This is a genomic window from Bradyrhizobium sp. WU425 (assembly GCF_021052305.1).
Classification (GTDB): Bacteria; Pseudomonadota; Alphaproteobacteria; order Rhizobiales; family Xanthobacteraceae; genus Bradyrhizobium; species Bradyrhizobium canariense_D.
In genome coordinates this window covers 2583937-3037976 of sequence record NZ_CP088089.1, presented here as the reverse complement: position 1 = coordinate 3037976, position 454040 = coordinate 2583937, and the positions used below count along the sequence as shown (strand labels likewise).

Here is a 454040-nt window from a genome sequence, read left to right as displayed (position 1 = left end):
ACACCGCCCTTCCGAGCGATCTCGACGCCCCAGTGCATGTGGTCGAGCTCGGGGATCGAGTGCGCGTCCGGATTGATGCTCATCAAGCAGCCGAACTCAAGGGCGGCCTGGTGCCAGCGCCAATCCAGGTCGAGGCGCCATGGATGGGCGTTGATCTCCACCACGACGTCATGCTTGGCACAGGCGCGCAGCACCTTGTCGACATCGATCTCGTAGCCTGGTCGCCGCTGCAGCTGGCGCCCGGTCATGTGGCCGATGATGGTGGTGTGAGGATCGGAGATGGCCCGAAGCAGGCGCTGCGTCTGCGCCTTGCGGTCGAGTTTGAAATGGCCGTGGATGCTCGCGACCACAAAGTCGAAGCGCTGCAGCACGTCGTCTGCATAGTCCAGCGAGCCGTCGGCCAGAATGTCGGACTCGATGCCTTTCAGGATCCGGAAATCCTTGCCGAAGCGCTTGTTCAACCGGTCCGCGTCCCGGTGCTGCTGCGCGATCTTTTCCTCCGAGAGACCGCCGGCGTAGTGCGCGGACTTGGAGTGGTCGGCGACCCCGAAATACTCGAAGCCGCGCTGGCGCGTCGCCTTGGCCATCGTCTCCAAGGTCTCCGTGCCGTCGGAGGCATCGGTGTGGCAGTGAAGGATTCCGCGCAGGTCCTTGTCAGTGACGAGCTTCGGCAACTTGCCCTTCAGCGCCAGCTCGACCTCGCCGCGGCCCTCACGGAGTTCAGGATCGATGAACGGCAGGCCGAGGGCACTATAGATCTGGGCCTCGTCGCCGGCGATCAGGGTGCGACCCTTGTGCAGCCCGTCGCTCTCCAGCCGCATTCCTTTCTCCGCGGCCAAAGCCTGGAGCCTCTCGATGTGAGCGGCTGAGCCGGTGCCGAAAAGAAGGGCGGCGCCGAAGCGATTGCGGTCGGACAAGCGGATTTGCAGTCCGTCCGCCGCCGACGGCTTCGGTTCCTTGGCGGCCTCCGGTGCTTCCGCAACGATGGTGAGATCGCCGACGAGTTCGCAGCCGCGACGGAAGTCGCCGGCGATCGTGACGCGCTTGAGCTCGGGCTGGGACTTTCTGATCGAATCCTTGGCATGTGCCAGCAGGACGGCGGCACGGTGCAGGTGGAGCCGACCTTCTCCGCTTTTCGCGATGGCCAGGTTCTGGAGGATCTTGGTCTGCAGCGCGGCGCCCAGTCCCTTGGCCTTCTTGATGCGATCGTCCTTGGCGGCGGCCTCCAACTCGGCGAGCGAGGTGATACCGAGATCCTTGTAAAGCCGCAGCACCTTCTCGGGGCGGAGACCGGGCACAGAAAGCATCTCGAGCACGCCCTCGGGTATCTCCTTCCGGAGCTTTTCCAGGGTCGGATGAGAGCCCGTCTTGTGAAGCTTGGCGATAATGTCGGCGATCGCCTCGCCGACGCCGGGGATTTCCTTGAGCCGGTCTTCAGCGATCAGCACATGCAGAGGGACGGCAAGGGCTGCCAGGCTGTCGGCGGCCCGGGAATAGGCTTTTGCCCGGTAGGGGTTGCCGCCGCGCAAGGCGGTGCGCTGCGCATATTCCCGCAGCAGGTTTGCTACACCACGGGTGTCGAGGGAAGGCATTCAACAAGCCTCCCGTCCCGCGTCCTGCGACCTCGGCGGACTAAAGCAAGTCCCAGCGCCCGAGCCTTGGCCAGGCGGACGGTCGAGAGACCTCTCCAGCCTCTGGGCTGCCCGGAAGTCTTCAAGGTGCTGCGCATTCGGGCCGTAAGCGGCCTCTTTCTTGAGAAGATTATAGATCCGCCCGGCCAGCAGCTGCAGATGCTTCATCCTGCCGTGCGGCATGGATCGGGCCTTGCATAGAGCTCGGACAGCGTAAGCCCGAAAGTAGTCGAAAGCGTCTGACATAATGTCGATAACGCTCGGTCTCCCCTATGGTTCGGTTACTGGCCTGGCCCTGCTGGAAGGGCGCCCCAAAGCATCGGCTCGACCCAACGCCTAGGAACGAAACGCAGCAGCGTGGCTTCTTCGCTAAAGGAGTCGCGCAATGAAACGCTTTGGCATTGCAGTTGTCTTAGCTCTCGTCATCCCTTGTGCAGCATTTGCGCAAGGTGGGGGTGGCGGAGGCGGCGGCGGTGGTGCCGGCGGATCTGCCGGTGGAAGCGCTGGCGGTGCGTCGTCGTCTGCAGGTGCAGGGGGTTCGACTGCAGCATCTCCGTCTGGTACAGGAGGCGCAGGCGCCGCGAACTCGGGCGGGACGGCAAGCCCGTCGGCTACTGTCCCGAATGCAAATACCAATCCAACCACCGGCACCACCAATGCGATAACCGGTATCGCCAATGGTACTCCTGCTCCTCAATCCGGGCTCAATCAGGGAGCGGTCAATGGAAACAGCGCGAATGCCGCAAGCCCCGGCACCAATGCTGCCGGAACCGCAGCTTCATCCGGAACGCCTGCTGCCAATAACCAAGGGGCCGCCGCGGGCGGCATCGGTCGGCCGACGACGACTGATCAACACGATAGTGACGCCAAGATCGATCAGGAGAACAGCAAAGTCGACCAGACCGTGAAAAAGATATGCAAAAATTGCTAAAGTTTGGACGACAGAGGTGATGGGCCGCAGAACCTTCGGCGTCAGGCGCGGCAAAGCGAGGAGGCCCCAGGCCTGTTCGGGTGCATTAAGGGGTCTAACCCAAAAGGGTCAGCTTCCATCCACTCGCGCGCTGGCACACTAAGCCGGAGCTCAGCCTACCGACGGCGGTGAAAAGTGATGCGAAGCAGCAGCAACATTGGTTCGCGACCGCCCGGCTCCGAACGGTCAGACCTCACGTTTTCGGACTTGGCTGCGGCGCGGGCGCGGCTTGAGGAGGTGTCGGATTGCTCTGCTGCTGAGGCGGCGTGGGTCGCCGCTGGCATGAGGAACGCGCGTACCGATATTGCTGAGCAGCCGTTTGGCCTGAAGGTCGCGCCTTTGAGTATTCGCGCCGTCGCTCGATGTTGGCTGCGGCCCATCGGTCCCAGGCCTCGAAAGCGTCCGTTCGCATCTGCTCCTCGGCGGCAAGGCAATCGGCGAACTTGTCGAAAACCAGGTTGGTGTTGACCGGGGTCATGCCTCCTACCAGGGACAACGAGCATCCATTTCATCGTGCCGATCGCCTTTCGCGCCGGGCGAATTCTCCGCTAACGCGAAGAGTTCCGTTCGTTGGTTAGATGGCCCGGCGGCTGCGACCGGCCACAAAACCGTAGACGAGAAGCACGATGATGGCGCCTACCACTGCCCCCACTAGTCCTGCGCCTTCTCCGGGCCGATACCAGCCCAGTGATTGGCCAAGATAGGTCGCAACGAACGCACCCACTATCCCCAGGATCGCAGTTAGGATGAAACCCGAGGGCTCGTTGTCGCCAGGCATGATGAACTTCGCGATAACGCCTGCGATGAAACCGATGATGATCGTCCAGATGATGCTCATGTCTCTCCCTCGATCGCTGTGGTGTTATCCCGCCGATTGCGCCGGGAGACGTCCGTCAGGCGTGTACTTGTCCACGGCCGTCGGAAGTTCGCGCGACAATCGGTCGAGGATCTCCTGCTGAGACAGGCCGGTCTGCTGCTCCAGTTTTTGAAGAACGTCCGGACCGATAGCCTGCTGGAGCTCGGGCGGAGTGACTTCGCGGTTTGGCCCCTGATTGATCCAGGATTGAGCCGCGTCGCCCTGTCCGTTCTGCTTGAAGTGCTCGAGCAACTCGCCGATCCCGCCATTCAGCAGCGAACCGACGCCACCGCCTCCCACAAGGCCACCAAGATTGCCGAGCATGCCGCTCAGGGAATCCTTGGCACCCGCCGGCTGACCGGAGGTGGCATTGCGAAACATGTCGGCGAGCTTGTCCCGATTTTGATAACCGGCGATTGCGAGCATACCCAAGAGGGCGGTCATCGATGGCATTCCGCGGCTCATTTTCGGCTCCTGAGTTCGATAATGGGTAATCCTGCGCAAGAAATGGCGGCCCGCCTGGTGTGCGGGCCGCGGTTATTCATCGCATTCGGGTGCCGTAGAGTTGGCGTTCTCTGCGGACCTCCTCCGCCCCGTAAGGTTTGGCGGAGGGATCGTAGCTCTTCCACCCGGCCTTCTGCCAGGCAGCGCTTCGGTCGCGCAGATTGACGGCGGACTGGTTCAGGATCGCTTCGTATCGCGCGCGGTCCGCATCCGGCACACGAGCCGAAACCAGCGTGCCGCCGCGCCTCACACCTTCGGCGTAGAGTGGTGCTTCCTCGTCGGATACGCCAGCCTGCGTCAACGCCCCGACGACTCCGCCCGTCGCGCCGCCGGCAACGGCTCCGAGCGCGGTGGACGCGAGCCATCCGGCCGCCACTACCGGACCGAGGCCGGGGATAGCCAACAAACCAAGGCCCGCGAGCAAGCCGGCCGCGCCACCAAGACCTGCGCCGAGGCCCGCTCCCGTAGCCGCGCCTTCCGCCCGATCGTCAACCCCATCGCGATCGCGATCGACCTTCTTGTCGGTGCTGTACCAGTTGTCCGAATTGTTCGCGACGATGCTCAAATCCGAATGCGGCACGCCCGCAGACTCCAGGCTCGTTACCGCGCGTTGCGCATCGGAATAGTTGTCGTAGAGACGTGAAATCGTTACGGTCATCTTGAATCCCTCTCAATTTTGGTGCGCAGGTTATTTCGCCGCATTCACGTTGCCTGGAAATCCAGGCTCACATTGGATGAAGCGCCGCCTTTACTGGCCTTTCCGCGCCAAACGCCGTTGTCATCCTTCTTCAGCGATGTGACGTTCGTGTAGCCCGCGTCCTCGATCTTGGATTTGGCCTGGCCCTCGGTGAAGCTGTTGGCGCCTGCAACCGGCTTGCTGGAATTGTTCTGGCCAGAACTGTTGACCGCATTATTGTTGGGCCGATCGGCAGCCGGCGGCTTTTGCGCAAACGACGGGCCGGCGAGTAGCGAGGCCGCCGTCAGCAGAAGAAGAAATTTATTGTTCATGTCGTCCTCCAATAGTGGCACGGCACAACAGGTGCTGGTCCGAGAAGTTCCAAGTTTGCCCGGTCCCGTCGGCTTGGGTGGAGGGGTCCTCAGGGCAACTACAAGATGGCAGCTGGCGCCGTCGCGTACTGCGCGAGGTCTGCGTCCTCGCCTCATGATGCCGAACAGTGCTGCCTCTTGACGACATCATTCGTTTGGTTCGGCTTGGCGCGACCACTCTTGGAAAGCATCGAAGCAGCCGCGACAGGAGGGGCTAGATACACCTGTCGAGTTACGCCGATGCAGGCCGGTCCATCCCGGTTGCCGCCCGCCGTCGCGCTCGGATAGAGGGACCGTTCCGGAACCTGCGAATCCTTACAACGTTGCATTGCCATTAGATTCGCAGAAGGAGGACTTGATGGCAGCCGCGAAGAAGAAGACTGCGCGAGGACGTAAGCAGGACCGGGCGCGCGTCGCGGGCGGGCAGAAGCACGAAGTCGGCTATGAGGCGAAGAAGACCGGACGGTCCGCGCCCGCGGTCAAGAAGGCGGTCAAGAAAGTAGGCAATTCCCGTAAGCGGGTCGAGAAGCGTCTCGGGCGCTGATGCGCAGGCGGCGGCTTCTTCCCGAGCTGCCGACCTCAGATCCGGCTGGAGAAGCGCGTGAAAGCGGTCAGCGTCTGCAGCCGCGGCTCCACGTCGCGGAGATAGATCTCTGACCGGAGAAATGCGAGCTCCGCGTCGAGCGCGGACTCGCAGACGTCGACATACCAGGACTTTGGCCGACCGTCCGTGCCGTCGCTCCAGCGATAGCCGCGCCGCTTCAGCGAATCCTTGAGTTCGAACGGCGACTGTTCGGCCCAGATCCGGATGGTCTTCTGTCGTGCGGTCTCGAGCAGGACGGCGAGCGCGGGCGCGCCGGTCGTTGGTAGGTCGAAGTCCAAGATCTCGAGCAGCGCGTGACAGTCGTCAACCGCGCGGTGCGCCTGGTGAAAATAGCCGGCGCCATTCAGAAGGTAGCCGAGCTTCGCTCCATCGAAGCCGTGCTGCCGCCACTGGACCTCGGTCGCGGAACATGCCCACGCCTTGCGCTCGAAGACGGGCCAGTAGCGTTCGGAAAACTTCCGATCGAATCCACTGTTGTGCGCGATGACCAGGACCACGGAATCATCGACGAAGGCGTTCACGGCGGCCTCGTCGATGCTGTGGCCGGCCACCATTTCGTCGGTGATGCCGGTAAGCGCCGTGATCTCGGCCGGGATCGGCTTGGACGGCTCATTGAAGGCGGAGAACGTGTCCCTGACATCAATGATGCGCCCGTCCGGCGTGTAGGCGAACTTGACCATGCCGAGCTCGATGACTTCGTCTTTGCGGTGGTCGAGGCCGGTGGTTTCGGTGTCGAGCAGGATGCCGATTCTCGTTTCCTGTCCGGAGGCCGGCATCGACCTTGGCCGTGGTACCAGGCGCCGCAGCACCCGGTAGTCGCTCGATCGGCCTAGTACCTCGGCCATCGCGGCCAGATCCGATGCGTCTTGAAACATCTCTTCTCGTGGTGAGCCGTTGAGGTAGTCCCGTCAGGCCCCACAATATCGGGACCGCTCGGCGTGAGATATCTGAAAGACAAGCAATTCACGAGCTTTTCGGGAGTGTCGGTGCAGTTGAGTCGTCTTGCAGGGGCGCTCGCGCAGCGGCTGCCGAGCGCGAGCGCTACGAATGTGGCGCAGCCAGGCCCCTGCCAAGGCGCCACCGCTGAGCCATCTTCGCCGCTTGTTTAGCGCTGAAGGCTGGTCGAACTACGGCTCGTTAACGCTGTGACGTGTAGGTTTGAGGGGCCATGCAATACACAGACGGTTCTTTCGCCGATGTGAAGTCCATCAGTCAGCAGGCCATGTGCCGGTTTTGGGCACGCACGGCCGGCAATCTGCGCTTCCCTTCTCTAGATCAGTTCAGGCCGGAAGCGCGGCTGCATGACCCAAAACAACTGATCATCTGGAGTGTTGAGCGCCGGGCAGACGGGCACACGTTTCGAGCGCTTTACCAAGGCGCCAGCGTAGGAGAGGTCTTCAATTCGAGCTGGGCCGGAAAATCGATGGAAGAGGTTCTGCCACCGGCGTTGAAGGAGTTCGGTCTAGCTGCCGCCGAACAATGCGTGTCCAGCGGCTGCGCCATCTACAACGTGTTTTCGACCTACAACAGCGGGGGCCATACGATCGATTGTGAGCGCTTGCTCCTGCCTTTGGGACGAGCGGACCGGGTCGAGCAAATGGTTGGCTCGCTTCAACTGATCAGCATGGCGGGATCGTTCAACCGCGAGACCGTCATCCGACACTTCGAATGGAAAACGGACGTATCCTGCGCAATCGCATCTACGCTTCAGGCGGTCTGCGGCAATCATGACATTGACGAGCGAGGAGCGGGAGCGCATCGCACTTCTTAGGATGCGGGGCTAAGGAATGGGGCACATCGGGCGGGGTATCGGACGGCTACACAGTCCCGGCGTATGGTGCCGACCCCGGATTGCTACGGTCCCACTGGTGCGTGATCGTTTACGATCTGCAGCTATATTTGGGTACATGGAATCCTCGTACGACTCCGAGCGCGAGGCCGTCGCGGCAATGAAGCTTGCCGCCGAAGCCGATGGGCTAGAACGGCAGAGATGGATCACCGCCGCCCTGGCGTGGTCGGAGCTCACGCGCCTACGCGGGAAAGCCGAGGACAACCTGCCGGAAGGTTGCCCTACGCGGTAGCTCGTTCCCGTGCAAAGGGGGGCGCCTCTCCACACCCCGTCCAAGCCGCTAGGATTGCGTTCAGGGGGAAACGCGATGCCGCACCCGCTCACGGCATCAAATCCTCGCAGGTGAGGCCAGGACCACCGGCTGGGTAGCCGAGCTTGGTCCTGGGGAAGCGTCCGTCGGCAGATCCCTTCGCGCACTGCAGGACGGCCGCCAGGCTCTATCGAGTGCGCGGTGCGGCACCATCAAGAACGACACGGGTGTGGGCGTCACGCCTCGCCGGGCCCAGAGAAAGTCGCTGCAGGCGGCGTCATGCGAGGCGTCGGCAGCGGCCGCGGGTCGGTCCGGATACCGAGGGCTGACCGCCCCTGCTGTCATACCGTTTGGCGAGATCTAGGAGACGACGCCGGGTGAACGGATCGGCTTCCTCCGCCATACCTCGGACCCTTTCGGCCAGACCTCGGTAGAACTCCTGCTCCATGACACACCCCTCAACATCACTGCCCAGAGTTGAGTGCTGTGCCGCGACGGAGTCAAGACGGCGCGCAACAGTGCGTGAACCCGACCTAATTTTTATCGGCCAGCTTGAGCTCGCGATCTCGGCTGAATTAGAGTGCCATCGCAGGGGAAAACAGATGGCCATGCTCCATCCGGTCCGGAAGGCGTGCCCGGGGTGCGGCAAGCCGATGAAAGCTGTGTCCGACGAAGCTTCGGAACGGCGACCGCGGTACGTGTGCACCAATTGCAACGATGACCCGCTACACGACCCGGATGCCCGCAAGTGGGCGGATGGCCCGCTGCGGCCTCCGGAGCCCTAGGTCCTTCGCTGCGCGCGGACTTTACCTCAGGCAGTGGAACGGGCTCGGCCGGATGCCGTTGGTGTGGCGGGTCCGCGCGAATGCACGGCCTGCGTGGCTCCGCCCTGTAGCCCCCCAGCCCCCCAAATGGCGGTGCCACGCTCAATTCGCAGTCATTCCGCAGATTTCTTCGTTGGCCGCAACTTGCGTGTCCCCGGCCGGGCGGTTTCAGGCAGAATGCTGCTTTCGCTGGGGAGACCTCCAATGTTGGATACTGAAACCACCGCGCTTTTGCGCGCGGTCCTCCACGAGGTGTGCGAAAGCGTGTCACGCTACGAGAGCTCTGCCCGCACCCACGTGGCCTTCCATGATCCTCGAAGCTGCCAGCAAGGGCGAGACGTCGGTTGACGGGCTGAAGCAGATCGGCAGGAGCGCACTTCGCCAGGCCCCGATAGTGCGGAATTGATCTGCTCTGAAGCGGAGCAGCGCGGCCAGAGCTGCGCGGCTCTACTAAGGTGCGTACGCATTCAGCGGCTTTGCCGTCAGCATCTGCCCAAGAGCGGATCGCCTCCGAGCTCGCAGACGGACCGGAAGCTGACCAACTTAGCAACAGAAAGGACGGATCAAGGAATTCGGGCGGCGCGCCTGCAAGATGCCGGCCACGTTTTCATGGCCTCGCTTCCAGCACCATATTGAAGGGACCCTGTGTGGCGCGACGGACCTGACGGAAGCCACCTTCCTTCAGCACCTCAGTGAGCTTTGCCTCTCCAGCCTGCGCGCCGAGTGCTTCGCCGACTTCTTGGGCCATCGAGGTCGGTACGCAAATCATCGTCGATGCATTATAGTAGAGACGGCTGACCGGATTGCCGACATTGTCGACCGGATCATCCGCGGCAATCGGCTCTACGATCATCCAGGAACCACCGGGCTTAAGCAGGGCCCGCACATGCCTTGCGCAGCCGCGGGGATCACCCATGTCGTGCAGGCAGTCGAACATGGTGACGAGATCGAAGTCTCGCTCAGCGATGTCCTTGGCGCGCGCGGTCACGAAGCGGACGCGGTCGGCGAGACCGTGCGCCATGGCGTGTGCGTTGGCCTGCTCAATGGACGGCGCATGGAAATCGTAGCCGACGAATATGCTCTGCGGGAACGCCTTCGCCATCAGCAAGGTTGAAAAGCCGACCCCGCATCCGATGTCAGCTACCTTGATACCCTCGGAGAGCTTCTTGGGCATGCCGTCCAGCGCCGGTAGCCAAGACTGCACGATGTTGTTGACATAACCCGGACGAAAGAAGGAGCCAACAGCACAGAACAGGCAGCCGGAGCTTTCACCCCAAGCAACGCCGTTCCCGTTTCTGAATGCGGATTCGACCATCGGTCGCCCTTCCACCATCGCGGCCGCAAGGTCGAAAGCGCCTTCCAAGTAGACGGGACTGTCCTTTACGGCAAAGATCATTGCCTGTTCAGGTGTCAGGCTGAACCGCTGGTCTGTCTTGTCGAGGGTGATGTAGCCGTTCGCGGCCTGTGCAAAGGCCCATTCACGGACGCACCTTTCGGTCAGGCCGGTTCGCTGTGCGAGTTCAGAAGCAGTCGCGGGGCCGTCGCGGTGCAATGCGTCGAACAGGCCGAGACGGAAGCCGATCCCAGCGGTCGGCACACTAAAGGCCCCGCCCAAGTCCCCCAGCATCTTTCCGACGAGGGCGCCAAGTCTGTCATTGTCTACTGCGCGCATGACTCAGTCCTTCTCTGGCTTTCGAGTTGAACAACAGTCAGATCTAAAATTCGGTCGGTCGGCCGAATTATGCGCGCGATGATGCGCGGAGTCAAGCAGGCCGTCTCTTGTTGACTGTGACCACGGCGCGCCCGATATTCGGCCGATCGACCGAATATCACATGCTGTAGTCAAGGAAGCTGGGGACACGGATGCCGCGAAACGGCGTGAAGGCAGACACCAGGACGGTAGTGCTGGAGTCGGCAAAGAAGGTGCTTAGGCAAAAAGGATACGCCAAGCTGTCCACCCGCGATGTTGCTGCGGCGGCTGGTGTCCCACTCAGCCAGATCCATTATCATTTCGGTTCCAAACAAGGGATGATGCTGGCGCTGTTCGAGTACCTCAACTCGCAGCTGCTCGACCGCCAGAACGCACTGTTTCGAGATTCCGCGCTAAAGCTGTCCGAGCAGTGGGACCGTGCCTGCGACTATCTCGACGAGGACATAGCCTCGGGATACGTTCGCGTGCTGCAGGAGCTAATGGCTGCCAGCTGGGGTGACGGCCCCGTGGCAAAAGTGGTCCAGGCCGGCATCATGGGCTGGATCAAGCTAATCACAGACCTCGCCCGCCGCGCCGAGCGCGAATTCGGTGGTCTCGGCCCCTTCACGGCCGAGGAGGTCGCCGCGTTGGTCGCCCACGCCTTTATCGGCGCGGAGAGCCACTACCTGCTCGGACTGGAAAAGAAAGGCGTTCCTGTCCGGCCGGCTCTTCGGCGCTTTGGAGATCTTATTCGGATCGTCGAGAGCGCTCACCGAAAATGAGGTGCTGACATGCGCGCCAAGCTTCCAGCTTTCGAAGGAATAGTTGAACGTAACGGTGTGAAGCTTCACTACGATATCTACGGTAGCGGCCCGGAAACTATCATCTTCGTGCCACCGTGGAGCATCGTTCATTCCCGGGTTTACAAAGCGCAATTGCCCTGGTTCAGCGAGCGCTTCCGCTGCGTCACTTATGACAGCCGAGGCAATGGCCGATCCGATCGGCCGGACGAAGTGGCGGCCTATACGCTGGACAACTACGTCGCAGATGCACTTGCCGTCATGGATGCGGCACGAGCTGGCACTGCCATTCTTGTCGGCCTCTCGCTCGGCGGGATGATCGCATCTGTGATCGCGGCTCACCATGCGGAACGCGTCAAGGCCGCGATCCTGGTCGGTACATCGGCCAGCGTAGGGCCCGCCTATCCTTACATGACGCCGGACCACTTTCAGGCCAGGCGCGCAGAGTTCAAGGACTGGGACAAATACAACAACGCCTACTGGCTCTCGAACTATCAGGATTTCGCGGCTTACTTCGTCGGCTCCATCTTCTCCGAGCCACATTCGACTAAGCAAATCGAGGATGCCGTTGGCTGGGCCAGCGAGACTACGGGATCCATCCTCGCCAGGACGGTGAACGCGCGGACGATACCGCCGGCCTTTGATGCGAGCGAGGCCATGTATCGCAAAATCAGCTGCCCGGTCCTGATGATCCATGGCAACGACGATCGAATCCAGCCACATGCGCGAGCTCAAATCGTGGCCGACCTGACAGGTGCGGAGTTAACGACCATCAAGGGAGGAGGCCACAATCCACTCGGTCGCTTTCCGGCGAAGTGCAACACCCTGATTGCAGAATTTCTCCAGCGCCGGCTCGGCCTGAGTGCCCGACCTAAACGGCCTCCTGTGCGAACAGGACCAGGGCCGAAGCGCGTCCTCTACCTATCCTCCCCTATCGGGCTCGGCCACGCCCGGCGGGACATCGCCATCACGCGGGAGTTGCGTAACGTGCTTCCTGATCTGCAGGTCGACTGGCTGGCACAGGATCCGGTCACCCGGTTGCTCGAAGCGAGTGGCGAGACCGTTCATCCGCTCAGCGGTCGCCTGGCCAGTGAAACCCGCCATATCGAAATGGAATCCGGCGAACATGAACTGCATGCCTTTCAAGCGATTCGCCGAATGGACGAAGTGCTGATCGCCAACTTCATGACACTTCAGGATGCCGTCGAGGAGTTGCGTTATGACCTCGTGATCGCCGACGAGGCGTGGGACATCGATCACTACTGGCACGAGCATCCCGAACTGAAACGGGCACCGCTGGTGTGGTTCACTGACTTCGTCGGGTTCGTTCCGATGCCCTCAGGTGGCGAACACGAGGCATTCCTGACAACCGACTACAATGCCGAGATGATCGAGCATGTCGAACGGCATCCCGGCGTGCGTGATCGCGCGATCTTTGTCGGAAACGCGGACGACGTCATTCCTCGGTCGTTCGGTAGGGATCTTCCCGAAATGCCGAACTGGGTGCCTAAGCACTTCGAGTTCGCGGGTTACATTCTCGGTGAACACCCGCAGACATTCGGGCCGCGCTCCGAGCTTCGACGACGGCTCGGCTACCGAGACGGGGAGCGCGTCTGCATCGTCACGGTGGGCGGTTCAGGCGTCGGTGCGCCGCTCATCCGGCGCGTTTTGGAGAGTTATCCGCTGGTACGGTCCAGGATACCGGAGTTGCGCATGATCGTGATCGCCGGTCCCCGGATTGATCCGGCGACATTGAGCGCTCCGGCCGGCGTTGAAGTTCGATCATTCGTGGCCGATCTTGACCGACATCTCGCAGCCTGCGACCTGGCCATCGTGCAGGGCGGACTTACGACATGCATGGAGCTGACAGCGGCCGGCACCCCCTTCATCTATTTCCCGCTGCAGAATCATTTCGAGCAGACCTACCATGTGGCATATCGACTGGATCGCTATAGCGCCGGCCGGCGTATGAACTATGCGGACTCAACCCCCGAGATGATTGCTGAAGCGACTATCCGAGCTCTGACCGAGCCGACGTTCTCTAAACCGGTCGAAAGCGGCGGCGCAGCACGCGCGGCGCACATGCTTGCGGAACTGCTCTGATGCCGCGGCCGGCCGCAGTGTCGATCCGTGCTTGAAGCTGCTGTAGGTCAGGCCGAACTACTAGTTCGTGTTGCCGGCCACATGGCGGCGCGACCGCTCCGCATCGAGCGAGAAATCGACACAGATGTTCGCCCCTGCCTTCGGACAATCTGGAACGGATGTTCGATTGGTCGGTATGAGAGTTCTCTACGAAAGCAGCAACAGTGACGTCTGGGCGCTGACGCGAGATCCGCGGACGAATACGCCCGTCGTGAAGCACCAGCCCAAGGGGGCCAAGCCTCCTATACGGATATCGGCCAATTCCTGCGTAGTAGCGCCGGGGTCCAGAGCGCCAGCAATTGCTGAAGCTGATCGACACGCTGCTGGAGGACTGAGAGAAGGCGCTCAGGCCGACCATTTGTCCTCCTCACGGCGCGCTTCGTCGTCGTTGATGCGCTCGGCCAGGTCGGCAGCGGTTTCATGATCCTCCGTAGTGGCGATGGGCTCGCCATCTTGCTTCTTGATCTTTTGTCCTTCGGCGGTCACCGGAAAATCATCGGGCGCTAATCGCTTCTTGGAAGTGGACATGTGTCTTCCTCCTGTAGCCGCGATGATAGCACGCCGCCCAATGAGCCCTCAGTTGTTTCAGAAGGTTAGATCTGACGGCCGGACGAAGGGTCCGTCCTACCCTGGGAACGTTCGCGAAACGGCAGCGGATCCGGTCCCGAAAGCGCGGCGGGAGATGTTTGCCTGCCGCCTTGAATCTATCCCGTGAATGTCTATTTACCATCCGTGCGCCATCCGGTTGGATGGAAAAATGGATGTAACCGATGACCAACAATGTACGCGAACTGCGACCCCGGACCCCGGATACGGAGAAGATCACAGTCAACCTGGGCTATGTGGACCTCGGCCAGGTCGATCTCATGGTGCAGGAAGGGTTTTATTCGAACCGCACCGATTTCATCCGGACGGCGATCCGCAACCAGCTCGAGCGGCACGCGGATGTGGTCAAGCAATCGACGGCCCGTAAAAGTCTGGACCTGGGGCTGCGTAATTATGCCCGCGTCGATCTCGAGAGGGCGCGGCGCGACGGCGAGATGCTGCACATCAACGTCCTCGGCCTGGCGACCATCGATCAAGACGTCACGCCCGAGCTGGCCCGCGCCACAATCGCCTCGGTTTCGGTGCTCGGCGCCCTTCATGCCAGCCCCGCGGTCAAGGCCGCTCTCGCCGACCGAACGAGGTGAAACGATGCTGAATCCAGACATGGTCCGCGAAGCGACTCGCCTCACACGTGCCGGCCAACTGGTCGAAGCCACTGCACTACTGCAGCGAATGCTGCGCGGCCATGGCGGCCCCGCAGCGACAAGGGGAAATGCTGTGCCTGTCGAGCGTGCGAGACTCGAGCCGCCGACACTCGAACTGAAGGCCAATGTCGTCGAGCAGAGGGAGAGCGGGCCGTCCACGCAAGCCAGGCCTGCCAATCGACACAAAGGCCCCCCGCCCTTCGCCGGCATTAAAGATCTTTCCGGTTTCGGCATGCCAGGTCCAGTCGGGCGCGCTCCACTGTCCAAGGCGGATATTGCACCGGACGGCACAAGGTTCGTCGCTGCCACCTTCAGCAACGCGGCGGGAAGTCGGACCTACAAGCTGTTCATCCCCAGCCGCATTGATGGAGGACCGCGTCCCCTCATCGTCATGCTTCATGGCTGCACCCAGTCACCGGACGATTTCGCCGCCGGCACCCGGATGAATTTTCTGGCGGACGAGCGGAATTGCTTCGTTGTCTATCCGGAGCAGCCACGCGGAGCCAACCATGCGAAATGCTGGAACTGGTTTCGCACCGGGGACCAGCGGCGGGATGGCGGGGAGCCTTCGCTGATCGCCGGCATTACCCGCCAGATCATGCGGGAGCATCCTATCGATCCCAAGCGCGTCTACGTCGCAGGCCTGTCGGCGGGCGGGGCCGCCGCGGCCATTATGGGTGCGACGTATCCCGACCTATACGCCGCCGTCGGCGTTCACTCCGGGTTGGCCTGCGGGGCTGCCAGCGACCTTCCGTCCGCACTGGCCGCTATGCGGCACGGCAGCGCTGGACCGATCGGGACGGCTGGCGTGCCGGTGCCCACCATCGTCTTCCATGGCGATCACGATACCACGGTGCATCCGAGCAATGCTGTCCGGATTCTCCGGGGGCCGGGCGGAGATGCGAGCCTGAGGACGAAGATTCTTCGCGGGCAAGTACCTGAGGGGCACGCATATACCCGCACCATCCTCACCGATGGAGGTGGCTTGGACATGTCCGAGCACTGGAGCGTCCACGGGGCCGCCCATGCCTGGTCGGGAGGTAGTCCTGCCGGGTCCTACACGGATCCGCGCGGGCCGGACGCGACCAGGGAGATGCTGCGTTTCTTCCTCGAGCATTCGCTGGCAAGCTTCACGCGGAGATAGGGCGCTGCCTGAATTCACAATCGCCGCATCCGGTTTGACTGAACGCGACGGAGCAACCCGCCGGTGGGGGTAGTCGGTCCTCGACCGGTCCGGAGAAAATGGAACCCGCCGGTGTGCTGCGCGGAAGCGGCAGTGGTCGTTCGGTTCACCTCGCCGGCTCCGCAGCGACGTGCTCAGAAACGATCGCGCATTGCAAACAGGACGGATCCAGGCATCCAGACGCGGATTTGGGGTGTGCGCAGACACCCGATCGCCGAAGCGCTCCTTTAGCGGAGGAAGCACAGTGTCACAGCTTAGGTGCCTCTCGCCTCTTGAAATCGCCTCAGCACTTCTGCCTCTTTCGATAGAAAACCCTATCGATTGCCGTTGTCCGTGAACGAATCCGTGCTGATGATAGTTTAGCCCATTGCGCTTCCCTACCTCGGCTCATACTAGGGAGTGGACGACGGATGACCTACGTGACAGACCGCTCGAGCCCCTTGGACGAGACGATCACCATCGCGGACCTCATTCGCGATCCCTATCCGATCTACAAGCGCTTGAGGCGCCAAGCGCCCGTGTTGCGGGTCGCATCAGTGGGCCGCACGTTTCTCACCAAGGCCGCTGACACTAGGTACGTCAAAGACAATCCAACCTTGTTCAGCTCCAATGATCCGAACACGCCCATGAAGCGCGCCTTTCTTGCGCATACGCTGATGCGGAAGGACCACGAGGAGCACCGGAGCGAACGCATGGCTATGATGCCCGCCTTGATGCCGAAGACAATTGAATCTGTCTGGGCGGCGCTATATGCGGACCTCGCGGAGAGGTATCTCGACCGTTTGCCGCGCGGCGACGTTGTTGATCTGTTTCCAGCGCTCGCGGGGCCCCTTGCTGCACGGATTCTGGCGCATGCGATGGGCGTTCCGGATGCGAGCGATGAGGACATGCAGCGGTGGTCGCAGATGCTGATTGACGGTGCCGGCAATTTCGGCTGGACGCCCGGCCCCTTCCAAGCAACCGACATTGCCAACGCGGAGATGGATAGATGCATCCGGGCCAATGCCGAACGGGTGCGAGCCGAGCCGGACTCCTCCGCCCTTTCCTTCATGGTGAATGCAAAGAAACCGATTCCGGAAAGCCAGATGATCGCCAACGTGAAAATCGCGATTGGCGGCGGCATCAACGAGCCGCGCGACGCTCTGCTGACGGTCCTCTACGGCCTTTTGACCAACCTCGATCAGCTTGAGGCCGTGCGCGCAGAGGGCAAATGGCGCGCAGCCTTCGAGGAAGGAATCCGATGGGTGGCGCCGATCCAGGCCAGTTCACGGCTTGTAATGGAGGACACGGAAATTCGCGACTACTTCATCCCGAAGGGCGAAACCGTTATGACAATCCAGGCCTCCGCCAACCGGGACGAGGAGGTCTTCCAAGACGGTGAAAACTATAACGCCCTTCGCGAACCCAACCCTCACCAGGCGTTTGGGAATGGCCCGCATCATTGCGCGGGCGCGCACCTTTCGCGGCGAACTGTGGGGGACGTCCTCCTACCGCTGCTGTTCGATCGCTTCCCTAAAATGACCTTGCCTGATCCAGTGAGTGTGCGTTGGCACGGATTCGGTTTCCGCGGCCCGCTCAATCTGCCGGTTCTGCTGCAGTAGCCTCCGAGCCGCCTGCAGCCGCATTCGACACAGATAAAGCCGACAAAGCTCTTAGTGGGACACTTCGCCGGGTTTTGTCAGAAGATAGATAGATGGCTCCCGGGCAAGCTCCCGAGCTAACTCGCGGGACCGCTAGGTACCAATTGGAGCCCGCGCAGCACGAAGTTCGAGATCAGCGGCCTCCAATTACGCCGCCCGAAATAGCTGAACGTGTTCGGCATACGTAGTAATCGATCTAGGGAAATCGCGGTCTCCTGAAGCGCGACGGCAGCGCCGGGGCAAGAGCCGGGAGCCATCACCAAATCTCAGGAGGCTGTCTAGAGCTTTACTCGCTTATAGATCGCCGCCCCCCGGCCTCTGAACGGAAAGCCCGCCGACAGATTGCATTAACCGGCGCGGCCAGTCCGGATTAGAGATGAAGAGACGACCAAAGGCGACGGCGTCTCCGATGCCGTCTTCGATCTCGGCCTGAGCTCGGGCGGGATCGAAATCGGAGTTGAGAATTACCGGTCCCTTGCAGGCGGGACGGATCTGGGCCGCGAGCGGATCAAGATAGCCGACGCCGAGACATTGTCGTGTATCGGCATCGCACATCTGGAATTGCGCGAGCCGCCGCGCGATGGCACTTGCAGCAATGAACAGTGCAAGTGGGTCGCTGTCGCGCACTCCCTGCGTCTCCCCGTTCGGCGAGCCGCTCTACGACGAAGCGGGCATGCCGCGGTTCTTCAAGTTCAGGAGCTATTGGACCATCTGACAGACGGACGGGTGCCAACCGAAGGATTGGTCCCCTTGATTAAGGAACTGAGAGGGTCGAATTCCAGGGCAACTGGTACTGAAGATCGACGTCCCGCAGCTGTTGATGGTCCCATCGATTTCCCTGCTCGCGCGCGCGACGTAATTCATTCTTAGCAAAACGTTCTTTTGCGCGCGCCGAAGCGAGCGCGAGTGAGAGCGTTTTTCTGCCCGCACGCCGACTGTCGGTTGTAGATGTGCCTTGGCACCAACCGACTCGTTCTTATTGCGCCTCCGACTCGTTCTTTCGGTGGCGGCATATCAAAAAACAAAGAGCCGCATCGCTGCGGCTCGGACTCTATTCGTCGCGATAGACCTTCTCGCGTTTCTCGTGGCGCTCCTGCGCCTCCACCGAAAGCGTCGCGATGGGACGGGCCTCGAGCCGCTTTAACGAGATCGGCTCGCCGGTGTCCTCGCAATAGCCGTAGGTGTTGTCCTCGATACGCTGGAGCGCGGCGTCGATCTTGGCGATCAACTTGCGCTGGCGGTCGCGGGCACGGAGTTCGATGGCGCGATCGGTTTCGGACGATGCCCGATCGGCGAGATCGGGGTGGTTCACATTCTCCTCCTGCAGGGCTTGCAGGGTGAGCTTGGACTCTTTGAGGATCTCATCCTTCCAGGCGAGGAGCTTCAGGCGGAAGTACTCCTTCTGCCTGTCGTTCATGAAAGGCTCTTTTTCGGTCGGTCGGTAGTTTTTCAACTTTTCCAAGGGCGGCCTATCTGTCTAAGCAACGACTCGTACACGGAACGGGGTCCGCTGAGCGGGGCGTTATATAGCGGCCTCCTGTGACAGACAATGTTTCCCTGATCGCCCGACCGGCGCCCCCAAGCCCTTGCACAGGAAGGTTTATCCTGGAGGGCCCGGGAGCGGCCGACGGCCTAGTAGCCGACTGTGAAACGCTGGCTCTCATGGGCCGGCCGCTCGATCTCGTCGGCGAGCGCGATGGCGTAATCCGCGAAGGTGATCCAGCTCTTTCCGTTCGCATCTGCGAGAAGCTGATCCGTCCCAAGCCGGAATTTGCCGGTGCGCTCTCCCTCGATGAACAGGGCCGACGGCGAGATGAAGGTCCAGTTCAGCTCCTTTTCCTGCCGCAGCAGGTCGAGAAAGGCTGAACCCGCCTCCGCCTCAGCCTTGTACTGAGCCGGAAAACCGGGAGTTGTCACCAGCTTGACGCCCGGAGCGACCTCCAGACTGCCGGCCCCGCCGACGACGAGGTAACGGCCGACCTTGGAGTCCTTGGCCGCGCCGATCAGCTTGAGCGCGTCGCTGGCCAGGAAGTGCACGGAACTCACGGCGACGTCGTGCCCGGCCCACAACTTGGCAAGGGCTGGCTGGTCGAGCACATCCCCCTTGGTCGGCGTGACGTTCGGCAGGACCGCGATCTTCTCCGGGTTGCGGGCGATGGCCGTAACCGCGTGGCCGCGGCGGGACAGTTCCTTGGTGATCTCCGACCCGGCCCGGCCCGAGGCGCCGGCAACTGCGATTTTCATGAAGGGCTCCTTTGCTCGTAGTAACCAACGGTGACTAAATATCGCAAAGAGCGCTGGTGTTAAGAGAGCACTTTGTGCTTACCTGATTACACCGGAGTAACCGGCGGCGGCCGGCAAATCAGCGGAATGGATCGTGAGGACCCTACGATGAAGCCAGACGTCTATGCAGCGAACTGCCCCACGCGACAGATCCTCGACCGCGTCGGTGACAAATGGGCGGTACTGATCCTGCTGCTGCTGCGCGAGGATCCGATGCGCTTCAATCAATTGCGCCGCACGATCGAAGGCATTTCGCAGAAGATGCTGAGCCAGGTTCTCAAGTCGCTCGAGCGCGACGGATTGATCAAGCGTCACGCCATCGCAACCGTGCCGGTGACCGTGGAATATTCGATCACGCAGCTCGGCGTGACGCTCGCCGCCGCCGTCGATCCGCTGCGCGATTGGGCCGAACAGAATCTGAAAGACGTGCTCGCCGCCCAGCGCCGCTATGACGCGCAGTTGAAGGATGAAGCGGCGTAAGCCGCTACGTCTGCCCGGCCTTGGCGAGCTCGACCTCGACGCGCAGCTCGATCTCGGACAGCACCGAATCCAGGCCGGAATCGCCGGAGGACGATTTCAGGTTCGCCGCAGCGTCACGCAGCCGCATCACGGTCAAGGCGTCGAGCTTGCCGGAGAGGAGCCCCATCTTGAGATCGTCGAGCACGTCGAGCGCGGTCTTTCCGCGCACGACCGAGCGCTTGCGACGTTCGACCGGATCCTCCTCGATGCCTTGCAGCGCCAGCAGCCCGTCGATGTTGGCGGCCGCCTTCGGTGCGGCGGCGCCTCGCGTCTCCGGCGCCGACGAGGTGTCGGGCAGCACGAAGCTGCCGGAGCTCGTCCGCCTGGTCTGGCTGGCCGGCGTTCCAAGCGTGGTGCCGTTCGGTCCGTAGATGCGCATCGGAAGCAATCCGGGTGATCGATGCGCCACATTCGCCGTTTTATGGTTAACGGCCCGTAAACAGCTCGGCAAAATCTGCCGACAGGCGGCAGTTTCGCTCCTCAGGGACAACGCAGGCTGAGGTCGCTCGAAACAGATTTATTCAACCTATTCAGCGACCTACCCCCGCTGCCCCGAGTTGGCACAGTGCTCGCAAGGACAGCGTCGGACCAGCTCGTCATGGGAGTGTCGTGACGGTCCTTTGATTTGAGGAGCCTCGGGGAGCAGAGGATGCCAAGCGTTCGTTGGGTGAGACTTGTGGGGGTGGCCTGCGCCGCGCTGTCAGCGCTGGCGCTCTCGGTCAATTCTGCAAGCGCGACATCGCGCATCAAGGATCTCGCCAACATCGAAGGCGTGCGGCAGAACCAGCTCATCGGCTACGGGCTCGTCGTGGGTCTCAACGGCACCGGCGACACCCTGAACAACATCCCCTTCACCAAGCAGTCGCTGCAAGCGATGCTCGAGCGCATGGGCGTCAACATCCGCGGCGCCACCATCCGCACCGGCAACGTCGCCGCCGTGATGGTAACAGGCAATCTGCCGGCCTTCGCCACCCAGGGCACGCGCATGGACGTCACCGTCTCCGCGCTCGGCGACGCCAAGAATCTCCAGGGCGGCACCCTGCTCGTCACCCCACTCCTCGGCGCCGACGGCAACGTCTATTCGGTCGCACAGGGCTCGCTCGCGATCTCCGGCTTCCAAGCCGAGGGCGAGGCGGCGAAAATCGTGCGTGGCGTGCCGACGGTCGGACGCATTGTCAACGGTGCCATCATCGAGCGCGAGATCGAGTTCGCGCTCAATCGCCTGCCGAACGTCCGGCTTGCGCTGCGCAATGCCGACTTCACCACGGCCAAGCGGATCGCCGCCGCGATCAACGACTATCTCGGCGTCAAGACCGCCGAGCCGATCGACCCGTCGACCGTGCAGCTTGCGATCCCCCCGGAGTTCAAGGGCAACGTCGTCGCCTTTCTCACCGAGATCGAGCAGCTCCAGGTCGATCCGGATCTCGCCGCCAAGATCATCATCGACGAACGCAGCGGCATCATCGTGATGGGTCGCGACGTCCGCGTCGCCACCGTTGCGGTCGCACAGGGCAACCTCACCGTCACGATCTCCGAGAGCCCGCAGGTCAGCCAGCCCAACCCGCTGTCGCGGGGGCGGACCGTGGTCGCACCACGCAGCAGCGTCAGCGTCACCGAGGACGGCAAGAAGTTCGCCGTCGTCAAGGACGGCGTCTCGCTTCAGCAGCTCGTCGACGGCCTCAACGGTCTCGGCATCGGCCCGCGCGATCTCATCAGCATCCTGCAGGCGATCAAGGCCGCCGGTGCGATCGAAGCCGACATCGAGGTGATGTGATGCAGACCGGCATGGTCAACACCGCACGCGTCGCCAGCTCCGCCTTCTCGGTGGAGAGCCGCAATGGCCGGCCGGACTTCGATCTCGCCGCGGCACTGCAAAAGGTCTCGCCGAAGCAGCAGGCCAAGGCGCAGAAGATCGCCACCGACTTCGAGGCGATGTTCCTCAACAGCATGTTCTCGCAGATGACCTCGGGCCTGAAGGGCGAAGGCCCGTTCGGCGACACGCCTGGTACCGGCGTGTGGCGCTCGATGCTGACCGAGCAATATTCCAAGAACTTCGCCAACGCCGGCGGCGTCGGCATCGCAAGCGACGTATATCGCACCCTGATCATGCAGCAGGCAAAAACGATCCGCACGGCATAAGGTCAAACGAGATGAACCATTTCAACGCCTCGCGTCAGCCCGTGCAAGCGCAGCGCCCGAACACCGCACCCGGCAGCGCCGAGGCGCGCAAGATCGCCGAGCAGTTGATGGATGCGATGAGCGCCCTGCTCGGTCTGATCGAGCGCGAGACCGAGCTCGTGCGCGCCGGCCAAGTCCGCGAGGCGATGACCCTCGAGAGCAAGAAGCAGGAGCTGTCGCGAAACTATGTCGGCGCGGTCACCCAGTTGAAGGCGAACCAAGCCCAGCTCGCCAAATCCGCGCCCGAGCTGCTCTCGACGCTGCATCGGCACCACGATGCATTCCGCGCGATGCTCCAGGTCAACCTCACCGTGCTAGCAACCGCTCACGCCGTGTCGGAGAGCGTCGTGCGCGGCGTCAACGCCGAGATCCAGAAGCGCAACGTGCCGAACACCTATACGGCCGCGGGACGACGCGCCACGCCGGGCCCGCGCCACATCACGCCGCTCGCGGTCAGCCGCTCGCTCTGAGCGCGCGCAACAACAAGCGACAATTTTATGAAAAACCGCGCGGCAACATCGTCGCGCGGTTAGGCACGTTTCCTTACCGGATGTTCAATCCCGGTGTTCCATGGTTGCGTATTGAGAGGGGTTGGGATTTGACTCACGTGAGGCAACCAGGAGGCTGCCATGAGTACAGATTTCAGCATCAGGCCGGTGGGGATACCGGTTGCCGTGCAGATCGTAGCGACGTCGAATGCGGCGGCGAACGAGGCCGTACAAACCGATCTGCCCGTGAGCCAGACAGTGGCCGCTGGCGAGGCGAGCGCGCCTGCACGCAATGATTTGCGAAGCAACGAGAACGTCTCACGCCAGGTCGTGTTCGACCAGGCGGCGGCGTCGTTCGTCTTCCAGGTCGTCAACGACAGGACCGACGCGGTGGTCAACCAGTTCCCCGACGAAGCAATGCTGCGCCGGCGGGCCTATTTCCATGCGCAGGATTTGAAATCCGAGCCCTCGCGTCCGGCCAGCACGGACCGCAGCGCCTGACCATCAGGCGTCGAGCGTCGCAACGGCAACATCGAGATCGCTCGCACCGGTCGCGGGACCGGTGACGACGTTCCTGATCTGCGTCTTGTCGGTATTCGTCAGCATAATTTGGTGTTGAAGGAACGAGCCGTGCTCGATCACGGACGGCCGGACAGACCGGCGGCGATATTGCGGTTGATCTCGATCAGCGGACGGAAGTGATCGAACTGCGGGCTCATCTGCAGCGCGGCGGTCTGGCTCAGCACGAACACGCTGATGTTGGCGATCTTCTGCCGGACGTCGATCGGCTGCGGATTGTTCTCGCGCATGGCCTCGCTCAGGAAAATCGTCCAGAGCTTGCGATTGAACATCAGGGCCTGCGTGGTCTGCTCGCTGAACGGCTCGGCGCTGTTGATCGCATCCTGAAGCTTGTTCGCGGCCTTGAGCAGGGTCTGCGCTTCGATGTCGCGAGGAGATGCGGTGGTCGTTGCAACACGCGCGTAGGCCGAGGCAGCGGAATTCGACATCAATCACACCCTGGAGGTTACCTAGCCCGTTGAACGCGCTTAAGGATTTCTTTCCCGACCCTAGGCAGCACCGCTTAAGATTTGCTTACATGTGTGCTTGGAAGCACTCCGGATTATTACGGGTCTCGGAGTTCTTCGTCATTGTGAAGCTAGGCGCGCACGTACACGCTGTAAACACGTCACGCGTGGTGCGCGTCGATCTCAGCTAATCCTGCCTTAGCGATCTCCGTAAAATGAACGGCGGAGCGTTAGGCCCCGCCGCGAAATCGATGAGTGATCTTGCGCCGCGAAATTAGCGGAGCAGCTGTAGCACGCTCTGTTGCGACTGGTTGGCCAGCGACAGCGCGGAGACCGCGATCGACTGGCGGGTCGACAGCGCCTGGCTGTTCGCGGCTTCCTCGTTGGTGTCGGCCAGGGTCAGGTTGGCCGAGCCGGTCTGCAGAACGTTGATCAGGTTCTTGGAGAAGTCCTGACGCACCTGCACGATCGACAGATTCGAACCGAGCGAAGAACCCTCGGAGCGCAGCGTGCTCGAGGCCGCATTCAGGCTGGCCAGCACCTTGTTGGTGGCACCGTTGTCGATGAAGTCCGTGCCCGGAACGAGATTGCTGAGACCGAGACCGGCCGCGTTGAACACGACGCCGTTGATGCCGAGCGTCGAACTGCCGTTCTCGTTGAAGACCAGCTTCAGCGTGTCGCCGTTGAGCAGGTTGACGCCGTTGAAGGACGAGTCCTGCGAGGTCGTGTCGATCTGCGCCAGGATGTTGTTGAACTGACTGACCAGGCCGGAGCGCGCGGTCTGCGCGACGGGATCCTGAATCGGGGGCTGCGCGGTGGTAAAGGCCAGCACGCCGGTGAGCGTACCGCCGACCGTTCCGCCAGCGGTACTCGAGCCGAGGGTCGAGGATGCGTACTCGTTGACGGTGGTGACCGTCAGCACGCCGTTGGCGTCGATCGTCGCCGTCAGGTGGTTGGCCTGAAGCTGCACATTGAGCTGGTCGAGCGTCTTGACCGTGCCGTTGGTGCCGTCGCCGAAGGTGACGTTGACCGGCGTGCCGCCGTTGAAGGAGGTGAAGGTCAGCGTCTTGCCACTAACACCGCCGACGCCGGAGTTGCGCGCCGCGGCGAAAGCGGTCGCCGTTCCCGTATTGCCGCTGAGACCGAATGCGTTGAGCGCATTGCCGGTGCCGGTGATCGACAGGTCGGCGTTGATGCCGGTGGAGAGCGCCAGCTGACCGCTGCTGTTGACCGACGAGGGGATCTGGCCCGCGGTGGTCGACAGCGTCGCCGCGCCGTTGAAGATACTGGCGGTCTTGACGCCGGTGGCGAGGTCGATCGAGTTGAGCAGATCGTTGAGAGTCGCGCTCTGGAGGTAGACGGTCGAATTGCCGTTGCCGTCGGTGACGATGTTGCCGTTGACGCCGCCGGAGGTCACGCTCAACGCCGACTGGGGCGACTGGGCGTTCTTGAACGTGATGGTGTGGCCGTCGATGTTCAGCGTCGAGCCGTCCTGAACAAGAGAGCCGAGCGAGCCCGCGGTGGTCGATCGGGCCGCCGTCACGCTCGCATTGCCTGCGCCGGTCGCCGTGGTCAGACCGAGCTTGTTGAGGAAGTCGGCCTTGCCCGTCAGGCTCAGATCGGCGCCGGTCGAGCTCTTCAGCGTGACCTGGCCGCCCGTGACGGAGGACGCCACCTGCAGCGTGCCGATCGGACCGGTCGAGCCGCTGACCGTAATGGTTGCCGCGCCTGCACTGATTGCCGCGGTCTTGACGCCGCTGGCGAGGTCGATCGCGCTGAGGACATCGTCGACAGTCGCGCCGGGCGCAGTCGGCGTTCCCTCGTAGACGATCGAATTGCCGTTACCATCCGTGGCGATGTGCCCGCTCGGGTTGAGGCCCCAGCCGGTCGGCTGCGTCGTCGGTGCGATACCGGTGCGGAAGGTGATGGTCTTGCCGTTGACCGTGATGGTGTCGCCGTCCGCGGGCGGCGCGCCGAAGGTGGTGGATGTCGTGGTGCCGACCAGCGTGGTGGTACCGGAGAGTGCAGTCGTGCCGTCGGCCGCGGTCGCGGCAAACCCGACATGCGTGCCGGCGTTCGAGCCCAGCGAGGCGCCGAGCGCGGCGGTTCCCGTGACCGGGGTCACGCCACCGGCTGCGCCGGTATAGAGCACGTTGCTCTTGGCGGTCGCGCTCGCATAGGAGGTCGTGCCGCGGAGGTCGGCGGGCGTCGCACCGGGAATCGTGGTGGAGACGTTCGACTTGGTGGAATAGCCGACCGTGGTCTGCAGCGCCTGGTTGGCGATCGACTTGGCACTGTCGATCAGCTTCTGCAGCGAGGTGATGCCGGTGTTGGCCGCCTGCAGCACCTGCACACCGTTGTTGATGCCATCCAGCAGGTTGCCGATGTCGCTCGCCCGGTTGTCCAACCCCTGCGCTGTGAAGAAGTTGGTGGGATTGTCGAGCGCCGTGTTGACCTTCTTACCGGTCGACAGCCGCTCCTGCGTCGTGGCCAGCAAGTCGGCCGTCGACTGCAGCGACAACAGGTTCTGGCGAACGGACGCCGAGAGAACGATGTTGGACATTGGCGAGTCTTCCTCTTGAACCTGGTACGAATCGGCCGCCCGGTCTTGAAAGCGGCCTTTTGTCCAGTCTTAGGGGGTCTCCTTTAAAGTATGGTTAACGCCGGTTTAAGGGATAGGGTTAATGGCTGGTGAACCTCCCTGCCCGCCTCCGGACGCAAAAAAGCGGCGGGACAAATGGCCCGCCGCCATGATTTTATTTAGCGATACCAGCTACTTAGCGGAGCAACTGGAGCACGCTCTGCTGCGAAGTGTTGGCCAGCGACAGCGCGGAGACCGCGATCGACTGGCGGGTCGACAGCGCCTGGCTGTTGGCCGCCTCGACGTTGGTATCGGCCAGCGTCAGGTTGGACGAACCGGTCTGCAGCACGTTGATCAGGTTCTTGTTGAAGTCCTGACGCACCTGCACCACCGAGAGGTTTGAACCGAGCGCTGAGGCTTCCGAGCGCAGCGTGCTCGACGCGGCGTTCAGGTTGGTCAGCACGCGGTTGGACGCGGCGTTGTCGATGAAGTCGACACCGACGGTCAAGGCAGCGAGGCCGAGACCCTTGGAGTTGTAGGTCACGCCGGTGATGTTGAGGCTCGACTTGCCGGTCTCGTCGAACACCAGCTTGAGCTGGTCGCCGTTCAGCAAATTGACGCCGTTGAACGAGGAGTCCTGCGAGGTCGTGTCGATCTGGTTCAGGATGTTGTTGTACTGAGACACGAGGTTCGCGCGGGCCGTCTGTGCAACCGCATCCTGGACGGGGCTGGAAGCCGTCGAGAAGGTCAGCGCCGAAGTCAGCGTGCCGCCGATGCCGCCGCCTGCGACGGTCGATCCGATCGTCGAGGACGCGTAGTCGTTCGACGCCGTGATGGTCAGCCGGCCGTTGGCGTCGATCGTGGCAGCCAGGTTGTTGGCCAGAAGCTGCGTGTTGAGCTGATCGAGCGTCTTGACCGTGCCGTTGGTGCCATCGCCGAAGGTGACATTGACCGCCGTGCCGCCGTTGAAGGAGGCGAAGGTCAAGGTCTTGCCGGCAATGCCGCCAACCCCGGAGGTGCGCGCCGCAGTGAACGCCGACGCGCTGCCGGTGTTGCCGGCCAGCCCGAATACATTCAGTGCATTGCCGCTGCCCGTGATCGAGAGGTCGGCGTTGATGCCGGTCGAGAGCTTGAGCTGACCGGACGTATTGATCGTCGAATTAGACTGGCCTGTGGCGGTCGCAAGCGTCGCGGTGCCGTTGGCGTTGATCGTCGCGGTCTGCACGCCGGTGGCAAGGTCGATGGCCTTCAGCACATCGTTGACCGTGCCGGCCTGCAGATAGACCGTCGAGTTGCCATTGCCGTCGGTGAGGATGTTACCGCTGGCACCGAAGCCGCTCGGAACGCTCGGAGCACCCGTCGAGCCCGGGATCGGCGCGTTCTTGAAGGTGATGGTGTGACCATCGACGTTGAGCGACGAACCGTCCGTAAGGGTTGCACCCAGCGAGGCCGCGCTCGTGGTCCGTGCGACGTTGACGGTGGCGTTGCCTGCACCCGTAGACGTCGTCAGGCCGAGAGCCTTGAGCAGGTCGGCCTTGCCGGTGACGCTGAGATCCGCACCCGTCGAGCTCTTCAGCGTGACGGCGCCGCCGACGGCGGTCGAGACGGCAGCACCTGGCTGGCTGGCGCTCGTGGAGATCGTCGCAGCACCCGCGGTGATGGATACGGTCTTGACGCCGCTGGCCAGATCGATCGCGGACAAGAGATCGTTGACGGTCGCGGTGGCGAGATAGACGGTGGTGTTGCCGCTGCCGTCGGTGACGAGGTTGCCGCTGACGCCCGAACCGCTCGGAACGGCGGTCGACGCCGGAGCCGCGCCGCTGCGGAACGTGATGGTCTTGCCGTTCACGGTCACCGTGTCGCCATCGGCAGGCTGGGCGTTGCCGGCCAGGCCGGTCGCGGTCGTGCCGTTGGTGGCGATCAGGGTGATGGCGCCGGTCAGGGCCGTGGTGCCGTCACCGGCCGTCGCGCCCGTGCTTGCAAAGGAGCCGATGGTAGCGCCGAGCGTCGTCGTGCCGGTCGCCGCCGTGGTGCCGCCGGCCGTGCCGTTGTAGAGCACATTGCTGCTCGCGGTCGCGCTGGCGAAGCTCGTTGTGCCGCGCAAATCGGCCGCCGTCGCACCGGAGATCGTGGTGGAAACGTTGGACTTGGTGGAGTAGCCGACGGTGGTCTGCAGCGCCTGGTTGGCGATCGACTTCGCAGAGTCGATCAGCTTCTGCAGCGAGGTCAGGCCAGTGTTGGCGGCCTGCAGCACCTGCACGCCGTTGGCGATGCCGTCGAGCAGATTGTTGATGTCGCTGGCGCGGTTGTCGAGCGACTGTGCGGTGAAGAAGTTGGTGGGATTGTCCAGGGCCGAGTTGACGCTCTTGCCGGTCGACAGACGGTTCTGTGTGGTAGCGAGAAGATCGGCGGTGGACTGGAGAGACAGCAGGTTCTGACGAACCGACGCAGAGAGAACAATACCGGACATGACTCTTACCCTTCTGGTTTACGCGTCTTCGTTCGATCGCTTCGGATCGAGTGACGGGGACAGCGTGCCGCGACATGGCTAACAAAGGGTGAAACAGCACGCGCCCGCATTAAGCGCGGGTTCACCATAAGCGCGGGAAGGCGTGGTCCGGGCCGGCAATCAGGCTGAAATCATTGGCTTTTATCCGCGCTTACTCTCCATTAACCATAACCGCTGGTTACTTTTCGGAGCGTCGCACGGCTGCTCGAATGACAAATGACGCGCAAAAAAAAGCGGCGGGGCCGAAGCCCCGCCGCCGTAGTCGTCTTGCGATGTCTTCCGCTTGTTAGCGGAGCAGCTGCAGCACGCTCTGCTGCGACTGGTTGGCCAGCGACAGCGCGGAGACCGCGATCGACTGGCGGGTCGACAGCGCCTGGCTGTTGGCCGCCTCGACGTTGGTGTCGGCCAGCGTCAGGTTGGACGAACCAGTCTGCAGCACGTTGATCAGGTTCTTGTTGAAGTCCTGACGCACCTGCACGATCGTGAGGTTTGAACCAAGGCTCGACGCTTCCGAACGCAGCGTGCTCGACGCCGAGTTCAAATTGGTCAGCACCTTGTTGGTGGCGGCGTTGTCGATGAAATCGACACCGCTGGTCAGCGAGGCCAGGCCGAGACCCTTGGAGTTGTAGGTCACGCCGGTGATGCTCAGGTTCGACTTGCCGGTCTCGTCGAACACCAGCTTGAGCTGGTCGCCGTTCAAGAGATTGACGCCGTTGAACGAGGAATCCTGCGAAGTCGAGTCGATCTGCGCAAGGATGTTGTTGTACTGGCCGACCAGGTTCGAACGCGAGGTCTGGGCAACCGTGTCCTGGACGGGGCTGGAAGCCGTCGAGAACGTCAGGGAGGAGGTCAGCGTGCCGCCGATCGCACCACCCGCGGCGCTCGAACCGATGGTCGAGGACGCGTAATCGTTGGTGGTCGAGACCGTCAGCAGGCCGTTGGCGTCGATCGTCGCCGTCAGGTTGTTGGCCTGAAGCTTCGTGTTCAGCTGATCGAGCGTCTTGACCGTGCCGTTGGTGCCGTCGCCGAAGGTGACGTTGACCGCCGTGCCACCGTTGAAGGAGGAGAAGGTCAAGGTCTTCCCGGTAAGGCCGCCGACGCCGGAGGTGCGCGCCGCGGTGAACGCGCTCGAGGTCCCGGTGTTGCCGGCGAAGCCAAGCGCATTCAGCGCGTTGCCGGTGCCGGTGATCGAGAGGTCGGCATTGACGCCGGTCGAGATCTTGAGCTGGCCGGAGGCATTGATCGACGAGTTGGTCTGGCCGGCCGCAGTCGCAACCGTCGCGGTGCCGTTGGCGTTGACCGTCGCGGTCTGGACGCCACTGGCAAGGTCGATGGCCTTGAGCACGTCGTTGATCGTGCCGGCCTGCAGATAGACCGTCGAGTTGCCATTGCCGTCGGTGAGGACGTTACCGCTCGTACCAAAACCGCTCGGAACGCTCGGAGCACCGGTCGAGCCCGGGATCGGCGCGTTCTTGAAGGTGATGACGTGACCGTCGACGTTCAGCGTCGAACCGTCGGCGATCGTCGCACCCAGCGAGGCCGAGCTCGTGGTCCGGTTGACGTTGACGGTGGCGTTGCCGCCGCCCACGGCCGTGGTCAGGCCGAGAGCCTTGAGCAGGTCGGCCTTGCCGGTAACGCTGAGATCCGCACCCGTCGAGCTCTTCAGCGTGACGGCGCCGCCGACGGCGGTCGAGACGGCAGCACCTGGCTGGCTGGCGCTCGTGGCGATCGTCGCAGCACCCGCGGTGATGGATACGGTCTTGACGCCGCTGGCCAGATCGATCGCGGACAAGAGATCGTTGACGGTCGCGGTGGCGAGATAGACGGTGGTGTTGCCACTGCCGTCGGTGACGAGGTTGCCGCTGACGCCCGAACCGCTCGGAACGGCGGTCGACGCCGGAGCCGCGCCGCTGCGGAACGTGATGGTCTTGCCGTTCACGGTCACCGTGTCGCCATCGGCAGGCTGGGCGTTGCCGGCCAGGCCAGTCGCGGTCGTGCCGTTGGTGGCGATCAGGGTGATGGCGCCGGTCAGGGCCGTGGTGCCGTCACCAGCCGTCGCGCCCGTGCTTGCAAAGGAGCCGATGGTGGCGCCGAGCGTCGTCGTGCCGGTCGCCGCCGTGGTGCCGCCGGCCGTGCCGTTATACACGACGTTGCTGCTTGCGGTCGCGCTGGCGAAGCTCGTGGTGCCGCGCAGGTCGGCCGACGTCGCACCCGCGATCGTGGTGGAGACGTTGGACTTGGTGGAGTAGCCGACGGTGGTCTGCAGCGCCTGGTTGGCGATCGACTTCGCAGAGTCGATCAGCTTCTGCAGCGAGGTGATGCCGGTGTTGGCGGCCTGCAGCACCTGCACGCCGTTGGCGATGCCGTCGAGCAGATTGTTGATGTCGCTGGCGCGGTTGTCGAGCGACTGTGCGGTGAAGAAGTTGGTGGGATTGTCCAGGGCCGAGTTGACGCTCTTGCCGGTCGACAGACGGCTCTGGGTGGTGGCGAGGAGGTCGGCGGTGGACTGGAGGGAGAGCAGGTTCTGACGAACCGACGAGGAGAGAACAATACCGGACATTGAGTGTTACCCTTCTGGTACGCAACGCAACAAACTTCGATTAGGATTAATCGATGCCGGGACGGTGAATGTAGACGGCTAACAAAGCATGAAGCGTGTCGCGCCAGTCCTTGCGCGGATTCACCATATGAGCAATCGGAGCCATCTCAAGCTCGACCATATCGTCATGATAGCATGATGCTTTTTCGCGCAACGACCCGGCGTTTGCGACTTGTCAACCATAACTCAGAGTAAGCAATCGGCTGCATCCGAATGCATCGTTGCACTTCGTCGAACGGCACTCTGATGCCGCCCTAAAAAGAAAGCGGCGGAGCCGAAGCCCCGCCGCCGGATCTTGCTTGCGATGTCGTCCGCTTGTTAGCGGAGCAGCTGCAGCACGCTCTGCTGCGACTGGTTGGCCAGCGACAGCGCGGAGACCGCGATCGACTGGCGGGTCGACAGCGCCTGGCTGTTGGCCGCTTCGGTGTTGGTGTCGGCCAGCGTCAGGTTGGACGAACCGGTCTGCAGCACGTTGATCAGGCTCTTGTTGAAGTCCTGACGAACCTGCACCACCGAGAGGTTCGAACCGAGGCTCGACGCTTCCGAACGCAGCGTGCTCGACGCGGCGTTCAGGTTCGACAGCACCTTGTTGGTCGCGGAGTTGTCGATGAAGTCGACACCGCTGGTCAGCGCTGCGAGGCCGAGACCCTTGGAGTTGTAGGTCACGCCGGTGATGCTGAGGTTCGACTTGCCGGTCTCGTCGAACACCAGCTTGAGCTGGTCGCCGTTCAAGAGGTTGACGCCGTTGAACGAAGAGTCCTGCGAGGTCGTGTCGATCTGGTTCAGGATGTTGTTGTACTGAGACACCAGGTTCGAACGCGAGGTCTGGGCAACCGTGTCCTGGACGGGGCTGGAAGCCGTCGAGAACGTCAGCGCCGAAGTGAGCGTGCCGCCGATCGAACCACCCGCGGCGCTCGAACCGATGGTCGAGGACGCGTAATCGTTGGTGGTCGAGACCGTCAGCAGGCCGTTGGCGTCGATCGTCGCCGTCAGGTTGTTGGCCTGAAGTTTCGTGTTCAGCTGATCGAGCGTCTTGACCGTGCCGCTGGTGCCGTCGCCGAAGGTGACGTTGACCGCCGTACCGCCGTTGAAGGAGGAGAAGGTCAAGGTCTTGCCGCTGAGGCCACCGACGCCGGAGGTGCGGGCCGCGGTGAACGCGGTCGAGGTCCCGGTGTTGCCGGCGAAGCCAAGCGCATTCAGCGCGTTGCCGGTACCGGTGATCGAGAGGTCGGCATTGACGCCGGTCGAGAGCTTGAGCTGGCCGGAGGCGTTGATCGACGAGTTGGTCTGGCCCGTGGCGGTCGCAAGCGTCGCGGTGCCGTTGGCGTTGACCGTCGCGGTCTGCACGCCGGTGGCAAGGTCGATGGCCTTGAGCACATCGTTGACCGTGCCGGCCTGCAGATAGACCGTCGAGTTGCCATTGCCGTCGGTGAGGACGTTACCGCTCGTACCAAAACCGCTCGGAACGCTCGGAGCACCGGTCGAGCCCGGGATCGGCGCGTTCTTGAAGGTGATGACGTGACCGTCGACGTTCAGCGTCGAACCGTCGGCGATCGTCGCACCCAGCGAGGCCGAGCTCGTGGTCCGGTTGACGTTGACGGTGGCGTTGCCGCCGCCCACGGCGGTCGTCAGGCCGAGAGCCTTGAGCAGGTCGGCCTTGCCGGTGACGCTGAGATCCGCACCCGTCGAGCTCTTCAGCGTGACGGCACCGCCGACAGCGGTCGAGACGGCAGCACCTGGCTGGCTGGCGCTCGTGGCGATCGTCGCAGCACCCGCGGTGATGGATACGGTCTTGACGCCGCTGGCCAGATCGATCGCGGACAAGAGATCGTTGACGGTCGCGGTGGCGAGATAGACGGTGGTGTTGCCACTGCCGTCGGTGACGAGGTTGCCGCTGACGCCCGAACCGCTCGGAACGGCGGTCGACGCCGGAGCCGCGCCGCTGCGGAACGTGATGGTCTTGCCGTTCACGGTCACCGTGTCGCCATCGGCAGGCTGGGCGTTGCCGGCCAGGCCGGTCGCGGTCGTGCCGTTGGTGGCGATCAGGGTGATGGCGCCGGTCAGGGCCGTGGTGCCGTCACCGGCCGTCGCGCCCGTGCTTGCAAAGGAGCCGATGGTGGCGCCGAGCGTCGTGGTGCCGGTCGCCGCCGTGGTACCGCCCGCTGCGCCGCTAAACACGACGTTGCTGCTTGCGGTCGCGCTGGCGAAGCTCGTGGTGCCGCGCAGGTCGGCCGCCGTCGCACCCGCGATCGTGGCGGAGACGTTGGACTTGGTGGAGTAGCCGACGGTGGTCTGCAGCGCCTGGTTGGCGATCGACTTCGCAGAGTCGATCAGCTTCTGCAGCGAGGTGATGCCGGTGTTGGCGGCCTGCAGAACCTGCACGCCGTTGGCGATGCCGTCGAGCAGATTGTTGATGTCGCTGGCGCGGTTGTCGAGCGACTGGGCCGTGAAGAAGTTGGTGGGATTGTCCAGGGCCGAGTTGACGCTCTTGCCGGTCGACAGACGGTTCTGCGTGGTGGCGAGAAGATCAGCGGTGGACTGGAGGGAGAGGAGGTTCTGACGAACCGAGGAGGAGAGAACGATACCGGACATTGGGTGTTACCTTTCTGGTAAACGACGCTTACTGTTACGCGTCTGCATGGATCGAGTGACCCAGCGACCGGCGGACCGTGGGGCGGAGTCCTCTAACGAAACATGAAATGAAATGCGCGCTTTCACTGAGTCGGCGCGCGATTCGGCCCATTTGCACACTGGCCAGGTCACGCAGCCGGGCGATTTCAACATTGAAATGATTGAGTTTTTCCGCGGCATCGGCCGGGATTTACAACTCGTTAACTAGTCTTGATGGAGTATTGTGCCCTGACCCGCCGCAACACACGCTCGGTTACGAAAGCGTTGATGGAGAACAGGCATGGCCCTCAAGGTTGAGCTCAGACCGCACGAACGCATCATCGTCGGCAACTGCGTGATAACTAACACCGACCAGCGCGCCCGCCTTCTGATCGACGGCGACAACGTGCCGATCCTGCGCGAGCGCGACATCCTCACGCCGGAGACCGCCGACTCGCCCGCCAAGCTCGTCTATCTGGCAGTCCAGCTCATGTACATCTCGCCGGATCCGCAGACCCAGCACGGCACCTATTTCAACCTGGTGCGAGACATCGTCACCGCGGTGCCGAGCTCCTGGCCGATCATCGAAGGCATCAACAACAACATCCTCAACGGCGACCTCTATCGCGCCCTGAAAGACGCCCGCAAGTTGATCGCCTATGAAGAGAAGTTGCGGGGCCAATTCGAGGCCACCCATCCCAAGGCCGAAGCGAGCCAGGACCACGTCAGCACCGCCGCCTGATCCCACGCGTTCGCGCGACCAGCCAACACGACCGACAACGGCCCCGGATCGTCTCCGGGGCCGTTGTCGTTTCAGACCCGCATCGAGCTAGTGTGCCGCGAGCGGCGGCGCATCGACCTCGATCACAGCGTCTCGGCTGCGACGCCCGCCGAATTCCAGCACGGCCGCGACCAGCGCGTCGATGTCGCTCTCGTCGGTACGGTGATTGACGATAGCGGCGCGGATCGCAAACCTGCCGTCGAGCGTCGTGCTTGAGGGCGCCGCGATACCGGACTCCTGGATGTCGGCAACGATCTCGCGGTTGACCTCGTCGGCAGCGCGGTAACGAAAGCAGACGATGTTGAGATTGACCGGCGCCAGCAATTCCAGCCGCGGCTCGGCGAGAACGCGCGTCTCCAGATATTTCGCCAGCGCACAGCTTCGCGCGATCATCGCACCGAGCCGATTTGTGCCGAACGTCTTCAACGTGAACCACGTCTTCAACGCACGGAAGCCGCGCGACAGATCGGGGCCGAGATCGCAGGGCCAGATTGCGCCGGCCGCAAGCCCCCTCGCCTCGCGACGCAGATAGGCCGCGGGCTGCGCAAAGGCTTGCCGATGTTGCTCGCCGTCGCGCACCAGCAGGAAGCCGGCGTCATAAGGCACCTGTCCCCATTTGTGAAAGTCGAGCGCAATGGAATCCGCAAGCTCGATGCCGCCGAGCAGCGGCGCAAGCTCGGGCGACAGGATCGCGAGCGCACCGAAAGCGCCGTCGATGTGAAACCAGATCCCCTCCTCACGACACAGCTGCGCGATCGCCTTGAGATCGTCGACCGCGCCGATATCGACTGTACCGGCGGATGCGACGACCAGGAACGGTTTGCAGCCGACCTCGCGATCGATCGCGATCTGCGCACGTAGCGCTGCAACGTCCATGCGATGATCGGCATCGACGCCGATCTTGCGAAGCGCATCGGTGCCGAGCCCGGCGATGTCCATCGCCCTCGAGACGCAGCCATGCGCGGCCTGCGATGTATAGGCGGCGAGAAGCGCACCGTCATTGCCGATGCCGTACTGCCGCGCCAGCGTGCCGAGCGCGCTCGTACGTGCCACCAGCACCGCCATCAGATTCGCCATCGACGTGCCCGTGACGAAGATGCCGCTCGCGCTTTCCGGGAAGGCGAACAGGCTGCGCATCCAGTCGACGATCTGGCGCTCGACCTCGATCGGCATATGGTCGCGGCCGCCGAGATTGGCGTTAAGGCCTGCCGCGAGCATTTCCGCGACCATGCCGACCGCGGTCCCGCCGCCATGCACCCAGCCCATGAAACTGGGATGGACGTTCCCGGTCGCATAGGGCGCGACGTGTTCGGAGAAGTCGCGATAGACGTCGGCGAGATCGTTCGCCTCGCGCGGCACATCGGCCTTGAACGCCGCACGAACGCCGTCGGGGATCGGCTGCCACACCGGACGCGCGCGAACGTTGGCGATGCCGTCGATCGTCTCGTCAAGCATGCGATGAGCGAGCGCGCGAAACTCGCTCCAGTCCTGCGGATCGAGCGAAGTGTGCGTGACGGAGCTTTGCGTGTTGCGGATGATCTCGTTCATGCTGCACTCTCCTCACCCGCTCTTGCATGCCGCGACAGCATCGCCGTGAATGCCGCAAAGATCTTGCGCATCTGCGGCGGCTTGTACGGAAATACGGCCGGCGGATCCATGTTGTGCACAACGGCGGTATTGTCGGCTTCGAAGACCAGCAGTTCGCGGTTCTGGTTCTCGGCGCAATCGACGATGAAGTAATCGAGGCCGACGCGCCTGCTCATCTCGTCGAGCGCGATTTTGTGGCGCGCGGCGAAAGCATGGTCGAAGTCGAGCATGAAGACGGCTTCCTCGGCCCGCTTCTCCTCGCTGAACGCCATGAAGGCGTTGAGATACCAGATGTCCCAGCGATCGGCGATTGCCATGTGGCACGCATAGGCTTTGCCGTCGACCATCGCGAGACGATATTTGCGGTAGAGCCCGTCCGGACTCGCATAGTCGACGAAACGTGCGACGAAGAAGTCCTGCTCTTGTCGCTCGGAGAGATAGGCCGCGAGCGCTCCAGCATCGTCGAGTTTCGCGAGACCGACGCCGGCATGCGTACCGCGCGGCCGCACGATCATTGGAAAGCGCAGTTCGCCCGTGATCTCCTCGCAAACGATCCTGCCTCGCGAAAGCTCCGACAATTGCGCACGCGTCGTGGGGGCGGTCACGGGAATGTCGAGGCCGGGCACGCCCGTCAGCAGACGATACAGCTTGTCGCGATCGAGATTGCCAACGAGATCGGGACGATTGAGCAGCGGCTTCGGCCAGTGCGGCGCGGCCTTCTCGATCAGCGCGAGCGCCTCCCGGCACTCCTCGGAATCGGATGCGATCACGATGGCGACGTCGTGCTCGGGCAGAGTCTCCGGCAGGCCGACGCCCTTGACAACGTAGAGCGTCAACAGCTCGATGTCGGAATCTTCAAGCAGGAAGTCGATCGGCGTGTTGCCGCCCATGTCGATATCGGCGGCGAGCGCGAGCACGCGCAGGCGGGGTTTTGGAGCCGCGCAAGGCGTACGAAACAATTGGTGGAAGGAGAGCACCTCGGTCTGGATCACCAGCCCAGCCTCCTTCTCGCCGAGAAGCTGGGCAATCAGCGAGAGATCGAGGCCTTCGCCGGCCTCCGCCGTTCCCTCCTCGATCCGCGCCAGCAGCCGCTCGCGCAACGGATGCAGGTCACCGCCCTCGAAGGCGCGGCGCGTCAACTGCGCAAAGCCGATGCGGTCGGCATAGGTCGGCGCGGTCACGCCGCTCGGCGCGGAAACTGGATGTTGCATCTCACACCTCGAACGCGGACTTTGCCGGCACGGCCGCAACCGCGCCACGGTCAAGCAGCAGCTCGATCTTCACCAGCACATGGGCGATGCGATCAAGAACGTGCTGCACATTGCGTTGCGCCTGCATTGTATCCGGCGACCATGCCTCGGTCACCAATCGTGCGCCGACGCAGAGGCGCAACACGGCCTGCGGCGCACCGTCCTGCCGCTCCAGTCGGACCGGCTGGCCGATGAGACAGCGCTGGGCGGCCACTTGCCGGTCTGCCACGCTGCCGCTGATCTCCTCGGCCATGTCGCACGCCAGCGCCCGATGCACGGCGCTGGTCTCGGCGAGCGAGACCGGCTTGCCGCCGCGCAGCAGCGTGAACGGAAAGATCGTGGTTTGCGCGAACTCCTCGTCGTCCGCGCCGGACTTCTCGATCGCGGTGGGAACGGCACGAAGCGACGGCGACAACGCGATCATGCTGTCGATGCCGGCTGCAAGCTCGGCCAGCATCCTGGCGCGGAAAGCCCCGGGCACGGCGTAGTAGCTGCCGATCTCGGCCAGCGCGGCCTCCCAGCGCAGCCATTGACCGAAATTCGGCCGGCGCTCGAACCGCGAGCGCAGCATCGTCCACGCCACCGGCCAGTCGCAGCGGCCGGCATAATCGAAGATGCCAGGCGCGATCCCGCCCATCCGGTCGATCGACCGCGACAGGCCTTTCGGCAGCAGCAGCGCACCGCTGAAGGCCGGTCCGCCGAAAAATTTCGAGCCGGTGATCAGCACCATGTAACCACGGTCGAGATAGGCGCGCAGCCGCCGGCGACCGAGCCGCGCCTGACAGGCATCGACGACAATTTGAACCTTGCGCGGCCAGCGCCGCGCGATCTCGTCGAGACACGCCTCGCTTGGGGCACGCCAACCGAGTTTTGACGAATCCATGATCTGCAACAAAACGCGCCGGCCTTGCGCGAGGCTGGTCTCGACCGCATGCAGCACCGCGGCATCGGCATCGGTGCGCATCGCAATGCCGGCCGTCATGTCGATCAGCGGCACCGCGATGCTGTCGCCGGCCAGCCCCGTCACCGCGCCGTCCTTGCGCACGGCCATGCCGCCTGCCGTCATCGTGCTGAAATGGTGGCCGCGTGCAGTATGCGGCGTCCCGCTTCCGGTCTGGTCGGCGCCGACCACGATCGTCACCGGCGCCGCGCCGAGCACCGCGCGCGCTACGAACAGGGCGTGAAGCTGGGAGTCCGTGCCGGACGGCGAGAACACGACGTCGATCCGCGACGAGAGCGCAAGGTGGCCGCGCAGCTCCTCGCGCATGTCCTCGCAGCGGGCGTCGAAGGCGATTTCGACCTCGTCCAACAGGCACTTGTGCATCAGCTCTTCGCGCGCCAGCGCGGCGCGGTCGTAGGCCATCTGCGAGATCGTCGATGCGGTCGCGGAGGCGAAATTCCAGAGCTCCGGCTCCGGCGAAGCCGCGCAGCCGTAGGCGTTGACACGGTCGTTCGGATCGAGCGCCAGCCGCGGATCTCCGCCGGAGGCAAGCAGCGTATCCAATGGTGTGAACAGATCGCGCAGGCGATAGCGCGAGCCGCCGTCGGACGAGCGCTCGCTGGCTGACAGACGGGATGCGCCGGCGCTCATCCCGAAAGGCTCACGCCGCATCGGCCGCCGCCGCGGGCGCCGGTGCGAATTGCGAGGTGATGTCGCCGTGGAAAACCGACGGCCCGACGTGATCGAGCGAGCTCTCGATGTCGGCCCATATCTCGCCGCCGATGTCAGTCCAGCGCTTGCAGAAGGCGAAGTCCTCGGACAGATAGGTGCCGGTCGCCGCATCGATCATGCATTCGAACAAGGCAAACCGGTTGTGGCTCGCCGCCAGCGTATCGTGCGAATGCTCGTGGAAGAATTGCAGGGCCGCGTAGTCCGGATGGCGGCACATCGCCTCCAGCACGGAGCGCCGGATCATCAGGAAGCCGGTGCCGGCGTAGCGCACGCGGGTGAAGCCGTTCACTACCACGATGCGGTCGGGGTCCTCGATCTCGAGCACGTAGTCGAGCGATGCGGCCGGCACGTCGGCGCGGCCGGACTGGATCGCCCGCGCGGCCTTGTCCCAGTTGATCCGCTTGATTGGATAACAGCCGGCGACGACGTCCGCGCCGCACTCGATCAGCCGGAACACCTGCTCCGGCTTGAATCCGATGTCGGCATCGATGAAGAGGAAGTGCGTCGCTTCGGGATCGTCCAGGAACATCGCGGCCAGATTGGCCCGCGCGCGGGTGATCAGCGCATCGCCGTCGCGCAGCAGCACCTTGAGCTCGAGATTGGCCATGCCGTGCACGGCGCGCTGGAGCGCGAAGATCGAGCTCGCATAGATGCTCGTCACCTGCCCGCCGAAACATGGCGTGGCCACCACCAGTTTCATCTTCTCCGACATCGTCAGCTCCGCCCCGCTGCAATCCTCACCAAGAGGTAAAGAGGCATGGTTAACGGCGCCTTAACGCCCGCTTACAGGAACTTGACGAGCGAGAGCTGCGCGAGGTTCGAGGTCACCTGGTAGGACGCCTGGAGCGCATTCTGGAGCGACAGGATCTCGCTCGCGACCTGGTCCGGCGAGGCTGATTCCGCCTGGTCGATGATGGTCTGGAGCTGCGCCTTGGCCTGGGTCTGGCGCGTGCCTGCGTCCTTCATGGTGTTCTGGGCCATCGCGATGTCGGTCTGGATGTCCTCGATGCGCTGCTCGCCTGGCTGCTTCGTCAGGGCCTGTGTCACCCGCAGACTCAGCGCGGCGACCTGCCCGCCCGAATACTGCCCGGTCGGTGAGGTCGAGAACGTCCCGAACACGGCGACCGCCTGCAGCTCCTTGCGGATCGCGTCCTCGTTCGCCTGCGCGCCATACTGCACCGTGACGGAATCGTCGACCCGGGCCATCGCGGTGGAGCGCGGCGAGCCGGGGCCGTCATTGCCCAGGTACCATTGCACGGTGGTGGCCGAGCCGTTCACCAGCGTCGTCGCCGAGCCGAGGGGCGACGAGCCGACGCGCAGCGGAGCCTTTGCCGCCGTGACCGGGGAGGTCGTGAAGCCGAGCGCCGCGAACGCCGTGCTGTTCGAGCTCGTGATATTGAGGCTCCCGGGATCGTCCGTGTTGATCGTGATCACGCCGCCATGGATCGTCGACGGCTTCGTGGTGCCGGTGATCTGATCGATTTTGCCAAGCAGAGTTGTGATGTTGTCGGTGATGTTGATCTGGTTTGGGCCGCTGGCGCCCGACGCGACAAAAGTCAGCGTCTGACCGTTCACCGTGATCGTATCGGGATTAACGGCAGGCGGACCCGCCGACCCCGCCTGGAACGCCGCTGAGAGGACTTCCGGGCCGCCCGTAGTCGCAATGCCGCTCAGCACAGTTGAACCGGTGATCTGAGGCGTCGACGCCACGCTGCCGCGCGTCACGCTGCTGAGACCGAGCGCCGTGGCCGCCGCGCCGCCGGTGACCGCCACGTCCGTGCCGGTGCCGGTCGCGATCTGGATATTGCCGCCGGCGCTCAGAGTTACGTTGGCGGCGGGGATGCCGGCCGCCGTCGCGATCGCATTCAAGATATCAGACACCTTCGCGGCGCTGCCCGAAGCCAATCCGATAGTGGTATTGCCGCTGGCCGTCGTGGTGACGGTAGTGACGGTAGGGTCGAAGGTGATCGTGTGGGCGCCGCTCGCGCCGGTGATGGTCAGGGTGGTACCGGTCGGAGCGTTGGCGAGCGCGTTGAGAATGGTCCCGTTGAGATGGGGTGTCGCCGACGAATCGAGCGACGTGGTCGTAGACGCAATCGCCAATGCGCTGTCCTGCAACGCGACCGAGCCCGTCCCGGTCGTGGAGGTAAAGGAGCGCAGATTGCCGGTGGCCGCCACATTCGCGGTGGCGGATCCCGCCGTATTGAAGAAATTGTCACCGGCCGTGATAGCGGACGCCGCCACCAGCGAGGTGCCGGCGAGCTTCTTGATCGCGGTATTCAGCGCAGTGTTGAGGTTCGTCGCCGTGATGTTCGGGTCCGGAGGAACGACCGGAACGACATTGGGATTACCGGGGTCGATCGCAAAGCTGCCGACAGGTGTCGGCGTCGCGGTGGACGCCGTCAGGTCGATCTGCTCGGTCGAGCCATCGGGCAGCGTGAACTGCACGCTGAGCTTGTCGCCATTTTTCGGATTGACGCCGTTGAGGTCGACCGAGAACGACACCGGCGAGCCGCTCGGGCCGGTGACCGTCGCGCCGGTCAGCGTCGAGGAGACCGCGGCGATCTTCAGGCCGAATGGCGATGCCGCGAAGTCCTCGGACACCTTCACCGAGCTCGGCGTCGGCTGTGGCGTCGTCAGCACCAGCCGGCCCATGCCGTTGGCGCCGAGGTCGGCGGCCTGACGCTCCGCCATGACGGTCTTGAAGCCCGCCTGCGTCGTGGTGCCGTTGATGATGTCGCCGGCATTCGCGACCGACGGCGTGTTGAAGGCGGTTCCAGAGAACAGATAGCGGTTGCCAGACTGCGTGTTGAGAACGCCGACCATCGAGCCGAATTGCGCAGCCGCAGTGTTCTGCGCAACCGTCTGGCCGTTGACGTTGAGATCCTGCGCGGTGTTGGCCGAGCCCGTCTGCACCGTGTTGCGGATCGTGGTCAGCGACTGCAACGCGGTATTGGCGAGGTTGATGCTGACGTTGACGTTGGTCATCGTGTCGGTATAGGCGGCAATGTTGGAGAGCTGCGCGCGCCCGGCGATCGCAAAGCCCTCGTTGGTGCCCATCCCGGAATAGTTCTGCGACAGCTTGCCGGTCGAGAGCTGCGTCGACAGGTCGGTGAGCTGCTGGTTGATGTTGCGGATCTGGGAGCCGAGAACCGACGAGGAGTAGTTGATGCTGCTGATCGACATGTTTCAGAGCCCTGTTACTTGTTACACTTGAGCCTGGAGCAACGTATTCATCATGCTCTGCACCACCGACATGACATGGGCGTTGGCGGCATAGGCATTCTGGAGCTGGATCAGGTTCGACATCTCCGAGTCCAGGTTGACGCTGGCGGTCGAGTTGAACTTGGCCTGCAGAGTCGAGACCACGACGCTCTGGCCCTGCTGGAGCTGGGTCGCCTGGGTCGCGGCATTGCCCTGAACGCTCAGGAACTGCTGGAGGTAGTTCGAGACGCTGCCGGTGAAGGGCTGGCTCGCCGAGCCCAGACCGGATTGCGGCGAATAGGAGAACACCGCCGAGGTGAGCTGCGAATAGAGATAGTCCGAGCGCGTGGTGTCGCCGGTGGGCGTCACCGGCGAGGTGTTGTAGACCGACAGCCTGGTCGGGTCGGTGGTGAGCTGCGTGTTCACGGCGATGCGTCCGGCAAGGCCGGTCATCTGCGAGCCCGATGCCGTGATCGCACCGGTGTAGAGCGCCTGCCCGCCATCGGTGAACAGCGGCAGTTGCGGATTGCCCGAGGTCAGCGACGAGATCGTCTTGGTGATCGAGGCCGAATTGACCTTGGCGAGGCCGCTGTTGTCGTCGGTAACCCGCAATGTGGTCGCCGTTGCCGGCGACGGGGCGGCGGCGAACGACAGATGCGAGCCGTTAAGCGCGGTGTTGAGCGCCGAGGCGATCGCGCCCATGCCGCCGGAGAAGTTCACCCCGATCTGCATCGGATTGGCGTTGGTGGGGTTCTGGAGCGGCAGCGCCGCCGGATCGGTCACGTTGACCAGCGTGACCTGCCGCTTGGTATTGGTGGTCGTGTCGGTGTAGGTGAAGTTGACGCTGTTGCCCGGCGCCGCCCCGGCAAGGTCGAGATCGAAGCCGGCCGGCGGGCCGGTGACCGTGCTGCCGGCCGTGGTCTTGTCCGACAACGCGCTCGACATCGTCGCGGCGAACTGGTCGATCTGGTTCTGCGCCTGCACCAGCGTCTGGTCGCGCAGCTTCAGATCGGCCGCGATCTGGCCCGAAGACACCACGTTGTTGGCGATGACGTCGACCGAGGATCCGTTCGGGAGCTTGATGTTGAACGCGCCGACGCCGGATTTGGCCGGATCGATGTTGTAGAGCGAAGTCGCCGACAGCGCGCCGGCGGACGCAAAGGTGAATTGCGACGCCAGCCCGGCGCCGACCAGCTGGATGCCGGTGGTCGTGTAGATGTTGGCCTGATTGGACCCGTCGGTGGTGACGTGGACGTCGACATATTTCGACAGCGTGTTGATGGCCTGGTCGCGCTGGTCCATCAGTGTCGCAGCAGAGGGGTCGTGTTCCGACAGGCCCTGGAGCCGGGAGTTGATGTCGGCGACCTGCTGCATCGCCGCGTTGGCAGCTAGCGCCGAGGTGCTGAGATCCTGCTCGACGTTGGAGCGCAGCGACTGGATGCCCTTGGTGGTGAGGTTGAGCTGCTGCGCCAGCGTCTGCGCGGCGCCGAGCGCAACCGTTTGCGCCGACGACGAGCCCGCGTTGGTCGACAGCGCCTGCAGCGCCGTGGTGAAACTGTTCAGCGCGGTTTCGAGCGTACCGCTGTTGCCGGGCGTGCCATAGACATTCTGAAGCTGCTTCAGGATGTTGGCCATCTGGTCGGCGTAGCCGCTGCCGCCGGTCTCGGTGCGCAGCTGTTTCTGCACATAGGTGTCGAGCTCGCGGCTGACGCCGGTCGTCGTCACCGTCGAGCCGAAGTCGCCGGTGGTGACCTCGATCTGGTTCGGCGTCTGGACGACGTAACCCGGCGTCTGCGAGTTGGCGACGTTCGACGAAACGATCGAGAGCGCAGCCTGATTGGCACGCAGACCGCTCATCGCACTGGCCAGGGCTGAACTCAAACCCATGTTGACTTGCCGCCTTTGGTTACGTCACGCCCCAATCAGCGCAACACGTTCAAAAGATCCTGAACCATCGTATTCGCCGTCGTGATCACCTTGGTGTTGGCCGAATAGGCCTGTTGGGTCACGATCAGTTTGGTGAATTCGTCGGCGATGTCGGTGTTCGAGCCTTCCAGCGACGAGCCGCTGATCGAACCGGAAGCACCGTCGATGGCAGGGCCCGACTGTTCAGTCGCGGCGTAGGCGCCGCCGTCCTGCGCCTTCAGGTAGTTGGTGCCGTTGAAGTGCGACAACGAGACCTGTGCGAGGTCGAGGTTCTGACCGTTGGAGAAGGTTCCGACCACGAGGCCGTTGTTGTTGACGGCGACCGATCGAAGCTGACCGGCGGCGTAGCCGTTCTGGGTGATGGTGTTGATGGTGACCGCGCCGCTGGTGCTGGCATATTGGGTCAGTCCGCCCGAGGAGATGTTGAAGGAGACCGAGCCCAGCGACTGGCCGCTGACGCTGACATTGTTGATGGTGATACCCGAACCGCTCGGCGAGGTCAGCGAGCCGTCGGCGGCAAAGGTGAATGCCTGGCCGGTATTGACCCAGCCCACCGTCGTGCCGGTCGCATTCGGATCGGTCTGGTAGAACATGTTCCAGGTATCGGCATGGCCGGCGCCGAGCGAGGCACTGTCGGTCTTGGCCCAGCGCAATTGCAGGTTCACCGGCGTGCCGGCCGCGTTGTAGGCGGTCACCGCGCCACCGCTGATCGATTCCTTGGTGAAGGTCGCGATGTCATTGCCGATCACGCCGCCGGTGCCGGCAACGCCACCGCCGTCACGATTCTTGGTGATGGTCGAGGTGAACCCAAGCGCGGCGAAGGCGGCGCTGTTGGAGCTCGCCACCGAAAGGTTGGAAGCTGTGCCGGTGTTCAGCGTGATCACGCCGCCACTGCTGACCGACGACCCCGTTGCACCGGAGAGAGCGTCGATCTTGCCGAGCAGCATCGTGATGTTGTCGGTGACGTTGATTTGGTTCGGGCCTGACGCGCCGGCGGCCACGAAGGTCAGCGGCTGACCATTGACCGTGATGACGTCGCCGGCGGAGAAGCCCGATGTGATCACCTCGGCCCCGCCGGCCGCTGCTGCGCCGCTCAGCACCGTGGCGCCCGAGATCGCGGGCGAGGACAGCACGTTGCCGCCGCGCGTCACGCTGCTGATGCCGAGCGCCGTGGCCGCCTGGCCGCTACCAACCGGTACGTCGGTGCTCGTGCCGCTGGAGATCACGATGTTGCCGCTGGCGCTGAGCGATGCGGTAACGCCGGCGCCGCCGGCGGTCTGGATCGCGCTCAGGATGCTGGCCACGGTGGCCGTCGTGCCCGCGCCGAGACCGATCGTGGTGTTGCTGCCGACCGTCGTGACGGTGGTGCCGCCGTTGAACGTGACCGTGTTGCCGTTGATGTTGAGCACCTGGCCGCTCAGCGCGGTGAGGGTGGTGGAGGCGAGATGCGTACCCAGGGCGTTGTCGAGCGAAGTGGTGGTCGATGCGACCGCCGCAGAGTTGTTCTGGAGCGCCGTTGTGCCGGTCGCCGTGGTCGACGAGTACGGCGAGCGGACATTGCCGGTCGCGGCAGCGCCGGACGTCGTGGCGTTTGCATAGGGCGGAGGCGGCGTGCCGACCGGCAGCGGGTTGGCGGCGAAGTCCGACGGGTTCAGTCCGCCGGCGGCCAGCAGCGTCTTGGTTGCCGCGGTCGTGCTCGCCACGGTGTTCGGCTGGGTCGGCAAGTTCGCCGCGTATTGGATCGAGGTCGTCGCCTGCGCCGGGATAAAGTTGTTTTGGAATTTCAGGACCGTCGCAACGTTGCCTTGCGGGTTGCCGGTCTTCGGGTCGACTGTGACACCCATCAAATAGTAGCCGGCGCCGTTGACCAGATTGCCGTTGGCATTGAGCTGGAAGTCGCCGCGCCGCGTGTAATAGGTGACGCCGCTGAACACCGGCGCATTGTCGACGACGCCCGTCGCCTTCTGGATCGAGAAGAAGCCGTCACCGGTGATCGCCATGTTGGTGGCGACGCTGGAGCCCGAGATTGTGCCCTGCGTGGTGATGGTGGCCTTGGCGTTGGCGGTCACGCCGCCCGCGACCTGCTTGCTCGGGACCGAGGAGTCGGGAATGAGATCGACGAAGCTGGTGCCGATGCCCTTGTAAGCGGTGGTGGATGAGTTCGCGATGTTGCCGGAAATGTTCTGCAGCGCGTAGGACTGCGCCTGCAGGCCACCCACCGAGGTGTTCATTGCATCGAAGATACCCATAACTTTGTCTCCAGATCCGATCTCGGCGGCCGGTCGACCATGGCCGCAGTCGGAGGAGACTGTCGCAAGGGCTATGCCAATGCGGGTTTTATCATAAAATCAATGACTTAACGAAAAAGCCCCGGCCTGATGACCGGGGCACAATTGCCGGGACCGGCAACAATTGCCGGGACGAAAGCTAGGTTGCGGACGCCGCCGCGGGATGGAAGACCAGCCCGAAACCGTCGATGCAGTAGCGCAATCCGGTCGGCTTCGGACCGTCGTCGAAGACGTGGCCGAGATGGCCGCCGCAGCGCCGGCAATGCACCTCGGTGCGGAGCATGCCGTAGGTGCGGTCCTCGGTCTTGCCGACATTGCCCTCGATCGGCTGGTAGAAGCTCGGCCAGCCCGTGCCGCTCTCGAATTTGGTGTCGGAGGCGAACAGCGGCAGGTCGCAGCCGGCGCAGGCGAAGACGCCCTTGCGGTGCTCCTTGAGCAGCGGGCTGGAGCCCGGCCGCTCGGTACCCTCCTTGCGAAGGATCTCATATTGCTGCGGCGTGAGCTGGGCACGCCATTCGGCGTCGGTCTTCTCGATCTCGAATTTTTGCGCGGCTTTCTCTCCAGCCTCAGCCGGCGATGCTCTGAGCCAGCGAAAGGCCGCAAGGCCGAACAGGCCGGCGACGGTCGTCAACAGGATGCGGCGGTCAAACATCTCATTCTCCATGCGGGAGCGTCTACGCCCTGAGATACGGGCTCTAACCGTCGACGTTACACTTCCGGGCGGAGTTTTTCTCACCTTATCGCGAGGCGCTGTCGTCCTGCGGGACTGGTTCCACGGCCTCCGCCACAGGCTTCGGCGGCCGAACCCCGGGCGGCGGACGGCGCGGACCGGTCCCGGCGGCCCGGTTGGCTTCGGCCAGCCGCGCCTCGCGTTCCCGGTCCTTGACCCTGGCACGCTCGCGATAGCGGGCAAGCGAGCCTGCGGCGGCGGAACTCGCCCTGCCCCAGATTCCGACCAGTTGCCCGGCAACCCGCCCGGTCGTTCCCCCCGCCCAGACCAGCTCGAACGGCGAGAACAGCTTCCAGCGCTCGTCGCCCCACAGGATGCTGCGGGCGATCATCTGCCCGGCCATGGCCGAGGTGTTCATGCCTTGGCGGCCGAAGCCGCTTGCGACCCAGAGGCCTTTGCGCAACTGGCCGATCTGCGGCATGCCATGCACGGTCTGGCCGGTGGCGCCGCCGAACATGTCGGTGATCTCGACATTGCCGAGCTGGGGAAAGATCGACCGGATCCGCCGCCTGACGCTGCCTGCAAAGCGCTGCGGCCGTGCGGCCCAGGTGGTCTCCGGACTTTCCCACATCAGCCGGTCGCCATCGACGATCCGGAAATGATCGACGCCGTCGGAATCCATCACCGATCCCTTGAAGGCGATGATCTCGTGCACGCGCTCGCCGAGCGGCGCGGTGATGCCGGCATAGCGCCAGACCGGCAGCAGCGTCTCCGACAGGCGCCGCAACGGCGCGCCGAGATGGATGTTGCCGGCGAGCACGATATGGGTGGCGCGCAGCCGCGCCGAGGGCGTGACGATGCGCTTGCGGATGCCGGAATGATCGATGCTGACGACCGGCGTGTCCTCGAAGATGCGGGCGCCTGCGCGCCGCGCCAGCGCCGCGAGGCCGTGCACATATTTGCGCCCGTCGACCTGGAACGCCTTCGGATAATGCACGCCGTGGAAGTAGCGATCGGTCTTGAGTGCGGCGCGGACGCGATCGACCTGCCAGCCCTCGGCCTCGGTGTCGAAATCCTCGTTCAGCATCTGCAACCGGCTGATCAGCCGGTCGCCGGCATCGACGTTGGAGACCTCGAGCACGCCGTCGGTCGGGCCGATCCCGGGCATGTTCTCTTCGGTGGCGTTGGCCCGGACGAACTCGGCGCCCTCTTTCGACAGTGTCCACAATTCCCGCGCATCCTCGAAGCCGATGCGCTCGATCAGCTCGGCGAGCGGCAGCGCGAAGCCCGGCATCACGGTGCCGAGTTGATTGCCGGAAGCGTTCCAGCCGATGTGGCGGCCCTCGAGCACCGCGACGCTGGCCCCCAGCCGGGCCGCCTCGAGCGCAATGGAGAGCCCTGCAAGCCCCGCCCCGATCACGCAGATGTCGGCGTCGAGATCAAACGACAGTCGCGCGCGTTCACGAAAGCCGGCTTCTTCCTGGGACACGCTTGTGAAAGTCTCGCTCATGCCGTTTCTTAGAGCATGATCCGGAAAAGTGTGCAGCGGTTTTCGGAAAAGATCATGCTCAAAACAAAAATTTAAAGCGCGATGGGGATTGTCCTAATCTCATCGCGCTTTAGAGGACTGTGCAGGCCCTTGTCACCTTGCCCTCAACCGGCACCTGTAGATTATTCTGGAACGCGTAACGATTCGAGAGTGCCATGCGCCGTTTGATGCTGCTGCGTCACGCCAAGACCGAGACTGACGCGCCGAGCGGCCGTGACCAGGACCGCCGGCTCGACGACCGCGGCCACAGGGATGCCGCCGAGATCGGCGACTGGATGGCCGCCCATCCCCCCTTTCCCGAGGCCGTACTGGTATCGCATGCCGTCCGGGCGCGGCAGACCTGGGACATTGCCTGGGAGACCATGAAGGACCGCGTCGCCGCGCCGCAGGTCGAGGTCCTGCCGGAACTCTACGCCGCCGATCCCGCCCAGATCCTGGAATCCATTCGCACTGCAACCATTCCGGCTGATCCGAGGCAATTGCTGCTGGTCGGCCACAATCCCGGCATGCACGAGATCGCCCTGATGCTGACGGGCGGCGGTGATCCGGCCGCCGCCAAGGAGCTCGCTGACAACCTGCCCACGTCGGGGCTTGCGATCTTCGATTTTGACGTCAAGGATTGGGGTGACGTGGCTTACCGCCGCGGCAGGCTGGTGCTGTTCGTCAGTCCAAGGCTGCTTCGAAGCTAAGGCTGCTTCGATCGGGTTGATCGCGCGACGTGCCGGCAAAACGTCCTGACTGGAAGATTCGGAGGCGCAGATGTTCAAGTCCATCCTCGTGCCCATCGACCTCGCCGACACAGACCTCGCCAAGCCGGCGATCGCGACCGCGGCAACGCTGTCGCAGACCTGGAGCGGCGTGGTGCGCTTGCTCAACGTGCTGCCGATGACGCCGGTGATGCTGGCCGAATACGTGCCGGCCGATTTCGACGAGCAGCAGCGCCAGACCTCGGAAGAAGCCCTCGCCATCGTCGCACGCGAGTCCGGCATCGAGCCTTCCCGCATCTCCAGCGTGGTGCGCCAGGGCGGCATCTATCACGAGATCCTGGAGGAAGCCGTTCACATGAAGGCCGAGCTGATCGTGATGACCTCGCACCGGCCGGCGATGCGCACCTATTTCCTGGGCTCCAATGCCGGGCATGTCGTGCGCTACGCAAAGTGCTCGGTGCTGGTGGTGAGGCACTGAGCGTTGCGGCGAAACTCGCAATTGCGAGCTGCCAGCTCGTAGCCCGGGTGAGCGAAGCGATACCCGGGGCAGCTCGTGGTGGGAATCCCGGATGTCGCTTCGCTCATCCGGGCTACAAGCCCTTGCGTTGAGCGACGGGCAAAACACCTAAACGACAGGTCAATCCGCTCGCGCAAAAATATTCTACTTTGCCGAAATTCGGAAATCACGTATGTGTCGCCGCAACCCGGCCCAAGAAAGAGGGGCGTATCGCGATCGTCACGAACGCGGGCCGGACAGCGGCGGACGCTGGGCCACACCGGCGCGAATGGTTTCGCAGGGCGGGCAACCGTGAGCGAAGGCGTCGCGCACACGACCGGTGCTGACAGCGTACGGCAAAACCGTGTCGTCCTGACGCCCGGGGTCTGTGCGTCAAGTCTTGTGGTGATGTGGCGGCCCGACCGGGTTCGCGCATCAGCCATCCATGAGGCGACGGGGGCAATAGTGCATCGCTCCCCGGGGAGAGCACGGCATAAGCCGTAAAACCGCTGCGCAGGGAAGGCCGGACGTTTTGGCTTCACCTGTATGCCGCTGTGCAGATTTTTTACTGCAACTTCGCACAGTGGACCGCGGGTGCCAGCCGGCGCCCGGTCTTCCCTGCGCCCTCTTTCATTCGAGGGTGAGGCGATCAAGCAAAGCTCGGGCGAACAAGCCGCGAGAGGGCGAAGGTGTGTCTGCAATGAAAGCGCGAGCTAAAGGAGCGACAGTGCTATCCACAAACGCCGTCATTGCGAGCGCAGCGAAGCAATCCAGGGTCTTTCCGCGGAGGGATTTCTGGATTGCTTCGCTGCGCTCGCAATGACGATGTTGAAGCAGGCGTGCCCGAAACGCCAGTCTCGTGCCCCGGACGCAGCGCAGCAGCCTCAGAACGCTGCTGCGCGTCCGGGACAAGGGCGAAAGCGTCCTACAGATACCGCGTTAGCTCTGCTTTCGCCTGACCGTAGACCGCGTCCTCGATCTGGCTGCGCGTGATGCCGATGTCGCGCAAGGCGCGGTCATCGAGGTCGTTCAGCGTCTTGACGGCGGAGCGGCGCTCCAGACTGTCGAACAGCGCATAGGCGCCGTTGGCCAGCTTGCGGAAAAATCCGTTTGACGAGGATGAGCGTAAACTCCGCCCGGCGGTCTGCGAGATCGTGGTCATTGTCCTTCTCCGGCCTGTTGTCCACGCGGCGAAGCGGATGCCGTTGGCGCAAGCGCCTGAACGCATGCACCTCATTTGCCGTCGGATTGCTCTCGCTCTCCTCGGCTCAATCGTGAAGCTTGATGGAACTTAAATGCTCCAGTACACTACTCGGAGCAAGTGAAACATTGCTCTCGGTGCAATAATGTCCAAGTTCGAGTACGTGAAGCTTGCCGATGCCATTGCCTCGGATATCTCTAACGGCACGTTAAGGCCCGGCGACCGGCTGCCGCCGCAGCGCAATTTTGCCTATGACCGCGGCATCGCGGTCTCGACCGCGAGCCGGGTTTATACGGAGTTGCTCCGCCGCGGCCTCGTCGTCGGCGAAGTCGGCCGTGGCACCTTCATCTCCGGCGACATCAGGCGCGAGGTCGAGGCGCTGAGCGAGCCGCGCGACGCGCGGATCGATTTCGAGGTCAATTACCCGCTGCTGCCGCAGCAATGGGCAATGATCGCCAAAAGCCTTGCGGGCCTCGAGCGTGTCGACGCGCTCGAATCCGCATTGCGCGTCTCCACCAGCACCGGGACCAAGAGCGCGCGCAATGCGGCCGCCGCCTATCTCGCGCGCAAGGATTTTGCGCCGCAGGCCGAACAGATCGTCTTCACCGCGAACGGCAAGCAGTCGCTCGCGGCCGCCCTCGCAGCCCTCGTTCCCACCGGCGGTCGCTGCGGCGTCGAGGCGCTGACCTATCCTTACGTCAAGAGCATCGCCGCGCGGCTCGGCGTGACGCTGGTCCCGATACCGATCGACGAATTTGGCGCGCGCCCCGACGCGATCCAGAAGGCGCATCGCGAGGCGCATCTGTCGGCATTGTATCTTCAGCCCATCATCCAGAACCCGCTCGGCGTCACCATGAACGCGACGCGGCGCGCCGACATCATGCGCGTCGCCGAGAAGCTCGATCTCACCATCATCGAGGACGCCGTCTACGGCTTCCTGGCCGATGACACGCCGCTGGCCGCGCTCGGCCCCGACCGCTGCATCGTGATCGACAGCCTGTCCAAGAAGGTCGCCCCTGGCCTCGCGCTCGGCATCCTGGTCGCGCCGCCGCGATTGCGCGAGAACGTGATGAGCGCGGTCCGCACCGGCGGCTGGATCGCGTCCGGTCATGCGCTGGCATCCGGACAGCGACTGATGGCAGACGGCACCGTCGCCGAGCTGACGCGGTTGAAACGCATCGACGCCGCGCGCCGCCAGCAGACCGCGGCAAGGCTGCTCGCCGGCTACCAGCTCGCCGCGGATCCGCGCTCCTATCATCTCTGGCTCACGCTGCCGGCGCACTGGCGCTCGCAGACCTTCGTCGCCGCGGCAGCCCGGCGCGGCATCGCGCTGACACCGTCCTCGACCTTCGCGATCGCCCATGGCCACGCACCGAACGCAGTGCGGCTCGCCCTCGCTCCGCCTTCGTTCGAGCAGCTCGATTCCGGCCTGCGCACGCTCGTGTCGTTGCTCGGCACCAAGGAAGAGGATTTCGACTCGACGGAGTAGCGCGCGCTTGCCCCAAGCTCAGGCCGCCGGCCATTCCGCGATGAAGCCCCTCGCCTTGTAAGGCTCGATCTTGTCCCATTCATGCAGCATGCGGCGGCAAAATTCGGGATCGGTGTGCCAGAGCGCGCGTGACGTCGCAAAGCTGTCGACCGTGAGCAGCATTTTCTCGACCTCCGGCCAGTGCCGGTGCAGCGTCATCGGATAACGCCGCGCGGTCCAGGTGTTGCCGAGGCAGATCACGCGGCGGACATTGTGCAGCCCGAGCGCCGCGTCGATGATCGGCAGCGAGAGGATCACGTTCTCGCCGGTGTTTAGGGCACGATGCTCCTCGAGGATTCGGTCGGCCGGAATGCCCGCCGCGACCATCGCCGCCTTGATGATCGTGCACTCGGATTGCTCCGAGCCCGCCGTCACGCCGCCGCTGACAATCGACCAGCGAAAATAGCCGTGGCGCCACAGTCGCCCCGCCGTATCGGCCCGCAGCGCCACGTCCTCTCGGGTGCCGAACATGAACAGGAGGTCCGCCGGCTGCAGCGGCGTCTCGATGAGATGGGCGCGGTTGATCTCGGAGATCTCATCCGCCGAAGGCCTCCGCGTGCTGCGATCCAGGGTTGACATGGCAGCACGATGCGACACCGCCGCAACGGCGCGAAGTCACGTTTGATTGCGGCCCATTGCACCAAAGGCAAGGCATTTAGGGCAGCAACGCTCTCGGCAGGCGATCGAAGCTGTAGCTCCGCGGCTGGTTACGCCGGACGAAACCGCCGATCTGCCAGGCGAACAGCGCGGCAAAACCGATGATGAACAGCGCGCCGGCGAATTCGCCGATCGCGAGCGCGCGGACCAGGAGCCCCGTCATCGCCACCGCAAGCACCGCAAGAAAAGCCAGTATTGTCGCGTAGGTCCTGCGGCCAAGGCCCGCGGTCAATTCGGCGCGGCTGCCGGCCTGCGCCATGCGCGCGTGCAGCGCGACGATGAAGTTGCGAAAGCCATTGTCCTGCGGCGCCATCAGGGCCGCGGTCTGCCAGCTCGTCGACAGGATCGCGATGCGGCTGCCACTGGCATGGCTGACATCGGCGCGAAAGCGGTGCTGCTGCATCGACACCGGGCGGAACGACAGCCGGATTGCACTGATCTCGCCATAACGCCACAGGCCCGAACGGCTGCCGATGTGCCAGGACAGCCCCTCCTCCGTCAGCTCGAAGCGATGCGCCGAGCCGATCAGCGACGCCTTGTAGGCATAGCTCGCACCCGCAGCCATCTCAGCTCCCGAATCCCGCATCTTCACAATCGATCCTATCCGGGCGATCCACTCTGCGATCCGCTTGCGTGAGCGCCCTGCCCCATCCTACAAGCGAGCCATGGCTGAGACGATTTTTTTTCCGCGCCGCCTGATTCTCGGCGCCGCCGTGATCTCCGGCGTGCTGCTCGCGCTCGCCGTGCACATGCTGGGCGCGCGCTACGGGCTCGACCTCGGCGGCCTCTGGCACTCGGACACGCACGAGTTCATACCGGCGGGCGCGGCGATCGCCTGGTGGCTGATCGCCTCCGTCGGCTTCTCCGGCGGCTATTTCACGGCGACATTGATGCAGAGCGCCGTCTCGGGCCAGATCCCGCAACGGATGCGACAATTCCTGATCGCGGTCGGCGTGCTGCTGCTTGCGGGTGCTGGCCAGGTGGCCTCGGCGCCGAGCCCGGTGCCGACGGTCTCGGGCGTGCTGGCCGGAATTGCCGCGCTGGGCCTCGGTGCTGTGATGGCGTTCTGCGGCGCGCATTTCGCACTGCGCCGCGGCTAACCTCAGGCGGTTGCGCGCAACGGCGGTCGGTCCAGCATGATCGCGACATCGGAAGCCGGCCGCGGCTTGCTGAACAAATAGCCCTGCGCCTGGGTGCAGCCTTCGCGCCGGAGCAGCTCGAGTTGCCCGTCGTTCTCGACCCCCTCTGCCGTGGTGACAATGCCGAGGCTGCGGCCGAGGCCAGTCACGGCACGGATGATCGCCATGGAATCCTCGCGCGTCGCGAGTTCCGACACGAAGGAGCGGTCGATCTTGATCTTGTCGAACGGGAAGCTGCGCAGATAACTCAGGGACGAATAGCCGGTGCCGAAATCGTCGAGCGAGATGCGCACGCCCATTGCGCGCAGCTCGTGCAGGGTGGTCAGCGTCGCCTCACTGTTCTGCAGCAGCACGGATTCGGTGATCTCGAGTTCGAGACGGCGCGCGTCGAGGCCCGACAACGCCAACGCCTCGGTCACGGATGCGATCAGATTTGGGTTCCTGAACTGCACGGGCGACAGGTTGACCGCGACGTCGACATCGTCAGGCCAGGTCGCGGCGTCGGTGCAGGCGGAGCGTAGCACGAAATCGCCGAGCTGGATGATGAGGCCGGTCTCCTCGGCCAATGGAATGAAGCTGAGGGGCGCGATCAGGCCGCGCTGCGGATGATTCCAGCGCAGCAGCGCCTCGAACGCGACGACGCGACCGCTGGCGACGTCGCGGATCGGCTGGTAGTACGGCTGGAACTCGTCACGTTGCAGCGCCGCGCGCATATCCATCTCTAGCAGACGCCGTGCTTGTGCGCGCGCATCCATGCCGGTCTCGAAGAAGCGATAGGTGCCGCGACCATCCGCCTTGGCGCGGTACAGCGCGAGGTCGGCGTTCTTCAGCAGTTCATCGGGATTGTCGCCGTCCTGCGGGGACAGCGAGATGCCGATGGAGACACCGATGATGATCTGATGGTCGTCGATCTCGTAAGGCGCCGAGATCACCTCGACCAGGCGGCCGGCAAGGGACCTTGCCGCGGCTTCCTCGGAACGTCCGATCTGGACCACGGCGAATTCGTCGCCACCGAGCCGCGCCACGGTGTCGCTCTCGCCGACGGTGACCTTCAGCCTGCGCCCGACCTCCTTGAGCAGCGCATCGCCGATGGGGTGGCCGAGCGAGTCGTTGATGTCCTTGAAGTGATCGAGATCGAGACAAAGCACGGCGAGCTGGTCGCCCGATCCGGTCCGGCGCAGTCCCTGCACGAGCTGCTCGTGGAACAGCACGCGGTTCGGCAAACTGGTCAGCGCGTCATGGCGGGCCATGTGCGAGATCTTGGCCTGGGCCTCCAGCCATTCGGTGATATCCTCGAAGGTCGCGACCCAGCCGCCACCCTGCATCGGCTGGTTGACGACCCGGATGGAGCGGCCGAACCTGGTCACGATGTCGGTCGTGGTGCGGCTCTCGCGCGCGTCGGCGACGAGGCGCGCGAAGAATTCGCCGGCATCGCCCTGCCACTGACCCTTCGCCTGCTCCTCCCGCAGCACGTCGACCAGCAGTCGGCCGGTGAGCAGGATGTCGGTGCGGCCAAGCATCGCAGCATAACGCTCGTTGAACAGGATGATCTTGCCGTCCGCATCGAACATGCACAGTCCCTGCGACATGTTCTCGAGCGCGGTATCCAGCACGACCTGCTGGCGGCCCAGTTCGCCCTTGGCGCGGCGATCGAGCAGCGCGGCCACCAGCGCAATCGCGATGATCGCAACTGCGGCACCCGCGGTAAGAAAGGACAACGAGGCCGGCGGGATCGATAACCCGCTGATCGCGAGCGTCGGATCCGGCGTCAGAACGACAGCGCCCATTGCGGTGAAATGATGTGCGACGATGGCGACCGTCAGCAGTGTGCTTGCGGTCAGCGCGTGGAAGAGGTCGTCGCGCCGCGCAGCGACGAACAGCGCGAGCGCCGCGAAAACAATTCCGAACAGTACCGAGGCGGCAACCGTGCTCCCGATCCAGTCGACCCGTGCCGGCATCTCCAGCGCCGCCATTCCGGTATAATGCATCGTCGCGACCGCGGCGCCGACGATGGCGCCGCCGAGCACGATCCACGGCGCGCGCACGGAAGATGCCGCAAGACTCAACCCCACGAAGGTTAAGGAGATCGCGAAGATCAGGGAAAGGATCGTCACCGGGATGTTGTAGGCGCCGGCACCGCCCGGCCCGTAGGCGAGCATCGCAATGAAATGCGTCGCCCAGATGCCGCATCCGCTGACGGCGGCATCCAGGGCGATCCAGACCAGACGCCCGGAGCCGTGCGTCGCGCGCGCCCGGTGAAACAGGCTGATCGCCGCCGCGCTTGCGAGCAGGCACACCGCGCCGCCAAGCGCGACGAGCCGCCAGTCGTGCTCCTCGGTGAGACAGTAGAGAACTTGATGCATTGCGGGCCCCTATCGACCCACACTTGAACCGACAGAGATGGACAGTCGGTAACCGGCTACGTGCCTGTTTCGGGGATGGTGAACGGAAGCTGTGTTCAATCGCTCGGATTGTTCATCCGCGCGAAGGCGCGCCGAGGCCGATCACGGCGGCGGCGAGCAGCAGCACGGCCGCCGACACGACCAGCGACAGGTGCAGGCCGGTCACAAACGCGCCTTCCGAGGCCACCAGCGAACCGAACAGCGCAACGCCGAGCACGCTGCCTGTCTGCCGCGTCGCGTTCAGGACGCCCGCCGCGATGCCGGAGCGTGCCTTCTCGACGCTGCCCAGCAAGGTCGAGGTCAGCGGCGGCACCAGCAGCCCAAGTCCGCTGCTGATCGCGATCATCTGCGCAAAGATCGCCCAATAGCTTGTGCCGGCCTCGATCCACAGCAGGCCGAGACAGCCGAGCGCCGAGACGCAGGCTCCGACGACGATGGTCGGGCACGGGCCGATACGCTCGGCGAGGCGCGGGGCCAGCAGATTGACCGGCAGCACCACCGCCATCATCGGCACGAAGGCGAGACCGGTCCACCACGCCGACAGGCCGTTGATCCTCTGGAAGTAAAGGCTGAGCACGAAGATCAACCCGTAAATCGCGACGTTCACGAGCAGGCCGACGAGCGCGGTCAGGCTGAACAGCCGGTGATCGAACAGGGACAGGGGCAGCATCGGCTGCGTCGCGCGGCTCTCGCGCCAGACGAACAGCACCGCCAGGAGAGCGGCTGAAGCGAACGCCGCGAGCACAGCCGGATGCTGCCAGCCAAGCGCGCCCCCCTCGATGATCGCGCCGGCGAGCGCCCCCAGCGCACCAATTGCCGCGAGCTGGCCGGGCAGATCGATCTCGCGTGAGGGCGCGCGCGTGGTCTCGGTCGCATAGCGCCAACTCAGCCAAAGGCCGATGAGGCCGATCGGAAGGTTGACGAGAAAGATCGCGCGCCAGCCGACCAGCGTGATCAGCGCGCCGCCGACGAAGGGGCCCGCGGTGAGCGCGAGGCTCGCACCGGCCGCCCAGATCGCGACGGCGCGGCCGCGCTCGCGGTCGTCCGGATAGGCATGATTGAGCAGGGCAAGAGAATTCGGCACCAGGATCGCCGCCGCCAGGCCCTGGACCAGCCGCGCCCCAATCAGCACGGTCGCATTGGGCGACAGCGCACAGGCGAGCGAGGCCGCGGTGAAGATTGCGAAGCCCGCCATGAAGACGCGCTTGGCGCCGATGCGGTCGCCGAGCGCGCCGGCCGTCAGGATGAAGGCGGCAAACGCAATGGTGTAGGCGCTGACAACCCATTGCAGCTCAGCGACGCCGCCGCCGAGCGTCCTGCCCATCGCGTCGAGCGCGGTGTTGACAATGGTGACGTCAAGTTGCACCACGCCATAACCAAGGCTCATCGCGGCAAGGGTGAGGGACGTTGCAAGCCGGGAGCCGGAATGCGGCACGCCGGCTTCGAAGGCTTCGTATCTTGCGGTGCTTACTCGCATGCTGCCATCTCGGTTGCAGCCCCATGCGAACGATACGCTTCCAGCCCCTCGTCATGTTACGACAAGGATCGAATGATGGATGCGTGACGGATGCGTCATGTTCGAGCGTCGCGCGGATGGCCGCGCGACGCTCTGTTCTGGCTACGCCTGGCCTCAGCTCGCAGCGCGCAGATTCACCTTGCTCTCGGCGATCGTGGTCAGCTTCTTGTCGGTGGCCTTCTCCTCCTCGAGCGTCTTGGCGAGCACGCTGGCGCAGTCGTTGCGGCCGAGTTGCTTGGCCCAGGCGATCAGGCTGCCGTAGCGGACGATCTCGTAATGCTCCGCCGCCTGTGCCGCGTTGATCAGCGCGGCGTCGAGCACCGCCTTGTCGGCGACTTCGCCGGCGGTCTCGTCGGCTTCCTCGATGATGCCGTCGATCGCAGGGCAATCAACCGCCTTCACCTGCGCACCGTGCATCTTGAACACTTCCTCGAGGCGCTTGACGTGCTCCCTGGTTTCTTCGAGGTGCGTCAAAAAGCCCTGCTTCAGCTGCGGATCGGTCGCCTTATCCGCCATTTTCGGCAGAGCCTTGGTGAGCTGCTGCTCGGCGTAATAGATGTCCTGGAGCTGATGCACGAACAGGTCGTTCATGGTTTTGATGTCTTTTGTGAACAATCCCATCGGTCCGATCCTCTCGGGTTGTGGGAACACGGAGGCACCGGCTTGCAGGAGAAGCCGGTTATTCCGCCATGTTCGATTGCTGATGCGGCACTAACCAGCGCACGGCATCGTCGTTCCAAAAAAGCCCTCATCTCTTGCGCTGGAACAATACCGGCCATGCAGGATCTGAGACTATGTCACGGACGGACGCGACCGATCCCCCGACTCATATGCTTAACGCGCGTCCGATGTGAACCGCGTATGACAAAGTGGCTGGTCCAAGGCAGAACCTATCCTTGTCAAGGGCTGCACAAGTCACTGTTTTTGCCTTAAATGAGCTACATCATGCCTAGCGATCCAAGCCCACATCGGGCACTGATCGCATCCGACCGGCCAATGTCTGGCCTGGTCGGTCTTGCCCCCCGCCGGGAGGATGAATGCACGGACTGCTGACCGCGCTGAAGCGCGGCTTCAAGAGATGGATCGGCTGGCGGCGACTCGGCGTTGCGGCGAGCGTCTTCATCATCGCGTTCGCGATCACCACGCTGGTGCGGACGCTCAAGGGCATCGACACCGGGGTCATCCTGACCGCGTTGACCGAGATCCCCCGCGGCAATATCGGGCTGGCGGCGATCTGCGTATGCTTCGCGTTCTGTACGCTGACCTTCTACGACTTTTTTGCACTGCGAACGATCGGCAAGAAGCACGTGCCCTATCGCATTGCAGCGCTCTCCAGCTTCACGTCCTATTCGATCGGCCACAACATCGGCGCCACCGTCTTCACCGGCGGCGCGATCCGCTTCCGTATCTATTCGGATTACGGGCTGAATGCGATCGACGTCGCAAAAATCTGCTTCCTGTCGGGCCTGACCTTTTGGCTCGGTAACATCTTCGTGCTCTCGATCGGCATGGCCATCCATCCGGATGCCGCCTCCTACATGGATCAGCTGCCGTCGTCGATCAACCGGCTGATTGCGATCGGCGGCCTCGCCTCGATCGGCGCCTATCTGGTCTGGCTGTGCATGGGCGAGAAGCGCCGCGAGCTTGGCCAGAAAGGCTGGAAGGTGGTGCTGCCCTCAGCGCCGCTGACGCTGGTGCAGATCCTGATCGGTGTCGTCGATCTCGGATTCTGCGCGCTGGCGATGTACCTTCTGGTGCCGGCCACTCCGCAGATCGACTTCCTGTCGCTCTCCGTGGTGTTCATTTTGGCGACTTTGCTCGGCTTCGCCAGCCACGCCCCCGGCTCGCTCGGCGTGTTCGACGCCGCCATGCTGGTGGCGCTGCCCGAATTCGGCCGCGAGCAGCTTCTGGCCACGCTCCTCGTCTTCCGCATCCTCTATTTCGTGATCCCGTTCGGTCTTGCCATCTCCATCATGGGCGCACGCGAGCTCTGGATGAATGTGGTGGAGCCCTGGCAGGAGCGCCGCCGGCTGGCGGAGGCCTGCGCGCAGGCCAACCTGCCCAAGCAGGTGGCAGCGATGGAGCGCGAGCGGTCGCTGCGGCAGGCCAGCAAACGCTGAGCGTGATCCGGAGAAGTGCGAAGCGGTTTTCCGAAAAGATCATGCGCCCACGATAGTCCGCTGGACGCCGGCCCGCAAAACCGTCAGACCAATGTTGCAGGCGGAGAGCAGCTCTCTTATTTCCGCCTCAACTTTGCCGTTGAAGACGCGGGCCATGATCCCTTTCTTCCATCGCCGTTTCCTCGCCGGTGCCCTGCTGCTCGCCGGGCTCCTCACCGCCTTCCCGCCGGAGCGGACGGCCGCGCAGGACGCGGGCGCCATGCAGATCAGCTGGGAGGTGCGCAACCGCTTCCGGCTGTTCCGCGAGGAGCGCGACTTCCTGCTCCATGTCGAGAACGCGCGTAACCGCAGCATCCTCGCCGCCGAGCAATCGCTGGAGCTCCAGAGCGAGGGCCGCGGCTGGGCCCGCAACATGGTCAACCGGCTCTGCATCGACCTCCAGGGCCGGGTCAACCAGCCCTGCACCCGCGACAACACGAAGGAAAACTACCTCACCCCCATCGACCATCCCGTCACCGTGCGCCTCGCCGGCCCGGTGCCGGTCGGCGCCACCTGCGCCTGGTCGTTCGACGACGGCGACGGGCCGCAGCAATCCACCTTCGACTGCGCCGAGCCGATCAATCTGCGGGTCCGCTACGGCAAGCAGACGGTCGCGAGCGTCGATGTCTCCTCCGGCTCCGATCCGACCCAGCGGGTCCAGACCGAGATCCAGGTCCGCGACATCTTCGTCGCTGGCCTCGGAGACAGCATCGCCTCGGGCGAAGGCAATCCGGACCGGCCGCTGGCGCTGTCGGACGAAGGTTTTTGCTTCCGCTCCTATCTCGGCACCGCCGGCGCGCAGTTTTACCGGCCGAGCCGAGCCGGCTTCAAAGGCGGCCGCGCCTGCGAAGCGCCGGATACGCTTGCCAACTGGCAGCGCTACAGCGCCCTCTGGTTCAACTCGCCTTGCCACCGATCGCTCTACAGCTACCAGGCCCGCACCGCGCTGGCGCTTGCGGTACGCTACACCCACGTCGCGGTGACCTTTCTGCCGCTCGCCTGCACCGGCGCCAGCATCAGCGACGGGCTGCTCGGCTCGCAACGCGCCCGCGAATGCCCGCCCGGCAAGACCGGCGTCTGCAACATCAGCGTGAACGCGCAGGTCGCCGAGCTGCGCGAGGCGCTGACCGCCGCCAGGAAACGCCAGCCCGAGCGCACGCTCGACCTCGTGCTGCTCTCGGTCGGCGCGAACGACGTCTATTTCTCCGGCCTCGTCGCCGACGTGATCGTCGAGACCGCAACCGAGCGCGCGATATTCCGCCGCTCCGGCGTGATGGCGAGCGTCGATGATTCCCGCGATGCGCTGGCGCGCGAACTGCCGCAGAATTTCGTCAAGCTGCGCGAGGCGCTGAAGCCGCTGGTCGGCGGCGACCTCTCGCATGTGGTCTACGTCTCCTACGCCAACCCGGCGCTCGCCGATGGCGGCGTGCCCTGCCGCGGCGGCCGCGCCGGCTTCGACATCCATCCGTCCTTCAACGCCGATCCGCAGCGCCTGGCCCGCGTCTCGACTTTCGTCGACACTGAATTCCTGCCGCAACTCAAGGGGCTCGCCACCTGCACCCGTGGCGCGCTGTGCCGCGATCCCGAGGCCGACCGCATGACGTTCGTGGATTCGCATCAGGCGGCGTTCGCCGATCACGGCTTCTGCGCGCATTCGGGCAACGATCCCGAATTCGACCGCACCTGCTTTGCCGAGAACGGCCAGAGCTTCAATCCTGATATCGTGAGTGCGGCGAGCCAGCCGATGCTGTGCGGCCGCGGCGCCTCCGAATTCCGCGCCTATTTGCCGCGCGCGCGGTGGATCCGCGACGCCAACGACAGCTATTTCGCCGCGATGACCTATCCGCAAGGCTTGCCGGCGGCGAGCCAGCCGACCGACATTCATGACGCGACCTGGGGCGTGCTCTCCGCCGTCTATGGCGGCGCCGTGCATCCGAGCGCCGAAGGCCACGCCGCGATGGCGGACGCGGCACTGCCGGCGGCAAGCGCCGTGCTGGGTCTGGATGCGGCACCGCCGGGCGTGACACGCGGGCTGCTCGCGCCGCTGCTGCCGGCCGCGCGGCAGTAGACGCGCGCAGCCTCTACCCGCACACTGTCATCGCCCGCAGGCGGGCGATCCAGTACTCCGTGACAGACGTGATTGAATCGAGACGTCGCGGCGTACTGGATTCCCCGCCTTCGCGGGGAATGACAACGGCGCGCGTGGTGCGATCGGGTTCGCCGTCACCTCGATCGTTCCTCCCACCTGCCGTTCCATCAATCCAAAAGCAGCATCGATCGATACTGCCTTGAACTTGGACACTTTGCCGCGCGCACCTCTAGGAGTCGCAGTGGGGAAACGTTTCGAGTTCTAAGGAGGCGCGTCATGAGCGCAGTGATGTCCGCAGCGGATGTGAGAAGGTCTCGCGTCAGGCTGTTCATCGTGACCATGTTGTTCCTGGTCACGACCGTCAATTATGCCGACCGCGCCACGTTGTCGATCGCGGGACCCGCGCTCTCCAAGGAGCTGCACCTCGATCCCGTCGCGATGGGCTACATCTTCTCGGCGTTCAGATGGTCCTATGTGATCGCGCAGGTGCCGGGCGGTTGGCTGCTCGACCGCTACGGCTCCCGGCTTGTCTATGCCTTCAGCATCATCGTCTGGTCGCTGTTCACGACGATGCAGGGCTGGGTCGGCTTCTTCAGCGCCGGCACCGCGATCACCGTGCTGTTCGGCCTGCGCTTCCTTGTCGGCATCGCCGAAGCGCCCTCGTTCCCCGCCAATGCTCGCATCGTCGCGGCCTGGTTTCCGAGCAACGAGCGAGGGACCGCGTCCGCGTTCTTTAATTCCGGGCAGTATTTCGCAACAGTGATCTTCGCGCCGCTGATGGGCTGGATCGCGCACGACTACGGCTGGCGCTATGTGTTCTTCGTGATGGGCGCGCTCGGAATCGTCATGGGCCTGGTCTGGATCAAGACCGTCTACGGGCCGAAAGAGCACCCCGGCGTCAACGAGGCTGAATTCGATTACATCAAGGCAGGTGGTGCGCTGGTCGACCTCGACGCTCCCAAGGAAGAGCGCGCGCCCGAGCCCGGCTCCGGATGGGACCATATCCACCAGCTGCTTTCCAACCGCATGATGCTCGGCGTCTATCTCGGCCAGTACTGCATCAACACGCTGACCTATTTTTTCCTGACCTGGTTCCCGGTCTACCTCGTCAAGGAGCGCGGCCTCTCGATCCTGCAAGCCGGCTTCGTCGCGACACTGCCGGCGCTGTGCGGCTTCATCGGCGGCGTGCTCGGCGGCGTCATCTCCGACGCGATCCTGCGCAAGACCGGCTCGTTGACGATGGCGCGCAAGATCCCGATCGTCGGCGGCATGCTGCTGTCGATGTCAATCATCGCCTGCAACTATGTCGACGGCCAGGCGCTGGTGGTCGGCTTCATGGCGCTCGCCTTCTTCGGCAAGGGCATCGGCGCGCTCGGCTGGGCTGTCGTCTCCGACACCTCGCCGAAGGAAGCCGGCGGCGTCTCGGGCGGCCTGTTCAACACCTTCGGAAATCTCTCCTCGATCAGCACTCCGATCGTGATCGGCTACATCCTGGCCGCGACCGGCTCCTTCAACGGTGCGCTGATATTCGTCGGCGCCAATGCGCTGGTGGCCGCATTCGCCTATCTCGTGGTTGTCGGCAAGATCGAGCGCGTGGTGCTCAAACGTTCCTCCTGAGGGCTCCCCATGGAGCTTGACCAGGCAACTTAACGGCGGCTTCACGGCCGCCGTCTTTGTTTTGGGAGTAATCGATGCTAGAAGCGCCGGGGAAACGCCTTATCCATCTAAGGCATGTATCGATGTTCGACCTCAACCAGCTCCGCTGTTTCGTCACGGTAGCGGAGGAATTGCATTTCGGCCGCGCCGCCGCACGGCTGAACATGACCCAGCCGCCGCTGTCCCGGCAGATCCAGGTGCTCGAGCACATCATCGATGCGCCGCTGCTGGAGCGTACCAGCCGCTCGGTGCGCCTGACGCCTGCCGGGCGCAGCTTCCTGCCGGAAGCGCGGCGCATCCTGAAGCTTGCGGAAAGCGCCTCGCAGGTCGCCCGCCGTATCGCGCTCGGCAAGTCCGGCTCGCTGAAGATCGGCTTCACCGCGGCCGCCGCCTACGGCTTCCTCCCCGAACTCGTCGCCGCCTGCCGCGCCAAGCTGCCCGAGGTGGACTTCTCGCTGAAGGAGATGGTGTCGGGCGACCAGTTCGAGGCGTTGACCTCGGGCCAGATCGATGCCGGCCTGCTCAGGCCCCCGATCGCGCGCCCCGAAATCGCCAGCCGCCGCGTCGTCGCCGAGCCCCTGCTCGCCGCGATCCCGAAAAAGCATCCGCTGGCGAATGCCGAGACCATCACGATCAAGGATTTCGACAACCAGCCCTTCGTGATGTATTCGCCCTATGAGAGCCGCTACTTCCACGACGTGCTGGTGGCGCTATTCACCCGCGCCGACATCCTGCCGCGCTATGTCCAGCACCTGAGCCAGATCCACTCCATCCTCGCCATGGTGCGCGCCGGCCTCGGCCTCGCCATCGTGCCGGCGGCGGCCGCGAGCCTGAAGATCGCGGACGTCCGCCTGCGGCCGCTGAAGCTGCGCACCCGCGTCCCGGTCGAGTTGTTCATGGTCTGGCGCCGCGACGACGAGAATCCGCTGCTCTCGGCGCTCGTCAAGATCGCGAGCGAATTGTCCTCGGCGGAGGTGATGGAAGATTGATGCTGATTTCGCATTGGTCGATATAGGCTTTGGCTTGGACCCGCATCGAACGGTCTCCTAAACCACGGCGCATGGACGCGCAGCCTTTGCGTCCTCCACAACACGAGACCAGGGAGCAGCGCCCATGAGCAAGATGACCCCGCAGGAAATGGCCCAGAAGATCGGATCCGGCCTCCTCTCCTTCCCCGTCACGCCGTTCAAGGCGGACTACTCCTTCGACGAGACGACCTACCGCGCCAACATGGACTGGCTCTGCGGCTATGACGTCGCAGGCCTGTTCGCCGCAGGCGGCACCGGCGAGTTCTTCTCGCTGACGGCGGCCGAGGTTCCGCAGGTCGTCAAGATCGCCGTGGATGAGACCAAGGGCCGCGTGCCCGTGCTCGCCGGCACCGGCTACGGCACCGCCACCGCGCGCGAGATCGCGATCGGCGCGGAGAAGGCGGGCGCCGACGGCTTGTTGCTGCTGCCGCCCTATCTCACCCATGCCGAGCAGGACGGCCTTGCTGCCCATGTGGAAGCGATCTGCGCCTCCGTGAAGATCGGCGTCATCGTCTACAACCGCGACAACGCCATCCTCCAGCCCGATACGCTCGCCCGCCTCGCCGAACGCTGCCCGAACCTCGTCGGCTACAAGGACGGCATCGGCGACATCGAGCTGATGACCCGCGTCTACACCAAGCTCGGCGACCGCCTGACCTATATCGGCGGCCTGCCGACGGCTGAGACCTTCGCGCTGCCCTATCTCGACATGGGCGTGACCACCTACTCTTCGGCCGTATTCAACTTCGTTCCGGAATTCGCCACCAACTTCTACGCCGCCGTGCGCAAGCGCGACCACGCGACGATCCACGCCGGCCTGAAGGATTTCATCCTGCCGCTGATCGCGATCCGCAACCGCAAGAAGGGCTATGCGGTCTCGATCATCAAGGCCGGCATGAAGGTGATCGGCCGCGATTCCGGCCCCGTCCGCCCGCCGCTGACCGATCTCACCGAGCAGGAGATCGCGGAGGTCACGGCGCTGGTGAAGAATCTGCCCGCCATCCGATCGTCACAACAGGCTGCAGAATAACAAACGACACAGGGAGGAGCCTGCGATGGCCAACACCGAGATCACTGGCGCACCGGTCGTCACCGCGATGCAGGTGATCCCGGTCGCAGGCCGTGACAGCATGCTCCTCAATTTGAGCGGCGCGCATGCGCCGTTCTTCACCCGCAACATCGTCATCCTCACCGACAATGCCGGTCACACCGGCGTCGGCGAGGTGCCTGGCGGGCAGAAGATCTGGCAGACACTGCAGGAAGCCCGTGATCTCGTGATCGGCAAGACCGTCGGCGCGATGAACAACATCCTCGCCGATATCAGGACCGCCTTCGCCGATCGCGATGCCGGCGGCCGCGGCAAGCAGACTTTTGATCTCCGCGTCATGATCCACGCCGTCACGGCCGTGGAGTCCGCGCTGCTCGATTTGCTCGGCCAGCATCTCAACCTGCCGGTCGCAGCCCTGCTCGGCGAGGGCCAGCAGCGCACCAGCGTCGAGACGCTGGGCTATCTCTTCTTCGTCGGCGACGGCCGCAAATCCAAGCTCGACTATGTCGGCGGCGAGACCGGCAAGGCGGAATGGTTCAACCTCCGGCATCAGGAGGGGATGACGCCGGAGACCGTGGTGCGGCTCGCGGAAGCCACCCACGACCATTACGGCTTCGCCGATTTCAAGCTCAAGGGCGGCGTGCTGCGCGGCGAGCAGGAGATCGAGGCCGTCACCGCGATCGCCAAGCGCTTTCCGAATGCGCGCGTGACTCTGGATCCGAACGGCGCATGGTCGCTCGACGAGGCCATCAGCCTCTGCAAGGACATGCACGGCATCCTCGCCTATGCCGAGGACCCCTGCGGCGCCGAAGGCGGCTTCTCCGGCCGTGAGATCATGGCCGAGTTCCGCCGCGCAACGGGCCTGCCCACCGCGACCAACATGATCGCGACCGATTGGCGGCAATTGTCCCATGCGCTGCGCCTCGGCGCGGTGGACATTCCGCTGGCCGATCCCCATTTCTGGACCATGCAAGGCTCGGTGCGCGTGGCCCAGACCTGCCGCGACAACGGCCTGACCTGGGGTTCGCACTCCAACAACCATTTCGACATCTCACTCGCCATGTTCACCCATGTCGGCGCCGCCGCCCCCGGCAAGGTCACCGCGATCGACACACACTGGATCTGGCAGGACGGTCAGGCCCTGACGAAGGAGCCGCTCCAGATCAAGGCCGGCAAGATCGCGGTGCCGGATAGGCCGGGCCTGGGTATCGAAATCGACAGGGCCGCCATCGACGCCGCGCATGACCTCTACAAGCAGCATGGACTCGGCGCCCGCGATGACGCTATTGCCATGCAGGACCTGATCCCCGGCTGGACCTTCGACGACAAGCGTCCTTGCCTGGTTCGTTAAAAACTCTGGAGGAAGCTATGACTGCGATCCTGAAGAACTTCATCGGCGGCGAATGGGTCGATGGCTCCGCCGTCACCAAGAACATCAACCCCTCCAACACCAACGACGTCGTCGGCGAATACGCCAAGGCCGACAAGGCCCAGACCGAGAAGGCGATCGCAGCCGCCAAGGCCGCCTTCCCCGCTTGGGCGCAGTCGACACCGCAGGCGCGTTATGACGCGCTGAACAAGATCTCTCTCGAAATCATCGCCCGTAAGGAAGAGCTCGGCCGCCTGCTCGCCCGCGAGGAAGGCAAGACGCTGCCGGAAGGAATTGGCGAGGTCGCGCGCGCCGGCCAGATCTTCGCATTCTTCGCCGGCGAGGCGCTGCGCATGATCGGCGAGAAGGGCGCTTCCGTCCGTCCCGGCATCGACGTCGAGCTCACCCGTGAGCCGATGGGCGTCGTCGGCATGATCACGCCCTGGAATTTCCCGATCGCGATCCCGGCCTGGAAGATCGCGCCGGCGCTCTGCTACGGCAACACCGTGGTGTTCAAACCTGCCGAACTGGTGCCGGGCTCGGCGCATGCGCTGTCCGAGATCATCACCCGCTCCGGCATCCCGGCCGGCGTGTTCAACCTCGTTGTCGGCTCGGGCTCCGTGGTCGGCCAGACCCTGATCGAGCATCCCGACGTCGCCGCGATCACTTTCACCGGCTCGGTGCAGACCGGCCGCAAAATCGCGCAGGCCTGCGTGACCTCGAGCAACATGAAGAAATTCCAGCTCGAGATGGGCGGCAAGAACCCGCTGGTCGTGCTCGACGACGCCGATCTCAAGACCGCCGTCGAAGTCGCCGTCAACGGCGCCTATTTCTCCACCGGCCAGCGCTGCACGGCGTCCTCGCGCCTGATCGTCACCGAAGGTATTCACGACCGTTTCGTTGCGGCGGTGACCGAGCGCCTGAAGGGCCTCACGGTGGACGACGCGCTCAAGGCCGGCGTGCATATCGGCCCGGTGGTCGACCAGAGCCAGCTCGACCAGGACCTGCGCTACATCAAGATCGGCCAGGACGAGGGTGCCAAGCTCGCCTGGGGCGGCGAGTTGCTCAAGCGCGAAACGCCCGGCCACTACCTCCAGCCGGCGCTGTTCACCGAGGCCAACAACAACATGCGCATTTCGCGCGAGGAGGTCTTCGGCCCGGTCGCCGCCGTCATTCGCGCCAAGAACTACGAGGAGGCGCTCGCGATCTCCAACGACACCGAGTTCGGCCTCGCCTCCGGCATCTGCACCAGCAGCCTGAAATACGCCTCGCACTACAAGCGCAACAGCGAGTCCGGCATGGTGATGGTCAATCTGCCGACGGCCGGCGTCGACTATCACGTGCCGTTCGGTGGCCGGAAGGGTTCGAGCTACGGCGCCCGCGAACAGGGCTCCTACGCCCGCGAGTTCTACACGACGGTGAAGACCGCCTATACCTATCCCGGCTAACCACGGGCAAGATATCGTAGGGTGGGCAAAGCGAAGCGCGCCCACCGCTTACGTTCGGCACGAAGCATGGTGGGCACGGCGCTTTGCGCCTTTGCCCACCCTACGACTTGAGTTTCCGAGGTAAAGCAGATGGACCAGTCAGTCGCAGCGAAAGAGCAGCCTCGCTACATCAAGCTCAACGAGCGCGACAACGTCGCGATCGTTGTCAATGATTTCGGGCTTCCCGCCGGCTCCCGCTTCGCGAGCGGGCTGACGCTGCGCGCCTTCGTGCCGCAGGGACACAAGACGGCGCTGGTCGACATCCCGCAGGACGCCCCGATCATCCGCTATGGCGAGGTAATCGGCCATGCGCTCGCGCCGATCCTGGCCGGCGAATGGGTGGACGAAGCGCGCATCCGTATGCCGGAGGCCCCTGCCCTCGACAAGCTGGAAATCTCCACCGCCGTTCCCGCGCCGCTGCCGCCGCTCGAAGGTTTCACGTTCGAAGGCTTTCGCAATTCCGACGGCTCGGTCGGCACCAAGAACATCCTCGGCATCTCCTCCTCGGTGCAATGCGTCAAGGGCACGATGGAATATGCGGTGAAGCGCATCCGCGCCGAGCTGCTGCCGAAATATCCGAATGTCGACGACGTCGTGCCGCTGACGCATGCCTATGGCTGTGGCGTCGCCATCAACGCGCCTGATGCCGTGATTCCGATCCGCACGCTGCAAAACATCGCACAGAACCCGAATTTCGGCGGCGAGATCCTGGTCATCAGCCTCGGCTGCGAGAAGCTTGCGCCCGAGCGTCTGGTGCCGGAAGGCGTCAGCAATGCCATCGTGCGCATGCAGGACGAAGCCTTCGACGGCTTTGGCGCCATCGTCGAGGCAATCATGACCCAGGCAGAGGCCCGCCTCAAGACCCTCAACAAGCGCACCCGCGAGACCTGCCCGGCCGCCGATCTCGTCATCGGCCTGCAATGCGGTGGCAGCGACGCGTTCTCCGGCGTCACCGCGAACCTTGCGGTCGGCTTCGCCGCCGACCTGCTGGTGCGCGCCGGCGCCACCGTGATGTTCTCGGAAGTCACCGAAGTGCGCGACGCGATCCAGTTGCTCACGCGGCGCGCCATCAACGAGGACGTCGGCCGCGCGCTGGTCCGCGAGATGGCCTGGTACGATTCCTATCTGGCCCGTGGCGGCGCGGACCGCAGCGCCAATACCACGCCCGGCAACAAGAAGGGCGGCCTCGCCAACATCGTCGAGAAGTCGCTCGGCTCGATCGTCAAGTCCGGATCAAGCGCGATCACCGGCGTCCTCTCGCCCGGCGAGAAGGCGACGCAGAAGGGCATGCTGTTTGCGGCAACGCCGGCGTCCGACTTCATCTGCGGCACGCTCCAGCTCGCCTCCGGCATGACGCTGCAGGTGTTCACAACGGGCCGCGGCACGCCTTACGGCCTTGCGGCTGCGCCCGTGATCAAGGTCGCGACTCGAAGCGAGCTGGCGCGACGCTGGAAGGACCTGATCGATTTCGATGCCGGCGGGATCGCCACCGGCGAGAAGACCATCGAGGAGACCGGCTGGGACATGTTCCGCCTGATCCTCGACGTCGCCAGCGGCCGCACCAAGCCCTGGTCGGATCGTTGGGGCATCCACAACGATTTGACGCTGTTCAATCCGGCGCCAGTGACCTGAGCGCCGCGCGCGGACGCTGCCTCGCCGCGTGGATGCATTGGTGCCGTTTCGGGACGTGGGGCACCGACGCGTCACCGCGCGACCACTCCCGCGAAACCGTCCGGAAACATTGGCGCGGAAAACTTCCTTCGCGCTTCGTCGCTCGACATCACGCAATCAAATAGATCAGCGACCGCGATCTAATGGTCGCATACGAGCGAACCTGTTGCGGCATCGCCGCGACCTAACCTCCGATTGCCACTTCTCACGGAGATTTTCCAATGCGCGTTCTTTCGATGATTGCCGTTGCCGCAGCGATGATTGCCAACTCGTCAGGCGCGTTCGCCGGCGAGCTTCCCTCTTACGAAGTGACGTCGTTTCCAATCTCGGCGACGCAAGTCCAGGTGCTCGGCGGCGCGGGCGTCGAGGAGCAGTCGACTGCGCCCGCGATGATCGTCGCCGGCATGCCCGCCTCGCCCGCGCAGATGTCGGTGCTGTCGCCACGCGTGAAGCGGCTTGCGAACGTCAGCGCGAACAACGAGGCGCGCTAAGCCTCGACGCCATTCCGGGTTCGACGCTGCGCGGCGCCCGGGATGACGTTTCACTCTAGGTCATGCTGCCCGGCATGAAGCAGCGCACCCGCGGATGGCCGTCGATATAGTGCTTCCACACCATGGTGCGGCCGATCTTGTTCGGCTCGGTGATGACGGCGCCGTCGGGCACGATCACCCATTCGCCGTCGAGATGCACCCGATAACGGCCCTTGTCGGATTCCCAGTCCACGTCGGCGACCATATAGCCATCGGCATCCGAGCAGCATTGGCCGTATTCGCTGTGCAGGCTCTCGAACCAGGGTTTTAATGGCGAGTTGGCGTAGCGCCCGTCGTCGCGCGCCATCATCGGGACCGTCAGCAGCACCGTCAGGACCAGCAGCATGGCGGCACACGATATTGCACGTCTCATGTCGTCTCCGCGGGTCGAGATCATCGCCGCGGGGCGATAGCTGCCGTCCGCCTTCCGCGACTCGGCGAAGGCGTCAAGGACGGCGACTCATCCCCCAACAGCTTTGCGGATAGCTATGCAAATCCGGCGCCACCGCGCATTCCGGGGAACTACTGGCGCGCGTCCGGCACGCATTGGTCATTCGACGGGTATGACCGCTGCTCGCGCGCCAAGTTCTCCGCTGTCTCGGCCGGCCGCATGCGCGATTGCGCACGGGGTCCACGGACACCGCGCAAGAACACCGAGAGGCTGCGGCGTACTGGAGTCCCGCCTTCGCGGGCAATGACGGCGGTGTGTGGAGCTACGGAAGTTCAGGCGGCACAGCGCGTGACGTAGACCCTACTGCTTCGGCACCGGCGCCATCATCGCGCCGCCCTTCTTCGCCGCGGGCACGGGCACGGGCTTGGTCGCGGCGGTTGCTTGCGCCGGGAGATATTTGGCGACGATGGCGGGATCGACCTGCGCGATGTTGGCGTCGGGAAGACGCGTCCAGGTCTCGTCCTTGCCGAACAGGGAGATGCCGAGGAAACCGCGCATCGTCAGCGTCTGCCCATCCGGGCTGACAGTCATCTTGGCCTTCCAGATGTTGCCGTCGCGAGGATTGACCACGTTGCCGCCGTCATACTTCAGGCCGTCGCGCTTCATGTCGCGGATGAAGGAGAGCCCAAGCACCGGCGCGTTCTTGCGATCGTCCGTGCATTTCGCGCAGACCTCGTTCGGGTCGTCGCCGGGCCGCGGGAAGGTTTTTGCGATGACGCCTTCGAACACACCGTTGTGGTCGATGAAGAGAAACCATCCCACCGTCTTGCCGTCTTCGACCTTCTGCCAGAGGCCTGCGGCGGTCGGCTGCTGCACTTGCGCCACAACCGGGCTCACCGCACCGAGCGTCATCGCGAGCGCGAGGAGCGAGAACAGCCGAAAGCTGGAAAAGAGAGTCCGCATTATCATCACCTTGCTGAGCCAATCGCCTTGCTAAGCCGCCAACTGCAATGGCCGCAGACTACGGCGATTTCGCGAACTGTTCCAGCACCAGAAACATGGGGCATCGCCCGCCGCCATCAGTTGACGCCGAGCTTCTTTTGCAGGCTGGAGGACGACGTCGTGTACTGGAACACGAGCCGCTTCTCCGGATAGACGTAGCGATGGGCTTTTTGCGACATCAGCGCGCCCTCGTGGAAGCCGCACAGGATCAGCTTGATCTTGCCGGGATAGGTGTTGATGTCGCCGATCGCGAAGATGCCTGGCACGTTGGTCTCGAACGCGGATGTCTCGACCGGCACCAGATTGTTCTCCAGCGCGATGCCCCAGTTCGCGACCGGACCGAGTTTCATGGTCAGCCCGAAGAACGGCAGCATGGTGTCGCAGGTGATTTCGTTCACGCTGTTGTCGTTGCCCTTCACGGTGGCGCCGCTCAGCTTGCCCTCGTTGCCTGACAGCGCGGTGACCTGGCCGAGCCGCAGATCCATCTTGCCGGCAGCGACCAGCGCGCGCATCTGCTCGACGCTGTGGGGGGCGGCGCGAAAATCGTCGCGACGGTGCAAGAGCGTGATGCGCTTGGCGATCGGATGCAGATTGAGCGTCCAATCGAGCGCGGAATCGCCGCCGCCCACGATCAGCACGTTCTTGTCGCGGAACGTCTCCATCTTGCGCACGGCGTAGTGCACCGAGCTTCCTTCATAGGCTTCGATCCCCGGCACCGGTGGACGCTTGGGCTGGAACGAGCCGCCGCCGGCAGCGATCACCAGCACCTTGCATTCGAACACCTTGCCGGCGTCCGTGGTGCAGCGGAACAGCGGATCGCCGATTTTCTCGACGGTCTCGATCATCTCGCCGAGATGGAAGGTCGGATGGAACGGCTTGATCTGCTCCATCAGCGCGTCGGTGAGGCCCTGCCCCGAAACCTGCGGAATGCCGGGAATGTCGTAGATCGGCTTTTCCGGATAGAGTTCTGCGCACTGGCCGCCGACCTTGTCGAGGATGTCGACGAAATGCGTCTTCATGTCGAGAAGGCCCAGCTCGAAGGCGGCGAACAGACCGCAGGGGCCGGCACCAATAATCAGCACATCGGTTTTGATCGCGTCGCTCATGTCGTCTCTTTATCGGTCGTCGGTGGGACGGCGCCCTTCGGGCCGAGGTGACCCTGCCTGTCTAGCCAACGGGGATGGATCAGGGAAGGCATAAAAGCGGGAGCGCCCCGCGGCCGCGCCCACTTGCCGGGTCAGGATAACTGGGCTGTAACCAGCAACGATATGACGGAGATCAATCGGTGAACGCACCAAGTCGCCTCGATACGACGCCGCGCCTGGAGGACTACCCTTTTCGGCTCAGCGACAATGTCCGCTTCGGCGATCTCGACCCTAACCAGCACGTCAACAACGCGGTCTACGCCACCTATTTCGAGACCGGCCGTGTCACGCTGATGAAGCTCCCGGAATACGGCCTGACGCCGCCCGGACTTGCCTGGATCATGGTGCGGCTCGACATCCATTTTCGCGCGGAGCTGCATTGGCCGAACACGATCGAGCTCGGTCTCGGCGTCGTGAAGCTGGGACGAACGTCGGTAACGTTCGAGCAGGTGGTGTTTTCGGAAGGGAAGTGCATTGCATCGGCGACATCGGTCGCCGTGATGATCGACGAAGCGTCGCGCCGGCCGACGCCACTGATCGCGGAAGTGCTTGAGAAGCTCAGCCCCTGGCACAAGCGCGGCATCCAGGTCGCGCCGCCGAGCACATGATAGCTAAGAGAGTTAGGCCTGCCGTTCCGGCGTCGCCACCACCAGACCGTCGAGCTCGTCGGAGACCTTGATCTGGCAGGACAGGCGCGAGTTCGGGCGCACGTCGAAGCCGAAGTCGAGCATGTCCTCTTCCATCGGCGTCGGGCTGCCGACCTTCTCGCGCCACGCTTCGTCGACATAGACATGGCAGGTGGCGCAGGCGCAGGCGCCGCCGCATTCGGCCTCGATGCCGGGAATGCTGTTGCGGATGGCGGCTTCCATCACAGTCGCGCCGTTCTCGACGTCCACCGTACGGGTTTCGCCCTTGTGATCGACAAAGTGGATTTTGGCCATGTGTGCTCGTGCTGCCGCGATCTAGGGAATGAAGGAGGGTCCGGGCTGTCCTATAACGGGTCGGTCAGCCCGGCGCCATAGCGTTTTGATGAAGTCGCGAATACCGCTTCGCGGGAAGAAGACCCGTCAAAACAAAAGACTAGGCTACAGGTCTGGTGTTATCGCCTAAGGGTTGAGGATCGCCTCGATGGCGGCGCGCGCCTCGGTCACCGCCTCTTTCAGCGCGGCGAAGGCGTGAGGCCGGCCCTGCCCGGTCTGGATCGCGGTCTCCAGGCTGGCTGCGGCGTCCGCCACCGCAAAGGCGCCGATCCCGCGCGCCGATCCCTTGAGCTTGTGGGCGAGCGCGCCGGCCTCGGCCGGGAGCGCTGCCATCGCCGCGATCAGGCGCACCGCCTGCTCGGCAAACATCGCCAGCACTTCCTGTTTCAGCTCGGAATCGCCGAGCGTCATGCGGGAGAGATGATCGAGGTCGAGCGGGCTGTCGATGGGTGCAAGCGGGGGCGAGGGCATCCAGTCCATCCGTTGCAGTTCAGGTATCATGGCGCAGGCCCCGGCATCGCGCGATGTCCGCCGGTCCGGCGGTCAAGTTCCCTCCACCCAAGCACGGAAATGGTTAACGAAATGTTCCGCCCGTTTTGCGCAAATCTGCCCGTTTATTGACGAAAAGTTGCCGCAATCCGGCGAGTTCCGTGGAGAATTCCATTTATTGCTAAGGCCTTACGGCACGATCCTGTTAACGATGATTAAGAATGTCTTAATCGCGGGCATTTCATTCGCGACGCTCTGCCAATAGGATGTTGGAGAAATTGGCGGACAAGCCGTCCGGGTGGGGATGGCTCGGAGATCCGCGCAAGCGGCATGATCCGGACTGTGGGCTTGCGTAGCGCGCAGAGCTCGCGGGGGGACGCGTACAAGTAACGAGGGCTCGGACTGAACATGGCAAACACTCCGAAAAAGGTCAAAGACCCCACAGAAGATGCGCTTTCTGCAATCCAGGAAGCCCTGAACATCAGCGACACGGCCGCGGACACCAGCCGCAACGCCTCGATGCGCAGCGAAACGTCGCCCCCGGTCGCGCCACCAGCTCCCCCGATGTTCGACGAACCGAGCTTCGACGCGCGCCCTGCCGCGAACGAACGCGCGGTGTTCGACCAGATCGAGGAGCCGCGCTCCTCGCGCCGCGCCGCCAATGACGACCGTGCGACCATCGGCCAGCTCTTGCAGACGTTGCAGACGAGTCGCCCGACCCGCAACATCTACACGGGCGCGACAATCTTCACCGTCATCTGGCTCGCCGCCTGCGCCGCACTGACGGTCGGCTTCTTGCCTTCGATCCAGGCGGCGATGGGCCAGAGCGGCGGCGTCTTGGCCATTGCCGGCCTCGTCACGATGTTCTTCGCGCCGATCATGCTGTTCTTCTTCCTGGCGAGCCTCGTCTGGCGCGGCCAGCAAATGAGCTCGGTCGCGCAGGCTATGGCCCAGGTTGCGATCCGCTTCTCCGAGCCGGAAGGCTCGGCTTCGGATTCCATGGTGACCGTCGGCCAGGCCATCCGCCGCGAGGTTGCGGCGATGGGCGACGGCATCGAGCGCGCCATCGCGCGCGCCGGCGAGCTCGAGACGTTGGTCGCCAACGAGGTCGCGGCGCTCGAACGCGCCTATTCCGACAACGAAGTGCGCATCCGCGCCCTGCTTCAGGACATCGCGCATCAGCGCGACAATCTGGTCGGCCAGGCCGAGCAGGTCCGCAGCGCCATCTCCGGCGTGCAGATCGATTTGCGCCATGACATCGCGCTGATCTCGGACGCGATTGCCTCGCGCGTCGACGAGGTCGCCAAGTCCATCACCGGCGCGCTCGAAGAGCGCGGCGCCCACATCACCGGTGCGCTCAGCAACGCCGGCGACAACATGATCCTCGCGCTCGGCGAGCGCGGCGGCGACCTGCTCGACCGCCTCGAGGAGGCCAGCAACGAGACCACGCGCGCCGTGCTCGACGCCAGCGAGCGGCTGACCACCAGCCTCAATTTCAAGACCGGCCACGTTCACGACGAGTTCGTCGATCTCGCCGACCGCGTCCACGAAATGCTCAACGAGCGCATCGACCGCATCACCGGCGAGTTCGAGCAGCGCTCCGCCGCGATCGTCGACGGCATCTCCGAGCGCACCGAGCAGGTGCACGACAGCCTGAAGAATTCTTCGGACTCGCTGCTGCTCGAGCTCGAGCTGCGCTCCAACGACCTCTCCGCCAAGATCGACGACGCCGGCAACCGCCTCGCCGGCCAGATCATGACCTCCGGCGACAAGGCGAGCGAAGCACTCGACGCCACCGTCAACACGCTGGTCGCCAAGGTCGTCAGCCAGACCGAGACCGCGCACGACTCGCTGTCGCTCCAGATGAGCGCCTTCGACGAGCTGGTGAAGAACCAGGGCACCGAGCTGGTCGAGAAGTTCGCCCGCGACTCCGGCACGCTGGGCGCGCTGATCACCCGCCACATCTCCGAGTTCGACCGCACCGTGAAGACCTTCGGCGGCGAGATCGTCGATCGGATGGGCCAGCGCACGCAGGACATCCATGAATCGCTGAAGACCTATGTCGATAATTTCGACACTCGCTTCACCGCCAATGGCGGCGCGATCACCGCCGTGCTCGACCAGCGCCTGGTGCAGTTCGAGACCACGATCGGCGAACGTGTCAGCAACCTCGATGCCTCGCTGAACGGCAAGATCTCGAGCCTCGACTCCACGATCGACGGTCACATCAAGACCTTCGACGAGCAGCTCGTCGGCCGCGTCGCCGCGCTCGAACAGTCGTTCGATACCCGTGCGAAGTCGGTTACCGAGACCATCGACGGACGGCTCAACACCCTCGCCTCGTCGCTGACCGACGGCGCCGCGCAGGCGATCCAGTCGATCGACTCCCGCCTCACCCACCTCACGACGTCGCTGACCGACGGCGCGTCTCAGGCTGTCGAGACCATCGACAACCGCCTCAACCACCTCGCGACCTCGCTGACCGATGGCGCGTCGCAGACCATCCAGACGATCGACACGCGCCTCACGCATCTGACGACCACCCTCACCGGCGGCGCGTCGCAGGCGCTCGAATCCATCGACACGCGCCTCACCTACCTGACCAGCGCGGTGACGAACGGCGCCTCGCAGGCCGTGCAGTCGATCGATTCCCGCCTCACCCTGCTGACCTCGACACTCACGGACGGCACCGCGCAGGCGATCGAGGCGGTCGATCGACGCATCACCGGCGTCGCCGAGATCATCGATGGCCGCAGCATGCACCTGACCGACACGGTCACGGCGCGCTTCCAGGACATCCAGCAGGCCATCGAGACCAAGGTCGGTGCGGTCGCCAGCGACATCGACGTGCGCGTGGCGCAGTTCGAGGACCTGCTCGGCTCGCGCGTCGAGGCCGTCGCCGGCCGCATCGAGAGCAGCGGACGCCAGGCCAGCGACGACATGATGTCCCGCGCCGAGATGATCTCGACCGCGATTCGCTCGCATGTCGAGGACGCCGAGCGCTCGCTCACCAACCTCGTGGTCAACACCAGCGAGACCATCCAGACCGGTGCGCGCACCGCGCAGCAGTCGCTGATGACGGTCTCCTCCGACGTCAACGCCCAGCTCAAGATGACCTCCGCCGAGGTCGAGCGTGCGCTGACCGCCGTCGGCACCGGTGCCGCGAACTCGATCCTGACCAGCGCCCGCGAAGCCCAGTCGACCCTGGTCGCCGCGTCGGGCGATGCCTCCAACCAGATCAAGGGGCTCGCGGCCGACGTCGAACGCACGCTGTCGTCGGCAGGCTCGGCGACCGCCGCCTCGATCCTGGCCGGTGCCCGCGAGGTGCAGACCACGCTCGTGACGGCGTCCTCGGATGCGGCCAACCACGTCAAGTCTCTCACCGCCGACGTCGAACGCACGCTGTCGTCGGCAGGCTCGGCGACCGCCGCCTCGATCCTGGCCGGTGCCCGCGAGGTACAGACCACGCTCGTCACGGCGTCCTCGGACGCCGCCAACCACGTCAAGACCCTCACCGCCGACGTGCAGCGCTCGCTGTCGATGGCCGGCACCACCACGGCGGAATCGATCACCGCCGGCGCCCGCGATGCGCAGAGCGCGCTGATCGCGGCCTCGAGCGAGACCGCCAACCAGATCAAGGCGCTGTCCTCGGACGTGCAGCGCTCGCTCTCGATGGCGGGCACCGCGACGGCAGAGACCATCATGACCGGCGCCCGCGAAGCCCAGAGCACGCTCGTCAACGCGTCCTCGGATGCGGCGAGCCAGGTCAAGTCTCTCGCCGCCGAAGTGCATCGCTCGCTCTCGCAGGTCGGCCAGTCGACCGCCGAGACGATCACGACCAGCGCCCGCGATGCCCAGAGCACCCTGCTGGCGGTCTCCGCCGAACAGACCGGCCAGGTTCGTTCGCTGGCGGCCGAGATGCAGCGCGCGCTGGCGACCGCCGGCGGCGCCACCATCGAGGCGCTCACCAGCGGCGTACGCGAGGCCCAGGGCACGCTGATCTCTGCCTCGACGGACGCTGCGAGCCAGATCAAGTCGCTGACCACGGACATCGAGCGCACGCTGACCTCGGTCGGCGCCGACACCGCCTCGACCATCCTCAACAGCGCGCGTGAGGCGCAGACCTCGCTGACCTCGACCTCGGCGGATGCCGCAAGCCAGATCCGCACGATCTCGAGCGAGATCGAGCGTACGCTGAGCACCGCCACCGCGAACGCGACCAACGACATCCAGACCAGCGCGCTCAACGCCCAGAACGCGTTGATCAACGCCTCCAACGAGGCGAGCTCGCGGGTCAAGTCGAGTTCGGCCGACGTCGAGCGGTCGGTGCTCGCCGCCAGCAGCAGCTTCGGCCAGGCCATGACCGGCAAGACCGACGAGATCGTCACCTACGTGCAGCAGCAGTCCGACCGTCTCGCCAACATGATCGACGCCAAGCGCGGCTCGCTCGTGGACGCGATCGGCTCGAAGACCAGCCAGCTCACGCTCGACATCGACCGCGTCACGTCCGACGCGCTGAAGTCGATCGAGACGCGCGGCCATGCGTTCTCGCAGACCATGATGGGCAACGGCTCCGAGGTGGCGCGGACCATCAACTCGGCGAGCGAGATGGCGACCGGTGCCGTCAACAAGTCGCTCAAGGACCTCGAGCAGGCCTCGCGCGCGGCGATCGACCAGTCGCGCCAGGTCTCGATCGCGGCCGTCACCGAGATGCAGGAGACCAGCAAGATCCTGCGCACCGACACGGTCGCCCTGTTCGAGCGCCTGCGCGAAGGCAACATCCTGCTCCAGGAGGTGCTGACCGGTGCGCACGACAACCTCAACTCGCTCGAGCGGGCGCTGGTGACGCGCGTCGCCGACTTCGTCTCGGCGATGAACGACGTCACCTCGCGCAACGGCGCTGCGACGCAGAACCTGGAAGACCAGCTCAACGTCTTCAACAGCAAGACCACGCGGGCGCTCCAGGATCTCGGCGAGCTGTCGACCCAGTTCGACGCGCACGGCAAGGCACTGGTCGAGGCCGCGCAGGTGGTGGAACAGAGCAACAAGAACACCACCGCCTCGCTCGCCGAACGCAAGGAGGCGCTGGAATCGCTCGTCACCACGATTGACCTGCGCACGGCCGATCTCGACCAGCGCCTGTCGCGCTTCACCGGCCTGCTCGATGAATCGCTGGCGGCTGCCGAAGAGCGTGCCCGCGACATCGCCCGCGTCGTCGCGGAGACCGCCGGCGCCGGTTCCGCCGCGATCACCCGCCAGTTCGAGGCGGTGCGGTCGGCCTCCGAAGAGGAGCACCGGCAGACCGTCGAGGCCATGCACGACATCTACCGCCAGACCACCGACGAGGCGGATGCGATGTTCAAGCAGTCGACCGAGAAGTTCACCAATCTCGTCTCCAGCATGAAGCAGATGGCCTTCGAGATGCACAACGAGCTCGAAGCCACCCGAAACGAGCTGCGCCGCGGCGTGCTCGAGATGCCCCAGGAGGCCGCCGAGAGCACTGCGCAGATGCGCAAGGTGATCGTCGACCAGATCGAGGCCCTCGCCGAGCTCAACCGCATCGTGGCCCAGCACGGCCGCGGCCTCGACGTCTCCACGACGGGCCGCGCCAGCGTGCAACGCCAGGAAGAGCCGATGCTGGCGGCCGTCGGCGCGCGCAGCACCGAGACGCGCATGCGCGAGAGCGCCAGCGCCTCGACGCTGCCGCCGCCGGACCTCGGCATGCCGGCCTCCTCGCGCCGCACCGAAGCCCCGCCGGTGGCGCCGGCCGGCAATGACCAGGGCCGTGACGGCTGGCTGTCCGACCTGCTGAGCCGCACGGACGCCAACCAGGGCGCGCCCAGCGGACGTGAGCCCCAGCGCGGCCGCCAGGCTGCACCGGCTCCGCAGCCGCAGGCTCCGCAAGGTGGCGGCAATCCGCTGGAATCCTTGTCGCTCGACATCGGCCGGCTGATGGACCGCAACCTCGCCTCCGAGATGTGGGACCGCTACCAGCGCGGCGAGAACAAGGCCTTCACCAAGCGCCTCTACACGCCCGCCGGCCAGAAGGCCTTTGACGAGGTCGCCCGCAAGTATCGCTCCGACCGCAACTTCAAGGCCACGGTCGACCGCTATGTCGCCGAGTTCGAACGCCTGCTCGACGAAGTCGCCCGCGACGGACGCGGCCCGCAGGAGCTGCGCAACCACCTGACCTCGGAGACGGGCCTGGTGTACACGCTACTCGCGCACGCAGCGGGCCGGCTGGGATAAGCGGTTCGCAGCGATAGCGAAGAGCGAATGAAAAACGGAGCCCCCGCGGGCTCCGTTTTGTTTTGGGTGTCATTAGGACCGAAGCGATCGACCAAACACTCGATGTCGTCCTGGCCTAGTGCGCAATTGCGCACGGGAGCCAGGACCATTACCCCAGGGAGGAGTTTGGCGAAGATCAGTCGTTCGGTACTCCCATCGATCGCAATCGATGGACCTCGCGGTATGGGTCCTGGCTTTCGCCAGGACGACATCGGGGACCCTTACTGCCGCCTCGGCGTCGCCGCAGGCTTCGGCGGCTCGGGCGGCGGTGGCGGCGCGGCTGGCGGCGCGTTGTTGCTGGCGCCGAACAGGACGCGGGTCGGGTTGCGGTCGAAATTGTTGACGGCGCGGCTGATGTCGCCGAGCGTGCGGCGGCCGTCGGTCATCAATGCGCCGGAGCGCTTGTCGAAATCGTCGGCCAGTTCGCGGATCGACTTCACCGCCTGGAACAGCTCGCCGCCGTCCTTGCCGCCGGCGAGCGTGTTGAGGCCGAGCATGAGGCTATCGGCCTTGAGCATCACGCCGTCGACCTTGGCCATCACGCCGTCGATCTTCTCGGAGTTGCGGGCGAGCGAGTTGGTGAAGGTCTCGAGGTTCTTCAGCGAGTTCTTCACCGACTCCTGATTGTCGGCGACGATCTTGTTGATGTTCTGGAGCGTCCCGCGGATCGCCTCGGTGACGTCCTGGAGCTTGTTGGGATCGGCCGTCAGCGTCGGAATGCCGTCCTCGTCGAGCGGCGGCGCAGGCGCTGCCTCCTCGCCGCCCTTGAGCGAGATCGCGGCAACGCCGGTCAGGCCCTGGAATTCGAGGCCGACCAGGGTGTCCTTGCGGATCGGGGCGTTGTTCTCGACCATGGCGAGTGCGACAACCCGCCGCGGGTTGTCGAGCTTCACCGAGACCACCTCGCCCACCCGGATACCGTTGAAATTGACGCTGCCGCCGTTGCGCAGGCCCGCGGCCGGGCCCTCGAACACGACGCGCAGGGGGCTGCGCTGCTTGGTGGTGTGCAGCGACTGAAACCACAGCACGAAGCCGATCGCGGCGGCGATCACCGCCAGCGTGAACGACCCAATTAGCACGTAATTTGCGCGCGTTTCCATCAGCTACTCCGGCACCTCAGCCCATCACCGCGCGAGCGCGCTTGCCATGGAAATATTGCCTCAGCCAGGGATGCTGCGAGGCCTGCATGTCGGCGATCGACCCTGCCGCAATGATCTTACCGTTGCCTAAAACGGCGATGCGGTCACATGCTGTGTAAAGGCTATCGAGGTCGTGGGTTACCATGAAAACGGTCAGCCCCAAAGTACGCTGCAGAGTTCTGACCAGTTCGTCGAAGTCGCCGGCGCCGATCGGGTCCAGGCCCGAGGTCGGCTCGTCCAGGAAGACGAGATCCGGGTCGAGCGACAGCGCGCGCGCCAGCGCCACGCGCTTGATCATGCCGCCCGACAGTTCCGAGGGAAAGCGATCGGCGACCTCAGGCTTCAGACCCACCATGGTGAGCTTGGCGATCGTGATCTCGTCCATCAGCCGCTGCGACACCCGCAGATATTCGCGCATCGGAAACTGGATGTTTTGCCGCACCGTGAGCGAGGAGAACAGCGCGCCCTGCTGAAACAGCACGCCCCAGCGACGCTCCACGTTGCGACGCTGCGACGTATTGGAGGCATCCAGGTCGACGCCGAACACCTCGATGCTTCCTGCGACCTTAGGCACGAGGCCGATGATCGTGCGTGTGAGCACGGACTTGCCCGCGCCGGAAGGGCCGACGAAGCCCAAAATCTCGCCGCGCCTGACGTCGAGGTCGAGCCCGTCGAGCACGCGCGTCGCGCCGAACTGCACGGTGATGTCTCGGACGCGAATGATCGGGTTCTGAATTTCGGGAGCCATCGTCACATCCCGATCGCGGCGAAGAAGATGGCGAACACGCCGTCCATGACAATGACGAAAAAAATGCCTTTCACGACAGACGACGTCGTGTGCTGCCCGAGCGATTCCGCGCTGCCCTGCACCGCGAGCCCCTCGACGCAGGCGACGATGCCGATCACCGCGGCCATGACAGGTGCCTTGACGATGCCAACGATGAAATGGTCGATCGAGATAGCGTCGCGCAGCCGCAGCAGGAAAGCCTCCGGCTGCACGCCCCCATAGAGCCAGGCGACGAGGCCGCCGCCATAGAGCGCGGCCATCGCGCCGAGGAAGGCCAGGATCGGCAGCGCGAGAACGAGCGCGAGCATGCGCGGCAGCACCAGCACCTCGATCGGGTCGAAACCCATGGTGCGCAGCGCGTCGATCTCCTCGCGCATCTTCATCGAGCCGAGTTCGGCGGTGTAGGCGCTGCCCGAGCGGCCCGCGACCATGATCGCGACCAGCAGCACGCCGATCTCGCGGAGCACCAGCACGCCGAGCATGTCAACGACGAACAGGTCGGCGCCGAACCTGCGGAAATGGAAGATGCCCTGCTGGGCGATGATGCAGCCGATCAGGAAGGTGATCAGCACCACGATCGGCACCGCGCGCCAGCAGACCTGCTCCAGATGATGCACGGTCGAGGTCAGGCGGAACGAGCGCGGATGAATCAGGGTGCGCGCGACCGCCGCGAGCACCGCGCCGAGCATGTCGACCAGGCCTGCGACCGTGCCGGCAACACCGGCCACGGCCCGGCCGATCTGCTCCAGCATGCCGGTGATGGTGATCGTGCTGGCGTCGATGACGGGCGTCGCCCTGACCCGCCGCACCTCGTCCACGAGGCTTGAATAATTGGCGGAGAGGCCGGCGATCTGCGCCTCGACGGCGCCCTGCGTCAGGCTGCGGCGCAGCCGCTCGATCAGCCAGGCACCAAAGGTGTCGAGCTTGGAGACCTCGGAAACGTCGATGAAGATGCTTTGCGGGCCGCCGGCGAGCTTCTCGGCGTCAGCCACCATCCGCTCCAGGACCGGCGCGAAGCTCGCGGTCCAGGTTCCGGTGGCGCAGAGTGCCAGCGCATTGCCCTTTGCAATCCGTTCCAGCTTCGGATCGCCGTTCAAGATGTCCGCTCCCGTGCCGGGGCGCGAGAAACGGTTGAAATCAGATGGTTGCGCACGCGCCCTTACCCGGAGAAGGTATCCCCAACTGGTTAACCTTAGTTGCTAGAGGTAACCAGCAGGTTCAGATTTCGCCAGAGTTCAAAATGACTTCCAGCAAAGTTCCTGCCCTCGCTGCGCGAATCGAGCGCTTTCCCATCGCCGGCAGTTTCACCATCAGCCGGGGCGCCAAGACCGAGGCCGTCACCGTTGTGGCCGAGGTCCGCCGGAAGGGCCTGACCGGCCGCGGCGAATGCGTGCCCTATCCCCGCTATGGCGAGACGCCGGAGGCGACCCTTGCCGCCATCAAGGCCATGCAGGACGCCGTGGCCGGCGGCCTCACCCGCCAGGCCCTGCAAGCCGCCATGCCGCCCGGGGCGGCCCGCAATGCCCTGGATTGTGCCCTGATCGATCTGGAAGCCAAGGCGGCCGGATTGCGGGCCTGGAGCGTGCTCGACCGCCCGGCGCCGGGCGAACGCACCACGGCTTACACGATCTCGCTGGACACGCCCGAGGCCATGGCGGCGGCGACTGCCAAGGCGGCGCACCGGCCGCTGCTCAAGATCAAGCTCGGCGGCGACGGCGACGGGGAGCGGATCGCCGCGGTGCGCAACGCCGCACCCGAATCCGAGCTGATCGTGGATGCCAACGAGGCCTGGACCGAAGCCAATCTGGAGCAGAATCTTGCGGCCTGCGAGGCCGTCGGCGTCACCTTGGTCGAGCAGCCGCTGCCCGCGGGCCAAGACGACGCGCTGGCGCGGATCAAGCGGCCGCTGGTGGTTTGCGCCGACGAGAGCGTGCACGACCGCACTTCGCTGGCGTCGCTCCGCGAGCGCTACGACGCCGTGAACATCAAGCTCGACAAGACCGGCGGCCTCACCGAGGCGCTGGCGATGGCCGATGCCGCGCAGGCGCTCGGCTTCGAGATCATGATCGGCTGCATGGTCGCGACCTCGCTGTCGATGGCGCCTGCGATGCTGGTGACGCCGCAGGCGCGCTTCGTCGATCTCGACGGCCCGCTGCTGCTGACGCGCGACCGCGATCATGGCCTGCGTTATGATGACAGCCTGGTCTACCCGCCGGACTCGTCGCTCTGGGGATGAGCTTTCAGCCGGTGCCGCGCCGACCAGATCACAAGCGCGCCGGCAGCGGCCATTGCCGCCATCACATAATAGAGGCCGTCGCCGATGCGAGCGTAGATCGCGCCTGACGCGATCGAGGTGGTCGCACCCAGCAGCCCGTTGCACGCCGCGTAATAACCCTGCCCCCGCGCGATCTGATGCGACGGCACGCGCTGCACCAGCAGACTCATGGTGCCGAGGATCGTCATCCCGAAGGTCAGGCCGTGGCCGAGTTGCACGACCGCGAGCAGCGCGAGCGGCGGATCGTACGCGGTGACGACCCAGCGCACGACCGCGCTCGCGCCCCCGATCGCCATGAGCGAGGACGGATGCGGCGAGAAGCGCGGCGACAGCGCGAACACGACGATCTCGGCGATCACCCCTAACGTCCAGAGGCCCGCGATCGTCAGCCCGCCGAGGCCGTGGGCCTGCCAGTTGATGGCCGAGAACGTATAGTACGCGACGTGACTGCCCTGGATCAGCGCGGCCGAAACGATGATGGCCCAGAAGCCGGCATCGCGCAGCAGCGCCTTGCCGGCGTGCACCGTTGTCGTCCGTCGCCTAACGTCGTCGAGCGGCTGAAGCAGCATGCCGGCGGCGACCGCAACCCCGGCCCAGGCGACGATGACCCAGATCAGATCGCGCGCCGCGATGTGGTCTACGAGATAGCCGCAGGCGAGCGAGCCGGCCGCGAACGCTGCCGAACCCCACAGCCGCACCGGCCCGTAATCGAGCCCGTAGCGGGCGACGCCACGCAGCGCATAGGCGTCGGTCAGCGGCATGGTCGGCGTCCACATCATGCAGGTCAGCGCATAGATCAGGAACAGCGCCAGCGGCTGCTGCTGCAAGCCGACCGCCGTGAACCCAATCGCCGTCGCCAGCACCGACACCATCATGCCGGCGCGAATCGCATGTCTCTTTTCAGCAAAGGCGGTGATCTGCGGCAGCGTGGTGAAGCGCGTGATCGCGGGCAGCGCGTTGATGAGGCCGATCCAGGCCGCGTCGATGCCGATCGCCTTCAGCCAGACCGGAAAGAACGGCAGATGCGTTCCCGACACCGCGAACACGGCCGAATAGAACAGCGCGAGGCTCACGGCGAATCGCCGCTTCTGAGATGCTGCGATGGGGATTTGTGATTCGGGTGCCATCAAACCAATTGCGATTCGGTCGATATCGTGATGATCGTTACTGTAACGCGCGGTGATTTGCGCGACGAGATTGACATGGCCAACGAAGCATTCGCCCTCTCGCCTATGTCTGCCCGTGCGGCCGAGCCGAACGAGCAGGATTACGACGCGATCCGCGAAGCCTTCATGGAGACCGCGCGCGGCCGCTGGTTCCTCGGCGAATACGCCAAGCGCAACCGCAATGCCGATACCCGCATGGTGCTCGACGCGGTCGCGAAAATCGAAGAAGCCCTTGCGGCACAGCGCCAACCCGTCGTCGAGGACCGCCTCCCCGAAGCCTTGGTCGCCATCCGGCACGCGATTCGTGAAGCCGAGACGATCGCAATCGCGGCGTTCGATCCTGCTGCGATCGAGGCGAGCCTCGCACCGATCCCGCGCGGCCTGCGCATCATCAAGGAGATCTCCTGGCGCTGGCGCGAGATCGGTGCCGACGGCCGAATCTGCGACCTGATTGATTCGCAGCTCGCCTCGATCGAGGCGGCCTGCGCGCAGGTTTCGACCATCGACCCCCGCGCCGACCTCAAGGCCGCATTCGATCTGCTCAAGGACCGGATCGACCAAACCGACGCTGACGCAACACCGCAGGCCGCGCGCCCCTCGCCGGCTCCGGTGCAGGAGGCACCGTCGTCCGCTGCGGAAGCTCCGCTGGCGGAGGCCGCGCCCGCGGCGATGGCCAGCGAAGCACCCGTGGCTTTTACGGAGGCGCCGCAAGACATCGCAGAGGCGATCGAGCCCGAAGCCGCCGTGGAAGCGGCCGGAATCGTCTCCGAGGCCTTCTCCGTTGCCGAGCAGGCGACGGACGCCGCGCTCGAGCCGGAGACCGTCGCCGAGAGCCGGATCGCGCCTGAAGACATCGCTTTTGAAGAGCCGGCCACTGAGGCTTTCGCGGAGGTGACGGACGAATTTTCGCTCGATGCCGCCGCCGAAGCCGAGGACGAAGCCATCCTCGAGGCCATCGCGCTGGAGATGGCCGCGCCCGACCCCGAATTCGACGAGATCATCGAACCGGTCGAGATGGAAGCGACCGTTCCGGAACCGGTGGTTGCGGAGGCTGCAGCGCCCATCGCAGCGGAGATACCGGAGCCGGCCGCAGCCGAGCCAGTCGCCGCCGCAGCGGTGGTGGAGGAGCCCGTAGAGGAAGCGCCGATCGCGATGGAATCGCTGGCGCGCCTCACCAACGCCATTGCGGAAGCCGCCGCCGAAGTGATGGAGCAGCCGGCGCCCGTCATGGCAGCATCCGCGACATTCGGCGCGGCGCAGGCCACGACGCTCCCGATGACGTCGCCGGTTCCGGAAGCTTCGCTTGGCGCCACCATCCTCGCCAGCGGCATCCTGCAAAAGCCCCGCGCCGCCGCCAACGATCCCATGGCGCCAATCCGCCGCATGACCCAGGCCGAGAAGATCGCGTTCTTCTCGTAAGGGGATGCGGCCTCCTCCGTCTCGTGTCCCGGACAAGCGAAGCACAGATCCGGAACCCACGAGCCACAGCTTCCGTCGCCACATGGCCCCGGCTCTGCAGCGCACCGTCGAAGAGACGCCAGGCTGCGTCCGCCGCACGAGAGCGGAATGAGGAAAACACTCTCTCCTCAACGTCATTGCGAGCGCAGCGCGCTCCGCTCGCAATGACGGATGCTCAGCCGATCACCCGCAATTCCACACCGCACCGATCGGCGTCCGCGTCCAGCACGGCCCAAAACTGCCGCCATTGTAGCGGCCGCCGCCGAAGCCGGGCCGGCCGAAATAGCGCCACTCGCCGTCCCAGCCGTAATATTGGGGGACCGGATCGATATACCAATGGCGCCGGTCGCTAGGCGACATCCGCCGCATCGCTTCCTTCTGCTTGTAGAGCGGAATGCTGTTGCTCAGCGGCTGGCGATAGCCCGGCAGGAAGCCGTAACCATGCCAAGCTTGCTTGGGACGCTTTTGGATCGAAGCAGCCGGCGCGACAGCCGGCAGCAGCGATAGGACGATAGCGACAGATAGACATAAAAAGCGTGACATGGATGGACGATAGACGGCCGCTTGCGGAATGACCATTCAATTTCGAGTGCCAAGTAACAAAGCCCTCACGAAACCGAATAGCAGATCGAGCGGCAGGAATCCTATTGATTAAGGGCAAGGAAACATGATTGGCGAAGTGATTGTCATTGGCGATCTGCAATTGCGTGACGGCGCCTCTGTCGACGAGCACGACCGGCTCGGCGCGCGCATGTACGACATCGTCAGTCGTCTTCCCGGCTTTGTATCGGTCAAGTCGTTCAAGGCCGACGACGGCGAGGAGCTCACCGTGTTCCGTTTTGCCTCTGAGGAAGCGCTCGAAGCCTGGCGCACCCATCCCGAACATGTCGAGACGATGAAGCGAGGACATGCCGAATTCTACGCCAGCGGCTTCCTGCAGATCTGCAAGGTGATCCGCGAGGTCGGACCATTCGAGCACGCGTGACGCCGTCCCGCATCGTTCGATCGTGCGCTGCTAGCTGATCACACCCTTCCTGATCAGGAAGCATCCGTAACTGCTGCTGTCGCCGACCTGCACGACGCCAAAGCTCGCCGCCGCCGCGCGATAAAAATCCGGCCGGGAGAGTTTTCCGGGCGTGACGGGCCGGCCGGCGGCGCGTTCGATCTCGGCGAGCACCGCGCGCTGCACGTCGGGGACGCGGTCGGGATCGTCGACCGGCATCATCACGCGGACCGGATCGGGATCGAAATCGTCGAGCGGATAGACCGACATGATGGCGCGAATCGCGGTCTCCATGCTCATGCCTGGCAACTGGATCAAGCGCTGCGAATGCGTGCTCTGCGCGATGCGCGCCGAGGGGTGATTGGCATCGACGAAAGCGAGATCGTCGCCATGGCCCATGGAAGCCAGCAGCCAAAGCAGGTCGGGCGTGAGGATCGGATCGATCGATTTCAGCATGTGACGGACTGTCCTCCCATTGGGCGCCCACCTCGGCAGGTCCAAGCGTGATTCAGATCACGCAGCCTACCATGGTGATGAGAATCACGGACATGAAACTCGAACGCGGCCAAGTTTGCCGGCAACCAATCTCGTATCGAGATCAGTGCCAAAGGAGCACGCCATGTTCCGCCTAAAACCTTTCCTGATGACGGCTAGCCTGCTGGGGAGCCTGTTCGGCTTTGCCTGCGGCCCAGTTTCCGCGCAAGTCGCCCCGGTCGAGCCGGCCCCCACCGCGCTGCAAGGCCCGGAACAGCGTGTCGCGCTGGTGATCGGCAATTCGAACTATCAGAACGCGCCGCAGCTCGCCAATCCGGACAACGACGCGGAGTCCATGGCGAAGTTCCTGAACTCCGCCGGCTTCGAAGTGGTCGCCGCGACCGACCTGACCCAGAACGACATGCTCCGCGTCGTCCAGGACTTCTCCGCCAAAGTGTCGGCGCGTGGTCCGAACACGGTGGCGATGGTCTACTATGCCGGTCACGGCGTGCAACTCGCCGGCGAGAACTACCTCGTTCCGGTCGACGCCAAGGTCTCGAGCCAGACCGAACTCGTCAACAACTCCGTCCGCCTGGTCGACGTGATGTCGACGCTGGAGACGATCCCGAGCCGTATGCGCATCGTCATCCTCGATGCCTGCCGCAATAACCCGTTCCCGAACGTGAACGATGCCGGCCGCGGCCTGGCCATCGTCGATGCCCCGAACGGCTCGATCGTCGGCTACTCGACCGCGCCGGGCGCCGAAGCGCAGGACGGCACCGGCGGCCACAGCCCCTACACGCAGGCCTTCCTGAACGTCGCGCGCGAGCCCAACGTGCCGATCGAGCAGCTGTTCAAGCGCGTGCGCCTCGAAGTGAACCAGACCACCAGCGGCGCGCAGATCCCGTGGGAGAGCTCGTCGCTCACGTCCGACTTCACCTTCTTCGGCGACACCGCGGTTGCCGCCAGCCGCGCACCGGTGAATGCGCCTGTGGTGCAGATGGCCTCCAATCTGCCGAGCCGCTCGACGCGCCAAGCCTATGACTACGTCGTGTCCGAAGCACGGCCGGAGTACTATCAGGAATTCATCACGATGTATCCGCACGACCCGCTGTGCGATCACGTCCGCTGGCTGCTCAACAACCTGCTGCTCACGCAGGCCTGGCACAAGGCGGTGCTCGCGAACTCGCCGCTCGGCTACAAGAACTTCTACGACAGCTACGGCAACACGCCCTATGCGCAGGTCGCGCTGAAGCTCCAGATGCAGCCGAAGCAGATCCCCTTGATGCAGGCGACTAAGTTCCTGGCGCCGCAGAATATCGCCCCGACCTTCAAGATCGGCAATCTCGGCCAGCCCAAATACATGCCGCTGCAGCAGGGTAATGGCGGCGCGCAAGTGAACGGCAATTTGCCGATCGTGCAGAAGTCGGGCGACAATAACGGCATCGGCAAGCTCGGCAATGGCGGCCAGATCGTCAACCTGCTCGCGGGCAACAACCAGCCCAACCAGCAGAACGGCACGCCGTCGCAGACCCCGGGCAAGATCGTGACCCTGCCTGCGCCGACCAACACCACCAACAACAATGGCGGCATCGGCAAGATCGTGACGCTGCCTGCGACCAACAAGACGCCGAATGGTACTGCCAACGGCACAACCAGTGGCAATCCTGGCAAGATCGTGAGCATGCCGGTCAATGTCGGCAAGGGCGGCACGACCATCGATACGAAGCCCGTCAACGTTCAGACGCAGAACAACCCGATCCGCATCAACAACGGGGCGAAGATCAGCAACAACCCCGTGAACAAGGTGCAGGTGCAGAACAACAACCACCCGCAGTTCAATGAGACCAACCGGATCGTCAACAACGGCAGCAACAACTTCCGGCAGTCGATGAACCAGAGCCAGGGTGGCAACGGCGGCAACAACCACCGCGGCTTCATGCACTGATCGCGGTCGGCCACACACGACAAAGGGCAGAGCGGTGACGCTCTGCCCTTCTTGATGTCAGAAGATTGATTATCAGGCCACCAGCTCGGCAAACAGATCAGCGTCGACATTGCCGCCGGAGAGCACGATGACGACATTCTTGCCGGCAACATCAAGTCGTCCCGCAAGCAGCGCCGCCAGGCCGACCGCTCCGCCCGGTTCGACCACGAGCTTCAGCTCGCGATAGGCAAAGGCGACGGCCGCGCCGACTTCCTTGTCCGAGGCGGTCACGCCGCGCGCGAGCAGCTTGCTGTTGATCGCAAAGGTCATCTCGCCGGGGATCAGGGCCATCAGCGCATCGCAGATGGTGCGGCCGGCGGGTGCGTGCGGCTCGCGGTGGCCCGCGGTCAGCGACAGGCCGTGATCGTCGAACGCGTCGGGCTCGGCCACCACGATCTCGGCCAGCGGAAAACGCGCCTTCACAGCCGTTGCAACGCCGGCGATCAGGCCGCCGCCGGAGGCCGGGGCGACCACGATGTCGGGGCTGAAACCGAGCGCCGCCATGTCCTCGGCGATCTCGCGGCCGGCGGTGCCTTGACCGGCGATCACGAAGGGATCGTCATAGGGCCTGACCAGAGTCGCGCCGCGCTTCTCGGCGATGCCGCGCGAGATCGCCTCGCGGTCGTCGCGGTCGCGGTCGTACAGCACGACCTCCGCACCGTAGGATTTGGTTCGCTCGCGCTTCGACAACGGCGCATCCGCGGGCATCACGATGGTCGCCTGCATGTCGAGGATCTTTGCCGCCGCTGCCACGCCCTGGGCATGGTTGCCGGAGGAGAACGCGACCACGCCGCCGGCGCGCTTGTCCTGCGGGATCGAGGCGACCTTGTTGAAGGCACCGCGAAACTTGAACGACCCGGTGCGCTGGAGCATCTCCGGCTTGAGATAGACCTTTGCACCGACACGCTCGTTGAGCACGGGAAAGGACAACAGCGGGGTGCGGACGGCGAAGGGTGCGATCACGCGTGCTGCGGCGTCGATATCGGCAGGGCCGATCGGAAGAAGCTGTTCTGTCATGCCTGATGTTATCGCGCCGGATGAGGCGCGGGCAAGGCATCTCCGGGCGAGGGCTTCTTCCCCTCAGGCGACGAATCGCGCCGGTTCTGCCCCGTTCCGGCCGGGCATCACGGCGCCGACGGCCAAAATGCTGTCGACAAAAGCCCGGGCCGAGGCCTCCCAGGTGTAGTTGGCGGCGAATTCCACGCAGTCCTGCCGGCAGATATCCAGCGCGGCGAAGCAGGCGCTGCGCAGATCGTGATCGAGCGCGCCGACCGGCGCATCGCCGATCATGTCGCGGGGCCCCTTCACCGGAAACGCCGCGACAGGCAGGCCGCTCGCCAAGGCTTCGAGCAGAACGAGGCCGAACGTGTCGGTCTTGCTCGGAAACACGAAGACATCGGCGGCCGCGTAGATGTCCGCCAGCTCCTCGCCATGCTTTTCGCCGAGGAAGATCGCGTCCGGATAGGCCTCCTCCAGCGCGACACGCGCCGGGCCGTCACCGACGATCACCTTGGTGCCGGGCAGCTCGAGGTCGAGGAACGCCTCGAGATTCTTCTCCACCGCGACCCGACCGACCGAGAGGAACACCGGCGCCGGCAGGCAGAGATCGATCGCGCGGGGATGGAACAGATGGGGGTCGACGCCGCGCGGCCACAGCACGACATTGTCGAAGCCGCGCTCGGTCAGCTCACTGGCGAGCGCCGGCGTCGCCGCCATCACGGCGCGGCTGGGGCTATGGAATCGGCGCAGCGCCCGCCAGATCAGCGAGCCCGGCACCGGCACGCGGGCGCGGACATATTCGGGAAAGCGGGTGTGGAAGCTGGTCGTGAAGGGCAGCTTGCGCTGCCGGCAATAGCGGCGGACCATCAGGCCGATCGGCCCCTCCGTCGCGATGTGGATGCTGTCCGGGCGCGCCTCTTCGATCAGCTTCGCGATTCTGCCCGGGCGCGGCATGGCCACCCGCACGTCCCGATAGCTCGGCATCGCAAAGGTGCGGAACCATTGCGGCGTCAGGAACGAGAATTCGACGTCGAGACTTTTGGCGGCGTCGGCAAGCTTGGTCAGCGTCCGAACCACACCGTTGACTTGCGGGTGCCAGGCGTCGGTCGCGACCAGGATGCGCATCAGGCTGCCCTTGTCATGCGGCTTTGGCTGCGATCTGCGGGACCTGTGCCGGCTTCTCGGCCTGGTTCGCCCAGGTGATGATCTCGAAATGGCCCTCGTCGTGCTCGACCAGTGCCGTGCAGCTCTCGACCCAGTCGCCGCAATTCATGTAGCGGATGCCGCCCTCGTCGCGGATCACCGCGTAGTGGATGTGGCCGCAGATCACGCCGTCGGCGTCGTGGCGCCGCGCTTCGGCGGCGAGCGCCTGCTCGAACGCGCCGATATAGTTGACCGCGTTCTTGACCTTCTGCTTGGCCCATTGCGACAGCGACCAATAGGGCACCTTGAACATGCGCCTAAAGAAGTTGACGAAGCGATTGAGCTGGATCGCGAAGTCGTAGGCCTTGTCGCCGAGATGGGCGAGCCAGCGTGCGTTCTGCACCACGAGGTCGAAGATGTCGCCGTGGATGACGAGATAGCGCTTGCCGTCCGCGCCGGTGTGGACGGTGTTCTCGACCACGTCGATGCCGCCGAAATGCGTGCCGTAATAGTTGCGCAGGAACTCGTCGTGATTGCCGGGGATGTAGATGACCTTGGCGCCCTTGCGCGCCTTGCGCAAAAGCTTCTGGACGAGGTCGTTATGCGATTGCGGCCAATGCCAGCTCGATTTCAGCGCCCAGCCGTCGACGATATCGCCGACGAGATAGATCGTGTCGGCATCATGGAAACGCAGGAAATCGAGCAGAAGATCGGCTTGAGAACCGCGGGCTCCGAGATGAACGTCGGAGATGAACAACGTGCGAAAGCGCCGCTCCGGGCTCTCGTCACTCACATCGTAACTTCCCATGCGCCAGCCTGTAACAATGTCCCGTGACAGGGGGATGACCAATTGAACCTTTGAGGCACCTTAGGATACGAATCGCGCTTGCCTCGCCCACCCGCGAATATCAGTCGCATGCGACAATCAGGCGACATGGCGTCGCAGCGCCCTCCGCAAGAACCCGGAGCTGCATGGCGGGAGGGACTAGCGGTGGCGCGCTCGCGACCGGCGGTCAGTAAAATTTATGGAAATGATGGATCGGGCCGTGTCCGTGGCCGACGCTGAAGCGGTCGGCGGCGGCGATCGCCGCGCTGATCCAGGTCTTGGCGTTGCGCACGGCGCGCTCGAGATCCTCGCCTCTGGCGAGCCCTGCGGCGACCGCCGAGGACAGCGAGCAGCCGGTGCCATGGGTGTTGCTTGTGGCAACGCGCGGCGCGGCGAGCGCGATCGTGGTGCTGGCATCGACGAGATAATCGATACTCTCGGCGCCCTCGCCGTGGCCGCCCTTGATCAGGACCGCACGACAGCCGAGCGCCAGCAGCCGGCGCCCCTGGCTTTCGATCTCGGCCTCGCTGGCCGCGACCGGCTCGTCGAGCAGAGCCGCGGCCTCGGGCAGATTGGGTGTGATCACCGAGGCCAGCGGCATCAGCTTGATGCGCAGGGCATCGACGGCATCGGACGCGAGCAGGCGATCGCCCGACGTCGCCACCATCACGGGATCGAGCACGATACGCCCGGGCGCCCAGCGCGACAGCGCGGCCGCGATCGCATCGATGCTGGCGGCTTGCGCCACCATGCCGATCTTGACCGCGCCGACCTCGAGATCGGAAAACACCGCGTCGATCTGCGCGGTGACGAATTCGGCGGGCACGGCGTGAATGCCGGTGACGCCGCGGGTGTTCTGCGCCGTCAGCGCCGTGATGGCAGAAGCGCCAAAAACGCCGAGCGCGGCAAAGGTCTTCAGGTCGGCCTGGATGCCGGCGCCGCCGCTCGAATCGGAGCCGGCAATGGTCAGCGCTACGGGTGTCGTCATGGGGCGCTCTTCAGCGTTTTCGAAGCCATGGCCCGTCCTAGCGCGCCTCTCCCAGCCCAGCAAGTTCGCTTGCTAAATCCGGCCGGGTTTGGCCTATTAGCCGTCAGATATGCTTTCGGAGTGACCGCGATGGTTCCCTTTTTCGTCCAGATCAAATGCAAGCTCGGCCAATCCTATGTGGTCGCCAATGCGCTTGCCGAAGCCGAGATCGCCTCCGAGATCTATTCCACGGCCGGGCAATACGACCTGCTGGTGAAGTTTTACGTCGACAACGACACCGATATCGGCCACTTCGTCAACGAGAAGGTGCAGGTGCTGCCCGGCATCCAGGACACCCTCACCATCATCACCTTCAAGGCGTTTGGCGCGAGTTGACCGTCCGAAAAAGGGCAGGCCCGATCAGGTGCCGCCCTCCTTGCGCTTGGGACGCGGCGGACCGTCCACCGGCGGCAGCGACTTGAGATAGTCCGCCATCGCCGCGAGATCGTCGTCCGGCAGTTGCGAGGTGTTCTTGATCACCCGCGTCATCGCGCCGCCGACGCTGTCGCCGTCGGGCAATTCGCCGGTCTTCAGGAAATAGGCAATATCCTTCGCGCTCCACTCGCCAAGGCCCTTCTGGGTGATGTTGGGCACCCATCCCTCGCCTTCCGGATTGGGGCCTCCAGCGAAGCGTTGTGCGGCGGTGATGCCGCCAAGCGCGTTGCGCGGGCTGTGGCATTCCGCGCAATGGCCAAAACTGTTGACGAGATAGGCGCCGCGATTCCACTGCGGTGACTTCGCGCTGTCGGGGACGAAGGGCTTGTCGTCCAGAAATAAGAATTTCCAAATGCCGACGTTACGCCGGATGTTGAACGGAAAGCGCACATCGTGGTCGCGCACCTTGCCTGCGACGGCCGGCAGCGTTTTCAGGTACGCAAAGAGATCGAGCACGTCCTCGCGCCTGGCGTGCTGATAGGACGTATAGGGAAAGGCCGGAAAATAATGCCCTCCGTCCGGCGAGACCCCGTGCATCACCGCATTGACGAATTCGGCATCGTTCCATTTGCCGATGCCATCGGTCGGATCGGACGAGATGTTCGGCGCGTAGAACGTTCCGAACGGCGACTTGATCGCGACGCCGCCGCCGAGCCTGAGACGATCGGGCTGGTCGGGGACGGCATGGCATGAGGCGCAGCCGCCGGCGTTGAACATCACCTGGCCATTGGCAAGATCAGGGACGCGGGCAGGCGCGGTGCCGACGGCCGCCTCCACCGGCGCGCTGAGCCACCAATAGACGCCGGCTGTGGCGAGTGCGGCGAGCAGCGCCACGGAGATTGTTCGTCGCAACATGCGGTCCTTTCGTCATCGCGGCGAAGCTTATGACCGATGTCCTCGCGGCTCCAGCCACGAAGAATTTAGCCCACCGCGGCCTGAAACGGGAATAAACTGCAATGCCGGCTGTTGGAAGTTTGGCAGCCCAAACGGGTTCAGCAGGGAGAAAAATCATGAACAAGATCGTCATCGCCATGTCAGTGCTTGGCGCCGTTGCTTTTGCGGGTTCGGCCAGCGCGGAAAAGCTGAAAGCAACGCTCGACGCCAAGTCGGAGGTCCCCGCAACGACCAGCAGCGGCACCGGAACGGCCGATCTGGATTACGACGCCGCCAGCAAGAAGCTGTCCTGGAAGGTCACCTATTCCGGCCTGTCCGGCCCTGCCACCGCCGCGCATTTCCACGGACCTGCCGAGCCCGGCAAGAACGCCGGCGTTGCGATCCCGATCCCAGGCGCTGCGACCAGCCCGGCCGAGGGCTCGGCGACGCTGACCGACGCGCAGGCCGCCGATCTGCTCGGCGGCAAACTCTACGTCAACATCCACACCGCGGCCAATCCGGGGGGCGAGATCCGTGGTCAGGTGACGAAGTAAGCTTCGCACAGACCAACAAAAGGGGCGGCTGCTTGCGCAACCGCCCTTTTCGATTCCGCGTAGCGCTGGCGCAGGCGTCACACCTCAGGTTCGGCTGCGTTCAGCGCCTGCGCGAGGTCGGCGATCAAATCCGACGGGTGCTCGATGCCGATCGACAGCCGGATCGTGGAATCGAGCACGCCGATCTTCCGGCGGATGTCGGCGGGGACGCCGGAGTGGGTCATGGTGGCAGGCAGGCTCGCAAGCGACTCCGTTCCACCAAGGCTCACCGCCAGCTTGAGGATTTGCAGCGCGTTGAGGAATTTCATGGCGGCGGCCTTGCCCCCGACGATGTCGAACGAGAACGTGGACCCTGCCCCCGAGCATTGCCGCGCAAACACAAGTCCGTCCGGCGACGCCGCGTCGTGATGACCGAGATAGTGCACCTTGGCCACTTTGGGATGATCGCGCAGATAGTCCGCCACGAGGCGCGCATTCGCATCCGCCTTTTCCATGCGCAGGCTCAGCGTCTCGAGCGAGCGGTTGATCATCCAGCAGGAATGCGGATCGAGCTGGGTGCCGATGGCGCCCCGCAGCGCCTTGATGCCTTTCACCACCGCCTTCGCGCCGAGCGCGGCGCCCGCGATCAGATCTGAATGACCGCCGACATATTTCGTGAGCGAGTACAGGGAAATATCGGCGCCGTGCTCGATCGGTCGCTGAAACACCGGCCCGAGCAGCGTATTGTCGCAGGCGATGATCGGAACGTGTCCTTGGGTCTTTCCGATGCTCTCAGCGACACGCCGCATCATCGCGATGTCGACCAGCCCGTTGGTCGGGTTGGCCGGGGTCTCGATCAGGATCATCGAAATCCGGCCCTTGCGCATGGCCTCCTCCGCGGCTTGGCTGACCACGGCTTCATCGACGCCATCGGCGAAGCCGACGGCGCCGATCGACAGACGCGCAAGCGTATTCGTCAGCAGCGTTTCGGTGCCGCCGTAAAGCGGCTGGGAGTGCAGAATGACGTCGCCGGGGCGGACGAACGCCAGGATCGTGGTCGCGATGGCCGCCATGCCGGATGAGAACAGCGCACAGCTCTCGGTGCGCTCGTAGATCGCGAGCCTGTCCTCGACGATTTCGCTGTTGGGGTGATTGAAGCGCGAATAGACCAGGCCCGCGCCCATTCCTTCCGGCGGCTCGCGCCGGCCGGAGACGAAATCGAAGAAGTCCTGCCCGTCCTCGGCCGTCTTGAACACGAAGGTCGAGGTCAGGAACACCGGCGGCTTGACGGCGCCTTCCGACAATTGCGGATCATAGCCATAGGTCAGCATCAGCGTTTCCGGATGCAGCATATGGTTGCCGATGTGCGTCTTAGACGGGAACGGTTTTACCATGGCTTGTCTCGCTGTTGCTGATTGAGGCGCTCGCCGCGGGTTGGAACTCCTGATGTCGTGACGCAGTCAGGAGCGAGATGCGTCAGCGTCAAAAGCTCACGCCAATGCCGCGGCGGCTGGAGCAAAGATAGCTGCTCCGGTAGCGATCCGTCAGGCCTTGCGGATAGAATTTCCAGCAGCGCTGCGCGCCGACATGAAAAAAGCGGCTGCTTTCGCAACCGCTTTTTCCCGATTCCCAGTAGCCCGGATGGAGCGAAGCGCAATCCGGGCTACGAATCTTTTTCTTCCGTCAACCGTTCTTCACACGAAACGTCTCGTGGCAGCCGCCGCATTCCTTGCCGACCGCGGGGAAATTCGCCTTGAGCGAGTCGAGATCCTTGATCTTGCCCTTGGCCTCGCCGACGACCTTGGCGAAGCTCGCGACCTTCGCATCGAACCCGGCCTTGTCCTCCCAGATCTTCGGCGAGGCGCTGTAGTCGCCCTCGGGCTTCATACCCTTTGCGCTCGCCGGAAACAGGTGCGGCAGCTTCTTGGCGGTGTCCTCGAACTGCGCCAGCGCGCTGTCCACAGTGGCCTGATCATAGGGCTTCTCGCCCTTGACCATGGCCGCCACTGCGCCGGCGTTCTTGCCGTTGCCCTTCATGAGAGTCTGCACTTCCTTGACGGAATCCTGTTGTGCCCAAACCGCGCCCATACCGAGCAGGAGCGCGCCCCCAACCACCAACACTCGCTTCATTCGCAAAATCCCTTTCCTTGATGCAGGATCGTGCTGACCCCTCAATGGGCCAACACCGCTCGGCAGATTTCATTCCCGTGGAAGATTGTCACAGGCTGTGACGGCGATGGTGCTCGTTGATGGCGATCCACACCCGTTCCGGGGTCGCCGGCATGTCGATGTGGTCGATCTTGTATTCGCGCCAGAGCCCGTCGACGATGGCGTTGACGACCGCCGGGCAGGACCCGATCGCACCGGCCTCGCCCGCGCCCTTCACCCCCAGCGGATTGGTCTTGCAGGGAACGTTGGCGGTCTCGAACACGAAGGCCGGCCCGTCCGCCGCGCGCGGCAGCGCGTAGTCCATGAAGGTCGCGGTGACGAGCTGGCCATCGCCCGCGCCATAGACCACCTGCTCCATCAACGCCTGGCCGATGCCCTGCATGGCGCCGCCATGGACCTGGCCGGCCAGCAGCAGCGGATTGAGCGTCATGCCGAAATCGTCGACGATCACGTAGTTGACGATTTTGATGATGCCGGTGGCCGGATCGATCTCGACCTCGGCGACATGGGTGCCGTTGGGATAGGTGCCGTCGGCGCTGGCGAAGGTCGCGCTCGCGTTCAGCTTCGAGGGATCCGCGCCGGGCCGCTTGGCGAGATCAGTGAACGAGATCGAGCGGTCGGTGCCGGCGATGCGCACGATGCCGTCGGTGATCTCGAGGTCGCCGGCGCTGGCTTCCAGCGCCTGGGCCGCGATTTCCTTCAGCTTCTGCCCGAGCTCGCGGGTCGCGCGCTCGACGCTGACACCGCCCGACGGGATCGAAGCCGAGCCGCCGGTGCCGAGGCCCGTGGCGATCATGTCGGTGTCGCCCTGGTGGACGTGCACGCGCTCGGGCGCCACGCCGAACTGCTCGGCAACGATCTGCGCATAGGCGGTCTGGTGGCCCTGCCCGCTCGACTGGGTGCCGATCAGGACCGTGATATCGCCATTGGGGTCCATCCGCACATTGGCGGTCTCCTCGCCCATGGTGCCGCAGACCTCGACATAGCTCGCAAGTCCGATGCCGCGGATCAGGCCGTTCTTCTTGGCCGCCTTGGCGCGCTTGCCAAACTCCTTCCAATCGGCGATCTCCATCGCGCGCTTCAGATGCGCGGCGAAGTCGCCGGAATCGTAGACTTTGCCGGTCGCGGTCTTGTAGGGCAGCGCCTTCGGCTGGATGAAATTCTTGCGGCGGATGGCATCCACCGTCATGTCGAGCTTTCGCGCGCAGGCGTCCACGAGACGTTCGATGACGTAAGCAGCCTCGGGCCGCCCGGCGCCGCGATAGGCATCGACCGGCACGCTGTTGGTGAAGATGGTGCGCACCCGGCAGTGGAACGCCTGGATGTCGTAGAGGCCCGGCAGCATGCCGGCGCCGCCATGCGGGATATAGGGCCCGAAGGTCGACAGATACGCGCCCATGTCGCCCATCAGGTCGCAATCCATCGCCAGGAACTTGCCGTCCTCGGCCAGCGCCATCTTCGCGGTGGTGACGTTGTCGCGGCCCTGCGCGTCGCCCATGAAATGCTCGGTACGGTCGGCGGCCCATTTCACCGCCTTCTTCAGCTTTCGCGCGGCGACTGCCAACAGGGCGTATTCCCGATAGGGAAACAGCTTGGTGCCGAAGCCGCCGCCGACGTCGGGGCAGATCACCCGCATCTTGTCGGTCGGAATGTTGAGCACGTTCTGGCAGAGGATATCGCGCAGGCGATGGCTGCCCTGGCTGCCGACCGTCAGCGTCAGATGGTCGCGCTTGGCGTCGTATTCGCACACCGCCGCGCGCGTCTCCATGAAGTTCGCGACCACGCGCGGATTGACGATCGAGATCTCGGCCACCGCATGCGCTTTGGCAAACGCCGCTTCGGTCGCTTTCTTGTCACCGATCGAGACGTCGAACAGCACGTTGCCGGGCTTGTCCGGCCAGACCTGCGGCGCGCCCTTCTTCACGGCATTGACGACACCGGTCACCGCCGGCAGCGGGCTCCATTTGACCTCGATCGCCTCGATCGCGTCGCGGGCCTGGTCGATGGTCTCGGCGACCACGAAGGCGATGGAATCGCCGACATGGCGCACTTCGTCCTTGGCGAGGATCGGGTAAGGCGGCCCGGTGAAGGGATCGGTCTCGAGATTGAACAGGCAGGGCAGATTGCCGAGATCCCCAACGTCATCGGCGGTCAGGATCAGCGCGACGCCGGGAAGGGTGCGGGCGCGGCTCGCATCGATGGTGTATTTGGCATGCGCATGCGGCGAGCGCAGCATCAGGGCGTGAAGCACGGCCTGCGGCGCATAATCGTCGGTATAGCGGCCCTTGCCGCGGATGAGCGCGTCATCCTCCTTGCGCAACACGCTTTGGCCAACGCCAAACTTGATGGGAGCCGCCATTTTTCTCGTCCCGTTTCTCATGGTTGTTTTGCCGGCATATTGCCGTGGAAAAACTGGCAAGGCAAACGGGTTTAGCCATGCGAAAACCGTCCAGCGCCCTCACCTGTCAGAGCAGGATGGAACGGGAGCGCCGCAACTCGGTCATTTCGCCGTGAGGAACGGTCCGCTTGATGGCATGATAGTTGCCGAACCCGCCCGCAGTGCACGCCTGAGAACAAGCAGCCGTGCTGACGGCTGCTTGCTCGCAAAGCGCATCTCCGCTTCGGATGGCTCATCAGTTACATCCCCCCGCGGCTCCATAGATCTCTGGCGTGATCCCTCAGCCTATCGATAGCCCGTTCCGGCGAGATGTAGTCGATCTCGCCGCGCGTCAGGCCGATATCCATCAGCTCCCGGTCACTCAGGTCCCGCAAGGCGATTTGTGGGCCCTGCCGCCAGCGCCAGTCCTGGAGCGCACGCCAGTATCGCGCGAGCAAGCCTGGGATGCTCCACGTCGAGGCAAGCTCGAGGGGGAGCCTCTCCGGCTCGGATGTCATGATCGTCTGTTGGGGTGGCATGGGACGCTCCTGCTGTTGTGCCGGCAGGGAAGCGTGGCCAAACAAAAGGCCCCGTCCGATGCCGGCGGGGCCTGGTGAAAAGATGTCGTCGTCGAATTTCTAGCGCGCGACTCCTTCCACGGCCCGGCCGAAGCGGGTCATGTGGTTGCGGTTGAGTTTGCGCACTGATTTGATCATGCGCTGCGATTACCATAGCAATCGCGCAAAATCAAGAGATGTGTGGAGGTCGGTTGCACCCTGGAAGCGAGCCCCTTACTCTGGCGCTTTCTTGCCCCTACACACGCCTCAGGACTTCGTCTGCTTCGCTTCCACGTATCGTGCGAAGTTGTCGAGGATTGCCTGCCAACCGCCTTGCTGCTGCTCGACCGAGTGCGTCGATTCGCCATCGAAGACCACGCGAACCAGAATGCCCTTCGGGCCGGGCACAAACTCGACTTCGGCATTTCGCTCGCCGAACGCGTATTCGATACGCTTGTGCTCGACGATTTTCGTGTAGGTACCGGCGAAGTCAAAGCCCATGCTGCCGTCCTTGGCCTCCATGCGCGATGAGAAGACACCGCCTTCTCGCAGGTCGACGGTCGCCTTGGTCGTATGCCAGTCGTCGGACGCGGCGTTCCACTTCATGATGTCGGCAGGCGTCGTATAAGCGCGCCAGACCTGATCGATAGGGGCTGCTACGTTGGTTTCGACGGTGATCCTCATAAACAGTGCTCCTGGTTCGAATTTTGCCGGCTCGAGGTGACGGCATCACGTCAATTGTGCAGGGTCCATCCGCCGCACTTCCGAGATGTGTCCATCCAAGGACCATCGAGACTGGCCCGTGCCGACAAGCTCGAGCCGTCAATGCGTTGAAAATATGAAAAAGTTAACCCCGCACCAGTGAGACCAGCCAGCGGCGCCCGAACAGCGCAAGGATGGCGAGCGCATAGACGATCGTACCTCCGACGGCCAGCAGAAGCAGCGTCAATTCGTCCCGGAAGTGCATCGAGCCCAACGAAGGACTGCTGAAGCGCGCGATGAGCCAGAAGGCGGCGGCCAGGATGAGCCCGGTCAGCAGGAATTTGGCGAGCGACAACAGCCAGGCGCGGTCCGGCACGAGAAAGCCTCGCCGCACCGCGAAGAACAGCACCAGTAGCAGGTTGGTCCAGACGCCGACGGCAGTGGCCAGCGCAAGCCCGATCTGGGCCAGCGATCCCATCAAGGCAATTTTCAAGGCGACGTTGACCGCGATGCCGGTCAGCGACGCCCGCACCGGCGTCGCCGTGTCCTTGCGCGCGTAGAAGGTCGCGACCGCGCTGCGGATCAGTACGAAGGGGATCAGGCCGATGGCATAGGCCGCGAGCGTGGCGCCGGCAGCGGCGGCATCGGCTTTCGAGAACGCACCACGGGCGAACAGCGCGCGCATGATCGCGTCGGGCACGGTGAGGAAGGCGGCCACGAACGGCACCGAGAACAGCAGCGTGAAATCGAACGCGCGGCGCTGCGCCTTCATCGCACCGTCTTGGTCGTTGGCCGTGATCCGCCGCGACATCTCCGGCAGCAGCACCGTGCCGATGGCAATGCCGATCACGCCGATCGGGAGCTGGTTGAGACGGTCGGCGTAATACAGCGCCGACAGCGCGCCCGCCGGCAGGAAAGTCGCGATGATGGTGTCGGCAAACAGCGCGAGCTGCGTGCCCATCGAGCCCAGCGTCGCCGGCCCGAGTGCTTTAAAGAATGCGCGGACGTCTTCGTCGAGCTTGAGCGGCGCAAAGCGCGGCAGGCCGCCATGGCGGGCGAGATCGCCGGCGAGCAGGAAATACTGCAAAAAACCCGAGATCAGGACACCCCAGGCGGCAGCGTGGCCCGCGCCGGGAAACCATGCGGCGAGCGCCAGCGTCATCATCATCGAGATGTTGAGTAAGATCGACGCGGCTGCGGCGCTCGCAAAGCGCTGCATCACGTTGAGCATGCCGCCATAGAGCGTCACCAGCGTGATCAGCAGTAGATAGGGAAAGGTGATCCGGGTCAGCTCGATCGCGAGCTTGCGCTGCTCGGCGTCCTCGGAAAAGCCGGGCGCCAAAATGCTCATGGCCTGCGGCATGAACACCCAGGCGACGATCAGCAGCACCACCTGCGAGGCCAGCAGCAGCGTGAAGATGCGGTCGGCGAACAATCTTGCCGCCCCCTCCCCGCGCTCACCGTGCACGTGCGCATAGGCCGGCACCCAGGCGGCGTTGAAGGCGCCCTCGGCGAAGATCGCACGGAAATGGTTGGGCAGCCGCAGCGCCACGAAAAAGGCGTCGGCCACGGGGCCGGCGCCGAGAATCGCCGCAAGCATGATGTCGCGGGCAAATCCCGTCAGCCGCGAGAGCAGCGTGTAGCCACCAACCGTGAAGATACGTCCGAGCATCGTTCCCTTCTAAAGGAAGAGCTCGCGCAGCAAAACGGGGAAATCAGGCTGAAAGCGCGCCGCGCACGGGCGCGATGATTCGCTCCTGATCGGCTTCGGTCAAATAGGCATGCATCGGCAGGCTGATGACGTCCTGCGACAGGCTCTCGCAGCCCGGCAGGCCGCCCTCGGCGACCGGGTACTGCTTGTAGGCCGTCTGCTGATGCATCGACTTGCCGTAGTAGATCGCCGTCGGCACGCCCTGGGCCTTCAGCGCGGCGGCAAAGCCGTCGCGGTCGGTACCCTCAGGGAGGCGGATCGTGTACTGCGCCCAGACCGACGTATTGCCGGGCGCCACGCGCGGCACCGTGACCACATTACCGAGACCGCGCGCGTAGCGCTCCGCGACCTTGTTGCGGGCGGCGATCTCGTCGTCGAAGATCTTCAGCTTCTCGATCAGGATCGCGGCCTGCATGGTGTCGAGCCGGCCGGTCAGGCCGAGGCGGACGTTGTCGTATTTGTCGACGCCCTGCCCGTGCACGCGGATGCTGCGCAGCGTCGCCGCGAGCTCGTCGTCATCGGTGAAGATCGCGCCGCCGTCACCGAAGCAGCCGAGCGGCTTCGCGGGAAAGAAGCTGGTCGCAGTGGCGAGCCCAAAGGTGCCGAGCTTGCGGCCCTTGTAGCTCGCGCCAAAGCCTTGGGCTGCGTCATCGAGCACGAACAGGCCTTCGGCCTTGGCGATCTCCGCGATGGCGTCGTGATCGGCCGGCTGGCCGAACAAATCGACCGGAATCACCGCGACCGGCTTGAGGCCGGCCTTGCGGGCGGTCGCGATGCCGCGCTTGAGCGATTCCGGGCTCATGTTGAAGGTGGTCTCGTCGACGTCGACATAAACCGGCGTCGCGCCGGTCCGGGCCACGGGCGAAGCCGTCGCGATGAAGGTGAAGGACGGACACAGCACGGCGTCGCCCGGCCCGACATTCTTCGCCATCATCACCATCAGGATCGCATCGGTGCCGCTGGCGCAGCCGATGACGTGCTTGGCGCCGCAATAGGCCGCAAGCTGCTTCTCGAGCTCGGCGACTTCAGGGCCGTTGACGAACTGACAATGATCGAGAACGCGCTTCACGGCTGCATCGAGCGAGTCGCCGAGCCGGCGGCGCTGCGAGGCGACGTCGATGAAGGGAATGGGTTCGGAACGCAGATGCTGGTTCATGGCGCCTTGCGGGTTTTGATCGGTCAACATGGAATGGGATCAGCCGGCGACGCGGCGCGGGCCCGTGAGGGCGGACGACTTGGCGGCGGGCCGCGACGGCGTTTCCAGGCACTGCGTCGCGATCTCGAGGCTGGCGACGCCTTCGTCACCGGTGACCGCCGGCGTCTCGCGGTTGCGCACGGCCTTGAGGAACGCGATCAGTTCGGCGCGGAGCGGCTCGTCATGGCCGACCGGAAGATGCCGCATCGAATAGCTGCCGTCAGGCTTGAAGCCGAAACATTCGGTGACCTGGCGCGTCAGGAGATCGCCCATCACGTATTTGCCGCGGGTCGCGACCGTGACGCTGCGCGCCTTGAACGGCGTCAGCCAGTTGGTGTTGATGTGCGCGAGCACGCCGTTGGCGGTGCGGAACTGCAAGAGCGCGATGTCCTCGCGCTCGGCGACCGCACTCGACAATTGCGGCTGCACCTCGACGATGTCGGATTCGGTGAACCAGCGGATCAGATCGATGTCGTGCACGGCAAGATCGATGACGACGCCGACATTGGACATGCGCGGCGGGAATGGGCCGACGCGCGTGATCGCGATCGACAGAATATCCTCGCCCGCGATCGCCTGCTTGACGGCGGCAACGGCTGGATTGAAGCGCTCGACATGGCCGACCATCAGCGTCACGCCGGCCTTTTGCGCAGCCGTGACGATCTCGCGGCCTTCCGCGACCGTGGACGCAATCGGCTTCTCGACCATCACGTGGATGTTCTTGGCGATGCAGGCGAGCGAGACCTCGTGATGCAGATGAGTCGGCGCCGCAATGGTGACGGCATCGACGCCTTCGGCCAAGAGCTGGTCGAGCGTCTCGAAGCTCGCGCAATTGGCAAGCTCCATCGCCCGCGTGCGATGTGCCGGCGAAGGATCGACGACGCCGACGAGGCTGACACCGGGAAGACCCGCGAGCACGCGCGCGTGGTTGCTGCCCATCACGCCGGCGCCAATGACGCCGACGCGCAAGCCGGCCTTTGCCGGTGCAGATCCTGTGGAACTCATGTGAGCAAACCCCGATTCAACCCAAATCCCCGGGGCGCTTCTAGCACGGACGCCACATTTGTGGCGAATGCGGAGCTAGCGGTCCGGACACGATTTGATTCAAAAAGTTACACGTTTCCCTGGCCTTAAGCCTCTGGAAGAGACCACTCTTTTGGCCCGGGTCGCGTGATTCGGAGTGTGCTGGTTACGACCTTTGATAGTCGTCTTCAATCCGGATGATGTCGTCTTCCCCGAGATAGCTTCCAGTCTGGACCTCGATCAGCTCCAGCATGATTTTACCGGGGTTCTCCATCCGGTGTACCGCGCCCATCGGGATGTAGATGGACTCGTTCTCGTGCACACTTTTGACGGTCTCGTTGACGGTGACGCGGGCTGTGCCGCGGACCACGATCCAGTGCTCGGCGCGATGATGGTGCTTCTGCAGCGACAGACGCCCGCCCGGCTTCACCACGATGCGCTTGACCTGGTGGCGCTCGCCATTGTCGACCGACTGGTAACTGCCCCAGGGCCGATGCACCTTGAGGTGCTCCTCGGTGACCTTCGGCGCGACCGCCTTGAGTTTCGTGACCAGCCGCTTCAGCCCGTTGGCATCCTTCTGACGCGAGACCAGCACCGCGTCCGCGGTCGCGACCACGATGAGATCGTCAACGCCTTCGAGTGCGACCAGCGCAGAGTCGGTGGTGACGTTGCAGTTGCGGCTATCCTCGAACACGGCACTGCCATGCGAAGCATTGCCTTGCGCGTCCTTGTCCGACAATTCCCACACTGCGTGCCAGGAGCCGACGTCGGACCAGCCGCACGACACCGGCACCACCGCGGCGCGCGCGGTCTTTTCCATCACCGCATAGTCGATCGAGATCGCCTTGGCCGCGCCGAACGCCTCGGGCTCCAGCGTCACGAAGCCGAGATCGCGACCGGCATTGGTCACGGCATTGGAGATGGTCTCCACGCTCGCCGCATCGACCTTGCGGTATTCGTCGAGCAGGACGCTGGCCGGAAACATGAAGTTGCCGCTGTTCCAGAGATAGCCGGAATTGAGGTAGTCGGCCGCCTTCACCGCATCCGGCTTCTCGACGAAGCGCGCGACCGCGTGCACCTCACCGGAGATGACCTCGCCCGGGCTGATATAGCCGTATTCGGTGGCCGGCCGCTCCGGCTTGACGCCGAACGTGACGATTCGCCCGGCGCTCGCGGCGGTGAGGCCCTGGCGGCACGCCGCGACGAACGCGGCATTGTCCTGCACCACGTGGTCGGCGGCGAGCGCGAGCACGATCGCCTCACTCGAGCGGTTCTGCGCAAACACCGCCCCGGCTGCGATCGCAGGACCGGAATCGCGCCGCATCGGCTCGAGGATCACGTCGGCCTCGATGCCGATTTCGGCGAGCTGCTCCAGCACCATGAAGCGATAGGAGGCATTGGTGATGACGATCGGGCGATCGAACAGCGAGGCCTCGGAGACGCGCAACAGCGTGTCCTGGAAGGTCGAGCGCGTGCCGAACAGCGGCAGGAACTGCTTGGGGCGCACCTCGCGCGAAGCCGGCCACAGCCGCGTTCCGGCACCGCCGCACATGATCAGGGGGATAATGCGTTTGTCCATCGTCATTTCAAACCTTGAGGTCGTTCCGATACCAGGTGACAAAGATTACGAATTCCGTGCGCGATCGGCGTTGACGGTGCAAAGCCGCTATCGCGCATCAGATCCTCGACATCCGCGAACGTTTCCAAAAGGTCTCTCGGCAGCAATTCTTTGATCGCCGTCCGACCCAGCTCCGGCTCCAGAACTCCGACGACGTGCATCAGCTCTTCCGGGTGGTGGTTGCCGACATTGTAGACCTTAGACGGCGCATTTGCGGCAGCCGGACGATCTGCGGTGATCCCTCATCCTGTTCCCAAGGACCGCTTCGCCCGATCTTTCGCCCGCGGCGCCTCTTTAGCCTTCGCATCGACGGGGCCGCAATAGCCGGCCGCCCTGCATGCGGGCTCCTGATCACCGCTATTGCAAGATCGACGCCAAAACCATACCAAAGCGGCCGAATTCGGCGCCTTGCGTCGGGTTGCTTCAAAACCCTTGTTTATGCGGGCGAAATGCGCCGAATCCTGCTGTCGACGGCCAAGATCCTGATTTCCGGAGCGCTGCTGTACCTGGCGCTGCGCAAGGTCGATCTGTCCGAACTGTTTTCGCGCTTCACCCTGACCAGCCTGTTCTGGATCGGCTTGGCGATCGCCGTCACGTTCCTGCAAATCTTCGTCGGCGTGTTGCGTTGGCGAGAGATCAGCGCCGCATGCGGCGCCCCGCTCGAGCTCGGCCGGGCCATGCGCTACAACGTGATCGGATCGTTCTTCAACCAGACCCTGCCCTCGGCGATCGGCGGCGATGCGGTCCGGCTGTGGCTCGTCGCGCGCGCCGGCGCCGGCTGGCGCGCTGCGACCTACTCGATCTTCGTCGACCGCGCGATCGGTTTGATCGCGCTCGCGATCATGATCGTCGCGAGCCTGCCCTGGAGCTACGGCCTCATCGCCGATCCGCACGGGCGCTCGGCGCTGCTGCTCGTCGACCTCGCGGCGCTCGCGGGTGGCCTAGGCTTCCTGGTCTTCGGCGCGCTGAAATGGCACTGGCTGAAAACCTGGTGGGCCACGCATCACATCCACGCCTGTGCCGTGATCGCCAACCGCGTGATCTTCAGCCGCTCGCGCGGACCGGCCGTCGTGATCCTGTCGCTCGCCGTGCATGTGCTGGCCGTCGTGGTCGCCTGGTGCGTCGTGCAGTCGATCGCCGCGCCGGTCGGATTCAGCGACGTCTTTATGCTGGTGCCACCGGTGATGCTGATCACGATGATGCCGATCTCGATCGCCGGCTGGGGCGTGCGGGAAGCCACCATGGGCCTCGCGTTCGGCTTCGCGGGCCTGGCCGCAAACGAGGGCGTCAACGTCTCGCTGCTGTTCGGCGCCGTGTACTTCATCGTCGGCGCGATCGGCGGTCTGGTCTGGATCCTCAGCGCCGAGAAAGCCGCGCAGGGATCGGCGCCGCTCGGAGTGCCGGAGTGAGCGCGGCCATCGATGCGCTCGGCGCCGTCCCCTCGCTGCTTGCCGTTGCGATTGCCGCGCTGGTGTCGGGCGTCATCACCTGGACCAGCCGCCCCCTGCTCCAGCGTTACGCATTGGCGCGGCCCAACGCGCGGTCCTCTCATCGCATCCCGACCCCGCAGGGTGCGGGCATTGCCGTGATATCAGCGACGCTGCTGGTCGCATCAGCCTGGGCAGTCTGGGCGAACGTCGCGATTCCGCCGGCGCTGATCGCTGCGACAGTCTTGATCGCCGTGGTCGGATTTGCCGACGACATCAAGTCGCTGCCGGTGCTGGTACGGCTCGTGCTGCAGGCCGCAGCCGTCGGTGCCGTCGTGTTCACCACGCCCGAGACCGCGCGCATCGTGCCGGCGCTGCCGCTCGCCCTGGAGCGCGGACTGATCCTGCTGGCGGGCGTGTGGTTCGTTAACCTCGTCAACTTCATGGACGGGCTCGACCTGATGACGGTGGCGGAAGTGGTGCCGGTCACCGCGGCGCTGCTGCTGCTGGGACTGCTCGGCGATCTGTCGTGGCCGGCCGCGCTGATCGCCGCGGCGCTGTGCGGCGCCATGCTCGGCTTTGCGCCGTTCAACAAGCCGGTCGCAAAAGTCTTCCTGGGCGATGTTGGCAGCCTGCCGATCGGCCTTTTGCTCGGCTGGTGCCTGCTCGAGCTCGCTTGGCGCGGGCAGCCCGCCGCGGCGCTGTTGCTGCCGGCCTATTACCTCGTGGATTCCACCATCACGCTGTTCCGGCGCATCGCCAGGCGCGAGCAGTTCTGGTCGGCGCATCGCTCGCATTTCTACCAGCGCGCCACCGACCACGGCTTCACGGTCTCCCGCGTGATCGGCGAGGTGTTCGCGCTCAATCTCGTGCTCGCGGGGCTTGCCATCGCCACCGCTCGCGCCGGCTCGGTGACGATCACGTTGATCGCGCTGCTGGCGGGCGCTATCGCGATCGGCGTTGTGCTGCGGCGGTTCTCCCGTCCTCAGGCGTCCTGAGCCGCCAGCGCCAGCCGCAGCCCCTCGTCGAGAGACACCGGCGGCTGCCACCCGGTCGCAATCGCCTTGGACAGGTTGAGCTCGAGCGAACCGATCAGGCTGTCCTGCGTATCCGGCCGGCCCATCACTCTCAGCAGCGTCCCGAGCAGGTCCGGCGGCATGCCGAACAGCCGCGAGTTCTTGCCGGCAGCCTTGGCCAGGCGCGCGACGAACTCGGACGTCGAGACCTGCTCCCTGTCGGCCACCAGGAAGATCTCGAAATTGCTCGCGGGATCTGGGTGAGAGAGCCGTTGCAGGATGAACGACGACAGGTTCTGCACGGCAAGGAAGGCGCGGTGATTGCGGATCGCGGCAAAGGGCAGCGGCAGCCCGAGATTCACTGCGCGCGTCAACAGCGCGAAATTGCCTTTGGCGCCCGCACCATAGACCAGCGGCGGCCTGATCACCGAGATCTTCATGGCGCTGTCGCGCGCCAGCGTCTTCAAGCCCGCTTCGGCCGCGGCCTTGGACATGCCGTAGAGACCGCGCGGCGTCAGGACATCGTCCTCGCTGAACGGCGCGCGACCGTCATTGCTGCGACCGTGCACGAGAACGGTGCTGATGAAGATGAACTGGCGCACGCCGGCCGTCGCCGCGCTGTGCGCCAGCTGCAGCGTGCCGGCAATGTTGACGTTGCGGTAGAGCTGGACCGCATGCTCTTCGTGCTTGTGATGCACCCGCGCGGCGAGATGAACGACGGCGTCGACGCCTTGAAGCGCGGCCTGCCAGTCGGTTTCGGGGCCGATCGTTTCGATCACGACCTCGTCGTCCATGCCTTCCGGCCTGCGCACCGCGGGGCGGACCGACCACCCCTCGCGCGCAAGTGCGGGCACGACATGACGGCCGACGAAACCGCTCGCACCCGTCACCAACACGACTGGCTTGTGCTCGTTCATCGTCGCTCCGCCAGTTCGGGGTTGCGCAGCAATTCGTCGATCAGCCCGGCATAGGCGTTCATCGCGGTGACGCGATCGAACTTCGCCGCCGCCTTGACCGCGCGCTCCGCCATCGCGACTGCGTCGGAGCGAGACGCCGCGCGGATCGCCTCGGCCAGCTGATCGGCACGGCCGGGCGTCACGACCCAGCCTAGCCCGTTCTCCACCACGGTCAACGCGGCCTCGGCCTCCGGTTCGGAGACCAGCACCACGGGACGGCCGACGGCCAGAAGATTGTAGAACCGGCTCGGCACCGACACCCCCGCAACGTCCTTTCGGTACGGAATGATCCACAGATTGGCCGCCGCCAGGAAGGCCTCGAGCTCGGCATCCTCAACCCGCCCCACGAAGGAGACATTGGGCAAGGTCGCTTCGGCCTGCAACTGCTTCAACCGCTCGAAGCCGATGCCCCAGCCGGAGAGCAGGAAATGGATGCCAGGCTCGGCCCTCAAAAGGCGCGCCGCCTCGAACACGATCTCCGGATCATGGGTGAAGCCGAGATTGCCCGACAGGCCGACAACGAAATCTGCCGAGAGCGCTTTGCGGAACGGATTATCCGCCGTCACCGGCCGGGGTGCGGCCACGAGCGTCGCCCAGTTCGGGATGAAGCGGATCTTGTTCCGCGTCATGCCGGAATAGCTCAGCAGCGGCCGTTCCGCATCGCGGCCGATGGTGATGACGGCATTGAGCGCGCGGAACATCAGGCCGTTGGCGGCGCGCATCGTCATGGCCACGATCGAACCGGGCTTCAGCAGGCCCGCCATCACCAGCACGTCGGGAAAGAGGTCATGCATGATCAGCGCCGAGCGCGCGCCCTTCAGCCTTGCCGCCGCCGCGACCGCGTAAGGCAGCATGAACGGTGCGGTGACGGTGAGCACGACGTCACCTCGCCTCAGCTCCCGTGTCAACGCCAGGAACGTGCGCGCCGCGAACAGCAGCTCGGAGGCGCCGCGCCGCAGCAGCGCCGCCTTGCCGGTCATGCGGTTCTTGATGGCGACGACCCGCGGCTTGCCCGGGCCGGTCTGCGAGGCCGGCAACGCGCCCGGTGAGCCCGACAGCACCACGACCTGGTGCTCCCCGGCGATGCGGCAGGCGACCTCGGCCATGATCGCCGCGGTCGTGCTGGGATCCGGCGGGTAATGCTGGCTCGCGACGACGATCTTGCCTCGAGGCTGCATGGTCAGGCCGCGGTCGACCCGAATTCCGGGACCGCGTCCTTCAGGATGGTCCTGATCGTGGCCCGGTCGTCGCGCGCGATCGCCTGCTCCAGCGCCGCGATCCATTTGCGCAGCGTCTGCATCGGCGGCTCGTTCGGCTGCGCGGCCATGATGCCGGCGACGCCGATCTCGCGGGTCGGCTCCTCGGAGGCGAACAGGATTTCGTGCAGGCGTTCGCCGGGCCGCATGCCCGTGAACACGATTTCGATGTCGTAGCCGGGTTGCAGGCCCGAGAGACGGATCATGCGCTCGGCGAGATCGACGATCTTCACCGGCTGGCCCATGTTGAGCACGTAGACGGACACGTCCGAGCGCTGCGTTCCGAGCGCATGCGTTGCCGCCGTGATGACGAGATCGCAGGCCTCGCGGATGGTCATGAAGTAGCGGACCATGTCGGGGTGCGTGACCGTCACGGGACCGCCGGCATCGATCTGGGCCTTGAACTTCGGCACCACCGAGCCGTTCGACGCGAGTACGTTACCGAACCGGACCGAGATCAGCCGCATCGACCGCCTGGCGCCGCCGTGACCCGCCGCAAGATCATGGTCGAGCGCCTGGCAATACATCTCGGCGAAGCGCTTGGTCAGGCCGAGCATCGACACCGGCTCGATCGCCTTGTCGGTCGAGATCATCACCATGGCTTCGGCGCCGGCGCTGTGCGCGGCATCGGCAACGTTGATCGAGCCGAAGATGTTGGTCTTGACGCCCTCGCTCCAGTCGCGCTCGAGGATCGGCACGTGCTTGAGCGCGGCGGCATGGAACACGATGTCCGGCTTGAACTCGGCCATCAGGCGCATGATGCGCTCACGGTCGCGGATGTCGGCGATCCGCCCTTCGATCGAAGCAGCAGTGCCGAGCGCCGCGAGCGTCTCCGTGATCGCGTAGAGCGCCGGCTCGGAATTTTCCACGATCAGAAGGCGCGCGGCGCCGAACGCGACGACACGCTCGCAGATCTCGGAACCGATCGAGCCGCCTCCACCGGTGACGATCACCGCCTTGCCCTCGATCAGGGCCTCGAGCCGCGCATAGTCGATCTTTTCGCTCGGCCGCAGCAGCAGGTCCTCGACGGCGACGGCCGTGAGCCGTGGGGTATCGCCGCTCTCGAGCGAGGGCATGCGGCTCACGATCACGCCGAGCTTGCGCGCCCGCATCAGGATCGATTCGGGATGGGCCTCCGGCTCGAATGCCGTTGGCGTCATCACGACGCGCGCGATCCCCTTGCCGCGCTTCGTGAAGTCGGCGATGACATCCTCGATGTCGTCGACGCCGCCCAGAACCGGGACGTTGCGGATGAACTGGCCGCGATCGGAACTCGACGGCGACAGCACGCCGACCGGCCAGATGCGCTTGATCGCCCCGCTCTCGATTCCGCGCAACAGCACCTCGGCATCCGCGGCGCGGCCGATCAGCAGCGTCGGCGCGGCATCTCCGGTGCGGGCGTGACGCCGAACCCGCGTATAGCGGAAATAGCGGTAGGCCATGCGCAACGCGCTGAGGAAGGAGATCTCGAGGAACCAATAGAGGACGATGGTCACCTTGCCGAGGAAGAAGGCGCCACGGACGTTTGGGGCGACGAAGATGTAGTCGAGCGCCAGGAGCGCAACCGTCAGCACGGTCGCGACGCGGATGATGTTCAGCGCGTCGGGCAGCGAGATGAAGCGCCATTTCGTCGTGGTCAAGTTGAAGACGAAGAACACGACCACGCTGAAGGCGAGAAAATAGGGCAGGATCTGAATCAACAGCGGCAGGCGGTCGAAGAAGCCGTCGCCGCCCTCGAAGCGCAGATAGAAGGCGGCGAACAGCGCCGCCGTGGTCGCCAGCAGGTCGTGGAGCGCGATCATGAAATTGCGCAAGGTGAGATGCGAAAGACGCGTCATCCGCTGACCGAAAATCCAGTTAGATGCAACCTGATCGCGCTGATAACCCATCTCGGCCGGACATGCCAGTCAAGGCTTGTCAGTCAAGGTTTGCCATCCGGCCGGCCGTTCAGGAACCTGCTTCCGCCGCTTTCGCCCCGGCCTGCTGGGCCCGGATCACCATGCCGCCGGCAACGCCGACACCGATGACGTACATCCAGCCCTCGTGGAAGTCGAACAGATGGGAGTTGAACAGCGAGGTGAAGACGTTCTGGACCACGACCAGGAGGCCGACCCAGTTTGCGAGCCCGTCGCCGCGAAACAACAGCAGATGCAGGATCCAGATGGCGTAGAGAACGGCGACCCCGATGATGCCCCATTGCACGGCCACGTTCAGCGTCTGGTTATGCGGGTTGCCGATCACCTCGGCGGACGCCTGATACTGAGCATCCCCCGGCGTCGCGGCACGTTCGAACAATCCGCGCGTCGAGCCCGTGCCGTGCCCCTTGACCGGCGCCTCCGCGAAGAAGCCGAGGGATTTTCGCCAGAATTCGAGCCGCAAGCCGGCCGAGGTCGGCGCGCCTTTTTCGACATAGCGCGTGTAGTCGCTGGCAAAGCTGTCGGCGGTCTTGCGCAATTGCGGCGAGGCCTGCCAGGCAAGAACCGCGCCCGCGAGCAGGGCGGCGGAGATGATCGCGATGCTGCGCCATCTCAGATGAAGCAACGCAAACACACCGAACAGGATCGGAATGGTGAGCAGCGCGGTGCGCGATACCACCACGAACACCATGTTGACGAAGAAGGCGAGCGCAAGCGCCGTGAGCAGCGCGGCGATCCAGTAGCGCTTCTGGCGCAGCAACTGCACGATCGGATAGGCGAGCGCGACCGCGCACAGCGTGAACTCCTGGCTCTGGTCAATGTAGTTCTTGACGAAGATGCCGCGCTCGACGCGGTCGGATTTGAGCGCGAGGTCTGGGTAGAAGGCGACGAGCCAGGACATCACCGACAACAGCGCGCAGGACATTAGGAAGGCGACAAACACCCAATGTCCGCGCGGCGAGCGCGCAAAATGATAGAACAGGATCGGCAGCACCAGCAGCTTGACGGTCGGATTGACTGCGTAGAAGCGCGCCCCCCAGGCCGCGTCCGACCACAGCGTCCCGACCAGCGCGAGCAGGACCAGCGCAATCGGCGCCACACAGATCGGACGCTTGACCGATTGCAGGAACTCACGGACGTCGAGGAACGGCACCATGCAGAGCAGCATCAGGACATTGAATATCGCCGCAAGCGACGTCGACCATGGTAGCGAGGCCGCAGTCAGGATCGCAAACAGATCGACCGTCTCGGACCAGGCCGCCGGACTGCGCAGACGCCGCCACAGCACCTGGCCGGTCGTCGCCCCGGCGAGCGTCGTCACTTGCCCTCTCCCCGCGCGCGATGAACCAGCGCCGTCGTGCTGAAGCCTTGGAGAATGTCGACCAGCACCACGGTCCCGCCCGCGGCCTCGACGACCTCATGGCCGACCACCTGCTCGCGGGTGTAATCGCCCCCTTTGATCAGCGCGCTCGGCTTGATGCGGGTGATCAGGTCGATCGGCGTATCCTCATCGAAAATAACGACGAGATCGACGGCTTCGAGCGCCGCCAGCACTTCCGCACGCGCTCGCTCGTCCTGAACGGGGCGGTCGGCGCCCTTCAGCCGCCGTACCGAGGCGTCGCTGTTCAGCCCCACGATCAGGCGGTCGCAGGCGGAGCGCGCCGCTGTCAGCACCTTGACGTGGCCGGGATGCAGGATGTCGAAGCAGCCATTGGTGAAGCCGACGCGCTGGCCTTGCTTCTTCCATTCCGCGAGCTGCGCGTCGAGCGCGCCGGGCTCGAGCACGATCTTCTCCTCGGCCGCGAGATAGGCATGCGGCAATACTTTTCGTTTCAGCTCGGCCGCACTCACGCTGGCGGTGCCCTGCTTGCCGACGGCGACGGCGGCCGCGGCACTGGCCATGCGAAGCGCTGTGTCCCAGTCCGCGCCCGTGGCGAGCGAGACCGCGAGCGCCGCGGCAACGGTGTCGCCGGCGCCGGAGACGTCGCGCACCTTGACCGGAAACGCCGGAACGTGAACGGCCTCGCCGTTGCGCGGCACCAGCGTCATGCCGTGCTCGCCTTGGGTGACCAGGATCGCTTCGCAATCGGCGAGCCGCATTACGTCCTCGCTGGCATCGACGATGCTCTGCGGCGTGTCGGCGCGGCTTCGGGTCGCTTCCGAAAATTCCTTGCGATTGGGCGTGAGCAGCGTCGCGCCGCGATAGATCGCCCAGTTCAGGCTTTTGGGATCGACGATCACGGGCTTGCCGAGTTTTCGCGCGGCGTCGATGGTGTGGCGGATGACGCGGGCGGTGAGCACGCCCTTGGCGTAGTCGGACAGCAGCACGATGTCGGCGCGCGCGATCTGCGGCAGGATTGCTTCGATCAGCTTGGTCTCGATCGTATCGGAAGCAGGCTGTGCCTGCTCCCAATCCGCACGCAGCATATGCGTGGAAAAATGCTCGGAGACGAAACGCACTTTTCGCGTGGTCGGACGCGAGGGATCGCACACCAGCACGCTTTCGATTGCGCCCTGCTCCGCAAGCGTCGAGGCGAGCTGCCTGCCCGCCTCGTCCTCGCCGACGAGGCCGACGAAGATGCAGCGCGCGCCGAGCGCGGCGACGTTGCGCGCCACATTGCCGGCGCCGCCAATATGGATCTCGCTGCGCTGGGCCGCGATGACAGGCGCCGGCGCCTCCGGCGATATCCGCGACACCTCGCCATAGACGAACTCGTCCAGCATGATGTCGCCGATGCACAGCACCGTGCAGCCTGAGATGGCTTGCGCGAGGGCATCGAAATCGAGAATGGGCGTCGGCATGGTGCTGGACCTCAGCGGAAGCGGTCGGGCCGGTCGAGATAATCCCCGACATAGGCCTTCACCGCGTCCTCGAGCGTCGTGAAACAGCCATTGTAGCCGGCGCGGTGGAGGCGATCGACCTCGCTCTGGGTGAAGTACTGGTAGCTACCGCGGATCTGCTCGGGCATGTCGATGTATTCGATGTTGGGGCTGGCGCCGAGCGCAGCATAAGCCGCCAGCATCAGGTCCCTGAAGCTGCGTGCCTTGCCGGTGCCGACATTGAACAGCCCGGACACCGAGGGCGTTGCCAGCAGCCACATGATCACGCGCACGACGTCGTCGACATAGATGAAATCGCGGCGCTGATCGCCGTCGGCGATGCCCTCGCGATGCGACTTGAACAATTGCACGACGCGGCCCGCTTTGACGTCGTCGAAGCGGCGCGCCAGAACGCTCATCATCGAGCCCTTGTGGTATTCGTTGGGGCCGAACACGTTGAAGAATTTCAGTCCGGCCCATTGCGGCGGCAGCTTCTCGCCGTTCGCAGCGCGCTCGGCGACGGCGAGATCGAACAGGTGCTTGCTCCACCCGTAGAGATTCATCGGCCGCAGTTTCTTCAACGCAGCGACCGAGGCATCGTCGTCAAATCCTGCGTCGCCGTCGCCATAGGTCGCCGCCGAGGAGGCGTAGATCAACGGCACCGCATTCGCCGTGCACCAGTCCAGGAGGCGCATCGACAGGCGGAAATTGGTCTCGAACACCAGGTCCCCGTCGGTCGCGGTGGTCGCGGAAATCGCCCCGAGATGGATCACGGCATCGGGCTTGCGGCCTTGCAGCCAGTCCGGCAGCTCAGCTGGCGGCACGATATCCAAAAGCTGCCGCTTGGCGAGGTTGCGCCATTTGCCCTCGTTGCCAAGGAAATCGCAGACGACCACGTCGCTGCGGCCGGCCTCGTTCAGCGCGGCGACGACATTCGATCCGATAAAACCGGCCCCGCCGGTCACCAGCAACATTCCAACTTCCCTGCCAGATTCCGCCTGCCCGAAGTTTTGCGGCCCGGTTCTGCCCTAGCGCATGATCCGCCAAAGTGTAAGCGGTTTTGGGATTGCCACTCAGCCGGCTTTACCTGCCGGCCCGGAGCGGCTAACCGAACCGCCACATCAGCGCACCCCGGCCCTTTTAACGAATGAACCAAGATTCGCAATTTAGTGGGGACGCAGATCAGGGCGACACGCGCCCGATCCTGATCGTCCCCTACATGTGGATCGGCGATTTCGTCCGGAATCACACCGTCGTGCGGGTCCTCAATGAGCGCTGGCCGAACCGGCCGGTCGATCTGCTCACGACCTCCCTATGTGCGCCCTTGGTCGATTACATGCCGGGCGTGCGCGAAGCGATCGTCTGGGACCTGCCGCGCGGCCGGCTCGGCGTGGGCCGTCAGCTCGGCCTGGCGAAGCTCCTGCGCGATCGAAACTACGGCACCGCCCTGGTGCTGCCCCGGACCTGGAAGGCCGCCATTGCGCCCGCTTTGGCCGGCATTCCGGAAAGGGTCGGCTTCGTCGGCGAGTTCCGATTCGGCCTGCTCAATCGCTGGCGCTGGGGCGAAAAGAAGTTGCCCCGCTTCATCGACAAGAACGCCGCCCTCGCCCAGCCCGATGGCGCCCCGCTGCCTCCGGAATGGCCGGTGCCGCAGTTGCGGGTTCAGGCCGAGGACATCGTCCGCTGGCGGCAGGCCAACGGCCTCAGCGCCGGCGCCGCGGTGGCCCTGGCTCCCGGCTCGGTCGGCGTCTCAAAACGCTGGACCTACTATCCCGAGGCCGCCCGCTTGCTGGCCGAGCGCGGCCTTGAGGTCTGGGTTGTCGGCGGCCCCGGGGAAAAGGGCCTGGCCCAGGAGATCGTCGCGGCCGGCGGCCCGGGGGTCCGGGACCTCACCGGCAATGATCTGCGCAACGGCGTGCTGGCCATGGCTGCAGCCGGCGTCGCGATCTCCAACGATTCCGGCCTGATGCACATCGCAGCCGCCCTGGGCACGCCGACCATGGGCATCTTCGGGCCGACCAGCCCCTATCTCTGGGCCCCCCTCAACGGCCTCGCCGCGACCGTGGTGCAGGACAAGAGCGTGCTCTCCTGCCAACCCTGCCAGAGCACGATCTGCAAGATGAACGACCACCGCTGCATGCGAGATATCGCGGCAAGCGAGGTGGTGGAGATTGCGCAGCGGGTGCTGAGTGAGGTGGGGTTGCGGGCTTCGACCTGAGGGCCCTCGAGGCTACGCCGACGATGACATCATACCGGTGTTTTGCCCGACGAGTCAAATCGACTTCGTAAAATCCGCAGCTTCGGGATGCCGGCCAAGCCATTGATTTCGTTGGCCTCGACTACTGTGCATGGGGTTGTTTTCGCGATTTTTTGTTTGCTGCCCTGAAGGCGATGTCAAAGCAGCGGCCGATAGACGTCCCCGATCCGTGACGCCTCCGCATCGAGACTGAATTGCGCGAGCACCCGTGCCCGCCCGCGCTCGCCCATAGCGATCGCGGCGGCCACGTCACGCATCAGCGGTTCGACCGCTGCAGCCAGCGCGTCCGCATCACCGGTCGGGATCAGCACGCCGGTCACGCCATCCTCGACCACGAGTTCGGCCGCCCCGGCGCGCGCGGCGACCAGCGCGCTGCCGGCGGCCATCGCCTCGATCAACGTCAGGCCAAAACCTTCGTTGCGCGAGGTGAAGGCGTAGATGGTCAGCCGCTGATACCAGCGCTGCACGTCTTCGATCGGCAACTCGCCAGTGATGACGATGCGCGATTGCAGACCGGCGGCCTCGATCCGCTTCTTCAGGTCGTTTGCAAAAACGGCTTGCTCGGGTGTGACCTGGCCGACGATGATTGCGGTGAAATCCGGATAGCGCGGCAGCAAGCGGCACATCGCATCGACGAACACATCGGTGCCCTTCTGCGCGCGTACCCGGCCGAAGCAGCCGATCGCATAGCGGCCCGGCAACGCGGTTTCCGCGAAGGCAGCAGTGCGGTCGAGCGGCGGCGCATAGATTGCGGTGTCGACGCCATGCGGAATCACCGTCGCCTTCACCTTCAGGAACGAGGCCGAAAGATCTGATGTCGCGATGATCGCGTCCATGCGCCGGATCAGCCAGCGCGTGATCCAGCTATGATGGCGCTGTGCCGCCGAGGTGAAGACGAGCTTGAGCGGCCAACCGAGCGCGCGCAACAGCACACCCGCGATCATCTCGTTGTTGCGGCGCGCGTGCCAGATCAGCGGCGCCTTGCGGCGCCACAATCTCAGGAGATCGGCACCGCCCAGGCGTGCGATCCCCTCCGGCGCGTCGGAGCCGAACCACGCGGCGCGAAACAGCTTTGCCAGCCGCGGCGCCACCATCCGGTTGGTCGCGGTGACCCCGGAATAGCGCCTGTGCAGATTTGGCACGATCACTTCGAGATCGCCTGGGGAATTCGCCACGCCACGCTCCGTTTCGAAAGTCCCTATACGCAACATTAAGCATAGTGACCAGTTCAGCCGCGCCGATACCCACTCTTCACCACGTAAACGTTAGCTTGGAGCGTTGATCGAAGACGGGTGAGATCATGACTGTGCTTGTCACCGGCGGTGCCGGCTATATCGGAAGCCACACGGTTCTGGCGCTGGCGGAAGCCGGCGAGGACGTCGTCGTGATCGACGATCTCTCCACCGGTTTCTCGGCCTATCTGCCCGAAGGCGTGCCGCTGTTCATTGGCGATGCCGGCGACGAGAACCTGCTCGAAGGCGTGATCGCCCAGCACAACATCGAGAGCATCATCCATTTCGCGGGCTCGGTGGTCGTGCCGGATTCGATGCGCGATCCGCTCGGCTATTACCGCAACAATTTCACGACCGCGCGCAACCTGCTCAACGTCGCGGTCAAGCGCGGCATCGACCGCTTCATCTTCTCCTCGACCGCGGCGGTCTACGGCGATCCGGACCAGGTGCCGGTGCCCGAGCATGCGCCGACACGGCCGCTGTCGCCCTACGGTTCGTCGAAGCTGATGACCGAGATCATGCTGCACGACGTCGCCGCCGCCTACGGCATGCAGTACGTCACCCTGCGCTATTTCAACGTCGCCGGCGCCGATCCGCAGGCGCGCATTGGATTGGCCACCGTCGGCGCCACGCACCTGCTCAAGATCGCGGTGGAAGCCGCGACCGGCCAGCGCGCCAAGATCGACGTGTTCGGCACCGACTATCCGACCCAGGATGGCAGCTGCATCCGCGACTTCATCCATGTCACTGACCTGTCGCAGGCGCATCGCTCGGCGCTCGCTTATTTGCGCAACGGCGGCGCCTCGACGACGCTCAATTGCGGCTATGGCCGCGGCTACTCGGTGCTGGAGACCATCGACGCGGTGCGCCGTGTGTCGGGCCGCAGCTTCGCCGTGCAATACGCCCCGCGCCGGCCCGGCGACATCATGACCATGGTCGCCGACACCAGCCGGATCCGGGGCCTGCTCGACTGGAAGCCGCAATACGACGACCTCGAGACCATCGCCGCGCATGCGCTGGCGTGGGAGGACAAGCTGTTCCGCGAGCGCCACGGCGAGCTCCGCCAGGCCGCCTCGGCCTAGATTCCATCCGGGGGCAAGCCCTTAATTGGGCTTGAAAAGCGCTGGCTTAGCGGGCACAGAGGCCGCTCGATCCCTGACGCGCGGGCAGGCTTATTCCTGTGCCGTCAATGGACTGCGGATGGCTCAGTTTCCAAAGAAAATCACCGACGATCCCTATGCGGCAGCGGTGCTGATTCGCCGCCTGGTCACGGAACAGGGCATCATCTACTGGCGGCGCTACCTCGTCGCCTTCGCGCTGATGGCGCTTGCCGCCGGATCGACCGCGGGCGCGACCTACGTGCTCGGCCAGGTCATCAACCAGGCCTATGTCGACAAGAACATCCCGGGCATCGCGATGTTCTCGGGCATCACCGTGATCCTGCTCTTCATCAAGGGCGTGGCGACCTACGGCCACATGGTGATCCTGACCAAGATCTCCAACGCCATCCTCGCCACCAACCAGCGCCAGCTGTTCGCCAAGTTGATGCGCGAGAGCGTCGGATTCTTCTCCGAGCGGCATTCGTCGGAATTCCTGGCGCGGCTGACGGCCGGCGCGAAGTCCATCACCGATGTCCTCAGCATGCTGGTCAACGCCGTCGGGCGCGACCTCATGATGCTGCTCGCCATGATCGGCGTGATGGTGTGGCAGGATCCGGTGATGTCGTTCATCGGCCTCGTCGCCGTGCCACCGGCGATGCTGGTGCTGCGCAAGCTGGTCAAGCGCATCAAGGGGCTCGCCTACAACCAGTTCACCGGCACCGCCGACATCCTGGAGACGATGCAGGAATCGCTGCAGGGCATCCGCACGGTGAAAGCATTCACGCTCGAAGACACCATGCAGACCCGCATCGACGAGAACATCGCGATCGTCGAGCGCAACGCCAACAAGATGGCTCGCGTCGCCAACCGCTCCAATCCGCTGATGGAGATGCTCGGCGGCTTCGCGGTCGCCGGCTGTTTGCTTTACGGCGGCTATAGCGTAGTCGCCCTCAACGCCACGCCCGGCGCGTTCTTTTCCTTCATGACCGCGTTCCTGATGGCGACCGAGCCGGCCAAGCGGCTGGCGCGGCTCAACATCGACCTCAACAGCCAGCTCGTTGGCGCCCGCATGCTGCTGGAAGTCGTCGACAGCCCCGCGAGCGAGCATTCCGACGACGACAAGCCGGCGCTGAAACTGTCGACTGCGCGCATCGAGCTGCGCGACGTCAGCTTTTCCTATCGCAACGGTGAGACCGTCCTCAATCGCATGAGCTTTGTTGCCGAGCCCGGCAAGGTCACTGCGCTGGTCGGCCCCTCCGGCGGCGGCAAATCGACCGTGCTGGGGTTGCTGCTGCGCTTCTACGAGGTGACGCAAGGCGACATCGTGATCGACGGCCAGTCGATCGGCGCGGTCTCGCGAAAATCGCTGCGGGCCCAGACCGCCTATGTCGGTCAGGACGTCTATCTGTTCCGCGACACCATCCGCAGCAACATCGCGTTCGGCCGCGCGGGCGCGACCGAAGACCAGATCATCGACGCCGCCAAGGCGGCCTGCGCGCATGATTTCATCATGGGCTTCCCGCTCGGCTACGACACGCCCGTCGGCGAGCACGGCACGCAGCTGTCCGGCGGCCAACGCCAGCGCATCGCGGTTGCGCGCGCGCTGATCAAGAACGCGCCGATCATCCTGCTTGACGAAGCCACCGCCGCGCTCGATTCCGAGTCCGAGCGGCAGGTGCAGGAGGCGATCGAGCATCTCTGCCAGAACCGCACCACCATCGTGATCGCGCACCGCCTGCACACCATCATGCACGCCGATGCGATCCTGGTGGTCGAGGGCGGCGAGATCGTCGAGCAGGGCCGGCATGACGAGCTGCTCCGCCGCGGCGGCCGCTACGCGTCGTTCTTCCGCCTGCAACATCACGACGCCGGTGCTCTGGCGCCGATCAGCGCAACCGCATAGAGTTCCCTTCACCTCAAGAGCAGCGAGATCGCACCATGAACGCCGCCTCCTACGTCATCCCGCTTCCGACCCAGGCTTCGCTTCCCGTCGTCGGGGAAAGCGGCCGTTATCCCGTGCGCCGCATCTGGTGCGTCGGCCGCAACTATCTCGAGCACATCCGCGAGATGGGCAATGACGAGCGCGCCCCGCCGTTCTTCTTCGCCAAGCACGCCGACATGCTGGTGCCCGACGGCGCCACCATTCCCTATCCGCCGCTGACCAAAGATCTCCATCACGAGGTCGAGTTGATCGTCGCGATGAAGAGCGGCGGCCTCAACATTCCCGCCGACAAGGCGCTCGACCATGTCTACGGCTATGCCGTCGGCATCGACCTGACCCGCCGCGACCTGCAGATCGCCTCGCGCAAGAAGGAGCGTCCGTGGGAGGTCGGCAAGTCGTTCGACTATTCGGCGCCCTGCTCCGCGGTGCAGCCGGCATCGAAGATCGGCCACCCCGCCAAGGGCAAGATCTGGCTCACGGTCAACGGCAAGGAAGCGCAGAAGGGCGACCTCACCGAGCTGATCTGGAACGTGCCCGAGATCATCTGGCAGCTCTCGCAGCAGGTGAAGCTCGCCGCCGGCGACATCATCATGACGGGCACGCCGGCCGGCGTGTCGCAGCTCCAGCCCGGCGACAAGCTCGAATGCGGCGTCGACGGCGTCGGTACGCTCAAGGTGAGCATCGGTCAGCCGGAATAAGGCTGAGCTCGAGATCACGGGACAGCAAAGCCCCGGACCTGGCGTCCGGGGCTTTTTTGCGGATTCAAGTTCGTCGCTCGTACGCCCCCGCCGCGTTGATGTCCTTTCCCGTGTAATCGGTCATCATCGCGGTCGCCACCAGCGTCACGACCGCGCAAATCGCGGTGTAGATCGCGATCGCGGTCGCCGAGTGGAACGTGCCGTACAGCCAGGTAGCGATCAGCGGCGCGGGGCCGCCGGCGATCACGGATGCGAGCTGATAGCCTAGCGAGGAGCCGCTGTAGCGCAGGCGTCCGGTGAAGCTCTCGGCGATCAAGGCGGCTTGCGGTCCATACTGCATGTCGTGCGGAATCAGCGACAGGATGATTGCGAGGAAGATGATGGTCAGCGACCCCGTATTGAGCATGGCGAAATAGACGAAGCCGAAGATACCCGTCACGGCAGCGCCGAGCATATACATGTTCTTGCGGCCGATCTGATCGGAGATATGTCCGCACAGCGGGATCGACACGAACGACAGCACGGAGGCCGAGAGCACCGCCGTCAGCAGGAAGTCGCGCGATACGTGCAGGGTGCCGATGCCATAGGAGAACACGAAGGCCGTGAAGATGTAGAACGGCGCCTGCTCCGACATGCGCGCAAAGGCAGACAGTAGAATCTCCTTCGGGTATTCCCGGATCACCGTGAGCATCGGCGTGCGATCGACCTGGCGTTCGGCCACGAGCCTGGAGAACACCGGGGTTTCGAGAATGCCGAGCCTGATATAGAGGCCCACGCCGACCAGGATGATGCTGAGCGCGAAGGGAATACGCCAGCCCCATGCCAGGAACTGATCACCCGCCATCTGGCTGAACACCAGCACGGCAAGATTGGCGAGGAAAAGCCCGCAGGGCACACCGAACTGCGGCCATGATGCGATCAATCCACGGGATCGATCCTTGCGCGCCCATTCCATCGACATCAGTACCGAGCCGCCCCACTCACCACCGACTCCGACGCCCTGAATGAACCGCAGCACGGTCAGGATCACGGCGCCCCAGATACCGATGCTGGCATAGGTCGGCACCACGGCCACCGCAGCGGTCGCCAGTCCCATCAAGAGCAAGGTCGCGATCAGCGTGGATTTACGTCCGATGCGGTCGCCATAATGGCCAAAGATTGCCGCGCCGACGGGCCGCGCCGCGAATCCGACCGCGTAGATCGCAAACGCCTCCAGCGTGCCGACCCAAGGATCGGAGTGAGGAAAGAAGAGCTTTGCGAAAACCAGACCCGTGACGGTGCTGTAAAGAAAGAAGTCATACCACTCGATCGCAGTCCCGATTGTGGAGGCGATCACGGCGCGGCGAAGCTGGCGCTGATGCTCGGGGGCGGTAAGTCGGGTGGCGTCGAGATCAAGGGTTGCCATGGGAGCGCATCCTCAGATAGGCCCCCGCTTGCGTGGTTTCACCTGTTATTGTTGCTGAAAAAACGACATTGGGTTCCAAGGGTTCCAACCGAGCTGGAATGAGAGGGTAAAACTTTAGTCGGCCCGCAAGCCCGGCGGCACTACCAAGCCTTCACCGGCCGATTGGCGTGGCTTGTCTGCGGGACACCCCGATTGAGCGACATGTGGGAATGCACACATAGCCAAGCATCGCCGTATCCTGAAAACACCATCGTGGCCCGGCCGGGGCGTGGAAACGCGCTGCCGTCGGGATGATAGCCCGTGCTCGTCCACGGCACGACCACGGTCGCTATCGTGCCATCGGACGATGCCAGGACCGAGGCCTGGTTGATGACGAAACGGAAGTCGGACGTCTTCGGCCACACGTTGTCCCATTGCGTGGTGACCCATTGGTCGAGGCCGGGAATGACATCATTGTGCGTGCCGAAGGCCAGCACTTCCGGATGGAAAAGCGGCCGCGCCGAAGCATAATCGACCTCGCGGACATAGCCCGCGAAGGTCTCCAGCCAGTGGCGGAAGAACTGCGTGATCTCGGTATTCGCGGTCGGCAAAGAGACCATCGTCTGCTCCATGTTCGCAACTCAATCGCGGCAATCTTTGTTGCCATGAGGCGAACCGTCCAGCAAGATATGTGGAGAGCACCGGTGGAGATCGATCGACCAACCGGGCCGATTTCATGGAGCCAGACTCATGAGACGCCTTCTCCTGCTTGCAGCCACGCTTATCGTCTCGTGCAACGTTGCCAGCGCGCAGTCCGTTCAGCCCTATGCCGGTCTTGAGCATCGCCCCATCAAGGCGCTGTCGCAGCAGCAGATCGACGATCTTCGAGTCGGACGTGGCATGGGCCTGGCACTTGCCGCCGAGCTCAATGGATATCCCGGTCCGAGCCATGTTCTCGAGTTCGGTGATCGGCTTGACTTGACTGCGGATCAGCGCATCCGGGTTCAGCGCCTCTTCGATGCCATGAAGCAAGAGGCGGTCCCGCTAGGTAACAAGCTGGTCGAGCAGGAAACGGAGTTGGACCGCCTCTTCTCCGCCCGCGTCGTGACGTCGGAGTCACTCAAGGCGGCCCTCGTGGCCATTTCGGAAACCCAGGCACTGCTCCGCGAAAGCCACCTCAAATACCATCTATCGACAACCGCCCTGCTCGATCAGAGCCAAATGCAGCGATACGCGGAGCTGCGCGGTTACCAACGCCCTGATGACTCCGAACAACACAAGCACCGTCACTAAAGGCGATCACCGCAATGCCGACAGCACGATGAGACCGAGGATCAGCGCCGTCAGCGAATATTTGAGCGTGTAGTAGACGTTGCGATTCCATTCCTTGACCTTGCGGCTCGCAAGATGGATCTCATAGAGCTTGCCGAACCCCTTGTTGAGCAGGCCGACGCTCTCGCCGTCGACGTTCTGGGTTGCAGAGGCCTTGACGATGTGGTGGCTGACCCAACGGTTTATCGCGGTCATGAAGCCGTATTTCATCGGACGCTCGACGTCGCAGAACAGGATGATGCGGTTGACGTCGGTGGCATTCTCCGCACTGTGGATGAAGGTCTCGTCGAACATAAAGGCCTCGCCGTCGCGCCAGACGCATTCGACGCCGTCGACCAGGATGCGGCACTTGTTCGAGTTCGGCGTGACAAGACCGAGGTGGTAGCGCAGCGAACCGGCGAAGGGATCGCGGTGGGCGCCGAGCTTGCCGCCCGGCGGCAGCATCGCAAACATCGCACCATGCACGCTCGGAATGGAGTTGAGCAGCTCCACCGTCTTCGGGCACAGCGTGCGCGCCGAAGGCAGGAAGTCATCGTACCATTTCAGGTAAAAGCGTTTCCAGCCGCTCTTGAAGAACGAATAGAAGCCCCGATCGTTGTTCTTCGCCGCCGCGCGAATGAAGCCTTCGTCGAACAGGCGAACGGCCTCGTCGCGAATGGTCTCCCAATTTTCGCTGAGGGCTTTCAGCTCCGGAAACTGCTCCACCGGGATCACCGGCTTGTTCGGCACCGCCGAGGCCGCGTACATCAGCACATTGTAGGGCGCGAGATAGGTGGAGTGGTCGCCGAGCTGGCGCGCAAAGCGCAGCCGCTGCTTGCTGCGGAAATGAACGTAGATCGTCGATGCCGCCAGCACATAGAGAATGACGAGTTGCGGCGCAAAAAACTGTTTTAGCATCTCCCCCGTTCCCCGGTGATTCAACCGGGGACGTGATCTATCCCGACGCGACCCAAGCGGCAAGATATTCGCCGGTGGGTTGCAATCACGCTCCGGAGATCAGGGTTGGGAACTTGACGCCGAACCGAGCCGAATCAGGCCCGTGACAGCGCCTGGAGGCCCTTGAAGGTAAGGCGCTTGGGGTCGGTGACGCCGGCAAGATACAGGCGGCGGATGAACGCGATGACTGCGTCGCGGTCGCAATCGGTCAACGCGACGACGGCGTCGACCGCGATTCTCTGGGCTTCCATTGGGCTCACCTCGGCCTTGCAAGTAACCCCGGCCGAGACAGGCTAGGACTCCGCGGTTAATCCGGCGTTAACCGTTCGGGCAACATGGCCGATTCACCCGACCCGCCGTATACGCAAAACAACGCATTTCCCGTGCGCGCAGCGGCTCACCGGGCAGTGATGCCGGTCTTGAGCCGAGCAAACTGTTTCTTCAGCCGCGGCACCGCAAAGTCCGTGAAGGTCCGCACCTTCGGCACCGAGAGCCGGCCCTGCGGACAGATCAAATGCGCGGGCATCTCGGGATCCTCGTGGCCGGCCAGGACGATCTCGAGTTCGCCGCGCGCGACCTGCTCACCTACCTGGTACGAATACATTCGCGCCACACCGCGGCCGGCGACGGCCGAGGCCACCGCCGCATAGGTGCTGTTGACGGCGAGCCGCGGCGTGAACTGCACCGTGCGGGCGGCCGACGACCCGGCCTGCGGTGCAAAGGTCCAGGAATGGGGAAGGTGCGCCATCGCGACGATCTGGTGCTTGGCGAGGTCGCCGGGCTCGGTAATGCGCGGATGCTGCTTCAGATAGCGCGGTGATGCTACCACGACGCGGCTGATCTCGCCGACCCGCATCGCGACCATTGCCGAATCCGCGAGATGACCGATGCGAAGCGCGACGTCGACCCCCTCCTCGATCAGATTGACCGCGCGATCGAACAGCAGGAGTTTTGCCGAGACGGTCGGATAGGCGTCGAGAAACGCATCGAGGATCGGCCGCAGCACCATCTCACCCGACACCACGGGCGCTGTGATCGTGAGCAGGCCGCGGGGGGCCGTGCGCGGCCCGGTCGCGATGTCGTCGGCCTCCTCCAACTCGGTGAGCACGCGGCGACAGACCGCGACATAGCGCTCGCCCTCCTCGCTCAGCTTGATGGAGCGTGTGGTCCTGTGCAGCAGCTCGGCACCGACCCGCTGCTCCAGGAAAGCAATGGCGCGGCTCACCGCCGCCGGCGAACGGCCGAGCTTGCGGCCCGCGGCCGCGAGGCTGCCCTCGTCCACCGCAAGGACAAACACCTTCATCGCATCCAGACGATCCATACGTTTCCCGCCAGCCCATCGAGGTCAGATTGGAAGCTAGGCGTTCGCTCCTGCCGCGACAACCACCACCGGGAGCCCGCCCGGCATTCGTTCGCGCCGCGAAAGAGTGTCTGCCGGACAGCGCGTATTCGCAGCCGGCCCGCTGCGGCGTACCTCATCGACTAAGCCAGCCGCTGCTGGCGCAGGTTCTGAAAAGCCAACAACAGGAGCCCATCATGGGTATCGAACAGAAGGTTGCCATCATCACCGGTGCTTCGCAGGGCATCGGTGCCGCCCTGGTCCAGGGTTTCCGCGATCGCAACTATCGCGTCGTCGCGACGGCGCGCTCCATTAAGCCGTCGGGCGATGAAGATGTCCTCACCATTGCCGGCGACATCGCCGACCGGAAGACCGCCGAGCGCGTGGTCTCGCAAGCCGTCGCCCGCTTCGGCCGCGTCGACACTCTGGTCAACAACGCCGGTATCTTCGTCGCAAAGCCGTTCACGCAGTATACGGCGGAGGACTATGCAGCGGTGATGGGCACCAACGTCGCTGGTTTCTTCCACGTCACGCAGCTTGGCATCGCCGAGATGGAAAAGCAGAGGTCCGGCCACGTCGTCCAGATCACGACGACGCTGGTCGACCAGGCCAATTCGAACGTGCCCTCGGTGCTGGCCTCGCTGAGCAAGGGTGGGTTGAGCGCCGCGACGAAGTCACTGGCGATCGAATATGCCAAGCGTGGTATCCGCGTGAACGCGGTGTCGCCCGGCATCATCAAGTCGCCGATGCATCCCATCGCGACGCACGCCCAGCTCGATGCGCTGCATCCCGTCGGCCATATGGGCGAGATGTCCGACATCGTCGATGCCGTGCTCTATCTCGAGGGCGCCTCCTTCGTCACCGGCGAAATCCTGCATGTCGACGGCGGCCAGAGCGCCGGCCACTGAACGCTAGCGCCTTCGCGCACGAGGACGATATGACAGACGCAGATGCCAAGCAGCAAGTCCACCCCCGATCGCATCAGCGGTCGGGTTCGACATCACAGACTTGCTCACAGCAAACCTGGCGATATGCGGTAGCAGGATTGTCCGCATCGCTGGTCGGGCTTGGCCTCGCGCGCTTTTCCTACACGCCGCTAATCCCGGCCCTGATCGCCGCAAAATGGTTCGACCCGTCCGACGTCGTCTATCTCGGTGCAGCGAACCTGGTCGGCTATCTTGCCGGCGCGCTCGCGGCGCGGACCGTGGCCGCGCGCATCGGCGCCGTTCGCGGCTTGCGGGCGATGATGTTGCTCGCGACCCTCTCCTTTTTTGCCAGCTCGACCCCGGTGTCGTTCACCTGGTTCTTCGCCTGGCGCTTCCTGTCGGGGCTCACCGGCGGAATCATCATGGTACTGGCGGCCTCCGTCATTCTGCCTCATATCTCGGCGGCGAGGCGCGGCATCGTCGGCGGCGTGATCTTTGCGGGCGTCGGGCTCGGTGTCGCCGCATCCGGCACGCTGGTGCCGCTGTTGCTGCAGCAAGGCTTGCAACAGAGTTGGTATGGTCTTGGCGTGCTCGCGGGCACGCTCACGCTGGTGAGCTGGTGGAACTGGCCCGCTGAGGCCAAGGCCAATACCGTGTCATCGCAGCGGGCGAAGCACGCTTCGCCCGCTGCTCGCGGCTTGCTCGTCCAATACGGCCTCAACGCGGTGGCGCTGGTGCCGCACATGGTCTTCATCGTCGATTTCGTCGCGCGCGGCCTCGGCCAGGGTATTGTTGCGGGATCGCACTACTGGGTGCTCTATGGCCTTGGCGCAATCGTCGGCCCGCTGGTCACCGGTCATCTCGGGGACCGCGCTGGGTTTGGACCGGCGCTGCGCGCCGCCTTCCTGATCGAAGCGGCCGCCGTGTTGCTCCCCACCGTCAGTACCGCGCCTCTCCCGCTAATCGTATCGAGCGTGGTGGTCGGCGGCTTCACACCTGGCATCGTACCGCTCGTGCTCGGACGCATCCATGAGCTGGTCCCACATTCTGCCGAGCAGCAGCGCACGACATGGAGCCATGCCACGACCAGCTTTGCGCTGTTCCAGGCGGCCGCGGCCTACGGCTTCTCCTGGATCTACGCACAGACCGGCGGCGATTATCTCGTCTTGTTCGCGCTGGGCGGCGGCGCCGTGGTGCTCGCACTCGCAATTGATCTCGCCCTGCCGCTTGCCACGCGCAAGGCTTAGAACGCCGCGGTCGTCGCGATCAGGAATATTGCATCACGCCGTCGTCGATCCGGCCGAACCGCAAGGACACGATGTCGAGCGCGTAGTTTTGGTAGAGCCGCCACGGCCGCTTCGAGCCTTGCTTTGGCATCTTTGCGACCGAGCGCTGCACATAACCCGAGGTGAAATCGAGCGACGGCTGCGCCGTGATCGTGGGATCGTCATTATGTGGCATGCACTGCCGGAAATTGCGCCGGTCCATGTAGTTGATGAGCCGACAGACATATTCGCAGGTGAGGTCGCATTTCAGCGTCCATGATGCGTTGGTGTAGCCGAACGCAGAAGCCATGTTGGGCACGTCGGCATACATCATGCCCTTGTAGGTCAGCGTGTTGGCGAAATCCGCGGCGCGGCCGTCGACACTGATGTCAAGACCGCCGACGACCTGGAGCACCAGTCCCGTCGCGGTCACGATGATGTCCGCCGCAAGCTCGCTGCCGTCCTTCAGGCGGATACCATCGTGCGTGAACGTGTCGATCTCTTTGGTGACTACGGAGGCGCGCTGCTCGCGGATCGCCTTGAACAGGTCGCCATCCGGCACGAGGCAGAGCCGCTGGTCCCACGGATTGTAGCGCGGCGTGAAATGGGTCGCGACGTCGTAGTCGGGGCCGAGCGCCATCTGCACGCCCTTGAGAACCAGCTCCTTCACCTTCGCAGGGCGGCGCCGAATGAGCTGGAAGAAGAACATCCCCCACATCACGTTGCGCCAGCGGATCAGGTGATAGGCAAGCCGCGTCGGCAGATTGCGCCGCAATTTGTTGGCGACGGGATCCTGTGCAGGGCGCGACACCACATAGGTCGGCGAGCGCTGCAGCATGGTGACCTGCGCGGCCGTCTTGGCGAGCTCCGGCACCAGCGTCACCGCGGTCGCGCCCGAGCCAATCACGACGACGCGCTTGCCCGCGCAGTCGATGTCGTCGGTCCATTTCTGCGGATGCACGATGCGGCCGGCGAAATCCGCGAACCCCGGAAACTCCGGCGTGTAGCCCGCCTCGTATTTGTAATAGCCCGAGCACATGAACAGGAAATTGCAGGTGAAGCGCACGGTTTGTGCCACGCCCTCGCCGGTGATGCGCTCGGCCTCGACGGTCCAGCGCGCTTCACTCGTCGACCACGCCGCACGCTTGACCCGATGGTGAAAGCGAATGTGCTTCTCGGTGCCGTTCTCGGCTGCGGTTTCGCGAACGTAGCTGAGAATTTGCGCGCCGTCGGCGATCGCCTTCGGATCGGTCCAGGGCTTGAAGGAATAGCCGAGCGTGAACATGTCGCTGTCGGAGCGGACGCCGGGATAGCGAAACAGGTCCCAGGTGCCGCCGATACAGTCGCGTCCCTCAAGGATGACGTAGCTCTTGGTCGGACATTTGGTCTGAAGATGATAGCCCGCGCCGATCCCGGACAGGCCGGCACCGACGATCAGCAAGTCGAAATGGTCTTGAGCCATTGTTTCCTCTGCCAAGGATTGTCTGACCGGGATCATTGCTCGTCAACTGGCAATCGGCCTGACACAACCTCGAGGAGACGCGTGCGTCACGCTCAAGACAATAAAGCCCCGGATCGCTCCGGGGCTTTGCGTCGAAAATAGATACGATCAGCGGATCAGTAGCGGTAATGGTCCGACTTGTACGGACCTTCCTGCTTGACGCCGATGTAGTCGGCCTGGTCCTTGCGCAGCTCGGTGAGCTTGACGCCGATCTTGGCGAGGTGCAGGCGCGCGACCTTTTCGTCGAGCGACTTCGGCAGCACGTAGACTTCCTTCTTGTACTTGCCGTCCTTGTTGTTGGCGAAAAGCTCGATCTGCGCCAGCGTCTGGTTGGTGAAGGAGGCCGACATCACGAAGGACGGATGGCCCATCGCGTTGCCGAGGTTCACGAGGCGGCCTTCCGACAGCATGATGATGCGATGCTTGTCGGGGAATTCGATCTCGTCGACCTGCGGCTTGATGTTGGTCCATTTCAGGTTACGCAGACCCGCGATCTGGATCTCGTTGTCGAAGTGACCGATGTTGCAGACGATGGCGCGATCCTTCATCGCGCGCATGTGCTCGATCGTGATGATGTCCTTGTTGCCGGTCGCGGTGACGAAGATGTCGGCGCGGGGCGCGGCGTCTTCCATGGTCACGACTTCATAGCCTTCCATCGCCGCCTGCAGCGCGCAGATCGGATCGACTTCGGAGACCATGACGCGGCAGCCGGCCTGGCGCAGCGAGGCGGCCGAACCCTTGCCGACGTCGCCGAAGCCCGCGACCATCGCGACCTTGCCGGACATCATCACGTCGGTGCCGCGGCGGATGCCGTCGACCAGCGATTCACGGCAGCCGTAGAGATTGTCGAACTTCGACTTGGTGACGCTGTCGTTGACGTTGATGGCTGGCCATAGCAGCGTGCCGGCCTTTTGCATGTCATAGAGACGATGCACGCCCGTGGTGGTCTCTTCGGAAACGCCCTTGATGCTCTTGGCGATCTCGGCGAAGTAGCCCTTCGGCTTCTCCTTGAGCTGCTTCTTCAGCAGCGCGAAGAAGACTTCCTCTTCTTCCGAACCCGGCTTGTCCAGGAACTTGGTGTCGCCGTTCTCGGCGCGCAGGCCGAGATGGACGTACATGGTGGCGTCGCCGCCGTCGTCGAGGATCATGTTCGGGTGACCGCCGCCGTGCCAGTCGAACAGCTTGGCGGTGTAGTCCCAGTACTCGGTAAGGCTCTCACCCTTGACGGCGAATACCGGAATGCCGGCGGCTGCGATCGCCGCCGCGGCGTGGTCCTGCGTCGAATAGATGTTGCAGGAGACCCAGCGGATGTCGGCGCCGAGCGCGGCCAGCGTCTCGATCAGCACGCCGGTCTGGATCGTCATGTGCAGCGAGCCGGCGATACGCGCGCCCTTCAGCGGCTGCTTCGGGCCGTACTCCTCGCGGGTGGCCATCAGGCCGGGCATCTCGGTCTCGGCGAGCGAGAGCTCCTTGCGGCCGAAATCGGCGAGCGAAATGTCCTTGACGATGTAATCGGTGAAGCCGGGCTTCGCGTTCATTGCTGGCGTCCTGTTGTTGAATTGGTCATCCCGGGTCACCCTGGAGGGGCGAGCCCGGAATCTCGAGGCGATGGAAGTACCGGGTTCGCCGCTGTCGCGGCGCCCCGAAATGTCGTCGGTGATCAGACCGCGCGCTTGAGCGCTTCGACGAGATCGGTCTTCTCCCAGGAGAAGCCGCCCTCGTTGTCGGGAGTACGGCCGAAATGGCCATAGGCGGAGGTGCGCGCGTAGATCGGGCGGTTGAGATCGAGATGGCTGCGGATGCCACGCGGGGTGAGATCCATCGCCTTGGCCGCGGCCTTCTCGAGCTGATCCTCCGACACCTTACCGGTGCCGTGGGTGTCGATGTAGATCGACAGCGGACGCGCCACGCCGATGGCGTAGGCGAGCTGCAGCGTGCAGCGGTCGGCAAGACCGGCCGCGACGATGTTCTTGGCGACATAGCGGGCAGCGTAAGCCGCGGAGCGGTCGACCTTGGTCGGATCCTTGCCGGAGAACGCGCCGCCACCATGCGGAGCCGCGCCACCATAGGTGTCGACGATGATCTTGCGGCCGGTCAGGCCGGAATCGCCGTCGGGACCGCCGATGTAGAACTTGCCGGTCGGGTTGATGTGCCAGATGGTCTTCGCCGTGATCCAATCCTTCGGCAGCGCCTCACGCACATAGGGCTCGACGATGTCGCGAATCTGCTTGGACGAGATGTCCTCGACCAGATGCTGGTGCGACACCACGATCTCGCGCACGCCGACCGGCTTGCCGTTCTCGTACTGCACGGTGACCTGGCTCTTCGAGTCCGGGCCCAACACCTTCTCGCGGCCGGAGTGCCGCGCTTCCGAGATGAGGCGCAGGATCTTATGGGCGTAGAAGATCGGCGCCGGCATCAGATCGGGCGTCTCGTTGGTGGCGTAGCCGAACATGATGCCCTGGTCGCCAGCGCCCTCTTCCTTGACTTCGCCCGGCTGCAGCGCATCGACGCCCTGCGCGATGTCGGCCGACTGCGGATGCAGCAGGATCTCAATGTCCGCCTTCTCCCAGTGGAAACCTTCCTGCTCGTAGCCGATGTCCTTGATCGCGGCGCGCACGACACCTTCGATCTGCTCGTTGGTGACGGATGCGGGACCGCGGGTCTCGCCGGCGATCACGACCTTGTTGGTGGTCGCGAGCGTTTCGCAGGCGGCACGAATTTGCCAGGGATCGATGCCGGCTTTCGGTCCTTCGCGGTAGAACAGATCGACGATCTCGTCGGAGATCCGGTCGCACACCTTGTCCGGATGGCCTTCGGACACGGACTCGCTGGTGAAGAGATAGGACGCGCGCATCAGTAACCCCTTGTTCCGCCGCTAGCTGGCGGGCGTTGCGATATTTAGCTTTGAATGATGTCAATCACGCCGGCGCGAGATGACGTAGGATTCGTCGAGAAACCAGAGCCCATTGTACTTTCGCAGCACGTCCCTGGCGGCGTCCAGAGTGCGGCCGTTTTGAGTCATTTCCGTCAACCGGTCGTCCTCAATCTGAGCGACATACACCGCCGCATTCCAGGCTGCAAAGGCCGTCGAGGTTCCGATGGTGCCCGTCACCTCGTTGGGCAGCGCTTCCATATCATACCTGAAGATCGAGCGGTTATCTGCATAAGCATTAAAATTTAAGTCGCGGCCCACCGAGCCGAGCTCGTACTTCACCGCGCGCAATAGCTCATGACGGCTCACCGAGAAAGGATTTTCTCCGGGCCAGATCGCCTGGATCATCTCCATGCCCGGATCCTGGCCATGGGAGTGAATACCGATCAGGCGGCCGCCTGCCCGCAAGGCCCGCGCCAGGGGCGCTATGATCCGTTTTGCCCTGAAATTGACCGAGGACAGCGCCCGGTATGGCTGGGATGCGATAACGAGGTCGAAATTGGCCTCGGCCTGACCCGGCCGTGGAATGGTCGAATCGAGCAGAAACCGCTGATCTTCACGGTAGAGCACCAGCACGACGGGCCGCTCATAAAGCGGCATCCCCGTGCGCGGGCTGACCGCTGCGCGCCAGTTCTGCTCCAAAAACGGCTTCAACTCCGCGATTTGCGTCTCGAACTCACCGGAGGAGGCACCCCGCAGGGGAACCTCGTGCCAGACGGTCGCGGCGGCCGCCGCGGGCGATGCCGGCGTGAGCCAGGGCGCCTCCGCGTAGAGCATGTTGGTAAAAACGAACACCGAGGCCGGGTGCTCGAAAATGCGATCCGGCACCTTGTCCAGCGTCAGGCGGAGGTCCTCGAGACTGAGCTCCTTGCCGGCGACATAGAATGGCATGTGCGGAAAGCGCTGGTGCATCGAGCGCAGCACGCGCGCCAGCACCGTGCCGTCGCCAACGCCGGCATCGAACACGCGCAGCGCCGGGGGCCGGGGATGGATGCTGGCAAGCTCCAGCGCCACGCGCTCGGCGACCACCCGCTTCTCACTGCAAGTGTGGACGAACAGCAGGTATTTCTGCCGGTTCTCGAAAAAGCGGAAATTGCCGCGCGGATCGCGCTTTTCCGGGGGCACCTGAAGCCCCCGCGGCGGCGGCACGCCGCCGGCCATCGATGCAGCCATGTAGGCCTGGATCCGGTCCAGGGTATCGATCGTGATGCGTTTGCCCTCGCGCAAGCGGTGCACGAGCTTCCCATCGTTCACCGCGCGCCGGCCGAACGTCGACTCCGCCATGTCCGCCTTACGGCAGAACTCGGTGATTTGGCTCAGGATTTCGTCATTCTTCATGGAGTGGGACGCAGTGGGCAGAGGGATTGGGTACTGCCTCCTAGCAAAATCTGCCCACCGAGGGAATAGCGATAGAGCCACCCCTGTTTGCCGTTTGTACAACAGGGAGCCGTGAACCACCTTCCCCTGCCGGGTAACCAACAGACGCCTCTCCTCTACGGGACCACCGCCAATGCGTCGCCTGCTCGTCGCGCTCTGCCTGCTCGCCGCAACCCTGTGGTCGGCGCCAGCTTTTGCGCAGGCGCGCAACCAGCTTGGGCCGCTCTGCACCACCGACACCATGCCGGCAGACCAGATGATCGACGCCTGCAGCAAGATCATTTCGCTGAACGTTTTTAAAGGCGAGCAGCTCGCGACGGTCTACTTCTGGCGCGCGGTGGGCTGGAATAAGAAGGGCGATTACGCCAAGGTCATCACTGACGCCACGGAAGCGATCCGGCTCCAGCCGAGCCAGGCAGTCTACAATCTACGCGGCTCGGCGTATTACGACAGAGGCGAGTACGAGATCGCGGTCGCTGATTTCGACGATGCGCTGAAGCTCGGCCCGCCTGACGGAACCATCTTCCACAATCGCGGTAATGCCTGGCGCGGCAAAGGCGATTACGCCAAGGCGATCGCCGACTACGACATGTCGATCAAGGCCAATCCAAAATCGGCGTTCTCGTACCAGAACCGCGGCATCTCCAAGGAGGCGCTCGGCGATCTCGACGGCGCGCTGACCGACATCAACCAGGCGATCCGGCTCGACCCGACGCTGCCGCAGCCGCTGATCAACCGGACCGCGATCTGGCGTGTCAGAGGCGATTACGATCGCGCGATTGTCGACGGGAGCGAAGCGCTTCGGCTCGCGAAAGAGAAGCCGCCCGTCAACATCATGACTCCGCCGAACAGCGTGCTGATCTCAGGCTACACCCATCGCGCGCTGGCCTATGAGGCGAAAGGGGATTACGCGCACGCGAGCGACGACTACAAGGCGACGCTGGCGATCGCGGCGTCCGATGCCGGCAGCAAGGCCAATCAAGCCACCGCAAAGGTGCGGCTGTCGCTGATCACCGACGCAAGCACACCGATCCCGCGCGATGCGCCGTCACCGACCGAGCCGGCAAAGGCACCGGCTCCCCAGCAGACCGGTGCCGCGCCGCCCCCCTCGCCTGCTCCGGCCGCGCGCGGCACGCGCATGGCGCTGATCATCGGCAATGGCGCCTATTCGCATGTCAAGGCGCTCCCCAATCCGCCCAATGACGCGCGCGCCATTGCCAGGGCCTTGCGCGATATCGGCTTCACGGTATCAGAAGGCGTCGATCTCGACCGCGCGGCGATGCAGAAGATGACGCGTGACTTCTTGCGGGAAGCGGCGCGGGCGCAGGTCGTATTGGTCTACTATGCCGGCCACGGTGTGCAGGTCGACGGCCGCAACTATCTCATTCCTGTCGACGTCGAACTCAAGCCGGGCGCGAGGATGACGGACGCGATGATCGACATGGACACGATCATGGCCGGCCTCGACGACCAGGTCCGCACCAACATCTTGATCTTCGATGCCTGCCGCAATAATCCGATGGCACAGCAGGTCGCATCAGCCGGCACCAACCGCGCCATCGAAGCTGCCTCGGGCCTCGCAGCGCCACCGAGCCTGGGCGCCGGCGCGATGCTCGGCGCCGGCACGCTGATCGCTTTCGCCACTGCGCCGGGCCAGGTCGCTCTCGACGGCGAAGGCGCCAACTCGCCGTTTTCCGCTGCCCTCTCCCGCCACATCGGCACGCCCGGTCTCGAGGTGCAGCAGATGCTGACACGTGTGCGGGCGGAGGTGGTTTCGACCACGAAGAGCAAGCAGGTGCCGTGGTCGAACTCGTCGCTGCTGGGAGAGGTCTATCTGGCGGAGAAATGATGCGAATTGGCATCGTCCCGGCAAACTGCCTTTACCCTGGCGAGCGTAGCATCCGGGAACAAGCAGTCCCGCACATCGCGAGGCTCTTGCGGCCAAAGTTGCGGTTTTGATCCTGCTGACATCCCGCGCCGACGCGCCAAAATTACAACAGCGCGCGAGATAGTCGAACGCAACCTGCGGCTGCTCTTTCCCACAGCCTATCGTTGTCTTATAATGACTGCACCACCGACCAGGCGGTGGACTGGTTGCTGGGGAATTCTGTGAGAAAATTCGTTGCCGCCGCCGGCATCGTCCTGTTTGTCGTGTTCGGATTACAGCCGGTTTTCTCACAAGGCGCTCCGCCCCGCAGCTCCTCGGCGCGTGGCGATATGATCCGCATGCACCCGAGAACGTCGCCTATTACGGTGTCCCGCTCCAGACCAAGCTCGAATATGGCGGCGCCTATCTCGCGCTCGCAGCCTTGCTCGCGGTCATGACCTACGATGTCCACGAGATGCTGGGATCAATGATGCGGCAGAGGTAGCCGAAGGCCGTATTCATCATGCCGAAAACATTGCCACTGCCGGAGGCCCGGAAGCTCCTGGGATTGGAGGGCCTACGCTTCCTTGCGACCCTCGCCGTGCTGTTATGGCACTATCAGCACTTTGCCCTTGTCGCCGAGCCCGCCGTCAAGCTCACCAGAAGCGAGCTGCCGTTCTACCGCGTTCTGTTCCCTTTCTATGAGGCCGGCGAGTACGGCGTCTGGTTCTTCTGGTGCATCTCGGGCTTCATATTCTTCTGGAAGTATCGCACCATTATCGCCGATCGCACGGTCGACGGCCGAAGCTTCTTCGTGAACCGGCTGTCGCGCCTCTATCCGCTCCATATCGCAACGTTGCTGCTGGTCGCGGTGCTGCAACCGGTCTATTTCGCCCAGCATGGAGTCTACTTCGTCTATCCGAACAACGATCTCCCGCACTTCCTCGCACAGCTCTTCATGGCGAGCGACTGGCTGTTGCCGCGCAGCGAAAGCTTCAACGGGCCCATCTGGTCGGTCTCAGTCGAGATTATGGACTATGCGACCTTTTTCATGGCGTTGCGCTTTGTAACGGCATCGCCGCTGTTCAATTTGGTCGTGATCCTTGCCTCGATCACGATCGGAACGCAGGTCGGGACCAGCCTCGCCTTCTTCTATGCAGGCGGACTTGCCGCCATGGCCCGGCAGGCCGTCGTCGATTCCGGGCATCGGCGGACATTGGAAGCAACGGCCGCGTTCGCCGCCATCGCAGTCCCGGCGGCGATCTGGCTGGCGGGCATCGAGCTCGCCCCGGCCGCCGGACCGCTGCTGCTGATCTATACACCGATCCTGCTGTTCTGCTGTTCCGGCCAACTCACCTTGCCGCGGCGGGTCCAGGCACTACTCGAGATGGCCGGCAATATGACCTATTCCTGCTATCTTCTGCACTTCCCGATTCAGCTCGCCATCGCACTCGCCTGCGTGGCCATGCAGCGACCGATTCCCTACGGCGACCATCTGTTCTGGGTGGCCTTCGTGCTGCCGACACTCGTGGCCTCGCACCTTACCTATCGCTGGTTCGAGGCGCCGGCGCAGCGCCTGATCCGCAGTACCCTTCGACGCAAAAAATAAGCGGGGCGGACAAGTCCGGCCCCGCTCTGATGTCGCGGATCGAGCAGCTTTGACACAATGCGTCTCGCTTACGCAAAGACGCGGCTGCACCCGATCACTGCCCCCACACTTCCTTCGCAATCTCGACCGCGAGGCTGAGCTTGGCCCACTGCTCCTCCTCCGAGAGAATGTTGCCTTCCTCGGTTGAGGCAAAGCCGCATTGCGGGGAGAGCGCGAGCTGCTCCAGCGGGGCGAACTTGGCGGCTTCCTCGAGACGCCGCTTGATCGCGTCCTTGTTCTCGAGCTCACCGAACTTCGAGGTGATGACGCCGACCACGACGACCTTGTTGCCCTTGGGCAGGAAGCGCAGCGGCTCGAAACCACCGGCGCGGTCGCTGTCGTATTCGAGGAAATAGCCGTCGTAATTGGTGCCGGCGAGCATGGTCTCGGCAACCGGCTCGTAGCCGCCTGAAGAAATCCAGGTCGAACGGAAATTTCCGCGGCAGACATGCGTCGTCACCACCATGTCGGCGGGCTTCTCGGCCAGCGCGTAGTTGATGACGCGCGCATAGATCTGCTGGAGACCCTCGGGATTGTCGCCCCGCTCGCGCGCCTTCTGCAATTCGTCCGGCGAGCAGAGATAGGCCCACACGGTGTCGTCGAACTGGAGATAGCGGCAGCCGGCGTCGTAGAACGCCTTCACGGCCTTGCGGTAGGTCTTGCCGAGGTCTTCGTAGAAGGCATCGAGATCGGGATAGACGTCCTTGGAGATCGCCTTGCGGCCGCCACGGAAGTGCAGCACCGCCGGCGACGGGATCGTCATCTTGGCGGTGACGTGAGCCTGGTCGGCAACCTTCTTCAGGAAGCGGAAGTGATCCAGCATCGGGTGGTCATCGGGGAAATCGAGCTTGCCGATCACGCGCACCGCGTCGTGCCGGGTCTCGACGCCCGCAAACTGGATGCCGGTGTCGGGGTGAAACATTTCACAGCCGGTGAGCTTGGCCAGGAAGTCGAAATGCCACCAGGAGCGGCGGAATTCGCCGTCGGTTGCGAGCTTCAGGCCGAGCGAAGCCTGCTTATGCACGACCTTCTCGATCTCCAAATCCTCGATCTTGCGCAGATCGTCGGCCGAGATCTCGCCCTTCTCCAGCCTGGCGCGGGCTTCCTTGATCTTGGCGGGACGTAAGAGGCTGCCGACCTCGTCGGCGCGGAAGGGGGCTTTGGTTCGCTGCATTTCTTACTCCCAGTTATTTTTAGTGGGCCGCCGCCCCTGCAACGCCGAGGTGGCGCTCGAGGACCGACTGGTCGGCCTTCAGCGCGGCGCTCGGGGCGTCGTGGACGATCGTTCCGCGCTCCAATATCACAACACGGTCGGCCAGCCCCAGAATCTTTTGGGCATTCTGCTCGACGATGATCGAGCAGATGCCGCCCGCCCGCGTGATGGTCCCGATCGCCCTCAAGAGCTCCTCGACGATGATGGGGGCAAGGCCCTCGGTCGGCTCGTCCAGGAGAAGCACTTTGGGATTGAGGGTCAGCGCGCGGCCGATTGCCAGCATCTGCTGCTCACCGCCGGAGAGCTGGTTGCCAAAATTGCTCCGCCGCTCCTTCAGCCGCGGGAACATCTCGTAGACCCTTTCGACGGTCCAGGGACCGGGCTGGGCCACTGCGGACATGTTCTCCTCCACCGTGAGCGAGCGGAAGATGTTGCGCTCCTGCGGCACCCAGCCGATCCCGGAGCGCGCCCGTTGGTCGGGCCGCAAGGTCGTGACGTCGGTACCGGCGAGCCTGACAGTTCCGGAGAAGCGACGGGTGACGCCGACGATCGAGTTGATCAGCGTGGTCTTGCCGGTACCGTTGCGCCCCAACAGCGCCAGCACCTGGCCTTCGGCGAGACGCAGCGACATGTTCGGCAGCACCACGGCCTCGCCGTAGCCGGCGCGAAGCGAGTCGATCGCGAGCAGGTCAGACATTGACCGCCTCCTCGCCGAGATAGACCGCCTTGACCTGCGGGTCGCGCGCGACCTGCTCGGGCGGGCCTTCGGTGAGCAGCGCGCCGGAGACCAGGACAGAGATGCGGTCGGCGAAGGAGAACACGAGGTCCATGTCGTGCTCGATCAGTAGCACGGTAACGTCGCGCGGCAGGCTGCCGACGACGGCGAGAATGTCGTGGCGCTCGCTCTCGGGCACGCCGGCGGCGGGCTCGTCCAGCAGCAGCACGCGCGGCTTGGCGGCGATCGCGACCGCGATCTCGAGCAGGCGCTGCTTGCCGTAAGGCAGCGTCACCGTCTGTTCGTTCATGACGTCGAGCAGGTGGAAGCGCGTCAGGAGGTCGGCGATCTCGCCGTTGACGTCGCTGCGCGTGCCCATCCGCCGCCACCAGTCGCCGCCATGGCCGAGGCGCTCGGAGACAGCGAGACCGATGGTCTCGAGCGGAGTCAGGTCGGGATAGAGCTGGTTGATCTGGAAGGTGCGCGACAAGCCGCGCAACACGCGCTTGTGCACGGGCAGATCCGTGACGTCCTGGCCTTCGAGCAGGATGCGGCCCGAGTTCGGCTTGAGCACGCCGGTGAGCTGGTTGATCACCGTGGTCTTGCCGGCGCCGTTGGGGCCGATCAGCGCGTGGCGGGCGCCTTGTTCGATTTTTAGCGACAAGTCGCGGGTGACGCGCAGACCGCCGAACTGCTTTTCGAGATTCTGGGTTTCGAGCACGATGGTCATGCGTCGCTCTCCGGCACGGCGACGACGGCCTTGCGCCCCGCTATCTGCCTGATGACCAGATTGGGCACATACAGCATCCAGCGATGCAGGCGCTGGCGGCCGACCAGGACGATCACGACCAGCACGAGGCCGATCCAGAACTGCCAGTATTGCGGAGTGATGGTCGAGAACAATTCCTGCAGCATGCGAAACAGCACCGCGCCAATCAGCCCGCCGTAGAGATAGCCGGTGCCGCCGATCACGAGCACAAGCATCAGGTCCGCCGAGCGCTCGAAGGCGAACACATCGAGCGAGGCGATCGCGGTAGTCTGGGTGAACAGCGCGCCTGCGATGCCGGCATAGAACGCCGCGAGCGTGTAGATCGCAATCAAGCGGCGGTTGACGGGGATGCCGATCGCGGCCGCGCGCAGCGGATTGTTCTTGATCGCGCGCAATGACAGCCCGAACGGGGAATGCACGACCCGGCGGGCGAAAAGGAACAACAGGAACAGAACGGTGAGCGAATAGAAGAAGCCGGTCTTGCCGAACATGTCGAACGGAATCTCACCGAAGATCGGCTGCATCTCGATACCCTGCAGACCGTCGGTGCCGCCGGTGATGTTGGAGAAGCGTTCGGCCAATGCCTCAAGCAGCAAGGCGATGCCGAGCGTCACCATCAGTCGCGTCAGATCGACGCCGCGGATCACGAGGAAACTGGTAGCGAAGCCGAGCACCATCGCGACAACGCCGGCGACGACAAGCGCAAGCACGGGCTCGTTGATGATCCCGTGCAGCGCAAGAAGCCCCGCCGCGTACGCGCCGACGCCGAAGAAGGCGGCATGGCCGAGCGAGACGATGCCCGCGTAGCCGAGGATCAGATCGAGCGACATCGCAAACAGCGCGAGCCGCAGGATATCCGTCATGATCAAGTAGCGCGAGGGAAATACGAAGCCGCAGGCCAGCACGATCAGCCAGAAAGCGGCCTCGCCATAGTGCCAGCGTGCCTGGCGCTGGGCGTGATAGCCGACGTCGGAGGAGGCGCTCATCGGCGAACTCAACGCGCGGCCGTGCGGCCGAACAGACCGTTCGGGCGCCAGATCAGGATCACGATCATCATGGTGTAGATCACGAAAGGTCCCATCTTCGGCACGTAATATTTGCCGGCGACGTCGCCGATGCCGAGCAGCAGCGAGGCCAGAAACGGGCCGGTGATGGAGGATGAGCCGCCGACGGTGACCACGATCAGGAAGTAGATCATGAACTTCAGCGGAAAATACGGGTCGAGGCCGAGGATCTCGGCGCTCAGCGCGCCGCCGAGACCGGCCAGGCCGCAGCCAAAAGCAAACGTGAAGGCGAACACCTGCGGCACGTTGATGCCGAGGCCGCTCGCGGCGCGGGGATCGTCTACCGCGGCGCGCAGGCGGCTGCCGAACCGCGTCTTCGCCAGCACCATCTGGAGACCGATGGTGAGCAGCCCGCAGATCACGATGATCATCAGCCGGTAGCGGCCGATGCCGACGCCGAACAGGTCGAACTGGCCCTGTAGCGCCGCCGGCAAGTTGATGAAGACGCGCGACGAGCCCTGGATGTAGTCGACGGCCGCGACCGACATGAACGTGAGGCCGATCGTGAACAGCACCTGGTCGAGATGGCTGCGCGCATAGAGGTGTCGGTACAGCGTGCGCTCGAGCACGATGCCGATCGCAGCGGAGGAGACGAAGGCTAGCGGCAACGCAGCGAAAAATGGCCAGCCCATCCGGTTGACCAGCACCATGCAGACATAGCCGCCGGCCATGGCGAAGGCGCCATGGGCGAGGTTGACGAAATTCATCAAGCCGAGCGTGACCGCGAGCCCGCAAGCCAGCACGAACAGCAGCATGCCGTAGGCAACGCCATCGAACAGGTTGGTGAGGATTGAGGTCATCGTCTCAGCTTAGCGTTATCGTCATGGCCGGGCTTGTCCCGGCCATCCACGTTCTGTCTGGTGTTTCTTTTCCCGGCTTTGCGTGGATGCCCGGGACAAGCCGGGCATGACGCAGACACGGAGGCGAGCCCCGGAACGACGCGAGTCACTTCTTGGTCTTGCCGAGATCCTTGACGGCCTCGAAGGTCGCGAACTCGACGTTGTAGAGCTCGCCGTCGACCTTCTCGACCTTCCGGATGTAGATGTTCTGCACGATGTCGCGGGTCTCGGGGTCGATCAAGATCGGGCCGCGCGGGCTCTCCCACTTCTGGCCCTTCATCGCTTCGACCAGCTTGGTGCCGTCGGTGTCGCCATTGGTCTTCTTCAGCGCTTCGTAGATCAGGTGAATGCCGTCATAGCCACTCACCGCCATGAAGCCCGGCCGGTTTCCGTAGGCCTTCTTGTAGGCCGCGACGAAATCCTTGTTCATCTGCGAGGGATGCGCCGCGGAATAGAGGTGAGCGGTGACCGTGCCCAGCACGGCGTCGCCCATGTTGTTGAGGAGATCGTCGTCGGTCACGTCGCCCGGTCCGATCACCTTGATGCCGGCCTTGTCGAGCCCGCGTTCGGCATACTGCTTCATGAAGTTACCGCCCTGGCCGGCCGGCACGAACACGAAGATCGCGTCAGGCTTGGCATCCTTCATACGCTGGAGGAACGGTGCGAAATCGGGATTGGCAAGCGGCGTCTTCACCTCTTCGACCACCTCGCCGCCACCGGCGGTGAAGTTCTGCTTGAAGAAGTTGAGCGCGTCATTACCCGGCGCGTAGTCCGAGGTCAGCGTCGCCACCTTCTTGATGCCGTTTTTCACCGCCCAGTCGGCGATGATGGTGGAGGACTGCGCCAGCGTGAAGCTGGTGCGTACGATATAGGGCGAGCGCTCGGTGATGATGGAGGTGCCCGCCGCCATCACGACTTCCGGGATCTTGGCTTGCGTGGCCAGGGGCGCCGCCGCGAGCGCGGCCGGCGTCACGCCGAAGCCGGCGATGAAATGGACCTTGTCGTTGACAATCAGCTCCTGCGCGGCAGTCTTGGTCTTGTCGGGAATCGCAGCATCATCCTTGAGGATGATCTCGATTTTCTTGCCGGCGACGGTGTCGCCCTTCTGCTGCATGTAGAGCTTGATCGCGTTCTCGATCTGCTTGCCAGTCGAAGCCTGGCCGCCGGTCATCGGCAGGATCAGGCCGACCTTGACGCTGTCCTCGGCCTTGGCCGGAGCGACGGCCACCAGGCCCGCGATGGCGGCAGCTGCTGTGGCCCAAGCAGTCTTTTGAGACAGTTTTTTGCGTTCGAACATCAGATGTCCCTCCCCTTCATTCCTGATCTCTTGTGCGCCGGACCGAGTGCCCGATCCTTGCCTTAAGTCTAGCTCACGCACGCGTGATGCCGCGCGCAACATGGCGTCTTTCGCGCCCTTATTGTCAATCGGACGTTTGGCGACCATTCGGCGCAAGCCGAGCGTTCCGATTGCCGACGGCAGAAGCGATATCGGGTCACGTCCGGGTACCGCCGGCATCATGATTGCGCTCGCTTTCATTTGTACGATTGTACAAATGAACTGGACCTGTCAACGAAAAAGCCTCTTTGCTGATCAAGCCACTTTGTCGCGAACCCTTGCCGCAGTCTAGAAACGCTCCCAGCCGGGTGGATGGAGGATTTCGTCTTTTGTTTGCAGAATTTGAACATCGGCAAGGCTTGGGTCGGTACACTCCGGTATCAAATTACCTACCTCGAATAAGCCTATTTTACCTTGTTGAAGGCTACTCTCCCGGCGACAGCCTGACCTGGCGTCCAACACGACTGACCTCGCCTCTGTACAATGGTGCAATGCCTAGATCCTTCGGTTCCCTCCTGATCCTCCTCGCGCTCTCCGTGGGCCTGTCCGGCTGCGGCACCGTCAACGAAAAGCTCTCCTCCGGCATGGGCGACTACGTCCCGCAATGGGCCGGCGGCTTGCCGGCGGACGCCCCGCCGCGGGCGGGCACGCCGCAATACGATGCCTACATGAAGGAGCGCGAGCGTAGGCGACTGATGCCGGCAGCGGATCGCGAAAAGGAAGAGCAGGCGCAGAAGGGCGCAACGGGCTCGGCGTCCGGCACCGCGGTGCGCTAGTCGCGCCCCTCGCCGCTTGCGGCGAGAGCGTAGCAAATCAATCCACGAACACCACGGTCTTGCGGCCATTGAGGATGACGCGGTCGTTGAGATGGTAGCGGATCGCGCGCGCCAGCACGCGGCGCTCGATGTCGCGGCCCTTTCGGACGAGATCCTCAGGCGTGTCGCGATGGCTGATGCGCTCGACGTCCTGGTCGATGATCGGGCCCTCGTCGAGGTCGCGCGTGACGTAATGCGCGGTGGCGCCGATCAGCTTGACGCCACGCTCATGGGCCTGGTGATAGGGTTTTGCGCCCTTGAAACCCGGCAGGAACGAGTGGTGGATGTTGATACAGCGTCCCGACAGATTTGCCGAGAGATCGTCGGACAATATCTGCATATAACGGGCGAGCACGACGAGATCCGTCCCGGTCTTGGCGACGAGATCGAGGATCTGCGCCTCCTGCTCGCGCTTGGTCTCTTTCGTAACAGGCAGATAGTGGAACGGAACCCCGCCGAAATCGAGCCCGTCATAGACCTCGCGCGGATGATTGGAGACGATTGCGGCCAAAGTCATCGGCAGCTCGCCCGTGCGCCAGCGATAGAGGATGTCGACCAGGCAGTGATCGGACTTCGACACCAGCAGCATCACCTTGCGATGCGCAGCGCGATCGCGCATCTGCCATTCCATTCCGAAGCGCTCGGCGATCGCGGCAAAGCCGGTCTGGAGTGCCGACAGCTCCACGGCGAGATCGGCAGCGGTGAACACCACCCGCATGAAGAACTCGTTGGTCTCGGTGTCGTCGAATTGTTGGGCGTCGAGGATGTTCTGTCCGGAATTCGCCAGGAAGGTCGACACCGCCGAGACGATGCCGGGACGATCCGGACAGGACAGGGTCAGGACATATTGATGATCTGGCATGGGCCTTGATGAAGGTTTGGGCAGCGGCTGCGGAACGAGCCGCGATTTGCGCCCTGCTCTATCACCGACCCTACCTTGCGCCAATCCCGACCGTGGAGTCAGGATGAACGCACCATTGCTTTGGCTGACCGGAGTAGGCTCATGGCCGACCGCTTGAACGGCACCCGCATCCTGATCCTGGAAACGCGCGAGGAGGCTCAGTTTTCGAAGCTGCTGGCCGAGCAAGGCGCCGAGGTCGTGCAATGCCCGATGTTCACCATCCAGGATGCACCGGACCCCGCCCCGGTCGAGGCCTGGATCCGCCGCGCCATCGACAAGCCCTTCGACGATCTCGTGCTGATGACCGGCGAAGGCCTGCGGCGGATCATGAAGCTCGCGCGAACCCGTGGTCTCGACCAGGCCTTGGTTGCTTCCCTCGCCCGATCGCGAAAATTCACCCGCGGCCCGAAGCCCGGCAAGGCGCTACGCGAGATCGGGCTCGAGCAGCAGCAGATGACGGAGAAGCCGACCACCGAGGGTGTGATCGAGATGCTGAGCAAGCTCGACCTGAACGGACGTCGCCTCGGCCTCCAGCTCTATCCCGACAAGGACCACAGCGCGCTGACCGGCGCGCTCGCCGCGCAAGGTGCCGAGGTCGATACCGTGTTGCCTTACGTCTACGATCCAAAGGCTGCGGACGCCAGCATCGTCAACGCAATCGACGACATGGCGGAAGGGCGGATCGACGCCATCGCACTGACCAATCTCGGCCAAGTCCGCCGTCTCCTCGAAGCTGCGAGGGCGCATGGCAGCGAGGCGCGCCTGCGCGCAGGATTCGAGCGGACGCTGATCGCGTCAGTGGGGCCGGCCGTCTCCGGCGAGCTCGTAGCGCACGGCTTGCGCACGGACATCTCGCCGGTGGAAGACCACTATTTCATGCGCCCGCTGATCTCGGCGATGGCGGCAGCATTGGTGGACAAGCGGCCGAAGGTGGCGGAATGATCGCCAGACGCGGTGCCTAGCTTGCCATCTGCGAGGCGGCCGACATCAGCTCCTGCGGGCTCGGCGCGGCAAACATGCGATGGCCGCCTTCGGGCACCTCGGTAAAGCTCCAGCGCACAACCCCCTCGCGGTCGAGCAGAAACTGCCCGAAGAGCTGGCCCTGGCCGGTTGCCGCCATGCGCTGATCGGCTTCCGTTATCTCATAGCCGTCCTTGTTATTGAGGTACTCCGCGGCCGCGGGCCGATTCATCGGGGCGGGCAATTCGCCGGGCATGTCGACTTGCATGCTCATGACCACGTTCATGCCGACCTTGTGCGGCCACTCGGTCTCGTTCTCCGTGAACTCGAGATTGGGCAGGCCGAATGCGCGGTGCGAGAGCCGCTCGGGATCGGACGCAGCGAGCAGGTTGGGCAACGGATGGTAACGAAAATAGAGTCGCGCGCGCTCGATCGGCGTGTTGACCACCGTGAGACTTTCGACGCCTTTCTCGTGCAAGGCGGCATCAAGTTGCGCCTGTGCCGCGATATGGCGGCGGCAGAACGGGCAATGCAGCCCCCGATACAGGCCCACCAATATCGGGCTTTGTCCGCGAAAGTCTTCGAGCGCGATCTTTCCGTCGCGTGTGATCGCGTCCAGCACGACGTTCGGTGCACGATCGCCCGGTTGAAGTGGTCCCTCGACGTGACGTTCAGACATGATGGCACTCCTTCACATGATCTAGTCAAGAAACGGCAGTACGATCAGCCCTGCGGGATCAAGCCCGTGCCGCGTGCAGACGTCCTGTGCCAGCGCGAAATATCGCTCGGCCTCGGGCATGTCGCCTCGATCAAGGTTCAGCGTCGCAAGACCATCATAGCATGGAAACAGCTGCTGCGGCTCGCCGGTTTCGCTCGCCACCTCGATTGCCTCATTGTAGCAACGAGCAGCCAGATCGGGCCGGAAATGGCATTGATGGATTTGCCCGAGCACGATCAACGGCACGGAGAGATGCTCGCGCTGATCAAGCGCGCGGTCGATTTCGATCGCCTTTTCGGCGGCCGGCACCCCCTCCTCAGTACATTTGTCCGTGAAGGTGCAACAGGCAACAGCAAAATTGGCAAGAAGGCGCGCCTGGAACCCGAGATCGCCGATCCGACACGCGACATCGAGTCCGCGCCGGCAAACCTCCACGGCTTTCGCCGGGTCGACAATCGTGTAGAGCACACCGAGATTGGTGTAGCCGCGGCAGGCCACGTTGAGGAGCCCGGCGGCCTCGGCTGCTGCGACACTTTGCTCCACCTCACGCACCGCCTCCTGGTGTCGGCCAAGCCGCGCCAGTGCCACCCCCTTGGTGTTGAGCGACTCTGCAATGGCGCGCGCCGCCTCGAATCCGACTTGCCTGTCGGCGTCCGCCGGTACGCTTCGGGCGTAGCCAAGCGCCTCGTCCGCCCATCTCGCGGCGGCCACGTGATCGCCCGTGCGAAACGAAAGACGGCCGCGCTCTTGCAGGAGGTGCGCCCACTCGATGGGCGCGTCGGTCCCTCCTAGCCGTTCGGCCGCCTCGGCATAATGCGCCTCTGCCTTGATCCGCTTGCCGGCGTCCCACAACAATCGGCCAAGCTTGCGGAGAATTCGCGCTTCGCCGATGCGGTCCTCCGCATTGCGATGACCTTCCAGCGCACTCTGGTAGTGCTCCTCAGCCGTGATCCTCCGGCCGGCCGCGGCACACAGCTCCGCGATCCGCTCGCAGAGGATCAGGCGTTCGGGCTCCCATTCCCCGCCGGCCAACAACACGGCGAGAGCCTGTTGGTAGAAGCGGATGGCATCGTCATTGGCGTAGGTCGCGCGGGCGCGATCGCCGGCCGCGCGCAGATAGCGCGCACCTTTCGGCTTGCTCGCGCTCAGACTGAAATGATGTCCGAGCAGTATGAGGTCCTCGAGGCGCTCGGGCTCATTGCCATAGAGCCGCTCCAGCGCGGCACCAATCCGTCCATGGAGCTCGATCCGACGCTGCAAGAGCAGGTTTTGATAGATCACGTCCTGAAGCATGGTTTGCGTAAAGCGATAAGATCGCAGCGAGATCGAGTTCGCGCCCGCGACCTCCTCGACAATCTCGGCATCGCACAGAAGTTCGAGCCCCGCTTCCACCTTCGTCCGCTGCGATGCCATCGCACCGAGAAGAGCCGCATCGAAACGTGGGCCGATCACCGCGGCCTCCTGGGCCAAGCGGCGCACCTCATGCGGCAGCCGGTCCAGGCGCGCCAGTAACAGGGCCTGAATGCTTGCCGGTATATCGGCGGCGGCTTCATCTGACTTGATCCGCCACTGTGAGCCGTCACGCTCCAAGGCGCCAGCTTCGATGAGACCGCGGATGATTTCCTCAAAGAAGAGTGGATTGCCGCCCGCGCGCTCCAGGATTCGACTGAACAGACTTCCCGGCGGTTCACTCCAACCGTGGCTGAAGTAGGCCGCGAGCAGCTTTTGTCCGTCTGCATCACCAAGCGGAAGCAATCGAAGGGTTGTATGGCTGATCCGCCCCGAGCCGAACTGATCCAGTTCCAGCATAGGCCGATGCGTAAACAACAGCATCAGCCGCGTACGCTCCAGCCGGTCCATCAGGAACCGCAGCGCTTCAAGCGATACGGCATCGGCCCAGTGCAGATCCTCGACAATGATCAGGAGCGGCGACAGGACCAGGCGCCGTTCGAACACGGTACGAATCGCAAAGAATATCTGCCGCCGAAGCTGCTCGGGCTCGACGTGCTGCAGCGCGGCGTCCGGATCGCCGAGGCCGAGAACGTGGAAATAAAGGGGCATCAGGCGATCGGCCTCTTCGACCGCAAGGCCGAGCTCCGACAGTGCCGTCGCCAGCTTGGCCTGGGCCTCCGCCACGGTCGTCTTCTGCGCGATGCCGTAGGCGCTGCGCAGCACAGCGGCAAGGGTGCCATAGGACTGTTCGCCCAGCGGCGAGCAGACAGCGCGCCGGATCGCCACGCCGGCGAAACGGTCCTCATCGCGGGCGTGGGCAACGAATTCGTCCACCAGACGCGTTTTGCCGATGCCGGCTTCACCGACCAGCCGCACCAGCTGCGCCGCGCCGCCACACGCGAGATCAAGATTGTCGACTAGACGGGCGAGCTCGGCGTCGCGCCCAATCACCGGCGCACTCAGGCCCAGCGTATCGAGGCCGCGTGCCGCACGGGGCGTGTCGAGCGGTCCGTTCAAGCGATGGACCAGGACGCTGCCCATCTTGCCCTTCAGCGAGACCTCGCCAAGCGATTCATATGAGAATGCATGCCGCGTAAGACGGTAGGTCAGCGGCCCGACCAGCACCTCGCCCGTGGAAGCCATCGACTGCAATCGTTGAGCCGTATTCACCGTATCGCCCGTGACCGAGTAGGATTTGGCAACTCCAACACCCAGTCCGCCAGCAACCACGTGCCCGGTGTTGATGCCGACATGAAGCAGGAGCGGTGACCCGGCATACGCCTTTGCACGTTCGCTGAGTTGCGCCGTTCGGCCGATCATGTCGAGCGCGGCGCGGACGGCCCGCTCGGGGTCGTCTTCGTGCGCGGCCGGCGCTCCGAATAGCGCAAGCAGCGCGTCGCCGATGAATTTGTCCACGAAGCCGCCAAAGCTTTGCACCGCCGCCGTTAGCTCCTCGAACAATTCGTTCTGAAGCGCCTGCATGACTTCAGGATCGAGTCGCTCGCTCATCATGGTGAAGCCGCTAAGGTCGGCAAACAGCACGGTAATGGTGCGGCGGTTGGCTTCGCTGTCGATCTTGTCCGGCTGCGATCGAAACCCGTATTGGGCTTCGGCGGTCGGCGCCAGCGGTGGCGAGGACGCACTGGTCGGGACTGTCACGCGGCTGGCCCGCATTGATGCCAGCCCGCCTGACTTGGAGGCTTCACTGACGAGGGCGCCGCATTTCGGGCAGTACGCGAAATCCGGTGCGCACGCATAGCCGCAGCCGGGGCAGGCGTTCGGCTGCTTCGTGCCGCATTTCGGGCAGAAGACAAAGCCGCTCTGAACCTCGGAACCGCAACAGGAGCAGTTCATGGTCGAGACCCCGCGGGCGCCGCGATGGCGCAGCCTGCTGGACCCGGTCAGATGGCCCAGGATCTCGGCAAGGATGGGCTCGTCGTGCCGGAAGAGCAAGCGGTGGGTTGCGGCGCTCGCAGTTGCGGCCGCGAACGCTGCTTCACTCCTCCCCGTACCCCCTTAGCCGTTCGATATCCAGAATAGTCACGCCACCATACTCCAACCGGAGCAAGCCCTCTTTCTCCAGCCGGTTCAGCGCGCGGTTGGCATTCTGGCGGGACATGCCGGAAAGCGCGCCGATCTCTTCCTGGGTGATCTCCAGATGCGCGGTGGATTCCGGATAGAGGATCGGATTGAACAGCGAAGCAATGCTGCGGGCAAGCCGCGCAGTGGCATCCAACGTGCGGTTGACCTCGAGCATGCCGATGAACTGGCCGAGCCGCTCGTTGAGCTGGCGTACCAGGAAGCGGTTGAAGCCGACGCTGTTCTCGAACAGCCACATGAAGGCGCTGCGTTCCATCAGCGCGACGCGGCTGTTGCGCAGCGCGACCACGTCATAGCGGCGCGGCTCGTTCTTGAGCACGCTGCCCTCGCCGAACCAGGCCCCTGCCGTCAGCCCGGCAAGACTCGTCTCCTTGCCGTCGCGCGAGACCCCACCCATCCGGGCAAGGCCGAAGACCATGCCGGCCCAATAGTCGAACGTATCGCCGCGCATGAAGACGGTCTCGCCAGTGCCGTAGGACCGCTCCGTGATCCCCGTACGAGCGACCTCGATCTCCGCTTGCGTGAGCTCGCGCGACCAGGCAGCGACGCGCTTCAGTTGATCCTCTGAAATCATGATCCCGAAGCCAGCCGCACCGTTCGTCACTCCTGTTCTGCTGCAACGCAGCATGACCGTTTCGAACACCATCCAACGAAAGATGGATGATCCCCCCATCCAAAAAACTTTGTCGCAGAATTGTCAGGCGGGAGACATTTTAAAATAACGCTTTCCCCTATTGAGGACCACCTCGGGCGATGCGGCTTTTGATCCCAAACGGGAACGAGAGCGGCGCGGCTCCGGTCGAGACCATCTGCTGCATGGCCTCACCGGCACGGTCGTACTAGGATTGCCCGATAGAACGGACGAAGAGCGCCACTGAAAGCGCCATCACCGGGAGGGATCTGTTTGGTGGCTACCAGTCTTGAAGTGCGCGGCGTGTCCTTGCGATTCGGCGGCGTTCGTGCGCTGACCGATGTCGGCTTCGCCATCAGGGAAGGCGAGCTGTTCTCGATCATCGGCCCCAACGGCGCCGGCAAGACCTCGATCGTGAACTGTATTTCCGGCCGCTACAAGCCGACCGAAGGCCAGCTGTTCTACCAGGGCCGCGACATCACCGGCCTGACGCCCAACGCGCGCGCGTCGCTCGGCATCGGCCGCACCTTCCAGAACCTGGCGCTGTTCCACCACATGAGCGTGCTCGACAACATCATGGTCGGACGCCATCACCTCCTGAAGAACAATTTTCTCACGGGCTCGCTGTACTGGCTCACCGGCGCGCGCAAGGAAGAGCTCGAGCACCGCCGCAAGGTGGAAGAAATCATCGATTTCCTCGATCTCCAGTCGGTGCGAAAGGCGCCGGCCGGCACTCTCTCCTACGGCTTGCGCAAGCGCGTCGAGCTCGCCCGCGCCATGGCGCTGGAGCCGCGCCTCATTCTCCTCGACGAGCCGATGGCCGGCATGAACTTCGAGGAGAAGGAGGACATGGCCCGGTACATCGTCGATCTCAACGAGGAGTTCGGCATGACCGTGGTGATGATCGAGCACGACATGGGCGTGGTGATGGACATCTCCCACCGCGTCATGGTGCTGGATTTCGGCCGCAAGATCGCCGAGGGCGATCCGGCCGCCGTGCTCGCTGATCCCCACGTCAGGCGCGCCTATCTCGGCGAAGAGGATGAGGTGCTGGTCGATCCTGACGATGCGCCGCCGGCGCAGGAGAGCGCGGCATGATGGATTACGCAGGCCGCGTTGCGCAGGCCGACACCTATCCGAAGATGCTCCGGCTCAATGCGAAGGAGTACGGCAACGAAATTGCGCTGCGCGAGAAGGATCTTGGGCTATGGCGCCCGTTCACCTGGAACGACTACCAGACGCGGGTGCGCGACTTCGCGCTCGGCCTCGTCGAACTGGGCCTTGGACGCCAGGATGTCATCGGCATCATCGGCGACAACCGGCCGGACTGGGTCGCGGCGGAAATCGCCACTCATGCGGTTGGAGGCTTGAGCCTCGGGCTCTACCGCGACGTGCTCGACGAAGAAGCTTCGTATCTCCTCAATTATGGCGAGGCGCAGCTCGTTTTCGCCGAGGACGAGGAGCAGGTCGACAAGCTGCTCACCCTCGCCGACCGCGTCCCAAAGCTGAAGCACATCATCTATTCCGATCCGCGCGGCATGCGGAAATACGATGATCCGCGCTTGATGTCGGCGGAGACGTTTGCCGAACTCGGCCGGGCGCGGGCTACGCGCGAACCGGATCTTTACGATCGGCTGGTGGACGCGACCAAGGGCGAGGACGTCGCGATCCTCTGCACGACATCGGGCACCACCTCGCATCCAAAGCTCGCGATGCTCGCCGCCGGCCGCGTGCTCGGCCATTGCGCCACGTATCTCGCTTTCGACCCGAAAGGGCCGGACGACGAATACGTGTCGGTGCTGCCGCTGCCTTGGATCATGGAACAGGTCTATGTACTCGGCAAAGGCCTCTTGTGCCGGATGAAGATCAACTTCGTCGAAGAGCCCGAGACCATGATGAACGATCTGCGCGAGATCGCGCCGACGTTTATCCTGTTTGCACCGCGCGTTTGGGAATCGATCGCCGCCGATGTCCGCGCCAGGGTGATGGACGCAACGCCGTTCAAGCAGCGCCTGTTCGACATCGGCATGAAGAGCGGGCTTGCCGCGCTCGAACAGGGCGAGCGTTCCGGCTTTGCCGACGCGATCCTGTTCCGTGCATTGCGCGACCGCCTCGGCTTCACCCGCCTGCGTTCAGCCGCAACCGGCGGCGCGGCACTCGGGCCCGAGACCTTCAAGTTCTTCCAGGCCATGGGCGTGCCGCTGCGCACGCTCTATGGCCAGACCGAGCTGCTGGGGGCCTACACGCTGCATCCCGCGGGCAAGGTCGATCCCGACACGACGGGCGTGCCGATGGCCGACAGCGTCGAGATCCGCATCGACAATGCCGACGTCCACGGCGTCGGCGAGATCGTGGTGCGGCATCCCAACATGTTCCTCGGCTACTACAAGAACCCGGAGGCGAGCGTAGCCGACATCAAGGACGGCTGGATGCTGTCCGGTGACGCCGGCTATTTCAACGCGAACCGTCAGCTCGTGGTCATCGACCGCATCAAGGATCTCGCCGAGACCTCGCGCGGCGAGCGCTTCTCGCCGCAATTCATCGAGAACAAGCTGAAGTTCTCCCCCTATATCGCCGAAGCCGTGGTGCTGGGCTCGGGCCGCGACGCGCTCGCCGCAATGATCTGCATCCGCTACTCCATCATCTCGAAATGGGCGGAGAAGAACCGGCTCTCGTTTACGACCTACAGCGACCTGGCCTCGCGGCCCGAGGTTTATGCGCTACTCAAGAAGGAAGTCGAGACCGTCAACGCGACTCTGCCGCCGGCACAGCGCATCTCCCGTTTCCTGCTGCTCTACAAGGAGCTTGACGCCGACGACGGCGAACTCACCCGCACGCGGAAAGTGCGCCGCAGCGTCATCAACGAAAAGTACGAAGGCATCATCGACGCGATCTACCGCGGCCAGGCCGACATCCCCGTGGACACCGTGATCCGCTTCCAGGACGGCAGCACGCAGCGCGTACGTACAACGCTGAGGGTCGTGGACCTGGGCGGACCCGGGCACATGGCGGAGGCCGCGGAGTGAGTCTACTTCGAACCGAGAGCGCGATGCGGGTCGATGCGCCCTCTCCCCTTGCGGGAGAGGGCATCTCCGCTATTAGCCAAGACCCCACTCGGGTGAGGGGTCCTCTCTCCCCGCCCTTACTGCTGAGACAACCCCTCACCGGTCTTTGCTTCGCCAAGCCACCCTCTCCCACAAGGGGAGAGGGGAAGATCGCGCCGGATTTGTCAGCGAGCACCACTTCATGAACACCGCCTTCCTCATCCAGCTCCTGGTCAACGGCCTCGTGGTCGGCACGCTCTATGGCGTGGTCGCGATGTCCTTTGTGCTGATCTACAAGGCTAGCCAGGTGGTCAATTTCGCGCAGGGCGAGCTCTTGCTTGTCGGCGCCTGGGTGTGCTGGACCTTGCTCGCGAAATACCAGGTGCCGTTCTGGATCGGCATGCCGATGACGCTGGTGTTCATGTTCGTGTTCGGCATCGCGGTGCAGGTCCTGATCCTGCGACCGATGATCGGCGAACCCATCATCTCGGTCATCATGGTGACGATCGGCCTCTCCACCGTGCTGCAGGCGACGCTGAAATGGATATTCGGTGTCAATCCACAGCCGTTCCCGCGTGTGTTCGAGAGCCAGTCCGTCAGCCTGCTCGGGCTCCAGATCCAAACCGTCTATGTCATGAGCCTCGTCGTCTCGGTCGCGATGATGATCGGCATGGCCTGGTTCTTCCGCGCCTCGAAGTACGGACTTGCGATGCGCGCCACCGCGTTCAACCAGCAGGTGGCACAGTCGCTCGGCATCTCCGTGAAAAGCGTGTTCGCGATGGCGTGGGCGATCTCAGCGACGGTTTCCGCGGTCGCGGGCGTCGTTGTTGCCGTGGTGAACGGCGTCTCGTCCGGGTTGGCCGGCTACGGCATTAAGGTGTTTCCGGCGGCGATCCTCGGCGGACTCGATTCCGTCGGCGGCGCCGTGCTCGGCGGCATCATCATCGGCCTGCTCGAGAACATCGCGCAATATGTCGACAGCGAATACCTTCACTGGGGCAATCTCTACGAGATCGCGCCGTTCTACGTCCTCATCATCGTGCTGATGATCAAGCCCTACGGCCTGTTCGGCACCCACGACATCGAGCGGATCTGATCCATGGCCGGCCCTGTCCTCATCCCTGCTGGTGACTTCCGCACCTCCTATGCGGCCGACACCACGATCTTTCCGACCACGACCAGCCGCAATTTTGCGATCGTCGGCGTGCTGCTGCTGTGCTTCGCGCCCCAGTTCTTCAGCGGTTACTGGCTCAGTATCCTGATCCAGATCGGCATCTTCTCGATCGCGGCACTGGGGCTGAACATCCTGGTCGGCTTCACCGGCCAGATCTCGATCGGCCATGCCGCCTTCTTCCTGCTCGGCGCTTTCACCTCGGCCTACATCTCCAACAACACGCCGATCCCGGTCTTCTTCGCGATCCCGCTTGCCGGCATGATCACGGCGCTGATCGGGCTGATCTTCGGCATCCCGGCGGCGCGCCTGAAGGGGCTCTACCTAGTGATCGCGACACTGGCCGCGCAATACATCCTGCTCGACTTCTTCTCCCGCGCCGAGTGGTTCACCGGCGGCTCGGTGCCGGCGAGCGCAAGTCCGTTCTCGATCTTCGGATACACGCTGCGCGGCGACAGGCAGTATTTCTACGTTGTGCTGGCCTATGTGCTGGCGAGCTACATCCTCGTCACCAACCTGATGCGTACCCGCGATGGCCGTGCGCTGGTGGCAATCCGCGACCATTATCTCTCCGCGGAGATCATGGGCATCAATCTCACAAAGTATCGCACGCTGTCGTTCGGCCTTGCCGCGTTCTTCGCCGGCATCGCCGGCGCGCTCTATGCGCACTACCAGCTCGTGGTATCGCAAGAGGGTTTCGGCATCGAACGTTCGATCCTGTTCCTCGCCATGATCATCATCGGCGGCACCGGTTCTATCATGGGCACGCTGATGGGCACCGCGTTCGTGGTGCTGCTGCCCGAGACGATGGAGTTCCTCAGCGTCGCGCTGAAGGGCGGCGCGATCGACAAGGCGCTGTCGCTCAACAACAACATCACCTTCCTGCGCGAGATCGCAATCGGGGTGATCATCATCGCGTTCCTGATGTTCGAGCCGGACGGGCTCGCCCATCGCTGGCGACAGATCAAGGCGTACTGGAAACTCTACCCGTTCTCGCATTGAGCGCGGGCACTCGCTAACCAACAAATAAACAGGAGGAGGCAACCCATGAAGACAAAATCCCTTTTGAGCACCGCGTCGCTGGCGCTGGCGATCGCCGCATTCTCGGCAAGCGCGCAGGCGCAGATCGCGATCGGGCACCTCGCCGATTATTCCGGCGGCACCTCCGACGTCGGCACACCCTATGGCCAGGCCGTCGCCGACACCTTCGCCTGGGTCAACAAGAACGGCGGCGTCGGCGGCAAGCAGCTCAATGTCGACACCAACGATTACGGCTACCAGGTGCCGCGCGCGATCGCGCTCTACAAGAAGTGGTCGGCGCCCGACTCCAAGGTCGCGGCCATCATGGGCTGGGGCACGGCAGACACCGAGGCGCTGACCGGCTTCCTCGCCCAGGACAAGATCCCCGACATGTCCGGCTCATATGCCGCCGCGCTCACCGACCCCGAAGGTATCAGCGGCAAGGCCAAGCCCGCGCCGTACAACTTCTTCTACGGCCCGAGCTATTCGGACTCGCTCCGCGCCATGCTGATGTGGGCCGCCGAGGACTGGAAGGCCAAGGGCAAGTCCGGCAAACCGAAATTCGTCCACATGGGCGCCAACCACCCCTATCCGAACGCACCGAAGGCCGCCGGCGAAGCCATGGCGCAGGAACTCGGTTTCGAGGTGCTACCGCCGCTGGTGTTCGCGCTCGCGCCGGGTGACTACAGCGCGCAGTGCCTGAGCCTGAAATCCTCGGGCGCCAACTACGCCTATCTCGGCAACACCGCCGCGTCCAACATCTCGGTGATGAAGGCCTGCAAGACCGCCGGAGTCGACATCCAGTTCATGGGCAATGTCTGGGGCATGGACGAGAACGCCGCCAAGACCGCCGGCGATGCCGCCGACGGCGTGATCTTTCCGCTGCGCACCGCTGTGAGCTGGGGCGGCGATGCGTCCGGCATGAAGATGGTCATGGAGATCTCGAAGATGTCCGACCCGACCGGCAAGGTCTATCGGCCCGTGCACTACATCGCGGCGGTGTGCTCGGCGCTCTACATGAAGGAGGCGATCGATTGGGCCGCCAAGAACGGCGGCGCCACCGGCGAGAACGTCGCCAAGGGCTTCTACCAGAAGAAGGACTGGGTGCCGGCCGGCATGGAAGGCGTCTGCAATCCCTCGACCTGGACCGACAAGGACCACCGCGGCACGCTGAAGGTCGACCTCTACCGCACCAAGATTGCGGGCGCGACCGACGGCGACCTCAACGACCTCATGGCCAAGGGCGCGATCAAACTCGAGAAGGTCAAGACGGTCGAGCTGCCGCGCAAGCCGGAATTGCTGGGCTGGTGAGCTTAGCGCTTACCTCACACACAAATGTCATCCCCCGCGAAGGCGGGGATCCAGTACGCCGCGGCCTCTCCGTAAGTGTCAGGCGTCTCTGGAATACTGGGTCGCCCGGTCAAGCCGGGCGACGACAGCGGAGTATGAGACATGACCGAAATTCATGAAGCAGCTGCTCGTCCCTCCCCAGGCGCTGTACCCGCGCCGCCTCTCCTCGCCGTGCGCAACATCGAGGTCGTCTATGACGATGTCATCCTGGTGCTGCGCGGTCTCAGCCTCGACGTGCCCAAGGGCGCGATCGTGGCGCTGCTCGGCGCCAACGGCGCCGGCAAGTCGACGACGCTGAAGGCGATCTCCGGGCTGCTCAAGACCGAGGACGGCGAAGTCACGCGCGGCGAGATCCTGTTCGAGGGCGAGCGCATCAACGGCATCGATCCCGATAAGATCGTTCGCCGCGGCATCTTCCAGGTGATGGAGGGCAGGCGCATCGTCGCCGACATGACCTCGCTGGAAAATCTCAAGCTCGGCGCCTTCACCCGCAGGGACCGCGAGGTTGGCGCCGATCTCGACATGGTCTTCAACTATTTCCCGCGCCTGAAGGAGCGCACCGGACTGGCTGGTTATCTTTCCGGCGGCGAGCAGCAGATGCTCGCGATCGGCCGCGCGCTGATGGCGCGCCCGAAGATGATCCTGATGGACGAACCCTCGATGGGTCTGTCGCCGCTGCTGGTGAAAGAGGTGTTCTCGATCATCCACAAGATCAATCGTGACCTCGGCGTCACCATTCTCCTGGTCGAGCAGAACGCCCGCGCTGCGCTGTCGGTGGCAAGCCACGGCTACATCATGGAGCAGGGCAAGGTCGTGCTCGACGGCACCGCGGACGAATTGCGCGACAACGAGGACGTCAAGGAATTCTATCTCGGCGGCGCTGGCGACCAGCGCAAGAGCTTCAAGAACCTCAAGAGCTTCAAGCGGCGCAAGCGCTGGCTCTAACCTTCCAATACCTGTTCCGCTTCCGTAACTGCGCAGAGAACATGATAGAACGACGACGCAGGAATGGTGTCGATCAGCGATTTGCCGTCGCGCTCGAACTGGTCATACCAGCCGCCCCGCACGGGATGGCTGAGATAATGGCGTTCGAGCCGCGCCAGCGCCATGCGCGCCTCCTCCGCCGCGCCCGCCTCGCCGGATTCGGCCTGCGCGATCCACGCCTTCGCAATCTCGGTCTGTGGCCACAGCCGGCGCGTAGTGCGGCGAATGTTGCCGGCGTCGTCACCCTCGTCGATCAGGCAGCCGGTGGACTCGTCGCGATAGCGCAACGCGGTTTCCAGCAGCTCGGCGCGCCGCTGTCCGGTCGGGCAGCCCGTGATGCGTTCGAACCCCTTCAGCAACCAGACCCATTCCGCCTGGTGGCCGGGCTCGACGCTGACTGGCGCGATCTTCGACCAGTCCTCTTCGAAATATTCGCCGAGCGCGCGCGTCCGCTTGTCGTAGAGATTGGCGAGGAACAGCGCGAAGAACTCGCCGGCACGGTTCTGGAACGACAAATCGTGGGTCGCGTCGAAGCACGCGATCATCGCCTCGAACAGATGCATGTGCGGGTTCTGCCGGCGCGGCAGCGAGACCGGAAGGCCTTCGTGGACGCCGCCGTGCGGCGAGCGCAGATGGCCGTCGAGGAAGGCGAGCAGTGCGTCGATCTCGGCGCGAATTTGCGCGTCCTGGTCGAGCGCATAGACGGCCGCGAGCGCAAACAGGATGAAGGCGTGGTCGTAGGCGTCGCGCCGGCCGTCCAGCACCGCGCCCTCCGGCGTCAGCCGGTGCACGTAGCCGGGCCGGCCGTCGGGCGCCTTTGCTTTGGCGAGCAGATGCTCGAGCCCCTTCAGTGCGATGGCGCGCCCCTCAGGGTACCAGCCCATCTGCGCAGCCTTGGCGTAGCACCAGATCTGGCGGGCCTGCACGAACACCCGGCGCGGCGCGGCGCTGTCCGCCGTGCCGTCGCGGTGCAGCCGATCGATGAAACCACCCGCGCCATGGTCCCAGCCGACCGTCGACCACAGCGGCAGCGCCTCGTCGATCATGCGGCGCTTCAGGCGCGCGACGACGTCCGCCGCCTCGTCCGCCGCACTGATTCCCTCGTCCGCCATCGCGTCCTCTTCAAACCTCGCCCATGGCCGTCTGATACCCATGACGGCGGCGGCGCGCAACGGATGCCAACCCGGAAAGATGAGCCATGACCGCCCATTACGACGCCCTCGAGACGCGCGAACAAGCCGCGCGCGAGGCCGATCTGTTCTCCCGCCTGCCAGGCGTGCTGCGCTCTGGGATGACCGCGCCCGCCTATGCCGATCGGCTGAAAGGCGTCGATCCGGCCGCCGTGACCTCCAGGGCGGCCCTGGCGGGCCTGCCGGTGCTGCGCAAGTCGGAACTACCGGCCCTGCACAAGGCCTCCACGCCTTTTGGAGGGTTCGTCGCGGCGGCGCCCGGCTCGTTCGCCCGCCTCTTCACCTCCCCCGGGCCGATTTTCGAGCCGGAGGGGCTGCAGGCTGACCCCTGGCGCGGCGCACGGGCGCTGTTCGCGGCCGGGTTCCGGCCCGATGACATCGTGCTCAACACCTTCAGCTACCATCTCACCCCCGGCGGCTTCATCTTCGATGCGTCGGCCCGCGCGCTCGGTTGCGCCGTGATCCCGGCTGGTCCAGGGAATACCGAGCAGCAATTCGAGCTGATCGAGGCCTACCGTCCCGTCGGCTACAGCGGCACGCCGGACTTCCTGAAGATCTTGCTTGATGCTGCCGCAAGCTCGGGCCGCGACGTCTCCTCGATCAAGCGCGCGCTGGTCTCGGGCGCAGCCTTCCCGCCCTCGCTCCAGGCCGAGATCAAGGCGCGCGGCATCGACGTCTACCAGGCCTTCGGCACCGCCGATCTCGGCATTATCGCCTTCGAGACCAGCGCGCGCGACGGTATGGTCGTGAACGAGGATCTCATCATGGAGATCGTCAAGCCCGGTACCGGCGATCCCGTGGCGCCCGGTGACGTCGGCGAGATCGTCGTGACCTCATTCGACCCGCACCATCCCTGGATCCGGCTCGCTCTCGGCGACCTCACCGCGGCACTGCCGGGGACCAGCCCCTGCGGGCGCACCAACATGCGCATCAAGGGCTGGATGGGCCGCGCCGACCAGACCACCAAGGTCAAGGGCATGTTCGTCCGCCCCGAGCAGGTCGCCGAGATCGGCAAGCGCCATTCCGCGCTCGGAAGATTACGCCTCGTCGTCACGCGCCAAGGCGAGGCCGATGCAATGACGCTGAAAGCGGAGACGGCGGCCACGAACGATGCGTTGCGGAACGAGATTGCAGGCACCTTGCGCGCCGTGACGAAACTCGGAGGCGAGGTTGAACTGGTGAGGCCCGGCGCGCTGCCGAACGACGGCAAGGTGATCGCGGACGAGCGATGACGATGAAATCAGGCGAAGATGGCGTTGGTGCCCAAAGCCTATCCGCGACATTTCGTGACTGGGCGTTCGCACTTCAATCAAAAAACCGCAGCTGCCTTAGCCTATTGCAAGCCATGTCGCTCAAGCCAGCCGGCTCAGCGTCAGATGCGCGAAGAAGTCTGATTGCTGTATCGTTGCGATCACGGCGCGCAGCCTGTCGTCGTGGACGTGAGCCGTCGGGTCAGCGGCTTCGAGCGCATCGACGATAACGTCTACAAGCTCCCGTCTCAGGTCGCTGGTACGCGGTTCCTGAATATCCAGGAGCGGGGCAACATTATCGATGACCCAGGCCGAGACATCGGGATCCTCCATCGTGTCCCCGCGTGCGAGACGGGCTGACACTGCCTTCGCCTCCTCTGCAATCAAGCGGATCCGCACCGCTTCGGCCAGCTCGACGGCACCGATGCAACGGGACGCCAGCTGGGGCGATGACGAGAAGTCCCGACCCGCGCGGACGAGGTCCAAAAAGCCAGCCAGCTCTGTCGCAAGCGGCCCGAGCTTGCCGCCGACTTCCAAGCCTGGCAACTCGACGCCATCGATGAAGATCCGGCCGGGCTCGATGGTGAAATCAAGCTCGGCCCTGCCGCCATCGCGCAATTCGAGGCGAATCAATCGCTTGCGCGCGACAGCCCTCCGTCCGAACCGAAGCACGGCAAGCGACTGCCCCAAGCCCAGCTCCACCTCGACCGCACCTTGCGGCAACGGCCTCACCTCGCGCAATTGCGGCTCGGCGCTGTCGTCGATCAGATGCAGCATCGACCAAAGATGAGGAATGATCTCGTCGACCTTATGCGTCGTGACGTTGGACAATTTGGCCATGCCGTGCCGGATCTCCTGCTCAGCATCCAGCCACTCCAATTCGATGGCAGCGACCGCACGGCCCGCGCACAAACGCAGGAAATAACGCAAGAACGGCGCACTGAGCAGATGCAGGCCGACAAGGAGCGGGATGTTGCGCCCAGCCGCCAGATCGACCAGACGATTTGCACTGTCGACGCTCAGCGCAAGCGGCTTCTCGACCAGGGTCGGCACGTCCCTGCGCAGCAGGCTCTCGGCAGTCCCGGCGTGATCGGCGGCAGGTGTCGCGACGATGGCGGCATCGGGACGCAGAGCCAGCGCAGCGTCAAGGCTCGCGAGCGGCGTGAACCGAGGAGGCGCTCCTGTACGATCGGAGAGAAACGCATTGAGGGCTTCGCCATTGTGGCGCGACACCCACAGCACACAACCGATACGATCGGAAAGCTGTGCCAAGATGGAAGCGTGCGTACGCCCCCATCGTCCGCCACCGACCAAAGCCACCGTGAGCCCGCTCATCGAAACTTTCCTCATCTCCGCACTGAGTGAGCTGTCGGAAACGTCCGGTCAGGTCGCGTCGCAATAGTCTCGGATCTGACCGAGCGTGAAATCACGCATTGAGGAGGCCGACCGCTCCAAATCGGCCTTGTACCAGTCGACTGTCATTTTCAATGCGTCGTCAAATCCGAGCCGGGGCCGCCAGCCAAGCAGTGTTCGCGCCTTCGAGGAATCCAGCTTCAGGAAGGTCGCCTCGTGCAAGTCGTCGCTGCCCACATGCTGCCATTGCGCACCATTGCCCCAAATCGCCGCCAGCGTGTCGGCGAGGCGCGCCACCGGCTGCTCGCTTTCCGGCCCTGGGCCGAAGTTCCAGCCTTCGGCCATGGCGGCGCCTTGCCTGGACGAAGCCTCGGCCAGGAGCAGGTATCCGGCAAGCGGCTCAAGCACGTGCTGCCACGGGCGAATGGCTCGCGGGCGCCGCACCTCCAGTGCGCGTTGCATCGCAAAGGCGCGGATCGCGTCCGGCACGATGCGATCCTTCGCCCAATCGCCACCGCCGATAACATTACCTGCACGTCCCGAAGCCGCCGGCGGCTCCGCGAAGCTGCGATTATACGACGTCAGCAGCAGCTCGGCGCATCCCTTGCTCGTGCTATAGGGATCGTGGCCTCCCATCGCCTCGTTCTCGCGATAACCCCACACCCACTCGCGATTTTCATAGCACTTGTCGCTGGTGACGATGACGAACGAGCGGACGCCGTCACCCGTCCCCTCCGCCTTTGCCTTGAGATTGAACTGACGCACCGCCTCGAGCAGGTTCACCGTACCCATCACGTTGGTCGAAACAGTGCCGATCGGATCGACATAGGATTCGCGCAGGACGGATTGCGCGGCGAGGTGAAACACCACTTCAGGCCTGCTGGTCGCCAACGCATGCGACAATGCCCCGATATCCCTGATGTCGCCGCGCGTGTCATCCACGACGGCCGCGACCTCTGCCCGGTCGAACAAGGACGGCGTCGTCGGTGGCGCTAGCGAGAAACCGAAAACGCGGGCGTTCATGGCGGATAGCCACAGGCTGAGCCAGGCGCCCTTGAAACCGGTGTGTCCTGTCACCAGAACGCGCCGGCCACGCCAGAACTCCGGGTTTACGTCCACATACGCCACGGCGGGTTATTCTCCTTCCAGAGCGCCTCGAGCAAATTGCGTTCTCGCAGAGTATCCATCGACCGCCAGAACCCTTCGTGGCGAAACACACGCAGTTCGCCGCTTTGGGCCAGTTGCTCGAGCGGCTGCCGCTCCCAGGTCGTGGAGTCACCGGCAATCAGCTGGGCGATGCGAGGATTGAGCACGAAGAACCCACCATTGATCCATCCGCCGTCGCCGAGGGGTTTTTCGTTGAAACCCTTCACGACGCTGTCCTGGAGTTCGAGACTGCCGAACCTGCCTGGTGGACGCACGCCGGTAACGGTCGCAAGCTTGCCGTGCGAACGATGAAACGAGATCAGCTTCGCGATGTCGATATCGGCGACGCCATCGCCATAGGTCAGGCAAAACGCATCGTCGTCTTGCACAAAGGGGAGCGCCCTCTTGATACGGCCGCCCGTCTCGGTCTCGGCGCCGGTGTCGACCAGCGTCACGCGCCACGGCTCCGACCGGCTGGCGTGAAAGTCGATCTGGTTGTTCTTGAGATCGATCGTGACGTCGGACGTATGCAGCAGGTAGTGTGAGAAATATTCCTTGATCAGGTAGCCCTTGTACCCCAGGCATATCACGAAGTCGTTGATGCCGAACGACGAGTAGATCTTCATGATGTGCCAGAGGATCGGATGACCGCCGATCTCGACCATCGGTTTCGGTCGGACGGAGGTTTCCTCGCTGAGGCGACTGCCGAGGCCTCCCGCCAGAATCATCGCTTTCATGAGACCATTCCTACCGAGGGCGGCCCGGCGCGCCGGCTTGACGTCCGGCTCATGCTCAATCCGGAAGTATGCGGACTTCGGGCAACGGCATGACCAGTTTCGACTTCAGTCCTCTTGCCCGCAATTGTTCGGCAATCGGCTGACCATAGTGCCAGGCGAGCAGTACCACGTAGTCCGGCTGTTCGCGGATCAGGCGCTCGTTGTCGACGATCGGAATCTGCTTTCCGGGCAAATGCAGGCCGAGCTTGAGCGAGGTGGGTTGCTCGCAGATATACGGCATCAGCGTGCGATCGATGCCGACATAGTTCAGCAGCGTGCTGCAACGGCCAGGGCACGAATTGCCGACGAAGCTCAGGCCCTTCTTGTTGCAGTCGAGGGCGAGCTCGAGGAGGTCCCGCTTGACCTTTTCCGCGCGTGCACGGAAAGCCGCGTAGCATTCGGGGTTCGAGAGGCCGAAATCATCCTCGGCCTTCAGAAGTCGCGCGAGCGCAGGCTTGACCGGACGCCCCCTGCCCTTCGCCACGTACACGCGGATATTGCCGCCGTAACGGCTGACGCGCTGCGCGTCGACACAGGTGAAATCGAAGAACTCGAACAGCTTGACGATCGACTTCAGCGAGTAGGTGCGAAGGTGCTCGTGGTAAATTGTATCGAACTGCCCGCCCTCGATGACGTCGAGCAGATAATGGTTTTCGAGGATGAAGACGCCGTCAGGCGCAAGCAGGCGCTCCAGGCCGCGGATGAAGCCGCCGAGTTGGGCCACATGCGCGAAGACATTGGTGGCGGTGGCGACCTTGGCATGGCCGTGCGTCTCCACGACCTTGCGGGCAGTTTCCTCGTCGAAGAACGCCTGCAGCGTGTCGATGCCCTGTTCCTGCGCGATGCGTCCGATGTTGGTCGGCTCGATGCCGAGAACGCGCATGCCGCGTCGCTTGAATCCTGAGAGCAGTGTTCCGTCGTTGGACCCGATGTCGACAACGAGTTCGTCCGACTTAAGGCAGAGATCTGCGACCGCATCCTGCACGAACGCGTCCTGATAGACCGCGAGCTCCTTGGTGATGCCAGAGCGGTACGGATATTCGGGGTGGAATACGACTTCCGGCGGAACGACGTAGTCGATCTGTGACAGCGAGCAATCGCGGCACCACACCTGACGAAGCGGGTAGCTCGTTTCGGGACCGTCGAGCTGCGCCTTCGACGGCAGCGAGTCACAGAGCGGCTGATGTCCAAGGTCGATGACAAGCTCGAGCCGCTCGGAGCCGCAGACCTGACAGCGCGTCAGCTTCCCGGTTGGGATGTCATGATATGAGGCGTTGGGCATTCGGAACCTTAATTGCGACAACGAAATACTGCACATTTCCGGGAGGCGATCCACCCAAGCGGCGGCGCGACATCTAGCGCGCCGGGCGAGGCTTACTGGAAAGCCCCCCATTAATCAAGCATATGCCCTTCGAAATACTACGTAATTTGCCCGCGAAAGCCCGGGTGGCTTTGCGCGATGCGCCGCATCTGGTACTAGCATTTTTCAGCTGACAGCAACCCTCGACGAATAGCGATTACACGGACAGGACAACAAACGAAATGCGCGGAAAGCCCGCCGACACGGAACGCAAGCTCATTTCCATTTTGATTCCTGTCTTCAATGAGGAAGACAACATCCGCAGGGCCTACGACGCCGTTCGCCAGGTCTTCGAACAAATAAACGATCGCTATACGTTCGAAATCATCTTCACGGACAACCACAGCACCGACAAGTCGAGTGCTATTATCACCGAACTGGCGGCAGCCGATCCGCGCGTTCGCGCGGTGCGATTTGCCCGAAACTTTGGATTCCAGAGGTCCGTGCTCACGGCCTATCGTCTGGCCTCCGGAGACGCTGCCATCCAGGTCGACTGCGACCTCCAGGATCCACCGACAGTATTCCCCAAATTTCTGGAGCTGTGGGAGCAGGGTCACGACGTGGTCGTGGGTATCAGGCGCTTCCGGCAGGAAAGCAAGTTGTTGCAGTGGGCGCGACGGGTCTACTACCGGCTGCTCAAGCGCCTGTCCGACGATAATCTGATGCTCGACAGCGGCGATTTCAGGCTGATCGACCGAAGCGTGCTGGATCAGCTTCATCTGATCAACGACGTCGCGCCTTATACCCGCGGTCTAACGTCGCTGCTCGCGACCAAGCAGATCGGAGTGGCCTACGACCGACATGCGCGGCAAGCCGGCGTCAGCAAATTTCCGCTCGGAAAGCTGATATCGCTGGCGGTGGACGGGTTGATCACGCACTCGATCTTTCCGCTTCGCCTCGCCGCCTTCATTGGGCTGGGAATTTCGGTACTGACATGCCTCGCGAGTTTTTTCTACATCTTCTCGCGGCTATTCTTCGGCATCAACTGGCCGGCGGGCTTTGCCACGACAACGGTGCTGCTGCTGTTCGGGATCAGTCTCAACGCCATCTTTCTTGGTATCATCGGCGAGTATGTGGGACGGATCTACAATCAGGTACGCTCTCGACCGACCACGGTCATCGAGTTCAGCGTCAATCTGCCGGAGGGGTCCCTGGAACGCCTTGCACTACAAGCGCCGGCGGCGGCGGGCGTCCGAAGAGCACCGGCCGATATCTCCCGCCGAACCGGGACGGAGCAGTGATCATGACGGAATTCGACCGATATCGCGACGGCTATAGCGCGCAAATCGACAGCGCGATCGCCTTTAGCGGCCAGCCTCAGGATTTCTTCACGCGCGCAAAGGCGCGCTACCTCCTGAATGCGTTCTCCAAGTTCCGCTCGCAGAGCGATATTTCGTTGCGACCGCTCGACGTCCTGGATATCGGCTGTGGGCAGGGCTTGATTCATCCGCACCTGAGGCCTGCGCAATCCGGCATCAAGCTGACCGGAATCGACGTCGCCGGTACGGTCATCGAAGAAGCAAAAGCCACTAATCCAGACGTCCACTACGATGTCTATGAAGGCACGCGGCTTCCCTACCAGGATCGCAGCTTCGACATCGCCTATGCGATAGCCGTCATGCATCACGTTCCGCCCGACGATTGGGAATCCTTTCTCGTCGAAGCGGCTCGCGTGGTCCGGCCGGGAGGCCGCGTCATCATCATCGAGCACAATCCGCTCAATCCGCTGACGCAGAAGATCGTTAGGAGTTGCCCGTTCGACCAGAACGCCGTGTTGCTCCGCTCCGGTCGGCTCGCCAAGCTGTTTCGCGCCGCCGGCATGGTCGATCTGGAACGGCAGTTCATCATATTCACCCCGTTCGACACACCCTTCTTCCACAAGGTGGATGCTAGCTTTGGTTGGCTGCCGCTCGGCGCGCAATATTGCATGGCCGCTCATGTGCCCTCGTGACGCACATCAGCCGAGCGCACCACAGCAGCAGCCCGCGTCGCCCAAACTCGGAGCAAGGTGCGCGATCCGTCACCGTCTCGCCTTGCCGGTCTGAGGCTTTCGGGACGATGTCATGACATTCGCCGTGCATGAGCATCGCTACGAGGCGGTGCGGCAACGATCGGGCGCCTGGCTCGACGACGTGGCGCCGCTGCTGTCGAGCGCAGCTCTGACGTTGCTTGGCCTTCTGTTCGAAATCGCGCTTGCCAAGCGGTTGGGTACTGAACCCCGGCTGCGCAAGCAGTAAATCTTCTCGTTCTGGGGGCCGCCTTCGATAGCGAAAGCCGCTGACCAGTCCGTTATCGACCTGAACAGCATTTCCGCCTCGACATGCCAATTGGTTGCTGGTCGAGGCGAGCGACGTCGCAGGTGTCGCGCGTGTTGCAAATTCCGGCGATCTCTCAGATGAGTAGGCCTCGCCGATCCCGGCATCCCGCGCGGAGCTCTGTGCAAGGAACACCGGAATGGTCAGAATTATCGTGAGAAGCAGGGGCTAAAGTTCGCGCAGCTTACTGTTTCGAGACAGGGCAACTCATTCTCCGACCCTCGTCGGGAGCCGACAGGACCAGAATAGTATTCAGCCCGAAAATAGATGCCCTCGCGCAAAGCTGCGCGTCGCCAGCGACTTGCGAAATCGCGTCGTTTTTGTAGAGGCTGGTCGTGTAGTAGATATCCCTCCCACACTTGAATTCTGGAGGGCTGAGCCCTTTCAACATCGGCACGCCGAGGATTGCTGGAACGAAGAACGAGTCCCCTCGACAGTCGATATTGTTCGTCCAGAACGACCGATCGTTCGGCGCGACGAACACCGCGGTACGGTGCGTCTGCGCCGCACCCAATGAAAGCAACGTCTGTATAGACTGCGCTCCCGGCGTATGCCTCACGTCATCGCCAATCTCTCCGCGAACGCTACCGGCGGGCGATAGCAGCGCTGCCATCGCGCGCAAGGTCGGCAACGGCGCCACATCGCCCCTGCCGGCGAGCACATGGGCCCGCGCGCGCAATTCCTGAAACTGCCTCGTGAACTCGATGGAGCTGCGTCTCTTCTCATTCGTCGCGAGGGCGATGAAGACGATCACGAGCAGTATCATACCGGGAGTAAACGCCCGAAGCTGCAGCCTTTCGAGCATCGGAGCGCCATAGGCCGTTAAGAAGGCGATACAGACAAAGGTCCCGACATTCGCGAAATAGAACGCCGAGCCTCCCGCAATGTCGAGCAGGAGAGCTGGAACGAGGCTTCCCATCGCAAAGAGTGCAAACGCTTCTGCCAGCCGTTTCTCGTCCAACGACCCGGCGAGCCAAAGGCGCACGGCACCATAAAGCAGGACCAGATTGGCCGCGATGTTTGGAAGCGCTAGGCGGGGATACTCGCGCACAAAACTGAGCGGACTCAGCGCATGGACATAAGTGCCGGCGTCGGGGGAACTGACTACGCTGGCAAGCCCGACCAGTGGCGCAATCGGGGCCGCAACTTTGATGAAATTCAGAAGAGTCAATCCCAGTCGTCGCCACAGTAAATATCCCACGACTCCCCATAAGATCACACCGACTGAAATCTTTGCGAACAAAACCAACGTTCCCGCGATCGTCAGGGCTATCAGGGGAGGCCCGAGCGACGATCTCTCATCGGCAATCTCTGCAAGCAGCGGCATCGCAAGCAAGAGCAGAAGGAGAGAGACCAAATAGCTTTCAGAAACAAGATACGAAGTCGCCCCCCAGAGATCGGCAACCATCAAGAGCAGGAGCGGCATCAACGTGACGAGGGCACCGTTAGTCAATCCCTGTGCTGGACGCCGCAGCAGCAAGCCGGCCATGATCAAGACGAAGAACAACAACGGGATGGCTATGATTTGCGCTGCGAGATAGTAGGCCTCGAGAGTCGTGACGCCGAGCCACAGGCCGACACATGCCATCCATATGTGGGACAGCACATGGTACTTGATCGGCATGAGGCCGTCCAATCCCGTGCTTAAATGCCCGGAGTTAACGAGCATGTTGGCAATAGACGCATGAAAAAGCGTATCGAGGTGCTGCAGGCCCGTTAGTGCCTGTTCCGGCGTGAGGACAGTGGCATACCCCTTTGAGTTCACCACGAAGAAATAACCAATCCCCGCACCACAGCCGCAAACAACAGCCAGCATCGACGTGCGTCGTGCCATGTCGCGCACGACCACGATGGTGCGCTGCAGGCCCAAGAAGATCGTTCCAAGCAAAATTGGATAGACGATGATGTCGGCAAAGACGGGACCGAACCAAGCGAGGCATGGCAGAAAAATGATTGCAATGGCCGAGAGAACCACCTTGGCATGGCTCGTGCGGAGCTGATGTCGGCGATGTGAGGTCAATACCATCAGGCAGGATACTGCCGCCGCCAACAGCAGAAACGACTTCACAAACACAAACCAGTGGGGACTTCCCAATGGCAAGCGCACGATTGCGCATGCCATGGCCGATGTCGCTGACATCACGCATGTGAAGATCGCCGCGAAGCAAATGGCGGCTGCTTCAGACGAGGCCTGGCTCGCCCCGGAAGCCCGATCCAACGTTTCCTGTGGGATCTGGGGAGAAAACATGCAGGCTCGACCCTTCAACAACCGATTTGGGGAGGCGCTTATCGTGGAACGACACCGGACGCCGAATAACCAATTACGAGCACTGCGACCAGTGCCGTTTCGAAAAACACCTGGAATGTCGAGCTTGTACCACTCAGATCGGCACGGTCCCCGGCAATCATGAGTTGCGCCTGAGGGGCAACTTGCGTCGTCTGCCCACCTTGGCGTATCAAGGCCGTGGTTCAGACCTTTTCTAACGGCTCGACCGGGGATAAGGACCTGAATTACCTAAACCTTTTTGGATCCGCGACCTTGATAGACACGAGCCTCGTGATCATCGCCGAGACCGAGACGATTCAAGAAGCGTTTCGGCGCCTCAACGCCAACATGCTCGGCATCCTGTTTGCTCAGGATGCAGGCGGGCGGATCGTGGGCGCGGTGACCGACGGCGACATCCGCAGGCGCATGTTGACCGGCATCACGATCCACGACCGGGTCGCGACCTGCATCAATCGCAACTTCGCCTGGGCGCATGTCGGCGGGCCGCGCGAACAGATCCTCAAGCTGCTCGACCAGCGGGTGCACGTGGTGCCGATCCTCGATGGCGAGGGACGGCTGGTCGACGTGTTCAGCCGCGAGCTGTTTAACCTGTCGGAAGAGAGCGAAGTGTTCGCGCGCGCGCGCTCGCCGGTGCGGATCAGCTTCTCCGGCGGCGGCACCGACCTGACGCATTATTTCGTGGCAAATGACGGCGGGGCTGTCATCAACGCCACGATCAAGATGTACGCTCACGCGACGCTGCGGCGACGGAGCGATCCCAGCATCCGAATCTATTCGCACGATTTCCGCTGTACGATCGAGGTTGACGATCTCGCAGAACTTGGCTCGGGCGGCGATCTCGCCCTGATCAAGTCGGTCGTCCGGCTGATCAAGCCGACTTACGGCTTCGAACTCGAAGTGTCCGCCGACTTCCCTGTCGGCTCCGGCCTCGGTGGCTCGGCGGTGGTCTCGTCCGCCATCATCGGCTGCTTCAACGAATTTCGCGGCGATCAGTGGGACCGTCACGAGGTCGCCGAGATGGCGTTCCAGGCCGAGCGGCTGATGCTCAACATTCCCGGCGGTTGGCAGGATCAGTACGCCACCGTGTTCGGCGGCTTCAATCACATGGAGTTTTTCTCCGACCAGAACACCATCGTGCCGCTTCGTCTCGATCCCAACATCATCGCCGAACTCGAGGAGAGCCTTGTGCTCTGCTACACCGGCTCGGGCCGCGATTCCGGCGCCATCCACCGCGACCAGAAGGCGCAGCACGAGACCAGCGACGCCGTCGCTGCGGCCGCCAAGCAGAAGGAAGTGACGCGCGACATCCGGCGACATCTGCTGCGCGGCCAGCTGCTGGAATGCGGTCGGCTGATCGACGACGCCTGGCACGCCAAGCGGAAGCTGAGCTCGAAGATCTCGTCGGACGCGATCGATGCGATCTACGATTTCGCCAAACAGAACGGCGCGGTCGGCGGCAAACTACTGGGCGCCGGCGGCGGCGGTTACTTCATGTTCTTCGTGCGTCCGTTCGAGCGCTATCAGCTCATTGCCGCACTGGAACACCAGGGGCACAGCTGTTCGCGCATCATGTTCGAAGAAAACGGGCTGCGGACGTGGAAGTCGCGCTTTCCCGCGCGATTCGCCTGACGATATGAGACGAGAATGTTGATGACATCGCCCAACCAGCCTGCCCCCGTCCGCATCGGCAACCGTCTTCTGGGCGATGGCGAACCCTGCTACGTCATCGCCGAGATCGGCAACAACCACAATGGCGATTTCGATCGCGCCATTGCGCTGGTCGATGCCGCGGTCGCGGCCGGTGCCGATTGCGCCAAATTCCAGATGCGCAAGCTCGACGAGGTCTATCGCGCTTCGAGCCTGTCCGGGAAGGACGACGACCTCGCCGTCGAATATACGCTCGATCTGCTGCGCCGCTTCGAGCTCCCGCCCGCACAGCAAAAGAAAATCGCCGAGTACTGCGCAGCAAAGGGTATTCAGTATCTCTGCACGCCCTGGGACGCAAAGAGCGTCGCCGTCCTCGAAGAGTTCGGCGTGCTGGCCTACAAGGTCGCCTCCGCCGATCTCACCAATCTGCCGCTGCTGGCGTGCCTTGCCGCCACCGGCAAGACGCTGATCGTCTCGACCGGCATGAGCACGACGGACGAAATCAAGACCGCGGCGAAATTCCTCGACGACCGCGATGCGAGCTACGTGCTGCTGCACTGCCAGAGCACGTATCCGGCCGCGCTCCACAACATCCATCTGCGTTTCATGGAAACGCTGCGCGAGATCCATCCGCTCGTCGGCTATTCGGGGCACGAGCGCGGCGTCGCCGTTTCGACGGCCGCGGTGGCGCTTGGCGCCGTCGTCATCGAACGCCACATCACGCTCGACCGCGGGATGGAAGGTCCGGACCACGCCGCGAGCCTCGAGCCGGAGGAATTCAAGACGCTGGTCTCGGGCATCCGCGAGGTGGAGGCGGCGCGCGGCGAGAAACTGGCAGAGCGCGCGCTGAGCCAGGGTGAGCTGATCAACCGTGAAAACCTTGCCAAGAGCCTGGTGGCCGCGCGCGACCTTCCGGCCGGCACCGTGATCTCCGACAGCGACATCGCCGTGAAGAGCCCGGGTCAGGGCCTGTCGCCGCTGAAGATGCCGGCGCTGCTCGGCCGCAAGCTGACGCGGACGATGGCGGGCGATGATTATTTCTTCCAGAGCGACCTCGACGAAGGTACCGCAAAAGCGCGGCGCTACCGCTTCGACCGGCCCTGGGGCGTGCCGGTGCGCTATCACGACACCGAGCGCTTCCTGGAGATCTGCGAGCCAGATATCATCGAGTTCCATCTCAGCTACAGCGACATGGAACGCGATCCCGCGACGTATCTCTCCGGCACCTATGATCTCGGCTTCGTCGTGCATGCGCCGGAGCTGTTTGCCGGCTCCAAGCTGATGGACCTCGCAACCCCCGACGAGGCGCTGCGGCGATATTCGCTGGAGCAGACCCAGGCCGTGATCGACATCACCCGCGGCCTGAAGAAATTCTTTCCCAAGACGAAGCGCCCGCCCATCGTCGCCAATATCGGCGGTTTCACCATGGACGAGCCATTGCCGCCGGCGGACAAGGCCGAGCGCTACCGCATCTTCGCCCAGAGCCTGAAGGAGCTCGACATGGACGGCGTCGAGCTGACGCCGCAGACGATGGCGCCGTTCCCCTGGCATTTCGGCGGCCAGCGCCACCAGAATATTTTCATCTTCCCGGAAGAATCGGCCGCGTTTTGCGCCAAGCATGATCTGCGGATGTGCGTCGACATCTCGCACACCAAGCTCGCCGCCAACCATTTCGGCTTCGACTTCGCACAAGGCCTGGCGCAGCTCGGGCCGCACACTGCGCATCTGCATTTCGGGGACGCCAAGGGGCTCGACGGCGAAGGGCTCCAGGTCGGCGAAGGCGAGATCGATTTCGACGAGATCGGGCGGGTGCTGCGCAAGCATGCCCCGACCGCGTCCTTCATCCCCGAAATCTGGCAGGGCCACAAGAACATGGGTGAAGGCTTCTGGATCGCGCTCGAGCGTCTCGAGGGGCATATCTGATGGCGCGCAAGACACTGGCCGTGATCGCTGCGCGCGGCGGCTCCAAGGGCATTCCGCACAAGAACCTGCTCGATCTCTGCGGCAAGCCGTTGATCGCGTGGACGGTCGAGCAGGCACGCGCGGCGCGCGGCGTCGACGTCGTGGCAGTCTCTTCCGACAGCGACAGCATCATCGCCGCGGCCGAAGCCGCCGGCGCCATCGGCGTGCGGCGCCCCGAAGACATTTCGGGTGACCTCGCCTCCTCCGAATCAGCGTGGCTGCACGCACTCAATGCGATCGACGAGCGAATGGGACGGTTTGAGCGGATCGTCGCGCTCCAGGCGACGTCGCCGATCCGCCAGTCCAGCGACATCGAGGACGCGCTTTCGACCTTCGATCGCGACCATCTCGACAGCCTGCTCTCGGTCTGCGAGGTCGAGGATTATTTCAACTGGCGTATCGGCGCGAGCGGGCCGGAGCCGATCAATTACGACTATCGCAATCGGCGCATGCGGCAGCAGATCGAGAAGCGCTACCTGGAGAACGGCTCGTTTTACGTCCTGATCCCATCACTCCTGCGCGAGCAGAACAATCGTCTCGGCGGCAAGATCGGTTTTCACGTGATGGATCGTCACAAGATGTTCCAGATCGATCGTCCCGAGGACGTCAAGCTTTGCGCTGCCATCATGCGTAGTTACGGCTATGCATGACCTCAGCGCCTTTTCTCTTGCCGGCAAGATCGCGGTCGTCACCGGCGCCTCCCGCGGCATTGGCTCTGCGATCGCGACCGGCCTGAAGGATGCGGGCGCCACGGTGTTCGGCCTCAGCCGTTCCGGGACCGCACCACAGGGCGTGAGCGCGATTGCCTGCGATCTCTCCGATGACGAGGCCATCGAGAGCGCATTCCGCATCGTGACCGCTCAAGGCGGACGCATCGACGCGCTGGTCAACGCCGCCGGCATCAGCCTGCCGGCCCAAAGCGCCGGGAGCGAGCTCGCGCGCTTCCGCGCCACGGTCGCAACCGACCTCACCGGCGTCTACGCCACCATCCTTGCCGCCTATCCGCTTCTGAAGAACGCGGGCTCTGCTGCGATCATCAACGTCACCAGCATCAATTCGGTCCGCGGCTTTCCCGGAAATCCCGGTTACGTGGCGGCGAAGGCCGGTCTTGCCGGACTGACGCGTGCGCTCGCCGCCGATTATGCGCCCGACGGCATCCGCGTCAACGCACTCGCGCCCGGCTATGTCGCGACCGAGATGACCGCGAAGAGTTTTGCCGATCCCGACATGCACGAGGCGAGGCGCCGCCACACGATGCTCGGGCGTTGGGGACAGCCTGCCGACATGGTGGGAGCCGCCGTCTTCCTGGCGTCAGAAGCCTCCGCCTATGTGACCGGACAGGAACTCTTCGTCGACGGCGGCTGGACCACAAAGGGCCTTGCCATCAACTCGGACAAGCAACCGTGACCGCAACGCTCGAACGCATCGGCTTCATGCAAGGCAGGCTTTCGGCTCTCGTCGGTGGCAAGATCCAGGCATTCCCCTGGGACGAGTGGCGCGAGGAATTCTCGCGTGCGAAAGAGCTCGGCCTGACGCGGATGGAATGGACCATCGATCAGGAACGGCTGCGCGAGAATCCGCTGACGACCGAGCCGGGTCAACAGGACATTCTGGCGCTGTCACGCGAGAACGGCGTGCGGATGCCGAGCCTGACCGGCGACTGCTTCATGCAGGCGCCGTTCTGGAAGGTCGATGCCGTCGTGCGCGACGCGCTCGTCGCCGACCTCGATCTGCTGATCGCCTCCTGTAGCCGCATCGGCATCGAATTCATCGTGATCCCGCTGGTCGACAACGGCAAGATCGAGCGCGAGAGCGACAGCGATACGTTGAAGCGCGTGTTGCTCGCTCGCTCCGAGCAGCTTGCGAGACGGAACGTCAAGATCGTCTTCGAATCCGATCTGCCGCCGCGCGAGCTCGCCCGGTTCATGGAGGCATATCCAGCCCACGTCTTCGGCATCAACTACGATAGCGGCAACAGCGCCTCGCTCGGTTATGACAGCGACGAGGAGATCGGCGCCTACGCGCCGCGCATCCTCAATGTGCACGTGAAAGACCGCGTTCGCGGCGGGACGACCGTGCCGCTCGGTACCGGCGACGCAGACCTTGCCAAGACGATCCGGCTGATCGAGCGATCCGGCTACAAGGGCCAATACATCCTGCAGACAGCGCGTGCCGTCGACGGCGACCACGCCGGCGCGCTGGCAAAATACCGCGACATGACGGTTCGCTGGATCGAGGACGCGGCGCGATGAAGCTAGAGCTGGACGATCGCGTCGCTCTCGTCACCGGCGCCAGCCGCGGGATCGGGCTTGCAATCGCGACAACGCTCGCGGCAGAAGGCGCCAAGGTCGCGCTTGCGGCACGCGGCGCCGATGCGCTGAACGCCGCGCGCGCGGCCATCGGCGGGCGGAACTCTATTCACGTTGCCGACGTCACCGATCCCGCCGCCGCCACGGGCCTTGTTCAGGACGTCGAAAAGCAGTGGGGCCGGCTCGACATCCTCGTCTGCAATGTCGGCAGCGGCGCGTCCGTGCCCCCGGGGCAGGAAACCGCGGCGGAGTGGTCGCGGGTGATGGACCTCAATCTCTTCGCCACCACCAACATGATCGAGGCGGCCCGGCCGCTGATGGCGCGTGGCAGCGGCGATCGCGCCATCGTCTGCATCTCCTCGATCGCAGGCATGGCCGCACTCGGCGCGCCGGTCGCCTACTACGCCGCCAAAGCGGCACTGAATGCGACCGTGCGCGGTCTAGCGCGGCCGCTGGCGCTGGAAGGCATCCGTATCAATGCGGTCGCGCCTGGAAACATCTTGAGCCCGGACGGGACCTGGGCGCGCAAGATCGCCGAAAACAAGCAGGCGGTCGACGACATGCTCCAGCGCGAGGTGGCGTTACGCCGGCTCGGCACTCCCGAGGAGATCGCTGACGTCGTCGCCTTCCTTGCTTCGCCCCGCGCCGCCTTTATCAGCGGCAGCGTGATGGTGGCCGACGGCGGCCAGCTCAGAAGCTGAACAGGAGCCTTCATGGCAAACCCCTCCTCCCGCTACGACCTGACCGGACGGACCGCACTCGTGACCGGCGCCGGCGGCCTGTTGGGCAAGCAGCATGTTGCGGCGCTCAGCGAAGCCGGCGCGCGCGTGGTTGTCACAGATGTCGGTTTGACGCAGGCCGAAGCCGCCATCACTGCGCTGAAGCAGATCGCCGCTTCAGCCGATCTGATCGCGCTTGGGATCGACGTCACCTCGCTCGACTCGGTGCGTGCTGCGAACGAGCAGCTCGCAGGCCGCGGCATCTCCGTCGACATCCTCGTCAACAACGCCGCCATCGACCCGAAGGTGACGTCGAGTCCGGGCGTTATGCACTCCTCGCGCTTCGAGGCGTTCCCGGTGCCGCAATGGCAAACCGAGATCGCCGTCGGCCTGACCGGAGCGATGCTGTGCGCGCAGGTGTTCGGCGGCGACATGGCCAAACACGGGCGCGGCGTCATTCTCAACATCGCCTCCGATCTCGGCGTGATCGCGCCGGATCAGCGGCTCTATCGCCAGCCGCAAGTGACGCGCGAAGAAGAACAGCCGGTGAAACCCGTGACCTACTCGGTAATCAAGCACGGCTTGATCGGGCTGACGAAATATCTGGCGACCTACTGGGCCGATCACGGCGTGCGCGTCAACGCGATCTCGCCGGGCGGTGTTTTCAACAACCAGGACCCCGCCTTCGTCGATCGGCTGACGCGCCTGATCCCCATGGGGCGCATGGCCGAGGTCGACGAATACCGCTCCGCCGTGCAGTTCCTCTGCTCGGACGCATCGAGCTACATGACCGGTCAGAACCTGGTCATAGACGGCGGCAGGAGTGTGTGGTAACCACCGCCATTCCCCCATTTTCCGAAAAACCGGTCTGGCGCAAGAGCTAACATGTTCAATGATAAAGCTATTCTGATCACCGGAGGTACAGGATCGTTCGGGAAGAAGTTCGTCGGCTGCCTGTTCAAGGACTTCAAGCCGCGTCGCGTCGTGGTTTATTCGCGCGACGAGCTGAAGCAATATGAGATGCAGCAGGAATTCGATCAGCCTGAGATGCGCTACTTCATCGGCGACGTACGGGACGGCGAGCGTCTTCGCACCGCCATGAAGGGGATCGACTTCGTTGTCCATGCCGCGGCGTTGAAGCAGGTTCCCGCTGCCGAATACAACCCCATGGAGTGCATCAAGACCAACATTCATGGCGCGGAGAACGTAATCCAAGCGGCCTTGGAGTCGGACATCGAGAAGGTGATCGCGCTATCGACGGACAAGGCCGCGCAGCCGATCAATCTCTACGGCGCGACCAAGCTCGCATCGGACAAGCTGTTCATCGCCGCCAACAACATGGCCGGCGGTCACCGTACAATGTTCAGTGTCGTCCGCTACGGCAACGTCGTTGGGTCCCGTGGATCGATCGTGCCGCTCTACAACAAGCTGATCGCGGCCGGTGCCGATCATCTGCCGATCACCGATCCGCGCATGACGCGCTTTTGGATATCGCTGCAGCAAGGTGTCGACTTCGTCACCAAGAGCTTTGAGCGCATGTCGGGCGGCGAAATCTTCGTTCCGATGATCCCTTCGGTTCGCATCTCCGACCTGGCGAAAGCCATGGCCCCCGCACTTCCAACCCGGGTGATCGGCATCCGTCCGGGCGAGAAGCTCCATGAAGTCATGTGCCCGACCGACGACTCGCACCTGACCCTGAAATTCCACAATCACTTCGTGATCAAACCGACGATCAAGTTTTTCCGCCGGGATGTCGACTATCTCGCCAACGCGATCGGTGAGCGCGGCGAGGCGGTGTCTGACGGATTCGAATACAACTCCGGCAAGAACGATCACTTCCTCGACGTTGCCGAGATCAGGGAATTCAACGAGATTGCCGTGCAATGATCCCCTATGGGCGCCAGGATATCTCTGACCAGGATATCGATGCTGTCACTCAGGTGCTGAAGTCGGACTGGCTCACCCAAGGGCAGGCTGGGCCACGTTTCGAGCAGGCAATGGCCGGTTACTGCGGCGCAGAACATGCCGTCGCGGTCTCGAACGCGACTGCAGCGCTTCATATTGCCTGCCTTGCGCTTGATCTCGGTCCCGGCGACATCTTGTGGACCGTACCGAACACGTTCGTCGCCTCGGCCAACTGCGCGCTCTATTGCGGAGCCAGCGTCGATTTCGTCGACACAGATCCCCGGACCTACAACATGAGCGTCACGGCGCTCGCGGAGAAGCTCGCGCAGGCAAGCACCCAGGGACGGGTGCCAAAGATCGTCATTCCTGTGCATTTTGCCGGCCAGTCCTGCGAGATGACAGAGATCCGTTCCCTCGCGAACCGCTACGGCTTTCGCGTCATTGAAGACGCTTCGCACGCGGTGGGCGGCGAATATCTGGGACGAAAGATCGGTGCCGCCCAGCTAAGCGACATGGCGATCTTCAGCTTCCATCCGGTAAAGATCATCACGACCGGCGAAGGGGGCATGATACTCGCCAGCGATCGGGGACTGGCGGAGCGCCTTGGCTACCTGCGCACTCACGGCATCGTCCGCCCGGTGCAGCACGATCCGATCGACGCGCGGCGTTCGAACGAGGACCGCTATGGTCCCTGGATGTATGAGCAGGTCGAGCTCGGCTTTAACTACCGTATGACCGACATCCAGGCCGCACTGGGCGCCAGCCAGCTCGACCGGCTCGATGCCTTTGTTGCGCGCCGGCGCGAGCTCGCGGCGCGTTACGACTCGCTTCTCGCCAAACTGCCGGTGATCTGCCCATGGCAACATCCGGACACGAATTCGGCCTGGCACCTCTACGTGATCCGGCTGCGGCGGAACGAAATCAAGCTCAGTCGGCGCCAGGTCTTCGAGGCGTTGCGCGCCGCAGGTATCGGAGTCAACGTGCACTACATTCCGGTACACATCCAGCCGTACTATCAGCGCCTTGGATTCAGTTTCGGCATGTTCCCGGAGGCAGAGAGCTACTACCAGGACGCCATCACGCTGCCGTTGTTCTCGAAGATGACGGATGCCGAGCAAGACGCCGTCGTCGCGGCACTCACGAAGATCCTCGCGTGAAGATCGCGGTCATCCCGGCGCGAGGCGGAAGCAAGCGCATCCCGCGCAAGAACATCCGGCCGTTCTGCGGCAAGCCCATCATCGCCTATTCAATCGATGCGGCACGCGACAGCGGCCTGTTCGACGAGGTCGTCGTATCCACGGATGACGAGGAGATCGCCACCGTGGCACGCCAATTCGGCGCGACAACGCCGTTTGTCCGGCCGAAGCAGATTTCCGACGATTTTACCGGCACCAATGCTGTTGTCAAACACGCCGTCACCTGGTTCATTGAGGGAGGCAACGACATCAGCCAAGCCTGCTGCATCTATGCGACCGCGCCGTTGATTCAGCCACGTTATCTGCGCGAGGGCCACGATGCCCTCACCGGCTCGGACGCAGCCTTCGCTTTCTCAGTCACGAGCTATGCGTTTCCGATCCAGCGTGCCGTGCGCATCTCAACCTCCGGACGGGTCGATCCTTTTTATCCGGACCACCGTCTGACCCGCTCTCAGGACCTCGAGCCGGCCTACCACGATGCGGGACAATTCTACTGGGGAACGGCCGCCGCATATCGTGACGACGTGCCTTTGTTTGGCGAGCAATCCATCGGCATTATCCTGCCGCGGATATATGTCCAGGACATCGATACGCTTGAGGACTGGGAACAGGCCGAATACATGTTCCGCGCGATCAGCCGCAGCTAGGCCGCATCGTTACGAGCGCCGCCGAATGACGCACCAAATCTGATGCCGTGTGGCTTGAGGCGCGCAGGCCAAATTGCGCCAGCTCTCAAGTCGATCAGGCTGCTTCAGATCCGGCCTTCTTCAAGTGCACGACTATCAAACCAGTGACATCGCTAATCATCACGCGTCCGATATTGTCCATGAAGTTTATGTCAAGCGGAATGCCCACAGTCTCGATGCGTTCGACCCTCGGGTGACCTCGATATTCTCCAGCATAATCGCGGATCCACCTGTCACTGACGAACGAATTTCGCCAACCGCGCCAATTGTGAAGGTCGGCGGGGCTCCACGCGTTGAATTCGAGGTGCACAATTGCTTTTGTGGCGAGCGATAGAGCGGCATCCTTTGCTGCGGCGAAGATATTGTCATCGCAGTGCATTGCAGCTGCGGAACTAAATACAATATCGACTTCCGTAATATTGCGTTGCTGCATGAGAAGCTTGGCATCAGCCATGGAACCTTGAATCATCCGCGCATCTTTCGCCACCGCGTTCTCAGTTCCATACTGGATCGCACGATCGTTCAGCTCGATCCCATACAGATTAACAGAGGCGTCGAGCGCATGAATCTCGCGAAGATTGGCGCCGACATTGCATCCCAGCTCCAGAACGGATTTCGGCTGGAGATCGATGACTTGTCTTGCGAACCACTTTTTGAGCGGAGTGGATGCAGCGTACCCGCCGAACTCGTTTGCGTGCTGCTTCTCTTTCCAGTGCTTCTGCCAATAAGAGGAATCTCGTGCCTTGGCGAAGATCGGAAATGGCATTGCTCCCATGGCAGCGCGCCAAATGTGATGCTTGAGACCTGAGGACAATCGCATATACGCCAGCCGTGCTCGGTTGCTTCCTGACCTGACGTAGCATTACAACCCCGAAGGGCGCAACTAAAGCGTCATTTCAGGCGCGAGCGGCTCCCAAGGCCAACCGGACCCCTAGCGCGTTGCTAAAGAGCTGAGTAGCGGACCAAGGAACATTGCCAAATCGCCCTCTCTGTACAAGTGGCCCGGCAGCCCCGCGGCGCGCGCCGCTTCGACGTCTCGGCTGTTGTCGCCGACGAGCAAGCTCCCCTCCTTCCGGACCGGCCAGGCCTTCATACAATCGAGGATCATGCCCGGCGCAGGCTTACGCCGGTCGCTGGCGCGCCGAAATGCCTCGACTGTGCCCTCTTCGTGATACGGACAATATTGGTAGTCGTCGATGTGGGCGCCGACCACCGCGAGTTCGCCATTCATCCAGTCATGGAGCCGGTGAACGTCGTCGACGCCATAATAGCCGCGTGCAACGCCCGACTGATTGGTGACGACGAAAGCGTAGTAGCCGAGATCGTTGCAGAGCTTGATCGCCTCGCGCGCGCCGTTAGCCCATTCAAAGTCTTCGATCCGGTACACGTAGGCTTTGTCCACGTTGAGTACACCGTCCCGATCAAAAAACACCGCAGGGCGGCGCAGCCTCTCGGGGACCTCGTGTTGGGCCCACTCGAAATCCGAGGGAATGCCGATGTCGATAAAGAAGCCGTCGTAGAGATCTGCCGCGAGATGACCCTCCGCGACCAGCTTTAGAAAAACCTGCTGCTCGAGCGAGCATGGCATTTCATCGATGTACTGAAGAATTGCCCGATTGATGCAATAAATACCTGTGTTGATCGGCCCGTTGGGCTGGGCGCCGGCTGCGAGAAAACTTCTGACGCGGTTCTTCTCCAGCAGAACACGACCATAGCGATCTCCCGCCTGGTCTCGTTTGAGCGCCATATGAACAATCGCGGACGAGTCCTGCGCGCGCAGCGCGAGGTCCAGCAAGTTGAAATCGAACCAGGAGTCGCCGTTCAGAAGAAAGAAGCGATTCTGCAGCACTCCGGCAGCATGCTTCAACGCACCGCCGGTGCCGCACGGATACGGCTCGCAAACGACCGTCACCGAGGCCCCGCGCCAGCGCTTGCCATGGTAAGCCTTGACCACGGCCTCAGCGCGATAGCCGGCGAGCAACACGATCTCCTGGATCGTCGGATAACGGGTCAACTCGTCGAGCAGATAATCGATGAAAGGCCTGCCGCCAACTTCAAGTAGCGGTTTGGGAGAACACCGTGTTCGCTCGCCGAGCCGTGTCCCGAGACCACCGACCAGGATTACGGCCTGTCTCAACATGATTGCACTGCGCCCCTAATCCGCGCGGGCCGGGCCCGGCATGCGGATCATGGCGTACAGCACCATAGCCAGCAATGCAATTGCGCCGGCAAAGATCGCATGTCGGAGCGGCTGCGGTGACACCTGGACGATCACCACATCGTCGCTCAAAGACGCCGGATAGGTCTTTGTAAGCCCGATCCTCGCTGTCAGCGCGCGCTGCTCTACGGTCGCGGCGGCCAGCTTTTCTTCGTTTTTCGCCATCAAATCAAGCAGCCATACTCGCCGAAACGCCAGCGCCACGGAGTCGCCGGATGCGGAGGGCGTGATTGAATCTGTCGTCGCCAGTGATTCCCGAATCCGCATCAGACTCGCGATGTTTGTGTTTGCCAAAGTAAGCTGGCCGTTGAGTTCCGAGAGCAGAGGATCGCGCAGCTTTTCCTGATCCTGGTTCAGCTGGCGTACCGCAGCTTCCAGCGCATTGCGGGCCTGCTGCTCGCTCGCCGCCGTCGCGATGAGTGTCAATGAACTGGATGTCCCCAGCCGTGCGTAGAAACTGTCCGGGATGAGGCCCCGGCCGCGGTCGGCGCGGCCCTCCGCCAGGCCTGGGGCATCCAGAGCTCGGATCAGGAACGCCCGCAAATTCATGTGAGTGGCCGTAGCCTGCGGCGTCATCAGGTCCGCGCCGTCAACACGAGCCAGGCGAACATCGGCTGTCGCGGTGTAGGTCGTGGGCAACATTCGACTAACGAGGAATGCGATCAGCATCGCAACCAACGTGCCCGACAGAATCGCGATCAGCCGCTTCCGGACGGAACGACCGAAAAACGTGGAGAGCTCGCCAACATACTCAACGACCGATATCCGCATCTCCAACCCACTCATGCTGCCGTCCCAACTCGTTACATGCGGCACGGTCGTCGAAATCCGACGACCGTGCCGTGATCGAACTCCGTCGCCATCTGTCTTCCAGAACGTATGCGAAAACGGCAGAGGCCAACTTCACCATGAAAGTGAACTGGATAAAGGAATTGACCATTCCCGACACAAGAAAGATCGAAACCGCATACAATATCGGTGTAAGGAAAAAGCACGTGACATAGCGCTCCTCGACAATGCAGCGCGTCAGCAAGAACATGAACTCAGAAAACAATATGGCGGAAATGGCGACGAGACAAAAACCTTCGACCGGCCCTCCCAATTCGAAGAGCACTTCGGGCCAACCGCCGGTGTAGGCCGAGCCTTGCTGGAGGATGAATTGGGCGCGCTCGAGCGGAAGCCCCATTTCCATTAGGAATTGCATGGTCGAGTTACGGTTCGGATCAAACGGGGCAACGAACAGTTTGAAAACGGCTAGGCCGGAGTTCCAGTCGAAATGCACAAAGACGCGCGTATATGTCACCCACCACATTTCGCCCTGCTGCACGAGGATGCGTTGCACCAGCTTGCTCTGAATCTCAGCGACTTCGGCGCCTCGAACGACGGTGTAGGAATAGACCAGCGCAGTTCCGACCAACGCAAGAAACCCGAGGCCCGGCAGCCAGAAACTCCGCAACATCTTTAGGAAGGAGGGTTGTTCGGTCGACTGACGCCCCATCAGGACGGCTCCCAATGGGATCATGAAAAAAGAGAGATAGAGATAGAACGACGAAAAGCGATGCCCGACCGCAAACAAGTACAGCATCAGGGCACCGTGCAGCATTCCAAACCGACGATCTAGCGGCCTGCCGTGCAACGCGGGCAGCGCCAAGAGAACGCCGAGCTGAAACACGAGCATCGGGCCCCACTCCAGCAGACGTCGATGCAAAGGTCCGCCATACAATCGCGAATAGTCGAACCGCTCGAGTCCGATGAACAGAGGAATCGGCCCCCTCGCGAGCAATTCCAACCAGAGCGCAAGTACAAACAGTCCAACGACGCAAAACGCCAAGTCAGACAGATCCCATCGCCCCGCCTTGAGCAAGCCAGAGAGCCGGACGACGGATTCGGACGACAGAGCGCGCATGCGTCGCGGACGAAAAGAGAAGAGCAGCGCCGCGATTACGAGCCCCTGGGACGCTGCAAGCGGCAGGACAGCGAGACCGGGCCCGATCTCCCTTTCCAGTTGCTCGGAGAAAATCGGTCCGAACACGTCAATATAGAGAACCGAGACAAGCCGCCAGGCGAAGGCGAAAAGGAAAAAGAACACGATCAGCAAAAGGCCGGGCCGGGTTATCGCGATCCGTCCCATGGCGACAAGCATGACACCGGCAGCCATGATGCAGAGCATCGCCGGAAACAGGCCTTCCAAGCTCAACCACGAGACTTGCATCTTTCCCCCGTCAAGGCCGGCCGCCCCCAAGCCCCAGCTTGCCCCGGGCTAGCACGCATCTCTCAGCGGCTCCCAAGCATAGAGTAATCCATCATTATGCAGCGTGGGCGCGAAATTCATGCGCTCCCTTGTGATCACGCGAATGCGGCCCTTGCGCTCCAATTCGTCGAGCAGCGTCCACAACCGGGTCTGGTAATCCATGGACCGGATGTAGATTCGGCTCGCAATGTCGCGGGGATCGGAAAGCCGCAATATGTCGATCGCAGGTTCAATGTTGATGACGCGCGCAGGGCGCGCCTTCAAGATATGATCCACGACGGCCTCGACCGCGTGCGGTATCTGTTCGATGCAGAAATAGGTCAGGATCGTCGCGCCCGCGAGCTCCGAGAAAGCGGCATCGGCAGGGTCGGTCAGGTCGATGCGGCCGAAGCTGATCCGGTTATCGAGCTGAAAATGGCCTGCAATCTGCCGTCCGGCTTCGATGCCGTTCGGAGCGATATCCAGACCGCGCAGCCTGCTCCAGCGCGAGTCGAGGCCAAGCGAGAACAGATTGTATCCGAAGCCTGCGCCAAGCTCGAGGAGCGAAGTCGCTTCGCCGGCGTGCCGCGACATCAATTGCGAAAGCGCTCCCAGCCGGTATCGATAGTAGTCGCTGGTGGAAATTCGAACGATCTGGCCGTCGACCTTGGCGAGACGTGGCGCGTCGTTATGCCCGACCAGAAAATCCTCGAGCGAACCTTCGCGAAGCCACGCGCGCTCCGAGAGAATCCGGCCCCATTCCCCGGCGTTATACTCTGCGTCGACGATGTCATGGGTTCGGCGGATGTTCTTAAACGCGATCCGGCGAAGACTGCGCGCAATGTCGATGGCATAAGCCCTCGACAGCTCCAGTCGCGAAGCAAGCTTCATGGCAGGCCTGAATGTCACCGAACGCTCTTTCGGAGGCCCATTACGATATCAGGAAACCTCTCCATCACAGACCCAGGAGGAGCTTCTGGAAGTCGGTGGTGTTCGGGGTGGCGAAGAACGGCCGGTTCTTGGCGCCGGGGAACATCCGCGGGAAGGAGAAGAATGTCGCCGTGTACAGAAGCCGTCCATGCCCTGGGCCCATTCGGCTACCCATGTGCAGACATCTGGTCGTGTCCACCATGAAGGACGTCAGCCGGGGCGCCTTCATCACCTTGATGTCGCCGCGCGGGACTTTATTGAATACCTGCTCGTCAGAAAAATGGCTCCCTAGGAGGGGATAGCCGAACTTGTCCGTCGACTGCTTCGGCAGGAACGTGAACGGACCGTCGGCGTCGTCCTCGACGTCGGTCAGATAGCTGAAGAGCTTGATCACCCGGACGTCGTCATGATCGCGATGCCAGAGCTGAGATGACGCCAGATTCTCGCCGGTGTGGCGGGAATAGGATAACAGCACGTAGTCGAGCCAGGGAAGTTCACCTATTGCGGTCGAGATGACGTTGGCGACCGAACTCTGCATCGCGTACCGAACGAAGATGTTGTCTGCACTGAGCTGGCCGTTCTGCATCTCCGCATCAAGCAGGCGCACCCAGAACTTCTTCCAATTCGAACTCTGCTTCGCCTCGAGCCCCTCAATATCTCTCAACCTCATCACCCCGGCATCCGCGAACGTCTGCTGGATCGAAGGGTCCATCAACTCGGTGACGACTGCATAACCATTCCGGTTCAAGTCGTCGGCCTTGGCTTTCTCGAGGGCGGACACAGTCAGCAGTTCGGCCTGGCGTCGCCGCTTCTGCTTCTCGCCCAAGTGCCAAGCGCTGACGCCCGACTTCACCGCCCAACGGAGTGGCGATCGGTTCACGTGCCAAAGCGCCCTGGACATCAATCCCATTATGCCGTCCTCGATCTTGCCGGAAATAAGATTCGCGCTGGTCCCAATGGGGCTCAGTCAGCCGATTTGGCCTTAGCAAATCCGCCAATCGCGAGCAACCGCAGAGTGTCCGCCCGGAACTTGACGAGGCCAAGGGGCACCGGATGCTTCACCGCTGCGCCATCGCACGGGCAAACTTGCCAACCATTGCACGGTCGCTTCGTGTGAGTATGAGACTAACACTCAATAGCCACGCCGCGATGCACCAGACTGACCCGACGATGAACAGGGCCGCCAAGGTCGTCGGTGTCGCGTACATCTTATAGCCGACTGCCATTGCCGCAAGGATCGCCGCCACGACGAGCTGCCTGCCGAGCTGCTGCCAGAACAACGAAATCGGCAGGCTCATGAAAGACAGCATGCGGTGGGCGATGAGCGGCGCAAACAGGACGTAGGACACCACCCAGCCAAGGATGAAGGCGCGTTCGCCCAACCAGATCAGCGTGAGGGCGGTGACGACGTACTGCGTCAGAACCTGCAAATAGAGGAACCGGGTATTGATACGAAGGAAATCCGACCGCACCATCAACGCCGTTTGGCCCGCACCAAGCATGACGCTTACCGCAGGGATGAACAGCGACAAGGCAAGCCACGGCCATTGATCCGCATGCTGCGGGCCGACCCATACCTTCAATATCTCTTCGGAGAAAAGTGCTACGACGACGAGAATGGGGATAATGACCGCAGCGGGCAGCACCAGGCCGTTGCGCCCGAGCAGCTGGATTCGCCGGACATCGCTGCTCTCATCGAGATGGGTGGAGATCGGAAGGATCGCCGAGTAGAGAGGACTCATCGTCGTCTTTAGAAAACGTGGCAGGCGCGTAAGCAGATCGTAGACGCCGACCTCGGCGGGACCATAAAGTGCGCCAATGATCAGCGGAACGACGCTTTGCTGCAGGGAGCCTGCTATTCTGTTGTTGAACATCAACCAGCAGCGGCTTGCGATGTCTTGCCGGCTTGAGCTCGTCCAGGGGCAAAATCGCAACGGCGTGCGGTGCACCGCAAGATAGACCACCAGCGCCAGCATGAGATATTTCGCAGCTATGGTTGCGAGATATGCGTAGGCGATCCATTCAAACGAAGCGTTTCGCCAGACGGCGAGATAGATAGAGGCGACATAGAAGATACTGCCCCCGACTTCCGCCAGGCGGAGCCAGCCATACTCCTCGAAGCCCTTGAGTACGCCTTCGGCCACCAGCCCCATAAAGGCGATGGGAAGGACGAGCGCAGTGATCTGGAGGATCGATACGAATGCCTCCACCTGTTCCGGCGCGACCTTGAAGACGAGCGCAAGCCCGGTTGCCGCCAACCACAGCGTGATGCCCGAGATGACTCCGACGAAGGCTGCGATCAGAGCCAGAAGCGAAATCCTCTCGCTGGCCGCGGACCAATCGCCGAGCCGCCCACGAGCAGCCGCCTGCGTCGTAATCTCGGAGACGCCGAAATCGATCAGAGTGAGAAAGCCGCTCGGAAGAAAGCCGCGTACCAGGACGATCAAGCCGAGAACGACCAGGCCGTAAGATTTCGCAATCAGCCCGACCGCGAACAGACCCAGCACGCCGGCAATGCCGTAAGCGACGGCCGAGATTGCAGTGTTATGCAGAAAGCGGCGCAGCACGAGTTAATTCGCTTCCGCAAGCTGCAGGCTCGCGCCGCTGACCATGCGTCGCGTCCGGACGTTTGTGGCCGGTCGCGCGACAAACCGCTGGCGATCCACTGAGGCTGCATCGAGACGCTGCAATATCGCGTTAACTGTCCCGACATCGAACACCTTTCCGGCCCGACGGCGCTCGCTTTCCGTCGAGCTGTAGCTCCGGCGCAGGACCGAACTTGCCCTGTGCCCGAGCGTTCGACGAACTGCACTGGCCATTAACCCGCGCACGGACGGCGACGGCAACGCCTGCGCCCCCAATTCGCCGCGCCCGGCGGCGGCGATGGTGGCGAGGACCGCATCGGAGACGCGGGCAGAACTCGCGCCGTCCACCGCGGTATAGAGGTCGTTGATGATTTCACGGCGAAATGCTCCCGTCTCCGGGGGTAGCGGCGGCATGCGACCTTCCAGCCCCTGCCGAACCAGTTCGAGCATGTCGGCCTGTTCGGCTGCTCCGCGACTGACCCGTGTCGCCGCATCGAGGCGCAGGGCCGGTGTGTTGAACCATTCCATGCTCAGCGGCTCCACGTTCAGCATGGTGGCCTCGATCGCGGTAGAACAGTTCTGATGGACGAGCAGACGCGCGCCACTGATCCATTCGAGCGACGTTCCGCTCTGGATCACCTTTGCATTCGGCAAGGCGGCGAACGCATCGTACGAGTTGATGTTCTCGAAAGGATGCGGCCGCAGCACGAACTCCACGTCGGAAAAGTGCTTTGCGAGCTTAATAGCCATTTCCAACGTGTTCCGGTAAGCGTGGGCGCCATCGGCGATGAACTGACGGGCGAATTCGCGCGAAAAGCCTGCCTTGACCATCGACTCCTCCTCGTGAGACGAACTGCTGGAGAAGCGCGGGTTCACAGTCGGGAAATTCGTGTTGATGAGAACGTAGCCCGAGCCGACGGACGGCTTCGGCAACGCGGCGCGCCAGGGCGGCGCGCAGAAATCGTAGCGCGGACAACCGGTGGCGTGCAGGATATCCTGCGCGACCGTGCCCTCCCGGAGGAACGCTGCGTACTGTGACTGTCCCCAGACACAGTAGAGATCAACAAGATCGGGGCACCCCGCGCTCTTCACCATGCTCGCAAACTGGTCCGCGTTCTTGCCGCCGATCCCTTCCGTATCAAGGACGCCGACGAGGATTCCGGCGCGTTTGTAGGACTTGATCAGGTCGGCGTTGTTGGGACGGGTGTAGTTCACCAGCACAAGATCGGGCCGCAAGGCCGGAACGTCGAATCCCTGCTCGTACATGGGCACGAGCGTGGCACGCGCGCCGCGCGTCGACAGCTGACGCGCGAGCAGCACCATCCCCTCGAGGTCCCGAAGCGGGTTGTCGACGACCAGACAGACATGCGGCTTGTCAGCCACGAGCGCTCCTCGACATCCCTTGCGATGCTGGAACGGCATCGTCCTCGGACGAGAGAAGATCCCAACTCATGGGCGTGCCGCGGCGTATCGGCCGCCCGACGCGTTTGCCGAGCAATATCTCGAAATATTTCGGCGGCAGGCCGAGGCCAGGCCGGACAATCCGGAGGTTCTTTTCTGTCAACACGTCACCGGGGGCGAGATCCTCCGCCACATAGAGCGAGCGACGGAACACGAGCGATTTGCTCTCTTTCTCGGTCAGACCATAATACACCTGACCAAGGGCAAGCCAGGCACGCTTGGTCTCGACCACAAGGGCCGCCATCTCTTCGGGCTCCATCGAGAATGTTGAATCGACGCCGCCATCGGCACGAGCAAGCGTAAAGTGCTTCTCGATCACGGTGGCTCCGAGTGCAACGCTTGCCACCGATGCGCCGATCCCGAACGTGTGGTCAGAAAGCCCGACTTCGCAACCGAAGAGCGACCGCATGTGAGGGATCGTCAGCAAATTGGTATCGGAGGGGGTGGCCGGATAGGTGCTCGTGCATTTCAACAAGACGAGCTGCTTGCAGCCCCCCGCTCTCGCCGCCCGCACCGTCTCGTCGAGATCAGCCACCGTGGCCATACCCGTCGAGATGATCATGGGCTTGCCTGTCGCCGCAACCCTGCGAATGAGCGGCAAATCCGTGTTCTCGAACGACGCGATCTTGTAACAGTCTACGCCGAGGCCTTCGAGAAACTCGACGGCGGTGGCATCGAACGGCGTCGAAAACGGAATCATGCCGAGCGAGCGCGCGCGCTCGAAGAGCGGTCCGTGCCAGTCCCAGGGCGTATAGGCCTGTTGGTAGAGCTCGTGCAGCGAACGGCCTTTCCACAGGCTGCTTGGATCATCGATGAAGAACTCGTCGCGCGCGAGTTCGAGCGTCATCGTGTCGGCCGTATATGTCTGCAGCTTGAGAGCGTGAGCGCCTGCCTTGGCTGCCGCATCGACGATAGCCAACGCCCGATCAAGCGACTGATTGTGGTTGCCCGACATCTCCGCAATGATGAACGGCTCATGAGACTTGCCAATCGAACGCCCAGAGATGGTGATCGTGTCAGTCATCGTTTGCTCCAGCCTTTTCGATGCGCACCAGATAGCGATGACCGCGAAGCTCGAAGAACGCGGGAAAGCGCTCGGGATCGGCTACCCGGAGAAGATCGAATTGCTCGGCGAGCGGCCGACCGGGATCCAGCCTCGAGTCCTCCGGTGAACGCCGAGGGTAGTAGGTCGGCGCCCGATCATCCTGAGGCGCCGGCGCCTTTTGGCCGATGCTCGCCAAGGCGTCGCTCATGAGATCGAGTTCGATCGCAAACAGCTTCGCATTGATCTCATCATATAATTCATGGCCTTCGAGGATCATGTGGCGCTGCGCCCATAGGGCCCCTGTATCGACCTGGTCCTCGGCCTCCAAAAGAGAAACAACGATATCACTCTTCCCGTCGAGGATCTGCCAGATGTGGGGCGACCAGCCGCGCCCCTGCGGAAGATCGCTCGCATGGATCACGAGACTCGTCCCGTATTTCGCGCGATCCTGTGCCGAGATGATCTCATGACACGAGATCAGAAACAGGATGTCCCCGCCCGAGAGATCGGCCTTCTTCTGCACGAGCTCGACGTCGTGTGCTGCGCCCGTGAGCATCGCCCAATGCCGTAGATGGGGATAGATCGGGTGCAACTCGCTGGAGCAAAGGATCGAAATCTTCATGTTGAATCGACGGGCCGAACCACGAGTTTACCAAGTTTCGCCCAGCGTTTAGCACGAAAGCCCCGCCGAGCGCCAAATAGCTGTCACTTCCGCCGGGAACGTCGGCTTTTCCCGAACGGCAAGCCGTTGGGAAGGATTTTCGGCTCAGAATCAAGGGGTTATTCGCTCATGCGGGCGGCAACCCGGTTCCGCCCCTCACCATCCGCAAGCGCAAAGGCAGCCTCTGCAAGCGCCCTTGCGCGGGCCGAATCGGCCCGCAGCGAGCGAATGGCGTCGGCAAGCGTTTCTGCGGTGACAGAGGCGGCCGACCCCAGATAGAGCGCGGCACCCGCCTCGGCCAGCGCCGTCAGCGCACCAACCTGATTTGCGGCAATATCGACCACCACGGAGGGCAGGCCCAGGCAGCAGCGTTCCCAGCTCATCACACCGCCCGCCCCGATCGAAAGATCTGCCCGCCGCATCAGCTCGGCAAGGTTGTTTGCACCCCGGTGCACCTCAGCGTGCGGCAACGCGCTGCAAATTCGCATGATCGACTCTGCATGCGGATTGCTATGACCGATGACGACGTCCACAGCCATCCGTGGACTCGCAAGGCTCGCGATCGCCTGCACCGCCTTGGCCGTCTCATTGGTCGGGTCAGAGCCGCCGTAGCACACCAGAATGCGTCCGATCTCGCCGCTGCGGCCGGTCGACAAGCGACGCTGCTCGGCGAATTCAGGTCGCAGCAACGCGTATCGCGGTCCAAACAGCTGCACGCAGGCCTCCGACACCCTGTCGCGATAGCGCGTGTCCATCTGCAAGACAAGGTTCTGATCGAGCAGAATGTCGCAGTCGTGCGAGCGATCGGCCAGATCGTCAATTGCAAGAATTCTCAAACCGTCGCGGCGGCATGCGTTCTCCCAGCGGGCGTCGAGGGCGTAGTGATCGACAATGAGCCAATCGGCCGAGCCGATCTCATCCATAGCCTGGCACGTCTGCTCTGCGTCCCTTTGCCATGTCGTCGGCAGCCAATGGGCATAGCCGCTGCCGGCGCCGGTCATTTCCGCGCTGATCGCTGCCCGCGGATCAGGCAGCAGCCGTACCGCGTGTCGGTTGCCTTCAACAAGTGAGGCAAGTCCCGCGGCGTGGCCGCGCAGGAGAAAGCATGATCTTATTCCGCCTTCGGCAAGCGCGTTCGCCAGCGTGAGGCATCGTGTCAGGTGGCCCATGCCCATCTGGACCGATGCATCGACGCGAACAACGGTTTGCTGCATGCACTTCATGAACCTGGTTGACCTCTCCGTTTCCGTCGCCAAGGTACCTGACCTGGCCGCCAGCTGCCACAATTCAGCACGGGAACTCACTCCAATCCGCCCTTGAGCTATCGCGCAGGCTTCTATATGCGGACTTCGCAACCAAGCAACCCAGCCAGAAGCATGAGTTTTACAAAAACCATCCTGATCACGACGCTCGCGGAGTACCAGACCCGGTTCTGGGTTCCGGTGGCGCAACGCTTGCGCGCGACAGGTTGGGAGGTCGAGCTGCTCGCCTTCGACGATCGCAGCGCCGAGATATCGGCGGCCGCAGGCGTGCCGGTCACGAACATGTACCGCGACGGCCTCAAGACCGGCGCCTCGCCCGGCGACGCGCAGGCTTTCGACGCGCGCATCGCAAGTTACGGGCTCGACGGCAGCAATTTCCTGTTCAGCCACGAGCGCTTCACTTTCGGCATCCGCGACACGACCGCGCTGCGCCGACGTTTCACGATCTATGCCAACGCCATGGAGGCGTTGCTCGACCGGCTCGAAGCGGAAGGCAAGCGCGCGGTGGTGGTGCAGGAGCTCGGCGGCTTTCTCTCCGTGATCGCGAGCTTCTACGCCGCCAAACGCCGCGGCATCCGCAACTGGTTCATCGAGCCGTCGTTCTTCCGCGGACGGATGTATTTCACGCCGGACAGTCTTGCCGCGCCGCAGGTGATGGCCACGCCCGCCGACGCGGTCTCGCCCGAGGTGCGCGCCTATCTCGACGACACCCTCAAGCAGCAGGCCATCGTCATCCCCAAGAAGGACCAGCATCACTATTCGGCCGCCTTCAAGAAGGTGATCAACGTGCGCAACTCGCGACGCCTTGTCGAAAAGCTCTGGGATCAGTTCGCGCTCGGCAAGCACCAGGAGTTCGGGCACAATCTGCGCCACGCCCGCGTGCACGCCGCAATGGCCGTCAATGCGACACGGCTGAAAAGACTCTATCGACCGATTCCGGACACGCGCTTCGTCTACTACCCCTTCCACGTGCCGGCCGACATGGCGCTGACGCTGCGCTCGCCGGACTATCTCGATCAGGTCGCGACCGTCGACTTCCTGCTGCGCACGATTCCGGATTCGCATGTGCTCGTGGTCAAGGAACATCCCGCCCAGATCGGCGCGATCGCGGCCGACCGCTTGTTTGAGCTGTCGCGCCGCTTCGATAATTTTGTGCTGCTGCCGCCGCAGACCAACAATTACACCGTGCTGAACCGCGCCGACGCGATCATCTCCGTCAACAGCAAGTCCGGCGCGGAGGCCTTGCTGCTCGGCAAGCCGGTCGTGGTGATGGGCGATGCCTTCTACAGCTCCTGCCCTCTGATCACCGCGGCCGACCGCCTGCGCGACGTGCCGGCGCGCCTGCGCGAGGCGCTGCAAGCCGGCCCGTTCGATCCGGCCAACAGCGCGCCCTATTTCGAGGCCGCCTGGCGACGGTCGTTTCCGGGCGAGCTCTATATCAGCGACCCCAAGCTGCTCGATACCTTCGCAGCCTCGTTGCGTACGGCGGTCGTCGAGACCGCCGATACGGATTGAACGGAACACGCGATGCCCCTCGTCTCCATCATCACCCCGTCCTGGAATGTCGAGCGCTTCATCGAGGAAAGCATCGATTCGGTGCAGGCCCAGACCTTTGGCGACTGGGAGCTCCTGATCGCCGACGATTGCTCAACCGATCGCACGCCTGCGATCATTGCGGAGATCGGCGCGCGCGACCCCCGGGTCAAGCTGATCCGGATGCCTAAGAACGGCGGCCCGGCGCTGGCGCGCCAGGCCTCGATCGACCAGGCGCAGGGCCGCTATCTCGCCTTCCTCGACAGCGACGATCTCTGGTTGCCCCCCAAGCTCGAGCGTCAGCTCGCCTTTGCCCGCGAGAAGCGCGCCGCGCTGAGCTACACCGCGTTCCGCCGCATCGACGAGGCCAACACCATCTCCGGCCGATTGATCGAGGTGCCGGCACAGCTGAGCTACGCTCAACTCCTGAAGAACACCTCGATCGCAACGCTAACGGCGCTGGTCGACCGCGAGATATCCGGGCCCGTCGCCATAACCAACGAGGGCTATGACGATTTCTGCCTGTGGCTCTCCATCCTCAGGCCCGGCCGCATCGCGCACGGCCTCAACGAGGACCTCGCGAGATACCGCGTCAGGGGTTCGTCCGTCTCCAGCCGCCCGGGGCGGTCCGCCAAATGGGTCTGGAACATCTACCGCAACGTCGAGCAGCTGCCTCTGCTCAAATCGGCTTGGTGCTTCGGCCATTGGGGCGCCCGCGCCTGGCTGAAGCGGCGGGAATTCTAACGCGCCCCACAAAATGATCGACGACCATGCCAGACATAGTCAAACGAGGGTACTATAATACCGTAATCTCAGGCGGCATTTGGCTATTGGCGAGCCAAGCTGTTGTCGATACCACTCGTTGGGCCGCTCCGCCGCCGGGTAATCTGGAACCGATAATGTCGTTTGAAAGCTACAAGACCAGCCGCATCCTCGTGACGGGGGGCGCCGGCTTCATCGGATCGCACCTTTGCGAGCGACTGCTCGATGCGGGGGCCGAGGTGGTGTCCGTGGACAATTACTTCACCGGCAGCCGGCGCAATATCTCCCATCTGATCGCAAATCCCCTGTTCGAGGCGGTCCGGCACGACGTCACCTTCCCGCTCTACATCGAGGTCGATGCGATCTTCAACCTGGCCTGCCCGGCCTCGCCGATCCACTACCAGCGCGACCCCGTGCAGACCACCAAGACCTCGGTGCACGGCGCCATCAACATGCTGGGTCTTGCCAAGCGGCTGAAGGCTCGCATCTTCCAGGCCTCGACCAGCGAGGTCTATGGCGACCCGCTGATCCATCCCCAGACCGAGGACTATTGGGGCAATGTCAACCCGATCGGCATCCGCTCCTGCTACGACGAAGGCAAGCGCTGCGCCGAAACCCTGTTCTTCGACTATTGGCGCCAACACGGCCTGCCGATCAAGGTCGCGCGCATTTTCAACACCTACGGCCCGCGCATGCAGCCCAATGACGGGCGCGTGGTGTCGTCCTTCATCGTCCAGGCGCTCAAGGGCGAGCCAATCACAGTGTTCGGCGACGGCGGGCAGACCCGCTCGTTCTGCTATGTCGACGATCTCGTCGAAGCCATCATGCGGCTGATGGCGACCGGCAAGAACATCACCGGACCGATCAACATCGGCAACAATTCGGAATTCACCATCCGCGAGCTCGCCGAGAAGGTGATCAAGCTCACCGGCTCGCGCTCGCAACTGATCTTCCAGCCGCTGCCCCAGGACGATCCGCGCCAGCGCCAGCCCGACCTCACCAAGGCAAAGGCGGCACTGGACTGGGAGCCGAAGGTCGCGCTCGAGGACGGGCTCAAAGAGACGATCGCCTATTTCAAGCGTACGCTCGAGCTAGCTTGATCCAGCCCGCAACTTACGTCGGCCGCAAGCGAGCCTGTCCTCCATGAGCGCATTGTGCGACATCCAGAATGTGCGATCGCGGATGGATTCCAGGACTGCAGTAGCGATCATGCTGCTGCTGCACAGTGCCGTCACCTGCCTGTCGCTGATCAAGGTCGCAACCTTGCAGTCGTATATCCACTTCAGCGGCGAGCGTGTCTGGATGGCGGTCGGCATTGCGGCCGCCTTTTCCGTGGTCTCGCTGCTGTTCACCGCCGCCCGCTTCAGCTTCGGTTATTTCGTCGGTTTTTATTGCTACACGATGATCCTGGGCTTCCTGTGGATCGACGTCTTCTCCGAATACAGCTACGAGCGATTGCTCGCGGGATGTTCGGCAGCGTTCTCGCTGGTGCTCTTCCTGCTGCCCATTCTGTTCGTCCGGGCGCCGTTCCGCCAACTCGTCGTGCTGTCAAATACCACCTTCGAGCATCTGCTCACGGCTATTTTGGCGATCTCCATCGGCACCATTGCCGTCGCCTCGACTTATAATTTCCGTGTGGTCGCCATCGCAGAGATCTACGACTACCGCGGCGCGCTGCAATTTCCTGGAGTGGTGCGATATCTCATCGGCTGGGTCTCCAGCACGCTGCTGCCGTTCGCCTTCGCCTGCTACTGGCTGCTCGGCTATCGCTGGCGCGCCGGCCTCGTGTTGATCCTGCTCCTGTCTTTCTATCCGATCACGCTGACGAAATTCTCGTTCTTCACGTCAGCCTGGCTGATCGTGCTTGCCGTACTGTCACGATCTTTGAACGCAAGAACCTCGGCCATCACATCGCTCTTCGTTCCGATGCTGCTCGGCGTCGCCGCCTTGGTCTTGGCGGACTACGTCCTCCACGACCCTCTTGCCAAGTACTTCGATGTGGTCAACATCCGGATGATGGCCACGCCATCCAGCGCGCTCGACATCTACAACCATTTCTTCGCCAGTCATCCGCTGACCTGGTTCTGCCAGATCTCAGTGTTAAATGCGGTCATGTCTTGCGCTTACCAGGATCAGCTGTCGGTCGTGATGCAGGATACATACGGGTTCGGCATGCTCAACGCGTCCCTGTTCGCGACGGAGGGTGTCGCCTCGGTCGGACCTTATCTTGCACCGCTGACGGCGCTTGCGTCGGGTTTCATTCTGGCCCTGGGCAACCGTGCCTCGGCAGGATTGCCGCAGCGTTTAGTGTTGATCTCCAGCGGCACCCTACCGCATGTCCTGCTCAATACCCCGCTCACGGTCACCATGGTGACCCACGGCACCGCGCTACTCTTCCTGCTCTGGTACGTGGTGCCACGAAACATCTTTGAGCGGCCCGGCCTCCCTGACTAGCGAATTTCCGCGGTTTGCATCACGTCCCCAGTCAGTCGGACGAAATCCGCAACGAACGCCTTCACGCGATCCTCGAGATTCGGCAAAAGGTTCCGGATGGTCGCATGATCGGATGATTGTGCGACCTCCGTCAGGTGATCCGCCAGCGACTTGGAGTCGTGGATGCCGAAATATCGCGCGCCGCCCCCGGTCTGTTCGCGATGAACATCGATGTCGGACAGGATCATCGGGACACCAAACGCCTTCGCTTCCTCGACAGTGGTGCTCCACCCCTCGCACTCCGAAGGATTGATGAGGGCCATCGATGCGCGCAGGAGGGCGTAGACGTGATCCAGCGGGACCATTCCGAGATGCTTGAAGTTCATCTCGAGACCGCGCGACCGGACCTCCGTCATGGTCCTCTCGAAGAGACCGGATTCACGGAAGTCCGTACTGCCGGATGCCGCGACGACGACGTCCAGCCCCCGACATTTCAGCAGATTAAGCGCATCGACCACGACCTGATGATTTTTGTGCCGCCAGAACTGGTTTGGCAGATAAAAATACCGTGACGGAAGACCATAATGCGCAATCACGTCGGACGGCTGCGTGGCGAGCAAACCGGCGGGCGGCTCGGTGGCAAACCGGACGACCGAGACGCCGTTCGAATTGCCGGGATAGAACTTCTTGAAATCGCTGAGTGCCGTGGCGCTGCTCAGCATGATGTGCCGGCCCGATGCGATCTGAACCCGAAACCCGAGGTCACGCCGCCAATATGCACTCCTGGAGAACAGATGCGGGAGTAGTCGATGCTGGAAATCCGGAAACCATGCGACCGCCGGAAATGGCAGGCGCCAGCCAAAGAAGCGCGCGGATTCGAACACCATGTCGATCCTGCTGGCCTTGCACGCGACGGCGGCAGGTGCATCCAAACCAAGGACCATCGCGCGGGCGAGGTCCGTCGCGCGGGCAAGACCGGCCGCGGGGTGATCGAACACCGGCGAGCGCACGACCTCAACGCCGGGAATGCCGGCCAGCACCGCGATCTCCTCGGCTTCGTCCGCCGTTCCGGCAAACAGCACGGGTGTCACCGTCCCCGGAGAATGCCGGTTGAGCACCTCGAACAGATTGCGTTGATAGTTGTAGCCACCCGCCCATAGCCGACGTGGGATGTTGGTGAATGCAATCCGCAGCGGCGCGCGCTCAAGCACGAGCTTGGCTCCTGAACCATTCGACGTAGTCGGCCAGACCGCGCTCCAGCGGGATACGCCAATCGAAATTCATGTCGAGCACGCGCCCGTTGTCCGCCAGCAAGCTCGTCGGGTCCCCTGGCCGCGCGACGCCGGAAAAGCGCACGACCGTTTTGCTGTCCCAATGCCTGATCAGTCCCTCGGCAATATCGGCCACGCTCACGCCGCGTCCCGAACCGCCATTGATTGCGCCAAAATCATCCTGCCACTCCGCTTGCGCGACGCGCGCCAGCAAGCGAACGACGTCACGAACGTCGGTCCAATCCCTGATCTCGGCGCCCGTCCCTCCGAGGTTCAACGTTTCCACCTCACTCCCCAGCCGAGAGCAGATATCCCAGAGCAGTTGCTTGCGAAGGTCGGGACCGTAGACAGAGAACAGCCGCACGACCATGCAGTGAATGCCGAAGCTCTGGACGTAGCTTTGGCACAACTGTTCCATCACCAGCTTGTGGTGTCCATAGGGCGACATTGGCAGAAGCGCCGCGCTCTCGGGAATCGGACCTGTGTGATCGGCGCCGTAGACGGCGGCGCTCGAGACCACGATCAGCCGGCTGCTGGGCGCAAAACTTCGAAGCCATTCGAGCAGCCGCGCCGTGCTCGTCACGGTCCGCGAAAAATCCTCGAACGGGCGCGCGATCGACAGCCCGACCGACGACCCGCCCGCCAGATGGAAGACGTGCGACGGCAGGCCGTGCAAGGCGGCGAGCGCATTCAGATTGGCCGCGTCAACTTCGCCATTGATCCAGGTCTGCAAACCGAGGGCGTGTGCCTGGGCCGGATCGAGCGCACCGTGACCGACGCCATGGACCGCATGCCCGGCGCTCGCCAACTCGCGAACGAGATGACGACCTATGAATCCGTTCGCACCGGTAATCCACGTGGACATGAATGCTACCTTGACTCTTGCCAACGAGACGCTCGCTTGGCTCGCAAGCACAATATCAATACTGCCATACGCTCCCTCATCGCTCGTCCGGCGACAATTCCCTGACGGTCGTCGCAGGATTGCCTGCTACGATGGAATATGCCGGAACATCCTTGGTTACTACAGCACCAGCGGCGACAATCCCACCCTCACCAATGGTCACGCCGCGCATAATCATGGCGCAAGCACCGATCCACGCATCATCGCAAATCTTGATCGGGCGGTCGTCGAGAGAAAGCTGCCTTGGGTGACCGGTAGAGAAAATCTGCTTCGCCTGTTCGTGCCGCTCAGCAGCTCGGATCGGATGCGATAGATTATCGAAAATGTTGACGGAATGCGAGATCAGGACGCGATTACCGATGTCGATCGAGGCGCCCGACCAAATGCGCGTGCCAACTCCGACATAGCACCATTCTCCGATCGTGATCCGACCGCCGTGACCGAGGATCATCAATTCGCCCCTGACGTGCGAATGGCTACCAATGACAATATTGTCACTATTGCCGAGCGCATTCCTGATCCGCGCGCAATGGGCCAAGAATGCTCCCGGTTGCAAGCGGCAGGTCGCCCGCCCGATCAGGCGCTGAGCGATGTAGTGCAAGTTGAGGCCGTCGATGGCGCGCGCGCACCAGCGCACCAGCGTGGAAAGGCTGGACATCAGCGCATCCTCTCACGTACCAAAATCCGACGTGCCCGGATTCTCATTTGACACCTCCCACAGAACGACCGCGTGTTCAAAGGCGTCCTACGATGTTCCCGAACAGTTCCCACTGCATATCCTTGTGGTAAATGTCACGGATGCGTGCCCGACCCAGCGCTGCGATCTCGGCCGATCTCGGCCAATCCTGCAGATTCTGCGAGATCACTTCAGCAGCCTGCTCTGGGGTATCGTACGTTTCGATCGTGGTCCCAGCCTGCATGCCGTCAATATATCTTCCGGCGTCGGATACGAGCAATGCACCGCACCCCATCGACTCGAAGCAGCGCATGTTGCCGCGATCTTCGCCCGCCATATCAATCGAGCCATTAAGCGCGATCTTGGATGAACCAATCAGTTCGTAGAGCGCTCTCCCGAATACCGGCGGCCGAGCAATAGCTGCGATCGCATCGGGACGCCGGTGATTTCGCAGGGGGAGCAATCGTCCGATCGCGCTCTCGGCGAGCTTAGTCAGGCGCGATGCGTCTAGACAAAATACGACATCATGGCTGTCGGCTAGGCCCGCGACTCGCTCTAGCGTCTTTGCACGCTCCCGATGATGTCGTGAATAACCGCCGACGAAGAGGACGTCGATTGGACGTTCTCCGTGACCGTACTCGTCCATCACCGGATCATGCGCCGGGTAAAATACCTCGGCCCGGCATCCCTTCCGGCGCCACATGTCGAGCATAGAGGGAAAGTTTGCAAGCACGGCACCGTAGGCCGTAAAGTCAGCATTTCCCGACGGCGCGCCACGCCAGCACAACGTCTTCTTGACGCAACCCGGCAGCTTGGCAACGAATGCGCTCGGGTAGCGCACGGGATCGAGATTGTAGAACACCTCGGTGGCGTGATGCTCGATCTGCGCGAGCAGGATTGCCTCGAGCGTCGGCTCGCCCGACATGCCCTGCTCGCGCGCCCAGCGGCGCTGCAGGACCTCGTCATCCCCATTGGTGAAGAAGGCCTCCGGCGATCCATCGAGCACCGGTTTCAGAAAATGCATGGCACCGAAGCGATCGTTGAGAAACACCCGGCGTCGCTCTTCGAAGCTAACGGCCTTTGCCGCGAGCTGGTTCAACCGCGGCAGGTAGGATGGATAGAAACAGCTATTTTGGAACAGACGCATTGCTTATACGTACCTCGCCAACATCCATTTCATGTTCAGATACGGCCAGATCCGCCCGACCGACTCCCAATCCCAGGACTTCGACGCTGTCAAACGGCTGACCGCCGCGCGCAGACCCGCTTCATCCACCAGTTCCGCAAACGCCGGCACATTCCTGTCCAGCAGGTCAGCCGTCCAGCCGGCCAGCGGTCCGTTCAACCATTCCGGCATCGGCGAATTGAAGCCGACCTTGCGGCGCGCCGTGCGAATGGACTCCGGCATCAAATTGGCCATCGCCCGCCGTGCAACAGCCTTGGTATAGCCGTCTGCCGATTTGCTGCTTTCGGGAAGCGCCATCGTATAGGTCACCAGCCGCCAATCCATGAAGGGCATACGGACTTCGACGCCGTGCGCCATCGAAAGGCGATCGAAGTTGCGCAGGATGGTGGGCAGCACCGTGCTGTGAAACATCCGATACAGGCGCTTGTTCAAGCCACCCCATTCACGCGGCAGCACATCGTCCTCCGCTATCAACGGGAGCGGGGCGGGAAGATTGCGCAGGCCACCGCGCAGAAAATACACGCCCTTCCGCTTGAGGGCCAACGCACGCAGGACATCCACACAACGCCGGGCCAGTTTCGAACGCGACGCGAGGTCCTCTGCCGCGTTCCGTATTTGAAATGCGCGCGCTTGTCCTTCCTGCAAATAGCCGCCCATCAGCTCGTCAGCTCCGTGGCCGTCGAGTGACACCGTCACGTTGTTTTGGGTCAATCGCCGATAGAGCAGCCATATGGCGCTGGGCAACGCGATGTAGACGTCATCGAGATCGTCGAGAATCCGATCGAGGTCCGTCAGCGCATCGGCCTGTCCGATTTCGAGAAAAGTTGGCGCAACGTTGGCCCAGACGGCGGCCTCCTCGGCCATCGGCCTCTCGTCGTTCAAGGCGCCGGGGAACGTCGCAACAAAGGCGTGACGCCATGCCGCGCTGTCGCGCGACCCCATGCCTTCCTTCTCGTGCGTCGCCATGGCGCAAATCACGGCCGACGAATCGAAGCCACCCGACAGGCATGTTCCGATCGGGACATCGCTGCGCATGCGCAGCGCCACGGCATCCTGGAACAGCTCGCGAAAGCGCGCGACACGCTCGGCTTCGGTAGCCGGCACCGGCGGCAGATGATCCACGGTCCGCCACCACCGCTTGACACTGACCTTGCCCTGGCGAAGCCACATGCAGTGGCCGCCCTGCAGGCGGCGAACCTGGCGAAACAAGGTTCGCTCGCTTCCTTCGATGCCGAAGGCATCGAGCAGCAGCCGGCGTGCAACCTCCATGTCGACGGAAGTATCGATCAGTCCGCTCCGCACCAGCGCCCGTTGCTCGGAGGCGAAGATGAATCGTTCCGGCGACGCGGCATAGAGCAGCGGCTTGATACCGAAGCGGTCGCGCGCAAGAAACAGCTCGCGGGTGCTGGTGTCGAAGATCGCCAAGGCCCACATGCCGTTGAACCGGAGCAGCATGTCTTCCCGCCAGGCCTGCCAGGCGGCCAGGATCACTTCGGTATCGGATTGGCTGCGGAACACCGCGCCCTGCGCCTCGAGTTCGCGGCGAAGCTCGAGGAAGTTGTAGATCTCGCCGTTGAACACGATCACATGGCGGCCGTCCGCAGACAGCATAGGCTGATAGCCCCCCTCGCCGGGATCGATGATCGCCAGGCGGCGATGGCCGAAGGCGAGGCTTCGGTCTGCGCTGAACCAGGTCCCCTCGCCGAACGGACCACGATGCGCGATCAGGCTGGTCAGCCGCGAGATGTCGGCCGGTTCGACCGCATTGCCACCCAGATTTACGATGCCTGCGATTCCGCACATGTCCTAGACAGCCTTGAGGGGCAAGAAGCGACCGACGATCGAACGAATATCCTGCCAGCAAGCCCTTCGATACGGACCCAATTGCGACGCCGCAACCGCGATTGCGAAAATGATCGCGGCCGTCACCGATGAAACAGCGCCCACCGACCACCAGGACGGCGCGGGCTGGAATGGCGCGCGGTCGAGACCGTATCGCACCGCCAGCGCCGTCGCGATGCCGATGCCGAGCGGCATCAGCACGCAATGCACGATGCGTGACCACATGCCGGCGAGGTCAAAACTCCGGCGCAACAGGAAGACAATGGTCGCCATCTGCGCGATCATTCCGGCGCATGCGCTCCAGCCCGCGGCCTGCCATCCGAAGCGTGGCAATGCGATGGCGCTGGTTACGAGTATGACGACACCCGTGATCAAGGCGATGAGCGCGTTGGAGCGCGACCGCCCGTGCGCCAGCAAGTAAAAGCCGAAGACGTTCGCGCTCGATCCGAGGATCCCGGCAATCGATAGGACGACGAGAACCTGTGCAGCCTCGGCCGCGACCTCGGCGCCGGTCCAAACATGCAGCAGCGGACCGGCCACGGGGATCAATCCGCCGAGCGCGCTTGCGGCCAGGACGTTGAGAATCCACGACGATCGGAACAGCAGATCGACCTTGCGGTCGTCGCTCTCCCCCTGCAGCGTGCTGAAGAAGGGAAACAGGATCTCGCCGACCTTCAGGATACCGATATAGGTCGCCTCCTGCAGGCGCTGCGCAACGCCGTAGAAGCCGACAAACTGCGGTTGCAGTAGCGCGCCAAGCAGATATCGATCGGCCTGTCCCGCAAGCAGCGCACCGCTCTGTGCAGCAACCTGCCATCCGCCGAACCGAACCAGCCTGCCAAGCGCCTCGCGATGCAATGCTGGAGGTGCCAGCCACTGACGCATTTGGCCGCTACACCAGGCCAGGGCCAGCAGCAGGCCGACCGCCAACCCCAGCGCCTGGCAACCCAGGAATGTCGATGCGTATGGCGCGGCGGGGATCAGGACGAGCATCGAAAGTGTCGAGACCACGGTGCTGACGATGCCGATCGAGGCAATCCGGCGATAGTCTTGCCGCGCGGTGAACAACGAAATGAAAACCGCCGATACACATTGGCACAACCAGCCGATACCGCCCAACGCAAACGCCAGCGAAAGATCCTCGGCGGCCGGACCGGCCAGATGAAATCCGAGACGCGCGAGCGGAGTCCCGGCCACCAAAAGGAAAATGGCGATCGGCCCGCCCGCGCCGACGGCGAGCATGGCCGAGGTCGCGAACAGGCGTCGCGCGTCGTCGCGGTCGGATGACTCCAGTCGCTGTGCAAGCTCGCGCGACGTCGACAGCCCGAGCGCGTTGCTGAACACCAGTGCCGGCGCAATGCATGCGGTGACAAGACCCGCGACACCGAATGCCGCGAGGCCGAGATGGGTGATCACGAAAGGCAGGATGGCCAGGTTCAGCACCACGGCTACCACGAAGGCCATCGCATTCCAGGCGGAATTCCCCAGCAGATCTGGCGGTGTTTTTCTCAACGTCATGCCAGGCACCCCGGGGCCTTTCCCGCCAGACCCTTGCAAACGCGCGTCGATCAGGGTCCTCCCAAGTTGCGGATCGGGCTAGCAGGCAGCAGGCGGAATGTCGATAGGCGCGGACGCCGTCCCTAGGCTAATCCGGGCCATTTCGACTGCTTGCTCAAGCCGCTCGCACCCGGCGGCGAGCGGGCGCGTACGGAGGAGGCGACGGATCCGGCCAGACGGCATAGGCGAGCCGCCGCCATCCGCAGGCAGGCCTGCAGCAGGCGTTACGTCCCCCACCGTTATATGACGATAGATCGCCGAGGCACGCGAAGAAGTCTACGCATCTTCATTCCCGCACGCATCGATCAGCGCGGATTGCACTCTTCAGTAGATCAAAAAGTGTGCCAGGAGATACGCCGCTGCAGATGGCCCGTCGGCTGTGGCCCCCGCTGGCGGAACACCGATGGTACCGTCCGCATTGAGGTCTTGGTGGAAGGTGGCCTCGAGCGACTTAAACGACGCGTTCGTCCCCGACACCTCGGGAACGATATTGTCAGTATAAGTGCCGCTGACATCCACACTCCACGCCGTGTAGTGACCGGTCAGCGAGTCCTTCCAGGCCACATCATATCCGCTGGCGGTCTGCTCGGCTGCGATTGGCGCCCAAGTACCATACGCATTGGCGCTGACGGGTGAGCCGGCAATCTTCAGGACGGGCCCGCTGCCAGTACTGATATTGTCCAGGTAGAAATTGTCTCCCGTCTGCGTCAGCTTGGTGGAGCCCTGCGCCTCAATGATAGTGGTGGGAACACCGATGGTACCGTCCCCATTGAGGTCTTGGTGGAAGGTGGCCTCGAGCGACTCAAACGACGCGTTCGTCCCCGACACCTCGGGAACGATATTGTCAGTATAATTGCCGCTGACATCCACACTCCACGCCGTGTAGTGACCGGTCAGCGAGTCCTTCCAGGCCACATCATATCCGCTGGCGGTCTGCTCGGCTGCGATTGGCGCCCAAGTACCATATGCATTGGCGCTGACGGGTGAGCCGGCAATCTTCAGGACGGGCCCGCTGCCAGTACTGATATTGTCCAGGTAGAAATTGTCTCCCGTCTGCGTCAGCCTGGTGGAGCCCTGCGCCTCAATGATAGTGGTGGGAACACCGATGGTACCGTCCCCATTGAGGTCTTGGTGGAAGGTGGCCTCGAGCGACTTAAACGACGCGTTCGTCCCCGACACCTCGGGAACGATATTGTCAGTATAAGTGCCGCTGACATCCACACTCCACGCCGTGTAGTGACCGGTCAGCGAGTCCTTCCAGGCCACATCATATCCGCTGGCGGTCTGCTCGGCTGCGATTGGCGCCCAAGTACCATACGCATTGGCGCTGACGGGTGAGCCGGCAATCTTCAGGACGGGCCCGCTGCCAGTACTGATATTGTCCAGGTAGAAATTGTCTCCCGTCTGCGTCAGCTTGGTGGAGCCCTGCGCCTCAATGATAGTGGTGGGAACACCGATGGTACCGTCCCCATTGAGGTCTTGGTGGAAGGTGGCCTCGAGCGACTCAAACGACGCGTTCGTCCCCGACACCTCGGGAACGATATTGTCAGTATAATTGCCGCTGACATCCACACTCCACGCCGTGTAGTGACCGGTCAGCGAGTCCTTCCAGGCCACATCATATCCGCTGGCGGTCTGCTCGGCTGCGATTGGCGCCCAAGTACCATATGCATTGGCGCTGACGGGTGAGCCGGCAATCTTCAGGACGGGCCCGCTGCCAGTACTGATATTGTCCAGGTAGAAATTGTCTCCCGTCTGCACCAAACTGGTCGACCCGACCGCTTCGATCGTAGCGTTGATCAGGCTGGCGCTAGCAATGCTGCCGTCGGCGAACCGAAAAGATTCTGTACCCGTCACCGTGTCAGTGCCATCCGGGGTGCCGGAACGCTGATCGGCGATCGTGAAGGTCCGGGTTACCGAATTGTACGAGACGGCGTAATTCGCCTTGGTGCCCGAATACACCGCCGTATCCGTGCCCGCGCCGCCGATAATCGTGTCGTTGCCGCCGCCGCCGGTCAGCGTATCGTTGCCGGAACCGCCCGTCAGTGCGTTGGCGATGGCATTGCCGATGATCGTGTCGTTGCCGGCGCCGCCGATGGCGTTGTCGATGTAGGAACGCGCGTCGTTGTTGTAGAGATAGGCATTGTAGACGTTGCCCGCGTAATGGCCGTTGCCGAGATTGGCGAGTTGAACCGACGAGAACAGAGACGACGCACCTGGATTAAGGTTGATGCTCAAGTTCGTCGTGTAGTTTGACAGGTCGTAGGTATCGACGCCGCCACCATCCCAGATCGTCTCGTAGATGCGATTGGCCGAGCCACCGGCACCGCCATTGTCGGCCGGCTGGCCAGCGCCGTTGATGAACTCCTGCCCGGTGGTCGGGCTCCATGTATAGACGGTGGTCCCGCCCTGGGTGGTGTAGTTCGCGCCGTACATCGTCTGCAGCGCGAGAATATCGTTGGCCATATAGGTCTGCGGATACCCATAGGCTTCGTTGGTATAGCCGCTCGTTGTGGAAGCACCGACATAGCTGCGATAGCTCATGACGGTGTATTCGCTGTCGTCATGCGCGCTCGGCACCGCGACATTGGCGGGGCCGCCGGCTTCCTGACTGTGCTTCAGGCCAAGGGCGTGTCCGAGCTCGTGCAACGCAGTCGTAAAATAGTAATTGCCGAGCGCCGCCTGCGAATAGTTGTAGGCGGTTCCGAACCACACGTCGCCGCCGGGCGCGTAGTTGCCGGGGTAATAGGCGTAGGATGTCGGATTGGCCGCCGGCGACTGCGCGACCATGATGTCGGCGCCGTTCGTTCCGGCGTACTGGATGTTGGCGTTGGTGTAGCCGAGGATCAGTCCAATCGCGTAATTGATCCCGGCCTGCATCTGGCTCGGCGCCGGGGCAAAACCCGAGGTCGTCGGCTCACCGCTGCCGCCGCTATAGGGATTGGGGTAGTCGCTTGCAGCGTCCGGAAAGCTGTAGGTGATCGTGCCGGACCATTTATATCCTGACAGCAGGCCGTCGATCTCGGCGTTGTTGGTGGCACTGACGTTGACTGCTGTAGCCAAGGGGATCTCCGAAGCGGCAAACCCCGTTCGATTCGGGGCGCGGACAGGTGATTCTAGCTTGAGAGTTAAATCTTTGGTTTAATTTTGGCGAGGAGATCCTGACTCCGTCCATAACGCCGTGTTAGCCATCAGATCCCGTGTTCATACGGGCCAGGACAAGGATGTCAGTTCCAGCTCACTGCGTTTTGCGAGTGAAAAGATGAAACTAGGTCCACTCTCGGCCGGGCTGTTCGGCCTCTTGGTGGCGCTCGCCGGGCCCGGCCATCTACCCTTCGGAGGACTGCCTGTCATGGTCGGCAAAGCCAATGCGGATGAGAGCGGCAAGGAAAGCGCCAGGCAAGGCGGCACAGCGGGGCGCGCGCCTTCCGTTCCAATGGCTCGCGACCCCTCGGCTGCGGTCGCGGAGGAGTACGAATCCGCTCGTCGCAAGGGAACGCGGGAGGCGTTCGAGCTGTTCATTGCGCGCCACGGTGATGACCCGCTGGCCGAGCGGGCGCGCGCCGAGCTGAAACAGCTGGCGCGCTGATCCTTCGCGGCGCCCCTCAGGCATTGCACTTCGACAGGCGGCATCCGCGCGGCCCAGACCTGCCGCGTGATGTCTTGCCGCATGGTCTTTCGGCACTATGGTAGGCCCACAATCTGTCCCGGAGCCCATCAAGATGCCCTTTCCGCATGCCTCGGAAGCCCTGTCACGCTTTACCGTGCTCGATCTGACCCGCGTCCGGTCCGGGCCCACCTGCGTGCGGCAGCTCGCGGACTGGGGCGCCAACGTGATCAAGATCGACGCGCTCACCGAGGATGCCGGCGGCGAGCAGCCGGGCGGGCCGCGGCGGGGCTCCGACTTCCAGAACTTGCATCGCAACAAGCGGGCGATGACGCTGAACCTGAAAGACGAGCGCGGGCTCGCCGTGTTCAAGCGCCTCGCCGCCAAGGCCGACGTCGTGGTGGAGAATTTCCGCCCCGACGTGAAGAAGAAGCTCGGTATCGACTATGAGGGCCTCGCCAAGATCAATCCGCGCCTCGTCTACGGCAGCATCTCCGGCTTCGGCCAGGACGGGCCCTACCACAAGCGGCCGGGCTTCGATCAGATCGCGCAAGGCATGGGCGGGTTGATGTCGATCACCGGCGCGCCGGGCGAAGGGCCGATGCGGGTCGGCATTCCGGTCGCCGACCTCACCGCCGGTCTATTCTGTGCTATGGGCATCCTCACCGCACTGCTGGAACGCGAGGTCTCGGGCAAGGGCCAGTGGGTGCAGACCTCGCTGCTGCAGGCCCAGATCTTCATGCTCGACTTCCAGGCCGCACGCTGGCTGATGGAGAAGGAAGTGGCAAAGCAGGCCGGCAACAACCACCCGACCAGCATTCCGACCGGCGTGTTCAAGACCTCGGACGGCTACATCAACATCGCCACTACGGGCGGCCGGATCTGGGAGCGCTGCGCGCAGGCGATCGGCGCGCCCGAACTCTACAGCCATCCCGACTATCTGACCGCGCCGGCCCGCTCCAAGAACCGCGACGCGCTCAATGCAGAGATCGAGAAGCGTACCTTGACGAAGTCCACGGAGACCTGGGTCCGTGAACTCAACGAGGCCGGCGTGCCCTGCGGGCCGATCTACGCCATCGACCAGATGTTCGAAGACGAACAGGTCAAGCATCTCGGCATTGCGCAGGAGGTGCCGAATGACGAGGGTCGCGACATCCGTCTGGTCGGCCAGCCCGTGACGCTGTCGCGCACGCCGAGCAGGATGGTGGCGCGGCCGCCGGAATTCGGCGAGCAGACCGACGAAGTGCTGAAGGAGTTCGGCTTCGGCGCGGACGAGATTGCCAAGCTCAGGGACGCCAAAGTGGTGTGAGTGTTCTTTAGAGGTTGGCCAGCGAACTCGCGGAGCAATGAACAGGCAACGCGGGGTCGAATAACCAGGCCGGAAACGACAAAGCCCGGCGTGAGCCGGGCTTTGCTTCTTGTTGACGCCTCTGTTGTTCTTAGTACCGGGCGACCACCGGGCCACCGAACTGGTAGTTGATACCGGCGCGCAGGATGTGGTCGGTGAAGCGCGACGAGATGTTGGCACTGATCGTGGAGAGCGGCGCCAGCGTGAATGGACCGGAGCCGAAGCGTCCGAGGTCCATGTAGAGATATTCGAGCTTGGCGCTCCAGTTCTGGGTGATCTTGCCTTCGACGCCCACGCCAGCGGTCCAGCCGGCCCGCGTCGTCGAGTTCGAGCCGACCGAGCCGACCGCCACACCCGCGGGCGTGAAGCCGGACATCGTTCCGGTGGTCTTGATCTCTCCAAAGGCCAGACCACCCGTGCCGTAGAACAGCACCTTCGGCGTCGCCAAGATGCCGACGCGGCCGCGGACCGTACCGAACCACTGAAGATGTTGGTCGATCGTCAGCGAGGTGCCGGCAGCGGCGCCGGCGGGAAGGAAGGTAAGGCCCGGAAGACAGGCTCCTCCTGCAGGTCCGGTGGGGGCGCAATTGAAACCGGCGCTGCCCTTTTCACCCGACCATTGCAGGTCTCCCTCGATACCGTAGACCCAATTGGCGCTGTGCCAGTTGTAGCCAGCCTGGCCACCGGCGATGCCACCGTTCATGTCGAACGACGCATTGGTGATGGAGCCGGCCGGCGGCGCGATCGCAGCACCGGTTGCCGAGTTGAAGTAGGAGACGTCGGTGCGCGAGCGGCCCCAGCTGTAGCCGCCATTGGCGCCGACGTAGAATCCGGTCCAGCTCCAGACCGGATCGACAATGACCGGCGCCTTGACGTAGGGCCTTGCGGCCAGATCGGCTGCCAATGCGCCCGTCGCGAACAGCGACATCGCCGCCGCCATTCCAATCACAATCCGCTTCATGGCAATTCCTCCGCCCCAATTTGATGGTGAAAACATACGCGGAGGAGCGCCCAACGGCTGTGCCGCGCCAGCAACAACCGGAAACAATCGGGGCGTGCAACGCCCAAGCCTAGAGCGACATCACCCCTATGTATCTGAATCCAGGGGATATTCTACCTAGCTGGGCGCCTGCTTGGACCGCTGCGTCAATCCGACACGGACAAGCAAGCCGTCGATCACAGGCCAAAACAGCAGCACGATCGCCAAGGTTGTGATCGAGCCCACCAGGCCGTTCGACCAGAACACCTTGAGGTCGCCGCCGGCGCCGATCATCGACAGACGGAAGGCATCCTCGGCGCTCTTGCCGAGCACGAGCGCCAGCGTGAACGGTGCGAGCGGAATGCCGATCTTCTTGAAGACGTAGCCGACGACGCCAAAGCCCAGCATCAGCCAGATGTCGAACATCGCGTTCTGGATCGCATAGGCGCCGATCGCGCATGACACCACGATCATCGGCGCCACGGCCGCGAACGGCACCCGCAGGATCGAGGCGAAGATCGGCACCGTCGTCAGCACCAGCACGAGGCCGACGACATTGCCGAGATACATCGAGGCGATCAGGCCCCAGACGAAGTCCTTGTGCTCGACGAACAGCAGCGGTCCCGGATTGAGCCCCCACACCATCAACCCGCCGAGCAGGATCGCGGCGGTCCCGGAGCCGGGAATGCCGAGCGCCAGCATCGGCAGCAGCGCCGCGGTGCCGGAGGCATGCGCCGCCGTCTCCGGCGCGAACACACCCTCGATGCGGCCCTTGCCGAAGCTCTCGGGATCCTTGGAGAAACGCTTGGCGAGATTGTAGCCCATGAAGGAGGCCGCGATCGCGCCGCCCGGGGTAATGCCGAGCCAGCAGCCGATGAAGGAGGAGCGCAGCAGCGTCACCCAGTATTTCGGCAGGTCCTTCCACACACGCAGCACGACGCGCAACGAAATGCTCGCCGCGTGTCCGCGCAGCGCCAGGCGCTCCTCCATCGTCAGCAGGATCTCGCTGATGCCGAACAGGCCGATGACGGCGACGAGGAAGTTGATGCCGCGGAGCAACTCGGACGAGCCGAAGGTCATGCGCAGATTGCCAGACACTGTGTCCATGCCGATGCCGGCGAGCAACAGCCCCAGCGACATCGAGATGACGGTCTTGTGCTTGGCCTCGCGCCCGAGTCCGACGAAGGAGCAGAAGGTCAAAAGATACACCGCGAAAAATTCCGGCGGGCCGAACTTCAGCGCAAAGGACGAGATCATCGGGGCGAGGAAGGTGATCAGGAGCACCGCGACCAGCGAGCCGATGAAGGAGGACGTGAACGCCGCCGTCAGCGCCTCCGCCGCCCTGCCCTGCTGCGCCATCGGATAGCCGTCGAAGGTGGTCGCGACCGACCAGGCCTCGCCCGGGATGTTGAACAGGATCGAGGTGATCGCGCCGCCGAACAGCGCGCCCCAATAGATGCAGGACAGCATCACGATCGCCGAGGTCGGATCCATCGTGAAGGTGAGCGGCAACAGGATCGCGACGCCGTTGGGTCCGCCGAGTCCGGGCAAGACGCCGACGAAGATGCCGAGCACCAGCCCGACCATCATCAGCACGAGGGTCTTCCACGTCAGCAAGACCGCAAAGCCGTGAAGCAACAGGCCGAGAGCTTCCATCGCGGCTCGCCTTAGTGGCCGAAGGCCGCTTCGAGCGGCCCTTTCGGCATGATGACGTCGAAGGCGACGTCGAAGGTCACGAACATGATCGCCGTGAATACGACAGCGGTGAGCAGCGACTTCCACAGCGCGATCTTGCCGACGAGACGCATGAAGCTGGCGATCAGCAGGAAGCTCGCGACATAGAGGCCGAGAAACTGCGTCGCCAGGCAGAACAGCAACGTTGGCACGAACACGGCCATCACGCGGCGGGCTTGCGCGCGCGTGACGAAGGTTGCGGGCGCCGCGCGGTGCGCGACCAGCGCCACGATCAGGCCGTGAAGGCTGGCACCACCGAGAATGACGGAGAGATAGAACGGGAAATAGCCGGGCTCCGGCCCGGTCGAATCCCAGGAGGCGCCGGTGCGCCAATTGTCGTAGCCGAGCGTGGCGGCCAGCGCGAGCAGCAAGAGACAGACGAATATCTCGATCGTGCCGGAGGAGACGACGGAAGGCGAGTCGTGTTCGGGCGCGGTCGGATCGTCGACGACGATTTCAAGATCGGTCTGGGGCATGAGCCGTTTCGGACGGAGTAAGTTCAATTCCCCCTCTCCCCGCTTGCGGGGAGAGGTCGGGGTGAGGGGAAGTCTCGACGGGGAGGGTGAGAGTTGGACTCGCGGAGAGAGTCCTCACCCCAACCCTCCCAGCGCGAGCGAAGCTCGTCGCGCCTCCGTAAGAACGGGGCGAGCGAGAAGAGGCCGCTACTTCGCGACGAATCCGGCTTCCGTCATCAGCGACTTGTTGACTGCATCGTCCTCCTCGAGGAATTGCACCATGTCCTTGCCGGTGAGGAAGATCGGCTTCAGCGCCTGCTTTTCCATGTAGTCCTTGTATTCCGCGGTCTGCGTCACCTTGTGGAACAGCTCGACATAGAAGGCCTGCTGTTCCGCCGTGACCTTGCCGGGCAGGAACATCGCGCGCAGCATCAGATACTGCACATCGACGCCCTCCTCCTTGCAGGTCGGGATGTCGGCCCAGGACTGCGTCTCCGTCACTTTACTGGTGTAGGAGATTCGCTCTTTGTCGAACACGCAGAGCGGACGCACCTGGCCCGCGCGCCAGACCTCGAGATTTTCGGATGGATTGTTGACGTTGGATTCGGTGTGGTTGCCGACGAGCTGGATCGCGGCCTCGCCGCCGGACTTGTAGGGCAGATAGGAGAATTTCGCGCCGGTCTTCTGCTCGAGGAACACGGTCAGCACGTGATCCTCGCGCTTGGAGCCGGTGCCGCCCATCTTGAACGGCGCGCTCGCCGCCTTCGCGGCGGCGACGAACTCCTTCACCGTCTTGGGACCCGCGCTGTTGTCCCACAGCACGAACTGGTCAAGCGCGATCACCGAAATCGGAGTCAGCTCACGCCAGTTGAACGGGATCTTCGCCGATAGCGGCAGCATGTAAATCAGCGAATAGGCGATCAGCACCTTGTTGGGATCGCCCTCGCTGGACTTCATGTACATCAGTGCTTCCGCGCCGGAAGCCCCGCCCTTGAGCGAGACCACGATCGGTTGCTTCATCAGATTGTTCTTCTGGATGGCGGCCTGCATCATCCGCGCCATCTGGTCTGAGGCGCCGCCCGCGCCCGCCGCGACCACGATCTCGACCGGTTTGGCCGGCTCCCAGCCGGCAAGGGCCGGCGTGCTCGACGATAGCGCCGCTGCGACGCCAACAGCTTGGATCAGAATTCGCACGAGTTTCGTCCCCTGGTTATTGTTGGCTTTGTTTGCCAGGAATTTATCGGCGCATTGTGCGGACTAATGCGAGCGAGTTCAAGCACGCGGGCATCACGCTGCCTATGACTTTCGGCTGACGAAGCCAAGCCGGGGTCCGCGCTACTTGCCCTTCCAGTTCGGCGTGCGCTTGTTGAGGAAGGCGTCCATTCCCTCGCGGAAATCTTCGCTCATATAGGCCTTGAGGATCAGATCCTCGCCTTCTTCGCGCGACAGCGTGCGGCGGATACGGCGCACTGCCTCCTTGGTCGCTTCGAGCGTCAGCGGGGCGTGGCTCGCCACCAGCCTGGCGGTCTCGTCGGCGCGGCGCTGCAGCGTCTCGACATCAGGAACGATCTCGTTGAGGAGGCCGAGGGCCAGTGCTTCCGGTGCCTCGACGAGGCGCGCCTTGAAGATCAGATCCTTGGTGCGGGCGGGGCCGACCAGCGACACGACGCGGCTGATGTTCGACATCGACAGGCAGTTGCCGAGCGTGCGCGCGATCGGAAACCCGATGCGCGTGGTCTCAGTCCCGATGCGCAGGTCGCAGCAAGCCGCAATTCCGGCTCCGCCGCCGGTGCAGGCCCCCGCGATCGCCGCGATCACGGGCACGCGGCACTGCTCCAGCGTGCCGAGCACGCGATCGATGCGGGATTCATAGTCGAGCGCATCCTGCGCGGTCTTGAACGCACGGAATTGAGAAATGTCGGTGCCGGAGGCAAACGCCTTGTCACCGGCGCCGGTCAGAATCAGCGCCTTGATCGAGCGGTCGGCGTTGATCTCCTGGCAGATCTCCGCCATGCGCTCGTACATGGCGAAGGTCAGTGCGTTGCGCGCCTGCGGGCGGTTGAAGGTAATCCGCGCGATGCCGTCCGTGACGGAGTAGAGCAGGTCTTCGTTGGCGGTCGTCGGTGCGTTCATCGCGCGCTCTCTTTTCTCGAAGTTGGCTCAGGCAACCTGAGCCTTCAGGCAACCTGAGCCTTGGACATCGGCACCACGTCGCGTCCCTTCAGGACGTCCATGGCCGCCAACACCCCGCCGCTCCTGTGCGGGATCTTTGCAAGATCGAGCCCCATCTCGACTCCGGCGAGCGTGCCCATCAGCATCAGATCGTTGAAATGACCGATATGGCCGATGCGGAACACCTTGCCCTTGACCTTGTTCAGGCCGGTGCCGAGCGACATGTCGAAGTTTTCCAGCACCACCTTGCGGAAGGCGTCGGCATCGTGGCCATCAGGCACGCGCACGCCGGTCAGCGCCGGCGAATGCGCGGCAGGATCGGCGCACTGCGTCTCCAGGCCCCAGACCTTGATCGCGGCACGGGTCGCCGCGCTGTGGCGCTTGTGGCGCGTCCAGACGTTCTCGAGCCCCTCCTCTTCCAGCATCTTGATCGCCTCGCGCAGGCCGTACAGTAAATTGGTCGCGGGCGTATAGGGGAAGGTGCCGAGCTTGTTGAAGCCGATGACCTCCTGCCAATCCCAATAAGAGCGCATGCCGGGGTTGGCCTTGGCCACCGCGAGCGCCTTCTCCGAGACGGCGTTGAAGCCGAGGCCCGGCGGCAGCATCAGGCCTTTCTGGGAGCCCGCGACCGAGACGTCGATGCCCCAGGCATCGTGCTCGTACTCCATCGAGCCGAGGCCGGAAATGGTGTCGACCATCAGCAGCGCCGGATGCTTGATCCGGTCGAGCAGCTTGCGCACCTCCAGCGGCGGCGTCACGCAGCCGGTCGAGGTTTCGTTGTGGACGACGCAGACCGCCTTGATCGTGTGCTGCTTGTCGGCCACAAGGCGCTTCTCGATCTCGGCGAGATCGGCGCCATGGCGCCAGTCGCCCGGGATGAAGTCGACGTCGAGCTTGAACTTGTCGGCGATACCGCGCCACAGCACGGCGAACTGGCCGGTCTCGCACATCAGCACCTTGTCGCCGAGCGCGAGCACGTTGACCATCGCAGCTTCCCAGGCGCCGGTGCCGGACGAGGGGAAGATGATCACGGGCTGCTTGGTGCGGAACACCCGCTGCATGCCGGCGAGGGCTGCGAAACCGAGCTCTGCGAACTCCGGACCGCGATGGTCCAGCGTCGGCATATCCATCGCCCGCAGCACCCGGTCGGGCACGTTGGTCGGTCCTGGAATCTGGAGAAAATGCCTTCCAGTATGCACGGTCATCGGCGTCCTTCCCGGTCTCTTGAGTCTGTCTTGGCTTTGAGCCCAGCTTGACTTCGAGGCCTACGGCCTCAAGGGGGCTGCGTAAGCCGCTCGAATATCACTATTCGCCGGGCTTGTCCCTCGCCGGGCGGGGTCCGTCAATGCACAAGAAGCAGGGCTCGCCTTGCCAAGGGCCGTGACCGTAGGCAAGACGGGGGCGGCGAACAGGCAAGAGCGGACTATGGCGGCGGAAGTGCCCGGTAAATCAGACGAATCGGCCAAAAAGGACGGCCTCGCGGAACGTCTGGCCCGCGAAGTGACCGGCGACGTCCTGTTCGACGCTTTCAGCCGGGGCCGCTACGCCACGGACGCTTCCTTCTACCAGATCATGCCCTCTGGCGTGGTGGTGCCGCGCACCATGGACGAGGCCTTGCGGGCGCTGGCGATCGCGCGCGACGAGGGACTGAAGGTGACCCCGCGCGGCGGCGGCACCTCGCAATGCGGCCAGACCGTCAATGACGGCCTCGTTGTCGATCTCTCGAAGCACCTGAACCGAATCCTGTCGCTCGACGTCGAAGGGCGCACCTGCGTGGTCGAGCCCGGCATCGTGCTCGACGACCTCAACCGCCAGCTGAAAAAGCACGGCCTCTGGTTTCCAGTCGATGTCTCCACGGCCTCGCGCGCCACCATCGGCGGCATGGCCGGCAACAATTCCTGCGGCGGCCGCAGCCTGCGCTACGGCACCATGCGCGACAACACGCTGTCAATGGAGGCCGCGCTCGCCGACGGCACGCTGAGCCGCTTCGGCGAGGTCTCGCGCGATTTCTCCGATCTCGATGCCGACGACAGCGCCCGCGCCCTGTTCCGCGACATGCTCGATCTCGGCGCCCGTGAGGCCGGGGAGATCGCCGCGCGCTTCCCAAAAGTGCAGCGCCGTGTCGGCGGCTACAATCTCGATGCGCTGGTGCCGCGCAATGCTCGCAACAACATGGCGCATCTGCTGGTGGGTTCCGAAGGCACGCTGGCGTTCACCACCAAGGTCGAGCTGAAGCTGTGGCCCGTGATCCGCAACAAGGCGCTGGGCATCTGCCATTTCGGCAGCTTTTACGAGGCGATGGACGCGGCCCAGCATCTGGTCAAGCTGAAGCCGATCGGGGTCGAGCTGGTTGACCGCACCATGCTCGCGCTCGGCCGTGACATCGCGATGTTCCGGCCCATCATCTCCACCGCCATCAAGGGTGATCCGGATGCGGTGCTCGTGGTCGAGTTCGCCGAGGAGAATCAGGCGGACAACCTCGTACGCCTGAAGCAACTCGGCGAGTTGATGGGCGATCTCGGCTTCGGCTGGAATAACGACAAGCGCAAATGGGGCGGCGTGGTGGAAATCACCGAGCCCGCGCTGCAGAGTGGGATCGCCGATTTCCGCGCCGCCGGCCTCAACGTCATGATGTCGATGAAGCAGGAGGGCAAGCCGGTTTCCTTCGTCGAGGACTGCGCCGTGCCGCTGCCGCATCTCGCCGACTACACCGCGCGGCTGAGCGAGGTGTTTGCCAAGCACGGCACCAGCGGCACGATGTATGCTCACGCCTCCGAAGGCTGCCTGCATGTGCGACCCGTGCTGAACTTGAAGCTGGACAAGGACGTCAAAGCGATGCGGGCCATCGCCGAGGAAGCCTTCGAACTGGTGCGCGAATACAAGGGCTCGCATTCCGGCGAGCACGGCGATGGCCTGGTGCGCTCCGAATTCCACGCAACGATGTTCGGCGAGCGTCTCGTCGCCGACTTCCGCGAGGTGAAGCAACGCTTCGATCCCGATGGCGTGCTCAATCCCGGCAAGATCGTCGACGCTCCCAGGATGGACGATCGCTCGCTGTTTCGCTTCAAACCCGACTATCGCGTCGCTGAGCTCAAGACAAAACTCGACTGGTCCGCTTATCCCGGGGCCGGCGGCGGTTTTCAGGGCGCGGTCGAGATGTGCAACAACAACGGCGCCTGCCGCAAGCTCGAAGGCGGCATGATGTGTCCGTCCTACCGCGCGACGCGCAACGAGAAGGATGTGACGCGAGGGCGCGCCAACACTTTGCGGCTCGCCATCTCCGGCCAGCTCGGCGAGGGCGCCTTGTCGTCGGACGAGATGATGGAGACGCTAAAGCTTTGCGTGTCCTGCAAGGCCTGCCGCCACGAATGCCCGACCGGCGTCGACATGGCCAAAATGAAGATCGAGGTGCTTGCCGCGCGCGCGGCCTCGCATGGCCTGACCTTGCGTGACCGCCTGGTCGCCTACCTGCCGCGCTATGCCGGCCTCGCGTCGCGCTTCGCGCCGCTGACGAATTTGCGCAACCGCAGCCCGCTGCTGCGAAAGCTGATCGAGCGCTTTGCCGGCATCAGCGCGCGCCGCGCGCTGCCGGCGTTCCGCAGCGACGTGTTCGTGCCGCCGGCCGAGGCGGTCGGGCCGGAAACCGGGCGCGAGGTGGTGCTGTTCGCCGACACGTTCAATCGCATCTATGAGCGCGAGAACCTCGAGGCCGCGTTGCGCGTGCTCGCAGCCGGCGGCTACCGCGTGCATCTGCCGAAACCTGCAAGCGGCAGCCGTCCGCTGTGCTGCGGCCGCACCTTTCTGTCCGCCGGTCTCGTCGACGAAGCCAGATCCGAGCTCGATCGTCTCGTCGCCGCATTCGCGCCCTTTGCCACGCGCGGCGTGCCGATCGTCGGTCTCGAGCCGAGCTGTCTTTTGACCCTGCGCGACGAGCTCGCCTCGCTACGCAAGGACGACGACGCCAAGGCGGTCGGCGCCCACGCGCTGACCTTCGAGGAATTCCTGGTGCGCGAGGCCGAGGCCGGCCGGCTGCAACTGCCGCTCGGCAGCGTTGCCGACAAAGCCCTGGTGCACGGCCATTGCCATCAAAAATCCTTCGGCGCGTTCAAGCCGGTCGAGCAGGTGCTGCGCCTCGTCCCCGGCCTGAAGGTCGAGACCATCGAGTCGAGCTGCTGCGGCATGGCGGGCGCCTTCGGTTATGGCGCGGACACCTACGATGCTTCGATCGAGATGGCGGAGCTGTCACTGCTACCCGCCGTGCGGCGCGCGGACCAAGATACGCTCGTCGTCGCCGACGGCACCTCGTGCCGACACCAGATCCGCGACGGTGCCCAGCGCGAGGCGCTTCACGTCGCGCGCGTGCTCGCGATGAGTCTCGATCGTGCGAAGATCCAATCCACAACCACTCCCCTTGCAAAGGAAACCAGTCATGGCTGACCTCACCCTCGAGACCGCCCGCAAGATCCTCGACGCCGCTTTCGCGAAATCCACCGAGCTGAAGCTGAAGCCGCTGGTCGTCACCATCCTCGACGCCCGCGGCGTGCTCAAGATCGCCGCGGCGCAGGACGGCACCAGCCTGATGCGCGCCGAGATCGCCCACGGCAAAGCCTATGGCGCGCTCGCATTGGGCATGGGCTCGCGCGCGCTATTCCAGCGCGCGCAGGAGCAGGCCTATTTCATCGACGCCGTGAACACCATGGCCAAGGGCGCGCTGGTGCCGGTCCCCGGCGGCGTGCTGATCATGGACGGCACGACGCTGCTTGGCGCCGTCGGCGTCTCCGGGGACACGTCGGACAATGACGAGGCCTGCGCGGTGGCAGGCATCCAGGCCGCGGGGTGGAGGGCCAACGCGGGGTAGTGATCGTCCACACACCCAGAGCTCCTGCGCTTGGCAAGACGTTATGGAGCGCACCAGGATCGCTTATCGGGGGTTCGAGTTCCTAGACCGCTACATGGCTCAACCGACTATTGTGGTGGCGATGTTCTCTTACCGGAGGGCGGTTTAACTCCCGACCTCGTGCCTTGATAGCCTGCCAGAAGCCGCCGTTCTTACTCGGTCCACGCACGCGACGCGCCAACGCAAAATCACGATTCCGACGGGCCGCTGATTAAGGGCCTCATCTTTTATGAATAAAAAACAGTTACTTACTTGTAAGATCGTCGCTTAAAGGGCCTATGTAGATCAATCGCTTACAGGCGAATTATAAATCGCGAGCGAACCTGCGACCCCAACGCAAGTAGCAAGCGAAAAGATCAACATAAACAGTGAACTTTGCTCGCGATTGGCCACCATTATCGCCGTTGTTCACGGGGTTTCGGTGGTCAATCGGTGGTCAGCTTTCAGGCTCAAGACCCGCTGATTAAGAGTTCAAAACCGGCGCCTCTCTACGATTTCTGAATCTCCGCCACACTACGACAACGTCCAAGAAGACCTTTTTTTAGGGGCTTGTCGCATAGCTTCGCAGTCCAGCGAACCCTCACCTTCAAACACCTCAGTTCGCCAAAACCGTTTGAAAGCCGTTTTAGCAGTTCTCGTCCGCCCTCATGACCGACATCCGCATTACTCTCAGCGACAAGGCCATCGCTCAGTTACCAGCTCCAGAAAATGGATGGAATTTGGCTCGCGATACAGCCAACTGGATTTGCCGACGGGCGAAGAAGACGCCGTCCACGTCCTTTACGTTCATTAAGCTCTGACTCTCAACGCCGGCGACCGGGCTGACCTGCACAGTGCCATCCGGATCGAGCGCGTAAAGATAGTCCTCTCTTCCGAACCGGATGGTACGAAGCAATGCCTTGCTACGAGCCAATGTCTCGGCTTCGGAAAGACCATCTTTAATCGCCGCTTGGTAGTGAAGATCGATGACTTGGCGAGCCAGACGAACCAATTCGCGTACTTCCGTTTTACGATCTTCGATCAGATTGCTTCTAAGGGCCGATAGACCGACACCCGCAACAGCGAATATGCCGCCAACCGACAAACCTAGCATGAGCAAAAGCTTAGAGTGGATTCGCAAATTGCCGAGCACAATATTCTCCCCGCCTGGTTGCTGAACAGCATTGCTCCACGTGCACAGTTGGTTGGTATGCTTAGGCTACCGCCGAAAACAAGCGAGAAGGCGCCAACTGCCAACCTACGCCAAGCGTACGGCCAGGCAGTTGATCATTGCCACAAAAAAGCGTCGCGAAGAGCGGACAAGATCTCTCCTTATCCGGCTAAACGCCAATCTCCCGTCGGAATAAAGGCACGTCGGCCTATGGCAGAACCGATGAATACGCTGAAAGAATCGCCTATTTTCCCGTCCACACTGGTTTGCGCTTCTCGCTGAACGCTTTCAGCCCTTCCTTGGCATCCTCGGTCATGGCGAGCAGCGCGATCTGGCTTTCGGTGTAGGCGATGCTCTCGTCGAACGACATCGAGGCGATGGCGCGCATCGCGTATTTGCCGCGACGGATCGCGGTCGGGGATTTGTCGACGATGCGGCCGATCAGCCAGTCGACCTTGGCATCCAGCTCGGCCGTGGGCACGACGTAGTTCAGCAGGCCTGCTGCCAATGCCGCTTTCGCGTCGAACGGCTCGCCGGTCAACGCCCATTCGTTGACGAGGCGCGGTGGCGCGATCGACTGCAACAGGCTCAACACCTGCATCGGGAACACGCCGACCTTCACCTCCGGCAGGCCGAAGATGACGTGATCGGCGGCGACGGCCATGTCGGTCATGCAGAGCAGGCCCATGCCGCCTGCCATGCAGACGCCGCTGAGGCGCGCAATCGCGGGCTTGGTCGCGTTCTGCGACAAGCGCAGCAGATCGGCATAGTCGACATTCGGCTTCGAATGATCCATCGCGAAGGCCGCGCCGGAGTTCTGCAGATCCGCGCCGGCGCAGAACGCCTTGTTGCCAGCGCCCGTCAGCACGATGATTCGGACATCCTTGTCGTCATGCGCGTCGCGATAGCCGCGCGTGATGCCGGCGATCACCTCGCCATTCAGCGCATTGCGTTTCTCGGGCCGGTTGATGGTGATCCAGAGCGCCTGCCCGCGCTTCTCGGTGATCACGGCTGTGGTGTCGGTCATGGCGCGCTCGCTTCCTTGGGCTCTCCGTTTTGCAGCCATTTGCGGCAGCTCGGGCCAAAGGTGCAAGGGCAATTTGCGGCGCGGCGCCGCTTTAGCGTCTCGACACAAACTTGTAACGCGATCGAAGCGCCTGTTGCGGATCAGGCCGCCACCGCTTTCCTGATCCAGACCTTGTTGTCGTGGAAAGCGGCGCCGCCGATCGGCGCGATCGTGTCCGCGCCCGTCAGCATGTTGATGCCGCGGTTACCGATATGGTTCTTGTTGGGATGAACGGACTCCGCGATCAGCACGCCGCGGCGCACGCCCTCGAACAGCGTGGCGATCAGCGTTGTCTCGCCGCGGATGTTGCCGAGCGTCACGGCGTCGCCATGGGCGATGTCGAGCGCGGCCGCATCCAGGGGATGGATCATCACGCTCGCCTTGCCCTCACGCGCCTGGGAGGACGGGGTCTCGTTGAAGGTGGTGTTGAGGAAGCTGCGCGACGGGCTCGTGGCAAGCCGGAACGGATGGGCCTGGTCGGAATGCTCGATCACCGCCCAATGGTCCGGCAGCGACGGCATCTTGTCGAAGTCACCCATCGTCTGGCCGAACGGCGGATGCGCCCAATCAGCCTTGAAATGGAATTTCCTGTCGGCGTGGGCGAATCCGTCGAGATAATGCGAGGTGCGGAAATCCGGCTGCAGGTCGCGCCAGAGATCGGCTTCGAGGCCGGCAATGTCGCCGTGGTCGCTCAGCTTCAGCGTCGCGTCGATCAACTCACGCGGCGTCAGCTCGAACCCTGGATGCCTGGCGCCAAGCCGCGGCGCCAGCGCCTGCAAGACCTCGTGGTTGGAGCGGCACTCGCCGGGCGGGTCGATCAGCTTCGGGCCGACCGAGATGTGCTGGTGCCCGCCACCGTAATAGAGATCGTCATGCTCCATGAACATCGTCGCCGGCAGCACGATGTCGGCCATCTCGGCCGTCTCGGTCATGAACTGCTCGTGCACCGCGACGAACAGATCCTCGCGCGCAAACCCCTGCCGCACCAGTGCCTGTTCCGGTGCCACCGTCATCGGGTTTGTGTTCTGGATCAGCAGCGCCTTGACCGGACCCTTGCCGTGCAGAGCCTTGGAATCGCCGGTGAGGATGCGGCCGATCTGCGACTGGTCAAGCGCGCGGATGGTTGGATCGATGGCGTCGTGACCTTCGATGATGGATTCGTTGAAGTGCCACAGCGCGTAATTGTTGAAGAAGGCGCCGCCGCCTTCATATTGCCAGGCGCCGGTCACCGCGGGAATGCAGTTTGCAGCATGCATCTGCGCCGCGCCGTTGCGCGAGCGGGTGAAGCCGTAGCCGAGCCGGAAGAAGGTCCGCTTGGTCTCGCCGACCAGTCTGGCAAAAGCCTCGATCTCCGCCACCGGCACGCCCGAGATCGCCGACGCCCATTCGGGCGTGCGCGTCTTCAGATGCGCCTCGAGCTCATCAGGGCAATCGGTGTACTTGTCCATATAGGCGCGATCGGCATAGCCGTCGCGGAACAGGACATGCATCACGCCGCAGGCGAACGCGCCATCGGTGCCGGGCCGCAGGATGATCTTGATATCCGCCTGCTTCATGGTCTCGTTGTCGTAGATGTCGACGGCCGCGATCCTGGCGCCACGTTCCTTCCGCGCACGGGCGGCGTGCGTCATCACGTTGACCTGCGTGTTGACGGGGTTGGTGCCCCAGATCACCACCAGGTCGGACAGCGCCATCTCGCGCGGATCGACGCCGGCGATCTTGCCGGTGCCGATCGCGAACCCAATGCGGCCGACATTGGCGCAGATGGTCTGATAGAACCGCGAATATTTCTTCACATGGGTGAGGCGGTTGAGACCGTCGCGCATCACCAGCCCCATTGTGCCGGCGTAATAATAGGGCCAGACCGATTGCGCGCCGAATTCGCGCTCGGCCTGGTTGAAGCGATCCGCAATCTCGTCCAGCGCCTCGTCCCAGCTGATCCGCGCGAACTGACCGGAGCCCTTCGGCCCGGTGCGGCGCATCGGATAGGTCACCCGATCGGGGTGATGGATGCGCTCGGCATAACGGGCGACCTTGGCGCAGACCACGCCGGCCGTATAGGTCTGCTTTTTCGAACCGCGGACACGACCGATGCTGCGCCCCTCGACCACCTCGATGTCGAGGGCACAGGCCGACGGGCAATCATGCGGACAGGTCGAATGGTGGATTTCGATCTTGGCGTGCTGGTTCATGTCCAATTTGGTAACACCAAAATACCTGTCAGCCGAGGGTATTTATCCGGCAACGCCCATGCGATTTGCTCAGACCGCGTGCGCCGCCGGTTCCTGCCGCGACCGCGAAGAGCGGCGCCGCCACACCGAAAACCGTCGGATATTCCAGGCACCATCGGCCTTGTGAGGCGTCGACAGTCCGCCTCCCCTGCCGCTACAGTGCTTACCAACAAGAACGACATCAGGGAGGTGGGTGTGACGGCCCGACAATTCATGCTGGCGCTGGCCGCCGGCCTGCTCAGCGCATGCTCCGCAGCCCCGTCCCTGGCGCAGGACTATCCCAACCACGCGGTCCGGATCGTCGTGCCCTTCGGCGCCGGCGGACCGGCCGATGTCGCGGCCCGGCAGATCGGCAATGCGCTCCAGGAGAGTTTTGGCCAGCCCTTCGTGATCGAGAACCGCACCGGCGCCGGCGGCGTCATCGGCACGGTCGAAGCGGCGAAGTCGCCCGCCGACGGCTACACGCTGTTGATGATGTCCAACACGCAGACCGCGAACGAATCGCTGTTGACGCCGGACAAGCGCAAATACGAGCTGATGCGCGACCTCGCGCCGATCGCACCGGTGAACTCTTCCGATCTCGTCATCGTGGTGAACCCGCAAGTCGCAGCGAAGACGCTGCAGGAGTTCGTCGCGCTCGCCAAGTCGCAGCCGGGCAAATTGAACTACGCCTCCTCCGGCCAGGGCACGCCCTATCACATGGCCGGCGAGCTGTTCAAAGCGATGGCCGGCATCGATCTCGTCCATGTCCCCTACCGCAACAGTGGCGAGGCCCGCAGTGGCGTGATCGGCGGGCAGGTGCAGATGATGATCGATGCGGTGCCGGCAATGGCGCCGAACATCGGCGAGAATCAGGTCCGCGCGCTCGCGACCACCGGCAAGCAGCGCTCAGCCGTGCTGCCGAATGTGCCGACAGCGATCGAGGCGGGTGTCGCAGGCTATGAAGCCACGATCTGGCTCGGCCTGATGGCTCCGGCCGGCACGCCGAAACCCGTGATCGACAAGCTCAATGCCGCCGTGAACGCAATGGTGAAGCGTCCCGACATCGTCAAGCTCTGGACTGCGCAGGGCGCGGTGCCCATGTCGATGACGCCGGAGCAATTCGACAAATTCCTGCGCGGCGACATCGAGAAATGGGCGGACGTCGTCAAGAAGTTCGACAAGTCCTGAGGCCGTAGCGCGACAATGCCGACCATTCAGTTCCAGCTCAACGGCACGGCGACGGCCGTCGAGACCGATCCGGATCAGACGCTGCTGGATGTGCTGCGCGGCCGGCTCGGCGTCACAAGTCCGCATTTCGGCTGCGGGGCCGGCGAGTGCGGCGCTTGCCATGTCATGGTCGGTGATCGCGCGATGGCCTCCTGCGACATGCCGATGTGGTCGGTCGCCAACAAGGAGGTCGTCACGGTGGAAGGCCTCGGCACCGCGGAGCAACCGCATCCGCTGCAACGCGCCTTTATCTCCGAGCAGGCGATGCAATGCGGCTATTGCGTATCGGGAATCCTGATCAGCGCGGCGGCGCTGCTGAAGCGCAATCCGTCGCCGACGGAGGCCGAGGTGAGAGCCGCGCTCGATCGCAATCTGTGCCGCTGCGGATCGCACAACCGCATGGTCCGCGCCGTGTTGCGGGCGGCCGCGGAGATGGCGACATCATGAGTGTGCCGTCCCCTGCCCCGACACTGCCGGTCAGCCTTGCGGCCAATCCCAAGCTGTCATCCTGGGTGAAGCTCATCAGCGAGGGCCGTGTGGCGATCTCGCCCGGCAAGGTCGAGATCGGACAGGGCATCGTCACGGCCCTGGCGCAGATCGCAGCCGACGAGCTCGACGTCGATATTGGTCGCATCGAGATGATCCGCGCCTCCACGGCGGCAAGCCCGAACGAGGGCGTCACCTCGGGCAGCCTTTCGATCCAGCAGTCGGGCCGCGCGCTGCGCCACGCCTGTGCCGAGGTGCGCCAGCGCTTCCTCGCCGCGGCATCCGAACGTCTCGGTGTCGATGCATCGCTGCTCGAGATCGATGACGGCACGATCTCGGGCCCCGGCAATGTCAGGACCAGCTATTGGGAGTTGGCCGGCGACGTTTCGCTCGACCGCGACGCCAATGCGGGCGCGACGGCGAAGATTGTCGCCAAGCGCACTGTGGCCGGACATTCGGTCCAGCGTTTCGACATTCCCGACAAGGTGTTGGCACGGGCGCGCTTTATCCATGACTGTCCGCTGCCGGACTTGCTGCACGGACGCGTGCTGCGGCCGGACATCTCGGGCGCCAGGCTGATCGCGCTCGACGAGACGGCGGCGAGAGCCGTTCCCGGCCTCGTCGCGATCGTCCGCGATGGCGGTTTTTCCGGCGTGGTCGCCGACAGCGAGGCAGCGGCGGAAGCCGCGCTGAAAGCCTTGCGCAAGGGCGGGACATGGTCGGCCGGCGAGCCGCTGCCCGATGAAAATGATCTGGCCGGGTTCTTGAAGAGCCAGCCGGTCGAGACCACCGTGATCGATGTCCGGACGACTGCGGCAACGATAAAGGAGGCTGCTCGCACCCTCCGCCGGCAATACATCCGTCCCTACATCGCGCACGCTTCGATCGCACCGTCCTGTGCGATGGCCCAATGGAACGGCGATCGCGTCCACGTCTGGACCCACAGCCAAGGCGTCTACCTGCTGCGCGCTGATCTTGCGATCGTGCTCGAGCTGCCGGCAGAAAACATCGTGGTCGAGCACATGGAAGGCGCGGGCTGCTACGGACACAATGCCGCCGACGACGTCGCGCTCGATGCCGTGCTGCTGGCGAAACGGGCCGGCGGCCGTCCGGTGCGGGTGCAGTGGTCACGCCACGACGAGATGTCCCACGCACCGTTTGGCGCGGCGATGGCGATCGAGATCGAGGTCGATCTCGACGCGGACAACGAGATCGTCGGCTGGCGCCATGCGATCTGGAGCAACGGCCACGCGGCGCGGCCGGGGCGCGCGGCGCAGCCCGCGCTGCTCGCCGCAACCGAGATTACGAACCCCTACCCGCGCATGGTCTCGACCAATCCGCCCCCAGCCAATGGCGGCGGCGGCGACCGCAACTCCGTTCCGCTCTACGACCTCCCGTCCTGGACGGTCACGAGCCACCGGCTGCTGACGATGCCGGTGCGGACCTCGGCGCTGCGCACACTCGGCGGACAAGGCAATGTGTTCGCCATCGAGTCCCTGCTCGACGAGATCGCTGCCCTGCGCGGCGAAGACCCGATCGCGTTCCGCCTGCGTCATCTGCGCGACGAACGCGCAAAGGACGTCATCCGGGCCGCGGCACGACGCGCGCAGTGGAAACCGCAAAAGAAGTCCGGCATCGGTCATGGCGTCGGCTTCGCGCGCTACAAGAACATGGGGGCCTATTGCGCCGCGATTGCGGAGATCGAAGGCACTGAAGACATCCGCGTCAAGCGGCTGACGCTGGCGGTCGATGTCGGCGAGGCCATCAACCCGGACGGCGTCATCAACCAAATCGAGGGCGGCGCAATCCAAGCGACGAGCTGGGTGCTGAAGGAGCGCGTCCGCTTCGACCGCACGCGCGTCACATCGACGTCCTGGACCGACTATCCGATCCTCACCTTCAGCGAGGTGCCAATGGTGGATGTCGAGATCGTGCAGCGGCCGGAGATCGAGCCGGTCGGCGCCGGCGAGGCTGCCCACGGCCCGGTGACGGCGGCGATCGCAAATGCCGTTTACGATTGCCTCGGCGTGCGCGTGCGCGACCTGCCGATCACCCGCCACAAGATCATTGCAGCCATGGAACAGGCCTCGTGACGACAGTGAGCATTTTGAGCGGAGGCGCGGCGCAAGGCCTGGTGCGCGGCCTCAGCGATCCCTTCAAGACGCAGACCGGCTTCGGCATCGACGGCGAGTTCGGCGCGGTCGGCATCATGGCCGACAAGCTGCGCGCCGGAACGGCGGCCGATCTGGTGATCCTGACGCAGGCGCTGCTTGCAAATCTTGCCGAAGAGACGCTCGTCGTCCCCTCCTCGATTTCGGATATCGGACGGGTCGAGACCGCGCTCGCGGTCCGTAGCCGCGATCCCAAGGTGACGGTGACGACCGAAACTGACCTGCGCGAGGTGCTGCGAAGCGCCGATGCGATCTACGTCCCGGACACGAAAGCCTCGACCGCCGGACAGCACGTCGCAAAAGTGCTGGATCAGCTGGGCATCGCCTACGAGGTCGCCTCGCGCCTGAAGATCTTTCCGAACGGCGCGACCGCGATGCGGGAGCTTGCGGCATCCACCGCCGCGCATCCGATCGGCTGCACCCAGGCTACCGAGATTATCGCGACCGACGGCATCGCACTGTCAGGAGCGCTGCCGCCGGGCTGCGAGCTCGTGACGATGTACACGGCCGGCGTGACCACGCGGGCCGCACATCCGCAAGAGGCGGCCGCGCTGATCGCGTTGCTGACCGGCGCAGACCGCAAGGACCTGCGCCAGCGCGCCGGCTTCACCGGGTAGGTAAGCGCCCTACGTGTGCAACTGGGTGAGGCCGGTCGGCGGCCCGTCGACGGCAGTCCAGCCGCCATCGACGAACAGCGTGCTGCCGCTGACATAGCTCGCGGCGTCCGAGGCGAGATAGGCGACGGCGGTCGCGACCTCGTCGGCGCTGCTCCAGCGGTTGAACACGGTGTGGCCGGCGTAGAGATTGTAGATGTCGGGACGCTGCTTGAACGGGCCGGTCAGCGCGGTCTCGGCGATGCTCGGCGCGATCGCGTTAACGCGCACGCCGGAGCGCCCAACCTCGGAGGCAAAGCCCTTCACCAGCAGGCCGATGGCCGCCTTGGTCGAGCCGTAGACGCCGAGGCCCGGCTCGATGGTCACCGCCCGCACTGAGGAGCAAGCGATGATGCTGCCGCCCTTCTGCTCGACCATGATGCGACCGAAGGCCTGGAAGAACCAGACCGTGCCCTTGATGTTGAGGTTGAGGACGCGGTCGAGATCCTCCTCGGTGTAATCGAGGATGGTCTTGCGGATGTTGAGCCCGGGCGTCGTCACCGCGATGTCGAGGCGCGAAAATTTCTGCATCACGGTCTTGGCCAGCGCATTGACGTCCGCAGCGCTCGCGGCGTCACACGCAGCCGCCTCGGCCCAGCCGCCCTTCTCACGAATGCCGGCGGCAGTTGCTTCGGCGGCGTCAATCGCGCGATCGGCGCAGACGACACGGGCGCCGAGCCCGGCCAGCGCCTCGGCCGACGACTTGCCGATGCCCGAGGCCGCGCCGAGCACCACGGCCGTCTTGCCGGTGAGATCGAAGAGCTTGCGATAGTCAGTCACGGATAGATTCTCCTGTATTGCTGCTATCCCTTGTAGCCCATCAACAGGCGGGGCAGCCACAGCGAGAAGGCGGGGACGTAGGTCACGAACATCAGAGCTGCGATCAGGGCGGCGTAGAACGGCAGGATGGTGCGCATCACCGCGCCCACCGAGATGCCGCCGATGGCGCAGCCCACGAACTGCGTGGTCCCGACCGGCGGGGTGTTCAGCCCGAGCGCGCAGTTGATGAGCATCAGCATGCCGAACTGCACCGGGTCCATGCCCGCCTTCATCGCGATCGGCAGGAAGATGGGCGTGCAGATCAGGATGGTCGCCGCCATGTCCATGAAAGTGCCCAGCACGAACAGGATGACGTTGATGAGCAGGAAGATGACCCAGGGCTGCGTCGAGACCTTGCTCATCATATCGCCGGCGAAGTCGGCCACCTCGTAAAGTCCCATCAGATACTGGAACATGGTGGAGACGCCGATCAGCAGCAGCACCACGCCTGTGGTCTTCACCGCCTTGGCCGCGGCGCGCAGGAAGTTCGGCAACGTCATGGTACGGTAGATGAAGAACGTCAGCAGGATCGTATAGGTGACCGCGACGGCCGCGGATTCGGTGGCCGTGAACACGCCGGACAGGATGCCCGCCAGGATGATGCCGACGATCAGAAGGCCGGGCAGAGCGGCTGCGAGCGAGCGAAAAACCGCGGGCCAGCCCGGGAACTTGCCGGCCGGATAGCCTCGCTTCACCGCGACCGCGTAAGCGGCGACCAGCATGCACACCATCAGCACCAGGGCCGGCAGGAGCCCGGCGGCGATCAGCGCGCCGATCGAGACCTTGCCGCCGGCGGCGAGCGCATAGATGATCATGTTGTGGCTGGTCGGCATCAGCGCTCCGACCAGCGAGGCATGGGTGGTGACGTTGACGGCGTAGTCGGTGTCGAAACCTTCCTTCTTCATCATGGGGATCATCACGGCCCCCATCGCCGACACGTCGGCCACGGGCGAGCCGGACACGCCGCCGAACAGCGTGCAGGCGACCACGTTCGACATGCCGAGCCCGCCGCGGATGTGTCCGACGAGATTCTTGGCAAGCTGCACGATCTTGTCGGCGACGCCGCCATGCAGCATCAGCTCACCGCTGAAGACGAAGAACGGGATGGCGAGGAAGGAGAAGATGTTCATCCCGGACATCATCTGCTGGAAGATGACCGCGACCGGCAGGCCTTCGTAGAGGATGGTGCAAATCGCCGAGAGGCCGATCGCGAAGGCGACCGGGACGCCGAGGACCAGGAAGCCGAAGAAAGTGGCGCCGAGGATGATCAGTTCCATGAGGGGACGACCTCTTCGCCGCGCAGGAGAGCGATGATGTGCTCGATTGAAAAGGAGACGATCAGGACGCCGGAGGCGACCAGCGGCACGTAGCGGATGACTTCGGGCAGCCCGAGATTGGGGATCTTCACGGTTCCGACCGACGCTCCGAGGATCCAGCCGTTATAGGCCATCGCGACGCCGAAGCCGGCGACCAGGACGTGGATGACAAGCTCGATCTTCTCCCGCGCGCGATCCGGCAGCATCACCAGCAAGCTATCCATGCCGATATGCCCGGCATCGCGCACGCCGACGGCGGCGCCGATCAACGTGACATACAGGATAAGAACCAACGCAAGGTTCTCCGTCCAGGTCGGGCTGGAATTGAGCACGTAACGTCCGAACACCTGGTAGAAGACGATGGTGACGATGACGAGCAGCCCGGTCACCGACAGGTACATCCCTAGCCGAGCGACGGGAGCATTGATCCGGGACAGCAAGCCGGTGGACGGGCGTCCGGCTACGTCCAGTTCGTGGTCTGCGACGTGAGGGTCTGTCATCCAAGTCTCCTTGCAAGTCTCCTTGCGCGCGTCCAATGCGTCGGTCAGGCGTCGCCAGTCGGCAACGCCGGACCGACGCTATGGCCTTACTTCGTGTCCTGGATACGCTTGACGAGGCTCTTCAGCTTCTCGTCACCCGCGAACTTGTCGTACACCGGCTTCATCGCGTCGACGAATTCCGCCTTGTTGGCGATCGTCACGACCTGAACGCCGGCCGCTTCGACCGTCTTGCGGGAGGCCTGCTCGCGTTCGTCCCAGAGCTTGCGCATGACGGGCACCGATTCCTTGGCCGCCTTGCGGACCATCGCCTGGTCCTCCTTGCTCAGCGTGTCCCAGACCGTCTTGGACATCACGAGAACTTCGGGCGCCAGGGAGTGCTCGGTGACGTTGTAGAACTTGGCGGCCTCGAAGTGGCGCGAGGACTCGTAAGAGGGCCAGTTGTTCTCGGCAGCGTCCACCAGACCGGTCTTGAGAGCGGTATAGACCTCGCCATAGGGCATCGGGGTCGGATTGGCCCCGAGGCTCTGGATCATGCCGACCCACAGATCGGATTGCTGGACGCGAATTTTCAGACCCTTGACGTCCGCGAGCGACTTGATCGGTGCCTTGACGGTGTAAATGGACCGGGCGCCGCTGTCGTAATATGCAAGGCCGATCAGGCCTGCGGGCGCCATGGCCGCCAGGATCTCGTCGCCGATCGGGCCGTCAAGGACAGTGCGCATGTGCTGCGTGTCCCGGAAGATGAAGGGCAGGCACAACGCGATGGTTTCCGGCACGAAGTTGTTCAAGGGCGATGCGTTGATCCGCATCATGTCGAGGGCGCCGATCTTGAGCTGCTCGATGGTGTCCTTCTCGGAGCCCAGCGCACCGTTGGGGAACACCTTCACGCCGAGCTTGCCGCCGCTCGCCGCGGCGAGCTGCTTGCCCATGAACTTGACGGCCTCGACGGTTGGATAATCGGCGGGATGGATGTCGGCGGAACGGAAATCGCGTGCGGTCGCCAAGGGGGCTGAGACCGCCAGCAGAGCGGCTGCGATGACGCCGGTGAGTATCTTCATCTGGGCTTCCTCCTGAGGTGATTATATCGTTGGGCAGATGCTGCGGGCCGCCTTGGGTCGCTCCACTTCCGGTGTGAAGTCAAGCGCCATCGTCGTCCCTAGGGCGCGCGGCATTCTCTGTCCAAGCCAAATCCGGCATCGATCAATGCTAGAGTTGCATCGATGGATCAGACCGGCTTTGGGCAGACAGCCGGCTCCTCGTCCAGTTTTTCCGAAATCATATGTCGTCTGGCGCGGCAAGCGTTCATGCGCGTTGCTTGACGCCGCCGGTGCGGTCCTCTCAAGATGCTGCGAAGCAAAACGGACATCCCGAGGAATGCCTATGCCGCGGAAGCTGATCGACATCTCCGTGCCGCTCAGAAACGACGTGACGGCGGATCCGCCGGGCAATCACCCGACGATCCAGTACATCGATCACCAGCAGGGCCTGCCGCGGATGCTGCAGTTCTTCGACGGCCTCACGGCACAGGATCTGCCGGACGGCCAGGGCTGGGCCGTCGAGCAGGTCTCGCTGTCGACCCATAACGGCACGCATCTCGATGCGCCCTGGCACTTCCATCCAACCATGAATCGCGGCGCGCGGTCATGGACGATCGACGAGGTCCCGCTGGAATGGTGCTTTCAGCCCGGCGTGAAGCTCGACTTCCGGCATCTGCCCGACGGCTATGTGGCGAGCGCCGACGACGTCGAGAAGGAGTTGAGGCGGATCGGGCATGCGCTGTCGCCGCTGGAGATCGTCGTCGTCAACACCGGTGCCGGCGCCAGGTTCGGCCAAGCCGACTATGTCAGCTCAGGCTGCGGCATGGGCTACGAGGCCACCATGTATCTGCTCGAACGCGGCGTGCGGCTGACCGGCACCGACGGCTGGAGCTGGGACGCACCGTTCGTCCACACCGCGAAGAAATATGCCGAAACGAAAGATGCCGGCCTGATCTGGGAGGGCCACAAGGCGGGGCGGCACATCGGCTATTGCCACCTCGAGAAGCTGCACAATCTCGACCAGCTGCCTTCGACCGGGTTCACCGTCTCGTGCTTTCCGGTGAAGATCGAGCGGGCCTCCGCGGGCTGGACCCGCGCCGTCGCGATCATCGACAGCTAGCTGTCGAGCCCGCTCTCGGCGAGTTCGCGCAAGGCATTAATGTCGAGCACGACGATGGCGCCGTGCTCGAGGCGAACCCAGTTGCGGCCCGCCCAGGCGCGCAATTGCTTGTTGATGCTCTCGCGCGTCATCCCCACCATCTCGCTGATCTCCTGCTGCGTGATGGCGAGCGTGCCGCTGCCGGAGTCGAACTTGCGCTCTTCGGTGAGGCCGAGCAGCGCGCTCGCAAGCCGGCCCGGCAGATTTTGCAGGATCACCTGCTCGACCTGCTGACTGGTCCAGCGCAGTCGCGCGCAGAGCAGCTCGATGAATTTCATCGCGAGCGCCGGCTGGCTCTTCACGAACGGCAGGAAGTCCCGGCGATCGATGATGTAGAGCTCGCAATTGGTGTTGGCGGTCGCATCGGCCGACCTGGGGGCGCCGTCGAGCACCGCGATTTCGCCGAAGATCTCTCCGGGACCGATCAGATTGAGAATGGCGTTACGGCCGTCGGGCGACGAAGAGGAAATCTTCACCGTCCCTGTGATCACCGCGAACAGATTGTTGCCGGGATCGCCCTTGGCAGCGATCGTCGCGCCGCGCTTCACCGTGGTGTGCTTGGCGTAACGGCAGAGCTGATCCAGCGCCTCCGGCTCCAGATCCGCAAAGATCGGGTGCTTGCGCAGGACCGATAATTTATTCCCCGCCGCTTGTCGGGGGTCGTCGCCGGTCTTGTCCTGAGGCACGCCACTGGGCTCCTAAGACTGCGAGGCACTGGGGTCCCTGCGTAGTCAGTGTAGCCCAGTTTTTCAACCGGAAAGCATGTGCCCTATTTGAGGCAAACGCGGCGAAAATGCCGCGGTAGGCGTGAAGCCGGCAGCCGAAGGAGGAGCCAATGCGTCCCAGTCGATGCAGAGTTGCAAGTGCCGCACGCCACCTTGCGTTGAGGCGCTGCCAACTGTCCCGAACTCGCACGGCATAGCCCGCCCCGCGGGCGCCGCAAGATGGGAGGGTGATCTCAGAAGCTTCGACGCTTGACGTCGGACTCGGGCCGGGCTGCACTGGTTTGCCGGTCTGCCCAGGCCAGGGCCCCGGCGAATGTGACAAAGATTGCCACGACAATGGTGCTCATAAGCAACGCGTCAGCCGGCATGATGCTCTCCCCTGTGGTTTTGAGCATTATTCGGGGCACCCGGCCGAATGCATTGATCCCGATCAAAATCGAGCCGCGCTGCGTCGGAATCAGGCTGCGGCCAAGGCCTCGACCTTCGCCCGTTCGAGCAGGCTGATCCCGCCATGAATGATCTCGATCACGCCGTGGCGCTCCAGCTTGGTGAAGGTGCGGCTGACGGTCTCGATGGTCAGGCCGAGGTAGTCGGCGATGTCCTGGCGGCTCATTGGAAGCGGAACCGTGTCCAACGCCCGCTTCAGCGAGACCAGCCGCTCGCGCCAGCCGAGCAGAAAGGCCGCAACCTTTTCGTCCGCCGAACGGCGGCCGAGCAGGACCATGTGGTCCCGGGCCTGGCTCAGCTCGCGAATCGCCAGCTCGTTGATCCGCCTGAGGAGATGCGGCCGGTCTTCGATGAAACGGCCGAAGGGTGACTTCGCGAACTGGCATACCGTCACCGCGCCGATCGCATCGGCCGAAAAATTGTGCCTGCCCGAAATATTCATCCCCAGGAAATCGCCGGGCAAGGCAAAGCCCACGATCTGCCGGCGGCCGTCGGGCAGCAGCTTATACAGCCGCATGACGCCCTCAAGAAGATTGTAGAACGAGGTCGTGATGTCCTCCTCGGAGAACACAGTCTCGCCTGAGGAAAAATGGACGCGCCGACCGAGATGCTCGAATTCCCGAAGCTCGACCGCATCCAGCGACGAGCAAACCGCTGATGCGCGGACGGCGCAATCGCTGCAGAGCTGCCAGTTCGGCTCAATCGTGCCCACGGGCTTCATCGACCGCTCCAAGCGCCGGCTGCCCATCAGGCCCATTCCGCCGCGCAGCTGCATTTTACTGCAGTGCGCCAAAGCCGGTTGACCCAGATCAATTTTGGAGGGAATCCCCGCCCTATTCTTCTCCCAGGCGTAGATGGGGTCGCTTTACATGCTGCAAGGAATGCTGCGTCACGGGTTGATCGGGTCGCTTCTGATCACCCCTGCCCTGGCGGCCCCGACGGCCGAACAACGCGGCAAGGCCTTTGCGCGAGCCAATTGCGCGCGCTGCCACGCGATCGACCGTGCGTCGAACAGTCCGCTCAAGATCGCACCGCCGCTGCGGACCCTGCACCAGCGCTATCCCATCGAGAGCCTTGGGGAGGCGCTGGCCGAGGGCATCAACACCGGCCACGCCGACATGCCGGCCTTCGAGCTCAGTCCGGACCAGATCCACGATCTCCTGTCCTACCTCAAGACCTTGGAATAGCCGCCCTCACACCGCCTGCACCGTCCAGCCGATCAGCTCCTTCGCGATGCGCGTGAAGGCCACACCGAACGCTGCGACCGCTATGGCGGGCTCGACCTTGTCGAGCTTTTCGCTGGTCTCGAGGAGACGCGAGGCGATCACCTTGCCGTTCTTGTCGACGATCCGCGCCGACAGCCCGATCTCGACCCGCGTCTCCCCCTCGGTGGCAATGCGGAAGCGCCTGATGTCGATCAGCAGCTGATAGTCCGCCTGCCCGAGATCGGCCGTGCGCAACGGCGCGTGGGCGATGTCGTAGTTCTCGAAACTGTCGATCAGACGCGCCTGTATCAGCTTGGGAATGCTGTCCGCCCAGAGGAAGTCCGCAAAGCCCGGATTATCGCCGCCCGGCGCGAACAGCATGCGCTGGGTCTGGAGCATGGCGACCGCTGTCGGCTCGGGGATGGCCAGTGACGCCGAGAGCGTCTTGCCGCCCGGACCGAGGTTCTGCGGCGTGCGCAGATCATAGGTGACTTTCTGCGCCGGCGTTCCGCCGCCGGTCATCTTCTCCAGGCCCGCCAAAATGCCGTCGATCTTGCCGGTGTTGCGCGCAAGCCCGTCGGAGAAGGTCTTGAGATTGGCGATGGTGTCCTTCAGCGGGCCCGAATTGTCCTCCAGCACGGTGTCGACCCGCCGCAGTGCATCGCGCGCGGCCTGCGTCATGCTCTGGCCCGCACCGGCCTCGGCAATCAAGGTCTGGGGCTCGCCGGATTTAGTGACGATGACGCCTCCCTCAAGCGTCACCACCGGCACGCCGGTCAGCCCCTGGAAATCGAGCCCGACCCTGCTGTCGGCACGCACCGGCGTGGTTGAAGCAACCGAGATCGTCGCATTGACGAAGCGTGGATTGTCCGGCGCAAGCCCGAGCTGGGTGACCTCGCCGACGCGGATGCCGTTGAACAGCACGCCGGCGCCGACCAGAAGACCGGGCACCGGGCCCTGGAATTGCACGTGATAGCTGGTGCGCGGCCCGATCCCGCCGGTGTTGTTCAGCCAATAGACGAAGCCGAACACCGCGAGGATCGCCGCCAGGACAAAACTGCCGATCAGCACGTAGGGAGCGCGGGTTTCCATGTCTCATCTCATCTCGTGTTGCAGCATCTGCGAGCGCTTGCCGTGGAAATAGGCGCGCACCCAGGGATGCTCGGATTGCAGCAGTTCGCGCATCGGACCGACCGCCATGATCTTGCCGTCGGCGAGAGCGGCGACCCGATCGCAGACCGTGGTCAGGCTCGCCAGATCATGGGTGACCATGAACACGGTGAGGCCGAGGGTCTTTTGCAGGGTCCCGATCAGCGCATCGAAATCACCCGCCGCGATCGGATCGAGGCCTGAGGTCGGCTCGTCCAGGAACAGGATCGGCGGATCGAGCGCGAGCGCGCGCGCCAGCGCCACGCGCTTGGTCATGCCGCCGGATAGCTCCGCCGGATATTTATCGGCATCCTGCGGCCGCAGCCCGACCATTTCGAGCTTGGCGATCGCGATCTCGTCCATCAGCTCCTGCGACAGGACGAGATTTTCGCGGAGCGGAAACTGGATGTTCTGCCGGACCGTCAGCGAGGAGAACAGCGCGCCCTGCTGGAACAGGATGCCCCAGGTCGTGGCCGCGCCTTCGGTGCGGCCGCCGATTGGCCGTCCCGTAACCTCGATGGTCCCGCCTTGGCGCGGGATGAGGCCGATGATGGTTCGCATCAGCACCGACTTGCCGCCACCCGACGCCCCCACGAGCCCGAGGATCTCACCCCGGCGTACGTCGAGCGTCAGACGATCGAGCACGGTCTGCCGGCCGAAGCCGACCACGAGGTCACGGACGCGGATCGCGAACTGCTCTTGCGATTCGCCCATGATCACATTCCGATCGAGGCGAAGAAGATCGCGAACAGGCCGTCGAGCACGATCACCAGGAAGATCGACTTGACCACCGACGTCGTGGTCTGTCGTCCCAGCGACTCGGCGCTGCCCTTCACGCGCAAGCCCTCGCTGCAGGCGACTACTCCGATCACCAGCGCCATGAACGGCGCCTTCAGGATGCCCACCTCGAAATGGGTGACCGAGATCGCCTCGTGCAGCCGCGCGATGTAGATCGCCGGCGCCATACCGCCGTAGAACTGCGCGACCAGGCCGCCGCCATAGAGTGCGGCAATCGATCCGATGAAGGCAAGGATTGGCAGCGCAATCACCAGGGCCGCAACCCGCGGCAGAATCAGGACGTGGACGGGATCGAGGCCCATGGTCGAGAGCGCATCGATCTCCTCGCGCATCTTCATCGAGCCGAGCTCGGCAGTGTAGGCGCTTCCCGAACGGCCGGCGACCATGATGGCGACGATCAACACGCCAAGCTCGCGCAGCACCAGGATGCCGACCATGTCGACGGTGTAGGACTCCGCGCCGAACCTGCGGAAATGGAAGAATCCCTGCTGGGCGATGATAGCGCCGATCAGGAAGGTGATCAGCACGACGATGGGGATGGCCTGCCAGCCGATGCGGTAGAGCTGATAGATCAGCGATGTCAGCCGCAGCGAGCGCGGCCGGCGCAGCACGCCGATCACGGCGATGAACAACGCGCCCAGCATTTGGAGAAAGATCGTGATGTCTTCGCGCGCGCCGACCGTGGACTTGCCGAGATCGTTCAGCCTGAGCACAATCGGGTTGGGTGCGGGCGCCGGCAGCGGCGTGTGGCGGTTGACCTGGCGCACCTCGTCCATCAGGCCGCTGAAATGGTCGGCGACACCGATAAACTCGGCCGCTTGACCGGATGATGAAGCCCTGCGCGAAAGCTTTTCCAGGACCCAGGCGCCGAGCGTGTCAAGCGCACTGACGCCCGACATGTCCAGCGTCACGGCTCTGGATCGATCGACATCCGCCCCGACCGACCGGGACAACGTCTCCAGCAGCGACACGTTCGCGGCAATCCACGGCCCTTCTGGGCACAATTTCAGCTCTTCGCCGGAGGGCCTCGCCAGCAACAGCGGTTCGGAGTTCACGATTCCACCTCATCGGGACAACCGGGGCCCGTTCAGCCGGCAGTTCTAGGCCAGCATGGGGCGGCTGGCTTGACCTGTCTCAAGGCCAGCTGTAGCGGCGCGCTCAGAGCTTCAGCCTGACATCGCATATATCCGGCTCGGTCGGATCCGGCTTCACATCGAAGCCGAGCTGGCGACACATCTCCAGCATGGTGGTGTTCTCCCTGAGAACATCACCCGAGATCGCCTTGAGGCCTTCCGATCTCGCGTAGTCGATGATCAACTGCATCAGGGCCCATCCCAGACCTTTGCCCTTGAGATCGGACCGCAGCAGGATCGCATATTCGCCGCTCTCGTAGATCGAGTCCGAATGGAGTCGGACAACGCCGACCATCTCACCGGTCGCCTCGTCGAATGCGATAAATGCCATCGCGCGCGCATAGTCGAGCTGGGTCAGGCGCGCGATGAACTCGTGAGTGAACTCCTTCATCGGCGCGAAGAAACGCAGACGAAGATCGTGCGCCGTGACATGACGCAGGAATGCGTGGATGGTCGGCTCGTCCTCCGGACGCAGGGGCCGCGCGAAGATCCGCCAGCCCTCCTTGAGCTTGAGGCGGCGCTCCCATTGCGACGGATAGGCCCGAACGGCGAAGTTGGCGGCGCCGGAGCCGGCAAACTTCCGTTGCGGCGGCCCGACCGCGACGCGAGCGTCGACCGCGGTCACGCCGGTTTCATCCGCCAGCAGCGGATTGATGTCGAATTCGCGGATCTCGGGAATGTCGGCGGCCATCTGCGCCAGCTTGACCAGGACCATGGCGACGGCGTCGGGCTTCACCGCCGGCACGTCCCGGTAAGCGCGAAGCAGCCGGGACACGCGCGTGCGGTCGATCAGGTCGCGGGCCAGTTGCAGATCGAGCGGCGGAAGCGCAAGCGCCTTGTCGTTGATGATCTCGACCGCGGTCCCGCCGCGGCCGAACACAACGACCGTGCCGAAGGTCGGATCGTCGGCGAGGCCCAGAATCAACTCGCGGGCCTTAGCCTTCACCACCATCGCCTGCACGATGACGCCCTCGATGCGAGCTTCGGGACGCAGCTTTCTCGCCCGAGCGATAATGTCGGTGGCAGCGGTGCGCACCGCCTCGACCGTCGTCAGATTGAGCACGACGCCGCCGACATCGGATTTGTGGACGATGTCGCGCGACATGATTTTCAGCACGACGGTGGCGCCTTGCGCAAAGATGTCTTTCGCGTAGGCCACCGCCTGCTCGACATCGGCCGCGGCGTATGTGGGCACCATCGCGATATCGTAGGCTTCGAGCAGGTGCTTGATCTCGACGGGTTCGAGCCATTGGCGGCCGTCTGCGATGGCAGCAGCTACGATCTGCTTCGCAGCACCTGCGTCCGGCACGAACGTGTCGGGCATTGCGGGTGGAACCTGGCTCAGTTCCTCCACGACTTCGCGGTGCCTCACGAGGTACATGAAGCCGCGCACGGCATCATCCTCGGTCGGATAGTTCGGGATGCCGGCGCCGGACAGTGTTTCGATGATGTTCTGGTCTGCTCCGATCCACGAGGCGAGCACGGGCTTGGCCCAATTGCGGTGCTTCTCGCGATATCCCTTGACGCGTTCGGTCACCATCGTTGCGATATCGGCAGCCGAGGCGATCGCGGTCTGCACGTTGAGGACGAGGACCGCATCGTTGTCGGGATCGGCAAGCAACACGTCGAGCGCCGCCGCATAGCGCGACGCATCGGCGTCACCTACGATGTCGACGGGATTTGCGCCGGACCAGGTCGGCGGCAGCGCGTCATCGAGTTTCTTGCGGGCGTCGGCCGAGATGGTCGCCGGAATGCCGCCGAGCTCGACCAATCGGTCAATGGCGAGGACGCCGATGCCGCCGCCATTGGTCAGGATGGCGAGGCGCTTTCCCGCCGGCGACTCGACGCGGCCGAGCGTCTCGGCGCAATCGAACAGCTCGCGCAGATCAGAGACCCGCAGGACGCCCGCGCGGCGGAACGCCGCGTCATAGACGGCGTCGGCGCCCGCAAGCGCACCGGTATGGGTGGCGGCCGCCTTCGCGCCCTGCGTCATTCGGCCGGACTTCACCACCACGACCGGCTTCACACGCGCCGCGGCACGCGCGGCCGACATGAACTTGCGCGCGTCCTTGATGGATTCGATGTAGAGCAGAATCGCGCGGGTCTTGTGATCCATCGCGAAATAGTCGAGCAGATCGGCAAGATCGACGTCGATTTGATCGCCGATCGAGACGATGCCGGAGAAGCCGACGCCGCGCTGCGCGGCCCAATCGACCATGCCGGCCGCGATCGCCCCCGATTGCGAGATCAGCGCGAGATTCCCGGGCCCCGGCATGTGCGCGGCAAAACTCGCGTTGAGGCTCACGCCGGGCATCATGATGCCCAAGCAGTTCGGCCCGATCAGCCGCATGCCGTATTTGCGGGCCGCAGTGATGGCGGCCTCGTGCAGGGACCCCGGTCCGTGGCCGAGCCCGGCCGAGACAATCAGGGCACCCGCCGAGCCGCGCCGCCCGGCTTGATCGACAATGCCGGGAACCGCGCGCGCCGGCGCGGTGATGATCACAAGCTCGGGCAAGAACGGCAATTGATCGAGGCTGTCCACGGCCGCGACGCCGCCGATCTCGGCATGGCGCGGATTGACGAGGCCGAACTGTCCCGTGAATCCGGCCTTACGGATGTTCTCCAGAACGGCGCGTCCAACGGAGACCGGGCGGGCGCTCGCACCAACGAGCGCAACCGAACGCGGCGACAGCAGGTTCTTCAGACGATAGATTGACATGAAAGCAAATGCGCCCGGTCGGTGGCGGTTCCGATGGTTGACGATCAGGCCGATAAACTGGCGATCCGCCTAGTACGAGAGCATAACCCAGCACGGTGGTTCGCCAATGACGGTCTTTGTCACACCGCCCCAAACGATCTCGTTCAGGCGCGAATGATGGTAGGCGCCCATCACGATCGCATCGATGGCATGAGAATTCGCCCAGCTTCCGAGCACCTTGCCAATCGAGCTGCCGTTGCCCTTCGCGGTTTCGAACGAGGCGTAGACCCCGTGTTCCCTCAAATGATCGACGAGAGCCGTGCCGGATTGCACGATCGCGTCGGACTTGTCGTCCGCCACGGTCACCACGCGGACCAGGGCTGCTGCCTGAAGGATAGGCAGCGCGTCGCCGACCGCACGCGCCGCACGCGCGGAATGATCCCAGGCGATCATGACGTTCTCCAATTCCGGGCGCAGCTCGTCCACATGCTGCTCCGGGCAGAGCAGCACTGGCCGCCCGGATTCGAACAGGAGCGTCTCGATGATGTGCTCGGTTCGGCTGTCGTGTGGCGTCACGGGGAGCAGCGTGAGATCGCTGAAGCGTCCGTGCTCGGCCAGCACTGAGGCGATCTGGTCTGCCGGCACCTTGGCCGACCGGCTTTGAGCGCGAATGCCAGTGCGGGAGATCGCGCGGGTGAACGCATCCAGGAGATGCTGACTGTCGCCCGCGCCAAGCGCCCGGTTTGCCTCGGTCGCATCGGGGAGCATCACCTTCGGCCGCACGAAGACATCCTCCTCAAGTGCCAGCGCGGTGATCCTGGCGCCGAGGTCGGCGGCAACGGCCACGCATTTCTCGATCGCAGCAAGGGCCGGGCCGCGTGGCTGGCCGACGAGCGGCAGAAAGACGTCCTTGATGGGCATCGGGATTCTCCTCAGGCACCAGAATAGGCTGGCTTGGGTTGGGACGCTTGATCCTCGTCAAGCCCGGGAACTCCGATCGGTCGGAAGGAGACAGGCGTTGACCGAAGTCAAGGACTGGCCGCGATCTGCTTCTATGGATTACCCTAATCGCGGGGTGAGCCGCTTCCGACGCATCTGGACGTACCAGCTGGAATGACAGACGATTCTGCGACCCAGGACCGGATCTTTGCGGCGCTCACCAATTCCGCGGGTCATCCGAACGTGAGGCGGATCGATACGCACGCAGCTTCGGTCTTCCTCGAAGGCAGGCGCGCCCTGAAAATCAAGCGCGCCGTGCAGTTTCCATTCCTCGATTACTCAACGCTCGAGAACCGCAAGGCGGCGTGTGAGGAGGAGATCAGGATCAACCGGCCGCTGGCGCCGCAGATCTATCACCGCGTCGTGGCGATCACGGAAGAGCCCGATGGATCGGTGAAGGTGGACGGAAGCGGCCGGCCGATCGAGTATGCGGTCGACATGTTGCGCTTCGACGAAAGCCGGACGCTGGATCATCTGGCCAAGGCCGGAGCACTGGATGACGCTTTTGCCTCGGCTGTCGCCGACGCGATCGCGGCTTCGCATGCGCAGGCTGTTTGCGCCGACGGCAACGCATGGGTTTCCTCCATCCCCGGCCTGATCGATGGCAACAGCAATGGCCTGCGGACCGGCAATCATTTCGAAGCCGAAGAGATCGCAGAACTCGGCAGAGACTCGCAAGCAATATTCCTCCGCCTCCGGCCTTTGCTCGAAGAACGCGGCCGAAAAGACTTCGTGCGCCGCTGCCATGGCGACCTGCATCTTGCGAACATCGTGTCGATCGACGAGAAGCCGGTGCTGTTCGACGCCATCGAGTTCGACGCCCGGATGGCAACCACCGACGTGCTCTACGATCTCGCATTCGGATTGATGGATCTGTTGCACCACAATCAGGCACGCGCGGCCAACATCGTGCTGAACCGCTATCTCGCCGCGACTCCAGTCGAAAATCTCGACGCGCTCTCCGCACTGCCTCTGTTCATGTCCATCCGGGCGGCGATCCGCGCCCAGGTCGCGCTGGCACGGCTGAAGCCGCCGCATTCCGATGATCCCAGTATTCTCGACGGGGCACGGCGCTATTTTGGCCTCGCCCGCACGCTGATCCAACCGCCCGCTCCCCGGCTGATTGCAGTCGGCGGATTGTCAGGCACCGGAAAGACGATTTTGGCACGCGCGCTCGCGCCGGACGTTACGCCGCAGCCGGGGGCCGTCGTGCTGCGCAGCGACCTCGTCCGCAAGCAGACGTTAGGGGTCGAGGAAACGGACCGCCTGCCGGCATCCGCATACACGCCGGAGGTCACGGCCCGCGTTTACGACATGCTGGCTCAGCACGCCGGGCGGGTGCTGGCGCAAGGCCACTCAGCGATCATCGACGGCGTGTTCGCCCGTGAGGACGAACGAGACGCGGTCGCCGCCCTGGCGCGCGAGCGCAACGTCCCGCTGAGCGGCCTATTTCTGGTTGCAGACCTCGCGACCCGGCAGGCGCGGATCGGGGGCCGCCGGGGCGATGCATCCGACGCCACGCAAGAGGTTGCCGCGCTGCAAGAGCACTATAATATCGGCCATGTCGGTTGGGCGACCATCGATGCATCCGGGACGCAAGAGCAGACGCTCCAGAACTGCCGGGACGCGATCGCCGAGAGCAAGTAAGGCAATCTGCAAATGGCGCGACCCAGCACGAGTTCGACGGCCGCGCGCGTCAAGCCTGCGGCGAGGCGCAATGCCCTGCCCGGCCGCCTCAGCCCCGGCATGGTCTGCGACACGGCGTTCCGGATCATCGCCCGCCGTCACCTCGCCGCCGTTCGCGCCCAGCATGGCGGCACCTGCCGCGGCGATCCCGAGGCACTGCACCAGATCCGGATTGCACTGACGCATCTGCGCACCGCCATCCGCTTCTTCTCGCCGATGGTCGATGACGCCCTTCGCCCGGAGGTCTGGACCGAACTGAAATGGCTGAATAGCCAGCTCGGCATGGTGCGGGACCTCGACGTGGCGATCGAGCGGGTCATCGCCGAAAGTGGCGGCGAGTTGACCGTGATTGCCGAGCTCCAGCACTGGGATGAGAAGCGCGCCGAGAGCCATCGCCAGTTGGCGCGCGCGCTGCAATCCGCGCGGTATCGCCATCTCGTCGCGCAGACGTCAGCCTGGATCGAGAGCGGCCCCTGGTCGACCCGGCGCAGCAAGGAAGCTATCAGGCTACGCCGCTGCACGCTCGCCGACCACGCAACAGCGAAACTCACGGAATGGGAAAAGACGCTGCTCAAGAAAGCGCGAAAATTGCGCGAGCTCGACGTCGAGAAACGGCACAAGCTGCGGCTTCTGAACAAGCGGCTGACCTATTCGATCGAGTCGCTCGAGGATCTGTTCGCAGACGAGTCGCTGACAAAGCAGCAGTCGATCCTCAAGCAATTGCGCAAGGCGCAAAAGTCCCTCGGGCGATTGAATGACGATGCGCGAGGGCAAACCTTGGCGGCGTCATTGAACGAGGCCGTTCCCGAGGCGGGCATTCGCTTCCTCAACCGCAAGCGCGAAAAGAAACTGTTGCGGACCGCCTCGCGCGCCTACCGGAAACTCGACAAGGCCAAGCCGTTCCGCTCCGCCGATCTTGCGCCGGATGCGGAGCCTGAGAACTAGGTGACCTCGCCAAGGCGAACCTAAAAAAGAAACGAGCTGGACCAGCCGTCGGTTCAGCGCGGAATGACGGCGGTGGCTTCGATTTCGACGCGCGCCGTCTTCTCGACGAGCCGGACGACCTGAACCAGCGCCATCGCCGGGTAGTGCGCGCCGAAGATGGCGCGGTAGGCCTTGCCGAGCTCTTTCAGGTTCGTCAGGTACTCGTCCATGTCGACGACGTACCAGGTCAGGCGCACCAGATGCTCGGGCTGCGCACCGGCCTCCGCGAGGATCGCGGCGATGTTGCCTAGGGTTTGGCGCACCTGCGCGACAAAACCCTCCGCGAGACGCTCCTCGTCATCCCAGCCGATGACGCCGCCAGTGACGACGATGCGTCCCTCGGCGGCCATACCGTTGGCATAGCCTTTCGGTACCGGCCAACCGGACGGCTGGAGCACCTGCGCCCTGGAGCGGGTTTCATCCTCGGCTGTTGTCGGCAGCACCGCGAGGTGCGGGCCTTTCGGCGTGGTCACTGACAATTCTCTATCCTTCTCATTCCGCCGCGACGCCGGAGGACGGCACCGCGGTCTGCGCCAGTTGCCGCAGGGCAAAGCGCTTTAGTTTGCCGGTCTCGGTCTTCGGTAGTTGCGTCACGAACTCGATCGCGCGCGGATATTTGTATGGCGCGATCTCGCGTTTGACATGCTCCTGCAACGCAGCCACGAGCTCGGCATCCGGCGTTACGCCCGGCGCGGCAACGACATAGGCCTTCACGATCATGCCGCGCGCCTCGTCTGGCGCGCCGACGACCCCGCATTCGACGACCGAGGGATGCGTGAGCAGCGCCGCCTCGACGTCCGTGCCTGCGATGTTGTAGCCGGCCGACACGATCATGTCGTCCGAGCGCGACTGATACCAGAAATAGCCGTCGCTATCCATCAGATAGGTGTCGCCCGTGATGTTCCAGCCGTTCTGGACGTATTTGCGTTGCCGCTCGTCGGCGAGATAGCGGCATCCGGTCGGCCCGCGGACCGCGAGCCGTCCCATCGTGCCCGGCGGCAAATCATTGCCGGAATCGTCGACGATCTTCGCTTCATACCCCGGCACCGGCTTGCCCGTCGCACCGGGGCGGATCTCGTCCTCGGTCGCGCTGATGAAGATGTGCAGCAGCTCGGTCGAGCCGATGCCGTCCATCAGCTTGATGCCGGTCGCCTTTAGCCAGGCATCGAATGTCGGCTTGGGCAGCGTCTCGCCGGCGGACACGCATTTGCGAAGCGAGGAAATATCGCGGCCCGGAAGCTTGCCAATCATCGCCCGGTACGCGGTCGGCGCGGTGAAACAGACCGTGGTCTTGTACTGCTCGATCGCATTCAGAATGTCGTCGGGCGCCGTCTTCTCCAGAACGACAAAGGAGGCGCCGATGTGCATCGGAAACAGCACGCCGCCGAAGCCGAACGTGAAGGCGAGCGGTGCAGAGCCGACGAAGCGATCCTTCTGCTCCGCCCGCAGGATGTTGCGCGCATAACCATCGCAGACCGCCAGCATGTCACGGTGGAAATGCATGGTGCCCTTGGGATCGCCGGTCGTGCCCGACGTGAAAGCGATCAGACAGACGTCGTCGGATGCAGTATCGACAGCTTTGAACTCCGGACTTGCATCCCCCATCAGCGCCTCGAGCGAGTCGCCACTGCCGGTGCCCCAATAGACCACGCGCTTGAGGCTGGGGGCTGCGGCTTTCGCCTTCTCCATTTCCTCGGCGAGCTTGCCATCGCAGAGCGCGAGTGTGATCTCCGCCTTCTGGATCGGATAGGACAGCTCCTTGGCGCGCAACAGCGGCATCGTCGCCACCACAATGCCTCCGGCCTTGATCACCGCCAGATAGGTCGCGACCATCATCGGATTGTTGGCCGAGCGAAGCAGCACGCGCCCGCCGGTGACGAGACCAAGCTTGCCGACCAGCACATTGGCGATGCGGTTCACGAGCGTTTGCAGCTCACGATAGGTGTAGCTGACGGCGGGGCTGATCACGCAGGCAGCGTCGCCATGTCCCTGCTCGACCCAGCGGTCTAGGAAATAGCTGACGCAGTTCAGGCGGGGCGGATATTGCAGTTCCGGTCGTGTGAAGATGAATTCCGGCCAGAGCTCGCGTGGCGGAAGATGCTGCCGCGCGAACGCATCGACATGGGCTGTCGCGGCATTGTCGTCATGCGAGCCCGAGATTTGAACCTTGGCGGCGTTGGCCATCGCACGCTCCTTTCAGCATGGAAAGCACCCGGCAGCACTCACTCGGAAACATTTTAGGCTTAAAGCAATTTCGCGCAATAGCGGATTTTGGGCATCCCGTGCTTTTTCCGGCGGCAACGGTATTGGTGGGTGCCTCAGCCGCGGACCTAAGCCCGGCGGCGAGCGGCTGATTTCTGCGCCGATGCCTTGGTCTTGGCGAGCAGCCGCATCAATTCGCGCACATCCTTCGGCGTCAGATCGGCGAAGAGATCGGCGATCCAAGTTTCGTGTTCCGCGGCCATTCTGCGAAACTCGGCCCGACCGAGTTTAGTCAGCCGGATCACCTGGACGCGGCGGTCCGTCTCCGACGTGCGGCGGTCGAGATGACCGGATTCCACGAGGCGCTCGACCAGACCGGTGACGTTGCCGTTCGAGACCATCATGCGCTTGGAGACGTCGGACAGCGTCATGCCGTCGGGTGCCTTGTCGAGCTGCGCCATCAGGTCGAAACGGGGCAATGTGACGTCGAAGCGCTGCCGCAACCGGCCACGAACCTCGCCCTCGATCAGGGTCGTGCAGGTCAAGAGGCGTAGCCACAGCCGAAGCTCTTCGGCGTGATCCTCCGGAGTTTCAACGGCCTTGGTCTCGGAATCGAGCATGTTGATGCAGTCACTCACGGCCGGCATTGGCGCCCGGCACGGATCCCCCACGTTTTGAGCTTCAAATAAATCGACGCCGGCTGCAAGCGTAAAGCCGCAACAATCGACCGCATGCCGATTTCTTTAGGCTTCAAATAATTGGCGCGCCCCTTGCATGCACCGCTGCCCGCCGGATGACGACGCTTTGAGCTCGCTTGCCGCGGCAGCAATCATCGGCATAAACTTGGATTGAAGTAGCGGCTTGCAGCGCAGGTCCTGTTATCACGGGGGACAGATCATGAAGACGCAAATGACGTTGGCCGCGGCCGCCTTGCTGCTTGGCACCGCGGTGAGCCCTTCCCTCGCCGAGGAGAAAATCAAGCTGGGTGTGATCGTGACCCTGTCGGGACCCGCCGCTGCACTCGGCCAACAGGTTCGCGACGGCTTTGCGCTCGGGGTCAAGGATCTCGGCGGCAAGATGGGCGGCCGCGAAGTCGAGGTCGTCGTGGTCGACGACGAATTGAAGCCGGACGCAGCGGTCACCAAGGTCAAGGGTCTGCTGGAGCGCGACAAGGTCGACTTCGTGGTCGGCCCGATCTTCTCCAACATCCTTCAGGCGATCCACCGGCCGGTGACGGAATCGAAAACCTTCCTGATCAGCCCCAATGCCGGCCCATCCACTTTTGCCGGCAAGGATTGCAACCCGTTCTTCTATGTGACCTCGTATCAGAACGATCAGGTGCACGAAATCCTCGGCAAGGTCGCGCAGGATCGCGGCTACAAGCGCATGTATCTGATGGTGCCGAATTATCAGGCCGGCAAGGACTCGGTCGCCGGCTTCAAGCTCGACTACAAGGGTGAGATCGTCGAAGAATCCTACATGCCGCTCAACACGCTGGACTTCCAGCCGGAGCTTTCCAAGATTTCGTCACAGAAGCCCGATGCGCTCTTCACGTTCATGCCCGGCGGCCTCGGGGTCAATCTCGTCAAGCAATACAAGCAGGCCGGCCTCGCCGACAGCATTCCGGTGCTCTCCGCTTTCACGGTGGATGAATCGACCTTACCGGCGCAGCAGGACGCGGCGGTCGGCATGTTCGGCGGCGCGAACTGGGCGCCCAATCTCGACAATCCCCAGAACAAGAAGTTCGTCGCCGCCTACGAGGCCGCCTATAACGGCGTGCCCGGCACCTACGCCTTCCAGGCCTATGATGCCGCGATGCTGATCGACAGCGCCGTCAAAGCCGTGAAGGGCGATCTCTCCAACAAGAATGCGGTCGCGGCCGCTCTGAAAAAGGCCGACTTCACCTCGCTGCGCGGCGCCTTCAAGTTCAACACCAATGGTTATCCGATCCAGGATTTCTACCTGACCAAGGTCGCCAAGCGCGCGGACGGCAAGTTCCAGACTGAGATCGTTCAGAAGGTCTTTGAGAATTACGGCGACCGCTACGCCAAGGACTGCAAGGCGGCGAACTAAGCCGCACGGCGCGTTGAGGGAGGATCACAATGAAGAGCGAAATCACCGGCATTACACGGGCCAATGAGGGAATCCAGGGCATCTCCTGGAACATCCTCGGCCAGACCTATGTGCCGAAGAGCAACACGGAGCACAGCTTCTCCTGGCATGCGACGCTGCCGCCGGGCACGTTCGTGCCGCCGCATATCCATCCCGACCAGGATGAATATCTCTATATGCTGGAGGGCAAGCTCGATTTCATGCTCGGCAATTCCGAGTCGCAGGCGACCGCGGGCGACCTGATCCGGCTCGGCATGGGTGTGCCGCACGGCATCTTCAACAAATCGGAGCAAACCGCGAAGGTGCTGTTCTGGGTGTCACCGACCCGCAAGCTGTTCGACCTGTTCTGGGGCCTCCACAACATGAAGGAACAGAAGCCCGAGGACGTGGTGGCGATGGCCGCCGAGTTCAACATCCACTTCCTGCCGCCACCTCCCGGCGGCTAGCAGGGCATCTTAAGCCCGTACCGCCGCAAGTCCCGGCACTGCGGCGAAGCCGGCCTTGGTGGCATAGCCGCGCACGATCGCCTCGCGCTGGGAATAGCTCAGCACGTTGTCGACATTGTCAAAACCATCAGGCGCGAGCTGCTCGACGGCGTCGATGACGCCCTCGGGACCGCCACGCCTGTTGGAGCGGACGATATCCGCGGTCATCGGCAGGCGCTTCTTCTCGTATTCAAGCAATGCCTGGCGCGGATGCTCGGCGCGCACCAGTGCGTCGGCGAGGCAGCGCGCATCGAGGATCGCCTGCGAGGCGCCATTTGAGCCGACCGGATACATCGGATGCGCGGCATCGCCGAGCAGCGTGACTCTGCCCGACGACCAATAGGGCAACGGATCGCGGTCGCAGGTCGGATATTCGTAGAACTCGGGCGTGGCCGAGATCAGGCTCTTCACGTCGACGTAGGGCACCGAGAAGCGCGCCACATGCGGCATCAGCTCCTCGCGCCGGCCCGGCCGCGACCAGTCTTCCTTCCGCGGCGGCGGGGCATTGCCCTCGCCGACCTTCACCAGCACCGCCCAGTTGGTGAGACGGCTCGCCGGGCTCGATCCCTCCGCGATTGGATAGATCACCACCTTGGCGTTGAGGCCACCGGCCACGATCATCGATTTGCCGCTGAGGAACAGTGGCCAATCCCGCGCACCGCGCCACAGCATCAGGCCGTTCCAGCATGGCGGCCCCTCGGTCGGGAAGAGCGTGTCACGGACCCGTGAATGGATGCCGTCGGCACCAATTAGAATGTCGCCGCGCGCGGTATGGATGTGCGCGCCTGAGCGGTCGAAGAAGTAAGCGGTGACGCCGCTCTCGTCCTGCGTGAAGGCACCGAGGCGGCAGCCAGTGTGGATGGCCTCCGGCCCGAGCCGCTCCTCGACAGCCCGATGGATGACGCCCTGAAGTCGACCGCGGTGGATCGAGAATTGCGGCACGTCATGGCCGGCGTCGATGCCGCGAGCCTCGCGCCAGACTTCCTGGCCGTGACGGTTGAGGTAATAGAGCTGGTCGGTGCGGATCGCGACATCGTCAAGCTGCTGGAGCAAACCGAGGCCTGCCAGCTCGCGCATGGCATGCGGCAGCGTGTTGATGCCGACGCCAAGCTCGCGGATGGTGTCGGACTGCTCGAAAATCTCGCAAGCGAGGCCCCGCGAGCGCAGCATCAATGCGGTGGTGAGACCACCGATACCGCCACCGACGATAATCGCCTTCATCGCCCTCACTCCACTCGGTACACACCAGGCAACGCGGCCAAATTCGCACGGGCGGTCACTCCGCCGCAAGCGGCTTTGTCGCCTCCGCCTTGAGCTCGGCCCGGGTCTTAGGCTTAGCCTTAATTCTCAGCTCCTCGAGATCCTGCCGGTCGCGCACGCTGTTGCGGAAAATCTGATCTTTTCCGGGAAGATATTGCGGCGGGCAGAACGCGTCTCCCGCGCCGTACCAGGCTGCCGCCCTCATGGTGAAGGAGGGATCGACCAGATGCGGCCGCCCGAGCGCGACCAGGTCCGCCCGGCCGGCGGCCAGGATGGTGTTGGCCTGGTCCGCCGTCGTGATGTTGCCGACGCACATCGTGGCCACGCGCGCCTCATTGCGGACCTGGTCGGAAAACGGGGTCTGGAACATGCGGCCATAGATCGGCTGCGCATCGCGCACGGTCTGCCCGGTCGAGACGTCGACGAGATCGACGCCGGCTTCGGCAAAAGCCCGCGCGATCGCCACCGCATCGTCGCCGCCGATGCCGCCCTCGGCCCAGTCGGTCGCGGAAATGCGCACCGACATCGGCTTGTGCGACGGCCATACGGCCCGCAGCGCCTCGAAGATTTCGAGCGGAAAGCGCAGGCGATTGGCCAGCGAGCCGCCATACTCATCCGTGCGGGTGTTCGTCAGCGGCGAGATGAAGCTCGCAAGCAGATAGCCGTGGGCGCTGTGCAATTCCAGCATGTCGAAGCCGCAGCGTTCGCCGCGCTCGGCCGACGCTACGAAAGCATCTCTCACTACGTTCATGCCGGCCCGATCGAGCTCGCGCGGAACCTGGCTGTCGGGGAAATAGGGCAGCGGAGACGCCGAACAGACCTCCCAGCCGCCCTCCTCGAGCGGACGATCCATGCCGTCCCACATCAGCTTCGTCGCACCCTTGCGCCCGGCGTGGCCCAGTTGCAGGCAGATTTTTGCGGCTGAATTGGCATGGACGAAATCCACGATGCGCTGCCAGGACGCCTCCTGCGCGTCATTCCACAATCCTGTGCAGCCGGGCGTGATGCGGGCGTCGCGGGTAACGCAGGTCATCTCCGTGAAGATCAGGCCGGCACCACCGATCGCGCGCGATCCATAATGCACCAGGTGGAAATCCGTCGGCACGCCCTCCTTCGCCGAATACATGCACATCGGCGACACCACGGCGCGATTGGCGATCTCCATCTCGCGCAGCCGGAAAGGCTGGAACAGCGGCACCATCGGCTTCTCGGTGTCGACTTCGAAACCGCTGTTGCGAACCTGCCTGGCAAACGACTTATCGACTTCAGCCACGAAGTCGGGAGCGCGGAGTTTCAGATTGTCATAGGTAATCGCCTTCGAGCGCGTCATCACGCCGAAGGCGAACTGCACCGGATCGAAATCCCAGAAGCGGTCGACATGCTCGAACCAGACCAGCGAGACGTCGGCGGCGTGCTGCGTCTTCTCGACCTCCTCGCGCCGCCCGTGCTCATAGACGTCCAGCGCCGCCTTGATGCTGGGCGCCTTGTCCATCGCCTCGGCAAGCGCGATCGCGTCTTCCATTGCGAGCTTGGTGCCTGAGCCAATCGAGAAATGCGCGCTCGCCTTGGCGTCGCCGAGCAGAACCATGTTGTCCTTGACCCAGCGCTTGCTGCGGATCATCGGAAAGTTGCGCCACGTCGAGCGGTTGGTGAGCAGTTGGTGACCGTCGAGGAACCAGCCGAAGATCTCCGCCATTCGCGTAGCCGACTGGGTCTCGTTCAGCCCCGTCAGCCCCGCGCGTTCGAACGTCTCCGGATCGGTCTCGAAAATCCAGGTCGAATGTCCGGCTTCATATTGATAGGCATGGGCGATGAACGGCCCCCACTCCGTCTCCTGGAAGATGAAGGTGAAAGCATCCAGCGGCCTGGTCGAGCCCATCCAGGCGAACTTGTTGGCACGGAGGTCGATTTCCGGCGCGAAATGATCGACGTATTTGTCGCGGAAGCGGCTGTTGATGCCGTCCGCGAGCAGGATGAGATCGGCGTCGGCGAAGCGGGATTCGTCCTCGACGTCCGCTTCGAAATTCAGGACGACCCCCAGTTCGCGCGCGCGCGCCTGGAGGATCAGGAGCAGCTTCTGCCGCGAGCAGCCACAAAAGCCGTTGCCACCGACCCGATGGACCGTTCCGCGGAAGTGCACGGCGATGTCATCCCAGTAGGCGAATTCCTGGGTGATGCGGCGATAGCTCGGAAGGTCGTGCTTCTCGAAATTATCGAGTGTGGCGTCGGAGAACACCACGCCGAAGCCGAAGGTGTCGTCCGCGCGGTTGCGCTCGTACACCGTGATCTCGGCGCTCGGTCGCTGCTTCTTCAGCAGGATTGCAGCATAGAGACCCGCAGGTCCGCCACCGATGATCGCGACTTTCATGGGAGCCTCGCCAATTCAACCCGCCGAAACTATTTTAAGCCTAAAATAATCTCGCGCAAGCCCCCATTGCGGCGGGCTGCCGGCAAAGCCCCCGTTTAATCGCCCCTGAAGACCGGCTTGACCTTGTTGGCAAAAGCCTCGAAGGCCCGCTCGAAATCGGCGGTCGTCATGCACAGCGCTTGAGCAACCGCTTCCGCCTCGATTGCCTCCTCCACCGACATCGCCCATTCCATGGCCAGCATCCGCTTGGTCATGGTGTTGGCGAAGGTCGGGCCCTCCGCGATTTGCTTGGCGAGCAGTTGAGCCTGGGGCAGCACCTGCTCCGAGGTGACGAGGCGGCTGAAGAAGCCCCAGCGCTCGCCCTCCTCCGCTGTCATGAACCGGCCGGTGTAGAGCAACTCGGAGGCGCGGGACTGTCCGATGATCCGCGGCAGGATCGCGCAGGCGCCCATGTCACAACCGGCAAGGCCGACCTTGTTGAAGAGGAATGCGACCTTGGCCCCGCTCGCCGCAAGCCGCATGTCCGACGCCATGGCGATGATCGCGCCCGCGCCGGCACAGATGCCTTCAACCGCGGCAACGATCGGCTGCGGGCAGGCCCGCATCGCCTTGACGAGGTCGCCGGTCATCCGCGTAAACGCCGTCAGCCCCTTGGTGTCCATCTTCACGAGCGGACCGATGATCTCGAACACATCGCCGCCGGATGAGAAATTGGCGCCAGCGCCGGTCATGACGATGGACTTGACCGCATCGTCGAACGCGCAGGCGCGAAAGAAATCGGTCAGTTCGCGATAGCTCTCGAAGGTCAACGGATTCTTTCGTTCCGGACGATTGAGCGTCACGGTTGCAACACCATCGACGACGGCCAGCAGGAAGTGCTGCGGCGAATAGTCCGCAAGCGGTAAGGTCACGGGATTGGCTGGTCTGCTCATACGATCTCCTTGGCTTCCTTGCTCCGCGCCTTGGCCATGCGCGCTAAATCTCACCACCGGCAATAGCGATTGCCTGCCCGGTGATTGCGCCGGCGCCCTCGCCGCACAGCCAGAGCACGGCATCCGCGACCTCCCGAGGAGAGATCAATCGCCCTTGCGGATTATGTTTCGCGAGCTCCGCAATGGCCTGCTCGCGGCTGCGCCCCGTCTTTTTCATGATGTTCTCGATGCTGCCGGCGACGAGATCGGTGTCGGTGAAACCGGGACACACTGCATTGACGGTCACGTTGCTGCCGGCCATCTCGAGAGCGAGAGACCGCACGAGACCGACCACAGCGTGCTTGGCCGCGGTGTAAGCACTGACATAGGCGTATCCCTTGAGCCCCGCCGTCGACGCGATCGCGACGATACGACCATAGGGACGGTCCTTCATCCCGGGCAGCACAGCGCTGACAGCATGGACCACGCCCATGAAATTGACATCCATCATGCGCGCGAACAGGGCGCTGTCGGATTTGGAGAACGGCGCGGACTCGGCGCTTCCCGCGTTGGCGATCAGGATATCGATCGGCTTCCGCGCGCTCGCTTCAGCGATGGCGACTTTCATTGAGGTTTCGTCCGAGACGTCGGCGACGGCCGCAAAATGCGCTGCCCCTGCGCTGACAGCCTCCTCAAGCGTCGCAGCGTTCCGCCCAAGGACGGTCACCGTGGCACCGGCCTCGACGAGCGCTGCTGCGATGGCGCGACCGATGCCGCGACCGCCACCGGTCACCAGCGCGTGCGGCGAATGCGGTAATCCGGACATGCGCTGGCTTCCTTGCATTCTGCTGATCGCTCTTCCCGATATATTTTAACCTTCAAACTTTTGCAAACAATGCTCGACTCGGCCGCAACAACCGCACGCCGGACCCCGGCCCGAAAATTGCTTTAAGTATAAAATTATCTCTTCCCATCCCTCACAGGCCTGTTAGCATCGAAGGGCCGAGCAAAAGGATGTCGCGTGTCGCAGCCTGCGCCAATGATAACAAAGGACGGCCGCTTCGCCTATGAAGCCGCGGGCGATCCGGGCGGGACACCTCTGATTTTCCTGCATGGCATCGGCGGTGCGGCACGGGCCTGGCGGCGGCAGCTTGCCACATTCGGCGACCGCTTTCACGCGATTGCATGGGACATGCCGGGCTATGGCGGATCGGCGCCGCTCGCCAGCGTCAGCATCGCTGCCCTGGCGGATGCGCTCCAGCGATTCATCGAGCAGCTTGGTGCGAGCAAGCCAATTCTGGTCGGCCATTCCATCGGCGGCATGATCGTCCAGAAATGGCTGGTGCACTCCCCGAAACTGGCGCGCGCGGTCGTGCTGGCGCAGACCAGCCCGGCCTTCGGCAAGGCCGACGGGGATTGGCAGACATCGTTTATCGCCGCACGGCTCGGGCCGCTCGATCGCGGCGAAACGATGAAGTCGCTGGCGCCCTCGCTGGTGAAGGAACTGGTGGGCGACGATCCTGATCCCCAGGGAATGGAGCTTGCACGCGAGTGCATGGCAAGCGTGCCCGAGGCGAGCTATCGCGCCATGATGCTGGCCTTGATCGGCTTCGACCAACGCAGCACCCTCAAGGACATTTCCATCCCGACGCTGCTGCTGTCCGGCTCCAAGGACAACAACGCACCAGCGCCGATGATGGCGAAGACGGCGACCTACATTCCATCTGCCGAGTATGTCGAGTTGGCCGGTGTCGGCCATCTTGCAAACCTTGAGCGCCCCGATGCCTTTGACGAGGCTCTCGGCCGGTTCCTGAACTCCGTCGCGACGAAAACGTAGGATGACTGCGCAATGACCATGCAAGTCAGCAAGACCATCGGCGCGAGTGACAAGGTCGCGCTGGATGCGCCGATCTTCGATCCTGTCGCATTCCGACTGAGCGACGAGCAGGCCGGCATCATCGCGCGGGCGCGCGAGATCGGCCAGAGCGTGTTCGCCGGCCGCGCCGCGACTTACGATCGCGAGGCGATTTTCCCGTCGGAGAACTATCGCGAGCTGCATCGCGTCGGCTTGCTCGGTATTGCCGTGCCCAAGAAGCATGGTGGCCTCGGAGCGAATTATCAAACCTACGCCCTCGCGGCAGCCGAAATCGGCCGCTATTGCGGCGCGACTGCGCTCACCTGGAACATGCATGTCTGCTCGACGCTGTGGTCGGGCCCGCTCGCCGACGATCTCGACATGGATGCAGAGACCCGCGCCGAGCACGAGCAGCGGCGCGCAGTCCACTACAAGCGCATCGTCGAGGATGGCGCAATCTATTCGCAGCCCTTCTCGGAGGGCGGTGCGGCAGCGGCAGGCGGCGTCGCTTTCGGCACGGAAGCACGGCCGATCGAGGGCGGCTGGATCGTCAACGGCAAGAAGATCTTTGCATCACTCTCCGGCCATGCGGACTATTACGGCGTTCTCTGCACCGAGACCGAGGAAGGCGAGAAGGCTTCGCGCCGCAATACGCTTTACCTCGCCATCCCTGCAAAATCGGAAGGCGTTTCGGTCGTCGGCGACTGGGATCCGCTCGGCATGCGCGGAACGGTCTCGCGTACGTTGCTGTTCAAGGACGTGTTCGTGCCGGCAGATTCGGCGCTGATGCCGCGGGGCGTCTATTTCCAGGCCGCGATGCGCTGGCCGCACATGTTCCTGACGTTGTCGCCGACCTATATGGGCCTTGCTCAAGCCGCCTATGACTTCACCGTGCGCTATCTGCGCGGCGAAGTACCGGGCATGCCGCCGGTCAAGCGCAGGATGTATCCGACCAAGCAGATTGCGGTCGCGCAGATGCAGATCAAGCTCGAGCAGATCAAGGCGATCTGGTTCCAGGCGGTCACCGAGGCGCGCGCCAACCCGAGCAAGGAGCAGGTGCTGCGCGCCTATGCCGCGCAATATTCGGTGATGGAGGGTGCCAATGAGCTCGCCGCGCTCGCGATCCGCACCTGCGGCGGTCAGGCCATGCTCCGCTCGCTGCCGCTCGAACGGATCTATCGCGACAGCCGCTGCGGCTCGCTGATGTTGCCCTGGACCGCCGAGCTCTGCCTCGACCGGATCGGGCGCGAGGCGCTGTACGAGGCCGGCGAAACGGACGACTGACGGTGGATCTCTGCAGTCTGATCGATCGCAACGCGGCGTTCGCGCCAGACAAGACGGCCATTGCCTTCGAAGGCGAACGGTTGAGCTATGCAGCGTTCGCGGCACGCATCGAGCGGACGGCGGCGACATTGAAGCAGGAGCTCGGCGTAGGTCGGGGCGACCGCGTTGCCATCCTCAGCCTGAACCGGCCGGATTATCTGGTTCTGCTCTATGCCTGCGCGCGGCTCGGCGCGATGCTGGTGCCGCTGAACTGGCGGCTGGCTATAGCCGAGCAGCTTTTCATCCTTACCGATGCCGGCGCCAAGGTCCTGGTGCTCGAGCAGGCCTTTGAGGGAATTCTTGCCGAGCTCGAGGGCACTGCAATTGTCGGGCTCGATTTCGAGCCGCCCAGCGGTACGACGTTCGAAAACCTGTTGGCCCGAAGCCAGGGCACCGGCCGCAACCCGCGCACCGATCTCTCCTGCCCGCTCCTCATTGTCTACACATCGGGAACGACCGGACGACCGAAAGGCGCGGTGCTGCGCCAGGAAGCGCTGTTCTGGAACGGCGTCATGAGCCAGCACATGCACAACATGACGTCCGATGACCATGTGCTGACGCTGTTGCCGTTCTTCCACGTCGGTGGCCTCAACATCCAGACCACGGCTGCGCTCCAGCTGGGCGCGACGGTCACGGTTCACGCACGCTTCACGCCGGACACCGCGCTTGCGGCCATCGAACGGGAACGGCCAACCTTAACCGTGATGGTACCGGCAATCATCCAGGCCGTGAGCGAGCATCCCGCCTGGGCCACGACCGACCTTTCGTCACTCAAAGCCGTCGCGACCGGCTCCACCATCGTGCCGCCGCATCTGATCGACCGCTTCGTCGCGCGCGGCGTCCCGGTGCTTCAGGTCTACGGCTCGACGGAAACATGCCCCATTGCAGTCTACACCCGGCTTGGTGGCGATCTCTCGCGCGCGGGATCGACCGGACTTGCCGGCCTGTGCTGCGAAGCAAAAGTGATTGATCAGGCCGGCAACGAGGTGCCGGCGGGCGCGCCGGGAGAGATCGCGGTGCGCGGCCCGAACGTGTTCTTCGAATATTGGGGCAATGCGGACGCCACGCGCGATGCGCTCCACGACGGCTGGTATCGTACCGGGGATATTGGCCTGTGCGATGCGGACGGCTATTTCTGGGTGCGCGATCGCAAGAAGAACATGATCATTTCCGGCGGCGAGAACGTCTATCCGGCGGAGGTCGAACGCGTCCTGCTCGAACATCCCGATGTCAGCGACTGCGCCGTGATCGGCCGGCCCGATCCACGCTGGGACGAGGTCCCTATCGCCTATGTGATCCCGCGATCCGGCGGTCGGCTCGAAGAAGACGCGTTGAAAGCGCATCTTCAGACACAACTCGCCCGCTACAAGGTTCCGCGCGACATCATTTTCGTCACGGACCTGCCGCGCACAGCGCTCGGCAAGGTCCAGCATTTCCTGCTGAAGCAGCTTGATGCGCAATCGCGCACGCAAGGAGAAGCATCTTGAAGATTGCGGTTCTGGGGGGAGGAAACGGCTCTTTCGCAGCCGCAGGCGATTTTGCGCTGTCGGGACATGAGGTCCGGCTCTGGCGCCGCGACGCGGATCAGGTCGCAGCCCATCGCGCCGCCGGCTCGCGCATTCTAGTGAAGGATCATAACGGCCGTCACGACGTGAAATTGGCGCTGGTGACGACCGGCATCGCCGAGGCCGTCAAGGGCGTAGAGCTGATCCTGTGCCCCGCCCCCGCCTTCGCGCACACTGATATCGCGCGCCTGCTTGCTCCACATCTGCGGGATGGACAGGTCGTGTTTCTGCCGCCGGCCACGTTCGGCTCGATGATCTTCGCCCAGGCTGCGCGGGATGCCGGCAACCACGCCAAGGCGTGCTTTGCCGAGACCGGAACCTTGCCCTGGCTGACCCGCAAGCACGGGCCGTTCGAGGTCGCGATCACCATCCGCGCCAAGCGACTGCCGGTCGGCGTTTTCCCGCTCGATCAGGCGCCGCGCGCACTTGAGGTGATTGGACAGGCTTTCCCCGGTGCAATCGAGCCGTGTGGCGATGCTCTCTCCGGTGCGCTGATGAATGCAGGCCCGATTATCCATCCGCCGCTGATCGTGATGAATGCAGGCCCGATCGAGCACTTCGAAAAGTGGGACATCCATAAGGAAGGAACGCAAGCCGCGATTCGCCGGGTCACCGACGCGCTCGATGCCGAACGGATGGCCGTGCGTGAAGCGCTCGGATATGGCGCACCGCATTTTCCGCTCGCCCATCATTACGCGAGGGAAGGCGAGGTGTGGATGTATGGCCGCGGCTCGCATGACCGGCTGACCGATTCCGGCGACTGGCGCGAGCGGATCGTACTGACCGAGCACCGCTATATGAGAGAAGATTTGCGGCTTGGGCTGTCGCTGCTGGTCTCCGTCGCCGGCCTGGCAGGCGTGGCTACGCCGCTGGCCAAGGCATTCCTGGCCATCGGCGGCGAAATCTGCGGTGAGGATTTCGCGCAAGGCGGCCGGACGCTCGAGACGCTGGGGCTCGGCAATCTCGACAAGGCCGCTTTGCAGACGCTTCTTCGCGGGGGATTTTGACCGATGGCCAGCCGAGCCACCATCGCCTGTCTCGGAGCCGGCCGCATGGGGCGCGGCATCGCCGTCGCGTTTGCCTACGCGGGGCATACGGTCACGATGATCGACGTCAAGGCCCGTTCAGCGGAAGATTTCGTCAGGCTGGAGGCAGATGCGCTCGGCGAAGTCAGGAAGATCTTTGCCAGCCTGGCGAAGCTGGGGCTACTGACCGAGGCGGACGTCGATCCGCTGATCGCGCGGGTCTCGGTGGTGCCGGGCAGCCAGAGCGATGCGGCACTGTCCGATGCGGGAATAGTCTTCGAAGGGGTCCCCGAGATCGTCGAGCTCAAGAGGGACGTGCTGGGGGCGGCCTCAAAACAAGTCGGCTCCGATACGATCATCGCATCGACGACGTCGACCATCCTTGTCGACGATCTCTCGGGCGCGATTGTGAATCCTCGCCGCTTCCTCAATGTGCACTGGCTCAATCCGGCCTACCTGATTCCGCTGGTGGAGGTTTCGCCCGGTAAGGCCACCGACCCCGCCATCATCGAGGAGGTCAAGGCGCTACTCGAAGGCATCGGCAAGGTGCCGGTGGTCTGCGCGGCGACACCAGGCTTCATCGTCCCGCGCATCCAGGCGCTGGCGATGAACGAGGCCGCGCGCATGGTCGAGGAAGGCGTCGCGAGCGCCGAGGAGATCGACAAGGCGATCCGCTACGGCTTCGGCTTCCGCTACGCGGTGCTCGGGCTGCTCGAATTCATCGACTGGGGTGGCGGCGACATCCTCTACTATGCCAGCCGCTATCTCGAAGGCGCGCTCGGCAGCGACCGCTATCGTGCGCCGGAGGTCATTTCGCGGAACATGCACGAGGGCCGGATCGGCCTGCGCACAGGTGCCGGCTTTCTCGACTATTCAGGCATGGACGTCGACGCCTATCGGACGAAACGGCTTCAGGCCATGGTCGACCTGCTCCGTCACTTTGACCTGGCGCGGCCGCCGGTGCTTGATCGGAACTAGCCGAAGACGTCCTGCAGCACACCTTCACGCACCACCGCAACCCCGTCGAGTTCGATCGTCGTCCCCATCATCGGCAGATCGAAATGGCCCGCCGTGTAGCGGCCGGCGAATTCGTTGGCACCGGTCGAGAACAGGAAGTTGCCGGAGACGGCACGAATTTCCGTGCCGTTGGTGTCGCGCTGGTCATACATCGACAGCGCCTCGTAGCGCGCGGCCGGATTCATGCCGAAGCCGACATGCGATACCGCATAGGCTTCCCGATCGCCCCAGGCGGCAAGATAGGCGCGCATCATTGCGGCCTCCGTGCCTTCGCCTTCCAGTTCGACAACATAATCATCCTTCAGCGTCATCTTCACCGGCGAGGTCAGGTAACGCTTGAAGGTCAGGTTGATGTCGCCGGGCGCCATCACCAGCGTGCCGTTGATCGTTCCGCTCTTGGGGAAGCTGACGACGATGCCGCCGGGCCAATGCGCCAGCGTCCCGGGCTTGTCCGTCCAGCCCCACACGCCGACCGTGGAAGCTCCGACCATATCGACGTCGAGCGCCGTGCCGGCTTTTGACGTCACCCGCATCCGCTGGGTCCCGCGCAGCATCTTCGCCGCCGCGCGAACGCGCTTCTCGAGCGCGGGATCCGGCACCATCCGCTCCAGCGCCTCGGGATGCTCATTGGAGATTACCAGGATGCGCGCGCCGGCCTTGAGGATCTCGGGTGTCTCCACCGCGTGCATCAGGCCCTCGATGGTGCAATCCACCACAAAGCCGGCCTGTTGAAGCGCGGTGATCACCGGGCCAAGCCGCTGGATCGCCTCGCTCGCCCCTGTCGAGCGAACCGGAACGATATTCCGGTTACGCGGGGTCGGCATGACGACGTGGAACGGTCGCGCGCCCATGCGCAGCAGCGCGAGCTCCGCCAGATGAACATTCAACGCACGTGACTGGGTTTCCGAGAGGATCGCCGCGGTATCGCCGGCCTTGACGGCGCATCGCTCAAAAATCTCGCAAAATGCGTCGATCCATTTTGCCTCGATGCGATCAGCCAGCATGGTCTACTCCCGGTCTTCCTGTTTCTTCTTCGTCAGTTCATGCTTCGGGGAAGCCCCGCAGCAGATACGCGCGCACTGCCTCCAGCAGGCCATTGAGGATCAGGCCCAGCAGCGAGATCGTGATCAGCGGCACGAACATATCCACGGCCTGAAAGGTCCGAGCCGCCGTGACGAGGACATGTCCGAGCCCGTCGCTCGACGTGATCATCTCCGCCAGAAACACCACGATGCAGGAAATGACAAGGCCGATCCGGCAACCGGTCAGGATCGACGGCATCGCCGCCGGCAGCACCACCTTGAACAGAATCTCATAGCGCGGCGTTCCCGCCGCCATGGCCGACCAGATCAGCTTCTGCTCCACCGTCGACGCGCCGTAATAAGTAGAGAGCAAAATGGGAAAGAGTGCGTCCGCCGCCACCAGCGTGATCTTCGATCCGTGACCGAAACCGAGCAGCAGCAGCAATGCTGGATAGAGCGCGACCTTGGGCAAGGGCGCGAGCACGCGCACAATCGGCCGAACCACGGCGTTGATAGCCGGACTGGCGGCGGCGGCTATGCCGATGCTGACACCGAGCACGACCGCAATCGCGAAGCCGGCAAACAGCCGAAACAGTGTCGCCGCGATCTCCTGCTGAAACGTCCATGTCACGAGTTGCTGAAGCAACCTGCTGAAGACGTATCCCGGCGGCGGCAGCAAGACCGCAGGCGCGAAGCCAAATGATACGAGGCCCTGCCACAGCGCGATCACCAGCACGATCGGCGCGAGCCCAAGGATGATGCTGGTGGAGCGAAGCTGCGGCATCATGAGAAGCTCAAGGGCAAGTCGAACTGCGGTTCGGACCAGCGCACCAGCCTTGCGCGAACTCGCTCGAAGATTGCATCCAGGCAGATTCCCATCGCGCCGACGATGATGATCATCGCAAAGACGGTGTCGTATTGGCCCATGTCGAGCGCGTTGAACAAGATGTTGCCGGCGCCGGACTGACGCGCGATCATCTCGCTGGTGATCATCGTGATCAGCGCCAGCACGAGTCCGGTGCGGCAACCGGTCAAGATTTCCGGCAGCGCCGCCGGCAGTACGATCCGGACCAGCCGTTGCGCAGGCGAAAGTCCCATCGCGGCGCCCGACCACAGCATCTTCTCTTCCACCGCCCTGGCGCCCTCGAAGCTGTGATAGATCACGGGCAGGCTGACGCCGAGGAAGATCACCAGCGTCTTCGTGATGTCACCGACGCCGAGCCACAGCATGATGATCGGCATCAAGGCGGCCTTCGGCACAGGGTAGATCACCATCAGGAGCGGATTGAAGAAAGCCGCGACGGCCCGGCTGCGGCCCATCAACAGGCCGAGTGGGATCGAAACCGACACCGCTATGCCAAACCCGACCGCCATGCGGCGGAGCGAGGCCAGGATGTTGATTAGCGCTTCCTGGTCTCCGAGGATGTCCGGGATTGCACGGATTGCCTCGATCGCCGTCGGGAAGCTGTCGTTCTTCAGCGCGAGTGACGCAACCTGCCATGCCGCAAGAAGCCCGATGCAGGCAAACACCGGCGCGGCACGCTTGGCCAGGGCCGTCAGCGATGTCATGACGCCGATCCCGTATCTTCGACCTCGTCGAACATGCGCTCGATATCGACGACGTATTTCTGGTAGCGAGGGTCGAGCAGCAGCTCGCTGCGGCGGCGCGGCCGCGGCAGATCGATGTCGATGACCTCGCGGATGCGGCCGGGCGATTTCGACATCATCACGACTTTGTCCGACAGGAAAACTGCTTCGTCGACCGAATGCGTGACGAACAGCACCGTCTTGCGATCACGCTCCCAGATGTTCAACAGGTCGTTCTGCAGCCGCGTTCGCGTGTGAGCATCGAGCGCGCCGAACGGCTCGTCCATCAAAAGAACCTCAGGATGGTAGGCCAGCGTCCGAGCCAGCGCCACGCGCTGCTTCATGCCGCCGGACAGCTCCTTGGGATAGAAGTTCTCATAGCCCTTGAGCCCGACCATTTCGATCAAGGCTCGGCTCTGTGCTTCCGCCTCGGTGGTGCGCACGCCCTGCTGGCGAGGGCCGTACATCACATTGCCCAGCACGGTCTTCCACGGAAACAACGCGAACTCCTGGAATACCGGACCGCGATCCGGCCCCGGTCCCGTGATTATCCGTCCCCTGATCTTTGCTGAACCGCTGGTCGGGCTGACGAAGCCGCCGACGACGTAAAGCAATGTCGACTTGCCGCAGCCGGACGGACCAAGGATCGAGACGAAGGCTCCCTCCTCGATCGCCAGAGAGATGTCCGATAGCGCCACATGGTCCTTGCGCGCCGAGGTCTGAAATACCTGGGAGACGCTCTCGATCTCGATGATTGCAGAAGCCGGTTTTTGCGGCGTCACCGGTCTCACCCATTCGCTCGATCTCGAAGGCACTACCTTCATCCCGTCTCACTTCATTCGCGCGAACCCTGCGCAACAGGCTTGCTGAACATCCTCCGTCAGCGACGCGAGCTTAGCAAGAAACTTGCCAGACCAACGGCTTTTTGGGGCCAGCTTCGCGGCGTCATCCGAACCAGGGCCATTCTGCCGGGCCCTCATGCGTGACGGCTCCGCCCGGTGCCTGGCCAACCAATCGCGCATATTTGGCGAGGGCACCGGCACGGTGACGAGGCGGACGCGGCTTCCAATCGTGTCGGCGAGCAGCGAGTTCCTGCTCGTCGACCAGCATATCCATCCGCCGGTTCGCGGCATCAATCCGGATCCTGTCGCCATCGCGTACCAGCGCCAGCGGACCGCCGATGAAGGCCTCGGGAGACACATAGCCCACGCACATTCCGCGGGTGGCGCCGGAGAACCGTCCATCCGTGATCAGGGCCACCTTCTCGCCCATGCCCTGGCCATAGATCAGCGCGGTGACGCCGAGCATTTCGCGCATGCCGGGGCCACCCACCGGCCCTTCATTGCGGATCACAAGCACATCGCCCGCCTTGTAGCTGCGGTCGCGAACCGCTGCGACACAAGCTTCTTCGTCTTCGAAGATGCGCGCCACGCCTTCGAACAACTGGCTCTTCAGCCCCGCGACCTTGATCACCGCACCATCAGGGCAGAGGTTTCCCTTCAACACTGCCACACCGCCATCTGGCATGATCGGCGCGCGAGCCGCGTAAACGACCTCTCCGTCAGGAGCGTTGGCGGCGCTATATTCTTCGGCAAGTGTACGGCCCGTGATCGACAGGCAACTGCCATCAATATGCCCGCTCTGGATCAGCTCCCGGATCACCACGGCAGCGCCGCCGATATCGTAGACATCCTTTGCCGTATATTTGCCTCCAGGCCGCAGGTTCCCGATCAGCGGCGTCCTGGCAAAAACCTCGCCGACATCATCGATCGTGAATGCGATGCCGGCCTCGTTCGCGAGCGCCGGCAGATGCAGCGCAGCATTGGTCGAACCGCCCGTGGCAGCCACGATCGCGGCACCGTTTTCCAGGGATTTCCGCGTCACGACGTCGCGCGGCAAAGGCCCGCCGCGCTCCAGCATCTCCATGATGAGGCGGCCGGCCCGCCTGGATATCTGCGCGCGCTCGGCATAGACACCCGGCACCATCGACACGTTGGGAATGGTGAGGCCCATCGCCTCCGAGACCATCCCCATGGTGTTGGCAGTGAATTGGCCGGCACACGCGCCGATGGTCGGCAGGCAGGCCCGCTCGATCCGCTCGAGCGTGGCACCGTCGATCTCTCCGGTCATGAAGCTGCCGACAGCCTCATAGGAGTCGAGCACGGTCAGGGTTCGCCCGTCGGCGCGGCCCGGCAGCGAGCTGCCGCCATAGATGAAAATGGACGGGACGTTGCATCGGACCATGCCCATCATCACGCCGGGAAGCGTCTTGTCGCATCCGCCGTATCCGATCAATGCATCGTAGGCGAGACCATGGACCACGGCTTCGATCGAGTCGGCGATCAGCTCCCGCGAAAATAGGGAGAACTTCATCCCCTCGTGATTCATGCTGATACCGTCGGAAACCGACACGGTCGAAAATTCTCGCGGCGTGCCGCCGGCCTCCTCGATTCCGGTCTTGGCCGCCGCGACCTGAAAGTCGTGCGTCATGTTGCAGGGCGTCTGTTCGCCCTTCATGCTGACGACGCCGACCATCGGCTTGGCAATCGCAGCGTCGTCGAGCCCCATGGCGCGCATGAACGCGCGGTGCGGAGCCCGGTCGAGGCCATCCGTCGTGATCCGAGATCGGAGCTTCTTCATACGTGCATCTTCTTCATGCAACGTCCCGGATCATCCCGGACGCCGCGACCTTCTCGCTCGGTTCATTCGCCCGATCGCCTATTGCAGCGGAGCGACAATCGTCGAATGCTTGAATTGCGCGACATCCAATTTTGGCAGCATCCCTGTCTCCGCGTAGATGTCCAGCATCTTCTGGATCGCGGGAAAATTCGGTGCCGCGCCCGGATCGCGGCCGAAATCGTTGTCCTTAAGCAGATAGGTCTCGAGAACCGGAATAGGTGCCTTCAGAACTTCGTTGACGACCTTCAACGTCTCTTCGCGGTTCGCCAGCGCCTTCTTCATGCCGGAGGTAATGTCACGCACGTAAGCCTTGACCAGTTCCGGGTTCTTGTCGACGAAATCGGCACGGCAGGCTTCCAGAATGTGCACGATGTTCGGCATCGCCTGCGACAGCGAGAACAGTTTGCGCATGCCGCCCTTTGCCTCCGCGCGCGCGGCAAATGGCTGGTTCATGTTGACCGCATCGACGCGGCCCTGCCGCAACGCATCTTCGGAGACGGCAAAGCCGACCTCGACCAGCTTGATGTCCTTGGCCGGATCGATGCCATTCTGCTTCAGCAACAGATTGAACGGGCCTTGGGTGCCGCCGCCGATCACGGAGATTCCGACCGTCTTGCCTTTGAGATCGGCGATCGTCTTGATCGGGGAGTCGTCCATGACAGCCCAGTAGACCGAGAAACCACCGGCCTTCTCGAAGACATGCTGCGCCACGATGTAGGCCTTGAGGTTGCCGCCAACCACGCCGTTGGCGAGCGACAGCGGCGCCTGGGTCGCGCAATCCAGCGCGCCCGCCGCCAACGCCTGCGTCATCGGAGCGGTGCCCTGAAACTGAGTCCATTCGATGTTGTAGGCCTTGCCGATGTTGGGAAACTCAGCCGGGCGGCGCATCATCCAGTATTTGGATTCCTCGGCCGGAATCGTCCAGCCGACTCGAATTGTCTGCTGTGCCCATGACGAGCCTGCGCTCGCGCTCACGGCCGCTGCCGCCCCCAAAGCCAGGATCCACTTCGAAACGGTTCGCATCGTGCCCACTCCGCTGCCCGGGCGCCGACCGGCGCCATCCAACCCGACCGCGGCAAATGTTTCATGGTTCAAACAATCAAGCAAGCCATGCAGGCGGGGCGGTTTCGTCGTGAGTTACGCCATGTATGGTAGTGCAGCGTCGCGCGGCGGCAGATGGAGGCAACCTATGGCTGAAGCGAGCAAGACAAACCCGCAAGGCGTCGAGCGGCTCGGCTATCTCGGCCTTGGACTGATGGGGACACCGATGAGCCGGCGATTGCTCAACGCCGGCCATCAGATCACTGTCTGGAACCGTTCGGAAGGGAAGATGGCCGCGCTCGTCGAGGCGGGTGCCAGGCGCGCAGCCACCCCCCGTGACTTGATGGAGAGCTCCGACATCGTCTTCATGTGCGTGACGGATGCGGCTGCCGTGGAAGAGGTGATCTTCGGGCCCGAGAGTATCTCAACTGCGCCCGGCGCGGGCAAGCTCGTGGTCGACTTCTCGTCGATCCATCCTGACGCCGCACGAGACCTTGCAACGCGATTGTTAGCTGCGAACGGCGCGGGCTGGATCGATGCGCCGGTTTCTGGTGGTACCAAGGGGGCCGAGGAAGGCACGCTTGCCATCATGGCCGGCGGAAAAGCCAGCAATATCGAGCGGGTCCGCCCCTACGTGCTCGCCATGGCACGCAGGTTCACCCACATGGGCCCGACCGGCGCCGGCCAGACCACAAAGCTATGCAACCAGGTGATCGTCGGATGCGCGATGGCTGTTCTTGCGGAGGCAACACGCCTTGCCGTCAACGCCGGAATCGACGCCAACCGGTTACCCGAAGCACTCGCCGGCGGCTTCGCGGACTCCATTCCGCTGCAGCTGTTCGTGCCACGGATGGTCCAGGGCATTCACTCACCGCCGCTCGGTCACATCGCCACGATGCTCAAGGACCTCGATACGGTCGCCGATGTCGCGCGGACGACGTCGACGCCGGTACCCATGGCCTCGCTTGCCGGACAACTTTTCAGGCTCGCCAAGGCCGCGCGAGGCGCGGATGCGGACGCGCTCGAAATCTACAAGCTTTCGGCGGGGAGCGCTGAACCGTTCACCGCGAGCTGAGCACGCTTGGAGTGACTACTTGCGCTCGTCGGCAAGAAATCGGCCAAACGCACCTCGCGCGAAGAGCAGCGGCTCCTTCGCATCGTAAGTATAGGCCTCGACCGCGCCGAGAAAGATCACGTGGTCGCCGCCGTAATAGCGATTGACCGAGCGGCATTGAAAATTGGCGACGCTCTCGGCGAGCACCGGCGCGTTGCCGAGGCCCGGCGTCCACTCGACACCGGTGAACTTGTCATCAGACGACTTGGCGAATTTGCTCGCAAGCGCCTGTTGCGAAACGCCAAGAACGTTGACCGTGAAATGACTGGCGTTCTGGAAGATGGTCAGACTAGAGGAATAGACGACGAGGCTCCAAAGAACCAGCGGCGGATTCAGCGAGACCGAGGCGAACGAATTGCACGTCAGGCCATAGGGCTTGCCGTCGGGAGCCGCGGCCGTGATGATCGTCACCCCCGTGGCGTAGGTGCCGAGCGCGCTGCGAAAATCGCGGGGATCGATCGGCGAGCTGTCGCTCGCGAGTTCGTTGGCCGGATCGGGAACGGCCGGCTGCTTCGGCAGATCATTCATCGGCCGGCCTCACAGCGTGAGATTCTCGGACGGCAGCCCCAGCGCCACGCGTCCATAATTGGTCCCGGCCGCATCGAAATTGAACGCCAGATGCGAGTTGATCGCGTGCGCATCGCGGAACTGCCGCTGCAACGCGCCCGTCGTGAACAGGCCCCGTGCTCCGCTCGCGGCAAACAGCATCGACACCGCATCCGTGCAGAAGTTTACTGAAAAAGCGCCGTCGCGTCGATATCGGGTCTTGGTCGCCATATCGGGGATATGACCCCGCCTTGCATCCTCCATGGCATTCAGACAGGCCGAGCGCATGATCAGGCGTGCAGCGTCGATCTTCGCCGAGGCCTCGGCGATCTTGATCTGGGTGCTTTGAAAGTCGCTCAGCCTGGCGTGGTTGTAGGTAGAAATGCGATGACGGACGACCTCCGCATAATCGTCGAGACACGCCTGCGCGTTCCCCAGCGCGACGCCGGAGAGAACGTAGGGAAACAGCGAGAACACCGGGAGCGCATACAGCGGGTTGGGATTGAGCTTGCTTCCCGGAGTCGGACCGCCGTCAAGATCGCCGACCGCGACTGTCATGTCGTCGGGCACGAAAGCGTCCCTGACCTCCACGTCGCAGGACCCTGTCCCGCGCAGCCCCGCGACATTCCATGTGTCGAGGACCTTGTAGTCGGCTTTCGGCAGCAGAAATATCCGATACTCGATGCCGTCTGCCTCATCGTCGGAGTAGACCACGCTTGCAAGCATGTTCCACGCGCAGGAGGCAACGCCCGAGGAGAACGGCCAGCTGCCGTGGAGCCGGTATCCGCCCTCAACTCGCGTGGCACGTCCGGCCGGAAAAATGAACGAGGACGCGATCAGCGTGTCCGGATCACGACTCCAGACCAGATCCTGCGCCGTCGGCTCGAACATGCCGAGCATCCAGTGATGGCTCGCCAGATTGGCCAGATTCCATGCCACCGAGGCGTCCGCTTGTCCGAGCAGGTCCGCGCAATCGATCAAGGCGACATAATCGAGCTCGGCGCCGCCAATGCGCCTAGGCTGAAGCATCCGGAACAGGCCGGCGTCGTGCAGATCCTTCTCGGTTTCCGGCGGCAGATGCCGCAACTCCTCCGTCCGCGCCGCCCGCTCCCGCAGCCGTGGGACGAGCGCCCGGGCCTTCGCGATCATTGCCGCATGGGCAGGTTCATCGGATTGCACCGCCGCGGGCCGCCCCACGCTCGGCTCTTGACCAGGCGCCATTCGTATCCCTCGCTTTCATGCATTTATGCGGCTGGAACATCGCCAAATCAAGCGGATGCCGCGCTAGGGCGCGATTTGCACGTCCCGAGGGAACGCCCGCTTGGGTTCAAACCTGCTCCGATGGCTTGCCGGATCCAAAAGCCCCCTTTTGGTTGAACTCCAAGATCCGACGCTCGTCATAACCGAGCGCATCACGCAAGACCTGCTCCGTGTGCTCGCCCAGCAATGGAGCAGCCACAGGGTCAACCGGGCCGGTCAAGCTCATGGCAATCGGCGGCTCGATGTTCGGGACCCACTCTGCCGTACGATGCGGAATCCGGTTCAAGCGATGGCGCGCTCGCGCCTCCGGTGCATTGAACCCCTCCTCGACCGTCCGGAGATAGCCGACCGGGATGTTGGCCAGCTTCATCTTCGCCATCCAGTTCTCGAGAGTATCGCTTGCAAAGACCTCCGCGATGGCTGCTCGCAAAAGCTCCTTGTGCTCGGAGCGGGCTTTGCGCGTTGCAAACTGCGGATCGGTGATGAGATCGGGCCTGTTCAGCACTTCAACCACCAGCCGGCGATAGAGCCGGTCGTTCGCGCAGGCCATGTAAAGCGGTCCATCGGAGGCCTCGTACACGCCGACGGTAGGTGAGCCACTCGGCGAATTACCAAACCGACCGGGATTTTCGCCGTTGATCAGATAGGCCATGCCATAGAAACCGGTCATGCCCATCGCGACGTCGAACAGGGCGACCTCGACATGCTGACCGCGACCGAGCCGATCCCGCGCCAACAGCGCCATCAGGATGGCGTTGCAGGCAGACATCCCCGTCGCCATGTCCACGATCGGAGGGCCGGTGCGAACCGCCGGGCCATCGGCAAATCCGTTGAGCGACATGAAGCCGCTTTCCGCCTGCGTGATCGGATCAAAGCCGGGACGCGAGGCAAACGGCCCGGTGCGCCCGTAGGCGGAGATCGAGCAATAGACCAGCCGCGGATTGAGCGGCGCAACAGTTTCATAGTCCAGGCCAAATTTCTTCATGACCCCGCTGGAGAAGTTCTCGACGACCACGTCGGCCTTGCGAATCAAGTCCAGCGCGATCTCACGAGCCTCGGGCACGGTAAGGTCGAGCGTGATGCCACGCTTGTTGCGATTGAGGCTCAGATAGGCAGCACTCTCTCCACCGATCTCGGCGTGTTCATACGCACGCGTGTCATCGCCTCCGTCTGGATTCTCGATCTTGATGACGTGCGCGCCGAAATCAGCAAGCGTCTGCGTACAGGCCGGGCCGGCAACCACACGCGTGAAATCGACGACCAGCAGACCATCGAGCGCGGTAGGCGCGCCCGTCGCCCGCGACGAACGTTCCGGCAATTGAGGCTTGGTGGGCATCGACGGCGCTCCCTTACATCGGCTTATCGTTGCCGAATTTCCCGCAGGAGCAAACTTAAAGCCCGGCACCGCTGAATTCGCAAGTGCTCCGCCCGCATCGCTTCAATACGCAAAAAGGGCCCGGCAGCTGTCAAGCTGCTGGGCCCTTGAACGTTCCGTGTGCGCTTCATCCCGCGAACCATTTTCCGTTGCGGGAATCGCGTTCCGCATCACGGGAAACATGGCCCCATTCGCTCAGCGAAGCCGCTTTCGCCAGTAAAGCGTATGCGGCCAAGCCCAGGGCACATGGGGTTCGAAGAGCCGATAGCCCGCCCGGATGAAATTATTGGCAGACACCGGATTGTCCGTCGTATCCGAGACGATGCTGTCCCATCCAATACGCCGTGCCCTTGCCTCCATCACCCGCATCAGCCTGCACTGGAGGTCACGTCCCCGGTGCCGCTGCAACACACCGACTCTGGAGAAATAACCGCCATTTCGAATGTGCGTTGACGGCACGATACCGGCGAAGGCTACTGGCTCAGCGCCGTGATAGGCAAGCCACCACGCCCCTGGCTCGAATTGCGGCAAGGGAGCCGCATCGAAGAACGTCAACTGATGCAGATCGGCCAATGTATCGACGATGTCGTCATCGGATGCATCGACGATGCGAATTCTGTACATAAGACGGTCCATTGGGGATGAGATGACGTGAGTGGAAGTGCAGAAATGTCGTGCCGATTTAGGCTCACTTGCCCAGCACGACCTTGACACCTAGCCAAACCGCGCCCATCAGCCCGGTGGCGATCACCGTAATGACGGCTTTGAAGGTGTAGCTCTGCGCCTGCTCCACGCTCGTTCGCCATCGGCGCAGGTGCCGAAAATCAGCCCTCAGCTCCTTTCGGTCGTCATCTTCGATTCCGAATGACGCCAGCACCGACGCCACCGTCCTCAATACGATGGCATCGATGTTCGCCTGCTGAAGCCTGTGTTGTTCTGCGAGGGTCTCGGCAACGATCGCCCTGATTTCGTCATCTGGCATCTTCACCGCTTGATGATCCTCGCAACATTCTCGAAGCCCCGCTTGGCGAAGTAGAAGGAGACAACCAGATTGGCCGTGATCGCCGCAAAGCCCGCGAGGTCGTCGGTGGAACCAAAGCCGAGGACCTTGTCCCAGACCAGGAGTTTCGCGAAGTAAAGCGCGACGCAATAACCCATCAATTTGTCCGGCTCCCACCAATGCCCGATCTCAGCATCCGGAGACCGCAGCGGCGCGAGCAGATCGCTCGCGCCGCGGGCCGGCACGTTCGCGCGTGCGCGGCCAGCAATGGTACGGACGGCGGCACGCCGATCGGCGCTCCCTCAACGCGTTTCAAGCGAGTGCGTGGCCGCGATGCGTGGGCCGCCGTCCGATTCCGAAAATGGGATACGAAAAAGCCCGCGGCGGATTTTGTCCCGCGCGGGCGTTGCGAACTTTTCGATGATGCCACTATGCCAGTGTTTTGCCCGACGGGTCAAGCTCTATTTCGATTTTTGCGAATTAGAGCCGGCGGAGACCTCCGGAAAGCCAATCCCAGTCAGGCTGCCGGCGTTTCGCCCGAGGTGTCAACGAACGAACCGTCCCTGCCCGCGTTAGCCGGTCAGGAGGATCGACCAATGACACTGAGCATGACACCGAAAACATCGCGGGACTTGCCCGGCCAGAAGCCGCGCATCGACGGGGAGCGCGACACGCGAGAGGCCATCATCCCGGACGCTGACGAAACCGAGGACCAGAACCGTGATCTCGTTCACGGCGAAGGCGGAGCCATCGATCTTCCCACCAGGCCCGGCGATCTCTCGAAGGATGATTAGGCCTTGTGCTTTGCACGAGGAGTCCAACATCGCTCGTTCGACCACGCCGTACCGGAACTTACGCCAAGGCGGGCGCGTTTATTCCTTGATCAGGAGGAACGTTGTGCGATGAGCCATACTGTACTGGTTGTTGACGACGATCCCGGCGTGCTCGACGTCATGGTCGACATGCTGGAAGAACTCGGCTGCAAGGTGGTCAGCGCCCACAGCGGCACGGATGCGCTCGACCGGCTCAGGCAGAACCAGGACATCTCCATCCTCATCACGGACATCAACATGCCCGGCATGGACGGTCATGAACTGGCCGAGCTGGCCAGGCGCCGCCGCCCGGAGCTGAAGATCCTGCAGCTGTCGGGACGTGAACCCCGGCGTGACGGCCTTCCCATGATCAGAAAGCCGTTCTCGTTCGAGGAACTCGCCAGCACCATGCGGCGCACCGTCGGCATCTGCTGAAGCTCGCAAGACCGAAACATCGCAAGCCCAAAAAGTCTGAAAGCCAAAAGCCCAAAACAAAACCCGCGGCGGATCGCATCCGCGCGGGTTGAACCAAACTCATTTTCGATGATGGCATTATGCCGGTGTTTTGCCCGACGTGTCAACGCGGCGAACGCGGACAAGGGATTCCCTCTCCCCACTCAGATATGTGGTGTGCAACGGGCTTGCTTCAAGCCCCCGACCCTGCCGTAGAACCCTCGACCCGAACACCATCCCGAGGGGTCTCACATGCCTGTACTGCTTCCCACGTCCCGGACGCGCGGCCACGCCAAACGCGCCGGCGCCCGCCACGAAGACCACGCCGTGGTGATCGCCGGCGGCGGACCGACCGGCCTGATGCTGGCCGCGGAGCTCGCGCTCGCGCATGTCGACGTCGCCGTGGTGGAGCGGCGCGCCGATCAGGAACTGGTCGGCACCCGCGCCGGCGGCTTGCACGCGCGCAGCATCGAGATTCTCGACCAGCGCGGTGTCGCGGATCGTTTCCTGCGCGAAGGACAGATCACCCAGCTCGCGGGCTTCGCCTGGACCAGGCTCGACATCAGCGACCTCCCCACCCGGCACGCTTACGGGCTGGCACTGCGGCAGAGCCACATCGAGCGCATCCTGGCCGACTGGGTCAGCGAGCTCGCGGTGCCGATCTATCGCAACCGCGAGGTGACGGATTTTGCGCAGGACGAGACCGGCATCGACGTGATGCTGCCCGGCGGCGAGAGCTTGCGCGCGAATTATCTGGTCGGCTGTGACGGCGGCCGCAGCCTGGTGCGCAAGGCCGCCGGCATCGACTTCGCAGGCTCCGAGCCGACGCTGAGCAACCTCATGGCCGAAGTCGAGATGCGGGACGAGCCGGCCTGGGGCCTGCGCCACGACGCGCTCGGCTTTCACGGCCTCAGCAAGACCGAGAGCGGGCGCGTGCTGGTGGTCGTGACGGAAGCGACGCTCGATCGCGCCGGCGCGCCCGGTCCCCGCGATCTCAGCGACGCCCTCGTCGCCGTCTACGGCACCGATTTCGGCCTCCACAACCCGTCCTGGATCTCCCGTTTCGCCGATGCGGCACGGCAGGCCGTGTCTTACCGCAAGGGCCGCGTGCTGCTCGCCGGCGATGCCGCGCATATCCATCATTCCGTCGGCGGCCAAGGCCTCAACATTGGCGTGCAGGACGCCGTCAATCTCGGCTGGAAGCTCGCGCAAGTGGTCAAGGGCCTGTCGTCGGACAGCCTGCTCGACAGCTACCACGCCGAGCGCCATCCCGTCGGCGCGCGGACCCTGCGCAACACCAAGGCGCAGATCGCCCTGCTCCGCCGCGGCGAGGACGGCCTCAAGGCCGCGCGCGAGGTCGTGTCCGAACTGCTCGCGATGGACGCGCCGCGCCAGCGTTTTGGCGCGATGATGAGCGGGCTCGACGTGCACTACGATCTCGGCCAAGGCCACGGGCTGCTCGGGCGCCGCATGCCCGATCTCGATTTGACGGTGGACGGGCGTCCGCTGCGACTGTTCACGCTGCTGCACGGAGCGCGCGGCTTGCTGCTCGATTTCGGCAAGACAGGCGGCCTCGATATCGCGCCCTGGACCGATCGCGTCGATCGCATCGAGGCCGAATACGACTGCCCGTGGCAGCTTCCGGCGATCGGACAAGTCGCAGCACCCGGCGCCGTGCTGGTGCGGCCCGACGGGCACGTGGCCTGGGTGGGAGATGAGAGCCAACACGGGCTTGCGGACGCGATGACGAGGTGGTTCGGACCGGCTGCGGCATGAGGCATGTACGTCCGACGCTCCGTCGAGACAAAGAAGCCCGCGGAATTCCGCGGGCTCGAACCAGGCACCTTTTCGATGATGCCATCTGCCAGTGTTTTGCCCCACGTGTCAAACGACAGATCTCGAACAACATTCGCACGTCTCTATAACCCGCATTTCACTCCGGCCCACGCAACGGCCGTATCCAGCGCGCGTACCAATCCTCAGCGTCATTGTGCGGACTGCCTGCGCCATCCACTCCAAAGATCGGTGGCGGAATGAAATAGCTTGGCTCATTCGCAAATGGGCCGATCGGCCTGCTCGGCGCCGGCTGTCGGCCGTCAGCGGTTGGCAAGGCCCAGTTGCCAAACCGATCCTTGAATTCCGTGGAGGGCAGATAAGGGACTGGCGCACTTCCTGACGTGAAAACGCTGCCCGCATTCGACTCATTGACACGGGTGAGACGGCGGACCTCCTCAGGCGCGATAGCCCCAGCACCAGGGGCAACTGGCGCTTCAATTCCGCTCGAAGACTGAGCGGGCATGGCACCGTCTGCCGCTCCGGTCCATGGACCGAAACGATCGGTAAAGGTGCTCCCCCGCGCGGAATTTTGGTCGAGCGAGTTGTCTGATGGTTGCTGCGCACCAGAGTGTGACGCCGCTATGGCAGATACCCTGCTCTCATTTCCGCTGGCGGGCTCGGCGCCAGCGGCAGAACTCGCCGCTCCTGTTAGTCCGAGAGCCCCTGCGATAGGCAGCCAAGCCGGTAAGAGCGGCAACAATTCGGGTGCGACCATCGCGCCCCCGAAAATCGCGAGTCCGCGCAAAACAGCCGGACGGTCGGCAGGATCATAGGGGAGATTATACGGGTCCGGCCCCATCAATAGCGATCCATCCGAACGCCTGAGCAGATCGCTAGTCTCCGGATTGAATTGCAGAACTTGCCGAGGCGGCGGCATCGCCGTGCTGGGAGGCAGTTTGCCGAGCCGCTGCTCATCTGGACTAGGCAGCGGAAATGCCGGCACTCCACCTGCGAAGCGTGGATCGCTCCGCGCAAACCCTTCCGTTGCGTTCAGACCTGCAAGAGAAGGCGAACTGTAGCCTGGCAGCGGTGGAAACTCGCTCGGGTTGACTGGTGTCGAGCCGGGTATACGAAAGATGCTTGAGGAGGGATCAAGGGCTGTGAACTTGGACCAAGGCGTCTCCCTCAAGTCTTTGTTGCCGGGCGTTAGGTTGAGGCCAGGATTATCGTCGATTGCCTTGCTGAGCTGCTCTTCCCTCTCGGAATTACCCAAGTACGGAGAGAATTTGAGGAGATGACTTCCCGTCCGCCTGAGCTCGCGGATTCTGTTCTGCTCTTCGGGGTAATCGGCGAGAAATTTTTCATGGCCGGCAAGAAAGCTCCCATTGCCAGGTGTCACATCAGCGCCGGAACTCGGCCTGTTCGTGAAAAGGTCTCCATTTGCAAGCGCAATTCTCATCGCATCTTGCAGATCCTCGACAGCCTTCAAACGAAGAATAGAGTCAGAGATCTCAGCAATCGCGTCAAGCTCGTTGCAAGCCGCGTAGTAAGATTCGAGATGCCCACCGGGATGAGGAGATATCCCCATTTCGGCAGCGAGCAGCCGATCTCTCGGGAGATAAACGATATTTGCAGGTGCATCCAAATCTACTCCACGCAAGGCTTCGTAGTGCGCACATTGCTCCGGAATAATATGGTGACCCCATAGAATCGAACTTCGCATGATATCCCTCAGGAGGGTTCAGCGGCCGCTTGAGCCGTCAAATGTCCAAAGCATTATTGAATTTGATTCCGAGAAGGCCGGCTTCCTTGCAGGCATCCTTGAGCGCCTGATCGCAAATAACCGTCCTGTAGCAGAAGGCCATTCGGAATACGTGCGCGCCCCCGATCGCGTCTTCGTTGAAGACGAGTTTGGCGCCGGTCCTGAACTTGTAATATTTCTGGCCGAAATTGTTGTACTTTGGGTCGTCTTGGATACCTATCTCGAGGCGTGACTGCTCTTCGTCCAGCGCGTCCAGGACGCGAATGGCATCGCACAACCAGTATCGCGGGCCATCGTAGGTCCCCCGCGAAACACTTACCTCGCATGCTGCGAATTCGAATCCGGCATGATCGACGGCTTGAAAGACCATCTTCGCCCGGTCAGACACCAGCCAAAAGGAGTGGAAGAGTCTAATGTCCAAAGGTCGTCGCACTCGCTTCTTCTTAAACAGGAAGCGCGGCGGCTCGAAGTATTCCGGAAATCCCCGCCGGCCCGGTGGCGGCGCAAGGAGTTGCGTGCCAGGAGCAAGAGCATCAGCGTTCTCCCAGGTCATGCGAGGGCGAGCGGGGCGGAAATCCATGGCCATTTCATAGTACTGTCCCTTCGGCACGCTGCGGCGATGGGATCCAACCTTCTCGTTGTCGTCATTCATGATGGCCTGCTCGGCTTTGCGGGTTGCAAGAATAACGTTGTTAGATCCACGATGAGGCCCTCATCCCACACCTGAATACGGTTCACTGCAGCGACCGTCTCTTCGGCGATATTTCTAGGGCTGCTGATTGCACACGTCACCTGCAGCTGCGGTGATCTTGGTGCTCGATATTTTGGGAGGGTCGTTTCGCGATAGAAACTGCCCTATCCGCGCCCATGCCTACGTCCCATTGAACATCATGCCCATCGGGGCACGACGAAGAACGACCATCAACTGCCAACAAAAAAGCCCGCGGCAACCCCCGCGGGCTCGATCCAAATTCATCTCGATGATGCCATTCTGCCAGTGTTTTGCCCGACGTGTCAAATGACGTATCCTGAATGGCACGCGCGCAACTCCCTTCGCGTATCGTTACAGCCAATTATGCCGAACCATCGGTACAGAAAAGAACGGGCAAGCCTTCGAATCGATCGGAGGCCTGATAACGAGCCGAGAAGCGCTCGCGCGAGTCGCGACCAAACGTATCGCCGTCTTTGACCACAAGCCCGTGCTCAACCAGATAGACAGCAAGGCCGTCCACCTTATTGACCAGCGTTGGAAGTGTCAGCTTGTGGGTCTCGAACTCGATTTCACGCTCAGCGAATGCTGACAGCCCCATCGTTACCGCTCCGATGGCCGTGTCAGATCGGAACGGCAATATGTCCACCCACAGTGAGGAAGGATAGTCTGGATACGGCGCAAACGATCGGCTGGACATGTCCAACCATAGATCGGCGGATCGTGCGACCTTGCCATTCCATACAACGGCGCAACATTCCGGCACCGTCGCAATCAATGCGCCGATAACGGCAGTCGTGAGACGAGCGGCGGGCAACGGACGCTGATTCTGGCCAAGCACAGAGACGATCAGATGCCCTCGATGTCGCGCCGCGGCCGCCTTGGCCTGCGGCCATGTCGTGGAAGCGCGCGACCACAAGCCGGGATCGTCAGGAATGGGCGCCGGCATCGACATGACGGCAACAAGCTCGTTGCCACAGCGAATGAGCGGGGAGTTTGCCTGAGCCTGTTGCGCCTCTCCGTTCTCTGCAACCTCAGTTGCCAGTTCAGGATGTCGAGCGCGGAGGGCCTTCGCAAGCGCCGACATGTCCGGCGTTGCCGGCGTGTCCAACAGGACCAAAGCGAGCAGTGAATTGCTCATCGGCTACCCCGCACAAATTTTGGGAACGAGATCAGATACACTTTTGTCATTCGCCCACAGGTTGAATTTTTAACTTCCTAGAACAAAACGCGAACACTGTCAATATCCTCTCGCCCGCGTTGGGTGGCGGGCCACACGCACGTTGTTCTGAAATCTTCTCGCGCGTGATGATGTCATCGGCTTTGCTGCGTTGAGCTGGGCAGCGCTCGAGCCCGCGCAGAGACCACACATCCCGCGCTGATCATCCGGCGCGTCCCGTCCCGCGCGAGTTGAGCTCGCCTCTGTCCAAAAGTGCACATTGCTCACAAGCACTCAAGATGAGTAACGCACTCAAGTCGCTGAATTTGCTCGCGCAATTAAATCCGCCAACATATCATATGATATTTCCTCTCGCCACCAGAAGCGCGAGGATTGATCCATCACCGCAAGGCAGTTGGCATCGACCCGGTGATGAGACCGCCGAAATTGCTCCCGCCCCATAAGAACGAGGGAGACGTGCATGCAGAAGCGTCGACGTTTCAAGCAGACCAAGACACTCGACGAACGGCTCGCCGCGGAGGCCGCGCGGCTGCGCGAGGAGGCGCGCACGCTCGCGCCGGGGCGCCGCCGCGAGATGCTGCTGCGCCAGGCGCGGCAGGACGAGACCGCCATGCATATTGCCGCCTGGCTGCAATCGCCAGGGCTGAGGCCGCCGACATGACCCAGCAATATCGCGCTTACCTGGTCGGCGACAACGGCGTCTTCCGCTCCGCCGAAGCGTTCGAGGCCGCGTCGGATGCGATCGCCCTCACCTTCGCGCAGCAGTTCACGCGGCACGGCAAGGTCGAGGTCTGGCAGCTCGGCCGCAAGATCGCCGTGCTCGAGCCCGAGCAATCCTCGCCCGGCGTTCTCACGCGTCAATGATCGCGTGATGCCGCAGGCGTCCTGAAGGTCTCGATCGCGAACGAGAACTTGACCTGCATCACGGGACCCCTGGCATCGCGAACGTCGATCGCCATGGTCTGCCTGCCGCCCGCGGCAGGCGCCGAGAGGATGGCATCGCGCGCCATGTCCGCGACCGACTTGGCGGCCTCCGCGTGAACGGCGCGCCAGCTGGCCAGCTCCAAGCCTTCCTCGTCGAGCGCTACACCAGTGTCGTCGCGCAGATCGAAATAATATCGGGGCATTGCAGCATCCTTTGCCCTAATAGGTCCGAAGCGGACAAAGGTTTCCGGAAGCCGCGAAAAAATCTATGGGGGATCAATGGGTTCCGGGAACTTCGCGGTTCCCTGCTGCCGCGTTCGTGCCTCTTCAGGAAGCCGAAAACGACAGGGCGAAACGACATTCGGCCCCCTCACTCCTCCGCAAGCTTCCCGACGATGTAGGCATCCACCGTTTCCGCGAACGAGCGCTGCACGCCGACCGCAGTGCCATGCTGGTCGAGCGCGTCGCGCTGGAGCACGCGCAGGCCACGGCCGCGCATGCAGGCCGGCGCCGTGTTCAGGTATTGGTCGATGGCGCCGGTCGCGAGCGGGATGGCCTTCGGGTCGCCCCTTGCGATCAGAAGCCGCAAGAGGCTCTGGCATTCGGCCAACCCTGGCATGGGATCAGCGCCTCACGCCTGCCGCGATTTCGCCGGCCGCTTGACCGGCTGGGTGTGGGTGCCGAACAGAGCGAGCAAAAACGCGACTTCTTCCTTCGAGCCAACCTGGATCATGATGATCTCCTTTTCGCTAGGTTGGTCGGGCGCAACGGGCGGGGCGTTCGAGACAATCGGGTTTCAGCACTGTTTCAGGCGTGTTTCGTCGCGTCGCGCGATGTCGACGCTCGCCTGAAATAGGAACAGCTTCTGGGATCAAAAAGTTATTCGCGCGTCGGTCCGGATGCACGACCGGCGCCCCCCACGGCCTCAGCTCGCCCCCCGGGCTGGGGCCGTTTCTTTTCGACGCCTTAGTTTTGGCTTTGGCTTTGGCTTTGGCTTTGGCTTTGGCTTTGGTCTCGCCCGGGCGTCACCCAGAACAGCTTGTTGCACTGGGAGCACCGAAAGATGGCCATCGCGCCGTCCGGTGAACTCACCGCGTCGATGAATGTCATGGGTTTGTTGCACGCAGCACAAATCGGCCGCTGCCTGGTGTCTTGATCCGCCATGCGCGCAAACGCGGGAACGGCGGCAGAGGTTTCTATCGTTCTGGAGGTTCAGGGTGCCAGATCTTCGGAACTTGCTGCTGAAGCAGTGAGATCGATGCTGCGATCTGCTCCCGCGAACGGCGCAGCAATTGTCGTGTCGTTTGGCTTGCATCGAGCTGGTGCATTTTCTGCCGGTCGAGATCCGTCTCGAAGTCCTCGCGGGTGAGCATGACAAGCTCCCGTGTTGCTGCCCATTCGCAGAGTACGTCGAGAGACGATTGAGGACCGTTCACAAGTGAACACAGGGCGGGATGCCCGCCTTCGACCCAGCCGGTCTTCAGGGTCCGCGCTTCTGCGTGACGAGGCGCAGCGCGATGCCGTGCTGCCACGCGCGCACCCTCACCGCGGCTTCACTGCGACCAAGTTCGCCCGCGATCTCGTCCGGCCGCCAACCGGCTTCGGCCAACGCCTTCAGCCGCTCGTGCTCTTCCGCTGTCCACTTCTTCAACAACGGGTAGCGTGATTGCATGGTCGGAAGCTGTCTCGCCTTGCGTGATCGATGCAGGCGACAAGCGAGCGAAACAGGCAAAGTTCCTGTCCGACATTCTTATGCGTTGTTTCCATGAGATCTACAGCGCGCCATCCCGCAAGCGGGCCGACCCCGAGGACGTGCCTCGCTCAGATCCAGACGTCCTCGCGGCACGAATCGCACCGATAGATCAGGACCGAGCGTTCGCGCCTCACGTCGAAGATCGAGGTCAGGCAGCGCGTGCCCCTCTCGCATTTGGGGCACGCCGGCCCCGGCTCGTAATATTGATCCGGCCGCGTTGCCGGGCCTGCTTGCTGTTCACTGCTCATCTCATCCCTCGTTGGAGGATTGAGTTCCAAAGTGCCAAAGTGGACATTCGTTCCTATCACGCGGGTGGCGCTTCTGATGGAAGCGAGGGCCTAGACGCCCCATGATCGCGCCCGCGGATCATCGGCTTCGTCCTGAACCATCAAGCGGGTTTGCCCTGAACGATCAAACCGGCTTGCTGTTGGCGCCCCCCCCGCAGTTCGTCCAGGCTCTCGACGGTGCAGATGCGCGCTGCGCGGCGGGCCAGTTCGTCGTAGTTTTGCGCCACCTTGCGCAGCACGTCCCGCGTCTCGGGGTACTCGCAATTGTCCGCCTTGGTGCGAAATTCTTCCGCCCGCATCCGCCAGTAGCGCGGAGGGTGCATCCGCTCGGTGCCCATGGGCCCCTCCCCTCGATTGGACTGTTCGTGTTCGTTAATGGAGAGCGCGTCCAACAGTTCCCGCGCAGACGTTCTGGCCCCGATCACACGTCCAGATTGCGGCCCGCTGGGACGGCATCTCGCGGGATTGGTCGACTTTAGTTCAAATGCAGCAGGGCGGGTTCGCCAGGATGCAATTGGTTCGCGCCATGCTGGACAATGTCCCCTGCGACCAACGCAATCGGGAAAGGGCCGGAGAGATCATCGATGTATTACGTCGCCGCCGCGCTGCTGGTACTGTCGGGACTGTTCTACTCCGCGAGCCATCACGAGATCGGCTCGTTCGGCGTCACCATGTGCACCTATGGCAGTGCGTTCTGCAACAACCCGCTGATCGTCTTTGCCGGCGCCGCGCTGGCCGGCGCCTGGGGCATGTTCGTCAGCATCAAATAGTCCCGACCGCACGCGCTCAGGAGATAAACATCTCGCCGGTGTCCCTGCGCGGGTTGCGCACTGCGCGAACGCCGGGCCATCGCAGTCCGGTCGCGCTCGGAATGCGTGCAAACGCTGCATCAGGTATTCTTCGATGATGCACTTATACAGGTGTTTTGCCCGACGAGTCAAACGAAATTAGCTTTATCCGAAATCAGCGAGGCGCGCCTTACCCGCAGCCCGGGAACCTTGTTCCCTCATTAGCATTTGTGAAGGACGCGCCCCGACCGAGACCCCTCCTGCCATGACCGACGATGCCGTCAGCCCCACGAAATCCGCACCGTCGCTGTTGCAGAGGCTGGGGCCGGGTCTCGTCACCGGGGCCGCCGACGACGATCCGTCCGGCATCGCCACCTATTCGCAGGCCGGCGCGCAATTCGGTTACGGACTGCTCTGGACGGTATTTCTGACCACGCCGTTCATGATCGCGATCCAGCTCGTCAGCGCCCGGATCGGCCGCGTCACCGGCAAGGGGCTGGCCGCCAACGTCATGCAGATCGCGCCGCGCTGGGCGGTGCTGTCGCTCGTCGCCATGCTGGTCGCCGCCAACACCTTCAACATTGCCGCCGACATCGCCGCGATGGCGGAGGCGCTCTCGCTGGTGATCGGCGGCCTCAACCACGAGCACGCGCTGATCTTCGCGGCGGGCTCGACCCTGCTGCAGGTGTTCCTGCCCTATCGGCGCTATTCGCCGGTGCTGAAATTTCTCACCTTGGCGCTGTTCGCCTATGTCGCGACCGCCTTTACCGTCAAGATTCCGTGGAGCACGGCGCTGCTCGCGGCGGTGTGGCCGAAGACGAATGTCAGCGCCGACTATTTCATGATGGTCGTCGCCGTGCTCGGCACCACGATCAGCCCGTATTTGTTCTTCTGGCAGGCCTCGCAGGAGGTCGAGGAGATGAACCAGGGCAAGCGCGACAAGCCGCTGCGCGAGCTGAAGCGCGGCGGCAGTCTCGAGCTGGCGCGCATCCGGGCCGACACCCTCTCCGGCATGCTGCTCTCCAACGGCATCGCCTTCTTCATCATCCTCACCACCGCCTCGGTGCTGCACGCGAATGGCGTCACCAACATCAACTCGGCGACGGAGGCCGCCGAGGCGCTGCGGCCGCTCGCCGGCGACTTCACCTTCGCCCTGTTCGCGATCGGTATCATCGGCACCGGCCTGCTCGCAATTCCCGTGCTGGCGGGCTCGGCCGCTTACGGCGTGGCGGAGATCTTCGGCTGGCGCGCGACGCTGGAGGCGAAGCCCGACGAGGCGGTCGGCTTCTACACCATCATCGCCGCCGCCACCATCATCGGCTTCGGTCTGGGGTTCACCGGCATCGACTCGATCCACATGCTGGTCTGGAGCGCGGTGCTCAACGGCATCGTGGCCGTTCCGATCATGGCCATGATGATGCTGATCGTCTCGAGCAAGGCGATCATGGGTCGCTTCAAGGGCCGGTCATGGCTCGTCGCGCTGGGCTGGCTCGGCACCGCGCTGATGGCGCTGGCTGTGCTCGCCCTGCTCGGCTCGTCATTGATGGGCTGACTAGCCTTTGACTAGCCTTGCGACAAGGCTGCCGAGATCTGCGAGGCGATGACGAGGGCCGCGAACACGGCCGGCACGCTGATGAAGCGCAGGAATTGGTCGATCGAAAGCATCGCCGTCTCCCCCAAGACAAAAACGTATACGCCCGCCGCGCTATTCCACCCCGTGCGCGACGTGCTGATCGGCCGTCAGAAACTGATCTGAAATGGCGGCTCCACTCATCGTGAGCAGCGCCAGGATCGAAATCACAGCCAGAAATCTCATGGCCGGAGGGTCGATCCCGATTGTGGCCAAAAACGTCAGAGCATGGCGCCTTTTCAGGACGATCCCGGGCAAGATCATGGCTGTCCCCACCAGATTCCCCGCGTTTCTCGATAGAACGTTCGGAAGGGGCTTCCCTGCACACCTCGCCAGGCTTCACTGCGCAAGGCCGTTAGCCTAACAATCGTGGCTGGACCCGGGCTTGCGCCCGCCAAAGAAAAAAGCCCAGCCGGGCAACAGGGAGCGACATGACCAAATCGTCGAAAGCAACAAGTCTCGAAATTCTCGCCTGCGACGCCGGCTGGAGAAACTACCACTTCGTCAAGCTGACGACCGAGGACGGCATCGTCGGCTGGAGCGAGTTCGACGAGGGCTTCGGCTCGCCCGGCGTCGGTGCTGCGATCCAGCGCCTGTCTGCCCGCGTCGTCGGGCAGAACGTTTTCCGGCACGAGCGCATCTACGCCGAACTGTTCGCGGCCACGCGTCCCGCCGCCGGCGGCGTGGTGGCGCAGGCGCTCGGGGCGATCGAGAATGCGCTGCTCGATGCCAAGGCGAAATGTCTTGGTGTGCCCTGCTACGAACTGCTCGGCGGCAAGATCCGCGACCATGTCAGGGTCTATTGGTCGCATTGCGCAACGTGGCGGATCAATCACCCGTCCTGGTACAAGCAGCCGATCGAGAACCTCGACGGCGTCAAGGCAATCGGACGCGAGGTCCGCGAGAAGAAGTTCACCGCGCTCAAAACCAACATCTTCTCCTATGATGACGGCAAACCGACCGGTTGGCGACCGGGCTTCGGCTCGCCCTTCGCTCCCGAGATCAACGTCGATCGCAAAATCCTGCGCGATCTGCGCATGCATCTGGAAGCGATCCGGGACGGTGCAGGCCCCGACGTCGACATCTTGCTTGACTGCAACTTCAACGCCAAGACGGAGGGCTATCTGGAGATCCTGCGCACCATCGCGGACCTCGACATGTTCTGGATCGAGATCGACAGTTTCAATCCGGAAGCGCTCGGTTACATCCGCAGGCAAAGCCCGCATCCGATCTCGTCCTGCGAGACGCTATTGGGCTTGCGGGAATTCCTGCCCTATTTTCGCGAGCAGGCCATGGACGTCGCGATCATCGACACGCCCTGGAACGGCGTCTGGCAGTCGATGAAGATCGCAGCCGCCGCGGAAGCGTTCGAAGTCAACGTTGCCCCGCACAATTTCTACGGCCATCTCTGTTCGATGATGAACGCGCATTTCTGCGCCGCCGTGCCGAACCTGCGCATCATGGAGATCGACATCGATCGCCTGGCGTGGGACCGCGAACTGTTCACGCATGAGCCCGACATTCAGAACGGCCATCTGGTCATTCCGGACCGGCCCGGCTGGGGCACCGATCCGAACGAGGAAGCCCTGCGCGCGCATCCGCCGAAGACCACCGGCGGATTGCTCAACTACGGCCGCAAGGGCTAGAGCGTCTTACGGCGTCACTGGATTGACGGTTGGGGACGTCTTCGGCCCCGGCCGCTCCGGCTCGATCGGGGAGTGCGGTTCGGTCGGGAGAATTTTGGCACCTGCGGCCCGCGCGGCTTCACCCGTGGTTGCGTACATCGCAACATGGGCGGGCTGCGTTTTGGCCCGATTCCATGGTCCGTGATCGACGATGAGCATCGCAGCAATCGTCAACGCGGCCACAATCAACGCGATAACGCCGGGATGGCGAAGCGCTGAGGACATGGAGTTTGCGAAGCGATCCGTTGCCATCGTGGAATCCATAGGCTTTTCCTCTCACAGGTTAATGCAATCGCGTCCTGCGAGTTCCGCCCTTGGCCAAGGCAAGTTCCAAGCGGATACGGGAACCTGGTCGCCCCAAGGCGCTCAGTGTTTCACATCCGGCCGCGCGTCGCCGACGAACCGGTCGCGGTTCGGCATCTTGACCGCTGCAAGCGATTTGGCATCGAGCGTCGCATCCGCTCCGACCAGTCCATTCAGGTTCAGGATGTAGGCGGACACCGCATAAACCTCTTCATCGCTCAACGATTGCGGCGCGTTCTGCGGCATCGCGCGGCGGATGTAGTCGAACAGCGTCGGCGCATACGGCCAATAGCTGCCGACCGTGCGGATCGGCCTTGGCGTTGCGATCGTGCCCTGCCCACCGACGAGCCGGTCACCGAGCCCGCCCTCGCCTTTGTCGCCATGGCATGATGCACATTGCTGGGCGAACACCTCGCGCCCTTGGCTCACCGAGCCGCTTCCCTTCGGCAGATTGCTGCCGTCGCGTCCGATATCGATATTCCAGCCCGCAATCTCCGCAGCCGTCGCGGGCCGTCCGAGGCCGTACGGGGCTTGCGCCTGCGCGCCACTCGCGAACGCACACAGCACGATGACGACAGCAATGCCGCAAGTCTCACGCCAGCGCATTGGTCACCTCGCCGTCAGCCGCGATGCGCCAGGGCCAGATCGCGTTGTTGTGGTAGAAATAGTTCTCGCCGCGCACCGCGAGCAGCTCGGAGAGCGTCGGCTGCACATAGCCGGTCTCATCGATGGCACGACTCTGGATCACGGCAGGCCTGCCGTCCCACTGCCAGGGCAGGCGAAAGCGTGTCAACGCACGCGTCAGCACCGGCTCCTGCAATTGCGTGCTTTGCCAACTCTTTCCCTCGTCGACGGACATCTCGACGCGCGCGATCTTGCCATGCCCGCTCCAGGCTATACCGGTGATCTCGTGGAAGCCGGGCCCGTTCAGACGCTGGCCGCCCGAAGGCCGGGTGATGATCGACTTCGCCTCCATGTAGAACGAAAATTCACGCGCGGTGCCGTCCGGCAGCAGGTCGGTGTATTTCGAGGTCTCCTCGCGCGAGTAAACTGGCTCAGCCGTCACATGCAGGCGGCGCAGCCATTTCACGCTCATGTTGCCCTCGAAGCCCGGCAGGAACAGCCGCAGTGGATAGCCCTGCTGCGGGCGCAGCCGCTCCCCGTTCTGGCTGTAGACCAGCATGGCGTCCTCGAGGCATTTCTCGATCGGGATGCTGCGGGTCAGCGCAGCCGCGTCGGCCCCCTCGGCGACGACCCATTTGGCTTCCGGCTTCAACCCGGCCTCCTGGAGCACCAGCTTGAGGCTGACGCCAGTCCATTCTGCACAACTCACCAGACCTACAAGGTCCGACGCGGTCTTGCCGTAAGGCTTGCTGTAGCCGGGATTGCCGGAGCATTCGAGAAAGTGGACGCGCGATTCCGACGGGAAACGCCTGAGATCGTCCATTGTAAAAATCAGCGGGCGCTCGACCAGCCCGTGCAGCATCAACCGGTGCTGGGCCGGATCGATGGTCGGAACGCCACCATGATGACGCTCGTAGAACAGTCCGTTCGGCGTGATGATGCCATCGAGCTCCTGCAATGGCGTCCGGCTGGAGGCCGAGATGTACTGCTTGAGCGTCTTCGAGATGTTCTTGACGACGCCCTTTTCGAACGGTGACGGCGCGCCGTAGGGCTGGCTTCCCATCGGTTCGCCGGGCGCCTTCATCCATTCGGGAATGTTGGGTGGAAGGTTGTCGGTCTCGGCGGCAACCGATGCGCGGGCGCCCAGGACGGTACCACCCGCCACCGCAGCACCGCCGCGCAGAAAGCGGCGGCGAGTCGTCCCCGCGGGTTTGTCGTCGGCATCGAACGTGCGGCTCATTTGCGGATCCTCGGCTGAAGCGCGACCCGCATGAAACATTCTGCGACGAGCATTTGCAATTCGCACCTGTTTCAAAAACAGGCGATTTCCATCTGGACTGATCTAAATCCGGTGGCGGCGACGGCAGTTCTCTTCTTCGCAATGCACAAACGGCTCGTCCGTCACTCGCCCGGCGCGATCGCATTGCTCGGGGTCGGCCGGTCGGCGATCTGCTGGCCGAACAGGCTGCCGATCAGTTCGACCGCGGTGCGCGCGGTGCGGCCACGCTCGTCGAGAAACGGATTGAGCTCGACGATGTCGACTGATCCGACCACGCCGGAATCGTGCAGAAGCTCCATGATCAGATGCGCCTCACGATAGGTCGCGCCGCCCGGCACCGTCGTGCCCACTCCGGGTGCCACGCAGGGGTCGAGAAAATCGACATCGAAGCTGACATGCAGCACGCCGTTGCTGGCCCTGACGCGCTCGATGACGCGGCGGATCAGCACGGCGACGCCGAACTCATCGATCTGGCGCATGTCGACAACCCTGATCCGGCGCGTGCGCATCAACTCCTTTTCGAGCTTATCGATTGAGCGCGCGCCGAACAGGTCAAGCCGATCGGGACCGATCGGGGCACGGGGATCATCGCCGAGCAATCCGTCGAGGCCGGGTTCGCCGCACAGGAATGCCGCCGACATGCCGTGCATGTTGGCCGTGATCGTCGTCTCCGGCGTGTTGTAGTCGGCATGTGCATCGAGCCAGAGCACGAACAGCTCGCGTCCGCGCTCCTGCCAGTGACGCGCCATGGCATTCACCGATCCCATCGACAGCGTGTGATCGCCGCCGAGAAAAATCGGCAGCGCGCCGGTTTTTGCGATCTCGTAGCCTCTGCGGCTCAGGACGCGCGTCCAGCGCTGAATTTCGCGGTAGTGATTGGCCTTGTCTGGGGGCCTGTCGGCGAGGTCCCGGAGCTCGGCCACCGAGAGATCGCCATAATCGACGATCTCGAAATCCAGGCTCTCGAGCAGTGTCGCAAGGCCGGCGGTGCGGAGCGCCGCAGGGCCCATCAGGGTACCGCGCTGCGAAGCCCCCATGTCGATGGGAGCGCCGAGCAAGGCGATACGCCGGGCTCGATCCGTCGTGGTCGGGTCGGTCACAGCTGTCTCCTGAGATCAGCAAGATTGAGCCAGCCTAACAGAGATTCGCATCCGTCGTTTCACGGGGGGCGGTCCGCGCAGGGGCGCATCATCTCGGAACAAAAGCCCGCGCGCCGAATTGCTCATTCAAGGCCGGTACCCGCCGTAAAAACCACGGCGCCTGTCGCGGATAGCCAAAGGTCAAGCGACCCGCTGTTCAGAACGAGCGCTCGCGCGGATAGCCAAAGGTATCGGCCTCCGTCACACGATCAGCCCGGAGGTCGCGCACTTGAGCACGGAGATCCCGCAACCCACCTCGCATCCCGGCATGGCCGAGCGCGCCATCGATGCAGCGACGGACGTATCCCACACAGTCGGCGAGATCGCAGGTGGCCTTCATGCTGCTGTCGACCGCATAACCTCCGCAATCGACGAAGCGCGAAAGCCCGGCCGGCCCCTCGCGACCGTCGCCGCGATCACGCGCGAAGCGCCGCTCGCCAGCCTGTTCGTTGCTTTCCTGTTCGGCGTCGCGGTCGCGCGTCGGCGCTAACGCATGTGCTCAGGAAGCGGCTGCCGCCTGATGTCCGGTTTACCGGCAACAGAGTCGCCGCAGAGAGCAGCGGACCTGCAGCGATTGGGATCACGCAATAAGCGAGACCTCCCCCGACTGATTTCATCTTACATTGTCGCGCCGATCGGTTGTTTGTGAAAATCTCGTCCATACCATCAGTTTAGTAGAGACGGACGGCTTCGGATCAAAAGCACACGCATTCAATTGACCTTCGGCAAGGGCCAAAAGCAGCTCAAGCCTTCCCGTGAGAGGACGGATGCAGTCCACTCCGGCTGTGAGCATCGATTAGCCCGAAAGGTGCCGAACGCACCGTTGTGCTCTTCGTTCCTCGATCGGCTTTCACTCGCGTCAGGGGACAGCTAATTGAGCTTATGCCGCAACTCCTTGGCCACCGCGGAGTTCGGTGATGACCTCCTTCTCGCGAGGCAATTGCGGATGCTCCAAACAGGGCGGGACTGCGGATTGCTGCCGCCGATCCGGCCAGTACGACTGGCTAGTATGCTGCTGGCGATCGTCTAGCGCTCATGTGCGCCACTCCTGCTGATCCGAGATCCGCTGTCGTTTAGCTGGTTTGTTCTTGGCGCTCAGCCCAGTTAGGCCTCAATCGTAGCTCCGCCATTTCGATCCTAATCGGCACCAGAATTGAGCTGCCGATGACAATAAAGGCGTGCAGTAGCGGTGCACACGACGGACCCGGACCTCTCCCCATGAAGGTCAACGCCCGGGCCTACAGAAAAACAGACCATGCGGTCGTCTGCGCCCGGTAGGCTGATATCTACTCCCGTCTGAGCTGCCACAGACACCTCCAGAGTTGTATTGCAGTCTCGCTTGCGAAGATCAGATCACGCTCTCGCCCAGGCCAAGTGCGCTCTGTGAATGGAATGCACCGCTGTAGCGCGCAATAGGAACAATTCAAAAAACCGTGAGTTGGATTGCAAGAAATCCGAAAAGCGAGAGAGGGTGATGCGATGACGCGGTCCGTGGAGGAATTAAGACGTGAGTCCGAGCGAAGTCGCGCTCAGTTGGCCGCTACGGTCGACCGGCTGAAAGAACAGGTCTCGGAGACGGCCGAGGACATCCGCCTCAAGGTCTCGCCGCAGCACATCAAGTCGGAAGTATCCGACTACGTCACCCATACGACAAAGGGCTGGGTCGACGGACTGAAACAGCAAATCATGGACAACCCTATGCGAGCGGTGGCCGCCGGGACCGCCGTGGCGATTCCACTTCTGCGCTTGGCGCGCGGTGTCCCCCTGCCGCTTTTAATGATCGGTGCCGGCTTGGCGCTCACCTCGAAAACCGTGCAAGACCGCGCCGCCGAGGTTTCCGGCCCTGCGATGGACAAGGCGGGCGAGGTTTTCGAGGACATGGCGGGCCGAGCGCGCGCCATGCAAGGCGATCTCAGGGATCAACTATCTTCCGCCAGTAATCAGGCCGCCAGCATGGCCGATATCGCGCAAGAGTCGACTGCCGGTCTCGCGGCGGATTTGCGCGCACGGGCCACCCAGGCCGCCGATTCGATTGGCGAGAAGCTCAGGAGCGGGGTGGATGCGGCGAAGGAAAGTGCCTCCGCAGCGAAGGACGCGGCCGGCAGAGCGCCCCAACAAGCTCGCGCGATTATCAGCGATAATGCCGCGCTGATCGCCGGCCTTGGCGTGGCGATCGGAGCCATTGTCGCAGCCGCTCTTCCGGAAACCAAGGTTGAAGCCAAGGCAATGGGCCAGACGAGCGACGGCGTGAAGCGGGCCGCTGCCGAGGCCGCTCAATCGGGGTTTGACGCGGCCAAAGATGCCGCAATGTCGGCAGCCGACGCGGCAACAAGCAGAGTCGCTGAGGCCGGCCTTGGTGAGCATGCCAGCCGCATGACTCAGAACCTCGCTGACTCCCTCAAGACAGCCGCCGACGACGTCGTCGGAGCCGCTTTCAATCCCTCCCGCAATTCCAATACCTGAAGGAACGCACCATGAGCGATCTAGACCTGAGCAGAGGCACGAATTCAAATGAAGATCGGAACGCGGGATCTCCCAAGAACCTGAAGGACCAAATGGCGGAGGCTGGAGCGACTGTGAAGCAGCGGGCTGACGAGGCCTTCCGGGCAACCGCTGACGTCGCCCAGGACAAGTTCAAGGAAGCCGGGGATGCGGCCAAGGACCTCGCTTCGGGGACCATGGACCAGATTCGCGGCCAGGCACGCGAGCAGCAGCGGTCTGGAGCCGAGTTCATTGAGCGACTTGCCGGCAATGTTCGGGAAGCGGCTCGCGCCTTCGAGAGCGATGTGCCTTTTGCCGCCCGCGGCATCAACTCCGCCGCGGACTATGTTGAAGATACCGCCGAGAAGATCCGCAACGGCAGCTTCCGCGATCTCCTCGATGGCGCAACCGATTTCGCGAAGCGTCAGCCAGCCGCTTTCCTTGGCGTTTCGGTGCTCGCCGGTTTCGCCGCCGTTCGCTTCTTGAAGGCCTCCGGCGGTGACTCGCCTTCATCGCGACCTGGAACGAACAGTGGAACGTCCTCGACGCAGGGCGACGAATGGCGCGGAGCCACGTCTTCCGCCAAGGCCGGTCACGCATCAATGCAGGGCTCATCGGCGCCCGGCAACAATCCTCAGCGAACGACGTCCTTCAAAGGCGGCAGCGTGTCATGACCATTCAGCATGATATCGAGACAAGCCAGAACGATCTTCGGACCATCTCCACGCTGGTAGCCGAAGCGATGGGCCAGTTCGCCAAGCTGTTCCAGAACGAGATCGACTTGGCCAAGGCTGAACTCAGCGACAGAGCGCAGAAGATAACGGGAGCAGCAGGCCTCCTTGCCGGTGGCGCTCTCCTGGTGATCCCCGCCCTTGTGATGGCGCTGTTGGCGCTGTCCGCGGCGTTGATCTCCGCGGGATGGTCTCAACCGCTTTCCTACCTGACATCCGCGATTGTCGCTGGCGCCATTGCGGGCGTGCTGTTTGCGGTCGGCATCAACCGGCTGGATGCCCGTAGTCTTGCGCCGCGGGAGACCATCCGGCAGCTGGAAAAGGACAAGGACACTGTGAAGGGAATGGTCCGATGAGCAGCACGCAAACTGGCTTTTTCGATAGTCTGGTCGCAGCGGCCAAGGAAAATCCCCTTGCCGCCGTCCTTATTGGTGGCGGCGCGCTGTGGCTTATGGCTGGTGACGACAGGATCAAGGGCGCGGCTCGGTCCACGGCGGCTGCCGCGTCCGGTGTGGTGGATAGCGGAGTGAGCACAATGCGGACTACGGCATCGGCGCTCCAGCGCACTGCGGCGCCTCCCACGGCGCCCGAAATGGATCACGTAGGGTCACTCGATGGCGACGATACGTTGCGGTCAGCCAAGGGCGCCGCATCCAGCGTTCTGTCGGACACCGCCGACAAGATGAGGGCCCAGTTTGAGAGCGGCGTAGAGATGGTGCGGGACGGCTTCGCCAAAGTAGGCGACCAGGTTCCGGGCGGCGAAGCCGTCTCAAAAGCAAAGTCGTCGTTGTCTGATATGCTCGAAAAGCAACCGCTGGTGCTTGGCGTCGTCGGCTTGGCCATCGGCGCTGCAGTCGCAGGGGCATTTAGAGCAACCGACATCGAGAATGAGTATGTCGGAGAGACCAGCGATGCTATGAAGGCCGACCTGAACAGCCGTGTTGGTGCCGTCTCGCAGGCGCTGCGCGAAAACTCCGACACACTGTTGGCAGAGGTTTCCGATACCGGCGGCGAGGCTCTGGATCGGATCAGGCAGACCGGGATCGATGCAGTCGAAGCAGCCCGTGAAAAGGCCAAGTCGTCCTGATGTGCTGTGGCCACGAAGAGTCGTCGCGACGTCTGCGGCGACTCTTCCGAATTATTCCGCGTAAATCAGTGCATCATCCAGGTGCCCAGCTCGCGCTCCCCGATTCGTCATCAGCGCTCCTCGTAGCAGTAGATCCGCTTCGGGGATGCTGTGCGCTGTCGGTAAGAACAGCTCCTGGTCATCGCGACGACCGCTTGTGGTCACAATGCCAAGATCTCAACGTCAGCAACTCTGGTCCGTCATGCCCTGATAAGCGGACCTCTTGGGAGGGGCCGACACTTCGCCGATAGGCCAGATATGGAAGATCGATCAGCTTTCCGGTTTTTCCGTCAGCGGCCGTCCTGCGACTTGAGCGATGTCGCGGGAACCTGCATCGAAGCTCAAGTGTTCAGGCGGCACTGACGGCGGCGCACTCGGCTGCGAGGAATTGCCGCTCGAATGCTTCCGCCGGCATCGGACGGCCGAAGAAATAACCCTGACCTTCCTCGCATCCCATGCTCACCAGGAAATCGGCCGTCGCGCGGTTCTCGATGCCTTCGGCCACGACTGTCAATCCGAGCTGTTTGCTGAGGCCGATGGTCGACCCGACGATCGCGGCATCGTCGAAGTCCGCGAGCAGACCGAACACGAACGACCGGTCGATCTTGAGCCCGTCGAGCGGAAACTTCTTCAAATAGCTCAGGCTTGCATAGCCGGTGCCGAAATCGTCGAACAGGACGCGGACGCCGAGCTGCTGGATGCGTTTGAACATGTCGAGCACGCGCGCTTCATCATGAAGCAGGATGTCCTCGGTAACCTCGAGCTCGAGCAGCGACGGTGTGAGCCCCGTCGCTTCGAGCATCCCCGCAACCGAATGCGCCAGATCGCCGGACTGCAACTGCGAGGGCGACAAATTGATCGCGACGCGCACTCTGTCGCCGGACAATTCCCAGGCGCGTGCCTGCCGGCAGGCGTTCTCCATCACCCAGTTTCCGATCCGCTCGGACAGGGCCGAGCTATTGACCACCGGCATGAACTCTCCTGGCGAAACGTAGCCGCGCACGGGATGCCGCCAGCGGATCAGCGCTTCGGCCCCGACCAGGCTGGCGTCGACCAGGCGAACCTGGGGCTGGTAGAACAGCTCGAACTCGCCGCGATCGGCGGCAAGCGCCAATTCACTCTCCAGCGTCAGCCGGTTCTCCAGCTCCTCCCGGATCGCGCTCTCGAAGATCACATGGCTGCCCCGCCGGGTCAGCTTTGCCTTGCTCAGAGCGAGATGGGCATTGCTCAGGAGATCGTCGGCGTTGTGCCCGCCTTCCGGATGGATGGCGACGCCGATGCTGATTCTGACGCGATGCTGCCGCGTGCCGGTCGCAAGCGGCGCTTCGAAGGCGCGCGCGATGCGCTCGGCGAACTCTGCGATTGGCGGGTCGCCATCGGCGCCTTTGCGCACAATGGCGAATTCGTCTCCGCTAAGCCGGGCAACGACAGCGCCGCGCGCCTCGGCTCTCAGGCGACCAGCGACCGCCTGCAGCACGAGATCTCCGGCCGAATGACCCAGCATGTCATTGATGCTCTGGAAGCCGTCGAGCCCGATCACGAGCAGCGCGACCTCGCAAGGGCGCTGCCCCGCATCCGCGATCATGCCGACCAGCCCTGCATGCAGCGTGTTGCGGTTGGCAAGACCGGTCAGTGCGTCGTACTCGGCGAGATATCTGACGCGTTCGGCCTCACGCTTGCGGACCGAGATATCGCGCAGGATGGCTCCGTACTGGAAGCCGTCCGTTCCCTGCCAGCCCGAGAAGCTCGCCTCGACCGGGAAAGTTTCACCGTTCTTGCGCCGCCCTTCGAACTCGACGACGACCGCCCCGCCAGGGACCAGGAGGGCCTGGCGCGCGGCGTCGCGCATGGACGGCCTCGCGTCACCGTCCACCGACACGGCGCACAGCGTTTCGAACGGGCGGCCGATGATCTCGGCGGGCATATAGCCGAAGATCGCACTGGCGCCGGGATTCCACACGGTGATCAGCTGACCTTCGTCGGTGCAAACGAGGCCATCGCCGAGCGACATCGCGATACGATGAAAGCGGCTTTCGGCGATGCGCCCCAAGAGACCGCGGAAATCGATTTCGTCGAGTGCGATCGCCGTCAGATAAGCCACAATCGCGATGTGGAACAACGATGTGTCGATGATGAAGGGCCATCTTGCTTGCACGAGGACCGCCAGCAGCTCGAAAACCGCCCCGGCCGAGATCAGGATTGCGGCGCGAATTCCCGGTCCGAAGCGGCGCCACGAATACACCATCAGCAGGCAGATCCCAGCGAGACCCAGGAACATCCCGGTATCGGAGGTCCAGCGCAGCATCCGGTTCTGGAGGATCGATTCCGCTGCCAGCGCCTGGAGGATGGGTCCGGAGATGATGCGGCCATTCGGAACGCTGAAGCGGTCGCCGAGTTCGAGCGCCGTCGCTCCAATGATGATCTTCTTGTCTCTCAGCTTGTCCAGAGCGGCGGTTTCGCCGCGGAGCACGTCGACATATGAGACACTCGGAACCGAGTTCGCCCGAATGCTGAAATCGATCAGGAAAGGCGGCCGCCGATTGGCGTTCTGCCCGGCCAGCACGACGGCCATCGATGGCATCACGGCATCGCCGAGCTTCTCGCCGAACGGATAGCGGCGAACGAGCCCGTCGGATTCGATCGCGACATTGACCAGCGCCGGCCACGACTGGTTGCCGAACGGCTTGAGGGGGCGATTGATGTGAGCTGCGCCGCCATTCGGCGCGGGCTGCTTGAAGGACGGCAGGATGGTCGAGCCGCCGGCCTTACGCAACGCGTTGACGAAAGCCTCGTCGGAGGCGGGATCGGATGGCGAGCTGAAATCGACGTCGAAAGCGACGTCCTGCGCCCCCGCGGCCTCTAACCTGTGCAACAATTCCGCGTGCAGCCGGCGCGGCCAGGGCCACACCCCGATCTGGTCGATCGAGGGCGCGTCGATGGCCACCACGACGACGTTGCCGCTCGCGGCACGCGATTGCCATGCGAACCGCAAGTCGGTCAGCGCGTTGCGAAGCGCACCATGCCACCCCGTGGACAGCACGATCGCCAGCGCGGTCACGACTAGAATATGCGGACGATAGCGCGTCACTCCGATCCTCCCGCGCACCTGCTTCTGCAGGTACGCCCCCTCATCCCCTACGAAATCGCCTCAGTGCTTGTTGTGGCCAAAGGCATTGCCGTGGCCATTGCTGCCGTTGCCGCCGCCGTTGCCGTTGCCGTTACCATTGCTGCCGTTGCCGCCGCCATTGCCGTTGCCGTTACCGTTGTTGCCCCTACCGTTACCGGTGGCGCCGTTGTTGCCGTTACCGTCGCCGGAATTCCCATTGCCGGAATTGCCGTTACCGGAGTTGCCCTTGCCGGGGTTGGACTTGCCACTGGAATTTCCACTGCCGCCGCCAGAGCCGTCGCTAGACGCACCGGCCGTCGTCGCGGCTATTGTCGTGCCGGCGGCCGAGGAGCTGGTGCTGCCAGCCGTCACGCCGCTGCTCGTGGTGACCGCAGTCTGGCCGGTGCTGTTGGATGCCGTCGTGCTCGCTTTCGAGTCGCTCCAGACCGTCTCGGTGCTGGCGTGCGCGTTGCGCACCTGTCCGGGGGCACCGCCGCCGTGGGCGAGCCCGTGCGTGACCTTGTGGACGTTGAGCTTGACCTCGCCCAGCGAACTCGAGATGCGCACGACGCCGGGCTTTGCAGCACCGCCCTTGGACGCGTGAGCTCCGGCCGCCGGTTGCGATGGCTTGAGCGCGCCGGCCGCCTTGGCGCCCTTGTCGATCGGACCGAGCGCGTGGATCGCATGGCCGTTCGCGGCGTTGCGCGGGGCCGACAGACCTGATTTCGGCACCGGGACGCGCTCGATGCTCGAGGCGCGCGGCTTGCCGTGCTCGATCGGATTGAAGGTGCCGGAGCCGCTCAGAGAGAGGCCGGGCTTGCCATGCTCGAAGACGGTGGCGGCCTGCCCCGGCAGGACCTGGGCGATCTGCCCCGTCTTGAAGTCGGAGACCTCGACTTGGCCGCGAAGCACGCCCACCTTGGTGCTGCCCGCATTCACGGTGACGCTGAACTGGGTGCCCTTGACCACGGCGGCGAGATAGGGCGTCTCGACCTCGAAGTGCTTGACGTTGCGCTTCTCGACCTCGAGCAGGATCGAGCCCGCCTGCTGGATGATGGTGGTCGAGAGACCGTCCTTTTTCTCCGTCGGCAAGCCGACCACCGAGTTGGGAGAGATCAGGATGGTCTCCTCGCCGCGGACGAGCAGGACGCGGCCATTACGTCCGGTACGAATGGTGTCGCCGGGCTTGAGCGCCTCCTGCTGACTCAAGGACACTTGCTGAGCGCCGCTGGTGGCGACCCACACCTCGCCGGTGGCCTTGCCAACCGACCAGACGCCATCATCCGCAGCGGATGCGGCGGAAGCCGTTCCCAGCATCAGCGCGGCCGCCAAGGCGCACCGCATTCCAACCTTGTTCAGCATGACGATCCTCAGTCCGCGTTACAGCCGGCCTTGAGGGGTATCCGAAATCACTCAACATAGGATTAGCGGGAAGCGGCCAGCGGAGCGGTCGCGTTAACCATTCGTTGACCATAAAAAACTATGAAAAATCATGTGGCTAACGAACCCTTTTAGCATCAGGGGCACATCTCCGTCGAACTACGGGGACAGGCGCGTCGCGCGCGTTGCGAAGCGGCATCTCGTTACCGCAGCGGTGCTGTTGGCGCCGTTCTTCGCGGGAGTCCCTCAGGCTTTCGCGCAGCAGGCGAACCAGCCGGGTTTCGATCCGCGCCAACCTCAGAAATATTTTGAGAACCAAACCGAGCGGGAATCCCTGAGCCGTCCGCCGGTCAGGCTCCCAACAATCGACCAGCCCAGCACCGGCGGCGATACCAAGCCTCAATTCGTGCTGCGCGGCGTCAACGTCAGCGGAGCCCGCGCCGTTTCTCCCGATCGCATCGCCGCGGTCTACCAGCCCTATGTCGGCAAGAAGGTTTCGCAGGCGGATCTCGCCGCGATCGCCGGCGCGATCAGCGATCTCTACCGTGCCGATGGTTTTCACTTGAGCCGTGCGATCGTGCCGCCGCAGGACATTGCCGACGGCCTGCTCCGGATCCAGGTGATCGAAGGCGCCATCGTGCAGGCCGAGCTGAAAGGCGATGGCGCCGAGCAGTTCGGCGTGAGACCGATGCTTGGGCCGGTTCTGGCTGAGCAACCGTCGCGCCTGGCAACGCTGGAACGTCAGCTCTTTCTCGTCAACGGCAGACCTGGCGTCCGGATCACCGATACCGCACTGGAGGAGATCGGCGGTGCAACCGGCCGCTTCCGCCTCATCGTCTATTTGAAGACCTGGCACGTCTTCTCGTCGTTCGGTCTGGACAATCTCGGCTCATCATCAGTCGGTCCGTGGCAGACCTATGCGACCGGCGCGTTCAACTCCTATCTCACGGCCGGCGACACGCTGGCGGTCAACCTGTCGACCATCGCCAACGACCCCCGCCAGCTTGGCTTCGCACGGCTGTCCTACGATGCACCGATCGGTGTCGACGGCGTGCGTCTCGGCGGGTCTGTCTTATACAGCGCGGTCAGGCCGGGCGATGCGCGCCGCCTCGACAGCGACATCACCACGACCGAGGCGTTCGAGCTGCGTGCCAGCATCGTCCCATTGCAGTCGCAATTGTCCTCGCTGACCCTGACCGCGGCGACGACCTTCAGCAACGTGTCCGAGCATGACCTTTACGGCCCCTGGTACAACGACCACATCAGGACCGCGAGCCTGACCGCCGACTACCGGCTCCAGGATCATTTCGGCGGCACCAATTTCGCGACGCTGATCTACCGCCAGGGCCTCGACATCTTCGGTGCCTCGCATTTCGACGACGACCTGTTGTCGCGCGATGGCGCGTCATCGAACTTCTCCGTGCTGAACCTCTGGTTCACGCGCTACCAGACGCTCAACGACGTCTGGTCGCTCAAGCTCTCCGCTGCGAGCCAGACGGCGTCACGGCCGCTGTTCACCTCGCAGCAATTCTATCTCGGCGGCGCTGCCTTCGGGCGCGGCTATGGCGCAGCCGAGATCAGCGGCGACAATGGTCTCGCCGGCTCGCTCGAACTGCGCTTCGACCAGAAGCTCAATTTCCGCTACTGGACCGGCTATCAGCTCTACGCCTTCGGTGACGCCGGCGCAGTCTGGAACCACGGTTACCGCCTGAGCGAGGGCCTGTCGCTGACCTCGGCCGGAGCTGGCGTGCGGTTCTTTCTGCCAGACGATTTCCAGGCCGATCTCGGCGTGGCCGTCCCCCTGAGCTACCGGGCGCCCGACAACGAGCGCCGCAGCCCGCGCTTCCTGTTTACTCTGTCAAGCGCGTTGCAGCTCTGCTCCGAACGCGGCAAGGGCGGTTGTCTGTAAACCCCTTGTCCTTCGCGCTGTAGCCCGCGACATGCGGCCCCTGGGCTCAGGCTCACAGCCTTGCCTAAATTTAATCCCGTAACCTGCTCACGATCGCTCGATCCGGGAGTTCCCAATGGCCATGTTCAGTCAAAAGTGATTTGAGACGGAACCATGAAAAGGGTGTTTGCAGTTCTGGCGTTTCTCTGCGTCCTCGGCGTCGGCCAGTATTTCGTCGTCAGCCGGTTCGCGATCCGCCATGAGGTGTTGACCCTGTTCGACGCCGCCCGCCAGCGGCCGATTGCGGTCGAAATCGCTGTACGGCGCGATTACGAGACCAAGGCCAATCTCGGCCTCTGGAAGCTCCCGCTCGCCATCATCAGCAACGGCAATACCGTCAAGGCCACTGAATATTCCTTCCTAGCCAACGTGCTCGCCGCACGCGGTTATCTCGTCGCCAGCATCCAGCAGGATCTGCCGAGCGATCCGCCGCTGATGACCAAGGCCGGTCAGCAATATGTCGGCCGGCGCGAGGTCTATATCCGCTGCGAGGCCAACATCCTCTTCACCTTGGGCGAGTTGAAGCGGCGGCAGGAGAACGCCGACTACGACCACATCACGCTCGTCGGCCATTCCAACGGTGGCGACGTTTCGATGTACGTCGCCCATCAGCACCCGGAGCTGGTGTCGAAAGTGATCACGCTCGACAATCTGCGGGTACCTTTCGTGCTTAGCGACAACATGAAGATCCTGTCGTTCCGCTCGAAGGATCCGCATTTCGTAACTGATCCCGGCGTGCTGCCGACGCCAGAAGAGGCCAAGGCGCGCGGCATCGACATTATCCACACTGGCGCACAGCATACCGAGATGAGCGATCGCGGTCCCGATGCGGTCAAGGAGAAGATCCAGGCGACGCTCGACCGCTTCCTGCGCGACAGCGCCAGCAGCGCGCTCGCCCCGGCCGATACACGAAGCCCGATGATCATGAACCCCGGCGACTATTAATCCGGCCCCTTTGCGGCAGATCAAGGCTGCCGCGAGCCGACCCCGATAGAAAGAGCCTCGTCATCTCGGAGAGGCACGTGTCGCACTCCATCGATAGCCTTGATACGAAAAGACACGATACGACAAGCTTTGGCCTGCCCGCGGCAAGGACGCTGAGATTCGCCCGGCACCTCTATCGTTCGGCTCGCAAGCTGCTGCGGTCGATCATCGCCCGCATCGACCTCTCGCAGTTTCCGGGTTCGTGTTGCGGATGAGGATGGCGTCGCTAGCCAACAACACACAGGATTGCCCCATGCACCGGCATTTGAGACGAATTTGCCTGCTGGTTGCCGTGGCCTTGAGCGTGGGCACGTCGTCCGCTCTCGCCGCCGATGCAGATCACGGCGCCGACCTTGCGAGGCGCTGGTGCGCCAGCTGCCATGTCGTGGCGAACGGCAAAACTCAGGCGAGCGCCGACCGAGTCGTTCCGAACTGAAGTCAGGCCTGCGCGCAACGGACACGAAAGAGGGGACGCACCCGAAGATGCCGAATTTCCCCTTGAGGCGGATCGAAGCCGGCGATATCGCGGCCTACATCGCATCGCTGCGTTAGCAGAGCGACCGATTGGTCAAGACACCTGCGACAGATGCAAATCCCTGCCTGAGAACCGACAGGGATCAGCGGAAAGGATGATGGGCGGCGAATGAGGTCCATTCGACGGCCCATCATGGACCGATACCAGTGCGGATATTCACGCCGTGCAAGTCCAATCTGTGGACGCGCCGTGAACACACCGAGAATTAGGACTTGCCCTTCCCCGGTTGCATCAGACTACCGGTCATCTGGCGCATGTGGTCTCCGGCACTGGTGAACTGGCTGCGCAGGAAATCCGATTGGATTCGCATCGCCTCCTGAAGGTCGGTCGCATGGACGAGCTTGCGGGCATGCTCGAACGCCGACTTCATGTTCTGCTCGGTGAAAGCGAGCGCCTGCTTCGAGACGTCCGCCCCCGCGCCCGGAACGGTCGTCATCGATTTGGTGGCGGCTTCGAAAAACATGCCGAATGCCTTTTCCGCCTGGTCAATCGTCTTCTCGGCCAGGTCGCGCAGTTCGGCCGGAACTTCGAGCTTCGGTTCGATCATGGTCGCACTCCTCCCGTTTTCAGAACTGAATACCACACTTGCCGGATCGCCTGCCAGCGTCCAGCCCCGGGGAAGACGTCGCCCGGCGGCCTGCTGTGGCAGGAAAACATAAGGCCGGCGCGCAAGCCGGCTCAGGACAGGGGGTGTTCGGGGAGGGTTTCTTCGGTGGCGAGGTCTTCGACGAGCTTGATGACCTCGAAACGCTGCCGGGGCGCGAGCTTCAGAAAGGCGCGGAGCAGGCGCAGGCTTTCGACGGTGCCGCTTGCAGGCGCGCCGAGCTTGAGGTGCAGCTCAGCTGCGAAATTGAGGTTCTTCATCTCGCACCTATGACAAGCATCGGACTTCGTGATCCAACATCGAGGTCCCAACTAAGAACCCAACGACACAACTGGATGCCATAACCGGATGCTATGGCGACGGCGCGCCTTCGGCCGGGGGGAAGCCCGGTGTGTTCGCACGCCGAGCTACATGTGCAGCGCGCACACCTGAATAGGTTGCAACTATGTCAAGAAACAACCCCTCCGGCAAGCCTAACGGTTGGCGCAGCGATGCTTCGTCTGCATCGCACCACGGCAATTCCGGATAACAGGAATAGGGCCGGCCGTCACCCACCTGCGTCAAGAAGCGGCATCGATCAGGCATACAGCCTCGATTGCCGTCAATCGACGCTGCGTTTCGTGTTGTTTCGGATGTGAATGGACGTTGGCGGACGCGAACCAGTGCTTCTTCAGCGTATACACGTAATTGTTGAATCTGGCGTCGGCGGTTGTATCGTCGACGAAATAGGCGTCGATCTCGCGCTATGGATCGGCAGCCACAGCGCGGCCTTCTGACCAAGAGACAAACTATGACGTTTGGATTTCATCCAAACCCGTCCCCTCGAGCTCTTGGACTTGGACCCGCCTCTTCGCATCAGGATTCATCGGGCCCCATTTGTTTCCGGCCGTGAACTGTTTTCGAGGAGCAAACGACAAACCGGTGGCGTAACAGTCACGCAGATCACGGGCGCCGTGGCCGATGCATTGATCGATTCGGGCGCCCCAGCACCAAAGGACGACGGCATGCTTTCTCGCTGCGATCTCATCAAGGGCGCCGCAGTCGCGCTTCTCACCTTCTCGACACAAAGCGCGTGGGCGCAGGAGACCAGGATGAACCTGTTCAAGATCGTCACCATCAAGGACGAAATCGTCGTCGGATTGTCGACGGAGGAGCTTCAGGCCCTCGGCGGCAATGATGCGAGCGCCGTTGCACATGCTCTGGCACAGAAGGGCGATCTCACCGTCTGGCAATACAACGTGCATCGCGGTCCGAACGGCGAATTGCAGCAGGCGCCGACCGCCAGAATCGGCCTTTTGGCCAACGCCTCGCTGCGGGTCGAGCCCTATGCCACGACCTACCAGATCCTACCGCATCCCTAAGCACAAGACCGGCGCGCCCGCGATCGTGGTCGCGGGCGCGCCGTTGTCATCTTCGTTGCCCTGCACGCTGTCTCCCCGTTTCCGTCGCAAAGCCATAGATCACTGCCAGCCGGTCCAGGCATTCACGGAAACGTCGGGCAAAATAGTCGATCCAGCGCTGCGTACGGACGGCGCGACGCTGACCGATCTCGTCCATGGTCAGGCCCAGCACCAACACGTCGTGCACTAGCGCCGCACCGTCTGTGCCGAGTTCGCGCTCGATCCGATTCAGCCGCAGCACCGCCTGGCGTTGGCTCTCGGTGACCGGCTCGCGCATGCGCGCGCCATCGACATATTCGCGAGTCGGGTCCATTGCCTGAGGGCCTCGCTCGGCCTTCTCCCAATCGTCCTGGAAGGCGCGCCCGCCGCGATACTGCGCCTCGTCGATCTGACGGTGCGCATGCAGCCGGCCGAGCGGATCGCTGCGGATCGACCGCACGGCCATAATCTTCTCGCCGGGGTCGAGCGCCAGCGGATTGTCCACCTCGACTTCCGCCACCTCCGCATTGAACGGTATCTCACGTGAGCGTCGGTCGTAGACATTCGCCGATTTAAAGGAACTGTTGCGTCGGACACGTGCCACTCGGATACTCCTTGCGAATTGACGATTGAACGGACGGTCGTGAGGTCACGCGGCAGAGACCAGCCTCAGCACGACGGGGCCGGCGACGCGGGCGGATCCAGCTCCGGCGCGGCGCGTCAGGCGCGCATGCGGCGTGCAATAGCTCGAGCCAGGCTCACTTGGATGGCCGCAGAAGGTAATCTCCTCCCCGTCCTTGTCGCCACCATAGGGATAGCGACAGTCCTCGGCAGCGAGTTCGACCAACGGGACCAGGCGCGGCTGGACGCCGACGCAGCGCAATTTGACCTGCGCGGCAGGCTTCATCGCAGATTTCGGCGGCAGGTTCAGTAACGCGGGACGGTGCGGGAGGATAAGACAGGCTCCAGACGGCAGCACCGGCACGATCGACGGGCTCGTCATCCGCACCTGCACGATCAGCCCGAGCCGCTTGGCGCGGCCGACCACCGCGTTGCGCGTGTAAGCCGTTCCGAACCTTGCGTTAATCTGTCTTCCGATCTCCGCATAAGACACCCCCTTGAGAAAATAGTCGCGAAGCGCGTCGGAGTGCTCCGACGGCCAATGAGCCGGTTCCATGCTGCTGTCCTGTGATGCGCCTCCTCCGATCGCACGACCGCGAGGCGGAGCCTACATTCCGGTATTCCGAAGTCGAAGTCAAGCGATAATTCTGATATTCATAATTGCATCAATTCCGAATTTCGGATTACAAGAGACGGACGATGGACAATCGAGGGAATCACCATGTTGGACGCTGCAATGATCGAACGGGGCCTGGAAAAGACGGGCAAGAGCAAGGGCGGCCTGGCGGCTGCCATGGGCGTACGCCCCGGCGCTGTCTCGGAGATCCTCGGCGGCGAACGCCTGGTGAAGGCTTCGGAAATCATTCCGATCATGGAATATCTCGAGCTCAATCTCGCGCCGATCATGGGCCGCGTGGGGGCCGGTGCCGTGATCGAGCCGGATTATGAGCAGGTTCCCCCCGAAGGCCTTGGCGACATCGCGCTGCCCTTTCCGATCATGGAGGAGACCATCGCATTCGAGATCGTGGGCGATTCGATGCTGCCCAAATACGAGAGCGGCGACGTAATCGTAGTCTACAAGGATCAGCGCCATCCCCTGTCGAGCTTCTACGGCGAGGAGGCCGTGGTCCGGCTCAAGACCGGCGAGCGCTATCTGAAGACCATCGAACGAGGCAAATCCCCTTCCGTCGTCAATCTCAGCAGCTTCAATGCCAAGCAGATCGTCGGCGTGAAACTAGAGTGGGTCGGCGAGATCTGCCTGTCCATGCCCAAGGGGCAGCTGGAGCGGCTGCGCGCCAAGTCGGCGCGCCCGCGCAAGAGGAGCAAGTAGGCTGCAATTTCCGTTTTTACGAAATTCACCTTGACTTGATTCCGTTTTTCGGAAATACTCTGCCGTCCCGACCATGGGCACGGCAGGATCGTTTCATGCAGTATTTCGTCGTGATGATCGACTATGGGCGCCGCGGCCGCGAGGCAGTGGTCGACCCTGAAATCACCAGGCGCGAGGTCATTTCCCGCGTTGCCTCAGGGGAATATCGGAATATCTCGTTCATCCAGGAAATCGTGGAGAATTCGGTCGAAGACGTGACCGAGGCGATCCTCGCTGAGGCTGCCCTGCCCCGGATCCCGCCCGAAGAGGTCGACCTCCAGGCTCTCCGCCTCGATCACGCCCGCGATCTGCGTAAGCACGAACGGACATAACGCAGGCCCAGGGCCGACCTTTTCCGGTCCGATCGACTCGGAACGGGCTCTGGATTTCTTATTTTGACGCGTTTTCTCTACGCGAACCGGAATCCAGTTCGCTCAAAACGCTCTGCCAGCCTGCGCCACAGCCCGGTCGGAGATCACACCGTGAGGACGGTCGATCCCGTGGTCTTGCGCGCGGCGAGATCGGCATGCGCCTTGGCGGCGTCCTTCAGTGGATAGGTCTGGCGCACCTCGATCTTGACCGCGCCGGACTTGACGACATCGAACAGCTCGCCCGCCATCGCGACCAGGCTTTCACGCTTGGCGGCGTAGGTGAACAGCGTCGGCCGGGTGACGTAGAGCGAGCCCTTCTGCGCCAGCAGACCGAGATTGAGCGGCTCGACGGCGCCGGAGGACGCACCGAACAGCGCGGCGACGCCGAGCGGCGCGAGGCAATCGAGCGACTTCAAGAACGTATCCTTGCCGACCGAGTCATAGACCACCGGCACCTTCTTGCCGCCGGTGATCTCGTCCACGCGCTTCACGAAATCCTCGCGGCTATAGATGATGACATGGTCGCAGCCATGCTCCTTGGCGAGCTTGGCCTTCTCGTCGTTGCTGACGGTGCCGATCACGGTTGCGCCGAGATGCTTGGCCCACTGGGAGAGAATCAGGCCGACGCCGCCGGCGGCCGCATGCAGCAGGATGGTGTCGCCGGCCTTCACCCGATAGGTCTGCCGGATCAGATATTGCGTTGTGAGCCCCTTCAGCATCATCGCCGCTGCGGTCTTGTCGTCGACACCGTCCGGCAGCTTCAGCAGTCGGTCGGCCGGGATCAGCCGCGCCTCGGAATAGGCCCCGAGCGGCGAGGCGCCGTAGGCGACGCGATCGCCGGGCTTCAGATCGGTGACGCCAGGCCCGACCTCCTCGACGACGCCAGCAGCCTCGCTACCAAGCCCACTCGGCAGTTGCACCGGGTAAAGGCCCGAACGATTGTAGATGTCGACGAAGTTGAGACCGACGGCGGTATGGCGGATTCGTGCCTCGCCTGGTCCGGGCTTGCCGACACTGACTTCTTCCCAGACCAGCACTTCCGGACCACCAGTCTTATGAAAGCGAATGGCATGCGTCATGGGCGTTGCTCCCTTATCGTTGAGGTCGAAGTCCGAATATCGGATCGGGCTTTGAAATAGGTATTTGCTCCACCCGTCACAGTACAGAGACGTAACAAGAATGTCACAGCGAACGACAAACCTCCGCCGTTCCGCCTCTGTTCGAAAGAGTTGATGTCGGCCTTTCGCCGGCCGGCAGTAGCCTTCGCGCGGGTTTGGAGGTCGTCTGCGAAGGAGAGCCGAGATGCCAGCTTATGTACAGCATCATCAGGATATCGAGATCGCGCCTGTGATTTGCCCTGCTTGCATGGGGTTCCTTCCAATGTATGTGCGCGAGGTCGAACCGCATTGGAGTCTTGCCAAGATCGACTTCGTCTATGAATGCGCCGATTGCGGCGCCGAGGTCAGACAGACGATCCGCAAGCCGGAGTTGCTGCGGCACTGATCCCGCGGCCGGTTGGCCGCCCGACTATTTGCGTTGAGCGGAAAAAACGCCCATTCGCGCGGGTCTGGCCTCTCCCAAACGAGGCTTGTTCTTTGCCGTGAACGCAGGCAGAACAAGCCTCAATCAAGACCTTTGGGAGCGCCTTTTCGTGGCTGAACAGAAGCCCTCGACAGCGATCGAGGCAGTGGAGAGCGGTCTCGCCGCTCAAGGCTACATCGCGAGCCGGCAGATCGCGACCGCCGTCTATTTGTCGCAACAGATCGAGAAGCCGATCCTGGTCGAAGGACCCGCGGGCGTCGGCAAGACCGAGCTTGCCAAGGCGATCGCGGCCTGGCGCGGCCTGAAGATGATCCGCCTTCAGTGCTACGAAGGCCTCGACGAGGCCAAGGCGCTCTATGAATGGAAATACGCCAAGCAGCTTCTCTACACGCAGATCCTCAAGGACAAGCTCGGAGAAGTCCTTGGCGGCGCGCAGACTTTGCACGCTGCACTTAATCAACTCCACGATTTCGGTGACGTGTTCTTCTCCAAGGAGTTCGTCGAGCCGCGGCCGCTGCTGCAAGCGCTGGAGCAGCCGGGCGGCTGCGTGCTCCTGATCGACGAAATCGACAAGTCGGATGCGGAATTCGAATCGCTGCTGCTGGAAATTCTCTCCGATTTCCAGGTCACGATCCCCGAACTCGGCACCGTCTCCGCGATCACGCCGCCAACGGTGATCCTCACCTCCAACAGCGAGCGCGATCTCGGCGACGCCCTGAAGCGGCGCTGCCTGCATCTGCACATCGGCTTCCCCGAGCAGCGGCTCGAGGAGCGCATCGTCGAGAGCCGCGTCCCCAACATTTCGCAGACGCTGCGGCGGCAGATGGTCGGCTTCATCCACGAAATCCGCTCGCTCGACCTGAAGAAGCTGCCTTCGGTCAGCGAGACCATCGACTGGGCACGCGTGCTGGTGCTCTTGCAGGCCTCGGAGCTCGACACCGAGATCGTCAAGGACACGCTCAACGTGCTCCTGAAATACGAGGCCGACATCGAGGCGGCTCAGCCTCAGATTACGACCTTCATTGCCAAGGCAGCACGATCCAACGTCTTCGGTTGACCCCGATGCGCGAGAATATCCATCGTTTCTTCCGTGCCGCACGGGGCGCCGGGGTCCATGTCTCGCCGGCCGAAAGCATCGATGCGATGCGTGCGGTCGCGCAGGTCGGCGTCTCCGACCGGACCATCCTGCGCGATGCGCTCCTTCTGACGCTCGCCAAGTCGCAGGACGAAAAGCTCGCGCTCGGAGACTGTTTCGATCTGTTCTTCAGCCAGCCGGAGCCGCGACAGGAACAGCCTGAAGCCGACAGCAACTATGTTTCGGAGGACGCGGATCAATCTCCGTCGTCGGGCGCGGCCAGCGATGCGAGCGCCGGTTCGCCTCCCGCAGAATTGGGGCCCCTCGCGCAGATGCTGCTGTTGCAGGATCGCAACGCGATCACCGCCGCAATCGCCAGCGCCTCAGGTGCGGCCTCCCTATCCGACATCCGCTACTCCACCCAGCGCGGCATCTTCTCCAGCCGCATCCTTGACGCCATGGGGCTCCAGCGGCTGCGCGACGATCTCGAGGAGCTGACCGCGACCAATCCGGCACTGGCCGAGCGGCTTCGCGCCGCGCTCGATGCCTTGCGCGAAGCCGTCCGCGACACCGTCGCGCAGGGGCTTGCGCTCTATGCCCGCGAGGAAGCTGAAAACCTCCGCAACGAGATTCTTCGCAACGCGCCGCTTGCCCGCATCGAGCGCCGCCATGTCGCGGAGATGCGCGCTCTCATCCGCCAGATCGCACGTCGCCTGCGCGAGCGCTATTCGAAACCACGCAAGCGCCAACGGCGCGGTCATCTCGACGTCCGCCGCACGCTGCGCCGCAATGCCGCCTGGGGCGGCATCCCCTTTCTCACGGCCTGGAAGCGCAAGCATCGCGATCGGCCGAAGATCGTGGCGCTCTGCGACGTCTCGGGCTCGGTGGCGCAGGTCTCGGATTTCTTCCTGCTCCTGATCCACTCGCTGCACGAGGTGGTCGACGACGTCCATTCCTTTGCCTTCTCCTCGCATCTGATCGAAGTCAGCGACATCCTGGAATCGAAATCGCCGGAAGAAGCGATGGCCGAGATCATGTCCAAGGTCGGCTTCGGCTCCTCCGACTACGGCTCGTCGCTGGTCGATTTCGAGAAGGAGTTTATGAGCACGCTGACGCCGCAGACCACGGTGATCGTGCTGGGCGATGCCCGCAGCAACAATCTCGATCCGCGCGCCGACATCCTGCGCCGCATCTCTGAGCGCTCGAAGCGACTGGTGTGGCTCAATCCCGAAGGACGTCTCGCCTGGGGCTTTGGCGATTCCGAGATGCCGCGCTATGCGACCTTCTGCAGCGTGGTGCGCCAGTGCGCCACCGCGCAGCAGCTCGAGCGCGCGGTATCCGATATTGTGGCGACTTATCAGTAGGCCTTATCCACAGCCGACGTCAGTTTCGCCCCAGCTCCGTCTGAGCCACATTGCACTCCCGGAAATGATAGGCGATCTCGTCAAGCGCGCGCTGCTCCCATTCCTGAGCTTGCGCAAGCCAGAAAAGCCGGCGCTGCAAATCAAGCGCGGCACGCTCCCGGCACAGGGATTCCTGACTGCGAATTTCGACCAGCCTGTTCATGCACTCCACTCCTGCCGTGTGAAGCCATTCCCCGCGAATCAGCGTAACAGAATCCCGAACCCTTCGTTCTCATGATTTCTGTGCATATTGCGACGCAGAATGGGACAGCAGCGCTTCCCGTGCAGTGCGGTAGTTCGCGGACCAACATCAAACCTACATCATCAATATGTGATCGAGGCTCGGACGGTCCTCGTGACCGAGCGGTCTTAACTCTTGTGGCGCAATGGCGTGCAGCAATTTGTGAAGAGAAGTTCTAAACGCCTCACCGAATTCCCGACTCATTGTCGTCGCACGGTCTTCATGCAGCGCCTCTAACAGAGGCGCAGGAACGGCACCACGGCTTGAGGCAACATGAGCAACGACATCGACTTCGATCTTTCGCCAGACCAATGGGAGGTTCTGAAGGCGCTTCGCGACCCGGTGTCGAACGGTCGCCTTTCCAAGGCCTATCTCATCGAGAGCCTCGTCAAGTTCGGTCTTGTCGTCGTCTGCGACGGCGTGCCGGTCATGACGCCGAATGGACGCAAGGTGCTGGTACGCGGATCGTGTCGGCTGCTGGATCTCGCGGCGTGACGCGGCCACCCGCGCGCAGAACGTGACTGTGGACCGCAAAATCGTCTGTCCACGTGACCGACGGCACCTGGAACGGTTTCCCGGCGCCGATGCGGATGCCGGTCGCACCGCAAAAAGACCGAATAGACCTCCTCCTCAGCGAAAACCGCGACAATCTGGCACGCTAGTTGCTCCTTTCGACGATCGAGACGTCGTCAAAACGGGGGAGTCACCATGTCGACCATTGCCGCGGCCCCGGCCGCCGAGCCAAAGCCGCTCTACACGTCGCTGTTCGTCCAGGTCCTGGCCGCGCTGATCCTCGGCATCATTCTCGGGGTGGCCGCGCCGGATTTTGCCATCTCGCTCAAGATTCTGAGCGACGCCTTCCTGAAGCTGATTTCGATGATCGTGGCGCCGATCGTGTTCTGCGTCGTCGTGCACGGCATTGCCGGCGCGGGCGACCTCAAGAAGGTCGGACGGGTCGGCGTCAAAGCGCTGGTCTATTTCGAGGTGATGACCACAGTCGCGCTCGTGGTAGGTCTCATCTTGGCCTACACTTTCGGCCCCGGTCATGGCATGAACATCGACCCCTCGACGCTGGACGCCAAGGCGCTCAATACCTATGCCGACAACGCCCACAAGCTTCAGGGCGGCGGCATCGGCTCCTTCCTCCTCAACGTGATCCCGAGCACCTCGTTCGACGCGTTGTCGCGCAACGACGTGCTCCAGGTGCTGTTTTTCGCCGTGCTGTTCGGCGTAGGCCTCGCACTGGTCGGCGGCGAGAAGGGCAAGCTCGTGACGTCGATGATCGATGCCGCCTCGACCGTGCTGTTCCGCGTCATGGGGCTTATCGTCCGCGTTGCTCCACTTGGCGTGCTCGGCGCAGTCGCCTACACCGTCGGCAAATACGGCGTCGGCTCGCTCAAGCAGCTCGTCTCACTGGTTGCGCTGTTCTACGTCTCGGTCGGCATCTTCGTGCTGGGCGTGCTCGGCGGCGTCATGGCGCTTGCCGGCATCAACATCCTCAAATTCCTCGCCTACCTGCGCGAGGAGTTGACGATCGTGCTCGCGACCGCCTCGTCCGACGCAGTGCTGCCGCAGATCATGAAGAAGCTGGAGCGGATGGGCGTGAAGGATTCCGTCGTCGGCCTCGTGATTCCGACCGGATATTCCTTCAACCTCGACGCGTTCTCGATCTACCTGACGCTTGCGGTCGTCTTCATCGCGCAGGCGACCAACACGCCGCTGTCCTTCGGCGACCTCCTACTGGTGCTCGGCGTCTCCCTGATCACCTCCAAGGGCGCGCATGGCGTGCCGGGCTCCGCGATCGTGATTCTGGCGGCGACGCTGAACGCGGTGCCCAGCATCCCTGCGATCGGCCTCGTGCTGGTCTTGTCGGTCGACTGGTTCATCGGCATGGCTCGCGCGGTCGGCAACCTCACCGGAAATTGCGTTGCGACCGTGGTGGTGGCCGCCTGGGAAGGCGACCTCGACCGCGCCAAGGCGGCCAAGGTCCTCGACGGTGGCGAGCTTGTGGACGTGACGGCTGGGTAACGACCGCCGTTCAGTCATTCCAATGGAGGAGCGGCGTTCCATGCGCCCTCCTCCAGACAGAGAGGAAACGCGGAAACCAGGAGTGGGCCACGGCACCCTTGTAGGCCCAGGTGCGATACTTCAGGCCCCGCTCCGAGATCAGTTCCTGATAGCCGCCGTGGACTTCGGTTGCGGTGCGAATGTCCTTCAGAATTCCCTGGGCGCAGGAACGGTAGGTATCGCTGCACGAGAATTCGTCATAGTCCAGCATGCGATCCGCGAACTCGACGTTGAAAGTCGGCCAGGAGGAACGTCCCTGGTACGCGGGAGCCGCGATCTTGTGGATCATCTTGTTCCGCGGATTATCCGCGGACACCAGGAAGTGGAATGTGCCGGGGATGCGAAAGCGCGGCTCCGCAATGATCAGATCCGCCGTGGCCGCGAACAGCGCGCGCTCGGCCGGCTCGCTCATATCCCAGAAGCCGCGATGCACACTGACGAAATCCAGAGCGACCGAGGACACCGGCGAGCCTGGGGGGCCATCCAGGGAATGCCTGATATAGCCACCCTTGCCGAACAGGCGGAGCAGGTCCCTCTTGTACTGCGCCAGGTCGCGTCCGAGCCGCCGCTTCAGCTCGTTCTCGTCGATGATCCCGAGCCGCACGCCCCACACGAAGGTCGTGTAGACGCAGGCATTGGTGACGAAACGCCTGCGCTCGGCGCGCGTGTCGGTTGCCGCAGAGCGCGGAGCACTGGCATCGCACAGCAAATACGTAGAGCCATCATCGTTGAACGGCTCGAGCTCGCTTGCGAGCTGGAGGATCGCGCGCTTCAGATCACCGCAATATTCGGCCAGCAGCAGGCGACCGGCATGCACGCATTGCGACATCGCCAGATAGGATGACGCTCTCTCCTCGGCAGAGATCATCTGCCGCAGGCCGGCCAGAATGCCGAGCAGCGTATCCGAAGGGCGCGAGAAATAGTTCACGCCGAGATACCGGGCGCGCCCAGCCGGGACGATGGTCGTCGTGACGACGTTGGCGCGAACCGCTTCCAGCAGCAGGCGGACGCTCTTTTCGAGCAGACGAGCCCGGCGAACCGCATCCTGCGAATCCATGATGGTGTCGGGGTCGAGGATGTCGGGATAGAACCAGGCAAAGTCGCGCGGATAGTACGCAGAAGCGTGCGGCGCGCCCGTAACGAGAAAGGTCTCAGATACCGCAAAGGCACTGTCCATCGAGTACCGGTAGAGGTCCCCGATGGCCGTGAACGGATGATGCGACTTCCTCAGGAATCGATCACCGAGAAAGTTCACCGCCTGAAGCGCGTTGGCAACGAAGGTCGCCGCCATACCCTGGTAAAATCGGTTTTCGCCATGGGATGGAAAAGAGATGCCGCTGTTCATACGCGCCGTCGAATGTTGTCTCGTGGTCCGGCGGGACGCCGTTACGACGCTAGACCTGTCTGATTCTTATCTCTAGCCGGTGACGTGAGGAGCCGATTTACCCTTGCCGCGGCCGAAATTCTCGATCAGCCCCAGCAACACTCGCGCGCCGGCGTCGGCATCGGCGAGCTCGACATGCTCGTCGGGGTGATGGCTGATTCCGCCGCGGCAGCGAACGAAGATCATGCCGACGTCGGCAATGTCGATCATGGCCATGCCGTCATGCCCCGCCCCGCTCGGCAGCTCGAACACGGAAAAACCTTCCGCTTTGATCGCCTGCGCGATCTGCTCCTTGAGCCAGGGCGCGCAGGGCGCGGTGCGGTTCTCGTGGGTGACGTCGAGCTGAAGTGTCAATTGGCGGCGCTTTGCGATGGCCTCGATCTGCCTCACGACATCGGCGACCGCGCGCTTGCGGTGCATGTCGGTCGGCGCCCGCATATCGATGGTGAACGACACCTCGCCCGGGATGACGTTGGTCGCGCCGGGCCTCGCCTGGATGTAGCCGACGGTGCCGACCAGCCCGCCCTCGTCGGTGCGGCAAAACTGCTCGATCGCACCGATGCATTCGGCCGCGCCCGCCAACGCATCGCGCCGGAGCGCCATCGGCACCGTGCCTGCGTGCCCCGCCATGCCGGTCAGCCGCGCGGCAAGCCGTGTCGCGCCCGCGATCGCAGTGACAACTCCGACGGGGAGGTTTTGCGTTTCCAGCACCGGCCCCTGCTCGATGTGCAGCTCGAGATATGCAAGCAGCTCGCGCCGGGCCCGCGCGGCCGCGCCGATATGATCGGGGTCGAGCCCGAACTGCACCAGCGCATCGCGCATCGCGACGCCATCGCTGTCGCGTGTGTTGAGGACGCTTTCGTCAAAAGTGCCGGCCACGGCGCGGCTGCCGAGCAGGGTCGAGGCAAAGCGCACCCCTTCCTCATCCGCAAAACCGACGATTTCGATCGCGAACGGCAGGCGCTTGCCGCGGCGGTTGAGATCGGCGACGCAGGCGATCGCCGTGATCACGCCCAACGGCCCGTCCCATTTGCCGGCATCGCGCACGGTGTCGTAGTGCGAGCCGAGCATCAGGCAGGGCGCACCCGGCCGCTCCCCTTCGTAGCGCCCGCAGACATTGCCGATCGCGTCGAGACGCGCGCTCATGCCGGCGTCGCGCATCCAGCTCAGGATGAGGTCCGCGGCCTTGCGCAGCTCGCCGGTCAGATAGATGCGGGTGAGCTTGTCGCCTTCTTCCGAGATCGCCGCGAGCTCGTTGATTCTTCGCACGATCTCTTCGCCGAGCGAACCATTATGAACGGCGGTACCAGCAGCCATCTCGGCGGGCTTTCCATCTCTTGGGACCGCGGCGACGGCGGTCCTGGCGGCAATCGATTCAAGTTCGGTGCCAGCGAAATCACGCTGTCGACATCGTTCCGATCAGCGCGTGGTTAGCATGAATGCGGTTGCCGGCAGACCACCCGACCCTCGTCATGCACATGTCCAAGCCGGTTAAGACTGCTTAACTCCATTGCATACAATTATAAAATACTGCCTATATTTTCATCTGCTACTTTCCTGATCAAGCTCGGATCACCGAAAATAGCAAATTACTCTCAATAACTTAAGTGAAAATCCTCCCTCGGTAGCCTCTGGCACGAAGCTTGCGACAATCTATCCCGGGCTCCGCCAGACCGGCGCAGCGCGAGATGAGGCGGTGCATCCGCCAAGGGGAGCAAGCAATGGAATTTGGCAGGATCTCACGACGTCATTTGTTGCAGGGCGGCGCGGCCGTCACCCTCGGTGCGGCGACGGGCATTCGTCCGGCCTTCGCGGCCGAGACCACCATCGGATTCATCTACGTCGGCTCGCGGGACGACTATGGCTACAACCAGGCGCATGCGCAGGGCGCGGCGGCGCTGAAGAAGATTCCCGGCCTCAAAGTCGTGGAAGAAGAGAAGGTGCCGGAGACCGACGCGGTCGAGAAGACGATCGAGTCCATGATCAATCTCGACGGCGCCACCCTGCTCTTCCCGACCTCGTTCGGCTACTACAATCCTCACATGGTCAAGATGGCCAACAAATTCCCGAAGCTGCGCTTCGAGCACTGCGGCGGCCTGTGGAGCGACAAGGACCCGAAAAACGCCGGCAGCTATTTCGGCTACATCGATGAAGCCCAATACATCTCGGGCATCGTTGCCGGCTACAGCTCCAAGAGCGGCAAGCTCGGCTTCGTAGCGGCCAAGCCGATCCCGCAGGTGCTGCGCAACATCAACGCATTCGCGCTCGGCGCGAGGCTTGCCAATCCCAAGGCCACCACGCAAGTGATCTTCACTGGTGACTGGTCGATGCCGGTCAAGGAAGCCGAGGCCACCAACAGCCTGATCGATCAGGGCGTCGACGTCCTCACCTGCCATGTCGATGGTCCCAAGACCATGGTCGAGAACGCCGCGCGTCGGGGCGCCATGGTGTGCGGCTATCACGTCAACCAGTCGCCGCTCGCGCCAAAAGCGTATCTCACGGGCGCCGAGTGGAACTGGGAAGCGCTGTACCCCAAGTTCGTCAAGATGATCGCCGCCGGCGAGAGCATCCCGAACTTCTATCGCGGCGGCCTCAAGGAGGAGATCGTCAAGACCTCGCCCTATGGCGAAGCGGTCTCCGCCGAGGCGCGCAAGCACGCCGACGACGTCAAGGCCAAGTTCTTGTCCGGTGACGGCTACGCCATCTTCAAGGGAGGGCTGGTCGACAACAAGGGCAAGACGGTGATCGCGGCCGGCACCGATCGCGGCCAGAAGGATCCCGAACTCGAGAAGATGGACTATCTCGTGGAGGGCGTGGTCGGGGCGACTTCGTGACGACGGAAGCTGCAGATCTCGCTGAAGCGGTCGGGACCGTTGCCCCGGCCGCCGATCCGGGATTCCTCCAGCGTCACGGCGGAACGATCGAATATATCCTGATCCCGGGCGCGGCGCTGGCCGGCGCGCTCGGGGTCTTCGGCATCTTGGTCGCGATGTTCGGCAAGAGCCCGCTCGACCTCTATTTCTACATGTACTACGGCGCGTTCGGCACCTGGTTCTCATGGCAGAACACGTTGACGCGCGCGGCGCCGCTGATCCTTACCGCACTCTGCACGGCGCTGCCCGCGCAGCTCGGCATGGTCATCATCGGCGGCGAAGGCGCACTCCTGATCGGCGCGCTGTCGGCAACCAGCGCAGCACTGGTGCTTCAGGGCATGCCGCCGCTTATCGTGCAGATCGCCATGGTCGTCGCCGGCGTGATCGGCGGCGGCCTCTGGGTCATGCTTTCGGGCGCGCTGCGGCAATATCGCGGCGTCAACGAAACGATCTCGAGCCTGCTGCTCGTCTATATCGCGCTCGCGGTCCTCAACCATCTCGTCGAAGGCGCGATGCGCGACCCCGGCAGCCTGAACAAGCCGTCGACCCGCGAGATCGGCGCGGCCAACATGATCGGATCGATCCCCGGCACCGATGTGCATTGGGGTCTCGTGTTCGGCCTGATCGCCGCGTTCGCCGCCTATATCCTGATCTATCACACTGTGTTTGGCTTCGCCGCGCGTGTTGCCGGCGGCAACATCCGCGCTGCGAAGATCGTCGGTCTCAATGTCAGCAAGCTGATCCTGATCGTCTGCTTCCTCGCCGGCGGCGCCGCGGGCCTTGCAGGCATGGTCGAGGTCGCCGCGGTGCAGGGGCGCACCAACGCGAACCTCGCCGCAGGCTACGGCTTCACAGGGATTCTCGTCGCCTTCCTGGCGCGGCAAAATCCGCTCGCCATTATCCCCGTCGCGATCCTGCTCGGTGGTATCAGCGCCAGCGGCGGGCTGTTGCAGCGCCGCCTCGGATTGCCGGATGCATCCGTGCTGGTGCTGCAAGGCATCATCTTCGTCTTCGTGCTGGCCAGCGATGCGCTCTACGGCCGCATCGGGTTTCTGAAGGGAAAGTCCTGAGATGGCAGACGGCTCGATCGGACTCTGGACCGTCCCGCTCGCCGTGCTCGGCGGCGCCATTCGAGTCTCGACCCCGTTCCTGTTCGTGAGCCTGGGCGAATGCATCACCGAGCGCTCCGGCCGCATCAATCTCGGCCTCGAAGGCACGCTGGTAATGGGCGCGATGAGCGCCTACGGGATTTCCTACCTTACGGGATCGCCGTGGCTCGGCGTGCTCGCCGCTGGCATCACCGGCGCGCTTCTGGGCGCGCTGCATGCCGGCATCTGCTCGCTGCCGCGTGTCAACGACGTCGCGGTTGGCATCGCGCTGATGCTGTTCGGCACCGGGCTTGCCTTCTATCTCGGCAAGCCGCTGATCGAGCCCACCGCGCCACGGCTGCCCGCGATCGATTTCGGCTGGTGGAGCGACATTCCACAGGTGCGCGCGGCACTACGGGTCAACGTGTTGTTCCTGATTGGTGTCGCGCTCGCCCCAACTCTCTACTGGGCCTTCCGGACCACGCGCTGGGGCCTCCTGATCCGCACCGCCGGCGAGAGTTCGGACGCCGCGCGTGCGATGGGCCACTCCGTGCTGCTGATCCGCCTGCGCGCAACCATGGTCGGCGGCTTCCTTGCCGGCATCGGCGGTTCCTTCCTGTCGCTGTTCTATCCCGGAAGCTGGAACGAGGGCCTGTCCTCGGGGCAGGGCATCACGGCGGTGGCGCTCGTGATCTTCGCGCGCTGGGACCCCTTGCTGTGTCTGTGGGCCTCGCTCGCCTTTGGCGGCGCCGCAGCGCTGGGCCCGGCGCTGCAATCGGTCGGCGTCACCTCCGGCTACCACCTTTTCAACGCCGCACCCTACATCCTGACGCTGGCGATCATGATCATCACCTGCTCGCCGAAACGCACGCTGACCGGAGCCCCGGCCGAATTGTCGATCACCCGCTAGAGAGCCAAATCATGCCCGAGCGCACCATCAAGTCCGAGCCCTATGCCTGGCCCTATAACGGCGACCTGCGTCCGGAGAATACCGCGCTCATCATCATCGACATGCAGACCGATTTCTGCGGCGTCGGCGGCTATGTCGACAAGATGGGCTATGATCTCTCGCTGACGCGGGCGCCGATCGAGCCGATCAAGAGACTGCTCACGGCAATGCGGAGCCGAGGCTTTCACATCATCCATACCCGCGAAGGCCACCGTCCCGATCTCTCGGATTTGCCTGCCAACAAGCGTTGGCGCTCCCGGCAGATCGGCGCCGGCATCGGCGATCCCGGTCCCTGCGGCCGCATCCTGGTGCGCGGCGAGCCTGGGTGGGACATCATCCCGGAGCTCGCGCCGCTGCCCGGCGAACCCATCGTCGACAAGCCCGGCAAGGGCTCGTTCTGCGCCACCGACCTGGAGCTGATCCTGCGCGTCCGCGGCATCGAGAACATCGTGCTCACTGGCATCACCACCGACGTTTGCGTTCACACCACCATGCGTGAGGCCAACGACCGCGGCTTCGAATGCGTGCTGCTGCACGATTGCTGCGGTGCCACTGACAAGAGCAACCACGACCACGCGCTGAAGATGATCAAGATGCAGGGCGGCGTGTTCGGCGCGGTCTCGACCGCCGACGCCTTCATCGGAGCGATTTCGTGATCGTCGGCGAAACGTCGCCGCCATCGGGCGCCTTCGGCGTCGATGCCATCGCCATGAGCATGCGTTTCGGTGATTTCCTGGCGCTGGACAATGTCGCGCTGAAAGTGCGGCCGGGTTCGTTCCATGCGCTGCTCGGCGAGAACGGCGCCGGCAAGTCGACGCTCGTCAAATGCATTATGGGCTATTACCACGCCACCGAGGGTGACATTCTCGTCGGCGGGCGCGAGCAGGCGATCGGCAATCCGAAGGACGCCCACGCCCTCGGCCTCGGCATGGTCTACCAGCATTTCACGCTGGTGCCGGCGATGACGGTCGCCGAAAATCTGGTGCTGGCGCGCGATGACGTGCCGGCTGTCGTGAACTGGCCGAAAGAGATGAAGGAGCTCGAGGCCTTTCTCGCGCGCATGCCATTCAAGGTACCGCTCAGCGCAAAGGCCTCCGACATCTCCGCGGGCGAGCGCCAGAAATGCGAGATCCTCAAGCAGCTCTACCTGAAGCGTCGCTTCCTGATCCTGGACGAGCCGACCTCGGTGCTGACCCCGGCGGAAGCCGACGAGGTGCTTGGCATGCTCCGCGACATGGTCGTCAAGGGCGAGCTGACCATCCTGATGATCACGCACAAGTTCCGCGAGGTCATGGCCTTCGCCGACGACGTCACGATCCTGCGCCGCGGCAAGCTCGCCGGCGCCGGCAAGGTGTCCGAACTGACGCCGGACGCCATGGCGCGCACCATGATCGGCGCCGAGGAGCTGACGCTACAGCCGCCGCGCACCGGTGAGGCCGGCAAGGCGAGGCTGGAGCTGGCGAAGATGCGCGCGCGCGACGACGCCGGCGCCATCGCCGTGCACGACGTCTCCCTTACGGTCCGTGCCGGCGAGATCGTCGGCATCGCCGGCGTCTCCGGCAACGGCCAGCGCCAGCTCGTCGAGGTGCTGGCCGGGCAGCGCGGCGCTGAGAGTGGCGAGATCCGCGTCGCCGGCGATCCCTATCACGCCAGCCGCGAGGAGATGCGGCGGCACAATATGTCACTCCTGCCGGAGGAGCCGCTGAAGAACGCCTGTGTCGGCGGCATGAGCGTCGCCGACAACATCGCCTTCCGCGAATTCGACCGCGCGCCTTTCGCTAGCCTCGGCTGGTGGCTCAACCGCGGTGCCTTCCGCGTCGACGCGCGGAAGAAGATCGCCCAGTACAAGATCAAGACCCGCACGCCCGACACGCCGATCTCGGCGCTGTCGGGCGGCAATGTCCAGCGCGCCGTGCTGGCCCGTGAGCTCGGCGGCGACGTCGAGGTGCTGATCGCGGCCAATCCCTGCTTCGGGCTCGATTTCGCGGCGGTAGCGCAAATCCATGCCGAGATCATGGCCGCGCGCAACCGCGGCGCCGCGGTGCTGTTGGTCAGCGAGGACCTCGACGAACTCCTTGAACTCTCCGATCGGCTGGTGGTGATGTTCCACGGCGAATTCGTGTATGAAGCACGGACCAGCGAAGCCGATCTCACCGTGGTCGGCCGGCACATGGCGGGGCATTGACCAGGGAAGAGCGATGAGCGGCGGGTCCGAGCGTGACGAGCACTTCCTCCGCCTTTCCTTCGCGGTCGCCCGCCGTTCCCTCACGCACGGCAACCATCCCTTCGGCTGCATCGTGGTCGATGCCGAGGGCAAGGTCCTGATCGAGGCCGAGAACGGCTACATGCCGGATCACGACGGCACCGCGCATGCCGAGCGCCTCGCCGCCACGCAGGCCTGCCGCACGCTTGGCCGCGAGGTGTTGGCGAGAGCCACGCTCTATTCCTCCGCCGAGCCCTGCGCGATGTGCGCCGGCGCGATCTACTGGGCCGGCATCGGCCGTGTCGTCTATGGCCTCAGCGAGCACCGCCTGCGCGGCATCACCGGCGATCATCCGGAGAACCCGACGCTCGACTTGCCCTGTCGCAAAGTCTTTGCCAGCGGCCAGCGGCCGACAGAGGTTGCGGGGCCGCTGCTCGAAGACGAGGCCGAAGCGCTGCACGACGGCGTGTGGACGAAGTAGCAAACACCAATTCAATTTCGTAGAGCGGATTGCGCCTACGGCTCATCCCCGACCCTCCTGCCCACAAACGAAGATGACGCCGCGGAGGTTTGACGCGGCGCCATCGTCGTTCACCTGAAGCGTGTCAGGTGGCTAGAATTTCACAGTGACACCGGAGTAGAGCGAGGACTCGGTGCAGGAGCCTGTGCTCACCCTCGCGCCGCCGGCCAGGGTGGTGCAGGCCACGGCGTTGTTGTGATCGAGGCCGAACTTGTTCTGCCAATACCGGTAGGCGACCCAGACGTCCACGAAGTGCGAGTACTTCTCACCCCACACTGCCTTCGAGGCATCGAGGGTCAGGCGGATCGGCTCGGAGTTGAACTCGACCTTGGTGGGATAGACGCCGTTGGCGACGCTGGCGGGAAGCGGCTCAGTGTCGGTGCCCTTCTTGCCGTACCACGCCGCTCGGCCGCTGATCGAGAAATACTGCATGTTCTGCGGCAGGAAGCCGAGGTCCATATAGTAGTTGGTTTCGATCGCCCAGGTCGGCTTGAACGATGTGTTGCCGTCAGCAATACACGGAGCGGACCAACCGGCGCCGCACTGCGAGAAGGAGTTGTGGTTGGCGAACTCCCAATACACCAGCGGCGCGACGTTGAAGTAGCCCTTATAGGGGAGATCGAAGGCGAACTGCAGACCGGCGACAACGTCGCGCTTGGCGGCGCCGAAATACCGGTTCTCCGTGTTGGCATCCATGCCAATCTCGAACGAGATATTGTGCAGCGGGCCCTGCGTGAAGGCCTTGGTGTTGAAGATCTCGTTCCAGCCGAAGGTCGAGCGGAAAAGACCGTAGATTTCTGTCGCGCCGGCACAGCTCGTCGGCGTCGCAGCGAAGCCCGCAGCCGGCGAAACGACCACGCCTGTGGCGGTACACGGGCCGGCCGGATCATTGTGGTCCGACTTGAACATCGAGATGGTGAAGAAGTTGGTGCCGTAGGTCCAGGCATCGAAGTGGGTGAAGGAGTAGACCTGCTTCGTCGTCTTGGCGTTGATCACGCCATTGGTGTTGGTGAACGCACCGGGCTGCGAGGCATTGAAGATGTAGGAGTAGGTGACGCGGTCGTCGATCACCAGGAAGAACGGAAGGTCGGCCGCCTTCTTGGCAGCCTTGACCGGCAGATCCGCCGCCTGAGCCAGGCTACCGGTAGCAACCGTAGCAAGTGACAGCGCGCCTGCTGCAATTGCCTTGAAACGAAACGACATCCTGAATACCCCCAAGTTTGGACACGTAAAAATGAACGTCCCTTGGGTGCGACACTTGCGCCGATCTCCCGGAGTGAGAAGCCTCAACTTGTTTCAAGGCATGCCGCTTGTTTGCACAGGGCGCGGCGTTTCACCGGCCGATTTGGAAGGCCAACCTCACCGCCACGCCGTCGGCCGAGAGCGACCCATTGCCGGATATCCCCATTTGATTTCGTTCGCCTTTTCATGTCGACCGGACAAGGCAAACAAGATGGGTGGAAGCTACTGTCGCGGTGTTCGCAAATGCATACGCGTGCTGGCGCGTCTCTGCTTAACTTCACGCCAAGCCTGCATAGCGGGTTCCGATTTGGCTTGAGCCGTCACAAATTTGCAACAGGCGTCACACGCAAGCCGGGACTGCAAAGGCTGCTCGGAAGGTGTCTGAGGACGATCGCCGCCGGCGAGAGCCGAGACTCGCCGACACCTCCTGCCTGCCGAAGCGTTGAGCAAGGGATGACGCTTTTTCACACCTTACGCGGCGGTTCAAACTAGCCCAGTATTGAGGCACTTCACCCCATGCAAGCGCATCAGCGAATGTTGGATCCCACGGCTAAGAGCCTGCATTCCGGCGAGTCCCCGCTCCTCAGGACGGTCGGGCTCACCAAGCGCTATGGCGATTTCCTCGCCAACGATGCCATCGACATCGATATCTGGCCAACGGAAATCCACGCGCTGCTGGGCGAGAACGGCGCCGGCAAGTCGACGCTGGTCAAGGCGATCTACGGGCTGATCCAGCCCAGCGCTGGCCAGATTTTCTGGCAGGGCCAGCCGATCGTGCTGTCCGGTCCCTCGGAAGCGCGCAGCCGCGGCATCGGCATGGTGTTCCAGCATTTCTCGTTGTTCGACAATCTCACCGTCGCCGAGAACGTCTCGCTCGGCCTCGACGGAAGAGAATCCTTCAAGGACATGTCGGCGCGGCTTGAGCAGGTGTCGAAGACTTATGGATTGCCGCTCGATCCCAAACGCGAGGTCTGGCAATTGTCGGTCGGCGAACGCCAGCGCATTGAGATCGTCCGCGCGCTCATGCAGGATCCACAATTCCTGATCCTTGACGAGCCCACCGCGGTGCTGACGCCACAGGAAGCCGACCAGCTCTTCATCGTGCTGGAGCGGCTCAAGGCCGAAGGTCGCGCCATCCTTTATATCAGCCACAAGCTCGAAGAGGTGAAGCGCTTGTGCGACACGGCAACGATCCTGCGCGGCGGCAAGAAGGTGGAGACCTGCAATCCCAGGCTTGAGACCGCCGCTTCGCTGGCGCGCATGATGGTCGGCGGTGAGATCAAGGAGGTGAAGGCGGCCGCCGGCCGGCAGACCACCGTGCCGCGCCTCGTCGTCAACGATCTCTCGCTCGCCCCTGGCGAGGCGCATGGCGTGCGGCTCGAGCACATCTCGTTCGAGCTGAAAGGCGGCGAGATCCTCGGCATCGCCGGCGTCGCCGGCAACGGCCAGGACGAACTGTTCGCCGCGCTGTCCGGCGAACGCCTGTCGAAGGATCCCGGCACGATCGTGATCGAAGGCCTTGCTGCCGGCCATCTCTCGATCACGCAGCGCCGCAAGCTCGGTGCGGCCTTCGTTCCCGAGGAACGGCTCGGCCACGGCACTGCGCCGCGCATGAAGCTTTCGGAGAATGCGCTTCTCACCGGGCACGCCGCCAGCGGCATGGTCCATCGCGGCTTCATCGATACTGCCGCCACCCTGAAGACGGTCGACCGCGCAACCGAGACCTTCGACGTCCGCAAGGCCAAGCGCGATCCGGAAGCAGCATCCCTCTCCGGCGGCAATTTGCAGAAGTTCATTGTGGGACGCGAGATCCTGCGCAATCCCGCGGTGCTGGTGGTGAGCCAACCGACCTGGGGCGTCGACGCCGGCGCTGCCGCCGTCATCCGCCAGGCGTTGCTTGATCTCGCAACCGCGGGCGCCGCCGTACTCGTGACCAGTCAGGACCTCGACGAGCTCGCGGAAATCGCCGACCGCATCGCCGTGATGTTCCATGGCCACCTATCTGCGCCGCTCGCCGCCAGCGAGGCGACGCGCGAAAAACTCGGCCTGTTGATGGGCGGCAGCACGCTGGAGCCGAAGGAGGCCGCGCATGCAGTTGGTGCTTGAGAAGCGCGCCGAACGCTCCAACACGATCGCGCTGATCTCGCCGCTGATCGCGATCGGCCTCACGATCGTGACCATGGTCATCCTGTTCGCGATCCTCGGCAAGAATCCGCTGCTCGCCCTGCACGCCTATTTCATCGCGCCTTTGACCGACAGCTATTCGCTCCAGGAAATCGCGGTGAAGGCGACTCCGCTGGTGATGATCGCGATCGGACTATCGCTCTGCTATCTCGCCAATGCCTGGAACATCGGCGCCGAAGGCCAGTTCCTGATTGGTGCCGTCGCCGGAAGCTGGATTGCGGTGAAGACGCAGGGCACCGACGCCGGCGTCTGGGTGCTGCCGGTCATGCTCGTGCTCGCCGCCGCCGCAGGCGCGCTCTACGCACTGATCCCGGCAATCTGCAAGGTGAAGTTCGGCGCCAGCGAAATCCTGACCAGCCTGATGCTGGTGTATGTCGCCGATCTCTTCCTCGACTATCTCGTGCGCGGCCCCTGGCGCGATCCACACGGTTTCAACTTCCCGACCACCGCCGAGTTCGATCCGGTCGCAACGGTACCGCTGCTGATCGAAGGCGGCCGGCTGCATCTCGGCTCGATCATCGCCCTTCTCGTTGTCGCGGCGGTGGCGATCCTGCTCGGGCGCACCATCACGGGATTCGAGATTCGCGTGGTCGGTGCGGCGCCGCGCGCCGCGCGGTTCGGCGGCTTCAATTCCAACCAGTTGATCATCCTGACCTTCGCCGTCTCGGGCGCGCTGGCAGGCCTCGCCGGCATCATCGAGGTTGCAGGTCCGGTCGGACATCTCCAGCCCGGCATCTCGCCGGGTTACGGTTTTACGGCGATCATCGTCGCCTTTCTCGGCCGGTTGAACCCCCTTGGAATATTAATTGCAGGCCTTTTTCTCGCGTTGACCTTTATCGGCGGCGAGCAGGCGCAGATCGCGATGAAGATCCCGTTGGACGTGACAAAGGTTTTTCAGGGCATCCTGCTGTTACACGTGCTCGCCTGCGATTCCCTCATCCTCTACCGCTTCAAGCTGGTTTTCCCGAACCGACAGGTGGCTCGTGGAACTCATTGAAGCCATCATCCTCGCGGTGCTCGCCGCCTCGACGCCGCTCCTGATCGCGGCGACCGGCGAGCTCGTGACCGAGCGCTCCGGTGTGCTCAATCTCGGCGTCGAGGGCATGATGATCGTCGGCGCCGCATGTGGCTTTGCAGGTGCGTGGTTGACCGGCTCGATCTTTATCGGCGCACTGTTCGGCACCGTCGCCGGCACGTTGATATCACTGGTCTTCGCACTGATGGCGCTCGGGCTTGCGGTCAACCAGGTTGCGACAGGGCTGGCGCTGACCATCCTGGGTCTCGGACTCTCCGGCCTCATCGGCGCTGGCTTCGTTGGCGAGCGCATCACGCCGGCGCTGCATCTCAAAATTCCCGGTCTCACGGATATTCCCCTGGTTGGCCGCGTGTTGTTCGGCGAGGACGCTTTCGTCTATTTCTCGCTGGCGCTGGTCATCGGCGTCTGGTGGTTCCTGTACCGTACGCGGCCGGGATTGATCCTGCGCGCCTGCGGCGACAACCACGTGTCTGCGCATGCGCTCGGCTATCCCGTGCTGCGCATCCGCACCTTAGCGGTGATGTTCGGCGGCGCCTGCGCAGGACTTGCCGGCGCTTATCTGCCGCTCGCCTATACGCCCTTCTTCATTCCGGGCATGACCGCAGGCCGCGGCTGGATCGCGCTGGCGCTGGTGGTGTTCTCGTCCTGGCGGCCGGGCCGCCTCGTGGTCGGCGCGTATCTGTTCGGCGCGGTGACGATCCTGCAACTGCACGCGCAGGGCTGGGGCGTCGGCATTCCCTCGCAGTTGATGTCGGCGCTGCCTTACCTTGCGACCGTCATCGTCCTGGTCCTGCTCTCCCGCGCGCGCACGGGCGGATCGACCGCACCGGCTGCGCTTGGCACCGTGTTCGTGCCTGACCGCTAGCGTTTCATTTCCGCGGCGTGCGCGATGGGGCGCGCACGGTGCGGATCGTGGCTTTCCCCTGATGTTTGGAGATTGATGATGAGGAAATCACTTCTTGCGCTGGCTGCCGGGCTCTTGCTTGCCGGGAGCGTCAGTGCAGCCTCCGCCGCCGACAAGCTGAAAGTCGGATTTATCTACCTCGGCCCGGTCGGTGACCTCGGCTGGACTTATCAGCATGAGCTGGCACGCCAGGCGCTGGTGAAGGAGCTCGGCGACAAGATCGAGACCACCTTTCTCGAAAACGTGCCTGAGGGCCCCGACGCCGAACGCTCGATCGAGCAGCTCGTCCGCGCCGGCAACAAGCTGATCTTCACCACCTCGTTCGGCTACATGGATCCGACGCTGAAGGTCGCGAAGAAATACCCGAACGTGCATTTCGAGCACGCGACCGGATACAAGCGCAACCCGAACATGTCGACCTATTCGGCCAAATGGTACCAGGGCCGCTACATCCAGGGCCTGATCGCGGCCAAGATGTCGAAGTCCGGCGTGCTCGGCTATATCGGCTCGTTCCCGATTCCCGAGGTCGTCTCCGGCATCAACGCGACGATCCTCGCCGCGCAGACCATCAATCCGAACATCAAGGTCAAGATCATCTGGGCCAACACCTGGTTCGACCCAGGCAAGGAAGCCGACGCCGCCAAGGCGCTGATCGACCAGGGCGCCGACATCATCATGCAGCACACGGATTCGCCGGCGGCAATGCAGATCGCCAGCGAACGCGGCAAGCTCGCCTTCGGCCAGGATTCCGAGATGATCAAGTTCGGGCCGAAGACCCAGCTGACCTCGATCCTCGATACCTGGGGTCCCTACTACATCGCCCGGGTCAAGGCCGAGCTCGACGGAACCTGGAAATCCGAGGACACATGGGGCGGCCTCGACAGCCACATGTTCGCGATGGCGCCCTACACCAATATGCCTGACGACGTGAAGAAGATCGCCGAGGATGCCCAGGCGGCGATCACCGCGGGGAAGCTGCATCCGTTCAAGTGCCCGGTCCTTGGGCAGGACGGCAAGGAGGTCGAGTGCAAGGGCGGCGCCAATCTCGACGACGGCCAGATCCTCGGCATGAATTTCTATGTCAAAGGCATCGACGACAAACTGCCGGGCAAGTAGCACGCTTCTTGCACCGCCTAATCACCTGCTCCTCCCGGAGGAGGTTCGGAGGGGGTGGCCAGAAGCACCCGGCACTTGTGGTCGCCCCCTCTTTCTATCTTCGCCTGGATACTATCCCGCCTGCATGGCCCGCGCCGCTGAACTGTGGCGGTGGATGAGGTCTGCCACATCAAGGCCGGGGATCGCGCCGTCGATCACGGCCCATTTTCCTGCGACCATCACCCTGTCGGCCCGGTGCGCCCCGCACAGCACCAGAGCGGCCAGGGGATCGCCATGGCCGGAGAAGCGCAGCTCGTCGAGCCTGAACAGCGCGAGATCTGCTGCCTTCCCGACGGCCATCTCGCCGAGTTCCGGCCGGCCGACGCAGGCCGCCGAGCCCTTGGTGGCCCAGCGCAGCGCATCCCTGTGACTGACCTTCGTCACCCCGTAGCGCGCCCGCTGCAGCAGGAACGCGGCCCGCACCTCCTGCATCAGGTTCGATCCGTCGTTCGAGGCCGAGCCATCGACGCCGATGCCGATGCCGACACCGGCCTCCTCCATCTCGCAGACGGGACAGCAGCCGGAGGCCAGGAGCTGGTTGCTGCAGGCGCAATGACTGATCGTCGTCTTCGCCTTGCCTAGCCGCTTCATCTCGTCTGCATTGAAGAAGATGCCATGGGCGAGCCACGTCCGTGCATTGAGCCAGCCACATTGTTCGAGATAGTCGAGCGGACGGCAGCCAAACATCTCCTGGCAGAATTTGTTCTCGTCCTCGGTCTCGGCGAGATGGGTGTGCAGACGTACGTCGAGCTTGTCGGCGAGATCGGCGGTGGCGCGCATTAGGGACGTCGTCACCGAGAACGGCGAGCACGGCGCCAGCGCGATCTGCACCATCGCATCAGCACCGCGCTGATGATATTTCGCCACAACGCGCGCGCTGTCCGCGAGGATGGTGTCCTCATCCTGTACGACGCTATCGGGCGGCAGACCGCCGTCGCGCTGCGACAGGTTCATCGAGCCGCGCGTGAGCAGCACGCGCACGCCGAGCCGCTTTGCGACCTCGACCTCGATGTCGACGGACTCCTCGAGCCCCGCCGGGAAGACGTAGTGATGATCCGTCGTCGTGGTGCAGCCCGAGAGCAGCAGCTCGGACATCGCCACGGTGACGCCGAGCTGCAGCCGTTCCGGCGTCAGCTTCGCCCACACCGGATAGAGCGCCTGGAGCCAGGGAAACAACTCGCGGTCCATCGCCGCGGGTAGCGCCCGCGTCAGCGTCTGGTAGAAATGGTGATGGGTGTTGATGAGGCCCGGCAGCACGACGTGGTCGCCAGCATCGAACACCGCGACGTCAACGGTTGCGGGCGCGCCGCCGGCCGGCACCAGCTCGACGATCCGGCCGTCCTGCACCACGACGCCGCGCTCGGCGCCATCGGCGAGGACGGCCAGGGGATCCCTGATCCAGATCGGCTTTGCGTCGCTCATGAATCTGCTCCTCCTCACATCCGCTCACGACACGCATGCAAGGCAGGTGCCGGCCTGATTGCGCTTTTGCTGCGACTTGTTGTTGCGACTTGGCGCTCGTCTTGCAAGACTTTCCCTTGGCTCGATTCACTCGTTGGAAGCGTTGGCGTCGCCATGGACTTGAATACCATCACAGCGGTTGCCCATCCGCAAACGCGCGCGCAGCTGCCCGTTTGGACGCCAGGTGATGCATGGCTCGCGGGCGGCACCTGGCTGTTCTCGGAACCGCAAGTTCACCTGACTCGGCTCATTGATCTCACCGACCTCAAATGGCCAGCGCTAACGGTCACCGAGAGCCATTTCAGCATCGCGGCCACCTGCACCGTTGCGCAGCTCGACGGATTCGCCTGCCCACCCGACTGGTTCGCAGCACCGCTGATCAACCAGTGCTGCCGCGCCTTCCTTGCTTCGTTCAAGATATGGAAGACGGCGACGGTTGGCGGCAATCTCTGCATGTCGCTGCCGGCGGGACCGATGATCTCGCTCACCGCTGCGCTGGAGGGCATCTGCACCATCTGGAAGGCCGGCGGCGGCGAACAGATGATGCCCGTCTTCGACTTCGTCGCCGGCAACCAGCTCAACCGTCTGGCGCCGGGGGATCTGCTCCGGCAGATCGATATTCCGATCGCCGCGCTGAAGCGTCGTACGGCCTTTCGCCAGATCTCACTGGCGCCGGTCGGCCGCTCGGCGGCGCTGGTGATCGGCAGTCTGGATGCCGATGGCACGCTGACGCTCACAGTCACCGCATCGACGGTGCGGCCGATCCGGTTGTTCTTCCCCAAGCCGCCCAACGCGAAAGCGCTTCGCGAGGCCATCGCACAGCAGATCACGGACGATCTGTACCACACCGACATCCACGGCAAGCCGCTCTGGCGCAAGCACATGTCACTGCGGCTTGCCGAAGAGATCCGCGACGAACTCCTCGGGACACCGCCGTCATGAGCTTCGAGGTCAACGGCAAGCCGTTTTCGCAGAGCCCCCGCGCGGGCCAGTGCCTGCGCACGTTCCTGCGCGAGCTCGGCCATTTCGGCGTGAAGAAGGGTTGCGACGCCGGCGATTGCGGCGCCTGCACCGTGCTGGTGGACGGCGAGCCCGTGCACAGCTGCCTGATCCCGGCGTTTCGCGCCGAGGGGCGCGCCGTCACCACAATCGAAGGTCTCGGCGGAGACGGCGGCGCGCATCCGATGCAGCAGGCTTTCCTCGATGCACAGGGCTTTCAATGCGGCTTCTGCACCGCCGGAATGATCCTGACCTGCGCCTCGCTGAACCAGGCGCAGCGCACCGATCTCGGCGTCGCGCTGAAGGGCAATATCTGCCGCTGCACCGGGTATCGTTCGATCGAGGATGCGTTGCTCGGCAAGACCAATATCGAGGAGAGCATCGAGGCTGGCGCCGCATTCGGCCGCAGCCTGCCGGCGCCAGCTGGCCCCGATGTCGTGCGCGGCAAGGCGCGCTACACGTTCGACACGCAGATTGACGGCTTGCTGCATATCAAGCTGCTCCGTTCGCCCCATGCCCACGCGAGGATCGTCGCGATCGACAAGTCGGAAGCACTGAACGTTCCCGGCGTGCACGCGGTGCTGACGCATGAGGATGCGCCCACCATCCTGATCTCGACCGCGCGGCATGAGAAGGACTGGATGGATCCCGAGGACACTCGTGTTCTCGACGAAATCGTCCGCTTCATCGGCCAGAAGGTCGCCGCAGTCGTCGCAGACAGCGAAGCCGCCGCGGAGGACGCATGCCGCCGGCTGAAGGTCAGTTACGAGATTTTGTCCGCGCTGGTCGATCCGGAGCAGGCGATGGCGCCGGGTGCACCCGTCATTCATCCCGATCGCACTACCGCGAACCGCGTCGCCGACGCCCGGCGCAATCTCGCTGCGGAGATGCATGGCGAATTCGGCGACGTGGCGGCTGCGCTCGTGACATCCGCCGTCACCTTCGAGGGCACCTTCCATAGCCATCGTGTGCAGCATGCCGCGCTGGAAACCCATGGCGGCCTCGCCTGGCTCGATGCTTCCGGCGTGCTCAACGTTCGCACCTCGACGCAGGTGCCGTTCCTGACCCGGCGCGCGCTGTCTGATATCTTCGAGCTTCCCATGGACAAGGTTCGCGTCTTCTGCGAGCGCGTCGGCGGCGGCTTTGGAGGCAAGCAGGAGATGTTCGTCGAGGACATTCTGGCGCTCGCCGCGCTCAAGACCGGACGGCCGGTGAAGCTGGAGCTCACCCGCGAGGAGCAGTTCGTCGCGACGTCGACGCGGCACCCGATGCGGGTCCACGTCAAGGCCGGTGCCGACGCGGACGGCAAGCTCACCGCGCTTCAGCTCGACGTCCTCTCCAACACCGGCGCCTACGGCAATCACGCCGGACCCGTGATGTTCCACTCGCTGGCCGAATCCATCAGCGTCTACAATTGCCCGAACAAGCGGGTCGACGGCTACGCGGTCTACACCAATACGGTACCGGCAGGCGCCTTTCGCGGCTATGGCTTGCCGCAAACACTGATCGCGGTCGAGGCCGCGATCGACGAACTGGCCAAGCAGCTCGGCATCAGCCCTTACGAGATGCGGCGGCGCAACGTCGTCAAGCCCGGCGACCCCATGCTGTCGCCACCGCCGTCGGAATTCCACGACGTGCTCTACGGCTCCTACGGGCTCGACCAGTGCCTCGACCTCGTCGAGCGCGCGATGCAGGCTGATGGTCCGCAGCCGGACCTGTCGCCGGAGTGGCTGATCGGCGACGGCGTCGCGCTGACAATGATCGACTCGGTGCCCCCGGCGGGGCATCTCGCGGATGCGATGATCGCACTCAACGAGGACGGCGGCTTCGACCTCACCGTCGGCACCGCCGAATTCGGCAACGGCACCAGCACCGTGCACCGGCAGATCGCGGCGACGGCGCTTGCGACCACCGTCGACCAGATCCGCCTGCGCCAGTCCGACACCGCCCATGGCGGCCACGACACCGGCGCCTATGGCAGCGCCGGCATGTTCGTCGCCGGGAAGGCGACGCATGCCGCAGCCATGCAGCTCGCGACCGAGCTGAAGGCGGCCGCCGCCGGCGCATGGTTCTGCGACATCGGCAGCTGCACGCTCGAGAGCGAGGCCGTCGTCAGTGGCGTACGGCGGATGTCCTTTATGGAGCTGGCCAAGCTCGCGCGCGAACGCGGACAGCCGTTCGCAGGCGCCGGCAATTCCGGCGGCACGCCGCGTTCGGTCGGCTTCAACGTGCAAGGCTTTCGCGTCGCCGTGAACAAGGGCACCGGCGAGCTCCGGATTCTCAGGAGCGTGCATGCGGCGGATGCCGGCGTCGTCGCCAATCCCATGCAGTGCCGCGGCCAGGTCGAAGGCGGTGTCGCCCAGGCGCTCGGGGCCGCACTCTACGAGGAGATGGTGATCGACGCGGACGGCCGCGTCACCAACCCCAAATTCCGCGACTATCACCTGCCCTCCTTCGCCGATGTCCCCCGCACCGAGGTCTTCTTCGCCGAGACCTCCGACACGATCGGCCCGCTGGGGGCGAAGTCGATGAGCGAGAGTCCGTACAATCCGGTCGCCGCCGCCCTCGGCAACGCGATTGCCGATGCCACCGGCATCCGCTTCACGGCGCCGCCCTACAAGCCGGACCGGCTGTTTCCGGCGCTGCACGAGAAGTTCGGCAATTAACTGCCGCGATAGGTCGAATAGCTCCACGGCGTGACGAGCAACGGCACGTGATAGTGGCTTTCCGGCTCGCTGATCGCAAAGCGTAGCGGGATCTCGTCGAGGAACGGCGGGTCGGTGAGCTGCACGTTGCGCTCGGCGTAATATTTGGCGACGCTAAACCGGAGCTCGTAGCGGCCGATCGGCAGCGGGCGGCCGCCAATCAGCGGCTGGTCGGTGCGGCCGTCCGCGTTGGTCACCGCGCGCGCAATCACGCGGCTCTCGCCGAGGTTCGCGAGCTCGACCAGCTCGACCGGAATGCCCGATGCGGGCTTGCCGGCGTGGTTGTCCAGCACATGGGTCGAGAGCCGGCCGTGCACTTTCAGCTTGTCGTCAGCACTGACGAGCTGGTCCAGCCGCAGCGCAGCGATGCGGGAGATTTCCTCGAGCGCGCGGCGTGTCTCGGTCTTGGCAATGTTCTGCAGTCGCGACTCGAAGTCACGCAGAATGGAGTCCTTGGTGTGCCGGCGCGCACAGACGATATAGGGGATACCAAATTTTTCGCGATACGCATTGTTCGCCCGCTCGAAGGCCGCATATTCGGTGTCCGACAGACGGTCTAGACCAGCGCTGCTCTGCTCGGCAGTCGAGTCAGGCGTGAGTCCCGCTGCGCGCTGGGTCTTGTTCGCGAGGTCGGGATGCGCGCGTATCAACGCCAGCTGCACCTCGGGCTCAGCGCTAGCGATCGCCGCCTTGATCGCGTCGAGCAGTGAATTGATGCCGGCAAACGGACGGCGCGCCGCCGCTTCTTGGGCAATCCAAGGCGAGTACTCGACCACGTTTTCAAGTACGGCCACGAAATCATCGAAGCTCGCGGCATTGAGATCAGACAAGGCGATCTGTGACATTGCTGCCCTATCCGATCTCGAAAGCATCGTCGGCAAGGCCCGCATGCTTGTCGTGCCAATGCTGGGCGATCTGCAACCGTGTCGGCACCCAGACGCGGTCGTGCTTGCCGATGTAGTCGAGGAAGCGGATCAGCCCCGCCGCGCGGCCGGGGCGGCCGGCGAGACGACAATGCAGGCCGACCGACATCATCTTCGGCGCGCTCTCGCCTTCGGCATAGAGCACGTCGAAAGCATCCTTCAGATAGGTGAAGAACTGCTCGCCTTCGGCAAAGCCTTGCGGATTGATGAAGCGCATGTCGTTGGCGTCAAGCGTATAGGGAATGACGAGCTGCTTGCCGCTGGCGCCCTTGACCCAATAGGGCAGATCGTCGGCGTAGGAATCGCAGAGATAGAGGAAGCCGCCCTCCTCCATCAACAGACGGTTGGTGTTGATCGAGGAGCGTCCGGTGTACCAGCCGAGCGGCCGCGAGCCGGTCGCCGCAGTGTGGACGCGGATCGCTTCCGCGATCTCCGCGCGCTCCTGCGCCTCGGTCATGTCCTTGTGCTCGATCCACTTCAGGCTGTGGCTGGCGATGTCCCAGCCCGCTTCCTTCATGGCAACTACGATTTCCGGATTGCGCTTCAGCGCTGTGGCGACGCCGAACACGGTAGTCGGCCACTTCCGCTCGCTGAACATCCGCCAGAGCCGCCAGAAGCCGGCGCGCGAGCCATACTCGAACATCGATTCGATATTGGCGTGGCGCTGGCCGGGCCAAGGCTGTGCGCCGAGCACGTCGGACAGAAACGCTTCCGAGGCCGGGTCGCCATGCAGGATGTTGTTTTCGCCGCCCTCCTCGAAATTGACGACGAACTGCACCGCGACCCGCGCGTTGCCGGGCCATTGCGGGTGCGGCGGGTTGCGGCCGTAACCGCGGAGATCGCGCGGGTAGCGGGCACCAGTCACTCAGACTTCCTCGAAGCGGATCGGCAGCGCGCCCTTCCACAGCACGCTCTTGCCGAGCGTCGCCAGATTCTGCAGGCCAGAGGTCAGCGTGATGAAATGGTTGCCGGCGAGCTGGCCCATCTTGCTCGCGAAGTGCACGCCGCCATAGGCCATCAGGATCTCGGTCTCGCTGATGCCGCCGGGATAGAGGATGATCTGGCCGGGCGCGGGATAACTGGTATGGTTCTCGTAACCGACACCGAAGTCCAAGTCGCCGAGCGGCATCCACACCCCCTCGCCGCTCCAGCGCACGTGGATGATGTGGCTTTCGAACGGCAGCGCCTTGCGGAACGCGGCGACAGTCTTCGGGGCCGCTTGCTCCTCGAAACGAGCATCGAAGGTGAAGTCGCCGGCGCGGATAACGAGTTTGGTCATCTCATCTCTCTGGATCGGGGGCGGTGGCCCCACGGGGAATTTTCAGGCAAAGAGCACTCCGTCGGGCTTCGCGCAAGGGGCGCGGCCCGTTACCTGCGGTCGTAGGACCAGCCGAAAACGCCACTCCGCCGCGTCTCGGGCTCCGGCTCGGCGGCGGGCTGCGGCGCCTCCCTCAGTTCCGCCTGCGGCGACGGAGGCGGCACAGGCAAATTCTCGCATTTCATGGAGTAGACCAGCTTGCCGTCCGCGGTCCGCCCGATCGGCGCGCAGGGGTCCGGATGCGCCGCCGATGTTTTTGGGGTCAGCTTGACCTGCGCCACGGCCGGCGAGGCGATCAGCAGAAGGACCAGCAGATATTTCGACATCATTGTCGCCTGAAAACCAGATTTGGCCCATTGAACCGGATTGGAGCAGGCAAGTCCACCGGTGCCACCGGTCGCGATTGCCGAATATTTAGCCGAGGCTAGAAAATTGGCTCGCCCCAATGTGATGTCGCGAGCGGTGATATCGGCCGGGCGCGTCGCCATGTCAGCCGCGACGGCGACACACAAAACACACATCTCACAGCCGGGCGTCGTCACGGGAGAAAGAAACAATGCAAAAGACTTTCATCATTCTCGGCGCGACGCTGATTGCCGCCGCCACCATCCAGACTGCCGCGGCGAACGACCGCCGTCATGTCCGCAAGGCGCAGCCCCATCCCATCACCCAGTCGGTGCGCGACTCCAACGCCGCGCTCTGGCCGTCGCAGCCGACCGGGCCCGACTGGTCCCGCTATTCCAACGGCGCGATGTCTGCACCAGCGGGACGGTGATGCCGGAAGCCTAGCGCGATCAGCGAAACTGCCTCCACGTCGTCATTGCGAGGAGCTCTTGCGGCGAAGCAATCCAGACATTTTCCACGGATGCATTTCTGGATCGCTCGCTGCGATCGCAATGACGGAGTATGAGGCGGCAGCGCCACTCTTCCAGCTCGCATTTTTACTTGCAGACACAGCTTCGCGTTCTCGCGGCTGATTTCGCCCGAGCTTTGCTTGATCGCTCCACCCTCTTGTCCAAGAGGGCGCAGGGAAGGCCGGGTGCCGGCTGGCACCCGCGGTCCGCTGCGCGAAAAGCACACGCAGGAAAACCGCACAGCAGCATACAGGTGTAGCCAATCACTCGGCCTTCCCTGCGCGATGGTTGGACGGCTTATGCCGTGCTCTCCCGGGAGCCGAGTTCTCTTTGGCCTCCCTCGCCCCAACGAAAGTCACCGGCACCCGCGCCGGTTGACGCAGATGCCGCATTCGCCAGGGCTTGACCGTAGCAACGACGGCCAGGACCACACGGTTTTGCCGTACGCACGGCCCGCCATTTCGCCGCAGTTTTCCCAGCCCTGTCGACGGAGCCGGAAACTTACAGACAAGGCGAAGCCTAGCAGCGCCGCTCGTCGGCACGAAGCCTTGGGCTCACGGAGAGCAATCCGCCCTGCCCTTGGCCTCTCGCACCCGAACGCTGCCGCGTCCACCGCAAGCCCGGCTCGCGAACATGACGACCACAAGATCGCCCCTCAAGGATGAGCCGGGATGGGCGACACATACGCCAATTCCGAATTTCGGTAAAGCGGAATCTTTTTTTCTGGAGGGGATTGACGCGCCCGCGACACAGGTCGCGCAATGAGACGCCTCGCGCAGAAGCAACAAGGGGCGGTGCAAAACACCGCCCATTGGCGAGAACGAGACTGCGGCGAGGACAGGCGCCTAATACGGCTGATAATAGCCACGCGGACCATAGTAGGGACCGCCGCCGTAATATCCCTGGCCGCCGTAGTAAGGACCGGGACCGTAATTATAGCGGTCCTCGTAGTACTCCTGGCGCCTGCTCTCTGCGATCGCGCCGCCGATCAGACCTGCCGCCACGCCCATGAAAGCGAGGCCTGCAGCGTTCGGACCTCGCCGATAATAGCGGTGGCGGCGAGCCGCGCTGAAATCGGTGGCAGCCGGAGCGACCGAGCCCGCGGCAGCGGCTTTGGTGGGCGCGGGCGAGTTGGCAGCCGAAGGGTTGATCGGGGCCGTCATCAGAACAAGACTTGCGAAAGCTGCCAGCCCAACGCTGCGGCCGGCTGCGGAAATCATCGGTCCTTTATTCATCTTGACCTTCCTGTTCTCGCTCGAAGCGACATAATCAAACAAGACTAAACGTCCAAACCACTGAAATGGTTTCGTGATCGCGGCAATCTGCCACGCGTTGAACGATTGTAGATCGAACGTCCAGATCCAGCTTGAACCATCCAACATGAGCGGATAATGAACAGGCGCACCGTCTTTCGGTCGCCGTAAGCGTTTTACGTGAACCAACGCATCAACCGACGCCGTCGGGATCGATGCCATTCTTGGGTTCACCGTGACTGACGCGTCTTATTCCAAGAGAAACCAGATGATTGCGGTTCGCAAACTGCCGGCGCGCTATGCGTCGATCGTGATGCCATTTGTGCTGTCCATCCTCATGACAGCCGTGGTGTCGGTCATTTCCACCCTTCGAAGCCTCGGCGCAACGCCGGCGTTCCTCGCGACCTGGCCGGGCGCCTGGGCGCTGTCATGGCTCGTCGCCTTTCCGACGCTGCTGATGGTGCTGCCACTGGTCCGCCGGATCGTGGCTAGCGTCGTCGCTGCTCCCTTGCAGCCAGGCCGATAGCAGGCGCGGACGGCGGCGCATGACGCACGCCGTCCCGCTTCCGCGTGACCTTACGACAGCGCGCCGAGTACGCCGCGCGTCGCCTTGTCGATCTCCTCGACATAGCGGCGGCGGGCGAAGGTCTCGGTAAGGAAGCCGACCACCTTGCGGCTGTCGGTGGAATCGACCACCGCCAGCATCTCGGCCTCCGCCTCGTCGAACACCGCCATCGCCGACTTCACGTTCATTTCCGGGATCAGCACGATCTCGGTCAGGCGCGCGAGCTCGATCACCTGGATTTCGTCGGCGATGGTGTCGAGGTCGCCCGAGAACAGGTCGGGCAGCAGGACAAGGCCGACATATTCGTCCGCATTGTTGACGATGACGATCCCGGGCCGCGAGCCCAGCGCGAATTCGCGGCGGACCGCGGCGATCGTCGTGGTCGACGGCACCTTGCCAACATCTGAGCGCATCAGCCGCTCGACGGTGAGGTTGCGCAGCCAGCCGACGTCGTTGGCGCTGCGGATGGTCTCGCCGCGCAGATGCAGGCGCCAGGTCGAGAAGGAGTGCCCGAACATGAAGCGGACGCAGATCGAGGTGACGATGCAGCCGGCGAGCACCACGGCGGTAACGTCGACGTTGCGGGTCATCTCGAGCACGAGGAACGACATGGTCAAGGGACCGCCGACGATGGCGACGCCCAGCGTCGCCATGCCCGTCAGCATCGCGACCAGCGGATCGATCACGAAGTTCGGGCTGATCAAGAGCAGCACCGCGGAGAAGAACTTTCCGATCAGGCTGCCCACGAACAGCGAGGCAAAGAACAGGCCGCCGCGGAAACCGGAGGCGAGCGAGATCAGGCAGGCCGTCACCTTCAAGGCGATGATCAGCGCGATCAGGCCGATCGTCATGTCGTGAAAGAGATCGAGCACCATTGCGCCGTGGCCGGCCGCCAGCACCTGCGGCGTGACGATCGCAAAACCGCCGACGATGAGGCCGCCGATCACCGGGCGCAACCAGACCGGCAGCCATTTGAACAGGCGCTCGAACATCGAGGACGAGCGCATCACGGCGATGCCGACACCGCTGGTGACGAGCGCGAGACCGATCAGCGCGAGATATTGCTCGACGCCGACGGCGCTGACCTTGGGTATTTCGAGCGAGTATGGCGCGCCGCCGAGCCATTGCGCGGTCAGGGCGCCCGCGAGCGAGGCGGCGAGGATCGGCGCCGCGCTGCCGACCGAGTAGACGCCGACGATCAGCTCGCAGGCGTAGAAGGCGCCCGTGATCGGTGCACCGAAGGCCGCCGCGATCGCCGCAGCGGCACCGCAGCCGACGATCAGGCGCAGATCGTTGCGGCGCAGATTGAAGAACTTGCCGAGCAACGAGGCGATACCCGAGCCGATCTGGGTATAGCCGGCCTCGAGGCCGACGGAGGCGCCGCAGCCGTTCGAGATCAGCGTCTGGCTGGACACCACCACGCTGTCGCGCATCGACAGATTGCCGCCGCGCAGTGCGTTCGCCTCGATCGGATCGACCGCGCTGGAGAGCTTGAGCCGTCGCCGCCACCACTCCATGATCCCAAGCACCAACCCGCCCAGCGCGGGCGCGATCAGCGCGGCCCACGGACTGACGCTGGTATTGGCGGACAGGCGGACGTCGATGGGAATGCCGTAGATCACCATGTGGGCAATCTGCGCAATCTCGGCCATCAGCGTCACGATGGCGCCGGCGAGCGTGCCGATCACCAGCGCCAGCGGGATCAGATAGAATTCGTTGCTGCGTAGCAGCGCCCGCAGCCGAACCATGATGCGGTTCGTCCCCTTGCGGTCGGCGAGATGTCTGATCCGCAGGAACACGTTCTGTCCGCCCTACCCTTCCGACATGCCGTAACCGGACATGCGCTGGCGGACCCGCTCGATCTCGGCGCTCGACAGCAGCGGCGGCTCTCCGATCTGGAGACAGCCGTGATATTGCCGCGCCAGCGTCTCGACCTCGACCGCGAGCCACATCGCCTTGTCCAGCGACTTGCCGGTCGCGATCATGCCGTGATGGTCGAGCAGGCAGGCAAGTCGGCCCTCCAGCGCCCGCACGGCATGTTCGGACAGCTCCGCCGTTCCGAAAGTGGCATAGGGCGCGCAGCGGATGCTGTCGCCGCCGGCGGCCGCGATCATGTAGTGCACGGGCGGGATCTCCAGGCCCATGATCGCCAGGATGGTGCAATAGGTCGGATGGGCGTGGACGACGGCGTCGACGTCTGGCCGGGCCTTCAGGATGTCGAGGTGGAAGCGCCACTCGCTGGACGGCTTCTGATCGGGCGCGTGCGAGCCGTCCATCGTCATGAACACGATCTGGTCCGGCGTCATGGCGTCGTAGGGCACGCTGGTCGGGGTGACCAGAAGCCCGTCCACATGCCGGACGCTGATATTGCCCGAGGTGCCCTGGTTGATGCCGAGCGCATTCATGCGGCGGCAGGCGCCGATGATGGCCTGTCTCTTGTCGAGCTCGTCCGCTGTCATCGACATCTCGATTTCCTGACGATGGGCGCCTGTCAGACGGGGAGTACGTCAAGCAATATGGCAGCGCAAGAGAAAGCGGACCGGATCGCGCGCGATCCCGCCAGCCGCCTCATGGCATCATGGAATAAACATGAAAATCAACGCATTAACAGATTGTCGCAGCTCTACGGCAAGCTTGCCCGGACCGCAGCGATGCCGTTGATCACGAACTGCACCGAATAGGCCGCGAGCAGCATGCCGAGCACGCGCGAGAGGACGGCGTTGCCGGTGCGCCCGAGGCTCCGCGCGATCATGTTCGCGGAGACAAAGCAGAGCATGCAGAGCAGGCACACGGCGAGGACGACCGCGATGATGATCGGGAGCCTCGGCCCGTAGCCGGCATCGCCGGTCAGGAGCAGCGTGGTCGCGATCGCGCCGGGACCGGCCATCATCGGGATCGCCAGCGGGAATACCGCGACGTCGGAGGCATGCTCCGAGGTTGCCTTATCGGCCTCGCGGGCCTCGCGATGCGGACGGTCGCCGAAGATCATCTGGTAGGACACGCCGAACAGCAGCAGCCCGCCGGCGATCTGGAAGGCGGGGATGCCGATCCCGAGCTGGCGCAGCAGCCAGTTTCCGATCAGGGCGATCACCACCAGGATCGACGCCGCAATCAGCGGCGCACGCAGCGCGATGGTGCGCATGGTCTTGTCGGGCATGCCTCCGGTCGCAGCGAGGAAGGCCGGCGCAAGGCCCACCGGATCGACCACGAGCAGCAGCGTCACGAACGCGGACAGGGTGAAGTCGATCATGTCTCGGTGGGCTCCCTGGACGCAGGAACGATGGCTGGCGGACTGACTTAGCCCGATAGAACCGCTTTGAAAATCACCGGAGATGCACAATGAGTGACAGTGGAATTGGAATGTTGCTGGGTCACCTTTCGGGCAACCTGCTCTGGCTCTGGTTCATCGGTGCCTTCGTGCTCGGTGCGGTCCTCGTCTACGGCGTGGCGAAGGCGGGGCGCCTGCGGCGCCGCGAGCGCGCGCAGCTCGACCGCAACACCGAGGCGCGGCAGCGGCAGGAAGATCCCTACAAGCGCCCGACCTGAGCGCAGGCTGCAGTTTGGAACTTTCGTTCTCCGAAAGCTTTTGATCGCCTGAGGATTGCGGAAGGCGATGCCTTCGCGCGTCACCTCAAGAGGAGGATGTATGGCAAAACGAGCAAAGAAGCGCACAAGCAAGAAATCGTCGACGGGCCGCGCCCGTCAGGCGCCGAAGATGTTGAGCGACCTATTCCTGGAGACGCTCAAGGACATCTATTTCGCCGAGAACAAGATCATCAAGACCCTGCCCAAGATGGCCAAGGCTGCCAACTCGAAGGAGCTCGCGGCGGCTTTCAACAAGCATCTGCGCGAGACCCAGGGCCAGGTCAAACGTCTGGACCAGATCTTTAAGATGCTGGGCAAGCCGGCCCGCGGCAAGCCTTGCGAAGCGATCAACGGCATCACCGACGAAGGTGCCGAGATCATGAAGGAGTTCAAGAACGCGCCTGCGCTCGACGCCGGCCTGCTCGCAGCCGCGCAGGCGGTCGAGCACTACGAAATCTCCCGCTACGGCACGCTGCGCACCTGGGCCGAGGAGCTCGGCATGCAGGACGCGGCAAAGCTGCTGCAGGCGACGCTGGACGAGGAAGAGGCGACCGATCACGCCCTGACCGAGCTCGCCACCTCCGTGATCAACCTCGAGGCGGAAGAGGAATACCGCCAGGCGGCCTGAGGCACACATAGGGTGACGACGGAACGCCGCGGCCCGGAAGGCCGCGGCGCTTGTTTTCGGATCGCACGATCCGCATGGCACCTGCGCGCAGCCGGGCTGGAATTCTCGGGAACCGGCCCCATATTCAGCGTTCCTCACCCGCCGAGCCCGCATCATGCAACCCAAAAATCCCCTCGACTGGATGCTGTCCGAAGCCTTGGACTCGCTGACCCGCGCCGAACGGCTGCGCCAGCAGTTCGGCCGGCAGGAAGCCTGCTGGGAGCCGCCGATCGACGTGCTCGAAACCGAGCATGAGCTCCTGATCCTGGTCGCGCTTCCCGGCGTCAATCCCGACAATGTCGAGACTGTCATCCATGACGGCGTGCTCGTCATCTCCGGCCAGCGCACCCTTCCGCCAGAGCTTCGCAACGCCCGCATCCACCGGCTCGAACTGCCGCAGGGGCGTTTTGAGCGCCGCATTGCATTGCCCGTTGGCCGTTACGCCATCAGCCGCTTCGTGATGGACGGCTGCGTCGCGCTGCGCCTCGCCAAATCCTGAGGTCGATCATGGCCACCGAACCAATGAATACCGCACCGACCAATCCCCAGAGCAATTCCGACGTGAAGATTCCCGAAGACGCGCTGATCATCATTCCCGTGCGCGAAATGGTGCTGTTCCCCGGCGCCATCGCGCCGATCGCGATCGCACGGCCGAAGTCGGTCGCCGCCGCGCAACAGGCGCTGCGCGAGCAGCGACCGGTCGGCATCGTCCTGCAACGCAGCCCCGAGACCGAGGAGCCCGGACCGGACGACCTCTATCGGGTCGCGACCATCGCCAACATCGTGCGCTACATCACCGCGCCCGACGGCACCCATCACATCGTCTGCCAGGGCGTGCAGCGCGCGCGCATCCTCGACTTCCTGCCGGGGACGCCGTTCCCGGCCGCGCGGATCCAGCAGATTCCGGAGCCGACCACCAGCACGCCCGAGATCGAGGCCCGCGGGCTGAACCTGCAGCGCCAGGCCATCGAGGCGATCGAGCTGCTGCCGCAGGCGCCGCCCGAACTGGTCGCGATGTTCCAGGGCACCACGGCGCCCGGCGCGCTGGCGGACCTGGCGACCTCGTTCATGGACATCAAGCCGCAGGACAAGCAGGAGGTGCTGGAGACCATCGACCTCGCTCTGCGTGTCGAGAAGGTGTCGAAGCATCTGGCCGAACGGCTGGAGGTGCTGCGCATCAGCAACGAGATCGGCCAGCAGACCCGCGCCAGCTTCGACGAGCGGCAGCGCGAAGCGATCCTGCGCGAGCAGATGGCGACCATTCAGCGGCAGCTCGGCGAAGGCGACGGCAAGGCGGCCGAGGTGGCCGAGCTGACGGCTGCCATCGCCAAGGCCAACATGCCGCCCGAGGCCGATGCACATGCGAAGAAGGAGCTGCGCCGCTACGAGCGCATGCCGGAGGCCGCCGGCGAGGCCGGCATGGTCCGCACTTACCTGGACTGGCTGATCGAGCTGCCGTGGGCACTGCCCGCGGAGAAGCCGATCGACATCAAGGAAGCGCGCCGCATCCTCGACGCCGATCACTTTGGCCTGGAGAAGATCAAGAGCCGGATCATCGAATATCTGGCGGTGCGCAAGCTGGCGCCGCAGGGCAAGGCGCCGATCCTGTGCTTCATCGGACCGCCCGGCGTCGGCAAGACCTCGCTCGGCCAGTCCATCGCACGCGCGATGGACCGTCCCTTCGTGCGCGTCAGCCTCGGCGGCGTGCATGACGAGGCCGAGATCCGCGGCCACCGGCGCACCTATATCGGCGCGCTGCCCGGCAACATCATCCAGGGCATCAAGAAGGCCGGCGCCCGGAACTGCGTCATGATGCTGGACGAGATCGACAAGATGGGCCGCGGCGTGCAGGGCGATCCTTCCGCCGCGATGCTGGAGGTGCTCGACCCCGAGCAGAACGGGACATTCCGGGACAATTACCTGGGCGTGCCCTTCGACCTGTCGCGCGTGGTGTTCATCGCGACCGCAAACATGCTGGACCAGATCCCGGGTCCGTTGCTGGACCGCATGGAGCTGATCAGCCTCGCCGGCTACACCGAGGATGAGAAGCTGGAGATCGCGCGGCGCTATCTGGTGCGGCGGCAGCTCGAGGCCAACGGCTTGACGCCGGAGCAAGCCGAGATCGAGCCGGAGGCGCTGAAGCTGGTGGTCAAGGGCTACACCCGCGAAGCCGGCGTGCGTAACCTGGAGCGGGAGATCGGAAAGCTGTTCCGCCATGCTGCCGTGCAGGTCGCCGAGGGCACGGCTGCCAAGATCGTCGTGACGCCAAAGGACATCGGCACTGTGCTCGGCCAGCCGCGCTTCGAAGGCGAGATCGCGCAGCGCACCAGCATTCCAGGCGTGGCCACTGGCCTGGCCTGGACGCCGGTCGGCGGCGACATCCTGTTCATCGAGGCCTCGCGGGTATCAGGCCGCGGCGGCATGATCCTGACCGGCCAGCTCGGCGAGGTCATGCGCGAGAGCGTGCAGGCTGCGATGACGCTGGTGAAGAGCAAGGCCACGCAGCTCGGCATCGATCCGCAGCTGTTCGAAAAGAGCGACATCCACGTTCACGTGCCGGCAGGCGCGACCCCGAAGGACGGACCGAGCGCGGGCGTTGCGATGTTCACGGCGCTGACGTCCCTGCTCACCAATCGCACGGTGCGCAGCGACACCGCCATGACCGGCGAGATCTCGCTGCGCGGCCTGGTGCTGCCGGTCGGTGGCATCAAGGAGAAGGTGGTGGCAGCCGCGGCCGCGGGCCTGAAGCGGGTGATGCTGCCGGCGCGCAACAAGCGGGATTACGACGACATCCCGCAGAGCGCGCGGGACAACCTCGAATTCATCTGGCTGGAGCGCGTCGACGAAGCCATCGCCGCGGCGCTCGAGCCGGCCGAGGCCCAAGCCGATGCCAAGGTCGAAGCGGCGGAGTGAATGCCATGAAGAAATTGCTGGAAAGAGCGAAGCGATCGCGGACGACGCAGCGGCTGCGCCAGTTGCTGGATCGCGCCATCGACGGGGTTCGCGATGCGCTGGCGATGCCGGGACCGCGGCTTCAGCCGGCCCCGGTCCGGGCGAAGCGCCGCAAGGGTTGAGCCCTCCGTCTCAAGTCCTCGCGACAGCCCCGAACAAAAGGCCCCCTCGCTCGAGGGGGCCTTCGCCTTGTTAGCCCACGGCGTCCTTGGCGGCCTTGACCGGGCGGGCGCGAACGATCTTCCGGGCCGGTTTGGCCTTGAACATCATCTCTTCGCCCGTGAACGGGTTGGTGCCCTTGCGCGCCTTGGTCGCGGGCTTCTTGATGACCACGAACTTGGCGAAGCCCGGCACCAGGAACAGGCCGTTCTTCTTGAGCTCCTTGTGACCGACGTCGGTCAGCGTCTCCATGACGCTCTTGACGTCACGCTTGGAAAGCTCGGTGGTGGTCGCGATCTTTTCGATCAGCTGCGATTTCGACATTTGGGTGGCCATCGTGTCTCCTCTGATTCGTTGACGGCTGCATATTAGACCAACCGGTGAAGGCCTATAGCCTTCTGCACAGTTTTGTCGGGGTTTTACGGGCTTTTTTGGCCCTCTGTGGCAAAAAACCCTGCTTTTTAGCCACTTCCGGAGCGGGAGAAGCCTCAGGCAGCGGATTTTACCTTGTTTCAAAGGCCCGCACGCAGCCTTGCTAAAGCTGATTCGATGCTTTCGACAAGCGATGACCGGCCTCTTTGTCGGAGTCCGGTCGCGATTCACCCTGGAAAACAAGCCTAGATCGTCGTGATGTGGCGATCGCGGGTACTTTCTCTCCCTTATTTCTAGGGAGCGCGACGAGCTTCGCTCGCGCTAGATACGTTCGATGATGACGGCCGGGGCCATGCCACCGGCCGCGCACATGGTGACGAGACCGCGCTTCAAGTCGCGCCGTTCGAGCTCGTCGAGCATGGTGCCGATCAGGATCGAGCCGGTGGCGCCGATGGGATGGCCGAGTGCGATCGAGCCGCCATTGACGTTGACCCTGGCGCGGTCGAGCTTGAGGTCGCGGATGTATTTTTCCGCAACCACGGCAAAGGCCTCGTTGATCTCGAACAGGTCGATGTCGTCGATGGTCAGCCCCGCCTTCGCCAACACCTTGCGCGTCGCCGGCACCGGCGCGTTCAGCATCAGCGTCGGCGAGTCCCCCATATTCGCCATCGCGACGACGCGGGCGCGCGGCTTCAGGCCGTGCGCCCTGGCGTAAGCGGGCGAAGCCAGAAGGATCGCGGCGGCGCCGTCGACGACGCCGGACGAGTTGCCGGCGTGGTGCATGAAGTCGATCTCGAGGTCGGGGTATTTCTGCAGGATCAGGCCGCGATAGGTCGTGCCCTTGTCGTCGAGCGCATGGTCGGCGACAGCGGGGAATGCGGGCTTCAAAGCGCTCAGCCCTTCCATCGTGGTCTGCGGCCGCGGATATTCTTCATGGTCGAGCGCGAGGCTGCCGTCCTCGCGATGCACCGGCACAAGGCTCTTCTTGAAGTGGCCGTTCGCGATCGCATGCGCGGCACGCTTCTGGCTTTCGAGGCCCAGCGCGTCGACGTCCCTTCGCGTGATGCCTTCCAGCGTCGCGATCGCGTCGGCGCAGACGCCCTGATGCGACTGCGGATGCCGCGCACGCAGGCGCAGATTGCCGTTGTCCATCATCATCGGACCGCCGCCGCGGCGTCCTTCCATCGACATCATCTCGCAGCCGCCGGCGACGACGAGGTCCTCCGTGCCCGACATGATCGAGCTTGCGGCCATGTTGACGGCGGTGATGCCGGAGCCGCAGAAGCGGTCGAGCGTTACGGCACTCGCGCGCACGTCGTAGCCGGCGTCCAGCGCCGACATGCGGCCGAGATCGCCGCCTTGCGTTGCGACCTGCGCGCTGCAGCCCCAGATGACGTCGTCGACGTCGGCGGTGTCGATGCCGGTGCGCGTCGCGAGCGCGCGCAGCACGGTTGCTCCCAGCTGCTGCGGATGAATGCCCGAGAGCGCCCCCTTGCCGGCCTTGCCAACGCCCCGCGGGGTCCGGCAGGCATCGATGATGAGTGCGTCGATCATTGGCATTATCCTCTTGTTGAACGGTTGGAAGCGTTTTGAATCAGCGGGCGAAGGGAGTCAATGCGCGCTGGCGGAACCGCCTCACCCCGCCCTCTCAACGCGAGCCAAGCTCGTCGCCCTTCCGCAAGAGCGGGGCGAGGGAGAGCAATCAAACCCCCGCTGCGTTCTTCGCGATCACGTTGCGATAGAAGCTGGCGCTGAGTTTCGGCGTACGCACCTGCGTATCGAAATTGACGTGGTAGAGCCCAAAGCGCTTGTTGAGCCCAAATACCCATTCGAAATTGTCCATCAGGCTCCAGAGGAAATAGCCGCGCACCGGCACGCCTTCGGCGGTGGCGCGCTGGAGCTGGGCCAGGTAGTTGCGCAAATACATGATGCGGTCGGTGTCGTAGATCTTGCCGTCGGGCGTCACGACGTCGTCGCCGGAGGTGCCGTTCTCGCTGATATAAATCGCGTCCGTTTTCCAGATCTTTGCCGCCAGCTTGGGCACCCAGTAGATCGTCTCGGGGCCGACGCGCAGCCAGTCCGAATTCATGTGCGGGAAGGATTTCGGGATCGGCAGCGGCATGAAGCCCGCGCCCTGGTCGGAGGCCACCACATAGTTCTGCGGCGCGTAGATGTTGAGGCCGAGGAAATCGACCGGCGAGGAGATGATCTTCAGCTCCGCATCCGTGTATTTCGGCGCGTCGCGCCCGGCGAATTTCAGGAAGGCGTCGGTGTACTGGCCCGTCATGATGACGTTGAGATAGCCTGCGTTCATTTCGCGCAGCGCGATCTCTGCGGCGCGGACGTTCTCCGGCGTGTCGATCGCGGGGGCACAGGCATCGATGTTCTCCGCCGGCCCCACCCTGGTGCCACGGCGGCCATGGGCGCGTACCGCCTGCACCGCAAGCCCGTGCGCGAGCGCGCTGTTGTGCCTGATCTGGTTGACCTCGGCTTGTGGCAGCGTCACGCCGGGCGCGTCGATGCCGATGCCGTAGCCGAAATAGACGAAGCGACCGCTCTCGTTCAGTGTGAATACGTTCTTGACGCGATCGGTCAGGTGCTCGGCGACATAGGCCGCGTAATCACCGAAGATCTTGCAGGTCTCCGTCGACCGCCAGCCGCCAAACCGGTCCTGGAGCGATTGCGGCAGGTCCCAATGATAGAGCGTCAGCCACGGCTCGATGCCGTTCTTGAGGAGTTCGTCGACCAGGCGGTTGTAGAAATCGAGTCCCTTCGGGTTGGGCTTGCCGTCGCCGTCCGGAAACAGCCGCGGCCAGGCCACCGAGAAGCGATAGGCCTTGCAGCCGAGCTCCCTGATGAGCGCGATGTCCTCCTTGTAGCGGTGATAGTGCTCGTTGGCGCGGTCGCCGGTCGAGCCATCCTCGATCTTGCCGGGGATGCGGACGAACTTGTCCCAGATCGAGGCCCCTCGCCCGTCCTCGTTGACCGCGCCCTCGACCTGATAGGACGAGGTCGCCGTGCCCCAGACGAAGCCCGCGGGGAAACCGTCCACGTTTCGCGGCGGCGATGCGGGCTTGGCGTCCGCGACCTCGAGAGGATTGGCGATTCCGGCTGCGGACAATCCCGCCAGCGTGGCGAACTGGCGACGCGAGACCTTGTCCGACATTGATCGTGCTCCGGGGTGATGCTCTTTCGGTGGCACCATGGCGAATCGCGGGTCGTTTGAGAAGCGGGCGAGCCGAGGGCCGAGGATGCAGGATTGCGGAATGCGACAAAGTTGTCCGAAAGGGGCTAGGGCGATCGTCGGCAGAGCTACCCCAAAGCCGAAATACCAGCCCCACCGTCATTCGAATTCCAGCCCAATCCGGCAAGGAAGTTGTCAGTTCCCTCGATACGAGGGCCCGTAGGCTCACAGAATGCCATATACCGCTCGGAAATTACGACCAAACTTCGCAAATATGGCGTATGCTGCAGCCATCGCCGCTCCGCTCTGGGCGATTGTCTGTCTGCACCGGTCAAGCAAGAGAACGACTGACTTATGACGCGGTTTGACCGCATCAGACTGTGGTAACCTCTTCCGCTTGACCAAGCGCCTGTCCTGCCAGGGATACAATGACTGACCCGCGTCAGAGCCACCGTGAATTCGAGGTAGATATATGTCGTATGCCTACAAGCTGAATGAAGACGTTCGCCACCAGCCCCAAGGCCCACAAGGACGTGCCGCAACTGAGCCACCGATGATTTACACCATCGTCCAGCATATGCCCATCGAGTCCGATGGACGTCTCCGATACCGCATCAAGTGCAAGTCGGAGAAAATCGAGCGAGTCGTCACGGAAGATCAGCTTTCGTATTCGCAGTGATCGCTTGATGACGGCGGGAATCCAGCGCGGATGAATTGGCTCGGTGTTGCCATGACCAACGACGGGACCGTTCTCGTTGCTTGGCGAGCCTGGATTGCGGAATGTCTGCCTGGGTCGGGAGCAGACATGAGGTCCTTCCGCCGCGGTGGCGCGCGGGCTTCCGCGATCAGCGCGAGCGCTTCGGCAACTTTGGCAGCTTGTCGGGATTGAACGGCGGCATCTGCCCGGTTCGTTCAGGTGCGGGCGCCTGCTGTTCCGTCAGAATCAGCGTACCCTGGAGGATCATTCCCGGCGCTTGCGCTGCCGTCGCCGTGTAGGTCGCCACCTTGCCCGGGCAGTTTCCCTCGATGTCCAGCGTGAGCTCATCGTCGACGCCGAACACGGTTGCGCGTCCGTCGGTATGGCGCTTCGTCGACACGGTGGCGGTGAAGCGATCGCCGTCGACCTTGCAAGAGCCGTGATAGGTCATCAGGCTGTCGCAGCCCCAGATCTGTCCGTCTGCGATATGGACGATCCCGGTCCCCTGATCGAGCGGCGTCTTGTACCAGGCGGCGTAGGTGCCGTCCTTCAACATGGGAGCAGTCTCCCCTGGTATTTCCTCGCGCATCATCGACACGATCAGCGCTAACAAAGCGTTAATCGCGCGGCCCGTGCCAATCCGGGCTATTCCTGCGCAGCTCGGCCTCCAGGTCTTCAATGATGCTGTGAAGCAGACAGGCGGCAAGTGGATCGGTCACTTCGCGCTCCAAATGCCGGTACCGCGCGATCTGGAATTCCTGCTCTCTCAACTGGTGCTCTGTCATCGGACGGGCCCTCCGACGAACCGACGCAGAGACAGCCGAACAGTTTCGTTACAATTTTAGGATCATTCGCTATGGTTTCCGATCGGTAAAAACAACGCGACGCCAAGCTTCGCCGGCGGGCGGGATCATCGGAGATGTCAAAAGGTCGATACGCTGACACGCACCGCTGTCACGGCACGTCGCCGCCGCTGCGACTTCCACCGATGCTGTGCGGCTTATTGAGGAAGAACTCCCGGTTACCGAGAGCCGCCTCCGCGTACTGATCAATCGCAACCTGGATGGCCTCGATGTGCATGCGGCACCAACCCTCAAGGCAAGACAGGCGCCGCGCATGATGAAGCGCCTTCAGAAATTCCGGCGGCTCCTGCATGTCGGAGAAGTAGGTCGGCCTCTCCCCCTTCATGCTCGTGCCATCTCTCGTGGCGGAACAAGGCGGCGCTTCTCAACACCGACGCGCGATGGCATCGGCCGACGGCGGGGAACGAACAGGCTGGCGACGACGATCGGGTCGGTGTCTCCGAGCGCGGCCCGCTCCTGAACCAGCCCGCTCATTACCGTGCGCATCTTCATGACTTCGCCTGCGACGAAGCTGCAGTCCTCGTCCCTGTTGATCTGCTCATGCATGATCGCCTCGGCCTCACGCATGCTGACGCGTAACGCCCTGATGATCCTGCGGATTTCGTCGATGCGGTTGTCCATGGCTCGCTCCCTTGGCTGGACGAGCAGCATAAGAACAAAACATGAACAATGAGTCAATCGGCTTGAGGTAGAGCAGAGCCGGCGTGACACGCCATGCCGGGCGGCGCCACCCCCGAGCTTACCGAGCCAAGATCAGAACGTCACCCGCATCCCCGCATAGAACGCACGCGGCCTTGCCGGGCTGAGCGAGCGCGGGTCGGTGAACTCGGCACCGCCATTGGTGAAGTTGGGCACGGCTTCGCGGTCGAAGAACTGTCCGTAGGTCGCGTAGCGCCTGTCGAAGATATTGTCGATCTTGCCGTAGAGCTGGACGTTCTTGGTCACCTGGTAGGACGTGTGCAGGTTGAACACGGTGTAGGACGGCAGCTTCGTATATTGGTTGGACTCGTCGCCGACCAGATATTGGCTGGAGACGAACAGCGCGTTGCCGCCGACCTTCCACACGTCGGTGACGGCATAGTCGATGCCGACCTTGACGCGATGGCGCGGGATCGCGGGGAGCTGGTTGCCGGGTAGCACCTGAATGGTCTCGGTGACAGTATCCCTGAACGGGCTTTCGGAACCGAGCGCAAAAGCGTCGAGATAGCGTGCGTCGACGAACGCGTAGCTCGCCTGAAACTGAAGCGTGGGCGACTTGATGTTGACCTCAGCTTCGAGCCCCTGACGCCTGGTACGGCCGACGTTGGAGAAATAGCCGAAGCCGGTGCGGCCGACTGCGGGAACGGCGACGATGTCGTCGTAATTGGTGGCGCGGAAGCCGCCGATTTTCCAGCCGAGCGTGCCGATGTTCAGCTCCCTGCTGCCGCGCAGGCCCGCTTCCACGGTCTTGGACACGACCTGCTTCAATGGTGGATCGGAGACGAGAAACGCGGCAATCAGACAGGGACGGGCTGGATCCGAACAGCCGAGCTCGAGCGGCGTCGGAACGCGGTTGGCCTCGGAATAGCCGGCATAAGCCGTCAGCTCCGGCGTGATCTTGTAGGTGCCGCCGATTACCGGATTGAAGCGGGTGAAGGTGTGATCGCCGTTGAGATCGGTCCCGAGCTGATCCTCCAGCGTGATGCGCGCGACGTTGAACCGGCCGCCGCCGGTGACGGCGAAGGCGTCCGTGATATTGAACGTGTCCATTGCGTAGAGGCCGTTATATTGATTGACGGTCCGCAGCGAGACAGGGCCGGCAACGGTATCAGGTACGCCAGTCGGCCCCAGGAAGAGGCCGCCGCCGCTGACGACGTAGCTTTCTCCGATCGTGCCGATTTCGGCGGTGGCGTTATAGCGCGTGACACTGGCGTCATAGGTCGCGCCCATCACGAAGCGGTTGTCGTGGCCGAACAGCTGGTCGGTGTTGGTGGCCTGCCCCGACACGCCGAAGGTGGTCGAACGTATCGAGCTCCGGTCGATCTCGCCGAGGATGGTCCCGGACGCGAAAGGATTGGCAAGCGGCAGGCCGTTCACGCCGTTTGCCGGTGTGGCGCCGTCGCCGAAGCAAAGAAGCCCAGCGAGCCCCGGGTCAGTGCATTCCTGCGCGTCGGTCGGATTGCCGTCGACGAGCTTCTGCTCGTACCTGCGCACATGCGCGGTGCCTTCGAGCGTCCAGGTCGGCGTCGCATCGACCTTGCCCGTCAGGTTGAGATAGCCGACGCGGTTGGAAGTGGTCTGCGGGGTCGTGTAGGTCGCGCCCCAATATTTGTCGAGCAGCTCGGCGGGAACGGTGGCGTTGGCGCCGAAATCGTTCTTGGCGACGCCCATGTTGGCGTGGAATTCGCTGTCGCCCGCCTTGTAACCGACGTCGCCGTAGAAGCGCCGCACGTCCGATTGGGAGAAATTGCGGAAGCCGTTGTCGTGCAGGCCTTCGAGCGCGGCATAGACGCCGTAGTTCTTGTCGACCGTCTTGCCCCATTGCGCCGAGCCCTGAATGCGGCCGAACGAGCCGCCCATGAGATCAAGCTCCGCGCCCTGATAGGTAAAACCGTCCTTCATTTGCAAATTGATCGCGCCGCCCAGCGCGTTGAGGCCGAAGGCGGGATTGTTGGTCACGAGCGTCACCGACCGGATCGCCGCGGTCGGGATCAGGTCCCAGTTGACGGCGTCGGAGAAGGCCTCGTTGATGCGAACCCCGTTCTGATACACAGCGAGGCCTTGCGGCGTGCCCGTCACCGGCGAGGCAACGAAGCCGCGGAATTCGACATCCGGCTGAAATGGATTGCCGGTAACCTCGCTGACGTTGACGCCGGCGATGTTGTCGCGAAGCGCGTCGGTGATGTTCAGCGAGCCGGTGCGCTTGATCTGGCTGGCGTCGACGGCGTTGATCGCCGAGGGGACCTTGTCGACGTCAAGACCTCTGCCGGTACCCGGCGCGGTCGGATAGACGTAGAGGCGCGTCTTGGGGCTGGCGGATGACGGCGCTCCGATGTGCGCGACCGGACGCGATGACGCGGTGCGCCGCGCCGTTGACCGCGGCGGCGCCGTCACCTCGACCGGCGGCAGGTTCTGGACGTTGGTTTCCTCGTCCTGCGCGGCCCCCGCGGGGATCGCGAAGACGGAGAGCAGCCCGGTCGAAACCAAGGCGATCAACAAACGACGATTGAACCCAAGAGGCTTGAACCCAATAGGCTTGAACCGAAAACGCTTGAACCAAACACGATCGCCCATCCCAGCCTTCCCATCCGTGACCACCGACTGTTTTGATCTTCCCCGGTTGGTCGAGACGAGTGTAATCGGCAGGAATGCGTGCGCCAGCCACAAAAGGTCGGGCCGTATCGCACCAATTTTCCCGACCAAATCGGGAATTTTTCCCGACGCGATCAGGCCGCTGCCGTCGGGACCAGGGCCTCTACGGTCAGACCACCGTCACCCGAGACGACGTTGAGCGTGCCGCCCAGCGCGAGAATCCGCTCGCGCATGCCGACGAGCCCGAAGCCGAGCTTTTGGCCGGGCTCCATGCCGCGGCCATTGTCGCTGACCCGCACCCGGGCACAGCTGCGGCCGTCGCTTGCCGCCTCCGCCACCGGCTCGATGACGACGTTAACCGAGGTCGCGCCGGCGTGGCGGAACACGTTGGTGAGCGCCTCCTGCACGATGCGGTAGATGGTGAGGTCGGCGGTCTCCCCGGTGACGCCAAGCGCCGGCGAGATCACGGTCTCGATGGTGACATCGGGATGCGACTCCCGCCACAGCCGCGACAGCGATTCCAGCGCCTGGCGCAGGCCGAGCTCGGCCAGGCCGACTGGCCGGAGGCGCTCCAGCACGCGGCGATTGAACTGCTGAAGCGCGTTGATCTGCTCCAGCATGGCACTGCCGTGTTTTCGCACGGCCTCCGCATTCGGGGCGCGTCCGTCCGCCTGCTTCGCCAGCGCGCTGGCATGCGCGCGTAGCGAGAACAAGTATGGCCCGAACTCGTCATGGAGCTCGCGCGCGATCTCCTTGCGCTCGACGTCCTGGAGCGACACCGTTCGCTCGGCGAGGCGCCGCTTGTCCTCGATGGCGTCACTGAGCGTTGCCGCAAGATGGTTGAGCTTGGTGCAGATCGCGGCGAGTTCCGGCGCGCCGCCCGGCGCGACGCGCGCCTGATAACGCCCGTCTTCGAGCTCGGCCATCACGTCCGCAAGGGATTGGAGCGGCGCCAATGCCCGGCCGATCACATTCATCATCACCAGGAACAGCGCCAGCGCGATCACCGAGCCGACCTCGAGCTGGGTCACGATGGCGTCCCAGATCTCGGCGATCTCGTCATCGGGATGGGAGGTGATCAGCAGCGAACCCGGCTTGCCATGGATCGAGACGGGCACGCTCACCGCGGTCTGCTCGGGATGAACCAGGCTGACGAACCAGGCCGGCGGCGCGCGGGTGTCGTCATCGGCGTCGGTCCGGGGCTGCGTCAGCGGACGGCCGGCTTCGTCCCGAAGCGCGATGCTGACATGGCGCAGGCGGCTGAGGTCGCGTGCGATCTGGTTCAGCCTGGCATCCGGATCGGGCGCCTCGTTGAGATCCGCAACGATCATCTCGATGAATTCGCGCGCGAGCCGGATCACGCTCTGGTCCTCGGCCTGCACGCGCGGCCCGGCTTCCGCGACCTGGCGGCCGATATTCACGGCGAGTCCCAGCGCCAGCAGCAGCGCCAGCAGCAGGTTGATGCGCCCGCGCAAGGATAGATTTTGCCACATTGGTATCGCCCGTGCCCCCGCGAAGGATTGGCCTGCCCCTTGTCCGATAACGTTGACAGAGGCGAAGCGCCCGATATCTAATCGAAAGCGTACAGCAATCCCGGCCGGGCGCGAAACAGGCCAAGACGCTGTCGCGAGGAACGCCTATGCGCATTTTGATCGTCGACGATCATCCCATCGTCGCCTCCGGCTGCCGTGCCGTGCTGGCGGACGAGGGCGAGATCGAGATTTTGGAGGCCGCCGACGCCGAAGACGGCGAGTGCGTCTTCATCGTCGAGCGCCCCGACCTCTCGATCATCGACATCAACCTGCCGACCGTGTCCGGCTTCGAGCTCGCGCGCCGCATCCTCGAGCGCGCGCCCGAGGCCCGGATCATCATGTTCAGCATGAACGACGACCCTGCTTTTGCCGCGCGGGCGATCGAGTGCGGCGCCAAGGGCTATGTCTCCAAGACCGGTGACCCCGACGATCTCGTCGAGGCGATTCGCACCGTCGGCGGCGGCGGCACCTATCTGCCGAGCGCGATCGCGCGCAGCATCGCCTTTGCGGGACCCGCGCTGGCGCAAAGCCCGCTGTCGAAGCTGAACGCGCGCGAGATGGAGATTTTGCGGCTGCTCAGCGCCGGAAAGAGCCTATCCGAGATCGCCTGGCTGGTGCAGTCGTCCTACAAGACTGTCGCCAACACCTCGTCCATCATGCGCCAGAAGCTCGGGGTGAAAACCTCTGTCGAGCTGGTGCGGCTGGCGATCGACAGCGGCGTGGCCTGACGGCCGCCGCGAATTCGGTCACACAAGCGTTGCAATCCTGATGTGGTTTGATGCCACGGAGCATAACGGCATGACGATCCAGACTGTCTCGACCAATACATCCTATGGCGGCGTGCAGGGCGTGTATCGCCATGCCAGCCAGGCGACCGGAACCGACATGACGTTCTCGGTCTATGTTCCCCCGCACGCACAGGGCGCCAAGCTGCCTGTGGTCTGGTATCTCTCCGGCCTCACCTGCACGCACGCCAACGTCACCGAGAAGGGCGAATTCCGCAAAGCCTGCGCCGAGCTCGGCTTGATCTTCGTCGCGCCCGACACCAGCCCGCGAGGCCCCGACGTGCCCGGCGATGCCAATAATGCCTATGATTTCGGTCTTGGCGCCGGCTTCTATGTCGACGCGACGGAAGCGCCGTTTTCAAGCAATTATCGCATGTGGAGCTACGTCACCGACGAACTGCCGAAACTCGTGGCGGAAAATTTTCCGGTCGATGCGAAGCGCCAATCGGTGATGGGCCATTCGATGGGCGGCCATGGCGCGCTGACGGTCGCGCTGCGCAACCCGCACCGTTTTCGCGCGGCCAGCGCCTTTGCGCCGATCGTCGCGCCGTCGCTCGTGCCCTGGGGCATCAAGGCGTTGACCGGCTATCTCGGGCCGAACAAGGACATTTGGCGCAGCCACGACACGGTGGCGCTGATCGAGGACGGCGCGAAGTTTTCAGGCTTCCTCGTCGACGTCGGCGAGGCCGATAACTTTTTGAAAGAGCAGCTTCGTCCTGAATTGCTGCAGGCGGCCTGTGCCAAGGCCAACATTCCGCTGACGCTGCGGCGGCAGGCGGGCTACGACCACAGCTATTACTTCATCTCGACCTTCATGGGCGATCACCTGCACTGGCATGCGGAGCGATTGAAGGGGTAAATATCTCCCTCACGGCTTGCCGTAGTTCGGCGCCAGCAAGCGGTTGCGGATCAGATAGCTCATCGTGCGCGTCCAGGATTCATCGGTGTTGCCGCGCATATCGGCGCTGGCGGCCGTGATCATGTTGCCGGTCTTCACGTCGCGCAGGTAGATGTTCAGATTGATGATCAGGTTCGAGACCTTCTGCACCATGCCGGTGATTTCCAAATCGGCACCCAGCTGCCCGGCAAGCTTGAGGTCGCAGCCGCCGCAGGCCTGCAGATTGGCGTGACGGGCCGCGTCCCGGACCGGCGCGATATCGAGCAGCTGGAACTTGCCTGACTCAACCAGTGCCTTGCGCAACTGCTCGCTGATGAGGTCGAGCCGCGCTTCCTCGGGCTTGGAGCCGTAGAACTCGCCAGGCAGGCTGGTGTCGATCAGTTCGAAATCGAACACCGCGAGTTTCGGCGGATCGGCGAATGCGGCCGAGCCCGTCAACAGCAAAGCGGCGAAACATATCAGCGCTCGCATGATCGTGATTCCCGGCGTGGCGGCGTGAGGACGAAATGCGGGGTTGCATGCCCTGACAAATCGGTCATGCTTTAGCAGAGACAATTCTCCATCGGCGGTCAAGCCGGGGAGAACATCTGGAGGAAACATGATCCGATGGTTGGTCGGCCTGATCTGCCTGGGTTTTGCTGCGACGAGTGCGCTCGCAGCCGACCCTGTCATGATCGGCGTCGGCTATCTCGGAATCGCCGGCACCAGATCAACGCTGTCGCTGGTCGAGCAGCCCGCGGAGAATGACGGCGTCGCCGGCGCACGCCTGGCCATCGAGGACAACAACACTACCGGCAAATTCCTCAACCAGCGATTTGCGCTGGAGGAGCGTCGTATCAAGGAGGGCGAAGATGCCGTGCAGGCCGCGACAGAGCTCGCCGCACGCAACGGCTTCATCATCGCCGACCTGCCGGCCGACACGCTGCTGAAGGTCGCCGACGCCCTGCGCGAGCGCGGCACGTTGCTGTTCAACGCCGGCGCGATCGACGAGCGGCTGCGCGAGGCCGATTGCCGTGCCAACGTCATCCACACCGCGCCGACGCGCGCAATGCTGGCCGATGCGCTCGGTCAGTATCTGGTGTGGAAGCAATGGAAGCGCTGGCTGCTCGTGGTTGGCTCGCATGACGAGGACAGACTGTTCGCCGATGCGCTCCGGCGCACCGCGACGCGGTTCGGCGCCAAGATCGTGCAGGAGCGCAGCTTCGAAGACAAAGGCGGCGCGCGCCGCACGGACTCCGGCGTGACGCTGATCCAGCGGCAGATGCCGGTGTTCACGCAACAAGCTCCGGCCTATGATGTACTGGTCGCCGCTGACGAGAGCGAGGTGTTCGGCGCCTACCTGCCCTATCGCACCTGGGATCCACGGCCTGTCGCGGGCTCGGCCGGCCTCGTGCCGCGGAGCTGGGACGCTGCGCAGGACCAGTGGGGCGCGATCCAGATGCAGAACCGCTTCGTCAAGCTCAACGCGCGGCGGATGACTGCGCTCGACATGCAGGCGTGGACCGCCGTGCGCATGATCGGAGAGGCCACGTCGCGCACCAATTCCGGCGAGGTCAAGAAGGTCACCGATTTCATCAAGGGCCCGGAGTTCTCGGTCGCCGCCTTCAAGGGCACGAAGCTGACCTTGCGCGACTGGAACCTGCAGCTGCGCCAGCCGATCCTGCTGGTCGATGGCCGCATGGTGGTGTCGGTGTCGCCGCAAGAAGGTTTCCTGCACCAGGTCTCCGAGCTCGACACGCTCGGCTATGACCGCCCGGAGAGCAAATGCAAGCTGAAGTGAGGACATTAAAGTGAGGACTTGGACGTTCCGCGCGTGGCGTGTTGGGTTGCTGTCCGGATTGGCGCTGGCGGCAGCGCCGGCGCATGCGTTCATCGCCTATGTCTCGAACGAGAAGAGCAACACGGTGTCGGTGATCGATACCGAAAGCTGGACGGTGACCAAGACCATCAAGGTCGGCCAGCGCCCGCGTGGCATCGACTTCACGCGCGACGGAAAGTTCGTGATGGTCGCGGTCGGCGACGACGACACGATCCAGATGATCGACGCGAAGACGCAAACCGTGGTGGACAGCCTGCCCTCCGGTCCCGACCCTGAATTGTTCGCCCAGGATGCCGCCGGCAAGGTCCTCTATGTCGCCAACGAGAACGACAACACAGTGACCGTGATCGACCTCGAGAAGCGCGCTCGCCTTGGCGACATCCAGGTCGGCGTCGAGCCCGAGGGCATGACCATCAGCCCGGACGGCAAGACGCTGATCAACACGTCCGAGACCACCAACATGGCGCATTTCATCGACACGTCGTCGCGCCAGATCGTCGCCAACGTGCTGGTCGACGCGCGACCGCGCTTTGCCGAATTCAAGCACGACGCTTCCGAATTGTGGGTGTCCTCGGAGATCGGCGGCACCGTCTCGATCATCGACCCCGGAAAGCACGAGGTGACCGGCAAGATCAATTTCGAGATTCCGGGGTTGAGGAAAGAGGCGATCCAGCCCGTTGGCATCGGCATGACCCGGGACGACAAGACCGCCTTCATCGCGCTCGGTCCCGCCAATCGCGTCGCCGTGGTCGATACCGCCTCGCGCAAGGTGACGAAATATCTGCTGGTGGGACAGCGGGTCTGGCACATGGCATTCACGCCGGACGAAAAATTTCTGCTCACCACCAATGGCGTCTCGAACGACGTCTCCGTCATCGACGTCGCCGCGCAAAAGGTGATCAAGACCATTCAAGTGGGCGAACTGCCCTGGGGTATCACGATCGCGCCATGACCAGCCCTGTTCCCATCGCCGAACAACGCGAAACACCAAGGCCCGATCCGGCGACCGTGCCCGCGCTATCGATCGACGACGTCAGCCACGCCTATGGACCGCGCCGCGCGCTGATGGACGTGTCCTTCAACGTGCAGCCCGCGAGCTTCACGGCCCTGCTTGGCCTCAACGGGGCGGGCAAGAGCACGCTGTTCTCGCTCATCACGCGCCTGTTCGGCATCCAGTCCGGCCGCGTCGGCATTTTCGGCCATGACATCAGCAAGAGTCCCGGCGAGGCGCTGCGGTTGCTCGGCGTCGTGTTCCAGCCGCGCACGCTCGATCTCGATCTGTCGCTGACGCAGAACCTGCTCTATCACGCCGCACTCCACGGCATCAGCCGCCGCGAAGCCGGCGCTCGAGCCGCCGAGCTGCTCGGTCGCATCGGGCTTACCGAGCGCGCCGGCAGCAAGGTGCGCGATCTCTCGGGCGGGCAGATGCGGCGGCTGGAGATCGCCCGGGCGCTGCTGCACCGGCCGCGCCTGCTCTTGCTGGACGAGCCGACCGTCGGCCTCGACGTCAAGGCGCGCGCCGACATCATCAGCCATGTGCGCCAGCTCGTGAGCGAGCAAGGCATCGGCGTACTCTGGGCCACGCATCTGTTCGACGAAATCATGGCCGGTGACGATCTCGTGGTGCTGCATCAGGGCAAGGTGCTGGCGCAGGGACCGATGAGCCGCGTCGTCGCGGAAGCCGGCGCGCAGGACGTCAACACCGCCTTCATGCGCCTGACCGGCGCGCAGACCCTGCCGGGCGGCGGCGCATGAGCAGCATCACCACGCGCGAGGCGCAGCGCGGCTTCTCGGCCGCCGAATACATGACCTGCCTCACGGGCATTGTCTGGCGCGAGGGACTGCGCTTCCTGCACCAGCGCGAGCGGTTCGTCTCGGCGCTGGTGCGGCCGCTGGTCTGGCTGTTCATCTTCGCCGCCGGTTTCCGCCAAGTGCTCGGCATCTCCATCATCCCGCCCTACGAGACCTACATCCTCTACGAGGTCTTCATCGCGCCGGGGCTGATGGCCATGATCCAGCTCTTCAACGGCATGCAGTCCTCGCTCTCGATGGTCTATGACCGTGAGATGGGGAACATGCGCACGCTGCTGGTGAGCCCACTGCCGCGCGGCTACCTGTTGTTCTGCAAGCTGCTCGCGGGCACCGCGGTGTCGCTGCTCCAGGTCTATGCGTTCCTGCTGATCGCCTGGTTCTGGGACATCACCCCTCCTCTGTCAGGCTATCTCACCGTGCTGCCGGCACTGATCCTGTCCGGACTGATGCTGGGCTCGCTCGGCATGCTGATCTCCTCCGGCATCAAGCAGCTGGAGAACTTTGCCGGCGTGATGAATTTTGTCATTTTCCCGATGTTCTTCGCTTCATCGGCACTCTACCCGCTCTGGCGGGTGCAGGAGGGCAGCCCATATCTCTACTATGTTTGCGAGGCCAATCCGTTCACCCATGCGGTCGAGCTGATCCGCTTCGCGCTGTACGGACAGATCAACTGGATCTCGCTGGCGGTGGTCGCGACCTGCACAATCGCCTTCATGATCGGCGCGATTCTGGCCTATGATCCCTCGCGCGGGCTGGCGCGACGGGGGCCTGCGGGAGGCGAAGGATGACGGTTCGGGTTCTGGCCATGGCCGCTCTGATGCTCGCAGCCGCGAGCACGGCGGCACGCGCGGCCGACCCGCGCTATCCGGATTGGCCCTGCACTCAGGCCAAAGTGCCGGAAATTTCGCTCGCCGCCGTATGGGCTGGTCCTCCGCTCGACGACGTGCAGAACAAATGGAAGGACGACGCCAAGGTCAGCGCGCTGGTCGCCAAACTGTCGGCACGCAAGACGCCGCTGGACGAGGGCGAGAAGTTGGTGAAGGAGTTTTTGGCGGGCTCCGCGGCCGACAAGACCACGAACGCAAAACTGCTGTTCGCAGGCCTGTTCGACACGCTCAACGCTCAGCGCTCGCAGGTCATGAGCGGGCTGGAACGCGTCAGCCGCAAGCAGCGCGAAGCCGCCGACAAGATCCGCGAGGAGAGCGTCCAGCTTCAGGCGCTCCAAGGCGCCACGCCGCGCGACGAGGCTAAGGTCGATGCGCTCAGCAACGAGCTGATCTGGAAGACTCGCATTTTCGAGGACCGCCACAAGGTGGTGCGATTCGTCTGCGAGGTTCCCACCACCATCGACCAGCGGCTGTTTGCGCTTGGACGCGTGATCCAGCAGGAAATGGAATAGAGTCAGCCTCATTGACCGCTTGCGGCCGGTTCCCGCGCCTCCATGGCGATCATTAACCTGCCGCCGTGCTATATGCCGGAACCAAATCGGTCTAGGATGTCTTGTCGACGGGTAATCCAAGGCATCGGGAGGCCTCGATGGGAACCACGAAATTCATCCTCGCAGGCGCTGCAGCCATCAGCATGCTCGCAAGCAGCGCATTCGCTGACGATCTGACCGGAATGGTCACACGGATAGATCGGCTCAACAGCACGATTTCGATCCAGCAGACGCAGAAGGGCACAGTCGGCGGCAGCGCAGGCGGCGCCGGCGCGCTCCAGGAGTACAAGGCCAAGGATGCCGCGATGCTCGACGCCGTCCACGCCGGCGACAGGGTGAGCTACTCTGCGACCGACAATAACGGGACGGGCACGCTGACGAAGTTGCAGAAGCAGTAAGCTTTTCCTCGCCTCTTCCCACGTGCGACAGGGCGTCATGGCCGGGCTTGTCTCGGCCATCCACGCACAGCCACGAGGCACGAAGAACGTGGATGCCCGGGACAAGCCCAGGCATGACGATCTCTTGCCTATTGCTCCGGCCGCGGCTCGGGCTGCGCCTCCTCGGTCGGAAGCTTTGCACGCTCCCAGCCGTCGGTGCCATCGGGATACCAGGCGATGTTGGAGTAGCCATACGCGTGCGCGCGCTTGGCGGCGTTCCAGGACATCCAGCAATCGGCCAGGCAATAGATCACGAGCAGCGCGGTCTTATCGCCGTGTGATGCACGCGCCAGGCCGCGCTGGAAATAGTCGTCCATGGCGGGCGGCAGCGTGCCGTAGCCGGTATCCGGCAGCCAGATGCTGCCCGGAATATTTTTGCGCGGCGCCTCGCGCCAAACGGTACCCGCGGGAAGGTTCTTCGGCTTCGGCGCGCGCGGCAGCACGTCGATGAAGGCGCCGCTCTTCGCCTGCCAGATCGCCTCGGCTTCTGACGTCGACAGCACGCGCGCGCCGCCGAGCGTCGCCGGCACGGGCGCGCGGTAGTTGTCGGTGCGATAGCCCTCGGGCTCGAACGGCTCCTGCTGCTGCGCAACGACCTGCGCCACCAGCACGGCGGCGACCAGCCCGGCGGCAAGGTGCCGCCTCATGGCGTCTGCCTCATGGTGCCTTCTTGGCCGTCTCCGCGCCGAGCGGCCGATCATTCTCGTCCAGCAGCGGCACGCCGAAATCGAGCAGGATATTGTTGATCTCGCCCTGGTTCTCCTGGATCAGCTTGTTGAGCTGCCGCTTCCAGTTCTGGTCGGCGCCACGCACGCCCATGCCGATGCGATAGACCAGTTTTGGCCCGGTGGTTTCCTTCACCAGCGGCGTGACATGAAGCGACCCCGCCTTCTTCGCGTAGAACCCTGCCATCGGTCCCCACAGCACGCCGGCGTCGATCTTGCCCGCCGTGAGATCATCGATCATTGCCTGCGCCGAATTGTCGTAGCGCGTGTCGATCATGAGCGGATAGGGCTTTGCATCACCCATCAGTCCCGCAATGGCCATGTTGGTCGCAGGCGGCGTGCCGGCGACGATGCCGACATGCTTGCCCTTGAGCCTGGCATCCTCCAGCGTGTCGACCTCCTCCAGCCCGCTACCTGCTTTCGCGACCAAGGCATAGCTCGTGCGGTAGTAGGGATTGGTGCCTTGCACGAGGTCATCGCCTTGGGGGAAGCCCATGATGACGTCGCAGCGATGCGAGCCGAGCGTCATGCGCACGAAGCCGGTGGCTTGCGGAAAAAAGACATAGTCGAGCTTCTTCTGGAGCTTGTCCGCAAACAGCTCGGCAAGCTTGTTCTCGAACCCCTCGCCCTTCTCATTCGAGAACGGCAGATTGCGCGGGTCGGAACAGACGCGTAGCACCTTGGGGTCGACCAGCTCGAACGAGAGGTCACCCGTCTCGTTGGTCTGCGCTATGGCGACGTCGCCGAACGCGCAAGACGCAACCAGGATACTCAGTGAAAGCAACCAGCGACGATGTCGTCCGGCCTCCGTCATCGCGCTTCCTCCTAGGCTTGTTTGAATGCTAGCCATGCAACGCATGACGCGCCATGTTTTGCCAGACTTTGTGCTGGCTTTCTTTGTTGCAGTGCAATGCGCGCAACCTTTGAACTGAGGCTGAAAAGTGTCTCGCATCGCTCTCGTGATCGCAGCCTTGTCCCTGGTAACAGCGACGCTAGCATGCGCCGCAGCGGCCGAATTGCCTGTGAGCGAAGTCGCGCCGGGAATCTTCGTACACTCCGGGACCATCGCCCTGATGACCCGCGAGAACGAGGGCGACATCGCCAATGTCGGCTTCATCGTGGGCGAAGATGCGGTGGCCGTGATTGATACCGGCGGTAGCGTTCGCGAGGGCGAGGCGCTGCTGGCGGCGGTGCGGGCCCGCACCAGCAAGCCGATCCGCTACGTCATCAATACCCACGGCCATCCCGACCATGTTTTCGGCAATGCGGCTTTCGTCGCCGGGGACACCATTTTCGTCGGTCACAGCCGATTGCCGCGGGCGCTCGCTGCCCGTGGGCCGTACTATCTCGACAATTTTAGGCGCATCATGGGCGACGAATTGATATCTCCCGTGAAAATCGTGCCGCCCACAATGCTCGTCACGGACACCCTGATGCTCGATCTCGGTGCGCGCCGCCTCAACCTGCGGGCTTGGCCGGCCGGGCACAGCGACAATGACCTGACCGTGTTCGATGAGATGACGAAGACGCTGTTCACTGGCGACCTCATCTTCCTCCGCCATATTCCGGTGATGGACGGCAGCATTCGCGGCTGGCTTCGCATCCTCGCGGAACTCGAGAGCATTCCGGCGCAGCGCGTCGTTCCCGGTCACGGACCTGTGAGTGAATGGCCTGCCGCGCTGACCGATGAACGGCGCTATCTGACGGCACTGCTGGCGGACATCCGGGCGTCGAACAAGAAGGGCGAGCCGATCCGAACCGCTGCAGACAGGGCCGCCGCCTCGGAACGGCCGCACTGGGAGCTGTTCGACGACTACAACGCCCGCAACGCAACCGCAGCATTTTCGGAAATTGAATGGGAGTAGCGGACGCGCTACGATGCGTGAAACGTTGCTTCGTCCGCGGGACCATGACCATGACGGGATGCACGCGCCGACTGCCTCTGATCGCCCTGCTCCTCGGCATTGCATTCGCCGTGCCGGCGCAGGCGGAAGAGGCTTACGATCCCTGGCCGGGCCTGGTGCAGAACATCTTCAGCAGCCGTCCGATGAATGACGGCGGCAATGTCATTGGAATCGAGATGCCGTATCGTGCCGAAGACGCGGCCATCGTGCCGGTGACCCTGCGCAGCAAGCTCTCGCCCGGCGATGCCCGCCGCATCCGTTCGATCACGCTGGTGATCGATCGTAATCCCGCGCCGATGGCGGCGAAGTTCGAGCTCGGACCGGATGCCAACGTCACTGAAATCTCGACCCGCGTGCGCGTCAACAATTACACCGACGTTCATGCGGTGGCCGAGCTCAGCGATGGCCAGCTCTATGTCTCGAAAGTCTACGTGAAGGCCTCCGGCGGCTGCTCGGCACCAGCAGGGAAGAATGCCGAGGAGGCCCAGAACCGGCTCGGCCAGATGCGCTACCGCCAATTCGCGCGCGAGGAGGCCCCGGCGAGCCGCATGCGGGAAGCGCAGATCATGATCGGCCATCCCAACAATTCCGGCCTGCAGATGGACCAGGTCACACAGCTCTACATTCCCGCCTTCTTCATCAACCAGCTCAAGCTGACGCAGGACGACAGCCCCGTGCTGTCGATGGAAGGCGGCATCTCGATCTCGGAAGATCCAAATCTGCGCTTCACCTATGTATCCAACGGCGCCAGGCGTTTTCGCGCGGAAGCCAAGGACACGGACGGACACGTGTTCCGGAACGAGTGGGACGTGGAGAAGCCGGGGACGTGAGGCTCCCGGTCGTCATGGCCGGGCTTGTCCCGGCCATCCACGATCTTAGGTGCCGCCAAGACGTGGATGCCCGGGGACAAGCCCGGGCATGACGAATACGGTGGTCGTACAACCAAGCGGTCAGAAACACCTCACCTCGGCTTCCGCCTGGGCACGCCTCAAATCATTCACGGCCGAGTTCGCCTGCTCCGAGGTGCGGAACTGGACGCCGAGATTGCCGCGGACCTGGGACATGCTGAGCGCGGTTTCTGCGGTAACGTAGCGCTCATAGGACACGATCGAGGCCACCACGTCGATCGAGCAGGAACATTGTTCGATCGCCTGCCGGCTCTCGCCATTCGCCTTCATGCAGCCATAGACATACTCGGCACGCGCCGACGTCGGATAATCATTGGCCTGTTCAGCCTGCGCGGCGAGCGCGGTCGCAGCCCACACCGCCAATGCGGCGACAATCGGTCGTAGCTGTCCGGCCAGATTCATGAGCGTCCTCCCGCTGGTTGCGACGGAAGCTATGCTATGCGTATTGTCCTGAAAAGCACTTCTGTCAGAGGAAACGGCTCACAACGTGATGAGAACATTTGGTGGATCATTGGCGCTCGCGGTGGCGCTGGCGCTGACGCTAACCGGGCCCGGCCGCGCCGCGGATACGATTCGCCTTGCGGTGCAGAAGACCGGAACATTCTCCTGGGAGCTGGCCGCGATCCGCGCCAACGGCCTCGACAAGGAGGCCGACCTGTCGCTCGACGTCGCCGAGCTTGCGAGCCCCGAGGCCGGCAAGATCGCGCTGCGCGCCGGCAATGCCGACATCATCCTCTCCGACTGGCTGTGGGTGTCTCGCGAGCGCACGCTTGGCGCCAAGCTCACCTTCTATCCCTATTCCAGCGCGCTCGGCGCGGTGATGGTGCCGGCCTCCTCGCCGATCAAGTCGCTCGCCGACTTGAAGGGCCGCAAGCTCGCCGTCGGCGGCGGTCCCATCGACAAGAGCTGGCTGCTGCTCCAGGCGCGCATGAAGCAGGACGGCATCGACCTGAAATCGGAGGCGACCATCGTCTATGGTGCTCCGCCTCTGCTCGCCGCCAAGGCGCTCGACGGCGAGATGGATGCGAGCCTCAATTTCTGGAATTTCTGCGCACAGCTGGAGGCCAAGGGTTTTAGACGCCTTGCCGGTATCGAGGACATATTGCCGAAACTCGGCGCCAAGGGCGCGGTCTCCGCGGTCGGCTATGTCTTCGACGAAACCTGGGCGGCAAGTCATCGCGATGCGGTGGCGCGCTTCATCGCGATGACCCGCAAGGCCAAGCAGCTGCTGGTGACCTCCGATGCCGCCTGGGACAAGATCGCACCGCTCACCGGCACGAGCGATGCCACCCTGCTCAAGACTTATCGCGAGCGCTATCGCGACGGCATTCCGCGCCGGAGCATCGATGACGAAGAAAGGGACGCGCGCGTGCTCTACCGCGTGCTGGCCGAGACCGGCGGCCGCGACCTCGTCGGCCCGGCTGCCGAGCTCGATCCCGGCACGTTCTTTCACGCAGTTGCCGGGGAGTGAGGTGCTGCGTCTTCTGTCGTTTGCCCTGTTGCTCGCGATCTGGTGGATCGCCGCCCTCTTCGTCGGCGCCGCGAAGCTGCCCTCCCCGCCCGCCGTGCTCGACGTCGTCGTCGCGGAAGCATCGAGCGGCGCGCTGTTCCTGCATCTCGGCGCAACGCTTGCCCGCGTAAGCCTCGCCTTCGTGCTGGCGATGTCGCTCGGCAGCGCCATCGGCTATCTGATGGGACGGGTGAAGCTCGCCGACCGGCTCGGCGATCCCTGGCTAATCCTGCTCCTGAACCTGCCCGCGCTGGTCGTGATCGTGCTGGCCTATATCTGGGCCGGGCTCACCGAAGCCGCAGCGATCGCGGCGATCGCCATCAACAAGTTGCCGACCGCCATCGTCACCCTGCGCGAGGGCGCGCGCGCGCTCGACCGCTCGCTCGACGAGATGGCGAGCGTGTTCGCGATGCCGCGCTGGCGCGCTTTCCGCCACGTCGTGCTGCCGCAACTGGCGCCCTATATCGCAGCCTCAGCCCGCTCCGGATTGTCGCTGGTGTGGAAGATCGTGCTGGTCGCCGAACTCCTGGGGCGACCCAACGGCGTCGGCTTCGAGATCGGCGTCGCCTTCCAGCTGTTCGACACGCCGCGGCTGCTGGCCTATTCGCTAACCTTCGCCGCCGTCGTGCTCGTGATCGAGACCGCGCTGGTGCAACCGTTCGAAGCCCGCGCAACACGATGGCGACCCCGTGCGGCTTGAGGTCGATATCACAGGCAAGAGGTTCAAGAGTGCCGCGGGCGGGACGCAGGAGGTGCTCGCGCCGGTCAGCTTCGCGCTTCAATCCGGCGAGGTCGGCGTGCTGATCGGACCGTCCGGCTGCGGCAAGAGCACGATGCTGCGCATTATCCTCGGCCTCGACCGCGATTTCGAGGGACGCGTCTCGCGCCCGCCGGAAGCGCGGATCGGTATGGTTTTCCAGGAGCCGCGGCTGCTGCCATGGCGCTCGGTCGAGCAGAATGTGCGGCTTGCGGCACCCGATGTCACCGACGCCAAGCTCGCCGAGCTGTTCAGGATCCTGGAGCTGGACGCGCATCGCAGTCATTTTCCAGGCGAGCTGTCGCTTGGCCTCGCCCGGCGCGTCGCGCTCGCTCGCGCCTTTGCCGTCGAGCCTGACCTGCTCGTGCTCGACGAGCCCCTCGCCTCGCTCGACGACGCACTCGCCGGCCGTTTGCGCGACGAGATCGCGACGCTGGTGGCGCGCCGTCCGGTGATGACGTTGCTCGTCACCCACAGTCTGGATGACGCGATCCGGCTCGGCGACCGCCTGTTCTTGCTGTCGCCGCGACCGGCGCGCATCGTGCGCGAGGTGCCGATTGCCATCCCGCGCGCGGAGCGCAGCGAGGCCGAACTCGGCAAGATCAGGGCCGAGCTCGCGGCGTTGCAGCTTGAATCGCAATGAGAACTCATGGTCAATTGGACCAACGACATCTTCGCGGGAGGGTCATCATGCGGCGTACGCTGATTGCGATCGGCATCCTGTTGGTTGCGATGCCGGGCGCGGCGCTCGCCCAGGCCAAGGGCAAGGGTATCCGGCTCTGGAATCTGACGACGGAGGCGATCTCCGGCTTCCAGCTCTCCCCGGCCGGGAAGACCGAGTGGGGGCCGAACCAGTGCCTGAACGACAAAGACAAGGAGGTCGACCACGACGAGCGGCTGCGCATCACCGGCGTCGAGCCCGGCCGCTACGACGCCAGGGTCAGCTATCCCAATGCGCGGCAATGCATCGTGCGCGACATCGAGATCAAGGCGGATGCGGTGTTCTCGATCGCCGACAAGGATCTGAAGGACTGCAGCAAGTAACGGGGGCTGCGTTACGAGCGTTATCCCCTCATGGTGAGGAGCGCGGAACGCGCGTCACGAACCATGCAGGCCCGTCTGTCGCCCTGCGGCCATCCTTCGAGACGCTTGCTTCGCAAGCTCCTCAGGATGAGGACCTAAGCCAGTCGCGACCGGCAACGCAGCTCAGGGCTTTACGCCTTGTCGTTCGGATGCGGATATTCGCAGCGCCACCGCACCGCCTGCCACTTCGGATGGTCACCAATCCATTGCGCGATATAGGGCGGCGCAGCCATCGCGCATTGCGTCGGCGACCCCGCATAGTTGAACACCAGATGTTGCTCCTCGCAGGTCGCTGGCGAGAGCAACGCACACACAGTCACCACCAGGTCGATCGGATTCATGCCGGGATCCTCGCAGAGGCGATGAAGTTAGCACAAAAGATTACGTTCCGATGAGCGGGAAGTTTCAATCCGGCCGCCCGAAATAAAGCGGGAATTGCCTGTCAACTCTCCCCGAGCGCTAGAAATTAACTCCAAAGACCAGCCTTGCCTGGTGGCGCTCGAAATTGACGAGGTCGAGATTGCCGCCCGATCCGGCCGGCCGGCCCCATGCCTGCATGCTCCAGCTCATGGTCAGGCGCGAGCGCTCGGAAAGCTGGAAATAAGCGGTCGGACCGACGAAGAGCGCCTGTCCTGCGAACTCGCCGAGGCCGATGCCTTCGTACTGCCGGAAGTAGCGCACCTCGCCGCCGAGCAGCACATCGGGCCGCACGCGCACCAGGCCGGCGAAGGCCGCGCCGATGGTCGAACTCTTTTCGGACAGTCCCGCCATTTCGAAACGCGCCCATTCGGGTTGATAGATCAGGTTGAGCGCCCCGATGGCGAAGTTCGGGATCAGCTCGCGATCGAAGGCGAGCGTGAAATCGGTACCGTACATCCGCCCTTTTGCTCCAGAAGTCTCGTCGATGCGGTCGCCATGGAGTTCGGCGGCGACGGTCAACCCGAATGGCGCGCGCTCGCGATCGAGCAGGCGATAGCGCAGGTCGAGCGAAGCGCCCTGAAAATTGAACTGGCGGCGGTCGCCGATGTCGGGGACGCCGGTGATGTCGTGCAGGGTGGCAGTGCCGCCGACCTCGATGCGAAAGTTCGGCAGCGGCACGATCTCGATCTCGACCTCCTGCGAGAGGGCGCGATAGGTCCCGCCTCCTTTGCCGAATCGGCCTGTCGTCTGAGTCTGGAATTCGCGCTCGCCGGGATTGCCGACATCGGTACCGATCATGAAGCCGAAGATGTGTTCGGTATCGAAGCCCTCTTCGGCGCGGACGCATGCCGGCGCGAGCGCGACGGTGCAGGCGGCTATGGTCCAGAATGTAAGGGCTCTCGCGCGCATCCCCGACACTACCACGGCTTCGACGGTGGTTGCCATCGAAGCCGCGGCAGGTCGTCAGTCTTACTTGTGGTCTTACTTGCGCAAAGCGCAGGCGTACATGTTGATTTCCATGCCGACCGGCACTTCCACGATCTTCGGAGCTTTCCAGGCCATTCGGGGACTCCCAAGGGATTGAGCGCGACATCGCGCCGGCGAAAACCTAGGGCTGCGTCAGCCACAGCGCAAGTCTGGAATCGCACCGTTGACACAGCGAACTGTCGCATCGCGCTTGCAAATTTCTCTCTCGGGCAACTCGCCTTCGCTCCCAGTCAAGCGGCGCGGTTCTCACCGCAACAAGCGCAGCAGCGCGCGACCGGCGCGCGAGTTCAGCTCCTTCGCATCCAGCGTTCCATCCTTGTCGGGATTCGCCGCGTTGAAGCGCTGCTCCACCACCGAGAGATATTCGTCGAGCGTGAGAGTCCCGTCGCGATCGGGATCGGCGGCGGCGAGTTCTTTCGCTGTTAACCGTCCGCGCAATTCGCGGGCGTCGAGCGTGCCGTCGTGATCGGGATCGAGCTTGGCGAACAACGCCGCCGCCGCCTTCTTCACCTCGGCAAGATCGAGGGTGCCGTCATTGTCGGTATCGAACGTCTTGACCGCGTTGCCGGAGGCCGACCATGCCGGACCGGACAGCAGTGCAATCGTGAGCGCAAGTGCAACAGAGCGACGCGATATCATGAAAACCTCCCTCACCAAGAGCTCCGATTCGAACCGGATCGAAACGACATAAGTCCACAAGCGAGCCTCGGTTCAAGTCCCGAATTGCAGCCTGCGCACCGCACAACTTGCAGAACCCGTCGGCGCGACCGCTGCCGTGGCGCACGCGCTCTGCTCCATGCCGCGGAATTTCTTCAGCGCCTGCGCACAAGTGAGAGTTGCTTTGTCAGGTCTCCGTCAGGTGACGGCATCCCGCGCCGCCTACCATATCGGCATCGCAATTACGACTTTCGTATTGACGCGTTTTGCATTCGGGCGGAGTGTTGCTGTCGCAGCGTCAATAGGCGCGCATATTGGGAGGGACGGATGAAACGCTTTGCGATGGCCGCGAGCCTCGTCATGCTTGCATCGACTTGTGCAAGTGCACAAACCAGCGAGCAGCTGGTCAAAGGCGCGACCGATACATCGAACGTTCTCAACTACGGGATGGGCTACAATCTTCAGCGTTTCTCGACGCTGAACCAGATCAACAAGGACAGCGTCAAGAACCTTGTCCCGGTCTGGAACTACTCTTTCAACGACGATCGCAGCGAGGAATCGCAGCCGCTGGTGTACCAGGGCGTGATCTACGTGACGTCGCACAACGCGACCATGGCGGTCGACGCCAAGACCGGCAAGCAGATCTGGAAATCCAAGGTCGAGTATCCTGCCGAAACGCCGCGCATCGTCTGCTGCGGCATCATCAATCGCGGCGCAGCACTCTATGAGGGCAAGGTGTTCCGCACCACGCTGGACGCCAACGTGATCGCGCTCGACGCCAAGGACGGCAAAGAGCTGTGGCGACAGAAGGCGGCCGATATCAAGGAAGGCTATTCGATGACGGTGGCGCCGCTGGTCGCCGACGGCGTCGTGATCACCGGCATCTCCGGCGCCGAGTTCGGCACCCGCGGCTTCATCGACGGCTGGGATCCCGCAACGGGCAAGCACCTGTGGCGCACCCATTCGATCCCCTCTCCGGATGAGCCCGGCGGCGACACCTGGAAGGGCGATACCTGGAAGCTCGGCGGTGGCTCGACCTGGATTACGGGCTCCTATGATCCCGAGCTGAACACGGTTTACTGGGGTATCGGCAATCCCGGACCGTTCAACTCGGCGGTACGCCCGGGCGACAACCTCTACACCTGCTCCGTGCTGGCGATGGATCCCAAGACCGGCAAGATCAAGTGGCACTACCAGTTCTCGCCCAACAATCCGTTCGACTATGACAGCGTGGCCGAGATGGTCCTCGCCGATATGAACGTCGAGGGCAAGCCGACCAAGGTGTTGATGGACGCCAACCGCAACGGCTTCTTCTACGTGCTCGACCGCACCAACGGAAAGCTGCTCGCGGCCAATCCTTACGTGAAGGTCAACTGGGCGACGGGAATCGACATGAAGACCGGACGTCCCATCGAGACCGACGTCTCGAAGGATGCGCGTGAGGGCAAGAAGGTGACCGTCTATCCGTCGATCCTCGGCGGCAAGAACTGGGAGCCGATGTCGTTCAATCCGCAGACCGGCCTCGCCTACGCCAACACGCTCGCCTTCGGCGGCAGGTACAAGACCGAACCCGCCACCTTCAAGCAGGGTGAATGGTATCTCGGCATGGACCTCACCGATCTCTGGGAATGGGGTGACGGCCCGCGCGGTCATCTGAAGGCGATCGATCCCATGACCGGCAAGGCGAAGTGGGAAGCACCCAGCGACATCCCGCGCTTCTCCGGCGTGCTGTCGACCGCGGGCGGTGTCGTGTTCTCGGGCGCGCTGACCGGCGAGTTCGAGGCCTTCGATGCCGATACCGGCAAGAAGCTCTGGCAGTTCCAGACCGGCTCGGGCATCGAGGGACAACCGGTGACCTGGCAGCAGGACGGCGTGCAGTATGTCGCCGTGACGAGCGGCTATGGCGGCGTCTACTCGCTGTTCTCCGGCGACGAACGGCTGGCCAAAGTCCCGCCCGGCGGCTCACTTTGGGTTTTTGCGGTCAAGCAATAACCACGGCACGATGCTGAGAAAGCTATCTCACAAGACGGTGGCGATCCTCGCCGCCGTCGCGGTGCTGACGGTCGCGCTTGCGGCGACCGTTCGTGCCGCGGATGATTCAACCGGCAATCCCGTGCAGGCACAGATCGACCACGGCAAGTCGACCTATGCCGAGAAATGCTCGCACTGCCACGGCCCCAACATGATGAACCCCGGCACCATCACGCCGGACCTGCGCGCCTTCCCCGACGACAAGACGCGCTTCGTCACCACCGTGAAGAACGGCAAGAACAACAAGATGCCGCCCTGGGCTGACATTCTCAGCGACGAGGAGATCGGGAATCTCTGGGCCTTCATCTCGAGCCGGAGAAAACCATGAGGCGCTGGCTGGCCGTTTGGAGCATTGCCGCGATTCTCGCGGCGGCGGCCGCAGCTGCACGCGCGGCCGACGATCCGCTCAAGATTTGTCTCGACGAGGACAGGCCGCCGCTCTCCGTGCATCACAAGGGCAAGCCCGGCTCGGGTTTCGACGTGCTGCTGGCGCAGGCGATCGCCGACCGGCTCGGACGGCCGCTGACGATCCAGTGGTTCGAGAGCAAGCTGGACGAGGATTCGAGCCCGCAGCTCGAGGCCAATGCGCTGCTGTCCGATGGGCGTTGCTCGCTCGTCGGCGGCTACGCGCTGACGACGGACTCCCTCGTCAAGCCCGGCATGAAAACGGCGCGCTTGCCGGATTTTGCCGGCGCCACGCGCGACGACCGGCGCCGCCGCGTCGCGCTCGGCGTGCTCGCGCCGAGCCAGCCCTATGTCTACTCGCCGATGACGGTCGTGCTCGGGCCGAAGGCGCGGGGTCGCAACATCGGCGATATCGGAGATCTCGCCGGCCTGCGCCTCGTCATCGAGAGCGGCTCGCTCGGCGATGCGATCCTCATGACCTTCGACAAGGGGCGCCTGATCGACGACATCACGCATCTCGTCCCCGGCCGCGATGATCTCCTCGGCGCACTTGCCCGTGGCGATTATGACGCGACGCTGATCGACCTCGGCCGCTTCGACGCCCATCGCGCCGCGCACCCCGACACGGCGATCACCGCGTCCGGCTATTACTATCCGATCGGGGCCAATCGCGGCTATGTCGGGCTGGCCAGCGATCCCGCACTGCTCGACGCCGTCAACAAGGCGCTGACCGGGCTTGCTGCCGAGGGCAAGATCGCCGAATTCGGCACACAGGCGGGGCTGAGCTATCTGCCGCCGCGGGAGCCTGCGATCCTTGGCGACGTCTGGTTGAAGATCATTCAGCGCTAGTGGACAGCTGGCGCACCCAGCGCGGCCCTTCGAATGCGCCAATCTGTCTCGCCAGCCACCCATGGCAGAGGCGACCCGATGCAGTACCGTCGGCGACAACCCGGGAGAGAATCATGTCCGCAAAACTCGATCGCCGCCGCTTCATCGCCGCCGGCACCACCACACTCGCGATGCCTTTCGTCTCGCGTGGCGCCTCGGCGCAGGCTGCGTGGCCATCGCGGCAGATCCGCATGATTTGCAGCTATCCCGCCGGCGGACAGACCGATCTGCTCGCGCGCGCCTATGGTGAATTCATTGCCAAGCAGGTCGGAAAGACCGTCGTCGTCGAGAACAAGCCCGGTGCCGCCGGCGCGATCGGGACGGCGGAGGTCGCCCGCGCAGAGCCCGACGGCCACACAATCCTGTGCTCGATCTCGACCACCTACATCATGAACCGGGTGGTGATGAAGACTCCCGGCTACGACATGGACAAGGATTTGACGCTGGTCAGCGTCATTCCGGGCGCCGGCCTGTTGCTGGTGGCGAACCCGAAAACCGGCGTCAAGACGCTGGAGGATTTCGTCGCCTTTGCGCGCAAGAGCGGCAAAGTCAACTTCGGCACCTATAGCGCGGGCTCGGCCCCGCATATGACGGTCCACGAGCTCAACAAGCAGTATGGCCTTGCCATCGAGCCGATCCACTATCGCGGCGAAGCCCCGATGTGGACGGGCATGCTGGAAGGTACGCTCGATGTGGCCATGGGCAGCTACACCGCAGCGCAATCGGTCTTGCAAAGCGATCGCGGCACCGTGTTCGCGGTGCATTCGAAGAAGGTCGACGCCATCCCTGATATCAAGACCCTCCCCGAGCAGGGCGCGACGTCGAAATTCTTCACCGTCAGCGGCTTCTCCGGTTGGGCCGTGCCGAAAGCGACACCGCAGCCGGTCGTCGACCGCCTGGCGGAGCTTTGCGTCGCTGCCAACAGCGATCCGAAGGTGAAGGAGGTTCTCAACACGTTCGTGCTCGAACCCGCGATCGGCTTCAAGGAAACCAACGCCCTGTATCAGCGCGAGCTGCCGATCTGGATCGAGAGCGCGCGATCGCTCGGCCTCGAACCCGCCTGAACCGCGAGGCATGACGCCCTTCGCAGCGCGGCATCCGACCAAAGCCTAGTGCCGGAAGCGCATTTTCCCGCTATGATTGTGCGACGCTGGCGGGAAGGTCTCGCCGGCGCGGACGAGAAAGGCCGATCCCATGACACCGGATGGCGTTGCCGTAGCCGTCATGATCATCCTACTCTTTCCGATGGGCTATTTCACCCTGGCGTCTCCGGCCTTCCTGCTGGTGAAGCTGGATATCCAGCCCGTCGCCCAGCTTTTGCGCGGAATGTTCAATGCGCATTTTCTGGTGATGCGCGTTGCCGGAATCATCGGAGCGGTCGCTTTCCTGCTCGACGGTCGTCTGGTCGCAGCGATGGGCGTTGGCCTCCTTGCAGCCTTGGCGATCTATGGGCGCCGCTGGTTCATGCAACAGATGGACGAACAGCTCAGCGCCAGGGACGCCGGCGATGCCGAGGCCCCGCGCCGGCTACGCCGACTGCATTGGAGTGGAATGCTGGGCAACGCGGTGTTGCTCGTCGCTCTCCTGACCAGCATTCCCTACATCGCCAAATCGGCATGAGAGACATCGCGGGCGCGTGACGGTCAACCGTCGCGTCGACTCCGAACCTGGCGTTTGCCTAGTGCTCGTCCGCCGCAACCGCGCCCTGTTGCGCCTTGTGGATCGAGGACGGCACTACGCCGAAATATTTCCGGAACACCCGGCTGAAATGCGATGAGCTGGAGAAGCCCCAGGAGAACGCGACGTCGGTAATGGTCTTGCCGGCGTGGGCCTCGAGCTCCTGGCGGCAATTCTGAAGACGCGCCTGCCAGATGTAGTCGCTCACCGTGGTGCCGCGCTCCGAGAACAGCATGTGCAGATAACGCTTGGAGCAGCCCAGTTCGCCGGAGATCTGGTCGATGCACAGATCCGGATCGCGCAAATGCTCGCGGATGAAGAATTGCGCGCGCACATAGGTCGCTTCGGGTCCGACGCGATCGAGCATCGTGTCGGCCTCGCGCAGCGGCAGCAGCAAGAGGTCGATCAGCGAATCGGCGACGCCGACCGCACTGTTCGCCGACAGCTTGGCCGCCTCGTCGAAGGTCGCATGGACGAAATCATGGGCGATGCGCCCCGTCCCCGTGCGTGAGGTCAATTTGCAGGCGGGCATTCGCTGCGACGGGAATCCACGGTCGCGCAGCAGCGCCTTCGGCACGATCACCACGTCATGGCGCGTGAAAGCGGGACTGATGATCGAATGCGGACAGGAGACGTCATAGGCGATGATGTCGCCCGGGTTCAGCTCGATGTGGCGGCCTTCCTGCTCGAAATAGGACACGCCGTAAGTCTGGAAGTGGATCTTGATATACGGGTGTTCATTGGCCTTGGCGCGCGCCAGCGTGTGCGCGATGCGATGTTGGCTGACCTCGATCTGGCAGAGCTTCAGACGCGAGACGCTGGTGTAGTCGATGCGGCCTTCGAGCGAAGACGCTTCCAGCGGATCTACGTCGAAATGCCCACACAGGCTGGTCAGCCCGTCGATCCAGCTTTGGATCTGACGTTTCGGCGTCATGCCCGTCGTCGAGAGCGTGTGAATCGTGTCGGACATTAATCCAGCCACTGGTTTGATCCGGAGATTTGACGCGAATCGCGAGCCGCGCTGCCGGAGCCCTGAACCGTGATTGCGTGACGTTTACCTCGATTTTGAGCGATCTTCTAGAACGAGCGCCATCGTTCCATTGCCACCCTTGTAAGTTAATCCTCCGCCTTAGTTGCAGCGCCGTCAAGGGGAACCTGAGCGGTGAAGGCGCTGCCAAAGCGTTGCGGAAGCCGCTGAATTCGCTACTGCAAAATCAAAAACTTCCGACCCGTGCGCTGTCAAGCAAACCAGCTTCTCTCTTGGGCAAGTTTCCCGATGACGAAGTCGTTAGGGATTGTATCAGGAACAACAAGAACGGGCCGCTCCGCACGTGGACCCGTGGCTCTCATCAGGAGGAGGAAACACCACAGCATCGTTTCTGGTCCCAATCGTGACCGCCCTGCACGAGCAGACGCCGGACGAAAAGCCCGGCGATTAAGCAATGCTTCGGAAACAATAAACGAGACCAATGGAGGAATGACTATGCGCAAGGTACTACTCGCGGCCTATCTTGGCTCCGCGGCGGCTCTCGCCGTCGGCAGCGCGTCGGCCAACGACGAAGTGCTCAAGATGTCGCAGAACCCGAAAGACTGGGTGATGCCGACCGGCGACTACGCCAACACCCGCTATTCCAAGCTGAACCAGATCAACGCACAAAACGTAGGCAAGCTCCAGGTCGCCTGGACCTTCTCGACCGGCGTGCTGCGCGGCCACGAAGGCGGCCCGCTGATCATCGGCAACATGATGTACGTCCACACGCCGTTCCCGAACAAGGTCTACGCTATTGACCTTTCCAACGAGAACAAGATCGTCTGGAAGTACGAGCCGAAGCAGGATCCGAACGTCATTCCAGTGATGTGCTGCGACACGGTCAACCGCGGCCTGGCCTATGGCGACGGCAAGATCTTCCTGCATCAAGCCGACACCACGCTTGTCGCGCTCGATGCCAAGAGCGGTCAGGTGGCATGGACCGCGAAGAACGGCGACGCCAGCAAGGGCGAGACCGGTACTTCGGCCCCCATGGTCGTCAAGGACAAGGTGCTGATCGGCATCTCCGGCGGCGAGTTCGGTGTTCAAGCCCATATGACCGCCTACGACATCAAGACGGGCAAGCTGGCTTGGCGCGGCTACTCTGAAGGACCGGACGATCAGATCCTGGTCGACGCAGAGAAGACCACCGCACTCGGCAAGCCGGTCGGCAAGGACTCGAGCCTGAAGACCTGGCAAGGCGATCAGTGGAAGATCGGCGGCGGCGCCACCTGGGGCTGGATCTCCTACGACCCCGAGCTGAACCTCGTCTATTACGGGTCGGGCAATCCCTCGACCTGGAATCCGAAGCAGCGTCCCGGCGACAACAAATGGTCGATGACGATCTGGGCTCGCAACCCTGACACCGGCCAGGCCAAGTGGGTTTATCAGATGACGCCCCACGACGAGTGGGACTATGACGGCGTCAACGAGATGATCCTCTCGGACCAGGCCATCAACGGCCAGCCGCGCAAGCTGCTGACGCATTTCGATCGTAACGGCCTCGGCTACACGCTCGATCGCGCCACCGGTGAGCTCCTGGTCGCCGAAAAGTACGATCCGAAGGTGAACTGGACCTCCGGCGTCGACATGGACAAGAACTCGCCGACCTACGGCCGCCCGAAGGTGCTCGATGCAGCTTCGACCGACAAGGCGGGCGAGGACCACAACGTGAAGGGCATCTGCCCGGCCGCGCTCGGCACCAAGGACGAGCAGCCGGCAGCCTACTCGCCGGACACGCAGCTGTTCTACGTTCCGACCAACCACGTCTGCATGGACTACGAACCGTTCAAGGTGAGCTACACCGCGGGTCAGCCCTACGTGGGCGCAACGCTCTCGATGTATCCGCCGCAGGGTGAAACCCACATGGGCAACTTCATCGCCTGGGACGGCAAGACCGGCAAGATCGTCTGGTCGAACAAGGAGCAGTTCTCGGTCTGGTCGGGTGCGCTCGCAACCGCGGGCAATGTGGTGTTCTACGGAACGCTCGAAGGCTACCTGAAGGCAGTCGACGCCAAGACCGGCAAGGAGCTCTACAAGTTCAAGACTCCCTCCGGCATCATCGGCAACGTCACCACCTATGAGAACGGCGGCAAGCAGTATGTCGCAGTGCTCTCCGGCGTGGGCGGCTGGGCCGGCATCGGTCTGGCGGCAGGCCTGACCGATCCGACCGCCGGTCTCGGCGCAGTCGGCGGCTACGCGGCGCTCAGCAACTACACGGCACTCGGCGGTACGCTGACCGTGTTCTCGCTGCCCAACTAGGCCTCTCAGCATCGCTCCGGCGCGTGGATCAACTCCACGCGCCGGCTCGTCTCACCGAATGCCTTCCGAGGAAAATCTCTTGCGTAAAATCTGCTCTGCCATTGCTGCGATGTTCTTGGTCGCGTCCGGGGGAATTGCCGTCGCGGACGGCTCAGGTGACCCGACCGCCGTCAAGCAGAACGAAACCGGCGAATGGTCCGACAAGGAAGGCAACCCAACCTACAAGATCACCGACGGATCCGTCGATTGGTACACCTATTCCGGATACCGCCGCTATCACTCGGACTGCCATGTGTGTCACGGCCCAGATGGCATGGGCTCGACCTACGCCCCGGCGTTGAAGGATTCGCTGAAGACGATGAGCTATGCCGATTTTCTCGGCGTCGTCGCCTCCGGCCGCAAGAACATCTCGACTGCCGCAGAGAACGTGATGCCGGCCTTCGGCGATAACCCGAACGTCGCCTGCTACATGGACGATCTCTACGTCTACCTGCGCGCCCGCTCCAACGAGGCCTGGGGCCGCACAAGACCCGGCAAGCACGAGGACAAGAACGACGCCTATACCAAGAACGAAGATTCGTGCATGGGCAAGAAATGAACGTGCGGAGCCCGACCAGGACCTGGATCTGGGCGCCCTGCTGGAATTGAGGAGCTTAAGATGAAGACACGTGCCGCCGTCGCTTTCGAAGCCAAGAAGCCGCTCGAGATCGTCGAAGTCGATCTGGAAGGACCAAAGGTCGGCGAAGTCCTGGTCGAGATCAAGGCGACGGGCATCTGCCATACCGACGCCTACACGCTCGACGGCTTCGACAGCGAGGGAATTTTCCCGTCGATCCTGGGCCATGAGGGCGCGGGCATCATCCGCGAGATCGGTGCTGGCGTGACCTCGGTGAAGCCGGGCGACCATGTCATCCCGCTCTACACGCCGGAATGCCGGCAATGCAAAAGCTGCCTCAGCCAGAAGACCAATCTCTGCACCGCGATTCGCGCGACGCAGGGCAAAGGCGTCATGCCCGATGGTACCAGCCGCTTCTCCTACAAAGGCAAGCCGATCTACCACTACATGGGCTGCTCGACCTTCTCGAACTTCACCGTGCTGCCGGAGATCGCGGTCGCCAAGATCCGCGAGGACGCGCCGTTCGACAAGAGCTGCTACATCGGCTGCGGCGTCACCACGGGCGTCGGCGCCGTCGTCAACACCGCCAAGGTCGAGCCGGGCTCCAACGTGGTCGTGTTCGGCCTCGGCGGCATCGGCCTGAACGTGATCCAGGGCGCCAAGATGGCTGGCGCGGACAAGATCATCGGCGTCGACATCAACGACTCCAAGGAGGAATGGGGGCGCCGGTTCGGCATGACCGATTTCGTCAATCCCAAGAAGATCACCGGCGACATCGTCCCGCATCTCGTGACCCTGACCGACGGCGGCGCCGACTATACCTTCGACTGCACCGGCAACACCACAGTGATGCGCCAGGCGCTGGAAGCCTGCCATCGCGGCTGGGGCACCTCGATCATCATCGGCGTTGCCGAATCCGGCAAGGAGATCGCGACCCGCCCGTTCCAGCTCGTCACCGGGCGAAACTGGCGCGGCACCGCCTTCGGCGGCGCGCGGGGCCGCACCGACGTGCCGAAGATTGTCGACTGGTACATGAACGGAAAGATCCAGATCGACCCGATGATTACCCACACGCTCAAGCTCGAAGACATCAACAAAGGCTTCGACCTGATGCATGAGGGCAAGTCCATCCGTTCAGTCGTCGTGTTCTAGTTCGAAAAGCGTCACCCCAAGGAGGATCGACCCATGACTGTTGCACTCCATCCCTCGATCGATAACGGCATCAAACAGGGCAGCGGCAGCTTCGCCGGCGGCACGCTCGCATGCAAATGCAAGGACCATCAGGTCAAGGTCGCCGTCAAGGGCGACGTCGCGCATAATCACGCCTGTGGCTGCACCAAGTGCTGGAAACCGCAGGGGGCGAATTTCTCCGTCGTCGCCGTGGTACCCCGCCAGAACGTCACCGTGCTCGAGAACGGCGACAAGCTCCAGATCGTCGATCCATCGGCGACGATCCAACGCTACGCCTGCAAGGCCTGCGGCACGCACATGTACGGCCGCATCGAGAACAAGGATCACCCGTTCTACGGCCTCGACTTCATCCACCCCGAACTGTTCCAGGAGCAGGGTTCGCAGGCGCCGCAATTCGCCGCCTTCGTCTCGTCCGTGATCGAATCGGGCGTGAAGCCGGAGCAGATGGGCGGAATACGGGCTCGGTTCAAGGAGCTTGGACTTGAGCCCTATGATTGCCTGTCGCCGGCGCTGATGGACGCGATCGCGACCCACGTGGCGAAAGCCAAGGCCGCTTAAGCAAAGGCCGCCTGAGCAAAGGTCGCCTGACGTTTGCCGCGCCCGTCCGCTCGCGTTCCACCACCCCCAGCGAGCGGACGGAGCCGGCCCGGGACAATCGCGGCGATGCCGCCGCTTCTCAATTGCACTTGTGTGGGGACCGTCAGCTCCCTCAGTCCTGGTCTCTGAATGACTGCGCAGGGCCGCCGGCTTCCGGCTTGAAGTCCGCGGCCTGCGTTTCTCCCTCCCTCGACTGAGGCATCCTGCTTCGTCCGCACAGGTCTTCTGGCGGACGAAGCTCTTTTTTTACTGCGCCCATCTCGAGAGGCGCGCGGCGCGATGGGGCGCCCTGCTTTTGACAAACCTTCGTTGCAATCTTTTCCCGTCGAGAACAGCTGATTGGAAAACACTTGGCTGTGAACGCCAGACCGAAGCGATCCTGCTACGATCGCGTCGTGACGATGCCGCGCGAAATTCAATAATCAAGAACACGACGGGAGGTATCGAGCACATCCGGACATGACATTGGCATTCCTCTGAGTCCTGCCGGGATCTGCCCGCGCGGGAGGACGGTTGGAACGCGACGCCGCGCAGCGGGCATTGCACCGACCGGCATCTGGAAAATCTGAAATCGGCAAGCTTATGAAGAGCGAGGGACGATCATGATCAAGGTGAAGATCAATGGCCAGGAGCAGAGCTGGGACGGCGACCCGGATCTCCCGCTACTCTGGTTCCTGCGCGACGAGGCCGGGCTGACCGGCACCAAGTTCGGCTGTGGCCAGGCCCTGTGCGGCGCCTGCACCGTTATCGTCGACAAGGAAGCCGTGCGCGCCTGCATCACGTCGATCAACGACGTCGCCGGCCGCGAGATCACGACGATCGAGGGACTGCATCCGAACGGCGATCACCCGGTGCAGAAGGCCTGGCGTCAGGTCAACGTACCCCAGTGCGGCTTCTGCCAGGCGGGCCAGATCATGCAGGCGGCTGCGCTGCTGATGGACAACCCGAAGCCGTCGCACGACCAGATCCGCGAGGCGATGTCCGGCAACATCTGCCGCTGCGGCTGCTACCAGCGCATCGAGAATGCGGTCCATCTCGCATCGACGGGAGTGTGACATGAATTTCATCGACAACCCGAAGAAGCTTCGTGGCTTCGAGAAGAACATCAAGGTCGAGAAGGTTTCGCGCCGCAGCATCCTGAAGGGGCTCGGCATCACCGGCGGCTTTGTGCTCGCGGCGCCCGTAATGTCGCGCCAGGCGTTCGCCTACGAGACCGGCGCCGGCAAGATGCCGCACGGCGTCGTGGTCGATCCGCGCGTATTCGTCGCGGTCGCGCCCGACGGCACCGTCACCATCCTCGCCCACCGCGCCGAGATGGGAACGGGCGTGCGCACCAGCCTGCCGCTGATCGTGGCCGAGGAGATGGAAGCTGACTGGTCACGGGTCAAGGTGGAACAGGCCCATGGCGACGAGGTCAAGTTCGGCAACCAGGACACCGACGGCTCGCGCAGCACGCGGCATTATCTGATGCCGATGCGCCAGATCGGTGCCTCCGCCCGTACCATGCTTGAGCAGGCCGCCGCGAAACGCTGGGGTGTGTCGGCAACCGAGGTCAAGGCCGTCAATCACGAAGTCGTCCACAGCGCGACGAGCCGCAAGCTCGGGTTCGGCGAGCTCGCAGCCGACGCTGCCAAGGAGTCGGTCCCGAGCATCGAAGGGCTCAAGCTGAAGGACCCCAAGGACTTCCGCTATCTCGGCAAGGGCCAGATCGGCATCGTCGATCTCCATGACATCACCACCGGCAAAGCGCGTTACGGCGCCGACGTGCGGCTGCCTGGCATGAAGTATGCCGTGATCGCGCGCCCGCCGGTGACCGGCGGCAAGTTGGTCTCGTTCGATCCGGACGCGGCGTTGAAGGTCCCGGGCGTGGAGAAGGTGATGGAGGTGCGCGGCTGGCCGTGGCCGTCGAAATTCCAGCCGCTCGGCGGCGTTGCCGTGATCGCGCGCAATACCGGCGCGGCGATCAAGGGTCGCGACGCGCTGAAGCTGACCTGGGACGATGGCGCCAACGGCAAATACGATTCCGTCGCCTACCGCAAGGAGCTCGAGGAGGCCTCGCGCAAGCCGGGCCTTGTGGTGCGCCAGGAAGGCGATGCCGAGGCTGCTCTGAAGGGCGCCGACAAGGTCGTCGTCGGCGAATATTATCTGCCGCATCTTGCTCATGTCAGCATGGAGCCGCCGGTGGCGGTCGCCGACGTCAAGGGTGACAAGGCGGAGATCTGGGCGCCGGTGCAAAGCCCGGGCGGTACGCGCGAGGACGTCGCGAAGACGCTCGGCATTCCCGAGGGCAATGTCACGGTCAACGTCACGCTGCTCGGCGGCGGTTTCGGCCGCAAGTCGAAATGCGACTTTGCGCTCGAGGCCGCGTTGCTGTCGAAGGAGCTCGGCGTACCCGTCAAGGTGCAGTGGACGCGCGAGGACGACGTCCGCCACGATTTCCTGCACACGGTCTCCGTGGAACGGATCGAGGCGGGGCTTGACAAGAGCGGCAAGGTGATCGCTTGGCGCCATCGCAGCGTGGCCCCGAGCATCGCCTCGACGTTCGCGGCGGGTGCAAAGCATGAGGCGCCCTTCGAGCTCGGCATGGGCCTCGTCGACATGCCGTTCGAGATCGCTAACATCTCCTGCGAGAACCCGGAAGCCGCGGCGTTCACCCGCATCGGCTGGTTCCGCTCGGTCTCGAACATCCCGCGCGCCTTCGCGGTCCAGTCGATGGTGGGCGAGATCGCCCATGCGACCGGCCGCGACCAGAAGGAGACGCTGCTCGCGCTGATCGGGAGCCCGCGCATCGTCAAGCCCGCCGTGAAGGACATGTGGAACTACGGCGAGCCCTTGGACAGCTATCCGATCGACACCGCGCGCCTGCGCAAGGTGGTCGAGCTGGTCGCCGAGAAGGGCGAATGGGGCCGTCAAGTGCCGAAGGGCCATGGCCTCGGCATCGCCGTGCACCGCAGCTTCGTCAGCTATATCGCGACCATCGTCGAGGTGGCCGTCGACGACAAGGGCAAGCTGGCGGTGCCGCGGGTGGACACCGCCATCGACTGCGGCACCTATGTCAACCCCGAGCGCATCGCCTCCCAGATCGAGGGCGCGGCGATCATGGGGCTCAGTCTCGCCAAATACGGCGAGATCACCTTCAAGGACGGCAAGGTGCAGCAGAAGAACTTCGACGACTTCCAGGTCCTCAGGATCGACGAATCCCCTGCGGTGACCAACGTCTACATCGTGCCGCCAGGACCCGACACGCCGCCGAGCGGCGTGGGCGAGCCTGGCGTCCCGCCATTCGCGCCGGCGCTGATGAACGCCATCTTCGCCGCGACCGGAAAGCGCATCCGCAGCCTTCCGCTCGGCAAGCAATTGGAAGCGTAAAGGCGGGAACACAAGGCGGCCTCGCGCCGTTTGCATCGATCTGACAGGAGCAGATCGATGACCTATATCCCAAAGGCGCTCGCAGTCTCGTTGCTGTCGAGCGCCTTTCTTTTGACGGCCACTGGCGCATACGCCCAGAGCAACACCACGCCGCCGACAACGGCGACGCGCCCCAGCACGCCGGACCAGAACTCGCTGCCCAACGCCAATGCCACGCCGCCCTCGACCACCCAGACTACCGGACAGCACAATCCCGATCCCAAGGTTCGCGAGATGAACCAGAAGGAAAAGGACAAGGTCGAGCGCGAGGGGAAGTAGCGATCTGAGCATCGGCGTTTTGACATCGCGATTATCGGCTCTACTTCTTCGCCGAAGCGCATCGATGTGCCCTCTTTCCTTGCGGGAGAGGGCAGCGACGCCAGTTGCCACGATCACGCGTGGGTGGGGGGTATGCCTGCGCGGGTCCGCACATTGAGACGCGCGGATAGAACCCCTCATCCGGCGCTTCGCGCCACCTTCTCCCGCAGGGGAAGAAGGGACAACGCCCACGCAAAATGCGGCGGACGTTACCGTCCGCCGCATTTGCCCCCTGACACTCCGCTTCTTTCGATCCGCCAGCGGGGCCTATTTCTTCAGCGCGAACACCCAGATCACGCCGCCCTGCGGCACGTTGGCTTCGATGCCGATATTGTTGGTCACGAGGGCATCCTGGATGCGCTGCGCATCCACGCCCCATCCCGACTGGATCGCGATGTATTGCGTACCGTCGATCTCATAGGACACCGGCATGCCCATGATACCGGAGTTGGTCTTCTGCTCCCACAGCAGCTCGCCACTCTTGGCGTTGAAGGCGCGGAAGTTGCGGTCGTTGGTGCCGCCCACGAAGACGAGATCGCCCGCGGTCGCCGTCACCGATCCGAACAGCTGCGATTTCGGGAAGTTGTGTTGCCACATCTTCTTGCCCGTAACGGGGTCCCAGGCCTGGAGCTCGCCGAAATGATCCGCCCCGGGCTTCGTCTTCAGCCCGATGTCCTCCGGCTTGGTGCCGAGCCAGAGTTCGCCGGGCTTGAGCGGAACCTTCTCGCCGGTGAACCCGCCGCAGAAATTCTCGTTGGCGGGCACGTAGACGAGGCCGGTCTTCTGGCTGTAGGCCGCCGAGGGCCAATCCTTGCCGCCCCACAGCGACGGACAGAACTCCACGCGCTTGCCGACCATCGGCTTGTGCGCGGGATCGACGATCGGCCTGCCACTCTCGGCGTCGATGCCCTTCCAGACGTCGGTGGAGACGAACGGCCAACCGGCGACGTAGTTGATCTTGGTCGGCGTGCGCTCGAGTATCCAGAAGATCGCATCGCGTCCCGGATGGACCAGACTCTTGATGTTGCGACCGTCGCGTTGCAGGTCGATCAACATCGGCGCTTCGACCTCATCCCAATCCCAGGAATCGTTCTGGTGATACTGATGATAGGTCTTGATCTTGCCGGTGTTCGGATCGAGCGCGAGCACCGACGAGGTATAGAGATTGTCGCCCGGATGCATCTCGCCGGGCCAGGGCGCGGCGTTGCCTACGCCCCAATAGATCGTCTTGGTGTCCTTGTCGTAATTGCCGGTCATCCAGGCCGAGCCGCCGCCGTTCTTCCAGTCCTCGCCCTGCCAGGTGTCGTGGCCGGGTTCGCCTTCGCCCGGAATCGTATAGGTCCGCCAGAGCTCCTTGCCGTCCTTGGCGTCATAGGCGGCGACATAGCCGCGCACGCCGAACTCGCCGCCGGAGCCGCCCACGATGACCTTGCCGTCGACGATCAGCGGCATAAGGGTCATGTACTGGCCCTTCTTGTAATCCTGAACCTTGGTGTCCCACACCACCTTGCCGGTCTTGGCGTCGAGCGCGACGACATGGTCGTCGGTAGTGGCCAGATAGAGCTTGTCCTCCCAGAGGCCGACGCCGCGACTGGTCGGATGCAACTGGAACAGGTCGTCGGGGAGCTGCCGCTTGTAGCGCCAATATTCGTCGCCGGTCTTGGCGTTCAGCGCGATCACCTGGCCCATCGGGGTCGCCACGAACATCACGCCGTTGTTGACGATCGGCGGCGCCTCGTGACCTTCGACCACGCCGGTCGCGAAAGTCCAGACCGGGGTGAGGTTCTTCACATTCGAGGTGTTGATCTGGTCGAGTGGGCTGTAGCCCTGCCCGTCATAGGTCCGCCGGTAAAGCATCCAGTTGGCGGGCTCCGGGTTTTCCAACCGCTGCGCGGTAACCGGCGCGTAGTTCTCGATCGGGCCTGACATGGCGGCGGTCGATGCAAGACACGTGAAGGCGACAAAGCCGGACAGTAACCATTGCTTCCTGGTCATGGACGTTCCCCTTTTATATCCGTTTGAATTCTTGTTTTGAATTCTTGTCGTTCGTCCCGTCGTCCGCCCATCGGCGGATGCGGCCTCTCGTGACGCGGGCACAACCCGCACGCCCATCATCCCGGCTGCGCGCCACCTACCTTTCCGATGAAGTTCCCGGCGACGCTGAGCGAGCCGTCAGCCAGCGCCAGCGGCAGCGCAGCGAGCCGTCGCGGCGCCGGCCCGAACACGACCTGCGCGCCCGCGCGAGGATCGTATTCGGAGTTGTGGCACATGCATTTGAGCACTTCCTTGTCGCCGACATCGCTCTTCACCCAGGCCGTGACAGGACAGCCGGCATGCGAGCAGATTGCCGAATAGGCGAGGATGCCGTCGACAGCGCGCGCTTTCGTCTGCTCGTCGAGCTCGGTGGGGTCAAGGCGGATGATTAGAATCTCATTGAGGCGCGAGGCGCTGCGCACGACCGATGTCTTCGGATCTTTCGGCCAGGCATGCACCGGCGGTCCGCTGGCCGACAGAGCGGCCGCGGTGACGGGCTTTCCCTCCTGATCGCCTTCGGAGAACACGAGCAGATCGCCCTTCTGAGGCCGTTCGTCGGAGCCGGGCGCATCCTCGCCCGCGTGGACCTGCGTGGAACAGGCGAGGCACGCCGTGGTGGCCAGCGCATTCATCAACAGCGCCCGCCGGGTTTGCTCCGTGCAGGCGTCAGCGTCGGATTCCGCTGTGTTGTCGGAGGATGAAGAGGATGTGTTGAACGATGCACGCGACATGCCCGCAAGCAGGCGCTGGAACTCTGCCGAAAAAAAGGCAAAGATTTTTTCCCGCAGTGCATCACATGGTTATGCTCGCACTGATTGAACGCGAACACGCGCATTTACGCGCATTTTTCTAATTGCAACGTCACGCTACGCGACCGGCATGATGATTTTGCAGATCAGATCAATGCTGCCGGTATTGGTGCAATGCGCCGACGCTCGGCGCCATCGTAGCGCCATCAGCGCGGCTGCGCATTTCTCAGGCAGGCGTTTTGTGTTCTAGGAGCGGAGCACGTGACGCGGCGCAGCGATGCGTCCGGCCAACGTTGCCGACGCCATCTCAAAACTGTCGGCGATGCGGCGCGCCCTGTCGATGAAGAGCGCGGCTGCCGGCGGCGGGCAGACCTCGCGCGCCGTCTGTTCGAACAAATCGAGCCAGCGGTCGAAATGATCCCCGATCAGGTTCAGTGGCATATGCGCCCGCATCGGTGAACCATGGTAGCGGCCGCTCATCAGCACGACCGACGACCAGAAATCCCGGAGCTTGGCCAGGTGCTCGTCCCAATTCTGCACGATCGCGAACATCGGCCCCAGCAGCTCATCCTCGCGCACGCGCCCGTAGAAGCGGGTGACGAGTTCCCCGATCATCTCTTCGGTGATCCCCGTGCGCTCGATTGCATCCTGAGTCAGCAAATTCCGCCGCGCGGTCGCAGCCTCGCGCTCGGTCTTCAGTCGATCCGACATGTCCCTTGTTATCCGTTCCGTTGTTCCCGCAGGCCGCCCGTTCGACATTGTCGGGCCGATTGCGCGCGGCGTCTTGTCGCAGCGCAAATCGCGGGGTCTGGCGGCGAGCACACTCAACGCCCGCCGCCCGCGCCGTTGTCAGGCGCTGTAGGTATAAAAGCCCTGCCCCGTCTTGCGGCCGAGATGGCCGGCATCGACCATTTCCTTGAGCAAGGGGGCCGGACGGTATTTGGGGTCGTTGAAGCCTTTGTAAAAGACCTCCATCACCGACAACATGGTGTCGAGCCCGACGAGATCGGCGAGCGCCAACGGGCCGATCGGATGGTTGCAGCCGAGCTTCATGCCGGCATCGATCTCTTCCGCCGTCGCAATCCCCTCCTGCAGCGCGAAGATCGCCTCGTTGATCATCGGACAAAGGATGCGGTTGACGGCAAAGCCCGGGCTGTTCTTGGCCGTGATCGCCACCTTGCCGACGCGCTTGGCAAAATCGAGCGCCTTGGCGTGGGTGTCGTCGGAGGTCTGCAAGCCGCGGATGAGCTCCAGCAGCGCCATAACTGGAACCGGATTGAAGAAGTGCATGCCGATGAATCGGTCGGGGCGGTCGGTCGCCGCGGCGAGCTTCGTGATCGAGATCGACGAAGTGTTCGTGGCGAGCAGCGTGCGCGGCGACAGCGTCGCACAGAGATCCTTCAGGATCTTGACCTTGAGTTCCTCGTTCTCGGTCGCGGCCTCGATGACGAGATCGCAATCGACGAGCTTCGCGCGGTCGGTGGTGCCGGTGATGCGCTTGAGCGTGGCGTCGCGATCGCCCGCCGACATCTTCTCCTTCTTGACCAGGCGCTCGAGGCTGCCGCCGACCGTCGAAATCCCGCGGTTCACCGCCGCATCGGAAATATCGACCATCACGACCGAAAGCCCGGCCGCGGCACAGATCTGCGCGATGCCGTTCCCCATGGTGCCTGCCCCGATGATGCCAACGCTTTGGATCATTGCCTCAAATCCTTCATCCTTGCGGACGTGCCATGCCGGCCCGCCCCTTTGTTCCTGCATCAGGGTCTAGCACCGCCCCCGGGCGGGTGCGACCTGATCCTGTCCCTTCCTTAAAGCATCCAAGGCGGGAATAAAGCCGCCTTTCGGCCGCCACACGGCATGATTTGACGCCCCCGGCTGTTTGGCCCGGCCTATCCGCGGCATCCGTCTCCGGGCGCGCCGAGCGGTCGGGAGCACCGGGCTCGAGGCGGTCGCGGCTCAACCGAGACGAAGCACCTTGCCCGGATTCATGATGGTCTTGGGATCGAGCGCCCGCTTGATCGTGCGCATGACGTCGAGCTCGGTCCGCGAACGGTAGTGCTGGAGCTCGTCGAGCTTTTCGATGCCGATGCCATGTTCCGCCGAGATCGAGCCGCCCATGGAGGTGACGAGGTCGTTGACGGCCCGTGTGATCGCCGCGGAATATTGGGAGAGCGTATCGCGGTCCATGCCCTTCGCGCCCATGAAGGAGAAGTGCACATTGCCGTCTCCGATGTGGCCGAGCGGATAGGGGCGGATCGTCGGCAGGATGGCGAGCGCGGCCTCGAGACCGCTGTCGATAAACTCGGGAATCCTGGAGACCGCAACCGACACGTCGTAGCTCAGGCCCGGACCTTCGGTGCGCGAGGCCTCGGCCACGCTCTCGCGAATCCGCCACATGTTGCGCGACTGCGCTTCGGTTTGCGCGATCACCGCATCCAGCACCCGGCCCGCCTCGAGTTGGTCGGCCAGGAACTGCTCCATCCTGTCCGACATGCCCGTGCCTCCGTCCTGTCGTGGCCGGGCCGATGACCATTCGAGAAGGAGATACCATTCGGTCTCAGCCTTGAGGGGATCCTGGGTGCCGGGAATGTGGCGCAGCACCATGTCGGTGCACGCGCGGCTGATGAGCTCACAGGAGCCGACATTGTCATCGGAAGCGGCATGCGCCTCCGACAGAAGGTCGATGGCTGCCTTGGGATCGCGAATTGCGAGCCATGCCGTGCACACGTCTTTCGGCGCCGGCCAGAGTTTCAGCACCGCCTTGGTGATGATGCCGAGCGTCCCTTCGGCGCCCATGAACAGATGCTTGAGGTCATAGCCGGTGTTGTCCTTCTTGAGTGCGCGCAGGCCGTCCCAGATATCGCCGTTAGCCAGCACGACCTCGAGACCCAACACCAGATTTCGCGCATTGCCATAACGCAGCACCTGCACGCCGCCAGCATTGGTGGACAGATTGCCCCCGATCATGCACGAGCCCTGAGCACCAAGGCTGAGCGGAAAGAGGCGGTCGTGGCGCGCGGCTGTGTCCTGAAGCGTCTCGAGGATGCAGCCTGCCTCCACAGTCATGGCGTAGCCGACGGGATCGATATTCAGCACCTGGTTCATGCGACCGAGCGACAGCACGATGCCCCGGTGCATAGGCCACGGCGTGGCACCGCCCATCAGGCCGGTGTTGCCACCTTGCGGAACGATGGCAATGCCGTTGTCGTAGCAGAGCTTGACGACAGCGGAGACTTCCGCCGTGCTGGCCGGACGCACGATCGCCGCGGCCTGCCCCGCCAGCGTGCCGCGCCAGTCGGTCACGAAGGGCAGCTTGTCCTGCTCGTCCACGATCAGGCCTTTGTCGCCGACGATGGCCCGCAAGCGGTCGAGAACGGCTGACGTCACCGGCGCGCTCGGAATCGAGGGGGCGGTGGGAAGGGCTGCACCCGGCATGTGTTCCTCTCTTTTCGGCCGTTGCGCGCCTTGGGGCGCGCCGGCCTTCGTTCTTTTTCATTCTGGGCGGTGGTGCAATGACCCTAGCATAGGGGTCGCGCTTGCGGGAACGTCTCCGGCAGTAAGCCTCGTGCGGATTTGCCTGCAATGCTGAACGCAGGCGTACTTCCACCGGGCTCCCGCATACCCTACTGTGCCCCGATCAAATTCGGATTGGAGCTCATGAGCCGTTTCTGGAGTCCAGTCGTCCACACGCTTTCGCCCTATGTCCCCGGCGAGCAGCCCAAGCAGGACGGCATCGTCAAGCTCAATACCAACGAGAATCCCTACCCGCCCTCGCCGCGCGTGCTGGCGGCGATCGCATCGGCCGCAGAGCGGCTGCGCCTTTATCCCGATCCGCGCGCAACGCGCCTGCGCGAGGCCATCGCGGCCCATTGCGATGTGGCGCCCGAGCAAGTGTTCGTCGGCAACGGCTCCGACGAGGTGCTGGCCCACACCTTCCAGGCACTTCTGAAGCACGAACCACCGCTTCTATTCCCCGACGTCACCTACAGCTTCTACCCTGTCTATTGCGGCCTCTATGGAATAACGCATGACGAGGTGCCGCTCGATGCTGCGATGAGGATCGATATCTCCAACTACAGGCGACCATCGAGTGCCATCCTCCTCTGCAATCCGAACGCTCCTACCGGCATCGCCCTTCAGCGCGACGCAATCGCATCGCTGCTGGCCGAACAGCAGGACCGGCTGGTGGTGGTGGACGAGGCCTATGTCGATTTCGGCGCCGAGAGCGCCGTGCCGCTGGTTGCACGCCACGACAATCTGCTGGTTATCCAGACTTTCTCGAAGTCGCGCTCGCTCGCTGGCCTGCGGGTTGGTTTTGCCATCGGCCAACGACCGCTGATCGAAGCGCTGGAACGGGTGAAGGACAGCTTCAACTCCTATCCGCTCGATTGCCTCGCGATCGCGGGCGCCGTCGCCGCGATCGAGGACGACGGCTGGTTCCGAGACACCCGTGCCCGTATCATCGCAAGCCGCGAAATCTTGGCCCGCGATCTCAGACAACTCGGCTTTGAGGTGTTGCCGTCGCTCGCCAACTTCGTTTTCGCGCGCCATCGAAGCCGGAGCGGAGCAGATCTCGCGGCAGCGCTTCGCCAGCGTGGCGTTCTGGTGCGGCATTTCCGAAAGCCGCGCATCGAGGACTTTCTGCGCATCACGGTCGGAACGGAGGCCGAGTGTGCCCGGCTCGTTGAAGTGCTGCGCGGCTTGATCTGAGCCCCAACGGTCCCCGCATCGGGCAACGTCAAACGATGAGGCCGAACGCCACCTCGTACCCATGCCGCGCAAGGCTTTGATTTCCGGTCAAATTCGGGTTACCAAACCGCTCCGCCGCTGCCTTGCATGACGATGCCCTCAGGGAAATATACGTGAATCACCTCCGCAGTCCCGAAATCGGCGCACCCGAGGCATCGTGGCGGGCGCCGAAGCTCGGGCACGGATGAACGACTTCGCGCGATCCATCAGCGCCGCATTCACACTGATCGGCGAGGCCGACGCAGAGCTTTTGGGCATCGTCGGGCTGTCGGTGCGCGTCAGCCTGACCGCCAGCATCCTCGCCCTTCTGATCGGGGCGCCGTTCGGGGCGCTGCTTGCGATCACCCGTTTCCGTGGGCGGCAGGTCATCATCGTCCTGACCAATGCCTTGCTTGGCCTTCCGCCGGTCGTGGTCGGGCTCGCGCTCTATCTTCTGCTGTCGCGCTCCGGCCCGCTCGGGGCCGCCGGCCTGTTGTTCACGCCAGCGGCCATGGTGGTTGCGCAGACGCTGCTCGCCACACCCATCGTGGTCGCACTGGTGCACCGGCCGGCGAGCCTGCTGTGGGCGGAGTATGGCGACCTGGCGCGGATCGACGGGCTGTCAACGCTACGCAGCATCGGCTTACTGTTCGCGCTGGGCCGGACCTCGCTGCTGACGGCCTTTCTCGCAGCCTTCGGGCGCGCGATCGCAGAGGTCGGCGCCATCCTCATCGTCGGCGGCAACATCCGCGGTTTCACGCGCACGATGACGACGGCGATCGCGCTGGAGACCAGCAAGGGCGACCTGCCGCTGGCGCTCGGGCTCGGGCTGATCCTGCTCGCACTCAGCGTCGCAGTGTCGACCATCGCCTTCCTGCTAGTGGGACGCGTTGGGGAAAAATAGCTGCTCGCCCCCGACCTTGTAGCCGGCGATGGTCTCCTGCCCCCCAGGAGAGATCAGCCAGTCGATGAAGGCCTGCCCGTCCCGCGCCTTCACGTTCGTATGCTTGGCCGGATTGACCAGCACGACGCCGTACTGGTTGAACAGCCGCTTGTCGCCTTCGGTGAGGACGGCGAGCTCGCCGCGATTCTTGAATGACAACCAGGTGCCGCGGTCCGACAGGAGATAGGCGTTCAACGACGACGCCATGTTGAGTGCCGGGCCCATGCCCTGCCCGATCTCGCGATACCAGCCGTCCTTTGCGGCACCGAGGTCGATGCCTGCCTCCTTCCACAGCCGCAGTTCGGCCGCGTGCGTGCCGGACTTGTCGCCGCGCGAGATGAACGGCGCCTTCACGGCCGCGATCTTGCGCAGCGCCTCGGCCACGTCCTTGCCGCCGGCGATCTTGGCGGGATCGCTCTTCGGCCCGACAATGACGAAGTCGTTGTACATGACGTCGAAGCGCTTCACGCCCTCGCCTTCGGACATGAACTTGTCTTCGGCGGGCCTGTCATGGACGAACACGACGTCTGCATCGCCGCGCCGCCCGATGTCGAGCGCCTGGCCCGTGCCGACGGCAACGACCTTCACGTCGATGCCCGCGGCCTTCGAGAATAGCGGCAGCAAATAACCGAACAGCCCCGACTGTTCCGTTGATGTCGTCGAGGCCACGGTGATGGTGCGATCCTGCGCGAATGCGATCGTGGACCAGAGCAGAACCGCTCCGAGAGTCATTATCCTTTTCATGCCTCGTCCTTACACCAGATGCCCGATGTTCCAAACTCTGCCGTCGATAGAGCCGCACAGGGAACCTCGACAAGCGCCGCCACGCTCTTGGTGATGATCCTCGGCACGCTCCCTGTGAGGAACGTCCGCTCCGCGGGCAAGTTGTCCTCGAGTCAACCCAGGAGGAAACCAGATGAAGAAGATCATTTTGGCATCCGCATGCATCATGGCGCTGGCGACCGGCGGCGCCTTCGCTCAGACACAACCCGCCCCAGGCGCATCCGGCCAGGGCGACGTTGGCCCTTCGTCGCGGGGCCCCGCGACCAAGGGCATGACGACCGGCGCGTCGTCGAACATGCAGAACGAGGCCGCCGACAGCAAGGGCAAGCAGACCCCGTCGGCCGGCGGCAGCAACACCAATAACATGGGCAGCCAGGCCGGCGGCGGCGCTGGCTCCGGCTCCGGCGCCGGAAAGTAGGCCGGTATCGATCGAAAATCCTGGAGAGGGGCGATCGTCCCCTCTCCAGAAGCCTTTGTGCCGTCAAAGCTTGTCGATGTCATGTGCGAAGGGTGTTGGTGTCGAACGAAGCGTATTGGCGGGGCTGCACCTTGGTTACAGTCACGCCGGCTAAATCGCAGCCGCGCGCCCTGAAGGCGTGGATGTTCTGCAATTGGTCCTACCTACATTGACATCAGTGTGACAGCCGGGGATTTTTACATTGCTGGCGAATCAGCGATGGCCTCAAGCCGAGTACCTCTTGGACAACTCCCAGTGCTTTCGAGACTGATATCGTTGCTGCGCCGCATCGCCGCGGTGAAATGGGCGTTCACCCGGCTTCGCCCCGCGCCGCACGGTGGCAGCATCGACGTCACGCCTGACGCAGTAGACGCCTCACCCGCCATTGTTGCAGAAATTGCAGATACGGCTCCGGCTCTCGACACCAGCATCAGCGCGGATACGTCGCACTGCGACGTCCCGGTCGCGGCTTCAGCCGCCGAAGACAACACCTCCAGCCCTGTCATCGCGGAGAGCCCGTCGGAAACGCCAGCCGATGTCAGCGGCAGCGACGATTCATCCCAGGAGACGCCGACGGAAGTCGAGCCGATCGTCGTGGAAGTTTCGGTCGCGACTATCGACGTCGTGCGCGAAGCGGTCGACGTCCCCGAACTCATCATCAACAGCGATCCAACTTCCGAACTCGCGGCCGACGTTGAGCCCGTTGTGGCGGAGAAGGCCTCTTCTGTCGATGTCGAGGTCGTCACGGTTGACGCCATCGCTCTGGTCGTCGACGTGGATACTTCCTCGACTCTCGACGACATGTGCGTCGCGTTCGCCGATCGCGACATCTCGCCGGAGCATGTCCCTGAGGATAGCATCGAGAGCGATCCCTCTCCCGGCGCCGCCGAAGACTCCACCGAGACGCCCGGCGTCGTCACAACTATCGAGCCGGCTCCGGCCCTCGTGTCTCCGGCTCCGGAGATCCCGTATGCACGGAAAGCTCGCGCGAGAGCCGCAGAGCCCGCCGACCGCTTCGCGCTGATCCGGCAGCGCTGGGCGGAGACCGGGATCAGGATGTGGAATCCGCGCCTCCACGGCGTCGGTGATGCCACGCTGAACATCCAGGGCAGCGTCGGGCTGCTGCCGCCCGCGCCCGGCGAGACGATGCCGCGCTACGACAAGCTGGAATTCCGGATGCTCGGCGGACAGATCGTCTGCGAAGGCGTGATTGTCGAAGCCCCCGCACATGCAAGCCAGCGCAGTTTTACGCCGCTCGCCGAGCCGGGGAAACTCGATCCGGTCCGCGAATTAACGCGGAAACGCCAAGCCGCTCTCGCCTGACCCTTTATTCCAGCGACGACCAGCCCATGCTAGGCTAACGCCCTGAATTTGGGAGATCGCATGCGCGCAAAATCTTTGCGACTGGTCGTGATTGCCGCCCTCTGCGTCTCGCAAGGAGCCTTCGCCGCATCCAGTAAACGCCATCCGCCCACGACCGATCAGGCCTCATCCTACAAGGCCGACCGCCTCTCCTCTTCGCGCGGAGAGACGATCCTCAACACGCCCGGCCAGACCACCGTGCTGACGCGAGAGGTCCTCGACGACAAGAACGCCACGAGCCTCAAGGACGCCATGCGCTCGACCGCCGGCGTGACAATCGGGCGCTAGGCCACTTTCGCTCAGGGGATAGGATAGCCCTTCCAGACCCACTCCAGCGCCGACGGCAGCGTCTGCGCGATCGTGGGACGGTCGACGTGCTTGGCGTTGCGTACGAACAGAAACTGATAGTGGTAGCCCTTCTCCGCCAGCACCTTGGCCATCAGCGCGTTGGAGAGGGTCCAGTCGTGCATGCCGTCGGGAATAGTGGGGTTCGGATAGAACAGGTCCTGGTCGCCGCCGAAGAACCAGAACCGGATCGGCTTGGTCGGCGCAGCGACGATCAGCGGCAGGCCGGGCGGCTCGGCCGGCGTGAGCACGCCCGCCTTGGAGATGAGATTGGGTGTGGCCGGCCCCGTCCATGCGCTGTGATACTCCCAGGCACCGCCGCGCAGCGACGGGTCATGCGGCCATTGCTGGTTGACCATGGTCGGCGAGAACGCCAGCACGCGGTGATAGAGATCCGGATAGAACCACGCCATGGTGAAGGCTGCCACACCGCTCGAACTCAGCCCCATGGTCGCACGCCCGTCGGGATTTCTGGTCAGCTTGACATCGGCGTTCTTTTCGACCAGCGGCAGCACTTCACGCTCGACGAACTGCGCGTAGGCACCTGACACCGCGTCATATTCGCGGCCACGCTGACTGCCCTGTGCGTCCTGCCCGCCATTGCCGATCTGAATCGCGATCATCGGCGGCACGCGGCGCTGCGCAATCAGATTGTCGAGCGTGACGGCGAGGTCCTTGTAGGCGTTGGAGCCGCCGTCGCCGACCACGATGAACGGCGCCTCGCTGCCGCGCACATATTGCGCCGGCACATAGACGTCGATGGTGCGCGACCAGACGCCGGGATGGCTGGTGGTGACGATCATGTGCGACTTGTCGTCCGGCGCCGTGACGGTCGTCATGATCGAGGAATTGGTGCAGCCGGCGGCGTCATCGCGGATCAGGCCAGGATTGTAGATGGTGCTCTCCTTCGACGACAGCGTGAAGGACTTTGTCGTCCCACGCGGCACGCCCTCCTTCGCGATCGTCTCCGGCGCAGGATTGTGGGTGGGACCGATGATGAAATTGCCCTCGGCACCCGGTGGCGGCAGCGTTCCGTCAGGAAGCTCTGTGGCGCGTGGATAATTGGGATTGGATGGATCGCGCGTCGGAGGCGCCGTCTTGAAGTCAAGACCCGTCGTATCAATGAAGAACGGGCCCGCCTTGTCGGTGGTGTTGGCCCCAGGCGGCACGGCCATGTTCTGGGTGACGCAGGCCGGCTGCGAGAAGGCAATCGAAGTGAAGGAGACGACGGAAATCAGCGTCCCCGCAAGGACGGAGAATGATTTGGTCATTTCAGCTCCCGATACCGACGAGTCTTTCTGGCTCGCCTTGGCGCAAAGTATGACGAGCCGACTGTGCGCGGTCAAACCCCAGCCGGCCGCGTTGCGGCTATGGCCGCCATGCTCAAAACGGGCAGGCACGGTTACTCCAGGCCGGCTGGGATGCGACTTCATCCAGGGCTACTACTTCGCAAAGCCCATGCACGGCGACGCGATCGACGAGTATCTCGCAAAGGAACGCCAGCGCCTCGGCAGCGCCGAAGCCAGGGTCGTGGCCTAAGTCGCGCCTAGCGCAGGCTCGGCAGGTCGAGCCCTTTGTCGCGGGCGCAGTCGATCGCGGTGTCGTAGCCCGCGTCGGCGTGGCGCATGACGCCGCTGGCAGGGTCGTTCCAGAGCACGCGCGCGATCCGCTTCGCCGCTTCCGGCGTACCGTCGGCGACGATCACCATGCCGGCATGCTGGGAATAGCCGATGCCGACGCCGCCACCGTGATGCAGCGACACCCAGGTCGCGCCGCTGGCGCAATTGAGCAGGGCGTTGAGCAAGGGCCAGTCGGACACAGCGCCCGACCCGTCCTTCATCGCTTCGGTTTCGCGGTTGGGGCTCGCCACTGAACCGCTGTCGAGATGATCGCGGCCAATCACGATGGGTGCCTTCAATTCGCCGCGCGCCACCATCTCATTGAAGGCAAGGCCCAGGCGATCGCGATCGCCGAGCCCGACCCAGCAGATCCGCGCCGGCAGGCCCTGGAACTTGATGCGCTCCCTGGCCATGTCGAGCCAATTGTGCAGATGCTTGTCGTCAGGCATCAGCTCCTTGACCTTGGCGTCGGTCTTGAAGATGTCCTCGGGATCGCCCGACAGCGCGGCCCAGCGGAACGGCCCGACGCCGCGGCAGAACAAGGGACGGATATAGGCGGGAACGAAGCCGGGAAAATCGAAGGCATTCTTCAGGCCCATGTCCTGCGCCATCTGGCGAATATTGTTGCCATAGTCGAGGGTCGGAATGCCCAGTGCATGGAAATCCAGCATGGCCTGGACGTGCTCAACCATCGAGGTCTTCGAGGCGCGCTCCACGGCCTTGGGGTCGGCAGCGCGCTTGGCTTCCCACTCGGCGAGCGTCCAGCCCTTCGGCAAATAGCCGTTGATCGGATCGTGCGCGCTGGTCTGATCGGTGACGATGTCGGGCCTGACGCCACGGCGGACCAGCTCGGGAAAAATCTCCGCGGCATTGCCGAGCAGGCCGACCGAGACCGCCTTCTTCGTCTTCGCTGCGTCGGCCATGATCGCAAGCGCCTCGTCCAGCGTTGCGGCCTGGCGATCGAGATACCCGGTGCGCAGACGCATCTCGATGCGGCTCGGCTGGCATTCGACCGCCAGCACCGAGGCCCCGGCCATGGTCGCAGCCAGCGGCTGCGCGCCGCCCATGCCGCCGAGACCGGCCGTCAGAATCCATTTGCCGGCGAGGCTGCCGCCATAGTGGCGGCGGCCAACTTCAACGAAGGTTTCGTAGGTGCCCTGCACGATGCCCTGGCTGCCGATATAGATCCAGGAACCCGCCGTCATCTGGCCGTACATCATCAGGCCCTTGCGATCGAGCTCGTTGAAATGATCGAGCGTCGCCCAGTGCGGCACGATGTTGGAATTCGCGATCAGGACGCGCGGCGCGTCGGCATGAGTGCGGAACACGCCAACCGGCTTGCCGGACTGGACCAGCAGCGTCTGGTCGTCCTCGAGCTCGCGCAGCGAAGCAACGATCCGGTCAAAGCTCTCCCAGTCGCGCGCGGCGCGGCCGATGCCGCCATAGACGACGAGCTCGCTCGGACGTTCTGCAACGTCGGGATCGAGATTGTTCATGAGCATGCGCAAGGGAGCTTCGGTCAACCAGCTCTTGGCGCTGATTTCGCTGCCGCGGGGCGCGCGGATGGTGCGGTCGTTGTCCAGTCGGCGGTTCATGCGGAACACCTCGTCAGGCAAGTGTCGGAAACGGGTCAGTTGACAGTACGGCGAGCGCCGCAGCCGGCAGCGCGTCGGCTTCGACCAGCGCTGCAGCCCTGGCGAGATCGCCGGCCATGTAGCGGTCGGCGCCGAGCTGCGGCACCTGCTCGCGCAGTGCGGCGATGACGGCGGCGAGCGGCGCGCTGGTCGCATGCGGCGCGCGCAGCGTGATGCCTTGGGCGGCGACCAGCAGCTCAATGCCCAGGATGGTGGCGAGATTGTCCGCCATGTCAGACAGGCGCCGTGCAGCATGCGCGGCCATCGAGACATGGTCTTCCTGGTTGGCGCTGGTCGGCGTCGAATCGATCGAGCACACGGCCGCGCGCTGCTTGTTCTCGGCATAGAGTGCGGCCGCCGTCACCTCGGCGATCATGAAGCCGGAATTGATACCGGGATCGGGAGTGAGGAACGGCGGCAGGCCGAAATTGAGCGCGGGATCGACCAGCGTCGCGATGCGCCGCTCGCTGATCGCACCGATTTCCGACAGCGCCAGCGCGATGGTATCCGCGGCAAAAGCCACCGGTTCGGCATGGAAGTTGCCGCCGGAGACGATCTCGCCGGTCTCGACCAGGACAAGCGGATTATCGGTGACGGCATTGGCCTCGATAATCAGCGTCCGCGCCGCCTGCAGGATCAGGTCGAGCGCCGCGCCTGCGACCTGCGGCTGGCAGCGCAGGCAATAGGGGTCCTGCACGCGCTCGTCGCCTTCGAGATGCGACAGGCGGATGTCGCTGCCGTCGAGCAGCGCCATCAAGGTTGCCGCGGCCGCGATCTGTCCCGAATGGCCGCGCAGCGCCTGGATTTCGGGACGGAACGGCGCCGTCGAGGCCATCGCCGCGTCGACCGACAGCGCGCCGGTAACGAGCGCGGCGCGGGCCAGGCGAAATGCGCGCAGCACGCCGGAGACGGCGTAGGCGGTGGAGAATTGCGTGCCGTTGATCAGCGCGAGCCCTTCCTTGGGCCCCAATGTCAGCGGCGCGACGACAGCGGCTGCGAGCGCCTCGCTGCCTGACACGCTCTTGCCGTCGACGAACGCCTGTCCTTCGCCGATCATCACAGCGGTCATATGCGCGAGCGGTGCGAGATCGCCAGAAGCACCGACCGAACCCTGCTGCGGCACCAGCGGTGAGACGCGCCGCGCCAGCATGGCCTGCAGCTGCTCGATCACCTCGCGGCGCACGCCGGAAGCACCGCGCCCGAGCGAGATGATCTTCAGCGCCATCATCAGCCGGACAATCGGCTCGGGCGTCGCCGCACCGACGCCGCAGCAATGCGAGACGATGAGATTGCGCTGGAGCAGCGCGGTCTGGTCAGGCGGAATGCGCTTCGAGGCAAGTTTGCCGAAGCCGGTATTGATGCCGTAGACGGGAGCATCGGCTCGCGCAGCCCTTGCAACGATCTCCGCGGCCGCGTCGACGTGCGGCCAGAAGGCGGGATCGAGTAGCACGGAATGTCCTTCGAGTACGCGCGCGAGATCGTCGAGGCTGACCGTTCCCGGCTTGACGACGATCGCTGCGCCCTTCTCCATCACTGTCCCCTCCACACCCGGCGATGAAGCGGATTGAAGCCGATGCGGTACACCAGCTCGGCGGGGCGCTCGATGTCCCATATCGCAAGGTCACACCATTTGCCGGCCTCTAACGTGCCGGTATCATTGAGCACGCCGAGCGCTCGCGCGCCTTCGCGGGTGACACCCACAAGGCACTCGGCCACATTCATCCGGAACAGCGTCGCGCCCATGTTCATGGCGAGCAGCAGCGAGGTCAGCGGCGAGCTGCCCGGATTGCAGTCGGTCGCCAGCGCCATGGCAACGCCGTGCTTGCGGAACGCCTCGACCGGCGGTTTTTGCGTCTCGCGGATGAAGTAGAAGGCGCCGGGCAGAAGCACGGCCACCGTTCCGGCCTTCGCTATCGCCGCTGCACCGGCTTCGTCGGTGTGCTCGAGGTGATCGGCCGAGAGCGCCGAGAATTTTGCGGCGAGCGCAGCCCCGCCGAGGTTCGAGAGCTGGTCAGCATGCAGCTTAACCGGAAGTCCGAGCCGCCTCGCCGTCTCGAACACCCGCGCCGTCTGCTCGCCGGAAAATGCGATCCCCTCCATGAAGGCATCGACGGCATCGGCGAGGCCCGCCTTCGCGACCGCCGGCAACATCTCCCTGCAGACGAGATCGATGTAGCGATCCTTGTCGCCATCGGCCTCTGGCGGCAGCGCATGCGCGCCGAGAAACGACGTGCGGATCGCGACCGGCCGCTGACGGCCCAGGCTTCGCGCGGCGGCCAGCTGCCGCATCTCGGTCTCGGTATCCAAGCCGTAGCCGGACTTGATCTCGACCGTGGTGGCACCCTCGGCAATCAGCGCATCGAGCCGCGGCAGCGCGTGTGCTACGAGCTCGGCCTCGCTTGCCTTGCGCGTCGCGGCTACGGTCGAGACGATACCGCCGCCGGCGCGCGCGATCTCTTCGTAGCTCGCGCCCTTCAGGCGCAGCTCGAACTCATGGGCGCGGTTGCCGCCATAGACCAGATGGGTGTGACAATCGACGAGACCGGGCGTGATCCAACGCCCTTCGCAATCGATCCGGTCGGCTGCATCGGCGCTCGCCGGAAAATCGGTCTGCGAACCCGCATAAGCGATACGACCGCCGCGCGCGGCGATCACGCCGTGCTCGATCTCACCGAGATCGGGACGGTCGGCCCGCATCGTGGCGAGCTGGGCGTTATGCCAGATCCGGTCGAAGCGTTCTGCCATGCAACTGTCCCTTCGCGTGGGATGCTTGACTTATATGTCTAGACATATAATCGTGTCGCGGTTCTGTCCAGCCGGCATGGAAACATGACACGACTGCATTTCGCCTCCGCGCTCCTGCCCTCGGGCTGGGCCAATGACGTGCAGGTGGTGATCACCGCCGGCGCGATCGCCGAGGTGACGCCGGGCATGGCGCCGGTCTCCGGCGATGAACGCCACGACATCGCGTTTCCGGGACTTGCGAGCCTGCACAGCCACGCTTTCCAGCGCGGCATGGCGGGTCTCGCGGAACTGCGCGGCGATAGCACCGACACCTTCTGGACCTGGCGCGAGACGATGTACCGCTTCGCGCTGGCGATGACGCCCGACGACGTCGCGGCGGTCGCGACACTGCTTTATGTCGAGATGCTGGAGCAGGGTTTTACCCGCGTCGGCGAATTCCATTATCTGCATCATGATCGCGACGGCTCGCCCTACGCCGACATCGGCGAAATGGCCGCACGCATCGCGCAGGCCGCCGAAGCTTCGGGTATTGCGCTGACGTTGCTGCCGAGTTTTTATGCGCATGGCTCATTTGGAGGCGCAGCACCGCATGGCGGCCAGCGCCGCTTCGTCTGTACGGTTGATCAATTTTCCGCACTGATGGCTGCCTCGCGCAAGGTCATTGAACGACTGCCGGGCGCAAATATCGGCATCGCGCCGCACAGCTTGCGCGCCGTAACGCCGGCCGAGCTTGCGGCTATCATTCCACTCGCGGAGGGCGGCCCGGTGCACATTCATGCCGCCGAGCAGGTGAAGGAAGTCGAGGATTGCCTGGCGTGGTCCGGACGACGTCCGGTGCAATGGTTGCTGGAGCACGCACCCGTCGATCAACGCTGGTGCCTCATTCACGCCACCCACACCACGGACGAGGAAGTCCGCGCCTTCGCTAGGACCGGCGCGGTCGCCGGCCTCTGCCCCATCACCGAGGCAAGCCTTGGTGATGGCATTTTCCCGGCGCGCGAATTCGTCGGTGCCGGCGGTGCCTTTGGCGTCGGCACGGATTCCAATGTGCTGGTCGGCGTCGCCGACGAGCTGCGTCAGCTCGAATATGGCCAACGGCTCAAGCACCGTGAACGCAACGTGCTCTCTGCCGGCGCAGGCCGCTCGACGGGACGCGCCCTGTTCGATCATGCGCTTGCAGGCGGTGCGCGGGCACTAGCCCAGATGTCAGTCGGTCTGACGCCAGGTGCACGCGCCGACATCGTCACGCTCGACATCACGCATCCCTCGCTGGCGGGGCGCGCGCGCGATGCCGCCATCGACGGCTGGATCTTCGCTGGGGGCAACGGCGCGATCGATTGCGTCTGGGCCGGCGGCGACAAGGTCGTCGAAGGCGGGCGGCACAGACTGCGCCAGGCCGCGCGCGAACACTTCAACGCATCGGTGCGGAGGCTCGTCGCATGAGCCTCGCCACAGATGCCGGCGACAAGCCGACGCTCTACAAGCGGATCCGCGCCGATATCGAGAAGCGCATTCTGACCGGCGAGTGGCCGCCCGGGCATCGCATCCCGTTCGAGCACGAACTGGTGGCGCGTTACGGCTGCTCGCGCATGACCGTGAACAAGGCGCTGTCGGAGCTCGCGCAAGCCGACCTGATCGAGCGGCGGCGACGTGCCGGCTCCTTCGTCCGCCGGCCGCAACACCAGTCCGCTGTGCTCAAGATCGCCGACATGCGCGCCGAGATCACCGCGCTCGGGCGCGATTACGGCTACGAGCTGATCGGCCGCAAGCTCCGCGCCGCGACTGCGGCCGACCGTGACCGCCTCGGTGTCAAGAAGGCCGGCAAGGTGGTCGCGATCACCTGCCGCCACAGCGCCGACAACGTGCCTTTCGCCGTCGAGGACAGGCTGATCGATCTCGCGTCGGTGCCGGATGCGGCGGCCGCAGATTTTTCGCGTGAGCCACCCGGCTCATGGCTGCTTCACCATGTTCCATGGACAGAGGCAGAGCATACGATCAGCGCTATCGTTGCGGACGATCGCACGGCCGAAGCGCTCGACATCGCCGTCGGCGCGCCCTGCCTCGTGATCGACCGCTATACCTGGCGCAGCGCGCGCACGATCACCGCCGTGCGGCTGCTCTATCCCGGTGACTCTCACCGCCTTGTCGCCCGATTCAAGGGAGGCTGAGAGGACGATGTCGGCACAAATCGTGCAACGTTTCGGGCAACGGTCCATGAGGACCGACCAAGATCAACAGGACGTCAATCCATCGATCGGCAAGAGGACGACAATCATGCGTAGTTCGAAAGTATTTGCGGCAGTCATTGCACTTGCGGTCTCCACCCCCGTGCTCGCCGACGACGTCAAGGTCGGCGTCGGCATCTCCGGATGGACCGGGTTCGCGCCGCTGACGCTGGCGAAGGAAGCCGGCATTTTCAAGAAGAACGGCCTCGACGTCACCATCAAGAAGATTCCGCAGAAGGATCGCCATCTCGCGATCGCGTCCGGCGACGTCCAGTGCGCGGCGACCACCGTGGAGACCTGGATCTCCTGGAACGCCAACGGCGTCGCGACCAAGCAGATCTTCCAGCTCGACAAGAGCTACGGCGCCGACGGCATGGCCGTGCGCAACGAGCTTGCCGCGATCAAGGATCTGAAGGGCAAGACGGTTGCTGCTTCCGCGCCCGGTACCTCGCCCTATTTCGCGCTGGCCTGGATGCTCAAGAAGAACGGCTTGTCGGTGAAGGACGTCACTGTCGTGAACCTCGAGCCGGCGGCGGCGGCACAGGCCTTTGTCTCCGGCCAGAACGATGCCGCGATGACCTATGAGCCGTATCTGTCGACGGTTCGTGCCGCCCCCGACAAGGGCAAGATCATCGCGACCACGCTCGACTATCCGATGGTCATGGACACGTTCGGCTGCACGCCGAAATTCCTCACCGAGAACCCGAAGGCCGCCAAGGCGCTCGCCGACAGCTATTTCGAGGCCCTCGACATGATCGCCAAGGACCAGGCCAAGGCCTACGAGATCATGGGTGCCGACGTGAAGCAGAGCGGCGAGGCGTTCGGCAACTCGGCAAAATATCTGCGCTGGCAGGACAAGGCCGCGAACCAGAAATTCTTCGCCGGCGATTTCCTGACCTTCAACAAGGAGGCCGCCGACCTCCTGCTCGAGATCGGGATCATCAAGGCCGCGCCGAAGGTCGAGGATCTCTTCGACGCCAGCTATATCAAGTAAATCTCCCAGGAGCCGCCGGCCCCGTCTCGCCGCGGGGCCGGCAAACTTGTTCACCGCCCGGATAGACAGTTTGATGCGTCCCCTCGATCCCGTGACGTCAAGGCAGCGCGTGGCTTACGGCCTTGCGTTCTTCGTGGTGTTCGTAGCCCTCTGGTCCTGGGCGACCTTCGGCGGCCATGTGTCGAAGGTGTTCCTCGCCAACCCGCTGACCATGGTGCAGGAAGGCGTCGATCTGATCATCAAACAGGGCTTCCTGTTCGACATCGGCATGACGATTTGGCGCGTCGTCGGCGGCTTCGTGCTGGCCGCAATCATCGCGGTGCCGTTCGGCGTGCTGATGGGCGCGTACAAGCCGGTCGAGGCCTTCCTCGAACCGTTCGTTTCCTTTGCGCGCTATTTGCCGGCCTCCGCCTTCATTCCCCTCCTGATCCTGTGGGCAGGCATCGGCGAGCTGCAGAAGCTGCTCGTCATCTTCATCGGCTCGGTGTTCCAGATCATCCTGATGATCGCGGTGACCGTCGGCACCACGCGGCGCGACCTGGTCGAGGCGGCCTATACGCTGGGAGCCAGCGACCGCGGCATCATCCGCCGCGTGCTGTTGCCCTCTTCCGCGCCGGAGATCGCCGAGATCCTGCGGCTGGTGCTGGGCTGGGCCTGGACCTATGTCATCGTCGCCGAACTGATCGGCTCCTCCTCCGGCATCGGCCACATGATCACCGACAGCCAGGCGCTGCTCAACACCGGCCAGATCATCTTCGGCATCATCGTGATCGGGCTGATCGGCCTCGTCTCGGACTTCCTGTTCAAGGCGTTCAACGCGTGGCTGTTTCCCTGGAGGCTCGCATGACGATCCTCAAGATCGAACAGGTCTCGCGAACTTTTCCCGCGCGCCACGGCAACGCGCCAACGAGGGCGCTGGAGCCGACCGACCTTGTGATCGGCAACAACGACTTCGTCACCATCCTCGGCCCTTCCGGCTGCGGCAAGTCCACGCTGCTTCGCATCGTCGCCGGCCTCGATCGCCCGACCGGCGGACGTGTGGTGCTCGACGGACGCGAGGTGACTGGCCCGGGCGCCGACCGCGGCATGGTGTTCCAGTCCTACACGCTGTTTCCCTGGCTGACGGTGCGCGAGAACATCGCCTTCGGCCTTCGCGAGTGCGGCGTGCCCGAGGTGGAGCGAAACAAGGTCGCCGATGCCTTCATCCGCCAGGTCGGTTTGTCCGGCTTCGAGAACCATTGGCCAAAGCAACTCTCCGGCGGCATGCAGCAGCGCACGGCGATCGCGCGTGCGCTCGCCAATGATCCGAAGATCCTGCTGCTCGACGAGCCCTTCGGCGCGCTCGACAACCAGACACGCGCCTTGATGCAGGAAATGCTGCTCGGGATCTGGGAGCGCGACCAGAAGACCGTGCTGTTCGTGACCCACGACATCGAGGAGGCGATCTTCCTCGGCAGCCGCGTCATCGTCATGAGCGCGCGTCCCGGCCGCATCAAGGCCGAGATCAATGTGGACCTGCCGCATCCGCGCTCCTACAAGATCAAGACCACGCCCGAATTCGTCCAGTTGAAGGAACGGCTGGTCGAGGAGATCCGCACCGAGGCGTTGAAGGTTGCCGAGCATGCCTGAGACTTTTTCACGCGCCAACGGGATGCGCGTTCTCGCCGATCTCAATGCGCTGCGTGCCATTGGCGCCTACAAGACCGGCGTGCACAAGCCGACCTTGTCCGAGCCGCACAAGCTTTCGCTGGATTGGCTGGTGCAGAAGCTGCCCGACGCGGGCCTCTCCGCCGCGATCGACGGCATCGGCAATGTCTTTGGCACCAGCGCAAAGTCGGGACCCAAGCTGCTCGCGGGATCGCACCTCGAAAGCCAGAACTACGCCGGCTGGCTCGACGGCCCGCTCGGGGTCGTCTACGCGCTCGAAGCGGCCCGCGTGCTCAATGCCGATCCCTCGCTCGAAGGCGCGGTCGAGGTTGCCGCCTGGTGCGACGAGGAAGGACACTTTGGACACTTTCTCGGTTCGCGCTCCTATGTCGGCCAATTGACCGAGACCGACATCGATGCCGCACGCGACCGCACCAGCGGCCGCACCATGCGGGCCGCACTTGCCGACATGGGGCTCGCAGGACGACCACGCATCGCCGCCGAGCCGGGCCGGCACGTCGGATATCTGGAAGCCCATATCGAGCAGGGCGACACGCTCGAAAGCGGTTGCCTTGCGATCGGCGTCGTCACCTCCATCGTCGGCATCTGGCAATACCAGATCAATTTCGTCGGTGAACAGAATCACGCCGGCACGACCCGCATGGCTGCACGGAAGGATGCCGGGCTGGCGCTGGCAAAGTTCTGCGTCGCGATCGACGAGCGTTTCCCCGAGAGCTGCGGCCCGCGCACGGTCTGGACCACCGGCCGCATCACGCTCGATCCGGGCGCACCGAGCATCATTCCGGGTGCGGCCGAAATGCTGTTCCAGATCCGCGACGACGATCCTTCCGTCGTCGCACGGCTGGAAGAACTGCTGCGGAGCATGGCGGACGAGGTCAGCGCGAACGGCCCCTGCACCGTCACCGTGGACAAACTGCGCACCGGTGCGCCGGCCATGATGAACGCGGGCATCCAGGACGCGATCGAAGCCGCGAGCAAGGCCCTGGCCGGCGGACGGTCCATCCGCATGCCCAGCGGCGCCGGCCACGACGCGCAGATGCTGGCGACCATCATGCCCGCGGGCATGCTGTTCGTACCGTCGATCGACGGCATCAGTCATCACTGGACCGAGAACACCGCCGACGTCGACATCGTCACCGGCGCCCAGGTGTTTGTCGACGCTTGCCGGCGGATACTCGGCGGCTAGAACGATTACAGACACAGCTTCGCATCCTCGCGGCGTGTTTCACCCGAGCTTTGCTTCGTCGCTTCACCCTCTTGTCCAAGAGGGCGCAGGGAAGGCCGGGTGCCGGCTGGCACCCGCGGTCCGCTGCGCGAAAATGTAGCGCAAGGAAACCGCACAGCAGCATACAGGTGTAGCCAATCACTCGGCCTTCCCTGCGCGATGGTTGGACGGCTTATGCCGTGCTCTCCCGGGAGCCGAGTTCCTGCTGGCCTCCCTCGTCCCTGCGAAAGTCACCGGCACCGCGCCGGTTGACGCGGATGCCGCATTCGCCAGGGCTTGACCGTAGCAACGACGGCCAGGACCACACGGTTTTGCCGTACGCACGGCCCGCCATTTCGCCGCAGTTTTCCCAGCCCTGTCGACGGAGCCGGAAACTTACAGACGAGACGAAGCCTAGCAGCGCCGCTCGTCGGAACGCAGCCTTGGGCTCACGGAGAGCAATCCGCCCTGCCCTTGGCCTCTCGCACCCGAACGCTGCCGCGTCCACCGCAAGCCCGGCTCGCGAACATGACGACCACAAGATCGCCCCTCAAGGATGAGCCGGGATGGCCAACACATACGCCGTTTCCGAATTTCGGTAAAGCGGAATATTTTCATCAGTGCGGCTTGACACCGGTGCGGGTCGGGCTGTCAAGGTGTTTCGCCCGACGGCGCAGCCCACCGGCGTGCCGAGATGCCGGTGACGAGCCAAAAGGCCTGGTGTCCGCTTGCGGCCGCCCGGGGGCCGCCTGCGACAATCCGAGTCCGCCGCGGACATAAAGACGCGACAATTGCGGGGCTTGTCGATTGCCCCTGCCCTGATTCCCCCTTCCCGGAGTTCCCATGTCTTCTGCCGACAGGCCAGCGACACGCCTTGCGACCAGACTTGCCTTCCTCGTCGCGGGTTTCGGCATGGCGTGTTGGGCACCACTGGTGCCGTTCGCGAAGGCGCGGCTCGCCGTCGACGACGGCATCCTCGGACTGCTCCTGCTCAGCCTCGGCATCGGCTCGGTCGTCGCGATGCTTCTGACCGGCGTGCTGAGTGCGCGCTATGGCAGCAAGCCGATCATCATGGCGGGCGGGATCGGTCTTGCCCTGGTCCTGCCTCTGCTGACAATCGCGAACTCGCCCGCGATGCTGGCGCTGGCACTCCTCGCATTCGGCGCCGCGCTCGGCTCCATCGATGTCGCCATGAACATCCACGCGGTTGAGGTGGAGCGCGCCGCGGGACGTCCGCTGATGTCCGGCTTCCACGCGCTGTTCAGTATCGGCGGCTTCGCCGGGGCCGCGCTCATGACCGCACTGCTCTCGCTGCAACTCGGCGCGCTCGCTTGCACGCTGATCTGCTCCGTCCTGATGCTGATCGCGATGCTTGGGGCCTGGCCGCGGCTGCTTCGCTCCGTGCAGGTGCAGGAAGGACCGCTGTTCGTGCTGCCGCATGGCGCCGTGCTCCTGCTCGCGCTGCTTTGCGCCATCACCTTCCTCGTCGAAGGCGCGATGCTCGATTGGGGCGCGTTGCTCGTCATCGGCGCGGGTCTCGTTTCCGAAGCGCAAGGCGGGATCGGCTACATCGTGTTCTCGGTCGCGATGACGATTGGGCGGCTCGGCGGCGACGCCGTCGTCGCGCGCATCGGAGACCGCACGACATTGTTCTGGGGCAGCCTAATTGCGATCGCGGGTTTCGTGGTCCTGCTCACCGCTCCCGTCGTGGCGGTCGCCATAGGCGGCTTCCTACTCATCGGCCTCGGCGCATCCAACCTCGTGCCGGTGCTGTTCCGCCGAGCGGCGAGGCAGAAGGTGATGCCAACGGGCCTCGCCGTCGCGGCGATCACGACCGCCGGCTACGCCGGCGTTCTCGTGGGTCCCGCCGGTGTCGGCTTCGTCGCACGTCTTGGCGGATTGCCGGTGGCGTTCTGGCTCCTGACCGCGCTGATGGGCCTCGTCACGCTGACGGCGCGCATTGTCACGCGCGCCGATGCCTGAGCGGCTTCACAAATTGCTCAGCCCGATCGATTTGATCAGGGGCGCGAGGCTTGCGGATGTGGCCTCGACGATGCGCTGGAATTTGTCCGGGCTTGAATCGTTGTCCGGCTCCATGCCCTGGGCGCGATAGCTCGCCAGAAGCGCCGTATCGGCCATGGCGAGCCGCGTCGCCTGCGCGATCCGGTCGATGATCGCATCGTCGGTGTCCTTGGGTGCGAACAGACCGAACCATCCCTCATACCGGATGCCGGGCATGCCGGATTCGACGGCGGTCGGGATCTCCGGCGCGCCGCTCAGCCGCGTTTCGGTGGTGACCGCAAGCAGCCTGACTCTTCCCGCTTGGGCCAGCTGCTGCAATTGAACGGACATGACGGCAATGACGAGCGATATCTGGCCGCTGACGAGGTCGTTGGTCGCCTGCGCGATGCCGCGATAGGGCACGTGGACGATGTCCAGCGCGCCGGCCTGCTGCTTGAAGGATTCGCCGACCAGATGGTTTCCGGTGGCGATCCCCGGCGTGCCATAGGACAGCTTTCCTGGATTGGCTTTCGCATAGGTGATCAACTCGCGCAGGTTTGCGGCAGGCACCGAAGGATTGGCGGCGAAGACCAGCGCGCTGTTGATCAGCCGGTAGATGGCGCGGAAATCGCCAACGGAATATCCGGGATTTGCCGACGTCATGGGAATGATGACCTGCGTGCTGCCGTTGCCGAGCAGCAGCGAATAGCCGTCGGGCTCCTCGCGCGCGACCGCCGCGGTCCCGATGGCGCCGCCCGCGCCGCCGATATATTCGACGAAGGTCGGCCCGAGCAGCGACGGCATCCTGTCCACCCAGGGGCGCGCGATCTGGTCACCCGATCCGCCGGCTCCGTAGGGAATCACCAGGCGAATGGGACGAGACGGATAGTCGGCGGCTTGTCCGTTGCGGGGAAGCGCGGCGAGCGCCGCTGCGCCCGACAACGCGTGCACCAATTGTCGCCGCGTGAAAGAGGCCATGCTGGAAATTCCGGAAGTCGGCAGTCAATGTGGTGGCGGGACCGGCTCCCGGACCATGCCATCGCAGCAATCCGGCATCACAGTCAATGCTCCATCCGGCCGTGCCCCGGCGTCATCGCATTGTCATGTCGGCCTAACTCTTTATTTCACAAGCATTATTTCGGCGAGCCATCCGTCCGCGCAGGGCTGTCAGCCCTGCCCACTGCTTTCGACCGGTTTACTGTACGCCTCGTTCTGTTAGATCAGAAAGTAATACCTTTTGACTCCCTTCGAGGGGGCGATGGCGCGTGCCAGATCGTAGCGAAGATTCGGCCATTTCCTTTGGGCCATTTCGACTGTTTCCGAAGTCCCGGCTCTTGGAGAAGGAGGGCTCGCCGCTTCATGTCGGCGGCCGCGCGCTCGACATTCTCATCTTCCTTGCCGGACGCCCCGGAGAAGTGGTCGACAAGAGAGAGCTGGTCAAGCGCATCTGGGCCGGCGTCAATGTCGACGAGGGTAGCCTGCGCTTCCATGTCGCAGCGCTACGCAAGGCGCTCGGCGACACCGGCAAGTCGGCGCGTTACGTCGTCAACGTGCCCGGCCGCGGCTATTGCTTTGTCGCCTCGTTCGCTCAAGCAGCTCCTCCGGCCGCCCCGCTCCCGGCCGAAAGCGCCCCTCCCCGCTCCTTGCCCGCTCAGCTCACCAGGATGGTCGGCCGGGAAGATGTCATCGAGAAGATCTCGAACGGACTTTCGCTCTATCGCTTCATGACCGTCGTCGGCCCGGGCGGCATCGGCAAGACCTCGGTCGCCGTCACCGTCGGGCATCGCCGCTCCCAGGATTTCGGCGGGCGAGTCTTCTTTGTCGATTTCGGTCCGCTGAGGGATGCCAGTCACATCGCGACCACCATTGCTTCGGCGCTCGGACTGACCATCAGCGCGGAGGATCCGACGCCGGCCCTGCTGACGTTTCTGAAGACCGACCCGGCCCTGCTGATCTTCGACGGTTGCGAACATGTGCTGGATCATTTGGCGCCGCTGGTCGAGCGCATCGTTCGCGAAGCACCGCAGCTTCGTGTTCTCGCAACCAGCCGCGAGTCGTTCCGGAGCGAAGGCGAGCGAATTTTCCGGCTGTTCCCGCTGGACTGTCCGCCCGAGCGCGAAGGGCTTGCTGTCGACGAGGTCCTTGCCTACCCTGCGGCTCAGCTCTTTGTGGAGCGCATTGCGCAGAGCTCGGGCCCGTTCCAGCTCAGCGCGGAAGAGGCCCCCCTCGTCGCGAGCATCTGCCGGCGCCTCGACGGCATCGCGCTGGCAATCGAGCTCGCGGCGGGCCGCGTCAATGCTTACGGCATCGCCGGCACGGCATCCCTGCTCGACAGCCGCTTTTCGCTGCAATGGCGCGGCCGACGCACCGCCGTGCCGCGGCACCAGACACTCGCTGCGGCGCTCGACTGGAGCTACGACCTTCTGCCTGCCGCGGAGAGCGCCACGCTGCGACGCCTGTCGGTCTTCGCCGGGCCTTTCGCGCCGGAGGCGGCTGCGGCGGTCGGGTCGGGTGACGGCCTCAACGCATCCGAGACCCTCGAAGCAATCGACAGCCTGGTGACCAAGTCTCTGATTTCGCCGTCCGGCTCGCGGACGCTGCGCTATCGGCTGCTCGACACCACGCGCACCTATGCATACGGAAAACTCAACGAGCTCGGCGAAGCCGGGCAGTTCGCGCGGCGTCATGCCGAGCATTTTCGCGATTTATTCCAGCGCGCGGAGGCCGATATTTCGACGCCGCTGCCCGAATGGCTGAGCATGTATGGCGCGGAGCTGGACAATGTGCGCGCGGCGTTGGACTGGGCCTTCGGGCCCGACGGCGAGCCGAAACTCGGGATCGCGGTGACGTCGGCCGCAGTCACGCTGTGGGTGCGTCTTTCGCTGTTCGCGGAATGCCGTGAGCGCAGCAGAACGGCGCTCGCGGCGCTCGGAGACACCGCCGACGACGACCGCATCCGCATGCAGCTGCTGTCGGCGCTCGGATGGTCGCTGATGTATGGCGAGGGCCGCGCGCGCGAGGCGCGGCCGATCCTCGAGACGACCCTCGAGCTGGCTGACAGGCTCGACGACAAGGATTTCCGGCTGCGCGCGCTCTGGGGCTTGTGCATCGACCAGTTCAATAACGGACAGTTCGGCAAGGCCCGTGCGCTCGCCGATCGCTTTGCGAACGCAGCCGCGAACTCGCCCGACAGGACCGATGTCATGCTGGGCGACCGGCTGATGGCCGTCGCGCTGCATTATCTCGGGGATCAGAACGAGGCTCGGCTGCGCATCGACCGGGTCAATGCATCGTTGCATGTGTTGGCGGAGAAGCCGAAAATCTTCCCGCTCGATCTGAGAATATCGACGCAATATTTTCGAGCTCGCATCCTGTGGCTTCAGGGTCTGGCCGATCAGGCTCAGGCCCTCACCGCCAGAAACATCGAGGAAGGCCGCGCCAACGGCCACGCGCTGACATTCTGCAGCGTGCTCGGACAAGCCGCCTGCCCGATCGCCTTCTGGTCCGGCGATTTCGACGCCGCCGAGCGTCACGGCATCGAGCTGCTCGAACACACCGAGCGCCACGCCATCCGGCTGTGGGGCCTGTGGGCACGGGCCTTCAACGCCGCAGTCATGGTCAGGCGCGGCGACGTCACGACCGGCCTGCCGCTGCTGCGCGAGGAGCTCAATCGCGCCGGCGATGCGCGCTTCCTGCCGCGCTTTCTGCCCTTGCTCGGCGAGCTCGCCGCGTGTTCCGGAGAGGCCGACCAGGTCGATCGCGGGCTCGACGTGATCGAGGATGTCCTGACCCGCTGCAACGACCGGCAGGAGCTCTGGTATCTGCCGGAGCTGATCCGCATCAAGGGAGAGTTGATGCTCAGGAACGCCCGGCATTCAGAGGATGCCGAGGCGCGCTTTCGCGAGGCCATGGACATTGCCGTCCAGCAAGGCGCCCGTTTCTGGGAGCTGCGAAGCGCGGTCAGCCTGGCGCGGTACATGATCGGGGCCGGCCAGAGCGCGGAGGCCTTGGCAATTCTGCAACGCGCATGCGGGCCGTTCACCGAGGGCGCCGGCATTACCGAGATCCGCAGCGCCCACGATCTGATCGAGCAGCTCCGGGCTTGACGAGTCGGCTGACCGGCGCCGATTCATCCGGCCCGCGGAATGAATCCGGGCACGCCGGTCTCGACGACCGTGTTGAACCTGATGTTTGTCGTAATCTGGTCCCTCATCTCTCGCATGGCGTCTTCGGGCAAGGCCGAAATATCGAAGTTTTCCTGGATGCGCCGGGAATTGGTCGAAGTCGTCAGGAAAGCGGTGCCGCGCTGGAGGGCCCACGCCAGCGCAATTTGAGCCGGCGTCCTGTGCAAGCGCTCCGCGATAGCAGTGATCACCGGATCGGCTAGCACGTTCGGCTTCATGGCGTGTCCCAGCGCTGCAAACGCCTGCAAGACAATCCCGTGCTCTCGACAGAAGTCGAGCAGGTCCCATTCGGGAAGATACGGATGCGATTCGACTTGCACCATGGCGGGCCTGATCCGCGCGATCGAAACGATCTCGCGCAGCTTGTCCAGGGTGATGTCCGACAGACCGATCGACTTGCAGTGTCCCTCGTCGACGAGGCGCTCCAGCGCCCCCCATGTCTCCGCCAGCGTAACCCCTGAATCATAGATGACCCGACCGTGCTCATCCCTCGGGTCCTGCTCGTCGCCGGGTTGAAAGGCAAAGGGCGTATGGATGATGTAGCAATCGATCTCGTCGAGTTGCAGCCGCCGGCGACTGCCGTCGAAGGCAGGCCTGACCCGTTCCGGCCGATGATTGGTGTTCCATAGCTTCGTCGTAACGAACAGGTCCTTGCGCTGAAGCGTCCCCGCCTTGAATGCCTCCCGCAGCGCATCGCCGACCGCCTCTTCGTTGCGATAGCGCTCCGCGCAATCAAGATGTCGAAATCCGGCCTCCAATGCAGCCTTGGTGGCCCGCCTGGTCACGAGCGGATCCGGAATGAGCGTGCCAAATCCCACCGCGGGAATCGTCCCGGATTGATGAGTTGGAATTCTCGTATAACGAAGCGAATCCGACGTTGTCATGCTGATGCTCCTTTGTTTGCCCTCAGCTCCCTCAAAAGTAAGGGACGAGGTGTTCGAAATTGACGATGCGATGTCATTCCATGACTCCAGGCGTTAACCGGTAGGCCGCGGCTTACGGAGAAAAAACACGAGCGGAATCATGACGAGCATGGCGAACATCAGGATCTCGAACTGGTCGATGACCGCGACGGTCGCCGCCTGACGCGTGACCATGCCGTTGAGGGCCGCAAGACCCGGCTTGCCGACCGAGCCCCCGACGTAAGCGGCGACACGATAGGGCGTGAGGTTCTTTGCGAGTGCGACATGCACAGCCTGCGTGTTGGCGTAGAAGAAGAGCTGGACGACCGCGATGCCAATTGTGCTGCCATAGAGGCGCGACAGGTTGATCAGCGCGCTGCCTTCCGGGCGGAGCTTCGGATCGAGCGTGCCGAACGCGGCCCTGGCGAGCGCGGGCAGCAACATGCCGAGACCCGCTCCCTGGAGCAGGCCGGCCTCGACGACCGGCCGCCAATCCATCGCCGGTGAATAGCCAAGCATCAGCCAGTTGGCATAGACCACCAGCGTCATTCCACCCACGAGGAACGGCCGGTAGTCGATCTGCGCCGGGACCAGGCTCGTCAGCACCAGCGCCCCCACCAGCGCGACGCCGCGAGGAACGGTCATGTATCCGGTGGTGTCGACGGGGTAGTTGAGCAATTCCTCCAGCATCGGGGACGTCAAGGCCAGGGTCGGCAGCAGCACGAAGCCAAGCGCGAAGGAGATGACCGTCGAGAGCACGAGATTGCGGTCCCTGAACAGCGCCGTGCGCAGAAAATGCTCCTTTGTCGTCATGACGTGCACGATGAAGAGGTAGAATCCGAGCACGGAGGCGCCCGCCTCGATCCAGATTTCCGTCGAGGCAAACCATTCGAGGCGCTCCCCGCGGTCAAGCAACATCTGCAACCCGATCATGCCGACGGAGAACGTCGTCAGACCGAAGAAGTCGAAGGACTGGCTCCGCTCCGCCCGCTTCTCGCCGAGCAGCCGAGCCATCGTCAGGAAAATGAAGCCCGTCATCGGCAGGCTGACATAGAAGATGGCGTGCCAGCCGTAATATTCGCTGAGCCAGCCGCCAATGGCCGGGCCGCTGCTGATGCCAAGCAGGGAGCAGACCGTCCAGGCCAGGCTCATGCGCGCATGTCGCGCCGGCGACGTCACCTCGAGCAGGATCGCCAGCGAGAGCGGCGCCAGCGGTCCGCTCGCCGCGCCCTGGAGGATTCGCGCCAGCACGAACTGAATCGACGTCGTCGCCAGCGTGTCGAGGGCGAGACCCAACACGAAGATCGTGACGGCGGCCTGATAGACAACTTTGCGGCCGTAGCGTCCCGCCAGCCATTGCGTGATCGACATGGTCACGGCGCTCGCCGCGATATACGAGGAAAACACCCAGCCGACCTCGTCATTGGCCATTGAGAGCGTCGCCTGAAGATGAGGTAGCGCCGCGTTCGGTATCGAAATGTTGACGGCCTGCATGTAGGTCGCCATGAGGGCGGCCGCGGCGATCGCGTGATGACCGCCGGGCGACGTGGTCGATGGGAGGGGCGTACTCATTTAGCCTCCGTCGCGAGCGCCGGTTGGAGCAGATGCGCCCAGGTGCGCCGATAGCCGGTATCAATCCGCGCCGTCACGCTGATGCCCGAGAACAGTGGCCGGTTTGGATCGAGATCGTCGAGTTCCAGGCGCACCGGCAATCGCTGGACGACCTTGACCCAGTTTCCCGTCGCGTTCTCGGGCGGCAGGAGCGAGAAGTCCGAGCCGGTCCCCGGACTCATGCTGACGATGCGCGCCTTGAACTTGCGATCGGGATAGGCATCGACGTCGATCGTCGCCTCCTGGCCCGGGCGCATATGATTGAGACCGGTCTCGCGAAAATTCGCCTCGACCCAGACGTGCCGGCTCGACAGCAGCGAGAACGTGGCCGCGCCGGCATTGACGAAGCCGCCGATCTGCAGATCGTCCACCTTCGTCACGATGCCGTCGTCCGGCGCCGTCACGGTGGCGTAGGAGAGATCCAGCCGCGCACGGTCGAGCTGTGCCCTGGCCGCGCGAACGGTCGGATGGCGATCGATGTCGATATCGGCATCACCATTGAGGGCGACGATCGTGTTGGCGATCTGCTGTTCGATCGACACCATGCGGTGGCGAGCGACCTTCATGTCCGTCTCGGCCCGCTCGTAGACCGCGCGTGGCGTGAAGTCGGAGGCAACCAGCATCTTCTTGCGGTCGAATTCGCGCTCGTCGAAGGTAGCCGTCTCTTTGGCCGACTGCAGCTCGGCCTGCTGCTGACGATGGGTCGCCTTGAGGGATTCGATCTGGAGCCGCGCACTGCCGAGACGCGCCTCGGCCTGGTCGACGGCAATTTGATAAGGCTCCGGGTCGATGCGAAATAGCACCTGCCCCCGCCGGACGCGCTCGTTGTCGCGCACGGCGATCTCGACCGCCTGGCCGGAAACGCGCGCATTGATGGTCACCTTGGCGGCGCGAACGAATGCGTCGTCGGTCGAGACATATTGCTCCTGCGCCAGATAGATGAATGCGCCGACCACGGCCACCGCCATCGGCAGCGCAAGCATCAGCGGCCGTCGCAGCCGCTTGCCGAGCCCTGCCCCAAACCATTGGGCGGCTGCCTCGCTCGGGCGGAAGCTGTTGCGAACGCCGAGCCCGCCGGCGATTGGCGCGAAATCGAAACGCATCGGAAGATCCTCGGGTTCAATCTATTTAATAACGCTCGTTACAAATATTGTACTCCGACGCGGCGATCAAGTCCGCGACCTTGATTTTTATAACGATCCATACAAATATGCGTGTGGAACATGGCAACCGGGGTTCTGACGATATGGCACGGAAAAAGAGCGAAACGACCCCGGCGCGCCGGGGACGCCCACCGGCCTACGACGCAGAGACGGCCTTGAAGCGGGCAACGGAAACGTTCTGGAGGACCGGTTATTCCGGTACCTCCCTGGACAAGGTCGCTGCCGCGACCGGGATGAGTCCGCCGAGCCTCTACGCGGTGTTCGGCAACAAGCATGCGCTCTATCTCGAGGCGCTCGCGCGGTATTGGGAGATCAGCCTTGCCGCGACGCGTGAGGCTCTCGCCGGGGACCATTCCTTGGACGAAGCGCTGATGCTGGCCTATGACGCGGCGCTGTCGATCTACTTTTCCGGCAAGGGAGCCGCACGCGGCTGCTTCGTGGTGGGGACGGCGGTGACCGAAGTCGCAGAAGATGCCGCGATCCGGAGCAGCGTTGCGGCGGGACTGCGCATGATAGATGCCGATTTCGAAGCCCGCTTCCGCCTCGCCCAGGACAAGGGCGAGCTGAAGCGCGACGCCGATCCGGCGGCGCTTGCCATTCTCGCTTCAGCCACGATGCACACCATCGCCATTCGCGCCCGTGCCGGCGCCCGCCGCCCGGAGCTGAGGGAGATGGCCCGAAAAGCGGTCGATGTGATCTGCGGATGCCGGCGATGATCTCGCGGATTTCAGCCATGGCTCTCCCCGGCAATAGCGACGACCCGCTTTAGCCTGCCGCGGCAGCCCCGCGCCGCGGCAACTTCCAGTCGGGGCGGATGAAGTGGCAGGTGTACCCGTCCGGATAGCGTTCGAGATAATCCTGATGCTCCGGCTCGGCTTCCCAGAACTCGCCCGCGGGCGCGACCTCGGTTACGACCTTGCCAGGCCAGAGACCGGACGCCTCAACGTCTGCAATCGTGTCCTTGGCGATCCGCTTCTGCTCGTCGCTGGTATAGAAGATTGCCGAGCGATAGCTCGTGCCCAAATCATTGCCCTGGCGGTTGAGCGTGGTCGGATCGTGGATCTGGAAGAAGAACTCCAGCATGGTCCGAAAGCTGGTCTTGGCGGGATCGAAGGTGATCTCGATCGCTTCGGCATGACCTTCATGGTTGCGGTAGGTGGCATTCTTCACCGCGCCGCCGGTATAGCCGACGCGGGTGGAGACCACGCCCGGTTGCTTGCGGATCAGATCCTGCATGCCCCAGAAGCAGCCTCCGGCCAAAATTGCGCGTTCCGTTGTCATATCTCCACTCCCAATTGATCGGTCTGTCCGTTCTGAACCCGTCGCATCCTATGCTTTCGGCGGCCCAGTCGAAAGCCGGGCATTTGCCCATCCGGTTCCTCTCGTGGAGGCCAAAGCTTCGACGACCTCAGCTTCCCCAAGCAGAACCAGATGGACATAAATTGAGCGCGCCTTACGTCAGCTTCGCGTCGAGCGTGATTGCGGCGTTGAGCACCTTCGACACCGGACAGTTCTTCTCGGCCTCGCCCGCGATCTTGGCGAAACCAGCGTCGTCGAGGTTCGGCACCTTGGCACGTAGCTTCAGCGCCGATTTGCTGATCTTGAAGCCTTTGCCTTCCGGCTCGAGGCTGACCGCAGCTTCAGTCGTGAGCTCGTCCGGCGTGAAGCCGGCGAGTTGCAGGCCGAAGGCCAGCGCCATAGTGAAGCAGCCTGCATGGGCCGCAGCGATCAATTCCTCGGGATTGGTGCCCTTCTCGTTCTCAAAGCGGGTCTTGAACGAATAAGGCGTCGCGGCGAGCACGCCGGATTCGCTCGATAACTGACCAGTGCCATCGCGACCGGTGCCTTTCCAGACCGCTGTTGCCTTGCGGATCATCTCAATTCTCCTGGTTGATTTTTTTAGCACCGGCACTCGGTACGGTACGAAAGCGACATTGGCACGACCGCCTGTCGCCGTTCCAACCGGCCGAGCGCCGCAGCAGTTCCGCTAGCTACCGATCTGTCCGACATGGAAGCCGAGCCGGTTCTCGACATCACCGGCGCGGTGGAAGCCGCGCGACATCAGCGCCTTGATGCGGCTCTGGCTTGCCGGGCGGCTGAGCGAGGCCAGGAACGCGTCCCATTCCGGCTTGATCTCGATATCCGGTGGCAGGCTCGCAACGTCGACGAGGCGCTTGGTCTCGGCAATCGCCTCCTTGTCGAAGGACGCGATGCGCATGGCCAGCGCCTCGACGAAGCCATCGAGCTCGGCATCCGGCAACGAGCGGTTCACATAGCCGTAACGTTCGGCGAGATCGCCGTGGATATCGTCGGCGCCAAGCAGAACCTCGAGCGCGCGGCCGCGGCCCATCAGGCGCGGCAACCGCGCCATCGGGCCGCCGCCGGGCACCAGGCCCGCACCGACCTCCCATTGCGACAGGACCGCCTTTTCGCGGCTGGCAAAGCGCATATCACTTGCCAGCGCCAGTTCGCTGCCGACGCCGGTCGCACGGCCCCTAATCGAGGCAATCGAAACCACCGGCGCGCGGCTGAGACGCACCAGCATGTCGGGCAGTGCCTGCAGGCCCGTCGGCCCCGGCGGGATACGAAGCGAATCCTCCAGCGGCGCGAGGAAGTCGTAATGCGTGATGAAGAAGCCTTCGACGGCGCTGTCGAACACCACGACCTTCACCTCAGGATCGGTCTCGATCGCCTTGACGACGTCATCAAGAAGCGGAAGCTGCTTGGGGCCGAAGATATTGACTGGGGGCATGTCGAAGGTGACACGCCAATACGACGGCAGCCGACGTTCCAGGCGGATTTGGTCGGTCGTGAAGGTGCGTTCGGGGCGGTTCATGATTGGATTCCTGGTCTGAGGGGAAGAAGGGAACGCGCGGAAGTGCGCGTCCCCGCAGGTCTCAGATCGACTGACGCAGCGGTCGGAAGGCGGTGCGCATTTCCGCGCAGAACAACGCGGGCTGCTCCCAGGCGGCGAAATGGCCGCCCTTGTCGAGACGGTTGTAGTGCATCAGCCTCGGATAGGCCTTCTCGGTCCAGCTGCGCGGCGCAGCGTAGATCTCGTCCGGGAAGACGCTGACGGCGACCGGGATCTTGATGTGCTTGGGCTCGAAGAACACCAGCTTGTTCTCCCAGTACAGCCGCGCCGACGACACCGCGGTGTTGGTGAGCCAGTAGAGCGCGATGTTGTCGACCACGTCGTCGCGCGACAGCCCTTCCGTCTTGCCGTCGAACACCCGGGCGATCATTGCGGCGCTGCGCGCATCATGGTCGAGCATCCAGGACGCGAGGCCCGCCGGCGAATCCACCAGGCCATAGAGTGTCTGCGGCCGGTTGGACATCTCGATCGCGTAGCCGAGACCGTGCTTGTAGAAGTCCTCGAGCTGATCGTAAGCGTAGCGCTCGTCGGCCGAGAGGTTCGACGGCCGCGATCCGCCGGGCTGAAGCGCCTTGGCGATGTCGTCAGGAACGGTCGCGGGCATGTTGGTGTGGATGCCGAGCAGTTCCGGCGGCGCGATCACCGCCATCTGCTCCGTCACGGCATTGCCCCAATCGCCGCCTTGCGCGACATAGCGGTTGTAGCCGAGCCGCTTCATCAGCACGATCCAGGCACGCGCGACGCGCTGGGGATCCCAGCCCAGCTCCGCCGGCTTGCCGGAGAAACCGTGGCCTGGGAGCGAAGGGATCACGAGATCAAAAGCGTCCGCCGCCGTCGCGCCGTGTGCGGCGGGATCGGTGAGCGGGCCGACGATCTTCATCTGCTCGATGATCGAACCGGGCCAGCCATGCGTGACGATCATCGGCAAGGCATTCCCGTGCCTGGAGCGGACGTGAATGAAATGGATGTCGACGCCGTCGATCTCGGTGACGAATTGCGGCAAGGCATTCAGCCGCGCCTCCATCTTGCGCCAGTCGTAGTCGTTCTGCCAGTAGCTCACGAGCTGCTGCACCGTCGTCAGTTGCACGCCCTGCGATTGATCGGCAACGATCTCACGATCAGGCCAGCGCGTCGCGGCGAGACGGCGACGGAGATCGAGCAGATCCTGCTCGGGCACGCTGACGTGGAACGGGCGAACCGCCCCACTCACGCCGGCCTTCGCAGAATGCAGCGGCAGCAGGCTCGACACGCTTGCCGCGACCGCGGTCATCGCGGCCTGGCTCAACAGTTGACGGCGGTCTGGATTGAGAATGTCGGTACGTGCTTGCGTGGTCATGTTCGATCTCCCTAGCTTTGGTCGGTGACGCTGACCGAATTCGACATCAACGCCTCGGTTCGCCATGCCGAGAGATTGGCGCAGGCCCTGGCAATTTGCTCGTTATGGGTTGTTAGAGCGCGTTAGCCGTTGCGAGCCGCGCGACACCGAGGAGAGCGATCGTCGACTCGCGACGCGCGCCGCCAAAACAACACGGCGCGCGATGAGCTCAGTCATCGCGCGCCGTGTCGGCTTGCATCAGTCGAAGAATCCGTGCTGTCCAGCTCAGGATGGCAGCGGCTGGCCCGCCTGTTCGCGGACGATGTAATCGGCGTACCAATCGGCCCAGTTCTCGTCGTGCCCGCCGGTCCGCTTTTCGTGCTCGCCATGGGCCGCCGCCGCGCGGCGCAGTGCTGCGGCCAGCGCAGCCTGCGAAGCGAATGTCGTGCCGTCGCCCGCGATCCGTCCCGGCAATCGCGTCGTGACCTCCTGGAACAACCAGCCATTGCCGTCGGGATCGCTGAACGACGCATATGAGCCGTAGCTGCCGCGCTTCGGGTCAGCACCGCTCACCCGAACGCTGCCGGAGAGATAAGGCTCGTCGGTCCCCGCGTGAACATCGCCGGCACCGTGGAATGGAGCGCTGACCTCGACGCCGCGGTCCAGCAGATCCTTTCGCGCCGCCTCCAGATCGGAGACGATCAGGTAGAGGCCTCGCACCGAGCCCGGCGCTGCCGCCGTCACGTTCCTGCCAAAAATCACCGAGCAGGCCGAACCTGGCGGCGTGAACTGGATCACGCGCCAATCATCGCCAGAGGCAAAATCGGCGTCCAGTCGCCAACCGAGACGCGCGTAGAAGGCCTTGGCGCGATCAACATCGGACACGGGGATCACGATCACCTCGAGCCTCTGATCAACGCTACGCGATACCGAAGGCTCGTTGGCAGACTTGTTGGAAGGCTTGTTGGAAGGCTTGGCCGCGGCGTCGTGGTCGATTTCGGTAGTGGCCATGTCGAACTCCCTGGGTTGGATTTAAGACGAGCTTCAAGCAGCTGCGATCGGCATCACGATGGTTACGCGTGTGCCGTCCTCTCCCGCCTCGCCCTGCAGCCGGGCGTGAATGCTGCGTGCGAGTCCTTCGAGAATCCGGCTGCCGGTGCCCTGAAGCGGCCCGGTCGCGCCGATCCCGTTGTCTATTACCGTGCAGAACCAGGCGCCGTCGCGATTGGCCGTCTCGATGCGGATCAGTGCGTCATTCCTGTTCGGGAAGGCATGCTTGGCCGCATTCGTTACCAGCTCCGTCAGCATCAGCGCGAGCCGATGGCATTGCGACGCCGGCAGCGTGCCGCTTTCAATTGCAGCCTCGCAGCGGATGCCCGCCGGCTCCAGCACGGCCTCGGAAATCGCTCCGCACAGATTTTCGAAGAAGGCCGCCACCGGGATCGCCGTATGGTCGTCATTGTCGGACAAGAGTTGATAGAGCCTGCCGAAGGCGACAATGCGCCGCTCGAGCCGGTCCGCTGCAAGCGATACGTCCCTGGTACCCGTTCGGGTGAAATCGCGGCGGACTGACGCACCCAGTATCGTTAGCGTGTTCTTCATCCGATGGTGGGATTCCCGCAGCACGAGCTCCCAGTCACGCGACTGATCGTCTAAACTGGCCACAAATTGAGATCGAACGACGTCGTCATTCGGCCGAGCATTGATACCGGACATCGTAGCCTCCCCGTTGGAATTAGCGTCAAACTCGGAACGGATACTGGATGCAGTTCGCGCGCATTGCTCGTTAGACGTTGCAAGATTCTGTTATGATGGGGGTCCGACGACGGGCACTCCGAACGTGAGCTGGTCGGTCAAGCACACTGCCGGGTTGTCCCGATCGCTCCGAAAGAGGCTCGCGTTGAGTACAATTTGCGACGGATCGTCGCGCGCGACCGGCCAATTGCCGGCACCCTCCACGCGATTTCGCCACTTTCGACCAGTTTACTCAGGGTTCCCTTCTGCTAGATCAAAGTGCAGAGTTCAGCTCTCACTGGAATGATTGGCCCGTGCCGGACACTAACGACCAGGATTCGGCCATTGCTTTCGGGCCATTCCGGCTGTTCGCAAAGACGCGGCTGCTCGAGAAGGACGGCGCCCCGGTTCACCTCGGCGGCCGTGCGCTCGACATCCTCGTTTTTCTCGCCGAGCGCGCCGGCGAGGTCGTGGACAAGCGTGAGTTGATCCGGCGGGTCTGGGCCGACGTGAATGTGGACGAAGGCAGCCTGCGCTTTCACATCACGACGCTGCGCAAGGCCTTGGGCGACCCGGGCGAAGGGTCCCGCTACGTCGTCAACGTCCCCGGACGAGGTTATTGCTTCACGGCGGCGCTGCTCCGGGCTGCCCCTTCGGAGAACCGGACCAGCCTGCCCGTTGCTTCGCCGCGCTCGCTGCCCTCGCCGCTGGCGAAGATGATCGGGCGGGACGATGCGGTCCAGAGAATTTCCGCCGAGCTCGCCTTGCATCGCTTCGTCACGATCGTCGGTCCCGGCGGGATCGGCAAGACCTCGGTCGCACTGGCCGTGGCGCATGGCGAGCTCCCGGCCTTCGACGGCCAGGTGTGTTTTGTCGATTTCGGCGCACTGAGGGAGACCCGGCTCGTCGCGGGAACGATCGCGGCCGCGCTGGGCCTGACAGTCAATTCCGACGATCCGGTGCCGGGGTTGCTGACGTTCCTGCGCAACCGGCGGATGCTGATGGTCTTCGACAGTTGCGAGCACATCCTCGACGATCTCGCCCCTCTGGCGGAGCGCATCGTCCGGGAAGCGGGTGGGCTGCATATTCTCGCCACCAGCCGCGAATCCTTCCGCGCCGAAGGTGAGCGTGTCCATCGGCTGTTTCCACTGGATTGCCCGCCACAGCGCGACGGACTCGGCATCGCCGACATCCTTGCCTATCCCGCAACTCAGCTCTTCGTGGAACGCATTGCAGAGAGCCTGAGCGAATTCGAGCTCAGCGAGGAGGATGCGCCGCTTGTGGCCGACATCTGCCGTCGATTGGACGGCATCGCGCTCGCGATCGAGCTCGCGGCCGGGCGTGTGAACGCCTATGGCATTGCCGGCACCGCCTCGCTGCTCGACAGCCGTTTCTCCCTGCTATGGCGCGGCCGGCGCACCGCTGTCCCGCGACACCACACCCTGAGTGCGGCGCTCGCCTGGAGCTATGATTTGCTGCCGGCAACCGAAAGCGCAACGCTGCGCGGATTGTCGGCCTTCGTCGGGCCGTTCACGCTGGAAGCCGCGCTTGCGGTCGCATCCTGTCAGGGCATCGGCGAGGCAGAAGCCGCCGAGGCGATCTCCAACCTGCTTTCCAAATCGCTGATCGCGACCTCGCCTGCGGAGCGGCGGCTGCGCTATCGCCTGCTGGATACGACGCGTGCCTTCGTCGCGGAGAAGCTCGTCGAGAACGGCGAAGCTGACCGCGTCGCACGTGCCCACGCCGAATATTTCCGCGATTTCCTGCGTGACATCGCTCTCAAATCCACGGGCATGCAGAGCGCCGGAGGCTTTCTTCCCTATGCCGACCACCTGCCCAATGTCCGGGCCGCGCTGACCTGGAGCTTTTCGGACGGCGGGGACCGAACGATCGGCGTGGATCTGGCGGCGTCGGCGGCGCAATTCTTTCTCGAGCTGACATTGCTGACCGAATGCTACCGCTGGACCCAGCAGGCGCTGGCGTCCCTCGACGCGAGCGCGGTGGATGGCCGCAATGAAATGATCTTGCAGGCCGCGCTCGGCGTCTCCGCGATGTTCACGCAGGGCAATACCGAAGCGGTCCGCTCGGCATTCACGCGCAGTCTCCAGCTTGCCCAGGAGCTCCAGGATTTGCACTGGCAGCTCTGGCTGCTCCGCGGATTGCACATCTATCTCACCAGGGTCGGAGATTTTCACGGAGCACTCGGAACCGGGGAACAGGGCGAGAGCGTCGCGCGGAAGCTGAACGATCCCGCCAGCACGCTGAACGTCGAATGGATGCTGGGCGTCGCCCATCATTTGATCGGCAACCAGTACAAGGCGGTGCAGCTCTGCGAGAGCGCGATGTTGCATAATCCCGGCTCGCAGCGGCTGAATATCGGCCATCTCGGCTATGACGACCGCATCGTCGCACTGGTGGCGCTGGCACGCGGGCTTTGGCTCACCGGCCGGCCCGATCGTGCGATCGAGGCGTCGAGATACACCGTTCGCGAAGCCGAACTGCTCGAACAGCCGCTCACTCTCGGTATTTCCTTGATCTGGACCATCTACGTGTTCCTCTGGGTCGGCGACTTGGCCAATGCGGAAATCCTGATCGAGCGGCTGATCGATCATTCCGCGCGGCACTTCCTCGGGCCCTATCACGCGGTCGGCATCGGCCAGAAGGGTGAGCTGCTGCTTCGCCGCGGCGACGTCGCCGCCGGCATCGAGCACCTCCGCCGCAGCCAGGCCACGCTGTACGCGACGCGACACCGGATCATGACCACGGTGTTTGCGACCGCGCTCGCGGAGGGACTCGTGGCGCAGAACCAGGCCGACGAAGCCTTGCAGACCATCAACGATGCCATCGCAGAGATTCCCGATCATGGCGAATCCTTCGACATGCCGGAGATGCTCAGGGTCAAGGGCGACATCCTCGCCCGGTCGGGCAATGCCGCGGAGGCCGAAAGCTGCTTCCTGGACTCGCTCGATCTGTCACGCCGCCAAAGCGCGCTCGGCTGGGAGCTGCGGGGAGCAATTAGTCTCGGCCGGGTTTGGCGCGGGGCCGGAAAAGCCGCCGACGCACGCGCCCTGCTCGCCCCCCTCGTCGCGCGGTACCAGGAGGGCCTCCAGACCCGTGATCTCGTCGCCGCCAGGGAGCTCCTTGCGGCGCTGAATTGAGAGTATCTTCAATGAGATACCGCAAGGCTATCCGCTCGCAACTCCTAACAAATTCTAACACGCCAAGCCGCATCCGCCCCGCCATGGTGGTGGCACTTCATGGTGGATATGGCGGGACATGGCGCTTCTTGACGATGTAATTGATGCCAGCGGCGGAATGGCCCGCTGGAATAGCTTGAGCCGGTTCACGCTTCACCTCTCCGTCGCGGGAACGCTGTTCTCCAGCACCGGACATGCCAGCGAATTCAAGGACGTGACGGCGGAGGGCTCGACCCGCACGCAATCGGTCCGCTTCACCGGCATCACCGGAGGCGAACACTCCGGCTCGTTTCAGCCGGACGCGATCACGATCGAAAGCCTCGAAGGTGAGATTCTGCGGACCTGGCGCAATCCGAGTCTTGCGTTCACCGAGGCCGGTTCGCCCGCGCTCGCGGGCGAGCTGCATCTCGTCTTCTTCTGCGGCGTCGCGATCTGGAATTATCTGACCAATCCATTCCTGCTCGCCCATCCCGATGTCTTGGTGGAGGAGCTGCCGCCGTGGCAGGAGAATAACGAGTCATGGCGGCGGCTGCGGGCGCAATTCCCACCGAGCCTGATCACGCTCGCGCCCGAACAGATCTTCTATTTCGACGAGAACGCATTGCAACGGCGGACCGATCACGATCTGTTCGGAATGAAAGTCGCGCATTACTCCTGGGCCCATGACAGCTTCGGCGGCATCGTGGTGCCGACGCTCCGACGCGCGCAGACGCTGCGGCCCGACGGAACCGTGGTCGCCAAGCCCGTGCTGATGGATGTCGAGATCTTTGACGCCGTCTTCGAGTAGCGGCCCGCGCGATATCTCCAACTCTCAACGTCTAACAATACATAACGAGCCAACAGTCAGCCTTGAGCGCAGATTGGGGTCGCGAGCAACGAACGACGTGACGTGCTCGAACGAGACCCAGCTCCGCGCATCTCCACCGCAATGGAGCGCGTCATCGCAGCAAACGCACTCAAGGAGAACGGTCATGAAAATATTGATGGTCATCACCTCGCACGATCAGCTCGGCAACACCGGGCGCAAGACGGGCTTCTGGCTCGAGGAGCTCGCCGCCCCCTATTTCATCTTTAGGGATTCCGGGGCCGAGATCACCCTCGCCTCGCCGAAAGGCGGCCGTCCGCCGCTCGACCCCAAGAGCAACGAGCGCGAATTCCGCACCGACCTGACGCTACGCTTCGAGGCCGACGTCGCCGCCGAAGCCCAACTCGACAAGACGGTTCGCCTCGACAGCGTCAAGCAGGAAGATTTCGACACCGTCTTCTATCCCGGCGGTCACGGCCCGATGTGGGACCTCGCCGAGGACAAGGACTCGGTCAAGCTCATCGAATCCTTCCTTGCCGCCGGCAAGACAGTCGCCGTGGTCTGCCATTCGACTGGTGCGCTGCGCCACGTCAAGACGCCCGACGGCAAGCCCCTGGTTCAGGGCAAGGAGGTGACCGGTTTCACCAATGGTGAAGAGGAGGACGTCGGCCTCACCAAGGTGGTGCCTTTCCTGGTCGAAGACGAAATGCTGAAGCTTGGCGCCGTCTTCTCGAAGACGGCAAACTGGGGCGTTCACGTCGTCACCGACGGCCTCTTGATCGCGGGCCAGAACCCGCACTCCTCGGGTCCGGCCGCGCAGGCCCTGCTCGCCGCCCTGAAGGGCGAGCCGCTGGCGCGCGCGTCGTAAAGCCCAGATGCGGCACATCGCGAGAGGCGCCCGCGATGGTGCCTCTCGACGCCGCCGTCACAAGGGGATGTCCCCTACTTGCGACACATCTTCACCTCACATGCCGAATTCGGAGCGATGACATGAACATCCCAGCCACTCTTGCCCTATCGGCCGCTTTGGCCTGCGCGACCGTGCAGGCCTCGGCACAGGATCTGCGATCGAGCCGGCGCTCGATCAGCTATCACAAGACCGATATCCGGGGTCTCGAGATTTTCTACCGCGAGGCTGGGCCCACCGACGCTCCGACGGTGCTGCTGCTCCACGGATTTCCCTCGTCGTCGCGGATGTGGGAGCCGCTGATGCCGCTGCTCGCCGACAAATATCATCTCATCGCGCCGGACTATCCCGGCTTCGGCAACAGCAGCGCGCCGCCGCCATGCGACTTCACCTATACGTTCGACAACATCGCCGCCGTGATCGGCGAGCTCACAACGAAGCTCGGCCTCACCGACTACGTCCTGTTCATGCAGGACTACGGAGGCCCTGTCGGCTTCCGCATGGCGCTGGCGCATCCCGAACGCGTCCGCGGTGTCATCGTCCAGAACGCGGTTTCGCACGAGCAGGGGCTGAGCCCGCTCTGGAATGCGCGCAGGAAGTACTGGGCCGACCCGGCGCACGAGGTCGAGGCGCTCAAGGCCAACTTTACGTCCCTGGAGGCGACGCGTCAGCGGCATCTCGGCTCCAGTCCGCGTCCCGAGCGCTATGACCCCGACACCTGGATCGACGAATACGCGCTCCTGACGCGTCCCGGCCAGGCCGAGATTCAGACCACGCTGTTCCTGGATTACCGGACCAACGTCGCCTCCTATCCGAAATGGCAGGCTTGGTTGCGCCAGACGCGGCCACCGACGCTGGTGGTCTGGGGCGAATACGATCCGTCATTCGCCGTCGCAGGCGCGACGGCCTATCGCGACGACGTGCCGGATGCCGAGGTTCACATTCTCGAAGCCGGCCACTTCGCGCTGGATGAAGCCACCGACGAGATCGCTTTGCTTGTCCGCGACTTCCTGGGGCGGCTGGCTGGACACAAGGGTTGAGCGCTGATGGACGCGCTCAGCAGCGAGAAGAGACGGTCGTATCGACTGTTCAGGCCCCCGGTTCGTTCAACATGCGCCGTGCTGCAATGAGATCGGCGGTCTCGAACCCTTCGGAGAACCGGGCATAGGTTTGAGCGAGCTGTTCGAGCGGATTTTGCACATGCTGCCGGGTTCGAAGCCGCGCCAGCGACATCTCGGCTCGCAGCCGCCACGATAGCGCGCCCTGCTGTTCGGCGAGCGAGATCGAGGCGACAAGATCGGCCTCGGCCGCGTCGGGATTGCCGCCCTGGATCTCCAGCTCTCCCCGCAGACGGAGCAGCTCGGGCATGTCGAACGCGCCGCCTTCCCGCTCGACCCGCAGAATGGTTTCGTAAAGAACCTGAATGCCTTCCGTCAATTGTCCCAAGCTGACCAGGCCCCGAGACAGATCCGCGGCGAACGCCGAGGCATAGAGTTCGTAGCGGTCGGCATGCAGGCGTGGAAGCGCACTCCGCATCAGGTCGACGCCGCCGGCCGCCTCGCCCCGAGCGATCATGCTCTGCGCCCGAAAACCCGCCGCGACGGCTTCGTAAGGCACGAGCCCGTGCATGCTCGCATGCGCGGTCAGACGACCGGTCATGGCCTCGACCGACGACCAGTCGCCGAGCCAGCCGAATACCGAAGCGGACCAGCATAATGCGATACAATGCATGACCACGTCATGCGGCGCCGAAGCGCCGACCAGCGGCCGGATGCATTCGAGCGCACGATCGGGAAAGCCGCGCAGCCATAGCACGCGCGCGAGCGGAATTTGCGGTGTGCGTGAATAGGCGAAATGCCCGGGTTGGGTGCCGCGGAGCGCAGCGTCGTCTCGCAGGCCCTGGTCGAGATGAGCCTGCGCCGCGGCCTGGTCTCCGGCGAGGTGATATGACACGCCGAGCAGCGCTTTGCTCCCGGCGATGCCCGCGGTATCGCCGATGACGCGGGCAATCCGCTCGGCGTGAAGCGCAGTCGGCACCAGATGCCGATAGCGACCGGTCCGGCGGTAGAACATGTTGAGCCGGGACAACAGCCTGAATGTGTTGGCGTGATCGGAAAGCGCTTCCGCTATTTCCAGCCCGCGCCTGAGCGCCGCTTCCGCCTGCTCGCTGTTACGTTCGGTGAACATCAAGGCGTGACCGAGCGTCGACTGAAGTTCGAGCTCCCATGCGCCGCCCCGGTCGGCCTCGTCCAGCATTGCGAGTGCGCGATCGGACCAGATGCGGGCCTCGTTCAGCAAATTGAGTTCGACGAACAGCCTTGTGCAGCTGCCGGCGAGCGGCGCGCGCAAGCCGGCGCCGTCGTCGTTGGCATAAGCCCATTGCAGCGCAGCGCGGGCATCGGCGAGCAGGCTCGCGCTTTCCTGCAAACGTGACGCATGATCGCTGCCCTCCTTGTCCCTCATGCCCGCTTCGAGCGTGCATTGAACATAGAGAGCATGACGATGCGCGATCTGCGCCAGCTGTCCGCCGTCGGCCAGTTTCTGCAGGGCATAGGCACGCGTTGCGTCGAGCAGGCGATAGCGCCGCGATGCGCCGTCCGGCTGGGTGGAAACCAGCGACTTCACCACGAGTTGCTCCAGGGCCTCGACGACGCGATCCTCCGCCATCTCCGCCCCGGCCGCGACTGCTATCGCGCCCCTCAACGTGAAGTGACCTGCGAAGACGGCGAGGCGCTGAAATACGATCCGCTCGCTCTCGCCGATCAGACCGAAACTCCAGTCGAGCGTAGCGCCGAGCGTCTGCTGCCGCGGCGGCGCCGTCCGCCGCCCGCGCCATTCGAGCTGCAGCCGGTTGTCGAGCAGCGCCGCCATCTCGCGCAGTCCATAGAGACCGACACGTGCGGCAGCCAGCTCGATCGCCAGCGCGATGCCGTCGAGCTTGCCGCAAATCCGGGCCAGGACTTCGGCATCCTCGTCGGTGATGTCGTCGCGATGCCCCGCCGCGACGGCGCGATCGACGAACAGGCGCACGGCGGGAAAAGCGAGCACCTCGCCGGCACTGAGGCGGGTGCCCTGCGGCGGACCGGGGAGCGAAACGAGCTCGAAAATCTGCTCGCCTTCCACCAGCAGCGACTCGCGGCTGGTTGCGAGGATGACGATGCCAGGCGCCTCCCGGTAGATGTTTTCTGCAAGGCGCGCGACCTCCTCGATGACGTGCTCGCAGCTGTCGAGCACGAGAAGCAGCCGGCGGCCGCGCAGGAAATTGACGATGCTGGCCGAGGGGTCCTCGTGGTGCACGACGAGGCCCAACGCGGCTGCAACCGTGCTCGCGACCAGCGCTCCGTCCTTGAGCGGACCGAATTCGAGGAAATGGACGTTGCCGTCGAAGCTATCGCACATCTCGTGCGCGAGCGCAGTCGCAACGGTGGTCTTTCCGATGCCGCCCGGCCCTCGCAGCGTGACGAAGCGATCGCGGAGCAAGCGCGCTGCCAACTCGGCCACGGCGTCCTCCCGCCCGACCATCCGGTCCAATCGGCGCGGTAGCGACGGTGGCGGCGCGGCCCTTTCAGGCACACGCGACGCCGGTGTAGCCACCTCCGCGCGCCCGCCACGCCGCACGGGCGCGACAAAGCAATAGCCCCGGCCCGGGATGTTGGTGATGTAGCGGGCACCATCCTTTCCGTCGCCGAGCACCTTGCGCAGCTCCGCGACATGGACGCGCAGGCTGACCTCCTCGACGGAAAGTCCGGACCACGCATAGCCGAGAATTTCGTTCTTCGGGACCACTTCGCCGGCGCGACTGACCAGCAGGCGCAAAATATCCATCGCACGGCTGCCGAGCCTGACCGGCAAGCCATCCTTCTCCAGCAGCCGCGACCGCAGCGAAAATGGCCCGAACGCGACGGCATCGAAATCTGGGATCGCCGCGGCGTCGCGGCCGCGGGGGCCCTGTCCTGCCGAGAGCTCGATCACTTTTGACTCATCTTGACGGCCGCTCCAGCGAAATGCGGCGCGACTATACCCGGCGCCAGTGCGAGGTCCAGCGAGGGCAACCCACAGAACTCACACCTCCACATCGATCTCCACGCCATGACCGGTGCTCTCCTGAGTCGTGTCGGGGATACGCAAATGTCTGATAAACTGTACAAAAACGACGCTTCCTGAGACGGGATGCCGCACCTTATGCGCTCCCACAAAAACTAACACATCCTAATCACCACTAACGAGCTTGCAGGTCAGCTCACGCCTATCCTCTCACCATGGAAAACGTGGGCTTTGCGCGTTTGCTGGTTGCAAACAGCGGAGAACGCCCGGAGAGGACGAACGATGTTGACCAATTTGCAGGCAGGTGATGCCTGGATTGAATTTCCGGGCACCTCGGGGGATTGCGAGTTCCCCCGGGCAACACACGCGATCATTCGGGAGCGTCAATGGCGTCAGATCGATCCGCGCACGGGAGCGGCGGCCGAGGACATCGCGATCTCGCGATGGGAAGACCCGCGGAGCACCTCGTCGCACCAAGCGACGACGCCCGAGGATCGCTATTTCGTCGGCATCGCCCTCAAGACCACGCGCGCGAAACTGACCCGGGATCGCCAGGTCATTTTCGACGGGACCATGCCCGCGGGCACACTGTATCTCACCGCGCCGTCAAAGCCCCTCGCCGTACAATTCCAGTCGCCATGCGCCTTCTTGCACTTTTACATCTCCGCGGATCAATTTCCGGCACAATTTTCCGGAACTGAAGGTTTGAATGATCTCGTCCTGTTGCGCGATCCGCTCGCGGCCGAGCTTGCCAAGGCGCTGATCGAACTTGGCGACGCCGCGGACCACGAGTTCACGCGCTGCATTGGCCAAACCCTCGCGATGCATCTGGCACGGCTGGAATTGCCACGCGCCAAGGTCAATGCCCTGCCGAAATGGCGGCTGCGGCGCGTCGAGCAATATATCGCCGATCATTTCCACCGCTGCATCAGCCTGTCCGAGCTCGCCAATGTCGCCGGCCTGTCCAGAATGCACTTTGCGGCGCAATTCCGCGTCGCGACCGGTTATCGCCCCCGCGAATATCTGCTCAATCACCGGATCGAGCAGGCCAAGACGTTGCTGGCGACCACCGAGCGGCCGCTGGCCGAGATCGCACTCGCCGTCGGCTTCAGCACGCAGGCGCATTTTTCGACTGTCTTCAAGCGCATCACCGATCAATCCCCGGCACGCTGGCGCCTCGCCAGCAAGGGCGAACGGCGAGAGGTGCAAGCACTCCCGCCGCGTCGTCCTGCTACGGAGAGGGACTGGATCAGCGCAGCCGCGTAAGCATTCGCTCGCGCCCTCATCCTCCCGGGCCTGCGAGCCACTCGGGGCCGTCCCTGCACCCACACAGGACGGCCCCTTTTTTTCTACACCGGATCGAAAGCCCGGATCGGCGGCAGATTGCCGGTGAACTTCTCGACCTCGGCTGTCGTGAGCTGACCGGTGCAGCCTTGCGCAAAGGACGACGTGCCGACGTCGCGGGTGAGCACGTTCGGATTGCCGTGCACGCAGAGCGGCGCGTCGTCTTCGGGGTCCATCGGGTCGTACCAGGCGCCGGTCGGGAGCTGGACCACGCCGGGCGCGATGCCGTCGGTGACGTGGACCGCGGCGAGACAGGCGCCGCGCGCGTTGAACAGCCGGATGATGTCGCCGTGCTTGATCCCGCGTGCGTCAGCGTCCCGTGGGTTCATGCGCGCGACCTCGCGGCCGCGATGTTTGCTTTGAAGCGAATGTCCGCCGAAATCGAGCTGGCTATGCAGACGCGTCACCGGCTGGTTGGCGACCAGGAAGCACGGCGCCCCCGGCTTGGGCGTGTCGGACTTCTCCAGCCAGACCGGATGGCCCGGGCAATCCGCATCACCATGACCTGCGATCTTGGCAGAGAATATTTCGATGCGACCGCTCGGCGTGGGCAAAGCATGATTGACGGGATCGTCGCGGAAGCGGCGCAGCCGGCCACCGTCGTCGGGCTGCTGCGGCACCACCAGGCTGCCGCGCCGCCAGAACTCTTCGAAGCTCGGCGCTTCCAGGCCGCGCGCTTCGAGCGAGGCGCGGGTCGGCTCATAAAGATGTTCCAGCCACTGACGTGACGTCCGCCCCTCGGTGAAGGGCTCGCGCGCACCGAGACGGTCGGCGAGATCGGCGAAGATCTCGTAGTCGTCGCGCGCAAGGCCGAACGGCTCGGCGATCCGGTGCATCGCGACCATCAGGGGATCGTTGCTGGAATAGCCGATGTCTTCGCGTTCGAGCGTCATCGTCGAGGGCAGCACGATGTCGGCATGCCGGGCCGTGGCAGTCCATGCGAGCTCGTGCACGACCAGCGTGTCGACTTTCGCAAACGCCTTGCGCAGGCGGTTGATGTCCTGGTGGTGATGGAAGGGATTGCCGCCGGCCCAGTAGACAAGGCGGATATCCGGATAGGTGCGCGTCTCGCCGTTGTAGCGATAGGCGCTGCCGGGATTGAGCAGCATGTCGGCGATGCGCGCCACCGGAATGAAATCGCGGACAGCGTTGCGGCCCTGCCCCAATGTCGGCCCCGGCACGTCGTTGACGCGGCGACCGTAATAGCCGATTGCCCCCAACGAATAGGCGTAGCCGCCGCCGGAGAGGCCGATCTGGCCGAGCGCTGCCGCCAGCACCATGCCCATCCACACCGGCTGCTCGCCATGCTCGGCGCGCTGGAGCGAATGAGAGACGGTGATGAGCGCGCGCTTGCCGGCGAGCCGGCGCGCCAGCTTGCGGATTGTGTCGGTGTCGACGCCGCAGACCGCGGCGGCCCATTCGGCGTGCTTGGGTTGGCCGTCGCTCTCGCCGGTGAGATAGCGCAGGAAGACCGGCCAGCCCTCGGTGTAGCGATCGAGGAAGGCCTGGTCGTGCAGGTTCTCCGCGATCAGCGTATGAACGATGCCGAGCATCAGCGCGGTGTCGGTCCCGGGCACGCAGGTCATCCACTCGGCGCCGGCCTCGACGGGCAGGTCTTCGCGCAACGGGCTGACCAGGATGAACTCGCAGCCGCGGCGGCGCGCAGCTTCCATCGCGCCGCGCTCGACATGCTTGCTGATCGAGCCGCCTGCGACCATCGAGTTCTTCAGCGCCATGCCGCCGAACGCCAGCACGATGTCGGTATCAGCCGCGATCTGCTCCCAGGTGACATTGCGCTTGGTGATATCCTCGTAGCCGCAGAGGATCTGCGGCAGCAGCACCGAGGACGCGCCGGAGGAATAGGAGTTCACCGAGCGCACATAGCCGCCCAAGGCGATGTTGAGGAAGCGATGCACCTGGCTCTGGGCGTGGTGGAAGCGGCCCGCGCTCGACCAGCCATAGGAGCCGCCGAACACCGCGCCGGGGCCGCGCGTGTCACGGATGCGTGCCAGCTCGTCGCCGAGCAGATCGAGCGCCTTTTCCCAGCTGACGGATACGAATTCATCGCGGCCGCGGCGATCGTCCGGACCCGGACCGCGTTCGAGCCAGCCGCGGCGGATCGCCGGCTGGGTGATGCGCGCCTGATGGCGTAGCGCGCCGGGAAAATTGTCGATGATGCGGTTCGGATCGGGATCGCGCGCATAGGCCCTGACCTCGAGCCCGGCCTCGCCTTGACGTGCCGAGAACACGCCCCAATGCGAGGTGTGCGGCTTGAAGCCGTCGGACAGGTCGAGGCCGGGGTCGGGGAAGCCAATCGTATCGTCCATCGTCGCATTCCTTGTTCCGGTCGCGGCACTGTCCCGGCCGCACCGATGTCATCCGCGTCGCAGTATAGCGATCCGCGCTTCGATGTCGTCGGGTCAGGGCCGGCGAAAATGCCGGGCGCTCGTGCAAGGACAGATTGGCGAACGTTCGCAGGAACGACCCGGCGGCGATTTTTCGTCCAATTTGTGCTTTTATTTTCAACGCTTTAGTCGGTTGCATTCAGAGCCGCGCGGTCCGTCTTTCGGTGAGACTTGGCGCGAGATCTCTTTGCGACGACACTGACATTGAAATGTGCGATATGCCGCCCGTCACACACAACATCGGTCCCATCATGATCAAGCGCGTCTTGCCCTACGAGGGTCTGCTCCACGAAGTGGTCGAGCATCATGGCGTGCTCTACATCGGTGGAATCGTCCCAGAGGACACGAGCCTCGACATGTCGGGCCAGGCAAATGACGTCCTCGGGCAGTTGGCGCAGCTGCTCAAGACCCTCGGATCCGATCTGAGCAACGTCTTGCAGGTGACCATCTACATGACGAGCCTCAAGGAGAAGGCAGACTTCAACGCGGCCTGGAAGGCGCATTTTGCAGAGGCTCATCTGCCGGCGCGCGCCGCAATCGGCGTGGCGGATCTCGGTCCCGGCGTCAAACTCGAGATCACGGCCATCGCCGCTCGACAATAGTGGCATGCCAGGGCGCCGCAAAGAACCTCACACCAAACCCATTGTGTTCTCGGCAAGATCCACCTCAGATTAGCGCCGCTCGTGAAGGATAACCGCCACGAGCGACGTTACTGTCAGCACGATTCCTAGCCCGACGGCCGGATCGCTGGCGACAATCGCCGCGAGAGAGGCACCGCATGCAGCGCCCGCCATTTGCGAGAATCCGAACAGGGCTGCGGCGATACCGGCCTTGCTGCCAAACGGCGACAGCGCTGCCGCGCTCGACAGCGGGCTCACTATTCCCACGCCGAACAGAAAGACGGAAGCCGCTAACAGAAATGGCAGCAGCGCGCCGTTCGCGAGCAGCACCGCGCAAAGCAGCCCGGCGCCTCCGAGGACGGTTAGTCCCAAGCCGACCGACGTCGCACGGCAGGAACCAACCCGCGCCGATAGCCTAGGCGCCAGCATGCCGGCCGCAAACACCAGGAAGACCACGCCCGCAAATAGCTCACCAAGTGTGATTGGCAAGAATCCAAACGATTCGAGCAGCACCCGCGGCGCGCTGGAGAAAATCGCGAAAAGACCGGCCATCACCAGTCCAGCGGTTCTAGCAGGCGCAACGAACCGGCGATCCCGAACAAGCTCCAGATAGAAGCCGGCAATTTTGAGCGGATTCAGAGAACGACGCGCGCCGTCATTGGTTTCGCCGACGAAGGTCGCATAGGCCAAAGCCGTGCAGAGCGCGAAGGCCGCGACAAAGGCAAATTCCGAGCGCCAGCCAAAGAATAGATCGAGCGCACTCCCTAGCAGCGGTGAAAAGCCTGGGGCGGCCGCGGTTGCCATGGTGATCGAGGCCATGACCTTTGCAAGTGCCTGGCCATCGAACAGATCCCGGGCGATCGCACGTGAAAGCACCGAAGCCGCACATGCGCCGCAAGCCTGCATTGATCGGCCGATCAGCAGGCTCGATAGATCGCGCGCGAAAGCGCACCAGATCGTACCGGCGATGAAAATTCCGAGCCCTATCAGAATCGGCATGCGTCGCCCGAACCGGTCCGACAGCGGGCCGGCAATCAATTGCCCTATGGCGAAAATCGCCAGAAAGATCGTGAAGGCCGACGTGACCGCCGCGCTGGATACATGGAAATCGGCCGCGATGACCGGCAGCGAAGGCAAGAAGATGTTGGTCGCAAGGATTCCTGTCGCCGCCAGGGCACAAATCACTATTCTGCGCGCCGCCGCCCCTGCTTGACGTCCGTGCCCCGCCGCAGAAACCGTGCCCTCGACTTCAATGGACATGCTGCGCTCCCAAGTCCTGTCCAGATGCGGCGAGGCAGGGACGCCTGATCACCTACCCCACTGCATGCTGGCCGGACGCATGCCATCCTGAACAACCACTGCTTGGGTGTCGTCCTGCGAATGTGGGAGGAGCGCGCAAATATTTGCTGCTTCTGGGTGCTGCAATGAGCGCCCTCTCTCCTATCCCGCCAGGGGCGTCGTATAGCCTGCAACCAGCTTGACGAGATCCGCCTGGCGCGCGGTGCCTGTTTTTTCAAACAACCGGCTGACATGCGTCCTAACCGTACTATCGGCGACCCCGAACGCCATAGCGACCTCAGGAACGCCACCGACCTCGACGATGGCCAGCAACACGCGGAGTTCGGTCGGCGTCAGCTTGAACGCGCTGCCGATGGCTCCGGGAATAGAAGCAACCGCCAGCGACGCCTTGCGAACGAACAAGGCCGCCGTGGCGGTGTAAACAATACCAGCACGCCGACGCGCGCCTGACGTGAGGGGCAATGCATGGGCCACATAGCGGTCGCCCTCCCTGCCGGTCAGCGGCAACGCGATGCCCCTTATACCAAGTGCGGCATCGCCCTGCCCCGCGGTGGCGAAGACATCTCGCAGGGTGCGGTCGACCTGAGGATCGCTGGCGACCAGCCGCCCGCCCACGGAACTCAGAATATCACGAGCGTCGAGAATGGCATTGCCGGCCGTATTGGCGTGAATGAGACGTCCACCGGGATCGACGAGATACATGCCAGCACCGAGCCCGTCCAACGTGTCAACGAACGTCGCGAGTTCAGCGGCCTTGAACTCGAACATCTTGCCGATCACGACGGCACGCCTGATATGCGGCGCGATCAGCCTCATTTGCCGGCGCGCGTGCTCGTCGACGAGCCCATTTCGCCGGTGGCGGAAGACCCCGAAAATAGCTGTGCTGACCGTGGTCCTGTCGACAACCGCGCTGACAAAATCGACAAGCCCCTGGGGCTCGGCCCACTGCCGGTATAGTTCACTCTGGGTGAGTGCTGCGAAAGACATCAAATCGGTCGTCGCGATCGGCTGCTCGAGGTCACCGAGAAAGTGCCCCTCCGCGGAGGAATAAATCTGCCGAAAGAGTTCGACCCGCAACGGCACGTCAAATCCAAAGCGATGGGGCACCGTGGCGTGCTGGACACCGACGTCCTTGCAGAACAGCCCGCCTGCTGCGCCGCCAACGAATTGCACGATGCTGACGATGGCGTCTTCCCAACGAGAGGGATCGATGGCGGCATCGTAGATGACGCTGATCAGGTCGCTCAGTTGCTGCTGATCATCTGAATTGTCTTTCGACGATTCCGAAACCGACCGCGGATGTGAAACCCTGTTCATTCGAAGACGCGCCCTCGGTGTGAGGATAGCTGTGAGACAACTTTAAGCTTTTCCGCTGATAGCGAGCCGGTATCGCGCTCAAATCATTTTGATCGTGTCCCACCGGAGCCGCGGGGAATATCGGCCATCCTTCAAATGGAGGATGGTCATGCGGTCGGTGATCCTCTTGGCCGGACGCCTCAGGTTGAAATGAGTTGATCAGAACGCGATGCGCACGCCGCCCTGGCCGTGTCGATACGGCTGCGACCGGACGCCGCGCCGCTTGAATCCACCCCTGCTTGCGGACTGATTGGCCTGTCTTGACGAGCGTCTCGGGTCAGATGTCGGCGTCCTGGGACGCGGCGAAGCTTCGGCATGAAAGCGGGACGAGCATGGCCGCGTGACGGCGGTAGCGGCGATACCGGTTGCCGAACTGCTGGATCAGATCGTGCTCTTCCAACTGAATGCCGATCAGGATGTAGGCTGTGATGCCAAGCGAATAGACCAGATGACCGACCGTCATCGCAGGCGTGGCCCAGACTGCGAGCAGGATGCCGAGATAGATCGGATGGCGGACATACCGGTAGAGCAACGGCGTGCGGAATTTGGCTTCGGGCGGTTGTTTACCGAACAGGTGCATGAACACCTGGCTGAGGCCGAACAACTCGAAATGATTGAGAAGAAACGTGCTGACCACCAGCACGACCCAACCCAGCCAGAAGACGGCGTCGAGCGCCCCCGCCGCGACCGGGTGGTTCACGGTCCAGACCGGCGTGGGGATCGGCTGCCACTGCCAGTAGCAGTGCAAAGCTGGCGAACAGCACGTAGGTGCTGCGCTCGACCGAAGCCGGCACGATTCGCGTCCACCAGCGCTTGAAGCCCTGACGCGCCATCACGCTGTGCTGGATCGCGAACACTCCGATTAGCAGCACATCGATAACAATGCTTGCCAGAACCGGACCAATGGCCCCGGAATCGATAGACTTTGGAACGACCAGGTTCCCGGTGAAGCCAATGAGATAGAGCAAGGCGACGAGCGTGACACCGTAAGCGGCAGTGCCGTAGAGGACCGCAACTAGACCTGCCATCAATCTTCTCCCAGAGAGTTCATTTTTTTGCATCGATTCGTCCGATCGCGGCGGCGGCTGCGGCGGTGCTTACAATGAAGAGATTTCGAGCAGCGACTGGCGCGGGTACGTCACCCCCGGGGCCGCGGCGGTGATCCCGGATTCTGCGCGGTGACCATCCAAGAGCTTGAATTCATCATCACGCCTTCAGGGCGGACGAATTGTTTCAACTCGTCCTTCAAGGCCGCCACCAGCGTATCAAACAAACGAGCAGCCTTCGGACCGGCTTCGCGATAAACCTCCCCTGCGGGACCGATCGCGAGCTGAAACGCGACCGCTTCGTCAAGATCTCGCCCGACCAAGACTTCGGCATCGATCCGTTCGAACCTGATGCCGCCGTAGCCGGCAATCATCAATTGCCGAGTCACGGCCTCGGGATCGGTCATAGAAAATGGTCCGGGGCCGCAGGTTGCAGCGTCTTCCCTGACGGGGGGCAGGTAGCGAAGCAGAACCTCCTTCGACAGTGTAAGCCACGGATTGTCCGCCCGTTCGCGCCAGACGACCATCGTCATCAGTCCACCCGGCTTGAGCGCAAATCGCATGTTGCTCAAGCCAGCCGTTGGGTCTTCGAAGAACTGGGTTCCAAAGCGAGAGAAGCAAAAATCATGTACCGGCTCGAACGAATTGGTCTGAACATCCGCTTCGAGAAAGCTGAGATTGGTCACCCCTGCCTCCTTCGCATCTGCGCGGCCGACGTCGAGGAAGGCATTGCAGCAATCGAGGCCGAGGACGGATCCGGTCGGTCCGACGCGCCGCGCAAGTTCAATTGCGGTGTCGCCCCAGCCACATCCCACATCCAGGGCCCTGTCGCCGGCTCTGATCGGCAGCGACGGGAAGACTTTAGCGCTATGCAGGTGAAGGCCGCCGGCGAGGATGTGCCGCCACGCATTGAATTTCGGAGCCAGTACCGCGTTCCAGAAATCGATATACGGCGTGACGGTTGCGGTAGCCTGCGCGATGCTCATGATCGGGATATCCGTCTGCTTGGTTGCCATCCAGAACCCCGTCGTGGCGTCCCGCTTTTCCATTCTTCCGCAACCGGTTCCGCGTCCGCCTGACCGTCTGGACAGCGTCTCAAGGAAACGTGGAGGAATCGGTTGCTTGGCAGTTCATTCATGAGCCCCGTATAAGCGCGGGGACCGCCACGGTGAATGATCGCCCAGCCGGATCAGTTGACCGATCGTCCAAATCTGAGATTAGCCTAATGATCGATCCGCTATCGGAAGTGCTTCGATCGGTTCGCCTGACCGGCGGCATTTTTCTGGATGCGCGGTTCACCGCGCCGTGGAGCGTCCATACGCAGATCGTCGCTGAGGACTGCGTGACCTTCGCGGTCAAGCCCTCGCTGCTGATCGCTTACCACTTCGTCATCGCCGGAAAATTTCTGCTCAGCGTCGACAGCGAACCTACAGTCGAGGTGCGGGCCGGCGAGATCGTACTGCTGCCCAGAAACGATGTTCATACACTCGCCAGCGACGCGGGTCTGGTACCGACAAACGCGCGTCATCTCATTCAGCCGTCACCGGATGGGGGGCTGGCAAAAATTATGCACGGCGGAGGCGGTGAGCCGGCGCAAATCGTGTGCGGTTTTCTCGGCAGCGAGGAAACCTATAATCCGTTGATCGCGGCCCTGCCAAGAGTGCTGAAGCTCGACATTCGCGAGGGGGTCGCACGCGACTGGATCGAGGCTTCAGTGCGATATGCAGCCGGCGAACTGACGGCCGGCAGGTTCGCCTCGTCAAACCTGATGTCTCGGCTTTCCGAACTGCTGTTCGTAGAGGCGATGCGGCAATATTCCGTGACATACACCGATCAAGATGGAGGATGGCTGAAGGGGATTGCCGATCCGAAAATCGGACGCGCGCTCGCCTCCATTCATCATAACGTCGGGCTGCCGTGGTCCGCGGAGTCCCTTGCGAGAGAAGTCTCGATGTCGCGGAGCGCCTTCGTCGACCGCTTCACAACCCTGATCGGGGTGCCACCAATCCGGTATGTGACCATCTGGCGGCTTCAGGCAGCCAAGGTGAGCCTACGAGAAACACGCAAGCCGGTCGACCAAATCGCAGAGGAAGTGGGTTACGGATCCGGAGAAGCATTCAGCCGGGCGTTCAGGCGTGAATTCGGCCTGGCGCCTGCGCGATGGCGGCAACGCTGACAACGCAATTGATTGCGCACGCGTCAAGTTTCAGAACGAGCCTCCATAGGGGGACGATCAGGAAATGATGCGTCGCCGTCGCGGCGAGAGCCGTAGCGGGTCAAACCGGCCCTGGACGGTCGGAATCGCACCTCTTGTCTATCTCGCACAGCGGAGCATGTGACCAGCTGATACGCACGTCCCAGTGCCCTCGGCGTGGACCTGGAGCACGGGCACGCGTCACGCACGCCAATTTCAGTGCGCACAAACCCGCGCGATATCGGCGACGGGTCGAGATCGGCGAAGGCACGCACATGGTCCTGCTGGAGAAGAACCGGTTGCAGGCCTTCGACCCGATCAATCAGTTTCTCTCGGAACAGTATGAGCATGACTAGCGCGATCTCCGCGGATCCCGCCGCGAGAAACACAGATGCTTCGCCGGAGCGCGACTCGCGCTTCCGGTTCCCGAATCGTCCGATCCTTGAGGACGATCGCATGCGCCGTCTACTATTCCGGAACCGTTTGACCGATCGCCCTCGCACTTCTGGGCGCATGCTGGGCAGACAAACAATGACCTGCATGGAGTAAAACTATCAAAGTTTAATGCGCTCTGTCGTTCTCATCGATCAAATTGGGGACGGGTTCTGAGTTATTAGGCGACCAATGCAGGCAGGATTTGCGTTCTCCAAGCTCGCCGACCGGTTGGCGAGCCTCACTCCCGTAACGGCCGACGATCTCCACCTGCTCGCGGACATGGCAAGCACAATCGCGCATCTCGGTTCGCGTCAGGCCGTTTTGCGGCATGGCGATGATGCCACCCAGTGCTGCCTGCTCCTTCAGGGATATCTGTCGTGGCAGGATGCAGAGAGTGCGGACGGGCAGATCACGTCAATCCATGTTCCCGGTGACATCGCCGATCTACACACGCTTTATCGTCCTCGCGTTGACGGCAACCTGATCGCGCTCGGCCCTGCCATCGTCGCTCTCGTGCCACACCGCTTCTTTCACGATTTGTCCGCGCGTTCGCCCGCGATGTCTCGCGCATTGCTGCTGATGCTGCTCACCACCCACGCCATTCAGCGCAACTGGACAGTGAACCTGGGTAGCCGTGATGCATTGACGCGCGTGGCGCATCTGCTGTGCGAGATCACCACCCGGCTGCAAAGCGTCGGCTTGGCGAGAGATTTCAGACTGCCGTCACCCTTCACCCAATCGGATCTTGCGGCAGCATGCAGCATCTCCCCGGTCCACGCCAACCGCACGATTCAGGAACTGCGACGATGCAATCTCCTGCAATGGCAGGGCAAGACGGTAACGATCACGGACTGGCAGGGACTCGTGCGGCTCGCAAGATTCGATCCGACTTACCTGAGCATTTCGTCCAGCCGCGACGATGCGTCGTCCTCGCGTCTCAGGCCACTTACGGCGGACCTTGCGCTCGCTTGAGCTCCTTTCGGACGACACCTTGGAGACTTGCGGAGCGTGCAATCAGGGCCTCCCGCACCTCTTCAAGGACGCTATCCCAGTTGCCTGGTGTCCTCTGATGAAACAGCCGCAGGCTCGGATACCAAAGGGAATGGGCCTCGGATGCCGGCCAGCGCCAGTCGCAATCCGCATGCAATAAGACCCACGCCTCACAGCCGAGTGCTCCCGCGAGATGGGCCACCATAGTGTCGACGCAAATGACGAGATCGAGCCGCTGGAGGAGATGACCGAGAACCGTAACGTCAGGCGTGCTGACGTCCCTCGCGCCGATCTCGGCCAGTTCGCACGTTCGGGCCCCGCGTTGCAGTGAGCAGAGCGTCACGCCGGGAACGGCAAGATGTCCCAACAGGGACGGCGGAACGGTCCTCCGCTTGTCCCAATTGCCGACTTCCCAAACCAGGCCCACGGCAAGGCCCCTGAGTTCGAGACCTCGGTCTTGCGGGAGCGCTGGTTCGACCTTGGTCGGCAACGACAGGTAAGGTGCGCGCATCTCGACCTGCTCTCGCCTCGCCCTTATGGCATGCGGCACCTCCATAATCTCGATATCGACCTCGAAGTCGACCTCAGGTGCACCATCATGGAGCGCGAAGGCCCGATCGACGCCAACCGCTCGCTCGACCAGCGGCAGAAGCTCGCCCTGGCACCAGACCGTGACGCGGCGCGCGACGTCACGAAGCGGCCGCATGAAGCGCAGGAACTGGATAGTGTCGCCGAGCCCGTGGTAGCAGCGGACCAGCACATCCTTGCCCCTCAGTTCCTCACCACGCCAGATCCGCTGCAGGTGACGCGGCCCGGTGTGCTTGGGTGGATACGCAAGCATTGCCAGATCGCGGTCATTGATTGCCCAGGCGCGTTCGAAGTCGCCTGCCCGCATCGCCTCGGTCCAGCTGCCCGACACGTGGTGATCCAACTAGCGCCGAACGAATTTGTGAAAGCGGCTCGGCTTACCATCCTTGGTCTGGTCCTGATGGAGGAAGGCAATGCCGGCCTCGTCGAACTTGGCGAAGAATTCGTCCCAGCTGATCCGATCGAGACCTTCGTCGGGCGGATCGAAATCGATGCGCAGGATACCGGCGTGTCCGTCCTCCTCCGTGGCCTTGACCGTCGCAGGCTTTCCGCCGCGCTCCTCCGCCCATTTCCGGATCACATCATGGCTGGTGGTCTGCTGGGCTTCGCTGGTTTGTGATTTGGATGACATGTGACACCTCGATTGCTGACAAGGAGCGAGCGACGGATCGGCCCTCGCGTCGGACTGTTTCGCCGTGAACGCCGGGCGCGAGCATTTGTTCTTTCGTAGGCCGGACTCTCTCAAAACATCATCTTCTTCATCTTCATCATGGAAGCTTTTCGTTCCCACCAACCCGCCCGGGATTCTATCCCAGGTTAAGCGCGCGAGATTTTTTCGGCCGGAATCCGACGTGAGGCGGACATAGTGCAGTGAGTTCAGGAACGAACATACGTTCCCCACGTTCGCCGACGTACTTACGTCAACACTGCATCTCTTCAACACTGCATGCCTTAACGCTGCACGTCTTCCGGAGGGCCTCTAGCCATGCATTCTCGTCTTCAGGACAGGCGGCGCGTGCGCGTCGGCATCGTCGGTGTCGGCAATTGTGCGAGCTCCTTCGTTCAAGGGCTCTCCTATTACCGGGACGCCAAATCGAATGAGCCGGTGCCTGGGCTGATGAACGCCGATCTCGGCGGCTACCAC

General features: G+C 63.6%; 411 protein-coding genes and 6 pseudogenes (2 of these 417 only partly in view). 188 read left to right on the top strand and 229 right to left on the bottom strand.

Translation table 11 applies throughout. The features are described from left to right. Positions 1–1592, bottom strand: partial view of a DNA polymerase/3'-5' exonuclease PolX gene (locus tag BcanWU425_RS14360; RefSeq protein ID WP_231190558.1) — the 5' portion only. It extends 91 nt beyond the left edge of the window; 1592 of the gene's 1683 nt are visible here — the first part of the coding sequence; its start codon is at positions 1590–1592; its stop codon lies off the left edge, out of view. A 424-nt stretch (positions 1593–2016) separates the two neighbouring features. On the opposite strand from BcanWU425_RS14360, the gene BcanWU425_RS14355 reads away from it, so the two are divergent. Beyond that, a complete protein-coding gene (locus tag BcanWU425_RS14355; RefSeq protein ID WP_204511726.1) occupies positions 2017–2562 on the top strand; it encodes a hypothetical protein in 546 nt (181 codons plus the stop codon). 232 nt (positions 2563–2794) lie between these two features. Here BcanWU425_RS14355 and BcanWU425_RS14350 read toward each other — a convergent pair whose 3' ends face one another. The 5 genes and pseudogenes from BcanWU425_RS14350 to BcanWU425_RS14330 all read right to left on the bottom strand — a co-directional run bounded on the left by BcanWU425_RS14350 (position 2795) and on the right by BcanWU425_RS14330 (position 4969). Further along, positions 2795–3079, bottom strand: coding sequence for a hypothetical protein (locus BcanWU425_RS14350; protein WP_231190557.1), 285 nt, complete (start codon positions 3077–3079; stop codon positions 2795–2797). Positions 3080–3175: 96 nt separating this feature from the next. Then, a complete protein-coding gene (locus BcanWU425_RS14345; protein WP_204511727.1) occupies positions 3176–3439 on the bottom strand; it encodes a GlsB/YeaQ/YmgE family stress response membrane protein in 264 nt (87 codons plus the stop codon). 24 nt (positions 3440–3463) lie between these two features. Next, entirely contained in the window at positions 3464–3922 is a 459-nt protein-coding gene (locus tag BcanWU425_RS14340; protein ID WP_231190556.1) for a YidB family protein, read from the bottom strand. Positions 3923–3998: 76 nt separating this feature from the next. Continuing rightward, positions 3999–4619 (bottom strand): general stress protein, encoded by a 621-nt coding sequence (locus BcanWU425_RS14335; RefSeq protein ID WP_204511729.1) that lies wholly within the window; start codon positions 4617–4619, stop codon positions 3999–4001. Between the two features lie 30 nt (positions 4620–4649). Continuing rightward, positions 4650–4969, bottom strand: a pseudogene (locus BcanWU425_RS14330) (hypothetical protein). A 397-nt stretch (positions 4970–5366) separates the two neighbouring features. Here BcanWU425_RS14330 and BcanWU425_RS14325 point away from each other — a divergent pair. Then, positions 5367–5552 carry a DUF3606 domain-containing protein gene (locus BcanWU425_RS14325; protein WP_106946902.1) on the top strand — a complete coding sequence of 62 codons (186 nt, stop codon included), beginning with the start codon at positions 5367–5369 and terminating at the stop codon, positions 5550–5552. Between the two features lie 35 nt (positions 5553–5587). On the opposite strand, the gene BcanWU425_RS14320 is transcribed toward BcanWU425_RS14325, so the two are convergent. Next, positions 5588–6487, bottom strand: a complete 900-nt coding sequence (locus BcanWU425_RS14320) for a 3'-5' exonuclease (RefSeq protein ID WP_204511730.1) — start codon at positions 6485–6487, stop codon at positions 5588–5590. 293 nt (positions 6488–6780) lie between these two features. On the opposite strand from BcanWU425_RS14320, the gene BcanWU425_RS14315 reads away from it, so the two are divergent. Then, positions 6781–7383 carry a hypothetical protein gene (locus BcanWU425_RS14315; protein ID WP_204511731.1) on the top strand — a complete coding sequence of 201 codons (603 nt, stop codon included), beginning with the start codon at positions 6781–6783 and terminating at the stop codon, positions 7381–7383. Between the two features lie 564 nt (positions 7384–7947). Here the strand turns inward: BcanWU425_RS14315 and BcanWU425_RS14310 are convergent. Then, positions 7948–8159: pseudogene (locus BcanWU425_RS14310) on the bottom strand (hypothetical protein). A 580-nt stretch (positions 8160–8739) separates the two neighbouring features. Here BcanWU425_RS14310 and BcanWU425_RS14305 point away from each other — a divergent pair. Next, positions 8740–8941: pseudogene (locus BcanWU425_RS14305) on the top strand (hypothetical protein). Positions 8942–9142: 201 nt separating this feature from the next. Here BcanWU425_RS14305 and BcanWU425_RS14300 read toward each other — a convergent pair. After that, positions 9143–10207 carry a class I SAM-dependent methyltransferase gene (locus BcanWU425_RS14300; RefSeq protein WP_204511732.1) on the bottom strand — a complete coding sequence of 355 codons (1065 nt, stop codon included), beginning with the start codon at positions 10205–10207 and terminating at the stop codon, positions 9143–9145. A 206-nt stretch (positions 10208–10413) separates the two neighbouring features. Between BcanWU425_RS14300 and BcanWU425_RS14295 the strand changes: the two genes are divergently transcribed. Together BcanWU425_RS14295 and BcanWU425_RS14290 are read left to right on the top strand one after the other, a co-directional pair. Then, positions 10414–11007, top strand: a complete 594-nt coding sequence (locus tag BcanWU425_RS14295; RefSeq protein ID WP_204511733.1) for a TetR/AcrR family transcriptional regulator — start codon at positions 10414–10416, stop codon at positions 11005–11007. Between the two features lie 9 nt (positions 11008–11016). Beyond that, entirely contained in the window at positions 11017–13128 is a 2112-nt protein-coding gene (locus BcanWU425_RS14290) for an alpha/beta fold hydrolase (RefSeq protein WP_204511734.1), read from the top strand. Positions 13129–13512: 384 nt separating this feature from the next. On the opposite strand, the gene BcanWU425_RS14285 is transcribed toward BcanWU425_RS14290, so the two are convergent. Further along, on the bottom strand, positions 13513–13695 hold the full coding sequence (locus tag BcanWU425_RS14285; RefSeq protein WP_027568297.1) for a hypothetical protein: 183 nt from the start codon (positions 13693–13695) through the stop codon (positions 13513–13515). Positions 13696–13937: 242 nt separating this feature from the next. Between BcanWU425_RS14285 and BcanWU425_RS14280 the strand changes: the two genes are divergently transcribed. From BcanWU425_RS14280 to BcanWU425_RS14270, 3 genes are all read left to right on the top strand, one after another. Next, a complete protein-coding gene (locus BcanWU425_RS14280; RefSeq protein ID WP_204511735.1) occupies positions 13938–14357 on the top strand; it encodes a CopG family transcriptional regulator in 420 nt (139 codons plus the stop codon). A 4-nt stretch (positions 14358–14361) separates the two neighbouring features. Beyond that, complete coding sequence (locus tag BcanWU425_RS14275) at positions 14362–15561, top strand: extracellular catalytic domain type 1 short-chain-length polyhydroxyalkanoate depolymerase (protein ID WP_204511736.1); 1200 nt, start codon at positions 14362–14364, stop codon at positions 15559–15561. A gap of 449 nt (positions 15562–16010) precedes the next feature. Beyond that, the gene (locus BcanWU425_RS14270) at positions 16011–17201 is read left to right on the top strand and encodes a cytochrome P450 (protein ID WP_204511737.1); all 1191 of its coding nucleotides are present in this window, start codon (positions 16011–16013) and stop codon (positions 17199–17201) included. Positions 17202–17534: 333 nt separating this feature from the next. Here the strand turns inward: BcanWU425_RS14270 and BcanWU425_RS14265 are convergent, their stop codons facing one another. From BcanWU425_RS14265 to BcanWU425_RS14255, 3 genes are all read right to left on the bottom strand, one after another. Next, positions 17535–17867 (bottom strand): hypothetical protein, encoded by a 333-nt coding sequence (locus BcanWU425_RS14265; RefSeq protein WP_204511738.1) that lies wholly within the window; start codon positions 17865–17867, stop codon positions 17535–17537. Positions 17868–18291: 424 nt separating this feature from the next. Beyond that, on the bottom strand, positions 18292–18657 hold the full coding sequence (gene dksA / locus BcanWU425_RS14260; protein WP_008554760.1) for an RNA polymerase-binding protein DksA: 366 nt from the start codon (positions 18655–18657) through the stop codon (positions 18292–18294). A 215-nt stretch (positions 18658–18872) separates the two neighbouring features. After that, positions 18873–19484 (bottom strand): NAD(P)-dependent oxidoreductase, encoded by a 612-nt coding sequence (locus tag BcanWU425_RS14255; RefSeq protein WP_204511739.1) that lies wholly within the window; start codon positions 19482–19484, stop codon positions 18873–18875. 147 nt (positions 19485–19631) lie between these two features. Between BcanWU425_RS14255 and BcanWU425_RS14250 the strand changes: the two genes are divergently transcribed. Next, positions 19632–20003 carry a winged helix-turn-helix transcriptional regulator gene (locus BcanWU425_RS14250; protein WP_026233175.1) on the top strand — a complete coding sequence of 124 codons (372 nt, stop codon included), beginning with the start codon at positions 19632–19634 and terminating at the stop codon, positions 20001–20003. A 4-nt stretch (positions 20004–20007) separates the two neighbouring features. On the opposite strand, the gene BcanWU425_RS14245 is transcribed toward BcanWU425_RS14250, so the two are convergent. Beyond that, complete coding sequence (locus BcanWU425_RS14245) at positions 20008–20421, bottom strand: flagellar assembly protein FliX (protein ID WP_231190555.1); 414 nt, start codon at positions 20419–20421, stop codon at positions 20008–20010. Positions 20422–20691: 270 nt separating this feature from the next. On the opposite strand from BcanWU425_RS14245, the gene BcanWU425_RS14240 reads away from it, so the two are divergent. The 4 genes from BcanWU425_RS14240 to BcanWU425_RS14225 all read left to right on the top strand — a co-directional run bounded on the left by BcanWU425_RS14240 (position 20692) and on the right by BcanWU425_RS14225 (position 23209). Then, positions 20692–21816 carry a flagellar basal body P-ring protein FlgI gene (locus tag BcanWU425_RS14240; RefSeq protein WP_026233176.1) on the top strand — a complete coding sequence of 375 codons (1125 nt, stop codon included), beginning with the start codon at positions 20692–20694 and terminating at the stop codon, positions 21814–21816. Continuing rightward, entirely contained in the window at positions 21816–22181 is a 366-nt protein-coding gene (gene flgJ / locus BcanWU425_RS14235) for a flagellar assembly peptidoglycan hydrolase FlgJ (protein WP_204511741.1), read from the top strand. The genes BcanWU425_RS14240 and flgJ overlap by 1 nt, the downstream gene beginning before the upstream one ends. An 11-nt stretch (positions 22182–22192) precedes the next feature. Further along, the gene (locus BcanWU425_RS14230; protein WP_027518929.1) at positions 22193–22690 is read left to right on the top strand and encodes a hypothetical protein; all 498 of its coding nucleotides are present in this window, start codon (positions 22193–22195) and stop codon (positions 22688–22690) included. Between the two features lie 159 nt (positions 22691–22849). Further along, positions 22850–23209 (top strand): hypothetical protein, encoded by a 360-nt coding sequence (locus BcanWU425_RS14225; protein ID WP_085358969.1) that lies wholly within the window; start codon positions 22850–22852, stop codon positions 23207–23209. Between the two features lie 137 nt (positions 23210–23346). Here BcanWU425_RS14225 and flaF read toward each other — a convergent pair whose 3' ends face one another. The 5 genes from flaF to BcanWU425_RS14200 form a co-directional block, all read right to left on the bottom strand. Beyond that, positions 23347–23715, bottom strand: coding sequence for a flagellar biosynthesis regulator FlaF (flaF, locus tag BcanWU425_RS14220; protein ID WP_007612319.1), 369 nt, complete (start codon positions 23713–23715; stop codon positions 23347–23349). A 292-nt stretch (positions 23716–24007) separates the two neighbouring features. Further along, complete coding sequence (locus tag BcanWU425_RS14215; RefSeq protein ID WP_204511742.1) at positions 24008–26296, bottom strand: DUF1522 domain-containing protein; 2289 nt, start codon at positions 26294–26296, stop codon at positions 24008–24010. 214 nt (positions 26297–26510) lie between these two features. Next, positions 26511–28784: a DUF1522 domain-containing protein gene (locus tag BcanWU425_RS14210; protein ID WP_204511743.1), complete on the bottom strand. Its 2274-nt coding sequence runs from the start codon at positions 28782–28784 to the stop codon at positions 26511–26513. A gap of 325 nt (positions 28785–29109) precedes the next feature. After that, a complete protein-coding gene (locus BcanWU425_RS14205) occupies positions 29110–31383 on the bottom strand; it encodes a DUF1522 domain-containing protein (protein WP_204511744.1) in 2274 nt (757 codons plus the stop codon). A gap of 357 nt (positions 31384–31740) precedes the next feature. Then, entirely contained in the window at positions 31741–34014 is a 2274-nt protein-coding gene (locus tag BcanWU425_RS14200) for a DUF1522 domain-containing protein (protein ID WP_204511745.1), read from the bottom strand. Between the two features lie 112 nt (positions 34015–34126). Between BcanWU425_RS14200 and BcanWU425_RS37400 the strand changes: the two genes are divergently transcribed. After that, on the top strand, positions 34127–34261 hold the full coding sequence (locus BcanWU425_RS37400; RefSeq protein ID WP_268738948.1) for a hypothetical protein: 135 nt from the start codon (positions 34127–34129) through the stop codon (positions 34259–34261). 72 nt (positions 34262–34333) lie between these two features. Further along, on the top strand, positions 34334–34774 hold the full coding sequence (gene flbT, locus BcanWU425_RS14195; RefSeq protein WP_204511746.1) for a flagellar biosynthesis repressor FlbT: 441 nt from the start codon (positions 34334–34336) through the stop codon (positions 34772–34774). 87 nt (positions 34775–34861) lie between these two features. Here the strand turns inward: flbT and BcanWU425_RS14190 are convergent, their stop codons facing one another. The 9 genes from BcanWU425_RS14190 to BcanWU425_RS14150 all read right to left on the bottom strand — a co-directional run bounded on the left by BcanWU425_RS14190 (position 34862) and on the right by BcanWU425_RS14150 (position 48920). Next, positions 34862–36361 (bottom strand): pyridoxal phosphate-dependent decarboxylase family protein, encoded by a 1500-nt coding sequence (locus tag BcanWU425_RS14190; RefSeq protein WP_204511747.1) that lies wholly within the window; start codon positions 36359–36361, stop codon positions 34862–34864. Next, complete coding sequence (locus tag BcanWU425_RS14185) at positions 36358–37611, bottom strand: ATP-grasp domain-containing protein (RefSeq protein WP_204511748.1); 1254 nt, start codon at positions 37609–37611, stop codon at positions 36358–36360. Before BcanWU425_RS14185 ends, BcanWU425_RS14190 begins: the two co-directional genes overlap by 4 nt. 1 nt (position 37612) lies before the next feature. Continuing rightward, positions 37613–39262, bottom strand: coding sequence for a hypothetical protein (locus BcanWU425_RS14180; protein WP_204511749.1), 1650 nt, complete (start codon positions 39260–39262; stop codon positions 37613–37615). After that, on the bottom strand, positions 39252–40034 hold the full coding sequence (locus BcanWU425_RS14175; protein ID WP_085348252.1) for a hypothetical protein: 783 nt from the start codon (positions 40032–40034) through the stop codon (positions 39252–39254). The genes BcanWU425_RS14180 and BcanWU425_RS14175 overlap by 11 nt, the downstream gene beginning before the upstream one ends. A gap of 71 nt (positions 40035–40105) precedes the next feature. Further along, positions 40106–42508: a flagellar hook associated protein gene (locus BcanWU425_RS14170; RefSeq protein WP_085383938.1), complete on the bottom strand. Its 2403-nt coding sequence runs from the start codon at positions 42506–42508 to the stop codon at positions 40106–40108. A gap of 21 nt (positions 42509–42529) precedes the next feature. After that, positions 42530–44413, bottom strand: coding sequence for a flagellar hook-associated protein FlgK (flgK, locus tag BcanWU425_RS14165; protein ID WP_085383939.1), 1884 nt, complete (start codon positions 44411–44413; stop codon positions 42530–42532). 35 nt (positions 44414–44448) lie between these two features. Next, the gene (locus BcanWU425_RS14160; RefSeq protein ID WP_204511751.1) at positions 44449–46701 is read right to left on the bottom strand and encodes a flagellar hook-basal body complex protein; all 2253 of its coding nucleotides are present in this window, start codon (positions 46699–46701) and stop codon (positions 44449–44451) included. Between the two features lie 178 nt (positions 46702–46879). After that, the gene (gene msrB / locus BcanWU425_RS14155) at positions 46880–47392 is read right to left on the bottom strand and encodes a peptide-methionine (R)-S-oxide reductase MsrB (protein ID WP_026233843.1); all 513 of its coding nucleotides are present in this window, start codon (positions 47390–47392) and stop codon (positions 46880–46882) included. Between the two features lie 85 nt (positions 47393–47477). Then, the gene (locus tag BcanWU425_RS14150) at positions 47478–48920 is read right to left on the bottom strand and encodes an NAD(P)/FAD-dependent oxidoreductase (RefSeq protein WP_204511752.1); all 1443 of its coding nucleotides are present in this window, start codon (positions 48918–48920) and stop codon (positions 47478–47480) included. A 194-nt stretch (positions 48921–49114) separates the two neighbouring features. Here BcanWU425_RS14150 and BcanWU425_RS14145 point away from each other — a divergent pair, with 194 nt between their 5' ends. Next, complete coding sequence (locus tag BcanWU425_RS14145) at positions 49115–49648, top strand: SixA phosphatase family protein (RefSeq protein WP_204511753.1); 534 nt, start codon at positions 49115–49117, stop codon at positions 49646–49648. Between the two features lie 70 nt (positions 49649–49718). Continuing rightward, a complete protein-coding gene (locus BcanWU425_RS14140; protein ID WP_007602088.1) occupies positions 49719–50144 on the top strand; it encodes a universal stress protein in 426 nt (141 codons plus the stop codon). A 943-nt stretch (positions 50145–51087) separates the two neighbouring features. Here BcanWU425_RS14140 and BcanWU425_RS14135 read toward each other — a convergent pair. Further along, positions 51088–51324 (bottom strand): DUF1127 domain-containing protein, encoded by a 237-nt coding sequence (locus tag BcanWU425_RS14135; protein ID WP_162496269.1) that lies wholly within the window; start codon positions 51322–51324, stop codon positions 51088–51090. Between the two features lie 184 nt (positions 51325–51508). Between BcanWU425_RS14135 and BcanWU425_RS14130 the strand changes: the two genes are divergently transcribed. Then, the gene (locus tag BcanWU425_RS14130; RefSeq protein ID WP_085348847.1) at positions 51509–52852 is read left to right on the top strand and encodes an aminotransferase-like domain-containing protein; all 1344 of its coding nucleotides are present in this window, start codon (positions 51509–51511) and stop codon (positions 52850–52852) included. A gap of 18 nt (positions 52853–52870) precedes the next feature. Here BcanWU425_RS14130 and BcanWU425_RS14125 read toward each other — a convergent pair whose 3' ends face one another. Both BcanWU425_RS14125 and BcanWU425_RS14120 read right to left on the bottom strand, forming a co-directional pair. Then, positions 52871–53470: a YdcF family protein gene (locus BcanWU425_RS14125; protein ID WP_204511754.1), complete on the bottom strand. Its 600-nt coding sequence runs from the start codon at positions 53468–53470 to the stop codon at positions 52871–52873. A gap of 76 nt (positions 53471–53546) precedes the next feature. Further along, on the bottom strand, positions 53547–54134 hold the full coding sequence (locus tag BcanWU425_RS14120; protein ID WP_204511755.1) for a hypothetical protein: 588 nt from the start codon (positions 54132–54134) through the stop codon (positions 53547–53549). 79 nt (positions 54135–54213) lie between these two features. On the opposite strand from BcanWU425_RS14120, the gene BcanWU425_RS14115 reads away from it, so the two are divergent. After that, positions 54214–54648, top strand: coding sequence for a hypothetical protein (locus BcanWU425_RS14115; protein WP_027566871.1), 435 nt, complete (start codon positions 54214–54216; stop codon positions 54646–54648). A 2-nt stretch (positions 54649–54650) separates the two neighbouring features. Here the strand turns inward: BcanWU425_RS14115 and BcanWU425_RS14110 are convergent, their stop codons facing one another. The 3 genes from BcanWU425_RS14110 to BcanWU425_RS14100 all read right to left on the bottom strand — a co-directional run bounded on the left by BcanWU425_RS14110 (position 54651) and on the right by BcanWU425_RS14100 (position 59226). Then, on the bottom strand, positions 54651–57050 hold the full coding sequence (locus BcanWU425_RS14110) for a bifunctional diguanylate cyclase/phosphodiesterase (protein WP_085348845.1): 2400 nt from the start codon (positions 57048–57050) through the stop codon (positions 54651–54653). Positions 57051–57162: 112 nt separating this feature from the next. Then, the gene (locus BcanWU425_RS14105; RefSeq protein ID WP_085348844.1) at positions 57163–58566 is read right to left on the bottom strand and encodes an MFS transporter; all 1404 of its coding nucleotides are present in this window, start codon (positions 58564–58566) and stop codon (positions 57163–57165) included. Between the two features lie 153 nt (positions 58567–58719). Then, positions 58720–59226 (bottom strand): YciE/YciF ferroxidase family protein, encoded by a 507-nt coding sequence (locus tag BcanWU425_RS14100; RefSeq protein ID WP_007612365.1) that lies wholly within the window; start codon positions 59224–59226, stop codon positions 58720–58722. Between the two features lie 416 nt (positions 59227–59642). Between BcanWU425_RS14100 and BcanWU425_RS14095 the strand changes: the two genes are divergently transcribed. The 9 genes from BcanWU425_RS14095 to BcanWU425_RS14055 all read left to right on the top strand — a co-directional run bounded on the left by BcanWU425_RS14095 (position 59643) and on the right by BcanWU425_RS14055 (position 71603). Then, the gene (locus BcanWU425_RS14095) at positions 59643–60725 is read left to right on the top strand and encodes a lysylphosphatidylglycerol synthase transmembrane domain-containing protein (protein WP_018457547.1); all 1083 of its coding nucleotides are present in this window, start codon (positions 59643–59645) and stop codon (positions 60723–60725) included. Positions 60726–60879: 154 nt separating this feature from the next. Next, complete coding sequence (locus BcanWU425_RS14090) at positions 60880–62832, top strand: hypothetical protein (protein WP_204511756.1); 1953 nt, start codon at positions 60880–60882, stop codon at positions 62830–62832. A gap of 297 nt (positions 62833–63129) precedes the next feature. Further along, positions 63130–64470 (top strand): MFS transporter, encoded by a 1341-nt coding sequence (locus BcanWU425_RS14085; protein WP_204511757.1) that lies wholly within the window; start codon positions 63130–63132, stop codon positions 64468–64470. A gap of 122 nt (positions 64471–64592) precedes the next feature. Then, positions 64593–65498 carry a LysR substrate-binding domain-containing protein gene (locus BcanWU425_RS14080; protein ID WP_027518955.1) on the top strand — a complete coding sequence of 302 codons (906 nt, stop codon included), beginning with the start codon at positions 64593–64595 and terminating at the stop codon, positions 65496–65498. Positions 65499–65622: 124 nt separating this feature from the next. Further along, on the top strand, positions 65623–66567 hold the full coding sequence (kdgD, locus tag BcanWU425_RS14075; protein ID WP_027518956.1) for a 5-dehydro-4-deoxyglucarate dehydratase: 945 nt from the start codon (positions 65623–65625) through the stop codon (positions 66565–66567). 25 nt (positions 66568–66592) lie between these two features. Beyond that, positions 66593–67936 carry a glucarate dehydratase gene (gene gudD, locus BcanWU425_RS14070; protein WP_204511758.1) on the top strand — a complete coding sequence of 448 codons (1344 nt, stop codon included), beginning with the start codon at positions 66593–66595 and terminating at the stop codon, positions 67934–67936. A gap of 17 nt (positions 67937–67953) precedes the next feature. After that, complete coding sequence (locus BcanWU425_RS14065) at positions 67954–69402, top strand: aldehyde dehydrogenase family protein (protein WP_085357952.1); 1449 nt, start codon at positions 67954–67956, stop codon at positions 69400–69402. Between the two features lie 129 nt (positions 69403–69531). Further along, a complete protein-coding gene (gene garD / locus BcanWU425_RS14060) occupies positions 69532–71073 on the top strand; it encodes a galactarate dehydratase (protein WP_204511759.1) in 1542 nt (513 codons plus the stop codon). Positions 71074–71333: 260 nt separating this feature from the next. Then, positions 71334–71603, top strand: coding sequence for a hypothetical protein (locus tag BcanWU425_RS14055; protein WP_085394480.1), 270 nt, complete (start codon positions 71334–71336; stop codon positions 71601–71603). 55 nt (positions 71604–71658) lie between these two features. Here BcanWU425_RS14055 and BcanWU425_RS14050 read toward each other — a convergent pair whose 3' ends face one another. From BcanWU425_RS14050 to BcanWU425_RS14040, 3 genes are all read right to left on the bottom strand, one after another. After that, on the bottom strand, positions 71659–72015 hold the full coding sequence (locus BcanWU425_RS14050; protein ID WP_204511760.1) for a hypothetical protein: 357 nt from the start codon (positions 72013–72015) through the stop codon (positions 71659–71661). 378 nt (positions 72016–72393) lie between these two features. Further along, positions 72394–72996: a DUF2147 domain-containing protein gene (locus BcanWU425_RS14045; protein WP_204511761.1), complete on the bottom strand. Its 603-nt coding sequence runs from the start codon at positions 72994–72996 to the stop codon at positions 72394–72396. A 116-nt stretch (positions 72997–73112) separates the two neighbouring features. After that, positions 73113–74141 (bottom strand): NAD(P)/FAD-dependent oxidoreductase, encoded by a 1029-nt coding sequence (locus BcanWU425_RS14040; RefSeq protein ID WP_085357944.1) that lies wholly within the window; start codon positions 74139–74141, stop codon positions 73113–73115. A gap of 179 nt (positions 74142–74320) precedes the next feature. Between BcanWU425_RS14040 and BcanWU425_RS14035 the strand changes: the two genes are divergently transcribed. After that, on the top strand, positions 74321–74788 hold the full coding sequence (locus BcanWU425_RS14035) for an acyl-CoA thioesterase (protein WP_085357942.1): 468 nt from the start codon (positions 74321–74323) through the stop codon (positions 74786–74788). 12 nt (positions 74789–74800) lie between these two features. Here the strand turns inward: BcanWU425_RS14035 and BcanWU425_RS14030 are convergent, their stop codons facing one another. Together BcanWU425_RS14030 and BcanWU425_RS14025 are read right to left on the bottom strand one after the other, a co-directional pair. Continuing rightward, positions 74801–75121 (bottom strand): 2Fe-2S iron-sulfur cluster-binding protein, encoded by a 321-nt coding sequence (locus BcanWU425_RS14030; RefSeq protein ID WP_045008721.1) that lies wholly within the window; start codon positions 75119–75121, stop codon positions 74801–74803. Positions 75122–75286: 165 nt separating this feature from the next. Further along, positions 75287–75631, bottom strand: coding sequence for an Hpt domain-containing protein (locus tag BcanWU425_RS14025; RefSeq protein ID WP_085383991.1), 345 nt, complete (start codon positions 75629–75631; stop codon positions 75287–75289). Positions 75632–75659: 28 nt separating this feature from the next. Between BcanWU425_RS14025 and BcanWU425_RS14020 the strand changes: the two genes are divergently transcribed. After that, on the top strand, positions 75660–75914 hold the full coding sequence (locus BcanWU425_RS14020) for a hypothetical protein (protein ID WP_204511762.1): 255 nt from the start codon (positions 75660–75662) through the stop codon (positions 75912–75914). Between the two features lie 143 nt (positions 75915–76057). After that, on the top strand, positions 76058–81898 hold the full coding sequence (locus BcanWU425_RS14015) for an apolipoprotein A-IV repeat region-like domain-containing protein (RefSeq protein WP_204511763.1): 5841 nt from the start codon (positions 76058–76060) through the stop codon (positions 81896–81898). Positions 81899–82158: 260 nt separating this feature from the next. Here BcanWU425_RS14015 and BcanWU425_RS14010 read toward each other — a convergent pair whose 3' ends face one another. From BcanWU425_RS14010 to BcanWU425_RS14000, 3 genes are read right to left on the bottom strand one after another with little or no spacing between them, the layout of a single operon-like run. Beyond that, entirely contained in the window at positions 82159–83037 is an 879-nt protein-coding gene (locus BcanWU425_RS14010; RefSeq protein WP_204511764.1) for an MlaD family protein, read from the bottom strand. A 16-nt stretch (positions 83038–83053) separates the two neighbouring features. Beyond that, positions 83054–83824 (bottom strand): ABC transporter ATP-binding protein, encoded by a 771-nt coding sequence (locus BcanWU425_RS14005; RefSeq protein WP_027518968.1) that lies wholly within the window; start codon positions 83822–83824, stop codon positions 83054–83056. 2 nt (positions 83825–83826) lie between these two features. Further along, positions 83827–84960 carry an MlaE family ABC transporter permease gene (locus tag BcanWU425_RS14000; protein ID WP_204511765.1) on the bottom strand — a complete coding sequence of 378 codons (1134 nt, stop codon included), beginning with the start codon at positions 84958–84960 and terminating at the stop codon, positions 83827–83829. Between the two features lie 143 nt (positions 84961–85103). Here BcanWU425_RS14000 and dgcA point away from each other — a divergent pair, with 143 nt between their 5' ends. Beyond that, positions 85104–86099: an N-acetyl-D-Glu racemase DgcA gene (dgcA, locus tag BcanWU425_RS13995; protein WP_204511766.1), complete on the top strand. Its 996-nt coding sequence runs from the start codon at positions 85104–85106 to the stop codon at positions 86097–86099. On the opposite strand, the gene BcanWU425_RS13990 is transcribed toward dgcA, so the two are convergent. Continuing rightward, positions 86069–87265, bottom strand: coding sequence for an MFS transporter (locus BcanWU425_RS13990; RefSeq protein ID WP_204511767.1), 1197 nt, complete (start codon positions 87263–87265; stop codon positions 86069–86071). The two genes, dgcA and BcanWU425_RS13990, sit on opposite strands and share 31 nt — an antisense overlap. A 75-nt stretch (positions 87266–87340) precedes the next feature. On the opposite strand from BcanWU425_RS13990, the gene BcanWU425_RS13985 reads away from it, so the two are divergent. Beyond that, on the top strand, positions 87341–88723 hold the full coding sequence (locus tag BcanWU425_RS13985) for a hypothetical protein (protein ID WP_162496464.1): 1383 nt from the start codon (positions 87341–87343) through the stop codon (positions 88721–88723). Positions 88724–88945: 222 nt separating this feature from the next. Here the strand turns inward: BcanWU425_RS13985 and BcanWU425_RS13980 are convergent, their stop codons facing one another. Continuing rightward, the gene (locus tag BcanWU425_RS13980) at positions 88946–89341 is read right to left on the bottom strand and encodes a hypothetical protein (RefSeq protein WP_018457527.1); all 396 of its coding nucleotides are present in this window, start codon (positions 89339–89341) and stop codon (positions 88946–88948) included. 88 nt (positions 89342–89429) lie between these two features. Between BcanWU425_RS13980 and BcanWU425_RS13975 the strand changes: the two genes are divergently transcribed. After that, the gene (locus BcanWU425_RS13975) at positions 89430–89747 is read left to right on the top strand and encodes an antibiotic biosynthesis monooxygenase family protein (protein WP_007602028.1); all 318 of its coding nucleotides are present in this window, start codon (positions 89430–89432) and stop codon (positions 89745–89747) included. A 30-nt stretch (positions 89748–89777) separates the two neighbouring features. Here BcanWU425_RS13975 and BcanWU425_RS13970 read toward each other — a convergent pair whose 3' ends face one another. Further along, positions 89778–90221 (bottom strand): RbsD/FucU family protein, encoded by a 444-nt coding sequence (locus tag BcanWU425_RS13970; protein WP_018457525.1) that lies wholly within the window; start codon positions 90219–90221, stop codon positions 89778–89780. 163 nt (positions 90222–90384) lie between these two features. Between BcanWU425_RS13970 and BcanWU425_RS13965 the strand changes: the two genes are divergently transcribed. Next, a complete protein-coding gene (locus BcanWU425_RS13965) occupies positions 90385–92187 on the top strand; it encodes a caspase family protein (protein WP_204511769.1) in 1803 nt (600 codons plus the stop codon). Between the two features lie 72 nt (positions 92188–92259). On the opposite strand, the gene BcanWU425_RS13960 is transcribed toward BcanWU425_RS13965, so the two are convergent. The 4 genes from BcanWU425_RS13960 to thiD form a co-directional block, all read right to left on the bottom strand. Then, entirely contained in the window at positions 92260–93243 is a 984-nt protein-coding gene (locus BcanWU425_RS13960; protein ID WP_204511770.1) for a threonine/serine dehydratase, read from the bottom strand. Between the two features lie 63 nt (positions 93244–93306). Beyond that, on the bottom strand, positions 93307–94350 hold the full coding sequence (locus BcanWU425_RS13955) for a glycosyltransferase family 4 protein (RefSeq protein ID WP_204511771.1): 1044 nt from the start codon (positions 94348–94350) through the stop codon (positions 93307–93309). 13 nt (positions 94351–94363) lie between these two features. Beyond that, positions 94364–95176 (bottom strand): UDP-2,3-diacylglucosamine diphosphatase, encoded by an 813-nt coding sequence (locus BcanWU425_RS13950; RefSeq protein WP_085348823.1) that lies wholly within the window; start codon positions 95174–95176, stop codon positions 94364–94366. 205 nt (positions 95177–95381) lie between these two features. After that, positions 95382–96182: a bifunctional hydroxymethylpyrimidine kinase/phosphomethylpyrimidine kinase gene (gene thiD, locus BcanWU425_RS13945; protein WP_204511772.1), complete on the bottom strand. Its 801-nt coding sequence runs from the start codon at positions 96180–96182 to the stop codon at positions 95382–95384. A 129-nt stretch (positions 96183–96311) separates the two neighbouring features. Here thiD and BcanWU425_RS13940 point away from each other — a divergent pair, with 129 nt between their 5' ends. Further along, a complete protein-coding gene (locus BcanWU425_RS13940) occupies positions 96312–96557 on the top strand; it encodes an Lrp/AsnC ligand binding domain-containing protein (protein ID WP_007602021.1) in 246 nt (81 codons plus the stop codon). 24 nt (positions 96558–96581) lie between these two features. Here the strand turns inward: BcanWU425_RS13940 and BcanWU425_RS13935 are convergent, their stop codons facing one another. After that, complete coding sequence (locus tag BcanWU425_RS13935; RefSeq protein WP_204511773.1) at positions 96582–97511, bottom strand: c-type cytochrome; 930 nt, start codon at positions 97509–97511, stop codon at positions 96582–96584. 155 nt (positions 97512–97666) lie between these two features. Here BcanWU425_RS13935 and BcanWU425_RS13930 point away from each other — a divergent pair, with 155 nt between their 5' ends. Continuing rightward, positions 97667–98083, top strand: coding sequence for a CHRD domain-containing protein (locus BcanWU425_RS13930; RefSeq protein WP_007602019.1), 417 nt, complete (start codon positions 97667–97669; stop codon positions 98081–98083). Between the two features lie 77 nt (positions 98084–98160). On the opposite strand, the gene BcanWU425_RS13925 is transcribed toward BcanWU425_RS13930, so the two are convergent. The 10 genes and pseudogenes from BcanWU425_RS13925 to BcanWU425_RS13880 form a co-directional block, all read right to left on the bottom strand. Beyond that, the gene (locus BcanWU425_RS13925; protein ID WP_085348820.1) at positions 98161–99456 is read right to left on the bottom strand and encodes a cystathionine gamma-synthase family protein; all 1296 of its coding nucleotides are present in this window, start codon (positions 99454–99456) and stop codon (positions 98161–98163) included. Positions 99457–99745: 289 nt separating this feature from the next. Then, positions 99746–100192, bottom strand: a complete 447-nt coding sequence (locus BcanWU425_RS13920) for a c-type cytochrome (RefSeq protein WP_018457514.1) — start codon at positions 100190–100192, stop codon at positions 99746–99748. Between the two features lie 88 nt (positions 100193–100280). Further along, positions 100281–102590 (bottom strand): xanthine dehydrogenase family protein molybdopterin-binding subunit, encoded by a 2310-nt coding sequence (locus BcanWU425_RS13915; protein ID WP_204511774.1) that lies wholly within the window; start codon positions 102588–102590, stop codon positions 100281–100283. 278 nt (positions 102591–102868) lie between these two features. Continuing rightward, positions 102869–103147 carry a DUF1127 domain-containing protein gene (locus BcanWU425_RS13910; protein ID WP_085348852.1) on the bottom strand — a complete coding sequence of 93 codons (279 nt, stop codon included), beginning with the start codon at positions 103145–103147 and terminating at the stop codon, positions 102869–102871. 285 nt (positions 103148–103432) lie between these two features. Further along, positions 103433–103849 carry an SRPBCC family protein gene (locus BcanWU425_RS13905; protein ID WP_085348818.1) on the bottom strand — a complete coding sequence of 139 codons (417 nt, stop codon included), beginning with the start codon at positions 103847–103849 and terminating at the stop codon, positions 103433–103435. Positions 103850–104012: 163 nt separating this feature from the next. Continuing rightward, positions 104013–105539, bottom strand: coding sequence for a murein biosynthesis integral membrane protein MurJ (gene murJ / locus BcanWU425_RS13900; RefSeq protein WP_204511775.1), 1527 nt, complete (start codon positions 105537–105539; stop codon positions 104013–104015). A gap of 43 nt (positions 105540–105582) precedes the next feature. Continuing rightward, positions 105583–106734 (bottom strand): DegT/DnrJ/EryC1/StrS family aminotransferase, encoded by a 1152-nt coding sequence (locus BcanWU425_RS13895; RefSeq protein ID WP_204513969.1) that lies wholly within the window; start codon positions 106732–106734, stop codon positions 105583–105585. 39 nt (positions 106735–106773) lie between these two features. Continuing rightward, positions 106774–107778: a Gfo/Idh/MocA family protein gene (locus BcanWU425_RS13890; protein ID WP_204511776.1), complete on the bottom strand. Its 1005-nt coding sequence runs from the start codon at positions 107776–107778 to the stop codon at positions 106774–106776. 184 nt (positions 107779–107962) lie between these two features. Then, positions 107963–109375, bottom strand: a complete 1413-nt coding sequence (locus BcanWU425_RS13885) for a mannose-1-phosphate guanylyltransferase/mannose-6-phosphate isomerase (RefSeq protein WP_204511777.1) — start codon at positions 109373–109375, stop codon at positions 107963–107965. A gap of 7 nt (positions 109376–109382) precedes the next feature. Continuing rightward, positions 109383–109653, bottom strand: a pseudogene (locus BcanWU425_RS13880) (UDP-glucuronate 5-epimerase); the annotation flags it as partial. Between the two features lie 210 nt (positions 109654–109863). Here BcanWU425_RS13880 and BcanWU425_RS13875 point away from each other — a divergent pair. Further along, positions 109864–110823: a lysylphosphatidylglycerol synthase transmembrane domain-containing protein gene (locus BcanWU425_RS13875; RefSeq protein ID WP_204511778.1), complete on the top strand. Its 960-nt coding sequence runs from the start codon at positions 109864–109866 to the stop codon at positions 110821–110823. After that, positions 110820–111839: an MraY family glycosyltransferase gene (locus tag BcanWU425_RS13870; RefSeq protein WP_204511779.1), complete on the top strand. Its 1020-nt coding sequence runs from the start codon at positions 110820–110822 to the stop codon at positions 111837–111839. The genes BcanWU425_RS13875 and BcanWU425_RS13870 overlap by 4 nt, the downstream gene beginning before the upstream one ends. On the opposite strand, the gene BcanWU425_RS13865 is transcribed toward BcanWU425_RS13870, so the two are convergent. The 6 genes from BcanWU425_RS13865 to rfaD all read right to left on the bottom strand — a co-directional run bounded on the left by BcanWU425_RS13865 (position 111827) and on the right by rfaD (position 119779). Further along, on the bottom strand, positions 111827–112774 hold the full coding sequence (locus BcanWU425_RS13865; protein ID WP_204511780.1) for an NAD-dependent epimerase/dehydratase family protein: 948 nt from the start codon (positions 112772–112774) through the stop codon (positions 111827–111829). The genes BcanWU425_RS13870 and BcanWU425_RS13865 overlap by 13 nt on opposite strands. After that, positions 112771–113991, bottom strand: a complete 1221-nt coding sequence (locus tag BcanWU425_RS13860; RefSeq protein ID WP_204511781.1) for a glycosyltransferase family 4 protein — start codon at positions 113989–113991, stop codon at positions 112771–112773. Before BcanWU425_RS13860 ends, BcanWU425_RS13865 begins: the two co-directional genes overlap by 4 nt. A 2-nt stretch (positions 113992–113993) precedes the next feature. Then, positions 113994–115907, bottom strand: coding sequence for an SDR family NAD(P)-dependent oxidoreductase (locus BcanWU425_RS13855; protein ID WP_204511782.1), 1914 nt, complete (start codon positions 115905–115907; stop codon positions 113994–113996). A gap of 109 nt (positions 115908–116016) precedes the next feature. Then, positions 116017–117306: an O-antigen ligase family protein gene (locus BcanWU425_RS13850; protein WP_204511783.1), complete on the bottom strand. Its 1290-nt coding sequence runs from the start codon at positions 117304–117306 to the stop codon at positions 116017–116019. After that, a complete protein-coding gene (gene rfaE1, locus BcanWU425_RS13845; protein WP_204511784.1) occupies positions 117303–118787 on the bottom strand; it encodes a D-glycero-beta-D-manno-heptose-7-phosphate kinase in 1485 nt (494 codons plus the stop codon). Before rfaE1 ends, BcanWU425_RS13850 begins: the two co-directional genes overlap by 4 nt. Positions 118788–118798: 11 nt before the next feature. Continuing rightward, on the bottom strand, positions 118799–119779 hold the full coding sequence (gene rfaD, locus BcanWU425_RS13840; protein WP_204511785.1) for an ADP-glyceromanno-heptose 6-epimerase: 981 nt from the start codon (positions 119777–119779) through the stop codon (positions 118799–118801). A gap of 173 nt (positions 119780–119952) precedes the next feature. On the opposite strand from rfaD, the gene waaF reads away from it, so the two are divergent. Next, entirely contained in the window at positions 119953–121023 is a 1071-nt protein-coding gene (gene waaF / locus BcanWU425_RS13835; RefSeq protein ID WP_204511786.1) for a lipopolysaccharide heptosyltransferase II, read from the top strand. 176 nt (positions 121024–121199) lie between these two features. Here the strand turns inward: waaF and BcanWU425_RS13830 are convergent, their stop codons facing one another. Next, on the bottom strand, positions 121200–122237 hold the full coding sequence (locus tag BcanWU425_RS13830) for a glycosyltransferase family 4 protein (RefSeq protein WP_204511787.1): 1038 nt from the start codon (positions 122235–122237) through the stop codon (positions 121200–121202). A 125-nt stretch (positions 122238–122362) separates the two neighbouring features. Between BcanWU425_RS13830 and galE the strand changes: the two genes are divergently transcribed. The 3 genes from galE (at position 122363) to BcanWU425_RS13815 (ending at position 126034) form a co-directional block, all read left to right on the top strand. Next, positions 122363–123376 carry a UDP-glucose 4-epimerase GalE gene (gene galE, locus BcanWU425_RS13825; RefSeq protein WP_204511788.1) on the top strand — a complete coding sequence of 338 codons (1014 nt, stop codon included), beginning with the start codon at positions 122363–122365 and terminating at the stop codon, positions 123374–123376. A gap of 118 nt (positions 123377–123494) precedes the next feature. Beyond that, positions 123495–125297 (top strand): ABC transporter ATP-binding protein, encoded by a 1803-nt coding sequence (locus tag BcanWU425_RS13820; protein WP_204511789.1) that lies wholly within the window; start codon positions 123495–123497, stop codon positions 125295–125297. Positions 125298–125332: 35 nt separating this feature from the next. Continuing rightward, a complete protein-coding gene (locus BcanWU425_RS13815; RefSeq protein ID WP_085383345.1) occupies positions 125333–126034 on the top strand; it encodes a fumarylacetoacetate hydrolase family protein in 702 nt (233 codons plus the stop codon). A gap of 64 nt (positions 126035–126098) precedes the next feature. On the opposite strand, the gene BcanWU425_RS13810 is transcribed toward BcanWU425_RS13815, so the two are convergent. Both BcanWU425_RS13810 and BcanWU425_RS13805 read right to left on the bottom strand, forming a co-directional pair. Next, a complete protein-coding gene (locus BcanWU425_RS13810) occupies positions 126099–127439 on the bottom strand; it encodes an MFS transporter (protein WP_204511790.1) in 1341 nt (446 codons plus the stop codon). A 140-nt stretch (positions 127440–127579) separates the two neighbouring features. Continuing rightward, entirely contained in the window at positions 127580–128038 is a 459-nt protein-coding gene (locus BcanWU425_RS13805; protein WP_204511791.1) for a YybH family protein, read from the bottom strand. A gap of 130 nt (positions 128039–128168) precedes the next feature. On the opposite strand from BcanWU425_RS13805, the gene BcanWU425_RS13800 reads away from it, so the two are divergent. Then, positions 128169–128711 carry a periplasmic heavy metal sensor gene (locus tag BcanWU425_RS13800; RefSeq protein WP_204511792.1) on the top strand — a complete coding sequence of 181 codons (543 nt, stop codon included), beginning with the start codon at positions 128169–128171 and terminating at the stop codon, positions 128709–128711. A 6-nt stretch (positions 128712–128717) separates the two neighbouring features. On the opposite strand, the gene BcanWU425_RS13795 is transcribed toward BcanWU425_RS13800, so the two are convergent. The 3 genes from BcanWU425_RS13795 to BcanWU425_RS13785 all read right to left on the bottom strand — a co-directional run bounded on the left by BcanWU425_RS13795 (position 128718) and on the right by BcanWU425_RS13785 (position 131007). Continuing rightward, positions 128718–129647: an aspartyl/asparaginyl beta-hydroxylase domain-containing protein gene (locus BcanWU425_RS13795; RefSeq protein ID WP_204511793.1), complete on the bottom strand. Its 930-nt coding sequence runs from the start codon at positions 129645–129647 to the stop codon at positions 128718–128720. A 134-nt stretch (positions 129648–129781) separates the two neighbouring features. Next, positions 129782–129937 carry a hypothetical protein gene (locus tag BcanWU425_RS13790; protein WP_007612486.1) on the bottom strand — a complete coding sequence of 52 codons (156 nt, stop codon included), beginning with the start codon at positions 129935–129937 and terminating at the stop codon, positions 129782–129784. Positions 129938–130083: 146 nt separating this feature from the next. After that, positions 130084–131007, bottom strand: coding sequence for a LysR family transcriptional regulator (locus tag BcanWU425_RS13785; protein ID WP_204511794.1), 924 nt, complete (start codon positions 131005–131007; stop codon positions 130084–130086). A gap of 215 nt (positions 131008–131222) precedes the next feature. On the opposite strand from BcanWU425_RS13785, the gene BcanWU425_RS13780 reads away from it, so the two are divergent. Both BcanWU425_RS13780 and BcanWU425_RS13775 read left to right on the top strand, forming a co-directional pair. Continuing rightward, positions 131223–131933 (top strand): SDR family NAD(P)-dependent oxidoreductase, encoded by a 711-nt coding sequence (locus BcanWU425_RS13780; protein WP_204511795.1) that lies wholly within the window; start codon positions 131223–131225, stop codon positions 131931–131933. Positions 131934–131962: 29 nt separating this feature from the next. Next, a complete protein-coding gene (locus tag BcanWU425_RS13775) occupies positions 131963–133198 on the top strand; it encodes a YbfB/YjiJ family MFS transporter (protein WP_231190554.1) in 1236 nt (411 codons plus the stop codon). Positions 133199–133217: 19 nt separating this feature from the next. Here the strand turns inward: BcanWU425_RS13775 and BcanWU425_RS13770 are convergent, their stop codons facing one another. The 4 genes from BcanWU425_RS13770 to BcanWU425_RS13755 form a co-directional block, all read right to left on the bottom strand. Beyond that, positions 133218–134678, bottom strand: a complete 1461-nt coding sequence (locus BcanWU425_RS13770) for a flavin-containing monooxygenase (protein WP_231190553.1) — start codon at positions 134676–134678, stop codon at positions 133218–133220. Between the two features lie 155 nt (positions 134679–134833). Then, positions 134834–136255: an adenosylhomocysteinase gene (gene ahcY / locus BcanWU425_RS13765; RefSeq protein WP_007601979.1), complete on the bottom strand. Its 1422-nt coding sequence runs from the start codon at positions 136253–136255 to the stop codon at positions 134834–134836. A 122-nt stretch (positions 136256–136377) separates the two neighbouring features. Next, a complete protein-coding gene (gene metK, locus BcanWU425_RS13760; protein ID WP_204511798.1) occupies positions 136378–137574 on the bottom strand; it encodes a methionine adenosyltransferase in 1197 nt (398 codons plus the stop codon). Between the two features lie 60 nt (positions 137575–137634). Beyond that, positions 137635–138990, bottom strand: a complete 1356-nt coding sequence (locus tag BcanWU425_RS13755; protein WP_018457294.1) for a hypothetical protein — start codon at positions 138988–138990, stop codon at positions 137635–137637. 172 nt (positions 138991–139162) lie between these two features. Here BcanWU425_RS13755 and BcanWU425_RS13750 point away from each other — a divergent pair, with 172 nt between their 5' ends. Beyond that, positions 139163–140878 carry a caspase family protein gene (locus tag BcanWU425_RS13750; protein ID WP_204511799.1) on the top strand — a complete coding sequence of 572 codons (1716 nt, stop codon included), beginning with the start codon at positions 139163–139165 and terminating at the stop codon, positions 140876–140878. Between the two features lie 541 nt (positions 140879–141419). Next, positions 141420–142505 (top strand): acyltransferase family protein, encoded by a 1086-nt coding sequence (locus BcanWU425_RS13745; RefSeq protein WP_231190551.1) that lies wholly within the window; start codon positions 141420–141422, stop codon positions 142503–142505. Between the two features lie 94 nt (positions 142506–142599). Here the strand turns inward: BcanWU425_RS13745 and BcanWU425_RS13740 are convergent, their stop codons facing one another. The 6 genes from BcanWU425_RS13740 to BcanWU425_RS13715 form a co-directional block, all read right to left on the bottom strand. Beyond that, a complete protein-coding gene (locus BcanWU425_RS13740; protein ID WP_204511800.1) occupies positions 142600–143718 on the bottom strand; it encodes a cobalamin-independent methionine synthase II family protein in 1119 nt (372 codons plus the stop codon). A gap of 19 nt (positions 143719–143737) precedes the next feature. Continuing rightward, on the bottom strand, positions 143738–144454 hold the full coding sequence (locus BcanWU425_RS13735; protein WP_204511801.1) for an ABC transporter ATP-binding protein: 717 nt from the start codon (positions 144452–144454) through the stop codon (positions 143738–143740). Then, entirely contained in the window at positions 144447–145202 is a 756-nt protein-coding gene (locus BcanWU425_RS13730; protein WP_085394522.1) for an ABC transporter ATP-binding protein, read from the bottom strand. The genes BcanWU425_RS13735 and BcanWU425_RS13730 overlap by 8 nt, the downstream gene beginning before the upstream one ends. Continuing rightward, positions 145199–146227, bottom strand: a complete 1029-nt coding sequence (locus BcanWU425_RS13725) for a branched-chain amino acid ABC transporter permease (RefSeq protein WP_085348722.1) — start codon at positions 146225–146227, stop codon at positions 145199–145201. The genes BcanWU425_RS13730 and BcanWU425_RS13725 overlap by 4 nt, the downstream gene beginning before the upstream one ends. Before the next feature lie 8 nt (positions 146228–146235). Continuing rightward, a complete protein-coding gene (locus BcanWU425_RS13720) occupies positions 146236–147105 on the bottom strand; it encodes a branched-chain amino acid ABC transporter permease (RefSeq protein WP_007601971.1) in 870 nt (289 codons plus the stop codon). 145 nt (positions 147106–147250) lie between these two features. Then, a complete protein-coding gene (locus BcanWU425_RS13715) occupies positions 147251–148441 on the bottom strand; it encodes an ABC transporter substrate-binding protein (RefSeq protein WP_204511802.1) in 1191 nt (396 codons plus the stop codon). Positions 148442–148971: 530 nt separating this feature from the next. Here BcanWU425_RS13715 and BcanWU425_RS13710 point away from each other — a divergent pair. Further along, positions 148972–149256, top strand: coding sequence for a hypothetical protein (locus tag BcanWU425_RS13710; RefSeq protein ID WP_204511803.1), 285 nt, complete (start codon positions 148972–148974; stop codon positions 149254–149256). A 37-nt stretch (positions 149257–149293) separates the two neighbouring features. On the opposite strand, the gene purU is transcribed toward BcanWU425_RS13710, so the two are convergent. After that, positions 149294–150157, bottom strand: a complete 864-nt coding sequence (gene purU / locus BcanWU425_RS13705; protein WP_204511804.1) for a formyltetrahydrofolate deformylase — start codon at positions 150155–150157, stop codon at positions 149294–149296. A 141-nt stretch (positions 150158–150298) separates the two neighbouring features. Here purU and BcanWU425_RS13700 point away from each other — a divergent pair, with 141 nt between their 5' ends. Next, positions 150299–151138 carry a uroporphyrinogen-III synthase gene (locus BcanWU425_RS13700; protein ID WP_204511805.1) on the top strand — a complete coding sequence of 280 codons (840 nt, stop codon included), beginning with the start codon at positions 150299–150301 and terminating at the stop codon, positions 151136–151138. A 16-nt stretch (positions 151139–151154) separates the two neighbouring features. Here the strand turns inward: BcanWU425_RS13700 and BcanWU425_RS13695 are convergent, their stop codons facing one another. The 3 genes from BcanWU425_RS13695 to BcanWU425_RS13685 all read right to left on the bottom strand — a co-directional run bounded on the left by BcanWU425_RS13695 (position 151155) and on the right by BcanWU425_RS13685 (position 156000). Next, complete coding sequence (locus tag BcanWU425_RS13695) at positions 151155–151835, bottom strand: redoxin domain-containing protein (protein ID WP_085348726.1); 681 nt, start codon at positions 151833–151835, stop codon at positions 151155–151157. 21 nt (positions 151836–151856) lie between these two features. Beyond that, entirely contained in the window at positions 151857–155180 is a 3324-nt protein-coding gene (locus BcanWU425_RS13690; RefSeq protein ID WP_204513970.1) for an adenylate/guanylate cyclase domain-containing protein, read from the bottom strand. A 142-nt stretch (positions 155181–155322) separates the two neighbouring features. Then, positions 155323–156000 (bottom strand): Crp/Fnr family transcriptional regulator, encoded by a 678-nt coding sequence (locus BcanWU425_RS13685; RefSeq protein WP_026233339.1) that lies wholly within the window; start codon positions 155998–156000, stop codon positions 155323–155325. A gap of 333 nt (positions 156001–156333) precedes the next feature. Between BcanWU425_RS13685 and BcanWU425_RS13680 the strand changes: the two genes are divergently transcribed. The 6 genes from BcanWU425_RS13680 (at position 156334) to BcanWU425_RS13655 (ending at position 163587) form a co-directional block, all read left to right on the top strand. After that, positions 156334–157155, top strand: a complete 822-nt coding sequence (locus tag BcanWU425_RS13680; RefSeq protein ID WP_007601963.1) for an ABC transporter ATP-binding protein — start codon at positions 156334–156336, stop codon at positions 157153–157155. Then, on the top strand, positions 157152–159083 hold the full coding sequence (locus BcanWU425_RS13675) for a long-chain fatty acid--CoA ligase (protein ID WP_204511806.1): 1932 nt from the start codon (positions 157152–157154) through the stop codon (positions 159081–159083). The genes BcanWU425_RS13680 and BcanWU425_RS13675 overlap by 4 nt, the downstream gene beginning before the upstream one ends. Before the next feature lie 220 nt (positions 159084–159303). After that, positions 159304–160197, top strand: coding sequence for a branched-chain amino acid ABC transporter permease (locus tag BcanWU425_RS13670; RefSeq protein ID WP_204511807.1), 894 nt, complete (start codon positions 159304–159306; stop codon positions 160195–160197). Between the two features lie 3 nt (positions 160198–160200). Beyond that, complete coding sequence (locus BcanWU425_RS13665; protein ID WP_204511808.1) at positions 160201–161274, top strand: branched-chain amino acid ABC transporter permease; 1074 nt, start codon at positions 160201–160203, stop codon at positions 161272–161274. A 45-nt stretch (positions 161275–161319) separates the two neighbouring features. Further along, positions 161320–162603: an ABC transporter substrate-binding protein gene (locus tag BcanWU425_RS13660; protein ID WP_204511809.1), complete on the top strand. Its 1284-nt coding sequence runs from the start codon at positions 161320–161322 to the stop codon at positions 162601–162603. 141 nt (positions 162604–162744) lie between these two features. Next, a complete protein-coding gene (locus BcanWU425_RS13655) occupies positions 162745–163587 on the top strand; it encodes an ABC transporter ATP-binding protein (RefSeq protein ID WP_085360006.1) in 843 nt (280 codons plus the stop codon). Here BcanWU425_RS13655 and BcanWU425_RS13650 read toward each other — a convergent pair. Beyond that, a complete protein-coding gene (locus BcanWU425_RS13650; RefSeq protein WP_204511810.1) occupies positions 163584–164738 on the bottom strand; it encodes an AGE family epimerase/isomerase in 1155 nt (384 codons plus the stop codon). The two genes, BcanWU425_RS13655 and BcanWU425_RS13650, sit on opposite strands and share 4 nt — an antisense overlap. A gap of 86 nt (positions 164739–164824) precedes the next feature. On the opposite strand from BcanWU425_RS13650, the gene BcanWU425_RS13645 reads away from it, so the two are divergent. Further along, positions 164825–166048, top strand: a complete 1224-nt coding sequence (locus tag BcanWU425_RS13645; RefSeq protein ID WP_204511811.1) for a phenylacetate--CoA ligase family protein — start codon at positions 164825–164827, stop codon at positions 166046–166048. A 120-nt stretch (positions 166049–166168) separates the two neighbouring features. Here BcanWU425_RS13645 and BcanWU425_RS13640 read toward each other — a convergent pair whose 3' ends face one another. The 4 genes from BcanWU425_RS13640 to BcanWU425_RS13625 are packed head-to-tail and all read right to left on the bottom strand — an operon-like array spanning position 166169 to position 170623. After that, on the bottom strand, positions 166169–167401 hold the full coding sequence (locus tag BcanWU425_RS13640) for a Gfo/Idh/MocA family oxidoreductase (protein WP_204511812.1): 1233 nt from the start codon (positions 167399–167401) through the stop codon (positions 166169–166171). 48 nt (positions 167402–167449) lie between these two features. Further along, positions 167450–168547: a CDP-glucose 4,6-dehydratase gene (rfbG, locus tag BcanWU425_RS13635; RefSeq protein ID WP_231190550.1), complete on the bottom strand. Its 1098-nt coding sequence runs from the start codon at positions 168545–168547 to the stop codon at positions 167450–167452. Next, the gene (gene rfbF / locus BcanWU425_RS13630) at positions 168529–169302 is read right to left on the bottom strand and encodes a glucose-1-phosphate cytidylyltransferase (protein ID WP_204511813.1); all 774 of its coding nucleotides are present in this window, start codon (positions 169300–169302) and stop codon (positions 168529–168531) included. The genes rfbG and rfbF overlap by 19 nt, the downstream gene beginning before the upstream one ends. Before the next feature lie 55 nt (positions 169303–169357). Next, complete coding sequence (locus tag BcanWU425_RS13625) at positions 169358–170623, bottom strand: class I SAM-dependent methyltransferase (RefSeq protein WP_204511814.1); 1266 nt, start codon at positions 170621–170623, stop codon at positions 169358–169360. Positions 170624–170883: 260 nt separating this feature from the next. Between BcanWU425_RS13625 and BcanWU425_RS13620 the strand changes: the two genes are divergently transcribed. From BcanWU425_RS13620 to BcanWU425_RS13610, 3 genes are all read left to right on the top strand, one after another. After that, positions 170884–171942: a glycosyltransferase family 2 protein gene (locus BcanWU425_RS13620; RefSeq protein ID WP_204511815.1), complete on the top strand. Its 1059-nt coding sequence runs from the start codon at positions 170884–170886 to the stop codon at positions 171940–171942. A gap of 2 nt (positions 171943–171944) precedes the next feature. Beyond that, positions 171945–172652 carry a class I SAM-dependent methyltransferase gene (locus BcanWU425_RS13615; RefSeq protein ID WP_204511816.1) on the top strand — a complete coding sequence of 236 codons (708 nt, stop codon included), beginning with the start codon at positions 171945–171947 and terminating at the stop codon, positions 172650–172652. Between the two features lie 112 nt (positions 172653–172764). Next, positions 172765–172938, top strand: coding sequence for a hypothetical protein (locus BcanWU425_RS13610; protein WP_204511817.1), 174 nt, complete (start codon positions 172765–172767; stop codon positions 172936–172938). Positions 172939–173200: 262 nt separating this feature from the next. Here BcanWU425_RS13610 and BcanWU425_RS13605 read toward each other — a convergent pair whose 3' ends face one another. Further along, complete coding sequence (locus BcanWU425_RS13605; RefSeq protein ID WP_204511818.1) at positions 173201–175264, bottom strand: hypothetical protein; 2064 nt, start codon at positions 175262–175264, stop codon at positions 173201–173203. Positions 175265–175555: 291 nt separating this feature from the next. Here BcanWU425_RS13605 and BcanWU425_RS13600 point away from each other — a divergent pair, with 291 nt between their 5' ends. The 10 genes from BcanWU425_RS13600 to pseF are packed head-to-tail and all read left to right on the top strand — an operon-like array spanning position 175556 to position 185688. Then, entirely contained in the window at positions 175556–176932 is a 1377-nt protein-coding gene (locus BcanWU425_RS13600) for a GHMP family kinase ATP-binding protein (protein ID WP_204511819.1), read from the top strand. A 15-nt stretch (positions 176933–176947) separates the two neighbouring features. Then, positions 176948–178873 (top strand): N-acetylneuraminate synthase family protein, encoded by a 1926-nt coding sequence (locus BcanWU425_RS13595; protein ID WP_231190549.1) that lies wholly within the window; start codon positions 176948–176950, stop codon positions 178871–178873. After that, on the top strand, positions 178873–179562 hold the full coding sequence (locus tag BcanWU425_RS13590) for an acylneuraminate cytidylyltransferase family protein (protein WP_204511821.1): 690 nt from the start codon (positions 178873–178875) through the stop codon (positions 179560–179562). Before BcanWU425_RS13595 ends, BcanWU425_RS13590 begins: the two co-directional genes overlap by 1 nt. Continuing rightward, on the top strand, positions 179555–180319 hold the full coding sequence (locus tag BcanWU425_RS13585) for an SDR family oxidoreductase (RefSeq protein ID WP_204511822.1): 765 nt from the start codon (positions 179555–179557) through the stop codon (positions 180317–180319). The genes BcanWU425_RS13590 and BcanWU425_RS13585 overlap by 8 nt, the downstream gene beginning before the upstream one ends. Then, positions 180316–181164: a sugar phosphate isomerase/epimerase family protein gene (locus BcanWU425_RS13580; RefSeq protein WP_231190548.1), complete on the top strand. Its 849-nt coding sequence runs from the start codon at positions 180316–180318 to the stop codon at positions 181162–181164. The genes BcanWU425_RS13585 and BcanWU425_RS13580 overlap by 4 nt, the downstream gene beginning before the upstream one ends. Then, complete coding sequence (locus BcanWU425_RS13575; RefSeq protein WP_204511823.1) at positions 181161–181922, top strand: SDR family NAD(P)-dependent oxidoreductase; 762 nt, start codon at positions 181161–181163, stop codon at positions 181920–181922. The genes BcanWU425_RS13580 and BcanWU425_RS13575 overlap by 4 nt, the downstream gene beginning before the upstream one ends. A gap of 12 nt (positions 181923–181934) precedes the next feature. Further along, entirely contained in the window at positions 181935–182774 is an 840-nt protein-coding gene (locus tag BcanWU425_RS13570) for an SDR family oxidoreductase (RefSeq protein ID WP_204511824.1), read from the top strand. A gap of 51 nt (positions 182775–182825) precedes the next feature. Beyond that, positions 182826–183827 carry a UDP-N-acetylglucosamine 4,6-dehydratase (inverting) gene (pseB, locus tag BcanWU425_RS13565; RefSeq protein WP_231190547.1) on the top strand — a complete coding sequence of 334 codons (1002 nt, stop codon included), beginning with the start codon at positions 182826–182828 and terminating at the stop codon, positions 183825–183827. Next, positions 183824–185002, top strand: coding sequence for a UDP-4-amino-4,6-dideoxy-N-acetyl-beta-L-altrosamine transaminase (gene pseC, locus BcanWU425_RS13560; protein WP_204511826.1), 1179 nt, complete (start codon positions 183824–183826; stop codon positions 185000–185002). The genes pseB and pseC overlap by 4 nt, the downstream gene beginning before the upstream one ends. Next, positions 184999–185688 (top strand): pseudaminic acid cytidylyltransferase, encoded by a 690-nt coding sequence (gene pseF, locus BcanWU425_RS13555; protein WP_204511827.1) that lies wholly within the window; start codon positions 184999–185001, stop codon positions 185686–185688. Before pseC ends, pseF begins: the two co-directional genes overlap by 4 nt. 94 nt (positions 185689–185782) lie before the next feature. On the opposite strand, the gene BcanWU425_RS13550 is transcribed toward pseF, so the two are convergent. The 11 genes from BcanWU425_RS13550 to pseG all read right to left on the bottom strand — a co-directional run bounded on the left by BcanWU425_RS13550 (position 185783) and on the right by pseG (position 198071). Further along, on the bottom strand, positions 185783–186493 hold the full coding sequence (locus tag BcanWU425_RS13550) for a class I SAM-dependent methyltransferase (protein WP_204511828.1): 711 nt from the start codon (positions 186491–186493) through the stop codon (positions 185783–185785). Positions 186494–186658: 165 nt separating this feature from the next. Continuing rightward, a complete protein-coding gene (locus BcanWU425_RS13545) occupies positions 186659–187867 on the bottom strand; it encodes an HAD-IIIA family hydrolase (protein WP_204511829.1) in 1209 nt (402 codons plus the stop codon). A gap of 15 nt (positions 187868–187882) precedes the next feature. Next, a complete protein-coding gene (locus tag BcanWU425_RS13540) occupies positions 187883–188731 on the bottom strand; it encodes a hypothetical protein (RefSeq protein ID WP_204511830.1) in 849 nt (282 codons plus the stop codon). After that, positions 188697–190136, bottom strand: a complete 1440-nt coding sequence (locus BcanWU425_RS13535; protein WP_204511831.1) for a DUF6418 domain-containing protein — start codon at positions 190134–190136, stop codon at positions 188697–188699. Before BcanWU425_RS13535 ends, BcanWU425_RS13540 begins: the two co-directional genes overlap by 35 nt. Before the next feature lie 69 nt (positions 190137–190205). After that, on the bottom strand, positions 190206–191084 hold the full coding sequence (locus BcanWU425_RS13530) for a class I SAM-dependent methyltransferase (RefSeq protein WP_204511832.1): 879 nt from the start codon (positions 191082–191084) through the stop codon (positions 190206–190208). Between the two features lie 46 nt (positions 191085–191130). Continuing rightward, positions 191131–192015 (bottom strand): hypothetical protein, encoded by an 885-nt coding sequence (locus BcanWU425_RS13525; RefSeq protein ID WP_204511833.1) that lies wholly within the window; start codon positions 192013–192015, stop codon positions 191131–191133. Between the two features lie 148 nt (positions 192016–192163). Continuing rightward, positions 192164–193672 carry a lipopolysaccharide biosynthesis protein gene (locus BcanWU425_RS13520; protein ID WP_204511834.1) on the bottom strand — a complete coding sequence of 503 codons (1509 nt, stop codon included), beginning with the start codon at positions 193670–193672 and terminating at the stop codon, positions 192164–192166. Between the two features lie 3 nt (positions 193673–193675). After that, entirely contained in the window at positions 193676–195073 is a 1398-nt protein-coding gene (locus tag BcanWU425_RS13515; RefSeq protein ID WP_204511835.1) for a surface carbohydrate biosynthesis protein, read from the bottom strand. After that, complete coding sequence (pseI, locus tag BcanWU425_RS13510) at positions 195066–196175, bottom strand: pseudaminic acid synthase (RefSeq protein ID WP_204511836.1); 1110 nt, start codon at positions 196173–196175, stop codon at positions 195066–195068. Before pseI ends, BcanWU425_RS13515 begins: the two co-directional genes overlap by 8 nt. Next, positions 196168–196719: a formyltransferase family protein gene (locus BcanWU425_RS13505; protein WP_231190546.1), complete on the bottom strand. Its 552-nt coding sequence runs from the start codon at positions 196717–196719 to the stop codon at positions 196168–196170. The genes pseI and BcanWU425_RS13505 overlap by 8 nt, the downstream gene beginning before the upstream one ends. Positions 196720–196976: 257 nt before the next feature. Continuing rightward, positions 196977–198071 (bottom strand): UDP-2,4-diacetamido-2,4,6-trideoxy-beta-L-altropyranose hydrolase, encoded by a 1095-nt coding sequence (gene pseG, locus BcanWU425_RS13500; protein ID WP_231190545.1) that lies wholly within the window; start codon positions 198069–198071, stop codon positions 196977–196979. A gap of 162 nt (positions 198072–198233) precedes the next feature. Here pseG and BcanWU425_RS13495 point away from each other — a divergent pair, with 162 nt between their 5' ends. The 4 genes from BcanWU425_RS13495 to BcanWU425_RS13480 all read left to right on the top strand — a co-directional run bounded on the left by BcanWU425_RS13495 (position 198234) and on the right by BcanWU425_RS13480 (position 202868). Then, positions 198234–199634: a capsular polysaccharide export protein, LipB/KpsS family gene (locus BcanWU425_RS13495; protein WP_204511839.1), complete on the top strand. Its 1401-nt coding sequence runs from the start codon at positions 198234–198236 to the stop codon at positions 199632–199634. A 12-nt stretch (positions 199635–199646) separates the two neighbouring features. Further along, complete coding sequence (locus BcanWU425_RS13490) at positions 199647–200396, top strand: glycosyltransferase family 2 protein (protein ID WP_204511840.1); 750 nt, start codon at positions 199647–199649, stop codon at positions 200394–200396. A 155-nt stretch (positions 200397–200551) separates the two neighbouring features. After that, positions 200552–201514, top strand: coding sequence for a UDP-glucuronic acid decarboxylase family protein (locus tag BcanWU425_RS13485; protein ID WP_204511841.1), 963 nt, complete (start codon positions 200552–200554; stop codon positions 201512–201514). 109 nt (positions 201515–201623) lie between these two features. Beyond that, complete coding sequence (locus BcanWU425_RS13480) at positions 201624–202868, top strand: hypothetical protein (RefSeq protein WP_231190544.1); 1245 nt, start codon at positions 201624–201626, stop codon at positions 202866–202868. On the opposite strand, the gene BcanWU425_RS13475 is transcribed toward BcanWU425_RS13480, so the two are convergent. The 7 genes from BcanWU425_RS13475 to BcanWU425_RS13445 form a co-directional block, all read right to left on the bottom strand. Then, positions 202865–204058, bottom strand: coding sequence for a glycosyltransferase family 4 protein (locus BcanWU425_RS13475; protein ID WP_204511843.1), 1194 nt, complete (start codon positions 204056–204058; stop codon positions 202865–202867). The genes BcanWU425_RS13480 and BcanWU425_RS13475 overlap by 4 nt on opposite strands. Continuing rightward, positions 204051–204983: an NAD-dependent epimerase/dehydratase family protein gene (locus BcanWU425_RS13470; protein ID WP_204513973.1), complete on the bottom strand. Its 933-nt coding sequence runs from the start codon at positions 204981–204983 to the stop codon at positions 204051–204053. Before BcanWU425_RS13470 ends, BcanWU425_RS13475 begins: the two co-directional genes overlap by 8 nt. A 76-nt stretch (positions 204984–205059) precedes the next feature. Next, the gene (locus tag BcanWU425_RS13465) at positions 205060–205680 is read right to left on the bottom strand and encodes an acyltransferase (RefSeq protein WP_204511844.1); all 621 of its coding nucleotides are present in this window, start codon (positions 205678–205680) and stop codon (positions 205060–205062) included. Positions 205681–205756: 76 nt separating this feature from the next. Further along, on the bottom strand, positions 205757–206845 hold the full coding sequence (locus tag BcanWU425_RS13460) for a glycosyltransferase family protein (protein ID WP_204511845.1): 1089 nt from the start codon (positions 206843–206845) through the stop codon (positions 205757–205759). Between the two features lie 3 nt (positions 206846–206848). Then, positions 206849–208687: an asparagine synthase (glutamine-hydrolyzing) gene (gene asnB, locus BcanWU425_RS13455; RefSeq protein WP_204511846.1), complete on the bottom strand. Its 1839-nt coding sequence runs from the start codon at positions 208685–208687 to the stop codon at positions 206849–206851. Between the two features lie 3 nt (positions 208688–208690). Next, entirely contained in the window at positions 208691–210244 is a 1554-nt protein-coding gene (locus tag BcanWU425_RS13450; protein WP_210351092.1) for a lipopolysaccharide biosynthesis protein, read from the bottom strand. Positions 210245–210607: 363 nt separating this feature from the next. Beyond that, the gene (locus BcanWU425_RS13445) at positions 210608–213346 is read right to left on the bottom strand and encodes a M10 family metallopeptidase C-terminal domain-containing protein (protein ID WP_204511848.1); all 2739 of its coding nucleotides are present in this window, start codon (positions 213344–213346) and stop codon (positions 210608–210610) included. Between the two features lie 199 nt (positions 213347–213545). Here BcanWU425_RS13445 and BcanWU425_RS13440 point away from each other — a divergent pair, with 199 nt between their 5' ends. Continuing rightward, positions 213546–213872, top strand: coding sequence for a hypothetical protein (locus BcanWU425_RS13440; protein ID WP_204511849.1), 327 nt, complete (start codon positions 213546–213548; stop codon positions 213870–213872). A gap of 133 nt (positions 213873–214005) precedes the next feature. Next, positions 214006–215199 carry a CaiB/BaiF CoA transferase family protein gene (locus BcanWU425_RS13435; RefSeq protein ID WP_204511850.1) on the top strand — a complete coding sequence of 398 codons (1194 nt, stop codon included), beginning with the start codon at positions 214006–214008 and terminating at the stop codon, positions 215197–215199. A gap of 130 nt (positions 215200–215329) precedes the next feature. On the opposite strand, the gene BcanWU425_RS13430 is transcribed toward BcanWU425_RS13435, so the two are convergent. The 6 genes from BcanWU425_RS13430 to BcanWU425_RS13405 all read right to left on the bottom strand — a co-directional run bounded on the left by BcanWU425_RS13430 (position 215330) and on the right by BcanWU425_RS13405 (position 221783). Further along, positions 215330–216199, bottom strand: a complete 870-nt coding sequence (locus BcanWU425_RS13430) for an outer membrane protein (RefSeq protein ID WP_204511851.1) — start codon at positions 216197–216199, stop codon at positions 215330–215332. A 156-nt stretch (positions 216200–216355) separates the two neighbouring features. Then, positions 216356–217873 carry a tripartite tricarboxylate transporter permease gene (locus BcanWU425_RS13425; RefSeq protein WP_231190543.1) on the bottom strand — a complete coding sequence of 506 codons (1518 nt, stop codon included), beginning with the start codon at positions 217871–217873 and terminating at the stop codon, positions 216356–216358. An 11-nt stretch (positions 217874–217884) separates the two neighbouring features. Further along, entirely contained in the window at positions 217885–218427 is a 543-nt protein-coding gene (locus tag BcanWU425_RS13420) for a tripartite tricarboxylate transporter TctB family protein (protein WP_204511853.1), read from the bottom strand. 186 nt (positions 218428–218613) lie between these two features. Further along, positions 218614–219600 carry a Bug family tripartite tricarboxylate transporter substrate binding protein gene (locus BcanWU425_RS13415; RefSeq protein WP_204511854.1) on the bottom strand — a complete coding sequence of 329 codons (987 nt, stop codon included), beginning with the start codon at positions 219598–219600 and terminating at the stop codon, positions 218614–218616. A 141-nt stretch (positions 219601–219741) separates the two neighbouring features. Beyond that, entirely contained in the window at positions 219742–220539 is a 798-nt protein-coding gene (locus BcanWU425_RS13410) for an enoyl-CoA hydratase/isomerase family protein (RefSeq protein WP_231190537.1), read from the bottom strand. A 44-nt stretch (positions 220540–220583) separates the two neighbouring features. Then, positions 220584–221783 (bottom strand): pyridoxal-phosphate-dependent aminotransferase family protein, encoded by a 1200-nt coding sequence (locus tag BcanWU425_RS13405; protein ID WP_231190535.1) that lies wholly within the window; start codon positions 221781–221783, stop codon positions 220584–220586. Positions 221784–222003: 220 nt separating this feature from the next. On the opposite strand from BcanWU425_RS13405, the gene BcanWU425_RS13400 reads away from it, so the two are divergent. Then, a complete protein-coding gene (locus BcanWU425_RS13400; protein WP_231190533.1) occupies positions 222004–225015 on the top strand; it encodes an FAD-binding and (Fe-S)-binding domain-containing protein in 3012 nt (1003 codons plus the stop codon). Further along, positions 225008–225436: a GlcG/HbpS family heme-binding protein gene (locus BcanWU425_RS13395; protein ID WP_231190523.1), complete on the top strand. Its 429-nt coding sequence runs from the start codon at positions 225008–225010 to the stop codon at positions 225434–225436. Before BcanWU425_RS13400 ends, BcanWU425_RS13395 begins: the two co-directional genes overlap by 8 nt. A gap of 727 nt (positions 225437–226163) precedes the next feature. Here BcanWU425_RS13395 and BcanWU425_RS13390 read toward each other — a convergent pair. From BcanWU425_RS13390 to BcanWU425_RS13380, 3 genes are all read right to left on the bottom strand, one after another. Continuing rightward, positions 226164–226607, bottom strand: coding sequence for a cache domain-containing protein (locus BcanWU425_RS13390; RefSeq protein WP_231190521.1), 444 nt, complete (start codon positions 226605–226607; stop codon positions 226164–226166). Between the two features lie 262 nt (positions 226608–226869). Then, on the bottom strand, positions 226870–227652 hold the full coding sequence (locus BcanWU425_RS13385; protein ID WP_085394635.1) for an enoyl-CoA hydratase/isomerase family protein: 783 nt from the start codon (positions 227650–227652) through the stop codon (positions 226870–226872). Positions 227653–227792: 140 nt separating this feature from the next. After that, on the bottom strand, positions 227793–229883 hold the full coding sequence (locus BcanWU425_RS13380; RefSeq protein ID WP_231190519.1) for a molybdopterin-dependent oxidoreductase: 2091 nt from the start codon (positions 229881–229883) through the stop codon (positions 227793–227795). Positions 229884–230135: 252 nt separating this feature from the next. Between BcanWU425_RS13380 and BcanWU425_RS13375 the strand changes: the two genes are divergently transcribed. From BcanWU425_RS13375 to BcanWU425_RS13360, 4 genes are read left to right on the top strand one after another with little or no spacing between them, the layout of a single operon-like run. After that, positions 230136–231092: a tripartite tricarboxylate transporter substrate binding protein gene (locus BcanWU425_RS13375; protein WP_198959230.1), complete on the top strand. Its 957-nt coding sequence runs from the start codon at positions 230136–230138 to the stop codon at positions 231090–231092. A 15-nt stretch (positions 231093–231107) separates the two neighbouring features. Continuing rightward, positions 231108–231578, top strand: a complete 471-nt coding sequence (locus tag BcanWU425_RS13370; RefSeq protein ID WP_085394637.1) for a (2Fe-2S)-binding protein — start codon at positions 231108–231110, stop codon at positions 231576–231578. Beyond that, positions 231575–233710: a xanthine dehydrogenase family protein molybdopterin-binding subunit gene (locus BcanWU425_RS13365; RefSeq protein ID WP_231190517.1), complete on the top strand. Its 2136-nt coding sequence runs from the start codon at positions 231575–231577 to the stop codon at positions 233708–233710. The genes BcanWU425_RS13370 and BcanWU425_RS13365 overlap by 4 nt, the downstream gene beginning before the upstream one ends. After that, on the top strand, positions 233707–234405 hold the full coding sequence (locus tag BcanWU425_RS13360; RefSeq protein WP_204511862.1) for a molybdate ABC transporter substrate-binding protein: 699 nt from the start codon (positions 233707–233709) through the stop codon (positions 234403–234405). Before BcanWU425_RS13365 ends, BcanWU425_RS13360 begins: the two co-directional genes overlap by 4 nt. A gap of 9 nt (positions 234406–234414) precedes the next feature. Here BcanWU425_RS13360 and BcanWU425_RS13355 read toward each other — a convergent pair whose 3' ends face one another. The 4 genes from BcanWU425_RS13355 to BcanWU425_RS13340 all read right to left on the bottom strand — a co-directional run bounded on the left by BcanWU425_RS13355 (position 234415) and on the right by BcanWU425_RS13340 (position 238134). After that, on the bottom strand, positions 234415–235221 hold the full coding sequence (locus BcanWU425_RS13355) for an SDR family NAD(P)-dependent oxidoreductase (protein ID WP_085360076.1): 807 nt from the start codon (positions 235219–235221) through the stop codon (positions 234415–234417). 23 nt (positions 235222–235244) lie between these two features. Continuing rightward, positions 235245–236537: a TRAP transporter large permease gene (locus tag BcanWU425_RS13350; protein WP_204511863.1), complete on the bottom strand. Its 1293-nt coding sequence runs from the start codon at positions 236535–236537 to the stop codon at positions 235245–235247. Beyond that, positions 236528–237076, bottom strand: coding sequence for a TRAP transporter small permease (locus tag BcanWU425_RS13345; protein ID WP_204511864.1), 549 nt, complete (start codon positions 237074–237076; stop codon positions 236528–236530). The genes BcanWU425_RS13350 and BcanWU425_RS13345 overlap by 10 nt, the downstream gene beginning before the upstream one ends. A gap of 86 nt (positions 237077–237162) precedes the next feature. Continuing rightward, a complete protein-coding gene (locus tag BcanWU425_RS13340; RefSeq protein ID WP_085349491.1) occupies positions 237163–238134 on the bottom strand; it encodes a TRAP transporter substrate-binding protein in 972 nt (323 codons plus the stop codon). 322 nt (positions 238135–238456) lie between these two features. Here BcanWU425_RS13340 and BcanWU425_RS13335 point away from each other — a divergent pair, with 322 nt between their 5' ends. Further along, positions 238457–239233, top strand: coding sequence for a cyclase family protein (locus BcanWU425_RS13335; RefSeq protein WP_204511865.1), 777 nt, complete (start codon positions 238457–238459; stop codon positions 239231–239233). On the opposite strand, the gene BcanWU425_RS13330 is transcribed toward BcanWU425_RS13335, so the two are convergent. Further along, positions 239230–239958, bottom strand: coding sequence for a Crp/Fnr family transcriptional regulator (locus tag BcanWU425_RS13330; protein WP_018454810.1), 729 nt, complete (start codon positions 239956–239958; stop codon positions 239230–239232). The genes BcanWU425_RS13335 and BcanWU425_RS13330 overlap by 4 nt on opposite strands. A 496-nt stretch (positions 239959–240454) precedes the next feature. Next, entirely contained in the window at positions 240455–241165 is a 711-nt protein-coding gene (locus BcanWU425_RS13325; RefSeq protein WP_204511866.1) for a helix-turn-helix domain-containing protein, read from the bottom strand. 148 nt (positions 241166–241313) lie between these two features. Between BcanWU425_RS13325 and BcanWU425_RS13320 the strand changes: the two genes are divergently transcribed. Continuing rightward, positions 241314–241631: a c-type cytochrome gene (locus tag BcanWU425_RS13320; protein ID WP_204513975.1), complete on the top strand. Its 318-nt coding sequence runs from the start codon at positions 241314–241316 to the stop codon at positions 241629–241631. A gap of 6 nt (positions 241632–241637) precedes the next feature. Here BcanWU425_RS13320 and BcanWU425_RS13315 read toward each other — a convergent pair whose 3' ends face one another. The 5 genes from BcanWU425_RS13315 to BcanWU425_RS13295 all read right to left on the bottom strand — a co-directional run bounded on the left by BcanWU425_RS13315 (position 241638) and on the right by BcanWU425_RS13295 (position 248348). Beyond that, positions 241638–242741, bottom strand: a complete 1104-nt coding sequence (locus BcanWU425_RS13315; RefSeq protein WP_085349492.1) for an ABC-type transport auxiliary lipoprotein family protein — start codon at positions 242739–242741, stop codon at positions 241638–241640. Positions 242742–242744: 3 nt separating this feature from the next. Next, positions 242745–243512 carry an ABC transporter ATP-binding protein gene (locus BcanWU425_RS13310; protein WP_204511867.1) on the bottom strand — a complete coding sequence of 256 codons (768 nt, stop codon included), beginning with the start codon at positions 243510–243512 and terminating at the stop codon, positions 242745–242747. Between the two features lie 2 nt (positions 243513–243514). After that, complete coding sequence (locus BcanWU425_RS13305) at positions 243515–244651, bottom strand: ABC transporter permease (RefSeq protein WP_204511868.1); 1137 nt, start codon at positions 244649–244651, stop codon at positions 243515–243517. 103 nt (positions 244652–244754) lie between these two features. Then, positions 244755–247448, bottom strand: a complete 2694-nt coding sequence (locus BcanWU425_RS13300) for a bifunctional acetate--CoA ligase family protein/GNAT family N-acetyltransferase (protein ID WP_204511869.1) — start codon at positions 247446–247448, stop codon at positions 244755–244757. A gap of 69 nt (positions 247449–247517) precedes the next feature. After that, positions 247518–248348, bottom strand: a complete 831-nt coding sequence (locus tag BcanWU425_RS13295) for a universal stress protein (RefSeq protein ID WP_204511870.1) — start codon at positions 248346–248348, stop codon at positions 247518–247520. A 192-nt stretch (positions 248349–248540) separates the two neighbouring features. Here BcanWU425_RS13295 and BcanWU425_RS13290 point away from each other — a divergent pair, with 192 nt between their 5' ends. Both BcanWU425_RS13290 and BcanWU425_RS13285 read left to right on the top strand, forming a co-directional pair. Beyond that, positions 248541–250073: a bifunctional aminoglycoside phosphotransferase/ATP-binding protein gene (locus BcanWU425_RS13290; RefSeq protein ID WP_231190515.1), complete on the top strand. Its 1533-nt coding sequence runs from the start codon at positions 248541–248543 to the stop codon at positions 250071–250073. A 12-nt stretch (positions 250074–250085) separates the two neighbouring features. Continuing rightward, positions 250086–251057 carry a CHAD domain-containing protein gene (locus tag BcanWU425_RS13285; RefSeq protein WP_204511872.1) on the top strand — a complete coding sequence of 324 codons (972 nt, stop codon included), beginning with the start codon at positions 250086–250088 and terminating at the stop codon, positions 251055–251057. Between the two features lie 53 nt (positions 251058–251110). Here BcanWU425_RS13285 and BcanWU425_RS13280 read toward each other — a convergent pair whose 3' ends face one another. The 3 genes from BcanWU425_RS13280 to BcanWU425_RS13270 all read right to left on the bottom strand — a co-directional run bounded on the left by BcanWU425_RS13280 (position 251111) and on the right by BcanWU425_RS13270 (position 253945). Continuing rightward, on the bottom strand, positions 251111–251569 hold the full coding sequence (locus tag BcanWU425_RS13280) for a RidA family protein (protein WP_409363675.1): 459 nt from the start codon (positions 251567–251569) through the stop codon (positions 251111–251113). Between the two features lie 19 nt (positions 251570–251588). After that, positions 251589–253280 carry a benzoate-CoA ligase family protein gene (locus BcanWU425_RS13275; RefSeq protein WP_204511874.1) on the bottom strand — a complete coding sequence of 564 codons (1692 nt, stop codon included), beginning with the start codon at positions 253278–253280 and terminating at the stop codon, positions 251589–251591. A 146-nt stretch (positions 253281–253426) separates the two neighbouring features. Further along, entirely contained in the window at positions 253427–253945 is a 519-nt protein-coding gene (locus BcanWU425_RS13270) for a MarR family winged helix-turn-helix transcriptional regulator (RefSeq protein WP_204511875.1), read from the bottom strand. A gap of 250 nt (positions 253946–254195) precedes the next feature. On the opposite strand from BcanWU425_RS13270, the gene BcanWU425_RS13265 reads away from it, so the two are divergent. Together BcanWU425_RS13265 and BcanWU425_RS13260 are read left to right on the top strand one after the other, a co-directional pair. Continuing rightward, a complete protein-coding gene (locus tag BcanWU425_RS13265) occupies positions 254196–255371 on the top strand; it encodes an ABC transporter substrate-binding protein (RefSeq protein WP_204511876.1) in 1176 nt (391 codons plus the stop codon). Positions 255372–255400: 29 nt separating this feature from the next. Next, complete coding sequence (locus BcanWU425_RS13260) at positions 255401–255856, top strand: cupin domain-containing protein (protein ID WP_007601580.1); 456 nt, start codon at positions 255401–255403, stop codon at positions 255854–255856. A 9-nt stretch (positions 255857–255865) separates the two neighbouring features. Here the strand turns inward: BcanWU425_RS13260 and BcanWU425_RS13255 are convergent, their stop codons facing one another. The 4 genes from BcanWU425_RS13255 to BcanWU425_RS13240 form a co-directional block, all read right to left on the bottom strand. Beyond that, a complete protein-coding gene (locus BcanWU425_RS13255; protein ID WP_231190514.1) occupies positions 255866–257116 on the bottom strand; it encodes a flavin-dependent oxidoreductase in 1251 nt (416 codons plus the stop codon). 55 nt (positions 257117–257171) lie between these two features. After that, the gene (locus BcanWU425_RS13250) at positions 257172–259523 is read right to left on the bottom strand and encodes a bifunctional salicylyl-CoA 5-hydroxylase/oxidoreductase (protein WP_204511878.1); all 2352 of its coding nucleotides are present in this window, start codon (positions 259521–259523) and stop codon (positions 257172–257174) included. A gap of 95 nt (positions 259524–259618) precedes the next feature. Continuing rightward, entirely contained in the window at positions 259619–260455 is an 837-nt protein-coding gene (locus tag BcanWU425_RS13245) for an enoyl-CoA hydratase family protein (protein WP_204511879.1), read from the bottom strand. 43 nt (positions 260456–260498) lie between these two features. Next, a complete protein-coding gene (locus BcanWU425_RS13240; RefSeq protein WP_204511880.1) occupies positions 260499–261260 on the bottom strand; it encodes an SDR family NAD(P)-dependent oxidoreductase in 762 nt (253 codons plus the stop codon). A 213-nt stretch (positions 261261–261473) separates the two neighbouring features. Here BcanWU425_RS13240 and BcanWU425_RS13235 point away from each other — a divergent pair, with 213 nt between their 5' ends. From BcanWU425_RS13235 to BcanWU425_RS13215, 5 genes are read left to right on the top strand one after another with little or no spacing between them, the layout of a single operon-like run. Continuing rightward, the gene (locus tag BcanWU425_RS13235; protein WP_210350900.1) at positions 261474–262271 is read left to right on the top strand and encodes an alpha/beta fold hydrolase; all 798 of its coding nucleotides are present in this window, start codon (positions 261474–261476) and stop codon (positions 262269–262271) included. A gap of 12 nt (positions 262272–262283) precedes the next feature. After that, complete coding sequence (locus BcanWU425_RS13230; protein WP_204511882.1) at positions 262284–263573, top strand: acyl-CoA dehydrogenase family protein; 1290 nt, start codon at positions 262284–262286, stop codon at positions 263571–263573. A 2-nt stretch (positions 263574–263575) separates the two neighbouring features. Further along, on the top strand, positions 263576–265099 hold the full coding sequence (locus BcanWU425_RS13225) for a class I adenylate-forming enzyme family protein (protein WP_204511883.1): 1524 nt from the start codon (positions 263576–263578) through the stop codon (positions 265097–265099). Next, positions 265096–266184, top strand: coding sequence for an NAD/NADP-dependent octopine/nopaline dehydrogenase family protein (locus BcanWU425_RS13220; protein ID WP_204511884.1), 1089 nt, complete (start codon positions 265096–265098; stop codon positions 266182–266184). Before BcanWU425_RS13225 ends, BcanWU425_RS13220 begins: the two co-directional genes overlap by 4 nt. Before the next feature lie 3 nt (positions 266185–266187). Next, a complete protein-coding gene (locus BcanWU425_RS13215) occupies positions 266188–267180 on the top strand; it encodes a 3-hydroxybutyryl-CoA dehydrogenase (RefSeq protein ID WP_085394656.1) in 993 nt (330 codons plus the stop codon). Here the strand turns inward: BcanWU425_RS13215 and BcanWU425_RS13210 are convergent. The 6 genes from BcanWU425_RS13210 to BcanWU425_RS13185 all read right to left on the bottom strand — a co-directional run bounded on the left by BcanWU425_RS13210 (position 267177) and on the right by BcanWU425_RS13185 (position 273530). Further along, the gene (locus tag BcanWU425_RS13210) at positions 267177–268223 is read right to left on the bottom strand and encodes a peptidase M29 (protein WP_204511885.1); all 1047 of its coding nucleotides are present in this window, start codon (positions 268221–268223) and stop codon (positions 267177–267179) included. The genes BcanWU425_RS13215 and BcanWU425_RS13210 overlap by 4 nt on opposite strands. Positions 268224–268260: 37 nt before the next feature. After that, the gene (locus BcanWU425_RS13205; protein ID WP_204511886.1) at positions 268261–269028 is read right to left on the bottom strand and encodes an ABC transporter permease; all 768 of its coding nucleotides are present in this window, start codon (positions 269026–269028) and stop codon (positions 268261–268263) included. Further along, positions 269025–269810, bottom strand: a complete 786-nt coding sequence (locus BcanWU425_RS13200; protein WP_204511887.1) for an ABC transporter permease — start codon at positions 269808–269810, stop codon at positions 269025–269027. The genes BcanWU425_RS13205 and BcanWU425_RS13200 overlap by 4 nt, the downstream gene beginning before the upstream one ends. Beyond that, entirely contained in the window at positions 269807–270652 is an 846-nt protein-coding gene (locus tag BcanWU425_RS13195; protein ID WP_204511888.1) for an ABC transporter ATP-binding protein, read from the bottom strand. The genes BcanWU425_RS13200 and BcanWU425_RS13195 overlap by 4 nt, the downstream gene beginning before the upstream one ends. 121 nt (positions 270653–270773) lie before the next feature. Next, positions 270774–272468 (bottom strand): dihydroxy-acid dehydratase, encoded by a 1695-nt coding sequence (gene ilvD / locus BcanWU425_RS13190; RefSeq protein WP_204511889.1) that lies wholly within the window; start codon positions 272466–272468, stop codon positions 270774–270776. A gap of 78 nt (positions 272469–272546) precedes the next feature. Next, complete coding sequence (locus BcanWU425_RS13185; RefSeq protein ID WP_204511890.1) at positions 272547–273530, bottom strand: ABC transporter substrate-binding protein; 984 nt, start codon at positions 273528–273530, stop codon at positions 272547–272549. A gap of 166 nt (positions 273531–273696) precedes the next feature. On the opposite strand from BcanWU425_RS13185, the gene BcanWU425_RS13180 reads away from it, so the two are divergent. Beyond that, positions 273697–274623, top strand: coding sequence for an NAD(P)-dependent oxidoreductase (locus BcanWU425_RS13180; RefSeq protein ID WP_204511891.1), 927 nt, complete (start codon positions 273697–273699; stop codon positions 274621–274623). A gap of 15 nt (positions 274624–274638) precedes the next feature. Here BcanWU425_RS13180 and BcanWU425_RS13175 read toward each other — a convergent pair whose 3' ends face one another. The 6 genes from BcanWU425_RS13175 to BcanWU425_RS13150 form a co-directional block, all read right to left on the bottom strand. Next, the gene (locus BcanWU425_RS13175; protein ID WP_085360120.1) at positions 274639–275190 is read right to left on the bottom strand and encodes a flavin reductase family protein; all 552 of its coding nucleotides are present in this window, start codon (positions 275188–275190) and stop codon (positions 274639–274641) included. A 9-nt stretch (positions 275191–275199) separates the two neighbouring features. Beyond that, positions 275200–276429: an acyl-CoA dehydrogenase family protein gene (locus tag BcanWU425_RS13170; protein WP_204511892.1), complete on the bottom strand. Its 1230-nt coding sequence runs from the start codon at positions 276427–276429 to the stop codon at positions 275200–275202. Between the two features lie 106 nt (positions 276430–276535). Continuing rightward, positions 276536–277804: a CaiB/BaiF CoA transferase family protein gene (locus BcanWU425_RS13165; RefSeq protein ID WP_204513976.1), complete on the bottom strand. Its 1269-nt coding sequence runs from the start codon at positions 277802–277804 to the stop codon at positions 276536–276538. 234 nt (positions 277805–278038) lie between these two features. Next, positions 278039–278467, bottom strand: coding sequence for a GNAT family N-acetyltransferase (locus tag BcanWU425_RS13160; RefSeq protein WP_085349520.1), 429 nt, complete (start codon positions 278465–278467; stop codon positions 278039–278041). 64 nt (positions 278468–278531) lie between these two features. Further along, positions 278532–278831, bottom strand: coding sequence for a hypothetical protein (locus tag BcanWU425_RS13155; protein WP_204511893.1), 300 nt, complete (start codon positions 278829–278831; stop codon positions 278532–278534). Then, positions 278828–279088 carry a hypothetical protein gene (locus tag BcanWU425_RS13150; RefSeq protein WP_231190513.1) on the bottom strand — a complete coding sequence of 87 codons (261 nt, stop codon included), beginning with the start codon at positions 279086–279088 and terminating at the stop codon, positions 278828–278830. The genes BcanWU425_RS13155 and BcanWU425_RS13150 overlap by 4 nt, the downstream gene beginning before the upstream one ends. A 351-nt stretch (positions 279089–279439) precedes the next feature. Between BcanWU425_RS13150 and BcanWU425_RS13145 the strand changes: the two genes are divergently transcribed. The 3 genes from BcanWU425_RS13145 (at position 279440) to BcanWU425_RS13135 (ending at position 281884) form a co-directional block, all read left to right on the top strand. Then, positions 279440–279637, top strand: coding sequence for a hypothetical protein (locus BcanWU425_RS13145; protein ID WP_204511894.1), 198 nt, complete (start codon positions 279440–279442; stop codon positions 279635–279637). Positions 279638–279745: 108 nt separating this feature from the next. Continuing rightward, positions 279746–280090: a response regulator gene (locus BcanWU425_RS13140; RefSeq protein ID WP_018454848.1), complete on the top strand. Its 345-nt coding sequence runs from the start codon at positions 279746–279748 to the stop codon at positions 280088–280090. 270 nt (positions 280091–280360) lie between these two features. Beyond that, entirely contained in the window at positions 280361–281884 is a 1524-nt protein-coding gene (locus tag BcanWU425_RS13135) for an FAD-dependent monooxygenase (protein ID WP_231190512.1), read from the top strand. A gap of 157 nt (positions 281885–282041) precedes the next feature. On the opposite strand, the gene BcanWU425_RS13130 is transcribed toward BcanWU425_RS13135, so the two are convergent. From BcanWU425_RS13130 to BcanWU425_RS13120, 3 genes are all read right to left on the bottom strand, one after another. Beyond that, entirely contained in the window at positions 282042–283607 is a 1566-nt protein-coding gene (locus tag BcanWU425_RS13130) for an AHH domain-containing protein (protein ID WP_231190511.1), read from the bottom strand. A 37-nt stretch (positions 283608–283644) separates the two neighbouring features. Then, complete coding sequence (locus BcanWU425_RS13125; RefSeq protein WP_204511897.1) at positions 283645–284298, bottom strand: imm11 family protein; 654 nt, start codon at positions 284296–284298, stop codon at positions 283645–283647. A 421-nt stretch (positions 284299–284719) separates the two neighbouring features. Then, positions 284720–285496 carry a DUF4261 domain-containing protein gene (locus BcanWU425_RS13120; protein ID WP_204511898.1) on the bottom strand — a complete coding sequence of 259 codons (777 nt, stop codon included), beginning with the start codon at positions 285494–285496 and terminating at the stop codon, positions 284720–284722. A 499-nt stretch (positions 285497–285995) separates the two neighbouring features. Between BcanWU425_RS13120 and BcanWU425_RS13115 the strand changes: the two genes are divergently transcribed. After that, a complete protein-coding gene (locus BcanWU425_RS13115; RefSeq protein ID WP_204511899.1) occupies positions 285996–286196 on the top strand; it encodes a hypothetical protein in 201 nt (66 codons plus the stop codon). After that, a complete protein-coding gene (locus tag BcanWU425_RS13110; RefSeq protein ID WP_204511900.1) occupies positions 286193–286399 on the top strand; it encodes a hypothetical protein in 207 nt (68 codons plus the stop codon). The genes BcanWU425_RS13115 and BcanWU425_RS13110 overlap by 4 nt, the downstream gene beginning before the upstream one ends. Here the strand turns inward: BcanWU425_RS13110 and BcanWU425_RS13105 are convergent. The 6 genes from BcanWU425_RS13105 to BcanWU425_RS13080 all read right to left on the bottom strand — a co-directional run bounded on the left by BcanWU425_RS13105 (position 286393) and on the right by BcanWU425_RS13080 (position 288837). Beyond that, positions 286393–286662: a DUF6894 family protein gene (locus BcanWU425_RS13105; RefSeq protein ID WP_085350656.1), complete on the bottom strand. Its 270-nt coding sequence runs from the start codon at positions 286660–286662 to the stop codon at positions 286393–286395. The genes BcanWU425_RS13110 and BcanWU425_RS13105 overlap by 7 nt on opposite strands. Positions 286663–286829: 167 nt before the next feature. Further along, positions 286830–287078, bottom strand: a complete 249-nt coding sequence (locus BcanWU425_RS13100; protein WP_106946526.1) for a hypothetical protein — start codon at positions 287076–287078, stop codon at positions 286830–286832. A gap of 577 nt (positions 287079–287655) precedes the next feature. Continuing rightward, entirely contained in the window at positions 287656–287832 is a 177-nt protein-coding gene (locus BcanWU425_RS13095) for a hypothetical protein (protein WP_166517529.1), read from the bottom strand. Between the two features lie 107 nt (positions 287833–287939). Beyond that, positions 287940–288131, bottom strand: a complete 192-nt coding sequence (locus BcanWU425_RS13090) for a hypothetical protein (protein WP_027519295.1) — start codon at positions 288129–288131, stop codon at positions 287940–287942. A 149-nt stretch (positions 288132–288280) separates the two neighbouring features. Further along, a complete protein-coding gene (locus tag BcanWU425_RS13085; RefSeq protein WP_085350653.1) occupies positions 288281–288460 on the bottom strand; it encodes a hypothetical protein in 180 nt (59 codons plus the stop codon). Positions 288461–288600: 140 nt separating this feature from the next. Then, a complete protein-coding gene (locus BcanWU425_RS13080) occupies positions 288601–288837 on the bottom strand; it encodes a hypothetical protein (protein WP_204511901.1) in 237 nt (78 codons plus the stop codon). Between the two features lie 246 nt (positions 288838–289083). On the opposite strand from BcanWU425_RS13080, the gene BcanWU425_RS13075 reads away from it, so the two are divergent. Then, entirely contained in the window at positions 289084–289269 is a 186-nt protein-coding gene (locus tag BcanWU425_RS13075; protein WP_018454867.1) for a hypothetical protein, read from the top strand. 283 nt (positions 289270–289552) lie between these two features. Then, positions 289553–290839: an NRAMP family divalent metal transporter gene (locus BcanWU425_RS13070; protein WP_094183309.1), complete on the top strand. Its 1287-nt coding sequence runs from the start codon at positions 289553–289555 to the stop codon at positions 290837–290839. 153 nt (positions 290840–290992) lie between these two features. On the opposite strand, the gene BcanWU425_RS13065 is transcribed toward BcanWU425_RS13070, so the two are convergent. Continuing rightward, positions 290993–291181 carry a hypothetical protein gene (locus tag BcanWU425_RS13065; RefSeq protein ID WP_085350650.1) on the bottom strand — a complete coding sequence of 63 codons (189 nt, stop codon included), beginning with the start codon at positions 291179–291181 and terminating at the stop codon, positions 290993–290995. Between the two features lie 167 nt (positions 291182–291348). Between BcanWU425_RS13065 and BcanWU425_RS13060 the strand changes: the two genes are divergently transcribed. Next, positions 291349–292563 carry a mandelate racemase/muconate lactonizing enzyme family protein gene (locus BcanWU425_RS13060; protein ID WP_204511902.1) on the top strand — a complete coding sequence of 405 codons (1215 nt, stop codon included), beginning with the start codon at positions 291349–291351 and terminating at the stop codon, positions 292561–292563. A 6-nt stretch (positions 292564–292569) separates the two neighbouring features. Here the strand turns inward: BcanWU425_RS13060 and BcanWU425_RS13055 are convergent, their stop codons facing one another. The 4 genes from BcanWU425_RS13055 to rocF all read right to left on the bottom strand — a co-directional run bounded on the left by BcanWU425_RS13055 (position 292570) and on the right by rocF (position 295908). After that, a complete protein-coding gene (locus BcanWU425_RS13055; protein WP_018454872.1) occupies positions 292570–292866 on the bottom strand; it encodes a hypothetical protein in 297 nt (98 codons plus the stop codon). 102 nt (positions 292867–292968) lie between these two features. Then, complete coding sequence (locus tag BcanWU425_RS13050) at positions 292969–293511, bottom strand: c-type cytochrome (RefSeq protein ID WP_204511903.1); 543 nt, start codon at positions 293509–293511, stop codon at positions 292969–292971. Then, positions 293498–294769, bottom strand: coding sequence for a sulfite dehydrogenase (gene soxC, locus BcanWU425_RS13045; RefSeq protein WP_204511904.1), 1272 nt, complete (start codon positions 294767–294769; stop codon positions 293498–293500). The genes BcanWU425_RS13050 and soxC overlap by 14 nt, the downstream gene beginning before the upstream one ends. Before the next feature lie 161 nt (positions 294770–294930). Further along, positions 294931–295908, bottom strand: a complete 978-nt coding sequence (gene rocF, locus BcanWU425_RS13040) for an arginase (RefSeq protein ID WP_204511905.1) — start codon at positions 295906–295908, stop codon at positions 294931–294933. A gap of 268 nt (positions 295909–296176) precedes the next feature. Between rocF and BcanWU425_RS13035 the strand changes: the two genes are divergently transcribed. From BcanWU425_RS13035 to BcanWU425_RS13015, 5 genes are all read left to right on the top strand, one after another. Beyond that, on the top strand, positions 296177–296437 hold the full coding sequence (locus BcanWU425_RS13035) for a hypothetical protein (RefSeq protein WP_204511906.1): 261 nt from the start codon (positions 296177–296179) through the stop codon (positions 296435–296437). Positions 296438–297426: 989 nt separating this feature from the next. Continuing rightward, entirely contained in the window at positions 297427–298410 is a 984-nt protein-coding gene (locus BcanWU425_RS13030) for a DUF3618 domain-containing protein (protein WP_085384819.1), read from the top strand. Between the two features lie 92 nt (positions 298411–298502). Then, a complete protein-coding gene (locus BcanWU425_RS13025) occupies positions 298503–299102 on the top strand; it encodes a hypothetical protein (protein ID WP_085384820.1) in 600 nt (199 codons plus the stop codon). Further along, a complete protein-coding gene (locus BcanWU425_RS13020) occupies positions 299099–299515 on the top strand; it encodes a phage holin family protein (RefSeq protein WP_204511907.1) in 417 nt (138 codons plus the stop codon). The genes BcanWU425_RS13025 and BcanWU425_RS13020 overlap by 4 nt, the downstream gene beginning before the upstream one ends. Continuing rightward, positions 299512–300246, top strand: a complete 735-nt coding sequence (locus tag BcanWU425_RS13015; protein WP_085350642.1) for a hypothetical protein — start codon at positions 299512–299514, stop codon at positions 300244–300246. Before BcanWU425_RS13020 ends, BcanWU425_RS13015 begins: the two co-directional genes overlap by 4 nt. Before the next feature lie 388 nt (positions 300247–300634). Here BcanWU425_RS13015 and BcanWU425_RS13010 read toward each other — a convergent pair whose 3' ends face one another. Continuing rightward, a complete protein-coding gene (locus tag BcanWU425_RS13010; RefSeq protein WP_204511908.1) occupies positions 300635–303373 on the bottom strand; it encodes an EAL domain-containing protein in 2739 nt (912 codons plus the stop codon). A gap of 60 nt (positions 303374–303433) precedes the next feature. After that, positions 303434–304753, bottom strand: coding sequence for a FecR family protein (locus BcanWU425_RS13005; protein WP_204511909.1), 1320 nt, complete (start codon positions 304751–304753; stop codon positions 303434–303436). A 130-nt stretch (positions 304754–304883) separates the two neighbouring features. Here BcanWU425_RS13005 and BcanWU425_RS13000 point away from each other — a divergent pair, with 130 nt between their 5' ends. From BcanWU425_RS13000 to BcanWU425_RS12990, 3 genes and pseudogenes are all read left to right on the top strand, one after another. Continuing rightward, positions 304884–306680, top strand: coding sequence for a ShlB/FhaC/HecB family hemolysin secretion/activation protein (locus BcanWU425_RS13000; protein ID WP_085384825.1), 1797 nt, complete (start codon positions 304884–304886; stop codon positions 306678–306680). A gap of 153 nt (positions 306681–306833) precedes the next feature. Continuing rightward, positions 306834–307664, top strand: coding sequence for an alpha/beta fold hydrolase (locus BcanWU425_RS12995; protein ID WP_085384826.1), 831 nt, complete (start codon positions 306834–306836; stop codon positions 307662–307664). A 292-nt stretch (positions 307665–307956) separates the two neighbouring features. Then, positions 307957–308255: pseudogene (locus BcanWU425_RS12990) on the top strand (cytochrome c). Positions 308256–308443: 188 nt separating this feature from the next. Here BcanWU425_RS12990 and BcanWU425_RS12985 read toward each other — a convergent pair. Both BcanWU425_RS12985 and BcanWU425_RS12980 read right to left on the bottom strand, forming a co-directional pair. Then, a complete protein-coding gene (locus tag BcanWU425_RS12985) occupies positions 308444–308785 on the bottom strand; it encodes a phasin (protein WP_007601491.1) in 342 nt (113 codons plus the stop codon). 131 nt (positions 308786–308916) lie between these two features. Then, positions 308917–309102, bottom strand: coding sequence for a hypothetical protein (locus BcanWU425_RS12980; RefSeq protein ID WP_007612798.1), 186 nt, complete (start codon positions 309100–309102; stop codon positions 308917–308919). Positions 309103–309846: 744 nt separating this feature from the next. Between BcanWU425_RS12980 and BcanWU425_RS12975 the strand changes: the two genes are divergently transcribed. Then, the gene (locus tag BcanWU425_RS12975) at positions 309847–310203 is read left to right on the top strand and encodes a hypothetical protein (protein ID WP_026233220.1); all 357 of its coding nucleotides are present in this window, start codon (positions 309847–309849) and stop codon (positions 310201–310203) included. Between the two features lie 46 nt (positions 310204–310249). On the opposite strand, the gene BcanWU425_RS12970 is transcribed toward BcanWU425_RS12975, so the two are convergent. Further along, entirely contained in the window at positions 310250–310825 is a 576-nt protein-coding gene (locus BcanWU425_RS12970) for a hypothetical protein (protein ID WP_204511910.1), read from the bottom strand. A 45-nt stretch (positions 310826–310870) separates the two neighbouring features. Continuing rightward, on the bottom strand, positions 310871–311398 hold the full coding sequence (locus BcanWU425_RS12965) for a GcrA family cell cycle regulator (protein WP_204511911.1): 528 nt from the start codon (positions 311396–311398) through the stop codon (positions 310871–310873). A gap of 165 nt (positions 311399–311563) precedes the next feature. Here BcanWU425_RS12965 and BcanWU425_RS12960 point away from each other — a divergent pair, with 165 nt between their 5' ends. Together BcanWU425_RS12960 and BcanWU425_RS12955 are read left to right on the top strand one after the other, a co-directional pair. Continuing rightward, positions 311564–312172, top strand: coding sequence for a S24 family peptidase (locus BcanWU425_RS12960; RefSeq protein ID WP_007612810.1), 609 nt, complete (start codon positions 311564–311566; stop codon positions 312170–312172). A 95-nt stretch (positions 312173–312267) separates the two neighbouring features. Further along, complete coding sequence (locus BcanWU425_RS12955; RefSeq protein WP_085395314.1) at positions 312268–312543, top strand: hypothetical protein; 276 nt, start codon at positions 312268–312270, stop codon at positions 312541–312543. Between the two features lie 143 nt (positions 312544–312686). Here the strand turns inward: BcanWU425_RS12955 and BcanWU425_RS12950 are convergent, their stop codons facing one another. Continuing rightward, the gene (locus tag BcanWU425_RS12950; protein ID WP_204511912.1) at positions 312687–313661 is read right to left on the bottom strand and encodes a quinone oxidoreductase family protein; all 975 of its coding nucleotides are present in this window, start codon (positions 313659–313661) and stop codon (positions 312687–312689) included. Between the two features lie 223 nt (positions 313662–313884). On the opposite strand from BcanWU425_RS12950, the gene BcanWU425_RS12945 reads away from it, so the two are divergent. The 3 genes from BcanWU425_RS12945 to BcanWU425_RS12935 all read left to right on the top strand — a co-directional run bounded on the left by BcanWU425_RS12945 (position 313885) and on the right by BcanWU425_RS12935 (position 316563). Beyond that, positions 313885–314085, top strand: coding sequence for a hypothetical protein (locus BcanWU425_RS12945; RefSeq protein ID WP_007612817.1), 201 nt, complete (start codon positions 313885–313887; stop codon positions 314083–314085). A gap of 148 nt (positions 314086–314233) precedes the next feature. Then, entirely contained in the window at positions 314234–315181 is a 948-nt protein-coding gene (locus tag BcanWU425_RS12940; protein WP_007601482.1) for an AAA family ATPase, read from the top strand. Positions 315182–315186: 5 nt separating this feature from the next. After that, positions 315187–316563: a vWA domain-containing protein gene (locus BcanWU425_RS12935; protein ID WP_018456678.1), complete on the top strand. Its 1377-nt coding sequence runs from the start codon at positions 315187–315189 to the stop codon at positions 316561–316563. Positions 316564–316582: 19 nt separating this feature from the next. On the opposite strand, the gene BcanWU425_RS12930 is transcribed toward BcanWU425_RS12935, so the two are convergent. After that, positions 316583–316765: a hypothetical protein gene (locus BcanWU425_RS12930; RefSeq protein WP_018456679.1), complete on the bottom strand. Its 183-nt coding sequence runs from the start codon at positions 316763–316765 to the stop codon at positions 316583–316585. 351 nt (positions 316766–317116) lie between these two features. On the opposite strand from BcanWU425_RS12930, the gene BcanWU425_RS12925 reads away from it, so the two are divergent. Together BcanWU425_RS12925 and BcanWU425_RS12920 are read left to right on the top strand one after the other, a co-directional pair. Next, positions 317117–317338: a hypothetical protein gene (locus BcanWU425_RS12925; protein ID WP_018456680.1), complete on the top strand. Its 222-nt coding sequence runs from the start codon at positions 317117–317119 to the stop codon at positions 317336–317338. A 213-nt stretch (positions 317339–317551) separates the two neighbouring features. Next, the gene (locus tag BcanWU425_RS12920; RefSeq protein ID WP_018456682.1) at positions 317552–318871 is read left to right on the top strand and encodes a dicarboxylate/amino acid:cation symporter; all 1320 of its coding nucleotides are present in this window, start codon (positions 317552–317554) and stop codon (positions 318869–318871) included. 10 nt (positions 318872–318881) lie between these two features. Here BcanWU425_RS12920 and BcanWU425_RS12915 read toward each other — a convergent pair whose 3' ends face one another. Next, a complete protein-coding gene (locus BcanWU425_RS12915) occupies positions 318882–320255 on the bottom strand; it encodes a hypothetical protein (protein WP_204511913.1) in 1374 nt (457 codons plus the stop codon). Positions 320256–320327: 72 nt separating this feature from the next. Then, entirely contained in the window at positions 320328–321611 is a 1284-nt protein-coding gene (locus BcanWU425_RS12910) for an allantoate amidohydrolase (protein ID WP_204511914.1), read from the bottom strand. Between the two features lie 404 nt (positions 321612–322015). Here BcanWU425_RS12910 and BcanWU425_RS12905 point away from each other — a divergent pair, with 404 nt between their 5' ends. From BcanWU425_RS12905 to BcanWU425_RS12880, 6 genes are read left to right on the top strand one after another with little or no spacing between them, the layout of a single operon-like run. Further along, positions 322016–323128, top strand: a complete 1113-nt coding sequence (locus tag BcanWU425_RS12905; RefSeq protein ID WP_204511915.1) for a BMP family ABC transporter substrate-binding protein — start codon at positions 322016–322018, stop codon at positions 323126–323128. Next, positions 323125–324237 (top strand): ABC transporter permease, encoded by a 1113-nt coding sequence (locus tag BcanWU425_RS12900; protein ID WP_204511916.1) that lies wholly within the window; start codon positions 323125–323127, stop codon positions 324235–324237. Before BcanWU425_RS12905 ends, BcanWU425_RS12900 begins: the two co-directional genes overlap by 4 nt. A gap of 1 nt (position 324238) precedes the next feature. Further along, the gene (locus tag BcanWU425_RS12895) at positions 324239–325165 is read left to right on the top strand and encodes an ABC transporter permease (RefSeq protein WP_204511917.1); all 927 of its coding nucleotides are present in this window, start codon (positions 324239–324241) and stop codon (positions 325163–325165) included. Positions 325166–325176: 11 nt separating this feature from the next. Next, a complete protein-coding gene (gene biuH, locus BcanWU425_RS12890) occupies positions 325177–325860 on the top strand; it encodes a biuret amidohydrolase (RefSeq protein ID WP_204511918.1) in 684 nt (227 codons plus the stop codon). Beyond that, positions 325857–327389 carry an ABC transporter ATP-binding protein gene (locus BcanWU425_RS12885; RefSeq protein WP_204511919.1) on the top strand — a complete coding sequence of 511 codons (1533 nt, stop codon included), beginning with the start codon at positions 325857–325859 and terminating at the stop codon, positions 327387–327389. The genes biuH and BcanWU425_RS12885 overlap by 4 nt, the downstream gene beginning before the upstream one ends. Positions 327390–327402: 13 nt before the next feature. Beyond that, positions 327403–327888, top strand: a complete 486-nt coding sequence (locus BcanWU425_RS12880) for a nucleoside deaminase (protein WP_204511920.1) — start codon at positions 327403–327405, stop codon at positions 327886–327888. A 132-nt stretch (positions 327889–328020) separates the two neighbouring features. Here the strand turns inward: BcanWU425_RS12880 and BcanWU425_RS12875 are convergent, their stop codons facing one another. Further along, a complete protein-coding gene (locus tag BcanWU425_RS12875; protein WP_204511921.1) occupies positions 328021–329130 on the bottom strand; it encodes a hypothetical protein in 1110 nt (369 codons plus the stop codon). Positions 329131–329703: 573 nt separating this feature from the next. Here BcanWU425_RS12875 and BcanWU425_RS12870 point away from each other — a divergent pair. The 4 genes from BcanWU425_RS12870 (at position 329704) to BcanWU425_RS12855 (ending at position 334409) form a co-directional block, all read left to right on the top strand. Further along, entirely contained in the window at positions 329704–331275 is a 1572-nt protein-coding gene (locus tag BcanWU425_RS12870; protein WP_231190510.1) for an ABC transporter ATP-binding protein, read from the top strand. Next, complete coding sequence (locus BcanWU425_RS12865) at positions 331259–332350, top strand: ABC transporter permease (protein WP_204511923.1); 1092 nt, start codon at positions 331259–331261, stop codon at positions 332348–332350. Before BcanWU425_RS12870 ends, BcanWU425_RS12865 begins: the two co-directional genes overlap by 17 nt. Continuing rightward, positions 332337–333254: an ABC transporter permease gene (locus BcanWU425_RS12860; protein WP_204511924.1), complete on the top strand. Its 918-nt coding sequence runs from the start codon at positions 332337–332339 to the stop codon at positions 333252–333254. The genes BcanWU425_RS12865 and BcanWU425_RS12860 overlap by 14 nt, the downstream gene beginning before the upstream one ends. Positions 333255–333332: 78 nt before the next feature. Then, positions 333333–334409: a BMP family ABC transporter substrate-binding protein gene (locus tag BcanWU425_RS12855; protein WP_204511925.1), complete on the top strand. Its 1077-nt coding sequence runs from the start codon at positions 333333–333335 to the stop codon at positions 334407–334409. Positions 334410–334520: 111 nt separating this feature from the next. Here BcanWU425_RS12855 and BcanWU425_RS12850 read toward each other — a convergent pair whose 3' ends face one another. After that, positions 334521–335870, bottom strand: coding sequence for an 8-oxoguanine deaminase (locus tag BcanWU425_RS12850; RefSeq protein WP_204511926.1), 1350 nt, complete (start codon positions 335868–335870; stop codon positions 334521–334523). Between the two features lie 153 nt (positions 335871–336023). Here BcanWU425_RS12850 and BcanWU425_RS12845 point away from each other — a divergent pair, with 153 nt between their 5' ends. Both BcanWU425_RS12845 and BcanWU425_RS12840 read left to right on the top strand, forming a co-directional pair. Then, positions 336024–336851: an FAD binding domain-containing protein gene (locus BcanWU425_RS12845; RefSeq protein WP_204511927.1), complete on the top strand. Its 828-nt coding sequence runs from the start codon at positions 336024–336026 to the stop codon at positions 336849–336851. Further along, positions 336848–339574, top strand: a complete 2727-nt coding sequence (locus BcanWU425_RS12840) for a molybdopterin-dependent oxidoreductase (RefSeq protein WP_204511928.1) — start codon at positions 336848–336850, stop codon at positions 339572–339574. The genes BcanWU425_RS12845 and BcanWU425_RS12840 overlap by 4 nt, the downstream gene beginning before the upstream one ends. Here BcanWU425_RS12840 and uraD read toward each other — a convergent pair. From uraD to BcanWU425_RS12820, 4 genes are all read right to left on the bottom strand, one after another. Next, complete coding sequence (gene uraD, locus BcanWU425_RS12835) at positions 339571–340458, bottom strand: 2-oxo-4-hydroxy-4-carboxy-5-ureidoimidazoline decarboxylase (RefSeq protein ID WP_018456700.1); 888 nt, start codon at positions 340456–340458, stop codon at positions 339571–339573. The two genes, BcanWU425_RS12840 and uraD, sit on opposite strands and share 4 nt — an antisense overlap. A 7-nt stretch (positions 340459–340465) precedes the next feature. Further along, positions 340466–341401, bottom strand: a complete 936-nt coding sequence (gene puuE, locus BcanWU425_RS12830; RefSeq protein WP_204511929.1) for an allantoinase PuuE — start codon at positions 341399–341401, stop codon at positions 340466–340468. Continuing rightward, entirely contained in the window at positions 341402–341815 is a 414-nt protein-coding gene (locus BcanWU425_RS12825; protein ID WP_018456702.1) for a DUF3830 family protein, read from the bottom strand. It lies immediately after the preceding gene. Between the two features lie 89 nt (positions 341816–341904). Continuing rightward, positions 341905–342183: a hypothetical protein gene (locus tag BcanWU425_RS12820; protein WP_018456703.1), complete on the bottom strand. Its 279-nt coding sequence runs from the start codon at positions 342181–342183 to the stop codon at positions 341905–341907. A gap of 227 nt (positions 342184–342410) precedes the next feature. Between BcanWU425_RS12820 and BcanWU425_RS12815 the strand changes: the two genes are divergently transcribed. Then, complete coding sequence (locus tag BcanWU425_RS12815; RefSeq protein ID WP_007612884.1) at positions 342411–342629, top strand: hypothetical protein; 219 nt, start codon at positions 342411–342413, stop codon at positions 342627–342629. Positions 342630–343553: 924 nt separating this feature from the next. Here BcanWU425_RS12815 and BcanWU425_RS12810 read toward each other — a convergent pair. Continuing rightward, complete coding sequence (locus tag BcanWU425_RS12810; protein WP_204513977.1) at positions 343554–343943, bottom strand: hypothetical protein; 390 nt, start codon at positions 343941–343943, stop codon at positions 343554–343556. Between the two features lie 286 nt (positions 343944–344229). On the opposite strand from BcanWU425_RS12810, the gene BcanWU425_RS12805 reads away from it, so the two are divergent. Beyond that, positions 344230–344487 (top strand): DUF2798 domain-containing protein, encoded by a 258-nt coding sequence (locus BcanWU425_RS12805; RefSeq protein ID WP_085350586.1) that lies wholly within the window; start codon positions 344230–344232, stop codon positions 344485–344487. Positions 344488–344537: 50 nt separating this feature from the next. On the opposite strand, the gene BcanWU425_RS12800 is transcribed toward BcanWU425_RS12805, so the two are convergent. The 3 genes from BcanWU425_RS12800 to BcanWU425_RS12790 form a co-directional block, all read right to left on the bottom strand. Next, positions 344538–346325: a chloride channel protein gene (locus tag BcanWU425_RS12800; protein ID WP_085361046.1), complete on the bottom strand. Its 1788-nt coding sequence runs from the start codon at positions 346323–346325 to the stop codon at positions 344538–344540. A 12-nt stretch (positions 346326–346337) separates the two neighbouring features. Beyond that, complete coding sequence (locus BcanWU425_RS12795) at positions 346338–346991, bottom strand: class II aldolase/adducin family protein (RefSeq protein WP_204511931.1); 654 nt, start codon at positions 346989–346991, stop codon at positions 346338–346340. Positions 346992–347149: 158 nt separating this feature from the next. Continuing rightward, positions 347150–347776, bottom strand: a complete 627-nt coding sequence (locus BcanWU425_RS12790; protein WP_204511932.1) for a MarC family protein — start codon at positions 347774–347776, stop codon at positions 347150–347152. Between the two features lie 89 nt (positions 347777–347865). Between BcanWU425_RS12790 and BcanWU425_RS12785 the strand changes: the two genes are divergently transcribed. The 5 genes from BcanWU425_RS12785 to BcanWU425_RS12765 all read left to right on the top strand — a co-directional run bounded on the left by BcanWU425_RS12785 (position 347866) and on the right by BcanWU425_RS12765 (position 351852). Continuing rightward, positions 347866–348072, top strand: a complete 207-nt coding sequence (locus tag BcanWU425_RS12785) for a hypothetical protein (RefSeq protein ID WP_007601434.1) — start codon at positions 347866–347868, stop codon at positions 348070–348072. A 100-nt stretch (positions 348073–348172) separates the two neighbouring features. Then, positions 348173–348739, top strand: a complete 567-nt coding sequence (locus BcanWU425_RS12780) for a YciE/YciF ferroxidase family protein (protein WP_085384836.1) — start codon at positions 348173–348175, stop codon at positions 348737–348739. 154 nt (positions 348740–348893) lie between these two features. Continuing rightward, a complete protein-coding gene (locus tag BcanWU425_RS12775) occupies positions 348894–349277 on the top strand; it encodes an Hsp20/alpha crystallin family protein (RefSeq protein WP_007601432.1) in 384 nt (127 codons plus the stop codon). A gap of 8 nt (positions 349278–349285) precedes the next feature. Continuing rightward, positions 349286–351691: an endopeptidase La gene (gene lon / locus BcanWU425_RS12770; RefSeq protein ID WP_085350583.1), complete on the top strand. Its 2406-nt coding sequence runs from the start codon at positions 349286–349288 to the stop codon at positions 351689–351691. Positions 351692–351696: 5 nt separating this feature from the next. After that, entirely contained in the window at positions 351697–351852 is a 156-nt protein-coding gene (locus tag BcanWU425_RS12765; RefSeq protein WP_162847267.1) for a hypothetical protein, read from the top strand. A 70-nt stretch (positions 351853–351922) separates the two neighbouring features. Here BcanWU425_RS12765 and BcanWU425_RS12760 read toward each other — a convergent pair whose 3' ends face one another. From BcanWU425_RS12760 to BcanWU425_RS12720, 9 genes are all read right to left on the bottom strand, one after another. Then, a complete protein-coding gene (locus BcanWU425_RS12760) occupies positions 351923–352225 on the bottom strand; it encodes an HU family DNA-binding protein (RefSeq protein WP_007601427.1) in 303 nt (100 codons plus the stop codon). A 357-nt stretch (positions 352226–352582) separates the two neighbouring features. Then, a complete protein-coding gene (locus BcanWU425_RS12755) occupies positions 352583–353815 on the bottom strand; it encodes an acetyl-CoA C-acetyltransferase (RefSeq protein WP_085350582.1) in 1233 nt (410 codons plus the stop codon). Positions 353816–353963: 148 nt separating this feature from the next. Further along, complete coding sequence (locus BcanWU425_RS12750; RefSeq protein WP_204511933.1) at positions 353964–355427, bottom strand: GH1 family beta-glucosidase; 1464 nt, start codon at positions 355425–355427, stop codon at positions 353964–353966. A gap of 863 nt (positions 355428–356290) precedes the next feature. Then, complete coding sequence (locus tag BcanWU425_RS12745) at positions 356291–356698, bottom strand: hypothetical protein (RefSeq protein ID WP_018460275.1); 408 nt, start codon at positions 356696–356698, stop codon at positions 356291–356293. A 61-nt stretch (positions 356699–356759) separates the two neighbouring features. Then, positions 356760–356927, bottom strand: a complete 168-nt coding sequence (locus BcanWU425_RS12740) for a hypothetical protein (RefSeq protein ID WP_007601419.1) — start codon at positions 356925–356927, stop codon at positions 356760–356762. Positions 356928–357096: 169 nt separating this feature from the next. Then, complete coding sequence (locus BcanWU425_RS12735; protein WP_018460276.1) at positions 357097–357330, bottom strand: hypothetical protein; 234 nt, start codon at positions 357328–357330, stop codon at positions 357097–357099. Further along, positions 357327–357626 (bottom strand): hypothetical protein, encoded by a 300-nt coding sequence (locus tag BcanWU425_RS12730; RefSeq protein ID WP_026233989.1) that lies wholly within the window; start codon positions 357624–357626, stop codon positions 357327–357329. Before BcanWU425_RS12730 ends, BcanWU425_RS12735 begins: the two co-directional genes overlap by 4 nt. A 132-nt stretch (positions 357627–357758) precedes the next feature. Then, entirely contained in the window at positions 357759–360278 is a 2520-nt protein-coding gene (locus BcanWU425_RS12725; RefSeq protein ID WP_210350901.1) for a TonB-dependent receptor, read from the bottom strand. 152 nt (positions 360279–360430) lie between these two features. Beyond that, positions 360431–361789, bottom strand: a complete 1359-nt coding sequence (locus BcanWU425_RS12720) for a histidine kinase (RefSeq protein ID WP_204511934.1) — start codon at positions 361787–361789, stop codon at positions 360431–360433. Positions 361790–361935: 146 nt separating this feature from the next. On the opposite strand from BcanWU425_RS12720, the gene BcanWU425_RS12715 reads away from it, so the two are divergent. Then, on the top strand, positions 361936–362556 hold the full coding sequence (locus tag BcanWU425_RS12715) for a response regulator (protein WP_018460280.1): 621 nt from the start codon (positions 361936–361938) through the stop codon (positions 362554–362556). A gap of 70 nt (positions 362557–362626) precedes the next feature. Continuing rightward, positions 362627–363472 carry an S-formylglutathione hydrolase gene (gene fghA, locus BcanWU425_RS12710; protein ID WP_018460281.1) on the top strand — a complete coding sequence of 282 codons (846 nt, stop codon included), beginning with the start codon at positions 362627–362629 and terminating at the stop codon, positions 363470–363472. A 9-nt stretch (positions 363473–363481) separates the two neighbouring features. Here the strand turns inward: fghA and BcanWU425_RS12705 are convergent, their stop codons facing one another. Beyond that, positions 363482–363982: a DUF3280 domain-containing protein gene (locus BcanWU425_RS12705; protein WP_204511935.1), complete on the bottom strand. Its 501-nt coding sequence runs from the start codon at positions 363980–363982 to the stop codon at positions 363482–363484. Positions 363983–364109: 127 nt separating this feature from the next. On the opposite strand from BcanWU425_RS12705, the gene BcanWU425_RS12700 reads away from it, so the two are divergent. The 6 genes from BcanWU425_RS12700 (at position 364110) to BcanWU425_RS12675 (ending at position 368978) form a co-directional block, all read left to right on the top strand. Next, positions 364110–365291: an ABC transporter substrate-binding protein gene (locus tag BcanWU425_RS12700; RefSeq protein ID WP_018460283.1), complete on the top strand. Its 1182-nt coding sequence runs from the start codon at positions 364110–364112 to the stop codon at positions 365289–365291. Positions 365292–365301: 10 nt separating this feature from the next. After that, the gene (locus tag BcanWU425_RS12695) at positions 365302–366282 is read left to right on the top strand and encodes a YVTN family beta-propeller repeat protein (RefSeq protein WP_026233991.1); all 981 of its coding nucleotides are present in this window, start codon (positions 365302–365304) and stop codon (positions 366280–366282) included. Further along, on the top strand, positions 366279–367085 hold the full coding sequence (locus BcanWU425_RS12690; RefSeq protein ID WP_018460285.1) for an ABC transporter ATP-binding protein: 807 nt from the start codon (positions 366279–366281) through the stop codon (positions 367083–367085). The genes BcanWU425_RS12695 and BcanWU425_RS12690 overlap by 4 nt, the downstream gene beginning before the upstream one ends. Continuing rightward, positions 367082–367930, top strand: coding sequence for an ABC transporter permease (locus BcanWU425_RS12685; RefSeq protein WP_204511936.1), 849 nt, complete (start codon positions 367082–367084; stop codon positions 367928–367930). The genes BcanWU425_RS12690 and BcanWU425_RS12685 overlap by 4 nt, the downstream gene beginning before the upstream one ends. Continuing rightward, positions 367927–368541 carry a hypothetical protein gene (locus BcanWU425_RS12680; protein ID WP_026233992.1) on the top strand — a complete coding sequence of 205 codons (615 nt, stop codon included), beginning with the start codon at positions 367927–367929 and terminating at the stop codon, positions 368539–368541. Before BcanWU425_RS12685 ends, BcanWU425_RS12680 begins: the two co-directional genes overlap by 4 nt. Before the next feature lie 137 nt (positions 368542–368678). After that, positions 368679–368978 (top strand): copper-binding protein, encoded by a 300-nt coding sequence (locus BcanWU425_RS12675; protein ID WP_007601401.1) that lies wholly within the window; start codon positions 368679–368681, stop codon positions 368976–368978. A 128-nt stretch (positions 368979–369106) separates the two neighbouring features. On the opposite strand, the gene BcanWU425_RS12670 is transcribed toward BcanWU425_RS12675, so the two are convergent. Together BcanWU425_RS12670 and BcanWU425_RS12665 are read right to left on the bottom strand one after the other, a co-directional pair. Further along, positions 369107–369664 (bottom strand): PQQ-dependent catabolism-associated CXXCW motif protein, encoded by a 558-nt coding sequence (locus BcanWU425_RS12670; RefSeq protein WP_085350573.1) that lies wholly within the window; start codon positions 369662–369664, stop codon positions 369107–369109. 10 nt (positions 369665–369674) lie between these two features. Next, positions 369675–370556, bottom strand: coding sequence for a substrate-binding domain-containing protein (locus tag BcanWU425_RS12665; protein WP_204511937.1), 882 nt, complete (start codon positions 370554–370556; stop codon positions 369675–369677). 127 nt (positions 370557–370683) lie between these two features. Between BcanWU425_RS12665 and BcanWU425_RS12660 the strand changes: the two genes are divergently transcribed. Beyond that, complete coding sequence (locus tag BcanWU425_RS12660) at positions 370684–371607, top strand: quinoprotein relay system zinc metallohydrolase 2 (protein WP_026233993.1); 924 nt, start codon at positions 370684–370686, stop codon at positions 371605–371607. 50 nt (positions 371608–371657) lie between these two features. Next, entirely contained in the window at positions 371658–372476 is an 819-nt protein-coding gene (locus tag BcanWU425_RS12655; RefSeq protein ID WP_204511938.1) for a quinoprotein dehydrogenase-associated SoxYZ-like carrier, read from the top strand. A gap of 120 nt (positions 372477–372596) precedes the next feature. Here the strand turns inward: BcanWU425_RS12655 and BcanWU425_RS12650 are convergent, their stop codons facing one another. Continuing rightward, positions 372597–372956 carry a hypothetical protein gene (locus BcanWU425_RS12650; RefSeq protein WP_018460292.1) on the bottom strand — a complete coding sequence of 120 codons (360 nt, stop codon included), beginning with the start codon at positions 372954–372956 and terminating at the stop codon, positions 372597–372599. An 88-nt stretch (positions 372957–373044) separates the two neighbouring features. Here BcanWU425_RS12650 and BcanWU425_RS12645 point away from each other — a divergent pair, with 88 nt between their 5' ends. From BcanWU425_RS12645 to BcanWU425_RS12630, 4 genes are read left to right on the top strand one after another with little or no spacing between them, the layout of a single operon-like run. Further along, positions 373045–374025, top strand: a complete 981-nt coding sequence (locus tag BcanWU425_RS12645; protein WP_204513979.1) for an ABC transporter substrate-binding protein — start codon at positions 373045–373047, stop codon at positions 374023–374025. Between the two features lies 1 nt (position 374026). Then, positions 374027–374764 carry an ABC transporter permease gene (locus tag BcanWU425_RS12640; RefSeq protein WP_018460294.1) on the top strand — a complete coding sequence of 246 codons (738 nt, stop codon included), beginning with the start codon at positions 374027–374029 and terminating at the stop codon, positions 374762–374764. After that, positions 374754–375464 carry an ABC transporter ATP-binding protein gene (locus BcanWU425_RS12635; RefSeq protein WP_018460295.1) on the top strand — a complete coding sequence of 237 codons (711 nt, stop codon included), beginning with the start codon at positions 374754–374756 and terminating at the stop codon, positions 375462–375464. The genes BcanWU425_RS12640 and BcanWU425_RS12635 overlap by 11 nt, the downstream gene beginning before the upstream one ends. 47 nt (positions 375465–375511) lie before the next feature. Beyond that, a complete protein-coding gene (locus tag BcanWU425_RS12630; protein WP_018460296.1) occupies positions 375512–375865 on the top strand; it encodes a hypothetical protein in 354 nt (117 codons plus the stop codon). Positions 375866–376035: 170 nt separating this feature from the next. Here the strand turns inward: BcanWU425_RS12630 and BcanWU425_RS12625 are convergent, their stop codons facing one another. From BcanWU425_RS12625 to BcanWU425_RS12610, 4 genes are all read right to left on the bottom strand, one after another. Beyond that, a complete protein-coding gene (locus BcanWU425_RS12625) occupies positions 376036–376245 on the bottom strand; it encodes a hypothetical protein (RefSeq protein ID WP_018460297.1) in 210 nt (69 codons plus the stop codon). 118 nt (positions 376246–376363) lie between these two features. After that, complete coding sequence (locus BcanWU425_RS12620; protein ID WP_018460298.1) at positions 376364–377269, bottom strand: hypothetical protein; 906 nt, start codon at positions 377267–377269, stop codon at positions 376364–376366. A gap of 36 nt (positions 377270–377305) precedes the next feature. Continuing rightward, the gene (gene pqqA / locus BcanWU425_RS12615; protein ID WP_018460299.1) at positions 377306–377386 is read right to left on the bottom strand and encodes a pyrroloquinoline quinone precursor peptide PqqA; all 81 of its coding nucleotides are present in this window, start codon (positions 377384–377386) and stop codon (positions 377306–377308) included. A 171-nt stretch (positions 377387–377557) separates the two neighbouring features. Beyond that, positions 377558–377950 (bottom strand): EF-hand domain-containing protein, encoded by a 393-nt coding sequence (locus BcanWU425_RS12610; protein WP_026233996.1) that lies wholly within the window; start codon positions 377948–377950, stop codon positions 377558–377560. Between the two features lie 345 nt (positions 377951–378295). On the opposite strand from BcanWU425_RS12610, the gene BcanWU425_RS12605 reads away from it, so the two are divergent. From BcanWU425_RS12605 to BcanWU425_RS12585, 5 genes are all read left to right on the top strand, one after another. Then, complete coding sequence (locus tag BcanWU425_RS12605) at positions 378296–379960, top strand: methanol/ethanol family PQQ-dependent dehydrogenase (protein WP_085350564.1); 1665 nt, start codon at positions 378296–378298, stop codon at positions 379958–379960. A 10-nt stretch (positions 379961–379970) separates the two neighbouring features. Further along, positions 379971–380327 carry a c-type cytochrome gene (locus BcanWU425_RS12600; protein WP_018460302.1) on the top strand — a complete coding sequence of 119 codons (357 nt, stop codon included), beginning with the start codon at positions 379971–379973 and terminating at the stop codon, positions 380325–380327. Further along, entirely contained in the window at positions 380324–381253 is a 930-nt protein-coding gene (locus BcanWU425_RS12595) for a substrate-binding periplasmic protein (protein ID WP_085350563.1), read from the top strand. Before BcanWU425_RS12600 ends, BcanWU425_RS12595 begins: the two co-directional genes overlap by 4 nt. Positions 381254–381366: 113 nt before the next feature. Beyond that, on the top strand, positions 381367–382356 hold the full coding sequence (locus BcanWU425_RS12590) for a Bug family tripartite tricarboxylate transporter substrate binding protein (protein WP_085384845.1): 990 nt from the start codon (positions 381367–381369) through the stop codon (positions 382354–382356). Between the two features lie 130 nt (positions 382357–382486). After that, on the top strand, positions 382487–382912 hold the full coding sequence (locus BcanWU425_RS12585; protein WP_231190509.1) for a hypothetical protein: 426 nt from the start codon (positions 382487–382489) through the stop codon (positions 382910–382912). A gap of 58 nt (positions 382913–382970) precedes the next feature. Here the strand turns inward: BcanWU425_RS12585 and BcanWU425_RS12580 are convergent, their stop codons facing one another. Beyond that, complete coding sequence (locus BcanWU425_RS12580) at positions 382971–383939, bottom strand: helix-turn-helix domain-containing protein (protein WP_007601369.1); 969 nt, start codon at positions 383937–383939, stop codon at positions 382971–382973. A 513-nt stretch (positions 383940–384452) separates the two neighbouring features. Between BcanWU425_RS12580 and xoxF5 the strand changes: the two genes are divergently transcribed. The 7 genes from xoxF5 to BcanWU425_RS12545 all read left to right on the top strand — a co-directional run bounded on the left by xoxF5 (position 384453) and on the right by BcanWU425_RS12545 (position 392349). Beyond that, a complete protein-coding gene (gene xoxF5 / locus BcanWU425_RS12575; protein ID WP_018460306.1) occupies positions 384453–386258 on the top strand; it encodes a lanthanide-dependent methanol dehydrogenase XoxF5 in 1806 nt (601 codons plus the stop codon). Positions 386259–386367: 109 nt separating this feature from the next. Then, a complete protein-coding gene (locus tag BcanWU425_RS12570; RefSeq protein ID WP_007601366.1) occupies positions 386368–386856 on the top strand; it encodes a c-type cytochrome, methanol metabolism-related in 489 nt (162 codons plus the stop codon). A gap of 60 nt (positions 386857–386916) precedes the next feature. Next, positions 386917–388026 (top strand): S-(hydroxymethyl)glutathione dehydrogenase/class III alcohol dehydrogenase, encoded by a 1110-nt coding sequence (locus tag BcanWU425_RS12565; RefSeq protein ID WP_018460307.1) that lies wholly within the window; start codon positions 386917–386919, stop codon positions 388024–388026. A 33-nt stretch (positions 388027–388059) separates the two neighbouring features. After that, the gene (gene gfa / locus BcanWU425_RS12560) at positions 388060–388623 is read left to right on the top strand and encodes an S-(hydroxymethyl)glutathione synthase (protein ID WP_018460308.1); all 564 of its coding nucleotides are present in this window, start codon (positions 388060–388062) and stop codon (positions 388621–388623) included. A gap of 641 nt (positions 388624–389264) precedes the next feature. Further along, a complete protein-coding gene (locus BcanWU425_RS12555) occupies positions 389265–389717 on the top strand; it encodes a (2Fe-2S)-binding protein (protein WP_007601363.1) in 453 nt (150 codons plus the stop codon). Position 389718: 1 nt separating this feature from the next. After that, on the top strand, positions 389719–392031 hold the full coding sequence (locus BcanWU425_RS12550) for a xanthine dehydrogenase family protein molybdopterin-binding subunit (RefSeq protein WP_204511939.1): 2313 nt from the start codon (positions 389719–389721) through the stop codon (positions 392029–392031). A 57-nt stretch (positions 392032–392088) separates the two neighbouring features. Then, entirely contained in the window at positions 392089–392349 is a 261-nt protein-coding gene (locus tag BcanWU425_RS12545) for a hypothetical protein (protein ID WP_204511940.1), read from the top strand. A 306-nt stretch (positions 392350–392655) separates the two neighbouring features. Here the strand turns inward: BcanWU425_RS12545 and BcanWU425_RS12540 are convergent, their stop codons facing one another. The 5 genes from BcanWU425_RS12540 to BcanWU425_RS12520 form a co-directional block, all read right to left on the bottom strand. Beyond that, a complete protein-coding gene (locus tag BcanWU425_RS12540; RefSeq protein WP_018460311.1) occupies positions 392656–394383 on the bottom strand; it encodes a methanol/ethanol family PQQ-dependent dehydrogenase in 1728 nt (575 codons plus the stop codon). Between the two features lie 116 nt (positions 394384–394499). After that, positions 394500–395153, bottom strand: a complete 654-nt coding sequence (locus BcanWU425_RS12535) for a QcrA and Rieske domain-containing protein (RefSeq protein ID WP_204511941.1) — start codon at positions 395151–395153, stop codon at positions 394500–394502. 264 nt (positions 395154–395417) lie between these two features. Beyond that, positions 395418–395882 (bottom strand): group III truncated hemoglobin, encoded by a 465-nt coding sequence (locus tag BcanWU425_RS12530; RefSeq protein WP_204511942.1) that lies wholly within the window; start codon positions 395880–395882, stop codon positions 395418–395420. Positions 395883–396020: 138 nt separating this feature from the next. Then, on the bottom strand, positions 396021–396872 hold the full coding sequence (locus tag BcanWU425_RS12525) for a 3-hydroxybutyryl-CoA dehydrogenase (protein ID WP_085350558.1): 852 nt from the start codon (positions 396870–396872) through the stop codon (positions 396021–396023). A 258-nt stretch (positions 396873–397130) separates the two neighbouring features. Next, a complete protein-coding gene (locus BcanWU425_RS12520) occupies positions 397131–398609 on the bottom strand; it encodes an FAD-binding oxidoreductase (protein WP_231190508.1) in 1479 nt (492 codons plus the stop codon). A 222-nt stretch (positions 398610–398831) separates the two neighbouring features. On the opposite strand from BcanWU425_RS12520, the gene hisC reads away from it, so the two are divergent. Together hisC and BcanWU425_RS12510 are read left to right on the top strand one after the other, a co-directional pair. Further along, positions 398832–399884 carry a histidinol-phosphate transaminase gene (hisC, locus tag BcanWU425_RS12515; protein ID WP_204511943.1) on the top strand — a complete coding sequence of 351 codons (1053 nt, stop codon included), beginning with the start codon at positions 398832–398834 and terminating at the stop codon, positions 399882–399884. Between the two features lie 223 nt (positions 399885–400107). Further along, entirely contained in the window at positions 400108–400806 is a 699-nt protein-coding gene (locus BcanWU425_RS12510; protein ID WP_204511944.1) for an ABC transporter permease, read from the top strand. Here BcanWU425_RS12510 and BcanWU425_RS12505 read toward each other — a convergent pair. Then, complete coding sequence (locus tag BcanWU425_RS12505) at positions 400780–401589, bottom strand: substrate-binding domain-containing protein (protein ID WP_204511945.1); 810 nt, start codon at positions 401587–401589, stop codon at positions 400780–400782. The two genes, BcanWU425_RS12510 and BcanWU425_RS12505, sit on opposite strands and share 27 nt — an antisense overlap. 172 nt (positions 401590–401761) lie before the next feature. Between BcanWU425_RS12505 and BcanWU425_RS12500 the strand changes: the two genes are divergently transcribed. The 3 genes from BcanWU425_RS12500 (at position 401762) to BcanWU425_RS12490 (ending at position 403735) form a co-directional block, all read left to right on the top strand. Beyond that, positions 401762–402046 (top strand): hypothetical protein, encoded by a 285-nt coding sequence (locus BcanWU425_RS12500; protein ID WP_018460320.1) that lies wholly within the window; start codon positions 401762–401764, stop codon positions 402044–402046. 294 nt (positions 402047–402340) lie between these two features. Then, on the top strand, positions 402341–403408 hold the full coding sequence (locus tag BcanWU425_RS12495) for a hypothetical protein (protein ID WP_445818654.1): 1068 nt from the start codon (positions 402341–402343) through the stop codon (positions 403406–403408). A gap of 60 nt (positions 403409–403468) precedes the next feature. Beyond that, entirely contained in the window at positions 403469–403735 is a 267-nt protein-coding gene (locus tag BcanWU425_RS12490; RefSeq protein WP_204511946.1) for a TonB-dependent receptor plug domain-containing protein, read from the top strand. Positions 403736–403746: 11 nt separating this feature from the next. Here BcanWU425_RS12490 and BcanWU425_RS12485 read toward each other — a convergent pair whose 3' ends face one another. After that, positions 403747–405063 (bottom strand): alpha/beta hydrolase, encoded by a 1317-nt coding sequence (locus tag BcanWU425_RS12485; protein WP_085384854.1) that lies wholly within the window; start codon positions 405061–405063, stop codon positions 403747–403749. Between BcanWU425_RS12485 and BcanWU425_RS12480 the strand changes: the two genes are divergently transcribed. Then, the gene (locus BcanWU425_RS12480) at positions 405056–405331 is read left to right on the top strand and encodes a hypothetical protein (RefSeq protein WP_083926599.1); all 276 of its coding nucleotides are present in this window, start codon (positions 405056–405058) and stop codon (positions 405329–405331) included. The two genes, BcanWU425_RS12485 and BcanWU425_RS12480, sit on opposite strands and share 8 nt — an antisense overlap. 7 nt (positions 405332–405338) lie before the next feature. On the opposite strand, the gene hutU is transcribed toward BcanWU425_RS12480, so the two are convergent. The 3 genes from hutU to hutI are packed head-to-tail and all read right to left on the bottom strand — an operon-like array spanning position 405339 to position 409790. Then, positions 405339–407006: a urocanate hydratase gene (gene hutU / locus BcanWU425_RS12475; protein WP_204511947.1), complete on the bottom strand. Its 1668-nt coding sequence runs from the start codon at positions 407004–407006 to the stop codon at positions 405339–405341. A gap of 13 nt (positions 407007–407019) precedes the next feature. Beyond that, entirely contained in the window at positions 407020–408579 is a 1560-nt protein-coding gene (gene hutH, locus BcanWU425_RS12470) for a histidine ammonia-lyase (protein WP_204511948.1), read from the bottom strand. Continuing rightward, on the bottom strand, positions 408576–409790 hold the full coding sequence (hutI, locus tag BcanWU425_RS12465) for an imidazolonepropionase (protein ID WP_204511949.1): 1215 nt from the start codon (positions 409788–409790) through the stop codon (positions 408576–408578). Before hutI ends, hutH begins: the two co-directional genes overlap by 4 nt. An 84-nt stretch (positions 409791–409874) precedes the next feature. On the opposite strand from hutI, the gene BcanWU425_RS12460 reads away from it, so the two are divergent. From BcanWU425_RS12460 to BcanWU425_RS12430, 7 genes are all read left to right on the top strand, one after another. After that, entirely contained in the window at positions 409875–411233 is a 1359-nt protein-coding gene (locus BcanWU425_RS12460; protein WP_204511950.1) for a formimidoylglutamate deiminase, read from the top strand. Next, on the top strand, positions 411230–411958 hold the full coding sequence (gene hutC / locus BcanWU425_RS12455; RefSeq protein WP_085350550.1) for a histidine utilization repressor: 729 nt from the start codon (positions 411230–411232) through the stop codon (positions 411956–411958). Before BcanWU425_RS12460 ends, hutC begins: the two co-directional genes overlap by 4 nt. Before the next feature lie 106 nt (positions 411959–412064). Next, positions 412065–413009, top strand: coding sequence for an ABC transporter substrate-binding protein (locus tag BcanWU425_RS12450; protein WP_026234003.1), 945 nt, complete (start codon positions 412065–412067; stop codon positions 413007–413009). Between the two features lie 73 nt (positions 413010–413082). After that, positions 413083–413856 carry an ABC transporter permease gene (locus BcanWU425_RS12445; protein ID WP_007601313.1) on the top strand — a complete coding sequence of 258 codons (774 nt, stop codon included), beginning with the start codon at positions 413083–413085 and terminating at the stop codon, positions 413854–413856. Continuing rightward, a complete protein-coding gene (locus tag BcanWU425_RS12440) occupies positions 413853–414638 on the top strand; it encodes an ABC transporter ATP-binding protein (RefSeq protein WP_204511951.1) in 786 nt (261 codons plus the stop codon). Before BcanWU425_RS12445 ends, BcanWU425_RS12440 begins: the two co-directional genes overlap by 4 nt. Then, positions 414631–415863, top strand: a complete 1233-nt coding sequence (locus tag BcanWU425_RS12435) for a Zn-dependent hydrolase (protein ID WP_204511952.1) — start codon at positions 414631–414633, stop codon at positions 415861–415863. Before BcanWU425_RS12440 ends, BcanWU425_RS12435 begins: the two co-directional genes overlap by 8 nt. Before the next feature lie 861 nt (positions 415864–416724). Further along, the gene (locus BcanWU425_RS12430; RefSeq protein WP_204511953.1) at positions 416725–417864 is read left to right on the top strand and encodes an MFS transporter; all 1140 of its coding nucleotides are present in this window, start codon (positions 416725–416727) and stop codon (positions 417862–417864) included. Positions 417865–417870: 6 nt separating this feature from the next. On the opposite strand, the gene BcanWU425_RS12425 is transcribed toward BcanWU425_RS12430, so the two are convergent. Next, on the bottom strand, positions 417871–418860 hold the full coding sequence (locus BcanWU425_RS12425; protein WP_204511954.1) for a Bug family tripartite tricarboxylate transporter substrate binding protein: 990 nt from the start codon (positions 418858–418860) through the stop codon (positions 417871–417873). Positions 418861–419147: 287 nt separating this feature from the next. Here BcanWU425_RS12425 and BcanWU425_RS12420 point away from each other — a divergent pair, with 287 nt between their 5' ends. Further along, positions 419148–421988 (top strand): ATP-binding protein, encoded by a 2841-nt coding sequence (locus BcanWU425_RS12420; RefSeq protein WP_204511955.1) that lies wholly within the window; start codon positions 419148–419150, stop codon positions 421986–421988. Between the two features lie 23 nt (positions 421989–422011). Here the strand turns inward: BcanWU425_RS12420 and BcanWU425_RS12415 are convergent, their stop codons facing one another. From BcanWU425_RS12415 to BcanWU425_RS12405, 3 genes are all read right to left on the bottom strand, one after another. Continuing rightward, positions 422012–422950: an aldo/keto reductase gene (locus BcanWU425_RS12415; RefSeq protein ID WP_204511956.1), complete on the bottom strand. Its 939-nt coding sequence runs from the start codon at positions 422948–422950 to the stop codon at positions 422012–422014. Between the two features lie 93 nt (positions 422951–423043). Further along, on the bottom strand, positions 423044–424540 hold the full coding sequence (locus BcanWU425_RS12410; RefSeq protein ID WP_204511957.1) for an MDR family MFS transporter: 1497 nt from the start codon (positions 424538–424540) through the stop codon (positions 423044–423046). Continuing rightward, on the bottom strand, positions 424537–425682 hold the full coding sequence (locus tag BcanWU425_RS12405; protein ID WP_204511958.1) for an HlyD family secretion protein: 1146 nt from the start codon (positions 425680–425682) through the stop codon (positions 424537–424539). The genes BcanWU425_RS12410 and BcanWU425_RS12405 overlap by 4 nt, the downstream gene beginning before the upstream one ends. 47 nt (positions 425683–425729) lie before the next feature. Here BcanWU425_RS12405 and BcanWU425_RS12400 point away from each other — a divergent pair, with 47 nt between their 5' ends. Next, positions 425730–426458 (top strand): TetR/AcrR family transcriptional regulator, encoded by a 729-nt coding sequence (locus BcanWU425_RS12400; RefSeq protein WP_231190506.1) that lies wholly within the window; start codon positions 425730–425732, stop codon positions 426456–426458. A gap of 49 nt (positions 426459–426507) precedes the next feature. Here BcanWU425_RS12400 and msrA read toward each other — a convergent pair whose 3' ends face one another. From msrA to BcanWU425_RS12370, 6 genes are all read right to left on the bottom strand, one after another. After that, on the bottom strand, positions 426508–427023 hold the full coding sequence (msrA, locus tag BcanWU425_RS12395) for a peptide-methionine (S)-S-oxide reductase MsrA (RefSeq protein WP_026234007.1): 516 nt from the start codon (positions 427021–427023) through the stop codon (positions 426508–426510). Between the two features lie 172 nt (positions 427024–427195). Next, positions 427196–427618, bottom strand: a complete 423-nt coding sequence (locus BcanWU425_RS12390; RefSeq protein ID WP_085348997.1) for an OsmC family protein — start codon at positions 427616–427618, stop codon at positions 427196–427198. Between the two features lie 111 nt (positions 427619–427729). Continuing rightward, positions 427730–428578, bottom strand: a complete 849-nt coding sequence (locus BcanWU425_RS12385) for an enoyl-CoA hydratase/isomerase family protein (protein WP_018460341.1) — start codon at positions 428576–428578, stop codon at positions 427730–427732. 61 nt (positions 428579–428639) lie between these two features. Continuing rightward, the gene (locus BcanWU425_RS12380; protein WP_085348995.1) at positions 428640–429953 is read right to left on the bottom strand and encodes an epoxide hydrolase family protein; all 1314 of its coding nucleotides are present in this window, start codon (positions 429951–429953) and stop codon (positions 428640–428642) included. Positions 429954–430217: 264 nt separating this feature from the next. Beyond that, positions 430218–430943: a VOC family protein gene (locus BcanWU425_RS12375; protein ID WP_085348994.1), complete on the bottom strand. Its 726-nt coding sequence runs from the start codon at positions 430941–430943 to the stop codon at positions 430218–430220. Between the two features lie 33 nt (positions 430944–430976). Then, positions 430977–431648 (bottom strand): sensor histidine kinase, encoded by a 672-nt coding sequence (locus BcanWU425_RS12370; RefSeq protein WP_085348993.1) that lies wholly within the window; start codon positions 431646–431648, stop codon positions 430977–430979. Between the two features lie 332 nt (positions 431649–431980). Here BcanWU425_RS12370 and BcanWU425_RS12365 point away from each other — a divergent pair, with 332 nt between their 5' ends. From BcanWU425_RS12365 to BcanWU425_RS12350, 4 genes are all read left to right on the top strand, one after another. Next, a complete protein-coding gene (locus tag BcanWU425_RS12365; protein ID WP_204511959.1) occupies positions 431981–434824 on the top strand; it encodes an ATP-binding protein in 2844 nt (947 codons plus the stop codon). A 118-nt stretch (positions 434825–434942) separates the two neighbouring features. After that, a complete protein-coding gene (locus BcanWU425_RS12360; RefSeq protein WP_085348991.1) occupies positions 434943–435650 on the top strand; it encodes a hypothetical protein in 708 nt (235 codons plus the stop codon). 184 nt (positions 435651–435834) lie between these two features. Continuing rightward, the gene (locus BcanWU425_RS12355; RefSeq protein ID WP_085361023.1) at positions 435835–436536 is read left to right on the top strand and encodes a type 1 glutamine amidotransferase domain-containing protein; all 702 of its coding nucleotides are present in this window, start codon (positions 435835–435837) and stop codon (positions 436534–436536) included. A gap of 122 nt (positions 436537–436658) precedes the next feature. Further along, complete coding sequence (locus BcanWU425_RS12350; RefSeq protein WP_204511960.1) at positions 436659–437615, top strand: alpha/beta fold hydrolase; 957 nt, start codon at positions 436659–436661, stop codon at positions 437613–437615. A gap of 49 nt (positions 437616–437664) precedes the next feature. On the opposite strand, the gene BcanWU425_RS12345 is transcribed toward BcanWU425_RS12350, so the two are convergent. Further along, complete coding sequence (locus tag BcanWU425_RS12345) at positions 437665–440547, bottom strand: ATP-binding protein (protein ID WP_204511961.1); 2883 nt, start codon at positions 440545–440547, stop codon at positions 437665–437667. Between the two features lie 354 nt (positions 440548–440901). Here BcanWU425_RS12345 and BcanWU425_RS12340 point away from each other — a divergent pair, with 354 nt between their 5' ends. Beyond that, positions 440902–441885: a helix-turn-helix domain-containing protein gene (locus BcanWU425_RS12340; protein ID WP_018460351.1), complete on the top strand. Its 984-nt coding sequence runs from the start codon at positions 440902–440904 to the stop codon at positions 441883–441885. Positions 441886–441968: 83 nt separating this feature from the next. Here BcanWU425_RS12340 and BcanWU425_RS12335 read toward each other — a convergent pair whose 3' ends face one another. Then, positions 441969–444290, bottom strand: a complete 2322-nt coding sequence (locus tag BcanWU425_RS12335; protein WP_204511962.1) for a molybdopterin guanine dinucleotide-containing S/N-oxide reductase — start codon at positions 444288–444290, stop codon at positions 441969–441971. 287 nt (positions 444291–444577) lie between these two features. Between BcanWU425_RS12335 and BcanWU425_RS12330 the strand changes: the two genes are divergently transcribed. Next, complete coding sequence (locus tag BcanWU425_RS12330; RefSeq protein ID WP_018460353.1) at positions 444578–444970, top strand: RidA family protein; 393 nt, start codon at positions 444578–444580, stop codon at positions 444968–444970. A gap of 69 nt (positions 444971–445039) precedes the next feature. Here the strand turns inward: BcanWU425_RS12330 and BcanWU425_RS12325 are convergent, their stop codons facing one another. The 4 genes and pseudogenes from BcanWU425_RS12325 to BcanWU425_RS12310 all read right to left on the bottom strand — a co-directional run bounded on the left by BcanWU425_RS12325 (position 445040) and on the right by BcanWU425_RS12310 (position 449705). Continuing rightward, positions 445040–446248 carry a multidrug effflux MFS transporter gene (locus BcanWU425_RS12325; protein ID WP_085384002.1) on the bottom strand — a complete coding sequence of 403 codons (1209 nt, stop codon included), beginning with the start codon at positions 446246–446248 and terminating at the stop codon, positions 445040–445042. Between the two features lie 180 nt (positions 446249–446428). After that, positions 446429–447604, bottom strand: coding sequence for a helix-turn-helix transcriptional regulator (locus tag BcanWU425_RS12320; RefSeq protein WP_018460355.1), 1176 nt, complete (start codon positions 447602–447604; stop codon positions 446429–446431). Positions 447605–447920: 316 nt separating this feature from the next. Further along, positions 447921–448671 (bottom strand): annotated as a pseudogene (mddA, locus tag BcanWU425_RS12315) (methanethiol S-methyltransferase). A gap of 110 nt (positions 448672–448781) precedes the next feature. Next, positions 448782–449705, bottom strand: a complete 924-nt coding sequence (locus BcanWU425_RS12310; protein WP_231190503.1) for a class I SAM-dependent methyltransferase — start codon at positions 449703–449705, stop codon at positions 448782–448784. A gap of 209 nt (positions 449706–449914) precedes the next feature. Here BcanWU425_RS12310 and BcanWU425_RS12305 point away from each other — a divergent pair, with 209 nt between their 5' ends. Next, complete coding sequence (locus BcanWU425_RS12305; RefSeq protein ID WP_204511963.1) at positions 449915–450865, top strand: AraC family transcriptional regulator; 951 nt, start codon at positions 449915–449917, stop codon at positions 450863–450865. Positions 450866–451507: 642 nt separating this feature from the next. Beyond that, positions 451508–452290, top strand: a complete 783-nt coding sequence (locus BcanWU425_RS12300) for a Crp/Fnr family transcriptional regulator (protein ID WP_085348983.1) — start codon at positions 451508–451510, stop codon at positions 452288–452290. Here BcanWU425_RS12300 and BcanWU425_RS12295 read toward each other — a convergent pair. After that, positions 452265–453227 (bottom strand): hypothetical protein, encoded by a 963-nt coding sequence (locus tag BcanWU425_RS12295; protein ID WP_231190498.1) that lies wholly within the window; start codon positions 453225–453227, stop codon positions 452265–452267. The genes BcanWU425_RS12300 and BcanWU425_RS12295 overlap by 26 nt on opposite strands. A gap of 12 nt (positions 453228–453239) precedes the next feature. Then, a complete protein-coding gene (locus tag BcanWU425_RS12290) occupies positions 453240–453527 on the bottom strand; it encodes a hypothetical protein (protein WP_018460363.1) in 288 nt (95 codons plus the stop codon). Positions 453528–453881: 354 nt separating this feature from the next. Between BcanWU425_RS12290 and BcanWU425_RS12285 the strand changes: the two genes are divergently transcribed. Further along, a protein-coding gene (locus BcanWU425_RS12285; protein WP_085348982.1) for an inositol-3-phosphate synthase crosses the window boundary here: on the top strand, positions 453882–454040 show its start. The gene runs 942 nt beyond the window's last position; 159 of the gene's 1101 nt are visible here — the first part of the coding sequence; the start codon lies at positions 453882–453884; its stop codon lies beyond the right edge, outside the window.

What these genes read in the sequence shown, in the direction of transcription:
- BcanWU425_RS14355 (WP_204511726.1), top strand. Translation starts at nt 2,017, where the DNA reads ATGAAACGCTTTGGCATTGCAGTTGTCTTAGCTCTCGTCATCCCTTGT.
- BcanWU425_RS14350 (WP_231190557.1), bottom strand. Translation starts at nt 3,079, where the DNA reads ATGACCCCGGTCAACACCAACCTGGTTTTCGACAAGTTCGCCGATTGC.
- BcanWU425_RS14345 (WP_204511727.1), bottom strand. Translation starts at nt 3,439, where the DNA reads ATGAGCATCATCTGGACGATCATCATCGGTTTCATCGCAGGCGTTATC.
- BcanWU425_RS14340 (WP_231190556.1), bottom strand. Translation starts at nt 3,922, where the DNA reads ATGAGCCGCGGAATGCCATCGATGACCGCCCTCTTGGGTATGCTCGCA.
- BcanWU425_RS14335 (WP_204511729.1), bottom strand. Translation starts at nt 4,619, where the DNA reads ATGACCGTAACGATTTCACGTCTCTACGACAACTATTCCGATGCGCAA.
- BcanWU425_RS14325 (WP_106946902.1), top strand. Translation starts at nt 5,367, where the DNA reads ATGGCAGCCGCGAAGAAGAAGACTGCGCGAGGACGTAAGCAGGACCGG.
- BcanWU425_RS14320 (WP_204511730.1), bottom strand. Translation starts at nt 6,487, where the DNA reads ATGTTTCAAGACGCATCGGATCTGGCCGCGATGGCCGAGGTACTAGGC.
- BcanWU425_RS14315 (WP_204511731.1), top strand. Translation starts at nt 6,781, where the DNA reads ATGCAATACACAGACGGTTCTTTCGCCGATGTGAAGTCCATCAGTCAG.
- BcanWU425_RS14300 (WP_204511732.1), bottom strand. Translation starts at nt 10,207, where the DNA reads ATGCGCGCAGTAGACAATGACAGACTTGGCGCCCTCGTCGGAAAGATG.
- BcanWU425_RS14290 (WP_204511734.1), top strand. Translation starts at nt 11,017, where the DNA reads ATGCGCGCCAAGCTTCCAGCTTTCGAAGGAATAGTTGAACGTAACGGT.
- BcanWU425_RS14285 (WP_027568297.1), bottom strand. Translation starts at nt 13,695, where the DNA reads ATGTCCACTTCCAAGAAGCGATTAGCGCCCGATGATTTTCCGGTGACC.
- BcanWU425_RS14280 (WP_204511735.1), top strand. Translation starts at nt 13,938, where the DNA reads ATGACCAACAATGTACGCGAACTGCGACCCCGGACCCCGGATACGGAG.
- BcanWU425_RS14275 (WP_204511736.1), top strand. Translation starts at nt 14,362, where the DNA reads ATGCTGAATCCAGACATGGTCCGCGAAGCGACTCGCCTCACACGTGCC.
- BcanWU425_RS14270 (WP_204511737.1), top strand. Translation starts at nt 16,011, where the DNA reads ATGACCTACGTGACAGACCGCTCGAGCCCCTTGGACGAGACGATCACC.
- dksA (WP_008554760.1), bottom strand. Translation starts at nt 18,657, where the DNA reads ATGAACGACAGGCAGAAGGAGTACTTCCGCCTGAAGCTCCTCGCCTGG.
- BcanWU425_RS14255 (WP_204511739.1), bottom strand. Translation starts at nt 19,484, where the DNA reads ATGAAAATCGCAGTTGCCGGCGCCTCGGGCCGGGCCGGGTCGGAGATC.
- BcanWU425_RS14250 (WP_026233175.1), top strand. Translation starts at nt 19,632, where the DNA reads ATGAAGCCAGACGTCTATGCAGCGAACTGCCCCACGCGACAGATCCTC.
- BcanWU425_RS14245 (WP_231190555.1), bottom strand. Translation starts at nt 20,421, where the DNA reads ATGCGCATCTACGGACCGAACGGCACCACGCTTGGAACGCCGGCCAGC.
- BcanWU425_RS14240 (WP_026233176.1), top strand. Translation starts at nt 20,692, where the DNA reads ATGCCAAGCGTTCGTTGGGTGAGACTTGTGGGGGTGGCCTGCGCCGCG.
- flgJ (WP_204511741.1), top strand. Translation starts at nt 21,816, where the DNA reads ATGCAGACCGGCATGGTCAACACCGCACGCGTCGCCAGCTCCGCCTTC.
- BcanWU425_RS14230 (WP_027518929.1), top strand. Translation starts at nt 22,193, where the DNA reads ATGAACCATTTCAACGCCTCGCGTCAGCCCGTGCAAGCGCAGCGCCCG.
- BcanWU425_RS14225 (WP_085358969.1), top strand. Translation starts at nt 22,850, where the DNA reads ATGAGTACAGATTTCAGCATCAGGCCGGTGGGGATACCGGTTGCCGTG.
- flaF (WP_007612319.1), bottom strand. Translation starts at nt 23,715, where the DNA reads ATGTCGAATTCCGCTGCCTCGGCCTACGCGCGTGTTGCAACGACCACC.
- BcanWU425_RS14215 (WP_204511742.1), bottom strand. Translation starts at nt 26,296, where the DNA reads ATGTCCAACATCGTTCTCTCGGCGTCCGTTCGCCAGAACCTGTTGTCG.
- BcanWU425_RS14210 (WP_204511743.1), bottom strand. Translation starts at nt 28,784, where the DNA reads ATGTCCGGTATTGTTCTCTCTGCGTCGGTTCGTCAGAACCTGCTGTCT.
- BcanWU425_RS14205 (WP_204511744.1), bottom strand. Translation starts at nt 31,383, where the DNA reads ATGTCCGGTATTGTTCTCTCCTCGTCGGTTCGTCAGAACCTGCTCTCC.
- BcanWU425_RS14200 (WP_204511745.1), bottom strand. Translation starts at nt 34,014, where the DNA reads ATGTCCGGTATCGTTCTCTCCTCCTCGGTTCGTCAGAACCTCCTCTCC.
- BcanWU425_RS37400 (WP_268738948.1), top strand. Translation starts at nt 34,127, where the DNA reads ATGCGCGCTTTCACTGAGTCGGCGCGCGATTCGGCCCATTTGCACACT.
- flbT (WP_204511746.1), top strand. Translation starts at nt 34,334, where the DNA reads ATGGCCCTCAAGGTTGAGCTCAGACCGCACGAACGCATCATCGTCGGC.
- BcanWU425_RS14190 (WP_204511747.1), bottom strand. Translation starts at nt 36,361, where the DNA reads ATGAACGAGATCATCCGCAACACGCAAAGCTCCGTCACGCACACTTCG.
- BcanWU425_RS14185 (WP_204511748.1), bottom strand. Translation starts at nt 37,611, where the DNA reads ATGCAACATCCAGTTTCCGCGCCGAGCGGCGTGACCGCGCCGACCTAT.
- BcanWU425_RS14180 (WP_204511749.1), bottom strand. Translation starts at nt 39,262, where the DNA reads ATGCGGCGTGAGCCTTTCGGGATGAGCGCCGGCGCATCCCGTCTGTCA.
- BcanWU425_RS14175 (WP_085348252.1), bottom strand. Translation starts at nt 40,034, where the DNA reads ATGTCGGAGAAGATGAAACTGGTGGTGGCCACGCCATGTTTCGGCGGG.
- BcanWU425_RS14170 (WP_085383938.1), bottom strand. Translation starts at nt 42,508, where the DNA reads ATGTCGATCAGCAGCATCAACTACTCCTCGTCGGTTCTCGGCTCCCAG.
- flgK (WP_085383939.1), bottom strand. Translation starts at nt 44,413, where the DNA reads ATGGGTTTGAGTTCAGCCCTGGCCAGTGCGATGAGCGGTCTGCGTGCC.
- BcanWU425_RS14160 (WP_204511751.1), bottom strand. Translation starts at nt 46,701, where the DNA reads ATGGGTATCTTCGATGCAATGAACACCTCGGTGGGTGGCCTGCAGGCG.
- msrB (WP_026233843.1), bottom strand. Translation starts at nt 47,392, where the DNA reads ATGTTTGACCGCCGCATCCTGTTGACGACCGTCGCCGGCCTGTTCGGC.
- BcanWU425_RS14150 (WP_204511752.1), bottom strand. Translation starts at nt 48,920, where the DNA reads ATGAGCGAGACTTTCACAAGCGTGTCCCAGGAAGAAGCCGGCTTTCGT.
- BcanWU425_RS14145 (WP_204511753.1), top strand. Translation starts at nt 49,115, where the DNA reads ATGCGCCGTTTGATGCTGCTGCGTCACGCCAAGACCGAGACTGACGCG.
- BcanWU425_RS14140 (WP_007602088.1), top strand. Translation starts at nt 49,719, where the DNA reads ATGTTCAAGTCCATCCTCGTGCCCATCGACCTCGCCGACACAGACCTC.
- BcanWU425_RS14135 (WP_162496269.1), bottom strand. Translation starts at nt 51,324, where the DNA reads ATGACCACGATCTCGCAGACCGCCGGGCGGAGTTTACGCTCATCCTCG.
- BcanWU425_RS14130 (WP_085348847.1), top strand. Translation starts at nt 51,509, where the DNA reads ATGTCCAAGTTCGAGTACGTGAAGCTTGCCGATGCCATTGCCTCGGAT.
- BcanWU425_RS14125 (WP_204511754.1), bottom strand. Translation starts at nt 53,470, where the DNA reads ATGTCAACCCTGGATCGCAGCACGCGGAGGCCTTCGGCGGATGAGATC.
- BcanWU425_RS14120 (WP_204511755.1), bottom strand. Translation starts at nt 54,134, where the DNA reads ATGCGGGATTCGGGAGCTGAGATGGCTGCGGGTGCGAGCTATGCCTAC.
- BcanWU425_RS14115 (WP_027566871.1), top strand. Translation starts at nt 54,214, where the DNA reads ATGGCTGAGACGATTTTTTTTCCGCGCCGCCTGATTCTCGGCGCCGCC.
- BcanWU425_RS14110 (WP_085348845.1), bottom strand. Translation starts at nt 57,050, where the DNA reads ATGCATCAAGTTCTCTACTGTCTCACCGAGGAGCACGACTGGCGGCTC.
- BcanWU425_RS14105 (WP_085348844.1), bottom strand. Translation starts at nt 58,566, where the DNA reads ATGCGAGTAAGCACCGCAAGATACGAAGCCTTCGAAGCCGGCGTGCCG.
- BcanWU425_RS14100 (WP_007612365.1), bottom strand. Translation starts at nt 59,226, where the DNA reads ATGGGATTGTTCACAAAAGACATCAAAACCATGAACGACCTGTTCGTG.
- BcanWU425_RS14095 (WP_018457547.1), top strand. Translation starts at nt 59,643, where the DNA reads ATGCACGGACTGCTGACCGCGCTGAAGCGCGGCTTCAAGAGATGGATC.
- BcanWU425_RS14090 (WP_204511756.1), top strand. Translation starts at nt 60,880, where the DNA reads ATGATCCCTTTCTTCCATCGCCGTTTCCTCGCCGGTGCCCTGCTGCTC.
- BcanWU425_RS14085 (WP_204511757.1), top strand. Translation starts at nt 63,130, where the DNA reads ATGAGCGCAGTGATGTCCGCAGCGGATGTGAGAAGGTCTCGCGTCAGG.
- BcanWU425_RS14080 (WP_027518955.1), top strand. Translation starts at nt 64,593, where the DNA reads ATGTTCGACCTCAACCAGCTCCGCTGTTTCGTCACGGTAGCGGAGGAA.
- kdgD (WP_027518956.1), top strand. Translation starts at nt 65,623, where the DNA reads ATGAGCAAGATGACCCCGCAGGAAATGGCCCAGAAGATCGGATCCGGC.
- gudD (WP_204511758.1), top strand. Translation starts at nt 66,593, where the DNA reads ATGGCCAACACCGAGATCACTGGCGCACCGGTCGTCACCGCGATGCAG.
- BcanWU425_RS14065 (WP_085357952.1), top strand. Translation starts at nt 67,954, where the DNA reads ATGACTGCGATCCTGAAGAACTTCATCGGCGGCGAATGGGTCGATGGC.
- garD (WP_204511759.1), top strand. Translation starts at nt 69,532, where the DNA reads ATGGACCAGTCAGTCGCAGCGAAAGAGCAGCCTCGCTACATCAAGCTC.
- BcanWU425_RS14055 (WP_085394480.1), top strand. Translation starts at nt 71,334, where the DNA reads ATGCGCGTTCTTTCGATGATTGCCGTTGCCGCAGCGATGATTGCCAAC.
- BcanWU425_RS14050 (WP_204511760.1), bottom strand. Translation starts at nt 72,015, where the DNA reads ATGAGACGTGCAATATCGTGTGCCGCCATGCTGCTGGTCCTGACGGTG.
- BcanWU425_RS14045 (WP_204511761.1), bottom strand. Translation starts at nt 72,996, where the DNA reads ATGCGGACTCTCTTTTCCAGCTTTCGGCTGTTCTCGCTCCTCGCGCTC.
- BcanWU425_RS14040 (WP_085357944.1), bottom strand. Translation starts at nt 74,141, where the DNA reads ATGAGCGACGCGATCAAAACCGATGTGCTGATTATTGGTGCCGGCCCC.
- BcanWU425_RS14030 (WP_045008721.1), bottom strand. Translation starts at nt 75,121, where the DNA reads ATGGCCAAAATCCACTTTGTCGATCACAAGGGCGAAACCCGTACGGTG.
- BcanWU425_RS14025 (WP_085383991.1), bottom strand. Translation starts at nt 75,631, where the DNA reads ATGCCCTCGCCCCCGCTTGCACCCATCGACAGCCCGCTCGACCTCGAT.
- BcanWU425_RS14020 (WP_204511762.1), top strand. Translation starts at nt 75,660, where the DNA reads ATGGCGCAGGCCCCGGCATCGCGCGATGTCCGCCGGTCCGGCGGTCAA.
- BcanWU425_RS14015 (WP_204511763.1), top strand. Translation starts at nt 76,058, where the DNA reads ATGGCAAACACTCCGAAAAAGGTCAAAGACCCCACAGAAGATGCGCTT.
- BcanWU425_RS14010 (WP_204511764.1), bottom strand. Translation starts at nt 83,037, where the DNA reads ATGGAAACGCGCGCAAATTACGTGCTAATTGGGTCGTTCACGCTGGCG.
- BcanWU425_RS14005 (WP_027518968.1), bottom strand. Translation starts at nt 83,824, where the DNA reads ATGGCTCCCGAAATTCAGAACCCGATCATTCGCGTCCGAGACATCACC.
- dgcA (WP_204511766.1), top strand. Translation starts at nt 85,104, where the DNA reads ATGACTTCCAGCAAAGTTCCTGCCCTCGCTGCGCGAATCGAGCGCTTT.
- BcanWU425_RS13990 (WP_204511767.1), bottom strand. Translation starts at nt 87,265, where the DNA reads ATGGCACCCGAATCACAAATCCCCATCGCAGCATCTCAGAAGCGGCGA.
- BcanWU425_RS13985 (WP_162496464.1), top strand. Translation starts at nt 87,341, where the DNA reads ATGGCCAACGAAGCATTCGCCCTCTCGCCTATGTCTGCCCGTGCGGCC.
- BcanWU425_RS13980 (WP_018457527.1), bottom strand. Translation starts at nt 89,341, where the DNA reads ATGGTCATTCCGCAAGCGGCCGTCTATCGTCCATCCATGTCACGCTTT.
- BcanWU425_RS13975 (WP_007602028.1), top strand. Translation starts at nt 89,430, where the DNA reads ATGATTGGCGAAGTGATTGTCATTGGCGATCTGCAATTGCGTGACGGC.
- BcanWU425_RS13970 (WP_018457525.1), bottom strand. Translation starts at nt 90,221, where the DNA reads ATGCTGAAATCGATCGATCCGATCCTCACGCCCGACCTGCTTTGGCTG.
- BcanWU425_RS13965 (WP_204511769.1), top strand. Translation starts at nt 90,385, where the DNA reads ATGTTCCGCCTAAAACCTTTCCTGATGACGGCTAGCCTGCTGGGGAGC.
- BcanWU425_RS13960 (WP_204511770.1), bottom strand. Translation starts at nt 93,243, where the DNA reads ATGACAGAACAGCTTCTTCCGATCGGCCCTGCCGATATCGACGCCGCA.
- BcanWU425_RS13955 (WP_204511771.1), bottom strand. Translation starts at nt 94,350, where the DNA reads ATGCGCATCCTGGTCGCGACCGACGCCTGGCACCCGCAAGTCAACGGT.
- BcanWU425_RS13950 (WP_085348823.1), bottom strand. Translation starts at nt 95,176, where the DNA reads ATGGGAAGTTACGATGTGAGTGACGAGAGCCCGGAGCGGCGCTTTCGC.
- thiD (WP_204511772.1), bottom strand. Translation starts at nt 96,182, where the DNA reads ATGACGACACCCGTAGCGCTGACCATTGCCGGCTCCGATTCGAGCGGC.
- BcanWU425_RS13940 (WP_007602021.1), top strand. Translation starts at nt 96,312, where the DNA reads ATGGTTCCCTTTTTCGTCCAGATCAAATGCAAGCTCGGCCAATCCTAT.
- BcanWU425_RS13935 (WP_204511773.1), bottom strand. Translation starts at nt 97,511, where the DNA reads ATGTTGCGACGAACAATCTCCGTGGCGCTGCTCGCCGCACTCGCCACA.
- BcanWU425_RS13930 (WP_007602019.1), top strand. Translation starts at nt 97,667, where the DNA reads ATGAACAAGATCGTCATCGCCATGTCAGTGCTTGGCGCCGTTGCTTTT.
- BcanWU425_RS13925 (WP_085348820.1), bottom strand. Translation starts at nt 99,456, where the DNA reads ATGGTAAAACCGTTCCCGTCTAAGACGCACATCGGCAACCATATGCTG.
- BcanWU425_RS13920 (WP_018457514.1), bottom strand. Translation starts at nt 100,192, where the DNA reads ATGAAGCGAGTGTTGGTGGTTGGGGGCGCGCTCCTGCTCGGTATGGGC.
- BcanWU425_RS13915 (WP_204511774.1), bottom strand. Translation starts at nt 102,590, where the DNA reads ATGGCGGCTCCCATCAAGTTTGGCGTTGGCCAAAGCGTGTTGCGCAAG.
- BcanWU425_RS13910 (WP_085348852.1), bottom strand. Translation starts at nt 103,147, where the DNA reads ATGCCACCCCAACAGACGATCATGACATCCGAGCCGGAGAGGCTCCCC.
- BcanWU425_RS13905 (WP_085348818.1), bottom strand. Translation starts at nt 103,849, where the DNA reads ATGAGGATCACCGTCGAAACCAACGTAGCAGCCCCTATCGATCAGGTC.
- murJ (WP_204511775.1), bottom strand. Translation starts at nt 105,539, where the DNA reads ATGCTCGGACGTATCTTCACGGTTGGTGGCTACACGCTGCTCTCGCGG.
- BcanWU425_RS13895 (WP_204513969.1), bottom strand. Translation starts at nt 106,734, where the DNA reads ATGAACCAGCATCTGCGTTCCGAACCCATTCCCTTCATCGACGTCGCC.
- BcanWU425_RS13890 (WP_204511776.1), bottom strand. Translation starts at nt 107,778, where the DNA reads ATGAGTTCCACAGGATCTGCACCGGCAAAGGCCGGCTTGCGCGTCGGC.
- BcanWU425_RS13885 (WP_204511777.1), bottom strand. Translation starts at nt 109,375, where the DNA reads ATGGACAAACGCATTATCCCCCTGATCATGTGCGGCGGTGCCGGAACG.
- BcanWU425_RS13875 (WP_204511778.1), top strand. Translation starts at nt 109,864, where the DNA reads ATGCGCCGAATCCTGCTGTCGACGGCCAAGATCCTGATTTCCGGAGCG.
- BcanWU425_RS13865 (WP_204511780.1), bottom strand. Translation starts at nt 112,774, where the DNA reads ATGAACGAGCACAAGCCAGTCGTGTTGGTGACGGGTGCGAGCGGTTTC.
- BcanWU425_RS13860 (WP_204511781.1), bottom strand. Translation starts at nt 113,991, where the DNA reads ATGCAGCCTCGAGGCAAGATCGTCGTCGCGAGCCAGCATTACCCGCCG.
- BcanWU425_RS13855 (WP_204511782.1), bottom strand. Translation starts at nt 115,907, where the DNA reads ATGACGCGTCTTTCGCATCTCACCTTGCGCAATTTCATGATCGCGCTC.
- rfaE1 (WP_204511784.1), bottom strand. Translation starts at nt 118,787, where the DNA reads ATGCCGACGCCCATTCTCGATTTCGATGCCCTCGCGCAAGCCATCTCA.
- rfaD (WP_204511785.1), bottom strand. Translation starts at nt 119,779, where the DNA reads ATGTTGCTGGTGACCGGCGGGGCCGGTTTTATCGGATCGAATGTCGTC.
- waaF (WP_204511786.1), top strand. Translation starts at nt 119,953, where the DNA reads ATGAACCAAGATTCGCAATTTAGTGGGGACGCAGATCAGGGCGACACG.
- galE (WP_204511788.1), top strand. Translation starts at nt 122,363, where the DNA reads ATGACTGTGCTTGTCACCGGCGGTGCCGGCTATATCGGAAGCCACACG.
- BcanWU425_RS13820 (WP_204511789.1), top strand. Translation starts at nt 123,495, where the DNA reads ATGGCTCAGTTTCCAAAGAAAATCACCGACGATCCCTATGCGGCAGCG.
- BcanWU425_RS13815 (WP_085383345.1), top strand. Translation starts at nt 125,333, where the DNA reads ATGAACGCCGCCTCCTACGTCATCCCGCTTCCGACCCAGGCTTCGCTT.
- BcanWU425_RS13810 (WP_204511790.1), bottom strand. Translation starts at nt 127,439, where the DNA reads ATGGCAACCCTTGATCTCGACGCCACCCGACTTACCGCCCCCGAGCAT.
- BcanWU425_RS13805 (WP_204511791.1), bottom strand. Translation starts at nt 128,038, where the DNA reads ATGGTCTCTTTGCCGACCGCGAATACCGAGATCACGCAGTTCTTCCGC.
- BcanWU425_RS13800 (WP_204511792.1), top strand. Translation starts at nt 128,169, where the DNA reads ATGAGACGCCTTCTCCTGCTTGCAGCCACGCTTATCGTCTCGTGCAAC.
- BcanWU425_RS13795 (WP_204511793.1), bottom strand. Translation starts at nt 129,647, where the DNA reads ATGCTAAAACAGTTTTTTGCGCCGCAACTCGTCATTCTCTATGTGCTG.
- BcanWU425_RS13790 (WP_007612486.1), bottom strand. Translation starts at nt 129,937, where the DNA reads ATGGAAGCCCAGAGAATCGCGGTCGACGCCGTCGTCGCGTTGACCGAT.
- BcanWU425_RS13785 (WP_204511794.1), bottom strand. Translation starts at nt 131,007, where the DNA reads ATGGATCGTCTGGATGCGATGAAGGTGTTTGTCCTTGCGGTGGACGAG.
- BcanWU425_RS13780 (WP_204511795.1), top strand. Translation starts at nt 131,223, where the DNA reads ATGGGTATCGAACAGAAGGTTGCCATCATCACCGGTGCTTCGCAGGGC.
- BcanWU425_RS13775 (WP_231190554.1), top strand. Translation starts at nt 131,963, where the DNA reads ATGACAGACGCAGATGCCAAGCAGCAAGTCCACCCCCGATCGCATCAG.
- BcanWU425_RS13770 (WP_231190553.1), bottom strand. Translation starts at nt 134,678, where the DNA reads ATGGCTCAAGACCATTTCGACTTGCTGATCGTCGGTGCCGGCCTGTCC.
- ahcY (WP_007601979.1), bottom strand. Translation starts at nt 136,255, where the DNA reads ATGAACGCGAAGCCCGGCTTCACCGATTACATCGTCAAGGACATTTCG.
- metK (WP_204511798.1), bottom strand. Translation starts at nt 137,574, where the DNA reads ATGCGCGCGTCCTATCTCTTCACCAGCGAGTCCGTGTCCGAAGGCCAT.
- BcanWU425_RS13755 (WP_018457294.1), bottom strand. Translation starts at nt 138,990, where the DNA reads ATGAAGAATGACGAAATCCTGAGCCAAATCACCGAGTTCTGCCGTAAG.
- BcanWU425_RS13750 (WP_204511799.1), top strand. Translation starts at nt 139,163, where the DNA reads ATGCGTCGCCTGCTCGTCGCGCTCTGCCTGCTCGCCGCAACCCTGTGG.
- BcanWU425_RS13745 (WP_231190551.1), top strand. Translation starts at nt 141,420, where the DNA reads ATGCCGAAAACATTGCCACTGCCGGAGGCCCGGAAGCTCCTGGGATTG.
- BcanWU425_RS13740 (WP_204511800.1), bottom strand. Translation starts at nt 143,718, where the DNA reads ATGCAGCGAACCAAAGCCCCCTTCCGCGCCGACGAGGTCGGCAGCCTC.
- BcanWU425_RS13735 (WP_204511801.1), bottom strand. Translation starts at nt 144,454, where the DNA reads ATGTCTGACCTGCTCGCGATCGACTCGCTTCGCGCCGGCTACGGCGAG.
- BcanWU425_RS13730 (WP_085394522.1), bottom strand. Translation starts at nt 145,202, where the DNA reads ATGACCATCGTGCTCGAAACCCAGAATCTCGAAAAGCAGTTCGGCGGT.
- BcanWU425_RS13725 (WP_085348722.1), bottom strand. Translation starts at nt 146,227, where the DNA reads ATGAGCGCCTCCTCCGACGTCGGCTATCACGCCCAGCGCCAGGCACGC.
- BcanWU425_RS13720 (WP_007601971.1), bottom strand. Translation starts at nt 147,105, where the DNA reads ATGACCTCAATCCTCACCAACCTGTTCGATGGCGTTGCCTACGGCATG.
- BcanWU425_RS13715 (WP_204511802.1), bottom strand. Translation starts at nt 148,441, where the DNA reads ATGTTCGAACGCAAAAAACTGTCTCAAAAGACTGCTTGGGCCACAGCA.
- BcanWU425_RS13710 (WP_204511803.1), top strand. Translation starts at nt 148,972, where the DNA reads ATGCCTAGATCCTTCGGTTCCCTCCTGATCCTCCTCGCGCTCTCCGTG.
- purU (WP_204511804.1), bottom strand. Translation starts at nt 150,157, where the DNA reads ATGCCAGATCATCAATATGTCCTGACCCTGTCCTGTCCGGATCGTCCC.
- BcanWU425_RS13700 (WP_204511805.1), top strand. Translation starts at nt 150,299, where the DNA reads ATGGCCGACCGCTTGAACGGCACCCGCATCCTGATCCTGGAAACGCGC.
- BcanWU425_RS13695 (WP_085348726.1), bottom strand. Translation starts at nt 151,835, where the DNA reads ATGTCTGAACGTCACGTCGAGGGACCACTTCAACCGGGCGATCGTGCA.
- BcanWU425_RS13690 (WP_204513970.1), bottom strand. Translation starts at nt 155,180, where the DNA reads ATGAACTGCTCCTGTTGCGGTTCCGAGGTTCAGAGCGGCTTTGTCTTC.
- BcanWU425_RS13685 (WP_026233339.1), bottom strand. Translation starts at nt 156,000, where the DNA reads ATGATTTCAGAGGATCAACTGAAGCGCGTCGCTGCCTGGTCGCGCGAG.
- BcanWU425_RS13675 (WP_204511806.1), top strand. Translation starts at nt 157,152, where the DNA reads ATGATGGATTACGCAGGCCGCGTTGCGCAGGCCGACACCTATCCGAAG.
- BcanWU425_RS13670 (WP_204511807.1), top strand. Translation starts at nt 159,304, where the DNA reads ATGAACACCGCCTTCCTCATCCAGCTCCTGGTCAACGGCCTCGTGGTC.
- BcanWU425_RS13665 (WP_204511808.1), top strand. Translation starts at nt 160,201, where the DNA reads ATGGCCGGCCCTGTCCTCATCCCTGCTGGTGACTTCCGCACCTCCTAT.
- BcanWU425_RS13660 (WP_204511809.1), top strand. Translation starts at nt 161,320, where the DNA reads ATGAAGACAAAATCCCTTTTGAGCACCGCGTCGCTGGCGCTGGCGATC.
- BcanWU425_RS13655 (WP_085360006.1), top strand. Translation starts at nt 162,745, where the DNA reads ATGACCGAAATTCATGAAGCAGCTGCTCGTCCCTCCCCAGGCGCTGTA.
- BcanWU425_RS13650 (WP_204511810.1), bottom strand. Translation starts at nt 164,738, where the DNA reads ATGGCGGACGAGGGAATCAGTGCGGCGGACGAGGCGGCGGACGTCGTC.
- BcanWU425_RS13645 (WP_204511811.1), top strand. Translation starts at nt 164,825, where the DNA reads ATGACCGCCCATTACGACGCCCTCGAGACGCGCGAACAAGCCGCGCGC.
- BcanWU425_RS13640 (WP_204511812.1), bottom strand. Translation starts at nt 167,401, where the DNA reads ATGAGCGGGCTCACGGTGGCTTTGGTCGGTGGCGGACGATGGGGGCGT.
- rfbF (WP_204511813.1), bottom strand. Translation starts at nt 169,302, where the DNA reads ATGAAAGCGATGATTCTGGCGGGAGGCCTCGGCAGTCGCCTCAGCGAG.
- BcanWU425_RS13625 (WP_204511814.1), bottom strand. Translation starts at nt 170,623, where the DNA reads ATGCCCAACGCCTCATATCATGACATCCCAACCGGGAAGCTGACGCGC.
- BcanWU425_RS13620 (WP_204511815.1), top strand. Translation starts at nt 170,884, where the DNA reads ATGCGCGGAAAGCCCGCCGACACGGAACGCAAGCTCATTTCCATTTTG.
- BcanWU425_RS13615 (WP_204511816.1), top strand. Translation starts at nt 171,945, where the DNA reads ATGACGGAATTCGACCGATATCGCGACGGCTATAGCGCGCAAATCGAC.
- BcanWU425_RS13610 (WP_204511817.1), top strand. Translation starts at nt 172,765, where the DNA reads ATGACATTCGCCGTGCATGAGCATCGCTACGAGGCGGTGCGGCAACGA.
- BcanWU425_RS13605 (WP_204511818.1), bottom strand. Translation starts at nt 175,264, where the DNA reads ATGTTTTCTCCCCAGATCCCACAGGAAACGTTGGATCGGGCTTCCGGG.
- BcanWU425_RS13595 (WP_231190549.1), top strand. Translation starts at nt 176,948, where the DNA reads ATGTTGATGACATCGCCCAACCAGCCTGCCCCCGTCCGCATCGGCAAC.
- BcanWU425_RS13590 (WP_204511821.1), top strand. Translation starts at nt 178,873, where the DNA reads ATGGCGCGCAAGACACTGGCCGTGATCGCTGCGCGCGGCGGCTCCAAG.
- BcanWU425_RS13585 (WP_204511822.1), top strand. Translation starts at nt 179,555, where the DNA reads ATGCATGACCTCAGCGCCTTTTCTCTTGCCGGCAAGATCGCGGTCGTC.
- BcanWU425_RS13575 (WP_204511823.1), top strand. Translation starts at nt 181,161, where the DNA reads ATGAAGCTAGAGCTGGACGATCGCGTCGCTCTCGTCACCGGCGCCAGC.
- BcanWU425_RS13570 (WP_204511824.1), top strand. Translation starts at nt 181,935, where the DNA reads ATGGCAAACCCCTCCTCCCGCTACGACCTGACCGGACGGACCGCACTC.
- pseB (WP_231190547.1), top strand. Translation starts at nt 182,826, where the DNA reads ATGTTCAATGATAAAGCTATTCTGATCACCGGAGGTACAGGATCGTTC.
- pseC (WP_204511826.1), top strand. Translation starts at nt 183,824, where the DNA reads ATGATCCCCTATGGGCGCCAGGATATCTCTGACCAGGATATCGATGCT.
- BcanWU425_RS13550 (WP_204511828.1), bottom strand. Translation starts at nt 186,493, where the DNA reads ATGCCATTTCCGATCTTCGCCAAGGCACGAGATTCCTCTTATTGGCAG.
- BcanWU425_RS13545 (WP_204511829.1), bottom strand. Translation starts at nt 187,867, where the DNA reads ATGTTGAGACAGGCCGTAATCCTGGTCGGTGGTCTCGGGACACGGCTC.
- BcanWU425_RS13540 (WP_204511830.1), bottom strand. Translation starts at nt 188,731, where the DNA reads ATGAGTGGGTTGGAGATGCGGATATCGGTCGTTGAGTATGTTGGCGAG.
- BcanWU425_RS13525 (WP_204511833.1), bottom strand. Translation starts at nt 192,015, where the DNA reads ATGGGATTGATGTCCAGGGCGCTTTGGCACGTGAACCGATCGCCACTC.
- pseI (WP_204511836.1), bottom strand. Translation starts at nt 196,175, where the DNA reads ATGACTGACACGATCACCATCTCTGGGCGTTCGATTGGCAAGTCTCAT.
- pseG (WP_231190545.1), bottom strand. Translation starts at nt 198,071, where the DNA reads ATGCAGCAAACCGTTGTTCGCGTCGATGCATCGGTCCAGATGGGCATG.
- BcanWU425_RS13495 (WP_204511839.1), top strand. Translation starts at nt 198,234, where the DNA reads ATGAGTTTTACAAAAACCATCCTGATCACGACGCTCGCGGAGTACCAG.
- BcanWU425_RS13490 (WP_204511840.1), top strand. Translation starts at nt 199,647, where the DNA reads ATGCCCCTCGTCTCCATCATCACCCCGTCCTGGAATGTCGAGCGCTTC.
- BcanWU425_RS13485 (WP_204511841.1), top strand. Translation starts at nt 200,552, where the DNA reads ATGTCGTTTGAAAGCTACAAGACCAGCCGCATCCTCGTGACGGGGGGC.
- BcanWU425_RS13480 (WP_231190544.1), top strand. Translation starts at nt 201,624, where the DNA reads ATGCTGCTGCTGCACAGTGCCGTCACCTGCCTGTCGCTGATCAAGGTC.
- BcanWU425_RS13470 (WP_204513973.1), bottom strand. Translation starts at nt 204,983, where the DNA reads ATGTCCACGTGGATTACCGGTGCGAACGGATTCATAGGTCGTCATCTC.
- BcanWU425_RS13465 (WP_204511844.1), bottom strand. Translation starts at nt 205,680, where the DNA reads ATGTCCAGCCTTTCCACGCTGGTGCGCTGGTGCGCGCGCGCCATCGAC.
- BcanWU425_RS13460 (WP_204511845.1), bottom strand. Translation starts at nt 206,845, where the DNA reads ATGCGTCTGTTCCAAAATAGCTGTTTCTATCCATCCTACCTGCCGCGG.
- asnB (WP_204511846.1), bottom strand. Translation starts at nt 208,687, where the DNA reads ATGTGCGGAATCGCAGGCATCGTAAATCTGGGTGGCAATGCGGTCGAA.
- BcanWU425_RS13450 (WP_210351092.1), bottom strand. Translation starts at nt 210,244, where the DNA reads ATGACGTTGAGAAAAACACCGCCAGATCTGCTGGGGAATTCCGCCTGG.
- BcanWU425_RS13440 (WP_204511849.1), top strand. Translation starts at nt 213,546, where the DNA reads ATGAAACTAGGTCCACTCTCGGCCGGGCTGTTCGGCCTCTTGGTGGCG.
- BcanWU425_RS13435 (WP_204511850.1), top strand. Translation starts at nt 214,006, where the DNA reads ATGCCCTTTCCGCATGCCTCGGAAGCCCTGTCACGCTTTACCGTGCTC.
- BcanWU425_RS13430 (WP_204511851.1), bottom strand. Translation starts at nt 216,199, where the DNA reads ATGAAGCGGATTGTGATTGGAATGGCGGCGGCGATGTCGCTGTTCGCG.
- BcanWU425_RS13425 (WP_231190543.1), bottom strand. Translation starts at nt 217,873, where the DNA reads ATGGAAGCTCTCGGCCTGTTGCTTCACGGCTTTGCGGTCTTGCTGACG.
- BcanWU425_RS13420 (WP_204511853.1), bottom strand. Translation starts at nt 218,427, where the DNA reads ATGCCCCAGACCGATCTTGAAATCGTCGTCGACGATCCGACCGCGCCC.
- BcanWU425_RS13410 (WP_231190537.1), bottom strand. Translation starts at nt 220,539, where the DNA reads ATGAACGCACCGACGACCGCCAACGAAGACCTGCTCTACTCCGTCACG.
- BcanWU425_RS13405 (WP_231190535.1), bottom strand. Translation starts at nt 221,783, where the DNA reads ATGACCGTGCATACTGGAAGGCATTTTCTCCAGATTCCAGGACCGACC.
- BcanWU425_RS13400 (WP_231190533.1), top strand. Translation starts at nt 222,004, where the DNA reads ATGGCGGCGGAAGTGCCCGGTAAATCAGACGAATCGGCCAAAAAGGAC.
- BcanWU425_RS13395 (WP_231190523.1), top strand. Translation starts at nt 225,008, where the DNA reads ATGGCTGACCTCACCCTCGAGACCGCCCGCAAGATCCTCGACGCCGCT.
- BcanWU425_RS13385 (WP_085394635.1), bottom strand. Translation starts at nt 227,652, where the DNA reads ATGACCGACACCACAGCCGTGATCACCGAGAAGCGCGGGCAGGCGCTC.
- BcanWU425_RS13380 (WP_231190519.1), bottom strand. Translation starts at nt 229,883, where the DNA reads ATGAACCAGCACGCCAAGATCGAAATCCACCATTCGACCTGTCCGCAT.
- BcanWU425_RS13375 (WP_198959230.1), top strand. Translation starts at nt 230,136, where the DNA reads ATGCTGGCGCTGGCCGCCGGCCTGCTCAGCGCATGCTCCGCAGCCCCG.
- BcanWU425_RS13370 (WP_085394637.1), top strand. Translation starts at nt 231,108, where the DNA reads ATGCCGACCATTCAGTTCCAGCTCAACGGCACGGCGACGGCCGTCGAG.
- BcanWU425_RS13365 (WP_231190517.1), top strand. Translation starts at nt 231,575, where the DNA reads ATGAGTGTGCCGTCCCCTGCCCCGACACTGCCGGTCAGCCTTGCGGCC.
- BcanWU425_RS13350 (WP_204511863.1), bottom strand. Translation starts at nt 236,537, where the DNA reads ATGGAACTGATCATCCTCGGCGCCACTTTCTTCGGCTTCCTGGTCCTC.
- BcanWU425_RS13345 (WP_204511864.1), bottom strand. Translation starts at nt 237,076, where the DNA reads ATGACAGACCCTCACGTCGCAGACCACGAACTGGACGTAGCCGGACGC.
- BcanWU425_RS13340 (WP_085349491.1), bottom strand. Translation starts at nt 238,134, where the DNA reads ATGAAGATACTCACCGGCGTCATCGCAGCCGCTCTGCTGGCGGTCTCA.
- BcanWU425_RS13335 (WP_204511865.1), top strand. Translation starts at nt 238,457, where the DNA reads ATGCCGCGGAAGCTGATCGACATCTCCGTGCCGCTCAGAAACGACGTG.
- BcanWU425_RS13325 (WP_204511866.1), bottom strand. Translation starts at nt 241,165, where the DNA reads ATGAAGCCCGTGGGCACGATTGAGCCGAACTGGCAGCTCTGCAGCGAT.
- BcanWU425_RS13320 (WP_204513975.1), top strand. Translation starts at nt 241,314, where the DNA reads ATGCTGCAAGGAATGCTGCGTCACGGGTTGATCGGGTCGCTTCTGATC.
- BcanWU425_RS13315 (WP_085349492.1), bottom strand. Translation starts at nt 242,741, where the DNA reads ATGGAAACCCGCGCTCCCTACGTGCTGATCGGCAGTTTTGTCCTGGCG.
- BcanWU425_RS13310 (WP_204511867.1), bottom strand. Translation starts at nt 243,512, where the DNA reads ATGGGCGAATCGCAAGAGCAGTTCGCGATCCGCGTCCGTGACCTCGTG.
- BcanWU425_RS13300 (WP_204511869.1), bottom strand. Translation starts at nt 247,448, where the DNA reads ATGTCAATCTATCGTCTGAAGAACCTGCTGTCGCCGCGTTCGGTTGCG.
- BcanWU425_RS13295 (WP_204511870.1), bottom strand. Translation starts at nt 248,348, where the DNA reads ATGCCCATCAAGGACGTCTTTCTGCCGCTCGTCGGCCAGCCACGCGGC.
- BcanWU425_RS13290 (WP_231190515.1), top strand. Translation starts at nt 248,541, where the DNA reads ATGACAGACGATTCTGCGACCCAGGACCGGATCTTTGCGGCGCTCACC.
- BcanWU425_RS13285 (WP_204511872.1), top strand. Translation starts at nt 250,086, where the DNA reads ATGGCGCGACCCAGCACGAGTTCGACGGCCGCGCGCGTCAAGCCTGCG.
- BcanWU425_RS13275 (WP_204511874.1), bottom strand. Translation starts at nt 253,280, where the DNA reads ATGGCCAACGCCGCCAAGGTTCAAATCTCGGGCTCGCATGACGACAAT.
- BcanWU425_RS13270 (WP_204511875.1), bottom strand. Translation starts at nt 253,945, where the DNA reads ATGCCGGCCGTGAGTGACTGCATCAACATGCTCGATTCCGAGACCAAG.
- BcanWU425_RS13265 (WP_204511876.1), top strand. Translation starts at nt 254,196, where the DNA reads ATGAAGACGCAAATGACGTTGGCCGCGGCCGCCTTGCTGCTTGGCACC.
- BcanWU425_RS13260 (WP_007601580.1), top strand. Translation starts at nt 255,401, where the DNA reads ATGAAGAGCGAAATCACCGGCATTACACGGGCCAATGAGGGAATCCAG.
- BcanWU425_RS13255 (WP_231190514.1), bottom strand. Translation starts at nt 257,116, where the DNA reads ATGAAGGCGATTATCGTCGGTGGCGGTATCGGTGGTCTCACCACCGCA.
- BcanWU425_RS13250 (WP_204511878.1), bottom strand. Translation starts at nt 259,523, where the DNA reads ATGAAAGTCGCGATCATCGGTGGCGGACCTGCGGGTCTCTATGCTGCA.
- BcanWU425_RS13245 (WP_204511879.1), bottom strand. Translation starts at nt 260,455, where the DNA reads ATGAGCAGACCAGCCAATCCCGTGACCTTACCGCTTGCGGACTATTCG.
- BcanWU425_RS13240 (WP_204511880.1), bottom strand. Translation starts at nt 261,260, where the DNA reads ATGTCCGGATTACCGCATTCGCCGCACGCGCTGGTGACCGGTGGCGGT.
- BcanWU425_RS13235 (WP_210350900.1), top strand. Translation starts at nt 261,474, where the DNA reads ATGATAACAAAGGACGGCCGCTTCGCCTATGAAGCCGCGGGCGATCCG.
- BcanWU425_RS13230 (WP_204511882.1), top strand. Translation starts at nt 262,284, where the DNA reads ATGACCATGCAAGTCAGCAAGACCATCGGCGCGAGTGACAAGGTCGCG.
- BcanWU425_RS13215 (WP_085394656.1), top strand. Translation starts at nt 266,188, where the DNA reads ATGGCCAGCCGAGCCACCATCGCCTGTCTCGGAGCCGGCCGCATGGGG.
- BcanWU425_RS13210 (WP_204511885.1), bottom strand. Translation starts at nt 268,223, where the DNA reads ATGCTGGCTGATCGCATCGAGGCAAAATGGATCGACGCATTTTGCGAG.
- BcanWU425_RS13205 (WP_204511886.1), bottom strand. Translation starts at nt 269,028, where the DNA reads ATGATGCCGCAGCTTCGCTCCACCAGCATCATCCTTGGGCTCGCGCCG.
- BcanWU425_RS13200 (WP_204511887.1), bottom strand. Translation starts at nt 269,810, where the DNA reads ATGACATCGCTGACGGCCCTGGCCAAGCGTGCCGCGCCGGTGTTTGCC.
- BcanWU425_RS13195 (WP_204511888.1), bottom strand. Translation starts at nt 270,652, where the DNA reads ATGAAGGTAGTGCCTTCGAGATCGAGCGAATGGGTGAGACCGGTGACG.
- ilvD (WP_204511889.1), bottom strand. Translation starts at nt 272,468, where the DNA reads ATGAAGAAGCTCCGATCTCGGATCACGACGGATGGCCTCGACCGGGCT.
- BcanWU425_RS13185 (WP_204511890.1), bottom strand. Translation starts at nt 273,530, where the DNA reads ATGCGAACCGTTTCGAAGTGGATCCTGGCTTTGGGGGCGGCAGCGGCC.
- BcanWU425_RS13180 (WP_204511891.1), top strand. Translation starts at nt 273,697, where the DNA reads ATGGCTGAAGCGAGCAAGACAAACCCGCAAGGCGTCGAGCGGCTCGGC.
- BcanWU425_RS13175 (WP_085360120.1), bottom strand. Translation starts at nt 275,190, where the DNA reads ATGAATGATCTGCCGAAGCAGCCGGCCGTTCCCGATCCGGCCAACGAA.
- BcanWU425_RS13170 (WP_204511892.1), bottom strand. Translation starts at nt 276,429, where the DNA reads ATGGCGCCTGGTCAAGAGCCGAGCGTGGGGCGGCCCGCGGCGGTGCAA.
- BcanWU425_RS13165 (WP_204513976.1), bottom strand. Translation starts at nt 277,804, where the DNA reads ATGCCCACCAAGCCTCAATTGCCGGAACGTTCGTCGCGGGCGACGGGC.
- BcanWU425_RS13160 (WP_085349520.1), bottom strand. Translation starts at nt 278,467, where the DNA reads ATGTACAGAATTCGCATCGTCGATGCATCCGATGACGACATCGTCGAT.
- BcanWU425_RS13145 (WP_204511894.1), top strand. Translation starts at nt 279,440, where the DNA reads ATGACACTGAGCATGACACCGAAAACATCGCGGGACTTGCCCGGCCAG.
- BcanWU425_RS13140 (WP_018454848.1), top strand. Translation starts at nt 279,746, where the DNA reads ATGAGCCATACTGTACTGGTTGTTGACGACGATCCCGGCGTGCTCGAC.
- BcanWU425_RS13135 (WP_231190512.1), top strand. Translation starts at nt 280,361, where the DNA reads ATGCCTGTACTGCTTCCCACGTCCCGGACGCGCGGCCACGCCAAACGC.
- BcanWU425_RS13130 (WP_231190511.1), bottom strand. Translation starts at nt 283,607, where the DNA reads ATGCGAAGTTCGATTCTATGGGGTCACCATATTATTCCGGAGCAATGT.
- BcanWU425_RS13125 (WP_204511897.1), bottom strand. Translation starts at nt 284,298, where the DNA reads ATGAATGACGACAACGAGAAGGTTGGATCCCATCGCCGCAGCGTGCCG.
- BcanWU425_RS13120 (WP_204511898.1), bottom strand. Translation starts at nt 285,496, where the DNA reads ATGAGCAATTCACTGCTCGCTTTGGTCCTGTTGGACACGCCGGCAACG.
- BcanWU425_RS13115 (WP_204511899.1), top strand. Translation starts at nt 285,996, where the DNA reads ATGCAGAAGCGTCGACGTTTCAAGCAGACCAAGACACTCGACGAACGG.
- BcanWU425_RS13110 (WP_204511900.1), top strand. Translation starts at nt 286,193, where the DNA reads ATGACCCAGCAATATCGCGCTTACCTGGTCGGCGACAACGGCGTCTTC.
- BcanWU425_RS13105 (WP_085350656.1), bottom strand. Translation starts at nt 286,662, where the DNA reads ATGCCCCGATATTATTTCGATCTGCGCGACGACACTGGTGTAGCGCTC.
- BcanWU425_RS13100 (WP_106946526.1), bottom strand. Translation starts at nt 287,078, where the DNA reads ATGCCAGGGTTGGCCGAATGCCAGAGCCTCTTGCGGCTTCTGATCGCA.
- BcanWU425_RS13095 (WP_166517529.1), bottom strand. Translation starts at nt 287,832, where the DNA reads ATGCTCACCCGCGAGGACTTCGAGACGGATCTCGACCGGCAGAAAATG.
- BcanWU425_RS13090 (WP_027519295.1), bottom strand. Translation starts at nt 288,131, where the DNA reads ATGCAATCACGCTACCCGTTGTTGAAGAAGTGGACAGCGGAAGAGCAC.
- BcanWU425_RS13085 (WP_085350653.1), bottom strand. Translation starts at nt 288,460, where the DNA reads ATGAGCAGTGAACAGCAAGCAGGCCCGGCAACGCGGCCGGATCAATAT.
- BcanWU425_RS13080 (WP_204511901.1), bottom strand. Translation starts at nt 288,837, where the DNA reads ATGGGCACCGAGCGGATGCACCCTCCGCGCTACTGGCGGATGCGGGCG.
- BcanWU425_RS13075 (WP_018454867.1), top strand. Translation starts at nt 289,084, where the DNA reads ATGTATTACGTCGCCGCCGCGCTGCTGGTACTGTCGGGACTGTTCTAC.
- BcanWU425_RS13070 (WP_094183309.1), top strand. Translation starts at nt 289,553, where the DNA reads ATGACCGACGATGCCGTCAGCCCCACGAAATCCGCACCGTCGCTGTTG.
- BcanWU425_RS13065 (WP_085350650.1), bottom strand. Translation starts at nt 291,181, where the DNA reads ATGATCTTGCCCGGGATCGTCCTGAAAAGGCGCCATGCTCTGACGTTT.
- BcanWU425_RS13060 (WP_204511902.1), top strand. Translation starts at nt 291,349, where the DNA reads ATGACCAAATCGTCGAAAGCAACAAGTCTCGAAATTCTCGCCTGCGAC.
- BcanWU425_RS13055 (WP_018454872.1), bottom strand. Translation starts at nt 292,866, where the DNA reads ATGGATTCCACGATGGCAACGGATCGCTTCGCAAACTCCATGTCCTCA.
- BcanWU425_RS13050 (WP_204511903.1), bottom strand. Translation starts at nt 293,511, where the DNA reads ATGCGCTGGCGTGAGACTTGCGGCATTGCTGTCGTCATCGTGCTGTGT.
- soxC (WP_204511904.1), bottom strand. Translation starts at nt 294,769, where the DNA reads ATGAGCCGCACGTTCGATGCCGACGACAAACCCGCGGGGACGACTCGC.
- BcanWU425_RS13030 (WP_085384819.1), top strand. Translation starts at nt 297,427, where the DNA reads ATGACGCGGTCCGTGGAGGAATTAAGACGTGAGTCCGAGCGAAGTCGC.
- BcanWU425_RS13025 (WP_085384820.1), top strand. Translation starts at nt 298,503, where the DNA reads ATGGCGGAGGCTGGAGCGACTGTGAAGCAGCGGGCTGACGAGGCCTTC.
- BcanWU425_RS13020 (WP_204511907.1), top strand. Translation starts at nt 299,099, where the DNA reads ATGACCATTCAGCATGATATCGAGACAAGCCAGAACGATCTTCGGACC.
- BcanWU425_RS13015 (WP_085350642.1), top strand. Translation starts at nt 299,512, where the DNA reads ATGAGCAGCACGCAAACTGGCTTTTTCGATAGTCTGGTCGCAGCGGCC.
- BcanWU425_RS13005 (WP_204511909.1), bottom strand. Translation starts at nt 304,753, where the DNA reads ATGCTGAACAAGGTTGGAATGCGGTGCGCCTTGGCGGCCGCGCTGATG.
- BcanWU425_RS13000 (WP_085384825.1), top strand. Translation starts at nt 304,884, where the DNA reads ATGTGGCTAACGAACCCTTTTAGCATCAGGGGCACATCTCCGTCGAAC.
- BcanWU425_RS12995 (WP_085384826.1), top strand. Translation starts at nt 306,834, where the DNA reads ATGAAAAGGGTGTTTGCAGTTCTGGCGTTTCTCTGCGTCCTCGGCGTC.
- BcanWU425_RS12985 (WP_007601491.1), bottom strand. Translation starts at nt 308,785, where the DNA reads ATGATCGAACCGAAGCTCGAAGTTCCGGCCGAACTGCGCGACCTGGCC.
- BcanWU425_RS12980 (WP_007612798.1), bottom strand. Translation starts at nt 309,102, where the DNA reads ATGAAGAACCTCAATTTCGCAGCTGAGCTGCACCTCAAGCTCGGCGCG.
- BcanWU425_RS12975 (WP_026233220.1), top strand. Translation starts at nt 309,847, where the DNA reads ATGCTTTCTCGCTGCGATCTCATCAAGGGCGCCGCAGTCGCGCTTCTC.
- BcanWU425_RS12965 (WP_204511911.1), bottom strand. Translation starts at nt 311,398, where the DNA reads ATGGAACCGGCTCATTGGCCGTCGGAGCACTCCGACGCGCTTCGCGAC.
- BcanWU425_RS12960 (WP_007612810.1), top strand. Translation starts at nt 311,564, where the DNA reads ATGTTGGACGCTGCAATGATCGAACGGGGCCTGGAAAAGACGGGCAAG.
- BcanWU425_RS12955 (WP_085395314.1), top strand. Translation starts at nt 312,268, where the DNA reads ATGCAGTATTTCGTCGTGATGATCGACTATGGGCGCCGCGGCCGCGAG.
- BcanWU425_RS12950 (WP_204511912.1), bottom strand. Translation starts at nt 313,661, where the DNA reads ATGACGCATGCCATTCGCTTTCATAAGACTGGTGGTCCGGAAGTGCTG.
- BcanWU425_RS12945 (WP_007612817.1), top strand. Translation starts at nt 313,885, where the DNA reads ATGCCAGCTTATGTACAGCATCATCAGGATATCGAGATCGCGCCTGTG.
- BcanWU425_RS12935 (WP_018456678.1), top strand. Translation starts at nt 315,187, where the DNA reads ATGCGCGAGAATATCCATCGTTTCTTCCGTGCCGCACGGGGCGCCGGG.
- BcanWU425_RS12930 (WP_018456679.1), bottom strand. Translation starts at nt 316,765, where the DNA reads ATGAACAGGCTGGTCGAAATTCGCAGTCAGGAATCCCTGTGCCGGGAG.
- BcanWU425_RS12925 (WP_018456680.1), top strand. Translation starts at nt 317,117, where the DNA reads ATGAGCAACGACATCGACTTCGATCTTTCGCCAGACCAATGGGAGGTT.
- BcanWU425_RS12920 (WP_018456682.1), top strand. Translation starts at nt 317,552, where the DNA reads ATGTCGACCATTGCCGCGGCCCCGGCCGCCGAGCCAAAGCCGCTCTAC.
- BcanWU425_RS12915 (WP_204511913.1), bottom strand. Translation starts at nt 320,255, where the DNA reads ATGAACAGCGGCATCTCTTTTCCATCCCATGGCGAAAACCGATTTTAC.
- BcanWU425_RS12910 (WP_204511914.1), bottom strand. Translation starts at nt 321,611, where the DNA reads ATGGCTGCTGGTACCGCCGTTCATAATGGTTCGCTCGGCGAAGAGATC.
- BcanWU425_RS12905 (WP_204511915.1), top strand. Translation starts at nt 322,016, where the DNA reads ATGGAATTTGGCAGGATCTCACGACGTCATTTGTTGCAGGGCGGCGCG.
- BcanWU425_RS12895 (WP_204511917.1), top strand. Translation starts at nt 324,239, where the DNA reads ATGGCAGACGGCTCGATCGGACTCTGGACCGTCCCGCTCGCCGTGCTC.
- biuH (WP_204511918.1), top strand. Translation starts at nt 325,177, where the DNA reads ATGCCCGAGCGCACCATCAAGTCCGAGCCCTATGCCTGGCCCTATAAC.
- BcanWU425_RS12880 (WP_204511920.1), top strand. Translation starts at nt 327,403, where the DNA reads ATGAGCGGCGGGTCCGAGCGTGACGAGCACTTCCTCCGCCTTTCCTTC.
- BcanWU425_RS12875 (WP_204511921.1), bottom strand. Translation starts at nt 329,130, where the DNA reads ATGTCGTTTCGTTTCAAGGCAATTGCAGCAGGCGCGCTGTCACTTGCT.
- BcanWU425_RS12870 (WP_231190510.1), top strand. Translation starts at nt 329,704, where the DNA reads ATGTTGGATCCCACGGCTAAGAGCCTGCATTCCGGCGAGTCCCCGCTC.
- BcanWU425_RS12865 (WP_204511923.1), top strand. Translation starts at nt 331,259, where the DNA reads ATGCAGTTGGTGCTTGAGAAGCGCGCCGAACGCTCCAACACGATCGCG.
- BcanWU425_RS12855 (WP_204511925.1), top strand. Translation starts at nt 333,333, where the DNA reads ATGAGGAAATCACTTCTTGCGCTGGCTGCCGGGCTCTTGCTTGCCGGG.
- BcanWU425_RS12850 (WP_204511926.1), bottom strand. Translation starts at nt 335,870, where the DNA reads ATGAGCGACGCAAAGCCGATCTGGATCAGGGATCCCCTGGCCGTCCTC.
- BcanWU425_RS12845 (WP_204511927.1), top strand. Translation starts at nt 336,024, where the DNA reads ATGGACTTGAATACCATCACAGCGGTTGCCCATCCGCAAACGCGCGCG.
- BcanWU425_RS12840 (WP_204511928.1), top strand. Translation starts at nt 336,848, where the DNA reads ATGAGCTTCGAGGTCAACGGCAAGCCGTTTTCGCAGAGCCCCCGCGCG.
- uraD (WP_018456700.1), bottom strand. Translation starts at nt 340,458, where the DNA reads ATGTCACAGATCGCCTTGTCTGATCTCAATGCCGCGAGCTTCGATGAT.
- BcanWU425_RS12825 (WP_018456702.1), bottom strand. Translation starts at nt 341,815, where the DNA reads ATGACCAAACTCGTTATCCGCGCCGGCGACTTCACCTTCGATGCTCGT.
- BcanWU425_RS12820 (WP_018456703.1), bottom strand. Translation starts at nt 342,183, where the DNA reads ATGATGTCGAAATATCTGCTGGTCCTTCTGCTGATCGCCTCGCCGGCC.
- BcanWU425_RS12815 (WP_007612884.1), top strand. Translation starts at nt 342,411, where the DNA reads ATGCAAAAGACTTTCATCATTCTCGGCGCGACGCTGATTGCCGCCGCC.
- BcanWU425_RS12810 (WP_204513977.1), bottom strand. Translation starts at nt 343,943, where the DNA reads ATGAATAAAGGACCGATGATTTCCGCAGCCGGCCGCAGCGTTGGGCTG.
- BcanWU425_RS12805 (WP_085350586.1), top strand. Translation starts at nt 344,230, where the DNA reads ATGATTGCGGTTCGCAAACTGCCGGCGCGCTATGCGTCGATCGTGATG.
- BcanWU425_RS12795 (WP_204511931.1), bottom strand. Translation starts at nt 346,991, where the DNA reads ATGTCGATGACAGCGGACGAGCTCGACAAGAGACAGGCCATCATCGGC.
- BcanWU425_RS12790 (WP_204511932.1), bottom strand. Translation starts at nt 347,776, where the DNA reads ATGATCGACTTCACCCTGTCCGCGTTCGTGACGCTGCTGCTCGTGGTC.
- BcanWU425_RS12785 (WP_007601434.1), top strand. Translation starts at nt 347,866, where the DNA reads ATGAGTGACAGTGGAATTGGAATGTTGCTGGGTCACCTTTCGGGCAAC.
- BcanWU425_RS12780 (WP_085384836.1), top strand. Translation starts at nt 348,173, where the DNA reads ATGGCAAAACGAGCAAAGAAGCGCACAAGCAAGAAATCGTCGACGGGC.
- BcanWU425_RS12775 (WP_007601432.1), top strand. Translation starts at nt 348,894, where the DNA reads ATGCAACCCAAAAATCCCCTCGACTGGATGCTGTCCGAAGCCTTGGAC.
- lon (WP_085350583.1), top strand. Translation starts at nt 349,286, where the DNA reads ATGGCCACCGAACCAATGAATACCGCACCGACCAATCCCCAGAGCAAT.
- BcanWU425_RS12765 (WP_162847267.1), top strand. Translation starts at nt 351,697, where the DNA reads ATGAAGAAATTGCTGGAAAGAGCGAAGCGATCGCGGACGACGCAGCGG.
- BcanWU425_RS12760 (WP_007601427.1), bottom strand. Translation starts at nt 352,225, where the DNA reads ATGGCCACCCAAATGTCGAAATCGCAGCTGATCGAAAAGATCGCGACC.
- BcanWU425_RS12755 (WP_085350582.1), bottom strand. Translation starts at nt 353,815, where the DNA reads ATGATCGACGCACTCATCATCGATGCCTGCCGGACCCCGCGGGGCGTT.
- BcanWU425_RS12750 (WP_204511933.1), bottom strand. Translation starts at nt 355,427, where the DNA reads ATGTCGGACAAGGTCTCGCGTCGCCAGTTCGCCACGCTGGCGGGATTG.
- BcanWU425_RS12745 (WP_018460275.1), bottom strand. Translation starts at nt 356,698, where the DNA reads ATGTTGAAGGACGGCACCTACGCCGCCTGGTACAAGACGCCGCTCGAT.
- BcanWU425_RS12740 (WP_007601419.1), bottom strand. Translation starts at nt 356,927, where the DNA reads ATGACAGAGCACCAGTTGAGAGAGCAGGAATTCCAGATCGCGCGGTAC.
- BcanWU425_RS12735 (WP_018460276.1), bottom strand. Translation starts at nt 357,330, where the DNA reads ATGAAGGGGGAGAGGCCGACCTACTTCTCCGACATGCAGGAGCCGCCG.
- BcanWU425_RS12730 (WP_026233989.1), bottom strand. Translation starts at nt 357,626, where the DNA reads ATGGACAACCGCATCGACGAAATCCGCAGGATCATCAGGGCGTTACGC.
- BcanWU425_RS12725 (WP_210350901.1), bottom strand. Translation starts at nt 360,278, where the DNA reads ATGGGCGATCGTGTTTGGTTCAAGCGTTTTCGGTTCAAGCCTATTGGG.
- BcanWU425_RS12720 (WP_204511934.1), bottom strand. Translation starts at nt 361,789, where the DNA reads ATGTGGCAAAATCTATCCTTGCGCGGGCGCATCAACCTGCTGCTGGCG.
- BcanWU425_RS12715 (WP_018460280.1), top strand. Translation starts at nt 361,936, where the DNA reads ATGCGCATTTTGATCGTCGACGATCATCCCATCGTCGCCTCCGGCTGC.
- fghA (WP_018460281.1), top strand. Translation starts at nt 362,627, where the DNA reads ATGACGATCCAGACTGTCTCGACCAATACATCCTATGGCGGCGTGCAG.
- BcanWU425_RS12705 (WP_204511935.1), bottom strand. Translation starts at nt 363,982, where the DNA reads ATGCGAGCGCTGATATGTTTCGCCGCTTTGCTGTTGACGGGCTCGGCC.
- BcanWU425_RS12700 (WP_018460283.1), top strand. Translation starts at nt 364,110, where the DNA reads ATGATCCGATGGTTGGTCGGCCTGATCTGCCTGGGTTTTGCTGCGACG.
- BcanWU425_RS12690 (WP_018460285.1), top strand. Translation starts at nt 366,279, where the DNA reads ATGACCAGCCCTGTTCCCATCGCCGAACAACGCGAAACACCAAGGCCC.
- BcanWU425_RS12685 (WP_204511936.1), top strand. Translation starts at nt 367,082, where the DNA reads ATGAGCAGCATCACCACGCGCGAGGCGCAGCGCGGCTTCTCGGCCGCC.
- BcanWU425_RS12680 (WP_026233992.1), top strand. Translation starts at nt 367,927, where the DNA reads ATGACGGTTCGGGTTCTGGCCATGGCCGCTCTGATGCTCGCAGCCGCG.
- BcanWU425_RS12675 (WP_007601401.1), top strand. Translation starts at nt 368,679, where the DNA reads ATGGGAACCACGAAATTCATCCTCGCAGGCGCTGCAGCCATCAGCATG.
- BcanWU425_RS12670 (WP_085350573.1), bottom strand. Translation starts at nt 369,664, where the DNA reads ATGAGGCGGCACCTTGCCGCCGGGCTGGTCGCCGCCGTGCTGGTGGCG.
- BcanWU425_RS12665 (WP_204511937.1), bottom strand. Translation starts at nt 370,556, where the DNA reads ATGACGGAGGCCGGACGACATCGTCGCTGGTTGCTTTCACTGAGTATC.
- BcanWU425_RS12655 (WP_204511938.1), top strand. Translation starts at nt 371,658, where the DNA reads ATGACGGGATGCACGCGCCGACTGCCTCTGATCGCCCTGCTCCTCGGC.
- BcanWU425_RS12650 (WP_018460292.1), bottom strand. Translation starts at nt 372,956, where the DNA reads ATGAATCTGGCCGGACAGCTACGACCGATTGTCGCCGCATTGGCGGTG.
- BcanWU425_RS12645 (WP_204513979.1), top strand. Translation starts at nt 373,045, where the DNA reads ATGAGAACATTTGGTGGATCATTGGCGCTCGCGGTGGCGCTGGCGCTG.
- BcanWU425_RS12630 (WP_018460296.1), top strand. Translation starts at nt 375,512, where the DNA reads ATGCGGCGTACGCTGATTGCGATCGGCATCCTGTTGGTTGCGATGCCG.
- BcanWU425_RS12625 (WP_018460297.1), bottom strand. Translation starts at nt 376,245, where the DNA reads ATGAATCCGATCGACCTGGTGGTGACTGTGTGTGCGTTGCTCTCGCCA.
- BcanWU425_RS12620 (WP_018460298.1), bottom strand. Translation starts at nt 377,269, where the DNA reads ATGGCAACCACCGTCGAAGCCGTGGTAGTGTCGGGGATGCGCGCGAGA.
- pqqA (WP_018460299.1), bottom strand. Translation starts at nt 377,386, where the DNA reads ATGGCCTGGAAAGCTCCGAAGATCGTGGAAGTGCCGGTCGGCATGGAA.
- BcanWU425_RS12610 (WP_026233996.1), bottom strand. Translation starts at nt 377,950, where the DNA reads ATGATATCGCGTCGCTCTGTTGCACTTGCGCTCACGATTGCACTGCTG.
- BcanWU425_RS12605 (WP_085350564.1), top strand. Translation starts at nt 378,296, where the DNA reads ATGAAACGCTTTGCGATGGCCGCGAGCCTCGTCATGCTTGCATCGACT.
- BcanWU425_RS12600 (WP_018460302.1), top strand. Translation starts at nt 379,971, where the DNA reads ATGCTGAGAAAGCTATCTCACAAGACGGTGGCGATCCTCGCCGCCGTC.
- BcanWU425_RS12595 (WP_085350563.1), top strand. Translation starts at nt 380,324, where the DNA reads ATGAGGCGCTGGCTGGCCGTTTGGAGCATTGCCGCGATTCTCGCGGCG.
- BcanWU425_RS12590 (WP_085384845.1), top strand. Translation starts at nt 381,367, where the DNA reads ATGTCCGCAAAACTCGATCGCCGCCGCTTCATCGCCGCCGGCACCACC.
- BcanWU425_RS12585 (WP_231190509.1), top strand. Translation starts at nt 382,487, where the DNA reads ATGACACCGGATGGCGTTGCCGTAGCCGTCATGATCATCCTACTCTTT.
- BcanWU425_RS12580 (WP_007601369.1), bottom strand. Translation starts at nt 383,939, where the DNA reads ATGTCCGACACGATTCACACGCTCTCGACGACGGGCATGACGCCGAAA.
- xoxF5 (WP_018460306.1), top strand. Translation starts at nt 384,453, where the DNA reads ATGCGCAAGGTACTACTCGCGGCCTATCTTGGCTCCGCGGCGGCTCTC.
- BcanWU425_RS12570 (WP_007601366.1), top strand. Translation starts at nt 386,368, where the DNA reads ATGTTCTTGGTCGCGTCCGGGGGAATTGCCGTCGCGGACGGCTCAGGT.
- BcanWU425_RS12565 (WP_018460307.1), top strand. Translation starts at nt 386,917, where the DNA reads ATGAAGACACGTGCCGCCGTCGCTTTCGAAGCCAAGAAGCCGCTCGAG.
- gfa (WP_018460308.1), top strand. Translation starts at nt 388,060, where the DNA reads ATGACTGTTGCACTCCATCCCTCGATCGATAACGGCATCAAACAGGGC.
- BcanWU425_RS12555 (WP_007601363.1), top strand. Translation starts at nt 389,265, where the DNA reads ATGATCAAGGTGAAGATCAATGGCCAGGAGCAGAGCTGGGACGGCGAC.
- BcanWU425_RS12550 (WP_204511939.1), top strand. Translation starts at nt 389,719, where the DNA reads ATGAATTTCATCGACAACCCGAAGAAGCTTCGTGGCTTCGAGAAGAAC.
- BcanWU425_RS12545 (WP_204511940.1), top strand. Translation starts at nt 392,089, where the DNA reads ATGACCTATATCCCAAAGGCGCTCGCAGTCTCGTTGCTGTCGAGCGCC.
- BcanWU425_RS12540 (WP_018460311.1), bottom strand. Translation starts at nt 394,383, where the DNA reads ATGACCAGGAAGCAATGGTTACTGTCCGGCTTTGTCGCCTTCACGTGT.
- BcanWU425_RS12535 (WP_204511941.1), bottom strand. Translation starts at nt 395,153, where the DNA reads ATGTCGCGTGCATCGTTCAACACATCCTCTTCATCCTCCGACAACACA.
- BcanWU425_RS12530 (WP_204511942.1), bottom strand. Translation starts at nt 395,882, where the DNA reads ATGTCGGATCGACTGAAGACCGAGCGCGAGGCTGCGACCGCGCGGCGG.
- BcanWU425_RS12525 (WP_085350558.1), bottom strand. Translation starts at nt 396,872, where the DNA reads ATGATCCAAAGCGTTGGCATCATCGGGGCAGGCACCATGGGGAACGGC.
- BcanWU425_RS12520 (WP_231190508.1), bottom strand. Translation starts at nt 398,609, where the DNA reads ATGCCGGGTGCAGCCCTTCCCACCGCCCCCTCGATTCCGAGCGCGCCG.
- hisC (WP_204511943.1), top strand. Translation starts at nt 398,832, where the DNA reads ATGAGCCGTTTCTGGAGTCCAGTCGTCCACACGCTTTCGCCCTATGTC.
- BcanWU425_RS12510 (WP_204511944.1), top strand. Translation starts at nt 400,108, where the DNA reads ATGAACGACTTCGCGCGATCCATCAGCGCCGCATTCACACTGATCGGC.
- BcanWU425_RS12505 (WP_204511945.1), bottom strand. Translation starts at nt 401,589, where the DNA reads ATGAAAAGGATAATGACTCTCGGAGCGGTTCTGCTCTGGTCCACGATC.
- BcanWU425_RS12500 (WP_018460320.1), top strand. Translation starts at nt 401,762, where the DNA reads ATGAAGAAGATCATTTTGGCATCCGCATGCATCATGGCGCTGGCGACC.
- BcanWU425_RS12490 (WP_204511946.1), top strand. Translation starts at nt 403,469, where the DNA reads ATGCGCGCAAAATCTTTGCGACTGGTCGTGATTGCCGCCCTCTGCGTC.
- BcanWU425_RS12485 (WP_085384854.1), bottom strand. Translation starts at nt 405,063, where the DNA reads ATGACCAAATCATTCTCCGTCCTTGCGGGGACGCTGATTTCCGTCGTC.
- hutU (WP_204511947.1), bottom strand. Translation starts at nt 407,006, where the DNA reads ATGAACCGCCGACTGGACAACGACCGCACCATCCGCGCGCCCCGCGGC.
- hutI (WP_204511949.1), bottom strand. Translation starts at nt 409,790, where the DNA reads ATGGCAGAACGCTTCGACCGGATCTGGCATAACGCCCAGCTCGCCACG.
- BcanWU425_RS12460 (WP_204511950.1), top strand. Translation starts at nt 409,875, where the DNA reads ATGACACGACTGCATTTCGCCTCCGCGCTCCTGCCCTCGGGCTGGGCC.
- hutC (WP_085350550.1), top strand. Translation starts at nt 411,230, where the DNA reads ATGAGCCTCGCCACAGATGCCGGCGACAAGCCGACGCTCTACAAGCGG.
- BcanWU425_RS12450 (WP_026234003.1), top strand. Translation starts at nt 412,065, where the DNA reads ATGCGTAGTTCGAAAGTATTTGCGGCAGTCATTGCACTTGCGGTCTCC.
- BcanWU425_RS12445 (WP_007601313.1), top strand. Translation starts at nt 413,083, where the DNA reads ATGCGTCCCCTCGATCCCGTGACGTCAAGGCAGCGCGTGGCTTACGGC.
- BcanWU425_RS12440 (WP_204511951.1), top strand. Translation starts at nt 413,853, where the DNA reads ATGACGATCCTCAAGATCGAACAGGTCTCGCGAACTTTTCCCGCGCGC.
- BcanWU425_RS12435 (WP_204511952.1), top strand. Translation starts at nt 414,631, where the DNA reads ATGCCTGAGACTTTTTCACGCGCCAACGGGATGCGCGTTCTCGCCGAT.
- BcanWU425_RS12430 (WP_204511953.1), top strand. Translation starts at nt 416,725, where the DNA reads ATGTCTTCTGCCGACAGGCCAGCGACACGCCTTGCGACCAGACTTGCC.
- BcanWU425_RS12425 (WP_204511954.1), bottom strand. Translation starts at nt 418,860, where the DNA reads ATGGCCTCTTTCACGCGGCGACAATTGGTGCACGCGTTGTCGGGCGCA.
- BcanWU425_RS12415 (WP_204511956.1), bottom strand. Translation starts at nt 422,950, where the DNA reads ATGACAACGTCGGATTCGCTTCGTTATACGAGAATTCCAACTCATCAA.
- BcanWU425_RS12410 (WP_204511957.1), bottom strand. Translation starts at nt 424,540, where the DNA reads ATGAGTACGCCCCTCCCATCGACCACGTCGCCCGGCGGTCATCACGCG.
- BcanWU425_RS12405 (WP_204511958.1), bottom strand. Translation starts at nt 425,682, where the DNA reads ATGCGTTTCGATTTCGCGCCAATCGCCGGCGGGCTCGGCGTTCGCAAC.
- msrA (WP_026234007.1), bottom strand. Translation starts at nt 427,023, where the DNA reads ATGACAACGGAACGCGCAATTTTGGCCGGAGGCTGCTTCTGGGGCATG.
- BcanWU425_RS12390 (WP_085348997.1), bottom strand. Translation starts at nt 427,618, where the DNA reads ATGATCCGCAAGGCAACAGCGGTCTGGAAAGGCACCGGTCGCGATGGC.
- BcanWU425_RS12385 (WP_018460341.1), bottom strand. Translation starts at nt 428,578, where the DNA reads ATGAACCGCCCCGAACGCACCTTCACGACCGACCAAATCCGCCTGGAA.
- BcanWU425_RS12380 (WP_085348995.1), bottom strand. Translation starts at nt 429,953, where the DNA reads ATGACCACGCAAGCACGTACCGACATTCTCAATCCAGACCGCCGTCAA.
- BcanWU425_RS12375 (WP_085348994.1), bottom strand. Translation starts at nt 430,943, where the DNA reads ATGGCCACTACCGAAATCGACCACGACGCCGCGGCCAAGCCTTCCAAC.
- BcanWU425_RS12370 (WP_085348993.1), bottom strand. Translation starts at nt 431,648, where the DNA reads ATGTCCGGTATCAATGCTCGGCCGAATGACGACGTCGTTCGATCTCAA.
- BcanWU425_RS12360 (WP_085348991.1), top strand. Translation starts at nt 434,943, where the DNA reads ATGGCGCTTCTTGACGATGTAATTGATGCCAGCGGCGGAATGGCCCGC.
- BcanWU425_RS12355 (WP_085361023.1), top strand. Translation starts at nt 435,835, where the DNA reads ATGAAAATATTGATGGTCATCACCTCGCACGATCAGCTCGGCAACACC.
- BcanWU425_RS12350 (WP_204511960.1), top strand. Translation starts at nt 436,659, where the DNA reads ATGAACATCCCAGCCACTCTTGCCCTATCGGCCGCTTTGGCCTGCGCG.
- BcanWU425_RS12340 (WP_018460351.1), top strand. Translation starts at nt 440,902, where the DNA reads ATGTTGACCAATTTGCAGGCAGGTGATGCCTGGATTGAATTTCCGGGC.
- BcanWU425_RS12335 (WP_204511962.1), bottom strand. Translation starts at nt 444,290, where the DNA reads ATGGACGATACGATTGGCTTCCCCGACCCCGGCCTCGACCTGTCCGAC.
- BcanWU425_RS12330 (WP_018460353.1), top strand. Translation starts at nt 444,578, where the DNA reads ATGTGCGATATGCCGCCCGTCACACACAACATCGGTCCCATCATGATC.
- BcanWU425_RS12325 (WP_085384002.1), bottom strand. Translation starts at nt 446,248, where the DNA reads ATGTCCATTGAAGTCGAGGGCACGGTTTCTGCGGCGGGGCACGGACGT.
- BcanWU425_RS12320 (WP_018460355.1), bottom strand. Translation starts at nt 447,604, where the DNA reads ATGAACAGGGTTTCACATCCGCGGTCGGTTTCGGAATCGTCGAAAGAC.
- BcanWU425_RS12310 (WP_231190503.1), bottom strand. Translation starts at nt 449,705, where the DNA reads ATGGCAACCAAGCAGACGGATATCCCGATCATGAGCATCGCGCAGGCT.
- BcanWU425_RS12305 (WP_204511963.1), top strand. Translation starts at nt 449,915, where the DNA reads ATGATCGATCCGCTATCGGAAGTGCTTCGATCGGTTCGCCTGACCGGC.
- BcanWU425_RS12300 (WP_085348983.1), top strand. Translation starts at nt 451,508, where the DNA reads ATGCAGGCAGGATTTGCGTTCTCCAAGCTCGCCGACCGGTTGGCGAGC.
- BcanWU425_RS12290 (WP_018460363.1), bottom strand. Translation starts at nt 453,527, where the DNA reads ATGTCATCCAAATCACAAACCAGCGAAGCCCAGCAGACCACCAGCCAT.